Source organism: Cytobacillus sp. C11.1 (genome assembly GCF_058145115.1).
On sequence record NZ_CM176935.1, the window covers coordinates 4,258,600 to 4,719,972 of the forward strand.

439 protein-coding genes, 2 tRNA genes, 22 pseudogenes, 2 riboswitches and 2 other annotated features (2 of these 467 cut by a window edge) are annotated in these 461,373 nt (G+C 40.4%); of the genes and pseudogenes, 110 read left to right on the plus strand and 353 right to left on the minus strand.

Features of this window, described 5'->3' with window-relative positions; genetic code table 11:
- The 53 genes and pseudogenes from AC3ZVC_RS21040 to AC3ZVC_RS21300 form a co-directional block, all read right to left on the minus strand.
- Positions 1–304, minus strand: the 5' portion of a protein-coding gene (locus AC3ZVC_RS21040; RefSeq protein ID WP_490065092.1) for a TIGR02530 family flagellar biosynthesis protein. Its footprint begins 86 nt before the window's first position; the window shows 304 of its 390 coding nt (coding positions 1–304); it begins with the start codon at positions 302–304; its stop codon lies beyond the left edge, outside the window.
- A gap of 99 nt (positions 305–403) precedes the next feature.
- Positions 404–859, minus strand: coding sequence for a flagellar hook assembly protein FlgD (gene flgD, locus AC3ZVC_RS21045; protein WP_490065093.1), 456 nt, complete (start codon positions 857–859; stop codon positions 404–406).
- 12 nt (positions 860–871) lie between these two features.
- Positions 872–2,128, minus strand: coding sequence for a flagellar hook-length control protein FliK (locus tag AC3ZVC_RS21050; RefSeq protein ID WP_490065094.1), 1,257 nt, complete (start codon positions 2,126–2,128; stop codon positions 872–874).
- A gap of 59 nt (positions 2,129–2,187) precedes the next feature.
- Positions 2,188–2,775, minus strand: coding sequence for a MotE family protein (locus AC3ZVC_RS21055; RefSeq protein WP_490065095.1), 588 nt, complete (start codon positions 2,773–2,775; stop codon positions 2,188–2,190).
- Between the two features lie 8 nt (positions 2,776–2,783).
- Entirely contained in the window at positions 2,784–3,227 is a 444-nt protein-coding gene (gene fliJ, locus AC3ZVC_RS21060; RefSeq protein WP_490065096.1) for a flagellar export protein FliJ, read from the minus strand.
- A gap of 3 nt (positions 3,228–3,230) precedes the next feature.
- On the minus strand, positions 3,231–4,547 hold the full coding sequence (gene fliI / locus AC3ZVC_RS21065; protein ID WP_490065097.1) for a flagellar protein export ATPase FliI: 1,317 nt from the start codon (positions 4,545–4,547) through the stop codon (positions 3,231–3,233).
- On the minus strand, positions 4,544–5,329 hold the full coding sequence (fliH, locus tag AC3ZVC_RS21070) for a flagellar assembly protein FliH (RefSeq protein WP_490065098.1): 786 nt from the start codon (positions 5,327–5,329) through the stop codon (positions 4,544–4,546). Before fliH ends, fliI begins: the two co-directional genes overlap by 4 nt.
- Positions 5,313–6,329 carry a flagellar motor switch protein FliG gene (gene fliG, locus AC3ZVC_RS21075; RefSeq protein WP_490065099.1) on the minus strand — a complete coding sequence of 339 codons (1,017 nt, stop codon included), beginning with the start codon at positions 6,327–6,329 and terminating at the stop codon, positions 5,313–5,315. The genes fliH and fliG overlap by 17 nt, the downstream gene beginning before the upstream one ends.
- A gap of 12 nt (positions 6,330–6,341) precedes the next feature.
- The gene (gene fliF / locus AC3ZVC_RS21080) at positions 6,342–7,940 is read right to left on the minus strand and encodes a flagellar basal-body MS-ring/collar protein FliF (RefSeq protein WP_490065100.1); all 1,599 of its coding nucleotides are present in this window, start codon (positions 7,938–7,940) and stop codon (positions 6,342–6,344) included.
- Positions 7,941–8,116: 176 nt separating this feature from the next.
- Positions 8,117–8,422, minus strand: coding sequence for a flagellar hook-basal body complex protein FliE (fliE, locus tag AC3ZVC_RS21085; protein WP_490065101.1), 306 nt, complete (start codon positions 8,420–8,422; stop codon positions 8,117–8,119).
- A gap of 12 nt (positions 8,423–8,434) precedes the next feature.
- Positions 8,435–8,887 (minus strand): flagellar basal body rod protein FlgC, encoded by a 453-nt coding sequence (gene flgC, locus AC3ZVC_RS21090; RefSeq protein WP_490065102.1) that lies wholly within the window; start codon positions 8,885–8,887, stop codon positions 8,435–8,437.
- Position 8,888: 1 nt separating this feature from the next.
- Positions 8,889–9,283, minus strand: a pseudogene (flgB, locus tag AC3ZVC_RS21095) (flagellar basal body rod protein FlgB).
- Positions 9,284–9,708: 425 nt separating this feature from the next.
- On the minus strand, positions 9,709–10,488 hold the full coding sequence (gene codY, locus AC3ZVC_RS21100; protein WP_490065103.1) for a GTP-sensing pleiotropic transcriptional regulator CodY: 780 nt from the start codon (positions 10,486–10,488) through the stop codon (positions 9,709–9,711).
- Positions 10,489–10,627: 139 nt separating this feature from the next.
- Positions 10,628–12,034 carry an ATP-dependent protease ATPase subunit HslU gene (hslU, locus tag AC3ZVC_RS21105; protein ID WP_490065104.1) on the minus strand — a complete coding sequence of 469 codons (1,407 nt, stop codon included), beginning with the start codon at positions 12,032–12,034 and terminating at the stop codon, positions 10,628–10,630.
- An 18-nt stretch (positions 12,035–12,052) separates the two neighbouring features.
- Positions 12,053–12,595 (minus strand): ATP-dependent protease subunit HslV, encoded by a 543-nt coding sequence (gene hslV, locus AC3ZVC_RS21110; protein WP_110065700.1) that lies wholly within the window; start codon positions 12,593–12,595, stop codon positions 12,053–12,055.
- A 73-nt stretch (positions 12,596–12,668) separates the two neighbouring features.
- A complete protein-coding gene (gene xerC / locus AC3ZVC_RS21115) occupies positions 12,669–13,571 on the minus strand; it encodes a tyrosine recombinase XerC (protein ID WP_490065105.1) in 903 nt (300 codons plus the stop codon).
- A gap of 62 nt (positions 13,572–13,633) precedes the next feature.
- Complete coding sequence (gene trmFO, locus AC3ZVC_RS21120) at positions 13,634–14,941, minus strand: FADH(2)-oxidizing methylenetetrahydrofolate--tRNA-(uracil(54)-C(5))-methyltransferase TrmFO (protein ID WP_490065106.1); 1,308 nt, start codon at positions 14,939–14,941, stop codon at positions 13,634–13,636.
- A 268-nt stretch (positions 14,942–15,209) separates the two neighbouring features.
- Positions 15,210–17,285, minus strand: a complete 2,076-nt coding sequence (gene topA, locus AC3ZVC_RS21125; protein ID WP_490065107.1) for a type I DNA topoisomerase — start codon at positions 17,283–17,285, stop codon at positions 15,210–15,212.
- A gap of 692 nt (positions 17,286–17,977) precedes the next feature.
- Positions 17,978–18,853 (minus strand): DNA-processing protein DprA, encoded by an 876-nt coding sequence (gene dprA / locus AC3ZVC_RS21130; protein WP_490065108.1) that lies wholly within the window; start codon positions 18,851–18,853, stop codon positions 17,978–17,980.
- 138 nt (positions 18,854–18,991) lie between these two features.
- Positions 18,992–19,894, minus strand: a complete 903-nt coding sequence (gene sucD, locus AC3ZVC_RS21135) for a succinate--CoA ligase subunit alpha (RefSeq protein WP_110065705.1) — start codon at positions 19,892–19,894, stop codon at positions 18,992–18,994.
- Between the two features lie 137 nt (positions 19,895–20,031).
- Positions 20,032–21,192 carry an ADP-forming succinate--CoA ligase subunit beta gene (gene sucC / locus AC3ZVC_RS21140; RefSeq protein ID WP_490065109.1) on the minus strand — a complete coding sequence of 387 codons (1,161 nt, stop codon included), beginning with the start codon at positions 21,190–21,192 and terminating at the stop codon, positions 20,032–20,034.
- Between the two features lie 313 nt (positions 21,193–21,505).
- Entirely contained in the window at positions 21,506–21,802 is a 297-nt protein-coding gene (locus AC3ZVC_RS21145) for an EscU/YscU/HrcU family type III secretion system export apparatus switch protein (protein WP_490065110.1), read from the minus strand.
- Complete coding sequence (locus tag AC3ZVC_RS21150; protein ID WP_490065111.1) at positions 21,799–23,703, minus strand: hypothetical protein; 1,905 nt, start codon at positions 23,701–23,703, stop codon at positions 21,799–21,801. The genes AC3ZVC_RS21145 and AC3ZVC_RS21150 overlap by 4 nt, the downstream gene beginning before the upstream one ends.
- An 11-nt stretch (positions 23,704–23,714) precedes the next feature.
- Positions 23,715–24,494: a ribonuclease HII gene (gene rnhB, locus AC3ZVC_RS21155; protein WP_490065112.1), complete on the minus strand. Its 780-nt coding sequence runs from the start codon at positions 24,492–24,494 to the stop codon at positions 23,715–23,717.
- Between the two features lie 86 nt (positions 24,495–24,580).
- The gene (gene ylqF, locus AC3ZVC_RS21160) at positions 24,581–25,453 is read right to left on the minus strand and encodes a ribosome biogenesis GTPase YlqF (RefSeq protein WP_490065113.1); all 873 of its coding nucleotides are present in this window, start codon (positions 25,451–25,453) and stop codon (positions 24,581–24,583) included.
- Positions 25,454–25,522: 69 nt separating this feature from the next.
- On the minus strand, positions 25,523–26,074 hold the full coding sequence (lepB, locus tag AC3ZVC_RS21165) for a signal peptidase I (protein ID WP_490065114.1): 552 nt from the start codon (positions 26,072–26,074) through the stop codon (positions 25,523–25,525).
- A gap of 328 nt (positions 26,075–26,402) precedes the next feature.
- Entirely contained in the window at positions 26,403–26,747 is a 345-nt protein-coding gene (rplS, locus tag AC3ZVC_RS21170) for a 50S ribosomal protein L19 (RefSeq protein WP_009330779.1), read from the minus strand.
- Between the two features lie 162 nt (positions 26,748–26,909).
- Complete coding sequence (trmD, locus tag AC3ZVC_RS21175) at positions 26,910–27,656, minus strand: tRNA (guanosine(37)-N1)-methyltransferase TrmD (protein ID WP_490068979.1); 747 nt, start codon at positions 27,654–27,656, stop codon at positions 26,910–26,912.
- Positions 27,656–28,177 (minus strand): ribosome maturation factor RimM, encoded by a 522-nt coding sequence (gene rimM, locus AC3ZVC_RS21180; RefSeq protein ID WP_490065115.1) that lies wholly within the window; start codon positions 28,175–28,177, stop codon positions 27,656–27,658. Before rimM ends, trmD begins: the two co-directional genes overlap by 1 nt.
- A 14-nt stretch (positions 28,178–28,191) precedes the next feature.
- A complete protein-coding gene (locus AC3ZVC_RS21185; protein WP_490065116.1) occupies positions 28,192–28,578 on the minus strand; it encodes a YlqD family protein in 387 nt (128 codons plus the stop codon).
- Positions 28,579–29,038: 460 nt separating this feature from the next.
- Positions 29,039–29,269: a KH domain-containing protein gene (locus tag AC3ZVC_RS21190; protein WP_009330783.1), complete on the minus strand. Its 231-nt coding sequence runs from the start codon at positions 29,267–29,269 to the stop codon at positions 29,039–29,041.
- Positions 29,270–29,280: 11 nt separating this feature from the next.
- Entirely contained in the window at positions 29,281–29,553 is a 273-nt protein-coding gene (gene rpsP / locus AC3ZVC_RS21195; RefSeq protein WP_026585563.1) for a 30S ribosomal protein S16, read from the minus strand.
- A 108-nt stretch (positions 29,554–29,661) separates the two neighbouring features.
- Positions 29,662–31,013 (minus strand): annotated as a pseudogene (gene ffh / locus AC3ZVC_RS21200) (signal recognition particle protein).
- A 12-nt stretch (positions 31,014–31,025) separates the two neighbouring features.
- A complete protein-coding gene (locus AC3ZVC_RS21205) occupies positions 31,026–31,358 on the minus strand; it encodes a putative DNA-binding protein (protein WP_490065117.1) in 333 nt (110 codons plus the stop codon).
- 244 nt (positions 31,359–31,602) lie between these two features.
- Positions 31,603–34,386, minus strand: a complete 2,784-nt coding sequence (locus tag AC3ZVC_RS21210; RefSeq protein ID WP_490065118.1) for a VWA domain-containing protein — start codon at positions 34,384–34,386, stop codon at positions 31,603–31,605.
- Positions 34,370–36,142 carry a vWA domain-containing protein gene (locus tag AC3ZVC_RS21215; RefSeq protein ID WP_490065119.1) on the minus strand — a complete coding sequence of 591 codons (1,773 nt, stop codon included), beginning with the start codon at positions 36,140–36,142 and terminating at the stop codon, positions 34,370–34,372. Before AC3ZVC_RS21215 ends, AC3ZVC_RS21210 begins: the two co-directional genes overlap by 17 nt.
- 7 nt (positions 36,143–36,149) lie before the next feature.
- Positions 36,150–37,016 carry a DUF58 domain-containing protein gene (locus tag AC3ZVC_RS21220; RefSeq protein ID WP_490065120.1) on the minus strand — a complete coding sequence of 289 codons (867 nt, stop codon included), beginning with the start codon at positions 37,014–37,016 and terminating at the stop codon, positions 36,150–36,152.
- Complete coding sequence (locus AC3ZVC_RS21225) at positions 37,016–38,020, minus strand: AAA family ATPase (RefSeq protein WP_490065121.1); 1,005 nt, start codon at positions 38,018–38,020, stop codon at positions 37,016–37,018. Before AC3ZVC_RS21225 ends, AC3ZVC_RS21220 begins: the two co-directional genes overlap by 1 nt.
- Positions 38,021–38,025: 5 nt before the next feature.
- On the minus strand, positions 38,026–39,612 hold the full coding sequence (locus tag AC3ZVC_RS21230; protein WP_490065122.1) for a DUF8809 domain-containing protein: 1,587 nt from the start codon (positions 39,610–39,612) through the stop codon (positions 38,026–38,028).
- 50 nt (positions 39,613–39,662) lie between these two features.
- Positions 39,663–40,511: an ABC transporter permease gene (locus AC3ZVC_RS21235; protein ID WP_214725737.1), complete on the minus strand. Its 849-nt coding sequence runs from the start codon at positions 40,509–40,511 to the stop codon at positions 39,663–39,665.
- On the minus strand, positions 40,508–41,443 hold the full coding sequence (locus tag AC3ZVC_RS21240) for an ABC transporter ATP-binding protein (RefSeq protein ID WP_490065123.1): 936 nt from the start codon (positions 41,441–41,443) through the stop codon (positions 40,508–40,510). Before AC3ZVC_RS21240 ends, AC3ZVC_RS21235 begins: the two co-directional genes overlap by 4 nt.
- Positions 41,440–43,821, minus strand: a complete 2,382-nt coding sequence (locus AC3ZVC_RS21245) for a DUF8725 domain-containing protein (RefSeq protein ID WP_490065124.1) — start codon at positions 43,819–43,821, stop codon at positions 41,440–41,442. The genes AC3ZVC_RS21240 and AC3ZVC_RS21245 overlap by 4 nt, the downstream gene beginning before the upstream one ends.
- Positions 43,822–44,337: 516 nt before the next feature.
- On the minus strand, positions 44,338–45,339 hold the full coding sequence (ftsY, locus tag AC3ZVC_RS21250; RefSeq protein ID WP_490065125.1) for a signal recognition particle-docking protein FtsY: 1,002 nt from the start codon (positions 45,337–45,339) through the stop codon (positions 44,338–44,340).
- A gap of 74 nt (positions 45,340–45,413) precedes the next feature.
- A pseudogene (gene smc / locus AC3ZVC_RS21255) lies at positions 45,414–48,979 on the minus strand (chromosome segregation protein SMC).
- A 300-nt stretch (positions 48,980–49,279) separates the two neighbouring features.
- The gene (rnc, locus tag AC3ZVC_RS21260; RefSeq protein ID WP_490065126.1) at positions 49,280–50,023 is read right to left on the minus strand and encodes a ribonuclease III; all 744 of its coding nucleotides are present in this window, start codon (positions 50,021–50,023) and stop codon (positions 49,280–49,282) included.
- A 372-nt stretch (positions 50,024–50,395) separates the two neighbouring features.
- Positions 50,396–50,629, minus strand: a complete 234-nt coding sequence (locus tag AC3ZVC_RS21265) for an acyl carrier protein (RefSeq protein WP_009330799.1) — start codon at positions 50,627–50,629, stop codon at positions 50,396–50,398.
- Between the two features lie 90 nt (positions 50,630–50,719).
- Positions 50,720–51,463, minus strand: coding sequence for a 3-oxoacyl-[acyl-carrier-protein] reductase (gene fabG / locus AC3ZVC_RS21270; RefSeq protein WP_490065127.1), 744 nt, complete (start codon positions 51,461–51,463; stop codon positions 50,720–50,722).
- Positions 51,460–52,406: pseudogene (gene fabD / locus AC3ZVC_RS21275) on the minus strand (ACP S-malonyltransferase). Before fabD ends, fabG begins: the two are co-directional and overlap by 4 nt.
- A gap of 87 nt (positions 52,407–52,493) precedes the next feature.
- Positions 52,494–53,498 carry a phosphate acyltransferase PlsX gene (plsX, locus tag AC3ZVC_RS21280; protein ID WP_490065128.1) on the minus strand — a complete coding sequence of 335 codons (1,005 nt, stop codon included), beginning with the start codon at positions 53,496–53,498 and terminating at the stop codon, positions 52,494–52,496.
- Positions 53,499–53,692: 194 nt separating this feature from the next.
- Positions 53,693–54,253 carry a transcription factor FapR gene (gene fapR, locus AC3ZVC_RS21285; protein WP_490065129.1) on the minus strand — a complete coding sequence of 187 codons (561 nt, stop codon included), beginning with the start codon at positions 54,251–54,253 and terminating at the stop codon, positions 53,693–53,695.
- Between the two features lie 485 nt (positions 54,254–54,738).
- Positions 54,739–56,787: an ATP-dependent DNA helicase RecG gene (recG, locus tag AC3ZVC_RS21290; RefSeq protein ID WP_490065130.1), complete on the minus strand. Its 2,049-nt coding sequence runs from the start codon at positions 56,785–56,787 to the stop codon at positions 54,739–54,741.
- A 352-nt stretch (positions 56,788–57,139) separates the two neighbouring features.
- Entirely contained in the window at positions 57,140–58,816 is a 1,677-nt protein-coding gene (locus AC3ZVC_RS21295; protein ID WP_490065131.1) for a DAK2 domain-containing protein, read from the minus strand.
- Positions 58,817–58,832: 16 nt separating this feature from the next.
- Positions 58,833–59,195: an Asp23/Gls24 family envelope stress response protein gene (locus tag AC3ZVC_RS21300; protein WP_214724783.1), complete on the minus strand. Its 363-nt coding sequence runs from the start codon at positions 59,193–59,195 to the stop codon at positions 58,833–58,835.
- A gap of 456 nt (positions 59,196–59,651) precedes the next feature.
- Here AC3ZVC_RS21300 and rpmB point away from each other — a divergent pair, with 456 nt between their 5' ends.
- The gene (rpmB, locus tag AC3ZVC_RS21305) at positions 59,652–59,840 is read left to right on the plus strand and encodes a 50S ribosomal protein L28 (protein ID WP_019381740.1); all 189 of its coding nucleotides are present in this window, start codon (positions 59,652–59,654) and stop codon (positions 59,838–59,840) included.
- 156 nt (positions 59,841–59,996) lie between these two features.
- Here rpmB and spoVM read toward each other — a convergent pair whose 3' ends face one another.
- The 17 genes from spoVM to AC3ZVC_RS21390 all read right to left on the minus strand — a co-directional run bounded on the left by spoVM (position 59,997) and on the right by AC3ZVC_RS21390 (position 78,290).
- On the minus strand, positions 59,997–60,077 hold the full coding sequence (gene spoVM / locus AC3ZVC_RS21310) for a stage V sporulation protein SpoVM (protein ID WP_019381739.1): 81 nt from the start codon (positions 60,075–60,077) through the stop codon (positions 59,997–59,999).
- 173 nt (positions 60,078–60,250) lie between these two features.
- The gene (locus tag AC3ZVC_RS21315) at positions 60,251–60,895 is read right to left on the minus strand and encodes a thiamine diphosphokinase (protein ID WP_490065132.1); all 645 of its coding nucleotides are present in this window, start codon (positions 60,893–60,895) and stop codon (positions 60,251–60,253) included.
- Positions 60,896–61,008: 113 nt separating this feature from the next.
- Positions 61,009–61,659: a ribulose-phosphate 3-epimerase gene (rpe, locus tag AC3ZVC_RS21320; protein WP_490065133.1), complete on the minus strand. Its 651-nt coding sequence runs from the start codon at positions 61,657–61,659 to the stop codon at positions 61,009–61,011.
- A gap of 3 nt (positions 61,660–61,662) precedes the next feature.
- Positions 61,663–62,544, minus strand: a complete 882-nt coding sequence (rsgA, locus tag AC3ZVC_RS21325) for a ribosome small subunit-dependent GTPase A (protein ID WP_490065134.1) — start codon at positions 62,542–62,544, stop codon at positions 61,663–61,665.
- A gap of 18 nt (positions 62,545–62,562) precedes the next feature.
- Positions 62,563–64,536 carry a Stk1 family PASTA domain-containing Ser/Thr kinase gene (gene pknB, locus AC3ZVC_RS21330; RefSeq protein ID WP_490065135.1) on the minus strand — a complete coding sequence of 658 codons (1,974 nt, stop codon included), beginning with the start codon at positions 64,534–64,536 and terminating at the stop codon, positions 62,563–62,565.
- A gap of 6 nt (positions 64,537–64,542) precedes the next feature.
- On the minus strand, positions 64,543–65,292 hold the full coding sequence (locus tag AC3ZVC_RS21335; protein WP_490065136.1) for a Stp1/IreP family PP2C-type Ser/Thr phosphatase: 750 nt from the start codon (positions 65,290–65,292) through the stop codon (positions 64,543–64,545).
- 4 nt (positions 65,293–65,296) lie between these two features.
- Positions 65,297–66,382, minus strand: a complete 1,086-nt coding sequence (gene rlmN / locus AC3ZVC_RS21340) for a dual-specificity RNA methyltransferase RlmN (protein WP_490065137.1) — start codon at positions 66,380–66,382, stop codon at positions 65,297–65,299.
- Positions 66,383–67,738, minus strand: a complete 1,356-nt coding sequence (rsmB, locus tag AC3ZVC_RS21345) for a 16S rRNA (cytosine(967)-C(5))-methyltransferase RsmB (protein WP_490065138.1) — start codon at positions 67,736–67,738, stop codon at positions 66,383–66,385.
- Positions 67,735–68,685, minus strand: coding sequence for a methionyl-tRNA formyltransferase (gene fmt / locus AC3ZVC_RS21350; protein ID WP_490065139.1), 951 nt, complete (start codon positions 68,683–68,685; stop codon positions 67,735–67,737). Before fmt ends, rsmB begins: the two co-directional genes overlap by 4 nt.
- The gene (gene def, locus AC3ZVC_RS21355) at positions 68,682–69,167 is read right to left on the minus strand and encodes a peptide deformylase (protein WP_490065140.1); all 486 of its coding nucleotides are present in this window, start codon (positions 69,165–69,167) and stop codon (positions 68,682–68,684) included. The genes fmt and def (AC3ZVC_RS21355) overlap by 4 nt, the downstream gene beginning before the upstream one ends.
- A 75-nt stretch (positions 69,168–69,242) precedes the next feature.
- Positions 69,243–71,657: a primosomal protein N' gene (gene priA, locus AC3ZVC_RS21360; RefSeq protein WP_490065141.1), complete on the minus strand. Its 2,415-nt coding sequence runs from the start codon at positions 71,655–71,657 to the stop codon at positions 69,243–69,245.
- Positions 71,654–72,862: a bifunctional phosphopantothenoylcysteine decarboxylase/phosphopantothenate--cysteine ligase CoaBC gene (coaBC, locus tag AC3ZVC_RS21365; protein WP_490065142.1), complete on the minus strand. Its 1,209-nt coding sequence runs from the start codon at positions 72,860–72,862 to the stop codon at positions 71,654–71,656. Before coaBC ends, priA begins: the two co-directional genes overlap by 4 nt.
- Positions 72,863–73,342: 480 nt before the next feature.
- Positions 73,343–73,564, minus strand: coding sequence for a DNA-directed RNA polymerase subunit omega (rpoZ, locus tag AC3ZVC_RS21370; protein ID WP_214724764.1), 222 nt, complete (start codon positions 73,562–73,564; stop codon positions 73,343–73,345).
- Positions 73,565–73,566: 2 nt separating this feature from the next.
- Positions 73,567–74,181 (minus strand): guanylate kinase, encoded by a 615-nt coding sequence (gene gmk / locus AC3ZVC_RS21375; RefSeq protein ID WP_490065143.1) that lies wholly within the window; start codon positions 74,179–74,181, stop codon positions 73,567–73,569.
- A 10-nt stretch (positions 74,182–74,191) separates the two neighbouring features.
- The gene (gene remA, locus AC3ZVC_RS21380) at positions 74,192–74,455 is read right to left on the minus strand and encodes an extracellular matrix/biofilm regulator RemA (protein ID WP_026585597.1); all 264 of its coding nucleotides are present in this window, start codon (positions 74,453–74,455) and stop codon (positions 74,192–74,194) included.
- A 60-nt stretch (positions 74,456–74,515) separates the two neighbouring features.
- Complete coding sequence (locus AC3ZVC_RS21385; RefSeq protein WP_490065144.1) at positions 74,516–75,394, minus strand: YicC/YloC family endoribonuclease; 879 nt, start codon at positions 75,392–75,394, stop codon at positions 74,516–74,518.
- Positions 75,395–75,611: 217 nt separating this feature from the next.
- The gene (locus tag AC3ZVC_RS21390; protein ID WP_490065145.1) at positions 75,612–78,290 is read right to left on the minus strand and encodes a calcium-translocating P-type ATPase, SERCA-type; all 2,679 of its coding nucleotides are present in this window, start codon (positions 78,288–78,290) and stop codon (positions 75,612–75,614) included.
- A 679-nt stretch (positions 78,291–78,969) separates the two neighbouring features.
- Between AC3ZVC_RS21390 and AC3ZVC_RS21395 the strand changes: the two genes are divergently transcribed.
- Entirely contained in the window at positions 78,970–80,682 is a 1,713-nt protein-coding gene (locus AC3ZVC_RS21395; protein ID WP_490065146.1) for an Rqc2 family fibronectin-binding protein, read from the plus strand.
- Positions 80,683–80,824: 142 nt separating this feature from the next.
- Here the strand turns inward: AC3ZVC_RS21395 and pyrE are convergent, their stop codons facing one another.
- The 24 genes from pyrE to spoIIGA all read right to left on the minus strand — a co-directional run bounded on the left by pyrE (position 80,825) and on the right by spoIIGA (position 105,097).
- On the minus strand, positions 80,825–81,457 hold the full coding sequence (gene pyrE / locus AC3ZVC_RS21400) for an orotate phosphoribosyltransferase (RefSeq protein ID WP_490065147.1): 633 nt from the start codon (positions 81,455–81,457) through the stop codon (positions 80,825–80,827).
- On the minus strand, positions 81,447–82,166 hold the full coding sequence (gene pyrF / locus AC3ZVC_RS21405; protein ID WP_490065148.1) for an orotidine-5'-phosphate decarboxylase: 720 nt from the start codon (positions 82,164–82,166) through the stop codon (positions 81,447–81,449). Before pyrF ends, pyrE begins: the two co-directional genes overlap by 11 nt.
- Positions 82,138–83,079, minus strand: a complete 942-nt coding sequence (locus AC3ZVC_RS21410; protein ID WP_490065149.1) for a dihydroorotate dehydrogenase — start codon at positions 83,077–83,079, stop codon at positions 82,138–82,140. Before AC3ZVC_RS21410 ends, pyrF begins: the two co-directional genes overlap by 29 nt.
- A complete protein-coding gene (locus AC3ZVC_RS21415; protein WP_490068980.1) occupies positions 83,076–83,852 on the minus strand; it encodes a dihydroorotate dehydrogenase electron transfer subunit in 777 nt (258 codons plus the stop codon). Before AC3ZVC_RS21415 ends, AC3ZVC_RS21410 begins: the two co-directional genes overlap by 4 nt.
- Positions 83,852–87,064 carry a carbamoyl-phosphate synthase large subunit gene (carB, locus tag AC3ZVC_RS21420; protein WP_490065150.1) on the minus strand — a complete coding sequence of 1,071 codons (3,213 nt, stop codon included), beginning with the start codon at positions 87,062–87,064 and terminating at the stop codon, positions 83,852–83,854. The genes AC3ZVC_RS21415 and carB (AC3ZVC_RS21420) overlap by 1 nt, the downstream gene beginning before the upstream one ends.
- Positions 87,043–88,149 (minus strand): carbamoyl phosphate synthase small subunit, encoded by a 1,107-nt coding sequence (locus AC3ZVC_RS21425; RefSeq protein WP_490065151.1) that lies wholly within the window; start codon positions 88,147–88,149, stop codon positions 87,043–87,045. Before AC3ZVC_RS21425 ends, carB (AC3ZVC_RS21420) begins: the two co-directional genes overlap by 22 nt.
- Complete coding sequence (gene pyrC, locus AC3ZVC_RS21430) at positions 88,146–89,432, minus strand: dihydroorotase (protein WP_490065152.1); 1,287 nt, start codon at positions 89,430–89,432, stop codon at positions 88,146–88,148. Before pyrC ends, AC3ZVC_RS21425 begins: the two co-directional genes overlap by 4 nt.
- A complete protein-coding gene (locus AC3ZVC_RS21435) occupies positions 89,395–90,333 on the minus strand; it encodes an aspartate carbamoyltransferase catalytic subunit (protein ID WP_490065153.1) in 939 nt (312 codons plus the stop codon). Before AC3ZVC_RS21435 ends, pyrC begins: the two co-directional genes overlap by 38 nt.
- A gap of 229 nt (positions 90,334–90,562) precedes the next feature.
- Complete coding sequence (locus AC3ZVC_RS21440) at positions 90,563–91,867, minus strand: solute carrier family 23 protein (protein ID WP_490065154.1); 1,305 nt, start codon at positions 91,865–91,867, stop codon at positions 90,563–90,565.
- 141 nt (positions 91,868–92,008) lie between these two features.
- Positions 92,009–92,551 (minus strand): bifunctional pyr operon transcriptional regulator/uracil phosphoribosyltransferase PyrR, encoded by a 543-nt coding sequence (pyrR, locus tag AC3ZVC_RS21445; protein ID WP_490065155.1) that lies wholly within the window; start codon positions 92,549–92,551, stop codon positions 92,009–92,011.
- A 184-nt stretch (positions 92,552–92,735) separates the two neighbouring features.
- Positions 92,736–93,647, minus strand: coding sequence for an RluA family pseudouridine synthase (locus AC3ZVC_RS21450; RefSeq protein WP_490065156.1), 912 nt, complete (start codon positions 93,645–93,647; stop codon positions 92,736–92,738).
- Complete coding sequence (lspA, locus tag AC3ZVC_RS21455; protein ID WP_214724733.1) at positions 93,619–94,113, minus strand: signal peptidase II; 495 nt, start codon at positions 94,111–94,113, stop codon at positions 93,619–93,621. Before lspA ends, AC3ZVC_RS21450 begins: the two co-directional genes overlap by 29 nt.
- Positions 94,114–94,192: 79 nt before the next feature.
- Positions 94,193–94,480, minus strand: coding sequence for a hypothetical protein (locus AC3ZVC_RS21460; protein ID WP_490065157.1), 288 nt, complete (start codon positions 94,478–94,480; stop codon positions 94,193–94,195).
- 419 nt (positions 94,481–94,899) lie between these two features.
- Positions 94,900–97,671, minus strand: a complete 2,772-nt coding sequence (gene ileS / locus AC3ZVC_RS21465; RefSeq protein WP_490065158.1) for an isoleucine--tRNA ligase — start codon at positions 97,669–97,671, stop codon at positions 94,900–94,902.
- Positions 97,672–97,917: 246 nt separating this feature from the next.
- Positions 97,918–98,179 (minus strand) — a binding site (T-box leader).
- A gap of 50 nt (positions 98,180–98,229) precedes the next feature.
- Positions 98,230–98,748, minus strand: coding sequence for a DivIVA domain-containing protein (locus AC3ZVC_RS21470; protein ID WP_110065760.1), 519 nt, complete (start codon positions 98,746–98,748; stop codon positions 98,230–98,232).
- Positions 98,749–98,885: 137 nt separating this feature from the next.
- Entirely contained in the window at positions 98,886–99,659 is a 774-nt protein-coding gene (locus AC3ZVC_RS21475; RefSeq protein ID WP_490065159.1) for a YlmH family RNA-binding protein, read from the minus strand.
- Positions 99,660–99,719: 60 nt separating this feature from the next.
- Positions 99,720–99,983 (minus strand): YggT family protein, encoded by a 264-nt coding sequence (locus AC3ZVC_RS21480; RefSeq protein ID WP_144542425.1) that lies wholly within the window; start codon positions 99,981–99,983, stop codon positions 99,720–99,722.
- Between the two features lie 6 nt (positions 99,984–99,989).
- Entirely contained in the window at positions 99,990–100,436 is a 447-nt protein-coding gene (locus tag AC3ZVC_RS21485; protein ID WP_214724724.1) for a cell division protein SepF, read from the minus strand.
- A gap of 1 nt (position 100,437) precedes the next feature.
- Positions 100,438–101,127 (minus strand): YggS family pyridoxal phosphate-dependent enzyme, encoded by a 690-nt coding sequence (locus tag AC3ZVC_RS21490; protein WP_490065160.1) that lies wholly within the window; start codon positions 101,125–101,127, stop codon positions 100,438–100,440.
- Positions 101,128–101,133: 6 nt separating this feature from the next.
- Positions 101,134–101,955, minus strand: a complete 822-nt coding sequence (gene pgeF / locus AC3ZVC_RS21495) for a peptidoglycan editing factor PgeF (protein ID WP_490065161.1) — start codon at positions 101,953–101,955, stop codon at positions 101,134–101,136.
- 73 nt (positions 101,956–102,028) lie between these two features.
- The gene (locus AC3ZVC_RS21500) at positions 102,029–102,298 is read right to left on the minus strand and encodes a YlmC/YmxH family sporulation protein (protein WP_214724718.1); all 270 of its coding nucleotides are present in this window, start codon (positions 102,296–102,298) and stop codon (positions 102,029–102,031) included.
- A 129-nt stretch (positions 102,299–102,427) separates the two neighbouring features.
- The gene (gene sigG, locus AC3ZVC_RS21505) at positions 102,428–103,207 is read right to left on the minus strand and encodes an RNA polymerase sporulation sigma factor SigG (RefSeq protein ID WP_026041699.1); all 780 of its coding nucleotides are present in this window, start codon (positions 103,205–103,207) and stop codon (positions 102,428–102,430) included.
- 187 nt (positions 103,208–103,394) lie between these two features.
- The gene (sigE, locus tag AC3ZVC_RS21510) at positions 103,395–104,114 is read right to left on the minus strand and encodes an RNA polymerase sporulation sigma factor SigE (protein ID WP_009330857.1); all 720 of its coding nucleotides are present in this window, start codon (positions 104,112–104,114) and stop codon (positions 103,395–103,397) included.
- Positions 104,115–104,158: 44 nt separating this feature from the next.
- Entirely contained in the window at positions 104,159–105,097 is a 939-nt protein-coding gene (spoIIGA, locus tag AC3ZVC_RS21515; protein WP_490065163.1) for a sigma-E processing peptidase SpoIIGA, read from the minus strand.
- A 309-nt stretch (positions 105,098–105,406) separates the two neighbouring features.
- Here spoIIGA and hmpA point away from each other — a divergent pair, with 309 nt between their 5' ends.
- Positions 105,407–106,636, plus strand: a complete 1,230-nt coding sequence (gene hmpA / locus AC3ZVC_RS21520) for an NO-inducible flavohemoprotein (RefSeq protein WP_490065164.1) — start codon at positions 105,407–105,409, stop codon at positions 106,634–106,636.
- Positions 106,637–106,829: 193 nt separating this feature from the next.
- Here the strand turns inward: hmpA and ftsZ are convergent, their stop codons facing one another.
- From ftsZ to AC3ZVC_RS21640, 24 genes and pseudogenes are all read right to left on the minus strand, one after another.
- Positions 106,830–107,972 (minus strand): cell division protein FtsZ, encoded by a 1,143-nt coding sequence (gene ftsZ / locus AC3ZVC_RS21525; protein WP_490065165.1) that lies wholly within the window; start codon positions 107,970–107,972, stop codon positions 106,830–106,832.
- A 169-nt stretch (positions 107,973–108,141) separates the two neighbouring features.
- Positions 108,142–109,428: a cell division protein FtsA gene (ftsA, locus tag AC3ZVC_RS21530; protein WP_214724710.1), complete on the minus strand. Its 1,287-nt coding sequence runs from the start codon at positions 109,426–109,428 to the stop codon at positions 108,142–108,144.
- 123 nt (positions 109,429–109,551) lie between these two features.
- Positions 109,552–109,914 carry a small basic family protein gene (locus AC3ZVC_RS21535; RefSeq protein ID WP_214724708.1) on the minus strand — a complete coding sequence of 121 codons (363 nt, stop codon included), beginning with the start codon at positions 109,912–109,914 and terminating at the stop codon, positions 109,552–109,554.
- Positions 109,914–110,645: a DUF881 domain-containing protein gene (locus AC3ZVC_RS21540; RefSeq protein ID WP_490065166.1), complete on the minus strand. Its 732-nt coding sequence runs from the start codon at positions 110,643–110,645 to the stop codon at positions 109,914–109,916. The genes AC3ZVC_RS21535 and AC3ZVC_RS21540 overlap by 1 nt, the downstream gene beginning before the upstream one ends.
- An 84-nt stretch (positions 110,646–110,729) precedes the next feature.
- A complete protein-coding gene (locus tag AC3ZVC_RS21545) occupies positions 110,730–111,461 on the minus strand; it encodes a DUF881 domain-containing protein (protein ID WP_490065167.1) in 732 nt (243 codons plus the stop codon).
- A complete protein-coding gene (locus AC3ZVC_RS21550) occupies positions 111,409–112,200 on the minus strand; it encodes a cell division protein FtsQ/DivIB (RefSeq protein ID WP_490065168.1) in 792 nt (263 codons plus the stop codon). Before AC3ZVC_RS21550 ends, AC3ZVC_RS21545 begins: the two co-directional genes overlap by 53 nt.
- 542 nt (positions 112,201–112,742) lie before the next feature.
- Positions 112,743–113,651, minus strand: a complete 909-nt coding sequence (gene murB, locus AC3ZVC_RS21555; RefSeq protein ID WP_490065169.1) for a UDP-N-acetylmuramate dehydrogenase — start codon at positions 113,649–113,651, stop codon at positions 112,743–112,745.
- Between the two features lie 65 nt (positions 113,652–113,716).
- Positions 113,717–114,818, minus strand: a pseudogene (gene murG, locus AC3ZVC_RS21560) (undecaprenyldiphospho-muramoylpentapeptide beta-N-acetylglucosaminyltransferase).
- A 554-nt stretch (positions 114,819–115,372) separates the two neighbouring features.
- A complete protein-coding gene (gene spoVE / locus AC3ZVC_RS21565; protein ID WP_490065170.1) occupies positions 115,373–116,473 on the minus strand; it encodes a stage V sporulation protein E in 1,101 nt (366 codons plus the stop codon).
- 167 nt (positions 116,474–116,640) lie between these two features.
- On the minus strand, positions 116,641–117,993 hold the full coding sequence (gene murD / locus AC3ZVC_RS21570) for a UDP-N-acetylmuramoyl-L-alanine--D-glutamate ligase (RefSeq protein WP_490065171.1): 1,353 nt from the start codon (positions 117,991–117,993) through the stop codon (positions 116,641–116,643).
- Positions 117,994–118,968 carry a phospho-N-acetylmuramoyl-pentapeptide-transferase gene (gene mraY, locus AC3ZVC_RS21575; protein WP_490065172.1) on the minus strand — a complete coding sequence of 325 codons (975 nt, stop codon included), beginning with the start codon at positions 118,966–118,968 and terminating at the stop codon, positions 117,994–117,996.
- A gap of 1 nt (position 118,969) precedes the next feature.
- Complete coding sequence (locus tag AC3ZVC_RS21580) at positions 118,970–119,419, minus strand: hypothetical protein (RefSeq protein WP_490065173.1); 450 nt, start codon at positions 119,417–119,419, stop codon at positions 118,970–118,972.
- 1 nt (position 119,420) lies between these two features.
- Positions 119,421–120,880: pseudogene (locus tag AC3ZVC_RS21585) on the minus strand (UDP-N-acetylmuramoyl-L-alanyl-D-glutamate--2,6-diaminopimelate ligase).
- A gap of 280 nt (positions 120,881–121,160) precedes the next feature.
- A complete protein-coding gene (locus tag AC3ZVC_RS21590) occupies positions 121,161–123,080 on the minus strand; it encodes a stage V sporulation protein D (protein WP_490065174.1) in 1,920 nt (639 codons plus the stop codon).
- Positions 123,081–123,173: 93 nt separating this feature from the next.
- The gene (locus tag AC3ZVC_RS21595; protein ID WP_490065175.1) at positions 123,174–125,390 is read right to left on the minus strand and encodes a penicillin-binding protein; all 2,217 of its coding nucleotides are present in this window, start codon (positions 125,388–125,390) and stop codon (positions 123,174–123,176) included.
- Positions 125,390–125,755 carry a cell division protein FtsL gene (ftsL, locus tag AC3ZVC_RS21600; protein ID WP_490065176.1) on the minus strand — a complete coding sequence of 122 codons (366 nt, stop codon included), beginning with the start codon at positions 125,753–125,755 and terminating at the stop codon, positions 125,390–125,392. The genes AC3ZVC_RS21595 and ftsL overlap by 1 nt, the downstream gene beginning before the upstream one ends.
- Positions 125,756–125,804: 49 nt before the next feature.
- Positions 125,805–126,737 (minus strand): 16S rRNA (cytosine(1402)-N(4))-methyltransferase RsmH, encoded by a 933-nt coding sequence (rsmH, locus tag AC3ZVC_RS21605; protein ID WP_490065177.1) that lies wholly within the window; start codon positions 126,735–126,737, stop codon positions 125,805–125,807.
- Positions 126,738–126,862: 125 nt separating this feature from the next.
- Complete coding sequence (gene mraZ / locus AC3ZVC_RS21610; RefSeq protein ID WP_214724664.1) at positions 126,863–127,294, minus strand: division/cell wall cluster transcriptional repressor MraZ; 432 nt, start codon at positions 127,292–127,294, stop codon at positions 126,863–126,865.
- Between the two features lie 289 nt (positions 127,295–127,583).
- Positions 127,584–129,218, minus strand: a complete 1,635-nt coding sequence (gene bshC, locus AC3ZVC_RS21615) for a bacillithiol biosynthesis cysteine-adding enzyme BshC (RefSeq protein WP_490065178.1) — start codon at positions 129,216–129,218, stop codon at positions 127,584–127,586.
- A gap of 475 nt (positions 129,219–129,693) precedes the next feature.
- Positions 129,694–130,080 (minus strand): DUF3397 domain-containing protein, encoded by a 387-nt coding sequence (locus AC3ZVC_RS21620; protein ID WP_490068981.1) that lies wholly within the window; start codon positions 130,078–130,080, stop codon positions 129,694–129,696.
- Between the two features lie 24 nt (positions 130,081–130,104).
- Positions 130,105–130,989, minus strand: a complete 885-nt coding sequence (locus AC3ZVC_RS21625; RefSeq protein WP_490065179.1) for a 2-dehydropantoate 2-reductase — start codon at positions 130,987–130,989, stop codon at positions 130,105–130,107.
- Positions 130,990–131,471: 482 nt separating this feature from the next.
- Complete coding sequence (locus AC3ZVC_RS21630; RefSeq protein ID WP_490065180.1) at positions 131,472–133,013, minus strand: acyl-CoA carboxylase subunit beta; 1,542 nt, start codon at positions 133,011–133,013, stop codon at positions 131,472–131,474.
- A gap of 267 nt (positions 133,014–133,280) precedes the next feature.
- Positions 133,281–133,493: an acetyl-CoA carboxylase biotin carboxyl carrier protein subunit gene (locus AC3ZVC_RS21635; RefSeq protein WP_214724654.1), complete on the minus strand. Its 213-nt coding sequence runs from the start codon at positions 133,491–133,493 to the stop codon at positions 133,281–133,283.
- Positions 133,494–133,508: 15 nt separating this feature from the next.
- Positions 133,509–134,852, minus strand: a complete 1,344-nt coding sequence (locus AC3ZVC_RS21640; protein WP_490065181.1) for an acetyl-CoA carboxylase biotin carboxylase subunit — start codon at positions 134,850–134,852, stop codon at positions 133,509–133,511.
- Positions 134,853–135,102: 250 nt separating this feature from the next.
- Between AC3ZVC_RS21640 and AC3ZVC_RS21645 the strand changes: the two genes are divergently transcribed.
- Positions 135,103–135,576, plus strand: a complete 474-nt coding sequence (locus AC3ZVC_RS21645) for an N-acetyltransferase (protein WP_490065182.1) — start codon at positions 135,103–135,105, stop codon at positions 135,574–135,576.
- Positions 135,577–135,698: 122 nt separating this feature from the next.
- Here AC3ZVC_RS21645 and AC3ZVC_RS21650 read toward each other — a convergent pair.
- From AC3ZVC_RS21650 to AC3ZVC_RS21665, 4 genes and pseudogenes are all read right to left on the minus strand, one after another.
- A pseudogene (locus tag AC3ZVC_RS21650) lies at positions 135,699–136,330 on the minus strand (RsfA family transcriptional regulator).
- 134 nt (positions 136,331–136,464) lie between these two features.
- Entirely contained in the window at positions 136,465–137,220 is a 756-nt protein-coding gene (locus AC3ZVC_RS21655; RefSeq protein WP_490065183.1) for an enoyl-CoA hydratase/isomerase family protein, read from the minus strand.
- Between the two features lie 308 nt (positions 137,221–137,528).
- On the minus strand, positions 137,529–137,702 hold the full coding sequence (gene rpmF / locus AC3ZVC_RS21660; protein ID WP_009791160.1) for a 50S ribosomal protein L32: 174 nt from the start codon (positions 137,700–137,702) through the stop codon (positions 137,529–137,531).
- A gap of 119 nt (positions 137,703–137,821) precedes the next feature.
- Complete coding sequence (locus tag AC3ZVC_RS21665) at positions 137,822–138,346, minus strand: YceD family protein (RefSeq protein ID WP_490065184.1); 525 nt, start codon at positions 138,344–138,346, stop codon at positions 137,822–137,824.
- A 234-nt stretch (positions 138,347–138,580) separates the two neighbouring features.
- Between AC3ZVC_RS21665 and AC3ZVC_RS21670 the strand changes: the two genes are divergently transcribed.
- On the plus strand, positions 138,581–139,792 hold the full coding sequence (locus AC3ZVC_RS21670) for a nucleotidyltransferase (protein ID WP_490065185.1): 1,212 nt from the start codon (positions 138,581–138,583) through the stop codon (positions 139,790–139,792).
- A 65-nt stretch (positions 139,793–139,857) separates the two neighbouring features.
- On the opposite strand, the gene AC3ZVC_RS21675 is transcribed toward AC3ZVC_RS21670, so the two are convergent.
- Together AC3ZVC_RS21675 and AC3ZVC_RS21680 are read right to left on the minus strand one after the other, a co-directional pair.
- A complete protein-coding gene (locus AC3ZVC_RS21675) occupies positions 139,858–140,868 on the minus strand; it encodes a SepM family pheromone-processing serine protease (RefSeq protein WP_490068982.1) in 1,011 nt (336 codons plus the stop codon).
- Positions 140,868–141,680: a patatin-like phospholipase family protein gene (locus AC3ZVC_RS21680; RefSeq protein WP_490065186.1), complete on the minus strand. Its 813-nt coding sequence runs from the start codon at positions 141,678–141,680 to the stop codon at positions 140,868–140,870. The genes AC3ZVC_RS21675 and AC3ZVC_RS21680 overlap by 1 nt, the downstream gene beginning before the upstream one ends.
- Before the next feature lie 442 nt (positions 141,681–142,122).
- Here AC3ZVC_RS21680 and ylbJ point away from each other — a divergent pair, with 442 nt between their 5' ends.
- Complete coding sequence (gene ylbJ / locus AC3ZVC_RS21685) at positions 142,123–143,340, plus strand: sporulation integral membrane protein YlbJ (RefSeq protein WP_490065187.1); 1,218 nt, start codon at positions 142,123–142,125, stop codon at positions 143,338–143,340.
- A gap of 127 nt (positions 143,341–143,467) precedes the next feature.
- Here ylbJ and coaD read toward each other — a convergent pair whose 3' ends face one another.
- From coaD to AC3ZVC_RS21705, 4 genes are all read right to left on the minus strand, one after another.
- Positions 143,468–143,947 (minus strand): pantetheine-phosphate adenylyltransferase, encoded by a 480-nt coding sequence (coaD, locus tag AC3ZVC_RS21690; protein ID WP_490065188.1) that lies wholly within the window; start codon positions 143,945–143,947, stop codon positions 143,468–143,470.
- Positions 143,948–144,009: 62 nt separating this feature from the next.
- Positions 144,010–144,564 (minus strand): 16S rRNA (guanine(966)-N(2))-methyltransferase RsmD, encoded by a 555-nt coding sequence (gene rsmD / locus AC3ZVC_RS21695; protein ID WP_490068983.1) that lies wholly within the window; start codon positions 144,562–144,564, stop codon positions 144,010–144,012.
- A 388-nt stretch (positions 144,565–144,952) separates the two neighbouring features.
- Positions 144,953–146,374 carry a stalk domain-containing protein gene (locus AC3ZVC_RS21700; protein ID WP_490065189.1) on the minus strand — a complete coding sequence of 474 codons (1,422 nt, stop codon included), beginning with the start codon at positions 146,372–146,374 and terminating at the stop codon, positions 144,953–144,955.
- Positions 146,375–146,618: 244 nt separating this feature from the next.
- Entirely contained in the window at positions 146,619–146,930 is a 312-nt protein-coding gene (locus tag AC3ZVC_RS21705; RefSeq protein ID WP_490065190.1) for a hypothetical protein, read from the minus strand.
- A gap of 157 nt (positions 146,931–147,087) precedes the next feature.
- Between AC3ZVC_RS21705 and AC3ZVC_RS21710 the strand changes: the two genes are divergently transcribed.
- Positions 147,088–147,477, plus strand: coding sequence for a DUF7147 family protein (locus tag AC3ZVC_RS21710; RefSeq protein ID WP_490065191.1), 390 nt, complete (start codon positions 147,088–147,090; stop codon positions 147,475–147,477).
- 89 nt (positions 147,478–147,566) lie between these two features.
- Here AC3ZVC_RS21710 and AC3ZVC_RS21715 read toward each other — a convergent pair whose 3' ends face one another.
- The 5 genes from AC3ZVC_RS21715 to AC3ZVC_RS21735 all read right to left on the minus strand — a co-directional run bounded on the left by AC3ZVC_RS21715 (position 147,567) and on the right by AC3ZVC_RS21735 (position 149,926).
- Complete coding sequence (locus AC3ZVC_RS21715) at positions 147,567–147,842, minus strand: YlbG family protein (protein WP_490065192.1); 276 nt, start codon at positions 147,840–147,842, stop codon at positions 147,567–147,569.
- 371 nt (positions 147,843–148,213) lie between these two features.
- A complete protein-coding gene (locus AC3ZVC_RS21720) occupies positions 148,214–148,654 on the minus strand; it encodes a YlbF/YmcA family competence regulator (protein WP_490065193.1) in 441 nt (146 codons plus the stop codon).
- 58 nt (positions 148,655–148,712) lie between these two features.
- The gene (locus AC3ZVC_RS21725) at positions 148,713–149,144 is read right to left on the minus strand and encodes a hypothetical protein (protein ID WP_490065194.1); all 432 of its coding nucleotides are present in this window, start codon (positions 149,142–149,144) and stop codon (positions 148,713–148,715) included.
- Positions 149,145–149,258: 114 nt separating this feature from the next.
- Positions 149,259–149,501 carry a YlbE-like family protein gene (locus AC3ZVC_RS21730; RefSeq protein WP_214724623.1) on the minus strand — a complete coding sequence of 81 codons (243 nt, stop codon included), beginning with the start codon at positions 149,499–149,501 and terminating at the stop codon, positions 149,259–149,261.
- Between the two features lie 20 nt (positions 149,502–149,521).
- Positions 149,522–149,926, minus strand: a complete 405-nt coding sequence (locus tag AC3ZVC_RS21735) for a YlbD family protein (protein ID WP_490065195.1) — start codon at positions 149,924–149,926, stop codon at positions 149,522–149,524.
- Between the two features lie 164 nt (positions 149,927–150,090).
- Between AC3ZVC_RS21735 and AC3ZVC_RS21740 the strand changes: the two genes are divergently transcribed.
- Together AC3ZVC_RS21740 and AC3ZVC_RS21745 are read left to right on the plus strand one after the other, a co-directional pair.
- Complete coding sequence (locus AC3ZVC_RS21740) at positions 150,091–150,588, plus strand: PaaI family thioesterase (RefSeq protein ID WP_490065196.1); 498 nt, start codon at positions 150,091–150,093, stop codon at positions 150,586–150,588.
- 15 nt (positions 150,589–150,603) lie between these two features.
- On the plus strand, positions 150,604–150,981 hold the full coding sequence (locus tag AC3ZVC_RS21745; protein WP_490065197.1) for a hypothetical protein: 378 nt from the start codon (positions 150,604–150,606) through the stop codon (positions 150,979–150,981).
- 199 nt (positions 150,982–151,180) lie between these two features.
- On the opposite strand, the gene AC3ZVC_RS21750 is transcribed toward AC3ZVC_RS21745, so the two are convergent.
- The 3 genes from AC3ZVC_RS21750 to AC3ZVC_RS21760 all read right to left on the minus strand — a co-directional run bounded on the left by AC3ZVC_RS21750 (position 151,181) and on the right by AC3ZVC_RS21760 (position 153,641).
- Positions 151,181–152,242 (minus strand): CAP domain-containing protein, encoded by a 1,062-nt coding sequence (locus tag AC3ZVC_RS21750; protein ID WP_490065198.1) that lies wholly within the window; start codon positions 152,240–152,242, stop codon positions 151,181–151,183.
- 324 nt (positions 152,243–152,566) lie between these two features.
- Positions 152,567–152,998: a CBS domain-containing protein gene (locus AC3ZVC_RS21755; protein ID WP_490065199.1), complete on the minus strand. Its 432-nt coding sequence runs from the start codon at positions 152,996–152,998 to the stop codon at positions 152,567–152,569.
- 4 nt (positions 152,999–153,002) lie between these two features.
- Positions 153,003–153,641: a CAP domain-containing protein gene (locus AC3ZVC_RS21760; protein WP_490065200.1), complete on the minus strand. Its 639-nt coding sequence runs from the start codon at positions 153,639–153,641 to the stop codon at positions 153,003–153,005.
- A gap of 242 nt (positions 153,642–153,883) precedes the next feature.
- Here AC3ZVC_RS21760 and AC3ZVC_RS21765 point away from each other — a divergent pair, with 242 nt between their 5' ends.
- A complete protein-coding gene (locus tag AC3ZVC_RS21765) occupies positions 153,884–154,243 on the plus strand; it encodes a YugN family protein (RefSeq protein ID WP_490065201.1) in 360 nt (119 codons plus the stop codon).
- Positions 154,244–154,310: 67 nt separating this feature from the next.
- Here AC3ZVC_RS21765 and AC3ZVC_RS21770 read toward each other — a convergent pair whose 3' ends face one another.
- A complete protein-coding gene (locus tag AC3ZVC_RS21770) occupies positions 154,311–154,658 on the minus strand; it encodes an Asp23/Gls24 family envelope stress response protein (RefSeq protein ID WP_490065202.1) in 348 nt (115 codons plus the stop codon).
- Positions 154,659–154,882: 224 nt separating this feature from the next.
- On the opposite strand from AC3ZVC_RS21770, the gene ytvI reads away from it, so the two are divergent.
- Positions 154,883–155,941 carry a sporulation integral membrane protein YtvI gene (gene ytvI / locus AC3ZVC_RS21775; RefSeq protein ID WP_214724605.1) on the plus strand — a complete coding sequence of 353 codons (1,059 nt, stop codon included), beginning with the start codon at positions 154,883–154,885 and terminating at the stop codon, positions 155,939–155,941.
- Positions 155,942–155,975: 34 nt separating this feature from the next.
- Here the strand turns inward: ytvI and AC3ZVC_RS21780 are convergent, their stop codons facing one another.
- The 8 genes and pseudogenes from AC3ZVC_RS21780 to cyoE form a co-directional block, all read right to left on the minus strand.
- The gene (locus AC3ZVC_RS21780; RefSeq protein ID WP_490065203.1) at positions 155,976–157,148 is read right to left on the minus strand and encodes a GNAT family N-acetyltransferase; all 1,173 of its coding nucleotides are present in this window, start codon (positions 157,146–157,148) and stop codon (positions 155,976–155,978) included.
- A 172-nt stretch (positions 157,149–157,320) separates the two neighbouring features.
- Positions 157,321–157,788: a DUF420 domain-containing protein gene (locus AC3ZVC_RS21785; RefSeq protein ID WP_490065204.1), complete on the minus strand. Its 468-nt coding sequence runs from the start codon at positions 157,786–157,788 to the stop codon at positions 157,321–157,323.
- 224 nt (positions 157,789–158,012) lie between these two features.
- A complete protein-coding gene (ctaG, locus tag AC3ZVC_RS21790) occupies positions 158,013–158,915 on the minus strand; it encodes a cytochrome c oxidase assembly factor CtaG (protein ID WP_214724599.1) in 903 nt (300 codons plus the stop codon).
- A 208-nt stretch (positions 158,916–159,123) separates the two neighbouring features.
- The gene (ctaF, locus tag AC3ZVC_RS21795) at positions 159,124–159,459 is read right to left on the minus strand and encodes a cytochrome c oxidase subunit IVB (RefSeq protein WP_110067833.1); all 336 of its coding nucleotides are present in this window, start codon (positions 159,457–159,459) and stop codon (positions 159,124–159,126) included.
- 4 nt (positions 159,460–159,463) lie between these two features.
- Complete coding sequence (locus tag AC3ZVC_RS21800) at positions 159,464–160,093, minus strand: cytochrome c oxidase subunit 3 (protein WP_144542371.1); 630 nt, start codon at positions 160,091–160,093, stop codon at positions 159,464–159,466.
- Entirely contained in the window at positions 160,093–161,961 is a 1,869-nt protein-coding gene (gene ctaD, locus AC3ZVC_RS21805) for a cytochrome c oxidase subunit I (RefSeq protein WP_214987931.1), read from the minus strand. Before ctaD ends, AC3ZVC_RS21800 begins: the two co-directional genes overlap by 1 nt.
- Positions 161,962–161,989: 28 nt before the next feature.
- Positions 161,990–163,066: a cytochrome c oxidase subunit II gene (coxB, locus tag AC3ZVC_RS21810; protein ID WP_490065205.1), complete on the minus strand. Its 1,077-nt coding sequence runs from the start codon at positions 163,064–163,066 to the stop codon at positions 161,990–161,992.
- A gap of 111 nt (positions 163,067–163,177) precedes the next feature.
- A pseudogene (gene cyoE / locus AC3ZVC_RS21815) lies at positions 163,178–164,115 on the minus strand (heme o synthase).
- A 672-nt stretch (positions 164,116–164,787) separates the two neighbouring features.
- Here cyoE and AC3ZVC_RS21820 point away from each other — a divergent pair.
- On the plus strand, positions 164,788–165,762 hold the full coding sequence (locus AC3ZVC_RS21820) for a COX15/CtaA family protein (RefSeq protein ID WP_490065206.1): 975 nt from the start codon (positions 164,788–164,790) through the stop codon (positions 165,760–165,762).
- A gap of 64 nt (positions 165,763–165,826) precedes the next feature.
- Here the strand turns inward: AC3ZVC_RS21820 and pyc are convergent, their stop codons facing one another.
- The 4 genes from pyc to AC3ZVC_RS21840 all read right to left on the minus strand — a co-directional run bounded on the left by pyc (position 165,827) and on the right by AC3ZVC_RS21840 (position 171,725).
- Positions 165,827–169,267: a pyruvate carboxylase gene (gene pyc / locus AC3ZVC_RS21825; RefSeq protein WP_490065207.1), complete on the minus strand. Its 3,441-nt coding sequence runs from the start codon at positions 169,265–169,267 to the stop codon at positions 165,827–165,829.
- 196 nt (positions 169,268–169,463) lie between these two features.
- Positions 169,464–170,666, minus strand: a complete 1,203-nt coding sequence (locus AC3ZVC_RS21830) for an FtsW/RodA/SpoVE family cell cycle protein (RefSeq protein ID WP_490065208.1) — start codon at positions 170,664–170,666, stop codon at positions 169,464–169,466.
- Positions 170,667–170,927: 261 nt separating this feature from the next.
- A complete protein-coding gene (locus AC3ZVC_RS21835) occupies positions 170,928–171,209 on the minus strand; it encodes an Fpa/YlaN family protein (RefSeq protein WP_110067841.1) in 282 nt (93 codons plus the stop codon).
- A 345-nt stretch (positions 171,210–171,554) separates the two neighbouring features.
- On the minus strand, positions 171,555–171,725 hold the full coding sequence (locus AC3ZVC_RS21840; protein ID WP_490065209.1) for a hypothetical protein: 171 nt from the start codon (positions 171,723–171,725) through the stop codon (positions 171,555–171,557).
- Positions 171,726–171,871: 146 nt separating this feature from the next.
- On the opposite strand from AC3ZVC_RS21840, the gene AC3ZVC_RS21845 reads away from it, so the two are divergent.
- On the plus strand, positions 171,872–172,369 hold the full coding sequence (locus tag AC3ZVC_RS21845) for a peptidyl-prolyl cis-trans isomerase (protein WP_490065210.1): 498 nt from the start codon (positions 171,872–171,874) through the stop codon (positions 172,367–172,369).
- Between the two features lie 135 nt (positions 172,370–172,504).
- Here the strand turns inward: AC3ZVC_RS21845 and AC3ZVC_RS21850 are convergent, their stop codons facing one another.
- Together AC3ZVC_RS21850 and AC3ZVC_RS21855 are read right to left on the minus strand one after the other, a co-directional pair.
- On the minus strand, positions 172,505–173,833 hold the full coding sequence (locus AC3ZVC_RS21850) for a PhoH family protein (RefSeq protein ID WP_490065211.1): 1,329 nt from the start codon (positions 173,831–173,833) through the stop codon (positions 172,505–172,507).
- Complete coding sequence (locus tag AC3ZVC_RS21855; RefSeq protein WP_490065212.1) at positions 173,830–174,105, minus strand: hypothetical protein; 276 nt, start codon at positions 174,103–174,105, stop codon at positions 173,830–173,832. Before AC3ZVC_RS21855 ends, AC3ZVC_RS21850 begins: the two co-directional genes overlap by 4 nt.
- A 105-nt stretch (positions 174,106–174,210) precedes the next feature.
- Between AC3ZVC_RS21855 and AC3ZVC_RS21860 the strand changes: the two genes are divergently transcribed.
- Complete coding sequence (locus AC3ZVC_RS21860; protein WP_490065213.1) at positions 174,211–174,810, plus strand: YhcN/YlaJ family sporulation lipoprotein; 600 nt, start codon at positions 174,211–174,213, stop codon at positions 174,808–174,810.
- A gap of 114 nt (positions 174,811–174,924) precedes the next feature.
- Here AC3ZVC_RS21860 and AC3ZVC_RS21865 read toward each other — a convergent pair whose 3' ends face one another.
- The gene (locus AC3ZVC_RS21865; RefSeq protein ID WP_490065214.1) at positions 174,925–175,380 is read right to left on the minus strand and encodes a pyridoxamine 5'-phosphate oxidase family protein; all 456 of its coding nucleotides are present in this window, start codon (positions 175,378–175,380) and stop codon (positions 174,925–174,927) included.
- Between the two features lie 243 nt (positions 175,381–175,623).
- On the opposite strand from AC3ZVC_RS21865, the gene AC3ZVC_RS21870 reads away from it, so the two are divergent.
- Positions 175,624–175,824 (plus strand): YlaI family protein, encoded by a 201-nt coding sequence (locus AC3ZVC_RS21870; protein WP_214724579.1) that lies wholly within the window; start codon positions 175,624–175,626, stop codon positions 175,822–175,824.
- 123 nt (positions 175,825–175,947) lie between these two features.
- On the opposite strand, the gene AC3ZVC_RS21875 is transcribed toward AC3ZVC_RS21870, so the two are convergent.
- The 3 genes from AC3ZVC_RS21875 to typA are packed head-to-tail and all read right to left on the minus strand — an operon-like array spanning position 175,948 to position 178,434.
- A complete protein-coding gene (locus AC3ZVC_RS21875) occupies positions 175,948–176,238 on the minus strand; it encodes a hypothetical protein (RefSeq protein ID WP_490065215.1) in 291 nt (96 codons plus the stop codon).
- A 15-nt stretch (positions 176,239–176,253) separates the two neighbouring features.
- Entirely contained in the window at positions 176,254–176,568 is a 315-nt protein-coding gene (locus AC3ZVC_RS21880) for a YlaH-like family protein (protein WP_214724575.1), read from the minus strand.
- A gap of 27 nt (positions 176,569–176,595) precedes the next feature.
- A complete protein-coding gene (typA, locus tag AC3ZVC_RS21885; protein WP_490065216.1) occupies positions 176,596–178,434 on the minus strand; it encodes a translational GTPase TypA in 1,839 nt (612 codons plus the stop codon).
- Positions 178,435–178,662: 228 nt separating this feature from the next.
- On the opposite strand from typA, the gene AC3ZVC_RS21890 reads away from it, so the two are divergent.
- Entirely contained in the window at positions 178,663–178,848 is a 186-nt protein-coding gene (locus AC3ZVC_RS21890) for a YlaF family protein (protein ID WP_490065217.1), read from the plus strand.
- Positions 178,849–178,887: 39 nt separating this feature from the next.
- On the opposite strand, the gene AC3ZVC_RS21895 is transcribed toward AC3ZVC_RS21890, so the two are convergent.
- From AC3ZVC_RS21895 to AC3ZVC_RS21905, 3 genes are all read right to left on the minus strand, one after another.
- Positions 178,888–179,358, minus strand: coding sequence for a GNAT family N-acetyltransferase (locus AC3ZVC_RS21895; RefSeq protein WP_490065218.1), 471 nt, complete (start codon positions 179,356–179,358; stop codon positions 178,888–178,890).
- Positions 179,345–180,145, minus strand: a complete 801-nt coding sequence (locus AC3ZVC_RS21900; RefSeq protein WP_490065219.1) for an inositol monophosphatase family protein — start codon at positions 180,143–180,145, stop codon at positions 179,345–179,347. The genes AC3ZVC_RS21895 and AC3ZVC_RS21900 overlap by 14 nt, the downstream gene beginning before the upstream one ends.
- A gap of 463 nt (positions 180,146–180,608) precedes the next feature.
- Positions 180,609–180,803, minus strand: coding sequence for a hypothetical protein (locus AC3ZVC_RS21905; protein ID WP_110067295.1), 195 nt, complete (start codon positions 180,801–180,803; stop codon positions 180,609–180,611).
- Between the two features lie 300 nt (positions 180,804–181,103).
- On the opposite strand from AC3ZVC_RS21905, the gene AC3ZVC_RS21910 reads away from it, so the two are divergent.
- On the plus strand, positions 181,104–181,724 hold the full coding sequence (locus AC3ZVC_RS21910) for a YktB family protein (protein ID WP_490065220.1): 621 nt from the start codon (positions 181,104–181,106) through the stop codon (positions 181,722–181,724).
- Between the two features lie 99 nt (positions 181,725–181,823).
- Here AC3ZVC_RS21910 and AC3ZVC_RS21915 read toward each other — a convergent pair whose 3' ends face one another.
- The gene (locus AC3ZVC_RS21915; protein WP_490065221.1) at positions 181,824–182,096 is read right to left on the minus strand and encodes a UPF0223 family protein; all 273 of its coding nucleotides are present in this window, start codon (positions 182,094–182,096) and stop codon (positions 181,824–181,826) included.
- A 42-nt stretch (positions 182,097–182,138) separates the two neighbouring features.
- The gene (locus AC3ZVC_RS21920) at positions 182,139–183,098 is read right to left on the minus strand and encodes an NAD(P)H-dependent flavin oxidoreductase (protein ID WP_490065222.1); all 960 of its coding nucleotides are present in this window, start codon (positions 183,096–183,098) and stop codon (positions 182,139–182,141) included.
- A gap of 231 nt (positions 183,099–183,329) precedes the next feature.
- Here AC3ZVC_RS21920 and AC3ZVC_RS21925 point away from each other — a divergent pair, with 231 nt between their 5' ends.
- Positions 183,330–184,799, plus strand: a complete 1,470-nt coding sequence (locus AC3ZVC_RS21925) for an aminotransferase class I/II-fold pyridoxal phosphate-dependent enzyme (RefSeq protein ID WP_490065223.1) — start codon at positions 183,330–183,332, stop codon at positions 184,797–184,799.
- A gap of 42 nt (positions 184,800–184,841) precedes the next feature.
- On the opposite strand, the gene AC3ZVC_RS21930 is transcribed toward AC3ZVC_RS21925, so the two are convergent.
- Together AC3ZVC_RS21930 and AC3ZVC_RS21935 are read right to left on the minus strand one after the other, a co-directional pair.
- Positions 184,842–184,973 carry a GapA-binding peptide SR1P gene (locus AC3ZVC_RS21930; RefSeq protein ID WP_214724555.1) on the minus strand — a complete coding sequence of 44 codons (132 nt, stop codon included), beginning with the start codon at positions 184,971–184,973 and terminating at the stop codon, positions 184,842–184,844.
- Between the two features lie 227 nt (positions 184,974–185,200).
- Positions 185,201–185,499, minus strand: a pseudogene (locus AC3ZVC_RS21935) (DUF3055 domain-containing protein).
- A 174-nt stretch (positions 185,500–185,673) separates the two neighbouring features.
- On the opposite strand from AC3ZVC_RS21935, the gene AC3ZVC_RS21940 reads away from it, so the two are divergent.
- The gene (locus AC3ZVC_RS21940; RefSeq protein ID WP_490068984.1) at positions 185,674–186,108 is read left to right on the plus strand and encodes a DUF1885 family protein; all 435 of its coding nucleotides are present in this window, start codon (positions 185,674–185,676) and stop codon (positions 186,106–186,108) included.
- A 482-nt stretch (positions 186,109–186,590) separates the two neighbouring features.
- On the opposite strand, the gene AC3ZVC_RS21945 is transcribed toward AC3ZVC_RS21940, so the two are convergent.
- The gene (locus AC3ZVC_RS21945) at positions 186,591–186,815 is read right to left on the minus strand and encodes a hypothetical protein (protein WP_490069011.1); all 225 of its coding nucleotides are present in this window, start codon (positions 186,813–186,815) and stop codon (positions 186,591–186,593) included.
- Between the two features lie 66 nt (positions 186,816–186,881).
- Positions 186,882–187,456: pseudogene (locus tag AC3ZVC_RS21950) on the minus strand (polysaccharide deacetylase family protein); the annotation flags it as partial.
- Positions 187,457–187,704: 248 nt separating this feature from the next.
- Here AC3ZVC_RS21950 and AC3ZVC_RS21955 point away from each other — a divergent pair.
- A complete protein-coding gene (locus AC3ZVC_RS21955) occupies positions 187,705–189,228 on the plus strand; it encodes a glycine betaine uptake BCCT transporter (RefSeq protein ID WP_490065224.1) in 1,524 nt (507 codons plus the stop codon).
- A 63-nt stretch (positions 189,229–189,291) separates the two neighbouring features.
- Here the strand turns inward: AC3ZVC_RS21955 and AC3ZVC_RS21960 are convergent, their stop codons facing one another.
- Positions 189,292–189,537, minus strand: a complete 246-nt coding sequence (locus AC3ZVC_RS21960) for a hypothetical protein (RefSeq protein ID WP_490065225.1) — start codon at positions 189,535–189,537, stop codon at positions 189,292–189,294.
- Between the two features lie 388 nt (positions 189,538–189,925).
- Here AC3ZVC_RS21960 and AC3ZVC_RS21965 point away from each other — a divergent pair, with 388 nt between their 5' ends.
- Entirely contained in the window at positions 189,926–190,306 is a 381-nt protein-coding gene (locus AC3ZVC_RS21965; protein WP_490065226.1) for a small peptidoglycan-associated lipoprotein, read from the plus strand.
- 40 nt (positions 190,307–190,346) lie between these two features.
- Here the strand turns inward: AC3ZVC_RS21965 and lpdA are convergent, their stop codons facing one another.
- The 5 genes from lpdA to AC3ZVC_RS21990 all read right to left on the minus strand — a co-directional run bounded on the left by lpdA (position 190,347) and on the right by AC3ZVC_RS21990 (position 196,569).
- A complete protein-coding gene (lpdA, locus tag AC3ZVC_RS21970; RefSeq protein WP_490065227.1) occupies positions 190,347–191,756 on the minus strand; it encodes a dihydrolipoyl dehydrogenase in 1,410 nt (469 codons plus the stop codon).
- A 3-nt stretch (positions 191,757–191,759) separates the two neighbouring features.
- On the minus strand, positions 191,760–193,112 hold the full coding sequence (locus AC3ZVC_RS21975) for a dihydrolipoamide acetyltransferase family protein (RefSeq protein WP_490065228.1): 1,353 nt from the start codon (positions 193,110–193,112) through the stop codon (positions 191,760–191,762).
- 91 nt (positions 193,113–193,203) lie between these two features.
- Entirely contained in the window at positions 193,204–194,181 is a 978-nt protein-coding gene (locus AC3ZVC_RS21980; protein ID WP_490065229.1) for an alpha-ketoacid dehydrogenase subunit beta, read from the minus strand.
- Between the two features lie 3 nt (positions 194,182–194,184).
- Positions 194,185–195,300, minus strand: a complete 1,116-nt coding sequence (gene pdhA / locus AC3ZVC_RS21985; RefSeq protein WP_490065230.1) for a pyruvate dehydrogenase (acetyl-transferring) E1 component subunit alpha — start codon at positions 195,298–195,300, stop codon at positions 194,185–194,187.
- Between the two features lie 603 nt (positions 195,301–195,903).
- A complete protein-coding gene (locus AC3ZVC_RS21990) occupies positions 195,904–196,569 on the minus strand; it encodes a YkyA family protein (RefSeq protein ID WP_490065231.1) in 666 nt (221 codons plus the stop codon).
- 282 nt (positions 196,570–196,851) lie between these two features.
- On the opposite strand from AC3ZVC_RS21990, the gene AC3ZVC_RS21995 reads away from it, so the two are divergent.
- Positions 196,852–196,992 (plus strand): YjcZ family sporulation protein, encoded by a 141-nt coding sequence (locus AC3ZVC_RS21995; RefSeq protein WP_490065232.1) that lies wholly within the window; start codon positions 196,852–196,854, stop codon positions 196,990–196,992.
- 167 nt (positions 196,993–197,159) lie between these two features.
- Positions 197,160–197,711 (plus strand): peptide deformylase, encoded by a 552-nt coding sequence (def, locus tag AC3ZVC_RS22000; protein WP_490065233.1) that lies wholly within the window; start codon positions 197,160–197,162, stop codon positions 197,709–197,711.
- Between the two features lie 103 nt (positions 197,712–197,814).
- Here def (AC3ZVC_RS22000) and AC3ZVC_RS22005 read toward each other — a convergent pair whose 3' ends face one another.
- Together AC3ZVC_RS22005 and AC3ZVC_RS22010 are read right to left on the minus strand one after the other, a co-directional pair.
- On the minus strand, positions 197,815–198,585 hold the full coding sequence (locus AC3ZVC_RS22005; RefSeq protein ID WP_490065234.1) for a Cof-type HAD-IIB family hydrolase: 771 nt from the start codon (positions 198,583–198,585) through the stop codon (positions 197,815–197,817).
- 36 nt (positions 198,586–198,621) lie between these two features.
- On the minus strand, positions 198,622–199,515 hold the full coding sequence (locus AC3ZVC_RS22010) for a DMT family transporter (protein WP_490065235.1): 894 nt from the start codon (positions 199,513–199,515) through the stop codon (positions 198,622–198,624).
- Positions 199,516–200,061: 546 nt separating this feature from the next.
- On the opposite strand from AC3ZVC_RS22010, the gene AC3ZVC_RS22015 reads away from it, so the two are divergent.
- Entirely contained in the window at positions 200,062–200,274 is a 213-nt protein-coding gene (locus AC3ZVC_RS22015) for a DNA-dependent RNA polymerase subunit epsilon (RefSeq protein ID WP_490065236.1), read from the plus strand.
- 3 nt (positions 200,275–200,277) lie between these two features.
- Positions 200,278–201,944, plus strand: a pseudogene (gene rnjA / locus AC3ZVC_RS22020) (ribonuclease J1).
- A gap of 228 nt (positions 201,945–202,172) precedes the next feature.
- Here rnjA and AC3ZVC_RS22025 read toward each other — a convergent pair.
- The 9 genes and pseudogenes from AC3ZVC_RS22025 to ccpC form a co-directional block, all read right to left on the minus strand.
- On the minus strand, positions 202,173–202,832 hold the full coding sequence (locus AC3ZVC_RS22025; protein ID WP_026584904.1) for a potassium channel family protein: 660 nt from the start codon (positions 202,830–202,832) through the stop codon (positions 202,173–202,175).
- 158 nt (positions 202,833–202,990) lie between these two features.
- Positions 202,991–203,125 (minus strand): hypothetical protein, encoded by a 135-nt coding sequence (locus AC3ZVC_RS22030; RefSeq protein WP_490065237.1) that lies wholly within the window; start codon positions 203,123–203,125, stop codon positions 202,991–202,993.
- Positions 203,126–203,318: 193 nt separating this feature from the next.
- The gene (locus AC3ZVC_RS22035; protein WP_490065238.1) at positions 203,319–205,136 is read right to left on the minus strand and encodes an ABC transporter ATP-binding protein; all 1,818 of its coding nucleotides are present in this window, start codon (positions 205,134–205,136) and stop codon (positions 203,319–203,321) included.
- Positions 205,137–205,147: 11 nt separating this feature from the next.
- Positions 205,148–206,901, minus strand: a pseudogene (locus AC3ZVC_RS22040) (ABC transporter ATP-binding protein).
- Positions 206,902–207,255: 354 nt separating this feature from the next.
- The gene (locus tag AC3ZVC_RS22045) at positions 207,256–207,714 is read right to left on the minus strand and encodes a TlpA family protein disulfide reductase (RefSeq protein ID WP_490065239.1); all 459 of its coding nucleotides are present in this window, start codon (positions 207,712–207,714) and stop codon (positions 207,256–207,258) included.
- Between the two features lie 107 nt (positions 207,715–207,821).
- Positions 207,822–208,364, minus strand: a complete 543-nt coding sequence (locus AC3ZVC_RS22050; protein WP_490065240.1) for a peroxiredoxin — start codon at positions 208,362–208,364, stop codon at positions 207,822–207,824.
- A gap of 588 nt (positions 208,365–208,952) precedes the next feature.
- Positions 208,953–210,077 carry an N-acetyldiaminopimelate deacetylase gene (locus AC3ZVC_RS22055; protein WP_490065241.1) on the minus strand — a complete coding sequence of 375 codons (1,125 nt, stop codon included), beginning with the start codon at positions 210,075–210,077 and terminating at the stop codon, positions 208,953–208,955.
- A gap of 71 nt (positions 210,078–210,148) precedes the next feature.
- Positions 210,149–210,859 carry a 2,3,4,5-tetrahydropyridine-2,6-dicarboxylate N-acetyltransferase gene (dapD, locus tag AC3ZVC_RS22060; RefSeq protein WP_490065242.1) on the minus strand — a complete coding sequence of 237 codons (711 nt, stop codon included), beginning with the start codon at positions 210,857–210,859 and terminating at the stop codon, positions 210,149–210,151.
- Positions 210,860–211,024: 165 nt separating this feature from the next.
- The gene (ccpC, locus tag AC3ZVC_RS22065) at positions 211,025–211,909 is read right to left on the minus strand and encodes a transcriptional regulator CcpC (protein ID WP_214724503.1); all 885 of its coding nucleotides are present in this window, start codon (positions 211,907–211,909) and stop codon (positions 211,025–211,027) included.
- Between the two features lie 109 nt (positions 211,910–212,018).
- Here ccpC and AC3ZVC_RS22070 point away from each other — a divergent pair, with 109 nt between their 5' ends.
- Both AC3ZVC_RS22070 and AC3ZVC_RS22075 read left to right on the plus strand, forming a co-directional pair.
- On the plus strand, positions 212,019–212,324 hold the full coding sequence (locus AC3ZVC_RS22070; RefSeq protein WP_490065243.1) for a TSUP family transporter: 306 nt from the start codon (positions 212,019–212,021) through the stop codon (positions 212,322–212,324).
- Positions 212,321–212,743, plus strand: coding sequence for a sulfite exporter TauE/SafE family protein (locus AC3ZVC_RS22075; protein WP_490065244.1), 423 nt, complete (start codon positions 212,321–212,323; stop codon positions 212,741–212,743). The genes AC3ZVC_RS22070 and AC3ZVC_RS22075 overlap by 4 nt, the downstream gene beginning before the upstream one ends.
- A gap of 53 nt (positions 212,744–212,796) precedes the next feature.
- On the opposite strand, the gene AC3ZVC_RS22080 is transcribed toward AC3ZVC_RS22075, so the two are convergent.
- From AC3ZVC_RS22080 to AC3ZVC_RS22100, 5 genes are all read right to left on the minus strand, one after another.
- Entirely contained in the window at positions 212,797–214,296 is a 1,500-nt protein-coding gene (locus AC3ZVC_RS22080) for an MDR family MFS transporter (RefSeq protein ID WP_490068985.1), read from the minus strand.
- A gap of 152 nt (positions 214,297–214,448) precedes the next feature.
- Positions 214,449–214,895 (minus strand): cyclic-di-AMP-binding protein CbpB, encoded by a 447-nt coding sequence (gene cbpB, locus AC3ZVC_RS22085; RefSeq protein WP_214724500.1) that lies wholly within the window; start codon positions 214,893–214,895, stop codon positions 214,449–214,451.
- Between the two features lie 81 nt (positions 214,896–214,976).
- Positions 214,977–215,120, minus strand: coding sequence for a hypothetical protein (locus AC3ZVC_RS22090; protein ID WP_181396122.1), 144 nt, complete (start codon positions 215,118–215,120; stop codon positions 214,977–214,979).
- A gap of 53 nt (positions 215,121–215,173) precedes the next feature.
- Complete coding sequence (locus AC3ZVC_RS22095; RefSeq protein ID WP_490065245.1) at positions 215,174–215,320, minus strand: hypothetical protein; 147 nt, start codon at positions 215,318–215,320, stop codon at positions 215,174–215,176.
- 120 nt (positions 215,321–215,440) lie between these two features.
- Complete coding sequence (locus AC3ZVC_RS22100; protein ID WP_214724498.1) at positions 215,441–215,677, minus strand: YkuJ family protein; 237 nt, start codon at positions 215,675–215,677, stop codon at positions 215,441–215,443.
- 183 nt (positions 215,678–215,860) lie between these two features.
- On the opposite strand from AC3ZVC_RS22100, the gene AC3ZVC_RS22105 reads away from it, so the two are divergent.
- Positions 215,861–216,814, plus strand: a complete 954-nt coding sequence (locus tag AC3ZVC_RS22105) for an MBL fold metallo-hydrolase (RefSeq protein ID WP_490065246.1) — start codon at positions 215,861–215,863, stop codon at positions 216,812–216,814.
- Positions 216,815–216,870: 56 nt separating this feature from the next.
- Positions 216,871–217,110 (plus strand): glutaredoxin family protein, encoded by a 240-nt coding sequence (locus tag AC3ZVC_RS22110; RefSeq protein ID WP_214724494.1) that lies wholly within the window; start codon positions 216,871–216,873, stop codon positions 217,108–217,110.
- 44 nt (positions 217,111–217,154) lie between these two features.
- Here the strand turns inward: AC3ZVC_RS22110 and AC3ZVC_RS22115 are convergent, their stop codons facing one another.
- The 3 genes from AC3ZVC_RS22115 to AC3ZVC_RS22125 form a co-directional block, all read right to left on the minus strand.
- Positions 217,155–217,865: a DUF3993 domain-containing protein gene (locus AC3ZVC_RS22115; RefSeq protein ID WP_490065247.1), complete on the minus strand. Its 711-nt coding sequence runs from the start codon at positions 217,863–217,865 to the stop codon at positions 217,155–217,157.
- Positions 217,866–218,199: 334 nt separating this feature from the next.
- On the minus strand, positions 218,200–218,439 hold the full coding sequence (locus tag AC3ZVC_RS22120) for a hypothetical protein (RefSeq protein ID WP_490065248.1): 240 nt from the start codon (positions 218,437–218,439) through the stop codon (positions 218,200–218,202).
- A 99-nt stretch (positions 218,440–218,538) separates the two neighbouring features.
- On the minus strand, positions 218,539–219,753 hold the full coding sequence (locus AC3ZVC_RS22125) for an EAL domain-containing protein (RefSeq protein WP_490065249.1): 1,215 nt from the start codon (positions 219,751–219,753) through the stop codon (positions 218,539–218,541).
- A gap of 182 nt (positions 219,754–219,935) precedes the next feature.
- Here AC3ZVC_RS22125 and AC3ZVC_RS22130 point away from each other — a divergent pair, with 182 nt between their 5' ends.
- Positions 219,936–220,724 carry a C39 family peptidase gene (locus AC3ZVC_RS22130; protein WP_490065250.1) on the plus strand — a complete coding sequence of 263 codons (789 nt, stop codon included), beginning with the start codon at positions 219,936–219,938 and terminating at the stop codon, positions 220,722–220,724.
- Positions 220,725–220,770: 46 nt separating this feature from the next.
- On the opposite strand, the gene fadH is transcribed toward AC3ZVC_RS22130, so the two are convergent.
- Positions 220,771–221,535, minus strand: coding sequence for a 2,4-dienoyl-CoA reductase (gene fadH / locus AC3ZVC_RS22135; RefSeq protein ID WP_490065251.1), 765 nt, complete (start codon positions 221,533–221,535; stop codon positions 220,771–220,773).
- Positions 221,536–221,793: 258 nt separating this feature from the next.
- Between fadH and AC3ZVC_RS22140 the strand changes: the two genes are divergently transcribed.
- From AC3ZVC_RS22140 to AC3ZVC_RS22160, 5 genes are all read left to right on the plus strand, one after another.
- The gene (locus AC3ZVC_RS22140) at positions 221,794–222,669 is read left to right on the plus strand and encodes a metallophosphoesterase (RefSeq protein WP_490065252.1); all 876 of its coding nucleotides are present in this window, start codon (positions 221,794–221,796) and stop codon (positions 222,667–222,669) included.
- Between the two features lie 135 nt (positions 222,670–222,804).
- Positions 222,805–223,302 (plus strand): L,D-transpeptidase family protein, encoded by a 498-nt coding sequence (locus AC3ZVC_RS22145; protein ID WP_490068986.1) that lies wholly within the window; start codon positions 222,805–222,807, stop codon positions 223,300–223,302.
- Between the two features lie 234 nt (positions 223,303–223,536).
- Positions 223,537–224,151, plus strand: coding sequence for a PadR family transcriptional regulator (locus AC3ZVC_RS22150; protein WP_490065253.1), 615 nt, complete (start codon positions 223,537–223,539; stop codon positions 224,149–224,151).
- Positions 224,148–225,422 (plus strand): MFS transporter, encoded by a 1,275-nt coding sequence (locus AC3ZVC_RS22155; protein ID WP_490065254.1) that lies wholly within the window; start codon positions 224,148–224,150, stop codon positions 225,420–225,422. Before AC3ZVC_RS22150 ends, AC3ZVC_RS22155 begins: the two co-directional genes overlap by 4 nt.
- Positions 225,423–225,504: 82 nt before the next feature.
- Positions 225,505–225,990 (plus strand): YkyB family protein, encoded by a 486-nt coding sequence (locus AC3ZVC_RS22160; protein ID WP_490065255.1) that lies wholly within the window; start codon positions 225,505–225,507, stop codon positions 225,988–225,990.
- Positions 225,991–226,040: 50 nt separating this feature from the next.
- Here the strand turns inward: AC3ZVC_RS22160 and AC3ZVC_RS22165 are convergent, their stop codons facing one another.
- Together AC3ZVC_RS22165 and AC3ZVC_RS22170 are read right to left on the minus strand one after the other, a co-directional pair.
- Positions 226,041–226,946 carry a chemotaxis protein gene (locus tag AC3ZVC_RS22165; protein ID WP_490065256.1) on the minus strand — a complete coding sequence of 302 codons (906 nt, stop codon included), beginning with the start codon at positions 226,944–226,946 and terminating at the stop codon, positions 226,041–226,043.
- A 269-nt stretch (positions 226,947–227,215) separates the two neighbouring features.
- On the minus strand, positions 227,216–228,535 hold the full coding sequence (locus AC3ZVC_RS22170) for an MFS transporter (RefSeq protein WP_490065257.1): 1,320 nt from the start codon (positions 228,533–228,535) through the stop codon (positions 227,216–227,218).
- Positions 228,536–228,722: 187 nt separating this feature from the next.
- Here AC3ZVC_RS22170 and AC3ZVC_RS22175 point away from each other — a divergent pair, with 187 nt between their 5' ends.
- On the plus strand, positions 228,723–229,340 hold the full coding sequence (locus AC3ZVC_RS22175; RefSeq protein ID WP_490065258.1) for a TetR/AcrR family transcriptional regulator: 618 nt from the start codon (positions 228,723–228,725) through the stop codon (positions 229,338–229,340).
- On the opposite strand, the gene AC3ZVC_RS22180 is transcribed toward AC3ZVC_RS22175, so the two are convergent.
- Both AC3ZVC_RS22180 and AC3ZVC_RS22185 read right to left on the minus strand, forming a co-directional pair.
- Positions 229,337–229,801 carry a DinB family protein gene (locus AC3ZVC_RS22180; protein ID WP_490065259.1) on the minus strand — a complete coding sequence of 155 codons (465 nt, stop codon included), beginning with the start codon at positions 229,799–229,801 and terminating at the stop codon, positions 229,337–229,339. The genes AC3ZVC_RS22175 and AC3ZVC_RS22180 overlap by 4 nt on opposite strands.
- A gap of 112 nt (positions 229,802–229,913) precedes the next feature.
- Positions 229,914–230,444, minus strand: coding sequence for an RDD family protein (locus AC3ZVC_RS22185; protein ID WP_490065260.1), 531 nt, complete (start codon positions 230,442–230,444; stop codon positions 229,914–229,916).
- A 307-nt stretch (positions 230,445–230,751) separates the two neighbouring features.
- On the opposite strand from AC3ZVC_RS22185, the gene AC3ZVC_RS22190 reads away from it, so the two are divergent.
- Positions 230,752–230,955 carry a hypothetical protein gene (locus AC3ZVC_RS22190; protein WP_214724464.1) on the plus strand — a complete coding sequence of 68 codons (204 nt, stop codon included), beginning with the start codon at positions 230,752–230,754 and terminating at the stop codon, positions 230,953–230,955.
- 129 nt (positions 230,956–231,084) lie between these two features.
- Complete coding sequence (locus AC3ZVC_RS22195) at positions 231,085–232,239, plus strand: aminotransferase A (RefSeq protein WP_490065261.1); 1,155 nt, start codon at positions 231,085–231,087, stop codon at positions 232,237–232,239.
- A 72-nt stretch (positions 232,240–232,311) separates the two neighbouring features.
- Here the strand turns inward: AC3ZVC_RS22195 and AC3ZVC_RS22200 are convergent, their stop codons facing one another.
- The 8 genes and pseudogenes from AC3ZVC_RS22200 to AC3ZVC_RS22235 all read right to left on the minus strand — a co-directional run bounded on the left by AC3ZVC_RS22200 (position 232,312) and on the right by AC3ZVC_RS22235 (position 239,058).
- Positions 232,312–232,491 (minus strand): hypothetical protein, encoded by a 180-nt coding sequence (locus AC3ZVC_RS22200; protein WP_490065262.1) that lies wholly within the window; start codon positions 232,489–232,491, stop codon positions 232,312–232,314.
- Positions 232,492–232,585: 94 nt separating this feature from the next.
- Complete coding sequence (locus AC3ZVC_RS22205) at positions 232,586–233,464, minus strand: NAD(P)-dependent oxidoreductase (RefSeq protein WP_490065263.1); 879 nt, start codon at positions 233,462–233,464, stop codon at positions 232,586–232,588.
- A 226-nt stretch (positions 233,465–233,690) separates the two neighbouring features.
- A complete protein-coding gene (locus AC3ZVC_RS22210; protein ID WP_490065264.1) occupies positions 233,691–234,152 on the minus strand; it encodes a hypothetical protein in 462 nt (153 codons plus the stop codon).
- Between the two features lie 511 nt (positions 234,153–234,663).
- Positions 234,664–236,379, minus strand: coding sequence for a phosphoenolpyruvate--protein phosphotransferase (gene ptsP / locus AC3ZVC_RS22215; protein ID WP_490065265.1), 1,716 nt, complete (start codon positions 236,377–236,379; stop codon positions 234,664–234,666).
- Positions 236,379–236,641, minus strand: a pseudogene (locus AC3ZVC_RS22220) (phosphocarrier protein HPr). Before AC3ZVC_RS22220 ends, ptsP begins: the two are co-directional and overlap by 1 nt.
- Positions 236,642–237,216: 575 nt before the next feature.
- Positions 237,217–237,519 (minus strand): hypothetical protein, encoded by a 303-nt coding sequence (locus AC3ZVC_RS22225; RefSeq protein WP_490065266.1) that lies wholly within the window; start codon positions 237,517–237,519, stop codon positions 237,217–237,219.
- A gap of 83 nt (positions 237,520–237,602) precedes the next feature.
- Positions 237,603–238,397 carry an ABC transporter permease gene (locus AC3ZVC_RS22230; protein ID WP_490065267.1) on the minus strand — a complete coding sequence of 265 codons (795 nt, stop codon included), beginning with the start codon at positions 238,395–238,397 and terminating at the stop codon, positions 237,603–237,605.
- 13 nt (positions 238,398–238,410) lie between these two features.
- Positions 238,411–239,058, minus strand: a complete 648-nt coding sequence (locus AC3ZVC_RS22235) for an ABC transporter ATP-binding protein (RefSeq protein ID WP_490065268.1) — start codon at positions 239,056–239,058, stop codon at positions 238,411–238,413.
- Between the two features lie 309 nt (positions 239,059–239,367).
- Here AC3ZVC_RS22235 and AC3ZVC_RS22240 point away from each other — a divergent pair, with 309 nt between their 5' ends.
- A complete protein-coding gene (locus AC3ZVC_RS22240) occupies positions 239,368–239,751 on the plus strand; it encodes a PilZ domain-containing protein (protein WP_490065269.1) in 384 nt (127 codons plus the stop codon).
- A gap of 73 nt (positions 239,752–239,824) precedes the next feature.
- Here AC3ZVC_RS22240 and AC3ZVC_RS22245 read toward each other — a convergent pair whose 3' ends face one another.
- The 4 genes from AC3ZVC_RS22245 to AC3ZVC_RS22260 form a co-directional block, all read right to left on the minus strand.
- Positions 239,825–240,196 (minus strand): cytochrome-c oxidase, encoded by a 372-nt coding sequence (locus AC3ZVC_RS22245; RefSeq protein WP_490065270.1) that lies wholly within the window; start codon positions 240,194–240,196, stop codon positions 239,825–239,827.
- Between the two features lie 269 nt (positions 240,197–240,465).
- A complete protein-coding gene (locus AC3ZVC_RS22250; protein ID WP_490065271.1) occupies positions 240,466–241,209 on the minus strand; it encodes an SDR family NAD(P)-dependent oxidoreductase in 744 nt (247 codons plus the stop codon).
- A 129-nt stretch (positions 241,210–241,338) separates the two neighbouring features.
- Positions 241,339–241,929 carry a cell wall hydrolase gene (locus AC3ZVC_RS22255; protein ID WP_490065272.1) on the minus strand — a complete coding sequence of 197 codons (591 nt, stop codon included), beginning with the start codon at positions 241,927–241,929 and terminating at the stop codon, positions 241,339–241,341.
- Positions 241,930–242,080: 151 nt separating this feature from the next.
- Positions 242,081–242,275 carry a hypothetical protein gene (locus AC3ZVC_RS22260; protein ID WP_490065273.1) on the minus strand — a complete coding sequence of 65 codons (195 nt, stop codon included), beginning with the start codon at positions 242,273–242,275 and terminating at the stop codon, positions 242,081–242,083.
- A gap of 287 nt (positions 242,276–242,562) precedes the next feature.
- On the opposite strand from AC3ZVC_RS22260, the gene AC3ZVC_RS22265 reads away from it, so the two are divergent.
- Positions 242,563–242,751, plus strand: coding sequence for a YkvS family protein (locus AC3ZVC_RS22265; RefSeq protein ID WP_490065274.1), 189 nt, complete (start codon positions 242,563–242,565; stop codon positions 242,749–242,751).
- Positions 242,752–242,969: 218 nt separating this feature from the next.
- Here AC3ZVC_RS22265 and AC3ZVC_RS22270 read toward each other — a convergent pair whose 3' ends face one another.
- Positions 242,970–243,080 carry a DUF6254 family protein gene (locus AC3ZVC_RS22270; RefSeq protein WP_019381647.1) on the minus strand — a complete coding sequence of 37 codons (111 nt, stop codon included), beginning with the start codon at positions 243,078–243,080 and terminating at the stop codon, positions 242,970–242,972.
- A 151-nt stretch (positions 243,081–243,231) separates the two neighbouring features.
- On the opposite strand from AC3ZVC_RS22270, the gene AC3ZVC_RS22275 reads away from it, so the two are divergent.
- The gene (locus tag AC3ZVC_RS22275; protein ID WP_490065275.1) at positions 243,232–243,843 is read left to right on the plus strand and encodes a CPBP family intramembrane glutamic endopeptidase; all 612 of its coding nucleotides are present in this window, start codon (positions 243,232–243,234) and stop codon (positions 243,841–243,843) included.
- A gap of 188 nt (positions 243,844–244,031) precedes the next feature.
- Positions 244,032–244,700: a DUF8580 domain-containing lipoprotein gene (locus AC3ZVC_RS22280; protein WP_490065276.1), complete on the plus strand. Its 669-nt coding sequence runs from the start codon at positions 244,032–244,034 to the stop codon at positions 244,698–244,700.
- Between the two features lie 100 nt (positions 244,701–244,800).
- On the opposite strand, the gene AC3ZVC_RS22285 is transcribed toward AC3ZVC_RS22280, so the two are convergent.
- Entirely contained in the window at positions 244,801–245,850 is a 1,050-nt protein-coding gene (locus AC3ZVC_RS22285; protein WP_490065277.1) for a YkvI family membrane protein, read from the minus strand.
- A gap of 219 nt (positions 245,851–246,069) precedes the next feature.
- Between AC3ZVC_RS22285 and AC3ZVC_RS22290 the strand changes: the two genes are divergently transcribed.
- Positions 246,070–248,232 (plus strand): ATP-dependent Clp protease ATP-binding subunit, encoded by a 2,163-nt coding sequence (locus tag AC3ZVC_RS22290; protein ID WP_490065278.1) that lies wholly within the window; start codon positions 246,070–246,072, stop codon positions 248,230–248,232.
- A gap of 46 nt (positions 248,233–248,278) precedes the next feature.
- Here the strand turns inward: AC3ZVC_RS22290 and AC3ZVC_RS22295 are convergent, their stop codons facing one another.
- The 3 genes from AC3ZVC_RS22295 to AC3ZVC_RS22305 form a co-directional block, all read right to left on the minus strand.
- On the minus strand, positions 248,279–249,973 hold the full coding sequence (locus tag AC3ZVC_RS22295) for a M3 family oligoendopeptidase (RefSeq protein WP_490065279.1): 1,695 nt from the start codon (positions 249,971–249,973) through the stop codon (positions 248,279–248,281).
- Between the two features lie 247 nt (positions 249,974–250,220).
- Positions 250,221–250,682, minus strand: coding sequence for a MarR family winged helix-turn-helix transcriptional regulator (locus AC3ZVC_RS22300; RefSeq protein ID WP_490065280.1), 462 nt, complete (start codon positions 250,680–250,682; stop codon positions 250,221–250,223).
- Positions 250,683–250,785: 103 nt separating this feature from the next.
- Positions 250,786–252,369, minus strand: coding sequence for a bifunctional metallophosphatase/5'-nucleotidase (locus AC3ZVC_RS22305; RefSeq protein WP_490065281.1), 1,584 nt, complete (start codon positions 252,367–252,369; stop codon positions 250,786–250,788).
- 131 nt (positions 252,370–252,500) lie between these two features.
- On the opposite strand from AC3ZVC_RS22305, the gene AC3ZVC_RS22310 reads away from it, so the two are divergent.
- Positions 252,501–254,006, plus strand: a complete 1,506-nt coding sequence (locus tag AC3ZVC_RS22310) for an ATP-binding protein (protein ID WP_490065282.1) — start codon at positions 252,501–252,503, stop codon at positions 254,004–254,006.
- Positions 254,007–254,068: 62 nt separating this feature from the next.
- Here the strand turns inward: AC3ZVC_RS22310 and AC3ZVC_RS22315 are convergent, their stop codons facing one another.
- Positions 254,069–255,055, minus strand: coding sequence for a phosphotransferase enzyme family protein (locus AC3ZVC_RS22315; RefSeq protein WP_490065283.1), 987 nt, complete (start codon positions 255,053–255,055; stop codon positions 254,069–254,071).
- Positions 255,056–255,701: 646 nt separating this feature from the next.
- On the opposite strand from AC3ZVC_RS22315, the gene AC3ZVC_RS22320 reads away from it, so the two are divergent.
- Positions 255,702–256,937: an MFS transporter gene (locus AC3ZVC_RS22320; RefSeq protein WP_490065284.1), complete on the plus strand. Its 1,236-nt coding sequence runs from the start codon at positions 255,702–255,704 to the stop codon at positions 256,935–256,937.
- 31 nt (positions 256,938–256,968) lie between these two features.
- Here AC3ZVC_RS22320 and AC3ZVC_RS22325 read toward each other — a convergent pair whose 3' ends face one another.
- A complete protein-coding gene (locus tag AC3ZVC_RS22325) occupies positions 256,969–257,490 on the minus strand; it encodes a hemerythrin domain-containing protein (protein WP_490065285.1) in 522 nt (173 codons plus the stop codon).
- Between the two features lie 268 nt (positions 257,491–257,758).
- Between AC3ZVC_RS22325 and AC3ZVC_RS22330 the strand changes: the two genes are divergently transcribed.
- Positions 257,759–258,079, plus strand: a complete 321-nt coding sequence (locus tag AC3ZVC_RS22330) for a hypothetical protein (protein WP_490065286.1) — start codon at positions 257,759–257,761, stop codon at positions 258,077–258,079.
- 1,078 nt (positions 258,080–259,157) lie between these two features.
- Here AC3ZVC_RS22330 and AC3ZVC_RS22335 read toward each other — a convergent pair.
- Genes AC3ZVC_RS22335 through AC3ZVC_RS22350 form a run of 4 tightly spaced genes read right to left on the minus strand, consistent with a single transcriptional unit; the run spans position 259,158 to position 262,596 of the window.
- Positions 259,158–259,442 carry a ferredoxin family protein gene (locus AC3ZVC_RS22335; RefSeq protein WP_110067514.1) on the minus strand — a complete coding sequence of 95 codons (285 nt, stop codon included), beginning with the start codon at positions 259,440–259,442 and terminating at the stop codon, positions 259,158–259,160.
- Positions 259,442–260,737: an FAD-dependent oxidoreductase gene (locus AC3ZVC_RS22340; protein ID WP_490065287.1), complete on the minus strand. Its 1,296-nt coding sequence runs from the start codon at positions 260,735–260,737 to the stop codon at positions 259,442–259,444. Before AC3ZVC_RS22340 ends, AC3ZVC_RS22335 begins: the two co-directional genes overlap by 1 nt.
- Positions 260,730–261,755, minus strand: a complete 1,026-nt coding sequence (locus AC3ZVC_RS22345; protein WP_490065288.1) for an electron transfer flavoprotein subunit alpha/FixB family protein — start codon at positions 261,753–261,755, stop codon at positions 260,730–260,732. Before AC3ZVC_RS22345 ends, AC3ZVC_RS22340 begins: the two co-directional genes overlap by 8 nt.
- Before the next feature lie 22 nt (positions 261,756–261,777).
- The gene (locus tag AC3ZVC_RS22350; RefSeq protein ID WP_490068987.1) at positions 261,778–262,596 is read right to left on the minus strand and encodes an electron transfer flavoprotein subunit beta/FixA family protein; all 819 of its coding nucleotides are present in this window, start codon (positions 262,594–262,596) and stop codon (positions 261,778–261,780) included.
- Between the two features lie 392 nt (positions 262,597–262,988).
- Here AC3ZVC_RS22350 and AC3ZVC_RS22355 point away from each other — a divergent pair, with 392 nt between their 5' ends.
- Positions 262,989–263,720: a ZIP family metal transporter gene (locus tag AC3ZVC_RS22355; RefSeq protein ID WP_490065289.1), complete on the plus strand. Its 732-nt coding sequence runs from the start codon at positions 262,989–262,991 to the stop codon at positions 263,718–263,720.
- 93 nt (positions 263,721–263,813) lie between these two features.
- On the opposite strand, the gene AC3ZVC_RS22360 is transcribed toward AC3ZVC_RS22355, so the two are convergent.
- From AC3ZVC_RS22360 to AC3ZVC_RS22385, 6 genes are all read right to left on the minus strand, one after another.
- Complete coding sequence (locus tag AC3ZVC_RS22360; RefSeq protein WP_490065290.1) at positions 263,814–264,047, minus strand: Spo0E family sporulation regulatory protein-aspartic acid phosphatase; 234 nt, start codon at positions 264,045–264,047, stop codon at positions 263,814–263,816.
- A 320-nt stretch (positions 264,048–264,367) separates the two neighbouring features.
- A complete protein-coding gene (locus tag AC3ZVC_RS22365; RefSeq protein ID WP_490065291.1) occupies positions 264,368–264,901 on the minus strand; it encodes a 1,2-dihydroxy-3-keto-5-methylthiopentene dioxygenase in 534 nt (177 codons plus the stop codon).
- A 47-nt stretch (positions 264,902–264,948) separates the two neighbouring features.
- Entirely contained in the window at positions 264,949–265,584 is a 636-nt protein-coding gene (locus tag AC3ZVC_RS22370; RefSeq protein ID WP_490065292.1) for a methylthioribulose 1-phosphate dehydratase, read from the minus strand.
- A complete protein-coding gene (locus AC3ZVC_RS22375; protein ID WP_490065293.1) occupies positions 265,581–266,243 on the minus strand; it encodes a 2-hydroxy-3-keto-5-methylthiopentenyl-1-phosphate phosphatase in 663 nt (220 codons plus the stop codon). Before AC3ZVC_RS22375 ends, AC3ZVC_RS22370 begins: the two co-directional genes overlap by 4 nt.
- Entirely contained in the window at positions 266,236–267,468 is a 1,233-nt protein-coding gene (locus tag AC3ZVC_RS22380; protein ID WP_490065294.1) for a 2,3-diketo-5-methylthiopentyl-1-phosphate enolase, read from the minus strand. Before AC3ZVC_RS22380 ends, AC3ZVC_RS22375 begins: the two co-directional genes overlap by 8 nt.
- 85 nt (positions 267,469–267,553) lie before the next feature.
- A riboswitch (SAM riboswitch) is annotated at positions 267,554–267,660 on the minus strand.
- Positions 267,661–267,937: 277 nt separating this feature from the next.
- Entirely contained in the window at positions 267,938–269,110 is a 1,173-nt protein-coding gene (locus tag AC3ZVC_RS22385) for a pyridoxal phosphate-dependent aminotransferase (protein ID WP_490065295.1), read from the minus strand.
- A gap of 152 nt (positions 269,111–269,262) precedes the next feature.
- Between AC3ZVC_RS22385 and AC3ZVC_RS22390 the strand changes: the two genes are divergently transcribed.
- Positions 269,263–270,048 (plus strand): carbon-nitrogen family hydrolase, encoded by a 786-nt coding sequence (locus AC3ZVC_RS22390; protein WP_490065296.1) that lies wholly within the window; start codon positions 269,263–269,265, stop codon positions 270,046–270,048.
- A 39-nt stretch (positions 270,049–270,087) separates the two neighbouring features.
- Here the strand turns inward: AC3ZVC_RS22390 and AC3ZVC_RS22395 are convergent, their stop codons facing one another.
- From AC3ZVC_RS22395 to AC3ZVC_RS22420, 6 genes are all read right to left on the minus strand, one after another.
- Positions 270,088–270,669, minus strand: a complete 582-nt coding sequence (locus tag AC3ZVC_RS22395; protein ID WP_490065297.1) for a DUF2087 domain-containing protein — start codon at positions 270,667–270,669, stop codon at positions 270,088–270,090.
- 184 nt (positions 270,670–270,853) lie between these two features.
- Positions 270,854–271,354, minus strand: coding sequence for a methylated-DNA--[protein]-cysteine S-methyltransferase (locus AC3ZVC_RS22400; protein WP_490065298.1), 501 nt, complete (start codon positions 271,352–271,354; stop codon positions 270,854–270,856).
- Positions 271,351–273,204 carry a PAS domain-containing sensor histidine kinase gene (locus tag AC3ZVC_RS22405; RefSeq protein ID WP_490065299.1) on the minus strand — a complete coding sequence of 618 codons (1,854 nt, stop codon included), beginning with the start codon at positions 273,202–273,204 and terminating at the stop codon, positions 271,351–271,353. Before AC3ZVC_RS22405 ends, AC3ZVC_RS22400 begins: the two co-directional genes overlap by 4 nt.
- Positions 273,205–273,376: 172 nt before the next feature.
- Positions 273,377–275,176: a methyl-accepting chemotaxis protein gene (locus tag AC3ZVC_RS22410; protein ID WP_490065300.1), complete on the minus strand. Its 1,800-nt coding sequence runs from the start codon at positions 275,174–275,176 to the stop codon at positions 273,377–273,379.
- Positions 275,177–275,366: 190 nt separating this feature from the next.
- Positions 275,367–277,661, minus strand: coding sequence for a thiamine pyrophosphate-dependent enzyme (locus tag AC3ZVC_RS22415; RefSeq protein WP_490065301.1), 2,295 nt, complete (start codon positions 277,659–277,661; stop codon positions 275,367–275,369).
- Positions 277,661–278,674: a 2-oxoacid:acceptor oxidoreductase family protein gene (locus AC3ZVC_RS22420; protein WP_490065302.1), complete on the minus strand. Its 1,014-nt coding sequence runs from the start codon at positions 278,672–278,674 to the stop codon at positions 277,661–277,663. Before AC3ZVC_RS22420 ends, AC3ZVC_RS22415 begins: the two co-directional genes overlap by 1 nt.
- 349 nt (positions 278,675–279,023) lie before the next feature.
- Here AC3ZVC_RS22420 and AC3ZVC_RS22425 point away from each other — a divergent pair, with 349 nt between their 5' ends.
- Complete coding sequence (locus AC3ZVC_RS22425; protein ID WP_490065303.1) at positions 279,024–280,064, plus strand: acyltransferase family protein; 1,041 nt, start codon at positions 279,024–279,026, stop codon at positions 280,062–280,064.
- Between the two features lie 231 nt (positions 280,065–280,295).
- A tRNA-Arg gene (locus AC3ZVC_RS22430) sits at positions 280,296–280,369 on the plus strand.
- Positions 280,370–280,897: 528 nt separating this feature from the next.
- Here AC3ZVC_RS22430 and AC3ZVC_RS22435 read toward each other — a convergent pair.
- The 6 genes and pseudogenes from AC3ZVC_RS22435 to AC3ZVC_RS22460 all read right to left on the minus strand — a co-directional run bounded on the left by AC3ZVC_RS22435 (position 280,898) and on the right by AC3ZVC_RS22460 (position 284,266).
- A complete protein-coding gene (locus AC3ZVC_RS22435) occupies positions 280,898–281,101 on the minus strand; it encodes a cold-shock protein (protein WP_490065304.1) in 204 nt (67 codons plus the stop codon).
- Positions 281,102–281,269: 168 nt separating this feature from the next.
- A pseudogene (locus tag AC3ZVC_RS22440) lies at positions 281,270–281,386 on the minus strand (sporulation protein Cse60); the annotation flags it as partial.
- A 631-nt stretch (positions 281,387–282,017) separates the two neighbouring features.
- Positions 282,018–282,155 (minus strand): cold shock domain-containing protein, encoded by a 138-nt coding sequence (locus AC3ZVC_RS22445; RefSeq protein ID WP_490068988.1) that lies wholly within the window; start codon positions 282,153–282,155, stop codon positions 282,018–282,020.
- Between the two features lie 492 nt (positions 282,156–282,647).
- Entirely contained in the window at positions 282,648–283,124 is a 477-nt protein-coding gene (locus AC3ZVC_RS22450; protein WP_490065305.1) for a CarD family transcriptional regulator, read from the minus strand.
- Between the two features lie 330 nt (positions 283,125–283,454).
- Positions 283,455–283,727, minus strand: a complete 273-nt coding sequence (locus AC3ZVC_RS22455; protein ID WP_490065306.1) for a hypothetical protein — start codon at positions 283,725–283,727, stop codon at positions 283,455–283,457.
- Positions 283,724–284,266 (minus strand): class I SAM-dependent methyltransferase, encoded by a 543-nt coding sequence (locus AC3ZVC_RS22460; RefSeq protein WP_490065307.1) that lies wholly within the window; start codon positions 284,264–284,266, stop codon positions 283,724–283,726. The genes AC3ZVC_RS22455 and AC3ZVC_RS22460 overlap by 4 nt, the downstream gene beginning before the upstream one ends.
- A gap of 214 nt (positions 284,267–284,480) precedes the next feature.
- On the opposite strand from AC3ZVC_RS22460, the gene AC3ZVC_RS22465 reads away from it, so the two are divergent.
- The 5 genes and pseudogenes from AC3ZVC_RS22465 to AC3ZVC_RS22485 all read left to right on the plus strand — a co-directional run bounded on the left by AC3ZVC_RS22465 (position 284,481) and on the right by AC3ZVC_RS22485 (position 288,706).
- Positions 284,481–284,678, plus strand: coding sequence for a hypothetical protein (locus AC3ZVC_RS22465; protein WP_490065308.1), 198 nt, complete (start codon positions 284,481–284,483; stop codon positions 284,676–284,678).
- A gap of 53 nt (positions 284,679–284,731) precedes the next feature.
- Positions 284,732–284,785, plus strand: a pseudogene (locus AC3ZVC_RS22470) (hypothetical protein); the annotation flags it as partial.
- A gap of 114 nt (positions 284,786–284,899) precedes the next feature.
- Positions 284,900–285,646: a tyrosine-type recombinase/integrase gene (locus tag AC3ZVC_RS22475; protein WP_490065309.1), complete on the plus strand. Its 747-nt coding sequence runs from the start codon at positions 284,900–284,902 to the stop codon at positions 285,644–285,646.
- A gap of 253 nt (positions 285,647–285,899) precedes the next feature.
- On the plus strand, positions 285,900–286,100 hold the full coding sequence (locus AC3ZVC_RS22480) for a cold-shock protein (RefSeq protein WP_490065310.1): 201 nt from the start codon (positions 285,900–285,902) through the stop codon (positions 286,098–286,100).
- A gap of 857 nt (positions 286,101–286,957) precedes the next feature.
- Positions 286,958–288,706: a B12-binding domain-containing radical SAM protein gene (locus tag AC3ZVC_RS22485; RefSeq protein WP_490065311.1), complete on the plus strand. Its 1,749-nt coding sequence runs from the start codon at positions 286,958–286,960 to the stop codon at positions 288,704–288,706.
- A 55-nt stretch (positions 288,707–288,761) separates the two neighbouring features.
- Here AC3ZVC_RS22485 and AC3ZVC_RS22490 read toward each other — a convergent pair whose 3' ends face one another.
- Complete coding sequence (locus AC3ZVC_RS22490) at positions 288,762–288,914, minus strand: hypothetical protein (protein ID WP_490065312.1); 153 nt, start codon at positions 288,912–288,914, stop codon at positions 288,762–288,764.
- Positions 288,914–289,075, minus strand: a complete 162-nt coding sequence (locus tag AC3ZVC_RS22495; RefSeq protein WP_490065313.1) for a hypothetical protein — start codon at positions 289,073–289,075, stop codon at positions 288,914–288,916. The genes AC3ZVC_RS22490 and AC3ZVC_RS22495 overlap by 1 nt, the downstream gene beginning before the upstream one ends.
- A gap of 152 nt (positions 289,076–289,227) precedes the next feature.
- Here AC3ZVC_RS22495 and AC3ZVC_RS22500 point away from each other — a divergent pair, with 152 nt between their 5' ends.
- Positions 289,228–289,578 (plus strand): DUF3905 domain-containing protein, encoded by a 351-nt coding sequence (locus AC3ZVC_RS22500; protein WP_490065314.1) that lies wholly within the window; start codon positions 289,228–289,230, stop codon positions 289,576–289,578.
- 49 nt (positions 289,579–289,627) lie between these two features.
- Here AC3ZVC_RS22500 and AC3ZVC_RS22505 read toward each other — a convergent pair whose 3' ends face one another.
- Positions 289,628–290,992, minus strand: coding sequence for a TrkH family potassium uptake protein (locus AC3ZVC_RS22505; protein ID WP_490065315.1), 1,365 nt, complete (start codon positions 290,990–290,992; stop codon positions 289,628–289,630).
- 138 nt (positions 290,993–291,130) lie between these two features.
- Here AC3ZVC_RS22505 and AC3ZVC_RS22510 point away from each other — a divergent pair, with 138 nt between their 5' ends.
- The 4 genes from AC3ZVC_RS22510 (at position 291,131) to AC3ZVC_RS22525 (ending at position 295,420) form a co-directional block, all read left to right on the plus strand.
- On the plus strand, positions 291,131–292,249 hold the full coding sequence (locus AC3ZVC_RS22510) for a CdaR family transcriptional regulator (RefSeq protein WP_490065316.1): 1,119 nt from the start codon (positions 291,131–291,133) through the stop codon (positions 292,247–292,249).
- Positions 292,250–292,369: 120 nt separating this feature from the next.
- Positions 292,370–293,782, plus strand: a complete 1,413-nt coding sequence (gene glcD, locus AC3ZVC_RS22515) for a glycolate oxidase subunit GlcD (protein ID WP_490065317.1) — start codon at positions 292,370–292,372, stop codon at positions 293,780–293,782.
- Positions 293,779–295,107 carry a (Fe-S)-binding protein gene (locus tag AC3ZVC_RS22520; RefSeq protein ID WP_490065318.1) on the plus strand — a complete coding sequence of 443 codons (1,329 nt, stop codon included), beginning with the start codon at positions 293,779–293,781 and terminating at the stop codon, positions 295,105–295,107. The genes glcD and AC3ZVC_RS22520 overlap by 4 nt, the downstream gene beginning before the upstream one ends.
- A gap of 112 nt (positions 295,108–295,219) precedes the next feature.
- Entirely contained in the window at positions 295,220–295,420 is a 201-nt protein-coding gene (locus AC3ZVC_RS22525) for an alpha/beta-type small acid-soluble spore protein (RefSeq protein WP_490065319.1), read from the plus strand.
- A 58-nt stretch (positions 295,421–295,478) separates the two neighbouring features.
- Here the strand turns inward: AC3ZVC_RS22525 and AC3ZVC_RS22530 are convergent, their stop codons facing one another.
- The 7 genes from AC3ZVC_RS22530 to AC3ZVC_RS22560 all read right to left on the minus strand — a co-directional run bounded on the left by AC3ZVC_RS22530 (position 295,479) and on the right by AC3ZVC_RS22560 (position 306,775).
- Positions 295,479–296,549 carry an anti-sigma factor domain-containing protein gene (locus AC3ZVC_RS22530; protein ID WP_490065320.1) on the minus strand — a complete coding sequence of 357 codons (1,071 nt, stop codon included), beginning with the start codon at positions 296,547–296,549 and terminating at the stop codon, positions 295,479–295,481.
- The gene (gene sigI / locus AC3ZVC_RS22535; RefSeq protein WP_490065321.1) at positions 296,546–297,292 is read right to left on the minus strand and encodes an RNA polymerase sigma factor SigI; all 747 of its coding nucleotides are present in this window, start codon (positions 297,290–297,292) and stop codon (positions 296,546–296,548) included. Before sigI ends, AC3ZVC_RS22530 begins: the two co-directional genes overlap by 4 nt.
- A gap of 125 nt (positions 297,293–297,417) precedes the next feature.
- Complete coding sequence (locus AC3ZVC_RS22540) at positions 297,418–298,677, minus strand: DUF5667 domain-containing protein (protein WP_490065322.1); 1,260 nt, start codon at positions 298,675–298,677, stop codon at positions 297,418–297,420.
- Positions 298,678–298,985: 308 nt separating this feature from the next.
- Complete coding sequence (locus tag AC3ZVC_RS22545; protein ID WP_490065323.1) at positions 298,986–299,462, minus strand: hypothetical protein; 477 nt, start codon at positions 299,460–299,462, stop codon at positions 298,986–298,988.
- 262 nt (positions 299,463–299,724) lie between these two features.
- Positions 299,725–303,018: an efflux RND transporter permease subunit gene (locus tag AC3ZVC_RS22550; protein ID WP_490065324.1), complete on the minus strand. Its 3,294-nt coding sequence runs from the start codon at positions 303,016–303,018 to the stop codon at positions 299,725–299,727.
- A gap of 245 nt (positions 303,019–303,263) precedes the next feature.
- Complete coding sequence (gene nhaC, locus AC3ZVC_RS22555; protein ID WP_490065325.1) at positions 303,264–304,646, minus strand: Na+/H+ antiporter NhaC; 1,383 nt, start codon at positions 304,644–304,646, stop codon at positions 303,264–303,266.
- Positions 304,647–305,197: 551 nt separating this feature from the next.
- Positions 305,198–306,775, minus strand: coding sequence for a peptide chain release factor 3 (locus tag AC3ZVC_RS22560; protein WP_490065326.1), 1,578 nt, complete (start codon positions 306,773–306,775; stop codon positions 305,198–305,200).
- A 199-nt stretch (positions 306,776–306,974) separates the two neighbouring features.
- Here AC3ZVC_RS22560 and AC3ZVC_RS22565 point away from each other — a divergent pair, with 199 nt between their 5' ends.
- A complete protein-coding gene (locus AC3ZVC_RS22565) occupies positions 306,975–307,847 on the plus strand; it encodes a metal-dependent hydrolase (protein ID WP_490065327.1) in 873 nt (290 codons plus the stop codon).
- A 209-nt stretch (positions 307,848–308,056) separates the two neighbouring features.
- Positions 308,057–309,274 carry a NupC/NupG family nucleoside CNT transporter gene (locus tag AC3ZVC_RS22570; RefSeq protein WP_490065328.1) on the plus strand — a complete coding sequence of 406 codons (1,218 nt, stop codon included), beginning with the start codon at positions 308,057–308,059 and terminating at the stop codon, positions 309,272–309,274.
- Positions 309,275–309,459: 185 nt separating this feature from the next.
- On the opposite strand, the gene treC is transcribed toward AC3ZVC_RS22570, so the two are convergent.
- The 5 genes from treC to AC3ZVC_RS22595 all read right to left on the minus strand — a co-directional run bounded on the left by treC (position 309,460) and on the right by AC3ZVC_RS22595 (position 315,686).
- Positions 309,460–311,145, minus strand: a complete 1,686-nt coding sequence (gene treC, locus AC3ZVC_RS22575; RefSeq protein ID WP_490065329.1) for an alpha,alpha-phosphotrehalase — start codon at positions 311,143–311,145, stop codon at positions 309,460–309,462.
- Positions 311,146–311,182: 37 nt separating this feature from the next.
- Complete coding sequence (locus AC3ZVC_RS22580; RefSeq protein ID WP_490065330.1) at positions 311,183–312,859, minus strand: glycoside hydrolase family 13 protein; 1,677 nt, start codon at positions 312,857–312,859, stop codon at positions 311,183–311,185.
- Between the two features lie 90 nt (positions 312,860–312,949).
- Complete coding sequence (treP, locus tag AC3ZVC_RS22585) at positions 312,950–314,356, minus strand: PTS system trehalose-specific EIIBC component (protein ID WP_490065331.1); 1,407 nt, start codon at positions 314,354–314,356, stop codon at positions 312,950–312,952.
- 306 nt (positions 314,357–314,662) lie between these two features.
- Positions 314,663–314,848, minus strand: coding sequence for a twin-arginine translocase TatA/TatE family subunit (tatA, locus tag AC3ZVC_RS22590; protein ID WP_026582264.1), 186 nt, complete (start codon positions 314,846–314,848; stop codon positions 314,663–314,665).
- Positions 314,849–314,975: 127 nt separating this feature from the next.
- On the minus strand, positions 314,976–315,686 hold the full coding sequence (locus tag AC3ZVC_RS22595; RefSeq protein WP_490065332.1) for an NAD-dependent protein deacylase: 711 nt from the start codon (positions 315,684–315,686) through the stop codon (positions 314,976–314,978).
- 143 nt (positions 315,687–315,829) lie between these two features.
- Between AC3ZVC_RS22595 and AC3ZVC_RS22600 the strand changes: the two genes are divergently transcribed.
- The 7 genes from AC3ZVC_RS22600 (at position 315,830) to AC3ZVC_RS22630 (ending at position 321,357) form a co-directional block, all read left to right on the plus strand.
- Complete coding sequence (locus AC3ZVC_RS22600) at positions 315,830–316,243, plus strand: YkvA family protein (RefSeq protein ID WP_490065333.1); 414 nt, start codon at positions 315,830–315,832, stop codon at positions 316,241–316,243.
- Positions 316,244–316,457: 214 nt separating this feature from the next.
- Positions 316,458–316,566, plus strand: a riboswitch (TPP riboswitch).
- A 114-nt stretch (positions 316,567–316,680) separates the two neighbouring features.
- Positions 316,681–317,682: an ABC transporter substrate-binding protein gene (locus tag AC3ZVC_RS22605; protein ID WP_490068989.1), complete on the plus strand. Its 1,002-nt coding sequence runs from the start codon at positions 316,681–316,683 to the stop codon at positions 317,680–317,682.
- Positions 317,683–317,696: 14 nt separating this feature from the next.
- On the plus strand, positions 317,697–317,990 hold the full coding sequence (locus AC3ZVC_RS22610) for a thiamine-binding protein (RefSeq protein WP_490065334.1): 294 nt from the start codon (positions 317,697–317,699) through the stop codon (positions 317,988–317,990).
- Positions 317,987–318,754 carry an ABC transporter permease gene (locus AC3ZVC_RS22615; protein ID WP_490065335.1) on the plus strand — a complete coding sequence of 256 codons (768 nt, stop codon included), beginning with the start codon at positions 317,987–317,989 and terminating at the stop codon, positions 318,752–318,754. The genes AC3ZVC_RS22610 and AC3ZVC_RS22615 overlap by 4 nt, the downstream gene beginning before the upstream one ends.
- Positions 318,751–319,485 carry an ABC transporter ATP-binding protein gene (locus AC3ZVC_RS22620; protein ID WP_490065336.1) on the plus strand — a complete coding sequence of 245 codons (735 nt, stop codon included), beginning with the start codon at positions 318,751–318,753 and terminating at the stop codon, positions 319,483–319,485. The genes AC3ZVC_RS22615 and AC3ZVC_RS22620 overlap by 4 nt, the downstream gene beginning before the upstream one ends.
- Before the next feature lie 12 nt (positions 319,486–319,497).
- Positions 319,498–320,271: a TatD family hydrolase gene (locus AC3ZVC_RS22625; RefSeq protein WP_490065337.1), complete on the plus strand. Its 774-nt coding sequence runs from the start codon at positions 319,498–319,500 to the stop codon at positions 320,269–320,271.
- A 336-nt stretch (positions 320,272–320,607) separates the two neighbouring features.
- The gene (locus tag AC3ZVC_RS22630; RefSeq protein ID WP_490065338.1) at positions 320,608–321,357 is read left to right on the plus strand and encodes a hypothetical protein; all 750 of its coding nucleotides are present in this window, start codon (positions 320,608–320,610) and stop codon (positions 321,355–321,357) included.
- A gap of 33 nt (positions 321,358–321,390) precedes the next feature.
- Here AC3ZVC_RS22630 and AC3ZVC_RS22635 read toward each other — a convergent pair whose 3' ends face one another.
- The 5 genes from AC3ZVC_RS22635 to AC3ZVC_RS22655 form a co-directional block, all read right to left on the minus strand.
- The gene (locus tag AC3ZVC_RS22635) at positions 321,391–322,260 is read right to left on the minus strand and encodes a carbohydrate ABC transporter permease (protein WP_490065339.1); all 870 of its coding nucleotides are present in this window, start codon (positions 322,258–322,260) and stop codon (positions 321,391–321,393) included.
- Positions 322,257–323,240, minus strand: coding sequence for a carbohydrate ABC transporter permease (locus AC3ZVC_RS22640; protein WP_144543175.1), 984 nt, complete (start codon positions 323,238–323,240; stop codon positions 322,257–322,259). Before AC3ZVC_RS22640 ends, AC3ZVC_RS22635 begins: the two co-directional genes overlap by 4 nt.
- A gap of 63 nt (positions 323,241–323,303) precedes the next feature.
- Positions 323,304–324,599: an ABC transporter substrate-binding protein gene (locus tag AC3ZVC_RS22645; RefSeq protein WP_490065340.1), complete on the minus strand. Its 1,296-nt coding sequence runs from the start codon at positions 324,597–324,599 to the stop codon at positions 323,304–323,306.
- 214 nt (positions 324,600–324,813) lie between these two features.
- The gene (locus AC3ZVC_RS22650) at positions 324,814–325,428 is read right to left on the minus strand and encodes a YhfM domain-containing protein (RefSeq protein WP_490065341.1); all 615 of its coding nucleotides are present in this window, start codon (positions 325,426–325,428) and stop codon (positions 324,814–324,816) included.
- Positions 325,403–325,939 carry an RNA polymerase sigma factor gene (locus tag AC3ZVC_RS22655; RefSeq protein WP_490065342.1) on the minus strand — a complete coding sequence of 179 codons (537 nt, stop codon included), beginning with the start codon at positions 325,937–325,939 and terminating at the stop codon, positions 325,403–325,405. The genes AC3ZVC_RS22650 and AC3ZVC_RS22655 overlap by 26 nt, the downstream gene beginning before the upstream one ends.
- Positions 325,940–326,687: 748 nt before the next feature.
- Here AC3ZVC_RS22655 and AC3ZVC_RS22660 point away from each other — a divergent pair.
- Positions 326,688–330,971 (plus strand): S8 family serine peptidase, encoded by a 4,284-nt coding sequence (locus AC3ZVC_RS22660; RefSeq protein WP_490068990.1) that lies wholly within the window; start codon positions 326,688–326,690, stop codon positions 330,969–330,971.
- Positions 330,972–331,013: 42 nt separating this feature from the next.
- Here the strand turns inward: AC3ZVC_RS22660 and abc-f are convergent, their stop codons facing one another.
- From abc-f to AC3ZVC_RS22690, 6 genes are all read right to left on the minus strand, one after another.
- Positions 331,014–332,798, minus strand: a complete 1,785-nt coding sequence (abc-f, locus tag AC3ZVC_RS22665) for a ribosomal protection-like ABC-F family protein (protein WP_490065343.1) — start codon at positions 332,796–332,798, stop codon at positions 331,014–331,016.
- Positions 332,799–333,141: 343 nt separating this feature from the next.
- Complete coding sequence (locus AC3ZVC_RS22670) at positions 333,142–333,342, minus strand: hypothetical protein (protein ID WP_490065344.1); 201 nt, start codon at positions 333,340–333,342, stop codon at positions 333,142–333,144.
- Positions 333,343–333,621: 279 nt separating this feature from the next.
- Positions 333,622–333,750 carry a YjcZ family sporulation protein gene (locus tag AC3ZVC_RS22675; RefSeq protein WP_082341262.1) on the minus strand — a complete coding sequence of 43 codons (129 nt, stop codon included), beginning with the start codon at positions 333,748–333,750 and terminating at the stop codon, positions 333,622–333,624.
- 42 nt (positions 333,751–333,792) lie between these two features.
- Positions 333,793–333,900, minus strand: coding sequence for a YjcZ family sporulation protein (locus tag AC3ZVC_RS22680; protein WP_110067459.1), 108 nt, complete (start codon positions 333,898–333,900; stop codon positions 333,793–333,795).
- Positions 333,901–334,076: 176 nt separating this feature from the next.
- Positions 334,077–335,621, minus strand: a complete 1,545-nt coding sequence (floT, locus tag AC3ZVC_RS22685) for a flotillin lipid rafts scaffold protein FloT (protein ID WP_490065345.1) — start codon at positions 335,619–335,621, stop codon at positions 334,077–334,079.
- A 15-nt stretch (positions 335,622–335,636) separates the two neighbouring features.
- Positions 335,637–336,161, minus strand: a complete 525-nt coding sequence (locus tag AC3ZVC_RS22690) for an NfeD family membrane protein (RefSeq protein WP_490065346.1) — start codon at positions 336,159–336,161, stop codon at positions 335,637–335,639.
- 361 nt (positions 336,162–336,522) lie between these two features.
- Here AC3ZVC_RS22690 and AC3ZVC_RS22695 point away from each other — a divergent pair, with 361 nt between their 5' ends.
- Positions 336,523–336,825, plus strand: a complete 303-nt coding sequence (locus tag AC3ZVC_RS22695) for a hypothetical protein (RefSeq protein ID WP_490065347.1) — start codon at positions 336,523–336,525, stop codon at positions 336,823–336,825.
- A gap of 54 nt (positions 336,826–336,879) precedes the next feature.
- On the opposite strand, the gene AC3ZVC_RS22700 is transcribed toward AC3ZVC_RS22695, so the two are convergent.
- The 3 genes from AC3ZVC_RS22700 to AC3ZVC_RS22710 form a co-directional block, all read right to left on the minus strand.
- On the minus strand, positions 336,880–337,116 hold the full coding sequence (locus tag AC3ZVC_RS22700; protein ID WP_490065348.1) for a hypothetical protein: 237 nt from the start codon (positions 337,114–337,116) through the stop codon (positions 336,880–336,882).
- Between the two features lie 135 nt (positions 337,117–337,251).
- Positions 337,252–337,566, minus strand: a complete 315-nt coding sequence (locus AC3ZVC_RS22705) for a metal-sulfur cluster assembly factor (RefSeq protein ID WP_490068991.1) — start codon at positions 337,564–337,566, stop codon at positions 337,252–337,254.
- A gap of 381 nt (positions 337,567–337,947) precedes the next feature.
- Positions 337,948–339,192: a S8 family peptidase gene (locus AC3ZVC_RS22710; protein ID WP_490065349.1), complete on the minus strand. Its 1,245-nt coding sequence runs from the start codon at positions 339,190–339,192 to the stop codon at positions 337,948–337,950.
- Positions 339,193–339,441: 249 nt separating this feature from the next.
- Here AC3ZVC_RS22710 and AC3ZVC_RS22715 point away from each other — a divergent pair, with 249 nt between their 5' ends.
- Positions 339,442–340,248, plus strand: coding sequence for a glycerophosphodiester phosphodiesterase (locus tag AC3ZVC_RS22715; RefSeq protein WP_490065350.1), 807 nt, complete (start codon positions 339,442–339,444; stop codon positions 340,246–340,248).
- 35 nt (positions 340,249–340,283) lie between these two features.
- Here AC3ZVC_RS22715 and AC3ZVC_RS22720 read toward each other — a convergent pair whose 3' ends face one another.
- A complete protein-coding gene (locus AC3ZVC_RS22720) occupies positions 340,284–341,747 on the minus strand; it encodes a UDP-N-acetylmuramoyl-L-alanyl-D-glutamate--2,6-diaminopimelate ligase (protein ID WP_490065351.1) in 1,464 nt (487 codons plus the stop codon).
- Positions 341,748–341,970: 223 nt separating this feature from the next.
- The gene (locus AC3ZVC_RS22725; protein ID WP_490065352.1) at positions 341,971–342,711 is read right to left on the minus strand and encodes a protein-glutamine gamma-glutamyltransferase; all 741 of its coding nucleotides are present in this window, start codon (positions 342,709–342,711) and stop codon (positions 341,971–341,973) included.
- A 364-nt stretch (positions 342,712–343,075) separates the two neighbouring features.
- On the opposite strand from AC3ZVC_RS22725, the pseudogene AC3ZVC_RS22730 reads away from it, so the two are divergent.
- Positions 343,076–344,513: pseudogene (locus AC3ZVC_RS22730) on the plus strand (carbon starvation CstA family protein).
- A gap of 60 nt (positions 344,514–344,573) precedes the next feature.
- Here AC3ZVC_RS22730 and AC3ZVC_RS22735 read toward each other — a convergent pair.
- The 4 genes from AC3ZVC_RS22735 to AC3ZVC_RS22750 form a co-directional block, all read right to left on the minus strand.
- Complete coding sequence (locus tag AC3ZVC_RS22735; RefSeq protein WP_490065353.1) at positions 344,574–344,747, minus strand: hypothetical protein; 174 nt, start codon at positions 344,745–344,747, stop codon at positions 344,574–344,576.
- 187 nt (positions 344,748–344,934) lie between these two features.
- Positions 344,935–346,026: a Ger(x)C family spore germination protein gene (locus AC3ZVC_RS22740; protein WP_490065354.1), complete on the minus strand. Its 1,092-nt coding sequence runs from the start codon at positions 346,024–346,026 to the stop codon at positions 344,935–344,937.
- On the minus strand, positions 346,026–347,114 hold the full coding sequence (locus AC3ZVC_RS22745) for a GerAB/ArcD/ProY family transporter (RefSeq protein ID WP_490065355.1): 1,089 nt from the start codon (positions 347,112–347,114) through the stop codon (positions 346,026–346,028). The genes AC3ZVC_RS22740 and AC3ZVC_RS22745 overlap by 1 nt, the downstream gene beginning before the upstream one ends.
- Positions 347,111–348,475, minus strand: coding sequence for a spore germination protein (locus tag AC3ZVC_RS22750; RefSeq protein WP_490065356.1), 1,365 nt, complete (start codon positions 348,473–348,475; stop codon positions 347,111–347,113). Before AC3ZVC_RS22750 ends, AC3ZVC_RS22745 begins: the two co-directional genes overlap by 4 nt.
- A 210-nt stretch (positions 348,476–348,685) precedes the next feature.
- Between AC3ZVC_RS22750 and AC3ZVC_RS22755 the strand changes: the two genes are divergently transcribed.
- The 3 genes and pseudogenes from AC3ZVC_RS22755 to AC3ZVC_RS22765 form a co-directional block, all read left to right on the plus strand.
- Positions 348,686–348,808, plus strand: a complete 123-nt coding sequence (locus tag AC3ZVC_RS22755) for a 3-methyladenine DNA glycosylase (protein ID WP_490065357.1) — start codon at positions 348,686–348,688, stop codon at positions 348,806–348,808.
- 14 nt (positions 348,809–348,822) lie between these two features.
- A complete protein-coding gene (locus AC3ZVC_RS22760) occupies positions 348,823–349,089 on the plus strand; it encodes a hypothetical protein (protein WP_490065358.1) in 267 nt (88 codons plus the stop codon).
- A gap of 136 nt (positions 349,090–349,225) precedes the next feature.
- Positions 349,226–349,330 (plus strand): annotated as a pseudogene (locus AC3ZVC_RS22765) (pyridoxamine 5'-phosphate oxidase family protein); the annotation flags it as partial.
- 55 nt (positions 349,331–349,385) lie between these two features.
- Here the strand turns inward: AC3ZVC_RS22765 and AC3ZVC_RS22770 are convergent.
- On the minus strand, positions 349,386–349,949 hold the full coding sequence (locus tag AC3ZVC_RS22770; RefSeq protein ID WP_490065359.1) for an HAD hydrolase-like protein: 564 nt from the start codon (positions 349,947–349,949) through the stop codon (positions 349,386–349,388).
- A 213-nt stretch (positions 349,950–350,162) separates the two neighbouring features.
- Between AC3ZVC_RS22770 and AC3ZVC_RS22775 the strand changes: the two genes are divergently transcribed.
- Positions 350,163–350,399: a helix-turn-helix domain-containing protein gene (locus AC3ZVC_RS22775; protein ID WP_490065360.1), complete on the plus strand. Its 237-nt coding sequence runs from the start codon at positions 350,163–350,165 to the stop codon at positions 350,397–350,399.
- 355 nt (positions 350,400–350,754) lie between these two features.
- On the opposite strand, the gene AC3ZVC_RS22780 is transcribed toward AC3ZVC_RS22775, so the two are convergent.
- From AC3ZVC_RS22780 to AC3ZVC_RS22795, 4 genes are read right to left on the minus strand one after another with little or no spacing between them, the layout of a single operon-like run.
- Positions 350,755–351,987 (minus strand): M20 family metallopeptidase, encoded by a 1,233-nt coding sequence (locus AC3ZVC_RS22780; protein ID WP_490065361.1) that lies wholly within the window; start codon positions 351,985–351,987, stop codon positions 350,755–350,757.
- Positions 351,988–353,463 (minus strand): sodium/pantothenate symporter, encoded by a 1,476-nt coding sequence (gene panF / locus AC3ZVC_RS22785; RefSeq protein WP_490065362.1) that lies wholly within the window; start codon positions 353,461–353,463, stop codon positions 351,988–351,990. It abuts the gene before it with no gap.
- Positions 353,463–353,744, minus strand: a complete 282-nt coding sequence (locus AC3ZVC_RS22790; RefSeq protein WP_490065363.1) for a YhdT family protein — start codon at positions 353,742–353,744, stop codon at positions 353,463–353,465. Before AC3ZVC_RS22790 ends, panF begins: the two co-directional genes overlap by 1 nt.
- A gap of 21 nt (positions 353,745–353,765) precedes the next feature.
- A complete protein-coding gene (locus AC3ZVC_RS22795; protein WP_490065364.1) occupies positions 353,766–355,118 on the minus strand; it encodes an aspartate aminotransferase family protein in 1,353 nt (450 codons plus the stop codon).
- Positions 355,119–355,359: 241 nt separating this feature from the next.
- Between AC3ZVC_RS22795 and AC3ZVC_RS22800 the strand changes: the two genes are divergently transcribed.
- Both AC3ZVC_RS22800 and AC3ZVC_RS22805 read left to right on the plus strand, forming a co-directional pair.
- Positions 355,360–356,541, plus strand: coding sequence for a PucR family transcriptional regulator (locus AC3ZVC_RS22800; RefSeq protein ID WP_490065365.1), 1,182 nt, complete (start codon positions 355,360–355,362; stop codon positions 356,539–356,541).
- A 215-nt stretch (positions 356,542–356,756) separates the two neighbouring features.
- The gene (locus AC3ZVC_RS22805; protein ID WP_490065366.1) at positions 356,757–357,083 is read left to right on the plus strand and encodes a hypothetical protein; all 327 of its coding nucleotides are present in this window, start codon (positions 356,757–356,759) and stop codon (positions 357,081–357,083) included.
- Between the two features lie 40 nt (positions 357,084–357,123).
- Here the strand turns inward: AC3ZVC_RS22805 and AC3ZVC_RS22810 are convergent, their stop codons facing one another.
- The 7 genes from AC3ZVC_RS22810 to AC3ZVC_RS22840 form a co-directional block, all read right to left on the minus strand.
- Entirely contained in the window at positions 357,124–357,921 is a 798-nt protein-coding gene (locus AC3ZVC_RS22810) for an ABC transporter permease subunit (RefSeq protein ID WP_490065367.1), read from the minus strand.
- Between the two features lie 21 nt (positions 357,922–357,942).
- Positions 357,943–358,737, minus strand: a complete 795-nt coding sequence (locus tag AC3ZVC_RS22815; RefSeq protein ID WP_490065368.1) for an ABC transporter permease subunit — start codon at positions 358,735–358,737, stop codon at positions 357,943–357,945.
- Positions 358,738–358,743: 6 nt separating this feature from the next.
- On the minus strand, positions 358,744–359,628 hold the full coding sequence (locus tag AC3ZVC_RS22820) for an ABC transporter ATP-binding protein (protein ID WP_490065369.1): 885 nt from the start codon (positions 359,626–359,628) through the stop codon (positions 358,744–358,746).
- A 273-nt stretch (positions 359,629–359,901) separates the two neighbouring features.
- A complete protein-coding gene (locus AC3ZVC_RS22825) occupies positions 359,902–360,531 on the minus strand; it encodes a TetR/AcrR family transcriptional regulator (RefSeq protein WP_490065370.1) in 630 nt (209 codons plus the stop codon).
- A gap of 165 nt (positions 360,532–360,696) precedes the next feature.
- The gene (locus AC3ZVC_RS22830; protein WP_490065371.1) at positions 360,697–361,428 is read right to left on the minus strand and encodes an exonuclease domain-containing protein; all 732 of its coding nucleotides are present in this window, start codon (positions 361,426–361,428) and stop codon (positions 360,697–360,699) included.
- Positions 361,428–362,246 (minus strand): DUF294 nucleotidyltransferase-like domain-containing protein, encoded by an 819-nt coding sequence (locus tag AC3ZVC_RS22835; RefSeq protein ID WP_490065372.1) that lies wholly within the window; start codon positions 362,244–362,246, stop codon positions 361,428–361,430. Before AC3ZVC_RS22835 ends, AC3ZVC_RS22830 begins: the two co-directional genes overlap by 1 nt.
- A 202-nt stretch (positions 362,247–362,448) precedes the next feature.
- On the minus strand, positions 362,449–363,717 hold the full coding sequence (locus tag AC3ZVC_RS22840; RefSeq protein ID WP_490065373.1) for an ammonium transporter: 1,269 nt from the start codon (positions 363,715–363,717) through the stop codon (positions 362,449–362,451).
- 275 nt (positions 363,718–363,992) lie between these two features.
- On the opposite strand from AC3ZVC_RS22840, the gene AC3ZVC_RS22845 reads away from it, so the two are divergent.
- Positions 363,993–364,187 carry an alpha/beta-type small acid-soluble spore protein gene (locus tag AC3ZVC_RS22845; RefSeq protein ID WP_110067807.1) on the plus strand — a complete coding sequence of 65 codons (195 nt, stop codon included), beginning with the start codon at positions 363,993–363,995 and terminating at the stop codon, positions 364,185–364,187.
- Between the two features lie 335 nt (positions 364,188–364,522).
- Complete coding sequence (locus tag AC3ZVC_RS22850) at positions 364,523–364,648, plus strand: hypothetical protein (protein ID WP_285289070.1); 126 nt, start codon at positions 364,523–364,525, stop codon at positions 364,646–364,648.
- Positions 364,649–365,300: 652 nt separating this feature from the next.
- Here the strand turns inward: AC3ZVC_RS22850 and AC3ZVC_RS22855 are convergent.
- The 4 genes from AC3ZVC_RS22855 to AC3ZVC_RS22870 form a co-directional block, all read right to left on the minus strand.
- Entirely contained in the window at positions 365,301–366,227 is a 927-nt protein-coding gene (locus AC3ZVC_RS22855; RefSeq protein ID WP_490065374.1) for a COX15/CtaA family protein, read from the minus strand.
- A 411-nt stretch (positions 366,228–366,638) separates the two neighbouring features.
- Complete coding sequence (locus tag AC3ZVC_RS22860) at positions 366,639–367,457, minus strand: GNAT family N-acetyltransferase (RefSeq protein WP_490065375.1); 819 nt, start codon at positions 367,455–367,457, stop codon at positions 366,639–366,641.
- Between the two features lie 58 nt (positions 367,458–367,515).
- Positions 367,516–368,904, minus strand: coding sequence for a YjiH family protein (locus tag AC3ZVC_RS22865; protein ID WP_490065376.1), 1,389 nt, complete (start codon positions 368,902–368,904; stop codon positions 367,516–367,518).
- A 48-nt stretch (positions 368,905–368,952) separates the two neighbouring features.
- Positions 368,953–369,807, minus strand: coding sequence for a MurR/RpiR family transcriptional regulator (locus AC3ZVC_RS22870; RefSeq protein ID WP_490065377.1), 855 nt, complete (start codon positions 369,805–369,807; stop codon positions 368,953–368,955).
- A gap of 317 nt (positions 369,808–370,124) precedes the next feature.
- Between AC3ZVC_RS22870 and AC3ZVC_RS22875 the strand changes: the two genes are divergently transcribed.
- Positions 370,125–370,478: a hypothetical protein gene (locus tag AC3ZVC_RS22875; RefSeq protein ID WP_490065378.1), complete on the plus strand. Its 354-nt coding sequence runs from the start codon at positions 370,125–370,127 to the stop codon at positions 370,476–370,478.
- A 412-nt stretch (positions 370,479–370,890) separates the two neighbouring features.
- On the opposite strand, the gene AC3ZVC_RS22880 is transcribed toward AC3ZVC_RS22875, so the two are convergent.
- Positions 370,891–371,355, minus strand: coding sequence for a GNAT family N-acetyltransferase (locus AC3ZVC_RS22880; RefSeq protein ID WP_490065379.1), 465 nt, complete (start codon positions 371,353–371,355; stop codon positions 370,891–370,893).
- 138 nt (positions 371,356–371,493) lie between these two features.
- Positions 371,494–372,471 carry a proline dehydrogenase family protein gene (locus AC3ZVC_RS22885; protein WP_490065380.1) on the minus strand — a complete coding sequence of 326 codons (978 nt, stop codon included), beginning with the start codon at positions 372,469–372,471 and terminating at the stop codon, positions 371,494–371,496.
- A 489-nt stretch (positions 372,472–372,960) separates the two neighbouring features.
- On the opposite strand from AC3ZVC_RS22885, the gene AC3ZVC_RS22890 reads away from it, so the two are divergent.
- Both AC3ZVC_RS22890 and AC3ZVC_RS22895 read left to right on the plus strand, forming a co-directional pair.
- Complete coding sequence (locus AC3ZVC_RS22890; RefSeq protein WP_490065381.1) at positions 372,961–373,401, plus strand: hypothetical protein; 441 nt, start codon at positions 372,961–372,963, stop codon at positions 373,399–373,401.
- Positions 373,389–373,673, plus strand: a complete 285-nt coding sequence (locus tag AC3ZVC_RS22895) for a YxcD family protein (protein WP_490065382.1) — start codon at positions 373,389–373,391, stop codon at positions 373,671–373,673. The genes AC3ZVC_RS22890 and AC3ZVC_RS22895 overlap by 13 nt, the downstream gene beginning before the upstream one ends.
- Positions 373,674–373,808: 135 nt before the next feature.
- Here AC3ZVC_RS22895 and AC3ZVC_RS22900 read toward each other — a convergent pair.
- A tRNA-Val gene (locus tag AC3ZVC_RS22900) sits at positions 373,809–373,881 on the minus strand.
- 244 nt (positions 373,882–374,125) lie between these two features.
- On the opposite strand from AC3ZVC_RS22900, the gene AC3ZVC_RS22905 reads away from it, so the two are divergent.
- From AC3ZVC_RS22905 to AC3ZVC_RS22915, 3 genes are all read left to right on the plus strand, one after another.
- Complete coding sequence (locus tag AC3ZVC_RS22905; RefSeq protein WP_490065383.1) at positions 374,126–374,899, plus strand: SurA N-terminal domain-containing protein; 774 nt, start codon at positions 374,126–374,128, stop codon at positions 374,897–374,899.
- A 126-nt stretch (positions 374,900–375,025) separates the two neighbouring features.
- A complete protein-coding gene (locus AC3ZVC_RS22910; RefSeq protein ID WP_490065384.1) occupies positions 375,026–375,640 on the plus strand; it encodes a YczE/YyaS/YitT family protein in 615 nt (204 codons plus the stop codon).
- 222 nt (positions 375,641–375,862) lie between these two features.
- Positions 375,863–376,081 carry a hypothetical protein gene (locus tag AC3ZVC_RS22915; RefSeq protein ID WP_026583753.1) on the plus strand — a complete coding sequence of 73 codons (219 nt, stop codon included), beginning with the start codon at positions 375,863–375,865 and terminating at the stop codon, positions 376,079–376,081.
- Between the two features lie 203 nt (positions 376,082–376,284).
- On the opposite strand, the gene AC3ZVC_RS22920 is transcribed toward AC3ZVC_RS22915, so the two are convergent.
- The 3 genes from AC3ZVC_RS22920 to AC3ZVC_RS22930 form a co-directional block, all read right to left on the minus strand.
- The gene (locus tag AC3ZVC_RS22920; protein ID WP_490065385.1) at positions 376,285–378,243 is read right to left on the minus strand and encodes a TRAP transporter permease; all 1,959 of its coding nucleotides are present in this window, start codon (positions 378,241–378,243) and stop codon (positions 376,285–376,287) included.
- Positions 378,233–378,763 (minus strand): DUF1850 domain-containing protein, encoded by a 531-nt coding sequence (locus tag AC3ZVC_RS22925; protein ID WP_490065386.1) that lies wholly within the window; start codon positions 378,761–378,763, stop codon positions 378,233–378,235. Before AC3ZVC_RS22925 ends, AC3ZVC_RS22920 begins: the two co-directional genes overlap by 11 nt.
- Positions 378,764–378,912: 149 nt before the next feature.
- The gene (locus tag AC3ZVC_RS22930) at positions 378,913–379,911 is read right to left on the minus strand and encodes a TAXI family TRAP transporter solute-binding subunit (protein WP_490065387.1); all 999 of its coding nucleotides are present in this window, start codon (positions 379,909–379,911) and stop codon (positions 378,913–378,915) included.
- Between the two features lie 296 nt (positions 379,912–380,207).
- Here AC3ZVC_RS22930 and AC3ZVC_RS22935 point away from each other — a divergent pair, with 296 nt between their 5' ends.
- The 4 genes from AC3ZVC_RS22935 to AC3ZVC_RS22950 all read left to right on the plus strand — a co-directional run bounded on the left by AC3ZVC_RS22935 (position 380,208) and on the right by AC3ZVC_RS22950 (position 382,854).
- Positions 380,208–380,930, plus strand: a complete 723-nt coding sequence (locus AC3ZVC_RS22935) for an alpha/beta hydrolase (protein ID WP_490065388.1) — start codon at positions 380,208–380,210, stop codon at positions 380,928–380,930.
- Between the two features lie 198 nt (positions 380,931–381,128).
- Positions 381,129–381,647 carry a YjcG family protein gene (locus AC3ZVC_RS22940; RefSeq protein WP_490065389.1) on the plus strand — a complete coding sequence of 173 codons (519 nt, stop codon included), beginning with the start codon at positions 381,129–381,131 and terminating at the stop codon, positions 381,645–381,647.
- Positions 381,648–381,653: 6 nt separating this feature from the next.
- The gene (locus tag AC3ZVC_RS22945; RefSeq protein ID WP_490065390.1) at positions 381,654–382,076 is read left to right on the plus strand and encodes a GNAT family N-acetyltransferase; all 423 of its coding nucleotides are present in this window, start codon (positions 381,654–381,656) and stop codon (positions 382,074–382,076) included.
- A gap of 103 nt (positions 382,077–382,179) precedes the next feature.
- Positions 382,180–382,854 carry a DUF421 domain-containing protein gene (locus AC3ZVC_RS22950; protein WP_490065391.1) on the plus strand — a complete coding sequence of 225 codons (675 nt, stop codon included), beginning with the start codon at positions 382,180–382,182 and terminating at the stop codon, positions 382,852–382,854.
- Between the two features lie 20 nt (positions 382,855–382,874).
- Here AC3ZVC_RS22950 and AC3ZVC_RS22955 read toward each other — a convergent pair whose 3' ends face one another.
- Positions 382,875–383,159 carry a hypothetical protein gene (locus tag AC3ZVC_RS22955; protein ID WP_490065392.1) on the minus strand — a complete coding sequence of 95 codons (285 nt, stop codon included), beginning with the start codon at positions 383,157–383,159 and terminating at the stop codon, positions 382,875–382,877.
- A gap of 230 nt (positions 383,160–383,389) precedes the next feature.
- Here AC3ZVC_RS22955 and AC3ZVC_RS22960 point away from each other — a divergent pair, with 230 nt between their 5' ends.
- Positions 383,390–385,735, plus strand: coding sequence for a UvrD-helicase domain-containing protein (locus tag AC3ZVC_RS22960; protein ID WP_490065393.1), 2,346 nt, complete (start codon positions 383,390–383,392; stop codon positions 385,733–385,735).
- Positions 385,736–385,757: 22 nt separating this feature from the next.
- Here AC3ZVC_RS22960 and spoVIF read toward each other — a convergent pair whose 3' ends face one another.
- The 9 genes from spoVIF to AC3ZVC_RS23005 form a co-directional block, all read right to left on the minus strand.
- A complete protein-coding gene (spoVIF, locus tag AC3ZVC_RS22965; RefSeq protein ID WP_214725384.1) occupies positions 385,758–386,012 on the minus strand; it encodes a sporulation-specific transcription regulator SpoVIF in 255 nt (84 codons plus the stop codon).
- A 127-nt stretch (positions 386,013–386,139) separates the two neighbouring features.
- Positions 386,140–386,265, minus strand: coding sequence for a YjcZ family sporulation protein (locus AC3ZVC_RS22970; protein ID WP_490065394.1), 126 nt, complete (start codon positions 386,263–386,265; stop codon positions 386,140–386,142).
- 89 nt (positions 386,266–386,354) lie between these two features.
- A complete protein-coding gene (locus AC3ZVC_RS22975; RefSeq protein ID WP_214725388.1) occupies positions 386,355–387,221 on the minus strand; it encodes a DUF421 domain-containing protein in 867 nt (288 codons plus the stop codon).
- Between the two features lie 11 nt (positions 387,222–387,232).
- On the minus strand, positions 387,233–387,430 hold the full coding sequence (locus AC3ZVC_RS22980) for a hypothetical protein (RefSeq protein WP_490065395.1): 198 nt from the start codon (positions 387,428–387,430) through the stop codon (positions 387,233–387,235).
- A 22-nt stretch (positions 387,431–387,452) separates the two neighbouring features.
- A complete protein-coding gene (gene spoVAE / locus AC3ZVC_RS22985; protein ID WP_490065396.1) occupies positions 387,453–387,809 on the minus strand; it encodes a stage V sporulation protein AE in 357 nt (118 codons plus the stop codon).
- A 14-nt stretch (positions 387,810–387,823) separates the two neighbouring features.
- Positions 387,824–388,837, minus strand: a complete 1,014-nt coding sequence (spoVAD, locus tag AC3ZVC_RS22990) for a stage V sporulation protein AD (RefSeq protein ID WP_490065397.1) — start codon at positions 388,835–388,837, stop codon at positions 387,824–387,826.
- Positions 388,837–389,313 (minus strand): stage V sporulation protein AC, encoded by a 477-nt coding sequence (spoVAC, locus tag AC3ZVC_RS22995; protein ID WP_490065398.1) that lies wholly within the window; start codon positions 389,311–389,313, stop codon positions 388,837–388,839. Before spoVAC ends, spoVAD begins: the two co-directional genes overlap by 1 nt.
- A 32-nt stretch (positions 389,314–389,345) precedes the next feature.
- Positions 389,346–389,801, minus strand: coding sequence for a sporulation protein (locus AC3ZVC_RS23000; protein WP_490065399.1), 456 nt, complete (start codon positions 389,799–389,801; stop codon positions 389,346–389,348).
- 331 nt (positions 389,802–390,132) lie between these two features.
- Entirely contained in the window at positions 390,133–390,489 is a 357-nt protein-coding gene (locus AC3ZVC_RS23005) for a DUF1360 domain-containing protein (protein ID WP_490065400.1), read from the minus strand.
- 131 nt (positions 390,490–390,620) lie between these two features.
- On the opposite strand from AC3ZVC_RS23005, the gene AC3ZVC_RS23010 reads away from it, so the two are divergent.
- Entirely contained in the window at positions 390,621–391,124 is a 504-nt protein-coding gene (locus AC3ZVC_RS23010; protein ID WP_490065401.1) for a CotY/CotZ family spore coat protein, read from the plus strand.
- Between the two features lie 48 nt (positions 391,125–391,172).
- Here AC3ZVC_RS23010 and AC3ZVC_RS23015 read toward each other — a convergent pair whose 3' ends face one another.
- The 5 genes from AC3ZVC_RS23015 to mgtE form a co-directional block, all read right to left on the minus strand.
- Entirely contained in the window at positions 391,173–391,385 is a 213-nt protein-coding gene (locus tag AC3ZVC_RS23015) for a CotO family spore coat protein (RefSeq protein WP_490065402.1), read from the minus strand.
- 14 nt (positions 391,386–391,399) lie between these two features.
- Positions 391,400–391,729 carry a hypothetical protein gene (locus tag AC3ZVC_RS23020; RefSeq protein ID WP_490065403.1) on the minus strand — a complete coding sequence of 110 codons (330 nt, stop codon included), beginning with the start codon at positions 391,727–391,729 and terminating at the stop codon, positions 391,400–391,402.
- Between the two features lie 409 nt (positions 391,730–392,138).
- Positions 392,139–392,909 (minus strand): enoyl-ACP reductase FabI, encoded by a 771-nt coding sequence (fabI, locus tag AC3ZVC_RS23025; protein ID WP_490065404.1) that lies wholly within the window; start codon positions 392,907–392,909, stop codon positions 392,139–392,141.
- Between the two features lie 193 nt (positions 392,910–393,102).
- Positions 393,103–394,962 carry a monovalent cation:proton antiporter family protein gene (locus tag AC3ZVC_RS23030; protein WP_490065405.1) on the minus strand — a complete coding sequence of 620 codons (1,860 nt, stop codon included), beginning with the start codon at positions 394,960–394,962 and terminating at the stop codon, positions 393,103–393,105.
- Between the two features lie 12 nt (positions 394,963–394,974).
- Positions 394,975–396,351, minus strand: coding sequence for a magnesium transporter (gene mgtE, locus AC3ZVC_RS23035; RefSeq protein WP_490065406.1), 1,377 nt, complete (start codon positions 396,349–396,351; stop codon positions 394,975–394,977).
- A gap of 248 nt (positions 396,352–396,599) precedes the next feature.
- Here mgtE and prpE point away from each other — a divergent pair, with 248 nt between their 5' ends.
- Positions 396,600–397,334, plus strand: coding sequence for a bis(5'-nucleosyl)-tetraphosphatase PrpE (prpE, locus tag AC3ZVC_RS23040; RefSeq protein ID WP_490065407.1), 735 nt, complete (start codon positions 396,600–396,602; stop codon positions 397,332–397,334).
- 42 nt (positions 397,335–397,376) lie between these two features.
- Here the strand turns inward: prpE and AC3ZVC_RS23045 are convergent, their stop codons facing one another.
- The 4 genes and pseudogenes from AC3ZVC_RS23045 to AC3ZVC_RS23060 form a co-directional block, all read right to left on the minus strand.
- Positions 397,377–398,261 carry an RluA family pseudouridine synthase gene (locus tag AC3ZVC_RS23045; RefSeq protein ID WP_490065408.1) on the minus strand — a complete coding sequence of 295 codons (885 nt, stop codon included), beginning with the start codon at positions 398,259–398,261 and terminating at the stop codon, positions 397,377–397,379.
- Between the two features lie 56 nt (positions 398,262–398,317).
- A pseudogene (locus AC3ZVC_RS23050) lies at positions 398,318–399,111 on the minus strand (NAD kinase).
- Between the two features lie 284 nt (positions 399,112–399,395).
- Positions 399,396–400,034 (minus strand): GTP diphosphokinase, encoded by a 639-nt coding sequence (gene yjbM / locus AC3ZVC_RS23055; protein WP_144546637.1) that lies wholly within the window; start codon positions 400,032–400,034, stop codon positions 399,396–399,398.
- A gap of 233 nt (positions 400,035–400,267) precedes the next feature.
- A complete protein-coding gene (locus AC3ZVC_RS23060; RefSeq protein ID WP_490065409.1) occupies positions 400,268–400,630 on the minus strand; it encodes a UPF0738 family protein in 363 nt (120 codons plus the stop codon).
- Between the two features lie 719 nt (positions 400,631–401,349).
- Here AC3ZVC_RS23060 and AC3ZVC_RS23065 point away from each other — a divergent pair.
- The 5 genes from AC3ZVC_RS23065 to AC3ZVC_RS23085 all read left to right on the plus strand — a co-directional run bounded on the left by AC3ZVC_RS23065 (position 401,350) and on the right by AC3ZVC_RS23085 (position 404,713).
- Positions 401,350–401,943 carry a CYTH domain-containing protein gene (locus tag AC3ZVC_RS23065; protein WP_490065410.1) on the plus strand — a complete coding sequence of 198 codons (594 nt, stop codon included), beginning with the start codon at positions 401,350–401,352 and terminating at the stop codon, positions 401,941–401,943.
- Between the two features lie 30 nt (positions 401,944–401,973).
- Entirely contained in the window at positions 401,974–402,618 is a 645-nt protein-coding gene (locus AC3ZVC_RS23070) for a lytic transglycosylase domain-containing protein (RefSeq protein ID WP_490065411.1), read from the plus strand.
- 283 nt (positions 402,619–402,901) lie between these two features.
- Positions 402,902–403,306: a globin domain-containing protein gene (locus tag AC3ZVC_RS23075; protein ID WP_490065412.1), complete on the plus strand. Its 405-nt coding sequence runs from the start codon at positions 402,902–402,904 to the stop codon at positions 403,304–403,306.
- Positions 403,303–404,178, plus strand: coding sequence for a ClpXP adapter SpxH family protein (locus AC3ZVC_RS23080; protein ID WP_490065413.1), 876 nt, complete (start codon positions 403,303–403,305; stop codon positions 404,176–404,178). Before AC3ZVC_RS23075 ends, AC3ZVC_RS23080 begins: the two co-directional genes overlap by 4 nt.
- Before the next feature lie 361 nt (positions 404,179–404,539).
- Positions 404,540–404,713 (plus strand): hypothetical protein, encoded by a 174-nt coding sequence (locus AC3ZVC_RS23085; RefSeq protein WP_490065414.1) that lies wholly within the window; start codon positions 404,540–404,542, stop codon positions 404,711–404,713.
- A 40-nt stretch (positions 404,714–404,753) separates the two neighbouring features.
- Here the strand turns inward: AC3ZVC_RS23085 and pepF are convergent, their stop codons facing one another.
- From pepF to AC3ZVC_RS23110, 5 genes are all read right to left on the minus strand, one after another.
- Complete coding sequence (pepF, locus tag AC3ZVC_RS23090) at positions 404,754–406,571, minus strand: oligoendopeptidase F (protein ID WP_490065415.1); 1,818 nt, start codon at positions 406,569–406,571, stop codon at positions 404,754–404,756.
- Positions 406,572–406,747: 176 nt separating this feature from the next.
- Positions 406,748–407,926: a competence protein CoiA gene (locus AC3ZVC_RS23095; protein ID WP_490065416.1), complete on the minus strand. Its 1,179-nt coding sequence runs from the start codon at positions 407,924–407,926 to the stop codon at positions 406,748–406,750.
- 266 nt (positions 407,927–408,192) lie between these two features.
- Positions 408,193–408,852: an adaptor protein MecA gene (gene mecA, locus AC3ZVC_RS23100; RefSeq protein WP_490065417.1), complete on the minus strand. Its 660-nt coding sequence runs from the start codon at positions 408,850–408,852 to the stop codon at positions 408,193–408,195.
- A gap of 369 nt (positions 408,853–409,221) precedes the next feature.
- A complete protein-coding gene (spxA, locus tag AC3ZVC_RS23105; protein WP_214725434.1) occupies positions 409,222–409,617 on the minus strand; it encodes a transcriptional regulator SpxA in 396 nt (131 codons plus the stop codon).
- Between the two features lie 501 nt (positions 409,618–410,118).
- Positions 410,119–410,694: a GNAT family N-acetyltransferase gene (locus AC3ZVC_RS23110; protein WP_490065418.1), complete on the minus strand. Its 576-nt coding sequence runs from the start codon at positions 410,692–410,694 to the stop codon at positions 410,119–410,121.
- Positions 410,695–411,122: 428 nt separating this feature from the next.
- On the opposite strand from AC3ZVC_RS23110, the gene AC3ZVC_RS23115 reads away from it, so the two are divergent.
- Positions 411,123–411,308, plus strand: coding sequence for a hypothetical protein (locus AC3ZVC_RS23115; protein ID WP_490065419.1), 186 nt, complete (start codon positions 411,123–411,125; stop codon positions 411,306–411,308).
- Positions 411,309–411,458: 150 nt separating this feature from the next.
- Here the strand turns inward: AC3ZVC_RS23115 and AC3ZVC_RS23120 are convergent.
- The 6 genes and pseudogenes from AC3ZVC_RS23120 to AC3ZVC_RS23145 form a co-directional block, all read right to left on the minus strand.
- Positions 411,459–412,624 (minus strand): annotated as a pseudogene (locus tag AC3ZVC_RS23120) (putative glycoside hydrolase).
- Between the two features lie 491 nt (positions 412,625–413,115).
- Entirely contained in the window at positions 413,116–414,051 is a 936-nt protein-coding gene (locus AC3ZVC_RS23125) for an ABC transporter ATP-binding protein (RefSeq protein ID WP_214725446.1), read from the minus strand.
- 2 nt (positions 414,052–414,053) lie between these two features.
- Complete coding sequence (locus tag AC3ZVC_RS23130; protein ID WP_490065420.1) at positions 414,054–415,121, minus strand: ABC transporter ATP-binding protein; 1,068 nt, start codon at positions 415,119–415,121, stop codon at positions 414,054–414,056.
- A gap of 12 nt (positions 415,122–415,133) precedes the next feature.
- Positions 415,134–416,050, minus strand: a pseudogene (locus AC3ZVC_RS23135) (ABC transporter permease).
- The gene (locus AC3ZVC_RS23140; protein WP_490065421.1) at positions 416,050–416,985 is read right to left on the minus strand and encodes an ABC transporter permease; all 936 of its coding nucleotides are present in this window, start codon (positions 416,983–416,985) and stop codon (positions 416,050–416,052) included. Before AC3ZVC_RS23140 ends, AC3ZVC_RS23135 begins: the two are co-directional and overlap by 1 nt.
- Before the next feature lie 94 nt (positions 416,986–417,079).
- The gene (locus AC3ZVC_RS23145) at positions 417,080–418,729 is read right to left on the minus strand and encodes a peptide ABC transporter substrate-binding protein (protein WP_490065422.1); all 1,650 of its coding nucleotides are present in this window, start codon (positions 418,727–418,729) and stop codon (positions 417,080–417,082) included.
- Between the two features lie 616 nt (positions 418,730–419,345).
- Positions 419,346–419,566 (plus strand) — a binding site (T-box leader).
- Positions 419,567–419,693: 127 nt separating this feature from the next.
- Here AC3ZVC_RS23145 and trpS point away from each other — a divergent pair.
- Positions 419,694–420,683: a tryptophan--tRNA ligase gene (gene trpS / locus AC3ZVC_RS23150; RefSeq protein ID WP_490065423.1), complete on the plus strand. Its 990-nt coding sequence runs from the start codon at positions 419,694–419,696 to the stop codon at positions 420,681–420,683.
- A 39-nt stretch (positions 420,684–420,722) separates the two neighbouring features.
- Here trpS and AC3ZVC_RS23155 read toward each other — a convergent pair whose 3' ends face one another.
- The 10 genes and pseudogenes from AC3ZVC_RS23155 to AC3ZVC_RS23200 form a co-directional block, all read right to left on the minus strand.
- Positions 420,723–421,469 carry a YjbA family protein gene (locus tag AC3ZVC_RS23155; RefSeq protein WP_490065424.1) on the minus strand — a complete coding sequence of 249 codons (747 nt, stop codon included), beginning with the start codon at positions 421,467–421,469 and terminating at the stop codon, positions 420,723–420,725.
- Between the two features lie 90 nt (positions 421,470–421,559).
- Positions 421,560–421,775 (minus strand): YuzI family membrane protein, encoded by a 216-nt coding sequence (locus AC3ZVC_RS23160; RefSeq protein ID WP_490065425.1) that lies wholly within the window; start codon positions 421,773–421,775, stop codon positions 421,560–421,562.
- A 307-nt stretch (positions 421,776–422,082) separates the two neighbouring features.
- Positions 422,083–423,003, minus strand: a complete 921-nt coding sequence (gene opp4C, locus AC3ZVC_RS23165; protein WP_490065426.1) for an oligopeptide ABC transporter permease — start codon at positions 423,001–423,003, stop codon at positions 422,083–422,085.
- 12 nt (positions 423,004–423,015) lie between these two features.
- Positions 423,016–423,981 (minus strand): oligopeptide ABC transporter permease, encoded by a 966-nt coding sequence (gene opp4B / locus AC3ZVC_RS23170; RefSeq protein WP_490065427.1) that lies wholly within the window; start codon positions 423,979–423,981, stop codon positions 423,016–423,018.
- A 94-nt stretch (positions 423,982–424,075) separates the two neighbouring features.
- The gene (gene opp4A, locus AC3ZVC_RS23175; RefSeq protein ID WP_490065428.1) at positions 424,076–425,809 is read right to left on the minus strand and encodes an oligopeptide ABC transporter substrate-binding protein; all 1,734 of its coding nucleotides are present in this window, start codon (positions 425,807–425,809) and stop codon (positions 424,076–424,078) included.
- Between the two features lie 35 nt (positions 425,810–425,844).
- Positions 425,845–426,860: pseudogene (locus tag AC3ZVC_RS23180) on the minus strand (ABC transporter ATP-binding protein).
- A complete protein-coding gene (locus AC3ZVC_RS23185) occupies positions 426,860–427,885 on the minus strand; it encodes an ABC transporter ATP-binding protein (protein WP_490065429.1) in 1,026 nt (341 codons plus the stop codon). Before AC3ZVC_RS23185 ends, AC3ZVC_RS23180 begins: the two are co-directional and overlap by 1 nt.
- Positions 427,886–428,042: 157 nt before the next feature.
- The gene (locus AC3ZVC_RS23190) at positions 428,043–428,699 is read right to left on the minus strand and encodes a DUF2268 domain-containing putative Zn-dependent protease (RefSeq protein WP_490065430.1); all 657 of its coding nucleotides are present in this window, start codon (positions 428,697–428,699) and stop codon (positions 428,043–428,045) included.
- Positions 428,700–429,005: 306 nt separating this feature from the next.
- Positions 429,006–430,244, minus strand: coding sequence for a beta-ketoacyl-ACP synthase II (gene fabF / locus AC3ZVC_RS23195; protein WP_490065431.1), 1,239 nt, complete (start codon positions 430,242–430,244; stop codon positions 429,006–429,008).
- 63 nt (positions 430,245–430,307) lie between these two features.
- The gene (locus tag AC3ZVC_RS23200) at positions 430,308–431,240 is read right to left on the minus strand and encodes a beta-ketoacyl-ACP synthase III (protein WP_490065432.1); all 933 of its coding nucleotides are present in this window, start codon (positions 431,238–431,240) and stop codon (positions 430,308–430,310) included.
- Between the two features lie 230 nt (positions 431,241–431,470).
- On the opposite strand from AC3ZVC_RS23200, the gene AC3ZVC_RS23205 reads away from it, so the two are divergent.
- Complete coding sequence (locus AC3ZVC_RS23205; RefSeq protein ID WP_490065433.1) at positions 431,471–431,833, plus strand: hypothetical protein; 363 nt, start codon at positions 431,471–431,473, stop codon at positions 431,831–431,833.
- 414 nt (positions 431,834–432,247) lie between these two features.
- On the opposite strand, the gene AC3ZVC_RS23210 is transcribed toward AC3ZVC_RS23205, so the two are convergent.
- From AC3ZVC_RS23210 to AC3ZVC_RS23225, 4 genes are all read right to left on the minus strand, one after another.
- Positions 432,248–432,442, minus strand: coding sequence for a ComZ family protein (locus tag AC3ZVC_RS23210; RefSeq protein WP_490065434.1), 195 nt, complete (start codon positions 432,440–432,442; stop codon positions 432,248–432,250).
- Positions 432,443–432,474: 32 nt separating this feature from the next.
- On the minus strand, positions 432,475–433,434 hold the full coding sequence (locus AC3ZVC_RS23215; RefSeq protein ID WP_490065435.1) for a BMP family ABC transporter substrate-binding protein: 960 nt from the start codon (positions 433,432–433,434) through the stop codon (positions 432,475–432,477).
- Positions 433,435–433,564: 130 nt separating this feature from the next.
- Entirely contained in the window at positions 433,565–434,401 is an 837-nt protein-coding gene (locus AC3ZVC_RS23220; protein WP_490065436.1) for a hypothetical protein, read from the minus strand.
- A gap of 81 nt (positions 434,402–434,482) precedes the next feature.
- Entirely contained in the window at positions 434,483–435,220 is a 738-nt protein-coding gene (locus tag AC3ZVC_RS23225) for a serine aminopeptidase domain-containing protein (protein ID WP_490065437.1), read from the minus strand.
- Between the two features lie 264 nt (positions 435,221–435,484).
- Between AC3ZVC_RS23225 and AC3ZVC_RS23230 the strand changes: the two genes are divergently transcribed.
- Complete coding sequence (locus tag AC3ZVC_RS23230; protein ID WP_490068992.1) at positions 435,485–435,676, plus strand: DUF2929 family protein; 192 nt, start codon at positions 435,485–435,487, stop codon at positions 435,674–435,676.
- A gap of 85 nt (positions 435,677–435,761) precedes the next feature.
- On the opposite strand, the gene clpB is transcribed toward AC3ZVC_RS23230, so the two are convergent.
- Positions 435,762–438,359 carry an ATP-dependent chaperone ClpB gene (gene clpB, locus AC3ZVC_RS23235; RefSeq protein WP_490065438.1) on the minus strand — a complete coding sequence of 866 codons (2,598 nt, stop codon included), beginning with the start codon at positions 438,357–438,359 and terminating at the stop codon, positions 435,762–435,764.
- A gap of 282 nt (positions 438,360–438,641) precedes the next feature.
- The gene (locus AC3ZVC_RS23240) at positions 438,642–438,821 is read right to left on the minus strand and encodes a YjzC family protein (RefSeq protein ID WP_110065343.1); all 180 of its coding nucleotides are present in this window, start codon (positions 438,819–438,821) and stop codon (positions 438,642–438,644) included.
- 199 nt (positions 438,822–439,020) lie between these two features.
- Here AC3ZVC_RS23240 and AC3ZVC_RS23245 point away from each other — a divergent pair, with 199 nt between their 5' ends.
- Positions 439,021–439,833: an undecaprenyl-diphosphate phosphatase gene (locus AC3ZVC_RS23245; RefSeq protein WP_490065439.1), complete on the plus strand. Its 813-nt coding sequence runs from the start codon at positions 439,021–439,023 to the stop codon at positions 439,831–439,833.
- A gap of 38 nt (positions 439,834–439,871) precedes the next feature.
- Here the strand turns inward: AC3ZVC_RS23245 and argF are convergent.
- From argF to argC, 7 genes and pseudogenes are all read right to left on the minus strand, one after another.
- Positions 439,872–440,827 (minus strand): annotated as a pseudogene (argF, locus tag AC3ZVC_RS23250) (ornithine carbamoyltransferase).
- A complete protein-coding gene (carB, locus tag AC3ZVC_RS23255; protein ID WP_490065440.1) occupies positions 440,824–443,961 on the minus strand; it encodes a carbamoyl-phosphate synthase (glutamine-hydrolyzing) large subunit in 3,138 nt (1,045 codons plus the stop codon). Before carB (AC3ZVC_RS23255) ends, argF begins: the two are co-directional and overlap by 4 nt.
- On the minus strand, positions 443,954–445,036 hold the full coding sequence (locus AC3ZVC_RS23260) for a carbamoyl phosphate synthase small subunit (RefSeq protein ID WP_490065441.1): 1,083 nt from the start codon (positions 445,034–445,036) through the stop codon (positions 443,954–443,956). Before AC3ZVC_RS23260 ends, carB (AC3ZVC_RS23255) begins: the two co-directional genes overlap by 8 nt.
- A 77-nt stretch (positions 445,037–445,113) precedes the next feature.
- A complete protein-coding gene (gene argD, locus AC3ZVC_RS23265; protein ID WP_490065442.1) occupies positions 445,114–446,271 on the minus strand; it encodes an acetylornithine transaminase in 1,158 nt (385 codons plus the stop codon).
- Positions 446,268–447,041 (minus strand): acetylglutamate kinase, encoded by a 774-nt coding sequence (gene argB / locus AC3ZVC_RS23270; RefSeq protein ID WP_490065443.1) that lies wholly within the window; start codon positions 447,039–447,041, stop codon positions 446,268–446,270. Before argB ends, argD begins: the two co-directional genes overlap by 4 nt.
- Before the next feature lie 11 nt (positions 447,042–447,052).
- Positions 447,053–448,285, minus strand: a complete 1,233-nt coding sequence (argJ, locus tag AC3ZVC_RS23275) for a bifunctional ornithine acetyltransferase/N-acetylglutamate synthase (protein ID WP_490065444.1) — start codon at positions 448,283–448,285, stop codon at positions 447,053–447,055.
- A gap of 13 nt (positions 448,286–448,298) precedes the next feature.
- Complete coding sequence (gene argC, locus AC3ZVC_RS23280; protein WP_490065445.1) at positions 448,299–449,330, minus strand: N-acetyl-gamma-glutamyl-phosphate reductase; 1,032 nt, start codon at positions 449,328–449,330, stop codon at positions 448,299–448,301.
- Positions 449,331–449,608: 278 nt separating this feature from the next.
- On the opposite strand from argC, the gene AC3ZVC_RS23285 reads away from it, so the two are divergent.
- A complete protein-coding gene (locus AC3ZVC_RS23285) occupies positions 449,609–450,301 on the plus strand; it encodes a Crp/Fnr family transcriptional regulator (RefSeq protein WP_490065446.1) in 693 nt (230 codons plus the stop codon).
- 29 nt (positions 450,302–450,330) lie between these two features.
- Here AC3ZVC_RS23285 and AC3ZVC_RS23290 read toward each other — a convergent pair whose 3' ends face one another.
- The 3 genes from AC3ZVC_RS23290 to AC3ZVC_RS23300 form a co-directional block, all read right to left on the minus strand.
- Positions 450,331–451,047, minus strand: coding sequence for a YwiC-like family protein (locus tag AC3ZVC_RS23290; RefSeq protein ID WP_490065447.1), 717 nt, complete (start codon positions 451,045–451,047; stop codon positions 450,331–450,333).
- A gap of 138 nt (positions 451,048–451,185) precedes the next feature.
- Positions 451,186–451,728, minus strand: coding sequence for a molybdopterin-guanine dinucleotide biosynthesis protein B (gene mobB / locus AC3ZVC_RS23295; protein ID WP_490065448.1), 543 nt, complete (start codon positions 451,726–451,728; stop codon positions 451,186–451,188).
- Positions 451,716–452,981, minus strand: a complete 1,266-nt coding sequence (locus tag AC3ZVC_RS23300; protein ID WP_490065449.1) for a molybdopterin molybdotransferase MoeA — start codon at positions 452,979–452,981, stop codon at positions 451,716–451,718. Before AC3ZVC_RS23300 ends, mobB begins: the two co-directional genes overlap by 13 nt.
- A 486-nt stretch (positions 452,982–453,467) precedes the next feature.
- On the opposite strand from AC3ZVC_RS23300, the gene ric reads away from it, so the two are divergent.
- On the plus strand, positions 453,468–454,160 hold the full coding sequence (ric, locus tag AC3ZVC_RS23305; RefSeq protein WP_490065450.1) for an iron-sulfur cluster repair di-iron protein: 693 nt from the start codon (positions 453,468–453,470) through the stop codon (positions 454,158–454,160).
- 154 nt (positions 454,161–454,314) lie between these two features.
- On the opposite strand, the gene moaA is transcribed toward ric, so the two are convergent.
- Positions 454,315–455,331, minus strand: coding sequence for a GTP 3',8-cyclase MoaA (moaA, locus tag AC3ZVC_RS23310; RefSeq protein ID WP_490065451.1), 1,017 nt, complete (start codon positions 455,329–455,331; stop codon positions 454,315–454,317).
- Positions 455,332–455,674: 343 nt separating this feature from the next.
- Between moaA and AC3ZVC_RS23315 the strand changes: the two genes are divergently transcribed.
- On the plus strand, positions 455,675–456,376 hold the full coding sequence (locus AC3ZVC_RS23315) for a Crp/Fnr family transcriptional regulator (protein ID WP_490065452.1): 702 nt from the start codon (positions 455,675–455,677) through the stop codon (positions 456,374–456,376).
- Between the two features lie 37 nt (positions 456,377–456,413).
- On the opposite strand, the gene AC3ZVC_RS23320 is transcribed toward AC3ZVC_RS23315, so the two are convergent.
- The 3 genes from AC3ZVC_RS23320 to AC3ZVC_RS23330 all read right to left on the minus strand — a co-directional run bounded on the left by AC3ZVC_RS23320 (position 456,414) and on the right by AC3ZVC_RS23330 (position 459,314).
- On the minus strand, positions 456,414–457,541 hold the full coding sequence (locus tag AC3ZVC_RS23320) for a TIGR04053 family radical SAM/SPASM domain-containing protein (protein ID WP_490065453.1): 1,128 nt from the start codon (positions 457,539–457,541) through the stop codon (positions 456,414–456,416).
- Between the two features lie 625 nt (positions 457,542–458,166).
- Entirely contained in the window at positions 458,167–458,475 is a 309-nt protein-coding gene (locus tag AC3ZVC_RS23325; protein WP_490065454.1) for a metal-sulfur cluster assembly factor, read from the minus strand.
- Positions 458,476–458,546: 71 nt separating this feature from the next.
- Positions 458,547–459,314, minus strand: coding sequence for an alpha/beta fold hydrolase (locus AC3ZVC_RS23330; RefSeq protein WP_490065455.1), 768 nt, complete (start codon positions 459,312–459,314; stop codon positions 458,547–458,549).
- Between the two features lie 314 nt (positions 459,315–459,628).
- On the opposite strand from AC3ZVC_RS23330, the gene AC3ZVC_RS23335 reads away from it, so the two are divergent.
- The 3 genes from AC3ZVC_RS23335 (at position 459,629) to AC3ZVC_RS23345 (ending at position 460,916) form a co-directional block, all read left to right on the plus strand.
- Entirely contained in the window at positions 459,629–460,447 is an 819-nt protein-coding gene (locus AC3ZVC_RS23335) for a Cof-type HAD-IIB family hydrolase (protein ID WP_490065456.1), read from the plus strand.
- A 120-nt stretch (positions 460,448–460,567) separates the two neighbouring features.
- The gene (locus AC3ZVC_RS23340; RefSeq protein ID WP_009331255.1) at positions 460,568–460,720 is read left to right on the plus strand and encodes a hypothetical protein; all 153 of its coding nucleotides are present in this window, start codon (positions 460,568–460,570) and stop codon (positions 460,718–460,720) included.
- Position 460,721: 1 nt separating this feature from the next.
- Complete coding sequence (locus AC3ZVC_RS23345) at positions 460,722–460,916, plus strand: DUF3813 domain-containing protein (protein WP_490065457.1); 195 nt, start codon at positions 460,722–460,724, stop codon at positions 460,914–460,916.
- A 28-nt stretch (positions 460,917–460,944) separates the two neighbouring features.
- Here the strand turns inward: AC3ZVC_RS23345 and AC3ZVC_RS23350 are convergent, their stop codons facing one another.
- Positions 460,945–461,373, minus strand: the 3' portion of a protein-coding gene (locus AC3ZVC_RS23350) for a BsuPI-related putative proteinase inhibitor (RefSeq protein WP_490065458.1). Its footprint extends 330 nt past the window's final position; the window shows 429 of its 759 coding nt (coding positions 331–759); the start codon falls outside the window, past its right edge; its stop codon occupies positions 460,945–460,947.

Genomic DNA, 461,373 nt, shown 5'->3' on the forward strand with positions numbered 1-461,373 from the left:
TATTTTTTGCACTGACAATAAGTGCCGCATCCTTTAGCAGTACAAGCGATTCCTTTACACCCATCTTTTTGGCTTCCTGCAGCTTTGTTTCGATTTGCTGCCAGCGTTCATTAGTTATGTGAATTCCTCTTTGATGGAGCCTCTGTCTGGCATGTTTGCTGACTTTTAGCTTGCTGTCAGTCTCCAGGGCTGTCTGCAAATGCGCAGAAAAACGATTTTGTGTTTGTTTTCCTGAATGGACACCATTTGTCTTTTGTGTGATTACTGGCTGTGTATGGATCGGACGAAACATAAATTTATCCATCCAATCGCTTCCTTGTGTTTAATTGAATTTAAGATGATCCGTGAGGATGTAATCGATCACCCCACTTGAAAATATCTCCTTAAGCCTGCTTAATCTTTTTTACGAGTCATTCATCTGAGAAATATTTGCAGGTTCCAGCTTTGTTCCGTCTTCCAGTATAAACACTGCGCTATTGTCTTTAAACTGAATGGAAACTATTCTTCCGTTCCCTTCCTCAATGCTTGGAGTCTGACTTGAATCACTTGTTTCATCAAGTTTATGCCAGGTTACATTCTTGCCCAAAAATTGATTGTAAGACATCAGTTGATTTTGCTCCTGGAACATCACCAATTTTTCTATCGTCTTATTCATATTAGTCATTTGCTCCAGGGACGAAAAGGTTGCCATTTGAGCAATAAAATCCTTATCCTGCATAGGATTCATCGGATCCTGATTTTGCAGCTGCGTCATTAGTATCTTAAGAAAATCATCTTTGCCTAAAATATCCGAGCCTGTCTTGCGAGTTTGGCTTTGATAGTTTGATAGCATTAAAGATGAATTAATTGTATTTGCCATTTACAATCACACCTATACTTCAGTATTGAGAAGTGCTTCTTCAAACGAGTTATTAAATTTGCTGTCAGGCTGCGGGTTTTTATTTTCTTGTTTTTGCTGCTGTCCCTGTCCCTGATGTTGTGGATCTTTATTAAATGCACGCTCCTGCTGGGTCATTTGCTGTAAAATTTCAACTTTTTCAATCTGTAAGTTTTGTAAACTGAAAGCCTGTTTAAGCCCATTTAATTGTGAATCCAAAATCTCTTTTGCTGATGCAGTGGATGTTAGTATTCTCGCGATCAGCGTCGAATCCTTTTGGATTAGCTCAATACGAAGGGCTCCAAGATGGCCTGGATTCAGCTTTATAAATAGCTTTTGCGCTCCTCCCGTTTTCAGGAAACTGCTTTTTGATAAAATGCTTTCAAATTGCTGAATCAATTGGTCTGCAGTAAGGGCCTTTCCCTGCTGGTTCATCATCAGAAGCTGTTCAGGCTTTGAAAAATGCTGGATTTGTATATGTCCTTGTGACCGGCCATCAAATCTTGAAAGCATTTTTGAAAATGAATCTTCAGAGTTTTCAAGCCCTGCAGATTTTTTTTGCTTAAGCTGATTTATTTCATCTATAAGCGGGGTAAAAACTTTTTGTAATGTTTCAGTTTTATCAAATGAACCATTACTATTCTTTAATAGTCCCTCAAGCTTTGCCTGGACACCTTTTAAAAAATCTTTTAAATTAATCGCGCTGCCGATAGAATCCTGATGTGCTGTCAGCATGTCAAAAAGCTTTAAAGCTTTTAATATCTGTCCATTTTCTTTTCCTTTTATCTGGCTGAGTTCCTCTACATCCAGCAATGAGATGTTTGCAATCAAGGCATCAATCTTTATCTCTGCAGAATTACTTACTTCATCGGGATATACATTCTCTAAACTACTGTTTGGGCTTAGGTTCTCTGCAAACCCTTCCAGCATCTTAAGCAGCACTTCCTTTGCAAGGTCTAATTGTTCGGCTATTATACTCACATTATTTGTATCTGATTGCAGAGCAGCTTTTTTAATCAGTTCCTGTCCATTTTCCAGTTCGGATAAATCGATAAGCCCCAGAAACTGACTTAATTCTTCTAATTCCTCACTAAACCTTTCCTCTTCAGCCGAATTAGCTGCCATGCTTTCCCCGCCGCTTATCAAAGTTGAAAACAAACTGGCAAAACCGCTGGCCTCTTCTCCTGAAAAGGACCCTTTATTTCCCGAAAAGGATTGTGTATGAATAATGCCTAATCCGCCAATCTCCACTCTTTCACCTCCTTTCAAACGTCTAATTAATCCTTTTATCAATTATTTTGTACGTCACTCTATTTAGCTGCAGTGAGCAGTGCCGTATAGTGCGCTGCATCTTGAGGATCCATTTTCTCCATAATCGCAGCCAGTGTATCAGCCCTAACATTTGATAAAATCTTTACAGCTTCTTCATCCTTCATTTCTGTCAGGATTGGTGCTGCTTTTTTGGCAGAGATTGATTCATAGGTTTTCACTATATCTTTAAAAGCCCGTTTATTTTCTTCCTTGATAGCTGTCAGTTCTTCAATTTCCTGTTCTAGGCGCTGTTTTTCCAGTCCCGCTCTCTCAATTTCCAATTCTTTGCTGTCAAGCTGGCTTTCCAGCTGTGTTATCCTTGCTTCACGATCTTTGATTTCTGCTTCCAGTTCAATAAGCTGTGATTCCATAACCTCTGAATTGGAGCTTTCTCCATTAATAATAGAAGAAAGTAAGGGTACTTCTTGGCCATACTCTTTAGCCGTTTCAAAGACGTTATTGCCTGATAACGTAAAAACCAAGAGCGCTACAGTTACAGCAAATAGAATCGGAATGAAGAAAGCGAATAAAAACCATTGAAATTTACTTGCTTTTTGAGTTCCTTGTTCTTCTGGCATTCTATCCATTTAACCACCTAATTTCCCCGGTTCATAAAAAGCTGAATCGAGATATCATCCATTTGCCTGCCTTCTGTTTGTTTTAAGTTTTCCATGAAGCTGGCTAAATCTTTTTCTTTCATTTTTTCATATTTTTTTACTTCAATATTCTTTTCCATTAGTTTTTCTTGCTGAAAATTCATCTGGCTCCGTGCATTGGCTACCATTTTTTGATAGTGATCAATTGTTTTTTCCAGGCTATTTACAAAATGCTGATGGTGCCTGATTTCCTGCACTGGCAGTCCTATCGAAAGCCTTGTTTGCTGATAGGCTTCCAGATCTTCCTTCTTTTTAAGGAGCTCGTATAATTTCCCTGCTGCTTCTTCAAAACGCTTTACTGCCTGGCTGTATACATCAAATGCCTGATCTTTTTCTCTTTCTTTAATATGAAGAATTTTATTGAATTTAAATTGATACTGCATCTGTTATACTCCTTTTCCAGCTATACCTTTCAGTTGGCCGACGCTTTCCAAGATAGAAATTTTTTCATGTGTTTCTTGTTTTAAGAAAGAGATAATGGAAGGATATAACCGGATTGCTTCATCGATTTCTAAGGAAGACCCGCGCTTATAGGCGCCAATATTAATTAAATCCTCAGCATTTATATAGGTGCTCAGCAATTCTCTGACTTTTTCAGCTGATTTGATATGATCAGAATCTGCAATATGATTCATTACCCTGCTTACACTTTTAAGTACATTTATGGCTGGGTACTGGCCTTTATTGGCAAGCGCCCGATCCAGAACATAATGCCCATCGAGAATTCCCCTGACTGTATCTGCAATTGGCTCATTCATATCATCCCCGTCAACCAATACAGTATAAAATGCAGTAATGGAACCATATTCATTAGTGCCCGTTCTCTCAAGAAGCTTAGGGAGAACAGCAAATACGGAAGGTGTATAGCCCTTTGTGGTCGGCGGTTCACCAACTGCAAGCCCAATCTCCCTCTGTGCCATTGCCACCCGTGTAACTGAATCCATCATAAGCATGACATTTAAGCCTTTATCCCTGAAATACTCAGCAATGGCGGTTGCTGTATAGGCGCCCTTAATCCTCATGAGAGCTGGCTGGTCAGATGTAGCCACCACAACGATGGATCTTCTCAAGCCTTCAGGCCCCAAATCCCTCTCGATAAATTCACGGACCTCTCTGCCCCGTTCGCCAATTAGAGCTATAACATTTAAATCAGCATTGGTATTTCTGGCAATCATTCCGAGAAGTGTACTTTTACCTACTCCGCTTCCCGCAAAAATCCCAACTCTTTGGCCCTTTCCTACAGTCAGCATACTATCAATCATTCGCACACCAACTTCAATAGGCTCTGAGATCGGAGGCCTCTTTAACGGGTTTGGCGGAGATTGCTCGGTTAGTACAGACGTTAGGCCTTTAGGTAGCTGGGAGCCATCTAGAGGCTGCCCCTGAGAATCAATAACCTGACCAATTAAAGCCGGTCCGACTTTAACCTCAAGAGGCTTGGATGATGCTTCTACCAGACAGCCGGGAGAGATGTCCTGAACATCTGTATAGGGCATGAGAATCACACTTTCATTTTTAAAACCGACAACCTCTGCTAGGATTTTTCTTGTACGGCCCTTTCCAATATGGATGCAGCAAACATCTCCAACTGAGCTTTCAGGCCCTTGAGATTCAATCATTAACCCTACTACTCTCTTTACTCTCCCAAATCTCTTATAACTATCGATTTTATCAATCTGATTGAGCAGTTTCTCCAGCCTCATTGCTCCTCACTCTCCAGAAGTTCGAAAAGCCTTCTTTTAATTTCCTCAAGCTGGCTATCTATGCTGGCTTCAATCCTTCCGTTGGCAGATTCTATTATGCAGCTTGTATGGCTGAGTTCCTCATCTGGATAAATGTATAAATCCGTTTCTTTTGGAAAGACCATAATCAGCTCTTCCTTGTGTGACAGCAGCAGCTCATAATGGACTGGATTTACATGAAGCTGAATTTCGCTGTATTCTCTTGCTTCTTTTAGCGCCCTTTTCACAATGGAAAGAAATTGGTCGCTATTTTGATCAAGAACTTGACCAAGAATTCTTCCTGCAGCTTTCATTCCTAAACTCAAAATCGTCCGTTCTGACGATGCAATATGGAGCTGATAATCTTGTTTTGCTGAATGAACAACCTCTTTAGCTGATTGAATCAGGCTCCTATAATCTTCAAATCCGCTTTGCCTTCCTTCATCAACCCCAGCAGCAAAGCCCTGTTGGCGGGCTTCCTCGAAGATAGCTTGTCTTTCAAGTTCAAGCTCTTCCCTTTGCTGATTGATATGGTGATTGATTTTTTCGGCTTCTGCTCTGGCAGCCTCAACTATGTCTACTGCTTCCTGGCGTGCCGCTTGCAGCATTGCTTCGATTTGCTCATCTGTTCTTTTAAAATTTTGCTCCTGGGCTTGATCTGCTGTTTTTTGATGATTATCCAGTATTTTTATTGAGATAACTTTCTTTTCCCCTTGGACTGGCTTGGGGGAGAGTGATTTTATTAACCTAGACAATAATATCATCTCCTCCGCCGCGGGCGACGATGATCTCACCTGATTCTTCCAATCTGCGGATAATACCGACAATTCTTGATTGTGCCTCTTCAACATCCCTTAGCCTTACAGGACCCATATACTCCATTTCATCTTTAAAGGTCTCAACCATTCTTGAGGACATATTTTTAAAGACAATTTCTTTCACCTCATCACTGGAGACCTTCAGTGAAAGCATAAGATCTTCACTTTCACAATCGCGAATCACACGCTGTATGGCACGATTATCAAGCGTAACAATGTCTTCAAATACAAACATTCTTTTCTTGATCTCCTCAGCTAGTTCTGGATCCTGAATTTCCAATGCATCCAAAATAGTTCTCTCTGTAGCGCGGTCAACACCATTAAGCACATCCACAACAGATTCGATGCCGCCTGTTTGCGTATAGTCCTGAGTGACGGTTGAGGAAAGCTTTCGTTCAAGAATTTGTTCAACCTCGTTAATGATTTCAGGAGAAGTGCTATCCATTACAGCAATCCTTCTGGCAATATCCGCCTGCATTTCCTGGGGCAGCTCTGATAAAATCTGCCCTGCCTGCGGCGGGTCGAGGTAAGACAGAATTAACGAAATGGTTTGTGGATGTTCATTCTGTATAAAATTTAAGATTTGAGCAGGATCTGCTTTTCTGGCAAAATCAAACGGCCTGACCTGCAGAGAAGACGTAAGCCTATTGATGATAGCTGAAGCCTGCTCTGTTCCCAGGGCTTTTTCTAGAACTGTTTTCGCATATCCTATACCGCCCTGTGATATAAAATCCTGAGCCAGCGCAATTTGATGAAATTCTTCAAGAATCTCTTCCTTGGCAAAAGAATCAACTTTGCGTACGCCTGAAATTTCAAGTGTTAATTTTTCAATTTCTTCTTCACTTAAATGTTTATAAACGGAGGAGGCTACATCTGGACCAAGTGAAATAAGAAGAATAGCCGCCTTTTGTTTACCTGTTAACTCCTTCTGATCTTTTTTTGGCATTTTTATTCCTCCTTAGTCTTCAGCAATCCATGTGCGAAGCAATTTCGCAAAATCCTCAGGTTTTTCCCTCGCCATTTTTTCCAGCTGCTTTCGCCTCATTGTACTTTCTGTTTCATGTTCTTCATTTACATCAGGAACATTGAATGTTTCCTGTACCTTTGCCGCCATCTCTTCCTCTTCCTGCCGCTGTTTCTTTCTGGCTTTAACAAATAAGAAAATTAATAGGGCGATTATTAACAGCAGTATTCCTCCTACAGCATAAATCCACCATGGCAGTACAGGAGCTGTTTCGTTCGGAAATTCTACCTTGCCATTAAACGGCTGGACTGAGACGACAATTTTGTCCTCAATCGCCTCATCTGTTAATTCAGTTTCAGCCGCGTCTTTATTAATAGTCGTGCGGACGATGGTACCAAGAATTTGAGTAATATCATTGATTCTTTCCTGTGGAAGTGAGGCTGGATCATCTGCAGTCGGCGGCTCAACCATTACCTGAATTCCCAAATCCCTTACTTTGTATGGACTTTCCACAATTTCTTTTCTGATCTTATTCACTTCATTGTTGATCGTTTCTTCTATCCGTTCGTAATCACCGTTGGAGGTGTTCCCTTCCAGATATTCGGAGCCGAGTGAATCTGCCGGACTTTCTCCTTGCGGAATACCCCCAACCGCTTCGCCATTGCCTGTAAACGTTTCAGTAATTTTTTGGGCACTGATTGCTATGCCCTCCATATTTTCTTCATCAACTGGCGATACGAGGTTTTCTTCTCTGTTTTCTTGGGTAAAATCAATGTCGGCTGTCACTGAGACTACCACTTTGTCCTGCCCCATCAGGGTGCCCAGCATATTCTGGACTTGGCGCTGAACATCTCTTTCAATCTCCTTCTTTATTTCATGCTGGGCAGCAAACGTGCTGACAGGTGAAGAATTTTGATTATTTTTTAAATCAAAGTACTCAAAAAACTGGTTCGTAATGACGATATTATCAGTGGGAAGATTTGGTATGCTTTTCGCCACCAGATGATATAGCGCCTGAATCTGTGATTCTTCAAATTGATAACCCGGTTTGGTATTAAGGACGATGGATGCAGATGCCTCTTCAGAAAGGTCATTTACGAAAATCCCTTTTTCAGGAAGGTTGATCATTACTTTTGCATCGTTGACTCCATCGATGCCTTTCATCAGGTTAGCAAGCTCCGTTTGCATGGCATCCAGTTTCAGAACATTGAATTCATTTTCAGTCATGCCGATTCCAGCATTTTGACCGAAGAATGAATAATCAATGCTTCCTGATTTAGGAATTCCTTCGGCAGCAAGCTCAACTTTTAGAGTGTCCACTACCTCTTCCGGTACTTTGATGGTTGTACCGCCATCTGTTATTTCTGATTGAATCCCTCTGCTATCAAGGCTCTCTTTGATTGTGCCTGTTTCAGATGGGGTCAAATTGCTGTATAAAGGAACTAGAGTTGTCCTGGTTGCCAGAATTGATGCGGCTGCAATCAGCAATATAAGGAAAATAGCGGAACCGATAAATATATTTTTCTGCTTCTTTGTTCTGCTGCCCCAATATTCTTTTACTTTTACTACATATCTTTGAAACGACTCATTCATCACAATCCCCCGGTTATTCTGTCTAAGCTAATAACCGCAACTCACTAGTTTTTAGCTTTAATCATATGTAACGCATTAAAAAATTGAAAAGCTAGCCCATAAATTGGACTTTTTCAGCTTTTCAATTTACGTTGCTTATAACTTTCCGAGAAGCTGCTGCAGCTTCAGCGTTTCTATTAAACTTGCATTCTCATTGCTTCCTGATATGCTTCAATTACTTTATTTCTAACTTCAAGAGCAGCCTGCATGGTGATGCTCGCTTTTTGTGAAGTAATCATTACCTGATGGAGATCAATATTCTCTCCTCTTGCCAGTTTTTCTGTCATAACATCTGACTGGATTTGGGCTTCATTAATTTTTTCAATAGATTGCTTTAATACCGACGAAAAACTCTGCTGAGCTTCGTATGATGTAGATGTATGGGTCTTTGCATTTTCAGCCTGTTTTAAAGAATGTACAGGCATAAAAGTTACTTTATTCATTCATTACTCTCCCTATTTGCCTATTTCTAGCGTTTTCATCATCATACCTTTTGAGGCATTAAAAACAGTCACATTTGCTTCGTATGATCTTGTTGCACCAATTAAATCCACCATTTCTCTTAGCAAATCAACATTTGGCATCTCAACGTATCCATCTTCATCCGCATCAACATGGCTGGGGTCGTAGACCATTTTAGTCGGTGTTTCCCTGTCTTCGACAATTCTGGACACCTTTACGCCGTTGCCGACTGAAATTCCTCTCCCCTTATTCATTGCCATATTCAAAAAGGAGGAGAACTGTCCTTCATTCGGCTCTAAAATAACTGACTTTCTTCTGTAAGGCCCTTCCCCGGTTACACTCCTGGTGGAGTCTGCATTTGCCATATTGGAAGAAATCACATCCATACGAAGTCTTTGGGCTGTTAGGGCAGATGCTGTGTTATTCATACTGTGAAATATGGACATCTTATTTTCCTCCCCTTATAACATTCTGCAGACTTGAAAATTTCCCGCTCATTCTTTCTATCATTGCATTGTAATAAATTTGATTTGTCGCTAAATCCGACATTTCTTTATCAGATCCACACTATTTCCATTATGGTTATACGAAACGTTCCTTTTTGTGACTACACCCTGTGCAGAAGATGACTTGCCCTTAAAATCATAATGCCTCGCATTGCTTTTATTTGCTTCCAAAGATCCATTAACGGCCTGTTGGAAGGCTTCTTTGAAACTGGCATCCTTCGCTTTATAATTTGGTGTATCGGCATTTGCTATATTTTGTGATATAACCTTTTGCTTAAGTGATGAGTAGTCTAAAGCATGTTCAATTGTGGATATGGTTCCAGAAAACAGTTTCAATGCTCACACCTCTAATATTAATAACTATTGGTAATTATTGTAGAAATTTGTTGATAATGGACAAATTATGTCATCATAAACATTATTGTAATGAATATGAAATAATATGTCTATGTACATCAGGTTAATTTTAATGATTCTTTAGTCCTATTTTCGACAAGTTTTTAAAATATGCTGAAAGTTATATATTCATTTTCCACGTATTCCCAAATTTTATTATCCCTTTCCTTTATTAGCTTTTCCGTCTTTACATCCAGAGTCTATATAAGACTTTTGAACCATTGATCTATTTTCCGCAAAGTGAACAAACGCAAGAAGATGAGTCATTTTACTTACCAATATTTACATAATTAGATATATTTACCAAAATTAATTGTAATTTTTTTGTAACAAAAAAAACCCGTCACAATTGACGGGTTTTCATTTTAGTTTGATTTAAGTTTTTCTAGTTCAACTAAGAATTTATCATTCAATACTTTTATATAAGTACCCTTCATTCCAAGTGAGCGGGACTCAATAACTCCTGCACTCTCAAGTTTTCTAAGTGCATTGACAATTACAGAGCGCGTAATTCCAACACGATCGGCAATTTTAGATGCAACAAGAAGTCCCTCGTTGCCGTTAAGCTCTTCGAAAATATGTTCAATTGCTTCGAGTTCACTGTATGATAGGGAGCTAATAGCCATTTGTACAACTGCTTTGCTGCGTGCTTCCTCTTCAATTTCTTCTGCTTTTTCACGAAGAATTTCCATACCAACTACGGTAGCACCGTATTCAGCAAGAATTAAATCATCATCATGGAATTGCTCCTGTAATCTAGCAAGGATAAGCGTACCAAGACGCTCACCACCACCGATAATTGGCACAATTGTTGTTAAACCACTCGCGAAAAGGTCTTTATTCTCAATTGGGAATGCAGTGTATTCACTTTCTACATCAAGGTTAGACGAAGTTTCCTGGATATTGAAAAGGTTTTTCGTATATTCCTCAGGGAATTGGCGATCTGCAAGCATTTGCTTCATTCTCTCATTCTCAATTTGCTGGTTTACAGCAAAACCAAGCAGCTTTCCTCTGCGGCTGACTACGAAAATATTCGCTTCAATTACATCACTTAGCGTTTCTGACATTTCTTTGAAATTAACCGGTTTTCCGGCTGCTCTTTGGAGCATTGCATTAATTTTTCTTGTTTTTGTTAATAAATCCATTGTATTTCCTCCTATTTACTACAACCAATAAACATATATTTTGTTAAGATTAACTATCTTATTGCTTCAACTTATCATTATTAAATTCTTTTCTTTTTTCGTCTACCCTTTCACTTGCCTCATCAAACAAAAGCCATTCTTAAAGAATAAATTGGCTTAAATCTTTGTTCCGTGAAATGGCTCCGAGCTTATCCTCAACATATTGAGGAGTGATCGTAATTTTTTCCATTGTGATATCTGGCGCTTCAAAGGATAAATCCTCAAGGAGCTTTTCCATAATGGTATGAAGACGTCTTGCTCCGATATTATCCGTATTTTGGTTAACGTCGAATGCGAATTCAGCAATCCTACGAATAGCATCGTCAGAAAATTCAATTTGTATACCTTCAGTTACCAATAAAGCTTCATATTGTTTTATAAGAGCATTATCAGGCTCCACCAGAATTTTATAGAAGTCCTCCACGGTAAGCTTAGTAAGCTCTACACGGATTGGAAAACGTCCCTGCAATTCAGGTATGAGGTCAGAAGGCTTCGCCATATGAAATGCTCCAGCAGCAATAAATAGTACATGGTCTGTTTTGACAGAACCATATTTAGTTACTACCGTGGACCCTTCTACTACAGGCAGAATATCTCTTTGGACACCTTCCCTTGAAACGTCTGCTGAGGAACCTCCGCTGTTTTTGCTTGCGATCTTATCGATTTCATCAATGAAAATAATTCCGGATTGTTCAGCACGGAATACCGCTTCCTGGCTGACCTCATCCATATCTATCAGTTTTTGTGCTTCTTCATTTGTTAATATCTTTCTTGCTTCACGCACCGTCAGTTTTCGCTTTTTCCTGCGCTTAGGCATCAGGCTGCCAAGAGCATCCTGCATGTTCATGCCCATCTGCTCCATTCCGGAGCCCTGCAGCATATCAAACATGGAAGGCTGCTGTTCTTCCACTTCTACAGTGATAACCTCATCTTCAAGTTCACCCAGAGCTAGTTTTTCTTTAACTATCTTGCGCTTCTCCTGAAGGTTAAAATCTTCTGTCTGGTATGAATCCTGCTGCTGCTGATCATTTCCTCCTCCAAATAGCATTTCAAGAGGGTTTTTATAATTAGCTGCCTTTTTAGCTCCAGGCACAAGCAGTTCAAGTATTCGGCGGTTTGCACTTTCTTCCGCTCTTTCTTTTACACTGGACATTTTTTCTTCTTTAATAAGCCGCACGGATGTTTCCACAAGATCTCTGACCATTGATTCAACATCTCTTCCCACATACCCTACTTCTGTAAATTTAGTTGCTTCGACTTTAACAAAAGGGGCGCCAACCAATTTTGCCATACGGCGGGCAATTTCCGTCTTACCGACACCAGTAGGCCCAATCATCAAAATGTTCTTTGGATTGATTTCATCACGAAGGTTTTCTTCAAGCAAACTGCGGCGGTAGCGATTCCTTAGAGCAACGGCGACAGCTTTTTTTGCATCTTTTTGTCCAATGATAAATTGGTCCAAACGGTCAACAATCTGGCGGGGAGTTAAATTTGTTCCTTTACCCATGTAACAGCACTCCTTTTGTTAGAGTTCTTCCACAATAATATTGTTGTTTGTATATACACATATTTCAGCAGCCATTTCAAGTGACGCCTTTGCAATTTCTTTTGCAGATAAATGTTCGCCTGCAAACCTCTTTAAAGAGCGCCCAGCAGCCAGAGCATAGTTGCCACCTGATCCAATTGCTAATATCCCATCATCCGGTTCAATGACTTCACCTGTACCTGAAATCAGCAGCAAGCTATCCGTGTTCATGACGATAAGCATTGCTTCAAGCTTGCGCAGAACTTTATCGCTCCTCCACTGTTTAGCAAGCTCAACAGCAGCTCTCTCCAGGTTTCCATTGTATTCTTCCAGCTTTCCTTCAAACATTTCGAACAATGTAAATGCATCGGCCACTGATCCTGCAAATCCTGCCAGCACCTTACCATTAAAAAGCTTTCTCACTTTTCTTGCTGTGTGTTTCATCACAACTGCATTGCCAAAGGTTACCTGGCCATCACCGGACATCGCACATTCTCCGTTATGATGCACAGCAAATATCGTTGTAGCATGAAATTCAGACATGAAAGACTCCTCCTTTGGAGCATAATGCTTCTTATTTAATCAGCCGTATTCAATAGTATGAATCGATTAATTATTAAGCCCGCGGATGATGGGCCATATATGTTTTCTTTAGGTATTCGTTTGTAACATGCGTATATACCTGGGTTGAAGATAAAAATGCGTGCCCCAGCAATTCCTGGACTGTTCTCATATCAGCTCCATTTGCCATCAAGTGTGTCGCAAATGTATGACGCATCATATGAGGATGAATCTTGCCGGTTAGTGTTGATTTTTCAATAAGCTTGTTTAGAATTTCTCTGATGCCTCTTGCAGTCAGTGACCCACCGCGTGCATTCAGAAATAAATTTTCTGTTGAGCTCCCTTTAGACAATAATTCCTTACGCCCTTTTGTTATGTATGTTTCGAGTGCATCTTGCGCAAAGCTGCCAAATGGAATATACCGTTCTTTGCTGCCCTTTCCATGCACCAGAACAGTAGATAAGTACAAATCCAAATCCTTTAGACGAATTTGGCTGCACTCGCTTACACGCATACCTGTTGCATATAACAACTCCAGCAGCGCTTTGTTTCTTTGCCCAAGTGGAGTGCTTTCATCACAGGCCTCAAACAGCTGCTGCAATTCTTCTTCATAGAAAAATTCAGGCAGCTTTTTTTCGGCTTTAGGAATCGAAACAAGGGCGAAAGGATTTTCAGCCACCAGTTCTTCTCTCAGCAAAAATCTAAAAAAGCTTCTAAGGCTTGATATCTTTCGGGCTACTGATTTGCGGGCCAGCTTTTTTTCAAAAAGCTTGGTTAGAAATACCCGGACATCATGGTATTCTACCGTCCTTAAATCTGGGATCGCTTGTTCAGACATGAACATAAAAAATTCCCTAATGTCATGTTGGTAATGTTCAATAGTATATTGTGAATAGTTTTTTTCAATTTGTAAATATTCAATAAACAACTTTAAATAAACGTTCACATTTTGGTCCATCTACAATCACCTCGCATGGGCTACTAAATAGTAACACAATTCAATAGCCCATGCAACATAATTTACAAATTTTTCACAAAGTTCTGAATTGTTTCTAATGCTCTTTCAGCATGTTTTTCATTTCTTTCTTTTTTCCCTCTAATCTTTACCGGCAGATCAGGGAATAATCCAAAGTTTGCATTCATAGGCTGAAAGCTTTTTGGATTTGCAGTTGTAATATAGCGTGCCATGCTGCCAATCGCCGTTTCATGCGGGAATTCGATTGGATCTTCTCCTCTTACCAGCCTTGCTGCGTTAATGCCTGCAACAAGCCCGCTGGCTGCAGATTCCACGTAGCCTTCTACACCAGTCATTTGTCCGGCAAAGAAGAGGTCATTGCGGTTTTTAAACTGATACGTTGCACGCAGCACTTTTGGAGAGTTGATAAACGTATTGCGGTGCATCACTCCATAACGCACAATTTCTGCATGCTCAAGTCCCGGTATTAGGCGAATTACTTCTTTTTGAGGACCCCATTTCAAATGCGTCTGAAAACCAACAATATTATAAAGCGTGCCTGCAGCATCATCTTGGCGCAGCTGAACGACTGCATAAGGTCTTTTTCCTGTTTTGGGATCTTCTAAACCTACTGGCTTCATCGGACCAAATAGCATTGTCTTCTTTCCGCGGTTTGCCATTACCTCAATCGGCATACAGCCTTCGAAAAAGATTTCTTTCTCAAACTCTTTTAATGGCACCGTTTCAGCAGATGTCAGAGCTTCATAAAAACGGTCAAACTCTTCCTCTGTCATCGGGCAATTCAAATATGCAGCTTCTCCCTTGTCATAGCGTGATTTAAGATAGACTTTGTTCATATCAATCGAGTCTTTTTCAATAATTGGTGCAGCTGCATCGTAGAAATAAAGATAATCTTCCCCGGAAAGCTCTTTTAATTTTGCAGATAAAGCTTCACTTGTAAGCGGGCCGGTAGCAATAACGGTTGGGCCTTCCGGGATATCTGTTACTTCTTCATTTATTACCGTTACATTTGGGTGGTTCTTGACCTGTTCCGTGACGCGCGCGGCAAAATCATGGCGGTCGACTGCAAGCGCTCCGCCAGCCGGTACCGCACTGCTGTCTGCTGAATGAATGATCACTGAATTTAGCTTACGCATTTCTTCTTTTAGTACTCCAACAGCGTTTGTTAAAGTGTTGGCACGCAGGGAATTGCTGCAAACCAGTTCTGCGAATTTATCCGTATGATGTGCAGGAGTCTGCCTGACCGGCCTCATTTCATACAAACGAACTTGAATGCCCCTGCTCGCAAGCTGCCATGCGGCCTCACTGCCAGCAAGCCCTGCACCTATTACATTTACTGCTATATCTGTCATAATACGAACCTCCACAAATACTTATGATCATTAAGATCCAATTAAAATTTATTATTCGGCTCTGTTAAAAAACAACAATAAGCTTTAACAGAGCCTATTATTTAAAAACAGTCTCCCTTACTTTACCCTGTTCTTATTCATTTTGCCATTTTACAATACGTTTTAAAAATAAAAAAGTTTCAAGCATTATAAAGTGGCACAAATGTCATTTGGAAAAAATATGGATTTCACATCCTGCAATAGAAAAGAGTGAGCATTAAGCCCACCCTTAACTTTGCTTTTCTTCTTTATAGTCGCATTCCACGCACTGAACCTGGACACCTTTTTTGAGTTTTTTCTCAACAAGCAAGTTGTCGCATTTCGGACAGCTTCTCGGCAGCGGCTTATCCCATGAAATGAAGTCACATTCAGGAAACCTGTCACAGCCGTAGAAAATCCGGCGTTTCTTGCTTTTTCTTTCTATTATATTTCCTTCTTTGCATTTCGGGCATTTGACTCCAATATCCTTAACGATTGGTTTTGTATTGCGGCAGTCAGGGAAATTGCTGCATGCCATGAACTTGCCGTAACGTCCCATTTTGAACACCATAGGACTTCCACATTGCTCGCAATCTTCTCCTGCAGGTTCATCCTTGATTTCAACTTCCTGCATTTCCTTTTCTGCCTTTTCCAGATGCTTTTCAAAATCACCGTAAAATTCATCGATGACCTGTACCCAATTTACTTTGCCTTCTTCCACGTAGTCCAGGTCTTTTTCCATCTTGGCCGTAAACTCTATATCGAGTATCTCCGGGAAGAATTCCATGACTAGTTCAAGTACAATTTCACCAAGCTCAGTCGGAACAAACCGTTTATTATCCAAAGCGACGTATCCGCGTTTTTGGATCGTATCCAGTGTCGGAGCAAAAGTTGATGGGCGTCCAATCCCCTGCTCTTCAAGAGTCTTTACCAGTCTTGCTTCTGTATACCTTGGAGGAGGCTGGGTAAAGTGCTGCTTGGGTTCAATATCCTTCTTTAAAACCTCATCCCCTTCCTTTAGGTCAGGGAGCATATTATCCTTTTCTTCAGCCTGGTCATCCGTACCCTCTACATATACTTTCATAAAGCCAGGGAATTTAACTTTGGAGCCAGTAGCCCGGAAAATCACTTCCCCATTCTTTAGATCCACACTCATTGTATCCATAACAGCTGGTGCCATCTGGCTGGCGACAAAGCGTTCCCAAATAAGCCTGTATAATCGAAGCTGATCACGTGATAAATATTCTTTTAAACTTGCTGGTACCTTTAATGTACTTGTTGGACGGATCGCCTCGTGAGCATCTTGGGCGTTGCTATTTTTCTTTTCTTTTTTCTTTTCACTTTGCAAAAACTCTTTGCCGTAAGAGCTTTGAATATATTCTGCTGCTTCACTTTGGGCAATCTCGGAAATTCTGGTCGAATCCGTTCTCATATAGGTAATTAAACCGACCGTTCCTTCTTTTCCAAGGTCGATCCCTTCATAAAGCTGCTGGGCCAGCATCATCGTTTTCTTGGCACGGAAATTTAGTTTTCTTGCCGCTTCCTGCTGAAGAGAGGAAGTTGTAAACGGAGCAGCCGGATTCCGCTTTCTCTCTTTCTTGGTAACAGAAGCAACTTCAAATTTATTTCCCTTCATTTCACTCAGGATTTTTTGGACATCGCTTTCAGATTTCAATTCAACTTTTTCATTTCCCAATCCATAAAAAGCTGCATCAAAAGCTGTTTTTCCTTTTAAGAATTCTCCTTCAATCGACCAGTATTCTTCTGGGATAAAGTTCTTTATTTCTTTTTCACGGTCGATAATTAATCGGACTGCAACGGATTGAACCCTTCCCGCACTCAAGCCCTTTTTGACTTTCTTCCATAATAAAGGACTAATATTATATCCAACCAGCCTGTCTAGCATTCTTCTTGCCTGCTGTGCGTCTACCAAATCCATATTAATCGGTCTCGGATGCTTAAAAGATTCTTTGATAGCATCCTTCGTAATTTCATTAAAAACGACGCGGCACTCCGAGTTAATATCCATATCCAGGCTATGGGCCAAATGCCAGGCAATTGCCTCTCCTTCTCTGTCAGGGTCAGCCGCGAGATAAATTTTCTTGGCTTTTTTGGCCGCTGATTTCAGTTCTTTTAAAACAGGGCCCTTTCCGCGAATGGTTATGTACTTCGGTTCAAAGTTATTTTCCACATCTATGCCCATTTGACTTTTTGGGAGATCCCTGACATGCCCCATAGAAGCTTTAACCTTATATTTCTTTCCAAGATAACGTTCAATCGTTTTCGCCTTTGCTGGTGATTCAACGATTACAAGAAACTCTGACATCAATAGTCCTCCTTGAGAGGGAATTTTAACATTCAGGACATAATCAATTTTGAAGGACTGTAACATGCCTTTCTAAGATTGATCTTTTATTGTAGCTGAATGGCATTATATATATCTTAATTTCGAAAAAACATTTCTTTGCTATCTCCGGATTCGTAACATTCATTTAATCTGCTGTATTACCCTTTTTCAATAGGGCAGCTTGCATTTCTAGCTGCTTTGCTCAACTCTAAGTGAAATATTCATTATTATTCTACATTCTATTCAGCTTTGTCAAACATAAACGGATTATTTTCGAAACCGTTTTCAACGTTTAAGTTAAATAATACTGTATTCAAACTTCCGTTTTCACTTACGGATACCTGTTGCAAAATGTATAACAGTTTTAATAGAATTTCAACCTTTTTGTAAAAAATCCTTTAAATTAATAAGGAAAAAAGATTTTTTATTGCGAGATAGAGAGCCAAATTCCACCGGCCGAAGGCTCACTATCCAATGCTTGGTAAAGGCTGTTTTCGCTTAAACAAGTAGTGAGGAGAGGCTGATTTCCGCTAAAGGGATGCGCGCTTCCCGCGGCAGTTTTAGAAGCCTCCCAGGGGAGTCTCCTGAAACACACTTCTCCCGCAGATGTTGAGCACCTTCCACACTATAAACACTTTCTCTAATTTAGAGAACACTCTTTCTTAAATAGCTTAGTAAATCAATTCCTCAAGTATATCTTCTGCAGTTTTTACTAGCTTGGCCCCCTGTTGTACTAACTCATTTGTCCCCGCTGAATAGGCACTAAAAATACTTCCCGGAACGGCAAAAACTTCCCTGCCTTCTTGAACAGCATAGTTAGCAGTAATGAGGGAACCGCTTTTGCTTTTTGCCTGGATAATCAAAGTGCCTCTGCTAATGCCGCTGATTATGCGGTTCCTCATTGGGAACTGCCACCTTGATGGCCTTGTATTAGGCGGATATTCAGAGATGACTAGATGATTTTTCATCATTTCATAAGCGAGTTTTTGATTGGCCTGGGGGTATATATGAAAAAGTCCTCCGGCAATGACGCCAATTGTTTTTCCACCATTTTTAATAGCTTCTTTATGTGCAATCGCATCTACACCTGCCGCAAGGCCGCTGACAATGACAACTCCGTTTTGGATAAGTTTAGGGAACAAATATTCAATAGCCCGCTCACCGTACTCTGTAGCCTGCCTCGAACCGACCACTGCAAGATGAGTTCCAGTTTTCAGAAGATCTGCATCACCTTTTGCATATATAACCCAGGGAGGCTGGTAGGTTTCTTTTAAAAGCACCGGGTAATCTTCATCAAAGAGGGTAATTATTTTAATGCCATTAGGAGAGTATTGGCGAATTTGTTCCTGAATTTTATTTGAATGAAGATCATGGAGAGTTTCTGAAAAGGAATCCTGATTTAAAATGAATTGGGGATTTGAATTGTAAAACGGATCATTGTAAAGGAATTTTAATTGGGGATCTTTTTTTAGGATGCTAAAAATCATTTTCCAGCTCACGCCTTTGCAATGATGTAAATGAGCCAGCTTCATATTGAATTCTTCCATGGGGAGCCTCCTTAGTTTTAGAAAAAAATAAAAAAAGTGCTGGAGAAGGGATTTAAGTGAAGGGAAATGCAAGGGGATTAACAATGTAGAAATAGCCCCCCATTATACAGGGGGACTACTCTTATAAAAATCAGTTAATTAATGAGTTTTACACTTATCATAAAGGCCTTTTTCTTTTAAGACCTTAATTAGAGTTTCACCCATAACAGATGGAGTATCTGCTACTTGAATTCCGCACTCGTTCATTACACGGATCTTTTCGTCAGCAGTTCCTTTTCCTCCGGAAATGATAGCGCCAGCATGGCCCATGCGTTTTCCAGGAGGTGCAGTGCGTCCGCCGATGAAGCCTACAACAGGTTTAGTCATGTTAGCTTTAACCCACTCTGCAGCTTCTTCTTCCGCAGTTCCGCCGATTTCTCCGATCATGATTACAGCGTAAGTCTCAGGGTCTTCATTGAATGCAGATAATACATCGATGAAGTTTGTTCCATTAACCGGGTCTCCGCCGATTCCAACAGCAGTAGATTGGCCAATTCCAGCCTGTGATAACTGGTGTACTGCTTCATATGTCAACGTTCCTGAACGTGATACAACCCCTACATGTCCTTTAGTATGGATGTATCCTGGCATGATACCAATTTTGCACTCATCAGGAGTGATAACGCCTGGGCAGTTTGGTCCTACAAGGCGAGTTTTCTTGCCTTCCATGTAACGCTTAACTTTGACCATATCCAATACAGGAATATGCTCGGTGATACAGATTGCAAGATCAAGTTCAGCATCTACCGCTTCAAGAATTGCATCTGCAGCAAACGGAGCTGGAACGTAGATAACAGAAGCGTTCGCGCCTGTTGCTTTAACTGCTTCCTCCACAGTATTGAAAACGGGAACACCTTCTACTTCTGTGCCGCCTTTTCCTGGAGTAACACCGCCGACAATTTGAGTGCCGTATTCAAGCATTTGCTTTGTATGAAAAAGGGCAGTTGAACCTGTAATCCCTTGAACTATAACTTTAGTATCTTTATTAATAAATACGCTCACGTTAATTCTCCTTTCTGGTTTCCAGAGATGCCCTTCCGGGTCGCCAGAACTTAAGCCAAGCAAGTTGCAGAAATAATAAATCCTGCTTCAGGCTGGTTTAGTGCTGCCGCACCTGAACGGCCGCTCATTTTATAGTTTTAACCTACTAATGAAACGATTTTTTGCGCGCCGTCAGCCATTGATTCAGCTGCGATGATATCAATATCAGATTCAGCAAGGATCTTCTTGCCCAATTCAACATTTGTGCCTTCCAAACGGACTACTAAAGGCACGTTTAAGCCTACTTGCTTCGCTGCTTCTACTACTCCAGTAGCGATGACGTCACATTTCATGATTCCGCCAAAGATATTAACAAAAATACCTTTTACGTTTTTGTCAGAAAGGATGATTTTGAAAGCTTCTGTAACTTTCTCTGCTGTAGCTCCGCCCCCAACATCAAGGAAGTTGGCCGGGTCTCCGCCGTAATGCTTAACAATATCCATTGTGGCCATTGCCAAACCTGCACCATTAACCATGCAGCCGATGTTTCCATCTAGGGAAATGTAGCTAAGATCGTATTTTGAAGCTTCAATTTCCTTCGCATCTTCCTCTTCTAAGTCACGAAGAGCCAGGATGTCTTTTTGACGGTAAAGTGCATTAGAGTCAAAGTTTAATTTCGCATCCAAGGCCATTACCTTTCCGTCTCCTGTTACAACAAGAGGATTGATTTCAGCAATGGAGCAATCCTTGTCAATATACGCTTTGTATAAGCCCATCATAAATTTTACAGCTTGTCCAACAAGTTCAGTTGGAATATTGATATTGAAAGCGATACGGCGTGCCTGGAATCCTGTTAAACCAAGAACTGAATCGATTTCTTCCTTGAAGATTTTTTCAGGCGTTTTTTCTGCCACTTCTTCAATTTCTGTTCCGCCCTCTTCAGAAGCCATTAAAACAACGCGGGACGTCGCACGGTCCAATACTAAACCAACATAGTATTCCTTTTTAATGTCACAGCCTTCTTCAATAAGCAGGCGCTTTACTTCCTTACCTTCCGGGCCAGTCTGGTGTGTCACAAGCGTTTTTCCTAAAATCTCACTTGCATATGTACGTACTTCTTCGAGGTTTTTGGCAACTTTTACACCGCCAGCTTTTCCTCGTCCTCCAGCATGGATTTGCGCTTTAACGACACAAACCTCAGTGCCAAGTTCTTTGGCAGCTTCCACAGCTTCCTCAACTGTAAATGCCACTTTTCCGTTCGGAACTGCTACCCCGTATTGTCTGAGGACTTCTTTACCTTGATACTCATGTATATTCATTTCCCATCCTCCTATCTAACTCTTCAAAAAATAGACTGCGCTTTCATTTTATAAAATGACACTACCCTTGTCTACCATTAACTCTAAAATATTATATTTCTTTAAAAATTAAAAATATTAAAATGCCTCTAAACCCCTGTATTCAATGTGATTTTTGACATTACCAACAAATAAATTATTTTATTAAAATAAAGAAAACTGCCTTATTGACAGTTTCCACTTTGCGCAGTTTTTATGGTTTTTCATGATGTAAACGCTATCAATTTTACTGTTCTTTAAGACCGGAATACAAATATTGGTTTAGCAGTATAAATTATTTCCCTCCAAGCTTTTTGCCTGCTTCTTGATCTGCCCTGTAGATAAAAGCAAAAACCTCAGCAACTGCCTGAAAGAGTTCTTCAGGTATCCCTTCATTAATATCGAGTTTTCCAAGAAGCTCAACCAAAGTAGGGTCTTCCTGGACGGGAACGTTGTGTTCCTTTGCTTTTTCTAGAATGTTCTCAGCAGCCATGCCCCTTCCCTTTGCCGATACTTTAGGAGGAGCCTGCCCCTGTGGATCATATGTAAGTGCAACCGCTTCTTTTCTTTGACTATTATTCTCTTTTTTCATACTCTCAAATCCACCCCGGTAAATTGGTTTACTTGTACAAGAGAAGACAATGATTCCCTCTTTTTTAAGGAATCGCCAGCTGTCACCGCGTTTTGAAAAGTAACAGTCGACAGCTTATAATTCAGTTTAGCCAGGCTTTCCTTTAATTTACCAGTTAGTGGATCTGCCAGTGACTTCATCGCCTCATGCTCGTTAATAACAGATATATTTATAATTCTGTGCTGGACATGCAGGTCAACGATGGTTTCCTTTAGATGCTCCAGGTTTAAATAAAAAAGCACCCGGCAATGGCTGGGGTCAATTTCTCCCGTTTCTGTTTTTCTGCCGCTCCACTGCATCGTCAAATCAGAGACTTTCCCCCATAATGGAACAGGCAGCTGAAAGACAAAGTGCTGCTGCGGCCCAGCTTCCTGTGAGAGAGCCTGGAAGCCGGTTATTTTATGAAGAAGCCTTTCTGCAGCATCTTTAGCTGAAAACGGCACTTCTTCGCTTAAAAGGCCTAAAAGCAGGGGTTTAAGCGATTCCCATTTTGCAGCTGTCCCATCCTCCGCTTGTTTCAAAAAATTAACCATGTCATGTTCATGGGATAGCCCCAATGCCTGAATCAGTTTTTTTAATTGGCCTTTAATAATTTGCTGGTCAACCCTAAAAATACTTTCAGGCTGAATACTATTTTTCAAATCTGCCAGTAAAGCTCTTTCCTGTCTTTGGAGCTTTGCCGACAAGGAATTATTCTCTTCTGCCAGAAAGCTGCCAAGCTTACCTGATGCCAGTTTCAATTCCGATTCACCGAACATGGATAAGTAACGGTTTTCTGAATTGCTGCCATTATCTTTCAAATATAAAAGCATAGCTTCTTTTAATAAAGGCATGGTCACTTTGTTTTCCACAGGAAATGATATTTGGCCTGTTCGAATACTACTTAAAATCCTTTGAACCTCACTTAAAGCTTGTGATTGTCCGCTAGACACCTGAAGATCGCCCATTCCCCTGATCAGCTTTGCCAGATTTAAAATAAACTCTTGCCTCTGTCCGGATTGGTTTGTTTGGAGCAGTCCCTTTATGCACTCCAAAATTGGATGCTTCCCCGAGGTATGGATCCTTAGGCTCCATCGATCTATTGCCTGCTTTAATGCCGTTTCCTCATTCACAGACCATTTTACTAATTGCAGAGCCTTCAGGATGTTAAAAGCCGCAAGCGAGTTCGCCTGGCTCTTTGTGCTCAGCCATTCGGCCGCCAGCCCGGCTGCAGCAGCTGCACCAGTTTTTTCTCTTGCAGTCTGTGTAAAATTATTTAATAGGATCCTTATTTTTTGGCCTATTGCAGTTATTCCATTGTGATTTAACTGCTGCAGCAGTTTATCCATAAGAACTGAAACTGAATCACCATTATTAACTGAAGATAAGGCTAAAAATACATTTTTTGTATAGGGCAATTGCCTGACGATTAACTCCTTCACTGTTTGAAGTCCGTCTTCAAAGGATTCACCTTCGCTAAGCCAATCGGAAGCCAGATGCAGCGTTTCACCCGTAATTGGAAGCTGTTCCTTTAAAAAATATTGGACAAGCAATTTATTTTCTTTTGATGCCGGCAATGACAGCTGGGCAAGAAGGCTTCCAACCGGTGAAGCCATATCGGCTTTCCCTGCTGATTCCATCACTTTAAGCCGTATCTTCCCTTCACCAGGCTGTACTTTAAACCAGTATCGGCTATTGGCTGATACTGGTATTTCAAGCTGCGCAATTGCTTTAAGAGACCCAATTTGAACCTCTGCCGTCTGATTTGGAAATAGCTTAACTATTTTCCCGCTAACTATTTGGCCAGGCCAAAAGGAAGCGGATTTTCCCAAGTAGATTTGGTCTTGCCTTACTAATGTCTTGATCATTTCAGACGGCTTCATATCTTCACCTTCTAATGGCTTTCTGTAATATAATCCTTGACCGGAGCGAAGCTTTTTCGGTGATGCGGAGTTATGCCATGTTTTTTAATGGCTTCAAGATGCTCCTTTGTGCCATAACCCATGTTTTGTGCAAATCCATATTGCGGGCAGCTTGCTGCAATTTCAGTCATCATACGGTCTCTAGTGACCTTGGCAATGATGGATGCTGCCGCAATCGATATGCTTTTGCCGTCTCCCTTAATAATCGCTTCCAAGGGATAAGGCGTTACAAGCTTAACCGCGTCCACCAAGAGAAAGTCGGGCTTGGGATTCAGCCCTTCAATCGCTGACAGCATCGCTTTTTTTGTCGCCTCAAAAATATTGATGCGATCGATTTCCTTCGGTTCAATTATGCCAATGCTAATGGATTCAGCTTTAGCATGAATTTCTTCATAAAATTCATTTCTTTTTTGTTCAGAAATTTTTTTTGAATCATCAAGGCCTGGCAGAAAAAAAGATTCCGGCAAAATGACTGCTGCGGCAACGACAGGTCCAGCAAGCGGCCCTCTACCCACTTCATCAATGCCTGCTATATACCGAAAGCCTTGAGACCTGTATCTGTTTTCAAATTGTGTCATCTCAACATGCTTCTCATAAATCTTTTTCTGCAGCTCCTGCCGGGAATTCCACTTATTTAAAAGCTGCTGTACACCTTTTCTGTCATCGTTTTGTATAGAAAGAATAAATGGATCTTTCTGAATGTCAATCGTATTGAGTTTCTCCTCAATCTGGCGAATCGTTAACCTTGCCATCTCTTTCTCCTTTTCCCATTAATGTATGTATCGGCATTTCTTCAAAAAAATAAAGGCCTTCCACTATTAGAAGGCCTCATTTTTACTTATTCGGCTTCACTTTTTTCAGCCATTTCCTGAGGAAGCTCCAATGTAATTGGCCCCAGTTTCTCTGAACGGAATTCTCTTATAACCAATTCAGTTACTTTATCATAATCAATTACCCCGCCGCCCATCAGACAGCCTCGGAGCTTTCCAATTTTATCAAACAGCTCTACAATATCTGTCGGGAACTCTTCAAGCTGATAACGGTCTTTCATCCTATCCGGATACCTTTTTTCAAGGAAGCGCAGAGCATACACAGCAACATCCTGCAGATTCAAAATGGTATCTTTGATTGCTCCTGTCAGGGCAAGCTTAAGCCCAACTTCCTGGTCTTCAAATTTAGGCCAGAGAATTCCTGGCGTATCCAGCAGTTCCAGTTCCTTGCCTACTTTTATCCACTGCTGGGCTTTGGTAACGCCGGGAGTATTTCCTGTCTTGGCGATATTCTTTTTAGCAAGACGATTGATCAGAGTTGATTTTCCGGCATTCGGAATTCCTACGATCATCGCACGTATCGCTCTCGGTTTAACACCCTTTGCTTTCATGCGGTCAAATTTTTCTTGCAGTATATCCTGTGATGCAGTCACGATTTCTTTCATGCCCTGTCCTGCCTGCGAATTTATGGCTATAGCTCTGACACCTTTTTCTTTAAAATATTTTATCCACTGATTTGTAGCTTCTTTATCTGCCATATCCGCTTTATTCAGCAAAACAAGCCGAGGCTTATGCTGAATGATTTCGTCAATCATCGGATTTCGGGAAGAGTACGGAATTCTTGCATCGACAAGTTCAAAGATGATATCTACCAGCTTTAGTTTTTCTGTAACCTGCCTCCGGGCTTTCGCCATATGGCCGGGAAACCATTGGATGGTCATGGCTGGCACCTCCTGCTTTAAGTAAATGTTCAAAAAAAAAGCTTACACCGGACCTTTTGAACTGCTTCTTTAATTCACAATCCGAATATCTTCAATAGGCCAGTAGATAACGCCAGCATCACCTAAAACCTCTTCAAGCGGAACCGGCCCAATATGGCGGCTATCCTTGCTGAACCTGCGGTTATCGCCCATTACAAACAAATGCCCTTCCGGCACTGTTTCCTGCCCTATTTTTTCTTTAAGCGTAAACGGTTCTGTTAATGGACCGTCTATAACCTGCTTTTTATACGCATCCAAATAAGGCTCTTCATACGCTTTCCCGTTTACAAAAAGCGTATCGTCTTTGTATTCGATCTTATCTCCAGGGAGCCCGATCACTCTTTTAATGTAATCCTTGTTTTCAGGAGCATGGAAAACGATAATATCAAAGCGTTCAGGCTCTCCGAATTTATAACTGAATTTGTTCACAATCATTCTGTCCTGGTCATGCAAAGTAGGCATCATGGACAAACCGTCGACCACAATCGGCGCAAATAAAAAATATCTTATAACTGCCGCTAACAGGACTGCGATCACAAGTGCCTTTGTCCATTCCCATAACTCATTTTTCTTTTTTGCCATTCAATTCCCCACCATTCTTCAGTCAAAAATTATCCTTAAGGCCGTCTGTCCTTCAGGGAAACGCTCTGCATCTCAAATTATTGCAGGAAGTGTTTTCTATTTTTTATTTTACAAAAATTTGTCTCAATAAACACGATGGGAATCTCATTTATATATTATTTAACATTTATGTAATATTATTAGCATAAATAAGAAAGCGCAAGGCGCCCGACTATGCGACAAGGCCCTCGAGCAAATGCGCCTGGAGCTAGACAAGTTATCGAAGTTCAAATTCAATTTAATGAAAGAAAAAGGAGCTTGATAATCAAGCTCCTTCTTTTTTCTCTTATTAGCGAATTTCTTTGATACGAGCTTTTTTACCGCGTAGGTTACGCAAGTAGTAAAGTTTCGCACGGCGGACTTTACCGCGGCGGATAACTTCAAGCTTCGCAATCTTTGGTGTGTGTACAGGGAATGTACGCTCAACGCCTACACCGTAAGAAATCTTACGAACTGTGAAAGTTTCGCTGATTCCACCACCACGACGCTTAATCACAACACCTTCGTATACCTGGACACGCTCACGTGTTCCCTCAACAATACTAACGTGTACACGTACAGTATCACCAGGACGGAAAGAAGGAAGGTCTGTACGAAGTTGTTCTTTTGTGATTTCTTCGATTAATTTTTGCATCGTTTTCAACTCCTCTCAACAGACGCTCTTGCACAACCTTTTGTTTGCAGCGGAACATCTTTATCAGACGCAAACTGAACAAGTTCAGCCTAAGTCACAAAAAGTATCATACCATACTTGGACGGCAACTTCAACGTTATTTGCCTTCTTTTTTTAACTTTATTAAAGTTGCCTGTTGATTTCCGCTTTTATTTCTTCAAGCCATTTTTTCTGATCTTTTGTTAAATCGGCTGCCTCAAGCAGATCGGGGCGTCTTAAGTAGGTTCTTCTTAGCGATTCCTTCGCCCGCCACTCTTCGATAAGCCGATGATTACCTGACATTAAAACATCCGGCACCTTAATCCCACGGAAATCAGCAGGTCGAGTATAATGAGGATGCTCAAGGAATCCGGTGCTGAACGAGTCTTTCATATGGGATTCTTCATTGCCCAGAACACCTGGAAGCAAACGCACAACGCTGTCGATTACAACCATCGCACCCAGCTCGCCGCCGGTAAGAACAAAATCCCCGATCGAAATCTCATCGGTTACAACATGTTCCCGAATTCTTTCATCGTACCCTTCATAATGTCCGCAAACAAAAATTAGGTGGTCCAGCTCGGCCAGTTCTTCTGCTTTCCGCTGGGTATACCGCTCACCCTGAGGGCAAAGCAAGATAATCCTGGGCTTTGTCTCTCCTTCGCCCCGGAGATTGTCCACTGCATCAAAAATTGGCTGCGGTTTTAATACCATTCCTGCTCCTCCGCCATAGGGATAATCATCCACTGTTTTATGCTTGTTATCCGCATACTCCCTAAAATTGACGACATTATATTCCACTGCATCATTTTCCGCTGCTTTTTTTAAAATGGAATGCCCAAAAACTCCATCAAACATTTCTGGAAAGAGAGTAAGAACATCAATCTTCATCATGAAAGCAGCCCTTCAATCGGGTTGATTACGATACGCTTCTCTTTTACGTCTACTTCTTTAACAACATCCTCAATATATGGAATCAGAATCTCTTTACCGCCTTTTCCTTTGAGCACCCAAACATCATTGGCACCCGGCGAAAGGATTTCTTTGATTTTGCCAACCTCTTCGCCTTCAAGCGTTTCCACCGTACATCCGATTATTTCATGATAATAAAATTCATCTTCCTCGAGAGCCCCCAGCTGATCTTCAGATACTTTCAAAATGCCGCCCTTCATTTTTTCAATCTGGTTTATATTTTCGTACCCTTCAAAGGTAAGCAAATTAAATGTCTTATGAGTCCGATGGGATTTCACCGTCAGTTCAATCGGTTCTGCTTTAGAGTCCGGCATAAATAAGTATAGCTTGCTTCCCGGCTTATATCTTTCGTCCGCAAAGTCTGTTTTGGATATCACTCTTGCTTCTCCTTTAATGCCATGGGTATTTACGATTTTCCCAACATTAAACCATTTCTGCATATAAACGATCACCTCTAGCGGATTTCATCAACAATACCATCTTTAATGATAATTGTTTTCCCTTTTTCTATGTCTTCCCAGCGAGAACCCTCTTCAATCTCGATAATCGCCTGGATTTCTTTTTCTTTTAATTCGCTCCCTAGTGGTAGCATATGTAATTGTTCTATTTGAAAATCGAGCAGTTTAACTTTTTCCTGCCTCATTTGAATTTCCTTTTCAAAATGCTTCATTAAACTGGCCGGGTGAATTTTCTTTGTTTTTTCCTGCTTTTTCAACTCAAACCGGAGCTGGTCACATTCTTTCTGCAGCTGCTGTTTTTTATCAGCATACCCCTCCAGCAATTCTTTCTTGCTATTCTCTGTTAACACCTGTTTGACTGTTACTGATTGAATAATTTTCATCTACAGCGCCTCCCAAACGCATTAGCCGAAGGAAACCCGGCTTCTTTGACAATCATGTCGATTTCTTAGTTGGCGATGTGTAAATTTTTTTGGCACTTCTCTCATAAATTGTTGTTTTACTTTTAAACCCTGTCCGTTGATTTCCGCTGCGTATACTTGCTTTCCGCGGGGAGAAATGAGAGCCTCCTCAGCTTCGCCTGCGGGGTCTCTCACACCCTCACTTTCCGCTCGACACTGAATAAATTTCCCCGAATTAACATCGCACGAAGAAAATGCGGATGCATTCTCGAGGATCAAGTACCCTCCGCTCCAATCAACTTAGTGGTTGAACTTAGTTTTAAGTTTAGAAGCGATGAACATTCAGAAAGCAGCATTTTTTAAATTGTAAAAAAAGGAGGGGAAGCCCCTCCTTTTCTTAGTGACATCCAGCTCTGGCCGCTGGCGGCCGGAACTTTCCGTGTTATTCTATGATCTCTAAAAAGATCTTCTTTTGTTCTGACGAACCTGCTGCATAAACAACGGTCCGTATTGCTTTCGCAACGCGCCCTTGCTTCCCAATTACTTTCCCCATGTCATTCTTGTTGACAGAAAGCTGATAGGTTACGCGCTGATCCTCTTCTTGGACATTCACTTGAACATCTTCCGGAAAATCAACAAGGGGCTTAACAATCGTTTCGATAAGCTCTTTCATCTTATAATGAATTACTTACCGTTTTTAGCGTTATGGAATTTCTCCATAATGCCTTGCTTAGAGAAAAGGTTGCGTACTGTATCAGATGGCTTAGCACCAGTCTGTAGCCATTTAAGAGCCAGCTCTTCATTGATATCAACGATTGCTGGTTGAGCAACCGGATTGTAAGTTCCAACTGTTTCAATGAAACGTCCGTCACGAGGAGAACGAGAATCAGCTACAACGATACGATAGAAAGGGTTTTTGTGAGCACCCATACGCTTTAAACGAATTTTTACTGCCATTTTAAAAAGCACCTCCGAATAGTTTCACACAAGATAGTATAATATCAGATAGTTAATTAGTTTGTAAAGGTTTTTTTCTTTACATGTTATGAAAAGCTTTTCGACGGCTTAAAAAGGATTAAAAGGAAGCTTGAATCCGCCCTTTTTCTTTCCCTTTTGCTGCATTCCAGTCATCTGCTTCATCATCTTTTTCATATCTTCAAATTGCTTCAGCAGACGGTTTACTTCAGGAACTGTCCTTCCGCTTCCTTTTGCAATCCGTTTGCGGCGGCTTGAATTGATAATCTCCGGATGAGTCTTCTCTTCCTTTGTCATCGCTTTAATAATCGCTTCAACGTGAGTAATTTGCTTCTCGTCGATTTGAATATTATTCAAGCCTTTAATTTTGTTGGCACCAGGCATCATTTTCAAAAGCTCGTCAAGCGGCCCCATATTGCGGACCTGTCCAAGCTGATCCAAAAAGTCATCAAATGTGAAGGAAGCAGTGCGCATTTTCTGCTCGAGCTCTTTCGCTTTTTCTTCATCCACATTGGCCTGTGCTTTTTCAATTAAGGAAAGGACGTCGCCCATGCCTAAAATACGGGAAGCCATCCGTTCTGGATGGAATGCTTCAAGCGCATCTAATTTCTCGCCAAGACCGACGAATTTAATTGGCGTGTTCGTTACGGATCTAATAGATAGTGCAGCTCCGCCTCGAGTGTCGCCATCCAGCTTTGTCAATACAACCCCGGTCAATCCGAGCAGTTCATTGAAGCTCTGGGCAACATTCACTGCATCTTGACCTGTCATGGCATCTACAACAAGGAATATTTCATCCGGATTAGAAAGCTCTTTGATTTGCTTAAGCTCATCCATGAGTGCCTCATCCACATGCAGTCTTCCCGCCGTATCGATTAGAACATAATCATTATGTTCTTCCTTGGCCTTTGCGATGGCCTGCTTAGCAATTTCAACAGGGCTGACCTGATCACCAAGGGAAAAGACTGGCATATTCAGCTGTTTGCCAAGTGTTTCAAGCTGCTTAATCGCAGCAGGCCGGTAAATATCTGCAGCTACCAGCATCGGATTGCGGTTGTACTTTTTGCGAAGCAGGTTCGCAAGCTTTCCGGTTGTTGTCGTTTTACCGGCGCCCTGAAGTCCGACCATCATAATAACAGTTGGCGGACGATTCGAAACAGCAATCTTGCTCTGCACTCCGCCCATCAGTTCCGTTAATTCCTCTTTAACAACCTTGATTACCTGCTGGCCCGGCGTCAGGCTCTTTAGAACTTCCTGGCCGACAGCGCGCTCGCTTACTTTTTTGACAAACTCTTTGACGACTTTGAAGTTAACGTCTGCTTCCAATAAAGCGAGACGGACTTCACGCATCATTTCTTTTACATCCGCTTCATTAATTTTTCCTTTTCCGCGGATCTCTGGATTGTATTTTGCAGTCGGTCGGCTAATCCTTCAAATGCCATATATGCCGCCTCCTAATCTAATTTCTCAAGCTCTGCTACTGCTTCTGCCAATGCCTCAGCGGAAGGGAATCCTTCCTTCAGCATCTTTTTCATGTTTGCAATCAGCTTGCTGCGCTCTTGAAATTTATGAAATAATAACAGCTTTTCTTCATACTCTTCAAGCATTGCTTCTGTACGTTTAATGTTGTCGTAAACCGCTTGCCGGCTAACTTCATATTCCTCGGCAATCTCTCCAAGCGAAAAATCATCCAGGTAGTACAGGGACATATAGCTTCTCTGCTTAGGAGTCAACAACGATTGATAAAAATCATAGAGGTAATTCATCCTCGTTGTCTTTTCGAGCATCCCTATTCCCCCTTGTTAAGTGAAAAGCCTTTACAAAGTAAGTTTACATAGAAGTACATGGCATGTCAAGAAAATATCTTTACATGATAGGCAAGGGCTCATTTTTGCCTTTCGTTGAGATATTGTAAATTTCGTTGATAACCCCACTTTTCCCATTATAACATCTCTACTTTGCTGTCCGAGCCACCATTCGAAATGGAATTTTGATTGGAGACAAACAAAAGCAGAGCATTTCGCTCCGCTTTTACTTATTTTTTCTGTTTTTCGCATCCAGCAGCCTTTTCATACGCTCTTCCCGTTCTTTCGGTGCGAGTGTCTCAGGCTGTCTTGATGGAGTTTGCTTTTTCCTTTCTGATTTAACGATCGGTTTTTCTTTTGAAAGCTGACCTTCTTGAACCGGAGCTTTGTCAGCTTTAACTGTCTTTTCCCGGGCAGGTTTCAGCTTTGCAAACTTTTCTGTTTGTCCACGATTTTCTACAGCTGCTTTCTTTCTGATTTTCTTTATAATTCCTCCAGCTAGACCTGTCAAACCGAATCGCCTTATAGCTATTTCAGTAAAAAAGAGCAGAAACGCTGCCAAGATCAGCCATTCGCTGATCGGCTGTTTTGTACTGGCTGGGTTCTTTAGCGGTCGAAAGCTGTCTTTTTCAGCCTCAAGTTCTTTGCCCCCTGTCAGCTTGGAAAGTTCCTCCAGGTGTTCTTTATTGGCTCCCTTTTGCTGATATTCTGCTGAATACGGAATGGTAAAGCCAGTTTGATGGATATGGACATTTCCATTTTGATCTGTCTGTTTAATGTTTAAAAAATACATCCCAGTGCTTTCTGGCAGGATCGTTTCATATTTACCCGGGGCGATTAACCTTGTATTCGAATCAATCTGCTCGCCCGTTTCTGAAACAATGGAGGTCTCTATAGGGAGTGACACGCTATTTGCAGACTCAAGGTTTAGCACCGTACTCCCGTCCCTTTTTTCAATGGAAATCCTGTATGGTTCACTTTCATACTGCGGCAAGGTTTTTGTAACAACCTGATTAATAAATAAAGGCCATTTTTCCCAGCGTGCCCAATCCCCTGACCATTTTCCTGAGAAGTCGGATGTAAAGGCAATTGTCCGGCCCATACCATACTGCCATTCAGCAAGGACAGGGTCTTCTTTTTCGCTCAATAACGGAACCTGCGAGCGCGGTTTTGCAGTTGCAGCAATATAGGCATTCATTTGGGGAACACCATTTTCAAAAAGTGCTGACCACTCTGGATATGGCTGAACAATCGGATAGAATGGGTTATCCTCTATATAGGTTCTTGTTGCCATCACGGTTTCGCGTGATAATATGCTCGGAATGACAGATGAATCTGTTACATCATAGTATCGTCCCGAGCCCATTGCAGCAAGATCTTCAAGCAGACTTCTATCAGCATCCTGTCCAAGGGCTACAGTGGAAAGTGTAATGTTTTTCTCTTTGCCGCTTTCAATTAATAATTCATAGTCCCTATTCGTTGCAGACTGTCCATCTGTGAGCAAAATAATATGCTTTCTTTGAAGCTTCAGATCTTCCAGCTCCATGAAGGCTTGTTCAAGAGACGTAAAGATTTCAGTGCCTCCGCCGGGAGTTATCGACCTAATCTTATCTATTGCCTTCTTTTTATCCTTCAGCGGCTCTGTTTCAAGAATTTCCCATGGCCGGTCATCGAATGCAATGAAACCAAGCGTGTCTTCTTCACGAAGCAGCTCCACTGAGCGGGCAGCAGCTTCCTTGGCCAGTTCGATTTTGCTTCCTGCCATACTTCCAGATCGGTCCATTACAAGTACAATTCCCAATGAAGGCATTTCTTTCTTGCCCTTAATGTCCATTTCCACGGGAAGCAGTTTTTCAATTGGTGTTTTAAAATAGCCTCCTAGCCCGAAGCTTTCCTCACCGCCCATCATAATGAAGCCGGTACCAAATTCTTTCACTGCTTTTTCCATTAAATTCATCTGACTTTCCGAGATAACAGTCGCTGGTACATTGTTAAAGATAATGGACTGATATTGCAGATATCCCGACAGAACTGTCGGAAGTTTTTCAGGCTGAACAGTATCTGCCTCAAGGCCTGAACCATCCAGGAACTCCTCAATATTCCCCGATTCGTTCCCCTGCACAATCAGTACCTTTGGAGTTCCTTTTACGTTTACAACCGAGTGCAGGGAATTATTTTCTGTAAAAGTATCCTGAACAGCTGCTATTTCTGCCTTATATACCGTTAGTCCCGCTGTATCTGCTTTATCGGTAAAGGTATAAACGTTCTTTCCTTCATTTACTTGAACGGATTCCTTTAAAACCTCTTTATGATTAACAGAAAGGCGTATGTCAGCTTTTTTACTGGTATTGCTTGTCACTTCTATTGTAATAGGAGCCTCTTCTCCCAAATAGAGTGAAGGAGGGACAGATAGCTCTGAAATAGATACATCTTCACCCGAGGCTGTTTTTAACAAAACATGATCGACTTCAATTTTCCGATTTTTTAAAATGGGGGCTATTTCCATTCCGTTGCCGGAAGTTTCATTGCCATCTGACAGAAGCACGATTCTCCCAGCTGAACCTCTTGGCATCAATGAAGCTGCGAACTGCAAGCCAGCCTCAAGATTGGTTTGGGAATCATCCACTTTCCCATTAAATTGGGCTACAGCCTCCCGATTCCTCCCCAAATTCTGTTCGAGGGCCACATTTTCGCCAAATGCAGCAACCGCATACTGATCATCGCTTTTTTTATGGCTGACACTTTTTTCTATCCAGGCAAGCGCTTCCCCGTTTTCACCAATACTCGCTGAACGGTCGGCAAGGAAAATGACGGTCTCTCCCTTTACCGGCAGCCGAACCTGCGGAACGGTCAGTGCGAGAATTAAGAGAGAAAAAATTACCATCCTCAGGCCGGCAATCCAATAGTCTTCTGTCCCCTTAGTCCGGTGTTTCCATATATACAAAAAAATCAAAAGTACAACAGGAATAAACAACAAAAACAGGAAGGGATATTTAACCTCTATGCCCACGGCGATATACCTCCCATTCCAAAGCAATTAAAATAAGAGCAGTTAACGCTAGCCAGAACCAGAGTTTTTCATTAGGTTTTTGGGTCACACTGTCTTTTTCTGATGATTTTTCATTCATTGTATAGGACTCTTCAGCTCTTGTATTCTTTTCCCGTTCATCGAGAAGCACGGAAAAATAATAAATGTGATTTTCTGAAACAGCCTGGTAGGTTCCAGGAACGGCAGGCGCTTTGAAGTTTTCCTTGCTTAAATCCAAGGTGTACAAATTATCATCTTTATGATTAAAAATCTCCCAACGATCCGAACCCTCGCCTACATTAAGCCATCGCTCCTCACCAGGCTTGAAATAACCAAGGAAACCTGTCTGCTGGGATAACCATTGATAAGCGTTATATAAGAAAATAGGAAAGCCGGGCTGAAGCGGCCAGTCCGTATCAGCCAGTTCAAAATTCACAATAATAATTGGCTGCCCCCTCAGCATACCCTTTTGTATTAATGGGATGCTGCCGCTTTTCATTACAGATTCCCATTCCCCATCCAAGGCTGCAGAAGCAGAATCGATAAACACTTTATCAAAATTAACATATTGAAGGAGAGCATCATCTTCTTCCGTAATCCCTTCATCAAGCTTTACCTTTTCTTTGCTGCTGTTAAAAAATATAAGCGGCTGCTGTGGAAGTTCCGATAGATTACTGCCTTCGGCAAGGACTACTCCCTTAATATCCAATCCGCTAATGTTGTCTGAATCTGTCTGCAATAATTCTGCTCCGATGGTTTGAAAGCCTTTTACAGCAAATGGGTTCACCGTTCCCATTGTGTAGATCTTTGGCTTTGAATCCGTATAAATGGAAGCAGCAAAATTATCAGCGCTGTAGCCATCCTCTATTGAGATGGCTGCCTCATAATAAGGTTTTTCAGGCAGTGAAGGAACCAGAACGGTCATTTGCTCATTTGCTTTTAATGATACTTTTTGTTCGAACAAAACTTCTTCCTCATTTTGAACCTTAAAGCCTGTTTCTATATTTCTTGAAGATTGGTTTTCTATCACTGCAACTGCTGAAATTTCACCAGCTACTGCTGCAGTGCCAAAGGACTGCAGCGAAACATTTCCTTCATCCGCTCCAATGTTATGTACAACAGTGTATTGGCCATCCATTCTTTCTTTTATTTTGTCCGGTGTAACTGCGTCGGAAAAGATATGGATAGCCGTGTCCTTCCCTGAGGATAAGGAATCTGCCAATACGAATGCTTTCTCCATATTTTCATGCTCATAAGAAAGCTCCAGGCTGTTGATTTTTCTGCTGATTTCTTCTGAATCATCTTCCCTGCTTAATAGAATCTCGCTTTTCTCTCCTGCTTTTATCAAAGTTACTTCCTGGCCATTTAGCTTGTCTGCCAAATCCAGCATTTCTTGTTTCGCCAATTCAAACCTAGTGGATTCATTCATTTCGGCTGACATGGAGGCAGATGGATCCGCGATAAGGATTAGGTGTTCACCCTTTAATGCATTTTCAAACCAGTACGGACGTACAAGTGCAAGCATTAATAACAGCAGAGCCAATATTTGCAGCCAGAATAAAAGATTTTGCTGCAGCTTTTTCAGCCAAGGGGAAGCCTGCCATTCGTTTAGAACCTGCTCCCATAGCATGTTGGATGAAACTGTCCTTTCCATGTACTGCTTGCGAAAAAAGTAAAATAAAACAACGGCAGCTATGAAAATAGTTAAAATAAAATAAATAGGATTTAAAAATTGCATGTTTTCGTCACCTTACCAGCCCCTTTGCGGGAAGATCCCGGAAAAGAATCGTCTGCAGATCCCTGGCTTCAGAAGCAAAGATATATTGGCCGCCATATCTTCTGCATAAGGCCTCAAGCTGTTTATTATGTTCCTTCAGACGTTTTTCATAGTCAAATAAAATAGAAGGGTTCAAACTGACATTTACTGCTGTCCCTGTTTCACTATCTACAAGCTTCATATCTCCCGAATAGGAAGGGTTCAGCTCTTCATTAGCAAGCACCTGGAAAAACCAAAACTCCTGCTTCATCCCTTTGAATTTCTTAAACAGACTTTCCCAATCTTCAATTGGTTCAAATCCATCCGATACTAAAATAGCAAGCTGCTGCTGTTTTGATAAAGAGTCTTTCATGCTACCCAGAAAGTTTTGGGAGCGTGCAGCGCCTTCGTATTTCTGAATTTCAAGGAAAGTGCGCCTGCTGTATAAGGAACCCTTTCTCTTCACTGGCTGTATCCCATCAGAAGATATTGCTGCATATAAAAGCCGGTCTTCACCAGCAAGCACCATAAAACTCAATGCGGCTGCCAGCCCTTTACCATACTCCCACTTCGATTGGATTTTTGTCATAGAAGAGGTTGCATCCAGATAAACGGCAATGGAAAGTTCCTGTTCATCCAAAAACCGTTTGATGTAATGCTTTTGGGTTCTTCCAAAAATATTCCAGTCAATTTGGCGAATATCATCACCAGGCTGATAGGCCCTAAAATCGGAGAATTCCATGGAAGAGCCAAATTTATTGGATTGTCGTGATCCTGCATGAATTCCCCTTTTTCTGTTCTTAACAACTACCCTTCTTTTTTGCAGCCTTCCAAGCAGAGCCTGTTGATTGTTCATCAGCCTTTTGCTCCCCGAACGGTTTCGCTTATTAGCTCCCCTATGATTGAATCAGCAGTGATACCAGCTGCTTCACCTTCAAAGTTCAAAATCAAGCGATGCCTTAGAACCGGATATGCAACTTGTTTAAGATCGCCAACAGAAACATGGAATCTACCGGAGCACATTGCCCTTGCCTTTGCCATATTGATCAAGCTCTGAAGCCCGCGTGGCCCGCTGCCATATTGAACAAAATTCTTCACTATTCCCGGGGCCTCTTCTGACTCTGGGTGTGTTGCAGTAATAATCCAAACCGCATAATCCAGTATTTCATCTGAAACAAGGATTTCCCTGGAAAGCCCTTGAAGTGCAATAACTTCCTCAAGCCCGGCTACCTTTTTTAGCTGTGTATTTTGCGGCCCTGTTGTTCTTAGTGCAATTTCTTTAAGCTCTTCTTTTGTTGGATATTTAACATTGACCTTGCAAAGGAAACGGTCCGTCTGCGCCTCAGGCAGAGGATAGGTGCCTTCCATATCAATTGGATTTTGTGTTGCCAGTACGAAAAAAGGTTTTTCCATGTTCTTTGTTTCGCCCATAATCGTTACGGTTTTTTCACCCATTGCCTCAAGCAGGGCACTCTGTGTTTTTGGTGTAGCCCTGTTGATCTCATCCGCAAGAATAATGTTTGCAAATAACGGTCCTTTATGAAAACTGAATGTTTGCCTTCCAGCCTCATCAGGCTGAAGAAGCATCGTACCGGTTATGTCGGATGGCATGATATCCGGCGTGAACTGTATTCTTGAAAAATTCAGATCAAGCACCTCTGATATTGTTTTAATCAGCATCGTTTTTCCGAGTCCCGGCAGCCCCTCAAGAAGTACATGTCCTCCTGCAAAAATACTCCATAAAACATGTTCAACCACTTCTTCCTGGCCAACCATAAATGCTTGAATTTCTTTTTTCACTTTTGCAATCGTTTCAGCAGCTTTTGCAAATTGCTGTTCTTTTTCTTCGATAACAGACATTGAAGTCACTCCTTGTCAGGATCTATACTCGTAAAATAATTTTTCACTATTTCTTCTAAATCAGCTGGGAGCTTATAACGATCCGTGCTTTGCCTATAAGCTTTTTCATAATTTCCATACACCTCACTGTATGGCCTGATACTCCCTTTTAAAACTGGCCCATCCCCTTCAAATTGCTGTCCTGAGTTACCTTCTCCGAGGGTGCCATTATCATTCTCAATGTTCTGCTGTCCTTCCATATGAGATGGAATGGTTAGCAGGTCCCTTGAACCCTGACCGAGGCCTGCTCCGCCGCCAAGACCGCTGCCCAAACCATTTCCGGAGCCTGAGCCCGAACCGCTTCCAGAACTTGTTCCGGAACCTGCGCCTGAACCATTGCCATTTCCATTGCTGGAATTATTGCCTGTTTGGTTTTGATTATTTTGCTGCCCTGAATTATTTTGCTGTTGTCCCTGGGGGGAAATAGAACCTGTACCCTGACTGCCAGGCTGACCAGGAGGTGCAAATGCCAATTGGCCAGGAGGCATTCCGTTTGCAGCCATTTGCTTCTGAAGGGATAATCCTGAACTTTGCAGTTCCTTTTGCGCTTCAGCCAGCTGTTTTAAAAGTTCTTCCGATTCCATCGCTTCTTCAAGCTTCTCCAAAAGCTTCGATAGCTCTTCTTCAGATAATGGCTCATCACTCCCGGTAAGCTTGCTCAATGCCTTTTTTTGCTCTTCACTTAATTCATCCATCTTATCGTTCAGCTTTGACAATTCTTGCTCAATTGCGGCCAAATCTTTTTGTGCCAGCTTGCGGCTTAGTTGATCCAGCCCATTTTTATTCAGGTCTGATTTCATATTTTCCAGTGCCATTGATTTTTCTTTTTCTTTAAGCGCTTTTAATTCGAGACTTTTCGTTTGTTTGGCCAATTCCTTTAAAGCCTCGTCAGCTGACTTTTTTGCGGAGATTTTATCTTTTGCCTCTTCTAATGCTTTTTTCACAGCAGGACTCTTTTCCTCCTCGGCTTTTTTCTCCAATTCCTTTTTTGCTTCTTCCACTAGTTTGATTTCCTTCTCCTGTTGGTGTGCCAATTCCATTTTTTCGCTGGGGATCAAATAAAGCAGCACGGCGGCAGCAAGAAAAGCAAAAAACAGTGAAAGAGGCTTAAGGCAAAGGATCGTTTTCTTCCTTCCTAAGACCTGATCATGCACTTTTTTCATATGCTTTACGGTATCAGCAAGCTGCAGCCTGGCTATTATTCCTTCATCCTTCAAAAAGGAAAAGGATGTAATAACTCTGTCCTCCGCTACGAACCGGTTATATAAGGCCGCTGCTTCAGCTATCCCCGGCCAGCGTTTACGTATTCGGTAAGCGGAAACGAGCAGTGATAATAGAAGGATTAGCCAAACATAATAGCCAAGAAAAGGAATGGCAATAAACCTTGCAGCAGTAATCAGAAGAAATGACAAAGCCGCTGCTAACGCAAGGAACACCTGCGATTCCTTAGCAATTAGCTGAAGCAGCATCTGCCGCCTAATCGGTTTTAAGAGTTTTTGATATTGAATGCGCTCTTCCATTGGTTTCATTCCCTTATTAAAGATCTCGGGCATCTCCACCCCCGCTATAGGGAAAAAGAAATTGCCCGAACTTTCCTATTCATTTAGCCCTTTTTCATATTGGGGCGGAGTTTTCTGATGCTGAGCAGCAAAGCTCCAATGAAAATCACAGTATACGAGATTAAATAAGATATCCATAACGGAAACTCAATGCCTGTTGATCGGGTTATTTCATTCGTTATCTCGGGTTCAAACGTACTGATCAAAATAATAACAGGGTTCAGCATTGCCGGGAAATAAGCCAAAGGGTTTGTCGGCTGAACCGCTGAATAATTGTAAGCATTGTTTAGCTGCATGAAGATTAAAGCCAGAAAAGCCGTTCCTCCTGCCAAAAATAAAGTAACTCCATAGGTAGTTACCATTGATACAATGGTTTTTCGTATGAGCGTTGAAAACAGTACCCCAAGGCTGCCAAAAGCAAGGATTGTGAATAGATAAAAGCCCATTGTCGTGAGCAGCTGTCCAGGGGAAACACCGCCAAATAAAAATACAAAGCTATAGAGCGGCAGACTTGCCGCGATAAGCAGAAGCAAATAGGAGATAGATGAAATCAGCTTGCTCAATATAATACTTGCGGAGCTTTGGGAAGTAGTCAGCATGATGTTTAATGTTTGCCTCTCCCTTTCACTGCTGATGACTCCTGCGGTCAATCCCGGTGTAATAAAAAGAATTAAACCAAGCTGCAAAACAGAAAGGATCATAAACATCGTCCGGCTTTGTTCCGGTTTAAAAAAGCCCTGCATGTTATTGGACAATGATTCTATGAATATAAAACCAACGATTATTAACCCAAGAGCAAGCAGGTAAAAGAGAACGCCCAAATAGCTCTTAAAGTTGCGGAAGCGGAGCTTGAACTCTTTGTTCAATACAGGATTCACCACTAGATTCTTCATGTCAGCTCAACCCCCTTTGTAATTTCCATAAAGACATCTTCAAGGTCTGTCTCCACTTCAGAAAAGCTGGTAATAGCCAGATTATTTAGTATTGCTTTTTTCAGCATGGCTGTTTGTTCTTCAACCGATCCTTTGTATATAAATTGGAAGGACAAGCCGTCCTCCAGCACTGCCAATTTGGAGACATTATGGTCATCCTCAAAAAAGGAGACCGCTTGATCAGCCCCATCCTGGACTTTCACAATAATTAGCCTCTCCCCTCGTAGCTGAGCCTGTATATCAGCAACTGAGCCCTGGGCCACTAATTTCCCTTGGTCTATAATGCCGATAATATCGCACATTTCGGCAAGCTCAGGTAAAATATGGGAAGAGATTAAAATCGTTTTACCCATGCTCTTCAATTCCTTTAATATTTCCCTCATCTCCACCCTTGCACGGGGATCTAGGCCTGAAGCGGGTTCATCAAGGATCAATACTTCAGGATCATGAATGAGGCACCTCGCCAGACAGAGGCGCTGCTTCATTCCCCTCGATAAAAGGTCAACATATGAATCTCTTTTGTGTGACAAATTTACGAGGTCGAGAAGCTGCGGTATCAGCTTCTCCCTCTCCGAAAACGGAATACCATAGCTGGCGCCATAGAAATGCAAGTATTCATCTGCCTTCAACTGGTCGTAAACGCCAAAGAAATCCGGCATATATCCGATCTGTTTCCTTACTTGCTTTGGTTCCTTTTGAACATTATAGCCATTTACATAAGCAGTTCCGGATGTTGGGGCCAGCAGGGTTGCCAAAATGGAAAATGTCGTTGACTTTCCCGCACCGTTCTGTCCAACAAACCCAAACACACTGCCTTTTTCTATAGTCAGGTTTAGCGAATCAAGTGCAGTAAATTTTCCGTACCTTTTCGTTAAATCAATTATTTCAATCATTTTGCCACCTCCCCTTTAATTGTAATCGCTGGCAATTGAACGTAAGGATCGCCCTGGGCAGATTTGTTGAGCTTCAATATGAATTTGCCTTCTTTAGAAATAAATTGGCTTAGATCGTCCTTGCTGGTCAGCTTTAAGCTGCGCTGATCCGGTTCGATCGGCAGCCATTTATCCGATTTATGATTTTTAACTGAATATTGGACTGCATGGCTATTAATCCTAACAGAAATTTCATCAAGGCTGTATGATTTATCTGCCAGCTGTTTTGGCAGATTAAGAATATATTCATATTCTCCGTCTTCCAACATCATTTCTGTATGGGATCCGCCCATTCCTTTTTCATAAATTTGACCCTGTATTACATTCCAGTCTGGCGCCATCATTCCATCTTTCAAAGTAAATGAACCAGAAAACTCATTTACTGCCTCGAATGGCTGCAATATTAGATTGCTATTGTTTTGCTTCTCCTTTTTCTCATCAATGGTTACGTTTATAACTGCATCTTTCGTTGTCCCTGCAAGGACTGGCTGTGACACATCTCCAAGCAAAAATGTCGAGGAAGCAAATTCCAGTCTTTCTTTCCTTAACTGGTTGATATCATTATTTCGGTTGCTCGGGTATGATCCATTAAAACTTCCTGCATACGGTCTTGTCAGCAAGGACTGTTTTGTTGTCTTATCTACGTTTATCGTTTCGCCTTTCTTTAGCGGCCCCAATTTAATCGCTTCATTGCCAGACCAAATGTATAATTCTTCAAAATCGTAATCAAACCCATTTGTGATGGTACCTGTTAAGCTCTTGTCTTTTAAAGTCAGGTCAGCCGTAAATTTCTCCTTTATCTCGGTCTGAGCTTTTCCATATATGGTTTTAGAAGACCAATAATCCACCTTTGGAAAAATAATTTCATTTTGTTTAATTTTTTCCGCCATGATTCCGCTCCTGAGCGGATCAGTGGCGGAAGAATTGTTTGTATGCACAACAGCATTAAATTCGCCTTTAGGTATTGTCAATATATATTCACCGCTTTTATTTGATAATAAGGTTGAGGCCTGATATCCGCTCAAAAGCTGATTATTCACCTTAAAAATCCCCATTTGATTAAGCTGCGGCTGTGATATCCGATCTTTCGCTCCCATTCCAAAGACAGCAGCTGCCATTAAAAATGCAAGCGAAGGGATGACCCACCAGGAATGCTCCCTTTTATCAAGCTTTCTTAGTACAAAATATAGAACAGGTACAATCAAAACAATATAACCCGCAAATAGTCCAATTAACTGCCCTATCGAAAAATTGGATGCAGGAAAGAATTCATTTGCTTCTGCAAATTCCCAATAAAGCTGGTCCAGGTATTCCTGTCCATACGGATTTGACCCTGTGCTGGCACTAGAAGCGTGCTTTAAAAAGCCGGCAAACCAGGTGCTGTATCCATTCCAGGAAGATAAGGGCTCATCTCCCAGTGAAAAAGCAGTTTGCAGAATCGAACCGCTTCCAAATTCTTTTATTAAGGTAACAGGAAGCTCACCGCTTTTCGTAATGATAGTGGAACCCTTATCTACCGGGCCTGTAAAAAAATTCAGCTCATCAAAGTCCCGCTGTGTATCTTTAATGCTCTGCAAGAAGTCAGCTGCACCAGTTGTTTCATTTTCAGCTTTCATCGGAAGCAATGAATATAGTTCCCCATAGGATTGGCTTGCATCTGGCGCAGCCCCAGCAATTAATACTCCACCGTTATAAACCCAATCCTTAATTGCTTTTTGCTGCTGTTCACTCAGCTGGGAAACCTCATATTCATCCACCAGCAAATAATCAAGCGTTTCCAATCCAATAGCCTGATTTGGCAATTCTTCTTTTTGTAGTTCAATCATCTGAATGGACATGGAAGGTAGCGTCCTAAGTTCTTTTAATCGGTCATATTTTTCACTTAAAACTCCAACAGCCTTAGAACTCATATCTATAAACTTTGGTTTTATGGTATCTTCGCCTTTGAAACTTACTTTTTCCCCATTCTTCCAATCTCCTTGATAAAGAGTCAGCGAAGGGATATTTTGATAAATGGAAGGGTGATCTTCCGTCATACCCGGCATGGAAACCAAGTATTCTTTCGTGCTTCCTGCCGGAAGCTCCACATCCACCGAGATCGCACCTCCGGTATTATAGGAAGGATGATAGCTTATTAACAAATCACCGCTAAAAGACTCTCCCGTATTTTCAAGCTTTATCCGCAGCGGAAACCCCTTTCCCCGCTTTACCTTTCCGCCAAATCCTTCATCAAGCGTAACTTTGATCTCTGTGTTTCCAGCCCCTGCGGTTTGCAAGGGACTGACCATGAGGAATAAACATAAAAAACCCATAATGATAATTTTAATTCTTCTGTGCAACCCTATCTCCCCCAATTAAAAATATAAACATCAACAGAAAAGGCCCTTACTCTTTTTTCTTTTTTTGGGGCCAGTTAAAACCGTAAATCAGCTGTTATTAAAAGCAAATGGCTAACAATACACATTGACAGCTTCCATAAATATAGACGCAAGCAACTGACAAAAAGTTCCTGACCATCTTGGAATTTAACCATTTAATGGAGAAATTATAAGAGAAACCTGGAAACAATCAGTGATTTTAGTGTAATTTTACACTTTTAAAATTGATTGTCAATATATTTTGACATTTCTGTTGATTAATAAAGAGCTGTTTTCGCATACTTTGTAGCTTTATAAACAAGTAGTGAAAGGTTGATTCCCGCTCCAGGATGCTCAGCGAACCGCGGGGCGGGAGTTTTCAACGATATTCAACCGGATTAATTCCCTTTTTCTACAAATAAAAAGTCCTTATAAAAGATAATTGATGCACAAAAAAACAGCCAAAGATCCCTCTCCGGCTGTTTTTCAATCTTATTATTATTCTTCTTCCTCTTCTACTTCTTTTTCAACCATGTCGGCAAATAGGCCGTATACATATTGTTCTGCATTGAATTCCTGGAGATCATCCATTTTTTCGCCAAGGCCGACGAATTTAACCGGTATTTCCAGTTCGTTTCTGATGGCGAGGACAATTCCGCCTTTTGCTGTGCCATCCAGCTTGGTAAGGACAATGCCTGAAACATCTGTTGCTTCTTTGAATGTTTTCGCTTGGATCATCGCATTTTGCCCAGTGGTTGCGTCCAGAACAAGTAGGACCTCGTGCGGAGCACCGGGAACTTCCCTTTCAATGACACGCTTGACCTTTTCCAATTCCTTCATCAAGTTTACCTTGTTTTGCAAACGTCCTGCTGTATCGCAAATCAAAATATCTGCTTTGCGCGATTTTGCAGATTGGACTGCATCGTACATGACTGCAGCAGGGTCAGAACCTGCCCCCTGCTTGATGACATCAACTCCGACTCGTTCTCCCCACACCTCAAGCTGTTCAATCGCTCCGGCGCGGAACGTATCGCCTGCTGCCAGTAATACACTTTTCCCTTCATTTTTGAACTTATGGGCGAGCTTGCCGATAGTAGTTGTTTTTCCAACACCATTTACACCGACAAACAGGATAACGGTAAGTCCATCAGGCTGAATATTTAATTCGGTGGAGACTTCCCCAGCACCTTCGTATATTTCCACAAGCTTCTCTGAAATGACACCTTGTACCTCGCGCGGGTCCTGGATATTCTTTCGCTTAACTTCACGCCTTAGCTCTTCCACCAATTCCATGACTGTGTCGAAACCCACATCCGCTTGAATTAAGATTTCTTCTAGTTCCTCGAAAAATTCCTCATCAACTTTACGGTATCTGGAAACAAGGTCATTCACCTTATTGGAGAAGTTATCGCGTGTTTTTGTTAATCCATCTTTGAACTTTTCAGAAACTGTATCTGTTTGCCTGGTGATTTTTTCTTTTAATTTCTTTAAAAAACTCATTTTCTCACTTCCTTTTTTAAAAGCTTAATATGTATAGTGTGGAACAGCTTTAAAATGCTGCTCCACAAAGAACGCTATTGAGGAATTAATTCCTTCGTTTCTTCAAGACGTACAGATACGAGTTTTGACACTCCGGATTCCTGCATGGTTACACCATAAAGAACATCTGCTTCCTCCATTGTTCCCTTTCGGTGGGTGATGACAATGAATTGTGTTTCCTCACTGTACCTCTTTAAGTACTGGCTAAATCTTTGCACATTCGCTTCATCCAGCGCAGCCTCCACTTCATCGAGGATACAGAACGGTACCGGCCTGACTTTCAGGATTGAGAATAAGAGTGCGATAGCGGTCAGCGCCCTTTCTCCCCCTGATAGGAGGCCAAGGTTTTGCAGCTTTTTGCCTGGAGGCTGTGCCACGATTTCCACCCCGGTATTCAATAAGTCATCAGGCTGGGTCAACCTTAAGTCTGCTCTCCCGCCGCCAAATAATGATTGAAAAACAGATTCAAAATGGAAACGAATTCCCTCGAAAGTTTCTTCAAAGCGCCTTTTCATTTCTACATCCATCTCATCAATAACCTGAAATAATGTGTCTTTTGCTTCCTGAAGATCTGTTTTCTGTTCAAGCAGAAATTCGTAGCGTTCAGAAACACGTTCGTATTCTTCAATTGCACCAAGATTGACAGCACCCAGTTCTTCAATAGCCAGCTTAATCAGTTTTACCTTTTTGCGCGCTTCTTCCACTTCGATTAAAAGCGGGTATTCATCTTTGGCCGCTTCAAATGAAAGCAGGTATTCTTCCCTTAAATGGTTTAGCCTATTTTCAAGCTCTACATCCAGGCGGGTTTGCTTCACTTCTTCATCCTTAAGCACCTCAACCATGCCTTTGTGCTGTCGTTTTAATTCCTTTGCCTCCAGCTCGAGGTCCTCCAATTCTATTTGAAGCTTTAGCCGCTCTTCCCGTCTTGATGCTATCAATTCAAGCGTTTCGTTTTTTTCTTTGAATTTCTGCTGTGCAGCTTCTTCCAAATGCTGTTCTCCAGAAGAGCTATTTGTCATTTCCGAAGATAAAAGCTCCAAATCCTCTTTAATCGTCTTTAGCTTATCATCATTAATGGCAAGTTCAGAGATTATTGCTGCCAGCTTATCTTCGGCATTATTCAGCTGTTCACTTTTGGAAGCGTACCCGATCTTAAGCTCGTTTATCTCAGAGACCAGTGTTTCCTTTGAAGTTTGCTGAGTATTTTTTCTATCGGTTAAAGCTTTTATTTCCTGGTCCAGATTGCTTATTTGTTTTTGCTGATCTTCCAATAGGGATCCGAGCTCAATCTTTCTGTTTAAAAGCTTTTCCCTGTCTTCTGAAAACTGGGCCTTGTCCATATCATAAAGAGACAAGCGTTCATTAATGCTTTTCTCCTCAAATTCCACTTCCAGAAGGTCGCCTTTAACAGCTTGTTCCCTCATACGAAGTTCTTCACCGGCTTTTCTGAGCTTTTCAATATGGGCTTCCTGCTTTTGAATCTCGCTTTTTTGAAGCTTTACTTGCTTTTCGAGGTTTGCTGTCTTGGATTCCATGTCGGCAATCCGGTCTTTCAGCTCTTCCAGCTCACCTTTACGGGATAAAATCGAAGAGTTTTTTTGTTTTACAGCTCCGCCTGTCATGGAACCGCCAGGATTAACGACATCTCCTTCGACGGTTACAAGTCTCACACGATACTGAAGCAGTTTTGCCAGCTCATTGGCACCTTTTAAATCCTTTGCAATAACAACATTGCCCAGCAAGTTTTCAATTGCCGGCTGATGTTTGCCATCAAACTGTATAAGTGAAGTTGCTTCGCCAATAAAGGCAGGGTGTGCTTTTACAGATTGCAATTGGGCAGAATTTAGCTTTTTCCCTTTTACTACACTTAATGGAAGGAAGGTTGCTCTCCCAAATGAGTTCTTCTTCAAGTACTGAATTGCATTTCGTCCATCCTGTTCAGTCTGGACGATGATATGCTGCATGGCTCCGCCAAGTGCCGTTTCTATCGCGGTGCCGTAGTCCTTTGGCACCTGAATCAATTCGGCCACCGCTCCTTCAATCCCCTGGAGCTTATTCCCGCGTGCTTTCAGAATCTCTTTTACCCCCTGGAAAAAGCCTGAATAATCTTCTTCCATTTCTTCGAGCATTTCCTGCCTTGATTTGGCTTGCTGCAGGTACTGATATGCTTGATATAAGGTCTTTTCCTGCTTTTGATAATTATTTCTCAAGGATTCAAGATGACGATCTTCATTCCGGAATAGATGGACCTGGCCCTCTAATTCTTTCTGCGATCCTCGAGATCTGACTTTATGGCATGTTTTTTCTCTTCAATTTTCTTGCGCTCGGCAATGTACTTTTCATTGTCCATTTCAAGCTTTGAGCTCCGCTGTCCCTGCTGGCTCAGCTGCTGCTCAATATTTTGCAATTCATTTCTGGAAGCTGCCTGGCTGTTAAGCACTTCGATATAATCACTTTTAAGCGATTCTATCTTTTCTTCTGTATTCTCACTGAAAAGCTTGAGCTGCTCCTGCTTTTCTTTCAAAGCCTTCTGAAGCTTAAGTGCCTCAGCCTTTACTTTCTCTTTAAAAGCTGCTTGTTTTTCTTTTTGCTCTTTCAGGTCTGTTATTTTTAATGCCAGTTCTTCCATATTTCTTTGAAGCTGGTCTTTATTTTGGTTTGCATTTTTCTTCCGCTCTTTTAGCACTTCTTTTCTGCCTTCAAGCTTTTCCAGCTCTTCACTTGCATGGAGGAGAACCTCCTGCAAATCATTTACCGACTCATCGAGGGCAGCGATATGGTCTTTTAGTTCCTCCATTTTCGCTTCTTTGTTCTGCAGCACTGAGGAAAGTTTCATTTCGTCCTCTGTATGCTGTTCAAGCTGGCGAGAAAGCTGCTCCCATTTTGAGTGCAGGTCTTCTATTTCATAGACAGTAAGAGCAACCTCTATCTTCTCCAATTCTTCTTTCTGCTGCAAGAAATCCTTTGCAATTGAAGCCTGAATCTTTAGAGGCTCGACCTGGTTTTCAAGTTCATATAGAATATCATGAACACGATTTAAATTATCCTGTGTTTCAGAAAGCTTGCTCTCCGCTTTTTTCTTTCTTGTTTTATATTTAAGAACACCTGCTGCTTCTTCAAATATTGTGCGGCGCTCTTCCGCCTTACTGTTTAAAATTTCTTCAACCCTGCCTTGGCTTATGATCGAAAAAGCTTCTCTCCCCAGGCCGGAATCCATAAATAAATCCACAATGTCTTTAAGTCTGCAGGTTTGCTTGTTGATTAAATATTCGCTGTCTCCTGAGCGGTAAACCCTTCTCGTCACACTAACCTCACTATAATCAATCGGCAACCCTTGATCACCATTATCAAGTGTCAAGGTAACCTCTGCAAAGTTCTGAGCTTTTCGGGAATCGCTGCCCGCAAAAATAACATCCTCCATTTTAGCGCCGCGAAGGGATTTAGCCGATTGCTCGCCCAATACCCAGCGGATGGCATCTGTTATATTGCTCTTACCGCTTCCATTCGGACCTACAACAGCAGTGACACCCGTAACAAAATCAACAGTGATTCTTTCAGCAAATGACTTAAATCCAACTACGTCAAGCCGTTTTAAAAACAACTTTGCTCCCCCTCTGTCTCCTTGAGTCTCCATTCTTTGCTGTCAGAGTTCACTTTATCGAAGTCTATCAGGCAGTCCCCCCACTCATGACCTAATATCTGGGTCCTAACTAATTTTTGGTGGGGCACAATTGCCCGTAAGGCCCGATTGGTGAGATAAAGTGAAACTTACCTTGGTTTTTCAAAGGTAAAGCTGAACCAATATGGTTGGTAGTGTCAGTTGTTTTCAGCGGCGGCTGAGAACTTACCGACACTAAAGCGTGGCTAAAGTCAGCGGAAAGATCCTCCGCTGATTGAAGTTTCACTTTATATGGTTCTTCAATACTTCCAGAGCCATTTGGGCAGCATGCTGTTCCGCTTCCTTCTTTGAACGTCCTGTGCCTGTTCCGAGCTCCCTTCCATTCAAGGAAACGGTGGAAACAAATTCACGATTGTGAGCAGGCCCTTTTTCCTGAAGTATTTTATATTCAATTGAACCTGCACCGTCACGCTGGACCAGCTCCTGCAGCTGGCTCTTAAAATCCATCACATGCGAAAAAGCACCTGAATCGATTTTTGGAAAAACGACTTTTTCCAAAAAGCCGACAACTGTATCCAACCCTTTATCCAAATACAAAGCGCCAACAAAAGCTTCAAAAACATCTGCAAGCAGTGCAGGACGAGCTCTTCCGCCTGTCATTTCTTCTCCTTTTCCAAGGAGGACAAAATTTCCGAAGGATAATTCATGGGCAAAAGAAACCAGGGATGGCTCACAAACAACTGCCGCCCTCAATTTAGTTAATTCTCCTTCGCTCATCATAGGATATTTAAGGTAAAGGAATTTCGAAACAGTCAATTCCAGGACAGCATCCCCCAAAAATTCAAGTCTTTCATTATCCTCGTAGGGTTTTCTCCGATGCTCATTCACATAAGATGAATGGGTAAAAGCTTGTTTCAAAAGCTTGTCATTTTCAAATTGAATTCCGATTTTCGCCTGAAAATCTTTAAATTGCTTTTCGATTGCGCGAAATGATTTTCTTTCCTTGTCTTTATTGTTACTGCGCATAATACATCCACCTTGCTAACATAATATATTGTTGCTTTCTTTGTTTCATTGTTAAAGATAGAGTTTAACATGGTCTTCCCTAAGTTTACGTAATAAAGATGAAAAACGCAAAAAACTTCGATGCTTTTTACCGTCCATTACAAACTAATTGCGCCTATCTATTTTTCACAGAAGAAAGCCCCGTTATCTAAACGGAGCTTTTGTAGAATCATATTTACTGTCCACAGCTACCTGACAAAACTGGCGGATATCTTCTTGGCATGAATCCAGCTTCTGGCAAATGCAGCAGGTAACAACGGACAGTAAACATCCACTGTTAAAATTGCTGCAGTGAGGGGGAGTCCCTCACTGCAGAGTTGGTTCACCTAACGATTATTGGCTAGCTTTTATGTAATTTACAGCGTCACCGACTGTTGCAATCTTTTCAGCATCATCGTCAGAAATTTCCATATCAAACTCATCTTCTAATTCCATAACTAATTCTACTACATCAAGGGAATCAGCGCCAAGATCATCTTTAAAAGAAGCTTCCAATTTCACCTCAGACTCTTCAACACCCAGACGGTCTACGATGATCTTTGTTACACGTTCTAATACTTCTGCCATGCTTGTTCACCTCCCCTCAAGTATTATAGATTATTTTAAGCCTTTATTGAACGGTTTTATAAATTTTTTTGCATTACAAGCCTGTTACAACTACATAACCATTCCGCCATCTACATGCAGGGTCTGCCCTGTCATATAGCGGCTGTCTTCGGAAGCAAGAAATACTGCTACATTTGCGATATCAGCCGGGTCGCCAAAACGTGCTAACGGAATTTGTTTTAGCATCTGGTCTCTAACTTCCTCGTTCAGCTTATCAGTCATGTCAGTAGTAATAAAACCTGGAGCAATCGCATTTACCGTAATCCCTCTTGTTGCAAGTTCCTTCGCAGATGTTTTAGTCAGGCCAATCACCCCGGACTTCGCAGCCACATAGTTAGCCTGACCAGGATTACCGCTTACACCTACAATGGAGGAAATATTGATAATGCGTCCGCTGCGCTGCTTCATCATCTGCCTTGTTACAGCTTTCGTACACAGGAATACCCCTTTGAGGTTTATGTTAATAACATCATCCCACTCGTCTTCCTTCATTCTCATGATCAAATTGTCTTTTGTTATGCCGGCATTATTGACAAGAATGTCAAGCTTGCCAAACTTTTCAATTGTTTCCTTCACCATGTTTGCCACTGAATCACTATCGGAAACATCGCACTGAACCGCAAATGCATTTCTGCCCAATGCTTTGATTTCGTCAACTACTTCATTTGCTTTTGTTTCGCTTCCTGAGTAGTTAACCGCAATATCAGCCCCCTGCTTTGCAAGACCAAGAGCGATTTCCCTGCCAATTCCACGGGATGCACCTGTAACCAATGCTGCTTTTCCTTCCAATTTCATCGTATTTCCTCCTTTAAGGACTCTTGTACTGCCTGGCAGGTTTCGGCATCTGAAACCGCATAGGTTTTTAGGGAACGATCAACCTTTTTAACCAACCCTGACAATACTTTTCCAGGTCCTATTTCTATAAAAGTATCGACTCCAAGATCTACCATTTTGCGGATAGAGTCCTCCCAAAGTACAGGTGAATATAATTGCTCAATCAATCTACTGCTAATCTCGGAGGCAGACGTCATTTCAGATGCAGTAACATTTGCGATAACCGGTACTGCAGCATCCTTTATTTCAATTTCGTCCAAATCTTCTTGAACTTCTCAGCAGCTGGCTTCATAAGCTCGGAATGGAAAGGCCCGCTTACATCCAAAGGAAGCACGCGTTTAGCTCCTGCTTCTTTAGCCTTTACGGAAGCTTGTTCTACACCTGCTCTAGAGCCGGAAATAACGATTTGGCCAGGACAATTCAAGTTTGCCAGCTGCACAGAGTTCCCTTGTTTGGTTACCTCTTCTGTCACATCAGCGAGCTTGTCCCTGTCAAGGCCTAAAACCGCTGCCATGGTACCTTCCCCATTCGGAACAGCTTCTTCCATGAATTCTCCTCTTTTTCGGACAGCATACACACCATCTTCAAAGGAAAGAGCCCCTGCAGCAACCAATGCTGTATACTCGCCAAGGCTGTGGCCTGCTACGTAATCAGGTGTAACGCCAGATCTTTTAAAATAATCGAGAATAGCCATGCTTGTTGTCAGCAGCGCAGGTTGAGCATTTGTTGTTAATGTCAGCTTGTCCTGCGGCCCTTCAAAAATAAGTGAGGAAAGTGAAAACCCCAGTTTCTGATCAGCATTTTCGAAAAAGGATTTTACCTTCTCATCTTGTTCAGCTAATGCTTTTCCCATTCCTGCAGTCTGTGATCCCTGACCAGGGAACAAAAAAGCGATCTTGCCCATCGTGCTTCCCCCCAATATTAAAATGAATGACTTTTTTAATCTAGCTCTGTTAAACTTGTCTGTTGATTAAGCTTTAATACAGCCTATTTATTTAATAACTGCTTTGCCTGCTTCTTTCTCAACAGCAGCCTTAATCGTTTCGGCAACATTGTTTTCGACCATATTTCGGGTTTGCCTTACCGCATTGTATAAAGCATTAGCATCCGAAGAACCGTGGGCCTTAATGACAGGCGCCTTTAAACCAAATAATCCCGCTCCGCCATATTCGGAATAATCCATTTTGGATTTAAGCTCATATAAGTCAGGCTTCAAAGCTGCCGCTGCCAGTTTGGTCTTAATGCTGCTTGTCAACGCTGTTTTTAACATTTTAAAAACAGAAAGCGCCGTTCCCTCAATTGTTTTAAGCACCATATTTCCGGTAAATCCATCTGTTACTACGACGTCGGCAGCACCTTCAAGCAAATCGCGTGCTTCTACGTTGCCGATGAAATTTATATCTGCCTGCTTCAGCAAGCCGAAGGTGTTTTTAGCTAGTTCATTTCCTTTTTTATCTTCTGTTCCAATGTTTAAAAGGCCTACCCTTGGGTTCGATACACCGCGTACCTTTTCTGCATAGATTGAACCCATAATCGCATATTGGAGAAGATGTTCAGGCTTTGCATCCACATTGGCACCTACATCGAGCAGAAGGAAACCTTCCCCGCCAATAGTTGGAAGTGTCGGTGACAATGCCGGGCGTTCAATCCCTTCAATTCTTCCTACTACAAAAAGGCCTGCCGCCATTAAGGCACCCGTGTTGCCTGCCGAGATACAAGCATCAGCTTTCCTGTCTGATACGAGCTGGGCCGCCAGCACCATGGATGCATTCTTCTTTCTCCGGACCGCCCTTACTGGTTCATCTTCCGGCAATATGACTTCAGCTGTATGTAAAATTTCTATCCGTTCATTTGATATTAAGTGTTCTTTAATCTTCGACTCGTCCCCAACCAGGGTAATATGTATATCCTTAAACTCCGCTGCAGCTTTCATAGCTCCAAGTACAATTTCCTTCGGAGCGTTGTCGCCTCCCATTGCATCAATTGCAACTTTCATGATGATTCATCCTTTTAGTCTTTATTTTTGGCTCTTTTCTCAAAAATGTTTTTTTTTACTAATATATTCTGCCCGTTGATTTCCGCTGCGGGCACTTGCTTTCCGCGGGGAAGAATGGGAGCCTCCGCTACAATTAACTTAGAGGTTAAACTAAATTAGTTTGCCCAAAAGCAACAAACTATACGAAAAAAGCCTTATTTTTTTCTGAACATATCAAATTCGCCTTTAAAAACCAATTCATTGTTGACGAAGCTATTGACCTCGACAATCGTCCTGCCGCTGGCTTTGTCGATTGTCAGCACTTTGGCTTTGGCGATAACGCGTTCATTCAATCTGACAGGTCTTGTAAATTGAATATTTGCTTTTGCTGTTAAGGCAAGCTCATCGTTTATAACAGCTACTGCCAGTGAGTTGGCCTGTGCAAACATATGGTGTCCGCGGGCTATTTGATTTCTTCTAAAAACATGCTCTTCCTTAACATCAAAAATGGAAATAGCCGCTTTATCCAATTCTATATCTATTATTTCACCGATTATTTCTTCTATAGGCAATGAACGGACTTCATCCTCAAATCTTTTCTCAGCCACATGCTTGATCCGTTCGCGCAATTCTGGAATGGACAATTCAAGGCGGTCGAGCCGGATCGTCTGGACGCTTACCGAAAATTTTTCAGCAAGCTCTTCATCCGTAACAAAAGGATTCTCTTTTATTGTATCCGTTAATAATTGCTGGCGCTCTTTTTTATTTCTTTTCATAAAATCCCACCGTCCGAGATATTAAGACTAGGTACTAATAGTAGTATATAATCAAAAAAAGCAGATTGCAAGAAAGAACTTTTCTGCAATTCTGCTTTGGTAAACCCATTTAATTTTGTTTTACCTTATGAATACTGACCGTTGATTTCCGCTGCAGGTACTTGCTTTCCGCGGGGAGGAATGAGAGCCTCCTCGGCTTCGCCTGCGGGGTCTCACACTCCCTCTCCTCCCGCAGGACATTGAATTTGCTTCCCTGAATAAACACCGCACGAAGAAAATGCGAATGCATTTTCGAGGATCAAGTACCCTCCGCTCCAATCAACTCTGTGAGTTAAACCTAGATTGCAGTTTAAAAGAGACAAAATATACAAGATCAACCTTCATAAAGGAAAAATAGCATTATACCAGCTCTTTGATACAACTTCTTGGCCATTTCACAATATTAGCCGCTCTTTTGTACTCCTGATCCATCTGACCCTCTGTCCCTAGTCCAGTTTTTCTCCTTCAAGAACTCCAGTTTCCTTTAGATAATCCCTTAATGGTAAGTATTCATCAGAGTTCCAAAACTCGTTTGATTCAACAAGTGCAGCAGCATCGTTCCTGGCTGTTTCAAGTGCGCGGTAATCATGGATCATATCCGCAACTTTAAACTCGGGCAGGCCGCTTTGTTTTTTTCCAAAAAAGTCTCCAGGGCCCCTCAGTTCCAAATCCTTTTCACTGAGTGCAAATCCATCATTTGTTTCAGTCATGATCTTCATGCGCTCTTTTCCTACTTCTGATTTTGGATCGGCAAGGAGAATGCAGAAGGATTGTTTATCTCCCCGGCCAACCCTTCCCCTTAACTGATGGAGCTGTGCAAGTCCAAATCTTTCCGCATCATAGATAACCATCATGGTAGCATTTGGAACATTTACCCCAACCTCAACAACCGTAGTAGAAACTAGAATCTGAATTTTATTCTTGCTGAACGCCTTCATGACGTTTTCTTTTTCTTCTGGATGCAGCCTTCCATGCATTAACCCGACTTGGTACCGTGCATGGAAATGGTGCATCAAAGTAGCATGGACATCAATGGCATTTTGGACATCCAGTTTGTCTGATTCTTCAATAAGGGGGCATATTACATATACCTGCTGGCCGGCTGAAAGCTCTTTTTCCATAAAGCCCAGAACCCGGTCAAGCATTTCCGGCTTGGCCCAATACGTCTCAATTGCCTTTCGGCCTGCGGGCATTTCATCGATGATGGAAACATCCATTTCCCCAAAGACGGTGATAGCCAAAGTCCTTGGAATAGGTGTAGCGGTCATGAATAGCACATCGGGATTTTCCCCTTTTTCCCTTAGAATTCGGCGCTGCCCTACACCGAATCTGTGCTGCTCATCTGTAATGACAAGTCCAAGTTTTTGAAACTCCACTTCTTCCTGGATTAGCGCATGGGTTCCTATGAGAACATCAATTTCGCCTTCTTTAAGCTGCTGAAGGATTTCTCTTCTCCGCTTTCCCTTTACTGAGCTAGTCAGCAGTTCGCAGCGCAATTCAAATGGCTCAAGCATGGCTTTTAAAGATTCCGCATGCTGTTCTGCCAATATTTCTGTCGGAACCATTAAGGCTCCCTGGAATCCAGCTGTTCTGCTGGCAAATAGTGCGATGGCTGCTACGGCCGTTTTACCCGAACCTACGTCTCCCTGCAGAAGCCTGTTCATCCGGTAAGGTGATTTCAGATCAGCCAGAATTTCGTTTACAACTCTTTTTTGCGCGCTGGTTAGTGAAAAAGGCAAAGAATCTATAAATTCCATTAACCTGGTAAGATCATAGGCTTGTACAATTCCTTTTGAATTCTCTCTTTCAATCTTTCGAAGTGCCTGCATTTTTAATTGAAAATAGAAAAATTCTTCATAGACGAAACGCCGCCTTCCCTGCTTCAGCTCATTTTCATTTGCAGGAAAGTGAAGGGATCTCATTGCATCTCTTCTATTAAGAAGTCTATATTGCAATAAATAACGTTCAGGCAATGTTTCTTCTATCTCATTCCCGTATTGGGAGAAAGCAATATTGATAAAGCGTCTGATACCTTTAACGGTTATTTTGCCCTTAACAGCATAAACAGGCTCAAAATCTTTGGTATTAGAGGCTGAGCCAATTTTCAGTTCATTCGCCGTAATAACCTGACGGTGCTGGTCCCACTTGCCTGTAACCGTTACCGTATCATTCAAAGTGATTTTATTTTTTAAATACGGCTGATTAAAAAGGACTGCTTGGATAAGATATCGGTCGACAAGCACCCTGACCGTCAGCCTCGATCGTTTCCTTCCATAATAAACAAGAGAAGGCTCACTGTGGACCTTCCCTTCCACGGTCACTCTTTCATCATGTTTGATATCCGCGAGGTCCTTAAGCCGGTAATCCTCGTACCTGTAAGGAAAATGCTCAAGCAAGTCCATGACAGTATTTATATTCATTTCGGCCAGTGATTCTGCTGTTTCCTCGCCTATTCCTTTAACAGCTGTAACAGACTGGTTTAAGTTTAGATTCACGTTTATTGAGCAGTATGCCAATTATTTTTTTTGTATCTTTCTTAAAAGGCAGACCGCCAACCCTCCCTGCGCAGTTTCTTTTATTCTGCAGGCATTAAAATACCTAATTTATACCTAGCACATTTTTATTTGATTATGCAAATAAATGAATCACATATAAGCATTAATTTCAGGCTTACGTCAGAGAAGGAAATCGAATGAATTTTCGAGGATTTCGCACCTTCCTCTTCCATCAGCAAAGAGCCAAAACAGCATCGCCTTTAACACGGCCTAATATTCTCTGTGTGCCGCAAGAAAATTAAGCTTTTTAAACAGTCAAAAAGCGAAGGCAGTGCCCTCGCTTTTGTCCTTATTATTCAATTGAGAAGATGAAAGAATATAGCGGCTGTTCGCCATCATGCACTTCCACTTCAACATCTTCATACTTTTCTTCAACATAACTGATAAGTGCGTCAACTTCTTCCTCCGCTGCATCTTCACCTTTTAAAATGGTTAAGATTTCAGAATCATCGTCGATCATTTGATCAAGAAGCTCTTTAGCAGATTGCACTCTATCCTTGTTTTTTACAACTATTTTCCCATCCGCTATGCCCATGAAATCATCTTTTTCAATTTCAAGTCCATCAATGCTCGTATCGCGGACAGCAAATGTGATCTGGCCAGTTTTAACATGCTGAAGGGCATCTGTCATGCCTTCCTCGTTTTGGCCAAGGTCAGCACTTGGATTAAAGGCAAGAAGCGCAGCCATACCTTGTGGGACAGTTTTTGAAGGTACAACGACTGCATCTTCCTCTGTCACTTCTGCAGCCTGCTGTGCAGCCATGATAATATTTTTATTGTTTGGCAAAATAATGACTTTCTTTGCATTCACTTCTTTGATGGCTTTCACGATATCCTCCGTACTTGGATTCATCGTCTGGCCGCCTTCAATAACTGCATGCGCTCCAATGCTGCGGAAAAGATCAGCAATTCCGCTGCCCATTGAAACTGTAACAATACCGTATTCCTGCTTTTCTTTTGGCTTTGCTTCTGCAGCCAAAGGCGTCTGGACATCTTCTACCAAATTTGTATGCTGCTGGCGCATATTCTCAATCTTCATATTGATTAAACTTCCGTAGCGCTGACCATAAGTCAAGCAATCGCCAGGCTGCTCGGAGTGAATATGTACTTTTACTAGCTGCTCATCTGCAATTACTAACAGGGAATCACCATATTGGCTTAAATCCTGGCGGAATTTTTCTTCTGAGAAAGGATTGGCAGATAGCTTTTCATCTTCAAACCTTACCATAAACTCGGTACAATAGCCGAATTCAATATCTTCAGTGTTCATGAAACTATGAACATTTTTGTGATGCTCCGCGCTGACCAGGTCATCCATTTTTGGAAGTGCAGCCGGTGTATCCGGGAGTTTCTCGCCTTTAAGCTCTGCAAGGAATCCCTCATAGACAAAAACAAGGCCTTGGCCGCCGCTGTCTACAACACCCACTTCTTTTAGAACAGGCAGTAGGTCTGGAGTCCGGTTTAACGAAGCTTTTGCTTCTTTTAAAACCTCTTCCATGATGGCAATAATATCGTCTTCATTTTTCGCGATTTGCACAGCCTTCTTGGCAGAATCCTTGGCAACGGTTAAGATTGTTCCTTCTACAGGCTTCATTACTGCTTTATAAGCAGTCTCAACCCCAGAATTCAAGGCATCAGCGAACTCTTTTCCATTAATAGCAGCTTTCTGTTCGATGGCTTTGGAGAAGCCCCTGAACAGCTGGGAAAGAATTACACCGGAGTTTCCGCGGGCACCCATTAACAAGCCTTTAGAAAGGGCAGAGCCCACTTTTCCGATATGTCCCTGAATATTACTCTTAACTTCCTTTGCACCGGAAGTCATGGACAGATTCATGTTTGTTCCCGTGTCTCCATCAGGAACAGGGAAAACGTTTAATGCATCTACTAATTTTGCATTAGCAGATAAATGGTTCGCTCCTTGTATAACCATTTCGGCAAAAAGCTTCCCATCTAAAACTTTTTTTGACACAAGTCTTTCCTCCTCACTACGGGTTCGTTACACGAACTCCCTGAACGTAAATATTAACCGAGTCCGTGCTGAGCCCCACTGTTTTATCAAGGGTGTACTTAACTTTAGATTGCACGTTGTGGGCAACCTCGGAAATTTTCGTTCCGTAACTAACAATAATATACATGTCGATATGTACTTCATCATTTTCCTGGCGAACAATGACTCCGCGCGTGAAATTCTCTTTGCGAAGAATATCAGTTAAGCCATCTTTAATCTGGTTCTTTGAGGCCATTCCTACAATACCATAGCAGTCAACTGCTGCTCCTCCTGCGATTGTTGCAATAACGTCATTTGAGATATCAATTTGCCCGAAATTAGTTTTTAGTTCGATGGACATGTTTCGTTCCCCCTTTGGAAATTGCTTCGTATTAAGAAAAGCGAACTGCACTCAAACGCTCCTATTCTTGACGGAGCGATTGCGTTCCTCTTGGAAACTGCCGCTAAGCCCTAGCTGCAAAATAAAAACAATGCGGCTTCCTTCAGCCGGACAGCTTTCTTTCTAACTCCCAAGCTTTAAGCATATCTTATGACATTTTACTATATGGGCTGTAAATTTGAAAGTCATACTTCCCCATCTCTATTATAGCTCATGTTGCCTACCCCTATGTCAAGGAAATTTTCTTGAAAGCAAACTATTGCAATCAGAAGGGTTGTGTGATAAATTATTAAAGTATCTTTTAATGTCGAAAGCCGAACAGGATTTTCACATTAATTCAGATGGATGAATCTGACTATTGCAAATGAAAGCATGAAAAATAGTTTCAGCTTTGGTATAGTAAGGAGGGAAACATACATGCCACGCAAATGTGTTGTAACTGGTAAAAAAACAACTTCAGGTAATGCACGTTCTCACGCGATGAACGCTAACAAGCGTACTTGGGGTGCTAACCTTCAAAAGGTACGTATTCTTGTAGACGGTAAGCCTAAACGTGTTTGGGTTTCTGCAAGAGCACTTAAATCAGGTAAAGTTGAGCGCGTATAATATGCGCAGGACATCCATTCCGGATGTCCTTTTTATTTTGCCGGAATTCTGACTCCACAATCAGTTTTCCCAACTCTGCCAAAAAATAAAAGCACCCCGATGAGGTGCCCAGCTTTAACTCTAATATCTTCTTTTATCTGTTTTGCATGTATGGGTTTAGCCCTTTTTGAAGGTTCCTAGCATGGCACGTACAATGCCCCCTAAAAATTTCGGAAGTTTAATTGTATAAAATCTCATTACTCGTGTCCCTCCTCACGATCTTACGCATCCATTCTGTCCTTAAATCGTCCTTACTATCTTATTCAAATGATGAAAGATAAGTACTCATGATTTCTAAAAATGATCAGAAAGCAATTTCAACTTAGACAGATGTCTGGTTCCTGCATCATCTGGCGCTTTCAGCTTTTCATTTAATCCTTGCTTCTTACAACCATTAATATGCCTTCAGTAAAAGAAAAAGTACCATAATCATTAATAAGTTCATTACTTATACATAGTGTCGAACCGATAGGAATTGAATGATTTGCCAGTGGATACTTGAAATCCTTAAGCGTAATGCCTTTAACTTCCATGGTGATCGGGATAAACGAAATATACTTGAAATCTTTATATTTTTGTATAGTGTACTCTCCGGCCGGTTTTATATAAACGATATTTTTTCTGTCGATTATTTCAATTTGAACATGGTTCTCTTGCAGAACAGGATTTATAAGAAGTTGAATATTGGCGAACAAGTGATCAAGCCTTCCTCCCGTTGCCCCAAACAGCCTAATTCTCTCCGGACTTTGGCCCAGAGCCCATTTCAATGCAAGCTCCATGTCTGTTTCATCTTTCTCAGGCTTGAACCTGTTTAGCTCTTGTACTTTTTCTTCAATTAATGACATCTCTTCCGTCGTCACTGAGTCAAAGTCGCCAAATGCAAGACTTGGCTGAATGCCATTTCTGATCAGTTTCAGTACTCCTCTATCTACTCCGATCCAAATACCGCCATCAATATAAAGTGACAGCTCCGGAAGCAGGTCCTCCGGTCCGCCTGCCAGAATATTTATCTTCATTTATCATTCACTCCAATTTTAATAAACCACAGCAAAATACGCGCTCATAGCTGCTCTTAGAATATTTCTTGTATTTGCAAAAGGAAGCCAGCTGGTGCTCAGCTGGCTTCCTTTTATCTTGAACCTTTTAAAGCGGCAATTGCCTTGGCTCTGTCAGTTTGATTATAAACTGCAGATCCGGCAACAAGGACATTTGCTCCTGCTTCAACACATAGCTTGGCGGTTTCTTCATTCACGCCGCCGTCAACCTCAATTTCAATTTCCAATCCCTTTGCATCTGCCATTTCCTTAACTGCTGAAATCTTTGGAAGTACTGAAGGGATGAATTTCTGGCCGCCAAAACCCGGGTTAACAGACATGAGCAAAACCATGTCGATATCTTCAATGATGTGCTCAATTGCGATTACCGGAGTTGCGGGATTAAGGACCACACCAGGTTTTACACCAAAGGATTTAATATATTGGACAGTTCTGTGCAAGTGCCGGCATGCTTCAACATGAACAGTTATATAGTCGGCTCCTGCTTTGGCAAATGCCTCAATATAAGCATCCGGGTTTTCAATCATCAGATGGACATCCAATGGAAGCTTCGTGACCGGACGAATGGCATCCACAATTAAAGGTCCAATCGTGATATTGGGAACAAAATGGCCATCCATCACATCCACATGGATATAATCTGCTCCTCCCCGTTCAACGTCCTTAATCTCTTCCCCCAATTTGGAAAAATCGGCAGATAAAATAGAAGGTGCGATTTTAACCATAAATTAATACCTCGGCTTTCTATCTTTTATTTCCTGTAAGAACGTTTTGTAGTGCTCGTACCTGTACGAAGGAATTTCGCCATTTTCACTTGCTGCCTTTACGGCGCACTTTGGCTCTGCCATATGGAGGCAGCCCCTGAATTTGCACTCCTCGCTTTTCGCCTGAATTTCAGGAAAACAGAAGTTCGAATCCTCCATTTCAATATCTGTGAAATCCAGAGAACTGAACCCTGGAGTATCAGCAACAAGCCCCTTGCCTACCTCAATAAGCTCTACATGCCTTGTCGTGTGCTTCCCCCTGCCTAAGTGTGAAGATATATCATTGGTTTTCAGTTCCAAATCTGGCCTCAAAACATTTAAGAGGGAGGATTTCCCGACACCTGACTGTCCGGCAAATACCGAGATCTCACCTTCCAAATATGGCATTAGATCCTTGACCCCTTCTTCTGTTTCGGAAGAAGCGAGAAGGACATCATATCCGGCTCTGCGGTAATCTTCTGCATATTGCTGAATCTGCTTATATTCCTCTTGATTTGTCAGGTCTATTTTTGTAATACAAATGATTGGCTTAATATGGTTATATTCCACCAGAACTAAGAACCGATCCAAAAGCGTCGTGCTAAACCCTGGTTCAACCGCGGAAAATACCAGGATAGCCTGGTCCACATTTGCAATCGGCGGCCGTATCAGTTCATTTTTCCGGTCCTTCACTTCCAGAATATAACCATCTGTATTATTCTCGGCCTGGAATACCACTTCATCACCGACAAGCGGGGTTACCTTATTTTTGCGGAAAACTCCCCGGCCGCGGCATTGGATCGTTTCCCCACCGCTTATCACATAATAAAACCCGCTTAAGGCTTTAATAATTTTGCCCTCAGGCATAGCAACACTCCTTGCTTATCATTCTTCTGGGTATGGAACTTCTTTCTGGTCATAAACCTTGCCATCTATCTGTACTTTATAGAAGCCATTTAGTCCCGGAGCAATAGTCATATCTATAGTTATGACTGTATCTTCCTCTATAAACTGATCCACTGCCGGTGCATCACCAGTATTATTCATATCTCTAAAAAATATTTGAATATGCTGAGGCTCACCCTCCACTTCAGGCTGGTATGGCACGTTTATATCCACATTCACTGTTTTTGGCGGAAGTTCTTCTTTCCCTTTTGATAGCACCACTGTAACCTTCTGGCCTCTTGTAAGGTTTGTGCCAGGTGCAGGATTTTGCTTAATAACAAGACCTTCTGGAACTTCATCATGAAACTCAGCTTCGCCATATTCTATTTTTAGGCCAGACGACTCTTCATATTCCTGCAGGCCTTTTTCATTATATCCCTGTAAATCTTTTAATGAAATGGGAGCGGGGCCTTTACTGACGGTAAATACCAGGTCTGTTTCTTCAGGAACGACAAGATCGCCTTCGGAAAAGTTTTGGTCAAGGATTGTGCCTGCCGGCTCACTTTCATTATTTTCTTCGGCCTTTTCGATGCTTTTAAAATTTTTGCCTTCAAGCAATCGAACGACTTCATCATATTCGCGGCCCTGGTAGTCGGATAGTTCAAACTTTTCCTTGCCAGTGCTTTCATAGATGTCTATGGGGGTTCCTTCTTTAACGGTTCTACCCGCTTTCGGGTCCGTTTTAACCACAAGTCCCTCTTCTATTTCAGGGTCGCTGACCGGAATGGATTCATTGACGGCAAACCCAGCAGCAACAAGCTCTGCAACCGCATCTTCCACTTCTTTCCCGGACACATCGGGAACCTGAACATCCTTCGGCTCCAGGAGGTCAGGAAGAACTGTTACAGTCAGAACTCCTAATGTAATAAGTGTCAGAAACAATGATACCAAAATGATTGGCCATTTCTTTTTCTTTTTCTTTTTCTTTTTTTCCGGCTTTTTCTTGGCAATCGGCTGGGTATCAGCTTTAGGGTCTTTTGCGTGAACAAGCGTCTCATCCATATTTTGATAAGGCCGGTCATCTGTTATGACAGGTATTGCTTTTGTGGCGTCATCATCTATTGGAGCCATGAATTTTTCTTCATGCAGCCTCTCCGGGTCAAGCGCAGTTCTTATATCCTCTTCCATTTCATCCACAGTGTCATATCGGTGGAAAGGATCTTTGGCTGTGGCTTTTAAGACAATATTTTCTACACTCTGAGGTATTGACGGGTTCCATCTTTTAAGAGAAGGTGTCTCTGACTGCAGATGTTTAAGAGCAATAGATACGGCTGATTCGCCGGAAAATGGCAGCCTGCCAGTCAATAGTTCAAACATTACAATTCCGACAGAGTAGATATCCGACTTTCTATTGGCCATTCCTCCCCTGGCCTGTTCAGGAGATAGATAATGAACAGATCCCAGGACAGAGTTAGTCTGGGTTATGCTAGTCGCACTTAAAGCCATAGCAATGCCGAAATCGGTGATTTTAACATTCCCATGCCTGTCTATTAAAATATTATGCGGTTTAATATCCCTGTGGATAATATGATTTTGGTGTGCATGTGAGATAGCGGAAGTGAGCTGTTTCATAATCTCCAGAGCTTCATCAATTCGCACCGGGCTGTTTTGCTGTATGTATTGCTTTAAGGTTTGTCCATCTACATATTCCATCACAATATAATAGATTGAATCCTCTTCGCCAACGTCATAGATACTTACTATGTTCGGGTGGGCCAAACTGGTAGCAGATTGGGCTTCACGATGGAAACGGCGGATAAATTCCTCATCTTCGGCAAAGTCCAGGCGCAGCACTTTAACGGCTACATCGCGGTCCAGGATCATATCATGTGCCAGGTAGACATTTGCCATGCCCCCTCCGCCAATCATATCAAGAATTTTATAGCGGCCGCTTATTCTTCTGCCTTTAATCATTTTTTATCACCCGCTCTCACTGCCATCATAAAACTCGACAATCACGAGTGTAATGTTATCCTCGCCGCCATTATTGTTAGCTTGCTCAATGAGCTCTTCAGCTTTTTCCTCAAGACTTCCTCCACCCTTTAGGGTTTCGTTCATTTCTGATACTGCGACCTTGTTGGATAAGCCGTCAGAGCAGAGCAATAGTAAGTCATCTTCTTCAAAAGTGATGGTTTTGATATCCATTTCAACTGATGATTCTGTCCCCAATGCCCTGAGAAGGACATTTTTTCTTGGGTGATGCTCGGCATCTTCCTTGGTAATTTGCCCTGAACGAACAAGTTCGTTAACAAGGGAATGATCTTCAGTCAGCTGCTGGAAACCTAATTCGTTAAGGATATAACAGCGGCTATCGCCAATATTAGCAATAGTTGAAAAACGGTCTGTACAGATGGCCGCAACAATGGTTGTACCCATACCCTCACATTCTGCGTTCTCTTTCGAATGTTCAAAAAGGATTTTGTTCACCTGGTCAATATGCTGCTTTAGCCAATTTTCTGCTTGTTCTGCTGTTTGTATTTCATCCGTTTGTTCCCAAAACTCCTTTAAACTGATTAAGGTCATTTCACTGGCTACATCGCCAGCACGGTGGCCGCCCATGCCATCTGCGACGATGGCAAGGCGCTGCCCGCTGCTGTTCATAAAGATGCCGCCATTGTCTTCATTATGCTGTCTGACTTTGCCACGATCTGTCATAAAAACAGCTCTCATTCTGTCACCTCGTCTCCTCTTTTCGCTCCTTTGCACGAAGTTGTCCACATGCTGCATCTATATCATGACCGTGCTCGCGGCGAATGGTTACATTAATGCCATGTTTCTTTAATGTTTTTTCAAAAGCAAAAATTTGATCCTTTGGTGTCCGGACATAATCTCTTTCAGGCACATAATTTACCGGAATCAGATTGACGTGGCATTTAACATCCTTAATGAGTTTTGCCAGTTCCTCTGCATGTTCAACCTGATCGTTGACACCGCCGAATAAACCGTACTCGAAGCTGACACGTCTTCCTGTCTTATTAATATAATACCTGATGGATTCCATCAGATCAGGCAATTTATAAGCCCGGTTAATCGGCATCAGGCGGCTTCTGATTTCTGTATTCGGAGCATGCAGGGATATAGCAAAATTGATCTGCATATTTTCATCCGCAAACTTATAAATTTTAGGGATGATGCCGCTTGTGGAAACGGTAATATGGCGCGCCCCGATATTAAGCCCTTTATCATGGTTGATAATTTTTAAGAACGAAAGCATATCGTCATAGTTATCAAATGGCTCGCCGATGCCCATGATCACAACCGAGCTGACACGTTCATTTGTTTCATCAAGTGCCTGTTGTACTTTTACGACCTGGGCAACGATTTCTCCTGCTTCAAGGTTGCGTTTTAATCCGCCTAATGTAGAAGCGCAAAAAGTACAGCCGATTCGGCAGCCTACTTGAGTTGTTACACAGACAGAATTTCCGTAATCATGCCTCATTAGCACGGTTTCAATCGAATATCCATCGTGAAGTTCAAAAAGGAATTTGATTGTCCCGTCAGCAGATTCCTGCTGAATAATGGTTTTAAGAGTTGTCAAAGAAAAATTCTCGGACAATATATCCCTTAATTCTTTTGACAGGTTGGTCATTTCTTCAAAGGAAGAGACTCTTTTTATATATAGCCAATCAAAAATTTGTTCTGCACGAAAAGCTTTCTCATTATTATCTTTTAGCCAGTTTTTTAACTCATGCAGCTGCAGAGTGTAAATGGATGGCTTTTGTTCGGCTGTTGTTATCTTCTCAGTTGCTGTTTGTTCCATTTATTGCACCTTCTTTCTCAGACAGGCGATATAAAACCCGTCCGAACCTATATCTTGCGGCAAAATCTGCAGTTCATATCCATCTATAAACGGAGCAACGGCCTTTGGCATTCGCTCCCAGAATGATATATCTCCTTCAAAGTCCGCATTTTCATTTAAAAATGACTGTATGACATGCTGATTTTCTTCCTTGTCCACTGTACATGTACTATAAACTAGAATACCACCTTTTTTCAGCAAAGGCGAAACTGCAGCCAGAAGATTTCTCTGAACCTTATTAAGCTGGTATAAATCTTCTTCTCTTTTCGTGTATTTCATATCCGGTTTTCTTCTCATAACACCGAGGCCGGAACATGGTGCATCCACTAAAATCCGGTCAAAAGATTCTTTTTCAAAATGCTCTTGCACCTTCCTGCTGTCAAGCGCATTTGTTTTGATGTTTGATAATCCCAGTCTCCTGGCATTATCATTAATCAGCTTAACCTTATGCTCGTGAAGATCCAGCGAGACCACCTGTCCAGTATTTTGCAGTTTTTCGGCAATATGCGTTGATTTTCCGCCAGGAGCAGCACAGGCATCCAATACGGCTTCATTCTCATTTCCGCCAAGCGCATAGGCAACGAGCATGGAACTCTCGTCCTGTATCGTTATCATCCCTTCTCTAAACATCTGGGAGTTTGCCAAATTACCTCTCAAGCACTTAATAGCTACTGGAATAAACGGACTAGCTTCTACCTCAAAACCCTCATCCTCAAGGAGCGTTAAGCATTCTTCTCTCGAGGCTTTCACCTCATTAACCCTTGCAGTCTGCAGCGGCGCAGTCAAATTGACTTCGCACATTTTCATTGTCTCTTCATAACCAAGCTGATCAACCCATCTTTTTACGAGCCACATCGGATGGCTTGTTTCAATGGATAGACGCTCAACCGGATCCTCTATTTGTTCCAGGGACGGCAGCCCTTGCCTTTGAACATTTCTCAGCACACCGTTAACCATGCCGGAAATTCCTTTATGTCCCTTCCGCTTGGCAATTTCCACTGCCTCGAAAATAGCTGCTCGGTCAGGGATCTTATCCAGGTAAACCATCTGATAAAGAGTCAGCCTTAACAGCTGCTTTACCCAGCTCTCGACTTTTTTATTTCCTTTTAAAAAAGGAGTCAAGTAAAAATCAAGGGTCATCCGGCGCTGAAGCGTGCCGTATGTCAATTCTGTAAGCAGCCCAATATCTTTCTGGCTGATTTCATTCTTTTTTATGGCATTATTCAGCAATAGATTGCTGTAGGACTGGTTTTTTTCTATGGCTTCCAGCAGTTCTAATGCACTTTCTCTGACATTTTTCGTTTTTTGATTCTTCATTCGCTGTCTCCCAGACGGCCACCGGCATAGAGATGGGAGCCTGCCCCTCTTAAAAATTGTTCCGCAGGCATCCTTTTCTTGCCGGAAGGCTGCAGCTCCGTGATTTTGATTGCAGTATCATTTCCGGTTGCAACTACTACCCCATCCGCTTCAAGCCTGATAATCGTCCCAGCTGCCTCGCTGCCTGTTGATTTTTCCTTTTCTGAACTCCAAACTTTAATCACCTTGCCATCAAATGTTGTATAAGCAACTGGCCAGGGATTCAATCCCCTGATATGGTTGTAAATTTCCTCACCAGTCTTGCTCCAGTCGATTTTTTCCTGCTCCCGTTTAATGTTATAGGCGAAAGTAGCATTCTCGTCTTTTTGCTTTATAGGTGTTAATTCACCATTCAGAAGCTTTGGCAATGTTTCAGACAAAAGCTTTGAACCAGCTGCGCTTAATTTATCATGCAGGGTACCTACTGTATCTGTCTCAGTGATAGGCACTTCCACCTGTGTTAATATATCACCTGCATCAAGCTTTTCAGCCATATACATGATTGTAATGCCTGTCTTATCCTTTCCCTGTAAAATGGAATAGTGGATCGGCGCCCCTCCGCGCAGTTCCGGAAGAAGCGACGCATGGACATTGATACAGCCATATTTCGGTGCTTCCAAAAGCTCTTTCGGCAAAATTTGTCCAAAAGCGGCAGTCACGACTAAATCAGCCTTAAGTGCTAGAATTTTTTCCATTTCCTCAGGCTGGCGGATTTTCTCAGGCTGGTAAACAGGAATGCCCTGTTTTTCAGCCTCCACTTTGACAGGCGGAGGAGTAAGAACTTTCTTTCTTCCCACTGGCCTGTCAGGCTGAGTGACAACTCCAACCACTTCATAGCCATCCTTTAAGATTTGCTGCAATACTGGTACAGAAAAATCGGGTGTCCCCATAAAAACAATCTTTGTCATTCAGTTTCCAATCCTTCCAACTCTTCTTCATTCAAATATTTGGTCACTTTTGATGTAAATAAAACTCCGTGCAAATGATCAATTTCATGCAGGATCGCTCTTGCCAGAAAGTCTTCAGCTTCTAGCGTATAGTATTTCCCCTTGCGGTCCTGGGCCTTTATTTTTACAAAATCTGGCCTTTTAACTTCTCCGTATATACCAGGAAAGCTTAAGCATCCTTCAGGACCTGTCTGTTCTCCATCTGTTTCAAGAATTTCCGGATTAATCATCTCGATAGTGCCAAATTCATCATCTATATCAACGATGGCGATTTGCTTGTCAAGACCGATCTGCGGAGCAGCGAGCCCGACACCATCAAATTCAACCATTGTATCGTACATATCATTTAATAATTTGCCCAGCTTTTTATCAAATACCTCTACAGGATTGCATTCCGTTTCCAGGATTTCAGCCGGGTACGTAACTATCTTTTTAACCGCCAAAACATTTCCTCCATTTTTATCTATTTTCAACCAATTCTTGCTTATTCATAACCATTATTAAGACAACATGAATCTCTACATTAAAATATACGGATTCAGGTCAACTGAAATAGTAAGTCCACCTGTGGCGATTTCCTGCTGATAGTTGTCAATGACCTTTTTCAGTGCCTGCCCTAGCTCAGGTTCCCGTTTGTATTTTATCAGACATTGATAGCGATATCTATTATTGATCCGCGGAATTGGCGATGCAACCGGACCAAGTACAATGCTTTCCGCCGTTAGGCGGGACTGAATATATTGTGTAATTTTTTCAGTAACGGAAACAGCCTTCATTAATTCCTCATGACTGACGGTAACAAGGGAGATATAGTAGAAAGGAGGGTATCTATGAATTTTGCGGACCATCATTTCCCTTTCATAGAACTTATCGTAATCCTGCTCTCCTGCAAGCTCGACACTGTAATGTTCAGGTGTATAGGTTTGGATAACAACCTCACCCTCAAGCTCATGCCTTCCTGCGCGCCCGCTAACCTGGGTCAAAAGCTGAAAGGTTTTTTCCGAAGAACGAAAATCAGGCAGATGAAGCATTGTATCAGCTGAGAGAACTCCTACCAATGTAATATTGGGAAAATCAAGACCCTTTGCTATCATTTGCGTACCAAGGAGTATATCCGCATGACCTTCCTGAAATTGGTCTAACAGTTTTTCATGGGAGCCCTTTCTGCTGGTAGTGTCCACATCCATCCGGATGACCTTTGCTTCAGGCAAAACCTTTGCCAGCTCTTCTTCAACCTTCTGCGTCCCGGTTCCAAAATAACGGATATGTTCACTTTCACATTCCGGGCAGGTATTTGGGACTGTTGCTTCATAGCCGCAGTAATGGCATTTCATTTGCTGGTTAAACCGATGATAAGTCAAGGAGATGTCACAATGAGGACAATTAATGACATAGCCGCAATCCCTGCACATAACAAAAGAAGAATGCCCTCTTTTATTAAGAAATAAGACAATTTGTTCCTTCTTTTCAAGCCGGTCTTTTATTTTATCAAGGAGCATTCTCGAAAACATGGAACGATTGCCTTCCCGGAGCTCTTCTCTCATATCAATAATTTCAACTGATGGCAGCGCCTGATTATTCATCCTTTTAGGCAGAGATAGAAGCTGATATACTCCTTTGTGTGCTCTTGCAAACGATTCAAGCGAAGGAGTTGCACTCCCTAGAACTACTGGACATTTATATTTTCCAGCCCTTTCAATCGCCACATCCCTTGCATGGTACCTCGGGTTCTCCTCCTGTTTGTAGCTTGTCTCGTGTTCTTCATCGATAATGACAATTCCGAGGTTCTCAAAAGGAGCAAAGATTGCGGACCGGGCTCCGACAACCACCTTTACTTCCTTCCTTTGAATCTTTCTCCATTCATCATACTTTTCCCCGGCAGAAAGGCCGCTGTGCATAACGGCAACCTGATCGCCAAATCTTCCTTTAAAGCGGTTGACCATTTGCGGAGTTAACGAAATTTCGGGAACCAGAACAATTGCTTCTTTTCCGTCCTGAAGAACTCTTTGAATCGATTGAAGATAAACCTCTGTTTTGCCGCTGCCTGTTACACCATACAGCAAGAACGTTTCATGCCTCTTTTCCTCTATGGAATTCAGGATGGGGATAATTGCTTTTCTCTGTTCGTCGGTCAAAGAAAGGGGTTCCGTTCTTTTAAACTCCCGGTCCCCGAAAGGATTGCGGTAAATTTCCACTTCTTTCCGACCAAGCAAACCTTTTTGTATGAGCCCCTTGAATGTTGACGAGGTTATTCCCAGTAAAGAGATTAGCTCTTTTTGTTCAATCGGGCTGCCATCCTGAAGGAAGTATTCAAGCACCTCTTTTTGCTTTGTTGCATTTGCAGGCAGCTTTTCGATGTATTCCTCAATGGCATTTTGGTCTGCCGCTGGAAATAACTGCTTTACTTTTTTCTTTTTCACACGTTCTTTTACTTGATAGATAATGTCAATATTCCCATTTGAAGCTTCTTTCTGCAAAAGTGACAGAGTTCCATCCTTCACTGCTTCATCCCAGGTGATTGCCTCTCTATTTTCAAAAAGAGTTTGCACTTTTTCTGGAAGCGCCACACGGTCTGCCTTTTCCGCCAATACTAGTTTTTTTTCATATTTTGCCTTAAGGGCTGCTGGCAGCATTGCCTGGTAGGCTGATATTTTATAGCATAGTGTTCTCTCTGTCAGCCAATCTCCCAGAGACAGAAGCTCCTGATTTAGGACAGGATTTAAATCCATTGGTTCTGCAATTGACTTTAATTGGCTGAATTCCGATTCTGTTTTCAGGCCTGTTACAAAACCCTGGATTTTCCTGGGACCGAATGGAACGATGACTCTCATGCCAGGCTGTATGACACCTGCCAAATGGTCAGGTATTTTATAGTCAAACGCTCGGTCTGTCTGCTTGGCAGGTACATCAACAATTACACTGGCAATATTCATTTTTGCTCATCCTTTAGTAAAATCGCAGCTTCCTGGAGAATCTTTGCAGCAACATCTTTTTTGGACATGAGAGGGAGCTCTTCAGAAGTTCCATCTTTTTTAAACAGTGTAACAATATTGGTGTCTGTTCCGAATCCGGCACCTTCTGAAGTTACATTATTTGCAACGATCATATCGGCGTTTTTCTTTTTTAGCTTGCCCTGTGCATATTCATCAACCCGTTCAGTTTCAGCAGCAAATCCAATTAAAACTTGGCCCTTCTTTTTCTGCCCGAGCTCAAACAAAATATCTTTTGTTCTTTCAAGCTCCAATACTTCGTCTCCAGGCTGCTTCTTCATTTTTTGGCTATAGCTTACTTTTGGACGGTAGTCTGAGACCGCTGCTGTTTTTATAACAATATCAGCAGTTTCAAACTCTTCCATTGCAGCCTGATACATTTCTTCGGCGCTTTCAACATTTATAAGCTTGGCTCCATCAGGGGCTTTAATGGTTACAGGCCCAGAGATTAAAGTAACTTCTGCACCGGCAGCAGCTGCTTCTTCCGCAATTGCATAGCCCATTTTTCCTGTAGAATGATTGGTGATGTAACGGACCGGATCAATTTTTTCCCTCGTGGGGCCTGCTGTAATCACAACTTTTCTTCCTGCAAGATCTTGCATTGGTTTGCTGAAAAATAAACGGATTATTTCTGTAATCTTCTCAGGCTCCTCCAGTCTGCCTTTTCCAACATAACCGCAGGCAAGATATCCTTCAGAAGGTTCAATAAACCTGCACCCAAAGCTGTATAATGTTTCAATATTTTTTTGGACTGCCGGATGGCTATACATATGTACATTCATTGCAGGAGCAATCCAAATAGGAGATGTAGCAGCCAATAAGGTTGTTGTAATCATGTTATCTGCTATTCCGTTCGCCAGCTTTCCAATTACATTAGCTGTGGCCGGAGCAACAAGAATCAAATCTGCCCAGTCCGCAAGATCAATATGGGCAATCACCTTTGAATCTTTTTCATCAAATGTGTCAGTATAAACATCGTTTCTGGACAATGCCTGAAATGTTAGGGGAGCCACAAATTTTGCGGCAGAGTCACTTAATATAACTTTTACATCCGCTCCCGCCTGGGTAAGCTTACTCGTCAATGCTGCTGCTTTATAAACAGCAATTCCCCCTGTAACGCATAATAATATTTTTTTGCCTGAAAGCATTATTAGACCCCACCAATCTTAGCTAAAATAATCGTATCTATTTAATGGCCTGGCGCTTTGTTAAATCAGCTTATAAAGTGTTAATTTCCTAATGGCCAGTTACCGGACGATTGATTGTATTTTTGGGCTGGAAATTCCCATGCTAGTTTTATTATGCAAGAAGAGCAGTCAATTTTCATCTATTAAAACCAAAAGATCTTTAATAATTGGCTGTGTTAAAGCTCAATGTTGATTTTGTCACTTTGTTGATTGGAGCGGAAGGCGCAAGATCATCGAAAGGCCTCCGCATTTCCTTCGTGAGGTGCAAGGATTCTTATTCCAAGTCTTGCTGGAGTGCAGGCTTAATGCTTGAGTAGCAACGGTCCGCCCGCAGGCAGCTGAACTTCTTAAGCGGAAATCAACAGGTAAAGTTAACAAAGCCAGTCTATATTAAAAGAAATAAAAATAACAACCTTTTTGAAAGGTTGTTATTCAGCGTTTTTACTCGTATGATTCATTAGCCTTTTTCTCACCCAGACGGTAGTGAAGCTGGTCGGCATGGATTTCTTCCAGAGCCTTGCCCACATTTTTATGTGATTTATAGTTTTCAAGCTGTGGCCTTGCGTTTAATTGCAGCTTACGTGCACGTTTGGCAGCAACGGAAACAAGTGAATATTTGGAATCAATCTTAGTCATTAAGGAATCAATAGAAGGATATAGCATCTTTATTCAGCCTCCAGCATCTTTTTATATTTCGGTTCTACACGTTCCCTGCGGCAGTGTTCAGCTACCACAATGGATTTAATTCTCTCGCAGGCAAGGTCGATTTGATCATTTTCCACTACATAATCGTAGAGGTTCATCATTTCAATTTCTTCTTTTGCTACACTCATGCGATTGTTAATAATATCTTCCGTCTCTGTTCCTCTTGTAACAATACGGTTCTTAAGCTCTGATAAGCTTGGAGGTACAAGGAAAATAAATAGACCATCAGGAAATTTCTCGCGGACCTGGCGGGCGCCTTGAACTTCTATTTCCAGGAATACATCTTTGCCGCGGTCCAGAGTCTCTCTAACATAATCTACAGGCGTACCGTAATAATTCCCGACAAATTCGGCATATTCAAGCAGTTTGTCCTGGCGGATCAGTTCTTCAAATTCTTCACGGGTTTTGAAAAAATAATCAATCCCGTTTACTTCTCCCTCTCTTGGCGCTCTCGTTGTCATGGAGATAGAATACTCAAACGAGGTATCAGGCTGAGAAAATATTTCTTTTCTAACAGTTCCTTTTCCTACACCTGAGGGTCCGGATAGAACAATTAATAACCCTTTTTCTTTCATTTAAACAATCCTACCCTTCCTCAATAATTTCATCACGGTCGTTTAATCGGTGCGCGACAGTTTCCGGTTGGACCGCAGACAGAATGACATGGTCACTGTCCATAACGATAACAGCCCGGGTGCGCCTCCCATATGTCGCATCTATCAAAGAGCCCCTGTCACGCGCGTCCTGAATGATGCGTTTAATTGGGGCAGATTCAGGACTTACTATAGAAATTATCCGGTTGGCAGAGACAATATTGCCAAAGCCGATATTGATCAGTTTAATTGACATTTGGGTCCTCCAATCATCAGTTATTTATTTTGACCCCCAGAGCGGCAATCTAAACAACTGCTATTCAATATTTTGAATTTGTTCCTTCATTTTTTCCAGTAGGCTCTTTATTTCAACCACTTCTGCAGCTATCGCGGCATCATTCGCCTTGGATCCAATCGTATTGGCTTCCCTGTTCATCTCCTGCAAAAGGAAATCAAGTTTTCTGCCAACAGGTTCTGTAAGCTGAAGCGTTTTTTCAAATTGGCTGATATGACTTTGCAGCCTTGTCAGCTCCTCATTAATATCCGCTTTATCAGCAAACACCGCAACCTCTGTTAATATCCTCGATTCATCAATCTGGCCGTCCAGATAATCCTTGATGCGCTTTTCCAATCTTTCCTGGTATAGCTGAACTACTTTTGGAGAGAGCTCACGGAGCTGGATTACCCTTTGGCTTAGCCTCCCGAGATGGGAGCGGACATCCTTCTCCAACTCAAGCCCCTCGGCTTGACGCATCTGGGCTAGATGCAAGCATGCTTCTTCAGCAGTGGAAAGGACATGCTGGCTCAATTCCTCATTGCCGGCTTCCTTTTCCTTTTCCTCTATGCCAATCAGTTCTTCCCGAATAATGTCCTCTATAGAAAGATCATTTTGGATATCGTACTTTGTTTTAATTGCAGTTATGTATTGATAATATTCATCTAAAAGTTCCCAGTCAACATTTACTTTTCGGCTGGACAAACCATCGCCTTCAATTGTGACATAAACTTCTATTCTTCCTCTTCTAATATGCTCGCCAAGCTTTTTCTTAATTTTATCTTCCATGTGCATCAGCTGCCTGGGCATACGCATATGAAACTCAGAAAAACGATGGTTTACAGTCTTAATTTCGACAGTAATAGAAAATTGCCCGGAATCTGTCTTGCTTCTGCCAAAGCCAGTCATACTTACAACCATTTCTTACACTTCCTTTTGGGAAAAGCACAGCTTTTAAGAGGATCTATGGCCTAACAGTTAACCCTTCAAAAAAGAACAACAATCCAGCTCACATAAAAGACTGTGCCATCTATGATAAAGATATAGTAATTTATGGGGATTATAACTTGCAGTTTTTTTTACGCAAAAAAGAAAGGTAATAGAGTCATCTCTACCACCTTAAGGATTATAACATATTTTATTTTGTTTTTCTTGCCAAAAATGTACCGGCCAGCAAAAATGTTGGAATAGCTGACAGTCCGGTAATCATAAACCAGTCGCGCATTTCAATCGGAACCGTGTGGAAGATAGGCTGCAGCGGCGGATAGTATATAACAATGAGCACTAAAAGAAGGGATGAGATAACTGCCCACACCAAATACTTATTGCCGAAAGGATTCCTTGAAAAAACAGATTTTTCACTCCGGCAATCAAACACATGGATCAGCTGTGCCATAACCAAAGTGGCAAAAGCTACAGTCTGGGCGTATGCCAGGTGGTCAGGGTGTTCTTTATAGGCAAAAATAAACGCAAGCAATGTGACAAGCCCGATTAAAAACCCTCTCGATACAACCTTCCAGCCCAGCCCCCTGGAGAAAACACCTTCCTTCGGGCTTCTCGGTTTTCGTTTCATCACATTTTCTTCCGGCTGGTCAAGGCCTAGCGCCATTGCCGGCAGGCCGTCGGTTACCAGGTTTACCCAGAGGATCTGGATAGGCACTAACGGCAGCGGAAGAGCAAGCAGCATTGCGAAAAGCATAACAAGAATCTCTCCCACGTTTGAAGCTAATAAGTATCTGATAAATTTCCGGATGTTTTCGTAAATATTTCTTCCTTCTTTTATGGCGGCTTTTATCGTAGCGAAATTGTCATCCAGGAGAACTAAAGCGGATGCCTCTTTAGCCACGTCTGTCCCGGTAATGCCCATCGAAATGCCTACATCTGCCGCTTTTATTGCAGGGGCATCATTGACTCCGTCTCCGGTCATAGCAACAATATGGCCTCTATTTTGAAGCGCCTTAACAATCTTTAGCTTATGCTCTGGTGATACCCTTGCGAATACGGCCACATCCTCAACCACATCTTCAAGATCTTCAACCGACATCTCGGCAAGATCTTTCCCTTGAAGAACTTGGGAGCCCTTTGTTAAAATGCCTAACTGTTTGGCAATTGCCTGGGCTGTAATGACATGGTCGCCAGTAATCATGACCGTTTTGATCCCGGCTTCCTTGCATTCCTTGACAGCTTCCCTGACTTCAGGCCTAGGAGGATCGATCATCCCTTGCAAGCCAATGAAGGTAAGCCCCTGTTCTGCTTCTTTCTCGTCAAGAATCACGTTTTTTGAAGGAATTTCCTTATAGCCGATCGCAATTGTTCTTAATGCCTGCGAAGCCAATTCCTCAATCGCTCCCTGAATCTTGCCTGCGAGCTCCCTGGTTAATATCTGGCGTTTTCCATCCCAAAGAACCGCTTCACTCTTGCCGGCTAAAACATCAGGCGCTCCTTTTGTCACGATAAATTGTCTGCCATTATGGTCCTTAACAACAACACTCATCATTTTCCTGGCAGAATCAAATGGAAACTCATTGATAATCCGGAACTGATTCAACAAACTGCTCCGGTTATAGCCCGCTTTCATAGCAGCTACAAGCAATGCCCCTTCCGTCGGATCCCCATCAATTACAAATTCATTATTTTTCTGCTGTATTTCTGCATGGTTGCAGAGCATCCCAAACATGAGCATCTGCTGAAGCGCCTTATCACTTTTAGGTTCAATTTGATTATCATTGCGGTAAAATTGTCCTTGTGGCTCATAGCCAATTCCGTCAACTCTCCACTCTTTTCCGCCGCTCCATAGATGAGTAACAGTCATCTTGTTCTGTGTCATCGTACCCGTTTTATCTGAGCAGATTACAGAAGCACAACCGAGCGTTTCCACTGCCGGAAGCTTTCGGACGATCGCCTTTTTCTTTATCATCCTTTGGACACCAAGTGACAGGGCTACTGTAACGATTGCCGGAAGTCCTTCTGGAATGGCAGCAACAGCCAGTGATACACCCGCAAGGAACATGGTATATAACTCCTGGCCTTGCGCTACCCCAGCTGCAACGACTAGCACTGTAAGTAAAATAGCGGCAGTAATCAAGATCTTGCCGAGCTGTTCGAGTCTGCGCTGCAAAGGAGTTACCATTGTTTCCGCATTTTGCAGCAGATCAGCAATTTGCCCCATTGCTGTATTCATACCTGTTCCAACTACAACACCTAATCCATTGCCGCGGGTCACCATCGTACCCATAAAAGCCATATTTTCCATATCACCTATGGCAAGATTGGCAGTTTTTAAAGATCCGGTCGTTTTCTGGACAGGCAGAGATTCACCCGTTAAAGCGGATTCCTCAATTTCCAGGCTATTCGACTCTACTATTCTCACATCTGCCCCTATTCTGTCACCCGTAACAAATTTCAGAAGATCGCCTACCACTACTTCTTTCGAAGGAATCTTCTTCCACTGGCCATCCCTAAGCGCAATTACTTGGGGAGCTGATAATTCCTTAAGAGCATGAAGTGATTTTTCAGCTTTCCTTTCCTGGAAAAAACCTAAAAACCCATTTATGACCACTATTGCAATAATTGCTATCGCATCAATATATTCACCAAGCAGCCCTGAAATCAAGGTAGCGGCTAATAAGACAAGGACCATGAAATCTTTAAATTGACTAAAAAATAAGAGCAAAGCCGACTGCTTTTCTCCCTCTTTTAACTCGTTATAGCCGTATTGTTTGCGCCGTTTCTTTACATCATCTTCCGTTAAGCCCGCCTTAATATCTGTATTTAAGGCTTGCTCAACTTCTCTTTCGTTCATTTCATGGAACTTCATCCGGACATCACACTTCCTCCTTTGTGGTTTGAGAAAAGCGGAGAGCGGCTTAAGACACTGGAATTAATCGAATTCCCGCTTGCTAAAACAATGCATCCATCACTTCCAGCAGCGCTCACAGCTAGACATTAAAGAGAATCCGCCAGGCGGCGGACCGTCCTGCTTCTTTTGCTAAATTCAAGTGAAGCAGAGTTGTCCAATCTCACTCTAAAGAAAGCTTATTCAGCCCTGTCCAAAAAAATGCTATTATTAATTAGAAAAGCGGAATCGGTTTGTCTATTAAGGGATTAACTGCTAAGATCGCTTTCTTGTACAGAGTGAATAGCATTTCTACCCTTTAGTTTGGGTTATGGTCGTTAATCGGCAGGATTAACTACCTTTTCCGCTCTCCAGCTCGGATTATCGTCGTTAATCGGCGGGATTAACTACTTTTTCACACCCCGGCTCGGATTATCGTCGTTAATCTGCGGGATTAACGCCTGCATACCTTTTCAAAGCTTTCGGCCGTTAAACAGCTGGTAAAAATCGTCAGAGACCTTAAACAGACCAAAATAGAATCGGGCCTTTAGACTTGATTTTTATCATTTTAATGAAAGAATAATTCTATAACTCTGCATTCGATTGCCAGAGAAACTAATTAAAATTAAAAGCAATTTCCAATAGAAGAGGATGTTCCAATATGTCATTTGATGGTTTATTTACAAGAGCTATGACCAAAGAGCTTATCAATACTTTAAAAGGCGGAAGAATCAATAAGATTCAACAGCCCTATAAAAATGAAATCATTGTGGTTGTGCGGGCGAACGGAAAAAACCACAGGCTTTTACTGTCCGCCCATCCAAGCTATGCCAGAGTACAGCTTACGAATGAAGCGCACGAAAACCCTTCCGAACCTCCAATGTTCTGCATGCTTTTAAGGAAGCATTTAGAGGGATATATACTTGAAGATATCCATCAAATTGAACTGGACCGGATTATTGTATTTGAAGTCAAAGGAAGAAATGAGATTGGCGATACGTCCTATAAGCAGTTAATCGTGGAAATCATGGGCCGGCACAGCAACATCACACTGGTGGATAAATCTCGAAACATTATCCTGGACAGCATTAAGCATGTGTCGTTTGCGGTTAATAGCCATCGAGCAATTTTGCCGGGACATGAGTATGTTCTTCCGCCTTCACAAGACAAACATAACCCCTTTGAGGCAAATGAACAGGAAGTATTACGCAAAATTGATTTTAACAGCGGAAAAATTGATAAACAGATTGTTGCAAGCTTTGCTGGAATTTCACCACTTTTTGCAAAAGAAGTCATTCACCATGCTGGCCTTGCCAACCGGACAACTGTTCCAAAGAGCTTCCTGCATTTTATTAACTTGGTGAAAAACCATTCCATTCAGCCTGCCATCACAGCCGGAGAACAAAAAGAAAGCTTTTACTTATTTCCGCTCCAGCATTTAATAGGTGAAAGCCGTGAGTTCAGTTCACTAAGTGAACTGCTTGACCGATACTATTTTGGAAAAGCGGAAAGAGACCGGGTCAAACAGCAATCAAATGATCTGGAGCGCTTCATTGTGAATGAAAAAGAAAAAAATGAAAAGAAAATCGAAAAACTGAAAAGAACATTGAAGGAAGCTGAAAATGCCAATAAACATCAATTATTCGGCGAACTGATTACGGCTAATATCTATGCAATTCAAAAAGGAATGAAAGAAGTTGAAGTCATCAATTATTATGATGAAGATGGCGGAACCGTTGTGATCCCATTGGACCCACGTAAGTCACCATCCGAGAATGCACAAAAATATTTCACAAGATACCAAAAGGCGAAGAACGCAATCATTGTTGTGAAAGAGCAAATTAAAAAAGCCGAAGAAGAAGCAGCCTATTTCGACTCTCTCTTACAGCAGGTGGAAACTGCTTCAACGAGGGACATTGCCGAAATTAGAGAAGAGCTTGTTGAAGGTGGATATATTAGAGAAAGACAAAAACGCGGCAGCAAAAAACAGCAAAACGCTAAGCCCAACCTTGACCGTTATATTGCCACAGACGGTACAGAAATATTGGTTGGGAAAAATAATAAGCAAAATGATTATTTAACCAACAAGGTGGCAGCGCGGGATGAAATTTGGCTGCATACAAAGGATATACCGGGGTCCCATGTTGTTATCCGCAGCAAGCAGCCCGCCGAGCAAACCATACTTGAAGCCGCTTCCCTTGCTGCTTACTTCAGCAAAGCCCGCAGTTCCAGCTCAGTACCGGTGGATTTCACCCAGGTTCGGCACGTAAAAAAACCGAGCGGCGCTAAGCCGGGGTTTGTGATCTATGACCATCAGCAGACAGTGTATGTTACACCGGATGAAGAGATAGTACTGTCTTTAAAACAAAATTAAGTAATTAAAAGAAAAAAGCAAGCGAAGATGCTTGCTTTTTTCTTTTGAAAATTAATTTTTTCAAAACGGGATATCGATTTTTTATGAACAACAAACCTATTTAAGCCAATACTAAATTCATAACTAGTTTACACAAAGCAGGTTATTGTTTAACCTTCCCCCACTCAGCAGGGTCTTTACGCCACTCCATCAATTTCTCCATATCCTCTTCCTGAATATGGCCCTTCTCGATTGCTACATCTGTTAGAGCTTCGAAATCTGTCAAAGTGATTGCCTCAATATTCTCTTCAGCAAGCATTTCTTTGCCTTTTTTAAGCTGGTATGTAAAGATCGCGGCAACACCCAATACTTCGCAGCCTGCTTCTCTTAGCGCCTTCACCGCAGTTATTGCGCTTCCCCCAGTTGAAATCAGGTCCTCTACAACAACTACCTTCTGTCCCGCTTCAGCTTTTCCTTCAATTTGCTTGCCTTTGCCATGCCCTTTTGCCTTGGAGCGGACATAGCACATAGGGAGATCCATCAAGTCACTTGTCCAGGCTGCATGCGGAATGCCGGCTGTTGCCGTTCCAGCGATGAGCTCGGTACCAGGAAACTTTTCATTAATGATTTCCTGAAGGCCTGCAGCAATTTCTTTCCTCACAGCAGGGTAGGACAGTGTCAAACGATTATCGCAATAAATTGGGGCACTCAGTCCTGATGACCAGGTGAATGGATCGTTTGGGTTTAATGCAACTGCTTTGATGTCCAGTAATCTTTCTGCTATTTTACGCTTCATTGAGTACGCCCTCCCATGATTGCTTGCATTGCATATATTTTTCGAAAGGATTTTCCGACTTTGTTATTGAACGTCCAACCACAATGGCTGACGCTCCTTCCGCTCTTGCGAACTCAGGTGTGGCAACCCTCTTTTGATCCCCGGAATTATCTGATAACATCCGGATGCCCGGTGTAACCGTTAAAAAGGTTTCTCCTAAACGGGAACTGATTTCTTTTGCTTCAAAACTAGAACATACAACACCATCGAGCCCCGCCTCTTTGGAGAGACTAGCATAATGAAGAACCGATTCATTCAGTGTTACAGGTATTAATTGCTCTGATTTCATTTGCAGTTCAGAAGTGCTTGTAAGCTGGGTAACTGCAATGCAGAATGGCCTATTGCCAGATTCGCGGCCAGCTTCCAGTCCTTCAAGAGCCGCTTCCATCATGGCTTTACCCCCGGCAGCATGAACGTTGATCATATCGCAGCCTAGTCCTGCCAGGCCTTTCATCGCATTCTTTACTGTATTCGGAATGTCATGGAGTTTAATATCCAGGAAAATCTCATGTCCCTTTTCTTTTAATTCATAAACAATGGATGGCCCCTCCTGGTAAAATAACTCCATCCCAACTTTTAAAAATAGTTTCTCATTCTCAAAGTGTGTGAGAAAACGATTTACCTCATTTTTCCCTGCAAAATCAAGAGCAATAATAAGCGGCTTCTTCATGTTTTTTCCAGCTCCTTCCTGTACACTCTGATATATGTTCATAACCGAGACTTTTTAAAAGTTCGGGCAGCTCATCAATAATCTTCGGACAGACAAACGGGTCTACGAAATTCGCTGTACCAACGGCCACTGCACTTGCTCCTGCATAATAGTACTCTATTACATCCTCGGCAGATTCGATTCCGCCCATACCGATAATCGGAAGGGATACCTGCTGGCTGACTTCATAAATCATTCTTAGTGCAACTGGCTTTATCGCAGGTCCTGAAAGGCCGCCAGTTTTATTTGCCAGAATTGGATTGCCTGTTTTCAGGTCCAGTCTCATGCCCATTAGCGTGTTGATCATCGTTAATCCGTCTGCGCCTCCATCCTCAACCGCTTTTGCCATTTCTACTATATTTGTGACATTCGGAGAAAGCTTTACATATACGGGAACTTCTGAAACTTCTTTTACTTTTTTTGTTAAGTTCTTGGCTGTCTCCGGAATCGTTCCAAAGGCAATTCCACCTGTTTTGACGTTCGGGCAAGAGATGTTAAGTTCAAGCGCATGCACATTCTTGGCAGCTGAAATTCTTTTTGCCACAGCAACATAATCTTCTTCTTGTGAACCGGCAACATTAGCTATGATGGGTACATCAAATTGTTCAAGCCACACTAACTCTTCATTCACAACTTTTTCCAATCCGGGGTTTTGCAGCCCGATCGCGTTCAGCATACCTGCTGAAGTTTCCGCAACTCTTGGGGTTGGATTTCCAAATCGAGGTTCAGAAGTGGTCGCTTTAATCATAATCGCTCCCAGCTTACTCAAATCGTAGAGCTGGCTAAATTCTCTGCCGAATCCAAAACATCCTGATGCCGGCATGATTGGATTTTTTAAATTAAGCCCTGGAAGGCTAATTTTTAATGAGCTCATATAACAACCTCCCCTGCTTTAAAAACTGGTCCGTCACTGCAAACCTTTTTATAGCTGTAGCCTGCAGGATCATCTCCGGTATGGCAGACACATGCAAAGCATGCGCCGATTCCGCAGCCCATCCGTTCTTCAAGTGACAGATACACGTTTTTATGTCGATACTGACTTTCCAGCGCCTTAAGCATTGGTGTTGGGCCGCAGGAATAAAGAATATCGAAGTCAAGTTTTAATTCATCTATGACATTCGTTACAAAGCCCTTTGTCCCAAGGCTGCCATCGGCTGTGGCAATATACGTTTCTCCGTGTTTCGAAAATCTTTCTTCATAAAAAGCAGCACTATCTGTTTGAAAGCCTAATATATGAACTACCTTTACGCCCAGCTTAACAAGCTGCTTGGACAACTCATAAAGCGGCGGTACACCAATTCCTCCGCCAACAAGCAGGGCTGTATCCCCTGGTTTTGCTTCGTGGACAGGGAAGCCATTTCCTAAAGGGCCCAACACATCAACAGTATCACCAGCTTTTTTCTCTGAAAGCTTCACCGTGCCCCTGCCTTCAGCCCTGTAAATCATCTTAAATTGACTCAAGCCAGGAGCGATTTCAGCAATGCTGATCGGCCTTCTAAGCATTGGATCATAGCCTTCTGAGACTTTTAAATGGACGAATTGGCCAGGCTCTGTCATTTCATGAACAAGCTCACCTTGAAGGGTGAGCTCGTAAATGTTATTTGCAATTTTATTTTGAGCGATTACTGTGCATAATTCCTGCTTGATCAAGATAGAACCGCCTCCCGAATTTGTTCTGGTTTATCCATCGCATCCGCGGAGAAATTCATAGATTCAATCACTCGAAGGATTGCTTCAGCCGTATCCAGTGAAGTTAGGCATGGCACGCCATTTTCAACAGATTCACGGCGGATTCGGAAGCCGTCCCGGGCTGGCTGTTTGCCTTTTGTTAACGTATTAATGACAAACTGTGCTTCGCCATTTCTAATTACATCCAGAAGGTTTTGCCCTTCAGAGCCGATCTTTCCGGTCACTTTAACAGGTATGCCGGCAGATTGAAGAAATAAAGCTGTTCCGCTTGTCGCCATTAGTCTGTAGCCTATAGACACGAAACGTTTTGCGAGCTGCAGGGCTTCTTCTTTATCTTTGTCCGCTACTGTCATAAGGACGGTTCCGAACGGCTGGATTTTCATTCCGGAAGCAACAAGACCTTTATAAAGGGCTTTTTCTAACGTTGTGTCTTTCCCCATAACTTCCCCGGTTGATTTCATTTCCGGCCCTAAAGTGATGTCCACTCTTCTCAGCTTGGCAAAGGAGAAGACCGGAACCTTTACAAACACGCCGCTTCTTTCTGGAAGAAGGCCTGATCCGTACCCCTGTTGGGCCAATGACTGTCCTAAAATAACCTTTGTAGCTATTTTGGCCATTGGTACATTTGTAATTTTGCTCAAGAAAGGCACCGTCCGGCTTGAGCGGGGATTAACTTCAAGCACATATACCTCTCCTTTAGCGATTACATACTGGATATTTAGAAGACCGATAATCCCCAGTCCTTTAGCCATCTTTTGCGTGTACTCAACCAGCTTTTTTTTAATTTCCTGTGAAATATTTTGCGGCGGATATACCGCGATTGAATCTCCAGAGTGGACGCCGGCTCTTTCAATATGCTCCATAATACCTGGGATAAGAACATTCTCGCCATCAGAAATCGCATCAACTTCAATTTCTTTTCCGGTCAAATAACGGTCTATTAATACCGGGTGCTCGGGATTTACTTTAACCGCATTTTCCATATAGTGAAGTAGCTCTTCTTCTTTGTACACAATCTCCATCGCTCTTCCGCCAAGTACATATGATGGACGAACCACCACAGGATAGCCGATTTCACTTGCTATTGTGACAGCCTGTTCCACTGATAAAGCTGTCTTTCCCTTTGGCATTGGAATATTCAATTCAGCAAGAGCTTGCTCGAATTTGTCACGGTCTTCTGCTCGATCAAGGTTCTCAAGGGAAGTTCCGAGAATTTTCACGCCTCTTTCTACCAGCTTTGCTGCCAGGTTGATGGCTGTCTGCCCGCCAAACTGTACAACCACTCCTTCAGGCTGCTCCAAATCAATAATATGCATTACATCTTCAATCGTCAGCGGTTCAAAGTAGAGCTTATCGGAAATACTGAAGTCTGTTGAAACCGTTTCAGGATTATTATTTATAATGATTGCTTCATAGCCTGCTTCCTTAATGGCCCATACTGCGTGAACTGTTGAGTAATCGAATTCTACTCCCTGGCCAATGCGGATTGGACCAGATCCGAGGACAACCACACTCTTGCGGTCTGTTACCAAAGATTCGTTTTCATCTTCATACGTTCCATAGAAGTATGGTGTTTCAGATTCAAACTCCGCAGCACACGTATCAACCATTTTGTAAACTGGAACGATATTATTGGATTTCCTCCAGCTGTATACTTCGATTTCTTTGACTCCCCAAAGCTTGGCGATTACCGAATCAGCAAATCCCATTTCTTTTGCCGCTTTTCCTGTTTCCTGGTCAAACGGCTTTTCTGCTAATACTTTCTCAAAGGCTATTATTTTACTAATCTTGTGCAGGAAGAACAGGTCAATCTTGCTCCACTCATGGATCGCATCAATTGTTACTCCCCTGCGAATGGCTTCCCCGATATAAAACAGGCGCTCGTCGCCTGCTTTTCTTATCCGTTTTTCAATCAATTCATCTGAAATTAGTTCAGCATCCTTTAGTTCAAGATGGTGGATATTTGCTTCAAGTGAGCGGACTGCTTTTAGTAAAGATTCTTCCAGCGTACGTCCGATCGCCATTACTTCTCCGGTTGCCTTCATCTGTGTTCCAAGAGTCCGGTTTGCAGATTCAAATTTATCAAACGGCCAGCGCGGAATTTTTGAAACGATATAATCCAAAGCCGGTTCGAAGCAGGCATATGTTTTTCCAGTAACAGGGTTCATCATTTCATCAAGTGTCAGTCCTACTGCAATCTTTGCTGCAAGCTTCGCAATCGGATAACCTGTAGCTTTTGATGCCAGTGCAGAGGAACGGCTGACACGTGGATTTACTTCTATGATGTAGTAATTGAAACTGTGTGGATCCAACGCGAGCTGAACATTACAGCCTCCTTCAATCTCTAATGCGCGAATAATTTTTAGTGAAGTGTTCCTCAGCAGCTGGTACTCGCGGTCACTGAGAGTCTGGCTTGGTGCTACAACAATTGAATCGCCTGTATGGATACCAACCGGATCAAAGTTTTCCATATTACAGACAACAATCGCATTGTCATTGGAATCTCTCATTACTTCATACTCTATTTCCTTGAATCCTGCAATGCTCTTTTCAAGAAGACATTGGGTAACAGGGCTGTTTTTCAAGCCGCTTGCAACAATTTCAATTAATTCTTCTTCATCATGGCAGATTCCCCCGCCGGTACCTCCGAGAGTGAAAGCAGGGCGAACAATTACCGGATACCCGATTTTATTTACAAATCCGAATGCTTCATCCAGGTTATGGATAATTTCACTTTCAGGTACAGGCTCGTCAAGCTCATTCATCAAATTGCGGAAAAGATCTCGGTCTTCTGCTTTTTGAATGGCAGATAATTTTGTTCCAAGAATCTCAACGCCGCATTCCTCCAAAACACCAGATTCAGCCAGCTCTACAGCCAGATTCAAGCCAGTTTGGCCACCCAGTGTCGGAACAAGCGCATCCGGACGCTCTTTCCGGATGATACGGCTGACAAATTCGAGGGTTAGCGGTTCTATGTACACCGCGTCAGCAATTTCCGTATCTGTCATAATCGTTGCCGGGTTTGAATTTACTAGGATTACGCGATAGCCTTCCTCTTTCAAAGCGATGCAGGCCTGTGTGCCCGCATAGTCAAACTCCGCTGCCTGGCCGATTACAATAGGCCCCGATCCGATTACTAAAATGCTTTTTATATCTGTACGCTTTGGCATGCTGCAGCACCTTCCTCTTTTTGTGTTTCAATCATTTGCAGGAATTGTTCAAATAACCCGTTTGCATCTTCTGGTCCTGGTGAAGCTTCCGGGTGGTATTGTACGGTAAAAGCTGGTACTTCTTTATGTTTCAGCCCTTCGATCGTTCCATCGTTTATCGCAATATGAGTAATTTCAAGCGGTGTGCCCGCTATTGAATTTTCTTCAACTGAATAACCATGGTTCTGTGAAGTTAAAGCTACTTTTCCAGTACTTAGATCTTTTACTGGATGATTAGAGCCCCGGTGGCCAAATTTCATTTTTTCTGTATTGGCACCGCACGCCAGTGCAAAAAGCTGATGGCCCAGGCAAATCCCGAAAATAGGCACATTACCTAATAGTTCCTTAATCATAGTGATGGCTTCCGGAACATCTTTCGGGTCCCCAGGTCCATTGGACAGCATGACACCGTCAGGGCTCAAGCTGAGAATTTCTTTAGCTGAAGTATTGTAAGGAACAACAATCACATCACAATCCCGCTTATTTAGTTCCCTTAAAATACCGTGCTTCATTCCGAAATCTACTAGGACAACCCTGCTGCCGCGCCCTGGGCTTGGATAAGATGTCTTAGTAGAAACCTGCTTTACCTGGTCGTTCCGCAGCATGGTTGCACGCAATTTTTCGATGATCGTTTCAGGGTTTTCATTAATGCTGCAGATAGCCCCTTTAAGCGTTCCATGCTGACGGATGATTCTTGTTAATTTTCTTGTATCGATTCCCGCAATACCCGGAATATTCTTCATCCTGAAATATTCGTTCAATGACTGCTCATTTCTCCAGTTGGAAGGATACTCGCTTGCTTCTTTTACAATAAACCCTGAAATCGCCGGAGAAATGGATTCAAAGTCATCCCGGTTGATTCCGTAGTTTCCGATTAATGGATAAGTAAGAGTAACAATTTGCCCGCAGTAGGAAGGGTCTGACAAAATTTCCTGATAACCTGTCATCCCTGTATTGAATACAATCTCTCCGATTGAATTCACATCACTTCCAAACGCTTTTCCGATAAAAATAGTTCCATCTTCCAGAATCAGCTGTTTTTTCATGCTTTTACACTCCTTCTGTTCCAGGCAATTTTTCCGTTAATCATTGTTAATACTGGCCAGCCTTTACAATCCCAGCCTGAGAATGGCGTATTTTTTCCTTTTGATAAAAACTGTGCAGGATTAATTTCTTCCTGATGGTTTAAGTCCAGAAGAACCAAGTCAGCCTCTGCTCCAGTTTCTATTCTTCCTGACTGAAGGCTGAATGCCTCTGCAGGTTTAACTGTTAAGTAATCGATCAGTTGCTTTAGTGTAAAAATTTCTTTCTCTACAAAATGGGTGTAAAGCAGCGGAAAGGCTGTTTCCAAGCCGACAATTCCGAAAGGCGCCAGCACCATGCCCTCCGCTTTATCCCCTGCTGTATGTGGAGCATGGTCGGTTGCGATAAAATCAATCGTCCCGTCCAGCAGCCCCTCGATTAAGGCGTCTCTATCTTCTGCACCTCTTAACGGCGGGTTCATTTTAAAGTTTGGATCCAGACCTGGAATGTCTTCGTCACAAAGCAGGAGGTGATGCGGGGTTACTTCCGCAGTGACCTTGATCCCCGCGCGCTTTGCATCTCTTACCACTCTTACAGATTCCTTCGTGCTGATGTGGCAGACATGATAATGGCAGCCGGCTGCTTCTGCAAGCAGGACATCCCTTGCAATTTGTACAGACTCACAGACGGAAGGAATACCGTTCAGCCCATGCTCTTTAGCAAAAACTCCATCATGTACAGAACCTTTGTTAATGAGGGTATTTTCTTCACAATGGGCGACAATCGGCATATTGATTTCTGCTGCTTGCTTCATAGCGTCAAGCATCATTGCTGCTGACTGAATTCCCACTCCATCGTCTGTAAAGGCAAATGCTCCAGCTTCTTTAAGTGCTCTAAAATCAGTTAATTCCTGACCAAGCTCACGGATCGTAATTGATGCATACGGCAGAACTTTGACAGCTGCTTTCTCCTCAATCCGCTTGTTCAATTTTTCAAGCTGTTCCTTCGTATCAGGAACCGGCCTTGTATTCGGCATCGCCGCAACAGTTGTAAAACCGCCTTTGGCAGCAGCCTTAGTCCCGGTTTCAATTGTCTCCTTCTTTTCTCCGCCCGGCTCGCGCAAGTGTATATGCAGGTCTATAAAGCCTGGAGCAACAAGTAAACCTTGTGCATCAATAATTTCCTGTGCTTCTCTTTTAATATTCGTGCCAATTTCGGCGATCTTTCCGGATTCTATGTAAATATCAGCTACTCGAAATTCCCCTTTATTAGTAAGCAACTGGCCATTTTTGATTAATGTTGACATAATTAGCTCCCCCTTCAATTTGTTCAATGGATCTTTTCAAAACTGCCATCCGGATGAATACTCCATTTTGCATCTGTTTGAAAATTCTGGAACGCTCGCATTCTACCAAACTATCTGCAATCTCTACGCCTCGATTTACCGGGGCAGGATGCATGATAATGCTTTTCGGCTTCATTTTTTTCTCACGTTCTTCTGTTAATCCGTAAGCAAGGTGATACTCCTCAGCAGTACGGTTTACTTTCGACTCGTGCCGTTCATGCTGGATTCTTAAAAGCATTACGACATCAGAGGTTTCGATGGCTGTGTTTATATCTTCATACACCCCATTTTCAAGCATTTCATCATCAAACCATTCATTAGGTCCTGAAAAAACAACTTTTGCTCCAAGCCGGACAAGTGCATCCGCATTGGATCTAGCCACCCGGCTATGTGAAATATCTCCAATAATTGCTACTTTTAAGCCTTCAAAAGTTCCGAATTCCTGCTTAATTGTCAGTAAATCAAGTAATGACTGTGTAGGATGGTGTCCGCATCCGTCTCCGGCATTCAAAATGGAAACCCCGCCTCTGCCTGTCAGTTCATCAAAGTATCGATCCTTGCTATGGCGGATGACAACTGCATGCACACCAATCGCTTCAAGTGTTTTGACCGTATCGTATAATGATTCACCCTTTGAAACACTTGAAGTGCTTACTTCAAAAGGGATAATATCCAGTCCAAGCCGTCTTTCTGCCACTTCAAAGCTGCATTTTGTTCTCGTACTATTTTCAAAAAAGAGGTTGGCGACAAAAACCTTGTTTTCAGGTGTCCATGTTCCGCCATTTAAAAAGTACTGCGCGTCACCCAGAATGTTATAAATTTCTTCTATCTCTAAATCTGAGGTAGTAAGCAAATGTTTCATATTTTCCCTCCTCTTTTATTTAAAAGCTTTTCAATAAGGCTCTTTGAAACTTGGGTGTTGATTTCCGCTGCAGGCACTCGCTTTCCGTGGGCTTCCATAAAAAAGCACCCTGCCAATTCGGTCAGGGTGCTGCAAAGTTGAGGCCACCTGGCATTTGGGTACACTGGTCCCGTTTAGCCAAATTGCCGCAAACACCCTTTTAAGTCTCTCTGGACCTAGTTAAAACGTGTTATGCTACATTAGTTTTTTTTTCGTTTTCACTTTCAAACATGTCATCTTTAGCTTCTTCTCTGCCTGGAAGAATCAGATTTAGGAGGACGCCGCTGATCGCAGCCAGGGCCATTCCTTCAAGTTTAAATTCCCAGATTTCAATATGCGCTCCGCCAATCCCCAGTACAAGGATGACTGATGCGATAACCAGGTTGCGGTTGTTTCCGAAGTCCACTTTGCTGTCAACAAGCATTCTTAAACCTGATGAAGCGATGATACCGAACAGCAGGATGGATACTCCGCCCATTACTGGTGTAGGAATGGAGCTGATTAGGGCTGTAACCTTACCGATGAATCCAAAGATTATCGCAATGACTGCGGCACCTGCCAGTACATAGACACTGTAGATTTTAGTGATGGCCAATACACCGATGTTTTCACCGTATGTTGTTTTTGGCGGTCCGCCGATTAATGCTGAAATCATAGTTCCTGTTCCGTCTGCAAGAATGGAACGGTGCAATCCAGGTTCCTTAATATAATCTTTTCCGACTACTTTTCCAAGTACAAGCTGATGGCCGATATGCTCTGAGATCGTTACTACTGCTACCGGAATCATTAGAAGTGCCAAATCAAACGTTACCCTTACTTCATAATCTGCAAAAGGAAACAAGAACTCAGGCATTTCAAACCAGGCTGCCTGCTGAACTAATGAGAAGTCGATTATGCCCATTGCCAGTGCATAAACATATCCAATGATGATTCCTGCCAGAATTGGCACCATGCTGAGCATGCCCTTTGCATAGATGGAGAAAATGATTGTAGCTGCCAGCGTTACAAGCGCTACCGAGAAATGCAGCATGCTGTATTCACCTGTTTCAGGGTTATTCATTGCCATGCCGACTGCTGTGCCTGCAAGTGCCAGCCCGATTACGATGATGACTGGGCCTACTACAATTGGCGGAAGCAGGTTCATGATCCAGCGATAGCCTGCTTTTTTAATGATTAATGCAACAGCTCCGTATACAAGGCCTGCCATGAAGCTTCCAATCATGGCTGCGCCCGGGCCGCCGGCTGCTTTTGCAGCGATGATTGGAGCGATAAAAGCGAAAGATGACCCGAGGTATGCCGGTACCTGCCATTTTGTAATGATTAGAAAGGCAATAGTTGCAAGTCCGCTGGAAATCAAGGCAATCGCGGGGTTCAACCCGACCAAGTATGGTACTAAAATGGTTGCTCCGAACATTGCGAATAAGTGCTGTAAGCTTAATGTCAGCCAGTGGGCCGGTGATGGGATGTCATTTATGTCTAAAATGGGTTTATTCATTCAAATCTCTCCTCTTTGTTTTATTAAAAAACCCTCTTTGCAAGTAAGGCGCAAAGAGGGTGAAAGAGGACAGCAAAAGACAGACCGCTTCTGCTGAGTTCCCCTTTGTCAGCCTCTCTGGACTGCATTTAAAAGGACTATTTATTTTTCGAATATGCTTACTTGATCGTTTTCATCTACTTCCTTTAGCTCAACTACGATTTTCTCTGAACTTGAAGTCGGTATGTTTTTACCTACATAATCAGCTCTTATTGGCAGCTCTCTATGTCCCCGGTCAACAAGGACAGCAAGCTGAATCTGCGAAGGTCTCCCGATATCAATCAGTGCATCAAGGGCAGCTCTAACCGTCCTTCCTGTATAAAGGACATCATCCACAAGGATTACCTTTTGATCATTGATATCCTTTTTGATATCAGAGCCTTTGACTAACGGTTCCTGATTTTCAGTTTTTTTAGTAAGATCATCTCTGTATAAAGTAATATCGAGTTCGCCAACTGCAATTTTTGCTCCTTCTATCTGTTCGATCCGTTCCGCTAAGCGGTTTGCCAGGTATATCCCCCTGGTCCGGATGCCAATCAGGATACAATTCTCGATTCCTTTGTTTTTCTCAATGATTTCATGGGCAATCCTTGTCAGTGCTCTCCTGATTGCTTGTTCGTCCAGGACAATTGCTTTTTGCTGCATTCTGATCACCTCTTTTATAATAAAAAAACCCTCTCACCGATACGGCGAGAGGGTAAACGAAGTCGTTTGCTGCAGAATGAGGATACAGTATCCTCCATTCCAATCCGTTTCCTTCCCAGCCTCACGGGACTGTTTTAAAGGACTTATTTAACTATAGTCATCTTATAGCACATATGGACAGTTGTCAACGATTATTTGCAAGATTATCTATGAGCTCTTGAAAATAAGAAGGAAGCGGTGCCTCAAATTCCAGATACTCTCCCGTCCTTGGGTGATCAAATCCCAGCACTCCCGCATGAAGGGCTTGTCCTCCAAGATCCAGGGTCTTCCTTGGCCCGTATTTTGGATCTCCTGCAAGCGGATAACCTATATATTTCATATGCACACGGATTTGATGGGTCCTGCCTGTTTCCAGCTGGCATTCAACAAGTGTGAAATCCTTAAAACGTTCGAGGACATGAAAATGGGTGACTGCATGTTTGCCATTGTCCACTACTGTCATGCTTTGACGATCCTTAGGGTCTCTGGCAATCGGTGCATCAATGGTTCCATAATCATGGGGAATAACTCCATGGACGATGGCACGGTATTTTCGTGTTACCGTTTTTTTCATAAGCTGGTTAACGAGGCTTTCATGAGCCAAATCGTTTTTGGCAACCATGAGAAGTCCTGAAGTATCTTTATCAATACGATGAACGATTCCAGGTCTCATAACACCATTTATCCCTGAAAGATCTTTGCAGTGGGCCATCAGGCCGTTTACAAGGGTGCCGGTTCCGTGCCCGGCTGCAGGATGGACTACCATTCCTTTAGGTTTATTCACAACAAGGACATCCTGGTCCTCATAATAAATATCCAAGTCCATTTCTTCAGGTACCACATCCAATTCTTCGGGATCAGGTATGGTGATCTCAATACGGTCATTCACCGTGCATTTATAATTTGTTTTCGGCTTTTGTCCATTTACAAGAACATAGCCATCCTTGATCCATTGCTGAACCTGGGTTCTTGACCACTCTGCATTTAGCGTGGATAGTACTTTATCTATTCTTTCTCCTGCCTGTTCCTCAGGAATGATGTGTTCCATTTTCTCCATAAGATTTCTCCTTCTTTGCTTCTCTCTCTTCAAGCAGCATCTGGATCATCAGCATGCCTACTCCAATCACCAATGCCGAGTCAGCAATATTGAAAACGGGGAAGTCATAGCCAAAAATATAGGTGTTTATAAAATCAACAACCTCTTTCCGATATACCCTGTCAATAAAGTTTCCAATCGCTCCGCCCAGCATTAATCCCAAAGAGACACCTAGAAGCATTTTGCCTTTAGCCGCTTTTTGAATGTAATAAATAATTCCAATGATGACAATGACGGTTATCACATAGAAAAACCACATTTGACCCTGCAGGATACCCCATGCAGCGCCACGGTTGCGGTGCGATGTAATATAGAGAAAGTCTTCAATAACCTTCACACTTTCCCCTAATTCGAAGTTCTTTACAATCAGCCATTTTGTCAGCTGGTCAAGAGCAATCACAAACAAAGCAATTATGTAATAAAACACAAAGGCAACCCCCATATCTCATATCATTACCTTTGCATTTTAGCACAAACTGAATAAAAAACACAGCACACGCTTAAACTCAATGATAGATCGATTTTCGGTAATAATTCCCGAGCTTGCTGCAATCCTCCATCGTTTTTAAGGTCGGTACCATTTCAAGCAAATCTGTTGGGAGCAGCTCACCGGAAATTTCACATTTCCCATAATCGCCATTTTCAATTTTTTTTAGCGTCTGCTCAATGTCATTCAGCTCTTCCAATAAAATTGGTTTAATCAAAGCTGAACTATTGCCTTCCATCAGTCTTTCCAATATTTCTTGTCTTGTATTACGGAGTTCTGAATAGAGCCCTTCTGCTTTTGCATCCATGCCTTTTTCCTCCGTTCTATTGGTGTTTCCTTTATTATTTCTCGGAGGCGTTTCCAGACACGGGCAAACTTTTAGCAAACGGCACAACATTTAACGAAGGTGGAATTATTTATTAAAACTCTTGGAACATTTCTCTAGGTATCATTTTTTCTTCCCTTTTATAAGGCTGAAGTAAAAATTCAAGCTTCCTTTTGTTCCCTTTCCTCACAGTTAAAGATAAAGTTCCGGCATGTATACTTTTTTGTTCCTTTTTTCGAACTTAAGGAAATTTTAAGCACGTAAGTTCCCCCTTCGTTCTTTCTCCGAATTAAAGACAAGATCCTGCACCCATGGACTTTTGTTTCCTTAACCCGCGCTTTAGATAAAGTCCTAGCAGCCTAAAATAAAACAGCCCCCTGAACCAGGGGACTGTTCAATTATTACGCCAAATGGCTATAGTTATTTTTTACAACATCAGCACAGCGAGGGCAAAGTGTATCGTAGCCTTCAGTCTGGCCAACTTCCGGTGTTACTGTCCAGCAGCGCTCGCATGTTTCACCTTCTGCTTTGGTAACAGCAATTGCGGTGTTTTCAAATTTCATTGCGTTTTCAGGAGCATCTTCCAGGCTGCCTGCTACTTCAAAGCCCGAAACGATAAAGAGCTGCTGAAGGTTTTCCTGGATAGAATCCAGTAGGTTTTTAGCATGATCGTTAACATAAAGAGTGACTTTTGCTGTCAGTGATTTACCGATAATCTTTTCATTGCGCGCTTCTTCCAATGCCTTTAAAACGTCATCGCGAAGCTTCATAAATGCCGTCCATTTTTCTTCAAGCTGCTTCGCATTTGGAAGCTCTTGATATTCCGGCATATCAGTTAATTGTACACTCTCTTCTTCCACATTTGGGATAAAGTTCCAAACTTCATCTGCTGTATGGGACAGAATTGGCGCTACAAGTTTTGTAAGAGCAATCAGGCTCTCATAAAGTACTGTTTGGATCGCACGGCGCTCTGCATTATCTTTTGCTTCAATGTAGAGAACATCTTTTGCAAAATCAAGATAAAACGCACTTAGATCCAATGTACAGAAATTATTGACTGCGTGGTAGATGCCCGCAAATTCATAGCGGTCATAAGACTCACGCACGCTCTTAATCAATTTATTAAGCTTAACAAGCATGAACTGATCAACTTCACGCAGATTTTCAAATGCAACTGAATCAGTTGCAGGATTAAAGTCAGCAAGATTTCCAAGCAAGAAACGGAAAGTGTTGCGGATCTTGCGGTACACTTCAGCAACCTGTTTCAAGATTGCATCGGAAACACGGACATCTGCCTGGTAATCAACAGACGCAACCCATAAACGAAGGATGTCAGCACCAAGCTGGTTCATAACTTTAGCCGGCACAACAACGTTGCCGATGGACTTACTCATTTTTCTGCCTTCGCCGTCCAGGGTAAAACCATGGCTTAGAACACCTTTATAAGGAGCTTTTCCTGTCACAGCAACTGCAGTCGATAACGAAGAGTTAAACCAACCACGGTACTGGTCAGATCCCTCAAGGTATAAGTCCGCAGGACGCTGAAGATCATCTCTTTCTAAAAGAACAGCCTGGTGGGAAGAACCAGAGTCAAACCAAACGTCCATGATATCCGTTTCTTTCGTAAATTGGCCGTTCGGGCTGCCAGGATGAGTGAACCCTTCAGGAAGCAATTCCTTAGCTTCTTTTTCAAACCAAATATTTGAACCATTTTCACGGAAAAGATTTGACACATGTTCGATTGTCTCATCTGTAATGATTTCTTCTCCACTTTCAGCATAAAAGACAGGAATTGGAACACCCCAGACGCGCTGACGGGAAATACACCAATCTCCGCCGTCGCGGACCATGTTGAACAGTCTCGTTTCACCCCATGCAGGATACCAATTCGTTTCCTTAACAGCTTCTAAAAGTTCATTGCGGAAATCCTTAATGGATGCAAACCATTGTGCTGTCGCACGGAAAATAACCGGCTTTTTTGTTCTCCAGTCATGCGGATAAGAGTGAGTAATGAATGTTAGCTTTAATAAAGCTCCAACTTCCTCAAGCTTTTCCGTAATTGGTTTGTTGGCTGCATCATAGAACAAGCCTTCAAAACCGGGAGCTTCATTTGTCATGTTTCCTTTATCATCTACCGGGCATAATACGTCCAATCCGTATTTCATACCAACATGGAAATCGTCTTCCCCATGGCCAGGAGCTGTGTGAACACAGCCAGTACCTGCATCTGTAGTTACATGCTCGCCCAGCATAACAAGGGAGTCACGCCCATAAAGGGGATGCTCAGCAATTACATGCTCTAGGTCGCTTCCTTTAATTGTTTTCACAACATTATGGTCTTCCCATTCGAACTCTTTTGCGACTGACGACAATAAATCTTCAGCAACAAGATATTTTTGGCCACTTGCTTCAGCAACAGCATAATTAAGCTCCGGATGAACAGAAATTCCAAGGTTGGCAGGAATCGTCCAAGGAGTTGTTGTCCAAATGATGATTTGCGTATCGTTATCCAAAACGTTCTTTCCATCTTTTACTTTAAATCCAACATAAATCGATGGTGAACGTTTATCTTTATATTCAATTTCAGCTTCAGCCAATGCAGATTCAGATGACGGAGACCAATAAACAGGCTTTTTACCCTTGTAAATGTAGCCCTTTTTAGCCATTTCTCCAAATACTTTAATTTGCTGTGCCTCATACTCAGGCTTCAACGTGATATAAGGGTTCTCCCAATCACCGCGTACACCCAGACGCTTAAATTGTCCCCGTTGGCTGTCAATTTGCTCATAAGCGTACTCTTCGCAAAGTTTACGGAATTCCGCAACACTCATTTCTTTTCTTTTTACCCCTTTATTTGTCAAAGCCTGCTCAATCGGCAAACCATGTGTATCCCATCCGGGAACATATGGGGCATTGTATCCGGTCATAGACTTGGAACGGACAATGAAATCCTTCAGGATTTTGTTCAGTGCATGGCCGATGTGAATATCGCCGTTTGCATATGGAGGGCCATCGTGCAGCACAAACATCGGACGGCCTTTTGTGCGTTCCTGTACCTTTTCATAAATATTCATTTCTTCCCATTTAGCCTGGACCTCAGGTTCGCGCTTTGGAAGATTCCCGCGCATCGGGAATTCTGTTTTTGGCATTAATAAACTATCTTTGTAATCCATTCCATTTTCCTCCTGTATAAAGTGAAACTTCAATCAGTGGGGGGTTCCTTCATCCCCATTGATTGTTAGTTGAACCAATCGGGCCTCTACGGTCAGTTGGACTCCCACTTATCCCCCTTCGATTTCTCTGTGTCTTGAAGCGGGATTCCTACCGCCCATTAGACTGCGACAAACTCATTAAATACCATGATTGCCAATGTTAGAGCAGATAAATCATTATAAAACACAAAAAACCCTCTCATCCCAAAAAGGGACGAGAAGGTTTTATTCTCCCGCGGTACCACCCTTGTAGACGGAATTACTCATTCCATCCGCTCAAAGCATTCTTAACGTGAATGATTCGCCTTGGCCTACTGGTTCTAAAGAATGTTCGGCAAGGAACTCAAGGGTGATTTTCCAATTTTCTGCTTATCCCCGGGCTTCCACCATCCCCGGCTCGCTAACAGAGTGCGCATGCACTTCTGCACTTAAGCTAAAAAAACTGTACTTTCCCTCTCATCGTTTATAATCATGGTATTTACTTTGTTATAAAAGTATATGCGATATCTAAAGCTTTCGTCAAGCCAGTGATTCTTCCTCTTCTTTTAATGATTTTAGGTCTGTAGAGTCAAGCTTATACTCCATTAAATGATCCCAATCATCGTTGTTCAGCATATCAAGCTGTGCTTCAACGAGCATTTTGAAACGGGTTCTGAATACTTTGGATTGTTTCTTCAGGTCTTCGATATCCAATGCGATTTTTCGTGCTTTCGATAATGACTCATTAACAATCCGGTCAGCATTCTTTTCCGCTTCTTTAATGATCAGCTTTGCCTCCTTATGTGCATTGCGCTTGACTTCTTCTGCAGCTTCCTGTGCCACCACAATGGATTTATTCAAAGTCTCTTCAATTGTTGTAAAGTGGCCAATGCGATCGTTAACTTCATTGAGTTTTTCTTCAAGTTCCTTTTTTTCCCTGATCAGGATTTCATAATCTTTAATGATTTGGTCGAGGAACTCATTTACTTCATCTTCATCATATCCGCGGAACCCTTTACTGAATTCCTTGTTATGAATATCTAACGGTGTTAATGGCATAGGTGCCACCTCCCAGATCTGTTGTTCTTATGTAAAAATTTGTCTGAGCCTGCTGGTTCCCTTTCATTATAACAGACTCCGCTATCTTTTGATTTATTTATTCGACAGCTTGCATCAAATTCCTGCATTATTATAAATTATTTTTGCCTTCCAGCGATAATTCTCCATTTATCCTTCTTGGTTTTCCCTTCAATCTCCATGATTTTGGAGCGCCCTTGTCCCCTGACTGAAATCATATCTCCTTCTTTGCATTCAAAGGAGGGGTTTTCAATTAATGTCCAATTGACTTTAACCAGCCCCTGCTGGATAAAAAGCTGTGATTTTTGCCTGGAGATACTGTATACCATTGAAATGACCGTATCAAGCCTTAAGGATGAGGATGTGACCGAGTATTCCCGCCACTCCTCGCTTGTCTGGATTGCTTTAGCAAAGGGATGCTTCCTTAGAGTAACGGAGGCTCTGCCGATGGTCTCCAGCTGCAGGCGAATATAGTCCTCCACTTCTTCAGATACAAAAAATTGGATCCTGTCGTTATCGAATAGAATATCACCGAATTTTCCCCGCTTTAATCCAAGAGACATCAGGCTGCCTAAAACCTGAGGATGCTCGAGTGTAACAAACTTTTTGGGATAGTCAACTTCAAATAAGCAGATTTGAAAATCTTCCTCATCTGTTTGGTAATAATCCGGTAATATAAAAGCCCTTTTCCTCTCCGAATTTGGTATACCTCCAAATAAATCACACTGTATTCCTGAATGCTGTCCTATGATGCTTTTAAGAATATACTGCTCCCTCGGATCAAGAAAATCGGTGAGCTTTGGAGCATATGTATTTTCTGCCTGATCCTTCCAATTGAGGACCTGGTCAATAAACTCTTTTTCTTCCGGACGGAAGTGCTGATAAATGCTCAATCAAATCCAAGCCTCCTTTTTACAAAATAAAAAAGGGCCTTATTAGCCCCCTTTTTATGCTTAAGCAATCCATTGATACAACTGGTGCAATCCTCCAGTAGCAAAACGCAGGACCAAAATGGCAACGATTGGTGAAATATCAATCATGCCAAGCGGAGGAATGATCTTACGGAATGGTTCAAGATATGGTTCGCAAATTCTGGCAAGAAACTGGCCAAAAGCTGACTCTCTCGCATTCGGAAACCAGGACAGCAGAATATAAATGATTAATGCCCATGAATAATAATAAATTGCTTGTGATAAGATTCCAAATAAAAATTCCATTGAGTGTTACCACCTCGTACTTTCGAATTCTTGTTCCTTCATCAATTGAGAGATGCTTCCTGAAACTTCCACATTATCAGGCGTACATAAGAAAATATCTGTTCCAACTTTTTGAATATCTCCGCCGATGGCATAAACAGTTCCGCTTAAAAAATCAACGATCCGTTTGGCCTGATCCTTATCGATTCTTTGCAGGTTCACCACAACGGCCCTTCTATTCTTTAACTGATCAGCAATATCCTGTGCTTCCGCATACATACGCGGCTCAACCAGAACTACTTTAGACGACTTCTGCACACTTTGCAGGCTGACGACATTTTGTTTTTGAACTGGCTGCTGCTGTTTCTGCGCCTGCTTTACCGGTTCTCTTTCTTCTTCGATGATTTCCTCTTCCTTATAGTCATATTCATCATCCAGGAAGAAAAATGTTTTAAATTTTGATTTTATACTCATTTTATTGAACCTCCTGATCCTTTTCGCCTACTAAAGCAGTTCCAATTCTCACCATGGTAGCCCCTTCTTCAATGGCGATGGCAAAATCGTTTGACATGCCCATGGAAAGCTCAGTGCATGGAGCAAAATCATAATTAAGGTCTCTCACCTCTGCTTGAAGGTCCTTCAGTTTTCGGAAACAGGAACGCAGCAGATCTTCATCAGAAGTAAATGGTGCCATCGTCATAAGCCCGATAATGTTCAGGTTCTTAAACTCTTCAAGGCTTGAAATGAATGCAGCTACATCTTCAGGATTAATTCCCTGTTTGGACTCTTCTCCTGAAACATTAACCTGAACAAAACAATTAATTTTTTTCGCTGCCCGTTTATCAATTTCCTTTGCAAGCGATATCCGATCCAGTGAATGGATAAAATCAACCTTATCAATAATGTTTTTTACCTTCCTGGTTTGAAGTGTACCGATAAAGTGCCAGGTCGGCTTGTCCTTTAAAACTTCCCACTTGGCAAGGAGTCCATCATCTCTGTTTTCTCCTAAATTCTCAATTCCAGCCACAAGAGCTTCTTGGGCTCTTTCTATTGAAACATATTTAGTAACAGCAATAACTGTAATTTCATCAGGATTACGCCCCGCTTTTTCGCACACTTCCAGAATGGCAGACTTTATTTGCTTTAAATTCTCTTCAACTTTCATTTAACCTCAGACTTCCTCCTTCCATCCGATAAAGCTCATCATTCTGCCAGTTCTCCCTTTATCTCTTCGATGGGAGAAGAAATAGTCCTTATGGCAGCTTGTACAATATTCCGTAATCAATATATTATCTTCTAAAATACCTGCATTCAAAAGAATTTGCTTGTTCAGCTTTTTCAAGTCCAGATGGTACTGATTGTCATTAATTAAATTATATGGCTTTATCTCGACATCTTCTAGTATTTTTTGCACTTTTGAAATGACACGATCATCAACAATGTAACAATTTTCGCATATGGAAGGCCCGATCACTGCTTGAACCTCACGTAAATCAATTCCTTCATTGCCGTAGAACTCGGCCATATTTTTGCCAATTCCCTCGACTGTACCCTTCCAGCCTGCATGGGCAATGCCAATCGCTCCTGTTTTTTCATGCAAAAAATAAAGCGGCACACAATCTGCATAACAAAGAGTTAATAGTACACCTGTATCATATGTAAAAAAACCGTCAGTGCCTTGAAATGAATCTTCATATACAAGTGCGCCCTTCCCCTGGTTTTCCTTGGATACCTTTTGGATTCTTACTTCGTGTGTTTGTTCAGCACCAACCCACCGATCTGGAGAAAAACCAAGCAAGCCAGCCACATGTTTCCGGTTTTGGCTGACCGCTTCATAGCTGTCTTTCACATGCAGCCCTACATTAAGGGCTTCAAACTCATTTTGGCTGCAGCCGCCATTCTTGGTTGTGAATCCGGCTGTTATATTAGGAAAACGATCTGTCCATTCTTTTATCACAAAATACTCTCTATTCTTTAAAGAAAATGGCTCCATATTTTTAACCCCATCTTATTTTTCTATAGTTTACCATACAGTCTGGACCGTTTACAGCTTTAACACCGCTTCTTTACGCTTCTTCCTCGATATGCTTCAGTTCAGTTGTATCTTTATAGCGAACCAATATGACATCCTCTCCGATTTTTAATATGTTTTTCCATGGAATAACAATATCCTCATCCTTGCCGAAAAAGCCTAATACTTTTCCTGCTCCGCCTATAACAACTGCTTCAATTTTGCCAGTGTTTATATTAATGTCAATATCACCTATGTTTCCAAGCTTTCTGCCATCCGCTACATTAACAACATCTTTCATCTGGAATTCAGATATTTTCACCATAGAGACTTCACTCCCAATTTTATGTTCTTATTAAATATATGTTTGCTGCTCTATGAAAAATGTTAGAAAAGGAGTGAAAAGAATAAAACCTTAAAGCCGGGAAAAGCAAAAAGCAGCCAAAATGGCTGCTCAGCTTTGAATATTTTTATTCATTTGTTTAATGGCGGCTTTTTCCAGTCTGGAGACCTGTGCCTGGGAAATGCCAATTTCCTCGGCCACTTCCATTTGGGTTTTCCCCTGGAAGAATCTCTTCCTTAGAATCAGCTTTTCTCTTTCATTCAGTCTCCGCATTCCTTCTTTTAATGCTATTTCCTCAATCCATTGAATATCCTTGTTTCGTTCATCGCTCAACTGATCCATCACGTAAATCGGGTCTCCTCCATCATTATAGATCGGTTCAAATAAGGAGACGGGATCTTGGATCGCATCCAATGCGAAAACAATTTCCTCATGCGGAACATCGAGCTCTTTGGCAATTTCTTCAGCGGTCGGTTCTCTTGAGGTTTTACTCATCAAGCGTTCTCGCACTTGCAGCGCTTTATAAGCAATATCCCTTAATGACCGGGATACGCGTATAGGGTTATTATCCCTCAGATATCTGCGGATTTCTCCAATAATCATTGGGACTGCATAGGTGGAAAACTTAACGTTTTGACTTAAATCAAAATTATCAATAGATTTCATGAGACCGATACAGCCGACCTGGAACAGGTCATCAACAAATTCGCCTCTGTTATTAAATCGCTGGATCACACTTAATACGAGACGCAAGTTGCCGTTGACGAGTTTTTCCCGTGCGGTTATATCCCCCTTATGCATTTGCTTGAAGAGCTCTCTCATTTCTTCGTTTTTTAAAACTGGAAGCTTTGAAGTATCAACACCGCAAATTTCTACTTTATTTCGAGTCAATCCATTTCCCTCCTCACAGGAGCTGCTGTACAAAAAACAGTATCTCCTTGAGCAGGAAAAATATGCACAGGCTATTATTGCTGCCGGATGGGCAAATGGCCAAAACATCATAAACACTAGGTTTTTCGCTTGCAAATTTTTGTAAAAAAATTATTAATAGGATTCCATAAAAACTGTTCTGAATTTTCTAGACCATCTTATTAAATTCCTTCTTCAACCTTTTAATAATCCTTTTTTCCAGGCGGGATATATAGGACTGGGAAATTCCCAGCATATCTGCCACGTCTTTTTGAGTTTTTTCTTCGCCTGATCCGAGACCGAACCTCAGCTCCATGATTTGCTTCTCCCTGTCTGAAAGCTGGTGTAAGGCTTTTAGGAGCAGCTTTTTATCAACATTGGCTTCCAAATCCTTGGTGATGATGTCATCCTCAGTGCCAAGGACATCGGAAAGTAGCAATTCATTCCCATCCCAATCTATATTTAATGGTTCATCGAAGGAGACTTCAGAGCGAATTTTATTATTTCTTCTTAAGTACATTAGAATCTCATTCTCAATACAGCGGGAAGCGTATGTAGCCAGCTTAATTTTTTTCTCAGGGTTAAAGGTATTAACCGCTTTAATCAGACCGATCGTTCCGATGCTGATCAAATCCTCAATATTAATGCCGGTGTTTTCGAACTTTCTGGCAATATAAACAACCAATCTGAGGTTTCTTTCAATTAGAATGGATCTTGCAGCTTTATCCCCTTTCGGAAGCTTGATAAGCAGCATTTCTTCTTCTTCCTTGCTGAGAGGAGGAGGGAGTGCTTCGCTGCCGCCTATATAATAAACTTCATCTGTTTTGATCCCCAGCTTAATTAATAATTTATACCAATAATAGGATAAGCGAAGTTTTAACTTTTTCATGAATTGTCCTCCTTCTAAATTATGTTTCTGCAGAGTATAGTATATTAACTTACCTTTGCATCCGGCTTTGTTTTACTTATGCCAGTAAGCATTTTAGGATGAACGATACATTGAAACGCATCGTCAGCGGACAGCTGCTGCATTGAAAAAGAGACCAATCCCCTTTCTGCTTCGATTATGTCATTTTCTTTTTCTATAACAATGCGATCAGGTTTAAAAGCAATGATAAGCTGATGTTCTTGTCCAACTACCTTGCAAGGAATAACCCTCATTTTATGCTCCCACTCTCCGCTGATTGATTCGTTGCCTAGTATTATTTCTTCAGGGTTTCCAGCAATTTTTATTATTTCCTCAGGAAATTGTTCAAGCCTGTCTTTAATCGAAATAAACATGACCGGCATCTTAGAAATAGGATCATACAGCTGGTTGCCGCTGTCAATCAGGCCTTTGAAACGATATTCTCGTTCATTAATAAAAATTTGAACTTGGACCAGGGAGTCATATTGGATTTTGGTTATTTCAATTCCTTCAATATTCCTTTTTGAAAAATGCCAGGCTAACGGAAAGCCCAGCAGTACGAACAGCCAGCTGATTGGGTCTCCAAATCCTTTAACACTTGCCAGCATAACAGAAGAAGATAGCTGGTAATCAAATTTCATAAAATAATGGATGCCAATTAAGGATCCCCCAATTAAAAATGTTGAAAAATAAAAGATCATAAGTCCTTTTAAAAAATAACGTAACCGCTTAAAGCCAAAAGCGGTAAGTACCATGGCAACAGAGAATAATAACTTTGTTATGGGGTGTCCAGAATAGGCATTTAATGGAGTAAAAACTAATAAAATAATAACCGAACCTATCAAGCCTCCCGCAAAAACTCTCCAGAGACGAACTTCCCTCTTTAAAATAATGGCTGTCAGATAAAGGAGAAGGCTATCAAACATAAAGTTTAATGCCCAGATAATATCCAAATATACCGCCAATTATCTTCCCCCTTAAAAAGCTAAGCACTCAAATAAACCATAGTGAAAACCTCCGAAATTCTGTGGAAGTTATGATGCTATGATTCTGTTAGAAAAAAGTATAGCGCATAACAGCAGATAAAGTGTGTCACTTTCTGTAAGCAAAACGATAGAAATTTTCCTATTTCCCTTCGGATTTTGTCAGTATTTTTCCTTTTTTAGCTCTTTAATTGTTTTCATTATTTTTTAATAGTGTGATGTACATCACATATTTTCTTTTTTATATGACCTATAATGACAGTGAAAATATAAAAAAGGAGTTTTGCTGTGATGCTAGACACAAAAAAAATAGAAATTATTAAAAGCACTGTACCTGTACTTGAAAAACATGGCGAAGATATCACTAAAACTTTTTATAAGCTAATGTTTACAAATCATCCTGAACTATTAAATATTTTTAACCATGCAAATCAAAAGCAGGGAAGGCAGCAGAAAGCGCTTGCTAACTCTGTTTATGCCGCTGCAAAATACATTGACAAGCTTGAGGTCATCCTGCCTGTTGTAACTCAGATTGCTCACAAGCACCGATCATTAGGAATTAAACCGGAGCATTATCCAATTGTTGGGGAGCATTTAATCCTTGCAATAAAAGAGGTTCTTAAAGAAGCAGCTACCGACGAAATCATTGAGGCATGGACAAAAGCATATGGAGTTATTGCTGATGCTTTTATCGGCTTGGAAAAGAACCTTTATGATGAAGCCAGCCAGAAACCAGGCGGCTGGGAGGACTTCAGAACGTTTACCGTTACAAAGAAAGTTAAGGAAAGCGATGTAATCACATCATTCTACTTCAGTCCAGTTGATGGCGGAGAAATTGCAGACTATCTGCCTGGCCAATATATTAGTGTGAAGCTAAATATACAAGGGGAAGAATATACACACATCCGTCAATACAGCCTATCTGACTCTCCAGAAAAATCGTATTATCGCATTTCTGTCAAGAAAGAAGAAGGCACCAATGAGAAGCCGGAAGGAAAGATATCAAACTATCTTCATAATGAAGTAAAGGAAGGCGATCAAATAGAAATAAGCGCACCAGCCGGAGAATTTGTTCTTGAACAGACTGACAAACCGATCGTTCTCCTTAGCGGCGGCGTTGGTATAACCCCTATGCTGAGTATGCTTCGCCACATTGATGCATCAGATTTGTCTAACGAAACTACCTTTATCCATGCCGCAATCAATGGAAATGTGCACGCTTTTGCTGAGGATATAAAAAATATAGAAGAAAACAATCAGTTAGTAAAAGCTTATTTCTGTTATGAAAAGCCTTCCGAAAAGGATAAGGAAGAGAAGACCTACGAAAAAGAAGGCTACATTACATCTGAATGGCTAAAAGGCATCGTATCCAATATGGATAGCCAGGTTTATATGTGCGGTCCTGTACCGTTTATGCAAGCTATGTACGAAGCATTGCTTGAAGCAGGTTTCAAAAAAGAAAATATCCGTTATGAATTCTTTGGTCCTTCAATGGCATTGAAAGAACCACAATCTGTATAAAGCAAAAAAGAGGGTGTCCCAAATGGGCACCCTCTTTTTTGCGGGACAATAGCTCTATAAAGTTGGCCTGTTGAATTCCGCTCCAATCAACTCACTGCTAAATAGCATAAAATAGTTTTTACAAATTTTTCTCGTAAAAAAACCACCTGGAATCAATAAATTCTGATTCCAGGTGGTTTTTTTAAGTCTATCATTATCTTCTGCGATTGCGGTTGCGGAGGAACGTTGGAATATCCAAAGCTTCTTCCGGCTGGTGAGACTGGCTGTTTCTAACAGGCTCCTGGGGAGCTTCCTCCCTTTTTTGCTCACGCTTGACCGTCCCCATGCTTGGTGCCGCTTTAGGCTGTCCAAATGAAGGTCTGGTTGGTTTAGGCTGGATAACTTCCTCGTTAAATCCGGTCGCAATAACTGTTACAACAATTTCATCCTTTAGGTTTTCATTAATAACAGAACCAAAAATCATGTTCACGTCCTGGTCTGATGCAGAAGCAACAATATCAGCAGCTTCCTGGACTTCATACAGGCTTAGATTGGATCCGCCTGTGATATTCATCAGAACCCCCTGAGCTCCGTCAATTGACGTTTCAAGCAATGGTGATGAAATGGCTTTTTTTGCCGCTTCAGCCGCGCGGTTTTCGCCTGCAGCAACACCAATCCCCATTAATGCAGATCCTTTATTCGACATAATCGTTTTTACATCTGCAAAATCCAGGTTGATTAGTCCAGGTACGGCAATTAAATCGGAAATACCCTGTACACCCTGTCGAAGAACATTATCCGCTTCGCGGAATGCTTCAAGCATCGGAGTGCTTTTATCAACGATTTCTAACAGCCTGTCATTAGGAATAACAATTAGGGTGTCCACTGCTTCTTTCATGGAAGCAATACCGCCGGCAGCCTGGGTAGAACGCTTTCTGCCTTCAAATGTAAATGGGCGGGTAACAACTCCAACTGTCAAGGCGCCTAAATCACGGGCGATTTGGGCAATTACTGGGGCGGCCCCTGTTCCAGTTCCGCCTCCCATTCCGGCGGTAACAAATACCATATCTGCGCCTTTTAAAGCTTCTTCAACCTGCTCCTTGCTTTCTTCGGCTGCTTTTTTGCCTACTTCAGGGTTTGCACCTGCACCAAGACCTCTTGTAAGCTTTCCGCCAATTTGCATTTTCACCTCTGCTTTTGACAGGTTCAGCGCCTGAGCATCTGTGTTGACTGCAATAAACTCGACTCCCTGCACACCGTGCTCAATCATTCTATTTACTGCATTGTTACCGCCGCCTCCAACGCCGATTACTTTTATCGTTGCTAATGAATCTAAATTCGTATCAAATTCCAACATGACTAATCCTCCTAATTCGTCGATATTCCTAAGAACACCTTTTTCTGATTCGCTTTTTAATTTGCACTATGAATGAGGCTTTGCTCCCTATTTCTCAGTGCTTGTCTTTTTTGATGATAGCCCAATGGCTGGTTATTCCGTTTCCAAAACCCGTGCGAATCAAATCAAGTTATTCGAAAAAGTATCCGAGGAACTTTTTAACTCTTGATGTGATTTTTTCTTCCGGCTGTTTTTCCGGCTTTGTTTTTGGTTGCGGTTGTTGTTTTTGAACTCGTTTCTCTTTTGCTTCAGGAACTGTTACTGGCTGCTCCATTCTTCTGCCCTGTATCTTGGCATTCTTGTAAGCAAACTTGATCAGTCCGACAGCTGTAGTGTACTGGGGTTCCCTTACACCAATATAATCAGGGATTGCTATGCGTACCCTATTTTGGAACACGACCTGTGCCAATTCAAGTATTCCCTGGGTATTCGCTACGCCCCCGCTAAGGACATAGCCCCCTGGAAGATCCTTTGCTCCAAGGCGCTTCACCTCATGCTGGATAAGGTCAAATATCTCTTCCATTCTCGCCTCAATAATGTCCGATATTTCAAGCTGATTAAATTGCTGATGCTGGTCACTGCCAATAATCGGAACACTGAATACTTCATCTTCGGATGCATGGTCATAGAATGCATAACCATGCTTAGTCTTAATATTTTCTGCATCTTCTGTAGATGTGCGAAGGCCAATTGATAAATCTTTTGTTATATGGTCCCCGCCCACTGGGAGGACACTGGTTGCCTTCAATACTCCATTTTCAAACAAAGCGATTGTTGTAGAACCCCCGCCAATGTCAACAAGTGCCACTCCTAGGTTCTTTTCATCTTTCGATAGTGCAAAAGCACCTGCTGCCAGCGGCTGAAGCGTAATATCCATAATTTCAAGGCCAGCACGTTCTACACAGCGCAGTGTGTTATGTAATATTGTTTTGGACCCGGTAATAATAGTGCCCTCCATTTCAAGGCGCACACCAATCATTCCGCGGGGATCGCTAATCTCGTCCAATCCGTCAACAATGAACTGTTTTGGGATGACATCAATGATATCCCTTTCAGGAGGGATAGATACGACCTGTGCCGCATCAATAACTCTAGCAACATCCTCGTCTGTAATTTCCCTGTTTTCGCTGGAAACTGCTACAACTCCATGTGATGGCTGAAGCATAACATGATTGCCGGTAATTCCTACAATCACATTTTTAATCTCCATTCCTATCATTCTCTCAGCCTGTTCTATTGCCTTTTTAATAGAATGAACGGTTTCGTCTATATCAACAATGGAGCCTTTGCGTAACCCTTCTGACTGCACATTGCCCACACCAATAATATTTAAAGAGTCATTGACCATTTCCCCAATGATTACTTTCACACTGGATGTACCGATGTCAAGACTAACATATATTTCATTGCTGTTCATTCTCTGGCACCTCCTTTTGTATTCCAATTATTGAACAACAATCATCTTTTTGTTGTTTGTGCAAATTAAGTAGTTTATCTATAAAATTATTCGTCAAAACTAATATATTCCCTTTTTTAAATATCAATTTTTTTCTGTTTTTTCGTGGTTTTGGGACCATTTTGCGATTAGAATACGCCTAATTACCGCAATATTTTGGAAAAGCCTGACTCCAAACGCAAAAACGGCTGCTAAATACAAGTCTACACCAAGATGAACACCCAGAAAAGCTAAACTTGCTGCGAGCAAAATATTGAAAAAGAATCCGGATACAAAAACTTTTTCATCATAGATATTTTGAAGCTGTGCCCGAATTCCTCCGAATAGAGTGTCCAGCGCAGCAAGGACAGCAATGGATAAGTAATTTGAGTATTCATCGGGGATTTTTATATCCGTCAATAGACCAAGTATTACCCCTATGATTAATCCTAAAATAGGAAGCCACATTATGAATTGCCTCCTTCTTCAGGTTTCACAGGCTCCATATATCTGATTCTGAGTGCATCGTCATAAGCCGGAATGGTGACAGGTCCTTCAGGTATATGGACCTTTACCCGCAGATTATCTATGAAAAATTCCTCTGCCGATTTTGATACTTGCATTCTGTTAAACAGCTTCTCGGCTGACTGAGCGTTCTCTGTTATTACTTTGATTTCAATGGGCAGCCGGTTGAGTGCATATCCGTCAACCATTGTTTCCCTGTTAATATCACGGATAACAGTAGTGTTAATGACCCGCCTCCCATCAATAGAAATATGCTGGGCATCATACATATTCAGCTCATTAACTAGCCTTTTCAGTAAATCAGGCGAGACAGACTCGACTTGTTTACCAAGAAGAAGCTCCTCATAAACCGGTTCAATGGTCAAAATAATCCCCGGTCCTGTCACTTCACTTAATCCGGCTTCCATTCTTAATTCCTCCAGCGTTTCACGCAGCACTTGTTCCTTGCTTTGTTTGCGCTTTGTTTCATACTGGGCAATCTTCTCTTCGTTTGAACTTATCTCGCGAAGGAGCTTCAATTGCAATTCCTTTTCTTTTAGCAAATCTTCTCTTAACTGCCATGTATCCCTTGTATCACGAACTACAGGTTCTTTTACAGTTTGAAATTGTATGGCAATCATAAAGCCAATGACTACCGTAATAAAAGTAAAGCTGAGTTTCTTTTTGCTGTCCACTTTAATTCCACCTTACTTTCCAGTATAGATCCTTTTGTGGACACATCGTTAAATCAAAAGGGAAGAATATTGAATTGGTCGGCTTTAAGTTCCCAGTAACGGTTCCATGATAATTTCAGCTTTTTTTTCCAATGTGAACTTGATGTTTTCTTCTACCAATGTATCCTTAACTCCGCCTGTTAAATTCAGAGCTGACGAAAGGACATCCGCATCACCAATAGCCGTGATGACAAAAGGTGCAGGATGCTGGTAGCCGTCTACTTCAATTACAGGCCCATTGCAAACTACATAAGAGCTGTGGGATAGTCTCTGACCGTTAATGGAGACTGCAGCAGCTCCGGAAATATATAGTTCATTAACGACTTTAAATACATGGTGTTCATGAACAATATAATTATTGATGTTTTCCTCATCTGGATTATAGTCTCCATCTGCAAGGGTAACCTCTACACCCTCACCCTTTACTTTTACTTTACCGAGGTGCATCCTGTATTTCTCAGCATCCTCAGCAAGGTTAAAATAGATCTGGGCTTCCTGGGACAGCTCTCTTTCAATTTCCAGGACATTTTCCTGCTTCTGATTCAGTTCCTTCTGAAGCGCCCTGTTTTTTTCCTCCAGTTCAACCAGCTGATTTCGAAGTTCCAAATCTCTTTCCCATTGCTTTCCCGTCAGACCGGTTCTTTCATTTTCCCCCTGGGTAAGATGGTAGGAAAAGGCCATCATATAACCCAGTACCAGAAAGACCAATGAGAAAATGACGTGATTACCCTTCACCTTCAGTTTCTTCTTCAACCTTTTCAGCTCCCTTTGTTTCATAAGCTTTAAAATAAGAGCCTACTTCCAAGTCAATGATGCCTTTTTTTTCAGGGTCCAGCTGGCTTATAATAGAAGGATAATGTGCCATTTTTTCTGAAAAACTTCTTAAAGTTGCACTAACCTCAAAACCATCATTCATATATAGAGTAATATGAAAAGAATCAGTTTCTTTAGGAGTATGCTGTATCTCGGATATGGAATTTAAAACTTCTTCAGGCAAGGTCTCCAGTTCCCCAATCATCATGTCGAGTATATCCCCTTCTGAAAATCCGCCAAGGATAGGAGCGTTAACAGGAATCTCGGCTACCTTTACATCCTTTAAAATTTCCCCATTCTCCAACACAGGCAAATAATGTTTCTCTTTTGTTATGTAGGCAATGCGCTTTAGTTCATCCACCTTAATGGCAATTGTGTGAGGTAAATGAATTTTCACATCGGAAGATTTAATTTCAGGCAACTCTTTAAGCTTACCCTCGATAACCTCTTCTTCAACCTTCCAAATATTTGTTTTTTCAGTAACACCGCTAATTTGTATTATTTCTTCTTTATCATAAATTGAATTTCCGGATACCCTGATTTGTTTAATGTGGCTTAAGGGCGATTGAAAGTAAATAACTAAAACAATGAGCGAAAAGAAAAGCAGAAGCAAAAAAATGAGCCTTCTATTCGCTTTTTTACGCCTCTGCTGTTTCAGCTTTGGTATTCGATCCTCAAGCGAAACAACCTTACTTTTCTCCACTTTAAATTCACCCCACATAGAAAAGCGCAGGGCTTCCGCCCAATAGAGTTACACAGACTATCAGTCCCCTTCCGAAAGCTAATGCATTCGGCAGAGGGATGTTGTTTCGCTGCAGCAGTCCTGCATCGCGTCTGCTGTACCCTGATTCTCCCAAAAGCAGCCGCTTTTGGCCGTGCGCTGAAAATGGTGTTGCAGCCTGCCTGCCCCGTGATAATCAAGGCCTAGAGCCGATGGCGCCTGGATAGACAATATTTAGGATGCTATTATATTTCCATTACCCCAAAGCGGTTTGCCGTACTTTGGAGCCAGGCAGTGCTTTGCATCTAAAGATAATTTCTTAGAAAATAAGAAAAACGAATACACGGGTCGCCGTTCCCCTGATAACACCCTACCGAATGGCTTGTCCAGTTTTACTGCATAAAGATAAATAGGGAGGAGAACGGCATGCTTTTCATGCCGTTTCAATAAAAAAATAAATTGATTTGCACGTCTAAGAAATTATTATATCACAATAAATGGAATTCGTAAGGTATTATTCCCCGTTACTTTCGGCCGATTATTTCTACTTCAGTTTCCATTTTCACACCATACAAATCAAATATTGTTTCCTTGACATGCTGGATTAAAGCAAGCACATCTTCAGCTCTTGCATCTCCTGCATTTACAATAAAATTCCCGTGCATATCGGATATCTGTGCTCCGCCTATTGAATGGCCCTTCAAACCTGCTTTTTCAATCAGCTGGCCAGCATAGTCAGGCAGAGGGTTTCGGAAAATGCTGCCCGCACATGGGTAGTTCCATGGCTGGGTCTCCTTGCGGTAGTCCTTATTTTTTTGCATTGCAGAAGAAATCAGTTCCCTATCTCCCTCTGTCAGCTGAAACACAGCTTCAGCTACGATTCCAGGCCGTTTTTTCTGAAGGACCGATGTTCTATAGGAAAACTCCATTTCTTCATTTGATAGCCATTCCATCTTCCCATCCTCGAATAGAATATGGGCCTTGGTTAATATTTGGGAAATATCAGACCCATGAGCACCTGCGTTCATATAAACGGCACCTCCGATAGAACCTGGAATACCGCTTGCGAATTCAAGGCCTGATAAACCTTTTTTGCTTATGATCGTTGAAAGGGCAACTAAGGAATAACCTCCCCCTGCCTTTAACTCCGTACCATTTAGTTCCATTTCATCCATGCCTCGGCCAAGCTTAATAACTGCCCCTTCAATGCCGCCATCGGAAACAAGCAAATTTGAGCCTCTTCCAATTGCAGTCCATTTCACTTTATACTGACGGATCTGTTCCATCGTTTTTGCAAGGTTTTCTATGGATGAAGGCTCTATAAACAAATCGGCAGGACCGCCAATTTTCATAGTTGTATGATTGGCCATTGGCTCGTTTTCTTTGATTGTGCCAATATTCAAATCTCTAAGCTTGCTGATAAATTCGTCCATATATACCTCCCTTTCTCTTTATTGCACTTAAATTTATTTATTCTATGCATATGTGGCCTTCAAGGCTACTTTTGCTTGCTGGAAACCAATTCCGCCATTATACCGTATAGCCTTTTTGCCGCGTCAGGGATTCCTAAATTGCTGGAAGCCTTCTTCATATCATTCATTTTATTTGGATTAAGTATAATTTTGTCAATGTTATCAATGAGTTTCTTGCCTGTTAACTCTTTTTCGAGGAGCAGCTCTGCAGCTCCATGGTCGCTTAATGCCCTCGCGTTCTTTTCCTGGTGGTTGTTTGTCACATACGGGCTTGGGATTAAAATGCTGGGTATGCCCAATGAAGTGATTTCGGCCAATGTTGTAGCACCTGCACGGGAAACCACAGATCAGCACCCGCAAGAACTTCCGGCATATTATGGATGAATGGCTTGATAATTACATTTTCCGGACTGCCGACCAGTTCAACCTCTTTCCTGACATCCTCGTAGTGAACATCACCGGTAATATATAAAACCTGGTAAGGCTTTTCTCCAAGCTCAGCAAGTGTCTTTATAACCGCATCGTTTATTGGCCTAGCCCCCCTGCTTCCTCCAAAAATCAGAACAGCGGGCGTGCCGGTCTTCAAACCTGCGGATAGCCTTCCCTTGATTCCATCCTGCCCCAGTACTTCAGAAGCACGAGGATTGCCTGTTAAAATAGTTTTATTATCCGGAAAAAATACTTTTGCTTCTTCAAAACAGACTGCAATGCGATCTACATATCTGCTAAGAAACTTATTGGTTAATCCCGGAACACTGTTTTGTTCATGTATGACTGTCGGTATGCCGAGCTTTGCTGCAGCATAAACCACAGGGCCGCATACATATCCGCCCGTTCCAATCACAATGTCTGCTTTGAAGTCTTTTAGCATTTTTTTGCTTTCACGGACTCCCTTTAAAAACCTTAACACTGTTTTTACATTTTCTAAAGAAATCTTCCTCTTAAAACCGGTTATATGTATAGACTTAAAAGGTATGTCTTCACGTTTGACTATCGTATTTTCCAATCCTTTTTCAGTGCCTATATATAGAAATTCGGCATCTTTATGTTCTTTTTGAATTTCTCTTATGAGCGCAAGGGCCGGATATATATGTCCGCCAGTTCCCCGCCGCTAACCGCTATTTTCATTCTTTCACCTCTTAAAAGAGTCTTATTAAAAGACTCTGTTAAAACTTTCCTGTTCATTTCCGCTTCATTTACTCAGCGAACTGCCGGGACTCCCTTTGATACGCTCCTCCCGCAGAACTTAAATATACGTCTCTGATTTACACCGCACGAAGGAAATGCATGTGCATTTTCGGGGACCTTGTACATTCTGCTCCAAACAAATGGGTGTCAAAATCACCATTTTGGTTTAAAACAGCCTATAAAAAAGAAAAAGTTCGTTTTCAAACTAGGACTAATGTCCATCAGTGCTCTTTTCTTTTTCCGAGATAATTGTCCAACGTTTGAGTGAGCACTCTTCCTGTGGAAAAAACCACTCCCCCGCTTTACCCTATTCTACTATATTTAAAACGAATAGATAGGAACGGACACCATAATGTTAAAGAATTGTAATAATGCGAGCCTTTCATTGTCAATTAAATCATAAAGCCCGGAAAAGTTTTTTCCATTTTTTTCAACTCCAAAAAAGAAACCCTGTATGACAGGGTTTCACAAATAATGCGTCTTCAAAACAACTGCTAGTATCGTGCATAACGGCTTATATTTAATAGAACCCCGATAGCCATAAGCATTAAAGTTAATGACGAGCCTCCATAACTCAAAAAAGGAAGTGTAATGCCGGTAACGGGCATTAAGCCGGTGACAACCCCTATATTTATCATTACCTGAATGGCAACCATGGCGATTATCCCTACAGCCAAAAAACTTCCGTAAAGGTCAGGTGCACCCAATGCAATCCTGATCCCACGCCATAAAAGCAGCGCGAATAATAATATAACAAATGACCCGCCGATAAAACCCAGCTCTTCAGCTAAAATAGCAAATATAAAGTCCGTTTGCGGCTCCGGAAGATAGAAAAACTTTTGTCTGCTTTGGCCAAGCCCCAAACCGAACAATCCACCCGGGCCGATGGCATAAAGAGATTGGATAATCTGGAATCCGCTGCCCAATGGATCTTCCCATGGATCAAGGAAAGATGTAATCCTCTTTATTCTGTAAGGAGCCGACAAAACCAGCGCAACAAACCCCGCCAAACCAGCGACACCAAACCATACAAAATGGCTGATTCTGGCTCCTGCGATAAAGATCATAACCACACAAGTCCCAACCATTACAGTTCCTGTCCCTAAGTCAGGCTGAAGCATGATTAAACCGAATGCCAAAAAGACAAGGCCTAAAGATGGAACAAGCCCTTTTCTGAAAGATGTAATGAGCTTCTGCTTTTCGGATAGGAACTTTGCCATAAAGACGATCATGGCAAGCTTCATAAATTCGGAAGGCTGCACAGAAAATGCGCCAACTCCAATCCAGCTTCTGGAACCATTTCGCACATTGCCAATTCCCGGGATTAATACCAGCAGCAGAAGCACAAAACAAACTATTATTAACACTTTGGCCCATGTTCTCCACGTCCAGTAATCCACATTCATAATAAAAAACATGGCAATGATGCCAACACCTGCAAAAAGCATCTGCCTTTTAGCAAAGAAAAAGGAATCATCAAATTTATAGTCTGCCCATATCGCACTTGCGCTATAAACCATGGTCAAGCCTACAGCAAGCAGCATAAACGTGACAATCATTAAGATAACGTCGGGAGTGGTTCTTTTTGTCGGCAACACAATACACCTCGAATGCAAGTTTTAGGGCTGATCAAGTAAGCAAGTCCCAGCGGCAGGTTGGGCCCTCCAGGCGTTTTTTGCTTATCCGATTATAAAGCTCTAAATGTGCCGCGAAGCAGATGTATGCCTAAGCTGTTCTTTTCTCTAGTCCCGCAGACAAGCCCTTATTTAAGCTTATGCACCGCATCTATAAACATGTCTCCCCGAACCTCAAAAGTTTTATATTGGTCCCAGCTTGCACATGCCGGAGAAAGCAGAATGACATCTCCAGGCTCAGAAAGCTTAAAGGCAGAAGGTACGGCTTTTTCAACATTATCGACACGCTCGATTGTTTTTATTCCGGCTTCCAAAGCCGCCTTCTCAATCTTTTCTGCTGTTTGTCCAAAAGTAACTAGAGCTTTAACCCGTTTTAAAGATGGGATTAACTCATCAAAACTATTTCCTCGGTCAAGTCCTCCCGCCAGAAGAATGACAGGATCGCTGAAAGCTGCTACTGCATTTTTCGTTGCCAAAATATTAGTTGCTTTTGAATCATTATAAAATTTTCTGCTCTGGTATTCAGCCACATATTGCAAACGGTGTTTTACACCTGCAAATGTACTTAAAACACTAATAATTGCTTCATTTCCAACCCCGGTCAGCTTGGCTGCAGCCACCGAGGATAGTATATTCTCAAGGTTATGCGCTCCCGGCAAGGTGACATCTTTTCTTTCCATCACCTTTTCGCCATTGAAGCAAATCCATCCATCTTTAACATAAGCGCCTTCAGAAAGCTCTTTTAATGTTGAAAAAGGGATAATCTTTGCCTTGGATCCTGCTGCAGCTTCCATAACCTCCTGTTGGTCGGCATTAACTATTAAATAATCATTGCTTGTCTGGTTCATCGTAATATTCGCTTTGGCAGCATGATACTCTTCTCTTGTTCCATGGTAGTCCAAATGGGCATCATAAAGATTTGTCAATATGGCAATACGCGGCCTGAACTCCCTTATTCCCATGAGCTGAAAGGATGATAGTTCAATAACGATATAATTCTCTTCAGAAGCTTCCTGGGCAACCTCTGACGCAACAGTACCGATATTGCCGGCAATCAGCGGTTTTTTGCTGCCTGCCTGAAGCATTTCAAATACCAGTGTAGTTGTCGTGGTTTTTCCATTTGTACCCGTAATGCCAATAAAAGGAGCTTCAGATACCTGATAGGCAAGCTCTACTTCTGTAATAACAGGAATACCTTTTTCCTGCGCCCCTATAATCATTGGATTATGGTATGGAATTCCAGGATTTTTAACTATTAGCTCAAAGCCTTCTTCTAGCAGTTCAATTGGATGGCCTCCACAAATAACAGTAATTCCCTGCTCAAGCAGCCCCTGGGCTTCAGGGTTTTCCGCCAAAGGCTTAAAATCATTTACCGTAACAAATGCTCCTAGTTTATGTAAAAGGGAGGCTGCCCCCACTCCGCTTTTTGCCAGCCCCAATACTAATATTTTTTTATGTCGATAACGATTGATTTCCTTCACTTACACCCACACCTCAATATAGATTCCGAGAATTGCAAACAGAAGGCCAACAGTCCAGAAGGTTACAACAACCCGCCATTCAGACCACCCTACCAGTTCATAATGATGATGGAGCGGGCTCATTCGAAAAATTCGCTTCCCGGTCGTTTTAAAAGATGCTACCTGAAGAATAACTGACAGCGTTTCTATAACAAAAACACCGCCAATAATAATTAATACGATTTCCAGCTTTGTGAGTATGGCAATCGTTGCAATTGCCCCACCTAAAGCCAGCGAGCCTGTATCCCCCATAAATACCTTAGCAGGGTGGGCATTAAATACAAGAAAGCCCAAGACAGCTCCAACAACTGCAACGGAAAAAATCGATATTTCAAATTGCGATTGGTTCCAGGCCAATACTGCAAAAGCCCCAAAAGCAATAGCCGCGGTGCCTGAAACAAGACCATCAAGGCCATCCGTAAGGTTTACTGCATTAGAGAACCCTACAAGCCAGAAAATAATAAAGAATACATACCACCAGCCTAAATCAAAAGAAAGGTCTGTGAGCGGGATATGTACTTCAGTGGAAAAATCATTTTGCTTGAAAACAAAATAAAATATAACTGAAATAATGATTTGGCCCAAAAGTTTTTGCTTAGAGGTAAGACCTAAGTTCCGCTTCATGGCTACCTTGATAAAGTCATCCAGGAACCCAAGAAGCCCAAAGCCCAAAGTAACCAATAATAATAAATAGGTTTTAACGGTAGGCTCGGCAAATTTCCCTGTCATCAGCAGGGTTGTTGCAGTAATTGAGAGGAGGATCATAATTCCCCCCATCGTAGGTGTACCCGTTTTTTTCTGATGGGATTTTGGTCCCTCCTCACGAATACTTTGCCCGAATTTTAATCTTCTCAAGAAGGGAATAAAAATGGGAGAAAGCAATACTGTTATTAAGAATCCAGCTAAAATTGTGAAAAAAACTACTTGCTCCATCATATTATCCCCTCCTTTCGTTCTTGGCATTTCTGGCAGCTTCATTTAATTTTTCAGCCATCACAGCAATATCATATGTTGCTTCGTTTTCATTAAGACTTTTTTCATCTAAAAAAAGGAAATTTGTTGTGTTGATCGTTTCATCTGCGTTGCTTAATATTTCTATATATGATTCCATGATATCCTTTAAGCCTTTCGTTAAGTCATTTGTATAAAAAACAGGAAAATGATTAGGTGTATATGCCGGTACCTCGTCCTTCTCATTCCAAAGGGCAGCCACTGCCCCATTTTTAATCGCATCTTTCAGATTGCCTGATTCTTCTATAGGGAGATAGATTCCTTTCGGCTGTACGATCGATGAGGAAGCAGCTACCGTATGAAATTGCAGCTCATTGTCCTTTATCCCTGTTGTATTTGGAAACAATTTCGCTAAATCACCATACGTTAAATACATTTTATCGCTCCTCTATCGCCTCTTTAGCAACTAACCGGTCATCAAAGTCAAAAACCTGATTCCCGATAATCTGATATGTTTCATGTCCTTTGCCGGCTATCAATATAACATCGCCTTCACAAGCATTTCTTACCGCATAGTGAATAGCCTTTTTCCGGTCGACAATCGTCTTATATTTTTCGCCCTTCGCTCCCTCTTCCATATCCCTTAAAATCTGGAGGGGATCTCGCTACGCGGGTTATCTGAAGTAAATATTGGGTCAGTACTGTATTGGCATGCAATTTCAGCCATAAGTGGCCTTTTGGAGCGGTCTCTGTCCCCACCGCAGCCGACAACTGCAAAAATCCTTTTCTGGGCAAATTGCTTTACAGTTTCCAAAGCATTCTTCAGACTGTCAGGAGTATGCGAATAGTCGACTATTACAGAGAAATTCTGGCCTGCATCTACCGTTTCAAACCTGCCGGAAACACCTTTTACTTCCTCGACGGATTCAATGATTTCCGTTATCGGTATTCCTGAGGCAACTCCTGCTCCTATACTGGCAAGTACATTATATACGCTAAACTTCCCTATCATTTTAAGTGATACTTTATGCCTCCCGAATGGGCTGGATAAATCAAAGGCCGTACCTGCCGAGGTCATTTCAATATTGACTGCACGAAGGTCTGCTTCATGATCAATTCCGTATGACAGCACATGTGCTGCAGTGGACTTTTCATACTCGGCAGAAGCCGGGTCATCCGCATTTAATATCGCATACTTGGGCCTTTCATGGTTAAAGGCACTTCCCAGCTGGGCAAAAAGCAGCCCCTTCGCCCTGCGGTATTCATCCATTGTTTTATGATAATCAAGGTGATCCTGAGTCAAGTTAGTAAACACAGCTACATCAAAATCACAGCCATGGACACGCCCCTCATCCAGCGCATGGGATGAAACTTCCATAACAGCGGAGTCCACGCCAGAAACTGCCATTTTTTCAAAAGTGCTTTGCAGGGTAAGGCTTTCGGGTGTCGTATTTTTCACTTCAAAAGTTTGTTCCCCGATTTTTGTATACATCGTTCCAATTAAACCGGTTTTCCGGCCCGCATCAGCAAGGATTTTTTCAACCAGGTGACTTGTTGTCGTTTTTCCGTTAGTACCGGTTATTCCAATCAGATGAAGCTTATGGCTAGGCTGCCCATAAAAGGCATCAGCCAGCACAGCCATGGCCCTTCGCGTGTTCTTTACCAATATCACTGGTATATCCAAATCCAATTCCTTCTCGGCAACAACAGCAGCAGCTCCTTTTTCTGCAGCTGAAGCAGCAAAGTCATGCCCGTCAACTGTATAGCCTTCTATACAAACAAATAAGCTTCCGGCTGATACTTGCCGGTTATCGTTGACAATTGATGTGATTTCTGGATTATCCCCCTTATAAGACATATATGGCTGCAGATATTGCAGCAGCGTATGTAATTTCATGGCATTCATTCCTCTCATTCTAAAGCAGCGCCCTTTGTTTTCCTCTTTATTTAGCTTTCTGGTTCCTTGCAGATTAAAACTCTTTTTATTCACCAGAGTGATCCCCAGTTTTAAAATTAAAACCAATCGGTTACGATTCCAAAATCATGGCGATATATATTGTACATGATAATTGGCTTTTTAGCCATTTAATCATATACCTTTTCGCAATGTGTGGTTATTTACTTTTTTCTCCAAAAATAAAAATTCAGGCGGCGCGTATCGTGCCGCCCTCTGGCTGTTATTCTTTGTCATCAAAGTACAGACGGATGGTTGAGCCTTCTTTAAGCTTTATACCCGGTTGAGGCGTTTGCTTAACCACTGTATTGCCAGTTCCGCTCGCATCTATTTTTAAGTTAAGGTATAGCTCTCCCAAATCTTTCTTTGTCATGCCGACCATGTCAGGAACTTCAATCATTGGAGAATCCATCCAGGTAAGCTCTTTTTCAATTTGGTCTTTTCTGGGTTTTACACCCATAGCCCTCAAACTGTCTCCCATAATCTCCCCAACAATTGGTGCGGCAACAACTCCCCCAAACTGAACGGTTCCTTTTGGATTGTCTACTGCAACATAGACCACAAGCTGCGGATCATCTGCAGGAGCAAAGCCGATAAAAGATACAATATGGTTATTTTCAAGGTAACGGCCATTTTGAGCCTTTTGCGCCGTTCCTGTTTTGCCGCCAACACGGTAGCCGTCAACAAATGCTTTTTTACCGGATCCCTTGGCAACAACAGATTCCAGTGCAAGCCGAATTTCATCGGATGTTTCTTTTGAAATTACTTTTCTCTTAGCCTCAGGTGACTTTTTCATCAAAATTTCACCGTTAGCCGGATTAATTAATTCTTTTGCTATATATGGCGTATATAAGGTGCCGCCGTTAACTGCCGCAGAGATCGCAGCAGCTTGCTGGATCGGAGTAACGGAAACACCCTGTCCAAATGCAGTGGTTGCCTGCTCAACCGGGCCTACACGATCAAGGTTAAACAAAATCCCCTTGCCTTCGCCCTGAAGGTCTATGCCTGTTTTTTCCCCAAAACCAAAATCACGAATATATTTAAATAACTTTTCCTTTCCTAATCGCTCCCCAAGTTCTACAAAACCAGGGTTGCAGGAGTTCTGGACAACTTCCAGGTATGTCTGGCTGCCATGGCCGCCTTTCTTCCAGCATCTTAGCCTGGCACCCCCAACCTCAACGAACCCCGGATCATGGAAGTGATCTTTTTCCAAGTCTACCTTACCCTCTTCCAAAGCAGCTGCCAGAGTAATAATCTTAAACGTGGAACCCGGCTCATAGGTACTCCAGATTGGGAGGTTCCGGTTGTAAATTTCTGGGGGCACGTTTCTAAAGTTGGCAGGGTCAAAATCAGGCCGGCTCGACATGGCCAGGATTTCCCCGTTATTCGGATTCATGGCGATAGCAATAATGCCATCAGGATTATATTCAGCCTGGGCTATGTCAAGCTCCCTTTCAACTATCGTTTGGATCTTTGAATCAATCGTCAGTTTAAGATCCATTCCGTCCACAGGAGCCTTGTAGTCGTCCGCCATATCGTTCATGCGCTCGCCCTTGGCATTCGCATAAAATTTCACTGAACCTTCTTTTCCTTTAAGTTCTTCATCATAGTATAACTCAAGGCCCATTAAACCCTGATTGTCAATTCCGGCAAAACCGAGCACGTGGGAAAGATAGTTCCCAAATGGATAATGGCGCTTTGAGTCTTCGCCAATATAGACGCCTTCTATTTCTAAAGAGCGAATCTCCTTTGCTTTTTCATGGGAGATTTTTCGCCCTTCAGGAATTTTTACGCTGGATGCTCTTTTGGTGATGAGCTGATAAGCTTTTTCCTTCGACATATTTAAGACAGCAGCCAATTTTTCCGAAGCATCTGCAGGATCCTTAATCTGCCTGGGGACAACATAGACTGTTGGTGCACTAACATTAGTGGCAAGCGGAACTCCGTTTCGATCCACAATTTCTCCTCGCTCCGGTTCAAAAGGAATATCCCTGCTCCAGAGTTCCTTTGCGCCATCAGTAAGCATATTGCCAAGAAAAAATTGAACATACCCAAGACGCAAATCGATAATAAAAAAGACTAGAATACCAACGAACAAAGCTACAGTCAACCGTTTCCGAACGGTTACATTTGAAACACGCATGTACGAACGAACCTCCTTAGATTATGGCTCGTTCAAATATATGCTTGTACCCATATGAATAGAACGCACTGCCTATCTGACAGTGCGTTCCAATTAATCAAGTACTTCTTCCGTTTCTTCCTGACCCTCTTCTGTTTGCACTTCATTATATTTTTGTGCAGGAGGCTCCAGCTCGACGATTAAATAATCCCCTTCACTTAAAGCAGCCCCGGCCTTTAGATTTTGTTTAACCACATATCCATTACCCACTGTATTTAGTTTTAAGTTGGCTAGCTTTGCTACTTTCATAACATCCCTTAGCGACCAGCCGTTCATGTCAGGCACTGTTAACTCGCCATCTGTCTTAAGGATAACCCTTTCACCTTCAAGCAAATTGTACATATTGCCGGGAACTTGTCTTTCTATTTTATTCCCTTTTCCCAGCACAATCGCCTCAAATCCGAACTTTTCCAGCTTAGCTTTTGCCTCTTCAATTGTCAGCCCTTCCACTTCAGGTGTATGTTCAGACTTAATCTTAAGTTTTTTGGAAGGCTCAATATTTAAATACTGCAAGCTGCTTTTCATAACAGGAGTGAAAATCTTGGAAACCGGCTCGGCACCATTTGTGCTAAGATCAATATCCGGCTGCTGCACAGCCACATAGATAATCAATTCGGGGTCATCCTTTGGAGCCATGCCTAAAAAGGAGAAGATGAAATTTTCATGCCCGGTTAAATATCCGCCTCCATTAGGATCAGGGATTTGTGCAGTCCCCGTTTTCCCGGCAACCTCGTACCCTTCAATATTATAGCGTTTGTAGCCTGTACCATTTTCAGAAGAAACAACTGTCTCCAAAATATCTCTTGTTTTCTTAGCCGTCTCCGCTGATATCGGATTAGCTTTTACCTCTGGTTTCGTTTCTTTCACCACTTCTTTTTTATCGCTATCAACAATTTTGCTGATTACATGCGGCTGCATCATCTTTCCGGCATTAGCGATCGCTGTAGCCGCCTGGATTTGCTGAATTGGCGTAATGGCGGAACCCTGGCCGAATCCGGTTGTTACTTTCTCCAGTGGCCATTCATAAACAATATTGCCGCCCGTTTCATTGGGCAGGTCAATTCCGGTAGGATCATCAAAACCAAACTTGGTTACATATTCTCTATACGTTTCATATCCCAGTTTTTCTTTTACTATTTTTGCAAAAGCCACATTGGAAGAACGCTGAACCCCCTCAAGATAAGTAATGGATCCCCATCCGCGGCCTTGGTTATGGTCTCTCACAGCTTTTGAATTTTCGGTTACTTTATAGCTGCCAGACTTAAACCATTCATTAGGATCAAATACACCTTCTTCAATCGCTGCTGCCAATGTAAAAATTTTCATGGTTGAACCTGGCTCATAGGAGTTTTCGATAACCTCATTATGCCAGGTATCTTCTATTCCTTCCTTTGTTTTTGGGTGAAAGGATGGCCTTTGGCCCATAGCAAGTATATCACCAGTCTTCGCATCCGCAACGACAGCTACCATCTTCTTCGGTTTATACTCTTCATCCACTTTATTCATGGAATCTTCAAGGAAGGTCTGGATTTTTTTATCTATAGTCAGATATACGTCTTTTCCATTTTGGGCAGGCTTTATCATCTCATCGCCATTTGGCAGCAGATAGCCCCAAATGTCACTTTCATAACTGAATTTTCCATCCTTGCCTGTCAGAATTTCATTTAAGCTTTGCTCTAAACCAAGCATTCCGACAGTATCAGTCCTATTCGTTTCTGTTTTCTTTTTTTCAACATACCCAATCAGGTGTGAAGCAAAGACACCATTTGGATAAAACCGCTTGGAATCTGTAATAAATGTAATGCCGGGAAGTTTCATTTCTTCTATTTCACGTTTTGTTTTTAACGGAAGATCGCGTCCGGCTTTTCCAAATTCAACTTGGAATGGTGTTTCTCCGTCTTTTGTTTTTTTTGTCAATATTTTATAAATCTCAGACTCTTCCAGGTCTATTGCCTTAGATAGTTTCTTGGCTGTTTTATCAGGGTCCTTTACATAACCAGGTTTCATGCTTTTATCTAAAATCGCCACAAGCTTATAGGACACGGTATCTTCTGCAATCACTTCGCCATTGCGGTCATAAATGGTGCCCCTTCTGGCCTCAATCGTTTTTTCCCGTTCATACTTTTGCTGAGCCTTTGCAGCAAGAACTTGCCCGTCTGCTTCTCCGGTAATCTGAATAGAGATAAAACGAAAAAGCAATACAAAAAAGAGCAGGCTGAATATTAGGAATAATATCGCTGCTCCAAAATTTATATTTGGCTGTTTTTTCATTAATCTTCCACAACCTTGACATTATTTCCGCTGAATTTTAATCCCATTTCTTCGGCTTTTGCCTTGATACGCTCATATGTACTTAGCTCGCTGACCTGCATTTCAAGATCCCCGTTTACCTTAGTCTGTTCCTGAATAGCCCGCTCTGTTATTTGTATTTCTTTGTTTACTTCATAAATGGCAGCCTGGTTTGATACCATTTGGACGGCACCGAAACATACGATTCCCGTAAAAGCAAGCCCCAGAATTTTTTCTCCAGGAGAAAGCCATGACTTTCTGGACTTTATCTTTTGGGGGATTTCGAGAGGCTGGGTTTGCTGCTGATAATGCTGTTCTTCCTGAATTTTTCGTGCTAAATTGCTCATAATTTCCCTCCTGTTTATTTATTTATCTATTCTCTAATTCCATGATTGCTCATAGTTTTTCCGCTATACGCAGCTTTGCAGACCTTGCGCGGTTATTGTGTTCCAGCTCTTCTTCAGAAGGCAGGATTGGCTTTCTCGTTATAAGCTTTAGGATTGGTTTATATTCGTCAGGAATAATTGGCAGTCCCGGAGGTAAATTCGGTGTTTCACTAGCTTTTTTAAATGTAGCCTTGCAGATCCTATCCTCAAGGGAATGGAAAGTGATGACACTAATTCTTCCCTGGGGATTCAGGATGTCGATCGCCTGCTGCAATGAATTTTCAAATACGCCAAGCTCATCATTAACAGCTATCCTGATTGCCTGAAACACTCTCTTTGCAGGATGTCCGCCTTTTCTCCTAGCAGGTGCAGGTATGGCATCCTTAATAATTTCTACCAGCTGGCCGGTTGTCTCTATTGGAGCTTCTGCTCTGGCAGCTTCAATTTTTCTAGCGATTTGCTTGGAGAATTTTTCCTCTCCGTATCTGAAGAAAATCTTTACAAGCTCTGCATAGTCCCAGCTGTTTACAACATCAAATGCTGACAGCTCTGCGTCCGTATCCATCCTCATATCCAGCGGGGCATCGTTATGGTAGCTGAAGCCCCGTTCCGGTGTGTCCAATTGCGGAGAGGAAACGCCGAGATCATATAGAACGCCATCAACCTTATGAACTCCCAGCTTTTCCAGTTCTTCCTGAAGATACTTGAAGTTACTTTTAATAATAGTTATTCTGTCGCCAAATTTAGCCAGTTTTTCTTTTGCATGGGCAATCGCCGTATCATCCTGGTCAAACGCATATAGCTTTCCATTATTAGAAAGCTGCGAGAGAATCAGCTCGCTATGTCCTGCACCGCCTAGGGTACAATCCACATAAACTCCACCCGGATGAATATTCAAGCCATCTACCGTTTCCTTTAATAGTACTGTTGTATGATCAAACATGGTTGTATGTTTCCACCTTTCCAATCCGAAAAGCGCTAGATGCCTTTAACAGCATCCGGAGCTAGACAGTCATCTTTGTTAAGAAAATTACATCTGCGGGAAATTATATTAATAAAACATTCCCATTATATATCAAACCCAATCATATTTTCTGCAATATCAGCAAAAGATTCCTCTGACTCTGCAAAATAGTCTTCCCAAAGATTCTTGCTCCATATTTCAATTCGATTGGAAACGCCCAGTACTACACATTCTTTTTCCAACTTTGCATATTGCAGAAGCGGGGAAGCAATATTTATTCTTCCTTGCTTGTCTATTTCACATTCAGTGGCACCTGAAAAGAAAAAACGGGTAAAAGCGCGGGCATCTTTTTTTGTAAGAGGCAAGCCTTTTAATTTATCTTCAAGCAGCCTCCATTCGTTCATTGGGTAACCAAACAAGCATTGATCGAGTCCACGGGTTAATACGAAGGTTTCGCCCAAGTTGTCCCGGAACTTAGCAGGCACGATGAGACGGCCTTTAATATCAACGTTATGATGGAACTCACCCATGAACATACCCACTGCACCCACTTTCTAACACAAATGTACCACATTCCCCCACTTTCCTCCACATGTTTTTAATTATTCTACCACTCCATTTAAAATCCTGCCTCCCTGGAGTTTTTCCCGGAATTTCCGTTCGTCTTTTTATTACAATTTCTTTAAAGCCTTTACGGTTTTTTCACAGTCACATGGTTGCTCGCACACATGCTGGCATATCAATATTTAACCCTTTATTCTTTGCTTAAAAGGATAAAAAAAAGGCCTTATCCAGATGGATAAGGCAGAAAAATAATGGCGAATATTAAATTTTTATGACTTTGTGTGTCCCATCAAATATAAAGGGACATTCCAGCAAATCGTTCACAAAACTCATACCATATTTATTAATGTAATACAGCCCGTTCCAAATTCTCTCTTGCGGTGACCCTCCCGGCCTTAAAGCATTTTCCGCTTTTTCATATTTACCAATGATGACATCATGCTTTTTCTGGATTGCTTGTTGAATTCTAGATTCCATGAAATCCATTTGCTTGACGAGCAGTTCCTCGTTTTTCTTTAACATCGGAAGCAGAGCATTGGCTTCTTTCCCCGTTAATTCTTCTATTAAAACATAGTTTTGCTTTAACTGCTCTTTTGTTAACCTAAACTGCTCTTCAATGCTTTCGTCTTTGATTAGCTCAAGGTAATCTTTTTTCTTTGCTTCAGTCCCGAAGGTAAGCACTTCCTGCAAATCCAGGTCTAATTCCTTCATATCACTTTCCACTGATCGTTCTAGAATGGTAATATTCAGCCGGGGCATAATTGGAGGCATTTTCATTCCAAAACACTCGAATGCCTTCTTCAGCTCAGCCCAATAAGCAATTTCACCCGGCCCTGCTATAAATGCCAATGTTGGAAACAGCCATTCCTGAGTTATCGGCCTTGTCACAACATTATTGCTTAGCCTTTCAGGATATTTTTCAGCAATTTCCAGCAGTTGATCCATCGTAAACTCGTGGAAACATTCTTTCCCGGTAAACACCTTTTTCTCCTGATTATATTCAAGGAGTATTCTTTCGTTATGCTTTTCATCGTAATAAAATAGGTTTGCTGCATTTTCGCTAATTTCAATCGCATTGGGAAAACCAGAGCGTTCCAGCAAATCTTGCTGATCTTTCACCCTTTTGGTTATTTCCTCAAAGCTTTCAATCTGTTTTGTAAGTATGTCTCTTTCAAGCATACGCAAATTCCTATCGCCTGAATCGACCAGCAGCAATCCTGTATCCTTAAACAGATGCATAATAATTCCAGCAAAAAAATCAACAAAGCTTTCAGATTGGTTTATGGTGTCACGCAGTGTTTTAAGGAGCCCTTTTGTATATTGTGTTTCTCCAAATGACTCAATAATAGCCTCCACCCATAACTTACACTTATCCCTATCCAAGCAAATATTGGAGACCATACTTTTTTCAAATACCTTTTCAGGGTAAATCACTTTTTCCATTTTATTCGTTTTTTCAACAAACACATGGTTGACTTCCTGATAGTCGTGGTCCTCACCAGCAATCCAGAAAACGGGAACGACAGGAACACCCAGCTCTTTTTCCTTTTGTTCGGCAAGGGAAATAATCGAGATAATTTTATGTATGGTATAAAGCGGGCCCGTCAGAATCCCGGCCTGCTGCCCTCCAATGATAACAGCACTATTTTCTTGCTTCAGCTTCTCCAGGGATTCGTGCACTGCTGCAGAGGCAGGAAAGCGATCCATAAATTTTCCGATATACTCAGAAAGTTCATTTCTCATAAATGACCGATCCTTTAATTCCCCTAAGCGCGCTTTATAATCTGAAGAAGAATTATAGCGATAATGAAAAAACTGCATGAGTTCTTCTGTTTGTGCGTTATAATCTGTTGCAAACCGGTTGGTGGCCGGCAATGAGAGATTAAGAATCTCCATTAATGAACTTCCTTTCTGGTTCCATTTTTCAAAGAATGTTCAAAAAGTCCTGTAAGCAGCAGCCGACTCGAGTTGCACAAGAACGTGCTGATTCGACCTTCACAGTTTAAAGAACTATACGGACGTGATTTGTCGTCGACCAAAACGGTAGCTTTAGGGCGGACGCAGAGATCTTTTTTAGTCTGCCTCCGCTTGCTTCTCCACTCCATTGAATAGAACATGCTCACGTACCAAAATCATTCCTTCGAAAAAGCAAGGTGATTTTGCGGGGATTATGCTATAGGAGTTTCGAGCTTTCACATCACTGTTCAAAGATCCACTTCCTTAACCTCACCGACTCCTTTTGTCCTCCTTTTTGAACACGCACTTTATTTCATCTTCTGAGTATATCATTGTCTGAATTGAAAAGAAAAAAACTTTGCTTAACTAAATGTTTCATTTCTAGATATTTAGATTTCCTATCTAAGAGATGCTATTAAGGTATAATGACAACAGCAGCGACCCGTTGGACCAGCCCTATAATAATGAGGACAACATATGCGGAAAAGTATAAGAGGAAATTGAATCGCCAAAATCCTTTAAACATAACACGCAAGCTTATTTCCTGTTTAACCCTCCATTGAATAATAACAAAAATTACAGCTGTAACTAGCAATGACAAAAGAATCATCCATAAATATGATTTATCCCAAATAACAATAATAAGAAAATGGACAGACAGAATAAATAAAAAAGTGCTGACATCCAAAGCAATATGTACTGATCTTCGGTGTTTTTTTGTTATTTGTTTACTGATAATAAACACAGCAATATATCCCAGCAATGGAATTGTAACCAATGTGGCAATGAAAGCTGAAAACACTGTATTCAATTCATTTCCCCCTTTTTACTCCTTCCCTTTAACAAGGCAATAAAGGCTTTCAGAAAATGGAGCCTCCATTTTCTTTCTTTCTGCTTCCTCAAGAATATAACCCAGGATGGCATCTATTTCTGTATGCCTTCCTTCTTCAATATCCTTCAGCATGGAGGATCGGTTATTCCCTGTATCTCTGCAAACCTTTTTCACATGGTTTAAAGCTCCCGCTTTATCGGATATATCCATTACTGTACTAACTTCGTCAAACAGCTTTAAAAACAAGCGGTAATAATATGGATTTTCCAAAAGGTCCCCATTTCTGACACTCAGCACGGCAGTCAATGGATTGATGACAGAGTTAACAATAAGCTTTTCAATCAGCATTCCTATATAATCCTGGTTAAAAACAAAAGGAAAATAGTTTGATGCAGGTTCGGAAATTCCCTTTAAAAAAGTTAAATCCCCTTTTATAGCAGCCAGCTTTGTTACCCCTATCCCAGTATGCAAAACAGTACCCGATTCTGCTATTAAAGCACCATGTTCAACACTTCCTGCAAATAGATGTTCAGCTTGGAGATTTTGAATCCACTTTAAATGCCCCATGCCATTTTGGAGAAACAGAAATGATAAGTGACGGCCATGGCTCATTTTCTTCATACTGCATACAACCTCCGGAATACTGTACTGTTTCACAGCGACAATAGTTAAATCCTCTTCACCCTTCCATTCTGTAAAAAGGCTTGCCTTGATAGGATATTTAAGGCGTTTCCCATCCCTTTCAAATATAAGACCCTGTGAACACAGCCTATCCGCCTGGATTTTACTTCTAACATACACATGCACGTTATGGTGTTCATTCAAATAATGGGCAAATAAAAGTCCTATGGCCCCTCCGCCGATAATAGCAATCCTCATAGCTTACTCCCGTTATCAATTTTGTCATGGTCCTATTTTATCAAAAATAAAGGCTCTTTTCGTATAGATTGTTGTTTTTGGACTATAAAGCTTGCCCGTTGATTTCCGCTCCAGTCACTTGCTTTCCGCGGGGAGGAACGGGAGCCTCCTCGGCGTTTCACGCCTGCGGGGTCTCCCGCTCCCTCTCTTCCCGCAGGACATTGAATAAGCTTCCTCGAATAAGCACCGCACGAAGAAAATGCGAATGCATTTTCGAGGATCAAGTGCCTTCCACTCCAATCAACTCAGTAATTAACACTATTTTGTAAGCAACAAACTTTGCGAAAACAGCCAAAATAAAATAAAACATGGGTAAATTGGAATGTTTACTCACTTTTTTCAAATATTATATTTATTTTTTAATTCCATTTTGCTTTAAAGAAATCCTTTAAAAAAAATCCCTTTTTCGAAATTCCGAAAAAGGGATTTTTCATTTGCTTATATTAAACCGGGTACACAGGGTGTTTGCGTACGCTAAATGTTAATTCTTTCGTTTCATACAGATCAAAACGATTAATCAATACATTTCTTAAATCTGATGGGGAAACAATATCGTCAACGATTAATTCTGAGGCAAGCTTATAAATATCAATTGCTTCTTTATATTCCTGCTGCTTTTCCTGTACGTATTTAATTTTTTCTTTTGGATCTTCGATAGCATTAATTTTATTAGAATAGACCGCATTTACAGCCGCTTCAGGTCCCATGACAGCGATTTGTGCAGTAGGAAGTGCAATGCAGCAGTCTGGTTCGAATGCTGGACCCGCCATCGCATATAGCCCAGCACCATAAGCTTTTCTAACGACAACGGAGATTTTTGGAACAGTAGCCGAGCTCATAGCTGCAATCAGCTTTGCGCCGTGACGTATTATCCCTGCTCTTTCTACCTTAGTTCCAATCATGAATCCAGGTACGTCTGCCAGGAACAATAATGGAATATGGAATGCATCGCAAAGCTGAATAAATTTAGCACCTTTGTCAGCAGAGTCCACAAACAATACTCCACCTTTCACCTTCGGCTGGTTGGCAATGATCCCCACTGTCCTTCCGCCGATGCGGGCAAGTCCGGTAATTAGCTCCGATGCAAAAAGCTTTTTAATTTCAAAGAAGCTTCCTTCATCTATCAATGAATCAATACATTCATACATATCAAATGGGGCATTCTGGTTCTTAGGGATGATTTCTTCAAGGTCACGGCCTGCCTTCGGCCTAACAGCTTCAATATTTCCTGGCTTTTCTTTAAAGCTTGCCGGGAAATACCCCAGATATCTTCTGGCAGATTCAATTGCCTCTTCCTCGCTGTAGGCGAGCATATCTCCGCAGCCGCTGACTGAACAATGCATGCGGGCTCCGCCCATTTCTTCAAGAGTAACCTTTTCGCCAATAACCTTTTCAGCCATTCTTGGTGAGCCCAAATACATGGAAGCATTTTGGTCAACCATGATAACAATGTCACAAAATGCAGGAATATAAGCGCCCCCTGCAGCAGAAGGGCCAAATAACAAGCAAATTTGCGGCACCATGCCGGAAAGCTTTACTTGATTATAAAAAATTCTGCCTGCTCCGCGTCGATTCGGAAACATTTCAAGCTGATCTGTAATTCTTGCCCCGGCCGAGTCAACCAGGTAAAGGATTGGCACTTTTAATTTTTCAGCAGTTTCCTGAATGCGAATGATTTTCTCAACCGTTCTGGCACCCCAGGACCCTGCCTTTACGGTTGAATCGTTCGCCATGACGCAGACCGTCTGCCCGTTGATTTTCCCAATCGCAGTGACAACGCCATCTGCAGGCAAATCCTTTTCTTCACAGTTTGCAAATTTGCCATCCTCCTCGTAGATTCCATCGTCAAACAGCAGCTCAAGACGTCTTCTGACAAAGAGTTTATTTTGGGCTTCATTTTTTTCATGATACTTTGGATGTCCGCCGGCTTCTATTTCTCTGCTTCTTTCCTGCAGCGTTTCAGTTAATGTCTTTGCAGTGGTCATTCTCTTCCTCCTAGAATTAGATTTTCTCCCTAATTGGGATCACAATTAATTTTCACTGTTAATTTTGCCAGTTGATTCCCGCTCAATAAGTTTAGTGAAACGCATGCAGACGACGCTCCCGGTGCATGAAAAGCCCGCAAAGTCTCCCTTTGACTTACTTCTCCAGCTGGACATTGAATAAGCTTTAGTAAGAGCATTCCGAAGAGGCCGCGTCTTCCACTCAATCAACAGGGTGCCAAAATCAACAATTAACTTTAAAAAACCAACTTATTCAAAAACGATCAGGACATCTCCTTCGTTCACGAAGTCCCCAACGTTCACTTTTACTTCAGCCACTTTTCCTGCAGCCTCACTTTCAACCGGTATCTCCATTTTCATGGATTCCAGCATAAGGACTTCCTGGCCAGCAGAAACCTCCTGGCCTGCCTCGACCATAATATTTAATACAGTACCTGCCATTGATGATGCGATTTCTTTCATTTGTAATTCCTCCTTCTATTTGACGGCGAATGCCTTTTCCGTTAAAAATGCTGTTGAATAATTCCCTTTGCGGAAATCTTCGTCTCTTAAAATTTCTTTAAATAGAGGTGCATTTGTTTTAATGCCTTCTAATTTTAGTTCATCAAAGAATTGAACCGCTTTTTCAATTGCCTCTATTCTTGATTCTCCATGAATAATGCACTTTGCAATCATCGGATCATAAAATGGGCTGACTGCTGTATTAGAAACATATCCATAATCAACCCGTACCCCAGGTGAAGCCTCCCATTCAAACATTGACAATTTACCTGGTGAAGGAAGGAAAGTTTTAGGATCCTCAGCATATAATCTGAATTCGATTGAGTGGCCCTGCTGGTTAATTTCATTTTGTGTGAGCGGCAACTTTTCACCGCTGGCCGCCAACAGCTGCCATTTTACCAGGTCAATACCTGTAATTTGTTCAGTTACCGGATGCTCAACCTGGAGTCTTGTGTTCATTTCAAGAAAATAAAAATTCTCTTCTTCATCCACAATAAATTCAATTGTTCCTGCGTTTTTATATTGAACAGCGTCTGCCGCAGTCAAAGCCGTTTCACACATTTTTTGCTTAGTTTGTTCCGAAAGGAAAGGAGATGGTGATTCTTCAACAACTTTTTGGTGTCTCCGTTGAATCGAGCAATCCCTTTCAAATAAGTGAACGATATTTCCATGATGATCACCGAACACCTGGATTTCTACATGTCTGGCATTTTGAATATACTTTTCTACAAATACTTCATCAGACCCAAAATATGCTTTGGCACGGTTTTTTGTAGAATCAAAGGACTTAGCGAGCGCTTGCTCATTTTCACAGCGAACCATGCCAATCCCTCCGCCACCGCCGCTGGCCTTGAGCATAACCGGATAACCCATTGAATCCGCAAGCTTACTTGCTTCCTCCAAAGTAGATGTTCCTTCGCCGCTACCCGGAACAACCGGCACCCCTGCTTCCATCATGGTTTTCCGGGAAACAATTTTATCACCCATCAACTCAATCGTTTCAGGATCTGGCCCAATAAAAGCGATTCCAGCGTCTTTTACAGCTCTGGCAAAACCGGCGTTTTCCGATAAGAAACCATAACCTGGATGGATTCCATCTACTTTTTCCTTTTTGGCGATCTCCAGAATGGTATCTGTTTTTAAATAAGATTTATTAACAGGCGGTTCACCTATATTGAAAGCATATGTAGCTTCTTTAACAAAAGGAAGGTCTTTGTCTGCATCGGAATATACGGCAACTGTTTCAATGCCCATTTCCCGGCAGGTTTTTATAATGCGCAAAGCAATTTCTCCCCTGTTTGCAATCAAAATTTTTCGCACAATCGATCCCCTTTCTAAGCATAATAATCCTGCAATAATATATATTTCTACAAACTTCTGGCTTTTTCCTGCTAATTTTGAAAACGCTTTCTATTTTTTATAAAAAAACTAAATATATATTAAGTTTTTCTTAAGTGCAGAATTTTTTGTTTACTTGTTATATAATAATAGACAAAGAAAGAACTTTCGAATAATTAAGCAGTTACATCTTAAAGAATCCATATACATCCTTGGCTAAGGGGGAGATTACATGAATTATAAAGTGGAAAAATTAAAAGTAAACTACAAAACTTTGGAAGAGTTTAAAAAATTTAAAGAGTATGGGCTCCAGGAATTGTCCATGCTGGAGGACCTGGAAGCAAATATTATAGAAAATGATAGCGAATCGCCTTTCTACGGCATCTATTTCGGCGATAAACTCGTAGCACGCATGAGCCTTTACCAAATTGATGCAAGGTTCGACCGTTATTTCGAGCCAGCTCAGAATTATTTGGAGCTTTGGAAACTCGAAGTTCTGCCTGACTATCAAAATAAAGGCTATGGGAAGGCACTTGTGGAATTCGCAAAAGGATTTGGACTTCCTATTAAAACGAATCCCCGAGTAAAATCGAAACCTTTCTGGGAGAAGATGGACTTTTCTGCGGTCAATTATGATATGGAACGCGACCTTGGAGAGAACCCGCTTGCATGGTTCCCTGCAGGAGTTAAGGAACAGGCCCACTAATCACCGGGTTACTCTCGCTTCTCGATAATAGTAAGAGACAAAGCGGACAAATCTATTGTCCGCTTTGTTTATGTTATTCAATTCTATACCGGCAATACAGCATCACAATTAAGGTCGGTTCCCTATTTCTCAACCTTTTCCAGCTGACTGCTGGATCTACGGTAAATTTAAGATTTTTCTGACGGTCTCCATCTTTTAGCCCCACAAGTTTACGGGCACTTTCCATTATCTCTACCAACGCCTTATAATCCTGTTCCATCTTATTTAGCTCTTTAATTAATCTTTCATTTTCAGCAGCAAGGTAATACATTTGTTTTTCCAATTCCTGAATTCGTTCCTTTGAGGGGTTTTCTTCCAATTCTCCTGTTTTTTGCGCTTTATCGTATAACTTTTTGAGGAAACCGACTACTTCATCAAACTCAATTATATTTTTGTCTTCGATTGTTTCTGTTCCTGTATAGTCACTTGCATTAGCTGCAGGTTCATTGGAATTTTCTTTTTCCTTTTCTGCTGCGGGAGGATTTTTTTTCATCTCTTTCCTCTGTTTTTTTGCTAATTCAATCCCTGATTTATATTGCTTTCTAACATAGGAATTCCAGCGGAAGCCGCATGCAGCTGCTGTTCTGCTTAACTGTTTGCCTACCTCTTCAAACGCTTGAAGCTGAGTCCCCCCTTCTCTTATATGGCGGAGCACTACTTCAGCAAGCAGCAAATCTTCATCTTGAGACCAAGCATCCTGACGGGTTGAAGACATCAGAATATCCCTCCTAGTGTTTTTTCTTTATACATATGCCTATGCTAGAAAAGATAGACTGATATCATTCTATAAAGTGAAACTTTATTCAGTCAGTGCTATTTTAAGCGGGTGTTCTTTGATTTCCAAATTTTTTATTTATTCATAAAACGGTCAACCTGCCTATGATGCGGTTCACCTTCCCACAAAAGGGCACAGCGGCGCACTTCCTGCTCTATTCTTTCGTCTACCTCATTTACTTTCCATTTTTTAATGGAAAGTTCTTTATAAGCTTTGAGAACATCAGATTCCAGCAAAAGCATTTTATGCAGAAAACTTCTGCAGCCTTCCAGTGCTTTACCCTCATAGACGGAATGCACAAATCCAAGTCCGACTAATTCTTCTGTTGGATATAGACAAGCCTCCATAAGCATTTTCATGGCATTGGCAGGAAGCAGCTTTTCCATTAGCATTGTACCTCCCCCCCAGCCAGTTGTAATGGCCAAAGTTCCTTGAATAAAACCTGCCCTGGTGCCACTTTTTGCAATTCGAAAATCGCAGGCAGCTGCCAATTCACAGCCTCCACCGACAGCAGTTCCATTTAGCAGGGCAACAGTGGGCTTAGGCAAGAAAAACAGATTTTTCAATAGCCCTGCCATTCTGTTAAGCATTTTGAAAGCTTCCATTTCTGTTTTTAAGTGATGGAAAGAAGAAAGATCGCCTCCTGAGCAAAAAGCCTGGTTTCCTGCCCCAGTAATAATAAGCACTTTAACCGATTCGTTTTCTGCTTTCGACAATGCCTCTTCTAATCCGTCCATCACTTCATAATTAATGGCATTCCTTTTTTCCGGCCTGTTTATTGTAAATACTAAAAGTCCATCTTCATGTTCTTCAATTATGTATGGGTTCATAGCTGCCTCCTTCTTTTTACAAAGTATTTTTAACCTTGCTGTCGCTTCGCACGGACGGTCCAGAAGCTCTCTTAAGCACTAGCATACGGAGGAGTTCTCCCTTCTACGCGTTTCTCCCGCTGAGATCTCGCGCCTGACACTCTAATTAACAGAGTGCCAAAATCAAATAATGGCTTAAAATCATTGGCTAAAGCTATTTTAATATTAGCAAAAATCTGCAGAAGCTTGTATTTTTAGACTTGTATATCTCTTCCCAAAAACGACAAAAGCACAAGAACATAAAGTTCTTGTGCTTTGTATCTAAAGGATTAGTCGTTTACTACTTCTTTTCCTTTGTAAGTTCCGCAAGCTTTGCAAACGCGGTGAGCAAGTTTCATTTCACCACAGTTTGGGCATTCTACCATACCAGGAACCTGTAATTTAAAATGGGTACGACGTTTTCTCTTCGCAGTTTTAGATGTTCTTCTAAAAGGTACAGCCATTCTTCCCACCTCCTTAAAGAGTATTAGAGGATGTCCAAAGGGATTTGAACACACCCATTAAGAAAGTTATGAAGGCCAGATCAAGCTGGTTTCTTCAAATGCTTCTTGTTTTTCTTCCGTTATGAATCGGAAGAAGGATCATTTTGATCAAAAAATTGAGCAAGTCCGGCAAGACGAGGATCAACTTTATCCTGTTTATCTTGCTCCTGAATGACCTCCCAGTCCTTTCCGGATTGAGGAGCTCCTTCTTCACTGCTGTCTTCGCAGAAAACTTGCATTGGGACTTCGAGTAAAAGGATCTCATGAAGAACCGGATTAAGATCAATCACATCACCTTTTACCTGGTGAACTTCCTCTTCGGTCTCATAATCCAAACCTTTTAAGAGAAAAGTTTCTGTTGTTTCAACATTAATTGGATAATTTACGTCAACTAAAGTACGAGAACAAGGCAGTATTAAATGACCCTTTATATTTAAATGAAAAGTCACTTTGGCCGAATCGATATCCGCACGTCCTGTCACGTGCATTGGTGACGCACCGCGAATGTCCGGATCCAATTTCATGACCTCATCTACATTGACAGTTTCATCAATGGGAAAATCCTTGCTTCGATATTTTTGTAACTGACTTAAAGTCCATTTCATACGAATCACCCCAAGGCAACAAAGGTAATTATAGCCTTCCTATAATTATTTGTCAATATTTTTTCTTTACACTATAATGTAGCTATTATCACACTATTGAAGGCTTATTTTCTTTAATTGGATTAACAGTTTTTTGCAGAAATCCAAATTTTTGTTCGTTTTCATTTATTTTGGCTTTCTTTTTACTTTTTCCAATACATATCTTTTTAAACCTTTTCGAGGAGTATGTCAAATATGGATGCAGTTGGAGTAATCGTAGAGTATAATCCTTTTCACAATGGACATGCCTACCATATGGAGCAGGCAAAGCAGGCTTCCGGTGCAGAAATCGTCATTGCTGCCATGAGCGGAAATTTTCTGCAGCGCGGAGAACCGGCACTTGTTTCAAAGTGGAAGCGAACTGAAATGGCTTTAAAAGCAGGAGCAGACATTGTTTTTGAGCTGCCCTATCAGTTTGCTGCCCAACAGGCGGATATTTTTGCAAGCGGAGCAGTTTCTATACTTGAAGCTGCCGGCTGCCGCAGCTTATGCTTTGGGAGCGAATCAGGCAATATGAATAGCTTCCATCAAACTTTTTCATTCCTGAATAAACAAAATGACACATATCAAAGCAGAGTTAAATTTCATTTGAATGAGGGCTTCAGCTATCCAAAAGCAGTATCCTTGGCTTTTCTGGATCTACAGCCTAAAAGTGATATGGTTGACCTTTCAAAACCAAATAATATTCTCGGCTTTCAGTACCTGAAAGCTGCAAGAAATCAAAATGCATCTTTGAAACTTCTGACCGTTGCCAGAAAAAATGCAGAATACCATGATGAACAGTTTTCATCCGATTCGATTGCAAGCGCAACAAGCATCAGGAAGTCCCTATTCTCTGAAAATGGAGATATTAAAACCATTCAACAGTATGTCCCGCAAACTACCTATAGCGGTCTGATTGAATACAAAGAAAAATTCGGAGGGTTTCATCAGTGGGAAGACTACTGGCCTCTTCTTAAATACCGGTTAATTCACCTCCTTCCTGAACAATTAGAAACGATTTATGATATGGAGGAAGGCCTGGAACATCGATTCCTGTCCACTGCTTTTCAGGCAGAAACCTTCCAGCAATTTATGGAACAGATTAAAACGAAGCGATATACATGGACAAGACTCCAAAGAGCATGTGTACACATCCTTACCAATACAGCAAAAGAGGAAATGCCTTCTGAACCAGTTAAAGCAGCATATTTACGGCTATTGGGTATGTCCAAAAATGGCAGGGAGTATTTAAACAAGCATAAAGCAGATTTGCCTCTTCCTCTTATTTCAAGGGTATCCTCCCAGGTGAGTAATCTTTTGCACCTGGATATTAAAGCCTCACGTGTGTATGCAATGGGTGTTAAGGGCAGACAGCAGCAAGTCCTTTTGCATCAGGAGTTTAATCAGCCTCCGATTATGATTTAGTAAGGAAAAACCCAAAATCCATTCCAAAAAAAAAAAGCCAGCGGCCATTTTGGCCGCTAGCTTCATTAGTTCAAATTTCTTAAATATTCTACTGCATCATCAAAGGTATCAACCGGAACAATTTTCATATCTGTCCCAATATCTTTAGCGGTTGCAGCAGCAGCTTTATAATTTGAGTCTTCGGCACCATTCTCGTTAGGGGCAAAAAATATTTCTGCTCCAGCTTTGTCCGCTGCAACTATTTTCTGCTCAATGCCTCCTATTCGGCCAACTGTACCCTCTGCATTTATTGTTCCTGTACCAGCAATCTGGAAACCTCCGGTCAGATCTTCTTTAATAAGCTGATTGTATATTTCCAGCGAAAACATTAACCCTGCAGAGGGTCCTCCAATTTCATCGCTTTCAATATTAATAGCGGGGTCAACCTCAACTTCTTTGTCATCTACCAAAGTGATGCCCACTCCAGGTTTTCCCGTTTCTTGAAGGGTTTTTAGTGTGATAGTAGTCTCTTTCGTATGATCCTGGCGTTCGTAGGTTAATGTAATTTCGGCACCCTCCTGTTTTTCAGAGACAGTGCTGATAAACTCATCAGAGGACTTGAATTCCTTTCCATTCACCTTAAAAATACGGTCTCCTGCCTGCAGCTTGCCATGTGCAGGCATATCAGGCATAACATTTAGAACGTAAACGCCGTTATAATGGTACTTGATTGGAATCCCCGCTTTTTTATAGGCCGTTTCTATAGCTGCCAATTTAGATGAAGCCATTAAATGAAGCTGGCGGACATTATACTCTTCATCCGTTTCATTTTCACTCCGGATATCTTCTACAGGATAAAGTTCCTGATACTTGCTTAATTTTGCAGTCACATAAGCATAAATATTGGCACGTCCCATTCTTACGGTTGTCAGCATAAATGTGCCTTTTTCTTCGTAGCCGTTTTCAACCTCGATAATCGGCTCCAATTCTTTTGCCATGCCCGGCTTTGATACATAATAGGGCAGATAATAAAAGGAACTGAGCAAAATCATAACGGCAACAATCAAGAAGGAACGGATATAAAACTTGTTTCTCATCATTCAGGATGCTCCTCCCATTGGGTTATGTACTGCTGTATACTATCAATATGTTTCTTTGCTTCCTCTTCACCGATATTAATAATTTCTTCTATGTTTGTAAACGCACGGGAGCTATACATTTCAACTCTAGGTCTGATCATAAAATCGGACGCAATTTCCCGATGTGTAACGAGCTCCATTTGCATGATATCCAAGCTTTGCATGATTACATCATAAATAGAGGTGATTTCCGCATTCGTTTTTACGTGAGAGACATCGATGGCAATGATAATGTCTGCACCCATCTCTTTTACAACAGAAACTGGAACCCGATCAACTACTCCCCCATCAACCAATAAACGCCCATTTAATTTTTCAGGCACAAAAATTCCCGGTATGGAAATGCTTGCCCTCACTGCATCAGCTATTGGGCCCTTATTAAATATAACCTTTTCTCCTGTCATCAGATCAGTGGCTACCACATTGACAGGAATATCAAGCTCTTCAAGATTTTTGCCGTGGGTAAAAATACGAATGAGTTCCTTTACACGCTTTCCTGCGATAAAACCCATTTTGGGTACAGTAAAATCTAGATAATACTTCCTTTTAAAGGCCTTTGAAAGTTTGTAAAGACGCTCTACATCAAGCCCCGCTCCATAAAAGCACCCGACCATTGCTCCCATACTGCTGCCCGCAATAAGATCGATCGGGATGCCTGCTTCCTTTAAAACCTTGATGGCTCCTAGGTGGGCAAACCCCCGCGCCCCTCCCGAACCAAGTGCCAAACCAATTTTCGGACGACGCAAAAGAATCCCTCCTCTGGACCTCATATGGACTCAACTAACTTGGCCATTATTATTCTATCCTTTATAAGCCTATCAGTTTCAAAATTTAAAAAATCTCTCCCTTACTCGGAAGCGTTTCCGCGATAAGGAGCGTTGAGATGTACGCTCATTCTTTAATTAGCAGCAATTCTTTTAATAGCACATTTCTTTATAATATAATGCCTAAGTCTTCAGGATTTACCTTCTAAATTTTGCGCATGCATGTACTTAATTCTATGGTCTATTTTCAAGTTCTATGAGTATATTGAGTTATATGGGGACAAGGCTGGGCGGCATTGACCATACCCGATTCCCGGTTTACTTTTCTCTGTTTCCCAATAGACGATTTCTGATAAAATGCGCACTAAATAAATATTAAAATGCTACTTTATTTTACCATTGTTTAAAATAGTTGCACAGTCAGTACAACTTTGAGGGAGGCTTGTCCGTGTTTCGTTCCAAATTAAAAACGGTTACTCTTGCACTCTCTGTAACCTTGATGGCCATTTCATTAATTTCATTTCCCCAGGAATCGGTTGATGCGTCAATCAGGGGACTAAATATGTGGTGGGAAATCGTTTTTCCATCTTTATTGCCTTTCTTTATCGTTTCAGAGATGCTGATCGGTTTCGGGGTCGTAAAATTTATCGGCGTGCTGCTGGAGCCTTTAATGAGGCCCTTATTTAAAGTTCCCGGAGTAGGAGGTTTTGTCTGGGCAATGGGAATGGCATCAGGATACCCCGCAGGAGCAAAGCTCACAGCAAGGCTTCGGCAAGAAGGCCAGCTGACAAAAACAGAAGCAGAACGACTTGTTTCCTTCACCAATTGTTCAAACCCCCTGTTTATATTCGGAGCCGTTTCTGTCGGTTTCTTTAATAATGCAAAGCTTGGGGTGATTCTGGCTTTAGCGCATTATCTGGGCAACATTACAGTTGGCTTATTGATGAGATTTTATGGAAGAAACCCCATGAAACACTCCCGGGAAGAGAAGAAAGCAAGACCCTCTTTACGGGCTGCCCTTTCAGCTCTTCACCGTACAAGGATTAATGATAATCGGCCCATCGGGAAGCTTCTAGGAGACGCCGTCATGTCATCTATCCAGACACTATTAATGATCGGCGGATTTATCATTCTTTTCTCTGTTATTAACAAACTTCTATTTCACCTAGGAATAACAGCAATACTTGCTAAAGGTATAGAGATCGTCTTAGCGCTGTTTCATCTGCCGGTTGAATTAAGCATTCCTTTTATCTCCGGACTCTTTGAAATTACACTTGGAAGTCAAATGACAAGCCAGGTACAGCAGGCCACATTGATGCATCAGGTGGTTATCACCAGTTTTATACTAGCCTTCAGTGGATTCAGCGTACAAGCACAGGTCGCGAGCATACTTGCCCAGACAGATATTAATTTTAAGCCTTTCTTTTTTGCAAGAATCATTCACGGATTTACCGCTGCGTTTTTTGCATTTATCCTCTGGAACCCCATTTATGAACACTTTTACAACACAGAACAGCCTTCTAATGCAATCCCGGTCGGCTTCTTCGGAGAATATTCATTTTTTGGGAAAATACTAGATGGATTGTCAGAAGCAGGTCCCCTTATTACAATACTTGCACTTGCCTTCTACACATATGTACTGTCCAGGCGTCTTGATAGACGGTAAAAAAATATTTAAGCTGCCTTTTAATTCGCACCACTTGCTCGCATTCCGCTTCAATTAACATGATGCCATAGTTAATCATTAACTTCATTGATTTAAAAAACGGGCACCCATTGGCGCCCGTTTTCAGTTATTGGAATTTTACTTTCAGTGCTTTTTCCACCGTGTCCGGAACAAGCTCTGAAATATCCCCATTATATTTGGCTACTTCTTTAACAATGCTGGAACTTAAAAACGAATACTGGTTATTGGTCATGATAAAAAAAGTTTCTACTTCATCATTTAATACCCTGTTCATGGAAGTAATCTGCATTTCATATTCAAAATCAGAAACTGCGCGCAAACCGCGTATAACAGCACTTGCCTTAACAGAACTAGCATAATCCATCAAAAGGCCCTGAAAAGAATCAACCTTCACATTCGGGATATCTTTCGTTACTTCTTCTATCAAACTGATTCTTTCTTCAACAGTAAATAAAGGATTTTTGGAAGAGTTATTTAAGACAACCACAAAAACCTGGTCAAATACCTTCGCCCCTCTTTTAATAATATCCAGATGCCCATATGTTATTGGATCAAAGCTTCCTGGACAAACAGCTATGCCGCCCATTTATATCCCCCTTCTTATTTTTAAAGTATGTATATATTTTTTCTTTTATCCTAGCTATGTGACTATTCAACACTGCCGTATACGGATATAGAAATTATTCCGTAATTTTCATGCTTGCGCTGAACAAGTCTGCCGACTGAATCCGGCAAGGTGACATCTGAGCTATGTTCACACAATATTGTACCTTTATCAGTAAGCAAGCCCTTCTCATCAATTATTTGAAGGAGTTTAAGCAGCTGCTGCTTACGATATGGAGGGTCTAGAAATATGTAATCAAAGGCCAGTTCTCTTTTTAATATTGCTTTTATTGCTCGATCGGCATCGTTACGGTATACTTCCGTCTGTTCTTCAAGACCGCAAATCCGAATATTTTCATGAATGGTTTGAATCGCCTTACCGTCACGATCGACAAAAATGACTTTTTCCGCCCCTCTGCTTAGAGCCTCAATTCCAAGCCCACCGCTTCCGGCAAATAAGTCAAGACCCAGCCCGCCATCGAAATATGGGCCAATGATATTAAATATGGCTTCCTTGACCTTATCCGTTGTCGGCCGGGTTGAACTCCCGGGGACTGCTTTTAATATCTTTCCTTTTTTCGTTCCTGATACAACTCGCATAGAATCACCGCTAACTTGCATAATTTTCATTTCCCGCCTGAGTGGTCTACAACTGGGAAAACAATCATCTGGCACATTTTTTCTTACCTATCCTACCATAACTTACAAGTGGTAGCCAACCTGTAAATTGAAAGCGTAATCATTTCAGCATATTATATGGAAAAAATTATCCGATTAAGTGTATATCCATGATGATTGTGGAAATAATGTAATTAACAGCATCTATTCGAGGATGTTGTTGCCAACCGCGGAGAAGACTTACGTTTCCCCATAAGTTCTTCCTCCGGTTTCTCCTCTCCCTTTGCCTTCTATCCTGAAAAGGATATAGAAGGACCCTGCAGGAAATCTGCAGGGCTTTTTATTTTTATCAGCTTTTTAAATATTCACCTTATTTGGGGCTATCTGTTAATTTGATTTCATGATCCCATTCTTCGACTGAAACATCAAAAAGGGATTGAAGCCATTGTACTTCGATAAACGCGGTCCCATTGAGATTGACTAATGGGTTTTCCAGCAGTCCATAATCCTCTTCATTATAAATGAATACATTTCTGTTTAAATAGAAGCGATAGCTGTTATTTCCTTTTGTCAGCAGCAGAGTTTCCTCACCGGATAAAATTCTTACATCAAAACCCAAGGCCTCCATCGCTGCTTTAAACGGCAGGAGACTATGACCGTTTTTATGGATTAACATAAGGTCTTTCTGCTCTCTGCCTGATATGAACACTTTTTTACCATCATTAAAATAAAGAGGAACTAACGGCGCATTCAAATCTTTATTCAGAGTGAAAAAACGGGTTGAATGGCCCTTCAGATTGCTCAGGTGCTTGTCCAGTTTTTCAGTATTGAGTGATTCCTCCATATTCAAATTACGAAAAAATACCTGCAGCTCATCTTCGGCCACTTCTTTCTTTAATTCTCGAATTATCCAGTTCCCTTTTTTTGTACCAGCTTTCTGCTCTGCTGTATGAGATGCAAGTGCATCTATAAGCCAATCTTCTTTTGGGGGGAGAAAGCCAAATTTTTTTTCATAAGCCTGTCTGATGATTATTTTTTCAAGCTTTTCCTTACTAGTATTAGTACCTGCTATAAGGATTCCTTTTCCATACGATTCCTGGTAGTGACCAGTAAGCACCACAGACAAATAAGGAAATTTACCTAAGGTACTGAGCTTTTCAAAATTTTGCTTAAAGGCATGCTGATTTTCTGAATAAATATCAACCTGATTTTTGCTTATTTTTTCAAGAGGCTTCTGCTGCCAGTATAGTGAAGGTGAATCCCCTCTTCCTTCAAAAATATAATAATCAATATGTTTCATTTCTTTTTGTGCTTTTAAAGGGAATCCGGCTGCCCAAGAGCCGTTTCTTCTGAAGGAATCAGAAATTGTAATAAGGGAACTCTCTACAATAATGTCTGGGACGGACACTGTCCAGTCATTTAACATAAACGCTTTTTGACCCTTATTCATTGGCAGAACATATTCAAAAATCATCTGGTTGTCATTTGAGAAAAATGTATAAGGATTTTCGTCCGCAGAATCACATGCTTCTTCATTGGCATTTTTGCACTTCCACTTAAATAGTGAGTCAGGAATTACCAGCCTATATTCTTTTTCGGGCACGATACCAATGACCGTTTGCGTAATTTTTAGCTCATTTTCCAGAGATTCCACAGTAATTTGCTGATTGGCTCCCACTGTAAGCTCTTTAGCTTGTCCAGTTTGCCCAGAAAAAACTTTCCACTGCCATACAAGCATGCCCGAAATTGTTCCTGACAATATTAAAAAAATAAATAAAGATGCCCTCCACATTGGTATACCCTCTTAGTTTCTTTTACCATAACAATACCAAAGGGAAGGACATCCGTCACATAAATTTTGCATAAAATGGAGAAATTTCTTATCACTTGTCCGGTGAATCATAATGATACATAAGTTCGCGGATATGAGTGCTCGGTTGCTTGGTTTATGCGCGGATGCTGTACTTTTACGCCGGGGGTTCTACACTTTGCGAGCAACTTAAAGATCTCCCTCCACGGTAAAATATTTAGTTGCTTCACGCAAAATCCAGATCCAGGCCATCATCCAATAGGCTGCCGTTTTCTCCAATACTCATGCAAGTCTTTGCCCAGTCTTCGCTCGGTAATCCTTCTGATGCAAGAAAACCCTCTAGTTCACCTAATGTCATCGTAAACAGCTCTTTGTTGTGTACCATCAATAAACCTTTTGCACTAAGCGCAGCTATAATGGAGACAACAACAAAACCGTTCATATCATAAATATGTTTCTTTTCTAATGGAGATATATCAGCCTTGATAAAGTAACTGACACATAGGAGCAATGTCATTAAAAGAAAAAGGTAAAGCATGCAGTCTCTCTCCCTTCTGCTTTTTAGGTGCTACTTCTATTTTTATGCAGGAAATGATAAAGTATGGTTGGACATAAGGCATTTTATTTCATTATTTCAAATCTGGTTACAGGGCAGTAGAAGTAGATGCCCTGAGTCTTTAAAGGAGGTAGTATTATTGATACAGCGTTTTATAGAAATTGGAGAAGGATATTCGGATATATATGAATTAATCGAGATAGCAAAGTCCAATCAGCACCGCCTGGCCCATATGGCAGCTTTCCATACCACCATTAGCGATAAAGAAGTTACTTCTTTGGCAGTTATACTGAATTCCACTAATCCCGGAGATTTCCAGCCGCTATATTTTTGCAGAGAAGGAATTCCAGATCCAAATGTCACACCGAACAAAAGATTTGATTTATTTGCGGAAACTGCAAGGTATCTCGAAAAGGATATCATTCAGCTAAGCGTAAAGCCTTCCACTCTATTTAATGAAAAGGAATTGTATTACCAGTATCTAATTGGAATCTTAAGGCTTAATCATTATATTGCACCTCTCCAATAAAAAATCCAGACGGCCGGAGCAGAAATTTTAGCGGGAAAACATTACTTTATAACTTTTTAACAAAAAGGCATGAGCTTTGCTCATGCCTTTTAAATACCCATCTTATAGTCATATTCCTTTGCCTTGTCAGGCTTTGAGTTTTCAAATTCCGTTTTAAGGAATGGTTTATAGGATTGCTCTACTTTTTTAACAAAGGAGTAGGAGTTGATTTTTTCCATTAAACCTTCTGTATCAGCAAGATCACAGTATAATACAACATATTTCAGCCTTTTGGAAACAAAATGGACATTTCCGAATCTTCTTAACATTTTTGCCTGCTTTAATGAATAAAGCCAGACTATTATTCCTTGCCTTTGACCCAGCATATTTTTTTACCCCTTCAGCGAATCAATTGTTTTACTTAGTCTAGCATAGAAAAACAGCAGTTTTCAATGGTTATGGGCAATCAAGTTCTTTTTTGGATGACTAGGTTAAACTTGCCTGTTGATTTCCGTTCCAGGTGCTCAGCGAACCGCTGGCGGTCCGATGCTTCTCGGTGCCTTTAGCCTGTGGTGTCTTCCTTTGTTCCGTACTCTGGAAGCCATTGAATAAGCAGTATTGAATAAACACCGCACGAAGGAATGCGAAACCATTTTCGAGGATCACGCACGTTCCGCACCAATCAACACGATGCCCAAATTAACATTGAGCTTACACAGACTTTTGATAACAAAAAAAACCAGCATATGCTGGTTTTTTATGCTGAACATCCGCAGCTGCCACCGCTGCCGCAGCCGCCACCGCAGCTGGATTCAAAGAATGGATTTCCAGTTGGGACCTTAATATGCTCTGAAACAGAGCGGCCAATCAGTACGCTAACCTCATCAAGCAAATTTTGCAGACCGGTTTCAGCTCTTCTGAACTCTGCCACATGGCTGTCCATATCCATTTCACGCTTAAGCTCCCGGATAGACATCATCACTTTTTTATATTCTGGATGATATTTGCCAAAACGCTGAACCTCTTCATAAAGCTCCTTCATTTTAACAAATTCCTGGATTTTTCTTTGTGTCCCACGGCTGTTCTTTAATTTATATAAACTTTTGCGGTAATGTTCCGCTTCCTCGGATTCAACGATCATTGCAGCTAACTCGTCAGCTTTGTCCAAAATAGCTATTCTTTCTAATGTAGCAAGCAAATAGCCCACCTCCGTTTCCTATTTTATCATGAAACGGAGCAAAGCTAAAGTAAGGAAACTACGGGATGGTTACATAAAATTCTCTTTTCAATTTTAAGGAAGGCTGTTTTTCTTTTACAAGCTCCAGCCTGATTCTGTGGTTACCTGAAGATAGGCCTTTAACAATAAAAGCCGCTGAAGAAATTTCCTCTTTCTTAATTCCGTCCACATATAATAGTATTTTGCCTTTATCTTTAGCAGTCTGCCCACTAAACGAAACTCCTTGCAGGATACATTCTACAAGTACATCCTTTCCCCTCACTTGATGACGGACATAGAAAGGATTTTTCACATTGCTGCTTTCCACTCCTGAAACCGGCAAATCTGAGGCAAGCTCTAATGCATTAACGGGCTCAACTTCCATTTTGGTTTCAGGCTCTGGAATATCTTTTTGGCAGGCTGCAAGAAGAAACAGGAAAAGTATTAAAGACAAGTATCTTATCCCTTTCATTATTTTCACTCCTAAAGTTGACTTCTATCTCGATTTATTATAAATAGTGTTTGCACTGCCGCTCTTTTTTACTCGATAACATAATTAAAAGCTTTCTCGCTAGCGAGAAAGCTTTTAATTGGACTGTGAGTTCATTGCCTGGAACATACTCATCATCATCGAGGCCATTTGAACCCCATTCGTTAATTTCTCTACCTTATGGGGAATAGTCTTTTTATAATAGTGCAGAGCAGCCACTTCGAGGGATTGGATTTCATGGGGATTTCTCGTTAAGGTTCTATACCAGTGGGGCTGCTCCCGTATGAATTGCTTCAATTCCTTTTTCTGATCGAGATAATTGATAATATCTTTTCTCATTCTTTCGGCCCCCTCTGTTATTAATCTTTTCTAAATGTGAACGGATTATTCGGTCTCGGGTTTGCTGACTTGGAGCCACCGCCAGATTGCTGTCCCCCTTGAAACTGGGATATGACTCCCTGGACAGCTGATAGCGCCTGGCTTAGATTATTGATGTATCCCTGCATTTGGTTGGCATCCATATGTTTTAGCGTCTCCATGATATTGCCCATCCAGTCGTTTTTCTTCTCTTCAGATGTTGTTTTTTCATCCTTGTTTTCATTATATGAATCCCATCTCGAGTCATCTTCCCCCAGAAGGTACCAATCCTCATATAAATCCTGCCATGTTGCATTACCCGATCTGACTTCCCTGATAATATGAGGATTCTGTTTCACAAACTCTTTAAACTTTTCGACAGAGGGATGAAGCTTTTTATTAGTCATGCCTATTTCACCTCATTCTGTTACAAATGCCTATAATACCATATGACCATGAAAGGAAAAGGTGAATGGGTTCTGTAACCGAAACCCTCATTAATAATAAATTCAAAAATTCTGCCATTAGTGTTAATATATGAATGCAGAAAGCAAATGAAGGGTGAATTTCTATGGATAAAGAACTAATGGAATTATTCCATACATGTACAAAGCAGGCTACCGACGAAGATTTAGTGGTTTTAAGATCAATATTGCAGGGTTTTCATAAAGTACAAACTGGACAAAACAGTTCATACATAGGAGGACTGCTGCAAATGGAGCGTTCTATAACTGAAGATGAATGCATTTTAACCATACCCCTGACCCCGTTAGTGGATAATCCGCTTGGAATCCTTCATGGAGGAGTTACTGCAACAATTATCGATTCTGCAATGGGGACTCTTGCATCTTCACTGCTCCCTGAAGGATTTGGAGCAGTAACCACGCAATTAAACGTACACTATCTGTCAGTCGGAAAAGGTGATTATGTGACATGCAGGGCGAATATTGACCACAAAGGAACAAAGAGCATGGTGCTATCTGCTGATGTCTTTAGGGCAGACGGAAGAAAGATTGCCCAGGCAACAGGCAGCTTTTTTGTTATTGAAAAGAAAGGCGTCAACAAATAAAAAGCAGGTGGAAGCATGGTTACCGCTATCGTAATACCAATTATTTGCCTTTATTTTTATTGGCTGACAAAAAAAGAAATGAGTGAAAGCTTTGAAAAGTGGTCAAATATCAACAATGTTCCTGAAGAAGCTATTATCTCCGGGGAGATTGTCCATATAAGCGCATTCAAGCAAAGATTTTATTATCACCGCTACATACATGTTCTTGACTTGACCATCCAATCAGCAGGCAATAAGCAGTGGAAAGTAAAAAAGATAACTCCACTAATGAAAGATGCTACATTGCCTGCTGTAAATGTTGGAGACACCGTACATTTATACGGTAATTGGAGGGAAGAATTTTTCCATGTGAGCCGAATACTTGTTAAAGGAGAGTCCAATGCAAATAAATAAAGGCTCTTTTCTCATAGATTGTTGTTTTGTTAATTCTGCCCGTTGATTTCCGCTGCGGGCACTTGCTTTCCGCGGGGAGGGTTGCGAGCCTCCTGGAGCGGAAATCAACCACTCCTCATTACTTGTTTAAAAAGCAACAAAGTTTGCGAAAACAGCCTAAATAAAAGAGCCTGATTAAATAGGCTCTTCTTAAATTTAATTAATCTTCATCCATCTTCCTGATGAAGTTTTGGGTATAATGCTTCTTATAAACTCCAACGCCAAGGTGGGTGAACTCTTCATTTAACAGGCTTTCTCTATGGCCCTTGCTATTGAGCCAACCCTCAACAACAGCCGGTGCATCCATATAGTTTGCAGCAATATTTTCTCCGGCAATTTTGTATAACACACCTCCGGCCTCAAGCCGGTCGTCCAGTTCCCCGTAAGTTTTGGAAATATGGGAAAAATCTTTGCTTTCATACATATCCTTACTGTGGGCAAACGCAACATCGGCAGTCATTTTATCCCACTCCAGCGGACTTAGATTATGCCGCACTCTTAGTACATTTGTAAGATCAAGAATCTGCTGTTCCTTCCCTCTCTCCACTTCTTCCTCATAGGCAGGTGAAGGCAGGGGGGCTTCTAATAATTCACCGCGGTAAACCATTTCATACGGCCGCATCTTAATTAAAGTTTCAGCATTCATTAATCTTACACTTGAGAGTGTTCCTGTAAATTTATCGATATTCAGCTGGGCATAATGGTCTCCAACCATGACCAGCGGCCTGGTATTAAGATCTTCTTCAGACAGTTCAAAACGGTAGGAGCTTTCTTTAAATTCAAGATTGATATTTGTCTCAACAAAAACAGACGAATAAATTTCACCAACTGGCTGTCCGATTTTAAAAGGGCTGATGTCCAAATCTTCCCCAGTAGCAAAAATTGTGACCACTTTGTTTCCGCTAATGCCAACCTGGGCATACTCTGTATCGCTTTTATTATAAATCCACCATTCATAACCAAAAAAAGAAGGATCCACCCTGGACGGCTCACCTAAACTTTCTTTAACCTCATGAATAGATTTCCCCATCAGCCTGGCCAGACCGTTTTCAGGAATTCCTGCATTGGAAGACATGTCAGGGTTCACATCCTGCCCCAAATCCTTTAATGCCTCAGGCTGTGAACTTTCCTGGTTTACTAATATTTCTCCCTGTTCCTCACCGGCAATATCCAAATAAAAACCAGCGGCAAGAAATATGGAGATCAATACTACTATTCGCAAAAGTGTCCGCAGAGAACGCGCCCTCCCTTCTATTAGTTAATCTATATATAGTATTTAAAGAGTATAACATTTACTATGTTTTATGTAATGTGCACTGTGATATAAAATGAAAAATGTATCTCAGGCTTTTGTACTAATCATACCATTAGGTGTATCGTTTTTCTATTGTTTTTGGCTTTGTTCAAATTGCCTGTTGATTTCCGCTCCAATCAACAGGGTGCTAAAACAACAATAAGCTTTAACAGAGCCATTTTATAAGACGATTGCTGACATTTAAACATTTGACCTGGGTAAGACAAAAAAAGAACACCAATTGGTGTCCTTTTAGTGCTGTGCTTCATTTTCATGTTTTGAAATATCGGAGAGAGCTTCTCCTGCCTGTTCATCTGTTAAATGACGAACAGCAAAGTCGCCAAGTGATACGATCCCCACAAGCTTGTCACCTTCCACCACAGGCAAGCGGCGGACTTGGTGCTCTGCCATCAAACGGGCAGCTTCTCTCGATTCTGTATCTTTATTAACTGTTACAAGATGGCTGCTCATTATATCTTCGACTTTTGAAGAAGCAGGATGCTTATCTGCCACACAGCGAAGGACGATATCGCGGTCTGTTATCATTCCGACAAGCTTATCGTTATCAACAATTGGAATAGCACCTACATTTAACTCCTTCATCTTAACCGCAACTTCATATACATTATCCAAAAGTGAGCAGCTTTCAACATCATCAGTCATAATATCACGAATTTTTTCCATGGTTTTATCCTCCTTCATTTTTCTCAACAATAAATATAGTCCAATAGTGCCCATGCAAACCGCCTTTTACATATCCAACTCCAATGTGTGTAGCCTTTTTATCAAGGATGTTTGCGCGGTGAATCGAAGAATTCATCCAGGCTGAAAACATTTCATCAGCTGACCTGTAGCCGGCCCCAATGTTCTCCTTCACTGTCAGGAAAGAAATTTGCTGATTCCTTAACATTTTTCTAGGATTTCCATATGTAGGAGAATTATGCGACACATATTCAAATTTCATCATATCCTGAGATTTTTGTTTAGCCACGCCAGTAAGCATCGAATCCATAACTAATGGCTTTAACCCTTTCTGTTTGCGTTCATCATTGGCAAGCTCCCATATGGTGCGCTCATCGGCAGCAATTTTTGGTGTGCCACTCCTCTCCGTTTGGCCAGGTATGAGTACAATTTGTCCAGGATATATAAAATCAGGGTTTTTAATATGAGGATTGCTGTTAATAATATCCTTTAAATCTTTGTTGAATTTAACTCCTATTTTCCAAAGAGTATCCGCTTTTTCAACCTTATACTCTGTAATGGCAACAGCTGGTCCGGTAGCAAATAAGAATATGAATAAAGCTAAAGAAATCGTTCTTTTCTTCATTTCGTCTCCCCTTTCTCCTTGTTATGCTGTAAATTTATTTTGCATGTTGAATCAGAAATAAAATAAATAATTTGTCTGTTTTCTCGCATTTATACTGATGATATATGACAGAACCATGTTTTCTTGCATGTATCCGTTGCATGTTACGCTTTTTTCTACTATTATTAAATTTGAGATAAACTTGTTTAAATTATGCATGGATCGTTCAGCTGAACCATGGATTGTTTTCAGGAGGGACAATTATGAAATTTGAAAACACAGGTCTGGAAAATAAAAAAGCAGACTTAACCCGCTTAGATGAAGTGATGCTATCACACGGCCTTGTTCGTGAGGGCCAATGGGATTACGAAAGAGTTACATATGACCGAAAGTTCGAATTAAAAGAAGGAGTTTTTTACCTTCGTGTATTCGGGTATGCAGTTGAGGGAGATGTAGGAGCACATAAAGCACTAATCCAGGTAATGACTCCACTTCTTGGTAAACATTATTACCCGCATGGAATTGAATATGGAGAAGGAGAAACCTTCCCGAAATCACTTGTGAATCAGTGTGAAAAAATTCTTGCTGATATTAAAGCTGAAATCGATCAATTCGCGGTATAAGTTAAAAAATGGAAGCTGCATAGCAGCAAAAAGACGCATGGACACCATGCGTCTTTTTATACAATTATTATCGGAAATCAAGGGATGAGTAAGGTATCATTTTGTCTATAAATAGATCAATTCTTTTTACTTTAAGTCCTGTTAAGTGGATGATTTCATCCTTGATTACTTTTTGAATCTTGGTTGTTTCCTCCATTATATTAATTCCCTTTTGTATGTTCATTTTTATTTTTAAATAAACTTCTGTATCCTTAAATGAGAGTGAAATATAATCAGGGTCTTTTTTTAAAAAAGGGAATTTATCACTTTTCACGGGAAACACACCTTCCCATTCTTGTAAACTTGAGTCTACTATAGCTGAGATTATATCGCTCGCTGCCTTAATCGTTTCGAAGTCGAGATGTTCATTTCGCATCTTCTTTTCACTTCTTTCTCTCCGATTTATTTTAGTTATACCGGGCAATAATCTCTCAGGAAATAAATCATGGACATAACAAATGTTTTTTATTGTTTCTAATATTAAATGCATAATATAATTGAAATGTTACTATTATTTTGGATGTCTTATAACTGTAGATATATGCTAGTACAATGTCTGATGCTAGCTGTTTTTTAGGAGTTTGGAAAGGGGATCTATTTTTGTCTGCAATATTCACTAGACGATTTTTATTTATATTAATTGGCGCACTTCTCATCGCTGCCATATTCTACTTTATTTTGCCTGTATCTGTTCCATTGATCGTAGCCTTCATTACAGCTCTTATTCTGGAACCAATCGTAAAATTGCTTCGGGATAAAATAAAAATAAAAAGAAGATTATCCGTGCTGATTACTTTTATTGGATTTGTCCTTTTTATTGGTTTGACTGGCTATTTTATTACGACAAAGGTTATTACAGAGGCGATTAAGCTTATTGAAAATGCTCCTATGTACATTAACGAAATTACAAAAGCCTGGCTGCGGGCAGAGGCGGATTTTACGAATGCCGCTAAAGACCTTCCAAAGGATTTAGTTGATGAAATCAGCATGCAGGTCCAATCCTTCTTGAATAAAACAAAGGATGATCTTGTAGCTTATGTCAATATAGATAATCTAAAAGCATTATTGACTAATATTCCAAATTATCTTGTCAGTTTCATTGTATATCTAATCGCATTATTCCTATTTTTAATTGACCTTCCACGCTTAAGGAAAGGAATGTACAATCATCTTACAGAAAAAACTGCAGATAAAGTCAGATTCATGACTTCCAGGCTTACGTATGTTGGATTTGGCTTCTTTAAAGCTCAATTCCTTGTTAGTGTGATTATTTTTATCGTTTCCCTGATTGGGCTCTTATTTATCAATCCGGAAGTAGCCTTGGTAATGGCAATCATCATCTGGGTGATAGACTTTATTCCGATAATTGGCTCCATTGTTATTCTTGGTCCTTGGGCACTTTTCCATCTCTTCACTGGAGATATCGCAATGGGAACAAAGCTTGCCATTTTAGCAGCTATCCTATTAATTATTCGAAGGACTGTTGAACCAAAAGTAATGGGCACGCATATTGGATTATCTCCATTGGCAACTCTGATCGCCATGTATATCGGCTTAAAACTGCTGGGCATACTCGGGTTCATCATTGGTCCGCTTATGGTTATTGCGTTTAATTCTGCCAAAGAAGCCGGTTTAATTAAAATGAACTTTAAAATATAAAAAGCTTCCCTGAGGGAAGCTTTTTGCGTGTAATTTAAAAGAAGTCGTAAAAAAATGATTTTTGCTGCGGGATTTTTCTCTCAAGAGCCTCGACATCACTCCATGGGCCTGCAATTTCACCTAAGCCATATAATTCCAGCGGCCGTTTGTATCCAATGATAATTGCTGTTAGAGCATTTATAGACATATGCAGCCCTCTAGCAGCTGGCTTTGCACAGCGGCCCCCTACTTTTTCCTTGAAAGGAGTTATACCATCGCCTGAGATCAAATAGCTTCCCGTGTTCCATAGAGCATACGGATCCTCAATATGTATAAAAACTTTTTCTTCGTTATTATTAAAAGCATATAGGTTCAAACAATTTTCCACATTTACGATTCTCCCCATAAAGTACGGGAAAACCTCCATCTTCAAATTAGGCTGAGGCAGGTAATATGGAAAAGGGTCATGTACAGAGGTAATGAGCTTTACCTTCTCCACCATCGAATCATGCTGGCAGATGAAGTTCCATAAATTCACTCTGGCTTCGTGGTTTATTGCCGTAAATTCTTCTACGTCCATTTTATGATCTTTTACTTTAAAAAGAAGGTAACCCTTCCCATCCCCTTTTTCATCATAATATACAGCTATCTGATAATCCGAGTAGACAAAGTTCTCCCACCAATAGGTATCTCTGATAAGCCCTCCAGAAAACTGCCCCATATATTCTTCGTAAATTTTTTCAATATCTTTGATATGCTGGCTTTTATTAAATCGTCTAATCGAGCCAGAAGATTTGCCCGCCATTTTTAAATCAATTTTATTGATTACAGTCTTCTTATAATCAGTAATTATTTCCCACCCGTATTTTCGATAAAATGAAATTTCAAAAGGATGCAAAAATGAAAAGATTTGGCCCTGCTCATCCATCTCAGCCAATGATTGTTTAATTAGCTGGCTGACGAACCCATTTCTTCTGTACTCAGGATAGGTTGCTACCCCAGCTAACCCTCCCATTTTCCAAGCTTGGCCATTAATATGGACGTTTAATGGAATGATGTGCAGTTTAGCTGCCAGGTGTTCTCCTTCCCATATCCCAAAAATTGTATGTTCCTTTAGCCTTTCCATCCGCTTTGGAATGTCATCTTCTGGAACATCGTACTGAAAAGCATACATGGAAAGTTTCATTGCTTCTAAATATTCTTTTTCTGCTAATTTCCTTACGTTCACTTTTTTCACTCCCGATTAAAATCATCCTGATAAAGATTCGCTATAGACCTAATAACTCCTTCCTAAACTATTGACTGGATTATGTGACCGGTTCAGCCGATGCAACTTTACTCAATGAAAAAACGTATATTTGCAAAAAAAATACCGCTTCAAAGCGGTATTCAATGCATTATTACGTTCCCAGTATTGCCTTAATAACAGATGTAGTCTCACCGCCGTGATAGAAAACATAAAGCAGCAAGTAAACAGCAACACCTGTAATCCCTGTGAAGAACCAGACAACGCTTGTAATAGGTCCAAGTTTCCTATGTTTTTCCAATTTGTTTTTATAGCCGGTATAAAGGGAAATAATTCCTAAAACAGCTCCCACAGTTGCTAGAGTGATATGGAAAATCAAGAAGATCGTATAATAAATTTTAATGTCATCAGGGCCGCCAAAAGCTGTATTGCCAATAAATATTGTTCTGCTGGCATAGATGATAAAGAAAATGACAGCGAAAACAGCCGCCAAAGTCATCGTTTTCTTATGGGCTTCAAGTTTTCTTTTGCTAATTTGTACCCAGCCAATCGCAACAGTAATTGCACTAAGCACAATGAATGTTGTACTGATTGTAGGCAGTATAGGCAATGAATATTCCATATAGTCTTCCTCTCTCCGCTTTTCGGTTGAAATTCAATATAGCTGCATCAAATAAATCACAAATTTAATTCTAGTAGAGTATTATGCTTTTTTCAACAAACAGCTTGTACTTTTAAGAAAAGTTCCTTAAATGTTCAATATTTATTTATTCTTATGTGATTAAACTCACTGCTCTATTGACAGAGAGTGCAAAAAAACTCCAGCATTTAAGCTGGAGTTCCCAATTATTTGATTGGCTGCGGATTAAGCATATGTTCTTTTTCAATTGGTGTTTCTTCTTGTTCTTTCTTATACCAGGCGAAGAATATCTGAGCCAAGACAATGCCATATACAATTTCCTGAATGATTTTCATGATAACGCCGCCCAGCTGCTGGTCATGGATAAGAGACATAGAATTAAACATTTCAGGTCCGCTTAGGTTAAGGCTTGCCAAAGTAGTAGATGGAACACATAACTGAAGTGCCTGCGCCCATGCATTAGGATCAGAGTAAGTATTGTACATCGGTGTATCTGCAAAAATAATCAGCGCGCATGCAGGCGTTAGCAAAACACCATTGGCAAATACGTACCCTACCTTCTTAAGTCCGCCTAACGTATCCCTCTCAGGCAGTTCATTCAGAATAGGCCACCACATAAAAGTTGCCAGCAGGAACAATATAGTTGTGTATGCTGTATGAAGCAGCATATCCGTTTTTACAATATCAAACACATCAGGTATATGGTAAATAGAAAATACGCCATTGAACAGGATAAGAGCTATGAGCGGCTTGGTAAAGAAATCAAATAAAGGTTTAACACCTTTATAATTTATTGCCGCGCGCCAAACCCATTGCGGGATACCTAAAATTACAAGCGGAGGAACGACTAAGTATAAGATAGCCATTTGAACCATATGTGCATAAAACATTAAATGGCCCATCAGATCCACAGGAGAACCCTTGATGGCATATAGCACAGCCATTCCGGCAACAAAGTATACTCCCTGCCTTCTTGTCAAAGGCTCACTGTTTTTATATTTGGTGCGATACTTTACAGTTAATAAGTAATATCCTGCAAGAACAAGAAGCACAAATAAAAGGAAGAATGGACTCCAAAGCGCACGAAAACCGAATATTTCTAAAGACATGCCTATCACCTCATTCAGTATTACTCAATATCGCCAATCACTCTTTTAGTAACGGCTTTCCAACATATCTCTGCAATAACTGCAAATACATTTCCAATAATATTATACTCTCTTTCATCCACAATCTCAATGAAGTGCAACTCCCTATCATTTCCAAAACCTGCTTACATAAAAAGAAAATCGGCCGTTAGCCGATTTTCTCCTACGATTACCACCATATGACAGTCAGGAACGCAATGATTGTAATAAATCCGACTAATGCTCCGGAGTATAAGAACAATGCAGGTGCTTCGTGACCTTTATGGCTCATATGCATGAAATAATATAATTGGAAGATTACTTGCACGACTGCAAGAATCAAAATGAAAGGCACAATAAACCATGCCGAGAAACCTTCATAACCAGCTGCTACGAACGCAACAATTGTTAAGAAAATCATCATTGCAAAAGTGATAACTTGATGCTTCATCTCTTCCGCACTTTTTTTACGTCTATATTCAATGTCTACTCTTGGGTTTCCTGAGTTTGGTTGTTGATTTGCCATCAGATTATCCCACCATTCCCATTAAATATACTACTGTGAAGATGAATACCCAAACAACGTCGATGAAGTGCCAGTAAAGGCTTGCAACATAGAACTTAGGAGCATTGTAAAGGCTCAATCCTCTTTTGCTGTTGCGGATCATTAGAGTTGTGATCCACAGCAAACCAAATGCCACGTGGCCACCATGGAAGCCGACTAAAGTATAGAAGGCTGAACCAAATGCACTGCTTGTGAAGCTATGATGGAATTCATGCACATAATGATTGAACTCGTAAATTTCCAAGCCTAGGAAACCAAGTCCTAGCAAAACTGTTATTCCAAGCCACAGCTGCATCTTTTTGAAATTAAAATTCTTCATATGATACATTGCATAAACGCTTGTTAACGAGCTAGTTAATAGAAGCATCGTCATCATAAACGCAAGAGGAATCTCAAATAGGTCCTTCGCCAGCGCCATATCACTGCTTGGTACTTTATCCTTCAAGGCAAGGTATGTTGCAAAGAGGGAGGCGAATAGAACTGTCTCTCCTCCAAGGAAAAACCAGAAACCTAAAAATTTATTCTTAGCCTCGAGGGTTTGCTTTTCAGGCGACGCCGGCCATGTTTCATAAGTCATTTTTTGTTCAGCAGCCATTATGCCTTAACCCCCTTATCATTATTATCTTCCAAATCTTCTTTATGAATGTGGTATCCATGATCATCCTTAATGGAACGGACAAACATAGAACCTAATGTAATCAGCATACCAATAATCAATACTGGAATTCCCCAGCTGTAGTCAGCTCTGTACATTGCACCAAAAGCAGCCACAAATAAGCCGAATGAGATAACAAATGGAATGAAAGAATTGTTTGGCATATGGATATCACCTAGTGGTTCAGCAGGTGACATTCCCTCTTTGCCGTCCATCTTCTCAAGCCAGTATGCATCAAGTCCGCGAATTAGCGGAAGCTGCTTAAAGTTATAGAATGGAGGCGGAGAAGGAATTGCCCATTCAAGCGTACGGCCATCTCCCCATGGGTCATTGCCAACCTTTTCATTTTTAACAGTTGTTATAACAACATTGATTAACAAAACAATCACTGCGACTGCCATGAAGAAAGCACCGATTGTACTTACAAGGTTAGCCGTCTCTAATCCTTGGCCAGGAAGGAATGTAAAGATACGGCGCGGCATTCCCCAAAGCCCTAAGAAGTGCTGGATAAAGAATGTTAAGTGGAATCCGATAAAGAATAACACAAAGGTAATTTTACCAAGGAATTCGTTTAACATTGTACCGAACATTTTCGGCCAGTATAGATGTGCACCTGCAAATAATGCAAATACAACCCCGCCGACAATTACATAGTGGAAGTGGGCAACTACAAAGTAGCTGTCATGGTACTGATAATCCTGTGCTGCAGATGCAAGCATAACACCAGTAACACCGCCGGCTACGAATGAAGGGATAAAGGCAACAGCCCAAAGCATTGGCGTTGTAAACGTAATGCTTCCGCCCCACATTGTAAATAACCAGTTAAAGATTTTAATACCAGTTGGTACGGCAATAGCCATTGTTGCTACTGCAAAGATTGCGTTCGCAATTGGACCCATTCCAGTTGTAAACATATGGTGAGCCCAAACCATGAATCCTAAGAAACCGATAAGTACTGTTGCGAATACCATGGAAGAATATCCGAACAGGCGCTTTCTTGAGAAGATCGCAAAAATCTCGGAGAAGATACCGAATGCCGGCAATACCAAGATGTAAACTTCAGGGTGACCAAAAATCCAGAAGAAGTGCTCCCAGATTATTGTGTTTCCTCCCATAGCAGGATCAAAGAAATTGGATCCAAACATACGGTCAAAGATTAGCAAGAATAAACCTACTGTTAAAGCAGGGAATGCAAATAGAATTAATGCTGACGTTACAAACGTAGCCCAAGTAAACATCGGCATGCGCATATAAGTCATTCCAGGAGCACGCATGTTAATGATGGTAACAAGGAAGTTGATTCCCCCAATTAACGTACCCGCACCTGAGATCTGCAATCCAAGTGCATAGAAGTCAATCCCATGCCCTTCAGAAGCAATTGATAGAGATGCATAGGAAGTCCAGCCCGCATCAGGTGCTCCTCCTAAAAACCATGAAAGGTTAAGAAATACACCACCAAAGAAGAACAGCCAGAATCCTAAAGAATTTAAGAATGGAAATGCAACGTCACGCGCACCAATCTGAAGTGGCATTACGGCATTCATAAATGCAAATATAAGTGGCATAGCCGCCAAGAAGATCATCGTTGTACCGTGCATTGTAAGAATTTCATTATACAATCCGGCACTTACAAAATCATTGTTTGGTACTGCTAGCTGGATACGGATGAACATGGCTTCCAAACCGCCAAGCAAGAAGAAAAATCCGCCAGCTATAAGATAAAGGATTGCGATTTTTTTATGGTCAACTGTTGTTAAATAGTCCCATAAAGTCGCTCCAAAACCTTTTTTCTGTGCTAAGGTACTCACAATTTTACCTCCCTTTTCAAAAAATCCCCTATTGTTCCATAACCTTTAAGCCCATTAAGTATTCTGAAAGGGCATCAAGTTGTTCCTCAGTCAATTCACCATAAGTGCCTGTCATCTTGTTTCCAGGCTTATATGTTTCAGGATCTCTTAACCAATTTTTCAGGTCTTCTTCAGTGTGGTCAAGGATACCGGCAATACGCTCACGATCGCCAAAGTTTGTTAAGTTTGGAGCTAAACGAGCTGCTTCAGGAGCAGTGTTTGCTGGAGTAACTGCATGACAGCCGATACAGCTGTTATTAAACACTTCTTGTCCAGCTTGCGCAAGATCAGTTTCAGCCTGCTTAGGCTCTTTTAAATCCTGCATTGCAGTTACCCACTGATCAAACTCGTCACTTGGAACCGCTTTAACTTTGAAATCCATCAAAGCATGGGAAGGTCCGCAAAGCTCTGCACACTTACCATAGAATAAGTTGTCGGCCTCATCAGCCTTTTCGCCATCAAACTTCAGCCAGAATTTATTCACATTATCTGTGTTTGTATCCAGCTTTCCGCCGACAGCAGGAATCCAAAATGAGTGCTTAACATCAGACGCAATTAGATTGAAATAAACTTTTTGGTCAGTTGGCACAACTAGTTCCTGTCCAGTGATAATTTCCTGGTTTGGATATTCAAACTCCCACCAGTATAGGTTAGCACGCACATTGACAACAAGTGCATCTGTTTTGCCTTCTTCATTCTTCTTTTCCATTTCACTTACGTCTGCAAGCTTAAAGGTAGCTGAAACTGTTGGTACAGCAAGAATAAGAAGCAATAAGATCGGAATGACAGTCCAAATAATTTCAAGTTTGTGGCTTCCTTCAACTTGTTTCGGAATTCTGTCGTCCTTGCGGCGGAATTTAAAAACAACAATAAAGAAGATTACTGTTACTACTGCAATTACCCCCACCATAATTGCAGTACTTAACACCATTAGATCAAATTGTGTTTGCGCCACTTCGCCAGCAGGATTTAGCGTAGATAAATACGGTTTACCGCTGCACGCGGAGAGAATGAGCGCCATCACCGCAAACAGAGAAAAAAGACGCCACTTTGCAAGCCTTTTCATAGCTTAATCAAACCCCTCTTTCGTAAAAATTTCATTTTTTGAATTGTTTGATCAAAAAATATGGATAAATCCCCTCTCGTAACTAGCGAAAGTAAGAATTTCCTAACAAAATTAAATAAGTGTGATGATTACCATAGCTACAAACATGATAGTCAGATATTGTAATGAGTATACAAACATTAATGTAGCCCATTTAATATCGTCATTAAACTTTCTGGCATAAATGCCTGTTAGATCCAGCCAACATTCAAGATGGTTGCTAGAATCATAAATGCCAAACCAAGTGAAGGCATAAGGAATGGCAGCGGCAATAATGCAGCAACCCAGATATAAATATGCCTTTTTGTAGCTTCAAAACCTTTTACAACCGGAAGCATTGGAACTCCTGCCGCACGGTATTCCTCCACTCTTCTCATCGCAAGTGCGTAAAAATGAGGAGGCTGCCAGATAAATACGATTGCGAATAGCACCCATGCCATAGGGTCGAGGCTGCCATCCACAGCTGCCCATCCAATTAACGGCGGCACAGCACCGGAAATACTTCCCACGATTGTATTGGAAACAAATCTGCGCTTTGTCCACATTGTATAAAGGACAACATAGCTAAAAACGCCAATCAATCCGATTACAACTGCTGTTGCTGTCGTAAACATAAGAAAGGCAGTCCCAAGGCCAATAAGCAGAAAACTTAAAAGCGCAACCTTTGCAGGATTCACTTTCCCCGTTACAGTCGGCCTGCCTTTGGTTCTTTCCATTAATGGATCAATATCGCGGTCAATATAATTATTGAGACTGCAAGAGCCTGCTATAATCAGTGAAGAACCAATTAATGTGTAGAATACCAGGTCCAGATTATTGAAAAATCCTTTGCCGGAAAAATGCAATGCTAGCCAAACACCGGTAAAGGTTGTTATCAGATTGGAATTTACAATGCCTATTTTAATCAGCGCAAGAAAATCCTTCCAGACTGTCGTCTCCGGTATATCATTTTGAAGGCTTCGCTCACTGTCTTCAATTGCAGCTTCACTCAAAGCCCGTGAGTTAGACATATCTTTTCCTCCTTTATCCCTTATCACAAACAAAGCTATTTTAACACTACAACTACTATATAGCATAATTGCTTTCAAAGCCATATTTGCAATAAAAAACGAGGGTTCACCCTAAATAAATAATTATCACCCAAATAGTTTTCTGCTATTTACAATGTAATTAAACAGTTTATTATTCGAATAAAAAATAAACCTTTCTTCTGTATATTAAATCACACTTTAAAACTCTTTTGTGAATTTTTTTAGAATAATTTATGACTAATTTGTGTCAAAAATTAAATATGCTTAAAGAAAGGTTGTTTTTTTGAGATAATAAAGCTTGCAGAAAACTTTTAGGAGTAAAGATTTCAACTCACTATTATGTATCTGGCCAAGGGGGAACCAATAATATCTTCCGCGACAAGGATATCCATTTTATACCCCCTATATATTTCTAGCAAACTCCAATACAAGTTTCAACCTTTTTTACTATAATTACGTTTAGAAATTTTTATAAGTGTTGTAAAAAAAGCTTTATTCCTGTACTATCGAAAAAGTAAATGGAGCAACAATCCTATCTGGTTATTTAGAGAATTTTTGTTAAGATAGAATACGGATAATTAGTAGAAACGAAAATCTATTCTATAGGGTCAAACATAAGCAAAATGAATATGACAAAGAAGGTGAAAGGCTTTGCAACGATCTTTAAAGTGGTTTGCTGTATTAACCACAATCGGCATGCTTTTAATATTGTTAGGCGGTGCGCTTGTTACTAAAACAGAATCAGGAATGGGATGCGGAAAATCCTGGCCTCTGTGCAATGGAGAGTTCGTTCCAACCGAAATCACTCCTGAGCTGGTTATAGAACTTGCGCACAGGCTGGTTTCCGGTTCGGTTGGGATTATGGTTCTGATCTTATCTATATGGACCTGGAAAAAAATGGGCCATATTAGGGAAACTAAATTTTTGTCGCTTACATCTTTTTTCTTTCTCGTTCTGCAGGCATTGATTGGCGCGGCTGCAGTGGTCTGGGGACAATCGGATTTCGTACTTGCACTTCATTTTGGCATTTCCTTAATATCTTTTGCAGCAGTACTTCTTCTGACATTGCTTATTTTTGAAGTTGATAAGAAATTCAAGGCGGATAAACTGATCATTGATAAAAGAATGAGGAAGCATATAATTGGCGTATCATTATATAGCTATGCCGTAGTCTATACTGGAGCTCTTGTCCGCCATGTTAACGCCAGCCTGGTTTGCCGTGATTGGCCGCTCTGCATTAATGGGGCCTTTATACTTCCAGGAAACATGTATGAGTGGGTGCAAATGGGCCATAGAGCCGCGGCAGGATTAATCTTCATCTGGATTGGCTATATTACCTATCTCGCAATAAAATATTATAAAGACCAGAAAGTTATTTACTGGGGATGGATCATTTCATTTATACTCGTGTCCCTGCAGGTAGCTGCGGGCGCCTTGGTAGTCATTACCAGACTTAATTTATATATAGCATTAGCGCATGCATTCTTTATTTCTTGCTTATTTGGGGTATTAAGCTATTTCATCCTATTATCATCCCGAAGCAAAAAGAATGAGCTTGCCATTGAAAAAGTGAAGAAGGAAGAAAAGCAAGGAGCAGCAGTATCTCCGGTGACGACAATCACGTAGCAGGAAAAAGCTGCTAACAAACATAAAAAAGAGCTTCGGCATTGGCCAAAGCTCTTTTTTATGTTTATTTTGTTATTTCAATCAAAAGGTCGCCAGTTTGTATAGCTTCACCATTTCCCACGTAAATGTCTTTTACTGTTCCTGAATATGGCGCCTGTACAGTTGTTTCCATTTTCATCGCTTCTGTGATCATTAAATGATCGCCTTTTTCTACTTTCTCCCCCTTTTCAACGACTACCTTTATTACTGTTCCAGGCATGCTGGCAGCAATGTGAGCTTCATTATGAGGGTCTGCTTTAACTTTTGAAGCAACGGTTGCTTTAATGCTTTCATCCTTTATGCTAACTTCACGAGGCTGTCCATTCAGCTCAAAATAGACAATCCTTGTGCCATCTGCCTGAGGCTGACCGATTGAAACCAATTTAACAATTAATGTTTTTCCTGTTTCAATCTCAATTTCCACTTCTTCTCCAAGCCTTAACCCATAAAGGAATGTTGGAGTATCCAAAACAGAAATATCACCAAATTGATCGCATGTTTTAACATAATCCATAAATACTTTTGGATATAAGGCATAAGCAATTGCTTCAAAGCTTGTTACCTGCCTTCCCAGTTCCTTAAAGAGCTTTTCTTTCAATGCATCAAAATCGACATCCTCCAAAAGCTCGCCCGGGCGAACCGTTATCGGCTCTCTGTCTTTTAGGATCACCTTTTGAAGCTCCTTAGGGAAACCTCCATATGGCTGTCCTAAATATCCCTCAAACAATTCAACTACTGAATCAGGGAAATCAAGTGACTGCCCTTTATTTATGACGTCTTGCTCTGTTAGCTTATTTTGGACCATAAACAGAGCCATGTCCCCTACTACCTTTGAGGAAGGTGTTACCTTAACGATATCTCCAAACATATGATTCACTCGGGAATACATGTCCTTTACTTCATCCCATTTATCGCCAAGGCCTACAGCTTTAGCCTGCTGCTGCAGATTGCTGTACTGACCGCCTGGCATCTCATGCTGGTAAATCTCTGAATGAGGAGCCTTCATGCCGCTTTCAAAGTCCTGATAATATTTGCGGACATCTTCCCAATAATAAGACAACTGTTCAAGTGCCTGTATATTAACATTCGGTTTACGGTCAGTTCCTTCCAATGCATAATAAAGGGAGTTCGCACTTGGCTGTGAAGTTAATCCGGCCATCGTACTCAATGCTGTATCGACAATATCAACTCCCGCTTCGATAGCTTTTGCATATGTGTAAATACCATTTCCGCTTGTGTCATGGGTATGAAGATGGATCGGAATGTCCACAGTTTCTTTTAGTTCAGAAATCAGCCTGTAAGCCGATTGGGGCTTTAGCAATCCAGCCATATCCTTTATAGCAAGTATGTGAGCTCCCTGGTTCTCAAGCTCTTTGGCAAGATTCTTGTAATAATTCAGATCATACTTGGTTCTCGCTGGATCGGAGATATCACCTGTATAGCACATGGCAGCTTCAGCAATCTTGCCGCTCTGGCGGACTGCATCAATTGCGACTTCCATGCCCTTAACCCAGTTAAGACTGTCAAATATCCGGAATACATCAATTCCTGCATATGCAGATTTTTCAACAAACTCCCTAATAACATTGTCCGGATAGTTTTTATATCCAACTGCGTTGGAAGCACGAAGCAGCATTTGGAATAGCACATTCGGCATTCTCTCTCTCAGTGTGAGCAACCTTTCCCAAGGGTCTTCCTTCAGGAATCGGTACGCTACATCAAAAGTAGCTCCGCCCCACATTTCATACGAGAACATTTCCGGAAGAAGCTTTGCCGTAGGCTCTGCAATATGTTTCAAATCATTGGTTCTTACGCGTGTTGCAAGCAATGATTGATGTGCATCACGGAAAGTTGTATCAGTTAGAAGAACTTCCTTTTGTTCTTTAATCCATTTTACAAGGCCTTCAGGGCCAAGGGAATCCAATATCTGCTTTGTACCGTCCTGGAAGCCTGTGCTGTATTTCATTTTTGGCGTTCTAGGTTCTTCAAAAACAGGTCGTTTTTTCTTTTCAACTCCCGGGAAACCATTGACTGTTACATTCCCGATGTAGCTGAGCATCTTTGTACCCCTGTCTTTCCTTTTCGGGAATAGGAAAAGTTCAGGTGTCTCATCTATAAAGGAAGTATCATATTCTCCCTTCAAGAATTTTTCGTGCTTAACGACATTTTCAAGGAAAGGAATATTGGTTTTAATACCGCGAATACGGAATTCTTGAAGATTCCGGCCCATTTTGGATGCTGCCTGCTGGAAAGTCATCGCATGTGTCGACAATTTTACCAGGAGGGAATCATAATATGGGGTGATAACCGCACCCTGGAAGCCATTCCCCGCATCCAGCCGGACACCAAATCCGCCGCCGGACCGGTATGCCATTAATCTTCCTGTATCAGGCATAAAGTTATTTAATGGATCTTCAGTCGTAACGCGTGACTGAATGGCAAATCCGTGAATGTGGATGTTTTCTTGTGTTGGCACTCCCACTTCTTTACTATGCAAAGAGTGGCCTTCTGCAACAAGTATTTGCGTCTGTACAATGTCAACCCCTGTCACCATTTCGGTGATCGTATGCTCAACCTGTACTCTCGGGTTAACTTCTATAAAATAAAACTGGTCTTCAGATACAAGGAATTCTACTGTCCCTGCATTTATATAATCAACATTCTTCATTAGGTTGACTGCCGCCAGGCAAATTTCATCCCTCAACGTTTCAGATAGGGAAACGCATGGCGCCACCTCTACAACCTTCTGATGACGTCTTTGTACGGAACAATCTCTCTCATATAGATGGACGATATTCCCTTCACGGTCTCCAATGATTTGAACCTCAATATGCTTTGGTCTTTCTATGAATCTTTCAACATATACTTCATCATTTCCAAATGCTGCCTTGGCTTCTGATTTTGCACGTTCGTAAGATTCCTTTACTTCCTCAAGGCTTCTCACTATGCGCATGCCTCTTCCGCCGCCGCCAAGGGAGGCTTTAATAATGATAGGAAATCCATGACTTTTTCCAAAGCTGATCACTTCATCTAAGCTTTGTACTGGCCCGTCACTGCCAGGGATAACTGGAATTTCAGCAAGCTGTGCCTGGGTTCTGGCTTTAACCTTATCTCCGAACATATCTAAATGCCTGGATGAAGGGCCAATAAAAATAATGCCTTCTTCCTCGCATCGTCTGGCAAATTCAATATTTTCGGACAGGAATCCATATCCTGGATGAATTGCATCAACATCGCTGTTTTTAGCAATTTCAATAATTCCTTCTATATCCAGATATGCATCAATTGGCTTTTTGCCTTCCCCTACCAGATATGCTTCATCAGCTTTATAGCGATGATAAGATCCTGAATCTTCTTTTGAATAAATTGCCACCGTACGGATATCCAGCTCTGTACAAGCACGAAATACGCGGATAGCAATTTCTCCTCTGTTAGCTACTAAAACTTTGTTGATTCTTCTGCTCAAGAAAAACACCCCGTCTTTATGTATTTTTAATAATATTCTGCCAAATTCAGGCTGGATCAGGGTGGGAAAAACCCACCCGTTGCTGACCTGAATTTATATGATTGGCACCCTGCAGTTTATTGCAGAAAACCCTTTTTTATCAGAAGGAAGTAACTCCTGATTTATGTATTAAAAAGCACTGAGAATAACCCTGTGCTTATTTACGGATTACATAAGCTTCTTCTGAAGCCTCTGGAATAGATTCCGGCTTTAATTGTTCATCTTTATTTTTATACTTTTGTTCATAAGTTACAAACATAGAGACGTTCACTAGTATCCCCATAGCAATTGAAAGCTGCAGAAGCGAAGACCCTCCATAACTTACAAAGGGAAGAGTTACACCCGTAAGAGGCATGACTCCTGAGATCCCGGCTAGGTTGATAAAAGCCTGAATCCCAATCATGGAGGATATTCCAATAGCTAGCAAGCTGCCAAAGGCATCTTTACACTTTAAACTGATAAAGATTCCTCTCAGGACAATGTACCCTATAAGCAAAATAACAAAACCAACCCCGACAGCACCAAGTTCTTCGGCAATAACCGCCATAATAAAATCTGTATGCGCTTCAGGAAGGTAGCCCAGCTTCTGGACACTCTCGCCAAGACCTAGTCCCTTCAATCCTCCTGCACCAAGCGCAATATATGAGTTGGAAAGCTGATAACCAAATTCTGATCCAAAGGGATCTCTGAAGGCTTCTATTCTTCCCATGCGATAAGGGGCAAATATCTTATTCTTTAAAAGAAGGATAAATGGTGCAGCCAGCAGCATTCCAAACAGACCCAGCTTAAAGATATTCTTAAAATTCATGCCTGAAGTAAAAATAATCGCTGCTGCGATAGCAAAAATAATTATGGCTGTCCCAAAGTCCGGCTGAATAGCAACCAGCATGATAGCAAGGATTAAGTAGGCAAGCGGCGGAAGTACTCCCTTATTAAACTCATTTATATATGGCTGCTTTTTTGCATATACTGCAGCTAAATATATAATAACTGATAATTTCACAAATTCAGCGGGCTGAAGGCTTCTGCTTCCTATTTCAAACCAGCTCATAGCTCCGCCTGCCACTTTGCCAAAAATAAAAAGGGCAAATAAGCCGAAAACAGAAATCCCCACCATGGGCACAAGAAATTTATTACTTTGCATGGCTTTATATGGAAATAAAGCAACAAAGATAAATGCTATTGCAGAAATAACTAAATGCATTTTTTGCTTATTATAAAAGTAGTCGCTTTCTTGATCATAAATTTGTACAGCAGTAACCATGCTTGCGCTAAAAACCATAATCAGCCCAAAAACAGATAGCAAAGCTACAGCGATAACCAAGGTATAATCATATGATTTTAGAATTTTTTTAAACATCCAGCCCTCTTCCCTTGTCTTCTAAGTTTATTACTTATTCTACTATAGTATTGAATATCCTGCCTTGAAGAAAAGAAAAGTTAATTTAAATGTAACATAACAATCAAGAGAATTCCACAATTATGTCATACTAATTTAAAATAAAGTTATACCAATTAAATAAAATCTTTCAAGCAGGCATACTAATCAACTTTTTTGCATTTTGAATTTGGTTATAAAAAAACTCAAACAATCTATGAAGAATGTTTGAGTTTTTTAATTTTATTTTTTTACTGAAGCTTCGTGAAGAATGGAGAGTTCTCTTTCCAATTCATCGAGAATAGCCTTGCCTTCGGTCTCTTCAATTAAACCGAGACGGACAGCAAAATCTATTTCCCTGGACAACCCGAACATCTGTGTATCCAGCACCTCTTCATATAGAGGGCATTGGGGCATTGTGAGGTTATCCATTTGCACCTTGATTAACTTTAATATTTTAGCAGCATCTGCCTTTAAAAGAGCGTTTGCTTTTTCTTTGTGATCTAAAATCATTTCAGAAGCCAACTTTCAATCCCTCCATTTCCGAGCGATTATCCTATCTTTAAATTTTATACTTAAGCTTGGAAAAAAGCAAGGATAATAAGGGATTAATAAAGAATTCAGTTCCGCCGCACGTCTTGCTTTACTTTGAACTTTTATATTTTAGGCTCTGTAAATTTGCCTGTTGATTTCCACTCCATGCGCTCGTGAACCTCAGTCGTTCCGTCAGCTTCCCTCCGAGTATAACGCGCCTGTGAGATCTCCCTTTGATTCTCTTCTCCCGCCGGACGTTAAGTTAGCATCCTTGAATCAACACCGCAAGAAGGAAATGTGAATGCGTTTTCGAGGATCTCGTGCCTTCCGTTTCAATCAACAGAGTGCCAATCCCAACAGTGAGCCATATTTTAAAATATACTGTAGCACTACTGAAAGATCTTGCTTGTTCACTTCTGCAAGTGCAGGAATATAATCAGCTACTTTTCCTTCATTTGCCAACTTCATTAACAATTTTTGCAGATCCCCGCTAGTATGACAGGTCATTTTTCCCCTCCTGGCATCATTTTTATCATTCAGCTAGTTTACCCCAAATAATTATCAAGAATGCCAATATGACAACCCGCCATAAAATCTGTATACTAAAAGCATATATCTATTCATGAATGCATGGATTTGCCAGGAGGATTAGTATGGAAAATATTATTTCATTTAAAGGACTAGTTAAATACACGATTACACTGGATCCGGGAGTCTGGATTTTTGATGACCGGAGAGTAGATTTAAATACATATTTTGATAAGGAAACTGAGAATAAAAATGAGCTCGAGGAATATACGAAGGCAGTCTCTAAGCATTGGGATAGGGAGATCATGGAAGGAGCTGTGTTTCCTCCTACATTAAAAACAGAAAAAAAATTTGAAAAGGAAAAGGTATTGACAGGCACTTTCGGGATTCCTTTTAAACCGTTCCTCCTTAATGCCGAGCCGGATGAGAGTGCAGAATCTCTAATTATCGAAAGTGAAGACGGCGAGGTTCAGCTGCCGCTTTCCCAAGCAGAAGAATTAATATTGGGGTTCTCAAATGAAGGCAAACCTTTAAAAAATGATGGACCTGTACATGTGTATATGGGGGATGGAAGCAATAAAAACAATCCCATCAAAAGAGTGAAAGCATTCAGAGTGGAATGACCGGAGAGGGCGATGGAAAATCGCCCTTTTCTTATTGGCCCACGCATTGACAGTACATTCTGCTTTTGCAGGTCCACCCCCGGCTTATAGACCGATTATTGTAATTTCGGGTGAAATATTAAGCTAAAATATTTTTTATAAAAGGTCCGCCGCAAGCTGTGCCAGGCCGGATCTCTCGCCTTTGACAAGCTTGACATGTCCGGAGATAATTTGATCTTTAAACTTTTCGACAACATAGGTGAGGCCATTGTTATAAGCATCCAGGTATGGATGATCGATTTGCTCAGGGTCACCCATTAAGACTATTTTACTTCCTTCCCCCACTCGGGTAAGAATAGTTTTCACTTCATGCTTAGTCAGGTTCTGTGCTTCATCAATAATTATAAACTGATCTGGAATGCTCCTTCCCCGTATATAGGTCAGCGCCTCCACCTCAATCGATCCCATCCCTGCCAGTATGGCATCCAATTCCCCCGGTTTCTTCACGTTAAACAAATACTCAAGATTATCGTAAATCGGCTGCATCCACGGCCTTAATTTTTCTTCTTTCTCCCCTGGCAGGAAACCAAGATCTTTCCCTACCGGAACGATCGGCCGGGCTACCAGCAGCTTTTTATATTGCCCGTAGTCCTCGGTCTGCATTAAACCGGACGCGAGCGCTAATAAGGTCTTTCCGGTTCCTGCCTTCCCAATTAGCGTAACTAAAGGCAGATCGTTTCTTAGCAAAAGCTCCAAAGCCATTATCTGCTGGACATTGCGGGGTTTGATTCCCCAAATATGATCATAGTCAAAGATAAGCTTCTTTACCTTTTTGCCGTTTTTATCAACCACTCCCAAAGCAGATGAAGAAGAGCCAAGGGCATCCTTCATAACAAGGAACTGGTTGGGATAGAAAGGATGATTTGCCACATCTGACAATGGCAATTCACCTTTTTCATAAAAGCGGTTCAATATATCCAGCCCTATATAAACTTCCAGGAAACCAGGATACAAATGATCATTTTCCACTACCCGATCACTTAAAAAATCTTCAGATATTAACCCGATTGCATCGGCTTTAACACGGACAAGAGCATCTTTACTAACCAGAATAACTGTTCGTCCATTTTCTTTTGTCTCTTCTTCAAGCGACAAATTCTTGGCAACAGCCAAAATCCGATTATCATTTGTTTTCTCAACAAAGATTTCCTGCAGCTGGTGAAAAGATCTATGGTTCAATTCAATACGCAGGCTTCCGCCATTTTCTAGAGGGATTTTTTCATGAAGCTTTCCCGTTTCTCTCATGCCGTCAATCAGCCTGGATACTTGTCTTGCATTTCTGCCTATCTCATCCATGTACCTTTTCTTCGAATCGACTTCTTCCAGCACTACAGCTGGAATTACCACATCATTATCTTCGAATGAAAATATGGAATTAGGGTCTTGCAACAAGACGTTGGTATCTAAAACGTAAATTTTACTCAATCTGGTGCCTCCTGCTCCTCTTGTGTCTTTATAAAGCGTAACTTCTTAAGTGGGGGCTTTATGCCTTTTTGGTTTCGATAGCTGCTGAGTATTTGTTTTAAATGAGCCATTTTGGACTCACAACGAATACGCTGTTTGTTTATATTATTCATCCCCACTGGAGAAGTTGAATGAATAGGATGAAAGGCTTTGAAAAACAGTGGGACAAATATAACTTGGTAAAATATATGTTTTGCCGAATAAAGATAGAAGAAGTTTTGCACAATAATCATTAAACAATCCTATTTGGTCTGAGATTTTGCAAAAGCCGCAAGTCATTTTCAGCTAATTGCTTTCATTTCAGGAAAAATTTTTTGATAGCCCCGGAGGTGTCAAATATGAAGAAATGGCTATTATTGTTCTTTTCAGCCTTACTTTTGTCAGGTTGCGGAATAAACAATAACCAGTCCCATGAACAGCAGGACCAGCAAAATGCCATTAATGTTAAAAACAGTACGATTCAGGAGGTTGACAGGGAGACAGGGCAGCAAGTTTCCAGACACCTGGTCGATTTGGCAACCAGGATACCCAATGTTAACGACGCGACTGCTGTTGTCCTCGGAAGATTTGCGATTGTGGGGATTGATGTGAATAAAAACCTCGATAGATCGGAAGTTGGGACAATTAAGTATTCTGTTGCCGAAAGCCTCAAAAATGATCCCCATGGCGCAAGAGCCATGATTGTGGCTGATCCGGATATTAACGCACGGCTTAGAGAAATAGCCGAAGACATACAAAATGGAGAGCCTATTCAAGGGATTATGAATGAGCTGGCTGACATTGCCGGCCGTTTGATGCCAGAGGTCCCCGCAGATTTAGTTGATCCAAACAAGAAAAACGAAAAAAACGCAACCGAAGACCCGAAGAAAAAACTCAATAACAACCAAGAAAAACAACTTGAACAAAAACAAGAAGAACAATCAAACTACCATAAATAAACCAGGTACCTATACCAGTTGTGCGAACTGGTATAGGTACCTGGTACTTTTTTGCTGCTCTAATCAACAAAGTGCTCTAACATAGCCATGAAAAAAGCTTAGCTCCCATAGGAACTAAGCTTTTTTCATGGCTTCCATTACCTGTTTATCTAAACGGGCTGCAGCATCTTTGTCATAAGTTTTGTCATATTGCGGTTCTGCTGTAATTTTGGAGCCGTAGAACATTACATCACGAACTTCCTTTATGCTGATTTCCAATAGGGCCAGCTTAAGCGGCACTCCTTCCATCTTTTCAGACTTTACTGAAGCCTCTCCAGAGATGGAATATGTAGACTCGTTCGCTATGATATTCAGGACAACTTTATTGTTGCTATTTATGTTTTGAACGATTCTTGAACGGTTATCAACAGCGAAATAGATTGTTTCTTCATCTTTGGCCAAGACCCATGAAATCGCACTGACATTTGGCCCTCCAGTTTCGTGGTCAACAGTGGCTAGTGTGACAAAGCGCTCTTTTTGCAATTCATCATATAATGGTTTAATTAATTTGGGTTCTACCTGATTTGCCATTCTTTTCCCTCCTTTATTAGTTTCATCATAGTATGATAACGATTTTCTTTCAACCAATATACATCATGGCTTCTTGTTCAGCAGTACAGCACTGAAACTCTACTCTATACTAATATGAACCAAGACCTCCGGCCAAATACCGTAAAAGCATCAAAATGTTATTTTATCGCAAAGCATTCGAATCCAATCCGAACTTGTACTATAATGGTATTAAAAGCAGTCAAAATAATATGAGGTGTCCCTATGAGAGTTAAATGTGTACTTTGCGATAAAATCGAATCTATAGAAAATGAGTCACTGCAGGCTAAGCGTCTGCGCAATCGCCCAATCCACACCTATATGTGCAAACCGTGCGAAACAAGAATTGCTGAAAGAACGCAAAAGAGAGCCGATACCGGTAATTTTAAACTATATCGGAGCAAGGTCCAGGAGGAAGAATGGTAGGCCTCCAATTTGCATTGTAATGGCCTTTTAAATCAAATTAGCATTTAGCCGCTAGAATAGCTAGAATGCCTGACAACCCAAGCAAGCCTAAAAAAAGCCGCCCCTTGAAGGGAACGGCTTTTCTTAATCCTCTGGATAATTCACATACTTATCAGGTTCATTTTTGAATTGATTGAGCATGACCTCAATCAATTCACGCGGAAAACGGGTTTTATTCCGTTCTCCGTCCTTAGTGTAATGCACATAGTACATAACTTCATCTTTTTCAACTTCAAGATCTGATATCTGATGCTCATCTCCGAGAATTTCAAAAAACATCTTTTCTGTGTCCGTTGCTGCTGTATCATCCGGCCGTTCATCACTGACAATTTTAATCGTTAACCAGTTATACAGTGAATCCTGCAAAGATTTCATATCAGCCACTCCCCGTTAATCCGCATTTGCCTGATGCTTCTTTTCCTGGTGAAGGCGGATTTTATAGATAATCAAAATTAGCGCAGCCACAACAAGGCCTTCAGCAACCGGAAGAAACACACCAAGAAAAGTCAGCATCGTACATCCCAGAATTAAGAAGGTGTAAATAACAACTGATTTGGCAATAGGAAGCTTTTTGGCAAATCCCAGTTTAAAAACCAGGATAGACAAAAGGACAATTGTTATATAAAGCAGCCACATCCCTGTTGTGGGATTTTGATCGACTTTGAATAAAGCAGCGAAAAAAGACAGGCGTTGTGAAACATCCATATCCCTCTCTCCTCCCCCTTCTTAGCCTTAGTTTGTTTCAGCGTATTTCTTTTTCTTAGCTACTCTTTCACGTTCATTTTTATCAAGAATTTTCTTGCGCAGCCTGATTGATTCAGGTGTTACTTCAAGAAGCTCATCATCATTCAAATATTCCAGGGCCTCTTCAAGTGTCAATATGCGCGGCTTTTTAATTACATTGGTTTGATCCTTATTAGCAGAACGAATGTTGGTTGCATGCTTCACTTTTGTGATATTAACTGTAAGATCATTCTCGCGAGTATGTTCACCTACAATCATTCCCTCATAGATCTCAGTACCTGGCTCAACGAAAATGGTTCCTCTATCCTCTACTTGCATAATACCATATGTGGATGACTTTCCACTTTCCATTGAAACGAGCACGCCTTTGCTTCTTCCGCCAATTTGTCCTTTAATCTCAGGCTGATAGCTGTCAAATGTGTGATTGATAATACCATATCCGCGAGTAAGCGTCATAAATTCTGTAGAGTAGCCAATTAGTCCGCGGGCTGGGACATTGAATGTTAGTCGCACTTGGCCATTTCCGTTATTTACCATATCAAGCATTTCACCTTTACGTGTACCCATTGATTCAATAATTGAGCCGGTATTATCCTCTGGCACATCAATTTGAACACGTTCTACAGGTTCACAGCGAACACCATCAATTTCTCTAATAATTACTTCAGGCTTTGAAACCTGCAATTCAAAACCTTCACGGCGCATATTTTCAATGAGGATTGATAAATGAAGTTCTCCACGTCCAGATACAACCCAAGCGTCAGGCGAATCTGTATTTTCAACACGAAGACTCACATCGGTCTCAAGTTGGGCACGCAATCTTTCTTCAACTTTTCTGGCTGTAATATACTTGCCTTCTCTTCCTGCGAATGGGCTGTTATTTACAACGAAAGTCATTTGCAATGTTGGCTCATCGATTCTTAGAACAGGAAGTGCTTCCTGATGCTCAACAGGGCAGACAGTTTCCCCTACGTTGATGTCTTCCATTCCGGAAACAGCGATTAGATCTCCAGGATAAGCTTCTTGAATTTCCTCACGCTTCAAGCCGAAGAAACCAAAAATTTTCGTCACACGGAACTGTTTGACTGATCCATCAAGCTTCATCAGTGCAACTTGCTGACCGACCTTAATCGTTCCACGAAATACGCGGCCAATCCCAATTCTTCCTACATAATCATTGTAATCTAAAAGTGCTACCTGGAATTGAAGCGGTTCTTCTCGGTTATCAGCAGGTGCTGGTATATGGTCAATAATGGCTTCATATACCGAATGCATATCATCATCCTGTTTATCAGGAGTGGTACTCGCAGTCCCAGCAATAGCTGACGCATAAATGACCGGAAACTCGAGCTGGTCTTCATTTGCACCAAGTTCGATAAATAAATCGATTACCTCATCAACAACTTCTGTTGGGCGGGCAGATTCCTTGTCAATTTTATTTACAACTACGATTGGAGTTAATTTTTGTTCTAATGCCTTTTTGAGCACGAAGCGAGTTTGCGGCATACAGCCTTCATAGGCATCAACCACTAATAAAACACCATCAACCATTTTCATGATACGTTCAACTTCACCGCCAAAATCTGCGTGTCCTGGCGTATCAAGAATATTTATTCTTGTATCTTTATATTTAACTGCAGTATTTTTAGCTAAGATGGTAATTCCACGTTCTCTTTCCAAATCATTTGAATCCATGGCACGTTCTTCTACATGCTCGTTTGAGCGAAATGTTCCAGACTGTTTCAAAAGTTCGTCAACCAGCGTAGTTTTACCATGGTCAACGTGGGCAATAATAGCTATATTGCGAATATCTTCTCTTAGTTTCAAAAGATTTCCTCCTATTTATAAAAAACTAAATCATTTTTCTACATTTTTTTTACAACTGATACATTATATCATAATTACTGTAGAAACCTAAAAGCTTTTTGTGTAAAATAATGTAGAAAAGGGGTTCGTGCCTTGCTTTTTAGGTTATTTCAATTATTTAATACGTCATTTCTATATATTGTTTGCCAGCAAATGCACTTATTACTCCGCCTGGGAGGGTAAAATAGTATGAAAAAAATCAAGTGGCCTTTATTAGCTTTTGCGATTGGAGCAGCCGTATGCATGATGGGAATTGGAGTTGCAGTGGCTGAAAGAAGCATATTTGGCATTATTTTTTCAATCATCCTGTTAGTTTTTGTAATGGGTTTCGGTTTTAAAACAAAGAAGAAAATGAGAGAAGACGGATTGCTATAACAAAGCGCAAAAAAGCTGCAGCCAAGTGCTGCAGCTTTCTTAAATAAGCGGACAGACCATTATCAAGTAATCTTTTCCTTCAGGAGAAGTCTCCATCTTAAACTGTTCAAATCCGGCATCAGATAGAAACTCGATCCACTTATAGCGATATTCCGGCACACCCGCAAATAATGACTTCTCGCCACTACTTTTCAGTTCCTCACCTATTTTGCCGATTATCGCTATACCCAAACCTTGTCTCCGCATTTCTTCCTTAACAAGAATAGTCCCAATCCACGGCTTTTGATTGGATGGCGATTTATAAACATGAAAGCTGACGGCTATCTGCTCACCATCCAATCGCCATAGTCTCCACTCACCATTTAGTTTCTCATGCAAAGCCATGTACTTTTTAAGGTTAAACCCGCTTTTTTCGGTTTCTTCCCACTCAGGACTGGTTTTAATGATTTTTAAGAAGAATGGCCAATCTGAATCAGTCAGCAAATCACTGGACAGATTACCAATTTCCATTGTTTAAATACTCTTTCATGATTTCCTGGTAGAGACCCGGCTTCGAGACAAAAACAGAGTTATTTTCAAGCAGATTCAGCGGCTCTCCTTTAAGAGTAGTCGCTTTTCCTCCCAGCTCCTCAATCATTATGACACCAGCGGCAAAGTCCCACGGCGCCAGCCTTAAGGTAATATATGCATCAACCCGCCCTGATGCAATATAAGCCATCTCTATGGCAGCTGAACCATAAGAGCGGGTCCCCCGCGCATTTTTAACCAGCGGTGCCAGCAGTGACGGATCAATCCGCTTATTTTCCGTTACCCATGTAGCATTCAGCCCTATAACCGCTTTGGAGACTTCTGTTTCTTTTAATGGAGGAAGCTCCAATTCATTCATATAAACTCCATGCCCCTTAATAGCATGATACAATTCATCATGCACCACGTCGTAAATCAATCCAATTTTCCCTTCGCCATTTTCATAAATGCCAATTGAAATCGCAAAATTTCTTTGCTGATGCACAAAGTTCATTGTTCCATCGATTGGGTCGATAATCCATACAATTCCGTCCAAGTCGTTTAACTTATCGCCAAATCCCTCTTCCCCAAGGATTCGGTGTTCTGGATATTTCTCTTTAATTTTCTTAATGAAAAATTGTTCTGTTCCCTGATCAATATCCGTAACCAAATCATTTGCATTCGACTTTGTCGTAATTGTCAATGTTTTACTGAAGGAATTCCGGATATTGACTCCAGCCTCTTTAACCCAGGCTTTTGCATATGTATCTAATTCGCTCCAATTCGTCATAATTGGCCCACCCTCCGCTAAGTTCCCATCTTTATTTTCTGGGATTTCTTTTAAAATATGGCTCTGTTAAACTTGCCTGTTGATTTTCGCTCCAGGCACTCGCTTCCGCGGGCGGTTTGGGAGCCTCTTCGAAGCATAGCGCCATAGGGGTCTCCCTATGACTCGCTTCTCCCGCTGAAGTCTCCCCCTCTGCTAATCAACAGGGTGCTGAAATCAATATGTCGCTTCAACACAGCCTAATTTATAAAGAGCTTAAATGAATTAGCAACGTTCTTCAAGTTATATCCTCTCCCAGGGAGAGGATAATCATTTGCGAGCCTTAAATTTATTTAAGAAGAAGCATTTATAAAATAATAAACGAACTCCTCATCCAATAAGGGAGTTCGTTTCTAAAGGTTTTTGCTTTTTATCTGCATTTTTTCTGCCTTTTCTCCTTTGCTTCACAGTTCAAGTAACATCATCTTTAAAGTGCTTTCAATCTTAGAAGTTCCTGTCTGATCCTTTCAAGCTTTAGCTTTGTTTGCTTCTTTAAGTCTTCATTTTTTTCTGTCATGGCATCAAATAAAGTAGCTAATTCATAATCCATTTCCAGTCTTAGAACTGCTGTCCTTTCTCTCTCACCGGCTTTTTTCTTAACAGAATTCATAAGTTGTTTCATTAGACAGTACACCCCTTCCAATAATCTAATTAATTTTCTGATTATTTTTACTATTATCATATGAAGAGTAATTCTCAGATGCAACAAATTTGTGCGATAACCCAAATTTAAATTATATCTCTGCTAACCGCGCCTGTTAGTTCCCACTTCAGGCGCTGCCTTTCGCTCCAATCATTCTAATGCCAAAATCAACATGAGATTTAATACAGCCTAATTTATAAAGAGCTTTAAGGCTTAATATTTCTAGATTGTTCGAGGTTATGCTACAATATTTGACAAAGCATTCAGGAGGTTTAGCTTATGTCATTTTCCGGTTTTACCAATGAAGATTTCGATGTTTTTAAAATAGATGGCCTTGATGACAGAATGGAAGCATTAAAGTCAACGATCAGACCGAAGCTTGAAGAACTGGGACAGCATTTTGCCCCTTCGCTTTCTGCTTTATCAGGCGATGAAATGTTTCCTCATGTTGCTAAACATGCGAGGCGAACCAAGAATCCCCCAAATGATACTTGGGTTTCCTTTGCAAGTAATTCAAGAGGCTACAAGATGCTTCCTCATTTTCAAATTGGCTTATGGGAAACACATGTATTCATTTGGTTTGCTGTCATCTATGAAGCACCGAGTAAAGAGGCCATCGGAAAAGCTTTCGAGGACAGTTTGGATAAATTGTATAAAGAAGTACCTAAGGATTATGTCTGGTCTGTTGATCATACAAAACCATCGGTGCTTCCGCATAACCAATTATCTAAAGATGAATTACAATCCATGTTTGTTCGCCTGCAAACTGTCAAGAAGGCTGAAATTCTGTGCGGCATCAATATCCCTAGAGAAGAAGCCGTCAGCATGTCGCCTGATCAATTTATTGAAAAAGCAGATTCTGTATTTAGAAATTTATTACCCCTATACAAAATGGCATAAACATCATTAATTAATATCAAAAAAAGCAAAACTTCCTTTCAAGTAGGAGGTTTTGCTTTTTCGTTCTGTAGCCCCGGTGCAGCTCGAATGCCAGGCCTGTTATTTCATTTTTATTTTATCCCCTGCAGTAGACTCTTTGGCTGCCTTCACCGTTTTGTACGATGAATAGCCGCTCTGTTCTTCAAATTCATCACAAAGATTTTTTTCCTGGGCTTTGCCCGGTACTATTTCCTTAAACCGTCTGTAGGCATTCATTAATTGATCCCGCTCAATTCCTTTTTCATATGCTTGCTCAATACTTTCGAAATATTTAATAACATCTACAATTTCTTCTGTTGACCAATCATGATCAATCGGGTATTGATATTCCATGTCGTTCCACCTCATTTATGATAATCCTGCTGCCTCTATATTTTACTCAGCCCACTTTTTGCGGACACTTTCCCCCTCAGCTACCATCCGCTGAATTAACTCATCAACAGTCGGCACATCCTTGATTAACCCCATTACCTGGCCAGCCCATGCGAAACCTTCATGGTCTTTCCCCTCATGAATATATTTCTTATTAGCATTCCCGCTTATGTAATTCTTTAATTGTTCGTAACCGCCGTTTTGTCTTTCTATTTCGAGGATTTTATCTGTCCAAGTGTTCGCAATCACCCTGGCAGGGGCGCCAATTGTTCTTTTTATGACAACTGTATCATTTTCTGTTCCTTCCACAAGACGGTTTTTATATAATTCGGATGCATGAACGCACTCTTTTGTCGCCACAAATCTCGTTCCCATTTCAATCCCTTCTGCTCCTAGGCTTAGCGCAGCCATCATTCCTCTGCCATCCCCGATGCCTCCTGATGCTATAACAGGAATGGATACAGCATCAACCACTTGAGGAACGAGGACAAAGGTTCCGATATCATCCCTGCCTAGATGTCCTCCTCCTTCCTGGCCGACGACCATTACTGCATCGGCACCTAGCTCCTCCGCCTTTATGGCCTGCCTTTTAGCTGCTACCAGAACAAGCTTCTTAACATTTATCCCTTTTAATTGCTCAAAAATTGGGGCAGGGTTTCCGCCCGTCATAGATATTACCGGAACTTCTTCTTCAATAGCAATATCCAGATATTCAGCAAATGGCCTGCCATGCTGCCCAATAGCAAAATTAACTCCGAAAGGCTTGTCTGTCAATGTCTTTACTCTTTGGATTTCTTCTTTAAGTTTTCCTGGGCTGCTTAGAGACATTGCTGTTACCTGCCCTAGCCCGCCTGCATTTGATACGGCAGCAGCCAAATCAGAATAAGCAAGATGTGCAAGCCCTCCCTGAATGATAGGATATTGAATATTTAGCATTTCCGTAACCCTTGTGTTCCAATTCATAATTATAACCTCCATTCGTCAATATTCTTCTATTTCTATTTTTATGTTTTAATTTCCTGTTAACTTCTAAAACTAAAAAGAAAGCGGAAAATTTTAGCCAGCGGAATTGTCTGCCCCATATGGTTGCAGAACGATAAATCTTTCTATGCAAAGGGATTGAATAATGCTATAATGCAAATGTTTTATAACATGATTACATTGAAATATTAACTAAAGAGGTGTGGGAATAAGTTGTCTCAATATAATACACCGTTATTCAGCGGTTTACTTGCACACGCAAAAAAGGATCCGGTGCAGTTTCATATACCAGGGCATAAAAAAGGCACTGGAATTGACCCGGAATTTAGAGAATATATTGGAGATAATGCTCTTGCAATCGACCTGATCAATATCGGTCCGCTTGATGATCTCCATCAGCCAAAAGGAATTATTAAAGAAGCCCAGGACCTTGCTGCAGAGGCATTTGGAGCTGATAGGACATTCTTCTCTGTACAGGGTACAAGCGGAGCCATCATGACGATGGTTATGGCGGTATGCGGTCCTGGAGATAAAATTATCGTTCCTCGGAATGTCCATAAATCCGTTATGTCTGCTATTGTTTTCTCAGGTGCAACGCCAATTTTCATTCATCCCGAGATTGATGAAAAACTGGGTATATCACACGGAATTACAACTGAATCTGTATCAAAAGCCCTTGAACTCCATCCAGATGCCAAGGGAGTTCTGGTTATAAATCCAACCTATTTCGGCATTTCAGCTGATTTGAAGAAAATTGTAGACATTGCCCATTCCTATAATGTGCCTGTCCTCGTTGATGAAGCGCATGGAGTGCATATCCACTTCCATGACGAGCTGCCATTATCTGCTATGCAGGCCGGAGCAGATTTGGCAGCTACATCGGTCCATAAATTGGGAGGGTCGATGACGCAAAGCTCTGTTTTAAACATGAAAGGTAACCTTGTATCGGCCAAAAGGGTTCAATCCATTTTGAGTATGCTGACGACTACTTCCACTTCCTATTTATTGCTTGCTTCATTGGATGTTGCCAGAAAACGCCTTGCCACTGAGGGCAAGGAGCTTATTGGCCAAACTATTGAATTGGCACAATCGATCCGCCGCCGCATAAATGATATTGATCGCTTATATTGCGTCGGAGAAGAAATATTGGAAACGAAAGCTGCCCATGACTATGATCCGACAAAATTGATCATTTCGGTTAAGGAACTTGGCATGAACGGTTTTGATGTTGAAAATTGGCTTCGCGAAAAACATAATATCGAAGTGGAAATGTCCGATTTATATAACATCCTTTGTATCATCACACCAGGAGACACGCAAAGAGAAGCCGACATTTTAGTATCTGCTCTTGCTGAACTTGCGAAAGAACGTGAAGGAAATTCTGAAAAACTTGAAACTCAGGTGCTGCTGCCTGATATTCCAGTCTTATCCTTAACGCCTCGCGATGCCTTTTATGCTGATACAGAGCTGGTGCCTTTTGATGAATCAGAAGGAAGAATTATAGCTGAATTCATCATGGTCTATCCGCCCGGCATACCGATTTTTATCCCAGGGGAAATCATTACAAAAGAAAATCTTTGGTATATTAAAACAAATATGGAAGCCGGACTTCCAGTACAAGGACCGGAGGATTATGATTTCAAATACCTGCGCGTCATTGAAGAACATCGTGCCATACGATAAAGCAAAAGAGCCTTTCCTTTATGGAATAGGCTCTTTTTATTATTAGCGGTTATTAGCTTTGTCTGTTTTTTCTCCGTCACAGCAGTTGCATTGTTTAGAATACAAAACCGTTACTTTTTCATCCTCAAAGTGATCGATAGTTGAATTGCAAGCCTGGCATACGATTGTACCCATCTTTTCATTCTCCTTTTCATTGAGTTTTTTATTTAAACTGTAAGCGCTTAACTTCTTAAATCAATAATAATATAACACTATTAATATTTCAAGCCTAATTGTATAACATATTTAAAGTATTTTTTGGTATTTTACTTTTCATCATGCTCGTATACCTTTCTTATTAGTATGTCACAATATAAAAAAGCAGACCTAAATGTCTGCTTTTTTATAAGATTCCTTAAATATTATTCATATTGTGTTTCAAAATGGGCACCCGGTATTGCTTCTTTGAAAAATTCACTCAAATCCGCTGCCTGTTCATATAAATCAAGCTTAAATGCCTTTTGTAAGTATTCAATATCTTCGAAATTTTAGGGTCGAGGAGAGTAGAGCGGCCTGTTTGCATACAAATAACCAGAGGCTTAGAAAAGAAGAGATTCGTATAAACGATACCAAAATCATAACGGGTTGTTTCGGTTGTAAAACCAACAAATCGAACATTAACATTTTCATGCTCATCGTAGAGCTTCTCGAAAAACTCCATATTATTCCTCCTTTTTTAATTTAATATTTAGAATATTATTATAATTCAACTTCCCATTTTTGACAAGTATTTTAAATTTTCCTTCCTATTTTAAGTTGTCATAAGATTTTAATCAGTGCTAGAATGAAATAGGATGTTCTTACCACACTATTTGGGATAATGGGGGGAAAGATGATGGCAGCTAATGCATATATAAAGCTTGTTCCTTCATCAGATAAGGAAAGTATCACAACTGAAGAGCTTAAAGAACTATTTTTGTATTTTAAAGACATTACAGGAAAAACAGGTGACCAGATTAAGTGGGAATATGATGATGCCGCTTTTCCTTACGAAATTAAAGAAAAGCCAGAAGGAAAAGGCAGCTGGTTTTACCTTTTGTCAAACCATGACCGCTATAATGCTATTATACTCGGTGTGGATAAAGAAATGATCAGAGCAGAAGATGGTTCTGAAAGTGAGCAAACCTACATACAAATAACATTGCCAGAAAGCGCTACGTTTGGTGACAAGGGGAAAGCCAACGAATTCTGCAAATTCCTTGCTAAAAAGCTTAAAGGGGAATTGCACTTATTTAATGGAAGAGTTATGTATTTCTATCCCAGAAAATAAAAATAAAAGACTTACTAAAGAGAACAGCTCCAAAGCTGTTCTTATTCTATTTATACACAAACCCAAGAGGTGAATCATGATCAGCAAAAAGGATATTATTATAGGAATACTAAGCTTGGCGTTACTATAATATCTCCATTTATTTTTCACTCGTATTATGAGCGGAAACCGGAAAACACCCTTCAAAATATTGAGTTCGGTGCTCCATTCCCTCTCGCGGAACAAACAATATCCTTCCCTGAGGATTCCTTTTCTTATCCATTGGAAGTAAAATTTACCTCTCCTTTTGAAAAAGAAACGGACTACAAAGCTGTACCTTTTCTTTTTTCTTTCTTTAGTTATTTTTTATTGTTCTTTCCCCTTTACACTATTTTTTCAAGATATATTACAAGAAAACCACGGAAGGAAGAGGAGACAAACTAGAGACTCCTCTTTCTCCTTTTAGGCTCTTTTCTAAAAGATTCCGTAATCCAATCAAAACTTTATTGAACCGTTTTGATTCGTGCTGGGTCTGCCATTTCATATCCTTTATTTTGCAGTCCTTTTACGATATCCTCAAGAGCTTCCTTTGTCCATTGCCTGTCATGCATCAATAAATTGGCACCCTCTACTAAATATGGCGAATTGACCATTATGTCTATCAGAGCCTCTTTGGATTGATATTCTTTTTCCCAGTCATATCCATAAGTCCAATTCATAACGAGCATTTTTTCATCCTGTGCGATCTTTTTGCTGTAATCTGTATTGGAACCAAAAGGAGCTCTAAAAAATTTTGGCCTTTGTCCAATTATGTCTTCTATTTTATCATTCAGGCCGACAATTTCACTGTATTGCTGTTCCTCTGAAAGGTCTTTCAGGTTTTGGTGGCTGTATGTGTGATTGCCAATTGGAAATCCAGATCATGAATGGCTTTCAGTACGGCTGCCTCATCTGGCGTATCAATAAAATGTCCATTTACAAAAAAGATTGCCGGTGCACCCAGCTTCTTTAAGATTTCAGCCATTTGGAGCGCGTATGTATCAGGAGCGTCATCAATCGTTAGTAGAACAACTTTTGAATTTGCATTTTTTATAGGTTCAATGGTCCAATTGTTCTCATTTATCTGGTATTCCGTTTCAACGGCTGCTGCAGTTTTATCTTGGCTTATTTTATTACCGCTATCTTCTTTGTTATTGCTTCCTTCGTTCGCCTGTATATTTGTTTCCTGCTCAGAATTGCTTACTTCCGTTGCTTCTTCAACTTCTTCTTGTTCCTTTTTGACTGTTGCTGCCTCTTCCTTTTTTACAGTACCGCATGCAGACAGAAACAGAATGACAGAAAATAGTATCATAACCCCTGCTTTTATCATGTTGTCCTCCTTTAAAGCATATTTCTTTTCAGTCAACCCAATAAGTGGTATTATCAATAATGGCTTTCAAAGAGCCAAAGAGTTGTTCCCCTACTCACTCCTTACCCTTACCCACTGCATTTACACGAAATAGGTTCGATATGAACATTATAAAACATTTTTCCTATTTTCTTAACGGCCAGGGAGTTTTACACACATTTTTTTATCAGTTAAAAAATATTACAATTGAAAAGATATGGAGGGATTTGATGAAGAAACTGACACCCGTATTTACGGTCTCAGTCCTATTCACAGCATTATTTATTTTATGGGGACTTGTCCCGCAAAGTGTATTGCCAAATGGAAACCTTGACACAGTCACACAGAACATTCAAGGATTCATACTAGAGAAATTTGGCTGGTTTTATTTATTATCAGCTTCAGCCTTTTTAATTTTTTCTATTCTATTAATATTCACTAAGTACGGAAATATTCGCTTAGGGAAGGATGCTGACAGACCAGAATATAATTATCTAACTTGGTTTGCTATGCTCTTCAGTGCCGGGATGGGGATCGGCCTTGTATTTTGGGGAGTGGCGGAACCAATGTACCATTATTATGCCCCGCCATTTTCAGATGGGCAGACACCCGATGCTGCTAGAGCAGCAATGAGGTATTCCTTTTTCCACTGGGGACTCCATCCATGGGCGATTTATACAGTAATTGCGCTTGCTCTTGCCTATTTTCAATTTAGAAAAGGAGCACCAGGAGTTATTAGCTCAATATTAAGGCCTGTTTTAGGCGACCGTGTTGACGGTCCTCTGGGCGTGATCATTAATTTCATTGCCGTTTTTGCTACTGTATTTGGTGTTGCAACCTCTTTGGGTCTTGGAGCCATACAAATTACAGGGGGACTATCTGCAACATTTGCCGGAATCGATAATAACATTACTACCCAGTTAACGGTTATTGCCATCGTTACCATCCTATTTATGCTTTCTGCACAAACAGGTTTAAATAAAGGAATAAAATACTTAAGTAATTTAAACATTTTCTTAGCTATAGCTTTAATGGTGTTCCTGCTATTTGTAGGTCCTACAAATTTTATTATGGATCTATTTACAACAACCATCGGCTCTTACCTTCAAAACCTGCCTTCTATGAGCTTCAGATTAAGCCCATTTGATCAGGAACTAACATGGTTCCAGGATTGGACGATCTTTTATTGGGCATGGTGGATTGCATGGGCACCATTTGTCGGAACCTTTATAGCCCGTATCTCCAAAGGAAGAACCATCCGGGAATTTGTGATCGGCGTACTTGCCGTTCCTACCCTATTTGGGGCTTTATGGTTTTCCGTTTTCGGCGGAACCGGAATATACCTTGAATTTTTTGAAGCAAAGCCAGTAATGGATTCAATTGAACAACAAGGAATGGAAGTCGCTTTGTTTACCGTTTTTGATAACTTTCCTTTCTCAACCGTTCTATCTCTATTGGCTATCTTCTTAATCAGCACCTTCTTTATCACATCTGCAGATTCTGCCACCTTCGTTCTTGGCATGCAGACAACTAACGGAAGCCTAAACCCTTCCAACAGAATAAAATTTGTCTGGGGGATAATCCAATCTGCCTCAGCAGCTATATTATTATGGACAGGTGGATTGGAGGCACTCCAAAGAGCGTCCATAATCGCAGCACTGCCTTTTACAATCATCATGCTTCTAATTGTTGTTTCACTTATAAAAGCATTTAAAGAAGAAATCATTCCCGATCGAAAAGTGCATAAATCATAGAAAAAGCAGGCACCTGCGTGGACAGGTGCCTGCTTTTCTTTTGCCAATATGTTCAGACTTACTTTACCAATGACTGAGGTATGACATAACCAAATGAAAAGAGCCATATAAGCTTAAACTCATTAGTGTGACCATTAATGTTTTTTTTGCCGATTTAATAATCCAATTCCCAATATTTATTGCCAAGTAGAAAAATACGAAAAACATAATAACTTTGTATACAAGCTGGTCATATTTTGACAGCCATTCAATGAATGTATAACCGCTCCAAATAATCAACTGAAGCAAGAGAGCTGTATAAATCTTCATTTTTTCCCACCACCACATTTTATCATCCATTTCCCTTTTTAAAGACTATGTTAAACTTGCCTAACGATTTTCTCTCCCGACACCAGGGGGCTAAAATCACACTGAGGCTAGCACATCCTTTATTAAAGGAAACACTGTGTGTTTGTAATATATGTTTAAAATGAAAATCTTATTTTTCATTTCTGTAACATTTGAATGACAAGCCAAAATATTAATAATCTGTATGATAAAATACTCATTATTATGAGGTAAAGGCTTCAAATAATTGCCTAACTGTTAGCTTAATGGAAAATCATATAGACTTTTATACTATAAAAGATATACACTTTAATTTTGAACTGTCTTCTATTCGTTTTATGGAATCTTTTATAAAGTGAGGGCAATGGATATGAAAGGTCTGCCGCTTTTAATAATCGTTTCTCTCTTGTTTGTGACCTCTTCATGCAATCATAAAGAAGCAAAAAAAGAACTGATAATTGACAAAAGTGTTAAACAAATTATTTTCTTCTCCAATCATAAACAATACGAGCAAGAAGTCTCTTATTATGATGCAATCATCGAATTAAAGAGAAGCTTTCCGGAAGAAATAAAAAATATGAAGATTATCACTGCATCAGAATCAAAAAATTATTATAACAATTATGAGGTTAAAAACTGTCCGGCGATTTTACTGGTGTATCAAGATGAAGTGCTTGTTGAGATAAAAGGAAATGTTCCAAAAGAACAAATTGTTAAACCTATGGCGCACGCGTTGGATAGCGGCAGCTAAAACGAAAAAAATCCTTCCCGAAATGGGAAGGATTTTTTTATTATTTTACGATATGAATAGGACTGCCAATAGCAACTTCTGCTGCTTCCATTGTGATTTCACCTAATGTTGGGTGAGCATGAATCGTCATAGCAAGATCTTCTGCAGTCATGCCAGCTTCAATAGCCAATCCAAGTTCAGCAATCATATCAGATGCACTTGCACCTGCAATTTGAGCACCTATTACAAGTCCATCTTCTTTACGTGTAACAAGCTTTAAGAAACCATCAGTTGAGTCGAGCGCAAGCGCACGTCCGTTAGCTGCAAATGGGAATTTCGCTGCTGTTACTTCAATTCCTTCTTCTTTCGCCTGTTGTTCTGTATAACCGACTGATGCTAATTCAGGCTCAGAGAATACCACAGCCGGAATTGCAAGGTAATCAATTTCAGCGTTATGGCCAGCAATTGCTTCTGCAGCAATCTTACCTTCGTAAGAAGCTTTATGAGCTAATTGAGGACCTTCAACAATATCTCCGATAGCATAAATATTGCTCACATTTGTACGGCAATGTTTATCGATTTCAATAACACCGCGTTCACTCATCTTAATGCCGACCTGTTCTAAGCCTAGTTCGTCTGTATTTGGACGTCGTCCAACCATTACAAACACATAATCTGCATCAAGTGATTTTTCTTCGCCTTTTTCTTCGAACTTAACGGTAACCCCATTTTCATTCTCTTCAACACCTTTAGCAAGTGCTTTCGTAATGAATTCAACGCCTTTTTTCTTTAGGTTCCGTTTTACAAGAGAAGACATTTGTTTCTCAAATCCCACAAGGATATCATCTGCACCCTCAAGGATGGTCACTTGTGAACCAAAGTTCGCATAAGCCCCTCCAAGTTCAATCCCAATAACACCGCCGCCAATTACAACGATTTTTTCTGGAATCTCTTGAAGTGCAAGTGCACCTGTTGAATCTAGAACACGTTTAGAGTATTTAAAAGCAGGCAGTTCAATCGGACGTGAACCAGTTGCAATGATAGCATTTTTAAACGTGTATGTTTGTGCTGAATTATCATCCATAACTCGAAGGGTATTATTGTCAACAAAATAAGCTTCACCACGAACGATGTCAACTTTATTCCCCTTTAACAGGCCTTCTACTCCACCAGTAAGCTTCTTAACTACACCGGATTTAAATTCTTGGACTTTTGTAAAATCAACTTTTACGTTTTCAGCTGTAATACCCATCGCTTCTGAGTGCTTAGCTGTTTCGTAGCGGTGGCCTGCTGCGATCAATGCCTTTGAAGGAATACATCCAACATTTAAGCAAACACCGCCCATATTAGCTTTTTCTACAATTGTAACCTTCTGTCCAAGCTGTGCTGCGCGGATAGCTGCAACATATCCTCCTGGACCTGCGCCAATGACTATAGTATCTGTTTCAATAGGGAAATCTCCTACTACCATTTATTACGCCTCCATTAACAATAGTTCTGGATCGTTCAGTAAACGCTTGATGTGGTTTAGTGCGTTCTGTGCAGTTGCTCCATCAATGATTCTGTGGTCAAAGCTAAGTGACAATGCCAATACTGGAGCAGCAACAATTTCTCCGTCTTTTACGACCGGCTTTTCAGCAATTCGGCCAATACCAAGAATGGCAACTTCAGGGTGATTTATAACTGGAGTAAACCATTGTCCGCCTGCAGACCCGATATTTGTGATTGTGCATGAAGCACCTTTCATTTCATCCGGAGCAAGCTTTCCATCACGAGCTTTTCCAGCAAGTTCGTTAATTTCGTTTGAAATTGCAAAGGTAGATTTGCGGTCTGCATCCTTTACAACCGGTACAAGAAGACCTTTCTCCGTATCAGCTGCAATTCCAATGTTGTAGTAATGCTTATGGATGATTTCACCTGCAGCATCATCAATGGATGTATTTAAGGCAGGGAATTCACGCAATGCGCTTGTTAATGCCTTTACCACATAAGGAAGGAATGTAAGCTTGATTCCTTTATTAGCCGCAACTTCTTTAAACTTCTTGCGGTGAGCAACAAGCTTCGTTACATCAATTTCATCCATTAATGTAACGTGTGGGGCAGTATGCTTAGAGTTTACCATAGCCTTGGCAATGGCTTTGCGGATTCCGCTCATCTTCTCGCGAGTTTCCGGATATTGTCCAGCAGGAATCGTCTGTGCAGCTGCAGGTGCAGTTTCTTTTGCCTCAGCTTTTGGTGCAGCTTCCTGTGCAGGGCCTTCAGCAGCTTGAGCTTGTGCTCCGCCATTCAGGAATGCATCAATGTCAGCTTTTTGAATGCGCCCATTTTTGCCGCTTCCAGCTACCTGGCGTATGTCCACGCCTTTGTCACGAGCGTATTTTCTAACAGAAGGCATTGCAATAATGCGGCGGTTAGGATCAACATCAGCCTGAGAAATAACCGCTCCTTCTTTAGGTGCATCCTGTGCAGGAGCTTCTTCTTTCTTCACGTCCTGGCCAGCTTCTGCTGTTGCCTGTACTTGTGCTTCTGTTTTTTCTTCTTTAGGAGCCTCATCTTCATGGTCTCCCTTGAATTTAAGGTCCTCATATCCAGGAGCATCAAACGTAATTAAGACCTGCCCTACAGTTGCAACTGTTCCTTCTTCAACAAGAATTTCTTCGACTTTACCTTTAACAGGGGAAGGAATTTCAACAACTGCTTTATCGTTTTGAACCTCACAAAGCACGTCATCTTCTTGTACTTCATCGCCTGGCTTTACAAACCACTTGACGATTTCACCTTCATGGATACCTTCACCAATGTCAGGCAATCTAAATTGGAATGCCAATGGAATTCAACCTCCTATTATTTCGTTCGTTCATTCATAATAAAACACGTCAGGGGGATATTTTCCCCCGTGTGCTATCAGTTATTCACAATTAAAATTCAAGAACTTTTTTAGCTGTTTCGATTACATCTTTATAGTTTGGCAGCCATACTGTTTCAGCTTGCGGGAAAGCAAATACAGTATCTGGAGCCGCTACACGAAGGACTGGAGCTTCAAGGCTAAGGATTGCACGGTCATTGATTTCAGCAACTACATTTGCTGCAACACCAGCTTGCTTCTGTGCTTCCTGAACAACAATAGCTCTTCCTGTTTTCTCAACAGAAGCAATAATTGTATCGATATCAAGCGGAGCAACTGTGCGCAAATCGATAACTTCAGCAGACTTGCCTTCTTTTTCAAGCTCTTCAGCCGCTTTCAATGACTCATGAACCATTGCGCCATAAGTGACAATTGTAAGGTCTGAGCCTTCTCTCTTTACTTCTGCCTTGCCAAGCGGAATTGAATATTCCTCTTCTGGCACTTCCTGGCGGAAAGAACGGTATAATTTCATGTGCTCAAGGAAGATAACAGGATCGTTATCACGGATAGCTGAAATCAGCAGGCCTTTCGCATCATATGGAGTTGATGGAATGACAACCTTTAATCCCGGCTGCTGTGCCATAAGACCTTCAAGGCTGTCCGCGTGCATTTCAGGAGTATGTACGCCTCCTCCGAATGGTGAGCGGATTGTAACCGGTGCACTGTATCTTCCTCCGGAACGGTAACGCATACGCGCCAGCTGGCCGGAAATAGAATCCATTACTTCATAAACGAAACCAAAGAATTGAATTTCAGGAACTGGACGGAAGCCCTGTAAACCAAGACCGACTGCCAGACCGCCGATTCCGGATTCAGCTAGTGGTGTATCAAATACACGCTCTTCGCCGAATTCTTTTTGAAGGCCTTCGGTAGCACGGAAAACGCCGCCGTTTACGCCTACATCTTCACCGAATACTAAAACATTCGGATCGTTACGCAATTCTGTGCGCAGGGCATCAGTAATTGCCTGAATCATTGTCATTTGCGCCATGGCTTACTTCGACTCCTTTTCTTTATAAATTTCATATTGTTCTTTTAAGTTGTGAGGCATTTCTTCATACATGATTTTCATTAAGTCAGTTACTTTTTGCTTAGGTGTATCATCAGCCTTCTTAATGGCTTCTTTAATATCTTCTTTTGCTTTTTCAATTACTTCGTTTTCCATATCTTCGTTCCAGATTCCCTTGTCTTCAAGGAACTTGCGGAAACGAACAAGAGGATCTTTCTTTTCCCACTCGTTATCAAGATCTGATGTACGGTAGCGAGTTGGGTCATCCCCTGCCATTGTGTGTGGTCCGTAACGGTAAGTAAGCGTTTCAATAAGAGTTGGGCCTTCGCCATTGATTGCGCGCTCACGAGCTTCACGTACTGCAGCATATACAGCAAGCGGATCCATTCCATCAACCTGGATACCCGGAATTCCTGCAGCAACTGCTTTTTGTGCAATTGTTTTAGCAGCAGATTGTTTCTCAACTGGAGTTGAAATAGCAAAACGGTTATTTTGAACGATAAAGATTGCCGGTGCTTTGAATGCTCCTGCAAAGTTAATTCCTTCGTAAAAGTCACCCTGTGAGGCACCGCCGTCACCAGTGTAAGTAATTGCAACTTTCTTTTCGCCGCGCTTTTTCATGCCAAGCGCCACACCTGCAGTTTGAATGTATTGAGCACCAATGATAATTTGAGGAGCAATAACATTTACACCTTCAGGGATATTTCCGCCTTCATAGTGTCCTCTTGACCATAGGAAAGCCTGGGATAGAGGAAGTCCATGCCAAATAATTTGCGGCACATCGCGGTAGCCAGGAAGAATGAAATCTTCTTTTTCTAATGCAAATTGGGAAGCAAGCTGTGAAGCCTCTTGTCCTGCTGTTGGTGCATAGAAGCCTAAACGGCCTTGTCTGTTCAGTGAAATGGAGCGCTGGTCAAGAATACGTGTATATACCATGCGGTGCATTAATTCCTGCAGTTGCTCGTCGGTTAAGTCAGGCATTGCTGATTCATTAACAACCTTGCCTTCTTCACTTAAAATTTGTAGAGTTTGGAACTGTTCTTCAACTGTTTCGAGCTGTTTTTTCGCGTCGAATTGTGCCTTCTTTGTTTTCGAAGCCATATCAGTCACCCTTTCCTTTCATAAAAAGACGTTAATTAAGAGTTTTTATACACAAAATTTAGGTTACCCAAAACGAAGCCATATTAGAAAATCCTATTAATACTAATTAATTTTTTCTATCAGGCGCTGTGCTTTATAAAGTATCTCTTAATAGCAGAAATCTTAATTCTGCCAAATGCATACTTTTAATTAGTTTTCCACATACCTTAACTAAAAAAACGTCTTTCTGTTCATCCTTAACTATCATATTCTGTATTAGTTTATTTTGCAACTAAATTGATACAGAATTACTTACGAGAATAAGTTTAATATACCTATAACACATACGTCAATTACCTTGTCTTATGTTTTTACATTGTAATCATACTTTTTATATACTTTCATGAAATTTAAACTGTATTATCTATAGCGCAGCCTCTGTACTATAAAAATCTTCTAAACCTGCTTGTGTTATAGTAAAGTTACTCCGTATAGTATTATTTTGAAAAAATAAAAAAGGGCTGCTGCCCTATCCCATTTTTGAAGTACATCATTCAAAGTGATTATGCCCTGCATGCACCTTTAAGATAAAAATGCCGGCATTTTATTATGCCGGCACCATCCTTAATCTTCTGTTTTAATCTCAAGCCCTGCTTCTTTATAAAAGGATAGCTTTGCTTCATTGTATTCTTCCGTTTTTTCGTTGAACTGCTTATTTGAAGCCAGAATGTTTTTATACATACCGTTTATTTTGCTTATTTGTTCTTCCAGCTGTTCAAGTGAAAGGTCTTCCTTCTTAAACATCGCATAAAGCTCTTTATCATATTCAAGCGCTGTGGAATAGTCTTTATAAAGCACATCATGAATCTTATATCTATCCATCATAATTTCATATAATGCTTTGGACTTCTCCTTTAACTTTTTATCCTCTATTTCCTCTATAATTGGCAATAAAGTTTCAAATTCCTCTTTAGATGCCTGGATGCTCTCCTGCTCTTTTTCCATGTGGTCCTTTCTTTGATCTACTATGGAAGAAGCTTCATCTGAAAGCTTTGTAATTTCGTCAAATTCTTTCATTCCCAGGGCAATAATTTTATCGTATAAATCCTTTTCTTTTTTCTCCAGGTTTACAAGCGGATCCTGCTGCTCCTCAAAAGCTTTCTCTTTTGCAACTACGTTTTCAAGAATCTCATACATTTTTTCCTCTGGAGTGGGCTGATTACAGCCTGTCAGGAAAATAGCACCTATGGATAAAACCAGCAACAGGCGGCATTTGTTAAAAATAGACACGATGATACCTCCTTACTTATAACAATTTTAACTATATCGGTACTTGCACCATTTGACAATAGCCTATTGGAATGACAAATTTTGTCGAGTTTCATTCACACCTCTCTATAAGCTTGTCCTGTCCTGGAGCTTTTGCCTTTTTTAATCTATTCATTTCGTTTTTCCTTTATGACTTGGGCAAAGGCCTACACCAAACATCTTCTCGTACATAGGCTATATTAATCGTCCGATGCGACTAACAAAAAATATGGACGATAATCTACTTTAGGGAGGTTATCCTTCATGTACGGATATGGCGGATACGGTTATGGCTGCGGTTATCCAGGATCTGTTGCAGGTGCTGGTTACGGCAGAGGTTTTGCGTTGATTGTTGTTTTGTTTATTCTTTTGATCATCGTTGGCTGCGCTTGCTGGAAATTTTAATTTTTGGAGAAGGTGCCCTTGGTGCCTTCTCTTATTAACTTTTTCACAGCATTCTGTTAGACTAAAGATAACAAACAGCAGCATATGAGCTGGATTGGGCACCTGCTTCCATGCACTTTTTTATGCTTATCCCACACACACTAATTACATAGCGGGAGTGATTATTCATGCTGAGCATGAAAGATATAATACGCGATGGTCATCCTACCTTAAGGCAAATAGCCTCAGAAGTAAGTATTCCTCCATCTGAAGGAGATCAACAAATATTAAAAAATATGCTTGAGTATGTAAGAAACAGCCAAAACCCTGAATTGGCTTCGAAATATGGATTGAGGCCTGGAATTGGCTTAGCGGCACCCCAAATAAATATTTCTAAACGAATGATTGCTGTACATGTAACCGATAATAATGAGCTTTTCAGTTATGCTCTCTTCAACCCAAAGATTGTTAGCCATTCTGTACAGCGTTCTTATTTAGCTGCAGGTGAAGGCTGTTTATCTGTTGATGAACCCATACCCGGTTTTGTGCCGAGGTATGCAAAAGTAACAGTAAAAGGGACAGACCTTGAAGGAAAAGAAGTAAAGCTTCGATTAAAGGGGCTGCCTGCAATTGTGTTTCAGCATGAGATAGATCATTTGAACGGCATCATGTTTTACGACCATATTAATAAACAAAATCCGTTCCAACCAATTGAAAATGCCTTAGCAATTGAAAGATAATCAATTCCTCCAAATGAATGTTAAGGGGAATAATAAAGGGAAGTCCATTTTGTATCAGGACTTCCCTTTTATTATTGGCTCTGTTAAAAAAAATTTTGGAAAGCTAAATTAATTGAAGCTCTTTCAATCCTTTCCATATTCCTTCTTTATCGACCGAAGTTGTAACTCGGTCAGCTGCTTTTTTTACTACATCTGCTGCATTCCCCATAGCCACCCCGGTACCCACGGCATTCAGCATCTCAATATCATTTAAGCCATCTCCAAAAGCGTATACATCCTTCAATTCAAAGCCCAGCCGTTCAATCATTTTTTTAATTCCTTCAGCTTTAGAGCCTCCCGCAGGCAAAACGTCTACCGAGTAAGGATGCCATCTGATAAAACCAAAATCCGGATATTCTGAAAAATACATGTGTTCGTCTTTTTCCTCGCAAAAAAGCAATGACTGATATAACTCCCGGCCTTTAAAGAAGGCCTTATCCTCTTCTGGATGGGGAAACTTAAGACTTCCCATGCTTTTTTCTATAAACTCGTGATGCCGGATTGTAGATTTCATGGTTTTTTCATTCATAAAAACAAGCGGATGCCCGTTTTCCTGAGCATGTTTATAAAGCAATTCAATTTCAGATGTTTTTAAAGGGTTACGGTAAATAGCTTCATTCTCAAAAACTACGTATTGTCCGTTAAAGCTGACAAATGAATCAATATCAAGCTCATCCCTTAGACTTTCGAACATAAAAGGGGCTCTCCCGGTCGCGATGGCCACAAATGTTCCTTTCTTTTTCAACTGTTCTATAGCTTCCTTTGTACTGTCAGGGAGCTTTTTATCAAAATCCAATAAGGTCCCGTCAATATCGAAGAAAACAATTTTTTTCATATCTACAAACTTCCTTTCGTGCATAATCAAGATGATTCAAGCTGCAGCTTTCCTTCCCGCCAAACGCTCTTTTTTCGATGTTATATATACCCCCGCAAAAATAATAAGAAGCCCGATAATCATTGACAAGTGGATTTCTTCCTTAAGGAGAATGCCTCCCCAAACGATTGCTGATGCTGGTACAATATAAGTTACCAATGACGCAAATTCAGGGCTGCCCTCTTTCACTAAATAATAATACAGCAGGTAGGCAAATCCTGAACCGAAGGCTCCCAAACCAATTAGCGGAAGGAATATTTCAGCCTCCATAAATTTGTTTATAGGTGTTGGCGATAAAACCTGCAGGGCAAAAAAACTAATGATAGTTGCTGCAAAGAGTGTAAACAGTGAAATTTGCAGGGTGGATACACCAGAAAGGTATTTTTTTGTTAGATGCGTACCAGCTCCGTAACAAAAAGCAGCACCCGACATTAAAAGGACACCATATGTATTTCCTGATAATAAATCAGCTGTATGGATATCTGATAAAATTAAAATCCCGATAAAACCAATCACAATGCCTAACCACTGATTTTTGCCAAGCGCAGCAGTAAAAAATAATGAACCGATCAAAAGAGTCCAAATTGGAGTAGTGGCATTCAGCACCGAAGCCATGCTGGAAGATATCATCATTTCACTGGCTGAGATCAGGAGCCATGGCAATGCATTATTTAAAAAACCTACCAATATCAGTTTTTTCATCGGCAACCGTTTAAATACAATATTTTCCCTCTTTATAAGTACAATAAAAGCTAGCGTTGCAGATCCAAACAAGCACCTTCCAAATACAACAGCCGCCGGACTTATGTCCTCCAGCAGAATCTTAATAAATAGAAATGAGGTTCCCCAAATCAGGCTTAATAGCAATAAAGCTCCATAAAGCTTCCCCATCCGCTCCACAACCTTTATCTCTTTTTCTTTCGTTAAAACACTAAACCCTTAAAGGGAAATTGTCAATTTGCTTCCTAAGGAATACACAGTGTTCAGACACTAACCGTTATAATTGTAAAGGATTTTCCAAGTTTCCCCACGAGAGATTTTCATATTCCATCATATAATATAACTAAAAAGAGACCATTATTAAAACTAAATCTGTTTAAAACGCCCTTGTTTCCTTTACTTTGGACAAGGATCGTTTAAAATAGAAAGTAAGGAGATGATCCACTATGTTAAAGAAGCTAAGAAAGAAGCTCTTAAAACAGTGGAACGACATGCTTCGAAAAAAGTCTATTGCCTGACAATTTTGAGCCCTTCAAACTTGCGAAGGGCTCCTTCCTTATTGTAAATTGGTTATCAGTACACTTTTTTACATAGTTTTCACTCCGCGCCACCTGCTGCCAGCTGAAGCGGAATTTACCCTAAACAAGAAAAAACATGTAATACATGTTATTATTTAATATAATAGAAAAAGTTATATCGGATTAAGGAGAGATTGAAATGATTTTTAAGGTATATTATCAGGACTCTAAAACAGAAGTACCAGTCAGAGAAAAAACAAAAACAATATTTGTTGAAGGCAATTCCGAAAGAGATGTCCGCACAAAGCTGGCTGATCGTCCATATAATATTGAGTTCGTCACAGCGGTGGAAGGCGATTTCCTGGAATATGAAAAACAAAATGAAGACTTTAAAGTATTGGAGATTGGATAATTTATGAAATTTGTTAAAAATGACCAAACAGCCGTTTTTGCATTAGGCGGCTTGGGAGAAATCGGTAAAAACACGTACGCTGTACAGTTCCAGGATGAAATAATCCTGATTGATGCGGGAATTAAATTTCCTGAAGATGAGCTGCTCGGAATTGATTATGTTATTCCTGACTATACCTATTTAGTAAAAAATGAAGATAAAATAAAAGGATTATTTATTACACATGGGCATGAAGACCATATTGGAGGCATTCCGTATCTATTAAGAGAGGTAAACATCCCAGTTTACGGCGGAAAACTTGCACTCGGCCTTCTTAGAAACAAACTTGAGGAACACGGCTTACTAAGGCAGACTACCCTGCATGAAATTAAGGAAGAGGACATCATTAAATTCAGAAAGACTTCTGTAACATTCTTCCGCACAACTCATAGTATTCCGGACTCATATGGAATTGTTGTTAAAACACCTCCTGGACAAGTTGTCCATACGGGAGATTTTAAGTTTGACTTCACTCCTGTTGGTGAACCTGCAAACTTAACTAAAATGGCTGAAATTGGCAAAGAAGGCGTCCTTTGCTTGCTTTCAGATAGTACAAATAGTGAAATTCCTGAATTTACAATGTCTGAGCGCCGTGTAGGCGACAGCATTCACGATATCTTCCGAAAAGTGGAGGGCAGGATTATTTTTGCGACATTCGCATCCAATATCCACCGCCTGCAGCAGGTGACAGAAGCGGCCGTAACTAACGGCAGAAAAATTGCTGTCTTTGGAAGAAGCATGGAAGCAGCGATTAATATTGGGCAGGAACTTGGGTATATTCAAGCCCCTAAGGATACTTTTATTGACGCTCACCAAATCAATCGACTTCCGGCAAATATGGTGACAATCCTATGTACAGGAAGCCAGGGTGAACCGATGGCGGCATTGTCAAGAATCGCTAATGGAACCCACCGCCAGATTCAAATTATACCTGGTGATACTGTTGTATTTTCTTCTTCACCTATTCCAGGAAACACAATCAGTGTCAGCCGTACAATTGACAGGCTTTCCCGTGCAGGCGCAGAGGTTATTTACGGCAAATTGAGCGATATCCATACATCAGGACATGGCGGCCAAGAAGAACAAAAGCTTATGCTTCGATTAATCAAACCAAAATTCTTCATGCCGATACATGGTGAATACAGAATGCAGAAAATGCATGCTAAATTAGCCGTTGACTGTGGTGTGGATGAAGAAAATTGTTTCATTATGGATAACGGTGAAGTACTGGCACTCAGCGAAGATGCTGCACAAGTAGCCGGCAGATCCCTTCAGGATCTGTTTATATAGATGGAAGCGGAATTGGAGATATTGGAAATATTGTACTTAGAGACCGCCGAATTCTTTCTGAGGAAGGTTTGGTTGTCGTGGTAGTCAGCATTAATATGAAAGACTTTAAAATTGCTTCAGGCCCTGACTTGATTTCCCGAGGATTTGTCTACATGAGAGAATCAGGAGACTTAATCAATGATGCCCAAGCTCTTATTACTAAGCACTTAAGTAAGGTAATGGAACGCAGAACCACACAATGGTCTGAAATCAAAAACGAGATCACAGATACACTTGCGCCATTCCTTTATGAAAAAACCAAGCGTCGTCCAATGATATTACCAATTATAATGGAAGTATAATAAAAAGGCTGAATCGCTCATTTGAGTGATTCAGCCTTTTTTACGTAAGTTTGTGTTAAAGCTCAGTGTTAATATTGGCACCCTCTTGATTAGAGCGTAAGGCGCTTGACTCAAGCAGGAGAAGTGTGAGTCAAAGCCCCGCAGATGCATGGAGCCGAGGAGGCTTTCAGACCGCGGAAAGCATTCACCTGGAGTGGATATCAGCAGACAAATTACCTAAAAATAGGATTAAGACATTACCTTCTTTTCAAAGCGGTTGATATCGACATCCGCACCTATGACAATCAGAATATCATCATATTGAATTTTTTCATTTGCCTGGGGAGATACAATTATTTCATTTTTTCTTTTAATTGCTACAATATTAATTCCGTATTTGGCACGGATATCAAGATCAATAATGCTATGTCCTGCAAGCTTTTCATTCGCAACAATTTCAACAATACTGTGCTCATCGGAAAGCTCAAGATAATCAAGAACATTATTTGAGACGATACTATGTGCAATCCTTTTGCCCATATCTCTTTCAGGATGGACAACATGGTCTGCTCCTATTTTCCTTAAAACTTTTTCATGGTAATCATTTTGGGCTTTAACGGTTATCTTATTGACTCCAAGTTCTTTTAAAATCAAAGTTGTCAGGATGGAGGCCTGTATATTGTCTCCAATAGCAACAATAACATGATCAAAATTCCTTATGCCAAGGCTTTTGATCACCGATTCATCAGTCGTATCACCAACAACTGCATGTGATGCTATTCTGGCAAATTCGTTTACTCGGTCTTCATTTAAATCAATCGCCATTACTTCCATACCCTCTTCAGCGAGCGCACGGCAGATACTGCCTCCAAAACGGCCAAGACCGATAACAGCAAATTCTTTCTTCATTTCAAACTCCTCCAACCCTATTAGCGATATAAATAATAATAACATATTAGCATAAGCAGCTGGTAAACAAGAATGATTGCAGTTTGTGTGCCAGTTTTATTCCCGTTTTTCTGAACCTTTTCTTATCTTCGTCCAAAAAAATGCAGCTCCTGCTATAATTATGATATGACCATCCTGCCCTCATTTCCCTTATTAATCTTCAGCTCTTCTTCTGTGGAACTGCCTTCGGAAATGGCTGTTGACTCATTTTCACTTTCTTCCGATTTATCACTTATATCTTCTTCAATGGCCATTTTGTCTCCCCCGGCAGAAGTATCCTGACTTTTTCGGATGAGCCGGTGCTGCATCCTGCTAATATGACCATTATGAAAAACCAGATAAGGAAAAATATATTACATATTGTCCTAATGCCCCCTCTTATCTTCTTTTTATTATGAAGACGTTAATATATGGAAAATGTTACAAAAAAAACCTCCATAGGAGGTTTTAGATGGCTTCCAGCATATTAAATTGGGCTTTTACTAAATGATAATATTCACCTTTCATGTCCATCAGCTGATCATGATTTCCTTGTTCAAGAATATTTCCGTGATCCAATACAAAAATTTGATCAGATTCGCGAATGGTTGAAAGTCTGTGTGCGATAATTATGGCCGTTCTGCCTTTTAAGAGTGTCTTTAAAGCCCCCTGGATTTTCATTTCAGTCTCAGTATCTATGCTTGCAGTTGCCTCATCCAGGATAAGAATGCGCGGGTTAGCAAGCAATGCACGGGCAAAAGATAGAAGCTGTCTCTCCCCTACTGAAAGGATATTTCCACGTTCCTCTACTTCGGTCTTATACCCATTTTGCAGTTTTTCTATAAACCCATGTGCACCTACCGCTTTGGCAGCTTCCATTACTTCTTGATCCGTGGCGCCAGGCCTTCCAAAACGAATGTTATCAAAAATTGTTCCCGAAAAAATAAATGTATCCTGCAACACCACACTTATTTGATGCCGCAAACTGGATAGCGATACATCCCGCAAATTATAGCCGTCAATTTTCACAGCTCCGCCAGTCGGATCATAGAAACGGCTGATTAAATTGGCAATCGTTGTTTTTCCGGAGCCTGTGTGCCCTACAAGTGCTACAGTCTGCCCGGCTATCATTTCAAGGCTTACTCCGTTTAAAGCAGTTCTTTTTTCATCATAGGAAAAGACGACATCTTTAAACTCGATATGCCCTTTTATATCCTGAAGATCAATTGCATCAGTTTTTTCTGAAACAATTGGCTTTTCATCCAGAAATTCAAAGATCCTTTCAGAAGAAGCCATCCCCATCAGCAGCTGGTTATATACCATGCCAAGCCGGGAAATCGGCTCCCAGAACATACCCAGATAGAATGCAAATGAAACAAATACACCAATAGTAATGGCGTCACTCTGTATTAAATTTGCCCCATACCAAATTAAAACAGCAGTGCCTAATGCATTGGTCAATTCAACAAGCGGCCTGAACATAGCGTTTTTCTGTGAGGCTGTCCTCCAGCTTTCAAAATTCTCTGTATTTACACCATCAAAAAACGCCATATTTTCTTTTTCCTGTGTAAATGACTGAGTAATTCTGATTCCCTGAATACTTTCATTTAAGTGAGAGTTCAGCTTTGATTGTTTTAATCGAACTGTTTGCCAGGATCGTCTAATATTTCGCCTCAAAGAGGTAGAAATAAAAAACATGATTGGCAATATGACCATAATAGCCAGTGTCAGTTCAGGACTTAGAGTAAATAAGATAATAAAGATACCTGCGAGCATGATAAGATCCATTAACAGGTTGATAACACCGTTCGTGAACAGTTCCTGCAAAGAGTTAATGTCATTCATTATCCTTACCAATATGGAACCTGCCGAACGCTGGTCAAAGAAACGGTGTGAAAGCGTCTGGACATGAGTGAAAAGATGCTTTCGAATATCATAAATAACACTTTGCCCGAGCATATTCATCCATTTAATCCGAAAGTAGTTTGCTATATAAGACATTGTGTAAAGTCCTGCTATTAATGCAACCAGGAAAGTCAGAAGCTGGCCATCCTTTTCAATTAGGGCCTTATCAAGTGTATAAACACCTATTAAAATAGGAATTAAAAGCCGTACTCCAGTATTGATTAAAACCATTATGATGGAAAGGGGCAGCAAGTCCTTTCGATATGGTTTCATATAGCTGAAAAGACGCAGCATTTGTTTCCAGTTGAACGGTTTCTCAATTACTTCTTCTGTTGAATATTGGAATCTATTTAAAACCCTTTCATTTTTCTCCTTTTTCAAATGAGCACCTCCTAGCCTGTATGTGATTGGAGAACCTTTTCACGGTCCTGATATTGAATATCGTAAATTCGCTGATAAGGACCCTTATTATTAAGAAGCATTTCATGCGTGCCTCTTTCCGCTACAGTTCCACTTTCCAGAACCAAAATTTCATCGGCATGTTTAAGAGATGAAATTCTGTGCGCAATAATAAAGGTCGTTCGGTTTGCCATAACTTCCTTTAATGCTTTCTGTATCCTGAATTCAGTCTCCATATCCACTGCACTTGTAGCATCATCCAAAATTAAAATACTTGGATCAGCGCATATAGCGCGCGCTATAGCGATCCTCTGTTTCTGGCCTCCCGAAAGACCCATTCCCCTTTCTCCGAGTACCGTATTATACTTTTCTGGAAGTTCCATAATAAAATCATGTGCTTGTGCCCGTTTGGCTGCCTCAATAATCTCCTCCATGGATGCATCAGGTTTTCCAAAGGCTATATTTGCTTTAATGGAGGAAGAAAATAGAAATGATTCCTGGAGCACAAAGCCAATGTTTCTTCTAAGCGCCTTAAGTGAGTATTCCTTTACATTCACTCCGTCAATAAGCACTTCGCCTTCAACTGGCTCGTAAAATCTTGTCATAAGCTGTGTAAGACTTGTTTTCCCTGACCCCGTTGAACCGATTAAGCCGATGACCTTCCCCGGCATTGCATGAAAAGTAATATTGCTTAGTGCATCCTTTTCCTCTTCTGTATATTTCAGGGTTACATCGCGAAATTCAACCTCCCCATGCAGGCGTTCAGCCTCGATAGAAGATTCTTTGCTTTCAATTTCATTATCGGCTTCCAATATCTCAAGCAGCCTTTCGCCTGATGCCTTGGATTGTGAAAAAAGGTTTACAATAAATCCAAGGTTCATGATTGGCCACATGATGTACCAAACAAGGCTATAAAAAGCAACAAGCTCCCCTGGCTTTAAACTGCCTGCCATTACTAGATAGCCGCCGTAAGCCAGCAGCAATACAACACTTAAATTTCCCAGAAACTCCATTAACGGAAAGTACTTAGCCCATATATCCGAAGTAAACAGATATTTGTCCCTATAGTCGCTATTGGAATCATTAAATTTATTGATCTCATAATCTTCTCTTGATAATGACTTCACTGTATTGATCCCGCTGATGTTTTCTTGAACTTTGGTGTTCAGGCGTCCGAACGATTTTCGAATACTCCTGAATGCCGGGTGGACAGCTTTATCAAACTTGAAGGTGACAACTCCCAGAAAGGGCAGCGTTATGAGAGTTACTATAGTTAACGATATCGAATAGTAGAACATGACTGAAATACTGAATAAGACTAATAAAAAGAAACGAATTAGTTCTGAAAAACCGAATGAAAGAAAAAATCGAAAACCTTCTACATCTGCTGTTAATCGTGACATTAAGTCTCCCGTTTTTGCGTTGTCATAATATCGGAAAGACAAAAACTGCAGCTTTTCATAGAGAGAATTCCTAAGCTTATAAACAGATGTAATTCCGAATAAATCACCCGTGTATTGATGGATATAAGTCGCAACACCTTTAACAGCCATTATGGCGATAAAACCTAAAGCCAAATAAGGAATCCATTCATATTCCCCCCCATTACAACCTCGTCAATTGTAATCTGCAGAATCATGGGATACACCACTGTTATTGCCGTTACTAAAAACAGAAATAGAATTGAACAAATAAAATAATTTTTAAAAGGCCAATAATATTGCTTTAATTTTTTAAATGTTTCCATCTGCATTCCCCCCTCAAGTTGTGGAAAATTTAGAAAAATTAGAATGTATTATTAAATATATCGGGTTTCGAAGTATTTTTCTACCCTTTTTTATGTAAATTTTCCACTTTTTTAAAACCTCCTTTAATTGAGTTATATTCCAATCCAATTTCCATATTAAAATTGCTTTAAAGATCGGTAAAAAGGCTTATATTCTAAATGTGATTTAGATAAACGCTTTGGTTAACCACTTTCCATGTACTTCTTACACTCCTCGTTGTTCTATGCCTGCGGGGTCTCTCCATAATCAAGCATTTGCAATACCACGGTTTTGCAAAAAAAAAAGAGACCAGGCATTTGCCTGATCACTTATATTTACTGCTCGTTTTTCTTCATCTCATCCAGTACACGGTTGACACGCTTTTCGAGCATTTTCATGCCGCTTCCGCCAGCCTGGAAGTGACGAAGGTTGCCGTCCTTATCAAAAACATAATAAGCCGGCACATATTGATTTTCAAAAGCTTCAGTCAGCTTATGTTCACTGTCCACAAAAATAGGCTGTGAAATATTATGGTCTGAAGCTGTTTTCTTAATAACTTCAAGATCTAAGTCGTCCTCGGAGCGAGGCATGTGCACGGCCACTACATTTAATTGGTCTTTATATTGATCACGGAATTCATTTACTTGTGGCATCGCCTCTTTGCACAAATGGCAGCTCACAGACCAGAAATGGATAAGTGTTGGCTTTTCACCAATCAACTGTTCCTTTGTCACTTCTCCATTAAGCCATTCTGTTGCGCCAGCCAGCTCCGGCATTGGTTCACGCAGTTTCATCGTAATTCCTCCTCTTTTAGTGATTAGTAATTACATTAAAGCTTTTAGTGCAAGAAAAGACCTAACAATCGTTAGGTCTTTCCTATTTAAATTATAAAATTCCAATATTATAAAGTTTTTTGGCCTGGTTTCCAGTTAGCTGGGCAAAGTCCGCCAGTTTGAAGAGCTTGCAGCACACGTAAAGTTTCATCTACGTCACGGCCAATATTGTTGTGGTTAACAACAGAGTACATTAATTCGCCTTCAGGGTTAATGATGTAAAGTCCGCGAAGAGCTACACCTTCTTCTTCAATTAGAACACCATAGTCGCGGGATACAACATGATTAGTATCAGCTGCTAATGGATACTTTAATTCTCCAAGACCATTTTCTTTGCGGTCTGTATTAATCCATGCCAAGTGAGTGTGGATTGTATCTGTAGATACACCAATTACTTCTGCATCTAGATCTTCAAACTCATCGTAGCGATCAGACATAGCAGTAATTTCAGTAGGACAAACAAAAGTGAAGTCCATTGGGTAGAAGAATAGAACTGTCCACTTATCGTTTTTCATGTTCTCTTCAAGACTTACTTTTCCAAATTCCTTATTAGCCATTACTGCGTCCATTTCGAAACGCGGTGCTTGTTTACCTACCATACGTTCTGGCATGCATAATCCCTCCAATATGTTTTTTAAATGAGAATTTCTTATGTACATTCTCACTTACCTTTTCCAATCACAAGTATAATTATAGTTGTTTCAACATTTTGAGTCAACACAAATTATAATTAATTTAAAAAGATATCAATTATAATAGAAATTTTTAAAATCCCATTAAATGTTTTGCCCTTATTCTTTCAAATTAAACCTTCTTAAGATAGTCTATTTGGTATATTTTCCATTAAAGTTTAACAAATCTTCACAAAATAATAAAATGAAATGCATTTCGTAAAATTGCTGGAATCCCAGTCAAGGTTGCATATAAAACAGCTGTACGATAAAATAATGATTTTAATCAAACTGAAAGGAAGTGGTGAAGTGGAGAAAATAAATTTCTCGCAAATCAATTGAGAAGCAATTCTAATTGAAGCAGGCATAATCCTGTTTAAACTTGCAGCCATCTATATTGCGTTTCTACTAGTTAAAGCTGCAGGAAACAAAATCATACATAAAAGTTTTGAGGGAATTAGCAAAAAGGAAAAAGTGACTCCAGGCAGATCGAAAAAAGGGATGCCTGCAGCAGGCATCCCCTATCGATTATCCTTTATATTTCAAATAAGATGCAATAAACTCGATTGCTTTTTCTATCGCCTGTTCATTTGGATTTAACTTGGCATGGTGAAGACCATATTCCGAATCGACTCCAAGCCAAAACATAAATCCTGGAATTTCTTCGAGCATATAGCCGAAATCCTCTCCAGTCATTGCTTCCCGGCATTCAATAACATTCATGTCAGTATTGGCGCGGGTAAAATCCATGAATTCTCTGGTTAAGCTTTTCTCATTGTATACCTGGTGATACATGCTGCCGAAATCAATTGCAGTTTCGCACTCATAACCTACCTCAATACCTTTAATAAGAGCTTGTACCCTGCTTTTTACTTTTTCCATGGATTCAGGTGACAATGTACGGATGGTTCCTTCAAGTCTTGCTCTTTCAGCGATTATATTTTGTACAGTACCGCCCGTGATTTTTCCAATTGTAATGACTGCACTGTCAAGCGGGTCCACATTTCTTGAAACAATTGATTGGAGCTGGCTGACCAATGCACAGGCTGCAACAACCATATCATTTGTTTTATGCGGATAGGCTGCATGGCCGCCTTTTCCTTTTAAATCAATAAAGAGTTCGGATGTGTTGGCAAACAGCAATCCCTCTCTTAAGGCGATAGTCCCTACAGGATACTCGGGAGCAATATGCAAAGCGAAAACCATGTCAGGCTTCCACTCCTGCATAATATCCGATTTCAGCATAGGTTCTGCACCGCCAGGCCCTTCTTCCGCCGGCTGAAAAACAAAAAGCAAGTCATCGTTAATCCGATCCTCTGCAAATCTAGTGATCAGCCCCAAAGCAATCGTCATATGGAAATCATGGCCGCAGGCATGCATATGTTCACAATGCTCCGATTTGAAAGGCAAGCCCGTTTCTTCAACAATTGGCAGCCCATCAATGTCAGCTCGGTATCCAATCATCTTAGAGGGATTTTTGCCGCTTATTTTTACAAAAATACCTGTTTTCCATGTCCTTATTTCCATATTTTCTTGCGGGAGAGAATATAAGTAGTTTAATAAAAATTGCTGTGTTTTAAATTCCTGAAACCCCAATTCGGGTATTTTATGAAGTTCGCGGCGTATCTCTATAAAAGGATTTGTCGCACCCATGCCAGCTTCCCCCTTCTATCTATTTAAGAAAAAGCGCGGATAGGAGATCCACGCTTTTTGCTTTATGGCAATTATAGTTGACGAAGCTCCTGCTTGATTTCTGTTTTGGACTTTGTCTTCTCATCGATTTCTTTGATAACGCGTGCCGGTGTACCCGCCACAACTGTGTATGGAGGTACATCGTCAATAACGATTGCACCTGCAGCGACAACAGCGCCCTTCCCTACAGTTACTCCTTCAAGGACAACAGCGTTAGCGCCGATAACTACATCGTCTTCAACAACAACAGGCTTTGCTGAAGGTGGCTCGATCACGCCTGCCAATACTGTTCCTGCACCTATGTGGCAGTTTTTGCCGACAGTAGCTCTTCCGCCAAGAACAACGTTCATATCGATCATTGTGCCTTCACCGACTACAGATCCGATATTAATGGATGCACCCATCATAATTACCGCATTATCGCCAATTTCAACCTGATCGCGGATAATCGCACCCGGCTCAATGCGTGCTTTAATATTTTTCATATCAAGCAAAGGAATTGCAGAGTTTCTGCGGTCGTTTTCAATCACATAATCTTCAATCTTTCCCTGGCTGGATTCGATAACCTGACTAATTTCAGCCCATTCACCAAATATAATCCCAGTATTTCCGTTTAAAAATGTTTTAGAAGAAGGCCCGAAGTCAATTCCTTCTAAATCACCTTTTACATAAACCTTTACAGGTGTTGATTTTGTACTATTTTGGATAAAAGAAATAATCTCGTTTGCATCCATCATTTTCATACTAAAAGTCCTCCTCTATGTATAACATTGCAACTAGCATTACTTTAACAAACAAAAGCGTTGAAAACAAGAAAAATAACAAGGAATTTCCGTGCAATTATTTTAGTAATCCTGACCTTCCACTAATTCAGGCACATAGTTCGTACTAGGTACGGGGCATTTCAATTATTGCCTTTCCTCTTCAATATGCTCTTTGATTAATTCGACAAATGCCTGCACCTGTTTCAGCTGGAAGGCAGATTCATAGCCCAGCAGCCATGTATCACGCTTGATGGGCATGTTATTTTCATCCAGCAAGGGAATCTTAAAAATATTTTTTTCTGCGCCATTCAAGGTAATAGCCGGAAGGATCGCATAGCCAATTCCATTAAAAGTCATCTGTTTGCATGTCTCGATCTGATCGACCACAATCGTTCGTTTCGGAGAAGTTTTAAACTGCCTTAACCACCAGTCCTGTATTTCCTGGTAGTAGTTTGAATCACTCTTAAACTGAATAAAGGGACGGTCCGTTTCAAGAACCTGTTCAGGCCTTGTAATCTCTGTATCTACAAGGTATAGGCTATCCTTGAATAGAGGGATCTTAATTCCCTTCCAGTCAGGCGTGCCGCGGATGATTCCTATATGCACCTGATCATCATAAAGAGATTTTAAGATTTCACTGCTCCAGCCGGTTATCAGAGAAATTTTCGCTTGCGGATAGCGGCTGACGAATTTCTTAAGTACCTGCGGCAGCCAATTTTGGCCTACGATTGAAGCAACGGCTATTTTCAAGGTTCCATGAACTTCTGAATTAAGGGCTGTGATTGATTCCCTCACTTTTTCTTCCTTGGTAAGGACTTCATTGACAAATTGTATGACAAGTTCACCGGCTGGAGTAAGGGATAAGCCTTTCTGGGACCGGATGAAAAGCCTGCTTCCCCATTCTTTTTCGATATTCACCAGCCGCTGGGAAAGAGCCGGCTGGGATACAAATAATCTTTCAGCAGCTTTTCTCATATTCATTTCCTGAGCCAATACTGATAAAAGGTGAAACTCAGTAAGTGAAGACATTTCTATCCCCCTTCATAACTTTTTCTTATAGTATATCTTAATTTTAATCGAATTTCATTATCAAAAGAATCCGAATAAAATAAAATCAGGAACAGGAGGTGGAGGAAAAATGGAGCTTTTCATTTTTACCATAATTGGATTTATTGCGACATTTATTGGTACATTGGCAGGCAGCGGAGGATTGATTGGCATGCCCTCATTATTAATGCTGGGTGTTCCAATCCATACAGCGATAGCTTCAGCTAAGTTCTCTAATATTTTCAGCTCATTTTCCAGCTTCCTTGTACTCCTTAAGGAAAAAAAGATCACTTTTGCATCTGCAGCCAAGACTGCTCCCTTTGCTTTGGGTGGAGGAATTTCAGGAGGGCTGCTGGCAAATACGATTTCAGAAAAAACGATGACACTCATGCTGTGACATTGCTTTGTTTTGCTCTCATTCTTACCATTATAAAAAAACCAGCCGAAAAGGAAGGGGCTGAAAATACAAAAGGCACCTACCCTTACCTGTATGGAATCGGCGTCTATGACGGCATGTTCGGCCCTGGGCAAGGGACATTGCTGATGTTGATGTACTTAAATAGGGGCTTTTCCTACTTAAAAGCTGTTGCCTTTACCCGTTTCCAAACCTTTGTCAGCTGTTCAGGTTCCATTTTTTCATATGTGGCTGCCGGCAATTTCAATATCAGCATTGCCATTTTCCTTGCCATCGGATCCATCATCGGGGCCCAAACAGCAGTCAGATTGGCAAACAAAATCTCTATTGGAATTCTCAAAATAATGCTGCATACCATTACAATCCTTTTAATCATCCAGCTTTTAATAAAAATATTCTAAAACAAAAAGCCCTGCAGTATGCAGCAGAGCTTTTTGAGGCAGATAAACATATTCTAAGCAGCTGTTTCCTTTTCGTTTTTTGGCAGCGCAATGACCAATATAAAACTAATAACAGCAAACAATAAAACAGCATAGTAAACCGAGTGCAGCGAGAATGTCAGCCCATTTTGCAGAACCTCTTTAACTCCCGCATCCATACTATTTCTTGCTTGTTCATTTAAAAGCACATTTGCAGAATCAAGAGATAAATCAGCATCAATATTTTCACCATTTTTCTGGATAAATGACTTTATCTGGCTGTTCAAAATTCCACCTAATAAAGCTGCTCCAATGGTGTTGCCAAGATTTCTCATAAACATATTGGCGGCAGTGGCTATCCCCCTTTGCTTCCATTCAACCGTGCTTTGAATGGAGACAATGAAGGCAGTACTGGTCAAGCCCATACCTGCACCGACAAGAAAGCTGCCGGCAGCTGCCCATATCGGCCCTGCTTCAGGAGTAAGCGTAACAAATACAATGCTGCCTAAAATAAGGAATACCCCGCCCAATATTGACGTACTTCTGAAACCAATCTTCAGCAGCAGTTTCCCTGCAGCTGCTGCAGCTATGGGCCAGCCGATTGACATTGTTGTCAGTGTGAAACCAGCCACAATTGGCGATCTTTCCATAACGCCCTGGACGAACGCGGGCAGGAAACTGGATATTCCGATCAGCATGACACCAGTCGTCAAAGAGGCCAGGTTTGCAATCAGAATCGGCTTTTCTTTCCAAATGTTAAAAGGCATCATCGGTTCAGCCGCTTTTTGCTCCTGCAGGATAAATAATATAAATGAAATAACACTCACAGAAATCAGGCTGATTGCTTCAATTGAATTCCACGCCCAATTTGTACCTCCTTCTACAAGGACAAACATCAGCGAAGATATTGAAACAGTTAAAAGTACAGCCCCAGCATAGTCGATTTGATGCTTCTTTCTTTCAACGTTTTCATGCAAGAAGAGCCATAAGCCTGCAATAGCCATAATGCCAAGCGGTATGTTAACCCAAAATACATAACGCCAGCTTACATACTCAACAAGAAGGCCTCCTATTGCCGGGCCCATAATGGCTGAAATTCCCCAGACACTTGATAGATAGCCCTGCACCTGCGCCCTTTCCTCTTTTGTGTAAATATCTCCAACGATTGTAGTAGCAATCGGCATCACCGCACCTGCACCAAATCCCTGGATCAGGCGGAATATAATAAGCATGGTCATGGACTCGGCGAACCCGCATAAAATAGAGCCAATTAAAAATATAATAATTCCAAACGTCAGAACAGGCTTACGCCCAAATAAGTCAGATAGCTTTCCATAAATTAAAACTGTAACGGCATTCATTAGCAAGTATGCTGAAAATACCCAGCTGTATAAAGCAAATCCGCCCAAGTCACCCACAATAGCAGGCATAGCCGTTGATACGATGGTCGCCTCAATTGCACCCATGAACATTGCCAGCATAACTGAAGCAAGCACAAAAGGTTTTTTCGTTATTTTTTTCTTTCCGTCAGGCATTTTTTTATGTATGACCTGGCCCAAACATTTTCCCCTCCAACATGATAAGCAGAACGCCAAATGAGACTAAATGCTGCCTGCAGTTAAAACAAATGCGTTTTCTTATCATTAAAAATAAAGCAAGCTCCCTCTATACGGGAGCTGAATAATTTTTATTTTTTATTTAATCTTCTGAGATGCTTATTCAACTGATCCAGTACAGTTCTTCGAGTTAGTATCCCCTCAAAATAGCCTTCCTTGTTTTCTACGCACAAAAAAGGATGATCAACTAAAAGAGCGATAGATTGCTGAATTGAGGCATCAATATCAAGACGTGGAATCGTACGGTTCATAGACTCTTCCACTCGTTTTTTCTCCAGCATTTCAAATTCAATCCGCTCGAGGCCAAGAATTGAATCCATGATGATTGGAGTACTGATTAAACCTTGCAGTTTATAATGCGGATCAAGAACTGGAATGGCTGTATAGCCGCTTTTCGTCAATACCAAAAGCGCGTGCTCCAGGTTATTTCCTACCTGTACATGTGCTACCCGCTCTGAAGGAATCATGAAATCACTAATGTTAAATTCTAAAAATTCCTCGCTATGAAGACTAATCATCGCCGAAAACTCCCCAAAAAATAGTTATGAATCCCTTTTATTTTATCACAGTCTCCGGCAATATGCCCCCTTTTTACATAATCATCCTTTGCTGGTTTGAATGTCCTTAACCTCATAATGGCAATTGGGGCAGCGAAAGATCACATTCTGATTTGACTGGGCTGTCAGAACTCCATCAATTTCTTTTTCTGCCATACAGCTTGGACACTTAACAGTTGGCATCATCGTATCACCTCTTGGTAATATCCTGTTCTATATCTCAGCAGGGTATGTATGTTTTACTTTTTGCCTTTGTTTTCTTCAAGAATCTTTTTCATGTCTTCAAGTATTTTCCGGATCATTACTACTTCTTTTTTTGTATTGATTAAATCAGCAAGCATAAGAAGCACTGTAAAAAAAAGCAGAATCATAAGTAAACTATACATATAGCACCTCTTGCCATTTGTTTTAGTTATTATATCATTCCCTAAAATTTTCCGGCAAAGATTTAGTAAAGAGCAAATTAAAAAGGAGCCCCTAAAAAGGCCCCTTATGTATGTGGAGAATTATTGAATCAAGTCGAAAATTTCGATGGTGATCATATCAATGTTGTCAAATTGATATCTTTTTGGCTTCTCTTTATCGTTATATACTTCCAATTCAAATGTTTCATTCTTTGGATGATAGGTAACCTGGCATTTCCTTTCGCCATTTACCTCAAAAAATCTCTGCATCGGCTCTCCGTTAGTTGATTGCTCCTGCAAGCTTTTTAAGCGTGTTAATATACCTTGAAGCTGTGACATGCTCTCTCTCCTTTCAAAACAAAACCCATAATCATACATTAAGGTTTCTCTTTTGGCATGTTTCTATCCTCACGAATTGAATTCAGAATATTCAACCTTAGCGCTTTACATACCAATATTAACAGAATAAAATAATGTCATGCGTTTGTACAAGCAAAAGCTTTATAAAGGGTGTGATTTTTTTTGAAAAAACCTGAAAAACTGGCTGAAAACCTATATTTAATTGATGATTTTGATCTTTCATTGGAAAAACGTACCGGTACATATGTTTTAACCCAAGAAAAATTAACCTTGATTGAAACGTCTGCTAGCCCCTCAGTCCCCTACATTCTGGAAGGTCTGAAGCAGCTCCAATTCAAACCAGAGGAAGTAGCCTATATAATCGTTACTCATATTCATTTGGATCATGCAGGAGGTGCAGGCCTGCTCCTTACCCACTGTCCAAACGCTAAGTTGATTGTTCATCCAAAAGGGGCCAGGCATTTGTCTGACCCTTCCCGCCTAATTGCGGGCGCGAGGGCTGTTTACGGTGACAAATTTGATAAACTCTTCAATCCGATACTCCCTGTTCCGGAAGAAAAAATAATGATTAAAGAACATGAAGAAGAGCTTTCCATTGGATCCGGATGCACCCTGAAGTTTTTTAACTCCCCTGGCCATGCCAACCACCATTTCAGCATTTTCCACACGGCATTAAATGGGATGTTTACCGGGGATACTGCGGGTGTAACCTATCCTCAATTAGCAGTGGAAGGCATTGAACTATATTTGCCATCAACTTCACCAAATCAATTTGATCCTGAAAAAATGCTGAACTCTATTTCAATGTATGAAAAAATGGATTTAGATTATATCTTTTTCGGACACTACGGGATGAGCCGAGATCCTAAGGAGGTATACAAGCAAATCCGGGAGTGGCTTGAAGTTTTTCTTGCTGCAGGCAAGATAGGGATGGCTGAAGGAAGTTCCTTTGAACAGCAAATGAATGCAGCAAGAGACATACTTGCCAGCCAAGTTAAGGAATATCTTGATGAGAAAGGCATACCCAATGGCCATTCAGTCTATGAAATCCTTTCCGTTGACATGGAAGTATGCTCAATGGGGCTAATAGATTATCTTCAAAAGCAAAATGATTGATTACTCACGACAATTGAATTAAGATGATAATTACTAAACCAGGGGAGGATGTTAAGTTGGAGGAAATAATTTTGTATACACAGCCGGACTGCCCACCCTGTGAAATAACTAAAATGTTCTTAAAAGAGTATGGATTTTCTTTCACAATAAAAGATATAAAAAAAGATGCAGCTGCTCACAGAGAGTTAACCAAGCAATATAATTCCTTCTCCACCCCAACTATTGTTATCGGGGACATGGTCATTACAGGATTTGACCTGGAGAAACTCAAATCAGTTCTGCAAATTAAAGAATAAAAACAGAGCTTAAAAGCATACCATTGCTTTTAAGCTCTGTTCTTTTAATTAGAAGCCAGCTGCCCGTTTATTTCCTGATGTTCAAAAAGGGCCATAACTCCCTGCTTATCGTCTGTAAATAGCATGCTTCCTGACCGGAGGAATGCATCAAAAGGGTTTAATAGAAAGCTGATATGGTATGCTGGCTTATTAAACCACACCGGTTCAGCAGCTGTTTTAAATGAAGTTTGTTCTGATTCTTGCTGGGATTTCTCTGCTTTTTCTAAGATGTTTTCAGGTACTTTATCACCTAAAAATTGGGCGACTTTCATTTTCCCTTTATCTTTTTCAAGCAGTACCCCTTCATAATGGCTATCATAGCCTACCGGACCTTCTTCGCTTTCCGGAAAATATTCAAATACATAAACCTTATCTTTCTCTGTTACAACCTTGGTCTCTTCCGAATATGTAAAAAACGGAATATAAAAATTGGCGGCATCCGATCCGTAGATAATATACTTTCCATTTTCTGAAACAAGATTTTCTTTCAGGAATTGCTTTTTAGCTGCTTCCGAAAAATAAGGCGCAACCAATTCATGAACATCTTCCAGACTTCTCTCTTCCTCACTTAAGGATACTTGTGCCTGGAATGCTTCCTGTAAAAATTTATATACTTCTTCATTGTTTGCAAAACCGCTCTCGGCGTTTGGATGGGAAGGCATCACTGTGAACATGACTGCAAAAGTAAATAAAAATCCTAATAAGTGCTTGTACATTCCACTCTCCCTTTCTTTTATCGGTTCCTATTTGTTTATCCTCAATTTTACCAGTAAATGAATGACCTACCAGCTACTTTCGTTCCCGAAATTCCCTTATGTTTTGACAGGAAAATTCTTTTCTTGCTTTAAATTTACCCGTATTGACAAAGAATTAACGTTTTATGAGAGAAAGTGCATTTGAAACCACATGTAAATATTGTTAATTGTTTATCAAGCATAAAGGAATTGAGAATGCATTATCGGGGAGTCTTACGCGCAATCAACAGAATGCCAAAATCAGCAATGAACTTTAACTTAATATTCCATAAAAAAAAGACCCTGTCCGGGTCTTTTACCAATTCCATGTAAGTGCAAAATACGTAATCATGACAATCAAAATGCCAAAGGTGATAGCATAGGTTAAAAAAATAGGATTGCGCAAATAAGCATGCTTCTGTACATTATCCGGCAATTCAGTATCAATATCTCCTCTTACAGCTTTTCGCTCTTTTGCAACAAACAGGGTATATACTAAGGAATACACAAGTATCCCTGCTCCAATTAATAAAATAATCATCATAAACATACTCATTTTTAATCTCTCCTCAAGGAAAGGTTCTACACTTACAATTCCTCAACAAGAGCCTGTTTATACTTGTTTATTTATCATCCCTGCACATTTTATAATCCTCTATAATAATCCATCATGCTCGTAAAGAAAATTGTATGATAAATCCACAAATAAATAGTCGTCCGCATTTAGTGGAAACGAAAAGGTCCTTATTGTTTCCCCTGTTTCAATATCGGTATACAAATCAGAAAGTATGCCCTTTTTGTTTATTCTCATCTTCATGATATTTTCCAGAAAGTATGGGCGCCAGCTCCAATTTTTCTCGAGATATTCTTTCTGGAGAACCCATCCTCCGTCCTTCTTGAAAATATTTGCTGATTTCTGAAAACCATCTTCATCACAAATATAAAGGCGAAAGGCAGCTCCATCCAAAAGCTGGGCAAGATGTTCCAGACTTTCTTCATAATTGTTTATCTTACGGTTTTTACTTATAAAGTCATTAAGCTTTTCGTTAAACTCGAGTGTCACCTGGTAAAGCGATTCAAGCTTTTTCTTCTCATGGGTAATAAACTGATGGCATTCATTTTTGAGTTTTTCTTTTAGCAGGTTTCTCTCGGTAAAATGTTCTGCAGGTTTTTGCAAATAATATCCCTGGTAGTAACGACCGCCATTTTTCCAGGCATATTGCAGCTGATAAGTCATTTCTATATTCTCAAAAAGCAAGCTTGCCCCAATTTTTCTTGCAAGCATGGATAATGAATATAGAATATCGTTAAAATTATAAACGGAGGCTGTTGATCGCATTGATATTAAGTCAACCTTCAATATATCCGGAGCCAATTGTCCAATCCGGTCAAGATGGCTGCTTTCATTGCCAAGTTTATCTATTGCTAATTTAATTCCATAAGTCCTGTAATAATTTAAAAGATGATCGAGATGATCGATATCTCCTTTGTAATTTCGCTCTGTAATTTCCAGGACAATGCGGTCGAGGCTTATGCCTTTTTTTTCATACTCAAGAAGCGTGTTCAGGAACTGTTCTCCATCATTATGCATAAGCAAATCTGCATCCCTGTTTACAAACAGCATAATATCTTTATCAAGATTAATTGTTTTTTCTAAAGCCTTCTTCAGGATTTCGTAATCAACCTCAAGCCGAAATTCTTCAGGAATGCTTTCATCCTGAAAAAAGGGCCCCAGGCTGACTATACCCGCAGGTCCCCTATACCGTCCCAGCACCTCATAACCAATGACACGATGCTCATCCGCACTGAATATTGGCTGGAAATAAGGAAACACATTATCCAAATCTGTAAGAATATCCAATGCATCCATGTCCATTAGCCTCCCTATGTATATTAATGAATTATTATACCATATTCTCTTTCAGCATTTACTATTCAAAATACAGGTTCCACAAATTGATAAATCCGCTTGGTTTTCCAAAAGGTTAACATTATATTGGAGTCCCCCTCTTCACAAGCTAATACCAGGACATCAGAGAAAGAGGGTATTTCATGAGGAATTTCCTGTTTGTTTTCCTTCTTATCCCATTGCTTGGATGCGGTCATTCCGAACCAGTGAGTCCAACAGGCCAACAGGCTGACATATCCTCAAGTGAAGTGAAAGGCCGAACCCATACACAGGCAAAGGAAGAACAGCCGCGAGTGCAAAAATTAACAGCCCAAAATACGGATGTGAAAGATACAAAACGGTCTGTCATGCTTGATGTTCCACTTATAAACCAGAATCCGGAGTTAAAATACGGATGTGAAGTTACAAGCCTTACTATGGTTCTGCAATATGCAGGTATAAAAATAGGAAAAATGGATTTGTATAATCGTGTAAAAAAAGATAATGATCCGCTTATCCGTTACAAAAATGATATTGTAAAATGGGGAAACCCTGCCGAAGGATTTGTTGGTGATATGACTGGAAAACGTGCAGGTTATGCTGTATTCGATAAACCCATTGAGGAATTGGTAAATAAATACCTGCCTGGAAGAGCGGTTAATTTAACCGGCCAGGATTTTAATTCAGTCTTAAATCACGCTTCAAAAGGTTTTCCTGTTGTAGTCTGGACAACAGGCGATTACAGACTTCCAGACCGCTGGGAATCATGGACCCACGGCAGCCAAACGATTAAAACGCCATTGGACCTGCATGCTGTTGTATTAGTTGGCTACGATGATAACTATGTTTATTTAAATGATCCGCTTTCCGGAAGAAAACAAGTAAAGGTTTCAAAAGAACGGTTTATTTCATCATGGAAAGCTTTAAAATCCAGAGCTATCAGCTACCAATAGGTTATGTAAACCGGCTGATTTAAATCAGCCGGTTTTATAGTTTCTCTTAAAATGGATATTGATTAAGCCACTGGCCTCCATCCATCGTAATACATTCTCCGTTAATATACCCGGCATTCTCTGAGAACAGAAAGAAAGCCAATTCAGCAATTTCTTCAGGCTTCCCCAGTCTGCCAAGAGGTACACTTTGAAGCGTTCTCCTGGCAGCTTCTTCTGATTCCCAAAGTCTGTCTGCTCCCCCTGTTCTTTCAATTGGGCCAGGGGCAATGGCGTTAACTCTTATTCCGTACCTTCTGCCCCATTCAACAGCTAAGGTTCTTGTCATGGAGAGCACTCCTGCTTTAGCAGCTGCTGAGTGGATGACACCTGCGCCCGCATCCCATGCATATGTAGCCACCATATTAATAATGCTCCCTTTTATGCCTTTTCCAATCCAGTATTTACCGACTTCACTAGAACAATAAAAGGTTCCGTTCAGGACAATATTAATAACAGAATTCCAGCCATTTGCACTTAATTGCTCTGCAGGACAGATAAAGTTGCCGGCTGCATTATTAACTAAGAAATCAACCTGTCCGAAGGAATTCAGCGTTTCGTTAAGCATGTGTTTCACATGTTCCATTTCACGCACATCCATTTGGATCGTCAGAACTTGTCCGGGGGATGTTTCAATTTCTGCTTTCGCCGCTTCAAGCTTTTCCGGATTTCGGCCGGTTATAACCACATTAGCTCCGGCTTCCGCAAACCTTTTAGCCATATATTTCCCCATTCCGCTTGAACCGCCTGTCACTATAACTGTTTTATTTTTCAAAAGTATTCCCTCCCAGAAACTGAATAGTCATTCAGTTTATATTTTACCATTAATATAGAGAATTTTCGAATTATTTATTGATTATTTCTTAGGAGTTACAGGAAAAAGAAGTAAATGAAGCAAAAGAGTTATTCCTTCTTTTTAATAGCATAGTTTGATAGTATTAGAAGGTACGGCTAAAAGAAGGCCAAGCCGGGCAATTGCCTTTAAGTTGGTATTTCGGAGCACAAAATTTCAATAGATAGGTTGGTAAAATAAATGCCGAAAAAAGTGTCCAGAAGATCCTTTTTAAAAAGAGCGCTCGGTTTTGCTGCTGCCGCTTTCGGTTTAAGTGCGGGAGGCTACTATTATGCACGTGATATAGAGCCCCGGCTTTTGGATATTACAAACCATAAAATCCTTAATAATGCAATTCCGCAAGCTTTCAATAATGTTAAAATTGTCCAATTCAGCGATACACATCTCGGGTTTCATTATGACCTGAATCAGCTGGAAGAATTAATAGAAAAGATAAACAAGATTAAGCCAGATATAATTTTTTTTACTGGTGACTTAATGGATGAGCCAAATAAGTATTCAGAAGCCAATCAAATAGCTCCTCTTCTGCAAAATCTAGAAGCACCCCTTGGCAAATTTGCTATTTACGGAAACCATGATCATGGCGGTTATGGATCTGACATCTATAAATCTATTATGGATGAAGCAGGTTTTATCCTCTTACTTAATGAAAATTATAAAATTGACGTTTCAGGAAGCAGCATTCATGTCATCGGCATTGATGATGCCATGCTGGGAAGGCCGGATATTAAGCTGGCTGTGGAGAATATTGCGGAGGACTCCTATAAAATTTTATTGTCACATGCTCCTGATTTGGCTGATGGCGCCTCTTCCTTTGGCATACAGCTTCAACTAAGCGGTCATAGCCATGGCGGTCAAATAAAAATTCCTTTCTTTGGAGCACTAGTAAAGCCGCCATATGCTGAAAGATATCACGAAGGTTTTTATAAGATCGGCAGCCAGGACCCCCTAACCCTCTATGTTAACAGAGGACTCGGCACTACGAGACTTCCCTTCAGATTTTTATCCCGCCCTGAAATGACGGTATTCACTTTGCACTATGATAAAGGGAACTAAAGAAGAAAAGCAGCTTTTTGGCGGCTTTTCTTTTTTTAGTGGGTGCCTCCTCTCCTCATCATATTATTAACAAGTTCCATGTTCTAATTTCCGAGCATATATTTGATTAGACCTTTAAAGAAGGGAATGATTTTTATTTATCATATTGTAAAGCCAGGTGAGACCCTGGCGGTAATCGCAAGAAACTATCGCCGCTCTCTCAGTCAGCTGCTGGCAGCCAACCCTTCCATCGCAAATCCCAACCTTATCTATCCCGGCCAGCAAATATTAATACCAGGCCTTCCGAATCCCGAGACCATTCCATATACCATCATCGTTTCACGCGGAAAAAGAAATTTAACCCTTTTAAAAAATGGCACTGTTCAAAAGGTCTACCCAATCGCCGTAGGCAAAATGCTTACCCAAACGCCAATCGGTGAATTTGTAATTGTAAACCGAGAGCCTAACCCCGGTGGCCCTTTTGGTGTGATGTGGCTTTCCTTATCAAAATCCGGCTACGGGATCCATGGGACCAACAATCCTTCATCAATTGGCCAGTTTGTTTCCAAAGGCTGTATTCGAATGTATAACGAAAATGTCTTAGAATTAGCCCGAATTGTTCCAAATGGTACGAGGGTGCTGATTAGGCAGTAAATATTTTCTTTTATTAATGGCCTTGTTAACTTCCTGCCGGTTTCCACTCTAGGCGCTCGCATTCCAATCATCAGGGTGCCAATATCAACATTTGGCAAATTAAATCTTCAAGCTTTCGTCGAAAATAGGCGAAGGCTTTTTAATATTTTGGTTGAAATTCCCTTCCGGTTAATATATCATAATGATATATCAAATTGATACATCAACCCGATATATTGGAAAGGGGAATGATTCTTGTCTGTCGAGCACACATTACTAGCTGTTCTCAGTATTTGGCCCAGCACCGGCTATAACATTAAATCCGAATTCGAGCATAAAGCTGCAGGCCTTTATTGGGGAATGAGCTATGGGAGCATTTATCCGAAATTAAAAAAGCTGGAGGAAGATGGATTTATTTATACTCTGGAACAGGAGGAGGAAGGGCGGAAGAAAAAGCTGTATGAACTTACCCCCGAAGGCTGGGAAGAGTTTGAAAATTGGCTAAAAGCTCCGCCCTCCTATCCTGTCATAAAAGATGAATTGCTTATGAAGATGTCGACCTGGCATGAGGATATGGATTATGATGTCTTAATTAGCCATTTATTAAAAAGGAAAGAAGAAACTGAAGACCTTCTCCAGTTCGTAAAAGAATGGCCGAAGAATGGATACTCCTATATAAGCAAGCTCGGTATACTTACGATCCGATTCATCGAAATGAGATTAGAAACAGAATTAAGATGGATTGAAGAATCTTTAGTGATATTAAAAAATGATGATCTTCCCGATGGCCAGGATCCCTATGGAAACACTGAAAAGCTGCTTGAACGGCGGAGAAAGGCAATTGGCGAAAAAAAGGAGAATGATCAATGAAAGCAGGCATTTTTCAACCTCTGAAATTAAGGCCTTTCCGCTCACTATTTGGGGCACAGCTTTTTTCCGATCTCGGAAACTGGCTGGATCTTATCGCTCTGCAGGTTATTGTTGCTTACCATTGGGGCCTGGACGAAACCGCTATCGCTTCAGTCATCATTGTCCTGGGACTGCCTTGGGTGATCATTGGTCCCTTTGCCAGTGTGTTCGTCGATCGATTACCCAAAAAAACTGTCATGATCATTTGCCTTCTTTTCAGAGTTATATTTGTGGCAGGCTTATTTTTTGCTCCAAACCTTTATATCTTGCTATTGTTTGTTTTCTTAAAAGGTACCGTGTCTGCCCTGTATGATCCTGCGAGGCAAAGTACCATCAGAATGATCGTCCCTGATAGCCTGCTTTCAGAGGCGGTCACTCTTAGCCAGCTTTCCGTTAACACCATGAAAATAGCAGGGCCTGCTTTGGGAGGAGGGATTATTGCTCTTTTTGGACCGAAAAGCCCCTTCTTATTTGAAGCAGCAGGCTTTTTAATAGCTGTTCTCTTTTTATTGTTTCTTCCTGATTTAAAAGAAATTGAGAGATTGGAGAAATCGGAACTTACAGGCCAACCTGAAAAAAGAAAGTATTGGGGTGACTTTTCTGAGGGCATTAAGCATATCGCTCAAACTCCCCTTTTAAAAATATCAATTATTTTATCTTCGGCTGCTTTTTTTATCATCTTTCTATATGATGGGCTTTTTGTATTTATTGCCAAACATCTGGGATTCAACGAAGGAAATTTTGGACTGCTTATAAGTGCAGTGGGATTTGGAAGTGTTGTGGGCTCACTCATATTGGGCCAATGGACAAAATGGAACCGAAAACCGATTCATCTGATGGCTTCTTCTGCTGTTATTAGCGGCACCTTAATAATATCGGTTGGGCTGGGAGGCATGGGTATTCTTGAATTTCCCCAGCTAGTTTGGATAATAGGTGCATGTCTGCTTGGCCTGCTCGGTGCGGGTGAATCTGTTCCATATGGCTATGTTCTGCAGTCTGAAACCCCCAAGAACATAATGGGAAGAGTATCTGCTGCCGCTATGTCCTTGCAGACCTTTTCCATGCTGATAGCTCCTGCCGCGGGAGCTATGCTTGCTAAATGGCTGGGAGTCCCTTTCGTTCTGATAGGAGCGGGGCTCGCAACTATTTTATTGGGCTCATTTATGCTTCTGGCAGTTATGAGAAGAGGAACTCTCAGCCAGCCGCCCAAAGAAAAGCAAATACAGGCCTAAATCCTTTCAAAACAACTGTATGGATACTCATGTTGGTTTTATTGAATAAAAGGGGTATAATAAGACTATACCCCTTTACAATATGAAAGGAGCCATAAAATTGAATTCGGACAAGAAACAAAATCCCCATCTGCATCCAACGGTTGAAAACCTCTCACAAGCCATCTTCACCGTTAACCGCCATGCAAAAACAGCACCAAACCCTAAGTTTTTATATAAGCTCAAACATGATGCGCTTCAAAAACTTATTAATGAAGGAAAAGCCAGCAAGGTAGGCCTTCACTACTCAGGCAATCCCAAAAACAGCCAGCAGCAGTCAGATGTGTTAGTGAAATGCGGAAATTATTCCTTTCACCTGCCGCCCTCCAAGGAGGATTTTGCAAAACTTCCACATCTAGGAAAACTTGATTCCTATGTAAGAAATCCTAAAGCTTCTCTATCTCTAACCACTGCGAAAAAGCTGCTCATGACATATACAGGCTTAAAAGAACATAACAGCAAACCGCACCAGAAGAAACAGCGCTACGAAAAGCCTGTATTTAAGAAGCTGGGCGAGAGTTATTTCTAAAAACAAAAAGGCTGGGGAAACCCAGCTTTTAATTTGTATATAATCAATTCTTATAATGCATATTGATCAATAAAGAGCACCAGCTCAGCAATCTCCGGTTTGCTCACTTGTGCATCTGCACCCACCATTTGCCCTTTATGGCGGAGATTCTCCGTTATGAGGGAGGAAAAGATGATAACAGGAATGCCGGAAAGCTGTGGATGATCTTTTATTTTCTTAGTGAGATGATGGCCATCCATTTGAGGCATTTCAATATCCGTTATCATTAGATGGACTTCTTTAGTAATATCACATCCAGATTCCGCTAACGATACCAAATACTTGTAAGCACCCTGCCCATTCTCAAAGAATTCAAGATTAGAAAAGCCGGCTTCATTCAAAGTATCATGCAGCAGCTTTCTCAGTAACGGTGAATCCTCTGCAACAACCAGCCTCTTATCTGACCTCTCCCTCTTGCCGAGCTTCTGCACCTTTTGGATACTAATCCCAGAATCAGGATTAATCTCCGTAATCATTTTTTCAAAATCTAATAGGAGTACCATTTCCCCATGAAGCTTAATCACTCCGATAACTTGGCTGTGTGACCCTTGATACATTTCAGATGGTTTTTCAATCTGGTCCCATGAGATCCGATGGATTTGTGAAACATTATGTACATGGAAAACAATTTTTTGCTGATTAAATTCAGTGACTATAAACTTATCCTGCTGCGGATTTCCAGAAGGCTTCATGCCTAATGAAGCAGCTACATCAACTACTGGGAGAATTTCTCCCCTCAATTCCATAATCCCCTCAATGTGTCCATGAGAATGAGGTACCGGAATCACCTGCCCTGGATTAATGATTTCCTTTACTTTAATGACATTTATGCCAAATTTATTTCTGCCTATTGTAAATTCAACAATCTCCAATTCATTCGTTCCGCTCTCAAGCAAAATGCCTTTTTTCTGCTCCATTTCTTTCGCCCTTCCTATTTGTAATAAAGCATTTTCTCTATTAATATACCATAAATGGATATTTTTTCTTATAAAAAGTTAATAGGTTAATAATATCCCTATGAAGGAAGACCTGTGTTTGCGTCCTTAAACCACAGAAAAAGAAGCTGCCCGGCAGAATTCTCTGTTTAAGCAGCTTCCTTTTTCTCAGTACGAAGGATCGTTGAAAATATATTAAATTGATCCGAATGAATGGATTACTTAATGTGTTGGAAATTTGATAAGTGTACTTATGCAGCGTTGCCGTCCTCTTTAATTCTGGAGTGAATAATTAATCCTATTAGCGTGAGAATCATTAAAGAGCCAAGAGCCATTCTGCTCGCCAGGTTTCCATAATCAGCAAAGATTAATGTGATGCTTCCATATATAAGCGGTCCAATGATAGAAGATACTTTTCCTGAAAACGCAAAGAGACCAAAAAATTGTCCTCTTTTATGATCAGGAGTCAATTCCACTATATACGTTCTTGTCGTAACCCACATAGATCCCAGAGCAATACCAAACATGCTGCCGGCTATCCAAAACATCAATTCATTTACAGAAGTTACAGCAATAGCAAGCGCAACCAGGAGAAGAACTCCCACATATTTAACAGCTTTGTAAGGCCCTTTCGCCTTGGTGATATATCCAAACACAAAGGAACCAATGATACTGGAAACAGTCGAAACGAGATAAAGCAAAATGAATTTTCCAGTAGTAAAGCCTACAATTGTTTTTGCATACACGGCCATCATGGCTATTGTTGTTGCAATAGCATCATTCAGGAAAAAGTAAGCAATCATAAAAGTAAAAATGGCTTTGTAATCTTTCATTTCTTTAAAAGTCTGCCAAATTTCCTTATAACCTGATAAAAAGCTTTGTTTTTCTTTTACTTCAAGTGGCTTATCTTTAACAAGGAAAAATAGGGGCAATGAAAATAGCAAAAATAATACAGCTGTTGGTATAAACGCTTCATGAAAACCGTTATCCCCCACAAATAAATATACCGTCAGTCCTACAAGGGTTCCTATATACCCGACTGCAACCCCAAATCCGGAGATTAAAGGTATTTCCTGTTTTGTACCCAAATCTGATATCATCGCATCATAAAAGACCAAGCTTGAATGGTAAAAGAACTTTGCTATTACAAAGCATAAAATGACCAAGGCCAGATAAATTGGCAGCCCTAGGACTTTTCCGCTAAATTGACTTGTTGCAAAGACTCCCATTAAAATAGTTGCCAGTACTGTGATAAGCGTAAAGGCCACTATATATTTCTTCTTTTTTCCTGTCCTGTCTATCATAACTCCAAATAAGGGAGAAAAAAGCACTAGAAAAAAACTTGCCAGTGCATTGGAATAGGAAATAAAGGTACTTGCAATCTGGTTTAAAACTTCATTTTCCCCTATTACTTCCTGGAGATAAAAAGGAAAGAAAATCGTATTTATATTGGATGAAAAAATAGTATTTGCAAAATCATAAAGTGCCCAGGATACTATTGGCATTGTCATATAGAGCCGCCAGGAATTTAATTTCCCCTGTTTGCGAAGCTCCGTTTTTTCAACTTCCATCTCATCAGCCCCTTCTGGTAAAAAACACCTTATTCCTTATTCAAGACTGGTCAGAAAAACCCTTTTTATTTTGTTAATTTTAAATAAAAACCTATATTAAAAAGTTTTTATAAAAGTTAAATGAATATTTCAATAATTATTTTTTATTATGCTATAATAGCAAGTATTATATTTGAGGTGGGTAGTAATGAAAAGGAAGGAACAAAAGGAGTATACAAAACAATTAATCTTTAAGAGTGCAATAGAGCTTTTTAAGAAACAGGGATTCCAAAATACAACTGTCCAGCAAATTACCGACCATGCAGGGGTTGCCAAAGGCACATTTTTTAATTACTTTCAATCAAAGGAGTCTGTTCTCCATTTAGTGGGACAATCCCAGCTAAAGCTGATGCATGCGTTTTATAAAGAAGTCATGGATAGCAGTGAATCTATTGAAGAAAACCTATACAAGCTTTTTAAATTTATGGCTATTAATAATGAGGAATACGGACCAATCCTGCTCTTATCTATTTTTCATATAAGTACGGTAGTAAAAGATTTTCAAATTTCTGAAACCCAGCTGGCCGCGGAATTCAGGTCCATTTTAATTAGCTTGATTGAAGAAGGGAAAAAAAGAGGTGAATTTAGCGATCAGGCAAATGCCTCCCAAATTGCAAAAATGATTGTTAATTCGTTTTTCGGCACGTTATTTTATTGGGTGCACCATTCTGAGCAGGAAACGTTGCCTGCCTTGCTGAGCGATGTCATGGCATCCTATATTACAGTTTTAAAATCACAGTTCAGTTTAACTAACAACCGGTGTTAATTGCTCACACCGGTTGCTTCCATAATTTGCTTTTTATGGTGAAGATCATGCTCAACAAAATCAACAAAATAATCGCGGATTGTTAGAGAATGCTTGCCAATCATAAACGAAGTATCCATGTTTTCTTCTGTAAAGTTGCGGAGCATTTTAAGAAACTGTTCTCTAACAGTCAAAAGTTCGCTGATTACCTCAATCTGATCATGCTTTGCAGCGTATTTCTTTGCGCCATCATTGACACTTTGAAAATCCGGAAAGTTTTCAAGTTCCGCACCTTCTTTAAATAGCGGAAATCGTTCCTTTAGTGAATATCTATCCCAAAAGAGCAAATGTGCAACCACAGCTGCGACTGGCCATTTCCCTTCTGAAACAGGCTGCTGCCAGCTTTTCTGTTCAACCTTTTTCAAAGACTCCAGCCATTGAGAAAATGACTCGTAATGTTTTATAATATCTTCCTTTTGCATGTATATCCTCCCTTTCTTAAAATTATATTCCACACACAGCTAATAAATCCTTTATTGCTTATAACAATAATAAAAAGCTGCATGGCAGGGGGCCACACAGCTTTTTAAACAATTAATTTTTAACTACAATAGTACCTGCAATCAAATCATGCAGTGCCTGCTTTTTCTCTGTAAAAGCCGCAATAATGAATCCTATCAATAAAATTCCTGACAGAATAGACATGGCCAGGTATCTGCCTAACGCTCTCCAGAAAGTAATTCGATTACCGTTAAGGTCAGTTACCTTTAAACCTAATAGCTTTTTCCCCACAGTTCCCTGCCACTTGGATGCATGCAAACCAGCGAAGTAAGCAAGCGCAATCACCAAATTGACAATGATCGTGATACCAGTTGCCCCTAAGTAGGAACCCATAAGGGCAAGCGCTTCAGCGTCAGTCATTTCGGATTCAAGATATGCAGGGTCGCTCATCATCATATTAAAGGAGTCAGATGCACCAAAGAAAATCATGAAAATAACGATTGTCAAAATAAACAGAGGGATTCCTACTATTATAGAATCAATTAAATAGGCCGCAAAACGAATCCAGAATCCCCCGTATTCCCTCGTGCTTTCATAGGGCTGCTTTTCTAATGTTGTCTCCACTTCATAACCTCCTGATTTTAATAAATTTCTAATCAAATACTAACTAGCAGTCTCAAAATTTTACTAATTACTATTTACTTATGTTAATGTCTAAATGAATTATATTCAACTATTTGTAAAATTTTACATGGTTTTTAATGAATGGCTCTGTTAAATTTGCCTGTTGAATTTTCTTTAAAACGTTTTCATCTTGACTTTTTTGTGAACATACTCACAATTGTATAGACACACTTTAATATGAGGCATACAATAGCTTTGTAAACGGCGAAATCGTTTTACATAATAATAAAAAGAGGTGCAATTAGGCATGAAAGGTACAGCAATCCTTTATCATGATGAAAATAAAGTGACGATTATTGAAAATGTTGAGCATTCGGTTTTTGAAGAATTAAAAGAGCAGTGCGGAGACAAACATTGTCAATGCAATCTTGAAAATAAAGTGATCGATTTTGGTGCGGTTTCTCCTATATTCTGGCATGAAGATGAAGTGGACTGGGATTACGGATATTAAAATAGAATATACTGCAAGCAAAGCCCTGATTTTATCATTCAGGGCTTTTTTAATTTTTGTCATTTGCAGTTAGAATAGCGGGCTGCAAAGTGATAGAATATAAATTATGATTACGAGAGGTGAACAAAATTGGAACATTTAATAAATGACAAAGTTAAAAACATAGAAGTCTCAGGGATTAGAAAGTTCTTTAACATGGTTGCCGATAAAAAAGATATGATTTCCCTTTCAATCGGGCAGCCCGATTTTCCGACGCCATTGCACGTAAAAGAGGCCGGAAAAAATGCCATCGACCAAGACTTTACATCCTATACGCACAATGCAGGTGACATACGCTTGCGCAAAGCTGCTGCTGCATTTGTATATGAAAAGTATAATCTTACCTATGCTCCCGAAACAGAGGTCATCGTTACATCCGGCGCAAGCGAAGCAATAGACATTGCATTCAGAACGATTTTAGAAGAAGGCTCAGAAGTCATATTGCCAGGGCCTGTTTACCCGGGATATGAACCAATTATAAAGCTATGCGGCGCCGTTCCTGTCTTTACGGATATTACGCTAAATAAATTCAGATTCACTGCTGATATTATAAAAAAGCAGATTACCGAGGACACACGCTGCATTGTATTGCCATACCCTTCGAATCCAACTGGAGTTAGCTTAACAATCGAAGAGCTACAGGAAATTGCATCCCTTGTTAAGGGGCGTGATATTTTTATCCTTGCAGACGAAATCTACAGCGAACTGATTTATGGTCAGCCCCATCACTCGATTGCTTCTTTATTGAGGGAGCAAACCATCGTCATTAACGGGTTATCCAAATCCCACTCAATGACAGGGTGGCGGATAGGACTTTTATTCGCACCAGAAAACGTAGCAAAGCATCTACTGAAAGTTCATCAATATAACGTGACATGTGCAGCTTCTGTATCGCAAATGGCTGCCCTGGAAGCATTGACATCAGGGAAAGATGACGCCCTTCCAATGAGACAGGAATATGCTGAGCGCCGCGAATACGTATACGACCGCTTAGTACAAATGGGTTTGGATGTCGTCAAACCAGACGGAGCATTTTACTTCTTCATTAAAATGCCCCCTGTTTCAATGACTTCTTTCGATTTCGCTTTATCACTTGTTGATAAAGCTGGTGTTGCCGTAGTTCCAGGAAGTGCGTTCTCCTCCTATGGTGAGGGCTATTTCCGCATATCATTTGCCTATTCTATGGAAACCCTGAAAGAAGGCATGGATCGGATTGAGCGATATTTGAAAGGGCTTAAGGAGTAGAGCTATCTGCTTGGACACCATACCTTCAGCCAAATAAAAAAGGCAAGCATCCCGCTGCTTGCCTTTTTCCGGTTATTTTCCTTTATATTGGCCGTTATTTTTTGGTGCTTTTTCTTTTTTTGCTTTATCTTTGTGGATTTTGTTTGTATCCGCGCTGCCGAATTCATGGGAGAACTCGGAGTCGATTACAGCGGAATCGAAGCCTTTTTTATTTTTTTGCTGAGGATCGTTTTTCTTTGTTCTTTTAGCCACATGCCTAACCCCCTTTTTCATCTTCATTGTTATTTTGAAGTGATTGTGGGGGCTTTATGCATGGACGCCTATTGCCAATGATTTCTTGGCGAATTTATTTATGCCAATATTTATATAATGCCTGTGTGCCGCTGTTTTCTTCACCTTTTTCCGCGAGCTGGGCATACATTTTTTTAGCAAGCGCAAGACCCGGTGTCATCATGCCCATTGCTTCCGCTTCCTGCAGGGCAATGTTCATATCCTTTATAAAGTGTTTTATATAAAAGCCCGGTTCGAAGTTGCCATCGATCATTCTTGGCGCAAGGTTGGTTAATGACCAGCTGCCTGCTGCTCCCGAAGATATGCTCTGAAGAACGGTTGCTGGGTTCAAACCGGCTTTTTCAGCGTAAACAACCGCTTCACAGACACCGATCATGTTTGAAGCAATCGCGATTTGGTTGCACATCTTTGTATGCTGACCGGAGCCAGCTTTACCTTGATATACAATATTTGTTCCGAGGAGATTAAATATTGGCTCGACTTCCAGGAAAGCTTCTCTGTCTCCGCCAACCATTATCGAAAGTTTGGCTTCTTTTGCCCCAATATCCCCGCCTGAAACAGGAGCATCCAAAGCTCGCATTCCTTTTTTGGCAGCTTCTTCATATAATCTTTTAGCGAGCGTTGGTGTTGAAGTCGTCATGTCAATTACATATGTATTTTCTTTTCCATTCGTTATAATTCCATTTCCACCCAGATACACTTCTTCCACGTCTGCAGGGTAACCGACAATGGTAATAATAACATTTGCTTTTTGGACAACCTCCAGTGGTGTTTCCGCCCATTCAGCCCCGCTCTCTAACAGATCTAATGCCTTTTCTTTGGTTCTGGTATAAACAACTAAAGGATATCCTGCCTTTAAAAGATGGCCCGCCATGCTTTTGCCCATTACCCCTGTTCCTACAAAGCCTACAACTGTATTTTCTGGTGAAATCATTGAGTGACCTCTCTCCTTAAAGTATCTGAATTTTTAATATTAATTCTAGCACTTCTTCTATCCTTTTAAAATAAAAAAGGTCTGTATACGACAAAAGACCAGGCAATTGCCCGGTCCATCCCCAATTTTATGCGCGTATTTTATAATACCCAAATTCGGCCAAAATAAACGCTTTTTTAATAAAGACTTTGTTAAACTTGCCTGTTGACAGCGAACCGTGGGCCAACTATAGCTGTGAAGAAAAGTTGTTCAAGAATGCTCGCGCGATCACTTCATCATCATTAATGATTTCTACCGAAACTGCATCTTCATTAACAATCATGTCTTCTATTTCAAAAACATGCAGGTCTTCATTTAAGGGAATGGGATTCATAAAAATAAAATTGCCCTTTTTATTGTTTACTTCAATATATTCCCCGTCAATGATCGTGTCTTCCCCATAAACGACTTCATCTGTCCCAAGTGCTGCTGCCAGCTTTTCATTATGTATTGATACTTTAACTTTGTATAACTCTTCTTCCGTAAGGATTTTATCATTAATTTTAAAGCGGAATTGCAGCTCATTGTTTTTGGTCAGTAAGGCTTCAGCGTGACTGTTGACTATGGATCGCTGCGTGTCCTTCATGCATCCTGAAAGCGTGAAAGTCAACAATGCGGTTAGAAGCAAAGTAAAACTCTTCTTTCTCATGTGAAATTCCTCCCTTTTTCATTACCTTTTCCTTTCTCCCCTGACAATAAACCCCAATTCTAAAAAAGAAAAAACTATTTTAGAGCTTTGCAAATTACAAAAATAAAAAGAGCCCTCGCTTAGGGCTCTTTAATGAAGTACTCGGGTTAAAAAGGAGCTTTGTTTTTCATATAATTCATTGGTATGCTTTTCCTTCAAGCTTATATATCGATCATGAAACAGAAAGCTGATTATCACCGTAATCATTTTCCATCTCTCCTTTTAATAAGTTATAAACTTATTATAGGAAAATTATTATCACTGGATAACAAACATAAGATGTGAATACGCTCATTCTTAAGTCTGATTTTATGCTTCATCCCGAGAAGGATTAAAAATAAACCGGCCTTTGACAGGCCGGTTTAAAAGGGGGGAAAATGAGAATGATCAGCTTACTTAAGTCTTACCTAAGTGCTTACTTCTTATTTACCCGGGAAACATAATTTAAAACTTTTATTTTATTTCAATTTTATTACAAATTAGTAGCCACTTTTACAGCTTGTACTACTTCTTCGGCTGTATTCATATGAAGCGCTTTTTCTGCTAGTGCTTCCATGTCCTTTTTGTTGAGGTGGCTGATTTGGGAACGCGCTTTTAAAATTGAAGTAGCACTCATTGAGAACTCATCAAGCCCCAATCCTAAAAGCAATGGGATTGCAGTTTCGTCTCCAGCCATTTCCCCGCACATGCCTGCCCATTTTCCTTCTTTATGAGCTGCGTCGATTACCATTTTAACCAATCGCAGAATAGCTGGATTATATGGCTGATAAAGGTACGATACTCGCTCATTCATCCGGTCTGCAGCCATGGTGTATTGAATCAAATCATTTGTTCCAACACTGAAGAAATCGACTTCTTTTGCAAATTGCTCAGCCATAACTGCAGTTGAAGGGATCTCGACCATAATTCCAATTTCAATATGGTCTGCAACCTTTGTTCCTTCGCTTACAAGCTTTTGCTTTTCTTCTTCAAGGATTGCCTTTCCTTCGCGGAATTCATCAAGTGTAGCAATCATCGGGAACATAATTTTCAGGTTTCCATAAGAGCTGGCTCTTAACAAAGCTCTTAATTGAGTCCGGAAAATATCCTGTTCCTCAAGACATAAGCGGATTGCACGGAACCCAAGGAAAGGGTTCATTTCCTTTGGAAGATTTAAATATGGAAGTTCTTTGTCTCCGCCAATATCCAAAGTACGGACAACAACCGGTTTCCCTTCCATTCCTTCGAGGACAGCTTTATATGATTCGAACTGCTCCTCTTCAGTTGGAAGCTGGTCTCTTCCCATATATAAAAATTCCGTACGGTAAAGGCCGATGCCTTCTCCGCCATTTTCAATTACACCTTTAAGATCTTTAGGAGTACCAATGTTAGCTGCCAATTCAACATGGTGGCCATCAGCAGAAACTGATTTTTCATTTACCAGCTTGGCCCACTCAGCCTTTTGCTCCTCGAACTTTCGGTGTTCTTCTTTATATTCGGCTACTGCCTCTGGGGTAGGATTAATATGTACAAGGCCTTTTAATCCATCCACAATGACTAAGTCGCCATTTTTAATTTGCTTCGTTGATTCCTTAGTGCCTACAACGGCTGGGATTTCCATGGAACGGGCCATGATGGCAGAGTGAGAAGTTCTGCCTCCAATATCAGTTGTAAACCCTTTAACAAATTGGCGGTTTAACTGAGCCGTATCAGAAGGAGTCAAGTCTTCAGCAATAATGATTACTTCTTCCGCAATCATGCTTGGATTGGCAATCTGGACGCCAAGCAAATGGGAAAGTACACGTTTGGTTACGTCACGGATATCCGCAGCACGTTCCTTCATGTATTCATTGTCCATTTGTTCAAACATGGTTATGAACATATCTGCTGTATCTTTTAATGCAGATTCTGCATTAACTTTGTCTGTTTTGATTTTATCTTCAATAGGCGAGATTAGTTCCGGATCACTCAGAACAAGCAGGTGAGCATCAAAAATAGCCGCTTTATCGGCGCCAAGCTCTTTATGGGCGTTATCGCGGATTACTTCCAGTTCACCTTTTGATGCAGTTAGTGCAGCCTGAAAGCGTTCAACCTCCTGTGCAGCATCTTCTACTGTTTTTTTTCCAAAAGATAGATCCGGTTCAACCAAACGGTATGCTTTGGCTATAGCGATACCGCTTGATGCCGCAATTCCATTTAAAAAGCTCATTATTCAGCCAAACCTTCTTTTTTCAATGTTTCTTCAAGGCTGTTAAGTGCATCCTGCTCATCGTTTCCTTCTGCAATGATAGTGATATCAGCACCTTGTCCAACGCCTAAAGACATAACACCCATGATTGATTTTAAGTTTACTTTCTTTTCTTTGTACTCAAGATGAATTTCAGAATCAAACTTGCTTGCAGCTTGTACAAGCATTGTAGCCGGACGAGCGTGAATTCCTGTTTCTGTACTTTGAATTGTTTTTGAACCATATTGGATCAATCTCCTTCTTTTAAAAATAAATTTTAATTAAGTTAAGATGTGCAAGGCGTTGCCCCACTAACTTAAAAAGCGCGGAACCGGAAAAATATTTGTGAAAACAGCAGCAGGAAGAAAATATTAAAATCATGCCGGGATGTTTCTGTCCTATATGCTGTTTTATTTTTTCCAATGGCCATTTATTCATGTATATAGGTTGTTCAAAAAGTCCGGGAAAAATAGCAGTCGAATCTCTTCATCAGCTTTGCTTATTTGTTCCTTGAAAAAGAAGAACTTTTTCTGGGTGCGATCTTTGCTCGTAGAAGCTTTCCTTTGTGCTCTAATCTGCGCTTTCAGCTTTTTTTTCTTTTTTTTGAACAAGTCCTATTTATTATCGGGAAATTTTCCCGGCAAATATTTAAGTCATCAGACAACTTACATCTCAGACAAAAGAATAGCATTTCACATACATTTAGACAATGAAAAAACTCTAATTTTTCGCGTTTGTTCACACTTTTTTCAGTTAAACGCTTTCATTTTCCAATCATTTCATTTCTTTTTGTATATACCATAATCCACTAAATCCCATCTAGTTTCTTTTCACCATAATGGGACGATATTTATTCCGCTTCCGCAAAATTTTCGCTTTTTCTTTATAGTGCAGAATGTTGTAGCTTACTCTCATTTTTGAAACGGTTCCTTTCAGGGCTGTTGCATGGTCTTCTTCTTGGCCGGTATAAATGTTCACAAGACCGGCAACCGAGCGTGCCAGCATTTCGATCACATTTTTTAAGTCTTCCGGGTTATAAGCAATATTGTCTTCCATCAACTGTTCCAATATATCATCAGATAGGCATTTCACTCTGTTCGCTTTTTCTTTTTCCAGATTCATTTTTCATCCCGCCCCTTTTTAATTGATGCTTCAAATATATGCGGGGGAATAGAGTGAAATGCTGTAAGAGAGAATTCTTCCTTTTACTTTCCTTCAGGTAAAAATTGCGCATCTTGATTAAAGAAGGTTTTATAAGCAAAAAGAATAAAGATAATCACGGATAGCCCTACACTTCCTAGAATGCCAAGCAAAATAACGATTTGATATTCAATTGCCAATAATGGACTCACTCCTGAAAGGATTTGCCCTGTCATCATTCCAGGCAAAAAGATAATGCCCATCCCCAGCATGTTATTGATAGTCGGCAAAACAGCTGAATCAAAGGCATGGTTAACATATGGCTTTACCGCTGCTTTTGGATTAGCACCAAGCATTAATGCACCTTCAATCATATCCCGCTGGTTTTTAAAGGACTGCAAAAGTTCCTTTACACTCAGTGTGATACCGGTCATCGAATTGCCAATAATCATGCCGGCAATTGGAATAAAGTATCGTGGGTCATACCACGGTTCAAAGTTGATAACCACAAAGTTAAAAAAGAGAAGGCAAAACATTGTGCCAGTAACCATGGAAGTAGCTATTGTTTTTTTAAGGCTGCCTGGAAGGGGCGTACCTGCCTGCTTATAGATGGTATAAATCGCAAAGCCCTCCATAATAATGATTACAGCCATGGTTAATGCAGGGCTGGAAAAATCAAAAAGATAGGTTAGAACATAGCCCGCAATCACAAGCTGGAGCGTCATACGGAAGGTAGCAATTATGAGTTTTTTCTCACGTGCTATTCCTCTCATCTTAAAAATAAAAATGAGAAAAAGGACGAAGATATAAGCTGAGATTAGCCTCCAAAGTTCTATATCTATGATCCCGCTGTTTTCCATAGCTGCCCCCTATTTAAATTTTTTCATTCTCCTGCAGCTGAAGCAGATCGATCAATTCCTCCCCAAAATGATCGATTGCTTTCTTTGAGTGGGTAATCATAATAATAGAAGCATGCTTTTCCTTAACTTCTGTTATAAAGTTCCCCAAAACCTTTAGTTCTGTTTCTTCATCCAATGCGGAAGTCGGCTCATCGAGCAGGTAAGCTTCAGCGTCCAGCAGGAGAACCCTTGCCAGTGCCAATCGCTGCTTCTCTCCGCCTGAAAGATTACCGGAATCTTCATTAAGTTCCTTTTCCAGCTGCATTTTATGTAAAGCCTGCTCAAGTACCTTATCCCCCACCGGATCCTTCTCAGTCAACTTAAATCCAATATGCAGATTTTCTTTTATCGTGCCGGGAAAAATTAATGGAGTTTGCGATAGCATTATTACCTTTCTTCTAAGTTGGATGGAATCTATCTCTGCTAATGAAGTACCTTTGTAATAAATCTCACCTTTATCAGGGGAAAGCATTTTATTCATCATTTTTAGCAATGTGGATTTTCCAGCACCGCTCTCTCCCATAATACAAGTTACCCTTCCAGCGTTGAGCTCAAGATAAGGAAGGTTAAGGATGTCTCCATAGCACAGTTTTTTTATTGCAAATAACAAATTTCCAGTCATAGACATCTCCTTTTCCACTCCCCTTTACCCAATATAATATCCACTTAATCAAAATAGCTATGTATCATAATGCCTATCAAAAAAAACAAAACCTATTCCCATAATGAGGAAAGGCTTTACTGGTCTATTTTTCATGTATTTTTCTGTGAATCTGTTCGCCACAAGTTTTCCAATTCATAAATTTCCTTCCGAATTATTAGTCGTTTCAAAAGTACTTTTTTAATTGCATAATTTCTTTTAAGTGGTATGATTTTACTAAATAATTTCTCTTATTACAATAACTTCATTATTTGAAACAGGTGATTACTAATGAGATATAAAAGGGAAGAAGCCTTTCGATTTCAATTTAGGACTCCGCTGGAGGGTAAAGTGAAAATTGTTCATTTAAATGGTAAGAAACAAGAAACCCCAAGCTTTCCTGCAGCCATTATGGATATCAGCCCAAACGGAACCAAGTTTAAATCTCCTATGGACCTATCCATTGGTGAAAACCAATACCTCATAGAAATTAATTTTAACTTAAATGCAAAAACGATCAGAATGCTTGGTGAGCCAGTCTGGAAAAAGGCTGCCGGCTCCGAAGCTATTTATGGTTTTAGCGGTCTTGAGGATGAACAAACCCGCCGCGAGATTATCCAGACATTGAAAGAATACTCAAAAAAATTATACCACGATTTAAAAACGAAACAGTAAAATGCCCCCAGAATGGATATCTCCCAAATAATAAATACGCCCTGCTTATTCGCCAGGGCGTATTTTTTATATTCTAGGCAGCTTTTAAATTTTTCAGGATGTTCCAAACGAATACGAATATTCCAAAAGCCGTAATAGTAGCTCCGATGGCAGTTCCCGGCAGAAAGGCATTATTTCCTGATACAAGGACCAATGCAAGTGAAAGCATCATAATTGGAAGCCCGATATTGTGGAGCCAAAAATGCCATTTCCCTGCATTGTTTCCAGCCAAAGCAGGAAACAAATAATAAAGGATACCTGCTAGAGTCAGAGATGTCCAGCCAAGTAAATTAATATGGACATGGACAGGCGCTAATAAATAGGAATGAGTACTCGACATATAATAACCCAGCAGGACACCAACCGCAAAATACACAGATGAAATCTTAATCATGGTAACTCCCATACGATCCCCTCCCTCCTCTAAATGCATGAAAGCACTTAAAGAATATGAGTAAAAGGAACCATTTAGAACAGGGAGCTTGTTAGTATTTTCATCTTATTATTATTTTTTCACGTTATCTTTACAAGAGATTTATAGTCTCTTAAAGAAGTTTGTTTACTCTTGTTAAAAAGGGCAGGAGGAGAGCAGATGTTTTTTCAAATTCTTTTATGCATTCTTTTTATTTGTGCGGTTTTTCTGCTAAATATTGTCTTGCTGCGCAAGTAGCCTGATTAATGTTCATAAATCATTTTTTTCGTCATTCCACCATCAACTGTGATATTTTCTCCTGTTATAAAATCATTTTCTGGATCAGCTAAAAATAAACAGGTTCTGGCTATGTCTTCAGGCTTCCCTACTCTATTGGCAAGATGCTGTTTATGGTCAATCTCCCTTAGCTTTTCATAATCTTCTGTTTCAATCCATCCGGGACTAATGCAATTTACCCGGATTCCTTTTTCTCCAAGTGTTCTTGCCAAAGCATGGGTAATGGCCGATATCCCGCCCTTTGAAGCAGAATAGGCTTCCGTATTGCTTTCTGACATCTCTGCTCTTGTGGAAGAAATATTGATAATGCATGAGCCTGCATTCATTTTTTTTGCTGCTTCCCTGCTGCACAGAAAGACACTTCTTAGATTTGTATTGATTACTTCATCCCACATCTCCACTGTCATATCAAAAAAAGCATGAAACTTCGAAATTCCTGCATTGTTTATTAGGATATCAATCGAACCAAAAGCTTCACGCGACTTAGCCATCAATCTGGATATTTCAGTTTCATCTTTTACATCAGCTTTAATGAAAAGGCAGGAATTCCCTTGCTGCTTCATACTTTCTTCAAGCCTTTTACCTTTCCCCTCATTGATATCTGCGATGACGACATTCGCCTCTTTTTTGGCGAACGCTTCAGCAATCCCTTGGCCGATCCCATTTGCAGCCCCAGTCACAATGACGGTCTTCCCATTATAATTGCTCATTTTGCCACTTCTCCTTCATGTTCATTTATATTGCATTTATACCCCAAACCAATAACCATCTATTCCATTATCAATGAAGGAATAAATAAAAGGCACTTGAGATGCTCAAGTGCCTTTTTAGTACAGTTTTTATTTAGCAAATCTATGTTTTCCAATAACGGTCGTTACTTCTCGGGAAAAAATCCATTTGCTTGTGCTGGTTTGCGGATTGTAAAAGAATAAGGACCCTTTTCCTTTTCCTCTGAAAGCAAGCGCCTCATTCACCGCTTTCATTGCTTCACTGTCAGCTGGGCGGTTGATTTCCCCGTTAGCTACCGGTGTAAAAGCATAATAGCCATTTGATACCTGGTAGATTACTTCTTTAACAGAGCCAGGAAAATCAGGTGAATCCACTCTGTTTAGCACAACTGTCGCAACAGCAACTTTGCCTGCATACGACTCTCCTTTTGCTTCAGCATGAACAAGCTGTGCCAGCAGATTTTTTTCAGCCTGTGTAATTGTCGCCGGAAGCTTAATAGACTGGCCTGGATAAATCATATGGGAGTTCAGTTTGTTAAGAGTCATTACCTTAGAAATTGGCACACCATAATGGCTGCTTATTTTCCATAGAGTATCCCCCTTAGTTACGTTATATACACTTGCAAAAGCCTCTCCCTGGAATGCAAATAGACTTGTGCCCACAAGCAATGCAGCGGCCGCTTTTTTTAACTGTTTCTTCATATGTATTCCTCCTGATAGAATTCTATACTATCAGGCTACCAGCTAACAAACCCTATATCATTAGGTAATTAATGGTCCCGTTTGCAGAACCTTCAAACATCTGGAAAAATATATTCATTACCCGTATTAAAACATTGCCAAACATAAAGGTTTAACTCCGCGGGGATTCTAAATATTGGTACACTGCATGACCGCCTCTTTGGGCTATTCCGCGGAAATGTTTGAAATCCTCCCGCTTTACGAGCACACTCCGAAATGGAAGAAAATCCTCTTTGGAAACATAGAATTCCGAAATGACTCCTTCTTTTAATTGGTCTAAAACTTCCTGTACGTTTTCTTCTTTCATGACATTAACTCCTTCTGTCTCTTCCTATTTTTATATGATATATAATTTGCTTTGATTTTTAAAGGGAGAAAAATGAAATACATTAACCACCTATTTTTTCTGAATATTTAATAATTTTAATGTACAATAATTATTAATCTGGTATAATATTACCAACCTGATAACTAAATTTGTTTTTTCAGAAAACAATACACCAAATAAATTCAAAATTCTTTACGCTTTTTACAAGATAGTGCAAACTGTTATTAATCAGCTAAAGAAAAGGACAAAAAAAGGAGAGATGGTCTTTGAAGAAAGCAGAGGTTGGCAATATTATAGAATTTCGAGATGGATTACAGGGGATTGTGGAGAAAGTAAATGAAAATTCCGTGATAGTAGACTTAACTTATATGGACAACTACCGTGATCTCGAATTAGATCAAAGAACGGTTATAAATCATAAAAACTATAGAGTTGTAAAGGAATCTGCCGTATAAAAACAAAAAATGAAAGCGCATTCCTCGAGAAGCACATTCAAAAAAAGCAGCTGGCTTGCTGCTTTTTTATTTTTGCATTGAATCTGATTCAAGGAAATTCTCTTCTAAATAAGATTCTGCTACTATCCATAGTATCAGGATGCAGCCTGACTGTTCTACTATTAAGAGTCGGGAAATCATGCGGACAAAAGGCCCCCCAAGCGGGTGGCCTTAAATGACTATTCCTTCTCCCCTGAAAGTTCTTTCAATGATTTCACTTTTCCGTGAGGATGCTGATCTTGTTTCCTCACAGTCCAGGCACGTTCCTTCTCTCTTTTAGATTTTGTCATTGAGTGATTCCCCCCTTTCTCATAACCATAGGATAAGCATTACTAGGTTATTTTATATTTATAGGTCTCAAGAAATCTTTTCCTTACTTTTTATTATCTACTTTTGCTAAAATAGGGTTTAGCTATTTTTTGCTTGAAAGGGGTTATAACATTGAAAAATATTGCCTCAGATGTTCGTTTCATGGGCGGATTATTTTTAGCGCATCTGCTTATGTATTTTACATTTCAGGATAAATCTATTTTTTGGTATATATTCTCTGCCTCGCTTTTATTCCTTATTAGCTATTCCATTACAATGGAAGAAATTGAGGATAAGGCTTCATTTGGAACTATTATTACATATGGAGCTCTTTCAGGTGGTTTTTTGTATGTGTTTTTTTGGCTTGGATACAGCTTAATTGACTTACTTAATTTGCCCTTCTTAAATCAAGTTAACACACTTTATGGACGTTTTTCACCTTCACTTCTTTGGCATTATATTGTATTGATATTGATCATTATTCCCGGTGAGGAAATTTTTTGGAGAGGGTTTGTACAAAAAAGATTAATGAAGCATACAAATATTGCACTCTCAATTGTTTTTTCGACTCTCCTCTATGCTTCCGTCCATTTTTATTCCGGATATTGGATGCTTGCTTTCGCCGCGCTCATTGCAGGTATATTTTGGGGATGGCTGTATGCCTGGAAGAGAAGCATTCCGCTTGTGATTGTGTCCCATCTTATTTTTGACTTATTTATGTTTATAATTTTGCCGTTTAAATAAATATTTTTAACTTAAGGACAACCCAGTTTGCGGGTTGTTTTTTTAAAGAAACAGCTTCTGTTGAGTCTTGTCGATACTTAGCAGAAATGGTAATGTACTAATTAATAGGAATATTTATGTAACCCTTTAATTCCCTTTCCGTCTAATTATGTAGAAGTGCTTCAAGTGAACAATGGGAGGAACAAAAAATGAGATTAATGGCGAAATTTATGTTACTGTCGGGATTTATTGCGGCTATTCTTGCCGGCTGCGGTACTGACCAAAATGCCGGGAACGGAGCTGAACCTGTTCAAAATGAGGAAAAGGCAGCAAGTGGAAAGGATGAAGCTGAAGTAGAGGATGCAATCGAAGAGGAAACCTCTGAACAAGGCGATAACGTTATTAGGATTCTCGAGCAGAATATGAGCTATACAGTCAATGGAGAAACAAAGGAAGATACAGCTTTCCTTAAGCATAGTGACAATCAAAACTACTCTATGTATGTTCTTCCTGGTTATGAACTGACAGCAGAGGAGCCAAATAAAGATGTCCTATACTTTACGGAAAATGACGAAGTGTACATGCGCATAGAGATTCTTCCTGATGATGCTGACTGGAGCATGATTGAAGAAAATACAAAGGCACAATTAGGTGCTGTAAGCGAAGACGTGCAAAGTGCAAAAGCGCCCGCCGATGAATTTTTTAAAGACGCAACGGTCATGAAGGCAGAACAAAATGGCGAAAAAGTTAAAGCGTATCTTATTAAAAAGGATGAGCTTGCCCTTAAGCTGACCCTTTTCACAAAGGAAGAAGCTGACCATGAAGAGGCTTTCCTTCAAATGGCAAAGACGATTATGAAAGAGGAACCGATAAAATAAGAGACAGATTTAGAGATCCGGACAAAGCCGGATCTCTTTTACATTCAGGCTTTGTTAAAGCCCACGGTTGATTTTAGCGCCATGTTGTTTGGAGCAGAAATCAACATTTTTCATTTCCATCAAATGGCTTCATCCATAAAAGAACAATGAATGTTAAACTAACATACCCAAATATAGGATATAAGTAAGATAGCAATGTTCCATAATTAATCAGGCTTATAAAGTAGCAAATAACAAAAATGGCGCTGACAATTACAATACTCGGCAGAGAAATATACTTCTTGATTTGTCTTTCGATCCCGAAAACATTACCAATTACGGATGTGAAAATTTCACCATAAATCACAAAAACAAATATCCAGTAAATAGAGGATGCCAATGTTTTTACAATCGCGGCCATTGGGATGTCATATGCTTCGATGTTCGGGAGCATGACAAGAGTTAAATGGCTTGAAATAAGGATTAGGGTTAAGGCTGCTCCCCCTAGATATCCGCCCCATTTAATTGTGCGGTCATCATTTATTTCTGACGCGACAGGGACTAAAACAGCCTGTGCAAGTGTCAGATTTAACGCAGTATAAGAAAAAGGCGCGACAACCGCTTTCCATCCATCTTCAGCAAAAGGGATAAACATGACCTGTTCCGTAAAATTCGGAAGCTTCATACTGATAAACATCAAAATAAAACTAAACGCGATCATCATCGGAACAACAAAGGTGTTCACCGCAAATAATCCGCGTATGCCCACTATCATTGTAATGATCGTTAACCCTATTGTAATGAAAAGGCCTGCTATTTTGCTGATTCCAATCTGCTCTTCAAAAACTGCTCCAGCTCCAGACAGCATGACTGCACAAACGCCCAAAAGCATAAATAACATCAATATATTAATGGCAGATCCAAAAAACTTGCCAAAAAGGTATTCATTTAATTCCTGATATGACGCAGCTTTTATACGGGCGGAGATTCGCATTAATTTTGATCCCAGAAAAATAAAAATATAGCCGCTCATTAAGATGCCTACTAAGCCGATAAAACCAAATCGGGAAAAAAACTCCACAATCTCTCTTCCAGTTGCAAAGCCCGCTCCCACCACGGTTCCCACGTAAACGGCAGCAATCTGAAAAGCCGCCCCCCAGTTTGTTCTCACTCAATCTCCTCCTTCCTTTCCAATATATGAAGGGCGGGACAAACAAAGACGAGCTTTTTCCAATAAATGCTGAAAACCTTGTCAAGTAAGGAAAAAAACATTTCAAAAAAATACCAGTTAAAAATACTTGAAAGTCAAAAAAGGTCAAAATATAATAAAGTTATAAAGTCAAAGATAGTCAAAGTCAAATAACAATAAACTTATGGAGGTATGCTAAATATGCTTTGTCAAAAATGTCAAACACATGAAGCAAATGTACAATTGAGACTTAATGTAAATGGAAATGAACGCAATTTAAACCTTTGCCATAGCTGTTTCCAAAACGAAAAGCAAAAAAGCCTTACTTCCTTTGGGCCGGCTATAAATGGCTTTTCTGGTTTTGGCCAAATACCTTTAGAGGATTTCTTGCAAAAGATGGCTTCCTCTCAAGGAAATGAAAATTTCTCACACAGTCCTTTAAAAGAAGCGCCTAACAAATCTCGCGGAAACGGCGGGTTCATAGACCAATTTGGAAGAAATCTGACTCAGCTTGCCAAGGCAGGCTTACTTGATCCAGTTATAGGAAGAGATGAAGAAGTTAATCGTGTAATTGAAATATTAAATAGAAGAAGCAAGAACAATCCTGTATTAATTGGGGAGCCCGGTGTTGGTAAAACTGCTATCGCTGAAGGGCTTGCAACGAAAATTTCTGAAGGCAGCGTCCCAAAAAAGCTTCTAAATAAGGAAGTCTATTTGCTTGATGTTGCATCTCTTGTTGCGAACACAGGAATCCGGGGCCAATTTGAAGAACGCATGAAGCAATTGATCTCTGAACTGCAGGCACATAAGAACATCATTCTATTTATCGATGAAATCCATTTGCTTGTCGGAGCAGGCTCAGCGGAAGGTTCAATGGATGCAGGTAATATTTTAAAACCTGCACTTGCAAGAGGCGAGCTTCAAGTTGTCGGTGCCACTACTTTAAAAGAATACCGTCAAATTGAAAAGGATCCTGCACTAGAACGCAGATTCCAGCCGGTCCATGTACTGGAGCCAACTGCTAATGAAGCGATAGAAATCCTAATGGGACTTAAGAAAAAGTATGAAGATTACCATGAGGTTTCTTTTATGGATGAAGCGATTAAGGCTTGTGTGCACTTATCAAGCCGCTATATTCAGGATCGATTCCTTCCTGACAAAGCGATCGATTTAATGGACGAAGCAGGTTCAAAAAGAAACCTTGAATCAGGCTATACCGCAGGTGAAGACATTGAAAAGCGTCTTGAAGACATCAGCAAGCAGAAAGAACGTGTTTTGAAAGAAGAAAAATATGAAGAGGCGGCAAAACTTCGTGAAGAAGAATTAAAGCTTCAAAAGGCCTTAAACGGAGAAACGAAGACTGAACGGCCGGTTATTGAAGTTAGCCACATTCAGGAGATTATTGAAAAGAAAACCGGCATCCCTGTCGGCAAGCTGGTAGAAGATGAGCAGGAAAAAATGCAAAACCTTGAAGCAAACCTGGCAGAAAAGGTAATTGGACAGCAAGAGGCAGTGCAAAAGGTTTCAAAAGCCATTCGCCGAAGCCGTGCAGGACTAAAATCAAAGCATCGTCCAATTGGTTCATTCCTTTTCGTAGGGCCTACAGGTGTCGGTAAAACCGAATTAACCAAAACCCTTGCTGAGGAGCTATTCGGCTCCAAGGATAGCATGATCAGGTTGGATATGAGTGAATATATGGAAAAACACAGTGTTTCCAAAATTATTGGGTCACCTCCGGGATATGTAGGACATGAAGAAGCTGGGCAGCTAACAGAAAAGGTCCGCAGAAATCCATACAGCATTATCTTACTTGATGAGATTGAAAAAGCTCACCCTGATGTACAGCACATGTTTCTGCAAATCCTTGAAGATGGACGCCTGACAGATAGCCAGGGCCGCACTGTTAGTTTTAAGGATACAGTCATTATCATGACGAGCAACGCAGGAGTTGGGCACAAAGAAATCCACGTAGGCTTTGGGACTACTGATGCTGTAAAAGAATCAGGCATTCTCGACTCACTTGGAAGTTTCTTCAAACCTGAATTCCTGAATCGTTTTGATAGTATTATCGAATTCAAAGCATTAGAAAAAGAACATCTATTGAAAATTGTGGACTTAATGCTAAATGAGCTTCAGGAAACATTAAAAGAACAGAAAATTGAGCTGACAGTAACACCAGAAGCCAAGGAGAAATTAGCCGAAGCTGGATACCACCCTGCTTTTGGTGCACGCCCTTTAAGAAGGGTGATCCAAGATGAGCTTGAAGACAAAATTGCTGACTTCATTATTGACCATGGCGGAAACAGCAAGCTTCAAGCTGATATTGAAAACGAGAAAATTACGATTAAGACATCAGCTTATTAATCAATAAAAAAGAGGCGGGATTCAATTCCCGCCTCTTTTTTACATTTTATAGGCTTTTATCATCCACTGCATTCAGCCAGTTTTCTATTTCGCCAATAACGGACTCTACACAGCCCTCTTCAAATGGCGAAATCAGGTTAGCTTCTTTTACAAGCCCTGTGAATGGTTTGCTTCCGCCAAGCTGGCATAGTTTTAAATAATCCTCCCACGCCTCTTCCTGATTCTCTCTGGAACGCTTCCAGAATTGGAATGCACAAATTTGTGCAAGTGTATAATCAATATAATAAAACGGTGAATTATAGATATGGCCCTGACGCTGCCAGAAACCGCCATTTTCCAAGTATTCATTTCCGTCATAGTCTTTGTGCGGCAAATATTTCTTTTCGATCTCTCTCCATGCCTGCTTTCTTTCCTGTGGTGTTGCTTCCGGATTTTCATAAACCCAATGCTGGAATTCATCTACTGAAACTCCATATGGCAAGAATAATAGACCGCCGCTCAAATGTGAAAACTTATACTTCTCCGTATCTTCCTTAAAGAAACCTTCCATCCATGGCCAAGTGAAAAACTCCATGCTCATGGAATGGATCTCAGCAGCTTCATAAGTCGGCCAATTATATTCAGGTATCTCAAAATGACTGCTTGAATATACTTGGAAAGCATGTCCTGCTTCATGCGTAAGAACATCAATATCCCCCGAAGTCCCATTAAAGTTAGAGAATATGAATGGAGATTTATAGTTTTCAATATAAGTGCAATAGCCTCCCCCTGCCTTGCCTTTCTTGGCAACTAGATCCATAAGATTATTTTCTCTCATATATGAGAAAAATTCGCTTGTCTCTTTGGAGAGCTCATCATACATTTTTTGGCCATTTTCAATGATCCAGTCAGGATTTCCTTTCGGTACAGCATTGCCTGTTTTGAATTCAAACCCTTCATCATAATACTTCAGCTTTTCAACACCAATACGTTCTCTTTGGCGCTCTTTTAGACTAGTGGCAATCGGAACGATAAAATCTTCCACCTGTTTGCGGAATTTGGCAACCATCTCAGCATTATAATCTGTACGATACATACGGAAGTAAGCCAGCTCAACAAAATTCTTATACCCCAATATGCGGGCGATCTCTGTTCTAACTTTAACAAGCTCATCATAAATACGGTCAAGCTCACTCTCGTTTTCTGCTAAAAATCCAAATCGTGCCTCACTGGCTTTTTTTCGCATCTCCCGATCAGTTGATTCAGTAAAAGGCTCCAATTGGGCAAGTGTGCGTTCTTCACCCTCAAAATCAATTTTTGCTGAAGCAATTAATTTTGTATACTCGGATGAAAGCTTATTTTCCTTTTGCAATAGAGGTACGATTTCTGGAGAAAACACCTTCAGCTGTGCCTCAGCAAGCGCAAATAGCTGAATCCCCCATTTCTCTTCAAGCTCAGCCCGGAATTTGGAATTAATCAATGCCTGATAATATTTTGTAACAAACCCTTCCACTTCGGGCTGAATTTCATCCATATAATCCTGCTCAGCTTTATAAAACTCATCATTTGTATCAACAGAATGACGGATATAGCAAATATTAAACATCGTACCGATATCATTGCGGATATCATTAATTTCGTTCATTGCATTGTTTTGCTCTTCTGCAGTCACCGCACTCTCAAACTTTTCAAGCGCTGCTTCAAATTCTCCCTTTACTTTCTCTAAATCCGGCCGAACATATGTATATTCTTCGAACCTCATTTTTTTGCCCCCTTATATGTATGTAAAGACATTTAAAAACCTCTAAACTAATTCGACAATATTTGGTTAATTCCTTCTGAAATAAAATTTTCCGCAGATATTAAAATAAGGCTATATTAAACCTGCCTTTTGATTTCCACTCCAGACGGTCGAGAGGCTCCTCGAAAATGCCAATCAACATAGTGTTATTATCAACAATGATATTTAACATGCAAAATAAAAAACAGCCAAGTTTTTGGCTGTTTTCTTATTGGCCATCATCTGTTTTTTTCTCATTCGAAATCGATAACCCTAGTTTCTTTAATAATTCAATGGCAATGTCTTTTTCCTTTTCATTGAGCTCGGACATCAATGTATGAATATGTTTTTCATGATCAGGAAAAATGCCTTCAATAAATTTCTTTCCTTCGTCCGTTATTTGGGCAAAAGTCACCCTTCTGTCATTCGGACAGGCTACCCGTTTCAAATAACCCTTTTGTTCAAGCTTATCCACTACATAAGTGATGCTTCCGCTTGCCAAGAGGATTTTCCCCCCAATTTGCTGCAAGGGCTGGTCTCCTTTATGGTACAGAAGCTCTAAAACAGCAAATTCTGTCGGATTTAACCCATAGGTATGTATTAGTTTATTTACATTTTCATTTATTGCCCTGTAAGCTCTAGAGAGGACAATAAATAACTTCAACGATTGGTCAATCTGTTCAGAACCCATAATATCCAATCCCTTTACCATTTTATTAATAGCATCTTTATTATTATAGTTCTAAATAATTATAGGTAACAGGAAGAAAGCTGTCAATTTACTAAAGCTATGCCTACTCCCCCGCCAGCACTTTCCAGTTATGATTTAATGACGGTGTTATTTCTTTCTTTTCTAAAAAATAGTTGGCAAGCAGCTCTGCCATATCCGTTTGTATTTCTTTAACTACTGGTTTGTTCTTGAACATGGTATAGCCGCCTCCACCGGCAGCCCGGTAATTATTCATAACTACATCATACAGTGTATCTTCTTCAACAGGTCGGCCATTATACTGAAGTTCTCTGATCCGGTCACCTGCCGCACGCGAGACATCAATCACATATTGAATCCCTTCCCACATATCATAATTATAATGCTGTGGCTTAGGAAATGAAAAGTCGGGATTTACGATAATTTGCCCGTCTTCATCCAACTCAAAATAGGAAGCTGAACGCTCCAAAGCATCTTTAATGTCCTTACCAGAAACTCTGAGTACACTCAAAGAGTTAGGATAAATATAGTTTGTGACAATCTCCCTCATCGTTACTTGATGGCTAAGCCCTGGAGCGCCTTCATGGAACAAAGCAGTACAGGAAATATCTGCTCCTGCCGCTTCCATTTGTACCTTATTAATAAACTCTATAAGCGGATGCTCCTTTAATCGAGCCTGGAATATGTCATTAATAAGCATATCCCCATCAATTTTTCCGATTACTGTATCCAGCCATTTTTGCGTTTTGGATTCATAATAACCGGCTAGTTGAAGAATCTCCTCATCTGGCACAGCTTCATTTGCTGAAGTTAAAGTTGAGCGTTTCTCTTCAATAAGCCAGTCATTGTGTTTCTTTTTGAATTTAACAGTAACCTTCGCAAGCGCCTGGCCATTAAATCCAGGCTGGACAACTGCGACTCCGTTAATACTTTTCCCTTCAAGAAAACGGTGCTGATGCCCAGTGATCAGCACATCAATCGCCGGCACTTCTGTACAAATCCTGTAAGCTTCATTTTCTCCTGTTTGCTCTTCCGTTTTCTCGCCAGTGCTTAGATCCCTTTCAAACCCTCCATGATAAGATACGATAATCAGGTCCGGTTTTTCTTCTTCTTGAACATATGGGATCCATCTTTTCAAACTGGACACAGCTGATTCAAATGTTATATTTTCAATATGCTGCTTTTTCTCCCAATTTGGTATATATTGGGTGGTTACCCCAATAACAGCTGCTTTTAAGCCACTTTCAAAAGTTTTTATTTTATAAGGTAGGCCAAAATAGGTTTCCTTTGTGGAGCTATATAGAATATTGGCTGCCAGCCAGGGAAAATTGGATTCACTTACTGCTCTCGCGAGTATGCTCTTGCCATAATTAAATTCATGGTTGCCAATGACAGCTGCATCATATTCCAGCTTATTTAATATTTGAATCATAGGGTTTTTTTGGCTGCTTAAGTACCGGGAATAATAATAAGTTAATGGTGTGCCCTGAATTAAATCTCCATTATCTATAAGGATTGAAATCTCGGACTGTTCCCTTTCTTTCTTTATAAGTGCTGCAAGCTTGGCCAATCCATGCTCTGCATTCTCTCCCGTACCATACAAATAAGGGTAGATATGGCCATGTATATCACTTGTAGCTATAATGGACAGCATAATTTCAGCTTTCATCAAACCCCTCCTTACTTATTAAAATATCATTGCGGAGACAGAAATAAACCTCTATCGGCACAAAATGGTATAATATTGATATTGCAGGATAGATGCGCACAAATCAACCTTAAAACTTTGGAGTTAAAAAAATGAAGAGTCGATACGGAAATTTATTTTTATATGTAATTGTTGTTATTATCCCCACATTAATCGGCAGCTTTTTTTTCTTTATGGACGCTGTAAAGCAAAATGATGAAGATAGGCTTGAAGAAGCAAAATGGATTGGCTCCATTCACCAGAGGAGCTGGGACCAGTTTATTTCCGAGACAGTTACTACACTTGAGATGTTATCGCTGACTGCAGGCACAGTAAATACTGAACCTGAGAAACTAGAGCCTCTCCTGCAGCAGGCCCATCAAATGGATCCCCGATATGGTGGAATTTACCTTTTAAATACCAGCGGAAGAGTGTTAACAGGATCAAACCAATTTTTAACGGATTCTTATTTATCTGATAAAGAATATATTAAAGAGGTTTCCAGAACCAAAGACATTGTAATTTCAAATAACCAGGAAACTTTATTAAATGGACAAACAGTCATTGGCATCGGAAAGCCTGTAATAAATGAAGAAGGTGAGCTTTTATCTATTATTGTCGCAAATATGAGGGTAGACTACGTTCAAAATATCATGAGGCTGCTAACACCTGATGCAAAATTATCCGTACTGAATTCTGATGGGAAAACCATTATGGATATTAATATGGATGGAGAGTCCTCTTTTTCGGACCATAACAGCATTTCCATTCCGATAGATAGGCTTCCATGGAGTGTGAATGTTGAATTGCCAGCTAGAGATAGCTGGGAAATTATTAAGGGGGCAGCCCAATTTATACTGGTTATGTTAATAATCAGCCATATCCTGTTTCTCTTTATAAAATATTTAAAGCTGAAAAAGCAGGCTCAAAATGAAAAAAAAGAAAATGAGCTGCAAAAGCTTGAGCTGGTAGGCACATTGGCAGCCAGCACAGCTCATGAAATCAGAAATCCATTAACCGGGATAAAAGGGCTTATCCAGCTCTTAAGTGAGAAGTATACGAACACGCAGGACCAATATTATTTTTCAGTAATTAACGATGAAATCAGCAGAATCAATGAAATTGTCAGTGAGTTTTTAATCCTTGGCAAACCGACAGCCCAAAAAACGGAAACACTTGACCTTCGGAATATCATAAAAGATTTAGAACCATTGATCATTTCTGAAGCAAACTTACACAATGTGCATTTCCAAACGTCTTTGCCGGATGACCCTCTGATGGTAAACTGTACGAAAGATCAAATGAAACAGGTTATACTGAATATTACAAAAAATGCTTTTGAATCAATGGAAAACGGCGGAGAACTGACCATAAAACTGAACAGGCTTCCAGCCAAGTGCCAACTGAAGATTATCGACACTGGTTCCGGAATTCCGGAGGGTGAGATTGAAAAAATATTTAATCCGTTTTATACCTCGAAAGATACGGGAACCGGACTAGGGCTTGTTGTATGCAGGCGAATCCTCCAATCTTTCGGAGGGGATATTTATATAACAAGCAAGGAGAACAAGGGAACACATGTGGATATCTTCTTGCCCCTGAACTCAAATAATGGGTAATGTAAAATAGGCTTAGAAAAGGTGCCTTCACAATTGTGATTGGCACCTTCTTTATATCGGACTTAATAGATCGATACTTTTCTATCAATCCTATACTTTATTTCCTTAAGCATCAGCAAGAGGTTTTCGTCTCTGTCTTCTGGTGCTATTTTTTTATACAGAACTGAGTAAAGTGTCACATCCCTTAATCTCAAAAATAAAGGCAGCTCGATTTCCCAATTCTCCGGAAGGGGGTTTTTCTCCTGATAACCCTTTAAAAAAGAATCTAGAAACAACTTGCCAAAAGCTTTCCTTTCCTCCACATTTTCTTCTTTGAAGCGATATAAAAGGGTGTAATACAAAGGGATGGCAATATCAGAAGTGAACCAATGATAACAGCAGTCATCAAAATCAAAAATATGTATATCAGTTCCATCATAAAAAAAGTTCCCTGAATGGACATCTGTATGAATAAGGCCAAAGGTGTCATTGTTTTTGGGAAGTACCAGCAGCTGCTTAAGGAGCTCTTTAGTATTTTTTATAACCAATTTATCTGTTTCAGGGACATAATTTTCAACATCAAGAAGTTCCTCTTCATCCCATTGCATACGTCGGGCAGATCTATATGGCGGCTGATAGGTTTTTGTTGCTTTATGCATTTTTCCTATAGCCCTTCCCCAGGCTTCAAAAAGTTTCTCATTAAATTCAGGTGATGTGACTCTGATTGGCTTCCCTGGTGCCTTAGAAAAAACGCTGGCATAAAAAAAGGAACCATCCTCTGCAGATATCGACTCTACAATTTTTTCATTATCGGATGGAAAAATCTGCGGAGCATTTACGCCCTGCTGATTTAAGTAATTTATCCAGTCTGCTTCTGCTAAAAGTTCCTCATGCTTGCGATGAGAAGAGTGGGTAATCCTCAAAATATAAGGTTCTTCATTTCTATAAACCTCGTATACATAGTTTTCAAAATCACCAAGTTTTTTGTAATCCTTTTTATCTAATGAATAGGTAAGAAGAAACTTGCTAAGAATATCCCCAGTCATTAAATCCTCTACAGCTTTTTCCATCTAACCCCCTGCTTTCTTTTCCAACTATAAATATTCTAAATAATCCTAATTATATATTACTAAGGCTCTTTTCGTATAGATTGTTGTTTTTAGACTATGAAGCTTGCCCGTTGATTTCCGCTCCAGTCACTCAAGCTGCCGCGGGGAGGAACAGAGCTCCTCGGCGTTTCACGCCTGCGGGGTCTCCCGCCCCCTCTCTTCCCGCAGGACACTGAAACAGCTTCTTCGAGTAAACACTTCGTCGTAAGAAAATGCGAATGCATTTTCGAGGATCAAGTACCTTCCACTCCAATCAGCTCAGTAATTAAAACTAGTTTGTAAGCAACAAACTTTGCGAAAACAGCCATTACAAAAGATAAAATCAAAATAGCTATTTTTAAAGATTAAAGAATGAGGTACACTATATTTAGTTTCACGAAATTTTGTGCAATTATTTAAAAATAGGTTCTGTTAAACTTGCCTGTTGATTTCTGCTACAGTTGCTCAGCGAACATTGGGCGGAGCGGAAGCCCACCATCAGACTTTGAGTATGCCTCTTAGAATACACACCTGCACGCAGAAATGCGGATGCATTTTCGAGGATCGCGCCTTCCGCTCTAATCAGCAATGAGCTTTACTCAGCCTAAATATAAAGGAGTCCTGTCTTATGAGTACTTCCGCTGTTTCAGCACATCCCTCTGCTCAGCCGCAGCAGGAAACGGCATATCGAATTCTATTTATCATCGGGCTTTGCCACCTTTTAAATGACTCAATCCAATCCGTTATTCCAGCCATGTTTCCCATACTGGAAAAATCAATGGGACTAACATTTTCGCAACTTGGAATGATTGCCTTTTCTTTAAATATAGTATCCTCCATTATGCAGCCGGTTATAGGAATGGCTACAGATAAAAAACCTGTACCCTTCGCTTTGCCAATCGGATTAACCTTTACTTTGTTTGGAGTTTTAGGGTTGGCTTTTGCACCTAAGTATGAATGGGTTGTTATTTCTGTCTTGTTCATCGGGTTGGGGTCAGCAGTCTTTCATCCTGAAGGTTCAAGAGTAGCTTATATGGCAGCCGGTCCACGCAGAGGCCTTGCACAATCGATCTATCAGGTTGGCGGAAATACCGGACAGGCACTTGCACCTGTTATAACAGCGCTCATCCTTGTTCCTCTTGGCCAAATGGGAGCCGCCTGGTTTACCATCGTTGCAGCCATTGCGGTAGGATTATTAATTTATATTGCATTCTGGTATACAGGGCGCCTTCAGCTTGAACGATCAACATTGAGCAAGAAAAACCAATCAGCTGCCAATTCAAACAAGAAGATCTCTAAAGCCGTATGGGGAGCATTAGTACTTATTCTCTTTCTGATATTTGCCCGCTCCTGGTATATTTCCGGGATGACAAATTTCTATGCCTTTTATGCGATTGAAAAATATTCGTTTTCCATTGGGCAATCGCAGCTCTTTTTATTCGCATTTTTAGTTTCAGGAGCGCTGGGAACCTTTTTCGGAGGTCCGCTTGCAGATCGATTCGGCAAGAAGACAGTCATCTTTTTATCCATGATTCTCACTGTACCGCTCTCAATCCTGATTCCTTTTGTTCCCTCTGCAGCTGCATTTATTTTACTGGTACTCGGCGGATTCGTTTTAATGTCCAGCTTTTCAGTCACCGTAGTCTATGCACAGGAATTGATCCCCGGCAAAATTGGCACCATGGCAGGCCTGACAGTTGGCCTGGCATTTGGAATGGGTGCAATCGGCTCCATTGTTCTAGGATATATTGCAGACACTTTTGGGCTCACAAGTATGATCATATTCACCGGTTTTCTGCCTGTTCTGGGGATATTGACTTTACTGCTACCTTCAGACAAAACCGTTTCTGGTTGGAACTCATAAAATAGTAAAGGAGGGAACATGTCCCTCCTTTTTATATTTCATTTATTCTTTTGTATAACTCTTCTTTTTCCTCTTCTGATAGAAGATTTTCGGCCATAGGGAACAGGACACTTTCTTCCTTGGCAAAGTGCTGTGTCAGGGTATAGTATGCATTTTTAATCATTCCTGCATTATAGGCCATTTCTTGTTCAGTCAGGTTTTCACATTTTTCTGCAGCTTCCATGTAAGCTTTTATATAACCTTTAGCCTGGTCATGCTCATACTCCATAACAGCTATAGGGCCAGTTCCTTTCCCGAGGTACTGCTCCATCATACGAAAGAGCACTCCTTCTTCCCTGGCTGAATGAGGGTCAAGTTCTTGTGTAAAAGTTTGTACCTTTACAATCAACTCTTTAAAAAGACCCTTGTCAGGAACTTCTTCAATTTTTAAGGAAAGCTGAAGCAATTCCTCAAGCATATTTAGCAGTGGAGGATGCTCCTCTTTTAACTGTTTTAAACCTTTACTAAGAATAACAGGACCGTTTCCCATCATTGCGCTCATACAGCCTTCCATTCTAATAACCCCTCTCAAGTTTGATACATACAGTATAAAAGGCAATGAAAATTTATGTTGTGATAGCCATCACAGGGAGCAAAACATTCGTTTGTAAGTTTTCGAAAAATTTTAACAATTTAGGTGCAATATTTTACTTGGAGGCCATATAATAAAAATAAGATATTAATTGTAACAGGTCTCATACTTAGCTATATACTTTCGTTAATTAAACGGAAGCTAAACACCCCTAAACAATTGATAAAAAAATCGTTAGGAGGGATTTTATATGTATCAGCCAAACTATATCGATTTTTACCAAAAGTCGCTTATTCCAGCCGAATCATCTGACCCACCCCATTCAGATGGCCATACCCATTGGCTTATCGCGCTTGAAGGTCAGCTGAAGGAAGAAGAAAAAGAATTCTACTGCTGGAAGGTTTCAGTCTATCCATCAAATTCAGAAGGCAGTTTTTCCTGGAACCAGGAACTATATGCTTCACCGCTGTACGAATGCATCCATCAAGCATTCGATCATGCCAAAGAACTCGAGAACAATATTAAGGACGCACAGCTAGGTTTTTTAAAAAGAAAAGAGAAAATTAGCTAACCTCTAAATTAATTCCCCATCATGCTTTATCTTTTTTTATCTCCAAATGTGAAATAACATACATATAGGTAATAACTACCCCTTCTAATGAAAATTTTCCGACTGACAATTAATGTTATATTAACGAAAGATTGATACAAATATGGGGAGATGTATCAATACGTTTGCCTTCAAAAAGCAACAAATTTTCGAAAACAGCCTTAACACAGCAAAAAAAGAGCCTAGATTTTCTCTAAGCTCTCAAGATTATAGGGGGTCAACTGTAAAAGTTCGACCATCTTTAGTCTAACAGTTTCTAATATAAAAATTAAGATACTAAAGCACTATTACTTAAAAGCTTTAACGCGGTAATATGAATTATGCTTTTGCGAAAATATAAATATTACCACTTTCATACAATAGGTAGCAGTACTCCCCAACCGCTTAGCTTTATTAGTTGATCAGGCGTACAAGTGTTGGCCCCCATGCTAAAAGACATTTCTTCCTTGCTTTCACTAGCTTTAATAACGTTATATAGTGCATTTTAAAGCTTTAATAGTTTGGATATAGCTTGTTAACATTTTGTTAATAAATTTTGGCTACAATAATCATGTACCGAAGAAAGATCCCTTTTCATTTACCCCCCTTTAAAACCGGCCTTTATGAATGGGTCGGTTTTTTATATTCTTTTTAATAGACTGTTTTCGCAAACTTTGTTGCTTTTTAAACAAGTATTGTAGAGAGGTTGATTTCCGCTCCAGGCTGCTCGCTTTCCGCGGGGTGGGCGGTAAGCCTCCTCGGCGCGCTGCGCCTGTGGGGTCTCACCTGTCCCACTCCTCCCGCAGGACTTTGAATAAGCGCCACTGTATAATCACCGCACGAAGGAAATGCGGATGCATTTTCGAGGATCGCACCTTACGCTCCAATCAACCTAATTTATTGTTCTATTCATAAATCTATTCAAAAACAACAATCTTTTAGAAAACAGCCTTTTAATAACACCTTTCCATACAGAAAGAAAAAGAAAGATGATGCTTTTAGAGCATCATCTTTCTTTTGATTTTAATGGGGTACACTTTGTTAAAGACTGAACCACAATTTACGCAAGCCTAAATACAATTCCATGTCCGCCTTTTGGATATTCCCATTTGATATTCTGGTAAGGGCAGCCGATACGGCAGCTGCCGCATTCGTGGCAGCCTTCGTAGCCAACCTGCATTCTTAAGCCTTCCCATTTATATACCTCAGCAGGGCAGAAAATGGTGCAAATCTTATCAGGACATTTTGTCATGCAGATATCATGGTCCAATACAGTAAGATGTGATTTTGTATCTGCCTTAAAACGGATCAAGTACTGTTTTTCTTCGATCGTTTTTGTTGACATTACTTCACCGCCTTCCATGCTCTGTACATGTCTTGCAGCACGCGAATGGTACCGCGTTCGCTTGTAAAGCTCTTCATGATTTCTTTCTGCTTATCTCTCTTAGGTGTGCCATCTACTGTAAAAAACTTGCTGGCTGCCTTGTTCATCATTGGAACGTATTCTTTGAAGTATTGCGGATAATGTTCAAAGGTGTGGGCAGCATCTTTGTATTTTTCCAGGTCTTTTATAATGAAACTTTGATACAGCCTTTCCCTATATTGATTTAAGCTTGCTTGACTAAAGTCATTTCGCTCTTTTGCTTCAATGATTGTTTCTGCTGCCATTTTTCCAGAGGCCATCGCCATATTGGATCCTTCACGGTGAATTGCATTAACGAGCTGTGCAGCATCTCCAACCAGGAGAACACCATCACCTGCTACCTTTGGAACAGAGTGATATCCGCCTTCAGGAATCAAGTGTGCCAGATATTCAGCTGATTCTCCTCCTTCAATTAATGGCCTCACCATTGGGTGGGTCTTTAAGTAATCAAGGAGATCATAAGGCTTCAGCTTTGCCTTTATCATGCTTGAAAGTGTTGTTCCAACTCCAATATTGACACTTTCCTTATTGGTATAGATAAAAGCTGTACCGAGGTTCCCTTTGGTAGAGTCACCGAAAATCTCTATCGTGCAGCCCTGGTTATCTTCAAGGTTAAAGCGATCATTAATTTTATCTTTTGAGAGGTTGATTACTTCCATAACCGTCAATGCCACTTCATCGGGACGGAATTCTTTATGGTATCCCAACTGTTTGGCAAGCAGGGAATTTACGCCGTCCGCAAGCACAACGACATCCGCATAGACATCTCCATCAGGCCGGTCCGTTCTGACACCAACCACTTTTCCATTTTCTGTCAGACACTCCAATACTACTGTTTCGTTTATTAACAGGACGCCTTGTTCGACACCTTTTTTAGCAAACCATTGGTCAAACGGTGCTCGGAGCACAGTGAAATTATTGTATGGCTCTTTCCCCCATTCAAGTCCCTTATATCCGAAGCTTACAGATGACTCTTTATCCATCATCCAGAAGCGCTGCTCAATGACAGGACGTTCTAACGGAGCCTCTTTCCAGAACTCAGGAATGATTTCTTCCATTTGCTTACGATATAAAACACCGCCCATTACATTTTTGCTGCCTGGATATTCTCCTCTTTCAATCTGCAAGACTTTTAAACCATTTTTGGCACAAGTATATGCACACGAGGTTCCTGCAGGCCCTGCTCCAACTACAATTACATCAAATTTCTCAGACATAGCTTATTTCACCTCCTCTTTCGCGCGCTTCTTTAAATTGCTTTATTAATTTAGGCACGATTTCCATCGCATCACCAACGATGCCATATGTGGCAACATCGAAAATAGGAGCTTCCGGATCTTCGTTAATTGCTATAATAAACTCGGAATTTTTCATGCCGACAATATGCTGAATGGCTCCGGATATTCCGATCGCAAAATAAATCTTTGGTGTAATGGTTTCGCCTGTCTGCCCAATTTGCTGTTCATGCGGAAGCCACCCTGCCTCAACTACGTCCCTTGTTCCCCCGACTGTCGCTCCTATGGTGTCGGCAAGCTCGTGGATCAGCTGAAATCCCTGCAAATCACCCATGCCTTTTCCGCCTGCAACAACTACATGCGCGTCTGCTAAATTCACCTTTTTTGTGACATCTTTCACAATTTTAAGTACTTTTGTGCGCATATCTTCTTCTTTTAACGTGATGGGCTCTTCTATTACTTTGCCTTGTCTGCGTGAATCTGGCTCAAGGGCTTTCATTACTTTTGGCCGCACAGTGGCCATCTGCGGCCGATGCTTCTTACAAAGAATGGTTGCCATTATATTTCCGCCGAAAGCAGGCCGGCTTGCTTCCAGCAACCTCTTCTCCAATTCGACATCCAGCATAGTAGTATCGGCAGTCAATCCAGTGCTTAAATCTGTTGCAACTGCACTCGCAAGATCTTTTCCATTAGCTGTAGCGCCATAAAGGAAAATTTCAGGTTTGTATTTTTCGGCAAGATTAATGACTGCCTGCATATAAGATTCTGTCCTGTAATCTTTCATAACTTCATGGTCCACGACATACACTTGGTCTGCTCCATAAGAAATGACCTCCTCGCATAAAGGCTTTACTTTATAGCCTAAAAGAACGCCAGAAAGAGGCACCTCCAGTTTATCTGCCAGCTTTCTGCCGGCACCGAGCAATTCCAGGGAAACACCTTCTATTTTCCCTTCATTTTGTTCTATGAATACCCATACTCCCCGGTATTCCTCCATCATGAGGATCCCCCTATGTTTTCTATTACTTTGCAGCAAATAATTCTTTTTTGTCGCTTAATAGCTCCATGAGCTGCTTAACCTGCTCATCCGCATTCCCCTCCAGCCTTTTTCCTCCTTCAGGCTTGGGCGGCGTAAACATCTTGCCGACAATTGTAGGAGAACCCTTAAGTCCAAGCTGTGTACGGTCTACATCTTCCAAATCATTTACAGACCAAATGACCGGTTCATATCTGGCAGCCTTAATCATATTTGGCATTGGGGAATATTCAATGCTATTAATCTCTTTTTCAACTGTCATCAGGCACGGCACTTGGGCTTGTATTATTTCATATCCGCTGGTAATTTTTCTTTTTAGAAGGACTGTACTTTCATTTTCATTCAGCTCTGAGACTTCTATAACATTTGTTACTGGGGGAATATCCAGCCTGCGTGCAATCCCAGGTCCTACCTGCCCGGTATCCCCATCAATTGCATGTTTTCCACAAATAATCAGATCTACAGGATTTTCCTTCGAAATGCGCTCTAATGCTTTAGAAAGTGCATAGCTCGTTGCCAGTGTATCTGCACCGGCAAATGCGCGGTCCGAAATTAAAAATCCTCGGTCGGCGCCAATTTCAATGCTTTTTTTAATAACAGCAGTTGCCTGGGGAGGTCCCATGGATAATACAGAGATAATCCCTCTTCCCAGCATCTTTTTAATTTTCACAGCTTCCTGGACCGCATGGGCATCATAAGGGTTTAAAATGGCAGGAGCGCTTCGACGGTCAAGAGTGTTGGTTTTTGGGTTAATTTTAATGATCTTTGTATCAGGCACTTGCTTGACACAGACGACAATGTGCATTTTCAACTTTCCCTCCTCATAACTTAACGCTTTATAGAAAGCGCTTGCTCTAAGTTTTATATAAAAATTGCTATGTATTACGATATATGATTCGCAATACAGGCATAGTACTAACAATAAAAAGAATTCATGGGAATTGTGCCTCTTGGTGCGGAAAATTTTGGCCGGCCTTCGCTTTAGCCTCACAGGAATTTGAATATGTTTGCAGAAAACAAGGAAGTGGAAGTATGGAAGAATATATGAACTCTTGTATTTATAGAATTCATTAATTTATACTATAAGGAATATTCAGATTTGCACAATGACATAAATCACAGTTTCACGTACAAAAGGATTTACTGTTAATTTTTTAAATGGGACTTTCTTTTAAGAGATAAGTGAGGGAATTAATTATGACAGAGGTATTTATCGGCAGTATACTGTCTGCCTTATCAACGGGATTGGGTGCACTACTTATTCTATTTATGAAAGGTTCTGTAACTCATCGATGGCGTGATACATTACTAGCTTTTACAGCGGGGATTATGATGGCTGCATCGACTATGGGGCTTATACCCGAGGCGCTTAGTATAGGGGGCTTTAATCCGCTTGCTGCGGGAATTTTTTTAGGTGTTTTGGCTCTCACCATTTTGGAAAAAAACATCCCCCATCTTGATCTGCAGCATTCCAGTAAAGGAATTGAGTTTGATGAAAAGGCCATGCTAATCATCGCTGCAATTACCCTCCATAATATTCCCGAAGGGCTCTCAGTTGGTGTCAGTTATGCTTCCAGTTCACAGGATACAGGGAATTTAATTGCATTTGCAATCGGGCTTCAAAATGCGCCGGAAGGTCTTCTAGTAGCATTATTTTTAATTAACCAGAAAATCAGCAAGCTAAAGGCATTTATAATTGCCACATTAACCGGAGCAATTGAAATTGTTATGTCTCTCCTCGGCTTCTATTTGACCTCTTATATTGAGTTTCTTGTTCCCTACGGTTTGGCCTTCGCTGCAGGGGCGATGCTGTTTATTATTTATAAGGAGTTAATTCCGGAAAGCCATGGAGATGGGAATGAACGCACATCCACCTACTCGTTTATAATCGGACTTTTATTTATGATTTTCCTTATCGAGATTTTCTAATTTTAAAAGGATCCTCACGGGATCCTTTTAAAATTACTTTGCAATTCCTAGAAAAATTCTTTGACTTCCTTATTATATATATTTGCTGTTATCTCAAACAACAGCCTTCTTCCATAAAAGAATCACTTGTCTGAATGAAATTCTCATCCTTTTCTTATACTCTTGCTCTTTTTTAATGGCACATTGATATTCATAAATTAATTTATCAAGCTCCTGGCTGCTGCGGATTGTTTCTTCGCTCGCTAGTCCATTTTTCTTTGCCGCTTCTATCATTTTTTCTCTCTTTTGCTGAATTTCAGCCAGCATAACTGTTCTTTTATGGCGCAACTTCTTTTTCCTCCTACTCCTATCCCTTTATCCAATTAAATAAATAAAAATATGGCTACTTGAAGCATTATTACAAGAATTTCTATAAATGTAAATAGATTCGCAATATTAGACAATCTTTTTCCAAAAGAATTAAAATCGACAGTAATTTCTTCTTCTCCTTCTTTCCTTTCGACATAATTTGCCAGCATTATTCAGTGTTTTCGACGATGTTTAAGCTGGCATCTCCGGAAAGTTCCCTTTGTAAAAAATACCCATTTGTTATTGCAGAAAAATTAAAACACAAAAATCCCTTTGCCTTTTGGCAAAGGGATTTCATTTTAATTATAAGCCTCTTCCTTTTCATAGATTGGGACCCAGCCCTCTGTGGTCACAAAAATACGGATTGCAACAACCTTCTTATCTTCCTGCAAGGTAAAATAATGGCGAATATTTTCAGGTACAGAAATTAAGTCTCCGGGATTCAGAAAAACCTCAAAGAATTCTCCATTGTTTCCTTGGATGATAAAAACTCCATGACCGCTGACAATAAATCTTACTTCATCATCTGTATGGTGGTGTTCCTGCTGGAAATTCTGAAGAAGCTGATCCAAGTTTGGCGTATTCTCTGAAAGGGAAATAACGTCTTGGGCCTGATAGCCTCTTCTCTCGGAAATATCTTTAATTTCTTCAGAAAATGTATCCAGAATCTCTTGCTTTTCTTCATCAGAAAGAAGATATTTCTCCTTAAGGGATTCAGGAAGCTTATCAATTGCCCATTGTTCATAAATAACTTCCTGCTTTTCAAGGAAAGCTGCAACCTCTTCCTGGTTTCGGATTTCTTCTTTTGTATTTTGCAAAACGATGTATGCCATATTTTTCAATCCTTTCAATTATGTTTTTTGGCTTTATTTTAAAGTTATTACACTACTTTAAATAACTGATAAGGCTTATGTTCCAGCAGCCTTAACTGATAACGGAATAAAAACTCAGAAGCTTCGAGTACTTTTTTTGCTTCAAAAGATGTTTTTCCCCAAACGGTAATTCCATGGTTTCTAATTAACACAGCACCTGTATCTTCACTGATATGGGAGGAAAAACATTTGGCGAGCGTCGGAATATGCGCATGATTCGGAATAATCGGAATCCGAAGAACAGCATCCTCCTCCCATTTATCAAATGCCTTAATAAGTTCTTGCCCTTTGAATGTGACTGCCTCCTGGTCCCCATAAATTTCCGATATAACATTATTGTCAATAGTATGGACGTGAAGGCTGCACCCTGCGTTCGTTTTCCGGTAAATCTCCACATGTAATAGCGTTTCCGCAGAAGGCTTTAGATGGGTCTCCCCAACAGGGCGCCCAAATTCATCAACGAGGAGGAAATCCTCCTTTGTCCTTTTCCTTTTATCCTTCCCGCTTGCTGTTACAAGGAATTGTATGGGGCTATCGGAGACCTTGATCGCCAAATTGCCGCTAGTCCCCATAAACCAGTCTCTTTCAGCTAATTCATCTTTTATTTCAGCAAGCTCTTGCCATTTTTCTTCCACTAAACTCATACGCTCACCCCATTTACATTTTTCAAAATTTCAATGCACTCATAAAACGTTTCAAATTCGTGATAATTAAGATTCATTTCTTTGCTTTTCTCTTGCAGCAAATCTCTTGCAATAACTAAATCTGCCTGCTTTGCAGCCTCCAGATCGGTAACAGAATCCCCTATGACAATTTTATAGGTATCTCCAGCCTTAAGTTTTCTCATAATGGATGGCTTGCAGCAGCCGCAACTGTTATTACATTCATCATCACAGCTATGGGGCCATAAAATTTTGATTGTTTCGCCGCTAAAATCTGAACCATTGCAATAAACAGCATCAAACGGGCCATATTTTTCTAAGACTGGCTCCACAAAAAAGTCAATTCCGCCACTGACAATATAAAGTGGTATATTTTCTTTTTTCAAATAATCCACAAATTCCTGAAAGCCAGCTCTTACCTTGCCATTTTCCAGTGTGAATTTTATAATGTCTTCCTTAAGGCTGCTTGGAAGGAGGGAAAACATCTTCCCTACTCCTTCCTGAATTGAAATTTGCTGTGACAATATTTTATTCTTTATCTCCTCCCATTCAGGCGGGGCAAATTCTTTCATAACGTTAATGATGTTATCTTTTTCCGTAATGGTCCCGTCAAAATCACAAAAAACAGCTATATTAGGCATTTTTAGCTTTCACCTCTGTATGTCCCCATAAATCTATCGCCTTTTTTAGTTCTGGATAATCTGAAGGAGATTCTGATAATGAAATTCCTTTTAAAGTTAAATCAATCGCTTGGCGGAAGGCTAAGCCGCCGCCTTTTGCACCATTCGGATGCCCATGTACTCCCCCGCCCGCATTGATCACACTGTCCGTTCCAAAGTCATGGTAAAGCAGCGGCACCAGGCCTGGATGAATGCCTGCTGATGGTACTGGAAAGGTCTTTTTGCAGAAATCTTCGGATGTTAATGATTGTCCTATCGAAATCGCCTGCTCCTTTTCAAGTGCCACTGAACCATATGGTGAAGGGAAAAGCGATAAATCTGCTCCTGCATATCTCAGAAGCTTGCCCAGAAGCAGAGAGTAAGAAATTCCATAGATGCTTGAAGCAGACAGGGCACCGCTGACAGCAGGATGTGCCATAATCGGCAGCCCAACCCCGTCATCTTCTCTTAACTCCTGCAGAACATCCAGTCCATATGCAAAAACATTAAACAGGAGGAGGTCCGCACCAAGGCTTGCTGCTTTTCTGGCTTTCTCTTTCAAATCAAAGGTCCTGCCTGTTAAATTCACTGCATAAAGTGTGCGATGACCGGTATCTTCAAAAACCTGGCCAAGTACCTTTTTCCCTTCCATAATCCTTTCTTCAAAAGGGGTGAGTTCATTTTCAAACAAAATTTCATCATCTTTCACAATATCGATGCCGCCAAGTGCTTGTTCCCTCAACTGTGAAGTTAAAAAATTCATATCCTTGCCTAGAACACCTTTAAAGATGCTCATCAGCAGCGGCCTGCTGTGGACATTCAGCTTTTCTCTTAATCCTTCAATGCCGAACCGAGGGCCAGGGAAAAAGGTTTTGATCTCATCGGAAAACTGTAAATCTATTAACTTAATCTTTCCGTCCAGTGATAGCTTTCCAAAGACTGTTGTTAAAATGGCTGGCAAATCCGGACTGAAATTAGCAGTTGGATAAGCGATTTTGATAATGGCGGCCGTTTCCTTGCTGCCTTCCTCTGTTAAAAGGCCTTCAACCGAAACAACTCTGCCTTTATGCTTACGGAGCTGATTCTTTTCCAGTTCAGGTAAATGAGTCCATGAACCGACCGTAAGGCCTAATGCGATTTCCTCTGCTTTTTTCTCAGGATTATGTTTTGCATCATGGATTAGATAAGTTGCGATAATTTCACTCATATATTTTCTTCCTTTCATTTCGGCAAAACCGGGCAATAAAAAAACCTCTTCAAATAAGAAGAGGTTAGCAGCTTGAACTAACATCTTCTTATCTATCAGCTTTAATAAGCTGCAAGAATTAGCACCGTGCTTACTGGTAAGTCGGTTGCCGGGCTTCATAGGGCTAGTCCCTCCGCCTGCTCTTGATAAGAAAACGAAATTAATATTTAGTTAATTTTGAATTAAAATTTACTTAGGATTATGACAGGGTAAAAAACTTTTGTCAATAGATTATCAGAAATAAATAGGGGTTTTTCAACCATGAGTATTGATTCCGCTACAGGCACTCAGCGACCGCGGGATTCCGGGAGTCTCCTCGGCGTTCCTCGCCTAGGGGTGCTCCCCTTGGTACGCTTTTCCCGCTGGATTCTCGTACCTTCCGCTCCAATCTACCAGTGCTATAACAAGAATAACTTTAAGATAGGAAAGTTTAAAATAAATTTAATGCCCTAATTCGGTCTACTGCTTCTTTAAGCCTTTCTTCTGAAGTCAGCAGGCCAACACGAACATATCCTTCTCCATATTGTCCAAACCCTATGCCAGGCGCAACGGCAATATGGGCTTTTTCAAGCAAATAATCAGCAAATTCCTCGGATGTAAAACCTATAGGAATTTTTAACCAGGCAAAGAAGGAGCCTTCAGGTGCTTTAACATTCCATCCTATTTCCTGGAGGCCTGAAATGAATATATTTCGTCTTCTTTCGTAAAGGGCATTCAGTTCTTTGACACATTCCTGTGATTCAGTCAACGCAGCTGCCGCAGCTTCCTGGACAGCTCCGAACAAGCTTACATATAGATGATCCTGCAAAAGGTTCAAGGCAGAAATGACGCTCGCATTTCCAACCGCAAAACCAATTCTCCATCCTGCCATATTATACGTTTTTGAAAGTGTATAAATTTCAATTCCTACCTCTTTTGCCCCCTTTGCTTGCAGAAAACTGACCGGCTTCTTGCCCTCAAAGCCAATGCCGCCATAGGCAAAATCGTGAATAATGCAAATTCCATGTTTTTTGCCAAGCTCAACTGTTTCCTGGAAAAACTTCTCACTGGCCACGGCTCCAGTGGGATTGTTTGGATAATTGAGGAACATGAGTTTGGCAGCATTCAGCTTTTCGTCTGTAAGCTCGCTATAAAGAGGCAAAAAGCCATTTTCCTCCCGTAACGGCATTGTCACCATTTCTGCTTTTGCCAGCGCTACACCTGACCAATAATCCGGATAACCGGGATCTGGCACAAGAACATTATCGCCAGGGTTTAACAGGCATTGAGGTATCTCAACCAGGCCAGCCTTTCCTCCAAACAATATGGCTACCTCCGTTTCCGGGTCTACATCAACCTCATATTCTCTTTTATAAAAATCAGCAGCAGCCTTTTTCAAATAGGGAAATCCCTGAAAAGGTGAGTATCTGTGATTTACTGGCTTTTCGGCTGCACTTTGGAGCTTTTTAACAATATGGCCGGGAGTAGGCTGATCGGGATTTCCTTGCCCAAGATTGATCACATCATGGCCTTGTTCAAGTTGCTTCCCAACCTTTGATACTAAAGATGCGAAAAATTGCTTCGGCAAACTTTTCAGCAAATCAGAATGAGGATAATTAATCAAAGTTTTTCACCTGCTTAAAAAAAAGATTGAAAATATAGTCACAAATGATATAACTTAAATGATAAGTTGTAAAGTAAAATTTTGAAAATTGTTATCTATCGGACTAATTTTAACATAAGTAAAAGAGAATTAAATGTTTGAGGGGGATTTTCATGAAATTAAAGATTGCTTGTTTGCAAATGGATATTGTGTTTGGCAAACCAAAAGAGAATTTTAAAGCAGCCGAAGCAATGATTGAAAAGGCGTTAAAATCAAACCCTGATGTTATCGTGCTTCCAGAGCTTTGGACAACAGGCTATGATTTAACCAGATTAAATGAAATAGCAGACAAGGATGCAGCTGCAGCCCTCGCCTTTTTAAAAGGGATTGCAAAAGACAGGCATGTTCATCTAGTGGGTGGATCTGTTGCAAATAAAACCGCCGGAGGCGTATTCAATACTCTTTTAGTCGTAGATAAAAACGGAGAACCTATCCACCAGTACAGCAAGCTGCATTTATTCAAGCTAATGAATGAGCATCTCTATTTAACAGGGGGGAAAGCAAAGGGCGCTTTTACATTGGAAAATAGACTGTTTGCAGGGATGATTTGCTATGATATCCGTTTTCCGGAGTGGATACGGGCCCATACAGCGGAAGGAGCAGAAGCTTTATTTGTGGTTGCTGAATGGCCATTGGCCAGGCTGGCCCATTGGCGTGCACTTTTAATTGCACGGGCCATTGAAAACCAATGCTATGTGATTGCCTGTAACCGGGCCGGCTCTGACCCTGAAAATGTATTTGCCGGCCATTCTATGATTATAGATCCTTGGGGAGAAGTTCTAGCTGAGGGTTCAGAGGAAGAAGAAATCCTGGTGGCTGAAGTCGACCTTGACATGGTGAAGGAAGTTCGTAAAATGATTCCTATCTTCACGGACCGCCTGCCGGAATTTTATCAATAAAATATTCAGGGCCCTAGCTTTTATAGGGCCTTGCTTTATTTACCCTTCTATTTTTGCCCACATTTCCGGCGGATTTAATTCGTAGATTCCTTTTTCCCTGTACATATAATGATTGATAATGAATTCTCTGCGTATCGTGGCGTAATCTTCATGATACTGTTTAATATATTCATTGAGTTCTTTCTCTTCGTATTTTTTCCCCATTTTCAGCCCTTTAATAAGATGCTCAAAAACCATTAGCTTCTTCTTTCTCTGGGCTGGAATATTTTTAAGCTTTCCATCGCTTGTAAAGAAGTTATCGATAACCTTCTGATTCTCAATATTCATTTCCTCCATCTTTTTCACCTCCTCCATATCAGCCAGTTTCGCAAGCACACTTGATTGCTGTTTCAGCACAGATTCATTCAAATAAAAATAGACAGTATTTTTATCTCTGCGCTGGTAAACCAGGTTTATATCCCGCAATTTGTTTAAATGATGTGTGATGGTTGGCGGCGTCAGCCCCAGTTTCCCTGCAATTGCCTGCCCATGCAAAGGTCCTTTAGCGAGAAGAAATACAATCCGGATTCTTGTGGGATCACCCATTGTTTTATAAAAAGCTACTAAGCGATTTAATTGCATTATATATGAACGCCCCCTAATTTCGATGTGCATCTAATTAGATATATATCAAAATATTAAGATTTAGTCAACTTCAAAATCAGGTTTAAAAAAAGCTATTTTCTCATAGATTGTTGAACAACAAACCATACGAAAAGAGCATTAAAAAAATCACCTGAAAGGTGATTTTAAAAGGTAAATGTATCTAACTCTTAAACCCTGCCCCTTCCAGGGACAGGAGCTTCTCTTTAATATCCGTCCTTGTTCCGGCATATCCGGTAAGAGATTTATTTTTGCCGATTACCCGATGGCATGGAATGATAATGGGCAAACGATTGGCTTTGTTTGCTTGACCAATGGCCCGAACCGCTTTTTCTTTTCCAATCTTCACAGCAATATCCTGATAGCTTCTCGTTTCTCCAAAAGGAATAAGTGAAAGCTCCTTCCACACAGCTCTCTGAAAAATGGTCCCCTGGGGGTCTATTGGGAGATCAAATACCTTTCTCTCCCCTCTAAAATATTCATCAAGTTGAAGTGTACATTTCTTTAGCAGGGGGTTTGATGGATCAAACCTCAATGGACATTCTTCTTCCCCCGCAAGAAAATCTTCCTCCCCAATGTATACTGCCGAAAGAAGCTCCTCTTCCAGGACAATATAAATGTCTCCTATTAGCGTTTCCGTTCTCGAATAAATTCTGCTGTTCATTGCTCTCCCGCCTTTTTAATATATGGCAAATAAATGTGAAACACGGTTCCTTTTCCCAGTTTGCTTTCCACTTCAATCGTTCCTTTGTGCTCCTCAATAATTTTATATGTAACCATGAGCCCAAGTCCAGTTCCTCTTTCTTTAGTGGTATAAAAAGGTTCACCCAGCTTTTTAATTTTATGTCCTGGTATTCCGGATCCCTCATCCCTGATCGATACCTTGATTTTATTATCTCTGCAGGTCTGAAGTGAAACAGTTATATATCCGCCTTTGGGCATGACCTCAATCGCATTTTTTATGATATTGATAAATACCTTTTTCATCTGATTTGGCTCACAAAAAACAAGAGGCAAATCCTTTCTGTGATAAGTCCTGAATTGAACATTATGCAGTACAGCCTGAGCACTTAGAAGGTCAACCGTCTCTTTCATGATTTGGGCGATATCTTTTTCGACAAACTTGACAGCCTGAGGTTTAGCAAGAATGAGGAATTCATTAATAATTGAATCAATTCTGCTCAGCTCTGTGGTTATCACATTAAAGTACATGGAGTGGTCTTCCTCAACGCTATCTTCCAGCAGCTGGATAAATCCTTTCAAGGCTGTCATTGGGTTCCTTATTTCGTGCGCTATCCCTGCTGCGAGTTCCCCAATAACATTTAAAGTGTCGGATTTTCGAAGCTGTTCTTCCATCTCCAGCTTCTCTGTTATGTCTTTAAATGTCGTCATGCTTAAGTTTGAAAAAACGTTATGCTTGTTTGAAAACTCAAAGTGTTTTTTTCTGCCAGATTTTAAGGTAATAGAGAGGCTGCCATCCGACTGCCCAACGTTTTGGATGCTACTAATCTGCTGGTTCAGCTCATCATCTGTAATATTGCAATCATTCAAGATACTGTGTAATGAAACTCCAATGAGTTCATCTTTTGACATCTGCAGCATTCTTTGGCCTGATTGATTAATATCCACAATTTGAAATTGATCATTCCAGAGGAGAATGCCTTCCAGGGCTCCCTCAAAAATGCGGCGAAACTTTAGCTCACTTTCACGCAATTCCTTTTCCATTCGGTGGCGTTCACTTACATTCCTGAAAATAGTCATATGGTAGCCTTCAACAGAATTTAATTTAACAGTGAATTCCAGCGATTTTATTTGGCCGTTTGGCATGAGAAAAAAGAGTTCATCCCGGATGCCGCCCTTGTTAAACAATTCTTTGACTATACGCTTATACCTTTCATTTTTCTCGTATACAAAATCATCCACCTGTTTCTGAAGCAGCTCATCGTGGGTGCATTCAAAAATCCTGCATGCCGCTTCATTGGCATCAATGATATTCCCGCTGCCTCTCCAAAAAATGATGCCATCCAAGGCCTCGATAAAAAGGTCTGTATACAGCTCTTCATTTTTTTTTACCTTCTTTTCCAGAAGCCGTTTTTCGGTAACATCTCTTAACACACACATATAATGCCCGCTCTTTTTAAGCTTACTGGTCGTAAAATCAAATTCCACGATTTTATTGCCGCTATGTATCGGAAGAAGTCCTCTTACACTGTCCTTTACTTTTAAAAGATCCCTCTGTTTGTCAAGTTTAAAGTGTTTATTCAATGGGACAATTTCCGACAGTTGTCTCCCAATTAATTCAGTTTTATTAATGTTTATGATCTCGCAGAACGAAGGATTTGCATCAATTATTTTGTCTGTATGGTCAAAAATTAGGATTCCGTCCTTTGAACAGCCAAATATATTTTTACTTGGGGCATCATCCCCAATACGTTCAGCCAACGCTTTATTTTCCTTTTCCAGTGACTCAATCTTGGCATAGAGCTGCTTGATCTCCTGATTCATAATAACCACTCTATTTCCTCCTATTGGGATATCCGATTAATAGATATTTCTACAAAATTTGACGAAAACCCTTTAAATAGAAGTGAAAACTGCATGTTTATACTGAATGAGCCATAGTATCTATTGAGTTTCTTTATAACCCCATAAGTAAAAAGGCATACCTTTCGAGGTATGCCATATGCTAGAGCTTAAATTTAGCAATCATACTGTTTAATTGTTCGGCTAGTTCCGATAAAGACTGGGCATTGTCGGATATTTCCTCCATTGAATGGTTGGTCTGGGCCATCGAAGCACTAGTCTGTTCAATGCCTGCTGCTGACTCTTCGGAAACTGCTGCTATACTCCCAATTGATTGATTCATATGTGAAGAACCTTCTGAAACGTGTTCGAGGCTGTTTGAAATATCATTAATATTATTTGACATTAAATTAACCGCTTCATAAATCTTCTGGAAGGTTTCTACCGTTAATTGGATTTGTTCTGTTCCCTTTTCGACCTGTATATAGCCGGATTGCAAGGATGCCACTACACTATTGGACTCGATTTGAATTCCATCCACAATATTTGTAATATCAGAAACTGAAAATGATACTTGCTCCGCCAGCTTTCTTACTTCATCTGCTACTACCGCAAAACCTCTTCCATGTTCCCCGGCCCTCGCTGCCTCTATCGCCGCATTTAATGCCAGAAGATTGGTTTGGTCGGCAATTTCCTTAATAACCTTAACGAGCTTGGATATTCGCTTTGTCTGTTCATCCAGCCCATTAACCTTATCAACGGATGTTTTCATAATTTTATTAATCAAGCCCATTTGCTGCTGGGATTCTTTCATAAGTTTATCCCCACTATCAGTGAGTGACATCACCTCGTTGGAAGCACTCTTAATTTCAAACCCGCTCTTTGCTGCTTCCTCCACTTTGTGCATATACTCTTCCATCATAGCTGATAAGCGTGTAGCTGAGCTTGCCTGGTCCTCTGCTCCCCCTGATAGCTCCTGCATGGTTGAAGCAACCTGCTGGCTGGCAGCTTTTACTTCATTTGCAGCAATATTGAGCTCTCCGCTTCTTTCTGTTACATGGCCAGAAACTGAATTTATTTCCTGAATCATTTTCTGGAGTTTTTCTTTCATGGAGTTAATGGCACGGCTAAGCTCTGCTACTTCATCATCTCCATCATACTCGACTGATTTTGCATTCAGATTTCCTGCTGCTATTTCATTGGAAACATGGACAATCTGGTTTAAGTTTCTTGTAATAATACGCCCGATGATTAAGATACTCACAATCCCAAGGACGCCAGAAATAATGATCGAGATCCCAAGGACAATTAGGGTTAAAACCAGTCCTGACTCGGCTGAAGAAACAGCTTTTCTTTGGTCCTCCTTCAGCATGCTGCTTAGTGTATTTAATTTTTCTACAGTCTCTGAAATAAAGTTATCTGCCTGCAGCTTTGCAAGCCTGTATTCTCTTACATGCTGAAGCTTCACTTTAGGCTCAATAACATCATGGAATAAGCTGGCTATTTTTTGATCATTTTCGTCAATTTGTTTAAACAGCTCTTTTGTTTTTTTTGCAGTAAGGGCAGGGGTGATTTCTTTTTTTAATGTATTAAAGTCCTCTGTCAACTGGTCAAATGTTTTTAAGTGCTTCGGATTGGAGTCGATAATGTAATTTCCGATTGTACTGCCTTTATGATGAAAAATCACTGCAGATTCAGTAATCATAATCGCTTTTTCTCCTGAATCCTTCACTGTATCCATTTTTGTATTCACGATCGTCAACAGAAAAAAAGTAAGTATGGTAGATGCAGTAAAAAGCCCAATTGTTAAAAATAGGGCCACACCATATTTCTGGCCAAGCTTGAGCCTTTTCCACCATCTTATGTTGGCCAATTTATCTAATAGTGTTGCTTTATTCTGTGTTGCATGCAAATTGCCTGCCTTTGCTTTTTTTGTTCTTTTAAACTTTTTTACCCCTTTCATCCTATATCCTCCTTATGATTAAACCGGATGCACACCTTTAGCACTATCAACATCCTTGTTGTGCATTTCTTTTTTACTATCTTATTACATCATTATAATAGATTAAAAAATACATTTGTAGATTATTTTTCCATTAAAGAGATTTATAGGATAAAAAAAGCAAAGTACACGCGGTACTTTGCTTTGGATTTTAAAGTGCTGGATGCTCATGCTTGGCTTTAATTTTTTTCCATCTATATTCAATTTCTTCTTCAAGTTCATTGAGAAGCATTTTGTTTTCTTCTTTCAATAAATGCTTTGTTTTGCCCATATAATTTAGCCACTCAGACAACTCAACTCGTTTATTTTTATCCTCTGGATTATAAGTTATGGTTGTTACCCCATCCTCTACTTCATAAAGAGGGAAGAAGCAGGAGTTGACAGCAGCTTCCAGGATTTTTTCACCATATCGTTCTTCTGACTTCCAATTAAGCGGGCAGGTTATCAATATCTTCCCGTACACTGTACCGACATTCTGAGCGTACCATTGCGCCTTTGCAGCCTTTTTGATTAAATCCTGCGGAAATGCTTCGCTGCCGGTAAAAACATATGGAATATTCGTGGACGCCATAATTTGTGCTGTATCCTTATGGTGGAAGCTCTTGCCTTTTTGAGTGCGGCCTACATTGCTCGTACTTGTCATATGGCCCTTAGGTGTTGAATAGGACAATTGCGAACCAGTATTCATATAGCCTTCGTTATCGTATTCAAGCATGATCAGTTTATGATTGCGAAGAGCCGTGCCAATTGCAGAGCCCATACCAATATCCATGCCTCCATCTCCGGTTACCATCACAAATGTGGCATCATCTGAAACATCAATTTCACCGCGTTCTTTTAATTCCATAAAGGCTTCCAGTGTGCCAGATAAGGTAGCTGCCCCATTTTGAAAGAGATTATGAATCATCGTTTGCTTATGGGAGGAATAAGGATAAGATGTAGTTGTTACATAAGCACATCCCGTTTGGAACAAGACAACTATATCCCCTTCAATCCCTTTAAAGAACAATTCCAATCCTGTAAAAATTCCACACCCTGGGCAAGCTCCATGCCCTGAAGCAATTCGCTTCGGTTTTGAAGCAAGCGCACGAAGGGGCGGTATTTTAACTTTCAATTTATTGGTTTCAGGGTCTTTTTCCGTTTTAATCAATCCAGTATTATATACTTCTCCATGCTGCGGAGTGATTACTGGCAGCAGCATTTGCTCTTTCTTGCCGGGAATATGGCCATAATAATCAAATGCTTTCTCGGCATAGCCCTGTTCTTTGGCCTCCATTGCTGCTGAGAAAAACGCCTCTGCATCATCAGCATAAAAATCCTTTCCGCCAAGGCCAAAGACTCTGCTTAACACAATAGTTTGATTCTCAGGATCTTCCTGCAATGCTGATTTTACTTCGTGTGTAAGATTTGGTCCATGGCCGCCATATGAATCTGCACGCTCCCCAATCAAAAGGGCTTTTACATTCTTTAAAGCCTTGCGGATTTCCGCTGAAGGGAATGGACGGATAATATTAGGGCTGATCACGCCTGCTTTAATACCTTGCCTGCGCAGATTGTCAACCGTATCTTTTGCTGTTTCTGCAGCTGAATTTAGCAGGAATAGTGCAACCTCTGCATCCTCCATCCCATATAAATCGAGTACAGGGTAGTCCCGGCCGGATAGTTTGGCATATTCTTCGGCCGCTTCTTTAAACACTTCACCAGCCGCATACATTGCTTCTGACTGCTGGTAATGATTGTTGATTAAATCGTCCCCATTCATGTGGGCACCGATTGTAACTGGCTTTTTAGGATCTCTGGCAAAGTTATAATCTGTCGGGCATTCACCTACAAACTTCTGTACAATTTTGCGGTCTTTAAAATACTTTACTTTCCTTTTTTGATGGGAGGTGAAAAAGCCATCATAAGCAACAATTACAGGCAGGCGAACTTTTGAATGCTCAGCAATCTTAAGCGCCAAAATGTTCATATCATACACCGCCTGAGGGGTTTTGGCCGTTAAAATAACCCAGCCCGCATTCAGTGCGAAATACAAATCGGAATGATCCCCTCTAATGTCCAATGGACCGCTGATTGAACGGGTTACAAGGTTCATGACCATTGGAAAGCGGGTTCCTGCCTGAACGGGAAGCTGTTCAAGCATATACATTAAACCATTGGCACTGGTCGCATTAAATACACGTGCACCTGTGGCTGCAGCTCCATAGCAAATACCTGCAGAGCCATGCTCGCCATCTGCGGGAATCAGTTTAATATCATGTTCCCCTCTTGCCTTCATCTGATCAAGGTATTGTGCAACTTCAGTTGAAGGAGTGATTGGAAAATAGCCCATAATGTGATAATTGATCTGTGCTGCTGCCATCGCAGCCATTTCATTTCCCGATTCGAAAGTAGTCAACTGTTCAGCTGCCTTCATTGTTTTCAGGTTGTCTTCTAAAATTGCCATTACAAAATCCCCCCTGCTGCATAAGGAAAGTTTTGCTTTACCCTATGGGCATCCGCAAATCCTATCGTTTCCCGCATTTCACTAAGAGCACTTGTCGGGCAAGCCTCAACACATTTCAGGCAGCCTTTACAGTACTGATAGTCGATACCCTGCAGGAACATTTGCTTCCTGCCTTTTTTGTCTTCCCCCTCCTGCCATACAAAGCAAAAGTCCGGGCAAACTGTATCGCAGGCTGCACAGTTGATGCATTGCTCCTGCTCAAATTGCGGCAGAAACCCCTGCCTAGAACCGCTTAGATCTTTCAGAATACTATTTGCCTGTGCAGTGATCACTCCACCGATTTCCTGGGTTTCAAAGCCCAGCTGAGGTGCTGTTCTATGAAACTCTTTCCCCTCAGCATGATCAGGAGCTTCATAGGTTTTGAACTTCACTTCATTAAATCCTCTTTCGAAGGTACGGATATTGGGCTCCACAAGGTGCGGATATTTTTTCTCAAATGTTTTGCGGATAACCATTTTCATTGACTCCGGATCAAGGAAATCGCAAATTCTAAAAAGTGCTCCGAGCATTGCAGTATTTACTTTTGTTTTTTCTTCTACTGCAATCTGCAGGGCATCCACAATGGCAAGTGTTCCATATTCCAGTTTCAAATCTTCTTTAATATCATCAAACTCTCTGGCCGAATTAACAAGCAGAATACCGTCAGGCTCCATACCGCTGACAACATTCACCATTTTATATAATGCTTCGTGGAAAACGCCGATGACGTGAGGCTGCTCAATTGGGCTGTGTGCCCGTATTTCTGTATCACCTTCGCAAAATCTCACAAATGCTTTTACAGGTGAGCCTTTTTTTTCAGAGCCGTAAGATGAAAAGTTGGACCCATTCAGTCCAAGCCCCAAAACACCAGCCTCCCCGAGCATTTTACCTGCAAGATTGGCACCAAGGCCGCCAATCGACTCCAGCCTTATTTCATAAAATCCTAATTCATTTGCTTTAGGTAAGATTGACATGTTCTCCCTCCCTCATATGGTAAACGGTTTTAAAACACCGTAAAGTTATCCCCTAAGGCAATTCTAAAAGAACTATTTCCATTTATCTGTGACAAATGTTATATTTCACAGAAAAAATTTGAAACAGAATTGAGAAATTCAAAGGAAACGTTATAATATATGAGCCGAATCCGCTTTCACAATTATATAACAGAATACATATTGTGATATAACAGTTTGGATAAGCGGTTTCTAATTTACTTTATTTGTAAACTTCACCTTCTTTTTACACGAGAAAAGCAGTTTACTTCATGTTAAAGTGGGTAAAGAAATAGAGAGTTTTTTGGGGGTCTTTAATAGAGGAGGATTTATGAAACAACGTGATTATTATTTCGACAATGCTAAGTTTATTTTAATTTTCTTTGTCGTATTCGGACATTTGCTCCGCTCTTTTATTGAGGATAATGAAACGATTTACACCTTATATAAGGTCATTTACACCTTTCATATGCCGGCATTTATATTAGTTTCAGGTTTTTTTGCAAAAGGATTCTATAAAAAAGGATATATAAAGAAGATTGCAAAAAAGTTAATTTTGCCGTATATCATATTTCAGGTAATTTATTCAGTTTTCTATTACTTTTTATATAATAAAGGAACGTTTGAGATGGATCCGTTCAACCCGCATTGGTCATTATGGTTTCTGATCAGCATGTTCTGCTGGAACATTATGCTCCTTTTCTTTGCCAAGCATAAAGCAGTTTATTCATTGACAGCCGCTCTGCTGATTGGCCTTGCTGTCGGTTATGCCGACTGGATCTCAAACTATTTAAGTTTATCAAGGACTTTTGTTTTCTTTCCATTATTTTTACTAGGGTATTATTTAAAGAAAGAGCACTTCTATGCCCTGATTAAACCAAAGTTCAGAATTAGTGCCTTATTTGTATTTGCAGTTGTCTTTACCGGATTCTACTTTTATCCGGATATTGATTATAAATGGCTCCTTGGGTCAAAGCCATATACAGAAATGGGCGCAGCTTCTATTGGAGCTGTATTTACCAGACTGGGATTCTATATCCTTAGCTTAATCATGGTATTTAGCTTTTACTCAATCGTTCCCCAGAAACAGTACTTCTTTACAAACCTGGGGAAGAATACACTTTATGTCTACCTGCTGCACGGTTTCTTTGTCCGTGTATTCAGGGAAAGCGATGTACAAAACTACTTTAACAAACCGGAAACCTTCCTGCTGCTCGCAGGTATTTCGTTATTGCTTACTCTACTTCTATCAAGCAAGCTGATTACATCATTTGCTCAGCCCATAATTGAACTTAAGACCTCTCAGCTTAAGAAGCTGAAAGATAGAACAAGAGCATATGCCCGATTTTATCGTAAAAAGCTCACAAACTAAAAACGAATCGGCCATTATAAAGTGGCCGATTCTTTCTTTTTGCATACCCATTGACCAAAACTGATTAAGGCATTATAATAAGTAAATGTGTCAGATAAGTTCATTTGATCCTTCCACCAGCTCAACTAGGCTAAAACATTGCGGAGTTACCTCCGATGCAGCTTTGTTCCGAGCCATGCACGTCCTTGAAACAACTGACAAAAGAAAAACAGGAATAGAAGATACTACCATGTCTCAGTAGCTCAGCTGGATAGAGCGACAGCCTCCTAAGCTGTAGGTCGTGAGTTCGAATCTCGCCTGGGACGTCACTAAAGAAAAGCGCGAACCCCATGTATATCAAGGGCTTCGCGCTTTTTATTTTATTCAATTTGTTTAGTCATTAACCTTAGAATTCCAAGTTTGGGGTCGGATTGGGGTCGGAATGATTTTTATTAGTGATTTTTACCGCTATTCCGACTTGTTTGAGCACATTTATAATTAGTGGTGACACCTGATTCCGACTGGGTTCGAACCAGCGACCTCTACCCTGTCAAAGTGGCAAACAGTCACGGAAGCAATAAAGTTATTATGGAAAATCCCTTACATATCAAGGCTTCAGAAGGAATGAAGATTGTTCCTTTAGATTTAAAACGGACCGTTGTTGACCGTTTTCGTCAACAATTCTTCAACATCTATTACTTGTGCTCATTTTGATTTCTTATTCACCCGTTACTTTAAGTGCAATTCATCACAATCTTTATTCCCCTACTCCTTTACGAGTGGGGGTTCTTTGTTTCACAGAAAAAAGAAAAGCAGACTCCCATAAAAGAGCCTGCCTTCCCTGTTTTGTAAAATTAAGAAGCTTTACGTACGTTTGAAGCTTGAGGTCCACGTTGACCTTGCTCCACATCAAAAGTCACTGCTTGACCTTCTTCTAAAGTTTTGTAACCTTCGCCTTGAATCGCTGAGAAATGAACGAATACATCGTCTCCACCTTCACGTTCGATGAATCCGAAGCCTTTTTCGCCATTAAACCATTTTACATTACCATTTTCCATTTGTATTGCCTCCTAGCGTGTAAACACACACAATGTAATACTATCCCTGCTCTCAGTGATCATCAAGATGAAAAGTTACAAATCCTTTACACCGAACAAAAATAATTCTTTTTAATCATAACATTTTTTGTAAGAAATGTCAAGATGCAGAAAAATCCATTGAGCTCACTATCTCTTTATGATAATCTTTGCCGTATATTTTGTATCAGGATTCACTCCATATTCTGTGTGCATGCTTACAGCAAGAGGAACAGCATTGTATTTAACATCTATCAGCTTTCCTTCCTCTAATGAGCCAAGAAAATCATTAACTACCGAATAAGTTCTGCGAAGTCTGTACTTTGAAAACCTTTTGCCTCATACATAAATTTATCCCTCCCTTCATCTTATATTTATACACAAAAGGCATATTCTCCTATAAGAACTCCTATTATTTAAATTCCTTTCACCCGTCTTATTTGTTTGTAATATTTATGTACTTTTGTTTTTCAACTATTCTGCTTCGTTAGCGCAATAAAAAAGGGATCGCCGCAGCCATCCCAATCTTACAACCTCATATCCATTATGAAATCTTGCATCAAAATCTGGGTCATCAATAATATCTCCTTTAACAGGAACAAGAAAAAGCTACTATTGGATCTATTAATACGGGACCTTTTTATAGTATTTTCTTGTGGAGAGTGGGTGGTTCCTTTGTTCTTCTAGATGGCAACTTACTCGTTCGAGAAAAGTTGCTAGGGATAGAGTATTGGACAAGTAGTCTCATGGGACAAGGGACCTGTCCCCTCGTCCCATTATTCGGGGAAAACATTGAAGTAAAAGGAAATGACAAAAGTATACTCAAGTACAAAGCGGTGATTATGCTTGGTCCCCCCCTATGATCAGAGTTCATATTTACAAAGGGGTAGGAGATTAATTAAATTTTAGAAACGTTTTCTGCTTGAGGGCCACGTTGTCCTTTTAGAATATCAAATTTTACGCGTTGCCCTTCATCAAAGGATTTAAAACCATCACCAGTAATCTTTACTATTGTTATGTAAATAAAATAAAAAATGGTTTCCTGGTCTGGAAACCATTTTTGTAGTTGACATATGGTGTTACCAATTCGTTTTTCTCTTTTACGTAAAGAAGATAAACAATTACTATTCACTGTCTCAGTAGATGTAAAAAATTCTTAAAGATAGAGGTGAGATTGATTGTTTTTTCTTCTAGAAATAATGACTTAAATAATATATTGTATACCTAAAACAATGAAAGCCCTACCTCTCTTTCATCCTAACGGCTCCTTGTCCGTGCCAGTGTGAATCAGGATTGCAAAAATCAAGTGACTATTTTATCGAGTTATTTGATGAAACTTCAAACGTTCGTAAAAGAAATTTAAATAATAAAAATGGATTAGATTGTAGAAATAACAAAAGAGGTTAATGGTCTAAAGGTGAGTTGGAGAAGTTGAATGTCTTTGAAAAGATTTACTTTTAATAATAAACATATTCCCAAAAAATTCAGGATATTCTCGGGAAATGTAATACATTTTCTTAAATTAACCTTAACAGAAACTTTTTATTTGATTTTCAGTAATCCCTTTAATTAATCCCAGTTCACTAATCAAAAATTCATGTGCGTTATCTAACATTTTTTTTTCGCTTGAATTAAGTGCTTTTTCTTTCTTCATACGCATTAAATCACGTACAACTTCAGTACATTCTTGTATTTTACCCGTTTTTATTTTGTCCGTATTCACTTTATACCTTTGTTTCCACGGCAGTAATCTATCTGATTCTCCATGATGAAAAATGTTTATGATGTGTTTTAATGCAATTATGTCAGTAACAGGGCGTATACTTGAACTCAATATTTTACCCGTAGGAATCATGACTTGCATATTACCGATTAACATTTTTATGACATAATACTGTTGTTTTTCCCCTGAGATTTCCTTTTCTTCTATGGCTTTAATTATACCTACTCCGTGCATTGGATAAACAATGTTATCGCCAATTTGAAACAAATAATCCACCTCCATATATGGTAACCTTCTTAACCTTAACATATATATTATTTTTTATCAAATTTTAATAATATCATAAACTTATTTTCAGTGTCAATTACTTTTTCTTTAAAGATCAGAAAAAGCAAAAACAATAGGAATCGTGTCGGATTACCAATAAAGGGAAGGTTGATTTTCCGCGTATATTCTGAAACCTCTACTAACCTTAATATTATTATTCTTTATAAAACCTTCCTGCGCAAATAACACAAAAAGCGACTGCCTTGTTCAGCAATCGCTACCCGTTAGCGTAAGTACATTGCTTCACAAACTCCTTCGTGCTGAATTAGGAAAGTCGATGCCTTGTTAACGCATCGACCCTTCTATTTTTTTACCAATATACATTATATGTTCTGCAAAACTTAACATATCTTCTCTCTCACATACCTGCTCTGCAAAGTCTAACCAGGCAGATACCACTTCGGGTGATTGTTTAAGTAATTCTGCTTCACGCAAATATAAAAAACTTTCGCAATTAAGCAAGTGCATTTTTTCTAGGCTAAATTGTTCAAAAAAAGGAAGTACGTCTTTTGGACGGATAAAAAAATTATCTGTAAACCCCTGCCTGATAAAATTCACATCGTCATTACATTCAGTTCTAATTTCCTTTCCTCGTTCATTATCAATTCAGGGTTACGTATTAGATAATCCCATACAAATGAATAGGAAGAAACAAAAGCTACAAAAATAGTTCCATTCGGCTTTAATTTTTTCAGGCATTCCTTTATAAGTTTTACTCTGTCATGTTTATCTTTCAAATGATACATCGGTCCCATACACAGAACATGATCGAATTGACCATCATCAATGGTAGATAAATCACGACCATCTACACAAACGCCGGTAAGAGGGAGATTAAGTTCCTTAGCCTTATTTAACGCAAATTCTATATTCTTTTGTGAAAGGTCTGCTAATGTCACATCGCAACCCTGCTGAGCAAGATAAAGTGAATACTTACCTGGTCCTCCACCGAGGTCCAACACGCTGGTATTTGGTTTAACATAACGTTTTATGTAACGTTTACTAAGTTCAAACTCTACTTTGTGTCTATCTAGTCGTTGCCATTCGTAGTTTATTGTTTCATCATAGAATTTTCTTACGATTTCCAAGCTATCCATCTAAACTCCTCCCTGTTAATTGTAATTTTATAACAATACAACAATTATATGAAGAGAATTTCTTGTTAAGCTAAACTCCCTCATTAAGGAAGGAATAAGCATAAATATCTTAACCGAGAGTGCTTTCTTAAATTTAATTAAATAAATTATATGCCCTTTTGGGCTTTTCTTTTTAACCAATAACAGAACATACATTCCTATAGGAGGTTAACAAATGGCTAATGTTGAAAATCGCGGAAATGGTAGCTATCGTTTAACAGTAATTTTAGGTTATGACGAAAAAGGAACACCATTAGAGAAAAGAAGAACTGTAAAAGCTAAAAATATGAAAGAAGCTAAAAAGCTACTCACCTTATTTGAGGCTGAAATATTAACAGGTGAATATTTTAAAGCTGAGGATAAAATACCCTAAATGCCTTTTTTCCTCAATGGCTAGAAAAACATGCAAAAGATACACTCTCACCTGATACTCTGCAAAATTACATCAGTATCTTACAAAATCGAATTCTTCCGAAGTATGGACATTTTAAACTGGAAGACATCAAAACTATTCATGTAGTTAATTTTATCAATGATCTTAAAAAGAACGGTCAGCGCCTTGACGGGAAAAACGGGAAGCTTTCAGCTTCTTCTGTGCTGAACTGCTATAAAGTCTTTAATAATGTCCTCTCATGTGCATATAGTTGGAAGTTAATTAAAGAAAACCCCGCTATTGGAGCGAAACCGCCTAATGGAAAATCGAAAAAAACAGAGGTTTATTCGAAGGAAGAATTAAGCCAGTTAATGCAACTGCTTGATGATAAGCCCCTGTTTTGGAAAACACTTATCCTCCTGGCTGTTTCGACTGGAGCCAGAGAAGGTGAAATCGCTGGACTTGAGTGGAAACATGTTGACTTTGAAAAAGGAACCATCCGAATTGAACAGGCTATTACAGAGATAAAAGGTAAAGGCGTACAGATAAAAGGAACCAAAACAGGAAAAGACCGCACAGTTAGTGTTCCAGAAAAATTACTTGATATGTTAAAGAAACTAGAGCTAACTAGCCGACAGGATAAATGGAAAGTACGAGACCTTTGGGAATGGCCTGATCACTTCTTCATCTTTGGAAATGAATTTGGCAAATCAATCCGTCCGGACAGTATCGGCCAATGGTGGCGCAGATTTACCAAAAAACATGACTTTAAACATATTCGCTTTCACGATCTTAGGCATACTTCAGCAACCCTTCTTATAAATGAAGGAGTACATGCAAAAGTAATTAGTGAACGTTTAGGGCACGCTGATATTTCTACCACTATGAACATTTACGGTCACGTATTAGAAGAAGCCGATAAAACAGCAGCAAGCCACTTTGACACTATCTTCGAAAATAAAGCTTAGGGCTGAAAATAAAAAGACGACTGCCGGTCCAAGGCAGTCTTTTTCTCTTACACTTAACTAAAGGGGCAGTTATGGTGGCAAAAATGGTCGTCTTTATGTCTTCTTGCAAATACTTGTGAAAAATGTTAATATATATATGAATTATTTTTGTTCGGTGTAAAGGATAGTATTAGTAAAACTTTTCGTCTCGATGATCACTGAGAGCAAGGATAGTAACACAATGTGTGTTTTTACACACTAGGAGGCAACAAAAATGGAAAATGGTAAAGTAAAATGGTTTAACAGCGAAAAAGGCTTCGGATTCATCGAACGTGAGGGTGGAGAAGACGTATTCGTTCATTTCTCAGCTATTCAAGGCGAAGGTTACAAATCTTTAGAAGAAGGTCAAGCTGTGACTTTCGATGTTGAGCAAGGTCAACGTGGAGCTCAAGCAGCTAACGTGCGTAAAGCTTAATAGTAAAACCAAACTTAAGCAGGCTCTTTATAGAGTCTGTTTTTTATTTATCTCAAAATGCAAGGAACCCCACTCACGAATGAGTAGGGCACATGAAAACAGTAAATCAAATGGTAAACAAAGTGTATCACATAATCACGAATTCTCCTAATTACCTTTGAATAAACATTTTAAAGTGCTTTTGTAGAGAGGCTAAAATCGTCACTCTTTTTTTGTGTGATTCATCCAACGTGTTCGTTAGTGAAAGAACTGGAATTGAAAAAAAGTGGCTTGGAGAACTTGAGCAATTTATACGAGTTGATGCTAATAAGGTTAACTGTTTCACACCTCACATGCGAAGAATTAAATTAGAGATAAATGGGGTCGAATTGGGGTCGAAACTTATCATAAAGCCGCAAATTCAAACCACCTCAATCAGGTTCACAGTCAAAAAACGTTAATATAACAAGGGTTTGTCCAAGTTCTTCAAAGTAGTTCCTTTTTAGAAAGACCGCCTCCTAAGCTGTAGGTCGTGAGTTCGAATCTCGCCTGGGACGCTAATTAGAAAACGCCAACCTTTACAAGGATTGGCGTTTTTTCATCCTTCATTTTTACAATAGTTAAATAGATCTTTACATGCTTTTATCACTATTATAAAACTTGCATGCTATCTTATTTGTAGTGGGGATAGCATGCGGGGCTATCATCGCGCTTGGCGAAGGCGGAGCCAAGTGCTTTTGTTTTTCTCAGGAAAAATGTCTCTATTAAATCATTTCATTCTTGGTACTGCATTTGAACTGACAATGTTTTACTTCCTTTTATTCCGGCAAAAATATGATACAATAATATGATGTTTAAGTTAAGGGAGTTTAAAATAGATGAAAGTAATTGCAAGTACGCTGAATGCCAAATATATTCATACAAATATAGCCATACGTTATTTAAAAGCATTTGCAGAACCAGATTTTAATGTGGAAATGGCTGAGTATACCATAAAAGACCCTGTCATGAATATTGTTACAGATCTTATCCGCAAAAAGCCGGCTGTGATCGGATTCAGCTGTTATATCTGGAATATTGAAGAAACGATCAAGGTTATTAAAATGATTAAAAAGATTGACCCTTCCATTCATATTGTTGCAGGAGGGCCTGAGGTGACTTATGATGTTGCCGAATGGATGGAGAATGTTAAAGAGTTCGATTACATCGTTATTGGCGAGGGTGAACAAACTTTTAAGCAACTATTAACAGAGTTGGATGGCGGCATGAATATGGACAACGTGCATGGCCTCGCTTTCAGAAAAAATGGCCATGTGCACATTAATCCGCAGCGAAACAAGTTGGATGTGCGTGAGCTTCCTTCTCCATTCCGCTTTGAAGAAGATATTCCACACCTATCAAAACGCGTTACTTATATAGAAACAAGCCGAGGCTGTCCCTTCAGCTGCCAGTTCTGCCTTTCCTCTATTGAAGTTGGTGTTCGCTATTTTGACAGAGAAAAGATTAAGGAAGACATCAGATATTTAATGAAAAACGGCGCGAAAACCATTAAATTTGTCGACCGGACTTTCAATATAAGCCGCAGCTATGCTTTGGAAATGTTCCAGTTTCTGATTGATGAGCATCTGCCCGGAACGGTATTTCAGTTTGAAATCACAGCCGATATCATGCGGCCGGAAGTGATTGAGTTTTTAAATAAGGAAGCTCCTCCAGGACTGTTCCGTTTTGAAATTGGCGTACAGTCAACAAACGACTATACAAATGAACTTGTAATGAGAAAGCAAAACTTTGATAAGCTTTGCAGGACGGTTACAATGGTTAAAGACGGAGGAAAAATTGATCAGCATCTTGATTTGATTGCCGGTTTGCCAGAGGAAGATTATCATTCCTTCAAGAAAACATTCAATGATGTATTTGCGATGCGTCCTGAAGAGCTTCAGCTTGGATTTTTAAAAATGCTGCGGGGCACAGGGCTAAGACTAAGGGCCGAGGACCATCAATATATCTATATGGACCATTCACCATATGAAATACTGGGGAATAATGTTCTATCTTTTGATGACATTATCCGTATTAAACAGGTTGAGGATGTACTGGAGAAATACTGGAATGACCACAGGATGGATGCCACCATCGAATATTTGGTCACAAGAGTTTTCCCAACGCCTTTCGATTTCTTCCAGGAGTTCGGCAGCTATTGGGAGCTAAAAGGATGGTCCAGAATCGGGCATCAGCTCGAGGATCTTTTCAGGCGCCTCTTTGAATTCCTGCAATCCATCCACATCGCGGACTTGGATATTGTTGAGGGCCTAATGAAGTATGATTATATTTCCAAGCAAAAGTACAAGCCTCGGAAGCCATGGTGGCAGGCAAGCTTTGCAAGAGCAGATAGATCAAAGATTTATCAGCATTTGCTCGAACACCCAGCACAGCTTGGAGAGAATTTCTCCAGCCTAAAGCTGAACGAAAAGGAAATATACAAACACACATTGCTCGAAAAATTTTCTTTTGATATAGAGAAATATTTAGTTGAAGGAAAAATCGAAAGGCTAGAAACGGCCCTTCTTGCCTATTTTGATTCGAGTTCAGAAAAGGTGTCCATCTTTTCTGGATCTCTTAATTTATAGTTCCTGCATAGCCATGTTATAAGATCAGCAAAAAACCGGCCTCTTAGCCGGTTTTTTAGCATTTATCATCATTTTTTTTCTTATTTTTATCCCGGTTCATAAATGGCAGTTCATATAATTTATTTGCATTTATATCACCAAACTCCATGCCAAATTCAACATTGGAAGAATCGCTTTGCTTGGCGTCCTTTTGCTCCTTTTTCTCCACTAGGATCTTCCCTCTCTCCCATGTTTGGAGTTGCGGTTTGCATTTTTCATTGGGTCTTCACCCTGACTGAATTCCGCCGAAAATTCCGATTCCTGCACGTTTTTCTTAGGTGTTTTGCTATATTTCTCAACCGCATTATATTCAGCTTTGCGTTTAGCCATCCTAATCTCCTCCTGAAATGAAAAATTTACTTTTTTATTTTCCGTAAAAAAACGGGTTTCATTCCTTGATTCAGTTTCCTTATTTTACTGCTGAAAAAAATTAATAAAATAACACACTCAGTAAAAAATAAGTAAAAAAGGAATGAACCGCTTTGACAAATAAGAACAGTAAAAACAAGAAGAACATCGGTATTGATGAGACACTTCCACACCAAATTGAGGCACCAAGCTTTAAGGATACTGGAATGGAGCTGCAGCCGCCGTTTGAGAACTCGTTCGGCGTTACGATCGGGGACAGCTTTTACTCCTCAGACAACTCGCCCCTGGAAAAATGGAGCGATGAAACAGATCCTGCAGTAATGGCTGGCGATGAATGGGTTCATCCGACCAATGATATTGGCTGGAACACAACTGAAAACAAAGAATTGCTTGAAAGCAAGAAACCTCCTCAGGGGTATCCTTTCATGCACCCGACAAAGGATGTCAGCCGCGGAACTGATTAAGACAATAAATGTAAAAGCATTCCGGAAAACCTCTTCCGGGCTGCTTTTTTTAGCCAATAATAACTCGTTCTTTTGGATAGTGAAAATTAGGCTGCTTTTCTTTCCCGCCAATAATATATAAGAATGAAGTCAACCCTATCCTTCCGATAAACATTAATGCCATAATAATGCATTTTCCGATATTCGATAATTCTGGGGTTATCCCCATTGATAAGCCTGTTGTTCCGAAGGCAGAACAAACCTCAAATATTATCTCTACAATATGATGTTCTTGTTCAGTAATGCTGAGAGTCACAACAGAGATAAAGCACATCCCTACTGCAAGCAAGGTGATTGCCAGCGATTTAAGAATATCGTCCTCGTGAATTTCCCGCTTAAAAACTTTAATATCACGATTCCCCTTGGCAAAATGGTAAATGAACAGAATATTTACTGCAAATGTAGTCGTTCTGATTCCTCCTCCAACCGAGCTTGGAGACGCTCCGATAAACATCAAAATACTCATTACCAAAAGCGTTGGCATGGTAAACTCACTGACATCCATGGTGGCAAGACCGCCGCTCCTTGTTGTGGCTGATTGAAAAAATGCGTAAAAAAAGCTTTTATGCCAGCTCATATTTTTAAAGTAATGGCCGTATTCAAACAAAAGCAGGATAACAGTACCTATTACTAAAAGAACAGCATACGTAACAGTTGTCAGTTTAGCAAATAAGGAAAAACGGAACGGCTGTTCATTATCCCATTTATTTCTGAACAAATAAGCCTTTGTTTCAATAAGAACCGGGAAGCCGATCGCCCCTAATGTAATTAAAATGATATGAATGAGCTGGACAAAGTAATCGCCAGCATAAGGCTGCAGAGATGCACCTGTAATATCCATCCCTCCGTTGGTTGTTGCACTTACAGAGGCAAATAAAGCATGGAGAAAGGCTTCCTCCCACGTGGAATAATATTTTAGAAAATGGAAGCCTAAAATTAGAGCTCCCAGCGCCTCGATCACTAGAATGATTTTTATTATTTCCCTAATTAAGTTAACGAGTCCTGATAATGCATACTGATTATGATCCACCATAATTAGGCGCCGGCCCCGCAATCCGATTTTCCGGCCAAGCAAAAGCCAAAAAAAGGTGCCCAAGGCCATAATTCCTATTCCGCCAAACTGCAAAATAAACATGATAACAAAATAGCCGAAAACGCTATATGTTTCTGAAATATTAACCACAGTCAGGCCTGTTACACTTACCGCGCTGACTGCAGTAAAAACTGTGTCGATAAACGCAATTTCCACACCTGGTTTATGTACACCAGGTATTCTTAATAAAAGAACTGATACAGAGACTGCCAATAAATAATATCCTGATATTACTTGGGCAGGTGTTAGTTTATCCAGCCAGAGTCTAAAGTCTTTCCACATATTGTACCTGTCCCTTTCGAAATTTTTCCTAACCCTTATCATAATGAATATACCCTGTTTTTTAAAGGGATATAAGATATTTCGCAGGAAGTTTTTTATTTTTATATAATAGAAACAAAATAAATCAGGAGGTATTACATGTTATTGCCTGATCTTGCTGAGAAAATTATTGCTGAAGTACGCAAATTTCTTCATGAAGATATTATTGTTGCCAATACATCGGGAGTGATCATTGCAGGTACGGACCCAAGCAGAATCGGCACCTTTCACGAGGGTGCATTCATTACGGCGAATAATAAAGATAAGATGATTATCAAAAAGGATGACCAATCAAGACTGCAGGGAGTAAAAGCGGGCATTAACCTTCCGATCTTTTTTAAGGGAGAAACTGCTGGAGTCATCGGAATTACCGGGGATCCCGATAAGATTTCTCCATTCGGGGAGATCATCCGTAAAATGACAGAGTTATTTATAAGCGAAAGCTATTATGCAGAGCAGCTGGATTGGCAGGCCAGAGCGCTGGAAGGCTTTATGTTTGACTGGCTTCAATCGAAAGAATGGGATCCCTCTTTTAGAGAACGCGCACATTTGCTTAAAATTAACCTTTCTATAAATAGGCAAGTTTCCATTGCTGAATTTAAGCAAAATCCTTTATTGATGCATAGGGACCTCTGGAATTCGATCCTGTCTTGGGATGAAGCCAGCGAGCAGGATTTAATCATTCGCTGGGGAAATGACAGAATTGTTTTATTATCTGGAATCTCTATTTCTAACAATAATCTCTCTTCAAAGGATAAAGTCATTCGCTTTCATCGTTTTTTAGAGAGCCTGCTATCTGTACAGGTTTGCATAGGCACCGGTAAACCGATGTCCCCTTCAAAATTGCCGGATGCATTCAGGCAAGCAGAAAGGGCCTTAAAAATAGCAAAAGACCGGGATAATATAATATTCGACGAAGATTTGACAATGGAAATGATATTTGAGGAACTTTCAGCAGAAACAAAAAATGATTTTATTGATAGAACGGTTGGATCTATAATGACTGAACAGGATTTACTGTTAACACTTCAGGAATTATTTAAACAAAATCACTCCTTGAAAAATACAGCTAAGGCGCTCCACATACATATTAATACACTTCACTATAGGCTTAAGAAAATCAATGAGTTATCAGGGTTAAATACATCAGATCTTAATGATTTAATAAAATTGTATCTAGCTATAAGACTTTTAGAGGAAGGTACAAAAAACAGCTGACATCTGTGTCATTTTTCATATATTTATCCGTAGCAGGGGTTCCCTGCTTTTTTTATACTGAATTATATATAGAGACTTAGTAACTCCGGGCGTATAAAAACTAAAGGGAGAGATAATTAAATGATTGAAAGACAGATTAAAGAAAGATTAACAGCCATTGTTGGGATTGAAAACTATGACGACTCAAAAGCAGGCCGGCTGGTTTATTCATATGATGCGACGCCGAACTTTCAAGCAATGCCTGATGCTGTCATAAGTCCTCGCAATGCTCAGGAAATTGCTGAGATCGTAAAAATTTGCAACAGCAGCAGCATACCCATTGTGCCTAGGGGGTCTGGCACCAACCTTTGTGCAGGAACTTGTCCAACTGAGGGGGGAATTGTTCTCCTTTTTAGGCATATGAACAGAGTTCTTGAAATAGATGAAGAGAACCTCACTGTAACCGTGCAGCCAGGTGCTATTACCTTGGATATGATTAACCAGGTAGAAGCAAGAGGGCTTTTTTATCCTCCTGACCCGAGTTCAATGAAAATTAGCACGATCGGCGGAAACATCAACGAAAATTCAGGCGGGCTGCGCGGCTTAAAATATGGGGTAACCAGGGATTATGTGATTGGGCTTGAGGCTGTGCTGGCTAATGGAGACACCATCAAAACAGGCGGAAAGCTTGCAAAGGATGTGGCAGGCTATGATTTCACCCGCTTATTAGTTGGTTCTGAAGGGACTCTGGGAATTATTACGGAAGCAACCTTAAAATTAATACCGTTGCCTGAAACAAAAAAAACCATGCTGGCACTATATCAGGAGTTAGAGGCTGCGGCCAAGTCAGTATCTAAGATCATTTCACAAAAAATGATTCCGGCAACATTGGAATTTTTAGATCAGCCTACATTAAAAGTAGTTGAGGACTTTGCTCAAATTGGGTTGCCAACAGACGTTCAAGCAGTCCTACTCATTGAACAGGACGGTCCTTTGGAGGTTGTAGAAAGAGATATGCAGAAAATGGCTAAAATCTGCAAGGAGCAAGGAGCTGTTTCAGTCCAAGTGGCCCAATCCGAATTGGAAGCTGAAGCGTTGAGAACTGCACGCCGGGCTGCTTTATCAGCCCTAGCCCGCTTAAAACCGACAACGATTCTCGAAGATGCGACAGTCCCAAGATCGGAAATCGCCAAAATGGTTAAAGCCATAAATGAAATCTCAGATAAATATAGCCTTTCTATCTGCACTTTCGGACACGCAGGCGATGGGAACCTGCATCCTACCTGCCCAGCAGATGCCAGAGATCACGACGAAATGGAGCGAGTAGAAAAAGCATTTGAAGAGATTTTCATCAAAGCTATTGAACTTGGCGGTACGATAACAGGTGAACATGGAGTAGGCGTGATGAAAGCACCTTATCTTGAACTCAAACTTGGCCAAGAAGGAATTGCAGCGATGAAGGCTGTTAAGGCTGCCCTTGACCCCAATAATATCTTGAATCCCGGCAAGGTATTTGCCAAGGATAGCAGAAAACGGGTGGTGGTTACAAAATGACGAAGACACAAGAACAAACAATCATTATGGAAGAATTTAAGAACCGCATGAATGAGGATGAGCTATTAAATTGTATGCGCTGCGGTTTTTGCCTTCCCTCCTGCCCTACTTATGTTGAGTCGGGTTTTAAAGAGACACATTCCCCGAGAGGCCGGATTGCTCTGATGAAAGCTGTAGCGGATGGACTGATTGAACCTGATCAAGATGTTGAGCGTTCACTTGACCTTTGTCTTGGCTGCCGCGCCTGTGAACCTGTATGCCCATCCGGTGTGAAATATGGCCATCTGCTGGAGGAAGCCAGAGATATTATTAATCAGAATAAAAAACACTCACTCCCCGCAAAAGCAGTCCGAAATCTGGTTTTCAATGAGCTTTTCCCCCATCAGAACCGGATGCGGGCGGCTGCCGGGCTTTTGGGTTTCTATCAGCGGTCAGGGCTCCAATCATTCGCGAGAAAAACGGGAATGCTAAAATGGCTGCCGGAAAATCTCGCGACGATGGAAAAAGTGTTGCCTGAAGTTCCTACAATGACAGAAATGAAAAATAGGCCTTCCTATTTTTCAGCCTCAGGTGTTCCAAAAAAGACAGCCGCTTTTTTTTCCGGCTGTTTGATGGATACTATGTTTTTGGAAACCAATAATGCAACATTGAGGCTTCTTCAGCTCGCTGGCTGTGAAATTATTATCCCGGAAGATCAGGCGTGCTGCGGAGCGCTTCATGGACATAGCGGTGAAAAGCAATCCGCTAAAGAGCTCGCAAAACGGAATATCGAAGCTTTTGAAAAGCTGGATGTGGATTATATTATAACTAATGCTGGCGGCTGCGGGGCTTTCCTTATTGATTATGGACACCTTCTCCAGGATGACCCGCAGTGGGCAGACAAGGCTAGAAATTTTTCAGCAAAGCTAAAGGATATAAGCGAGGTTCTTTATGAACTAGACTTTCAGAAGAATGTAAAGCTTGAACTCCCAAGCCAGGTAATTACTTATCAGGATTCTTGCCATCTGCGGAACGTTATGAAGACCGCCAAAGCTCCCCGCACCCTGCTAAAGGCAATCAGCGGGATTGAGTTTACAGAGATGAAGGATTCTGACAGATGCTGCGGTTCTGCTGGCATTTATAATATTGTCGAATCTGAGATGTCTATGCAAATACTTGATCATAAAATGGTACATGCAAAATCAGCAAAGGCTGCAGCCATTGTTACCGCAAATCCTGGCTGTCTTTTACAAATGAAGCTTGGGATTGAACGTGAAGGGCTAACCGGCAAGGTTAATGCGATCCATATAGCTGATCTTCTATTAGAAGCGGCTGGCGAAAAATAGAAAAGTCATTTATGCCGAAATATTACCACTTATGAAACTTCCCTTTTTATTCATACTACAAATACAGAGGGAATAGAAAACTCTGTAGACCAATAAAAAGGAGTTGAATACGATGGCAAGAAGCAGCAATAAACTATTAGTTCCTGGAATTGAACAATACATGGACCAGGTAAAATATGAAATTGCCCAGGAATTTGGTGTTCAATTAGGCTCTGATACAGTATCCCGGGCAAACGGATCTGTCGGCGGAGAAATAACAAAGAGACTTGTTCAGCAAGCTCAGGCTCAATTGTCCGGCCAAAACAATCAATAAAACTTCATATAAATGGAAAAAAGTCCGGAGAATTCCGGACTTTACTTTTTTACTGTCATTATCTTTTTGGGTTATTCCCGTTCCCATTATTTCCATTAATATGTTTATCGTTGGATTGAGTTCCGTTATTTCGGGATCGTTCGTTTTTTTTATTTTTTTTTTCGTTATTTCCATTTTCACTGTTTACATTAGTCTTATGCTCTTTATAATTCTTCCCATAATTATTCTCGCTGGAATTTTGTTTGACTTCCTGCTTCTGATCTTTCTTTATCTGCCCAGGAGCTGCTGTCTTTTCTTTCTTTTCATTCAGCTTTCCATGATTTACTGCAGGTTTTTCCTTCTTTAATTGGCCAGGCGGAATCTCAGCAGGTTTCTTACTATCATTAGAGATGCTGTCTGTCTCTTTTGACTGACTTGCAGAAGCCGGTTTTTCTTTTTCTGATTGCTTCTTACTATCTGCCTTTAATTTATTTTCTTTATATAAGCCCGTTGTCAGCCCTTTTTCAATTGCCGATTTTCTTTCTTCTTCACTTGCTTCAAAGAGAGTAACTTCTAGCTGTTCTTTTTGTGCAGCCTCTTTTATTTCTGTTAACTCTGCCTGCATGCGGTCATCCGCTTCTATTTTCTCTTCTGCATAAACGGCTGCAATAACAATCTCTTTATTGTCCCCCAAGTAACCCTGTTCCTTTAATTGATAGAGGATCTTGTCTGTAACAGACTGGATGTCTTCCTTTTTCCAGTCCTGAATCTTTTGGACAATGCGCTCCCCATCTTCATTGTATGGCACGAGCTCGATTACCTGATACTTCTCATTGACCCCCAATTCAATGCTCGGATTTACGTCAATCGACATGTATGCATAAACTTCATTGCTTTGAAAAAACGGCAGAAAAGAAACGACTGCTAACATGAGCGCAAAAGCTGCTGCAAACACGGCTTTACCTCTAAATACGTTAAAAATAGATAGAGATGATGACTTTTTTCCGCTTTTTTGTTCGATTGGGAAGAAATCAATTTCCTGTCCAATTACGTATGCCCGATCCTGTTTACGAGCACGCAGAAATTCTCCTTCCGGGGTTAACAGCGTTAAAAAACGTTCGTTAATCTCCATAATAATACCTGTTTTCACGTTTCCAACACCCCTTTGATATAATCCTTTAAATAAACATAATCACCAGCTAATATAAGTGAAATGGCAATTATGTACTTTCTGTTTCTCTCTATTGTCTTTCTGCTAAGCGATACATAGCTTTCCAACTGCTTAATCGGAAGCCTTTTCTTTTCCAGAAGGATCGTTTTAAGTTCATCATTTTCAACTAGAATCTTGGCAACAGCCATTGCATTTTTCCGTGCATCAGCATGTTTTGGCGACTGCTCAATCAGGTCGCTGAAGGTAAGATCAAATTGCTGAAGAATTTGTGTAAACTGGAGGATTTCTTCTCTTCTGAGCTCCTCATCCGTTTTCTTCCTAAAGTCCTCAATTGACAATTCATCTTCAATCGTTGAACCTGCTGTTTCGTCTTCATCCAAATTTGCCCCCCCATTAAAACTCAGGTTCTGATATTTGGATTGCTTGCGGATATAATCAATCACCCGCCTTTTAATCAGCACTTCCGAAAAACTGATCAGTGAACTGCCCTTATCCGGACTGTATTTTTGGATCGCCTCATTAAAAGCAATGAGGCCAATGCTAAATTCATCATCAGATTCATGAATATATCTCTTGCAAACCGATGAAACTGTTTTAGCAATAAACGGCTTATATGACTCGATTAGCTCATTATGTAATGTCGTATCCCCCTGCTGTATTAACTCTACCGTTTCTTCCAGCGTTCTTTTGCGCTTTTTCGCCATGAACAATAAACTTAGCATTAGCCCCACCTCTTTTCAAAACACATTATATCATACGATGTCCAGACTGTTTTTTTAAGGGTGGCTATAGGATAAGGAAAAGAAAGCCTCCATGTGCTTTCTTTTCCATTTTTTCCATGCTTTTATTAGTTGTTTCCTTTGTTCTCTTTTCCTTGGCCCTTAGCTTCTACTGCTTTTTCTTTCCCTTTGTCGCCATTGCTCTTTGCTTCATCTTGTTTTGCTTGAACTTTTTTAGCTTGTTGCTCTTTAGCCGCTTTTTTAGCTGCTTCGCGTGCTTGCTTGGCTGCTTCTCTCTTCGCAGCTTCTTCAGCTTTTGCAGCTTCATGAGCTTGTTTCTTTGCAGCCTTGGCAGCGTCTTTTTCTTCTTTTGTAACTTTCACTGGAGCAACGACTGCAGTTTCTTCATCTTCAGTTACTGTCTCTTCTGTTTCAGTCTTAGCTGCAACATCATCTGTTGCTGGGTCTTCAACTGTTACCAGCTCTTCTTCCGTTACTTCTTCATCAGATTCGTCACTGCCTGCAGATTCTTCTTCCAATTTTGCTAACTTAGCTGCAAGTTTTGTACGGAACTTTTCAATATTTTTTTCCATTGCAGCAATTCGCGGATGAGTTTCACCTTCAGCCTGCTCGTTTTCGTCTCCAGCTTTTTCTTTGAATTTAGCTAGATTTTTTTCAAGTGATAAGATATTTTGAGCAAGAAGTTCTTTAACCTCTTCCACAGAATCTTCTTCTGCAACTACGTCTTCATCTACAGCCACGTCTTCTTCAACTGCAACGTCTTCTTCAACTGTTTCATCTTCATCAGCAGTTTCGTCTTCTTCAACTGCTTCGTCTTCGTCAGTTGCCCCGTCTTCTTTATTTTCATCGTCTGATTTTGGTTCTTCGCTGTCTGACTCTTTCTCATCATCAACAATGTTATCTGCATTTTCTATATGTTCTAATGCTGTTTCAATTGCTTCAAGAGCTTCTTCTTCCTTGCCTTCAGCAAAAAGGGCTTCTGCTTCTGCCAGACGCTCTGCAGCATATGTAGCGAGTAACTTAGCTTCTTTTACTTCATCAAAAGTAAGGGCAAGCTTAATTTTTTCCAATGCAAGTTTCGCAAAGTAAAAGAAGCTGCCAGGCAATAGGGATGGAGTTTCAGCTTCAATCTCTTCAAGCTGCCCTTCTGCATTTTCAACTGCTTCAACTGCGTCAGTTTCAGTTTCAGTCGTAACCTCAGCTTCTGCTGAAGTTTCGCTATTTAATTCAACTGTCTCAAGAACAGTGTCATTATTATTTTCATTTGCAAACGCACTTGTTGTTGAGAATGTGAAGGTACCTGCAATTACTAATGCCAGTGTACTCTTAGCGATTTTATTCATTTCTTTATTGGATAAAAATTTCAATGTCTTTCACCTCATGATTTTTTTAAGCGGCCCGCTTTATTCATTACAAGTGTACGGAAGCGGGAGGGGGGTTTGTGGGGGTGTTAAAAATTTTTATTTTTTAAAATATGATTTGTTAAAGCTCATTGTTGATTTGGCACCTAGTTGACTGGACCGTAAGGCGCGGGTGCACCGAGGAGAGTCGCCGCCCGCGCTTCAGCAGCTGGAGCGGAAATCAATTGGCAAATTAACAGAGCCAAAAAAAGGCTTTAACAGCACCTCTTGTGATTGGTGTGTTAAAGCCCTTAATCAGGATTGGCCTTGCAGCCTTAATTTTGGACAGGATCCTTCCTCCATTTTAAAAGAATCCACCTAATGATAAACCCTGTTAATAAACCTGGTATAACAAAAAGCATAGGCAGAAAGACTGGTCCAAAACGTATTCCAAAGATGGTAAGCTTGGTTGAGTACATTAGGCCTACAGTTACAAAATAAGCACCGAACACAAATGGAAGAAAAGATAATTGTTCTTTTTCAGGCATTGCACTTCGGTAAGCATCCCACATCGCAAACATATACAGACACGGATAAAACATAAGCCATTGATAATTAAGTACATGTTCAGCCTTTTCAATTTCCCACATAAAACTGTACATAATGGCGGAATTAAAATGACTGTAAACATTTATGATAAATTCAAGCGCGACAAATAATGTTCCTTTCCAAAGCTGCCCAATTAATAATTGGCTAAAACCGGGCAAGGCAATGCTCCATAAAACCGCTTCTAGTTTACTGAGTTTTTTCATTCATTTATCACCAGCTACAAGTCGATAGTATTATTGTGCTCTGTTTATAAGCCAATTATCTGTGTTATTTCCAATTATTTTCCTAAAAGCGTATTGACAAGTATTATGCCATTATAAAGAAAAATCATTCATGTAGTAGCTAGTAACAAATGAGGTGTTATTTTACCGGATAATTCATGTATATACCGGACTATTGGGTTGATTTACCGGTCACAAACTGCTTCAAAAAAAAAGCCCCTTTCAAATGAAAGGGGTCTTGTTATTATCTGGATTCTTCCTCCCGATCCTGATTTTTTTGTTCTTTTTCTTCCTCTTTTACAATTTTCAATAGTTCTTCTAGCATAGCCGCCATATCGTTTCTGCTGTATGGCCGAGTCTCAGCAGCAGGAAGCTGTTTGCTCTCCTCTTCTGTATCTCTTTCTAGCCGTTCTTCCCGGTCCACCCTCTCTTCAAGCAAATACGCCGGCACTAAATGGCCTTCAGGTGTCGCATACATTTTATTTAATCGTCTTGTATCTTTGTCAAAGAAGCTGTATACAACTGGTATGACAAACAATGTAAGGAAGGTACTGCTGATTAAACCGCCTATGACAGTGATGCCCATAGGCTGGTTGATTTCTGTTCCTTCACCAATTCCCAAGGCAAGAGGGACCAAACCAAGAATAGTCGTTAAAGCTGTCATAAGGATTGGCCTTGCCCGGTCTTTCACTGATACAACAATGGCATCATAGGTCTTAAGGCCGTTTTCTTTCTTTTGATTTATATAATCTACAATTACAATCGCATTATTGACTACAATACCTGCAAGTACAATAATCCCAATGATGGCCGTTAAGCTAATTGGTGTGCGAGTTGCTGTCAGAGCAACGGCCACACCAATAATCATAAGTGGAACAGTAAACATAATCACAAACGGATACTTCAATGACTCAAACTGGGCTGCCATAACAAGGTAAATAAATACGATTGCCAGAATAAAAGCCAGTGCCATATCATCAATAGAGGATTCAAGCAATTCCCGGTCCCCGCTAAATACAACTTCTGTTTCCTCAGTCAATTCGAGATCGGCTATTTCTTTGTCCACCTCTTTTGATATGGCCCCCATATTTGTCGATGATTTATATTTCAACGTGAATTGGACAGCATCCTGCTGGTTGATCCTCTGGATATTGACCGGCCCTTCTCCCCGCTCAATATTCGTTACTTCATCTAAAGCAACATAATTGCCATCTGGTTTTTTAATGAGCAATGTCTTCAGGTTATCGATATCCTGTGTTATTTCTTTATCATATTCAACAAATACGCCATAAATATTGGTTTCATCATCTATCATTTGTGTTGCACGATTGCCGCGCGTCACATCATTTACGGCCATGGCGATTTGAGCAGGAGCCAAACCTTGCTCCAGTGCCTTTTCCCGGTCCACCGTTATTTGGATTTCCTCAACGGTATCCATAAGATCAGTAGTCAATTCTGTAACATCGTCAAGGTCTTTTAAGGCATTATATATTTTGTCTACATTCTCATTTAAGCGATTTGGATTCGTATCCCTCACACTAAAGGTTAAAGTATTTGGTGCAGTGCCTGATGAGGACTGCATATTGAATGAGAGGTCTGCACTTTCATTTACTTTAGATGCTGCTTTTTCCAAATCCTTTTTCACATCGTCAACAAATTCAAATGTCGATCTTTCGCGTTCATCCAATTCTTTCATTTTAATATAGAGCTCCGCAATATTGGCATTTGTAGAGCCGCGGAAGGAACCTTCCTGTGTGGTTCCAATCAGGCTGACATACGTATCAACCTCATCTTCATCCTTTAGTTCTTCCTCTAAGGCAGCAATGACTTTCTCTGTTTCCGATAAAGCTGTTCCATTTTCAAGTTCCATACGGACAGTAAAAAATCCTTCATCCGTATTAGGAAGAAACTGCGTTCCGACTGTCGTTAATCCAAAGCTTCCTGCTGCCAAGAGCAACATTGTAATCGCAATAACCACAGCTCGGTTCCGCAATGACCATTTGATGGATCTTTCAAGTAAACGCATTAAGCCGGATTCCTGCCTTTTAGCTTCAAGATTTGTTTTAGGCGCTTTAAGTAAACGGCTGGCAAGCATAGGAACAACCGTTAGAGCCACTACTAAAGAAGCAAAGAGGCTAAAGGAAATCGTCAGAGCAAATTCTGTAAACAATTCACCAATGATTCCTGTTATAAAGACAACAGGAAGGAACACGGCAACTGTAGTCAAAGTAGAAGCAGTGATTGCAGAGCCAACTTCTTTCGCGCCATCGCTTGCGGCCGTTTTCGGATCCTTTCCCATAGATAAATGGCGGTAAATATTTTCGATAACCACGATTGCGTTATCAACAAGCATTCCAATTCCAAGCGCCAAACCGCCTAATGTCATAATATTTAATGTGAAATCTGAAAAGTACATTAGGACAAACGTAAAAATGACTGAATAAGGAATAGAAATGCCAATGATCAGCGGACTCTTAACATTTTTCAAAAAGAAAAAGAGCACAATCATGGCAAAAAGTCCGCCAAGAAGCAGCGAGTTGGAAATATTCCCGATTGCCAAATTGATGTAATCTCCCTGGTCAAAAAGGACTTCAGATTCAATGCCTTCATATTGTTCCTGCTCCAAAAGATCATCCAGTTTCTTAATAAACTCTTCTGAAACTTCTGCTGTATTTGCATCAGATTGCTGAAGAACACTTAATAAAACAGATGGAGACTGATTTGTGCGCGTAATCGTTCTATCATCCTGATTGGTTAATTGTACCTCCGCTATATCCTGCAGACTCACTTTATCACCAGTTGCAGGATTAACAGTAACAGTAAGTTCCTTCAAAGTATCAAGTGAATCTAAACTGCTGATAATTCTTGTGGTCAGCTCTTTACCTTCTGTTAATACCGGATCACCTGGCATTGAAACATTATTTGACTGAATAACATCAACAACATCAGCCTGGCTTAGTTTGTAATCCCTTAATTTTTCCTGGTCAAGCTCCACGCGGACTTCTTTAATGGCTGTACCTGACATATTGACACTGGCTACACCTTCAACCTTCGTCAATTCCAGGTTCAGTTCCTCAGCAAGTTTTCTTAAAGTCTGGGAATCTTCATCTGCACTCAAAGATAATTGAATAATAGGAAACTGTGATGGATCAAATTTCATAAACCGCGGATCATCTGCATCTTCCGGAAGTTGTGTTTGATCCAGCCTTTGGATGACCTCACTTTGGATTTCATCAATATCCGTTGTCCATGAAAACTGCATTAAGATAAAATTGGCGCTTTCCTGCGAGGTGGAGGTCAGCGTTTTAATTCCCGGCAATGTAGCCAAGTTTTCTTCCAATGGCTTCGTTACTTTTTCAACAACCTCTTCAGGGCTTGCCCCCGGGTAGGAAGTAACAACAACACCAACTGGCGGATTGATATCAGGTATGAGTTTTAATGGAATATTTAAAAGGGAGACAACCCCTAAAATAAGTACTAAAAACATCGATACCAATGTAAATATTGGCCTTCTTATAGAAAAATCACTTATACGCACTCATGCTGCTCCTTTCGTTGGCACTAGCTAAATGACAGTACCCGCTGCCTGTACGGATAATGTTTAGTAAAATTTTGATTTTTACGATTTACATAATGGAAAACAAATTTACGGATAATCCCATTTTAACTATATAAGAGCTATTAACACGATGCAAGCAATGAGTGTGCTCTGAAATGTGTCAAAAAAGTGACACACCATTCCCTCTTTGGAAATTAAAAAAAGCAGCTTTAAGCAGCTGCTTTTTAATTGGCTTTAGTTATTTTTATACCAGCCAACCCATAAATTAAAGTAATGATGGGGCTTAGCAAACAAAAGAATGCAAACGGAAGATAGGCAGCTGTCTCCACCCCTAAAACACCTGTAAGGAAAACACCGCAAACACTCCATGGCACCAAAGGATTAACCACAGTCCCCGCATCTTCAAGAATTCTGGATAGATTCTTAGTATGCAGGCCTGCTTTTTCAAATGGCTCCCGGAAGGCATTGCCTGTCAAAAGAATAGAAAGATACTGCTCGCCAAGCAAGAAGTTAATTCCGATTGCTGTTCCGGCTGCAGAAGCAATCAGGGCAGGCACACGATTCAACATGGCTTTGATTCCCTCCAGCAAGGCTGGTAAAATACCTAGCTTAAAGAATAATCCACCCATAGAAAGAGCAAGCAATACAAGTGATATAGAAAAAAACATACTTTCCATTCCGCCCCTTGATAATAATGAATCGACTTCTTCTGAACCGCTCTCGGATACATACCCTGAAAAAAGCAATGACATTACTTTTTGAACTCCAAAGCTATTTTGTACGAAAGCTGCTATTAGCAGTGCAGATAAAATTCCAGCTGAAAGTGTGATGATTGCTGATATTTTTTTAATAGCCATAACAGTCAGGATGGCAAATGGCAACAGAGAGTACCAGTGAACCAGCCCCTGATCCAGCAAAGTTTCTTTCAGCTGAGAAATTTTTGTAAAATCCGACGCAGCCTCACCTGGTGACAATACAGCGAAAAGTACGAGAGAAATAGCGAAAGCAGGCACTGTCGTCCATGCCATATTTTTAATGTGGTCAAATAAGTCCACCTTTACAGTTGATGATGCCAGATTGGTTGTATCAGATAAAGGCGACATTTTATCCCCAAAAAACGCTCCGGAAATAACAGCTCCTGCGGTAATAGCTTCTGAAAGTCCTAAAGCTGTGCTGACGCCCATAAAAGCAACGCCCAATGTAGCCGCTGTTGTCAGCGAGCTTCCGATACTCATGCCAATCACAGATGCTACGGCAAATACAATTGCATAAAAGAACTTACCATTAACAGCTTCAAGAGCCATGTATATAAAAGTAGGAATGGTTCCGCTCGCCATCCAGCTGCTGATTAGCATTCCAATGAAGAAAAAGATGAAAATCGCTCCAAGCCCGGACTTGGCTCCATCAATTAGCCCCTTCTCGAGCTCTTTCACGGATACCCCTTTTAATAACCCAAAAGCAAATAACCCCATAATCGCCAAAACTACCGGAATATGCGGTACTGCTCCTGCAAAAATAATAGAATAACTGATGCCGCCCAAAATAATTAAAGTAACAATTAGTGCCTCCAACGGCTTCAAACGCAATGCTGCTTGATCTTGGTGCATGATGTATTCCTCCTATGCATAACTTTAAGTTTAAGCAAACAAAAAGAGCCCTCTCGCCTATAGGGACGAAGGAGCTCCGCGGTACCACCCTAATTGATAAGCCCTAAAATACAGCTTATCCTCTTTAAAAAGCTTTGTCCTTTTCAATGCAGTTGTAATTCAACCAATTGCTGCCTGGATTTCCAGCTCACATCCAGTCTCTATTTGCTGCCGGCAATTAATCTACTGATCTGCGGACAAGATTTATTTTCTTTTATTTGAGTATGCGACTTTCAAACTTAAACGCTTTTTAGCGTTAAAGCATATGTGTTAATAATATATTATCTATTTGAGGCAATGTCAAGTGTACTGATAGAGGAATATACAGGAATTGAATGGGTTTTATGCGGGGAGGCTCCTTTTGTGCGCGGCTTTCTTTCGTTCGCGCCAGGGCGTTCTGGGAGTGCGCGATTTCAGCTTCTTGACGCACCCGCTTTGCTATCTCTACCTCTCTTATTTCCCCATCCAATCCGGACTCAAAGTAAAAAAGGGCCCCCTCAGGGACCGCTTTCTTATTGTGAATCCATTGGATTATATAATTTGACATCCGGATTTTTTTCTTGGAACCATCTTAGTGCAAAGTCATTTTCAAATAGGAAGACTTTTTTGTCATAGCGGTCGTTGACAAGCAGGCTTCTTGCACTGGAGAGATTTTCGTTTACGTCATCGCCTTCTACCCAGCGTGCAATTTTTGAGCCGAGTCTTTCCATATACACTTCTGTGTTGTATTCATTTTTCATGCGGTGCTCAAACACTTCGAATTGCAGCTGTCCTACTGCTCCCAATAGGTATTCTTCCATTTTTACAGTTTTGAAGAGCTGAATTGCGCCTTCTTGCACCAGCTGCTGTATGCCTTTATGGAAGTGTTTTTGCTTCATAACATTCTTTGCAGTTACTTTAACAAAGAGTTCCGGTGTAAACTGCGGAAGGCGTTCATATTGGAAGTTATTTTTCCCGACTGTTAAGGTATCCCCGATCTGATATGTTCCCGGGTCATAAATTCCGATAATATCTCCGCTTACAGCCGAATCCACGGTGCTTCTGTCATCCGCCATAAATTGTGTGGACTGTGCTAGCTTGATGGATTTTCCGATCCTTGGAATAGTGACTGCCATACCGCGCTCAAATTGCCCGGAGCAGATTCTTAAAAATGCAATCCTGTCGCGATGTGCAGGGTTCATATTTGCCTGAATCTTAAATATGAAGCCGGAAAACTCTTCTGATAGCGGATCAATTTCACCTGCTGTTGAATTCCGCGGCTGAGGCGGCGGTGCAAATTGAAGGTATGATTCCAAAAACGTCTGTACACCAAAGTTGGTCAGGGCACTTCCGAAAAATACAGGTGTCAATTCCCCGTTAGCAATGCGCTCTCTGGAAAATTCATTGCCCGCTTCATTTAAAAGCATAATCTCTTCGAGAGTTTGATCATACAGGCCCGAGTCCTTTAAGGAATGATCCCCCTCTATTTCACCTTCTTCGTTCAAGGTGACAAAGCGGTCCGCTTCGTCAACACGGAATTGTTCAATTCGGTTGTTAAATCGGTCATAAATGCCAAGGAATTCTTTTCCCATCCCAATTGGCCAGTTCATAGGATATGACTCAATCCCCATTACTTCTTCCAATTCAGCTAACAATTCCAAGGGCGGCTTCCCCTGGCGGTCCAACTTATTCATAAATGTAAAGATTGGAATACCTCTCATACGGCAGACTTTGAACAGCTTGAGCGTCTGCTCCTCAATTCCTTTAGCAGAATCAATTATCATGACTGCGCTGTCAACAGCAGTCAATGTCCGATACGTATCTTCACTGAAATCCTGGTGGCCAGGGGTATCCAGGATATTAACACGGGCACCTTCATATTCAAACTGCATCACACTGGAGGTAACCGAAATTCCACGCTGCTTTTCGATTTCCATCCAGTCACTTGTCGCATATTTGCCTGTCTTTTTACCTTTTACCGTACCTGCATCCCGAATGGCGCCGCCGAATAACAGAAGTTTTTCAGTCAGCGTCGTTTTCCCGGCATCCGGGTGGGAGATAATCGCAAAAGTGCGGCGGGATAAAACTTCATCTTTAAAATTTTTGGACATATTAGTTCCTCTCTTACTTATATGAAAATTTGTTATAAAGCAATGATTGGGTAAATCCATGTTAATTATTGCAATACCTTCAATTCTATCGCGCGAGAGTAAAGTTTGCAATGCATTTAAGATTTGCTTATTTCTTTTTATATTCCATTTTCAGGATTATAATAATTAAAACAAATATGATAGCAAAGGAGGCGGAATCATGGATACGATTACACATACATTATTCGGCCTGAGCCTTTACGGTGCAGTGGATAAAAAAGACTTGGACAAAAATCATAAAAGGGCTTACTTGCTGACTGCTGTCGGTGCCAGCCAAATTCCTGATATAGATGTTATTTCACGTCTCTGGGATACTGAGGGGCTTTATCAAATGTGGCACAGGGGGATTACCCATTCCGTTTTCCTGACTCCCATTTGGGCATTATTATTTTTCCTTTTATCCCTTTTGCTTTTCAAAGTAAAGGATAAAAAGCTTTTCCTGCTTGGTTTGCTAGCCGTTTTCATACATAATACCAGTGATTTGTTCAATGCTTGGGGTACTGGCTATTTGGAGCCTTTTTCAAATATGCGGATTACGTTTGGCACAATTCCAATTGTCGATTTAGTCATTTGGATCATAATTGGAACAGCCTTTATCTTTACAAAAAGAAATAAGCTAAAATCACCTTACTATTACAAAATGGCGTGGGCATTCATCCTTCTGCATGTAATTGTCCAAAGCACGCAAGGCTTCTTACTCTATAAACAATATGATGGCCAATACGATCAAGTAGCCTTGTCTGCTGGTTTTGTTCCATGGACTTATTCAGTCATTACAAAAAAAGATGATGAAGTTATCATATATAAGGATAATTTGTTTCAAGAAAAAGAAAAACAGTACGTACTTCAATCAAACGAAACCGCCAACTTGGACAAATTGTTCTCGCAGCGGCCTGAAGCTAAAACCCTTTATGAATGGTCCCCGTTTGTCGTTCTTGTTGATGATGATGAACGGCTTGGCATTTATGATCCCCGTTTTTACAGAAACGGTCAGTCTTTTTTATTTGAATATATCGAGAAAAATACTAAGTGATGAGTCATAGGGCTCATCTTTTTTTGTATGTTATAGTTCCTGTTTAATAGTCACTATATAAGCATTATTTTATTTTTCATGATTTTGCACCTTTTGCACATAATACAACTATTAAGCTTCAAGGAGGAGTTTTTTGGGAATAGGAGTACTGCTGACTCAATCCGTCCAGTCTTGTGCAAGAAATACTACATAGTATAAGAGGTGTTAAAATGAATTTTCTTTGGGGAATTTTCGGCATCATTGTCGTTTTGGGTATCGCATTCCTGCTTTCGAACAATAAAAAGGCAATCAATTTGCGGACTGTTGCCGGCGGGCTTGCGATACAACTGATTTTTGCCTTCCTGGTATTAAAGTGGGAAGCCGGCAAAAATGCATTGAACTGGCTGACTATGAAAGTAAATGACATTATAAATTATGCCAATCAGGGAATTAACTTCTTATTTGGCGGCCTGTTTACAGAGGAGTCAGGAATTGCATTTGTGTTTGCCTTTCAGGTTCTGCCGGTCGTTATCTTTTTTTCCTCATTAATCTCAGTCCTTTATTATTTAAGGATCATGCAGTTTTTCATTAAGATTTTGGGTGGCGCACTTTCTTGGCTTCTAGGGACCAGAAAGGCTGAATCCATGTCAGCTGCAGCGAACATTTTTGTAGGGCAAACGGAGGCCCCGCTCGTCGTACGCCCTTACATCGCAAATATGACGAAATCAGAGTTATTTGCTGTCATGACCGGTGGCCTTGCATCTGTTGCCGGTTCAGTTCTGATTGGTTACTCCCTGCTTGGAGTGCCACTGGAATATTTGCTTGCAGCTAGCTTTATGGCTGCTCCAGCGGGATTAATTTTGGCAAAAATAATGCTTCCGGAAACAGAAGAAAAAGAAGAACCAAAGGAGTTCGATATGGAAGTGGACAGCGACTCCGCCAATGTTATTGACGCAGCGGCAAAAGGAGCCAGTGTCGGCTTGGAACTTGCTTTGAATATTGGTGCAATGCTGCTGGCATTTATTGCTCTGGTAGCCTTAATTAACGGGCTGCTAGGCTGGGTTGGCGGATTGTTTGGATTTGGCGGTTTGACCCTTGAAACCATTCTCGGCTATATTTTTTCTCCGCTTGCATTTGCGATCGGGGTCCCATGGGAAGAAGCCGTTCAGGCAGGAAACTTTATCGGGCAAAAATTAATTTTGAATGAATTTGTTGCTTACTCCGCTTTTGCACCGGAGATTCCAAATTTATCTGACAAAACTGTGGCAATTATCAGCTTTGCCCTTTGCGGATTTGCCAATATCTCTTCATTGGGAATCCTGCTCGGCGGACTTGGAGGATTAGCTCCTAATCGCAGACAGGACATTGCACGCCTTGGGCTTAAAGCTGTTGCAGCCGGAGCCCTCGCATCCATGCTAAGTGCCGCGATTGCCGGCATGCTGTTTTAAATTGCTTCAGGGCGTGGCATTTTGCTTTAAAAATGAATTCGTTGATATATTCAATTTTTCGTTGATATATTAAAGCTTTTCGTTGGTAAGCACCGTTTTCGTTGATATATCAATAATTTCGTTTATAAGTGCCTTTCCATAACAAAAATCCTCCTGCAGCCTCATCTGCAGGAGGATTTTTCCATTTATTTTTTCAAGTAGTAAATCACTGATTCATATGGACGCAAATTGATTTCTTTTGCTGCCGAAGGTGAACCCTCGTAATTGGATAGCAATATTTCTGAATTGTATCCTTCTAAATTAACTGCACCCGGTATTTTAAATGAGGTTTCTTTACCATAAAAATTATTTATCACAAGGAGCTTCTCATTTTCACCGTTACGAATATAGGCAAATACATCTGGGTGCTCCTCGGAAATTAATTCATAATCTCCGGAAGTGATAATGTCATATTGCTTTCGGAGCTGGATCAGTTTTTTATAATGATAAAAAACAGAATCCTGGTCTTTTATTGCATTTTCCGCATTGATTTCCGTGTAATTGGAAGCTACATTGATCCACGGCGTTCCTTCTGTAAAGCCAGCATTTTCAGTTGTATCCCATTGGACAGGCGTACGGGAGTTATCACGGGATTTGCTTTTTAAAATCTCGATAATCTCCTTGTCAGACAGCCCCTTTTCTCGAAGAATATTATAAATGTTCAATGATTCTACATCACGGTACTCTTCAATGCTGCCAAATCCAGGGTTGGTCATGCCAAACTCTTCTCCCTGATAAATGTAAGGAGTTCCCTGCATCATGTGGATTGTGGTTGCCAGCATTTTCGCAGATTCACGGTGATATTTCTGATCATCTCCATATCTTGAGACAACACGGGGCTGATCATGGTTGCACCAGAACAGTGCATTCCATCCGCCACCATTATGCATTTCAGCTTGCCACTTGGACAAAATCTGTTTCAATGCCCCGAAATCAAAGTCCGCCAAAGCCCATTTCTCGCCATTAGGATAATCCACTTTTAAATGATGGAAATTAAATGTCATACTTAATTCTTCACGCTCAGGATTTGAGTATTTGATGCAATGGTCGATTGTTGTGGAGGACATTTCGCCAACCGTCATGCTGTCATATTTAGAGAATACTTTCTGGTTCATTTCGTGCATGAATTCATGGGCACGCGGTCCATCTGTATAAAACCTTCTGCCATCGCCTGGCGGTATAGCCCCGTCATCATCCGGAAAGCGCTGGTCCTTGGAAATCAGGTTGATTACATCAAGCCTAAAACCATCAACCCCTTTATCAAACCAGAACTTCATCATGTCATAGACTTTGCGTCGAAGCTCTTCATTTTCCCAATTTAAATCTGCCTGGGTGACGTCAAAGAGATGCAAGTAGTATTGTTCTGTTGTTTCATCATATTCCCATGCATTTCCGCCAAATTTGGATTCCCAGTTTGTTGGTTCAGTTCCATCAGCTTTTGGGTCCTTCCAAATATAAAAATCCCTGTACGGGTTGTCTTTTGATTTTTTTGCTTCCTGGAACCATTCATGCTCTGTTGAAGTGTGGTTGACAACAATGTCCATAATTATTTTAATATTACGGCTATGTGCCTCTTCCAGTAGCTTATCGAAGTCTTCCATCGTTCCATATTCTTCGTGGATGCTGAAATAATCGCTAATATCATAGCCATTATCACGCTGCGGAGACTTATAAATCGGTGTGAGCCAAACGACGTCAACACCCAATTCCTTTAAGTAATCCAGTTTGGCGATGATGCCAGGAATATCCCCCACCCCATTGCCTGTTGTGTCGTTAAAACTTTTCGGATAAATTTGATATACAACTGCTTTTTTCCACCAAGGTTGTTTCATTTGAATCACACCTGTTTTTAGTATTTTTTATCTCTTCTTATTTAAAAAAAAGTAGCACCTGGGCCTCATATGGCCGCAGGCTAATCTTCCCGGTCCCCTGAAAGCCTTCATAATTCCCAATAAGCAACTTATGCTCGCTTTCCAGTAAACCCGCCGGGATGACAACTTCAGGATTCCCATCATAGAAGTTGCATACTACTAGAAGTGTTTGATCACCAAGAGATCTTGTATATGCATAAACTTCCGGATGATCCTCCAGGATTAAGTTATATTTGCCGTATACAATGATGTCATATTGCTTTCGGAGTTCAATTAGTTTTTTATAATAATGAAAAACAGAGTCTGGATCTTTCAGCGCCTGTGCTGCATTAATATGTTTATAATTTAGATTCACTTTTATCCAGGGAGCGCCTTCAGTAAATCCGCCATGCTTTGACGAATCCCATTGCATCGGTGTACGAGCGTTGTCACGCCCTTTTGCATAGATGCTTTCCATGGCCTCCTGTTCAGACCAGCCATCATTGAGCGCTTCTTTATAAAAATGGAGAGTTTCAATATCTTTGTATTCATCAATGCTTTCAAACCGGACATTTGTCATGCCTATTTCTTCCCCTTGATAAATATAGGGAGTCCCCTTCATCATGTGAAGCAGAGTGGCAAGCATCTTAGCAGACTTTTCCCGGTACTTGCTGTCGTTGCCGAATCTTGAAACGGAGCGCGGCTGATCATGGTTATTAAAATAAAGGCTGTTCCAGCCAACCTCATCCAGTTCATTTTGCCATTTGGTAAGATTAGCCTTTAAGTCCTGTAAATTAAGAGGCATCAGATCCCATTTGCCATTTGGCCCGTTATCGAGGCTGACATGTTCAAATTGGAAGACCATATTTAATTCGTTCCGGTCTTCGCCTGTATACTGCCTGGCCCATTCGGGCGTAACGCCCGGCATTTCACCCACAGTCATCACATCATAATGGGATAAAGCTTTTTTATTCATTTCCTGCAAATATTCATGGATTCTTGGTCCATTACGGTAATACTTGCTGCCTGAAGCAAATTTCTTGCCAGGCTTTGGTTTATCATTAGGCAGGCCGTCCACTTTGGATATGAAGTTAATGACATCCATTCTGAATCCATCAATGCCTTTTTCAAGCCACCATGTCATCATGTCATAAATTTCATTCCTTAGTTTTGGATTTTCCCAATTCAAATCCGGCTGTTTTTTCGAAAATAGATGCAAATAGTATTCGCCGGTATTCTCATCAAACTCCCAGGCCGAGCCGCCAAAGTTGCTGCCCCAGTTATTGGGCTCTTCTCCGTTCTGGCCTTGCCGCCATATGTAGTAATCCCTGTATGGATTGTCTTTCGATTTACTGGCTTCAGCAAACCAAATATGCTCGTCAGAACTATGGTTTACAACCAAATCCATAATGAGCTTAATGCCCCTCTTATGCATCTGTTCTAGAAGTTCTTCCCAATCTTCCATTGTTCCAAATTCACTCATAATCCCCTGATAATCGCTAATATCATAGCCATTATCATCATTGGGTGATTTATAAACCGGCGAAAGCCATACAACATCAATTCCTAGCTCCTTTAAGTAATCAAGCCTCGAAATGATTCCCTGAAGATCTCCTATTCCATCGCCATTGCTATCCATGAAGCTGCGCGGATAGATTTGGTAAACTACACTTTCCTTCCACCATTGCTTCTTCATTTGACACCCCCGATATTTTTATAATTTCCAGTGGTACACTAAAAAAATGGCGATACCATGGAATCAAAAATATTCCATGGTATCAAAGATTTATTCAGCTTTTTTAAATTTTGAAAAGATCATTGTCAGAACGAACGGTACGACTAGTGCAATTCCCATTCCAATGAAGAAAGCTCCCCAGTTTTCCGCAAAAATAGAGAAGAATGCCGGCAAACCGCCTACACCGATTGATGGTGCTTTAACTCCGTTGATTGTGATGAATATACCGGCAATCGCAGAACCGATAATAGCTGCAAAAAACGGATATTTAAATCGAAGGTTAACCCCAAACATTGCCGGTTCCGTTACACCCAAGTATGCTGAAATTGATGAAGTGAGTGCAAGGCCCTTTAACTTTTCGTTTCCTTTACTTAACAGCATCATGGCTAATGCCGCTGACCCCTGTGCGATATTGGATAGGGCAACCATTGGCCATAAAAATGTACCGCCGATGCTGCCAATTAACTGTAAGTCGACCGCAAGGAATGTATGATGCATACCCGTAATAACCAGCGGAGCGTATAATCCTCCGTATATTAGGCCGCCAAGGGCTGGAACAGCATCAAAGATTCCAACAACACCATTTGTAATCCAGCTTCCGATTGTAAATGTGATAGGTCCAATAGCAATAAATGATAGGAAACCTGTAACCAATAAAGCAATTGGAGCAACTGTCAATAGCTGAAATGCATCCGGAATTCTTTTTCGTAAAAACACTTCAATCTTCGCAAGCACATATGAAGCAAATAATACTGGCAGCACTTGGCCCTGATAGCCTACCTTTTCTACTTCAAGTCCGAATAGGTTCCATTTAGGAATTTGCTCTGCCGCACCATAGCCCCAGGCATTTAAAAGATCCGGGTGAACAAGCATTAAACCTAATACCATACCTAAGAGCGGGCTTCCGCCAAATCGATTTACAGCACTCCAGCCAATCAAGCCTGGCAGAAATACGAATGCTGTATTGGCAATCAAATTAATGATGCTCGCCAAATCAGCCCAGTTCGTATAAACCTCAACAAACGACTGATCATCAAAGAAAATATCAGGCGCTGTCATAATATTGTTTATACCCATTAACAAACCTGCTGTTACGATGGCAGGCAAGATTGGAATAAAGATATCCGCCAGCGTTTTAATGCCGCGCTGCAATGGATTCAAGTTCTCGGCAGCTGCACTTTTTGTTTCTTCTTTTGAAGATTCCCCAATACCTGTTGCTTCTGTCATTTCTTTATAAACTTTATCAACGAGCCCTTGTCCAATGACAACCTGGAACTGACCGTTGGAGGAAAACGAGCCTTTTACAACATCTATATTTTCGAGTTTTTCCTTATCGACTTTTCCTTCATCTTTTAACGCAAATCGTAACCGTGTCACACAATGAGTGGCAGCTGCGATATTCTCTTTGCCGCCAATTGCTTCTACTATTTGCTCGGCTGACTGTTTATTTGCACTCATTCTTCTCTCTCCTCCTGTTACCGTTTTCATTCTTCTGAAAAAACAGCTGTAAGGTTCTTCTATATTCTTCTCGTTCACTACATATCTATCCATTTTCTTGGATAATGCAAGACGTTATTCAGACTATTGAAAAACAACTTGTATATACATGATCTGTTTACGCTTTCATTTTATCTTGTATATACATGTTTCGTCAACTATTTTTTCTTTGCCGTTACTTTCCATTTGATATATACCCGAGAAAAGCTTTGAAACAACAAAAAAGCCGGCTGCCAGACCTAAATGGTCTGAAGCCGGCTTTCATTCTTATTTGAGCTGCTCTTTCTTTTTATCATCGTCATCATCATTTGTTAATTCACGAGTAGACTTTTTAAATTCCTTTAAGGTTTCTCCAAAAGCTTTCCCTATTTCAGGCAGCTTCTTTGGCCCAAAAATAATAAGAGCCAGGACCAAAATCAGGATTAAACCCGGGATTCCAATGTTTGTTAACATTCTATTCACTCCTTCTATATCGAATCGCATGAGGATTATTCGAAAAGACAATAGGCAATATCAAGGTTCACTGTCCATTATAGTAGAAACAATGAAAAAAGCATAGCCGGAGTTTTACTTTTTAGACTTAGATAACTCTATCTAGTTCTTCTAGCACCTCTCCAATTTTCCGGTTATGGATAACTTCATCTGCATACAAATCAAAATCCGTAGGCTCCATATTAACAATTACGAGCTTTGCACCGTTTTGTTTGGCTATTAACGGGAACTGGTTGGCCGGAGTAACGGTCAAGGATGAACCAAGCACAATAAAAAGCTCAGACTTCTCTGATTCCTCTGCCGCAAAATCCAGTGCCAGCTCAGGAAGCATTTCGCCAAATAGGACGATTGAAGGGCGAAGCATTCCCCCGCATGTACAATGATAATGGTCATGCAGGTATTCCTCACTCGGATATTCTTTTTTACATTCCTGGCAGTGCAGCGTTTGCAAGTTCCCGTGAAGCTCAGATATATTGCGGCTGCCGGCCAGCCCATGGAATCCATCTACATTCTGGGTAATGATACTTTGGAGAATGCCCCTTTTTTCCCAATTTGCGAGAATATAGTGCCCTTTATGAGGCTTACATTCTTTTAAGCCTGTGACCCTGTGCCGATAAAATTCAATAAACTCATTTACATTATGATTTAAAGCTTCTGTACTGGCTATTTTCCCAGGATCCTTCTTTTTCCACATTCCATTATTAGCAGACCTGAAATCAGGCAGACCGCTCTCCGTGGACATACCTGCTCCAGTTAAAATAACGGTATACTTTGATTCTTTCAGCCATTTTTCAAGCATAGTTATCATCTCCTAAATATATCTTTCCAATAAAATGCTGTTTCCATCTTTTTCAAAGGATAAAATGTTTATGTCTTCCTATGTATGCGGTAAATAATAGATTATATGTGTTTACGCCATTTATCAATATAGGAGTGATTGCAATGCCAGAGACGGAAACAAAAGATTACCGGGAAGGCTTTAAAAGGTTCTCTTCTAGAGCTAAGAGATATGTGGAAGATCCTGTAAAAACAAGAGGATTGCTGAGCAAAGCGACAACAAAAGCTAATCAGAATAAATCTTCATTAAGTGATATATGGGAAAAATTTCAGCTTTTGATTGACTTGGTTAAATCCTGGTCCAAAGGAGATTACAAGCACATTTCAAAAAAATCGATCCTATTTATTATCGCTTCAATCTTATACTTCGTTTCACCAGTGGACCTTGTACCCGATTTTTTAGCAGGAATGGGAATCATTGATGATGCAGCGGTGCTTGGATTTGCTGTAAGTCAAATTACAGGAGAGCTTGAAAAGTTTAAAATCTGGAAGGAAAGCCGGTCGATTGAAATGGAATAAAAATACTTGAAACTGCCGGATTATACAGAACCGCTTGTTTTTTGCGAAGCTTTGGAAAGGCAGATAATAAAAAGTTTGCCGACGAACTATAAACTTTTTGCTGTCCATTTTTATACCTTTTGTTATAATAGTGAAGGAAAGTCATAGAAGCTTTAGAATAGAACGCCTCATGAAGGTATTTATTTTTGCAGATTGTTTGTCTAAAATTGAATAGCAAGAATTGTAGGGGAACCGGTATAGCCGGTTGAGACTTCATCATAAGATGTTGACCCTTTGAACCTGATCTGGCTCATACCAGCGTAGGGAACATATTCTTAAACATAAAAATGTTTGTTATATGCGCTCTGGTATTTATGCCGGGGCGTTTTTATTTTTTCAGGGCAAGCTATAATTATCTTTCCGGAAAACACTACATAAAGCAAACAGGAGGGTTAATGATGAAAAGATGGATGGCAGCTGTTTGTACTGTCCTAATGCTCGCCGGCTGTGCCGGGAATGAGCAAGAAACACAGCCGGGAAACGGAGAAAAGGACAAGGAAGAATTAAAAAAGGTCACTGTCGTTCTGGACTGGACACCAAATACCAATCATACAGGCTTATACGCAGCTAAGGACAAAGGCTATTTTGAAGAGGAAGGACTTGACGTGGAAATCATTATGCCTGGAGAAGCTGGTGCAGACCAGCTGACGGCATCGGGTAAGGCGGATTTCGGTGTCAGCTATCAGGAAAGCATCACGGAAGCCCGGGTACAGGGTGTTCCGCTCGTATCGATCGCTGCTGTTATTCAGCATAATACATCCGGCTTTGCTTCCCCAGCAGATAAAAATATTAAAACACCAAAGGATTTTGAAGGGAAAACTTATGGTGGCTGGGGAGCGCCGGTTGAAAAATCAGTAATCGAGTCATTGATGATAACAGAGAATGCAGATGTTGAGAAAGTGTCGATTGTCAACATGGGGGACGCTGATTTTTTTACGGCTGTTAAGAGAGATATAGATTTTGCATGGATTTATTATGGCTGGACAGGTGTAGAAGCCGAGCTTCGAGGGGAAAAGATTAATATGGTCTACCTGACTGACTACTCGGAAAAACTGGACTATTACACACCTGTATTGGCTACCAATGAGAAAATGATACAAAATAATCCGGATACCGTAAAAGCTTTTGTCAAAGCGGCATCCAAAGGCTATGAATATGCTATTGAAAACCCTGATGAAGCAGCTGATATTCTTCTCGAGAACGCTCCAGACCTTGATAGCGAACTGGTTAAAAAGAGTCAGGAATGGCTTTCTCCCCGTTATCAGGACGATGCAGCCAGATGGGGTGAACAAAAGCTTGAAGTTTGGGAAAACTATGCAGAGTGGATGCATGAAAATGGCCTTTTAGATAAAGAATTAGATGCCGGCAAAGCTTTTACAAATGACTTCCTGCCGGAATAAGGAGAGTTAATGAAATGGCAAACGCACTTGTAAGTATTCAAATCATACCGAAAACAAAAAATGGGGAAAATGTTATACCATATGTTGACGAAGCCATCAGCGTAATACAGGAATCGGGGGTTAAATATGAGGTTCACCCCCTGGAAACAACAATGGAAGGCGATCTGGAACATTTATTGAAAATCATCGCAGATATGAATACTAAAATGATTGAAAAAGGAAGCAGCAATGTTATTTCACAGGTGAAGATCCTATATCAGCCAACTGGAATTGAAATGAATGATTTAACGGAGAAATACCGTCCATGAAAAATGTTTTAATGAAAGGATGGAGACCCGCTGCGGTTCTCCTCCTTTTATTCATTCTGTGGGAGCTGGCAATCATGCTGGCTGAAGTCCCTGCATGGCTGCTGCCGCCGCCGACTGATATTTTTCAGGAAGCGGTTGCCGGATGGGACGGCTTTCTCCTTCATCTTCAATCCACTGTCATGCTATCTTTATTGGGGTTTGCGATTGGTACGGGAATCGGCTTGCTTACAGCCGTATTGCTGCACTTATTGCCTTTTTTAAGGGAGTCGATTTACCCGCTCCTCATCCTATCGCAAAATGTACCAATCATTGTTCTGGCCCCTTTGCTGGTAGTGTGGTTTGGATTCGGCATCCTTCCAAAACTGATCGTCATCACACTGGTTTGCTTTTTCCCGATTACAGTTGCCGCTTTGGATGGCTTCAGGCAAACACCCCGAGAACTTAAGCACTATATGCTAATGGCAGGAGCAAGCAAAGGACAGCTGTTTTGGAAATTGGAGCTTCCATACTCACTTCCTTCTTTATTTTCCGGCCTGAAAATTTCTGCAACCTACAGTGTCATGGGGGCTGTAATATCAGAATGGCTAGGCGCAAAGGCCGGTATAGGCGTGTATATGACACTCGCCTCCTCGTCGTTTAGGACGGACCGTGTATTTGTAGCCATATTTGCCATCATGGTGCTCAGCTTGCTGTTTTTTGGAGCTATTCTTTTGGCAGAGCGCTTGCTGGTCAAATGGAAAACACAGGAGGGTGCTAGAAAATGATACAATTATCCCTTGAGCATTTAACTAAAAGCTTTGATTCAAATCTGGTTCTTAGCAATCTGAGCTTTCATATAAACGATGGCGAATTTGTCTCGATCCTGGGTCCATCCGGGAGCGGAAAAAGCACCATTTTTAACCTGATTGGCGGTTTACTTTTGCCAGATGAGGGTACGATTCAGCTGAGTGGTGAGAAAATCAACGGCAAACGAGGGTCTATCAGCTACATGCCTCAAACACCCTCCTTAATGCCATGGAGAACAATTCTCCAAAATGTCCTCCTTGGACAGGAGCTTAAAGGGAATTCAGATCCTGATACAGCCAGGGATATGCTTCATAAAGCAGGTCTCTCAGACTATAAGAATGCCTATCCTCATGAGCTTTCTGGGGGCATGAAGCAAAGAGCAGCTTTTATTCGGGCACTCTTAAGCCCGCAGCCTGTGATCCTGCTGGATGAACCTTTTTCGGCATTGGATGAACTGACCCGCCACGATATGCAAAAATGGCTGCTTGATATATGGAGTGAACATAAGCCGACCATCCTATTTGTTACACATAATATAGAAGAAGCCATTTATCTTTCCGACCGTATATTAGTTCTCAGCAGCAAGCCTGCTAAGGTGGTTCATGAATTTAATATGCCCTTTTCCCGGCCTAGGAGAGGAGAGCTTCTGCTCGATGAAAAATTCCTTGCATGCAAAAGAGAAATACATACGGCCTTAAAAAACCATTAGAGGGTGAATATTTTGGATAAATTAATTGATGCCCATATTCATCTTGATAAATATAGTGATGAAGAAATAAAAGAAATCTTTAAAGATTCACCATTCCAGCTATCAGTGATTACGGTTTCGTTTGATTTGGAGTCCTGCAAACGGAATCTCTTGCTTTCAAACGAATATCCTAATATAAAACCTGCCTTCGGTTTTCATCCTGAACAAGACTTGCCAAACGATCAGGATCTTTCAGATCTCTTTATGTGGATGGAGACTCATATAGATCAAATGACAGCTGTGGGAGAGGTCGGGCTGCCCTACTATTTGAGGAAAGAGCATGCTAGAGACACCTTTCAGATTGAAGGTTATTTAGTTCTGCTCGAAGAATTTATTAAACTGGCTAAACGATGGAATAAACCCATTGCCCTTCACGCTGTATATGATGATGCACCAATTGTATGCAATCTATTAGAAAAGCATTCTGTTCAAAAGGCCCACTTTCATTGGTTTAAAGGTGACCAGGCAACAGTCAGCAGGTTAATTTCAAACGGGTTTTACATATCCTTTACTCCAGATATCGTCTATGAAAAAGAAATTCAGAATCTTGTCTGTAATTATCCGCTGAAAAGGATGATGGCAGAAACGGATGGTCCATGGCCATTTGAAGGGCCATTCAAAAGCCAAACTACCCATCCTGCGATGTTGCAGCATTCCATCAAAACCTTGGCAGATATTAAAAAAGAACCTTTAGAAAGTGTTTATAAACAGCTTTTCAAAAATACCAAAAGCTTCTATAATATATGATTTCATTTTTCTGCTTACAAACCGGGAAAACCTTTTGACTGTACGGCCATTTAAAATCAAATGGCCGTTTTTATGTCTCTTCTTCTATCTGTAATGGATATCTTGTTCAATGGCCATCTTTAATCCCTTTGATGCTGCTTCTTATCCGATTTGCTGCTTTAGTCGGAATAATAATAGCACCTCTTTTATTTCCGGTTGAGCCCTAACTGCTGATAAACTCTCGGCTTACAAAGTATCAGAATAGTCTCGATAAACTAGATAAATATAATCATTTCGCACCATTCCTTATTTTGGAAATTTGGGTTATTCTTATATTGGACGATACTTTTAGGGGGTATGAATTTGAAAAAGTATATTTTCGTGCTTTTGACTATTTTACTAGCTTTCTCTGGCAATGTATTTGCACAGCCCAAAAGCGGTGCTGAAGATTTAGGCGAAAAAAAATTTATAAAGAAAGTAAAGAAGACTGAAGAGTATAAGGAATTTAAAACTTACTTCCTAACAGATGCTCCCGTGCAGCCAAAGCCTCTTATAGATGTGAGTGGCAGCCAGTACGGATGGTCTGTCCAATATGAAATGGAATACAATGAAGAAAAATTTTTTCTGAATGATGATGCAATTGTAAATTTCTCCTCCCTTTTATCCTTTTCTTACGAGTTTGACGGCAGCGGATTGAAAGCCCGCCTTGTCGACTATAGCAGGCTTATGGACGATAAGGCCTTTTATGTAAAAGACCTGGCGACAGGTGAAGAAAGCAAAATAGATGTTTCTGAAGACAGCATGTTTAAAGAGTATCTGGCTGAAGTGGAAGTAAAAAAGAAACAGATGCTTGAGGATGCATCGACATATAAAGAGGTCTCTTCTGATGAAAATAGAGCTGCAGGTGAACTCTGCTACTACTGTACAAAATATGAATGGCGCGGCGGTTACTCTTGTGCTCCGGCTGACAAGGAATCTGAAGCTTCTGTCTCTTTTCAACTGGCTGCAAACGGCTTAAATGCAGATGCCGTCATGGCTGAATGCTATGTTCCACGCCACAGAGTTTGCGTTGAAGGAGAATGGAGAACCTACTGCCCCATACAATAAAAAATCGGCTAAGCAGCAGCTTAGCCAATTTTTCTATCCCTTTGTACCTGATGCTATGTTAGAACCTTCAATAAAGTACTTTTGAAAGAAGAAGAATAACAGCACAACTGGAAGCAATACCATTACTGACATGGCCATTAAGTAATGCCATTGGGTTTGCACTGTACCTTTAAATGTTTGAAGTCCGATTTGCAGGGTGTATAAACTTTCATCATTTAAATAAAACAATGGCCCGAGCAGGTCATTCCATGCACCATTAAATGAGAAAATGGCTACTGTAATGAGAGCAGGCTTCGTAAGCGGAAGCATGATATGCCACCAGATTTGTAAATGGTTTGCTCCATCGAGCACTGCTGCTTCAATCAGTTCATTCGGTATGGTCATCATGAACTGGCGCAAAAGGAAAATGAAAAAAGCACTTCCCAAAAAGGCAGGAACGATTAGCGGCAAATATGTATTTACCCAGCCAAGCTTGGAAAATAAGATATATTGCGGAACCATCGTAACAAAACCGGGAATCAGCATCGTTGACAAAACAACCACAAATAACGAATTTCTTCCTTTAAAACGGATTTTTGCAAACGCATAGGCAACTAATGAGTTAACCAGCACACTGCCAACCATTCCGCAAAAAGCAATAATGAAAGTATTCATTGCCCAGCGTGTAAACGGAGCAGTCTTCCAGGCTTCCGCATAATTAGAAAAATGAAATTCACTTGGTATAAAAGTAGGCGGATACTGGGCAATCTCGGCGGGAGATTTTAAGGAGGTTGAAATCATCCACCATAGCGGCGAAAGGATCAAAACACTTCCTGCTAATAATACGGTAAAAACAATAGTCTGCTTAACTTTCTCTTTAAACTTTTTCGTTTCATAAACCTTTGGTGCGGCAGCCGTTCTCATTTATTGTCTCCCCCCTCGTAATGTACCCATTTTTTGCCCAGCTTCATATTGATTACGGTCAGAATCATGACTACTATAAAGAGAAGCCATGCCATCGCGGATGCATATCCCATGTCAAATACTTCAAATGCATTATTCCACATATGAAGGTTATAAAATAATAGTGAGTTTCCTGGTCCACCGCTTCCGTTTTCTGTCATAACGTAAGCTTCCTGGAAGATTTGGAATGAACCAATCGTACTTGTAAGCACATCAAAAAAGATGATCGGTGAAATCATTGGCAGTGTAATATAAAAGAATTTTTGCATCGCACCTGCCCCATCAAGTTCGGCAGCTTCATACATGGAGGAAGACACTCCCTGTAAACTTGCAAGGTAGAGAAGCATTCCTCCTCCAACACTCCACATTTTCATCAGGAGCAATGCAGGCTTCGTCCATTCCGGATCGAACAGCCAGGCGGGACCCTCAATGCCAAACCATCCAAGAAAAGTATTTACAAGTCCTGTCGAAGGACTCAACAGCTGCATCCACAAAAAATAAACTGCAACACCGGAGAGGATTGCCGGTAAATAATAAAGGGTACGGAAAAACTTCATCCCTTTTATCTTCTGATTTAACAGAACCGACAGGAAGATGGCTCCTGCAGTTGTAAGCGGAACTGAAAATAATACATAATAAAGAGTATTCCATAAAGAAGTTTTAAAAAGGTCATCAATTGTAAACATTCTTTTAAAATTATCAAGGCCGATAAAATTCATTTTTGAAGTAATATTATAGTCTGTAAAACTTGCAAATAAAGAAAATAAAAGCGGACCAAGCGTCAGTCCCAAGAAACCAATAATCCACGGACTGATGAATAGATAGCCAAAAATATTCTCCCTTGTTTGGCGGGACAGCCGCTTGCCAGCCGTTTTCTTTTTCTCTTTTTCGCCTGCAATGTCCGTCCCGCGGCGTGCTATCGTTGTATCATAAGATTTCAACCCCATACACCCCTCTTTTTGTTGTATTTTAAAGAGAGAAGGACGGTCCCTTCTCTCTTTCCTTTACTTTCTTTTCAGTTTTTCTACATCTTTTTCTGCTTCTTCAAGCGCTTTTTCAGGTGTGGTTTTCCCTAACAGCACATTGTCTATATGCGGATTGATCCGGCTTTGATAATCCGGGTACTCAACCGGAACCGGGAACAATTGTGTTTGTTCAAGGTTTTTCACGGAAGCTTCATAAACATATCTATCATCACCTTGTAGCTCTTCCACCGCAGCTTCTGCCGCTTCAATGTTTGCGACGTTATCAAAGTTTTCCATTGCCCAGTACTTCTGTGCTTCCGGACCTGTTAAATACTCAATAAATTTCATTGCTTCCTCAGGATGCTTGGCGCCTTTTGGAACTTCTGCCACGAAACCGCCGCCATCGCTCCAGTTGCCTGCCCCTTCTTCATAAGCAGGAATCGGGGCAACGCCGAAATTCATATCTTTCCCATAATCACGGATCTGCGTATAGAATGTACCGACATCGATCCACATCGCTACTTTGCCTGCGATGAACGGATTTGATTGTTCACTGCCAAACTCAGCTTCGAAGGATTGGACAGTTTTTTCACCAAGCCGTTCCTTCCAGCCTAGAAGCCATTCAAGAGCTTCTTTCTTTTCAGGAGTATTGATATATAATTCTCCATCTTTAATAAATCCTTTACCGCCGTCCGCACTTGTCATCCAGCTTGCAGCACCAATGCTGCCCCAAAGCGGATAAAAGCCTACACGTTCATAGCGGCTGCCGTCTTTAATATCAAGCTTTTCAGCATATTCCTCAAGCTCTGCCCACGTTGCAGGCGGATTTTCAGGATCAAGCCCCGCTTCTTTAAATGCGTCTTTATTATAAAATAGCAATCTCGTATCTGTGTTAAATGGAACAGCGTAAGGCTTGTCCTCATACATGACTGTTTCCCATAAATGCGGATAGAATTGGTCTTTAAATGAGTCATCCATATACTTGCTTAAATCTTCAACCTGCTCATTTTCCGCACGTTGTGCTACCGAATTGATATCATTGATAATAACATCCGCCGGGTTCCCGGCAGCAACGGATGCAAGGTTTTTAGTCCATATATCGCCCCATGGCAAATATGTATGCTTTACAAAAATCTCATCCTGTGACTGGTTAAAATCATCTATTATTTTTTCGATAATAGGTCTTCTTGTTTCAGAACCCCAGAAACTCCAAAAATCAACGATCACCTTGCCGTCTTTTGTTTTTTCTGCCTGTGCACTCTCTTCCCCAGAGCATCCCGCCAAGGTCCCTAAAAGCAGGATTGCTGAAATAATAAAGATAATTCCTTTTTTCATGATGCTCCCCCTATGAGATTTATATCTTTTGTTTTTAAGAAACTGCCTATACCTTTGCGCAAAGGAATTATTCTGGCCAGATATTAAAATAATTTATCAACAAGGATAGAAGTACCCCTGACATTCAGGTTTTAAACATTTTTTTGAAATTTTTCTCGGAATTTGTCAAGATATAGGAATTCAAGACAAAAAAAGACTCCTTATTGGAGTCAGATTAAGGAGTCATTTGAAGGCTTTCAGATATGGCTTTTAAGTATTGGAGGAAAAGGCCGCTTTTTTCAGATGAAACTTTGTACATCTCTTCGCTTGCCATTGGTCTGATAAATACTTCGCCATCCTCTTCCCAGATTTTAAGTTTGAGCGGCTCTTTGCCTTTTAACATGATTTGTACATCATACAGCGGTTTGGATGAGAGGACTGCATCTGCCGGCTTTGCTGAGTCAATAGCATTTCTCACTGTATTTGCCCATTTTTCATCTTGTACAATCGCTGATTTTGCTGAATCAGTTCGGCCTGCTGAAAAAGTCTTTTCTGATTCCGATAAAGAAATAGCTGTCTGGATAATAATACTATTGCCTATTCCTTCCATGGATTCGCTATTATTGCCATGTGTCATGTCAACCTCAGAATAAATGATGAAAGCAAAAAGGACACAGGCAGCCAATGCAGCGGCAGCAGTTAGAAAGCGTGGGAAGATGTATCTCTTCACAGCTGGTTTTCTTTCTATTTCGTTGATTATTTTTCGGAAGCTCTCTTGTTTTTGTTTTTGCGGCCGTGGGATCCGGTTTAATTCACTGAATGAATTATCGAATCCGGATGAGTTCTTCATGGATCTCCCCCCTTTTCTCAAGTTCTTTTTTTAGCGCGGCGAGTGCACGGGAAGTGGTGATTTTTACTTTATTCTCATTCCAATTCAAAATTTCGGATGTTTCCTTAATGGAAAACTCCTTTATTTTTCTTAAAATTAGCACTTCTTGATAGCTTAATTTCAAATGACGGATTGCTTCATATAAGAGTGCTGCTTTTTCTCCCTTAATAATAATTTCCGTGGGAGTTTCTTGATCTGAAGGCAATTGGAATTTCTCAATAGAAAAAAATTTAAACCTGTTTTTCTTGCGCAAATAATCAATGGCAACATTTCTGGATATCCGTACAAGCCATGTAAAGATTTGAGACTCCCCATTAAATTGGTTCATATATTTAAAGGCTTTAATAAAGGTATCCTGGGTTAAATCTTCTGCAACCTCTTTATCATTTACGAGAAGAAATATGTATCCATAAATACGATCGCTATATTCATTGTACATTTCTTCAAATGCTTCTGCGGAAATTCTCTCCATTAGTGGCGCCCCCTCGCATATTATTAGACGAATCAGATGAAAAAAAGAAACACTATTTTTCCAATTTTCAAGCAGAGGTTCCAGGCCTCTCTTATTGGTACATCTGCATTTATGTCATAAAATGCAAACTTTAATCAATATACCTATTTTTCAATTATTCTTTAGTCATATTGCTTCATTTTTCGATTAAAACGCAAAACAAGATTAATGGACTGAAACATTTCGATAAGGAGCAAAAATAAGAAAATATCGTAGAAGTTACACTGCATCTTGCCTATATTTTTAATTATTTTTGGCTTAAATCCCCTTCATGCTAAATGGTAAGCTAATCCTGGCCGCCCCTCTTTTTATTCATTTTACCATTCACAAAAAATACTGCCTCCCCCCATTTCCTTATTTTTTCCAAGTAATTTATCAAATTCTAAATGTATTTTTTTAAATGGTTCCTTTACTCCACTCAGCGCTTATAATAATTGGAGCTTTTGGACTGTAACTTTTTGCCGGTCCTGCAACCTTCTCTCTATTTTACAAAACCCCTGCATTTTTCTTTTTCTTTCGACAACCTTCCCCCTTATTAATTCGCTAAAGTACTTGTGTAGGAAAGTTTTCCCATTTCCGTCATTACCTTATGGGGGTGATTGTTTTCTGAGTCAAAGAGTTGTCTTTCCGAATATTTGATTAAACCAAATGAGGAGGTAATTTTTTGAAAAAAAGAAAAAGAATCGCTTTAAACAAGTTCCTCTATATTATGTTGACAGCATTTTTAATTCTACCGCTGATGTTACCAGGCATGGGATCTGCTGAAAGCAAGAGCTCCCCTCATACATCAGTTAAGAAGGCTTCACTTGAGACAGCAAAAAATAAAATAAACAGCTCATTGATGAAACAATTCGATAAAGAGGATAAAGTAACATACTTAATCAAGTTTAAAGAACAAGCTGATACAGCCGAAGCAGCCAAGAAGGCTGAAAAAGAGGCAAAATCACAAAAGCTAACTGCCTCCAAGTCAAAGTACATGAAACGATCTGCAGTCCTATCCTCACTACGATCCACAGCTATAGAAACTCAAGGTCATGTCACGGATTTCCTTCAAAAGCAGGAAAAAACCGGCAAGGCGAAAAATGTTCAATCCTTCTACATTGTCAATGCCATGGCTGTTACATCTTCAAAGGATGTAATGGAACAAATTGCGACATTCCCTGAAGTAGAAAAAATTCTTCCAAACGAGACAAGACAGCTTCATAAGCCAATAAAAGAAGCGGAGAAAGCTCTCCAGACGCAAGCAGAAACAAACTCTGTAGAGTGGAATATTGACCGTGTTGGCGCTCCTGCCGTCTGGGAAATGGGTATCGACGGTTCGGGTACTGTCGTTGCTTCCATTGATACAGGCGTTCAGTGGAACCATCCGGCATTAAAAGAAAAATACCGCGGCTATAATGCAGCAGAACCGGATTCTCCATCTCATGAATACAACTGGTTCGATGCTACTGCCGGGCAAACAGCTCCCTATGATGATCAAGGACACGGAACCCATGTAACTGGTACTATGGTTGGTTCGGAACCAAACGGCGCCAATCAGGTTGGAGTCGCTCCCGGTGCAAAATGGATTGCAGTAAAAGCATTCACTGCATCCGGTGGAACTGACGTAGACCTGCTGGAAGCTGGCGAATGGATTTTAGCTCCGAAAGATGCTGAAGGGAATCCTCATCCGGAAAAGGCGCCAGACGTTGTCAACAACTCATGGGGCGGCGGACCCGGGCTTGATGAATGGTATCGCCCTATGGTGCAGGCATGGCGTGCAGCTGAAATTTTCCCTGAGTTTTCTGCGGGCAACACAACATTATTTAATCCGGGAGGACCGGGATCTGTTGCAACACCAGCTAACTACCCAGAATCATTCGCAACTGGTGCGACTGATATTAACAATGGTTTAGCAAGCTTCTCACTGCAGGGACCATCTCCATACGAAGAAATTAAGCCTGATGTATCTGCACCTGGAGTCAACATTCGTTCCTCTGTCCCTGGCAGCGGATATGAAGGGGGCTGGAACGGAACATCCATGGCAGGCCCGCACGTTTCTGCGGTTGCTGCATTGCTGCGCCAAGTTGATTCAAGTCTGACTGTTGAAGAGATGGAGGAAATTTTATTAACTACCTCTACTCCGTTAACAAATGGTACTTATCCTGAGACTCCAAACAACGGCTTTGGATATGGCTTAGTCAATGCTTTTGATGCTGTTTCTTCCGTCCTGACTGGCCTTGGTAAAATTAAAGGGCAGGTAGCTAAAGAGGGAGACGACACTGAAGCTCCTGAAGTCAATCATGAAGCACCTCAGGAAACATATGCAGGAATGGATCTTGTACTGGATTTATCTGCAACAGATAATGTAAGCGTCACAAGAGTGGATCTTGAATACTTAAAAGCTGACGGCAGCTGGGGAACAGTTGAGGCCGAACGAACAGCTGGAGACTATAAAGATGGCACATACCAGGCAATTATTCCTGGTTCAGATATTGCTGAGCCTTCGGTGACATATAAGTGGAAAGTAATTGATTTCGGCGGAAATCTAACCGAAACAGATTCATATGAAGTAGCTGTTAGACCGGGCATCAGCATCGGCTACTCTCAGGATTTTGAATCGCAGCCTGTAGGGTGGACTTCATATGGTCCTGAAAACAGCTGGGAATGGGGTGTGCCTGCTTCCGGTCCTGGAAATGCAGCTTCAGGCGAGAAAGTATATGCAACAAACCTTGCCGGAACTTATGCGAACAGAGCCAATATGAACCTGCAAATGCCGCCGATTGACTTGCCGGAGGGCAATGCCTATCTTCAATTCAAACAATGGCATGAGCTTGAGAACCGTTATGATTATGGCCATGTCTTTGTTTCAACAGATATGGAGAACTGGGAACAGGTTCTTAGAGTCAATGGCACTACAGCAGAATGGATTGATGGAGAAGTGGATTTAAGTGCTTATGCAGGACAAAGAATCTATGTAGCCTTCAATGTCACTACAGATGGTTCTGTGTTAAAGCAAGGATGGTACCTGGATGATGTCCAGTTATCTGACGCATCGATCGAACCAGCCGGCAAAGCTCAGCTGGGCGTTGAGAAGGAAGAAGCTTCAGCTGAACTAAAGAAAGAAGCAGTGAACCCTGACAAAATTGCTCCTAAAAAGAACGCTCCTGCAAAGGATGAAGCTAATCAGCAGCAGCCTGCCCCTTCCGTTTTACCTTTAAATGCAGAAGTAAGCGTACTGGAATCAGGCAGATCTGTGTTTACCACCCCGCAGGATGGATCATATGATTTCGTTCACGCTTCAGGGGAATTCACTGTTCAGGCAGAAGCTTACGGATTCCGTTCACAGACTCAAAGCGTTAATATTCCTCAAGACGGTGAAGTTACTGCAAACTTTATTTTAGAAGAAATTCCAAAGGGAACAGTAACCGGTGTAGTTACGAATGAAGTCACTGGCGAACCTGTAGCGGGTGCCACTCTTCTGCTAATAGAAGATGCTGCCGTTCAGCCTGTCACCACAAATGAAAACGGAGAATATACGGTTACAGCCTTTGAAGGCACATATACATTAAAAACGATGGCTCCTTCCTTCTATAGCAAAGAGCAAAGTATTACAATTGAGGGCGAATCTTCAGAGGAACTTAACATTGTCCTAAAGCCATTTATTGGGTATCCAGGTGAAATTGGCTATGACGACGGAACAGCTGAAAATGCACGAGCATTCTATGATGCCGGCAATGGCTGGGCTGTTAAAATGTCCCTGGCTTCGGGCCATGATCGTGCGATGGTAACCGGCGGATTATTCCGTTTCTGGGATACATCCTGGCCAAATCCAGGCGGTACTGATTTCAAGGTGGAAGTCTATGATGCAAGCGGTCCAGATGGCACACCTGGCAAAAAGCTCGCAGGTCCATTTGACGCCGCTGCGTTAAGAAACGGAGAATGGACACATGTTGACCTAAGTGAGGAAGGCATCCTGGTAAACGGGGACTTCTACATGGTGTATATCCAATCAGCACCAAATCCAAACGAGCCAGGACTAGGAACAGATGAAGACGGCGACAATGCAGGACGCAGCTGGCAAATGGTTGGCGGAGCATGGTCACCTTCACCTGAGGATGAAGGTAACTATATGATTCGAGCAACCGTGAACTATGAAGTAACTGCACCTGTGATCACCTCTCCTGCTGACGGAACGTTCACAAACCAGGACACCGCTACTATTGAAGGTACCTCCGCTCCAACAACAACTGTCAATATATTCAATAACGGAGAGGGAATCTCTTCAGCAGAAACAACAGATGAAGGGACATTCTCAGCGGAAATTTCACTAGCTGAAGGAGAAAATATCCTTACTGCCAAAGCATCGACTGAAGCTGGTTCAACGGATGCTTCCGAGCCTTTAAAAGTAATATTTGATCAGACTAAACCGGAATTGGCCATTACAAGTCCTGCTGATGAAACAAAAACAAACAAAGAAACAGTGACAGTTGAAGGAAATGTTTCGGATGAAAACCTTGACTGGGTTAAAGTAAATGGCCAAACTGCACAGGTTGCAGACGGCAAATATTCTCTCCGCATCCTATTGGATGAAGGTGAAAATGTCATCACCGTTACAGCAAAGGATAAAGCGGAAAATACTGAGGAAAAAACAGTCACCATTGATGCTAAATACACTGCCCCAGAGATTGGAAATCTTCTGCCTTCAGAAGACAAAGAAATTAAGAAGGGTGAATCTGTAAAAATTGAATTTGACAGCGAACCAGGATTAACGGCTGTCTTTGCCATCAGAATGCCGTTAACCAATGCACAGCTGACTAACGCTATCGATCTTCCAATGAAGGAAGAATCTCCTGGCCATTATGTCGGCTACTACACAGCCACATCGAATGTAAAGGCGCCTGGAGCAGAAATTGAAGTGAAAGCAACGGATGATTACGGCAATGAAACAAGAAAGACTGCTGACGGAAAGCTTTGGATTAACGAGAAAAAGAAGAAGAATAAAGGCAATTAAAAAAAAGGCTGGCCCAGCTTCATTTGGGCCTGCCTTTTCGAATTATAAATCTGTCAGCTCTTTCTTTTCCTTCAGTAATTCTTTAAATTTTTGATCAAGCTCCAAATATTTAGGTTCTCCTGGAGAAAGCAGGCTCAGCTCTCCCAGTATTGCGGTAATCCGATTTTCAATAACCATCATTTCTTCTTTCCTGTTATCTCCATTTTCAAGGAGGGTGGCCTTCTTTGATTTTGTACCAAATTCCCTAAGCCCCATTTCATACCTTGCGATTCTATTATTTTCAAAGACAAGCATTTTGCTGCTTAACTTCTCCATAAAATATCGATCATGCGAAATGATAATAAGTGTACCTGTAAAATCCTTCAGCGTCTTTTCAAACTGCTCCCTGCTTGGCAAATCCAAATGATTCGTCGGTTCATCCAAGATGAGGACATCATACTCTCTTAAAAGCATATCTGTGAGCTTGATTCTTATGCGTTCCCCCATGCTCAGGTTCTCAATGGGCTGGTTGATCTTCGCTTCTTTCAATCCCAAATTTGCTAAAAGAGTCCTTGCCCTGAATATGGTTTCACGGTCTGTAAGATTAAGGGCTTCAACCGCATTCTTTGCCAAAGGAAGATCACTTACATCCTGGCTTAAGTAGGCAATCTTTATAGTGTCACTTCTCCAAAGCTCTCCCTCAGATACCGGAATTTCATTCAGGAGCATTCGGATAAAAGTAGTTTTACCTGCCCCATTTCCTCCTAGAATACCGATTTTTTCACCATGTTTTATATAAAAGTGGCTATCCTTGAAAAGGACTCTGTCTCCGAATCTTTTCGATAAGTTTTTCGCTTCAATAATCCTCTTTCCTCTTTTCCCAGAGGAGTCAAATTGAAAATGTACTTTTGCCTCTCCTTCTGGTTTGTCGATTTTGTTCTTTTCAAGCTCCTGCTCAAGTCTCTTCATTTTGGATTTAATCTGCTGGTCCATTCTCTTTGCCTTTACACGGTTATATTCCTTAAAGCCAATTTGCCTATTTTCCGAGGGGCTTCCGCCTTTCGTTGATTCCCGGTGGGCTTTCTCAGACCATTTTTTCAAGTTGGCCATTTGGTTTTCAATTCGCTCAATATCCCGCTGCTGCGTGTTGTATTGATGAAGCTGATCTTCATAATTCTTCTCTTTTTGTTCTCGATATGAAGTGTAATTTCCGTCGTAAATAGAAAGAGTGCCATTCTGCAGTTCAAAGATTTGCTGTGCTGTCTCATCAAGAAAATAGCGGTCATGTGATATCAGCAGAACAGGCCCGCTGAAGGCGTGGATTTGGTTTATAAGCCATTCAATCCCCTTTATATCCAAATGGTTGGTCGGTTCATCCAAAATCAGCATATCTGGCTTGGAAGTCCAAATCTTTGCTAAAGACAGTTTCAGCCTTTCACCGCCGCTCAATGATTTAAGCCTTTCCTGCCCCCACTCCTGGATTTTCGACAAACCCAGCTTGCTCGCCTGATAAAGCATGTCTTTATCCAGAATCGTTTCAAATTCCTGAAACTCACCGACCGAATAGTCTGCTGATTGATGAAGGTAACCGATTCTGAATGGTTCTTTCATCCGCTCGATTGACCCTTTATCCGCCTCGATGCTTCCGAATAAGATATTGGCCAAAGTGGTTTTTCCAGTTCCATTCAAACCAACAAGGCCGATACGATCCCGCTGAAAGATATCAAATTTCAGATTGGAAAACACTGTTTTATCAGCATACAATTTTTCTATTCCTCTCGCCTTAAGAACAGGCAAATGCAAATTTCTATTGTGCTTATCCGTGTTTAAACGCTTATTTTCACCCATAAAAAAACCTCCCCGATACCCGGAGAGGATTGTGCACCCATCTTTAGAATGGTGCAAACATAAAAAAACGCGCCTAAACAAACATTAATCCGCCAATAACCATAAAGATTATCCTTTATACCGATAAAAGGGGTGATTAAAAAAGGGCACACTAATCCTATGTTCTCCGGGTTAAGCTTTTTAAAATTTAAAAAGATACCAGAAAAAATAAGATTAGAACTTCATGCCCCTGAATCATCCCTTTCAAACTATTTGATTGTAGTATAAATTTAAGTGGCTATTTTTGTCAATAGGCTTTTTACAAGGTTGTGAACATGTGTGGCCGTTCAGCTTCCAGGGTTGATTAGTCAATACGGATATGCTTGTTAGTCAGTTCTTTAAGCATATTTAAGACAGTTGCACGCTCTTCCTGATTAAATCCGCTAACCCACTCTGACACTAGTTTATACTCCTTTTGATGCATATCACGCTGCAGTCCGCCCTCTAATATGGAATAAATCTCTCGCATCGTATTTTCTCGATCCTGCGTTTTAAACTCAGCCATGTCAGCCAACCTCCCATTTAGAATTAGATGTTATTCATTTCCCCAATTTGAGTGGTTGGAAACACAGATGGGAGGCTGGTTAGAAATTTAAGAGCTGGAATGATACCTGATCGGGAACTCGCGGTTCTACCCATTTTGTGCGCGGGTCCATGCTTTCAAGCTCGGTTTTTCCTCCTATACGCGCAAGCTGAACCTTTATGCAGCCCTCACTCCCCAGCCCCAAAATATGTATCCCTAAATAAAAGAAAAGCAGGCAGACCCTGCTTTTCTTTTACTCTATTACCACTTAAAGCAAGCAGCGCCTACGATAATAAGCAGGATAAATAGAACAACGATTAATGCAAAGCCGCAGCCATATCCAGCTCCACCTACAGGGTAGCCGCATCCGCCGTATCCATAGCCGTACATAAACTCCCCTCCTTTACCAGGAAAATCTGTCTCTGATATTTTTTAATATCCGTATCCACCGTAACCCCAAGAAGCACCGATGATAATGAGCAAAATAAACAATACAACTAGAAGGGCGAAACCTCCGCCGTATCCGCATCCGTCTGACATAGTCAATTACCTCCTTTGTTTGATTCAATATATCCTATTCAATTCACCCAATTTGTGCGATAGACGAATACACAGTTTTTACCCGGCAAAAAGAAGCCTCTCCAGGAGAGGCTTCTTTTTGTCCTTGATATAACAGCTTTTTTAATCTACTCTTTAAGAAAAAATAGGCATATTCATTATTTTTCATCTGTTTTTTTTGCTTTAGTTGCTACGTGATTACTAACTGTTAATTCTTCTGTCAGCTGGTCAAGACTTTGGCGGACGTTCCCTTTGCCTGAAAAGTTCTGCAGAAGTTCCTTAACATCTATTCCAGATGAAGCTTTCAGGCTTTCCTGCATGGTGGACATCAGATTGGTAGCATAGCCGGTCACCTTGTTGGCACCGCCATTTTTTCCGTCACTGCCCGTATCGACGACCGTAATTTTATCAATATTAGTTAATGGGCTCGCAAGCTGTTTCGCATATTCTGGAAGCATTTTGATGACCATATCCATAATCGCTGCCTGCCCATACTGTTCAAATGCTTCGGCAATTTTCCGTTTGGCTTCTGCCTCTGCAAGACCTTTGAGACGGATGATTTCTGCTTCTGTTTCACCTTGTGCACGCTCGGAATCCGCCTTCGCTAAACCATCTGCCCTTACACGTTCAGCTTCAGCTCTGGCCTGCGATTCGATTCGATACTGGTTGGCATCGGCTTCTGCAATTTGTTTCTTCTTTTCTGCCTCAGCTGCCTGTTCAACTGCGTATCGATCCGCGTCAGCCTTTTTCTTTACTTCGGAATCATACTGTCGTTCTCTTCTTAAAATTTCTTTTTCTTCAAGCTCGATTTGTTTTTGGCGCTCAATGATACGGATTTGCATTTCATGCTCAGTTACTTCCTGCTTGGCACGGGCAGTTTCCAGATCATACGCTTGATCGGCACGAGCCTTGGCGATGTCCTGGTCCCTTCTATAGTCAGCCATTTTCATTTGATTTTCTTTCTCTGCTTCTGCTATTTCCGTTGCTCTTTCAAGCTCGGCTTTTTTTGCATCTTTATCCGCTTCAGCCCGCTTAATCCGGGTTTCCTTTTCAGCTTCTGCAGTTGCAATATCGGCATCCCGTTTAACCTGGGCAATTCTTGGCCTTCCAAGTGAATCCAGATAGCCATTTTTATCACGGACATCCTTAATCGTAAAAGAAACAATAATCAGACCCATCTTGGCCAAATCCTGTGAAGCAACCCTCTGGACCTCCTGGGAAAATTTATCGCGGTTCTTGTATATTTCTTCTACGGTCATAGAACCAAGAATTGATCTTAAATGGCCTTCGAGAACTTCCTTCGCTTCATTCTCGCGGTCTTCTTTTGACTTGCCGAGGAATTGTTCTGCGGCGGTGGCAATTTCTCCGATGCTTCCGCCTATTTTAATAATCGCTGTTCCGTCAGCCATAACTGGAACTCCCTGCTCGGTATATACCTCCGGAGTTGTTACCTCCAGTTTGCTTGATAGCAGACTTAACGGCTCTGCCTGCTGGAATACAGGCAGGACAAAGGCTCCTCCTCCCCTGATTATTTTTATTTTGTTACCCGATTCATCAATATGGACATTTTTGCTGCCCAAGTAGCTGCCTGTTACAATTAAAGCTTCATCCGGTCCAGCTGTCCGGTACTTTGTGATGAATACACCCAATAATGCTATCAAAAAAAACGCGGCAATGCCGACAATGATCCCCACCATTATCATTTTGTTTCCTCCTATCTATAATTGTTCATGTTCCATAACTTGTATGACCCCATTGTTCACATCGACAATCAGTACTTTTTTTCCTTCTGCAATAAAAGTATTTTCATAGCTTTCAGCCGGTTTCGATATTCTTCCGCTAATATTCTCAATCATAACTTCGCCGAAACCGTTTTCTGGTATGGGAATTAAAACAGAACCTACCCTTCCCCTTAATGATTCCTCCGTATAGACAAGAGATTCCTCAGCTGAAGACAAAGGAACCAGGACAAAAACATTAAGCAGTGTGTCCAAAATCAAAGCAATCGCGATTCCTATCATAATGATAACCAGGCTACTAAGGGAAGTCAGCATTTCCAAAATATAACCTGCAGCTGAAGTAAACGTGATAAAGGCAAGGATCAGCACCGGATTTAGAAAGCTCGTTGCCTCGCCAATCCCCTCGGCCATATCGCCAAAAAAGATATACAAAATAATTAAAATTCCTGAAAAAATAAGTGTGTAGAGATAAATGGTTTGAATAGGCCATCCGATTAATTCCATAGGCAAGCATCCTTATCCATATGTTTTATTGGCGGCAAACCGCATTCTTTCCTGCATCGCTTTAAAGATGTTAAACGCCATCCCCCTTTTCCTGTTAATTCTATTACTGGGATAATTTATATACGTGTGATGACTTTAAAATGTTTCATTTTTCTGGAATATCTATGCATATATAATAGCTTCTAGTAAGAACTCCAAATTTGTGTTTTATATAGCTTGTCTATCTTTTAGCCCATTTTTGTCATTTTCTTTTCCCCTCCTGCATAACTTATTCAGGGATAAAAAAACCAATTTTATAGGATTAAATGCTGAGAATTGGTGGAATAGAGATATATATTTAATTAGCGGAGGGATAGGGAATATGACAAGATCTGATCTTCACATAGAAAAGCCAAGAAGTAATTTTTTGATGGTGTCAATTATCCTATTGGGCAGTTTATTCACACTCTTTACAGCACTTTATTTTTATTCCCAAAGCCTTATAACCATTGAAGCGCCAAAGAAGGACCTTGGACAGAAAATCGTCATTCAGCTTCCTTCTGGAAAAAGCGTCTTTACATATGAAAATCTGATTGTAAAAGAAGAAGGAAAGCTTTTTTACAAAGGGGAAAGAAATACACTGGACCTGACTGGTGGTATTATTGTTTATGAGGAATGGGAATAACGAACTTAAAATAAAAGCTCTGCCTAAAAAAAGAGGCAGAGCTTTTTTAGCAATTTAGTAGTAATACCCTCCATATGGATAATATGGATATGGTGGATAGTAATATGGATATGGCGGGTAGTAAAATGGACTTGCCAAGGCACCAAGGGCTAGCCCTCCCAGCAATCCTCCAACGAACGGTCCTCCAAATCCAAAGCCAAATGGCCTGCCAAATCCGAAACCTGGCCTTCCAAACCCGAACGGCCTGATTCTTTGATCTGTATGCATAAACTCTGGTGGCATATGATTCATTCTTTTATCCTCCTCAAGTGGAATTATGATAAAAACACCCACTAAATCATATGCAATTTTCCAGAATGGGAATGGGTTATTGCCCGATAGAGTAAAAAAAAGAGGAGGAAAGCTCCCTTCTTCCTTTTTAAATTATTAGATGTGAACTCCTAAAGCAAGCTGTGCGTACCGGGACATTCTTTCTTTCGTCCATGGCGGACTCCAGACAATATCCACATCAACTGTGTTGATTTCTTCTATATTCTCCAGGATACTTGCTTTCACGCCTGCCATGATTTGCCCTGCCAGCGGACAGCCCATAGAAGTCATCGTCATAACAATTTGCGCATTGTCTTCTTCAATTTTCACTTCATAAATTAAGCCGAGGTTTACAATATCTATTCCAAGTTCAGGGTCGATAACCTCTTCTAATGCTTCGAAAACCTTATCTTTAAGCAGAGAGCTCATAATCTGATACCTCCATTTGGATTATTAATGAGATTTATTCTCATTATAAAAACTCAAGAGGCATTTTGAAGTGAGGAGCATCACACTCAGGAGAAAATCTGCATTTTTCACTATCTTAAAGAGCGTTTTTGCGAAATGAATATTTTGTGTGATCCACCTTGACGTGTGGCAGATTTGTATGTGCACACGAGTTTTGAGCTTTGATTTGCGGATTTTATTTTACATATAGCTTAAATTTATTAACCAATTTTTTATGTATAGCTCTGATTGATTTAAAGACAGGATTTTCAGCTATGACAGATTTATGAGGGCTTCAAAGCTCCTGCCAAAGAAAAAAACCGGCTATCCTATGAGATGAGGGTCAGCCGGCTAAATACTAAGGTTTTATTTTACCTTCGGGAAGCCAAATCCTGATGCATAGTCATCACCTGCTGCAGCACCGCTTCCGCCTTTTATATCGTTTAACTTTGCACGGTTTTGGAGTTCAGTGCGAAGCTGAGTGTTGCTCATATTAGTATTGGATGCCCAGATTTTTGCAGCAAGCCCGGAAACGTGTGGAGTAGCCATAGAAGTTCCGCTGATCGTATTATAGGATCCGTTATACCAGGTTGATTCGATGGCACGTCCTGGAGCAGAGACTTCCACATCCCGTTCCTGGATGACATAGTCGCCATCTGTAAGAGGGTTGCCCCGTGAAGAGAAATCCGCCACCCGGTATGTACCGTTTACCTGAACATCTTCGAGCGCGGCTACTGCAATCGCATTTGTCAGTGCCCCCGGATAGCCAATTGTATTGCTGCCAGGACCACTGTTTCCTGCTGCGGCTACGACCAGGACACCTTTGCCGTAAGCATAGTCAACGGCGCTTGCAATCATGGAATCTTTACTGCTGGATCCCAGCGACATTGATATGATTACCTTCGAACCTGTCCGTTCTGCTTCGTCAGCAGCATGCCTGATAGCACCGGCAATATCATCCGAATAGCCTGATCCGCGGTCATTCAATACCTTATAAGCCCAAAGGTCTGCATCCGGTGCAACGCCATAAACACCCTGGCCATTCGCTCCGCCATGTGCGAGCACCGTACCCGCCACATGTGTTCCATGGCCATTCTTATCATTGCAGGAGCCGTTTACAAGCGGGTTCTTTCTTTGTGTGAAATCCTTGCATTGCTCGTCGCTTCCCGCCAAATCGGCATGCCCGGTATATACACCTGTATCAAGGACTGCCACTTTTATGCCATTTCCGCCGGAAGTGGCCTGGATGCTGCTGTCATTATAAATCGCTTCAATTCCCCACGGTGTTTCATCAGATGGAGCTGCTTCAGTCCCAGTTCCTGGTTTGGCATCGATTGTATGTTCCGGAACAAGCTGGATTTTTAGATTTTTATTTTTTAGCAATGCTTGATATTGCTTGCTGTTCACATTGGTTGTAAAGCCTGTTTCGCCAAAGTCCCACCTGGCTTCATATTGGGTTTTCAGTTTGTTTTTTTCAGCGGAAGGGCCCTGAATCCAAACACGGTAATCCTCCTTTGCCTCCGGGGACTGACCAAATGCACCGGCTGAAAACATAGATAATCCCATTGTCATACTAAGCAAGGCTGCTCCCAAAACTCTTTTTTTCTTCATTCCTTCTCTCCTCTCAATTTGTAAGATTTCCGTCTCACGTGCTGTATGTTAAGTATATTTAAAATATTCAGAAAACATCAATAAGCCATTCTATTTATTTCATATCAATAGAACTACGCCCAAATAACTACCTGCTTAAAAAGTATCAGGCCAAAGGATTCAATTACACGAAGAATCTATTTTAGAGAGACGAATATTTGACAAGTTGTTTTCGTATCCTTTAAGATGAGCAAAAAATTGCGAGGAGAAATGACTGTGAAGGTAATGAAAAATGCTTTTTTTACAGCTTTGGCAACAGTTATCTCATTTTTCGGCATAAAAAAAATTGCCAGCTCTACTCATAAAATTAAAAAAATTGGTCATCGGGGTGCAGCCGGGTATTGTCCTGAAAATACTTTCCCTTCATATGACCGTGCACTTGAAATGGGTGCGGACTATCTTGAAATAGATGTCCAATTGAGCAAGGATGGAAAACTTGTCGTAATTCATGATACGCTGGTAGACCGTACAACCGACCATAAAGGGAAGGTCTCAGATTATACCTTTGATGAGCTGAGGAAGATGGATGCAGGAAGCTGGTTTTCTCAAAAATACCGCGGTGCTTCCATTCCCTCGTTTGAAGAGGTTTTGGATGCATATGCCGATCAGGTAGGGTTATTAATTGAATTGAAAAAGCCATCAATATACCCGGGAATTGAGGAACTTATAGCAAAGGAACTAAAGAAACGCAGCCTTCATCTCAAAGGAGGAGATCATATTATCGTTCAATCATTTGAAACCCAGTCCATGGAAAAATTTCATGAGCTGCTCCCTGAAGTGCCGGTCGGCATCCTGATTAATTATCCGCCCGACAAAATTGGAATTAAAAAGTTAGCGAAATTTGCGAGTTATGTAAATCCAAAGTGGACTGTGGTAAATAAGCGTGTGATCAATCTCATCCATTCAAATGGCATGAAGGCAGTATCCTGGACTGTCAGATCGAAAAGAGAAGCTGAGAAATTAAAGCATTATCCTTTGGATGGAATTGTTGCTGACTATTTGGATCTTATTGAATAAAACAAAGGAGCAGACCTAAAGGCCTGCTCCTTTGTTCATATAACTCCTTGCTGCCTCCCCGAATCCTGTAAAAGCTTAAGTGTCTCCAAGTCGCTTTCCGCCGCAAGCTTAAACGGTTTTTTATAAGATTCCGGCCCTTTACCTGTGATAAAGATCCAATCATTCTTTTTCGCTTGCTGCCATGCTTTTTGAATGGCCAATGTCCGGTCGGCAATGACCTGTCCCTTGCCGTTTCCGAATTGTTCATTCAGCCTATGCAAATCACTGATCATCTTTTCCTCTGTTTCATCGTTTAAATCATCAGCAGTTAAATAAAATTGGCTGCTGTATCTTGCTGAAACCTTAATCATTTCTTCCCGCTTGGATTGGTCCCTGCCCCCGCGGAAGCCGTAAATATGAAAAATTCTTTCAGCTCCCTGCTGCCTTGCTGTTTCCAGACAGTACTCAAACGCATCCTTCGTATGGGCATAATCAACAACAAATTTTGCGCCGGTTGGATGTGTAATCGTTTCAAATCGTCCAGGTATTCCTGGAAAAGACGCAAGGGCTTTAATCATCTCATCGGATTCAATCCCCATATCCATGCCCGTTAAGAAAGCCATAGCGGCATTATAGACATTATGGTAACCAGGGAGAGGAAATTTGATTTTATAACGTCTATCATCCATTTTTAAAGTGAAAACTGTTTGGCCATTCAACTGTACGTCCTCAATGGAACAGCACTTATCATTTCCAAGCATAATTAATGGGACTTTCTCTATCTTCAGGTCTTCTGCCATTTTTTCTCCCCATGAATTATAAAGATTAACAACAGCTTTTCCCTCAGCTTTTAAAAGGGAAAAAATCTTTTTCTTATCATTAAAATAACTGTCCATATTTTTATGATAATCAAGGTGGTCATGTGCAAGATTTGTAAAAAGCCCATAGTCAATTTCCAGGCCTTCAGTTCTAGATTGTTCAAGTGCATGAGAGGAAATTTCCATCACAACAAATTCATCCATGCTTTTGCTTAGCATTTTTTGGATCTGTAAAGCGTCCGGCGTTGTATTCGTGGGCTTGTACACTTCATTATTAATCACATATGAAACAGTCCCAAGCAAAGAGCATGTCCGGCCGGCAGTCTCCAATATGTGCTTTAGTATATATGAGGTGGTTGTTTTGCCATTTGTTCCTGTAATGCCTACTATTTTATGTTCTCTTGATGGGTGGCCATAAAAACAGCTTGCAAGCTTTCCCAAACTTGTCCTGCTGTCTGCCACTCTTATATATGGAATATCTAATTGCAGATCCTCTTCCCCTACTACAGCAGCTGCGCCATTATGGACTGCTTGTTCGATAAATGAATGGCCGTCAGCCTGGAACCCTTTGATCGCTACAAACAAGCTCCCTTTCCCCACATGGCGTGAGTCCATTTCAATCTCTGTAATTTCCGGATCATTCGTAAATAAATCCATCTCCCCGCTATCCTTTAGGCATTTAATAACCTGGGATAATCTCATATTTCTGTCTCCTTTTATGTTTAAACTTCAGATTTTCTGTGTATAAGTCTAGAATCGTTATCTTTTATTTTCCCTCTTTTACAGGAAATATGCCCTCATAATAGAGAGAAATAACGGAGGAGTGCAAAATCGTTAAAACATCCTAGGCTTAAGGATAAATATGGGTGAACGGCTTTAAAAAATAAGCGATTCACCCTATTGAAATTATTGTTTATCCATATATTTACGCTATGGATAAAGGCCGCTTTGCAAACTGGGATAAATATTTTACATTTAATCTGCTGTGCTGGGAAATCAGATAGGCATCTCTTGTCGCACCTATTTTTCTTAATGTGTTTAGGGCCCTTATCATTCCCGCTTCTGTTTCCATTCCAATCCCATTTCCATAGAACATACCCCCGCCCAGATACACAGTATTCTCTCCCATCCAAACAGGGTGGTCATAATCAGGGTTATAAAAATAAACCACATCACCAGGGATAAAGTTTCTTCCTTTTTTTGTAATGATAGACAGATCGTGATCATAATTCCAGTCCCATACAAGAAGGCCCTGGAAAAGGGTGTTGAAACGGCTGACAGAAATGGAATCCAATACTGCTTTATAAAAAATCAGCACAATAGCTGTTGTACATTCAAAAGCATATTCCCTGCCGTTAGTAAACACATCCATGATGGCATCGGACGGCATTACCGAAGGATTAAGAAGATATCCATATTTTGTTCTTCTCCAAATGCGCGGATTAAAACGGGATGTGGCAAAGGGTGCAAATTCAATGGGACTTGCATGCAGCTGCCTTGCTGCTTTGATGATATTCTCCCTTAAGAGGATATCGAACAGCAATTCATGCATCGAATCATATTGATGAATCTCAGGACTGTTCTCCAGGGCAAAATATATTTCACGCTGAATTCCGAAAAAGCGGGCAATCCCAGGTTTATTCTGATTATTCGAAAGGACAATCATCGTTTTCCCCCCTTCAAAAGAACTTATAGTAGCTTATGGATTCTTTTAAAGGAGGGTTCCACCAAAATTGGTTTAGCCCTGAGCTGAATAATTATATGCTTGTTTCTATCTTTTGTTTGAGGCGGTTCCTCCAGCCATTGTGCCTTCTGTCTCCCTTTCTTTCCTTTTCCTGTATCTTTTCCCAAATCCGGTTAGACATGTGTACTAGCATATTTTAATTTGAAAGCGTTTTTATTTTTGTAAAATATCTTTTTTCTGAAAACACCTTGCTTTTCAATCTGTTTTGCTAGTACAATATTCAACATATTCTCAAGTTTCAGATACTTTGTATGGAGACATTTTATACAACAGGAGGCATGTTAGCATGGTGACATTTTTAGGCTCAATTGTCTTGCTTTTGGCGGGGTATGCAGTTTACTCAAAGGTGGTAGAGCGAATTTTTGGAATAAATGACAGTAGCCCAACACCGGCATATACAGAAAATGACGGAATGGATTATGTTCCGATGAGCTGGTGGAAAGGAAGTTTAATTCAATTATTGAATATTGCTGGACTTGGTCCAATTTTTGGTGCAATTATGGGAGCTTTATACGGACCTGTAGCATTTATCTGGATTGTGGCAGGTTCCATTTTTGCAGGCGCAGTTCATGATTATTTTTCAGGGATGCTTTCATTGAGGCACAAAGGTGAGCAATATCCAAGCCTTGTTGGCAGATATTTGGGCAAGGCTGCTAAAACGACAATAAATATTATTTCCCTAGTATTAATGATATTAGTTGCTGCGGCGTTTACCGCGGGTCCTGCACAGCTAATTTCCAGCTTAACGCCCTTAAGCTTTATGGCCTCGCTGCTTGCCATTTTTACTTATTTTTTACTGGCTGCCGTTTTGCCTGTAAATCGTATTATCGGTAAGATCTTATCCACTTTTTGGAGCCATTCTAATCTTTATGGCTGTATCAATTGCCATTGCATTGCTTTTCAGCGGAAAGTCGATTCCTAATGTGACACTGGCTAATTTCCATCCCGGGGAGCTTCCGATCTGGCCATTATTAATGGTTACGATTTCATGCGGAGCCATTTCAGGATTTCACTCGACACAAAGCCCAATTGTGGCCAGAACGTTAAAGAAAGAGAGCGATGGAAGAAAGGTCTTCTATGGCGCCATGATCGCGGAAGGCGTTATCGCACTCATTTGGGCCGCAGCGGGAATGACCTTTTTCGGAGGTACAGGAGGACTTCAGGAGGCACTGGCAGCCGGCGGTCCAGCTGGAGCGGTCAATGAAATTTCCAAAAGCCTGCTTGGTACACTAGGTGGAATCCTGGCAATATTAGGCGTTATCATTCTCCCGATTACAACAGGCGACACAGCTCTCCGTTCTTCTAGAATGATGCTGACAGACTTACTTTCCTCCTTCATGAACATGGAAGGCAAGTGGAAGGTTATCTTAACTACCCTGCCTGTCGCAATTCCGACTTTATACCTTTCTACAATTGATTACTCTTTCTTATGGAGATATGTAGGATGGACAAACCAGGTTGTTGCTACGGTTATGCTTTGGACAGGTGCGATGTACCTTTTGAGAAACAAGAAGTTTCATTGGATTTGCGGCGTACCAGCTATGTTTATGACAGGCGTTGTTTCTACTTACATCTTTTATGCGCCAGAGGGCTTTCAGATGGGTTATCAGTTGTCCATGATCATCGGATCGGTTATTACACTAGCTGTAGCAGGCTGGTATGTTTACCAAATTGTAAAAAATAAACAAACAAGTAAAGATGAAGCGAATTTAAAAGCTGCTTAATCAAATTGAAAGTGCACCTGAAAAAAAAGGTGCACTTTTTCAATTCATACAATTGCAGATTTACTCGGTTTCCTCTTCTGTTCCTTCTTCTGTTCCTTCTTCTGTTCCTTCTTCTGTTCCTGCATCTTCATTTTCCTCTGTGTTTGTCTCGTCCATTTCTTCTTCATTGCTGCACCCTGTTGCCAGACCTGTAATCATTAGAGCTGCCATCAAAGCTAATAACCATTTTTTCATTTTTTTCCTCCTTGGCTGCTTAAAATATATTACAGTGTTAATCATACAAAATCTGCTGGCATTTAAAAGGTTGTAATCCATTATTTTACAATCATTTACCTTATTTTTAAAAAGTTAATCGAAAATATAAAGTTATTTACCAAGTTACGGGACTAAAAGCTCTTTTTATTTATCTTAGTTACCCCTTCTATTCAATCAGCCCTGTCCCTTGAATATCAGCACTAACTTTTACTTTAAATTGAAGCCTTTGATATATTTCCTGCCATTCCTGCCATTCAGAATCATTTTGAAAATGCGAACCCCGATAGCGCAGTCCAAAACCAATTGGGTCTGCCCCTTGATCCTGCAGCTTTTTTAGTAGAGCAAGGGTGTCAGCTTCTATTTCCTTTTCCAGGGCTTCATTATATTTTTCGAGGTTTTGATCATTTAAATTGGTATGGGCCTCCTCTATAAGACCGCTCACTTTAATAGAGATATCCATAACTGGGTCCTTTCCCTGAGGTGTTCTGAGCTTAAAAGCAGTCTTTGCCTTTTTGGCACTTACAACGAAAATTTCATTTTCCTGTTTTACTTTAAACTGGGGACTCTCCAGGCCATTTTTAAGGAGATTCAGCAGTTTCGTTTCCTCTCTGTCCAGGAAAGCCGACTTTTTATAGTCATCTAATATAAGAGAAGAATTTATTTCAAGAAGATCCCCCTTTGCTTCAATTACTGGCATAACTGCACTAATTCCTCTGCTCTTATTTTCCCTGTAAAATTCAAATAGATATTTGGCAATCGTATAAGGAGACTCAGACCCTTTTAAATCAAAAGCCAGAAAAATCGTATTGGAGGGCAGACGCTCTGACTTGGGTTTTATCTTTAAGACTTCTTCAGCAGATGGTCTCCCTGCTGCAACCCATGCAATCATTTGAACATCACGCCTCCTTAAAAACCAGTCCAATTCTTTCTCAACATTTTGATCAAGGAGCTCTTCATCAAAAATAATGGCTTTCAAATGGCCGAAGTCCAATTCCTTATCCACCCTGGATTTAATAATCCGAATGGCATCCGATATCGTCTCCGAGTCTTCTGAAATAATGATAAAATTGCTTTCATCCGCTCTTGTCTCACCGGAAGGTATCGCAAGCTTCACAACCACTTTAATTTGATCCTCTGCTTCTGCTTTTCCTACTCCCATTGATACCACAAAAAAACGGTTATCGATGTCCTTGAAACCGCAGCCGGCCATCCCGATAATTGTAATAGAAGCAAGCATGATCCACATAACTTTTCTCATTATTTTTTCCTCCAGGCCACAATAATCAGAAGGATGACCATTAAATACTCCCCGGGCATTCTTATTTTCATCCACCACTCTGCTAACTTATAGGATTCCGTTTCATTTAAGTAGAATAAAAGAAAAAAGTACATGCCTGAAAAAAACCCGAGCAATATATGTTCAAGGGTTATACGCTTGTTTTTCCTTTTCTTCCCTGGAAATGCGCCAATGATAAGCTGCTGTCCGACATGCCAGTGAACAATCACATTAATAAGGGAGATGCCAATATACATGAGGAGAAAAATAAAAAATACCCTCTCCACAAATCCGAATTCCATTCTAATAGCATCTGCGCTTGTAAGCCAAGGATACTCAATCTCTCCAACGGCATCAAAACCATATATGCCAATCGGGACAAAGTATGTAGTGATCAGCATTCCCGCACCTGCAGGAATGAACAGCCATAAGTGATGCCGTCCAATCCTTTTCTTAAACATGCGATTAAAAATAACCATGTTCGCATAGCCGGAAAATAAATAGGTTGCTGCTGAAAGAGATTTCCAATTAGCCATTTCAAAAATATAAGTGGTCCCTTCACGTACTTCCTGCCAGTCGATAGATCCTGATAAATAGATTTTCAAAACGAGGAAAATAGCCAGCGGCCCGTTCAAAATTAGTACAATCTCAAGCAAAAATAATACTTTCTTGGTCTTTAGTAAGGCAGCAAGAGATACAAACACAATAAAAAGGAGGCCAATTTGCCACCCCTGCATATCAGGGTTAATGAACCTTTCCGTAATATGAGTAAAAGCGATCAGCGATATTACACCTGATGTAATCCAAATCATCGAAAAACAAATCAAGATTCCTTTTCCCATCCATACAGGCAAAAAAGATTCCTTTAAGATTTCCGGCAGCCCTTTTCCAGGAAACTTCGAAAGAGCTCCTATAAAAAGAAAGATTACTGCTATTCCGAGCGGAAGGGCTAAAATCAAAGCCATTACAGCTCCATCGCGCCGCTCATCTATTAAGATACGCGGTACAAAGACAATCAAGTTCGCAAGCATATTTAAAATGATTAAATAGTATAAGTACCTATTTTTCATTTTGCTGCTCCTTGCTTTCCATCTTTGCTTTCCCCTAAAAACACCCTTAAGTATGGATGGCCGAAACTATCAAGACTGACCAAATATACCACTAATCCCATTAGACCTACTATTAGCCCAATCATGCCCGTTAAGGTGCTAATAAAAAGAATCAGGTATTTTACAATACGCATAGAGAAGCTCATTTCGTTAATTGGAATAACGAAATTTGAAATGGCCACGGCCGATACAAGAATAATCATAATATTAGACACAAGCCCCGCTTCAGTTGCTGCCTGTCCTAAAATGAGCCCGCCCACAGTAGTGGCTGTTGAACCAATCGTTTTAGGAAGCCTTATGGATGCCTCTGTTAAAAGCTCCATCATTAAAAGCATAAACAATACTTCCAGATAGGTAGGATAGGGGACAGAAGATCGGCTCCCTGCAATCCCCAACGCAAGCTGAATCTGAAATACTTCCGGGTTATAAGAAGCAAGGGCCACATACAAACCCGGCAAAATAAGGCTGATTAATAAACCAAAATAGCGGAGCCCGTGCAAAAATTTCCCCACCCAATAGGGCTGGTAAAAATCCTCCATCGAACTCATAAAATCATAGAACACAGCCGGAAGAATTAAAGCAAAGGGCGAGCCCTCCATCAAAAGGACGATTTTTCCTTGTGATAGATTCAAAGCAATCCGGTCTGTACGTTCTGTTATCATAAAAACAGGAAATAAAGATCTTTTATTTGGCGTCAATAATCGATGAAATTCACCAGCGGATTGGATAATCTCGTTGGAATACTTTATCTCTTCTATTTTCTCCTTAAGATTACCAAGTACTTCCGGGTCCACTTTTTTGGCATCATAAAGCAAATGCATCTCTAAACCAGATACAGATCCAATTTCATTTTTTTCGACAGTCAAACTGGGTTGATGGTAACGATGCCTGATAATATTTAAATTGGTGCCCAAATCCTCACTAAGGGCAGTTTGCGGTCCCTGAATCGTAGTTTCAACGGAGGCATCCTGAACTCCCTGGCTAATATAATTTTTGAAGTTAACAGTATAGGCAGAATGCACAAACAGTATGAGCACACTTCCTCTCATCACTTCCTTTAAAGCCTGATCAAACTCAGCATATTCTTTTACTCCATTCAATGATTGAAGATATTGGGCAAACTGGTCTGTTTGGCTTATTTCAAAAAAAGGCTTTACAAGATCATTTTGAATTTTTTCCGTATCACAAATGCTGCTCAAATATACGAGAAGCACCTTTTGCCCTTCTATTTCCAAATCCTGAAATACAGCATCCATGGTATGTCCAATCTCTTTTTTAAAAAGAGATTTAATATCGGCAATCTGATTTTTCTTTTTAAACATATTATTCACCAACTAATGCAGATTACTAAATAGTCTCTCCTTAAGCAGTAGAATCATTCGGAATAAAGATTTCTTACTAACCTTAAATAAATTTGATTCTTTTTATTTTCAAGAGATACCTATAAACTCCGCCTGAGAACGTGTTCAGCAACGTTTCACTTATCCTGCTGCGGGTAATGAATACTAACTACCTAAAGGAGGTTATAATTGATGGCTGATAAAAAAAGACCTGCAGAAAATGATTCTATAGAGCAAGAACAAAAGAAAAAACACAACAAAGATATTGAGCCCCAAAGAGAGCCCGAAAAACCTCAGGAAGAGAATCGGAAATAAGGAGGATTACTTACATGGCAGATAAAAAATTGCAGAATGGAAAAATGGATAGACCGGAACAATATAAAACTGAAAAAGAAAGCTTATTTGATAAATTCGAGAGCGAAAAAAATGTTGACCCGCTTCCGGTAGAAGACCTCAACCTGGAAAAAGAGGAGGAAAAAAACGGCTCAAAAATAAAGAGCAGTTCATCAACAGAGGAAAAGTACAAAGCGGATTTTGAAACGATTGAAAAGAAGAAACTATTTGGCGATAAATACGATGATGGAACAAGATCGTGAGAATGGTGTGATCATATGAATCACCAAGAATTGAAAGATAAAATATGAAATGTTTTGGAAAACAGCAGAATTGGCACTCTGTCTACTGTTAAAAATAATGGCTGTTTTCGTAAAGTTTGTTGCTTACAAACCCTTATTTGACGGAACGAATGATCCAAACTACGTAGTTTTAGAAATTAAGCCTCAACAAATAAGGCTTGTAAATTCAAAGGAAAATTCTCCGAAGTCACTTGAGTTATAAAATCACATACAATAAATAAAAGAAACGTCAGCCCGGCAAAACCGTGCTGGCGTTTTTATTTTACGATTCTCATAAAATCTTTATAGTTTTCCAGATAAAAATTCGCACCTGGTGCCGTATTTTGAAAAAGACAGGTCTTAATTCCAAGGCTTTTAGCCGGCAGTATATCAATTTCCCTATCGCCGACTGCTAAATCTATCCTATGCTTTTTATGCAGAAATTCGTAGGAAGCGGGATGGGGCTTTCGAGGATATCCATCATCACCTGCAACCATATCCGTGAAGTAACCGTCTAGCTTATGATAAGCAAGAATGGCTGCAACATCCTCCCGTTCCTTATGTGTCATAATGACATTTTTATCTGCCAGCTTAAGCACATCCTCCAAATGCGGAAAAGGCTTTAAATCCTTAGGCTTAAGGCTCCTTGCCTGTTTTCGGATCGTCTTAATTTGTCCATCTGAAAGCTGGAAGTACTGAAAGGCATCTGTAAAAGAAATTTTTAATTGGGCAAATATCTCGTTATCCGGCATATTCGTGTTACCCATAACCTCTTTTACAATAGCCGTATAGGCCGGATACGTATCAAACAAAGTTCCATCAAAATCCCAGAGTATATTCATGAGGTAACTCTCCCTTCCTTATGCGTTACCTATTCTGCTCCTCTAAGTAGATAAACTATACCACTTCTACTTCTATTAAACCTCATTTCCACTTTCAATAAATTACTTTGACAAAGCCCTAACCAAATGCTAATTTTATAGCTAAAGAGACTTCATTCATACAACAGAACGGCCCATAAATAATGGGTACAATTTTTTAGAGGATGATTTGTGATGGATAAAGAAATTATTAAGCTGATCCGGAAAAGCTATAATATGACACAGCGTGACTTTGCAAGAATTGTCAGCTGCAGCTTTTCTTTAATCGCTCTAGTTGAGGTAGGCAAAAGAAGAGTCACAGCGGACCTTGAAAACAAGATCAAAAATGCATTTGACCTGGATGAGCAGCAGCTGCAATCCCTCTCCTCTCTTGTTTCAGAAATCAGCAAAGGTGTTCCCCCGTTTATGTAGGCTGGAATGCCCCTCGAAATTAGGCGCTATCATATCAAATTATGAAATTTAGGTAATAAGCTTCCAATTCCCTATTATTCCGCCCTTCGAATTGCCACCACTTTCAGCTGCTTACAGGAACACCTTCGAGAATTGGTTTTGGATATTTAGGTATTAGTCGATATTCTTTTATTGTAAGAGTAATATTCTTCTCCTTAAAATTCACCATAAAATAACATTTATATGGTTTTACAAAGAACTTTTCCATATAAAAACATGTCCCAAAAGATGTGCTTTTGGGACATGTTTTATCTGAAAATCCCCCTAAGAATCCATAAGCTTTTTTGTATATTTAGGATAGCTATTTTGCATGTTTCTATTCTTCTTCCCCATTATTTAAGAACAATAATGCTGCTGTCCGAAAAATCTCTGTGGTCTCTGCAAGTTCCTCAATATCCACATACTCATCAATTTGATGGGGAACTTCTCGGTCACCAGCTCCAATTGTCACAATCGGAACTCCCGCAACATGGAGAAAAGTACCGTCTGTAGCTCCTGGAACTCCATTATAAACAGGTTCTTTCCCGGTAACCTTGAATACCGCTTTTGCTGTTGCCTTTACTATCGCATTTTCCATATCAGTTTCAGTCCATGGACGGTCTTCTATTACTTCAAATTCGGCCTTAAAATCCGGATCCTGCTCGGATAATCGATTAATTATATCTCTAACCTCTCTTTTCAGCTCACTGTGGTCCTGACCGGGTACTGTCCTTATATCTAACGTTGTCATGCACTGATCTGGTATGACATTAATTTGAGCATCGCCTTTGACTGGCGCTTGCAAAATGGTTGGAGTGATACTTGGCCAGCCCAGCATTGGATGATTCCCCAACCTTTCTTTCTCTTTCTGTTCCAGCCGGTCCAGTTCACAGATTAGTTTCGCCATTCTCGTGTTGGGATTAACGCCACTTAAAGGGATTGCTCCGTGGGCCATTTTCCCAAATACATTTACAACTGCACGCATAGCACCTTTTTGTGTAATGCACACCTGATTTTCTTCTGGTTCACAAATGATTGCCCCATCTACATTATCCGCCCATCCCCGTTTTATAAAATTCTTTATGCCGATCATCATACCTTCTTCATCACACGGAATACAAAGTATGATTTTTCCATTCCATTCCTCATTATCTCTTAGAAGTGAATGAACAGCAGTGATCATACAAGCCAGATTTCCCTTTGTATCATTTGTACCTCTTCCATACATTCTTCCATTGATTATTTCTGCGCTAAAGGGATCATGTGTCCAGGCATCACGGTCACCTTCTGTTACAACATCTGTATGTCCTTCAAACAATAATGTCTTTCCTGGTCTTCCAGAGTCTATAATCCCAATGACATTTGGTCTTCCGGGCTCTACTTCTTCTATATGGACTTCGATTCCTAGCCCCTTCAAATAGTCAGCTGTAAACTGTGCTACCTTTTCTTCATTTGCTCCCTCTACCCCAGGTCGGTAAACACTCGGAATCTTTACCAAATTCTTTGTTAATTCCACGACTTCTTGTCCATCCCTTTTCAGCCGCTCTTGCCTTTCATTTGTTTTGATCATTTAAAAAACTCCTTCCTTGCCATCAGTATGCAATTTACCGTCCGAAGGCTTGTTAAAACTATGATTGGTGGCTAAACTTACTGTAATAAATCCTATTAATGAAATAAGAATTGGCAAAACTACTGTATGCATTCCAAATGCGTTTGGATAATAAGTATGGAAAAGTATATAGGAACCAACACCCAGGATCATCGAAGTGACTGCACCAAACTTATTGCCGGTATTCCAATACAAACCAAGAACAACTGGCCAAATGAAAGCTGCTTCAAGACCGCCAAAAGAAAAGAGATTCAGCCATATTAATAGATCAGGAGGACTAAGGGCCATCAAAAAGACTAATACGCCCAACACAGTCGTCACAGTAAGACTTATATTTTTTATGTTATTATCGGTGGCATCTGGCTTTATATAATTAAGATAAACATCTTTAACTACTGCTGAACTTACAATTAATAAAAGTGAGTCGACCGTTGACATAATTGCTGCCATAGGAGCTGCTAAAACTATACCAGCCAGCCATGCTGGCAAAACTTCCATCGCAATCATAGGCATCACTTTGTCACCGACATTGATTCCCGGCAGAATTGGCCTGGCGAAGACACCGATCAAATGCATTCCTAGCATAATGAACCCAACAACAATTGTTCCGATAATCAGAGCCTTGTGCATCGCTTTTGAATCTTTATAAGACATTGCCCTTACTGTTACCTGCGGCAGCCCTACTACCCCTACACCTACTAAAATCCAGAAGGAAGAAACATATAGAGGCGTCAAACTTCCATCATGGCCAAAAGGTGTTATTAAATTTGGGTTTTCAGCAGACAGATCCGAGATGATATTGGATAGGCCTCCACCCGCTATAACAGTTGCAACTAGCAGGATGAGTGTACCGAAGAACATTACAACTCCCTGTACTGTATCCGTAAGTGCTACAGCCCTAAATCCTCCAATAATTACATAAACCATTACTGATGCTGCAAAAAGAAACAAGGCAGCAGTGTATGACAGGCCTGTCAATGACTCTATTAATCTTGCTCCCCCTACCCATTGTGCAGCCATGGCAGAGAATAAAAATATGATTATGCTAAGGGCTGAAAGCAATACCACCCATTTGCTTTGATAGCGCTCTTTAAGAAAGTCAATTAATGTTACAGCGTTGTATTTCCTGGCAACAATCGCAAATTTTTTCCCTAAAACCATTAAAACAAAATAGCCAGTTGCCACTTGTGCCATTGAGAGCAATACCCAACCAAGCCCCTGATTATAGGCAACCCCCGGCCCACCAATAAAACTACTGGCACTTCCATATGTGGCTATCATTGTCATCGCCAAGATAAACCCGCCGAGCTGCCTCCCTCCAAGAAAATATTCCTCAAGGAAAGTATTGGTATTTTTCAATTGTTTACTGGCCCAGAAGCCAATAAAGAAAATCACGATTAAAAAAATGATAAGCGGAATCATCACTTCCCAATTCATTACGAGTTGCCCCCTTCATCCTCAAAGGGTACCTCTTTGAATAAAAATTTTACAGCAAGTATAACTAAAATAACCATTACTGCAAATCCTGCGACACAACTATAGAAGAACCATGCTGGCAAACCCCAAACATAAGAATAACTCTCTACGGATTTCGATCCCATTCCATATGCAAAGCCAAACCACCATATGAAATTAATGGTTACCAGGATAATACCAATCCAAGCTTCCCTATGCGAAATTTTAAACCGTGGATCTTTTTGATCAATCTCATACTTCATCCCTTTCCCCCCTTTTGAGTTTTACCCCATGCACACTTTATTGATGGATTTCTTGACAACATCTGTCAAAAGCTGCAATTGATTGGCGCTAATTGTTAATGGAGGAGCAATTGTGAGCACATTATTAAATCCTGCGACGGTGTCTCCATTTTTACCAATGAGCACGCCGAAACTTTTACATGATGCAATGATTTGATTAACTTTCCCTGTATTAAGAGGCTCTCTAGTAATTTTATCTTCAACTAACTCAATTCCCATCAAAAGTCCTTTTTGACGAATATCACCAACGTTAGAATGAGACAACATCTCTTTCATTAAATACATTAGCTGCTCGCCCATTGAATTTGACCTTTCTATTAATCTCTCGTCTTCCATAACCTCCAGATTCCTTAATGCTAAAGCACAGGCAGCGGGATTACCGCCAAACGTATTAACATGGCGAAAATGGTCATACTGTTCACTTCCTTTAAAAGTATCGAAAATTTCTTTTCGTACTGCAGTTGCAGCTAAAGGAAGGTAGCCGCTTGTAATGCCCTTTGCCATTGTAATTATATCCGGCCGGATTCCTTCATGCATAAACCCGAATTTTTTTCCCGTCCTTCCAAAACCGCAAATTACTTCGTCCATAATCAGCAGGGCACCGCTTTTTTTGCAGGCTTTTTCAACCTTTTTCAGGTACCCGTCTTGCTGAATCAGTACTCCGCCTCCTGTGATATAAGGTTCCATGATTACCGCTGCAACTGTTTCGCTCATTTCCCAATTAATAGTTTTTTCTAAGAGTCCTGCACATTCTATATGGCAATTCTCAGGATTATTATTAACCGGGCAGTGATAACAATCTGGGGGAACAGTATGGATGAACCCTGCTGCAAGTGGTTCATATTTATATTTTCTTTGTGCCTGACCGGTTGCTGAGAGAGCGCCCATTGTGTTCCCGTGATAGGACCTGTAACGGGAAATGACTTTGAATCGTCCTGATTGACCATTCTGTTCGTGATATTGGCGGGCTATTTTAAAGGCAGTTTCATTAGCTTCAGATCCGCTATTCGAAAAGAAAATAATATACTCTCCTTCAAGCCAATCGTTTAATTTTTCCGCTAATTTTATAGCAGGCATGTGGCTATGAGACATAGGAAAATATGCCATCTTACTTAATTGTTCTGCTGCCGCATCTGCAAATTCGGTCCTCCCATAACCTGAATTCACACACCAGAGTCCACTCATAGCGTCTAAATATCTCTCACCTTCTATATCTTCGACAAAAACGCCATCAGCCCTTTCGATAATTAAAGGTTTCGATTCAGGTGAGTAACGGTTCATGGCATGCCATATATAATTTCGATCCCTTTCAAATGCACTCTTTATCTGATCCAAATTTATACCTCCTTATAATCATAGCTATCACTTTTACCGTATTAGCTTTTTGTAGGAATTTACTTCATGAATTGCCCTTTCCTTAACTACTTTTCTCTCACTATTACCTAAAAGTTTGCTAAAATAAAATGCAGAATATTTATAATATTAATTTTAATATGAAATCCATTCTGACTCATTAGACAACTTATGTATAATTAAGTTAATTGATTTTACAAAGTGTCCAAAGGAGGAGAACGACTTGCCATCAAATCACACCTTGACTATTTCAGAATTATTTAACTTTACTTGTTTTAATGGTTATAAAGTTCTTGCAGGAAAAAAAGGTATAAACCGTAAGGTGAAATGGGCACATATTTTAGAAGTAACTGAAGTTGGAACGTTGATAAATGGAGGAGAATTGATTTTGACAACCGGTATCGGGTGGTCACAGCATCCAAAAACAGGAGTAAAATTCGTAAAAGAATTAATTCTTAGAGGAGCAGCCGGTATTTGCATCGAACTGCACACATACATAGATAACTTACCTGAGGCGATTATCCATATGGCAGAAGACGCTGATTTTCCAATTATCGTGTTTGAAAGACAAGTCCGATTTATAGATATAACCAGGAAAGTGTATGATTTACTGCATTTCCCAACTCCTGAAAAGCAATTCCTTTTTTGCCTGCAAAATTTATGGAATGGATCAAAATATGAACAATTGGAAGAAACAAAGAAAGAGTTGTTCAAACACTATGCAGATTTACCTGTCTACTCTGCACTTATTTTGGGTAATTTTAAAATGGATAGGGCTCGTTTATACTTAAAGGCAAAGAAAAATCAGTTATCGTTTATTCATAGTTATTTAAGTGATATCCCAGGTCATTTAATTCTATGGTTTGATGAATCCCAAAACGGATTAACCTTCAAAAACCGGGTTTTCAGTACTATACAGACACCATCTAATAATTATAAATTTATTTTGGGCGCCCAGGTCCGAAGTATTACATTAATCCAATCAAGTATCACTACATTAAAAAAAGCTCTTGATTATACTCGAAATTTTAAGAGCAGTAACTCTGTTATATACGAAGAACTTCATACTGAAAAGCTCCTGACCTCAATTGAGGAAAACGATTTACTTAATTGGATTAACGAGTATCTAATGCCCCTCATTGAGTATGACCGAAAAAATGATCGTAACTTGCTTTTTACTTTATATATCTATTTACAATGTTTAGGGAATAAGAAAGAAACAGCTAGCCGATTATTTATTGTTCGGCAAACGTTATACCATCGTCTTGAGAAACTAGAGGAGATTCTAGGCAGAGACTTTATTAAGGATACTAGTAAAAGACTAATGCTAGAGGTTGCATTAGCTGGTTATTTTACTAAATTAGTTGCTGAACAAGATACAATAGATATTATGCACACTTTTTAAAGGCCATCAATATAAAAAATGCTCTTTTCGTAAAGTTTGATGCTTCTCACTGCTAACTAAGTTTAATCAACGGGCAAAGTTTGTAGTAAAAACAACAATCTATGAGAAAAATAAATGGCAGCAAAATTCAGAATAGGCTTTTGCCGTGCCTCTCCGCCCATTTTGGCATAGTTTATATGGAGCTTTAGCATTTTAAAAAAAAGGAGAATGCCCAAATGTATCCATATGGCTATTATCAAGGTTATCTTCCTCAGCCTTCAGGCCACTTCACACCGGAGCTTCAGCAATTTGAACAATATGAGTCTGACAGACAGCCACCTCAGCTTGAAAGAAGGGTAACGGCTCTGGAGAGGCAAAATCAGGAACAATCGAGAGAAATTACACGTTTAAACAGGCAGCTAACTAACTTAACCGATCAAGTACGGATGCTAAATCAGACTGTTGACCGCCACACACGCAGGCTCAACAGATTAAATCAAAGACTAAGAGCTGTAGAAAATAGGCTTAATATTCCTTTCACTCCATTCGATGGAGAGTTTTAATGCTAAAAAAGAAGCATGGACCGGAATCCATGCTTCTTTTTTAAACTGCCATATCCTTTTCTTTATAAAACTTATAGGTTGCGAATAAAAAAATTAAAATTAATGCTGCAGATAAAATCAGGAAAACTCCTTCCAATCCTCCGCCGAACATAACCTGTTTTGCTTCAAAGTATTTAAAAGGTGTCAGGTACTTCAGAAAACCAATGGACGTACTAATGTCAATCATAATGGATAACAGAAAGCTACCCATTAGAACCGCCGTTGATAGCGATGCAGCTGTTTTTGGTTTCCTGGTGGCAGATGCAATTGCAGACCCCAGAAAGAGGAAAATCAACTGGAGGATAAACATTCCTGCCAGCAAAAGCGCAATGTCTCCATTCAAGCTTTTCCCATCGTTATAATACTCTACCGCTGCTGCAGAAGAAACGAAAGTGACGATATTGAATAGCAAAACATTCACTAGCGCAGCTATTAACTTCCATGTAATGACCTTGTTTCTTGAAATAGGTTTGACAAGTAAAAATTCAGCTGTTTTTTCCCGTTCTTCCTTTGAGACAATAGTCGACCCCAGCATACCGGCGTGGATTGCCGCCATTACCATCAAATACAAAAAAAGCACACCGTAATATCCTCCTGCAGTAGAGATATCAAGCGACCCAGTCCCCATAATCGCCTGCAGTGCCTTGGGCATGGCTTCCATTAATTCATTCATCGACTCACCGGACGAAGAAATTCCCCCATATTTACTCATACCGCCTGCAACCATCAACAAAATACCCATACACCAAAGAATCAAGGATTTACGGTTGGCTATTAGTTCCCTGAAAAATAAATTCATAGCAAGCACCTCCCTTCGCTATTAGATTGCAATATCCCTTTTTGAATAAATATAGTAAACAGCCGAAATTGATGCCAGAATAATGACCGCCCCCAAAGTTAGAAATACCGGTTCATAGCCTGAATTTTCAACGATATAGGCTGGATCAAAATATTTAAAAGGCGTAATATAGCGCATTGCTTCATCACCTGCGGCCGAACCAAAGATTCCAACCATGAAGAATCCAAAAACCGTTCCCAGTGAAACAGAAAGAACCGATTTAATACGCGGAACAATGACCGACACAAGAATCCCAATAGCCAGAAAAATAAGCTGCAGCAAAAATAAAGAAGCAGAAATCAGAACAAAAGCAGACATACTGTAACTTCCAGTCTTAACTATAGAAGCCATCATAGTTGCAGCCGTTATAAAAAAGATATTTGTTATGATTAATGAGACAACTGCAGCCAACAGTTTGGAAGTTAGAACTTGTTTCCGTGTTATAGGTTTGGTTAATAGAAAATCTGCTGTTTTTTCATGAATTTCTTTTGTTAATAGAGAGGTTCCAAGATTCATAGCCTGTATAGCCCCACAAAGGGATACATACAAAAACACATAAGAATAGAATCCCAGCAAAGTAGCAATACTATCAATTTCCAGACCGATTGCTTTTCGGACAGGTTCCGGAAAACCTTGAAGCACACTCTTAAATTCCTCGGCATCTCTTGCAACAGCAGGAAACATTGAAAAGAGAAGGATGGTTAAGCCAGCCAATGAAAGTGACCAGATTAGCGTTGATTTTCTGCAGGACTTCCATTCATGTATAAATATATTCATAACCTATTAGTCCTCCTTTTCGTAATAATGCATGAAAATCTCCTCCAGGTCAGGTTCATCAATCCAAATATTCACGATATTAATTCCAGCAATTTTCTTCATCACGGAATTCACATTCCCCTTAAATAAAAAGACTGCCGTCCTCTCATCTGCCTCCAGGTCATTAACACCTTCCATTTGAAAATATTCCCTGTCAATGGGGGCAGCTGTTTCGATTTTAAATTTTTTGTACGTACTCTCTTTCAGGGTGCTGATCTTTTCCAGCTTAGCGATTTTGCCTTCCTTAATAATGGCAACCCGGTCACACAATCTTTGCACCTCACTTAAGATGTGAGATGAAAAAAGGATAGTGGCACCTTTTTTATTTTCTTCTTTTAACAAATCAAAGAATTTTTGCTGCATAAGGGGATCCAATCCGCTCGTCGGTTCATCCAGGATAATCAGTTTAGGTTCATGAAGGAGTCCTTGGATGATCCCTACCTTTTTCCGGTTGCCCAGAGACAAATCATCAATCTTTTTAGAAAGGTCCAGATTCAAAATCTCTGCAAGTTCGTGAATTCGTTTGCTGCAGTCCTTTTTATAAAAGCTCGCAGAGTATTTTAACAAATCAAGAACCTTCATATTGTCATAATAAAAAACCTCAGACGGCAAATAACCAATATCCTTTTTTATCTCAGGTCCATATTTAATACAATCTTTTCCGAAAATCTTTGCACTGCCGCCAGTAGGATAAATGAGTCCCAGCAGTGTACGTATCGTGGTCGATTTTCCCGCTCCATTCGGACCGATAAAACCAAAAATTTCCCCTTCTTCCACTGTAAAACTAATATTATGGATCCCTCTTGCTTTCCCATAGGTTTTAGTCAGATTGCTGATTTCAATTACACTCATGGTACAGCCTCCTCATTTATAAAAATTCGGTGTTAAAGCTCATTTTTAATTTTGGCACCCTGCTAATTAGAGAAGAAGGCGCGAGATCCTCGAAAATGCATTCGCAATACCTGTGTGGTGTTAAGTCGGAGATGCTTGAAACACGTCCAGCGAGAGGAGCGTGTTAAAGGGAGACCCCGCAGGCGCTAATGCGCCGGGACTGCTCTCAGTTCGCTGAGCTCCTGGAGCGTAAATCAACAGGCAAGTTTAACCGAGTAAAAATTCAAGTACCGGCTACTTATCTTTGTAAAGAGACCTTTTTAACAGCTCAAGATACACATCCATTTCGTCCATTATTTTATCAATATCAATTTGCTCCAATTTCGCAGAAATCACTTGATCCTGCTGCTGATTGCCAAAACCTTCAATCGTCCAATAGATGATATTTACTGCTCTTTTAATATCAATACCTTCTTTAAATAGAGATGTGTCGATATCCGAAAAAAACTTCTCATAGCTTTTGGACAGCATTTCTTTATTTCTGCGTTCAAGTTCGCCTTTCACTTCCTCAGCCTCTTCCATGTAGGCCGCTTTAAAAAAATTTAATATTTCAGGATATACATCAAATAACTCAAATTTAATTAATGTGATTTGACGCAGCTTAATGAAGATATCCTTTTCTGACCAATCCAATTTTTCCGAAATCTTTTCAGAAAACACCTCCATCAAGTGATCATACAAAAATAAATACATATCTTTTTTATTATTAAAATAATGAAATAACAATCCCTTGGATATGTCAGCTTCTTTGACAATTTCGTTTGTTGAGGCATTACGGTAGCCTTTTTTTGCAAATACTTTTGTTGCCGCATTTATGATCCGATCCTGTTTCTCCGGATCCAAACTTAAAAACTTGGAAAACATTCTTTGTCTCCTTCACTTTAGTTTTGACCGAATTGGTCAACTGCAATTTCATTATATTCTCCTTGACCAAACTGGTCAATATAGTTTAAGAATTTTTTCAGCATTTTATGCCACATAAAAAAAGATCAGCCTGAACGTTAAGTTCAGAACTGACCTTTAAAGAATTCAACTAAGTTTTGCCAGACGCTCATAAATGTCCTTTAAATTTGCACAGCCTGAATTCTGCACTTTTTCACTCAATATACACCATAGCTGCGCGGTAAGCTTCGCATCCCCGAGCGCATGATGGCGGCCAATCACGGGAATGCCATTATATTCGCACAGTTCCTCTAATTTAAAAAGAGCCTGATCAGGTTCTGCCACCCTGTAAAGGAAGGACGTATCCAATATTTTATGCTTAAAAGGAGTGCGGTACAACTTCCAGCAACTGTGGCGCATAAAGCTTTTTTCATGATTTGCATGATGGGCAACAAGCGGCATATCCTTAACAAATTCAAAAAATCTGATCAAAACATCCGCTAGGGAAGGTGCTTCAACTAACTGATTCTCAGATAGCCCGGTTAGTTCCTTTATTTCTGGAGGAAGCGGTTTATCATATTGCACGAGGGAATAAAAACAATCTTTGTCGCAAATTTCCCCTCCGATTATTTTAACTGCTCCAATGGAAATGATTTGATCACCTTTATCCGGATAAAACCCTGTTGTCTCGATATCAAACACAACAACATTTAACTTTCTGATGGGTATGGCCATTGAATCGGCATTTTCCAGCTCCCTTTGCATTTGCCTGATAAACGCCATATGCTGGGCGTTCTGTCCATTCAAGCCCCCAAACATATTGGAATGAAGCTTCCCTTGAATTCCTCTGACAAATTGTACAAAAGGATCGAATCCCATTACACTACACCCTTTTCAACGGTCCTTATCACAAATTGATGAAGCTTTTTTCCATCCCTTAAAATACTTTTTAATTCATTTCTCTCCCCCTTCGTTAAGCTTTTTAATTGCAGGAAGTGGGTATCATCGTAGGTATCAGTTTGTTTATAGGTCAGAAGCCGCCATTTTAATAAAGTGGCAAAATTGTTTTGGTATCTGTTCATTACTGCACCATAGTCTTTCATATCTTGAAGCTTTTCCAGCCTGGCAATCGTTGACGTTTCAAATATCCCTTCTTTGATAGATAGAAGCCGAACCGCATTTACATAAGGGATAAATGCGGTGTATTTGAGATCCAGCTTACCTTGATGGGTTCCTTTTTCCTCCGGAAGAAGCTGGCCAATCGGACCAACCGCATTTTTCATATGCCTACTCGTTTCCATCAGCCGGCTCAGCAGATTGGGATCATGGTTAATACGATTATGAATGAGTGATTTTAATTCTCCAATATATTCATTTTCACCAGCCAGCGCTCGGCTATCGTAGAAAATATGCAGATTTCTCATTGTTTGCAAGTTTCCTTCTTCCATCCAATCTGATATCTGTTCCTTCCACTCCACTAAATCCCTGCACCATATCGGGTTGGAACTCATTACCTTTCCTTCGCAGTAGGGGTATCCAACTGTCTCAAGTCCTTCTGCTATCTCCTTGCCCAGCTTCAAAAAGTATGTTGCAGCCTCAGGATCTTCCGCTTCATATATCAGCCCATGGTCCTGGTCGCTTAAAAATCCTTGTTCCTTTCTCCCCCGCTTCCCGTAGCGAACCAGGCGAACTTCCATGAGGGTAATTTTTCATTATTCATTCGATCCAAAGCTATCTCAAAAACTGTTTTCATAACACGATCATGAAACTCATTCAGCGCATAAGCATCAGACCGAAAATTCAAGATTTGTTCATCTTTCCATTTTTTCAGGGATTGATAAGATTTATTTCCGCAAGTCATCCGGACACTTCCTTTAAGGAAGCCCGTATTTTGAAGGTTTACGAGCTTAACCTTTTGTTTTCTTCAGCCATGAATACTTCCGGGTATCCGTAGCTGCCATGTTCACTTAAATCCAATCCCATTATTTCTTCTTCCTCTGTTACACGAAGTCCTCCCATTAACTTCTTGGCGACTGCCAGAATAATGAAAGATACAGCAAAAGCATAAAGTCCGGAAACTGCTACCCCCATAAATTGTACGCCCAGCTGTTCAAAACCGCCTCCGTAAAATAACCCTGGCTTTCCAACTGTGGCCAGCTCCGGTGTTGCAAAGAATCCTGTAGATAAAGTTCCCCAAATTCCTGCTGCACCATGGACCGACAAAGCATAAATAGGATCGTCGATTTTTCTCTTTTCAAAGAACCTGACACTATAGAACACAAGGATTCCAGCCACAAGCCCAATTACAACTGATGCCCATGTATCAACAAAAGCACAAGAAGCAGTAATGGCAACCAAGCCTGCCAAAGCCCCATTAAGCATGGTCGGTACATCTGATTTGCCCATTACCATCCAGGAAATAATCAATGCAGCTACAGCTCCAGCTCCGGCAGCCAGGTTTGTGTTCAATGCTACAAATCCAAAGAAGCCATCTTCAACCGATAAGGTGCTGCCGGCGTTAAATCCAAACCAGCCGACCCAAAGAATCAGTACGCCCAATGCAGTATAAACTTGGTTATGTCCATATATGTTGTTTGCTGAACCATCTTTATTGAATTTTCCAATACGCGGTTTTAGCAAAATAGTGGCAGCCAGCGCTGCCATAGCACCTGTTAAGTGAACAACTGTAGAACCGGCGAAATCCTGCTTGCCATGCTCTGCAAGCCACCCGCCGCCCCAGATCCAATGTGCAACAACCGGGTAAACAATTGCGGAAAACAATATAGTAAAAATGAGGTAAACGGATAATTTTGCACGTTCGGCAAATCCGCCTAGCGCGATCGTGATGGCAATGCCGGCAAACGCCAGCTGAAAAACGAAGAATACAGGAGAAGATAACCCCATCCCTTCAAGCTCAGCACCCGAGTAGAAGAAATTTGAAAGTCCGACTAAAAAGTTGGCATTATCACCAAATATGAATCCAAACCCTACAGCCCAAAACACAAGTGAAGCAAGCCCGAAAGTAAAAATGGTTTTGCCTGCAATATGGCCGGCATTCTTCATTCTTGTGGAACCAGCCTCAAGCATAATAAATCCGCCTAACATGAAGATAACTAAAATGGCTCCTAACATTACCCATAAACTGTTCATTAAAAACGTGGCATCCAATTTTATTTCCTCCCTCAGTTAATGATGTAAGTAATATTAATATATATATGTTACATTTCCTTACATCACTTAATTTAATCTTATTTTATCCTAATTTACCAATATGTCAATGCGTTTTTTATAATTTTCTAAATTTTATGTTATAAAACCTTACATGTTAATTATCTTTTGATGCAAAATTATTGGCAAATTTAAAATGGTATCTGCCTTTCATTAATCGGTTAAGTTAAAAACGAGCATGTATTTGCTCAAAAAATCGTCGGGAGTGATGTATCATGGCAAGAAACAAACTTTTGGTGCCCGGTGCAGAAAATGTATTGGATCAAATGAAGCAAGAAATTGCCAATGAGTTTGGTGTTCAGCTTGGTGCTGATACGACCGCACGAGCAAACGGTTCTGTCGGGGGAGAAATGACAAAACGTCTTGTCGCCATGGCAGAACAGCAGCTAAGAAACCAGCAAAATCTTTAAAAAACGGCTTCTTTAGCTTAGCCGGCCCTAACCAGGGCCGGCTTTTAGAATCACTCAGTTTTTTCGGATTAAGTTTTCTTGCCTGGGTTTCTTTTAGCAGGTGATTCCGTTAAAAAAATGATTTTATTCGTTAAAATCAGTGGTTTATTCGCTAATTTACAAGTTTGTTCGTTAATTCCCCTGTTTTACTCGTAAGTTTTAGTGATTTCCTCGCCGGTTTCAACGACTTATTCGCTAAGTTCATAAATTTATATATATTTTCCTGCAAATTAAAAACTGCGAATAAACGGTTCCCCCACGCAGCAAAATAAAGCAGAGAAAAGGAGGTTTTGACCATGACAAACAAAAATGACAATCGCGAAAGAAAAAACAAATATCCAAATAACAAAAAGCAGGATACTGAATTCTCAAAGGATACTGATATTCGCAGTGAAATAACAAAAAGGGATATGCAAAAGTAACCTGCATTCTATTTGTAAGCATTTGGCTAGCCTGACCGCAGGCGGTCCGACGCACCTCGTCGCTTTGCTCCTGCGGGTTCTCCCTTTGATCCGCACTCCCGCAGGACTTTGAATAAGCTTCCCTGTATAAACAACGCACGAAGGAAATGCGATTGCGTGTTCGAGTATCTCGTGCCTTCCGCTCCAATCAACAGGGTGCTAAAAACAACAATAAGCTTTAACAGAGCCAAGCATTAAAAAAAAGGCTCGTCATAAGACGGCCTCTTTAAGTAAAAAGCTTATATAATAAATAAATAGCTCCTACCAGGAGCCATACGTAGGTGCCTGGTCATATTGGAGGCAGTGATTTTGCTTTTTTCCCCTCAACCTGAGAGGAGGGTCTGCTAATGCCTCAGGTTCCAGTTTTACAATCTGCAGCATTATTCTTTTTTTCTTCAAGCATATTCAGTCCCCCTACTAAAAGAGTCATGTTAAAGCTCATTTATAATCTATTTTATACCTGGTTAGGTATAATGTAAATATTTAAATATTTTTCTGCCAGCCTCTATCGATGAGACTTTAATGTTTCCTTAAAAAGCTCGACAACTCTTCATTCTCTTTATTCGGCCTTTTCTGTAAAAAAATCCCTCTGCAGAAGCAGAGAGACACTTAATTAATCTAAGTATTGATGATTGCTTTTTACTGCTTTCAGGGTAGTTTCCACGCCTTTCACAGAAGACGCATATACCCTCGTTTCAAAAACAAAAGCAAAAAGTGCAGTACCTAGCGCCAGGTGGAGGACGGCCCATGAAACTTCAATGTAACTGATGATGGTGATTATGCCGATGAGTATTTGGCCCATCACAATCAATGAAGCTGCCATTAGCCTATTTTGCAAACCAGCACTCCAATTTTTCTTAAAAGATATATATGTAAGAATAAATATGTAAAATGCCAAAACACCAGCTAGCAGCCTGTGGCCTGTTTGGAACATCCCCGGTATGGATAAAGGAATAAACCCATTACCGCAATCGAGCCAGCCGCATGCCAATCCAAATGCTTGATGCTTTATATATGCACCCAGAAATAAAGTCAGCACCAATAGCAATAAAATAACATTTAGATGGGATGATACCGCTCTATTCGTTCTGTTTTTACCCGGCGAAAGCTGATTTCCATTCCCGAGACCGACTTTTCCCCAAATCCATATAAGGTTTGCCAGGAAAAGCATAGCAATGATCAGATGAATGGAAACAACAATGGCCGGTAAATCAAGCAGAACGACTACTGCTCCTAAAAGAATTTGAAGAATGAGAAGAATCATTAATCCCCAGGAAGCCGATTTTAGTTCCTGGTCAGGTCTTGATTGTTTTATTTTAAGAAATAGCACAACAGAAATACCCCCGAGTATTGCGCCAATTACCCGATGAGCAAATTCAATTAAAGTATCCCCTTCAAGAATTGGTATTACCAGCCCATTACATAAAGGCCACTCTGGCCCGCAGCCCATACCAGACTCGGAAGATGCCACATAGCCGCCAAATACGATTAAGATGTATGTCAAAATAATTGTTATGAAAGCCAAACCCTTTACCCTCAATCCATGCACCCCTCTTGCAAATGTTTTCAAATTTGTCACTATATTAACAAAAATCAGACAAAATTTCGGTGACATGGGTCACAAAGAGGATGAGGAAATAGAAGTCAGACGAGTCATTTGAGCAGTTATTATACCACCCCCCAAAAAAAACAGTCCATCAAAACGATGAACTGTCTCTCTCCCTTATTGCTGTATAGTTTTTATTGCTTTAAAAATATCCTGCTAAAAAGAGTAACATTTTCTACTATTCTAATGATAGTTTTTCAAAACCAATACCCGATTTCTCAGGAACGATAATATAACCGTTCTCCATGTGCCTTCAGGTTCGATGATATCCTGTTTCTAATGGATTGTGCTGTATCACCTGGAAGCGTTAAGTTGGAGAGTATAGTATTTTAACTTCTTTTCAACCTAGCGGAAAACATTTTCTTTTTCTAAGAGATATAAGTATTGATTTTCCCTGTTTGGATCTTTGACTAAATCAGTTACAATCCAGCCTTCGTTTATATAATGGATAAAAACGTCTTTTGTACTTTCTCTCCATTTTAATGCAAGTGAAAAATTCTCTCTCTTGATGTCCTGAAAATTCCCTGGTACGGGTACGAGAAGCTTTTCGCTGCCATGAGACAAGTCTGTTTTTAGTGGAACGGAGTGACCGTTTTCAGAACGGGTTTCTATGACGATCGGCGATTCAAAAGTTTTTTTGCTCCAATTTGTTGCTTGTTCTTTTATTCGCCACTCCACTAAAAAGCGGTCAGTTGGAACTCCCGCATTCATTTGATCTGACATTTCTCCATAGGCATTTTCTATATATCGCGTACACACCGCACCAAGTTTATGAAGATTTAAATTGGCATTTACTGTTTCCAGTGGATCGTACGTCCAGGAAATGAGTTCATACCCTTTTTCCAGGGCTGTTTCTCTTTGGGCTACTTTCAGCTTTTCTCCAATTCCAAAAGAGCGGTAGTCGGCATGAATCCCAAGACTATGAGAACATAAGTAGACCTTATTTCCATCAAATCCAGGAAAGCTGTACTGAAACCCGATTAAGGCTTCTTTAAAAAAGGCCCCTAATACGAATCCGCCATTTTTGACTGTTGCCACAGTATGATTTACTGGCACTGCATCTTCTACGCTCCAAATGCGTGTTTCCAGCTGATATACAGCTTCCAATTCTTCAACCGTATGAAGGCTCCTGATTGACAGTGATGATAATAACTCTTTCTTCAAATCCTCCCCCCGGCTGAGTCTAGTGGTTTCTCCATTGCAAAGATAATCCCATTTCTCATTAAAATATGATGTGTGCAATAACCACTACGATTGGCAGCGTAATGATTGTACGCAGCAAGAAAATAAGAACTAAGTCTTTAATGCTGACTGGAAGCTTTGAACCAAGCAGCAGTCCACCCATTTCAGACATATAAACAAGCTGTGTGACAGATACACAAGCAATTACAAATCTTGTCAATTCACTTTCAATTCCGCTTCCAATAACTGCTGGCAGGAACATATCTGCAAATCCTACTACCATTGTTTGGGCTGCTTCTGCCGCTTCCGGAATTTGCATCAGAGCAAGGATTGGCTCAAATGGTTTTCCAAGAATTGCGAAAGCAGGTGTATATTCTGCAATAACCAACGCCACCGTACCAATTGCCATAACAATCGGCAATACACCCAGCCACATATCAAGGACATTCTGGAAACCTTCCTTGACCACTGCCGCCGCACCTTTATTGGTCTGCGCTTTTTTAACCGCATTATTAATGCCCCAATTTACTGCGGATACATTGGCAGGAATGGAAGTTTCCTCTTTAAGTACTGTACCTTCATATCCCGTGTTCGCTTTTCTCGATAGCGGAGGAATACGAGGCATGATAATAGCAGCCGCAAGTCCCGCAAGAATAATCGTAAAATAATAATGAAGGAAATATTGCTCTAAGTTCATGTATTGAATGATAACAATAGTAAAAGTAATAGAAACAACTGAGAAAGTGGTAGCAACCACTGCGGCTTCACGCTTCGTATAATAACCGTCTTCGTATTGCTTGGTGGTCAGAAGGACACCAATTGTACCGTCTCCTACCCAGGAAGCCAGACAATCAAGAGATGAACGGCCCGGTAGCGTGAAGACAGGCCTCATCACTTTAATAAGCAAAGCACCAAAGAATTCTAGCAATCCAAAGTTTAAAAGCAAAGGCAATAATAAACCGGCCAAAAGAAAGGTCGTAAAGAGAATCGGAATTAAATCATAGATTAATAACCCGCCGGTATTTTCAGAATAAATCGGTTCAAGGCCCAATTCAAACAAAGTTATTATAGCAAATACCATTCCAAGGAATCGGGCTGCAAGCCAAAATTTGCTGACATTGAATAGTTTATCTAGAAAAGGGCTATTCAATATAAATGAAGGCTTAAATACTGTAGCGATTAATGATCCAATTACAGATAGGCTGATAACAATGACGGTGATGGCATAAACGGAATCACCCAATAAAGCTCCTATCTGGCCTGCCAAATATGCTACGGGAATGGTAATGCCTTCCCCATCGCTGATTGGCACCATAAATAACAATATTCCCACTAAAGACGGGATTAAAAATTTCAGATAGTCTCCTGTCGCATACGATTTCAGCTGTACTTGTTCACTTTCTGGCATTTTCTTAGAAAGACTGCTCATTCGTATGTACCCCCTTTAATTTTCTCTTTAATTCCCCTTTGTTCATCACTACTCAAGAAATAATTCTTTTTCAGCATACAGAATTTCAAGTTTTTGCTGCCTTTTTGTAATTCTTTCATGGTCTTGTTCTTGTATTCCTGCGATAATCACTTCAAGCAAACTTACAACTGATGCTATGGAGTGATGGCCTGAATCCATATTTTCGTCGGTAGTAAGTGTGACTGAAGCCATTTGCCCCACAGGCGATAGCTGGCGGTCTGTAATGGCAATGATCCGGGAACCCTGTTTTTCAGCATAAGAAGCCAGTTTAAAAGAATCCCTGCGATATCGTGGAAAAGAAAAAATTACAGCTGCGGCATGCTCTGTTAAATCGCACACATCCTCAGGCAAAAAACCGTTTGGACCTGAAATAAACACATTTCCCCTTAGCTGCTTAAGCGTGTAATAAAACCAGTATGCGGCCGCAAAAGAACAGCCAAAACCTCCTATATAAACCCTGTCTGCCTGAATTACAGCTTCAATCGCTTTCCAGATCTCATCTTCATTAACCTGATCAAGCAATTGCCGAAGTATTTTCCTCTCTTGATCAATTACTCTCCTAAACAAATTTTCTTCATCATCAGTCTCTGATGACGAATGCTGTTCGCCCGCTGTGTGCTGTTTACCGGCAAGCCAGTCTTTTCTGACCAAATCCTGCATTTGGGAATAGCCGCTGAATCCCAGAGCATATGCGAGCCGGATCACGGTTGTTTCACTGACTCCCACTTTCCTTCCGATCTGAAATGCTGTTAAAAGCACTGCTTCATCAGCATGCTCCATAAAAAATTCAGCTGCTTTTTTCTGACCAGGAGAGAGTGAGGAATAGCTCGCTTTAATCATTTGGCTTAATGTTTTGGTGTTCATGCTATCTCCTCTTGAATAGTGCAGGAAAAACTTCTTATGCAAAGTATAAAGCATTAAATACTTCTCCCACAAGAAGATTTTCTACTATTCTAAATTATATTTTAATTGCTATTAATCTATAAGACCTATTTTTCCTCGAAGGAAATCCTTCTTTACAAAATATTAAAGGATGAAATACTTCTTTTGCAAGGAAAAAATGTATTTTTAAATAAAAAAATTTATTTTTATACATAAATAATACTCAATGAAACAAAGGGTCCCTTTAACTGCTTACATTTAAAAAATGATATAGTAGTTAAAAAGGCTGGAGGTACCAAATGATTGTCAGATGGCTGGGCATTAATATTTTTACAGTTCTTTTGATTATGCTTTGGAGCTGGTATCAGGGGTATGATTCAAACAAAATCTTATTGGGGAAAGTACTGGCACAGGCTGCTTTTATTTTATTTTTAATAAACTTGAATATGTATTTCATATTCCTCCTTATCCGAAAAAGCAAGATAAGGAAAATAAAAATAACCCTTGCGAAGATATCCAAAAGAATGATGAAATATCACGTTGCTATTGCTGTCACAGCTTCACTTCTAATAATTGGACACGCTGCGATTATGATAACTGCCCTTTTTGAAGATTTTGGCAAACAAAAACAGCAAGCGGAATGGTCACATTAATCGTTCTGACTGTTCTCTTATTCAGCGGTTTATTGCGCAGGCTGAAATCGACTGGCAATAGACGAAAATTTCATTATTCGATGGCGTTTGTATTTTTTGGGTTTGTATTTTTGCATATTTTTATATAAAGGCATATGGCCTTTATTTTATGTTCTTTAAAGCGGATGGGTTTGCATTATACCTACCTTTTATGCCTAATCCAGGATTTTTCTGCGTTCATCTGAAGTGACTGCGTCGAATTCATCGAGCTTTGCGTCGTCCTCCCATTTGTGCCGACTCAACTTCTCTTCTTCAATTACCGGAACTACCATCTCAATGCGAATACAAATTAGCCTGTCATTTCTTACCATTACGGGGATGAAACCGAAATTTCAACCTAAAACAAAGCCCTGACATTCAGTCAGGGTTTTTCTTAAATCTTAAGCCGGTAGACAGGTTCAGGATGAAACGCCTGAAAAATTTCACCCGTTGGTTCAAAGCCAGCTTTTTCATATACTCTAATGGCTGGCTCATTCTCTTTGATAACCGATAAATAGATTTCATCACAACCATAAATTTTTTTCATTTCCTTTATTACCAGGTTAATCGACGGGGTTCCGTAGCCTTTTCCCTGAAACTGATGCCCTAGCATAATGCTGACGAGTTCATAGCGGTTATGTTCTTTATCCAGGCCATGGGTAGCAAAGCCGATTAACGTATCACAATCATATATTGCTTTGCAAGTCCATCCATTGACTGCAGCCAATGCGATAAAAAATGCGTTGGATCCTACCATTCTTTCGAAAATCTGAAATTTCTTTTCCTGCTCCTCCTCAGATTTGAGGTTAATGATGTCAAAAAAATTTTCCTCTGTTACAGGCCTTAATTGTAAATTCATGCATACTCCTCTTTCCTCTTTACAAATAAATCACCTAATTAGAATTCGGGTTCGATCAGGATATTCCCTTTTTAATTTGGTAAAATATGTTTTTAAATTATTAAAAACCTCCCTTTTCATCAAGGGAGGTTTTGTAAATTATTTATTTTTACGCTGCTTTGTCAATCTTCCCAATAAAAATGCACCTGCTGCCACACCCAGCATTGTATTTGTTTTCTTGTTGAATACTTGCTTGGCGATAAGGTTTAGGTTTTGCGGCCTTTCTGCAAGGCGGCGCATAAAGTAGCCATACCAGTCGTTCCCGAAAGGAACATACGTACAGAAATTATAGGCTTCGCTCGCAAGCTTTAACTGCATATCCTTTCGGAATCCATATAGCATTTGAAACTCAAACTTTTCTTTCGGGATATTGTTAGCCCTTACAAATTCCTTTACATGATTAATAACTTTATGGTCATGGGTGGCAATGGAAGTAAATTTCCCATTCAGCAAATGCCATTCTATAAGTTTAATAAAGTTTGCGTCAATTTCGCTTTTTTCCTGATAAGCAATTTCTTCGGGCTCTTTGTATGCACCTTTCACAATACGAAGGCGGAAGTCTTGATATTTTTTGATATCAACCTCAGCACCGAAGAAGTATGCCTGGATAACCGTTCCGACATTATCATATTCCTTCGACAGTTCATCGAGTATATCAAAGGAAGGCTGCAGACGTTTGGAGTCTTCCATATCCATATTCACAAAAATGCCATAGCGGCTGGCTCTATCCACGATCTCTCTTACGTTGTCAAGACAGAAAGAGTAATCAATATCAAGGCCCAATTGTGATGGCTTTAGAGAAATATGTGCATCTACTTGATTTTCATGAATAGCTTCAATTACACCAAGTATTTGTTTTTTCGCTTCTGTCGCCTCTTCCTTCTTATATACAAACTCTCCGAGGTTATCGACAGTACAAGAGATTCCATGTGCGTTAAGCTCTTTAATGCTGTGGATCGCTTCTTCTAAATTCGTTCCCGCAACAACACTCTGCGCCCCTAATTTCAATCCATATTTCTTTGCCGCAGTATTCAGAAATTCGTTTTGGGAGAGGCCTATAAATAGATCTTTCAACATAGAAATATCCCCTAACTCTTGTAATTTCACTATAATTATAGCATAGTTTTTTAATAAAATTTATTTTGTGAATTTTCCTATTTTAACGTTTCCCTATCACCCATTTGGTAAAACATTCGCTATGATTTTCGCAGGAAAGTTGACTATATAGATTAAATTATAGTATTATAAAGTTACAGCTGATGGGTTTTCAGCTGTGCTCAAAAATGAGCCAATAGTACTCCAAAGGGGAGTAGCTGACAGTTATGTCGTCATTACGTGATGGAAACATCACCGGCCTGACTGGCAACTTTACGTTGTTTGCGAGACCTTTGCCATTAATGGTAAAGGGATAAAAATATACCTTTCAAGACCTTTACCAGACTTTTGGTAAAGGTCTTTTTATTTTCTATAGAAGGAGGAGAATCACAATTTAAAAGCTTAAAGATCCACCACACGGGGTAAATTAGAATCCATTCAAAACTAGTAAACTTTCATGGAGGAGTAAATATGAAAAAGATACTTGCAGCATTACTTTCAGCAGCTCTTATTTTATCTCCAGCTGGGAATATAGTCTTCCAGGATCATACACTATCAGTAGAAGCCAAAGGATATAAATCAGGTAAGAAAAGCTTTAAAATGAACAACAATAATACACACACGAACTCTTCCTTTCTCCAAAAGAAAAAAGAAAACACCGTAACTACAAATAAATCAACAAATCCAAAAGGCGAATTTACTTCCGGCAAATTAATGAAAGGCCTTATGGTCGGCGGACTTGCCGGGCTGCTCTTTGGCAGCTTATTCGCAAACATGGGTATGTTGGGATCTATATTTGGCTTGATGGTTAATTTGTTAGCGATTTACTTTTTATTTTCTATTATTCGAACTCTCTACGGATACTACAAGAATAAAAAGCGAAAAGAGGAAGCTTCAACATGGAGAAGTTAATCATTTCCGAACAGGATATTATTAATGCTATTTGCATTTATATATCCCGCAAAAAACAAATACATCCTGAGGAGGTAGAAGTTGAATTAATGTATGATGAGTATGGTTTTTCTGCAGAAGCTTATACAAGCGGGAGAAAACAAGTTCTAATTACAGCAAATCTGATCGAAGCTCTTCGCTATTGGCTAGATGAATATACAAGCAAAGACCCTTTTGCCGGAATCAATCTTTTGCTTGATGATGAAAAGGGGATAATTGCGGAAGTAAGCTAAGGTAATAAAGCCTGAACCCTTAACAGGATTCAGGCTTCCATTGTGGGGTAAATGCACCCTTAGCTTTTATTTTCAGTGTACCAGCGAAAAATAAAAAAGTCCCTGCTATCATAGATTTCCAAGGACCTTTACCGATGATTCCGACTGGGTTCGAACCAGCGACCTCTACCCTGTCAAGGTAGCGCTCTCCCAGCTGAGCTACGGAATCCTTATTTTATTTTCCTCTAGTGAGGACAATATCAAATATAAACTTTTTTCACATAAAAGTCAATAGCCATATTCATTCCATAAATAAAAGATTAATAGTTTGAAAATAGATTACATTCACATTACATTTTTTTGATTTAAGTCTGTAATGTATCTTTTTAAGAAAATATGCTTTATAATGCCCTCTATATGATTCTTTTGTTAGATGAATCAAATATTTCAGGGTTACGGAAGGAGAAAATTTAATGAAAAAACTAATGTATCCCTTTTTACTAGTATTACTTTCTGCAGTGTTAGCAGCTTGCGGTGCAGATGAAGAAGGCAAGAGCGCAGAAAAAGATGATAAGGCCAAAACGGCTGAAACGGCTGAAACCGATCAGCAGGATCAGCAAAAGCAAATGGAAGAAATGCAAAAGAAAATGGAAGAACAAAAGCTTGAGGAAGATAAAACAGTTGCAATTGTAAATGACCAGGAAATTCTTGGCCGGGAGTATAATAGCGTTCTTACATCATCCCAAATGATGTTTCAGCAAATGGGACAAGATCCTACTACTAAAGAAGCTGCAGAGCAAATCAAGGAGCAAACGCTTGATAGCTTAGTTGGCCAGACTCTTCTTCTCCAGGAAGCGGACAAAAAAGGCTATAAAGCTTCTGATGAAGAAGTAAAAAAGCAGCTTGAAGAAACAAAAGGACAATTTAAAGACGATAAAGAATTCGAAACAGCCATGAAGCAGGCTGGTCTTAATCCAGACTCCTTAGAGAAAGAAATTGCCAACAACATTAAATACACTAAGTATATCGATGGCGAAATTAAGCCTGAAGAGGTTACAGACGCCGAGATCCAGAAGTTTTATGATGAGTATGCAAGCCAGGGGGGCGCTGAAGGCCAAGAGCCCCCTAAACTGGAAGAAGTAAAGCCACAGATCAAGCAGCAGCTTGAACAGCAAAAACAGCAAGAAATACTGGTTAAGCATGTTGAAGAATTAAAGAAAAGCGCCAAAATCGATATCAAGGTCTAAGCCTCGGAGCAGCTTCCCTTTTTGGGTGGCTGTTCTTTTTATATGATAAAATTACCTTCCTCTTTTCATCTTCCTCCCCTTGAGAAATTATTTAAATACGGTAATATGTATTGGGGAGGCTACATCATGATAAAACATATAACAATCATTCAAATCATTGCAGGTTATTTAATACTCACTTTGGGTGTCTCATTAATTATTTTATCCGGTCTTGGTGCAGGTGCTTGGGATACCGTCTATGTTGGCCTTTTTAAAAAGTTCGGTCTGACAATCGGAACATGGTCATTTCTGGTTACTACTTCCCTAATATTTTTCAACGCACTGCTCTCCTGGGAAAAGCCACAATTTAAATCCTTTATAGGTACTTTATTAGCAAGTCTTGGAATCGATCTTTGGCTGGAACTTGTATTTAACAGCACTGCTATTACACTTTTTCCTGTTCAAATCCTCTCCTTCTTTTCGGGTGTTTTATTACTTGGATTTGGCGTTGCCATTTATATCCGTCCAAAAATATTTAGCGGACCAATTGATGGTTTAATGATCGCAACAGCTAAAAGGTTGAATATTAGCATTAAAAACGCCCGTATCCTAAATGAATCCTTGGCTTTGGCTATTGGTTTCCTGTTAGGCGGCCCGGTGGGATTAGGCACTTTATTCGTCGCCATCTTTTTAGGCTATACAATCCAATATGGCACAGTGTTTCTAAACCTCTTGAAAGATAAAGGACTAAAAATTATTTAAAAGGCAGTTTACGAAAACGAGGATCTCGCACCTTACGCTCCAATCAACCAACCTATTTATCAATGTTTGTTTCTATTCAAAAACAACAAACTTTTAGAAAACAGTTATTTAAAAAGACTTCAAAGTTGTGAAGTCTTTTTTTATGCGAACATACTTTCTGTTTATACTTGAAAAAGAACATTCGTTCGTATATAATGCAAATATAAGTAAGGAGGGATTTATATGAAAGGAATTCTTTATCGAGCAATGGAAGAGAGAAAGCCTGTGGAAATCATCTATCTCTCCAAACGGAATTCATTTACACAAAGAAAAATTTTAATTAAAGAACTGCGCGGCAGCACTATTTTGGCTTACTGCTTATATAGAAAGCAAATGCGAATTTTTAATTTAAACCATATTATGTCCATTCTGCCAGAAAAGAAAACACGACAGATTAGTTAATTAAAGCTTCTCTCTATTAACTAGAGCCTGTATTTCAATGCGAAATACGGCTTTTTATTATGCCTTCCTCCCTCGTACAATTTCACCAACAAACCTCTAGATAGCAAGATGCTACTTTTTTTCTAGTCTGTTCCATTCAAAATGGTTCTTTACAGAGAAAATAAAAAGGAAGGATCCCCAGGGGAGCATCCTTCCTTTTTTTGTTAAGCTGTTTGCGTCTTCTCCTTATCCTCTCGTTTAAAGACCATTTGCAACACAATCAGCAAAATGAAAATTCCCAATCCGATTATATCAGTTACGCCTTCTGGATAGATAAGCAATAGTCCCCCTGCAATTCCAAGGAGCCTTTCAAGAAAATTCAATTTTCGCATCCAGTACCCGATAACCCCGGCACCAATTGCCATCATACCAGTCAAGGCAGTAAATACTACCCAGATTAAATAATACCAGGTGGTATCAATCATCAATAACTCAGGAGATAGGACGAACATATATGGAATAATAAATGCCCCAATAGCAAGTTTGGACGCTGTTACCCCCGTTTTAATCGGATCTCCGCCTGATACTCCAGCAGCTGCAAATGCAGCAAGAGCAACTGGAGGTGTAACATCAGCCACAATACCGAAATAGAATACAAATAAGTGTGCAGATAAATCAGGAACACCTAATAAAATAATCGCAGGAGCGGCTATAGTAGAGGTTATAACATAGTTAGCTGTTGTTGGCGAACCCATTCCAAGTATAATGGCTGCAACCATTGTCAGCATTAAGGTTGGAATTAACAACCCGCCAGAAAGGTCAAGCAGGCCATTTGCCATTTTTAATCCAAGTCCTGTCTTAACAACTACTCCTACAATTATACCCGCTGCAGCTGTAGCAGCTGCAACGCCCAATGCAGTACGTGCACCATCGACTAACGCATCAATAGCATCTTTAAATCCAATACGTGTCTCTTTGCTAATCATGCTCACAGCAACTGTTATAACAATTGACCAAAGAGCAGCCCGGATAACGCTCATACCTGACATAAGCAAAATGATTACGGCCAATATAGGAAGAAGCAAGTATATCTTTTTTAGTACTTCTTTGCGGTTTGGCATTTCTTCATCTTTTAATCCTCTTAGTCCTACACGTTTTGCTTCAAAGTGAGTCATAATCCAAACACCAGCGAAGTAAAGCAGGGCAGGGATAGCTGCAGCTTTGGCAATATCCCAATACGTAATGCCTCCGCCAATGAACTCGACCATAAGGAATGCGGCAGCACCCATGATTGGAGGCATGATCTGCCCGCCTGTCGAAGCGGTCGCTTCAACCGCACCTGCGAACTCCTTCTTATAGCCAAGCTTTTTCATCATTGGAATGGTAAATGAGCCCGAAGTTACAACGTTTGCTACAGAGCTTCCGCTGATTGTTCCCTGAAGGGCACTTGAGAAAATTGCAACCTTTGCTGGTCCGCCTGTTCTCTTCCCTGCAATGGAAACAGCCAAATCATTAAAGTATTGTCCAACACCTGTTTTTACAAGGAATGATCCAAATAACAGGAATAGGAATATAAAGGTAGCAGATACGCCTAAAGGAGTACCCAGGATCCCTTCAGTTGTGAAGAACATTGTTTGTACAAGTCTTTCTAGATCCAGCCCGCGGTGTGCCAGAAATGCTGGCATATATGGGCCATAAATCGCATATGCGAGGAATATTACCGCAATAATTGTTATAGGCAATCCAACTGCCCGCCTTGTTGCTTCAAGTACTAAAAGAACTGCAAGTAAGCCAACATAAAAATCAATCTCTGTCAGACGCCCGGCCCTCATAACGATTTCATCAATAAACAGCGGCCAATATGCCCCTACAACGATACCAAGAATGGCTAGAATAATATCATACCAGGCAACTTTATGTTTTCGCCCCCTGTCTTTTTTCCTTGCCGGAAATAACAGGAAGATCAGAGCCAATGCAAACCCCAAGTGGATCGAACGCTGCAGCTGGGCTGTAAGCATTCCGAAAATCCCAGTATATAAATGGAATAGCGAGAATGATAAAAGGCCAATAAAGACAATCCAGCCCATAATGCCTCTGAGTTTCCTTGTACCAGCCTCAGGATCATACTTTTCCAGCAGTTTCTGCTGTTCCTCCAGAGATAACGTTTCCACTTTATTGTCCAAGGATATTCACTCCTTTCAAAGTCTCAATTAAGTTTAATTTTTTAGCTTTTATACGCACCCAGGTTCCGGGTTCTATATAGTCTGAAAGCGGATACTCTTTTCCTCCATTAATTACTGTATGATTTGCTCTAACCTCTCCTAGCCGGAGATCAAATGAAGGAAAAACCCGATTCATATTCTTAATATAATATTTGCCGTCCTTTTGTTCAAATATTTCTCCATTTGAAGCATTTTCAGGCATTCCAATCGCAAAATCCTCATACATAAGCTCATATAGCTTAATATGGCCTTTTTCAGTTATATTGTAGCTTTCAACAACATCTGAAAGGTGAATGGAATGAGTGTACTTAATTTTAAAAGATCCGTCCTCTTTAATTGGGAGATAAGCAAGCACGTCTCCTTTGTTCTGATATTCAAAAACAATAGCCTGCTTCATAGGAATGAAAAGCATAATTGCGATGGATGTGAGGCTGAGGAATGCCAGGATCAGTTTTGCCTTCCCTGGCTTCTTAAATTTCATATAAAACCCCACCTAAAATAATAGTTATAATAACCAGTCTTTACATTTGATTGGAAAAACATTTTAAAAGTTAATTGACCGGCGTAAAAACCTTATTAGGTTTTACAGCCGGCCAAGTTTTTAAGCGTTTAAATTATGTTTTGTCCAGATTACTCAGCTTTTAGGCCTAATTCGTCAAAGTACTTTTTAGCACCAGGGTGCAGTTCGATTCCCGTGCCTTTAACAGCATTTTCTGCTTTAATCATTTTGCCTTTTGCGTGAGTTACTTTATCAAGATTTTCGAAAATAGCCTTTGTTACATCATACACAACTTCCTCAGAAAGGTCGTTAGACACAACAAGCATTGCCTGAACAGCTACTGTTGGAGCAGCTTCAGCAAGCTTGTAAGTTCCAGCTGGAACTTCATCCTGAACGTAATATGGATACTTTTCGATCAGTTCATCAATTTTGCCTTGTTCAATTGGAACAATGACAACATCCTCGGTTGCAGAAAGGCCTTCTACCGCACCAGTTGGAGTTCCTGCTGTAACGAAAGCAGCGTCAATTGTGCCATCCTGGATGCCTGCAGTAGATTCATCGAAAGAGAGATCCTGTTTTTCGATATCATCTAAAGTGATTCCATGGACTTCAAGAATTTGCTCTGCATTCGCAGCAGTTCCTGAACCAGGAGCACCAATGGAAACTTTTTTGCCTTTTAAGTCTTCAACAGTCTTAATGCCTGCCTTTGCTGTTGTCACAATCTGGATGGTTTCAGGATAAAGTGTTCCAATTGCACTTACATTATCAACAGCTGCTCCTTCAAACATTAATTTTCCTTCTTTAGCATAGGAAGCAATATCCGTTTGAGAGAAAGCTATTTCAGCATTTCCATCTTTCAAAGTGTTCATGTTCTCTGCAGATGCACCTGAAACTTCAGCATTTGTATCAATGCCAGTAGCATCAGAAATAATCTCAGCGAACGATCCGCCTAGCGGATAGTATGTACCGCCCGTTCCACCAGTTACGATGCTCATAAATTTCGGCTTTTCAGCGCCTTCGCCTTCGCCACCGTCGCCATTGCCTTCATCAGTGCCGCCACCGCATGCTGCAAGCACCATCGAAAGCGCTAACAGTAAAACTGTTGCGAGAAGAAAACTTTTCTTTTTCATTATAGTTCCCCCTTTATAAAATTACAGTTTCTCGTACTATATACTATCTAAAGGATATCCTGATTGTCAAATGATACCTTCTTCTATTTATAAATCAGTATACGTCTTCCGTATCCTCCGAAGGTTATGCATCTATCCGCTTATCTTTTAGAATTTGCTGGCATCTTTTTTGCATTTACAACCATATTATTACAGACCAGCCGCATTCAGAAAACTTGTAAAAAGCAAATCCTATATATATATGATAAAATCTTGATGAAAAGCCTTACATACATGCAAACGGAGGAATAGATAACATGGATTTTCCAAGAGGATCAATTAAGGATATTAAGATAGACAGCAAAGAGCTGGGAGAAGAGATTAGCCTGCTCATTTATTTGCCGGCTTCCTATTCACCTTTATATAAATATACCGTTGCCATTGCTCAGGATGGAAAAGATTATTTTCAGCTTGGAAGAGCAGGCCGTATCGCAGACGAACTCTTAAGCGAAAAGGAAATTGAAAACCTGATCATTGTCGGCGTTCCATATCAAGACGTTAAAGATAGATGGAACAAATATCATCCTGACGGAGTCCAGAATAATGCTTATATCCGCTTTCTTGCACATGAATTGGTTCCGTTCCTTGACCGGGAATTCCCCACTTACCAAATGGGAATGGGCCGGACGCTGATGGGGGACTCCCTTGCTGCTACTGTATCGTTAATGGCAGCGATTCAATACCCCAATACATTTGGACGGTTAATTCTACAGTCCCCTTTTGTAAACGAATCAGTTATGGAGGCTGTGAAAGAATTCAACCAGCCACATCTTCTTAATATCTATCATGTCATTGGAAAAGAAGAGACAGCTGTAAAAACAACCGAAGGCTCGGAAAAAGACTTCCTCACTCCAAATCGGGAACTTTCAAAACTAATTGAAGAAAAACGTTTTCCATACTTTTATGATGAATTTGATGGAGACCACACATGGACATACTGGCAGCCAGATTTGAAAAGAGCACTTAAATTAATGTTTTGACCTTTTTTATAAGCGAAAAGGACTATTATTAAGCTGTGACGAAAAGAATACATGGATGGGCACTGTTTTTTCTTTTTAAAAAAGGTATAATTATATAATGAATTTAGAAAATTTGCTATAATAGTTCAACTACAAGGTTTATATTATCTCATGTAATCCTGCCAGTTATTAAACAAAAATAAACATGGAGGTTGTTGTATGAGCACGAAATACGGTATTGTTATTTTCCCTTCAAAAAAATTGCAAGATTTAGCCAACTCTTATCGAAAGCGGTATGATCCGCATTATGCATTAATCCCCCCACATGTCACGTTAAGATCCGGGTTTGAAGCATCGGAAGAAGAGATTAAAGAACTAACTGAAACTTTGCACGGTATAGCCAATAAACACCAGCCTTTTCAAATAAATGCTTCGAAAATCAGCTCTTTTCAGCCGGTTAACAATGTCATTTATTTTAAGATTGAGCCTACCTCCCAGCTGGAAGAACTTCACCGGGAATTGAATGATAATATTGCTGCAGAGGGTCCTGAGTATAATTTTGTCCCTCATATTACAATTGGTCAAAAACTTTCCAATGATGAGCATTCTGATGTTTATGGATCTTTAAGAATGCAGCCTGTTAATCACGAAGAAGTAGTAGATCGTTTTCACCTTCTTTATCAACTGGAAAATGGCTCTTGGACTGTATATGAAACATTTCGACTAGGAAAGGAATAATCAAAAGTGGAAGTAAAAATCGTCTCAACTGAACAAGAATTACAGGATGCATTTTCTGTACGCAAACTAGTATTTATTCACGAGCAAAATGTTCCTGAAGAAGAGGAAATTGACCAGTATGAGGATGAAGCAGCCCATTTTGTGCTATATGATAATGGAAAGCCAGCAGGTGCAGGCCGTTTCCGTACTGTAGATGGGGTTGGCAAAGTAGAAAGAATTTGCGTACTGCAAAAGAACCGGAAAAGCGGTTCTGGAAAAGCGATCATGAAGAAAATTGAAGAATACGCAAAAGAACAGGGACTCCCTGCTCTAAAATTAAACGCCCAAACACAAGCCATTCCTTTTTATGAAAAATTGGGCTATGAGGTAATCTCGGAAGAATTTATGGATGCAGGGATCCCGCACCGCACGATGAAAAAATTAGTTTGATGGACTAGCTCCTGCCTTGGATGGCAGGAGTTTTTTGTTGTGCAATAATTTTTCATCTTTCTGCAAACACTATTCCAGATGCAGCTTTAAAGGAGTGGTTTGGATGGAATATTTACATATCGCCAGTGTACTGGTAATTGGCTACATCTTTTTATTTGTAATGGCAAAAGTCTTGGGAAAAACACAAATCACCCAGATTACTCCTTTTGATTTTATATCTGCGATTGTATTGGGAGAACTGGTGGGGAATGCACTTTATGATGAAGAAATTGGTATTCTTGAAATTTTCTTTGCAGTAGCAGTATGGGGAATTTTAATTTATGCAACAGAAACTCTTACCCAAAAGTTTAAACGTGCACGCAAATTTCTTGAGGGTGAACCCTCTATCGTTATTAAAAAGGGGCAAATTGTCTATGAAGAATTAAAAAAAAACCACTTGGATTTAAACCAGCTGCAGCATCTTCTCCGTTCAAAGGACGTATTTTCCATCCGTGAATGCGAATATGCTATCCTGGAAACGGACGGAACTATTAGTGCTATAAAAAAACCAGTGTATGCATCGCCTACTTTACAGGATTTGAACTTACCGTTTAACTCGGTCGAACTTCCAGTTACAGTCATTCTGGATGGAGAAGTGGTATGGGATAATCTTAAAAGCATTGGATGGGACGAAATCAGGCTTAATAATGAAATAAAAGCGAACGGAGCTGCAACTATAAAGAAGGTTTTATATGCGGAATGGAAAGAAGGAGAGGCTTTGCACGTGCAAACGTACTAAGCCTCTCCTTCTTTTTTCTATTATATACATTCACTAAAGTGACGGCCTTTTCCAGTCAGCTCGCCATACGTTTGTTCTGCTTTTTTTCTATTTGTACTGTTTATGTTTTCAGAACGCTGATAAGCTTTTGTTTTGGTTAATTTTTTTTGAATATCAGGAGCAAGTTCTTGACTGAAGTCTTTTGAATTAGATTGTGCAGCTATTCGGGTAACAGGTACAAAACGAAACGGATCATACTTATTGCCAATTTCTCTTTCAGCGTACTGATTATATTGGTAATATGTCAAAGGCAGGATATAGCCCATGATTGCTCCCCCTCTCCATTCAAACTCTTATTAAAGAAATACGTTATGTAATTCGCATTTATGTACCCGTTTTCAAAGAAAATTAAACATTAAAGGACTTTAGAATCCTTATGTGTTTTGATATGATAAACTTTGTCTTATTCTTTTACGTGACAAAGGCAATTCTGCATCATTATGGATGGACGTACAAAATCAATCGTCCAAATGACTGCTTTAAGCGGGGTATTTTTATGAAAACGGCACTTTTACATAATAAAGTATTAAATCTTCAAAAGTTAAATAGAGAAAGCTTTCAGCATATATATCAAGAGGGCAAAAAAGGGAAATTGTTTTGTCCGGAGTGCGGGGCTTCAGTCCGTTTGTATTTAGGCATCAGCAAGGAACCTCATTTTTATCATATTCAGCATAATAGCAAAATGTGCCAGGATGCAGAACAGGATTCCGATTCTGAAACTGTACAAGCTGAATCGAAAGAATTTATCGAAAGAAACGGTTTCCAGATTCCAGTATCAAGGGCTATTGCTTCCACTGCAGTTAAAAATGCCGAATCAACCTTTAAAAAAGCTCAGCCTGTTAAAAACATCCCTCCTTACACTAAAGACAACACTCAGAAACATAGCTTTCCGGATGAGTACTTGCAGGCGCTATCCCAATCAGGAGTTTTTTTGGATGAGCGGCAGGCTGCTGCTGTATCACATATCCAGGGGCCCTTACTTGTCCTTGCTGGAGCAGGAAGCGGAAAAACCAGAGTTTTAACTACGAGGACGGCTTTTATGCTGCGGGAAAAAAAGATCGACCCGAAGTCGATTATGCTCGTCACATTTACTGCAAAGGCTGCTGCCGAAATGAAAGAACGGCTGCTTGATTATCCCGGAATGGATTCCAGAAAAGTAAAGCAGGTAATATCAGGTACATTCCATAGTTTGTTTTACCGGATCCTCTCCTTCCATTCCCCTGAAAAATGGTCTTCAGGCAAGCTGCTGAACAGAGAATGGCAGCGGGAGCAGATTATTAAAGAGGCTTGCAAAGATTTGAAATTGGACGAAAAAGAATTTGCCTATGACCTGGCCCTACAGCAAATCAGTTATTGGAAAAACTCACTTATCATGCCAGAGAAGATTCAACCTGAAAATGACTGGGAGGAACAAACCGCAATTCTATATAAAAGATATGAACAAGCAAAGGAGAGAAAAGGATTATTTGATTTTGATGACATGCTAACAGGCTGTTATACCCTTTTTAAAAATCATCCCGCTATTCTCGGACAATATCAAAACCGATTTCAATATTTCTTGATCGATGAGTTCCAGGATATTAATAAAGTTCAATATGAACTAATGAAAATGCTCTCTGCACAAACAAAAAATGTATGTGCAGTCGGCGATGACGATCAGTCTATCTATGCTTTCAGAGGCAGTGACCCGCAATATCTTCTCGATTTTGAAAAAGATTTTCCCGAAGCAAAGGTCATTACATTAAATCAAAATTATCGCTCGGCACATGAGATAGTCTCAGCAGCCAACCAAATTATTTCCCTTAATAAACAAAGGCGGGCAAAAAGCATGAATGCCCAATATTCCAGTAATCAGCAGCCCTTCTTATTTTTTCCGTATGATGAAGAAGAGGAAGCAACCATAATCCTAACAGACATTCAGGATAAAATCGAAAAAGGCTATGAACCACAAGATTTTGCGGTGTTATTCCGGACGCACGCCGGCAGCAGAGCTGTTTTCGAGAGACTGGCAAATTCAAGCCTCCCTTTTAAACTAGATCAGGATGCCGAGTCATTTTATGATCGTTTCATTGTCAGAAGCATGCTGTCTTTTTTGAAGCTTTCTATAAATGAAGAGGATCAAAATGCAATTAAAGATATATTGCCTTCCCTCTTTGTTAAGCAGACGGCTTTGCAGGATATAAAAGCAGAGAGTATTTTAAAGGATTGTTCGCTGCTCGAATGTCTTAGCCATATAAAAACAGGCTTTGCTTTTCAGGAAAGCAAATTAAAAAAGGTGATTCCCGTAATCAGATCACTTTCAGGGCTTATTCCCTTAACTGCAATTGAAATGGTTGAAAAAGAACTCGGATTTCAGGATTTTATAAAAAAACGGGGCAATGAAGGCAATAAGATGGAAAAGGGATCTGATGATCTGAAGGACTTGAAGGTTGCCGCGCGCAATTTTAACTCTCTTGCCGAGTTTTTGGAGCATACTGAGCATATGAAAGCTATGAATAAAGAAATCAAGCAACTCAGCAAAAGTTATAACAACGCCATTACTTTAAGTACGATCCACCGTGCAAAAGGCCTTGAGTATAATGTGGTGTATGTTGTCGGGGCTGTAGAAGGAAGCCTTCCGCATGATCATGCTCTTGAAGCATACCGGTCAGGGGATTCCGCTCCGTTGGAGGAAGAGCGCAGACTGATGTATGTAGCTGTAACTAGGGCGAAAAAAGACTTATATATTTCAGTACCTGAAAAAAGGCGTGGACGAAAAGCCTACCCCTCTCGGTTCCTTGCTCCTATTACAAGAAGCAGCACACGTGAAAGTTTTAGAAAAGCAGACGGACCTGGCCGATAATTGCCAGGTCCTTTTATATTCTTTATTTTTTGTTCATCATCTGTGAAATGGTATTAAAGTCAAGCTGCTTGCCGTCAGCAACAATTGATTTCACGATTTTATCTTCCATATCTTTTGAAACGGGCTTATTCGCAATTTTGGAAACCCTCTTAATAACATTTCTTACTGTCTTTTCATCTTTAAAGTTTGCATTCTGCAAAGAACCGGCCAGCTCAAATACATCCTTCATATTTACGCCTGTTTTCTTTTCAAGGTTTTTAAAGAAATTATTATCCATGCTGCTTTTCACGCTCCTTCTTAAACTACTTTATATTGTATGAAGGAGGGCAAAAAAGGTGAAATAAAGAAAAGCCGACCCAACCATGACTATGGCATTAGGTCAGCCGCTCTCAAAATAAAAAATCTTAGTTGTAGAAACTCGCACCAACAATAATTAACAAGATGAATAACACGACAATTAAAACAAAAGTGTTTCCGCCGTATCCCCCGCCATATCCGCCATAACCATAGCCGCAATAACCGAAGCCCATGCCTATCACCTCACTTTGTTTTTACTCAATACAAGATATGTATATTAACCAGTAGGTGTATAGGCAAGCCCCTAAGCAACTCTTGCATTTTAGTCCATCAGACTAAAATAAGGCTTGGCCTTTGTTATTAATTCGTCTATGCGCCTTGCGTAGTCCTTATAAGCAGTTTTTAAAACAGGTTCTTGTGCAGTCATTGAGTTCCATTCAAGTTCAGAATGAATTTTTTTCATTAAGATTAAAAGATGCTCGTCCTGCTTTATCTCAGGTATCTTTAATGAGTCATTATAAAGATCAATTTTAAGCTGGCCTTGCTCATCAATTTGAGCAAAAAAGACATTTTCTGGCTCTACTTGTCTTTTTGCCAATTCTATGCTCAGCCATTCCCTGCTAACTCCCGCATTTTTCAAAGCGTCGTAGTAAATGGTCCCATCCATAATGACAGCATGTGGTACGCCCGCTTCTGGAAAGTGGTCAAATAAGTCTCCTGCAGTCAGCGGCTGTTTGGCTTTTTTTAATATTATATTTAATTCGCCATTCGAATCCAAAGAAGCAAATTCCACATCGGCAACCCGAAAAATATCTTTTTTTCTTAACTGTTCCATCAATTCGTCTGCACTGAACTTTTCTTTTCTTAAATTATCTTCCAGTATTTTTCCTTTTTCAATAAAAGTTGTTGGCTTCCCTTCAACAAAATCTCGAAAGGGCTTGCTTTTTAATGACAAAATGCTGATAAATAATGGCACAAATGCCCAAATCAATAAGGCAGTTATTCCATCCCTTAAGCTTAGTTCAGGATCCATAGAAAGTGTTCCTGCGATATCGCCTACAGTGATGCCAACAATATATTCGAAAAAGGATAGCTTGGAGAGCTGCTTTTTTCCTAATAATTTCGTGATGAAAAAGAGTCCCAGGATAATAAATGATGAACGTACAACTGCTGCAAGTATTTCCGTCATTGTAGTTGCCCCTAATAATGAAATGAACGATTAAGTTCTCTTATGCGCTTGGATAAGAAACCATTTATATCTGAAGCTGTAATCATCCCCTGATGGAAAATACGCTGTGCTTTATCATCTGATGAAGCCATGGCCTTTTCACTTAACGCCCATTCCATCTCCTTAATCATCACTTGCAGTACCTTTAGATTTTGTTTACTTTCTTCCATCCGTTACCAACGTCCTTCGCCATTAGCCTTTTGGTTTAAAAATAAGTGCGCCGATAAAGCCGAATATAATGGCAGCGGATATACCGGAGCTGGTTACCTCAAACATTCCTGTCAAAACACCGACAAGGCCGTGCTGGTCAGCTTCCTGCATGGCGCCATGCACCAGGGAATTGCCAAAGCTTGTAATCGGTATTGTTGCTCCTGCCCCTGCAAAGTCAGCTAGTGGTTCATAAAGACCTATTCCATCAAGAACCGCTCCTATTACAACTAATAAGCTCAATGTATGACCAGGTGTTAATTTAAATACATCAAATAATATCTGGCCGAATACGCAAATAAGCCCCCCTATAACAAAAGCCCAGAAAAACATTGGCAACATACAAAAACCCTCCTTTAATCCATTTCGATTGAAACTGCATGGGCAATGCAAGGAATGCTCTCATTCTGCTGAAATGTCAATGGTGATAAAAGCGCTCCTGTGGCAACTACAAGTATTCTCTTATATACTCCCTGTTTCATTTGATTTAATAAATGTCCATACAATACCGTAGCTGAGCACCCTGCTCCGCTTCCGCCTGACTGAACAGGCTGATCTTCTTTATAAATCATTAACCCGCAATCCTTGAATTTCTCTCTTTCTATGTTCAGGCCGTTATTAGACAGCAATTCATAAGCGGTTTCCTGGCCAATTCTTCCCAAATCTCCAGTTACAATCAAATCATAATAAGACGGATCAAGCTGCATATCCCTGAAATGAGCTGTAATCGTATCTGCAGCTGCCGGAGCCATTGCTCCTCCCATATTAAAAGGATCCGTGAGACCCATATCGATTACTTTTCCAACAGTGGCTGAAGTAGTGACAGGCATGTTCTTGCCAGATACTTTAGAAGTAACAAGGGCTGCTCCTGCACCAGTAATAGTCCATTGGGCTGTTGGCGGCTTCTGCCCGCCATATTCGGTCGGATACCGGAATTGCTTTTCTACAGCTGCGTTATGACTGGATGCACCTGTCAAAATGTAGTCAGCCCCTTGATAATTGACAATAAAGGATGCTAGCGCCAATCCTTCCATAGAAGTAGAGCAAGCACCAAAAATCCCGAAATAAGGAATCTGTATGGTCCTTGCGCTTAAGCTTGATGGAGTTATTTGATTAATTAAATCGCCTGCAATATAAAACTGAATATCTTCCTTTTGCCTGTTTGCTTTTTGCAAAGCAGTTTGCCCAGCTTCTTCCATAAGCACACGATGAGCTTTTTCATAGGAGTCCTCCCCCATCCATAGGTCGTCGTGCAGAACGTCAAAATCCTCCGCAAGATTGCCATTAGCTTCAAAAGGACCACCGGAAACACCAGTAGCAGCAATTACAGGGCGGTTTTGAAAAATCCAGGATTGTTTTCCTTTTAGCATTAAATAACCCCCCATATCCCTAATAGCGTTTTAATGAGAGCTACTACAAAAGCCGAGAATACCCCAAAAAGAATGACGGAGCCGGCAAGCTTGAACATGTTTCCCCCGACACCCAGTACAAATCCCTCTGTACGATGCTCAATTGCTGCGGAAATGACTGCATTCCCAAACCCTGTTACAGGAACAGCACTCCCGGCACCCCCAAATTGGCCAAGGCGGTCATAGACGCCAAAGCCAGTGAGCAGCATGGAAAGGAAAATCATTGTAGCTACCGTCGGATTTCCGGCTGTTTGCTCTGTAAAGTTAAAAAAATAAATATAGAAATACGTTATAGCCTGTCCGATTGCACAAATTAGGCCTCCTACCCAGAAAGCACGGATACAATTTTTTATGACGGGGCGCTGCAGTTCATGCTTTTGTTCCAGCTGTTCATATTGCTGCTGCTCCGGTGTCTTGTTGGAATTTTTTTTACTCATTGCCCATGCCCCTTTCTATGTCATTTCATTTTTTAATTTAATAATTTTATCAAGCTTCTTTTTTGCTTTTTTATCAGAGAAATCCGGATTTTCATTTTTTCCTGGAGCTCTACTGCCTCAATGAAAATCTTATAGTCACTCGAGACGGTAAAGTTCTCGTCAGGATATTTTTCCTCCAGCATCTTATTCATCTTCTTTTCAATCTTTTTCATGTGAAACCGCTTCAGGTGTTTGACTTTGTATGCCACAAGTGTGTCGCCATCCCCTTTCACAACAGCCACATCATACAGCTCTTCCATGGATTCGATATCATGCTCAATACTTGCAACCAAGTCCAAATTCTTTTTTGTATTTTTTTCAATTAAAGTAGGCGGAGGGTTGGTCGTCTTGAGAAGTGCCAAATCGCTTTCTGTCACTTCTCCATCTCCGCTGCATCCAGTTATTGCGAAGAGTAAGGCTGCCGATAGCCATAAGTGTCTTTTTTTCATATAATTCCCTTCCTATGTAGAAACTTTAGTTATATTGTCCTCGAAAAGGTGCGAATTTATGAAAACTATTGATAATCCTAATTTTTCCAATCGCCCACAAAAAAATAAAGCCGGAAACCTGCCGGCTTTATTTTTATTTTTTCTTCGACTTTTTCCCGCATCCACAGCCTTTTTTCTTTTTCTTTTTTAGAGGCCTGGATTTTGTGTCCGCTTGCTCATTTTCATTCTTCATCATGGGAAGGCCCTCCATTTTCAAATATTTTCCCTCTGAATATTTTATGCTGAGCCACCATGCTTGTGTAAATCAAATGCCTAGGCAATAAATACCTTTCTATTCATCGATCCACTTTTGAAGCACCGTTTCAATGATTGCTGCAAGCCCCGCCACAGCGAGCACTAGCAATCCCGGAACAGCCCATTCCCTGAGAAAAGCATATGATGCACATATAAAGATGGCACTCCATACGCCCGTACACCAAAAACAGCTCAAAAGTTCACCGAAAAAACCCCGGGCCCTTCCGTTTTTTATGACTATATATATTTCAGTTTCACCATCTTCACCTTTTTCTTCTACTTCCTCCAGGAATGGTTTCCTAATAAATTCAGTAATTTTATCAAACACAATCAGCCTGGTCAGCCGAAAGCTTGCAAGAGAGAGGATCAGCAATTCCATAGGTGTTATATCCACCTTTTCACCTCCAATTATAAAAAAAGAGCCTATTTTTTAGTAAAACAAGGCGTTTGTCCGTAACCCATAGGGCACCCCGGCAATATGTTATTAGTGTAGACCACAAGAAACAAACAAGGAGGAAATCAAAAATGGGTTGTGGAAAAAAAGACGACTTCAAAGGCAAAAGCTGTGTATGTGAAGTAGTTCGTGCTATAAAAGATATTCAAGATAATGCAGAAGATGTGTGCGAATGCCCTTCAAACTGTTTCCTGGAGCCGCTGGGAGCTATATCACCTTCAAGCAAACGTCGCCATAAGCGTCCGGATACTCGCGTGTTCACACTAAAAACAGCTGATGGATCACCGTTCCATGCTTTCTTTAAAGGAGATGACTGTGCATGTGTTTCCATCTTCTTCAGAGTAGAAGAAGTATTTGATAACTGCTGTGCAGTGCTTCGTGTCCTTCTTCCGGTAAATAGGAAAGAAGGTCGTGACAAGGTAGTTAATCTTGCTGATGACTGCTGCATTGATTTGAAGAAAGTTTGTGAAGTAGACTACTTCTTAGCGACTGACGATTGTGTTACAGTTGATCTAAGCTGCTTCTGCGCTGTTCAATGTATTGCCGATGTAGACCTTGATGTTTGTGAAGACTAATTAAAAGTGGCCAGCCGCACCATACGGCTGGCTCTTTTTGTGGGAAGATTATCTTCTTAAGCCAATCATTTTTACTTCCTTTAATGATTGAATGCTAATTTTTTCAATTGATTCATCAAAAAGTTTAATTTCTATCCATTCTTTATCTTTAGTTGCCAAAAATCCTCTAATTGCTTTCTCGTCGGTTTCGAAAATGCAAGGAATTGGGGGAAGCTGTTTTGGAAAATCAATTAAGTAATCCAAACGTTCAGCCGTGTCCATTTCCTTAAAGCCCTTCACCCGTTTAAAAGATGGCTTCCTTTTTTCTGTTGTAAAAGCAAAAGAGGGTGCTTCTTTTTTTCTTCCCGGCTTGCTTCAAATTCTTCTATGGCTTCCTGCACTTTCTCCTGGTCCGCGACTTTCTCAACCGCCGCATTCTCAATCTTGTTTTTTTGTTTTTCTATAGTGGTATGATCATGAAGTTCCGACCCTGTCTCCAATTGCTTGTTTTTATTTTCCGATTCTGCTTTTCTGCTGGAATAAACAGTTTGCATTTTAGTTTCCGGAAATTGAAAATTTGGCTGCTGAATATAAAATAGGGGTTGCTTTTCTTTTTTCTCTGCCACTATCGTCCACCTCCGCAATCATAATCTTTCATCTTATTATATGTATGCAGAAAATGGGCTTTCGTTTCTGCGTGGACAATAAAAAAGAGGGTGTCCAAAAAGTATAGGCTTTGGGCACCCTCTTTCTTCCAAGACAATAGCTTTATAAAATTGGCCTGTTGATTTCCACTCCAGGGGCTCGCTTTCCGCGGGCGATCCGGGAGCCTCCTCGGTGCATTCGCACCTGCGGGGTCTCCCGTTGACTCGCTTCTCCCGCAGGAGTCTCGCCCCTTCCGCTCCAATCAACAGGATGCAAGAATCAATATCAGCACATACACTAAGGTGAAAAATAATTGTCCTTAATGTCATAAAACAAAAAACTGACTCAAAAAAATTGTAGTTCAACAACCATTTGAGTCAGCCTCATAATTTAAAGAATATGATAACCAGAATCAACGTGGATATTTTCTCCTGTAATTCCGCGTGACAGGCTGCTGAACAGGAATAACGCAGTGTCTCCAACCTCTTCAGGCGTAGTAGTTTTACGAAGCGGTGCACGTTCTTCGATTTCCTTTAGAATTAAATTAAATTCGCTGATTCCTTTAGCAGAAAGAGTTCTGATTGGTCCGGCTGAAATGGAGTTTACACGAATACCGTCTTTTCCAAGATCATTAGCAAGGTATTTGACACTTGCATCAAGGGATGCTTTTGCCACTCCCATAACGTTATAATTTTTTACAACCTTTTCACCGCCCAGATAGGTAAGGGTGACAATGCTTCCTCCTTCTGTCATTAACCCTCTTGCTTCCTTCGCGATAGCCGTCAGGGAATAAGAGCTGATATTATGCGCAAGAAGGAATCCGTCCCTTGTTGTGTTCATATACTCACCCTGAAGTTCTTCCTTATGGGCAAAGGCGATGCAGTGTGCAATTCCATGGATTACGCCTGCTTCTTCCTTAATTGTGCTGAAGCATTTTGCAATATCTTCGTCACTTGTTACATCGCAAGGCAATACGAGTGAATTGGCATCTTCCAGCGATTCAGCAAGTTCACGTACACTTTTTTCAAGCCTTTCTCCAGCATATGTAAAAATCAGCCTTGCACCAGCATTGTGAAGAGATTGGGCAATCCCCCAGGCAATACTTCTTTTATTGGCAACTCCCATTACTACGAACGTTTTTCCATTTAAAGAAAGAGTCATTTTATAGGCCTCCTGAAATATTTATTACAAGTTATTAGTACCTAGTGCTAATTGTACATGAATTTTTTAAAAAAGAAAAGCCTATAGCGGTGTTGGAAACATGAAAAAAATCCTGCTTGTGGCAAGCAGGATTATATAACGTTTGATGCTGCATTCAACGATCTCAGGTAATTTATATCATACCTTACGCTTCTTAACACCATTCACAAAATTCTAGCTCTCGTTTTAATTCATCAACATATTCTTTAGAACCTGTAACAATCAATCGGTCATTGACATGAAGTTCGGTATCCCCATGAGGCACGATTGAATCCTTCCCCCTGAAAATCCGTACGAAAATGACATCCCCTGTAAAAGGGAATCTTCTGAGCATCATGCCTTCAAACTGCTCGTTTAATAAGCGGATTTCATATAATGCAGTATCCTGATTTGTTAAAATATTAACTACACTTGGTGATTCAATTAATGCCCGCAGAAGCGCCTTGGCAGAGAGTATCGTAGAAAATAGTTCTACATCATGCTCACGAAGGGTTTCTTCCATATCAGGGCTTTCCATGCGGCAAATGACTCGCTCCACGCCTTTTTCTTTAAAAGCAATGGATAGTGTCGCATTGGTCTCTTCGTCGCCTGTAGAAATAACAACGATATCCGAATCAAAAGCATCTGTTTTCTCAAGTGCCTCCATATCGAAATCTTCTATTTCAATAATATCAAATAAAGAGTCTGCAATTTGTTTTTCCGACTTTTCCTGCTTCTTGTGATAAAGAGCAGGTTCATATAAAGAGGATTTAAGCTCACTATAGATCGGCATAGTCATTTGGTTAGCTCCAATGAAGGAAACCTTGAGCTTCTTCTCCTCTGCAGCTTCCTGAGGAAAGAGCTTTTTAAAAACAACCGGTGTAAAGACGCTTGTGATTACAGCCACCAGAATCAGCGTGCCGCTCATTTCTGCCGTAATTACGCCCATCCTTTCCCCAATTGTTGCAGCAGCAATCACAAGCGATAAGGTGGAGGTTAACAGAAAGCCTGAAGCAATTACCGTCTTCATATCATACCATCTTTTTAAAAGATAAACTGGCAAAATCTTAGAAAGAAGTAAGGCAATCAGCAGAAGTGGAATAAGCATAAGCATTTTGGGATCGCCGAACAAAGTCCAGACATTAAGATCCACTCCAACCATTACAAAGAAAATCGGTATGAGAAATCCATAACCGAACGAGTCCAGCTTATGAATCATTTCCTGGTTAGGTGCAAGCAGTGATACGAGCACACCTGCCAGGAACGCACCTAAAATATTCTCTGCTCCGACTGTTTCTGAAAGTGCAACAAGGAAAATAATGAGAGCAAAGACAGCCCTCGTTCCGATTTGAACAGTACCTGTTGACAATGCTTCAATAAATTTGAGGTTTTTAAACCGCTTGCCAGCAAAATACAATAAAACACCTACGGCAAATAAGACAAGAAGCAGCCAAGTATTTCCTTCTCCTCCATCATTCAAGGAAACAAAAACAGCAAGTAAAATCATCGTTGCCAAATCGGCGATAACCGCAATTAATAAAATAATTTGGCCGATGCCAGTCTTCATTATATGGGCTTCCTTTAAAGTCGGAACTACGACACCAAGGGATATGGTGGAGATGATTAGTGTCATCAAAAAGGCGTTATCAATGAAGCCTGCAAGGACAAATAAATAAGATAATCCCAATGAAACAAGGAAAATGCCTATAAAAATGATTGACGCTACCATAAACGAATTTGGTTCAAGTTTTCCATTTGGAAGTTTTTCACGTTTCTTTTTCGATGAAAAGGCGGTAAAGTCAATTTCCAGTCCGCTTAAAAACATAAGAAATATAAAGCCCAATGTTGAAAGTGTTTCAAGCCACATATCTTCATGGACAATATCAAATCCGCTTTTCCCTATTATCAAACCGACAAGAATTTCCGCAACTACTACTGGAATAAAATTAATCTTTAACCGGTGTAGCAAAATGGGCGTAATAAAAGCAGCTAAAATGACAATTACGAGTGATGTAACCGATGCTCCATGTTCCATAGAAAAACCCCCTTAACCTGTTAAATAACTCATAAATAATGTAGCCATTCCAAAATAAATAAGAATGCTGATGATATCATTAATTGTTGTAATAAATGGCCCTGAAGCCACAGCTGGATCGATGTTCATCCTGTGCATGAATAAAGGAATAAGGGCACCGGCTAAGGTTGCAACAATTAGTGTAAATAAAATAGAAATACCAACTAAAATGCCCAGAAAGAAATTTCCTTGCCATAAATAAATAACCAACGTTACCAGAACACCGCAGGTTCCTCCGGTGATCAAACCTGTCCCTGCTTCTCTTATGATAAGCTTCATTTTATTTTCTTTTTCCAAATCGCCTGTCGCAATACCTCTGACAGCTACAGCCAATGCCTGGGTACCTGTATTCCCTGCCATTCCCGCTATCAGCGGGATAAAAACAGCAAGAATTGCAACTTGATCCAGGGTATCTTCGAATCTTCCGATCAGGCTTGCAGTTAACATTCCCAAAAACAGCAATATGATAAGCCACGGCAGTCTTTTGCGTGCAGCGGAGACCGGGTTTCTGTCGATATTATCCATATCAGAAACAGCCGCAAGTTTTGAGTAATCATCAGATGCTTCTTCATCCATAACGTCCATGACGTCATCTACTGTTATAATTCCCAATAAATGATTCTGAAAATCCACAACAGGGACAGCCAGGAAATTATAGTCCTTAATCTTTCTTGCTACATCTTCCTGATCTTCACCTACGGACACTGATACAACCCTGTCGTTTGTAATTTCAGAGATCATCGTATCATCATCGCTGACAATCAAATCTCTTAAAGAGATAACCCCAATAAGCTTTCTTTCCTCATCAACGACATACACATAATAAATCGTCTCGGCCCTGGGCGCTTCATTTTTAAGAATATACATGGCTGATCGGACGGTCTGATTTGCTGACAGGGAGACAAATTCCGTCGTCATGATGCTTCCTGCTGTATATTCTTCGTAATGAAGCAAATCTTTAATTTCCTTTGCCGATTCATCGTCCATGATGGTCAAATAGCTGACAACCTGGTCTTTATCAAGTTCATTTAATACATCGACAGCATCATCCGCATACATTTGCGAAAGCATGTCTGCTGCATAATTGGGGTTCATCTCAGCAAGAACGTCTTTATATTCTTCTTCATCAATTTCCAGATTTTCAAAAAGGGAAGCCATTTCTTCCGGAGAGAGATAAAGATAAATTTTTGTTCTGATGTCCTCATCCAGATCTTTAAAAAATGAAGCCTGATCATAAGGATGCAATTCAAGAAATTCATTCCTGAAAATGTCAATTTCTTCATTTTGTAAAGATTGGATTAAAAGATCTCTATTGATATGCGTATCTCTTTCTTCTGCATGTTCTGCCATAATGAATTACCCCCTTTCATAGTTATTGAAAAACGTACCTCACTATACTAGCAAATCTTTGTTTTTTTGTCGTCTATGAACATCCATCTGGTAAAAATAAGGGTCGACTCTTTGTTTATTAACCTTAAAGTTCCCTTTCCACAAACAAAAAATCACCGAGGCCCCGCAGCAAGCTTAAAATTTGCAAACCCGGATAATAAAAAGGAATATTGATAACATAACAGTAGATTAAGCAAAGGAGTGCCAGGATGAAACTAGATATTATTGGCGATATTCACGGCTGTTTTGCCGAATTTAAAGAGCTTACCCTGAAAATGAATTACGACTGGAGCAGCGGATATCCGGTTCATTCAAATGGGAGGAGACTGGCATTTGTAGGTGATTTAACAGATCGGGGACCAGAATCCCTTACAGTCATTGATGCAGTATATAATCTTGCAGCAAATGATCTGGCTTTCTACGTGCCAGGAAATCATTGCAATAAATTATACCGTTACTTTTTGGGGAACAAGGTTCAAATTACCCACGGGTTGGAGACGACTGTAGCTGAATATGAAGAACTTGATTCGAAGAGAAGAACGGAAATTAGGCGAAAGTTCATGGAGCTGTATGAAAAAGCACCTTTATACCATGTACTAGACAACAAAAGACTTGTCATTGCCCATGCCGGGATAAGGGAGGATTATATCGGCAAGCATTCTTCCAAAGTTAAAACATTCGTTCTATACGGAGATATTACCGGAGAAAAGAACCCTGACGGGACACCGGTTAGGCTGGATTGGGCAAAGCAATATGAAGGAAAGGCTGCCATTGTATATGGGCATACTCCGGTAAAAGAAGTCAGGAAAATCAAAAATACTTATAACATCGATACAGGGGTCGTATTTGGCAATAAATTAACCGCCCTCAGATATCCTGAAATGGACATACTGTCTGTTCCATCAAGCATGCCTTTAGTTGAGGAAAAATTTAGAGCACTATAAATATATTATGATTTAAAAAGAAAAAGCCGGAAACCGGCTTTTTTATAATAGGCAACCCATATCTTCTGGGGGAGGTACTTCAAACGATAAAGTCTTTTGCAAAAACGGATGAAAAAAGGAAAGACTGGAGCAATGAAGTGCCTGGCGGTTGAGGAAGTCCCTCCTTCCTCCATACAGTTCATCTCCCACCAAGGGATGTCCCAGCCAGGAAAGATGGACCCTGATTTGATGGGTTCTCCCAGTTTCCAATTTCAGCCGCAGATGAGTAAACCCTTTTTTTCGGCTGATAACCTTATAATGAGTGCAAGCATATTGCCCTTCTTCACTGACTTCCCGTTCTATAATGCTGTCCTTCTTTCTCGCTATCGGCATCTCTATAGTACCGGTATCCTGTCTGATGGTCCCCTCTGCAAATGCTTCATACATTCTGTGTATCTCCCGTGATCGGTGCTGCTGGCTGAACAAATGGTGGACATGCCTGTGTTTTGCGATCAGTACGATGCCAGAAGTATCCCTGTCCAGCCGTGTTACAATATGTGTGGTAGACATTAACCCTATTCGCTGATAGTATCCGATCAGGCGATTTGCCAAACTGCCTGACGGATGCTCTCTGGAAGGAATCGTGCTCATACCAGCTGGTTTATTCACAACAAGGACATAGCTATCCTCATAAAGAATGTCCAGGGGCAAGTCTTCGCCTTTCATCCCCTCGCTCGGTATTTCCTCCGGAAAACCAACCTTAAGCACATCTCCTTCTTTAAGTTCATAACGGACAGTCACTTCGGTATCATTCACAGTAATAAAACCTCCTGCAAATTTAATATCCGTAAGTGCTGTCTTTGAAATATCATTTTCTTTAAGGAATTCCCTGATCATTTTTCCTGAATGCCGGGCGGAAATTACCCATTGCAATTGAAAATGCGCCATGACTCTTTGTGCTCCTGTTCTATTAGACTTTCCCAAACAAGATTCATTTTAGCTGTTTAATCCGCAACAAAGGAGTCGTGGACTCTCTTCCAAAATGGAAATGGCCTGAATCTGGCAAACCGGATCTCTCATCTGCCACCCTGAACTGAATCGATTTTACATCTTTATGAAGAAGAGTCAGATGGTCAATCGTAATTTGAAAATCCGGTTCATTTACGGGCTTGAGCATACAAGTATGATGAGCCGGAAGTACTAGCGGAGAACCGACTGTACGGAACACTTTATTATTGATTGACGCCATTTCAGCTAGCTGGATGGCAGGCAGCGAAGGGTGAAGGATAGCCCCTCCCAATGCTTTGTTATATGCTGTACTGCCAGATGGAGTCGATACACAAAGTCCGTCCCCGCGGAAACGCTCAAAGTGCTGTCCGCGAATCTCTACATCCATCACAAGAGTTCCCTCAACCGCTTTAACTGTTGATTCATTCAGTGCCAAATAGCGTGTTTCTTTCCCGCCATGCTGGTAGCGAATGATCACCTCAAGCAGCGGGTATTCAATCACTTGATAAGGAGTCTTGGCAATTGCAATCACAAGCTTTTCGATTTCCTCCGGCACCCAGTCTGCATAAAATCCCAAATGGCCCGTATGAATCCCCACAAACGCAGTTTTATCAAGACGGCTGCTATATCGGTGAAAGGCATAGAGCAAAGTGCCATCCCCGCCTACCGATATGACAATATCAGGCTGTTCTTCGTCATATGTCAGCTCGAAGTCCAATAAATAGGTTCTCATTTTGTGCATGAGTGTATTTGATTTTGAATCTCCTTTTGAGGTAATGGCAAATTTCATCGTATCCAAGCTCCTCTTTTAGTAATAGCTCTGTTAAACTTGCCTGTTTCTTTCCGCTCCAGGCACTCAGCGAACCGCGGGCGATCCGGGATCCTCCTCACATTTAGCCTGTGGGGTCTCCCTTTAACCGCAATCCCGCAGGACTTTGAATAAGCTTCCTTGAATAAACACCGCACGAAGTAAATGCGTATGCATTTTCGAGGAGTCTCACGCCTTCCGCTCCAATCAACAGGGTGCCAAAATAGGCAATGCACTTTACTAGAGCCTTAGAAATAAATATTCGCTTAGTTATCTTCCTTTTGCTGCTTTTCCTTTTTTCTTGTAAAAAACGCCTGCGCATCCTGGATTTCTCCCCGGATCAGAGACATTTCTTCATCGAGCCTGAAAGCTGCCTCTGCTGCCCTTTGCAGCCTCATCTGAATGTCTTCAGGAAACTGCCCCTTATATTTATAATTTAGGGAATGTTCAACTGTAGCCCAGAAATTCATTGCCAGCGTTCTAATCTGAATTTCAGCGAGAATTTTTTTCTCTCCTTTGATCGTCTGGACCGGATAGCATATTACCACATGGTAAGAGCGGTAGCCACTTGCTTTTTTATGAGAGATATAATCCCTTTCTTCCACAATTTCAAAGTCGTTTCTCTGTCTTAATAGTTCAACAACCCTTTTTATATCATCGACAAATTGGCACATCATCCTGACACCGGCAATATCCTGCATCTCGGATTCCAATTTATCAAGGGGGATCCCTTTTTGATTCGCTTTATCTAATATACTTGCTATAGGCTTTACCCTTCCGGTAACAAATTCAATCGGCGAATGAGAAGAATCCATTTCAAATTGGCTTCTCATCCCTTTTAACTTAACTTTTAATTCTTCGACCGCCTGTTTATATGGGGCCAAAAATAAATCCCAATGCTTCACCTGCAACACCACCACATCCGAAGTAAAAGAGAGCGGGAGCCTGGAAAAGCACACTAGACATCCAGGCACACGGTTTCTTTAAAAAATATATCTGCCTCTTTATCCCTTTAATAAAAACGCAAGGCGCCCGCCTATTGGTTTATGAACTCGGTCCCTGGGAGCCAGAACTAGCCCCAACTTAAGACCTTGAGCCGATTGCGCCTGAGCTTGACGATTATCCAGTTGAATATTCTCTAAAATGCGCTCTCCACTTTTGCAACCATTTCCTCGCCGTAGTTGCTGTTGCCCCTAATATTTTCTATCAAATCTCCTAATTCCTCATGGAAGCCTTCAAGCAGCAGCTGATCACGCTGATCTGTTACATAGACAGGCAAACGGCCATCGTAAGCAATTTTTAGCTCCGGCCATACAGATTCAGGAAGGGAAATATATGTATAATCTTCGTTATTATCCGCTATGTAAATAAATGACAGATTGTCAGAATCAGCAAGAATTTGCTCTGTTGCTTTCAAACCTGATACAGATCCATCCTCTACCTCTAAAAATAACACATTTTCTTTCATTTCTGTTTTTGCAACTGTTAGTTTTTGTTTCATTTTTCTACCTCCATAGTCATTTCCTATTTTATCGCAGATTAACGGGCAGTAAAAGTCCCACTTATTTGCCTTGCATTTCTAAAAGATGAATCACGGGACTAACTGCCCGTAAAGGCCCGATTGGTTCAACTAACAATCAGTGGGGAATGAAAAATTTCCCCACTGATTGAGTTTCACTTTATCGCAGATTAACGGGCAGTAAAAGTCCCACTTATTTGCCTTGCATTTCTCAAAGATGAATCCGGGACTAACTGCCCGTAAATGCCCGATTGGTTCAACTAACAATCAGTGGGGAATGAAAAAATTTCCCCACTGATTGAGTTTCACTTTATCGCAGATTAACGGGCAGTAAAAGTCCCACTTATTTGCCTTGCATTTCTCAAAGATGAATCCGGGACTAACTGCCCGTAAATGCCCGATTGGTTCAACTAACAATCAGTGGGGAATGAAAAAATTTCCCCACTGATTGAGTTTCACTTTATCGCAGATTAACGGGCAGTAAAAGTCCCACTTATTTGCCTTGCATTTCTCAAAGATGAATCCGGGACTAACTGCCCGTAAATGCCCGATTGGTTCAACTAACAATCAGTGGGGAATGAAAAAATTTCCCCACTGATTGAGTTTCACTTTATCACAGGAGCTTGAAAAATCTCAAAGATTGAAGTCTTGCTTTATGAAAGAGATAATAAAAGAAATAGCTTTTAATTGAGGTGTTAAGCTTGTCTAAAAATATTGAGATTGAATTTAAAAACATGATCACAAAAGATGAATTTTTAACATTAATGAAGTTTTTGGGGATTAATGAACAAGATTTTACCGAACAGGTTAACCATTACTTTGATACACCTGACTTTTCATTAAAATCTCATGGCAGCGCTCTAAGAATTAGAAGGAAAAATGATTCATTTGAAATGACGCTAAAGCAGCCCCACCCGGAAGGACTATTGGAAACGAACGAAAACCTTACAGAGCATGAGATCCAGCAGATATTAGAAACAGGAGAAATTCCTTTTGAACAAATAAAAAAAGCGATCGAGGAAATGGGTGTAGATCCTGATAATTTTCAATACTTCGGCTCACTCTCAACCACCCGGGCAGAAAAAAAATATTTGAACGGACTAGCTGTTTTAGATCACAGCCGCTATTTAAACAAGGAAGATTTTGAGATAGAATATGAAGTGGGCAAAAGAGAAGAGGGCGAAGCCATTTTTCTAAATCTGCTTAAACAGCTAAACATTCCTGTCAGGAAAACCGAAAATAAAATTAAGCGTTTCTATAATGAAAAATATAGACAGCAAAAGGAATCACAATAAAGAATTTTCCTTTTGCCAAGGAGCTTTACTATGAATGTAGATCAAATGAAAATCATGCTTGAATTGCAGGCTCTTCAAGGCTTTAACCATGTAAAGCAAAATCACAACTCAATCCCTTTGTTTCAACAGCTTTTAACAGGTCTTGTATCGGCTAGTTACCAGTCTGCCCCATTCCAAGTTACTGAGGGCCTTGGCACCATTGCTTCCCTGGAGCCTTACTTCAATCTAACTGATCATAATCGTTTGAATGCTCCTGCCCTGCCGCCGGTTAAGCTTACAAAAATTGCCGGATTGCCAACTGGAGATTTCGATGATTTGATTCAAAAAGCATCAGACATGTATAATGTGCCTGCTCATTTAATTAAATCTGTTATCAAACAAGAATCAAATTATAATCCAAATGCCGTTAGCCAGGCAGGTGCTTCAGGCCTGATGCAGCTTATGCCCGAAACCGCCAGGGGCCTTGGCGTAAAAAACATATTTGACCCTGCGGAAAACATATTTGGCGGGGTAAAATATCTTCGCCAAATGATGGACAGGTATGGGGATAATATTGAATTGGCACTTGCCGCCTATAATGCAGGTCCTGGAAATGTAGATAAGTACGGCGGTGTTCCCCCTTTTAAGGAGACACTGAACTACATAAAAAAGATAACCGCATCTTTTATAGCTTGAAAATTGTAGAACAAAGCCGCCTGTTTTTTAGCCAGGCGGCTTTTGCTATGTCCTCGTTAGGCTAATGTTTTATCTTTCACCCGGATTGATGCTATGCTGTTAACTCATACTAAAAGAAAGATTAAGTGACATAACGAGGTCATTTCCGGAGCTGAAGTTCTGCTGTAAGCTATTTGTTTGAGATATAAATGCCTCATTGATAGAATATAAACAGATAACATCATCCAATATTAAATAGGAAGATTTTAATTTAATGAACTAACTCATAAAAGGAGTTTTAAATATGGCCGAGAAAATGCACACTCCCTTCGACGCTATTGGCGAGGAAAAGCTCCACCAGCTTATAGACGCTTTTTACCAGCGCGTAGGACAACACCCTGATCTCGTTCCTATTTTTCCAGATGACCTGACAGAGACAGCCAGAAAACAAAAACAGTTCATGACCCAATATTTAGGGGGGCCTCCATTATATACTTCAGAACATGGGCATCCAATGCTGCGTGCCAGGCACATTCCTTTCCCAATAACGGAAACCCGGGCCCGGGCTTGGCTTTCCTGCATGGATAGTGCAATGGATGAAATTGGGCTAGAGGGTCCTTTACGGGAGGACTTTTTTGCAAGGCTTGTTCTTACGGCACAGCATATGATTAATACACCTGAAAACGATGTGAAAGGTGAAGGCTCGTGAACAAGCGGGAATCATATGAAAAAAAGCAGGTATCCCCACATTGCCACGGCAGTGAGAAAAAGCCAATTGAAGTATATATGTTTGTCGATCCCCTTTGTCCTGAATGCTGGGCACTGGAACCAATCGTTAAAAAGCTGCTGATTGAGTATGGCCGCTATTTTTCAATCAAACATGTATTAAGCGGCCGTTTGGCAACCTTGAATATGGGAAAAAGGCAAAATTACGAAAATATTGCGGATTTGTGGGAAAAAACAGCAAGCCGCTCCGGAATGTCTTGTGATGGAAGCGTCTGGTTCGAGAATCCAATTTCCTCTCCCCACCTTGCATCGGTTGCGATTAAAGCAGCTGAATTGCAGGGCAGAAAAGCGGGGATCAAATTTTTACGGAAGCTTCAGGAGGTTTTGTTTCTTGAGAAACAGAATGTCTCCAACTTTGAGGTACTAAAGGAATGTGCAAAAGATGTCGGTCTTGATGTAGTAGAGTTTGTGTCTGATATTCATTCAGACAGTGCAGCAAAAGCTTTTCAATGTGACTTAAAAATTACTGCTGAAATGGACGTCCAGGAAATCCCTACCCTTGTGTTCTTCAACGAAAATATTGAAGATGAAGGAATCAAGGTTACCGGTTATTATCCTTATGAGATTTATGAGCAGATTCTGGAAGAGATGCTGCCTGCAAAGCCAGAACGATCTCCTCTTCCACCGCTTGAATATTTCTTAAAATATTTTAAACTTGTAGCAAGCAAGGAAATCTCAGTTGTATACGATATGTCAGATAGCGAAGTAAACCGGGAAATGAAGAAGCTGCAGCTAAAGCAAGTAGTTGAACATATTCCGGCTAAGTATGGGAAGTTTTGGAAATATATAGGTTAGCAAAAAAGCTGTGCTGAGTGCACAGCTTTTTCTATTCTTAAAAGCACAAAAGCTCATGGTTTATCTCATGAAAAAAACCATGCAGATTACGAGCACGGCTTTTTTCGGATTATTTATACGAACAAAGGGGATGGGAGAAATTTTTCACGACCAAACAAAGGGGTATATGTTTGCTTGTGATCAACTTCACACCTGTAATATACCATGAAAAAAACAAGCAAAACAATAAGATTGTGTCCTTTTTCACAATATTGTCATAATCAAGTCATGATAGATCGGACAATCGCATAAGATTATACAAAAAGCACTTCTGCGGTGATTATTTAATCTATGAATACAATAAGATAAGGAGGAGAACTAAATGAAAAAACTGCCGATTTTCGTCATGCTTGTCCTCATTTTGCTCTCCTTTATTTTAAATATTTTTGGTTTAATGAAGCTCTTCCCTATTTTCATTACCTCTCCCCTATTATTTGTATCCCTGCTGATCCTTTTATTATATCTGAATGACCGCAAGCGGTTTAAGGGCTTCTAACCACACCAAAAAGGGACCAGAATTTCTGGTCCCTTTTAAATTATGCAAGCAGGCTTTCCATTTCGTTCAGCTTTTCTTCAAAAACTTTGCATGCATCTTCAATTGGCTTGCTGCTTGTCATATCAACTCCAGCTTTTTTCAGAACTTCAATCGGATAATCCGAGCTTCCGGACTTTAGGAACTCAATATACCTGTCGACTGCAGGCTGGCCTTCATCAAGGATTTGTTTGCTTAACGCTGTAGCAGCACTAAAGCCGGTAGCATATTGATATACATAATAATTGTAATAGAAATGTGGAATTCTTGACCATTCAAGACCAATTTCTTCATCAATGACAATGTCTTCTTCCCCAAAATATTTCTTGTTCAGCTCATAATATGCTTTTGTTAGTGAATCTGCTGTCAAAGCTTCATTACTTTGTGCCTTTGTGTGGATCAGATGCTCAAACTCCGCAAACATTGTCTGGCGGAAAACAGTTCCTCTAAAGCCTTCAAGATAATGGTTCAGCAAATATAAACGTTTCTTATCATCATCAATGGTTTTCAGCAAATAGTCATTCAAAAGTGCTTCATTACAGGTAGAAGCAACCTCAGCCACAAAGATTGAGTAGTTTCCATAAGGATATGGCTGGTGTTTGCGAGTGTAGTAACTGTGTACGGAATGTCCAAACTCATGGGCTAGGGTAAACAAATTATTCACATTGTCCTGCCAGTTCATAAGGATATATGGATTGGTTCCATACGTTCCGGAAGAATAGGCACCGCTTCTTTTGCCTTTATTCTCATGGACATCCACCCAACGATTGTCGAACCCCTCTTTTAAGATGCTTAAATAATCCTCGCCGAGCGGTTTTAAACCTTTTAGAATTAAATCCTTTGCTTCATTATAGGGTATCTCCATTTTTACTTCTTTAACCAGCGGGGTGTATAAATCATACATATGAAGCTCATCAACGCCTAAAACCTTCTTCCGCAGTTTCACATAGCGATGCAAAAGATGTAGATTATTGTTGACGGTATTCACTAAATTTTCATAAACACTTTCAGGTATATTATTGGCTGCTAATGCTGCATGGCGTGCAGAATCATAGTTTCGGATCTTGGCGTTGAAATTGTCTTTCTTAACATTGCCGCTCAAGGTGCTTGCAAACGTATTGCGGAACTTTCCGTAAGTATTGTAAACAGCTTTAAAGGCATCGTGGCGGACGCGCTGATCATCGCTTTCAAGAAAGCGGATAAAGCGCCCATGGGTTATTTCAACTTCCTCCCCATTTTCATCATTTATGGACGGAAACTCCAAATCGGCATTATTCAGCATGCCAAATGTATTGCTTGAAGCCCCAAGGACTTCAGATGCCTGAGCCAGAAGCGCCTCCTGCTCAGCAGATAATACATGCGGCCTTTGAAGATTAATTTCCTCAAGGGAATGTTTATATAGCTGTAGTTCTTTCTTTTCTTCTAGAAAACCGCCAATCTTTTGTTCATCAACCGCAAGCAGTTCTGGCACAATATAAGCCAATGTACTGGCAGCTTCCGAGTATAGATTTTTTATCCTGTCATCCATGCCCTGGTAAAAGGAATTTGTCGTATCCTGGTCATAACGCATATGGGCATATGTATACAGCTTGCCAAGGCGTGATAGCAAATGGTCCTGGAACTGCAGTGCTTCATATAAGGTCTCTGCGCTTTCACCAAGCTTGCCCCGATAAGTGCCTGCTTGTGGTATTAGTTTCTCAACTTCTTTATATTCCTTATCCCATTCATCATCAGTGGAAAAAACATCTTCAAGACGCCAAGTATCTTCTGCTGCAATTTCATTTCTTGCAGGAAGTTTTTTTACAGTCGATTCATTTGTCATCTTCATCCTCCATTCAAAAGTCCCAATTTCTAAATCACCATTACTGTATCTTCTCTTTACAGTGAAAAAATCCTTCTTTTATTGGTATTTATTGCTCATTGCTCAATTATTTTATGTTAAATAAGATATTTTCATTAACTCTTATTTAACATAAAAGCCTTCCTTTATACTTTCCACTATGATAGTTCCTTTATCCCGGTAAAAATCTGTTTCCCGCTGAAGCAGCGAGGATTGATTTTCAAATGCTGGATATGGAGCAGCTCTTCTGTAAGATCTTTTCCTGCTCTTACAAGGAACCTTAAGTTAACAAGCAGCTCTGCATATTCTTTCACGGCAAGAACAGCCTCGCCACTGTATACGAGAGGAAGTTTTCTGATTTTAATATCACTTTTCCATACCCTGTTCTGAAAGCATGAAATCATTCTTTCCATAGAAAAAACATCATCCTTCATGAGTACATCTATATGTAAATAACTTTGCCACTGTAAAGGGGATGTTTCAATATAGGGTGCGTGAAAAACCGGGAGGCCAATCTCAGGAGGCAGTAGAGAAGAATTTAGTGAGCGGGAATATAACTCTTGCAAAAATTTATTGCGGAAAGCTCCTGGGGTTTGGGGAAGACCATTTTTCGCTTGCCGAATCACCCTTTGCCACTCATATTGATTTAGATTGCTGTGGAGACGAGGTGGTTTAAATAATATTTCCAAGCTGGCTTGACTCAATGCCTTTATTTCAAGGTTTGCAAAAGTGTTTCTTACTGTAAATGGAATAATCTGATGAATATTGATGAAAGACTTATTGATAGGACAAAAAGAAGGAATTACCCAATTGCCTGAAGCTGTTTTGCGAAGAAATAAATAGTGGAAACCAGATAAAGATATTTTACTTTTTCCTATTCGCCTTAAATTTTTTCCTGCCAGTATCCATATAGGAATGATACCCGATTTAATGTACGCCTCTGAACGTTTTGTAAACAATGCCTCAGAAATGATTGAACACTGATACTCAATAGCATAATCTGCTCCTCCATACTTGACGCCAATATCCGGTCTTTGAGATATGTTGGGATAATAAGGTTCAAGAACCGGATTTAGCCCTTTTTCTTTCAGCCAGCCAAATAAAAGAAGTTTGCCGTTAATATGATAATCCGACTCCCTTTCATAGCTTTCTGGACATTCCGATCCCTTTTTGTGGCTAAAATGGGGAATGCGCTTTGTCCCAATTTTCAAGACAACCTCTTCGCTGCATTCAGGACAAAAAAATGCTTTCCGTATCCTAAGTTCTCTTAACGTCAGGAGATTATGCTTTTCAAATAAATTTACTCGTTCTCCTCCTTCTGTGTTTGCAACTAACAAATAATCAACTCCTTTCCTAACATTGCAATTTCTCCATTTTGCTCCCAAAATCCTCTCTACTCATTAAAAATAAATTCACCTTTTTAAATTAAAATCGAATAACCTTGCCTATTGTAATGATTCCATCAAAAGGCTTTCTTGCATTTTCGAAAGGATCTCACGCCTTCCGTTTCAATCAACTCGGTGGATAAACAGAGTTTAAACAACAAATTTTACGAAAACAGCCAAATTAAAAAAACCGATTCCAAAAATGAAATCGGTTTGAATTATTTAAAATGCTTTCTTAAGTGTGCGAAGACATTTTCTTCAATAATCAACTTTCCGTACTCTATAATACGGTGTATCGTCGTGCTTGTTTCTTGCCCATATTCGAGGAGAATGCTTAGCATGTTATCTATGTCATCTTCTTCAAAGAGATCTTCCGGAAACTCTGCGAATAAATAGTACTTCCCTTCAAAGGAATATAACTTCGTGTTTATGGAATCTAGATTGGTTCTTTTTGATAAAGATATAATATCCTCAAAATCTTTAAAAGTTAAAAGAAATTCCAGATCACCCTCGTATCCTGAGTCATCATCTGATTTGCGGAAGTGATGATCAAGCATTTCCTCTATATGTTCATCAACAGGCAAGTCTTTCACTTTTTCATCAGGAACAGGAAGTTCAAATTTTTGCCCATCCTTGGAAAGCTGAGCCTTTGTAACCAAGACCTCCAAGCCTTTATCCAAAGCCTGAACCTGTATCCAAAGCGGACCTTCCACAAGAAATTCTTCCTCCTGATGGACCTCATCCATCATTTCCCAAAAGAGTTCTTCACTCCGTTCACGATTGTACCAAATCTCTTCACGGTCAAAGCCTCTTTCTTCTATATCAAGATAAGAAATGTAAAATTTAACTGTATGATCATTAATACGTTCGATTTCCATGCAGCAACTCTCCCTTCTGGCTATGATTGAAGGGACAAATACCCCCAGCAGTCATGTGTGTTATCCATTTACCCATAAATCAATTGGTTAATCCCCATTTAAAAGAAGGTAAAGTGTATTTTGTACCTTGTACTTTCATTTTATGACAAAATAAGAATAAAGGGAATTAAAAAGTCATATCTTTAATAAAACCGTTATATGCCTATTACAATAGGCTGAAATTAATGCATTTTTTAGCATATGCCAATAATGAAATAACATCTATGGTTTTTTATATATTCTATTATTATATCCATTTTCCTTGTTATTTTTCACATGATAATAAAAAAGACCCCTTTCTGCAAGCAGAAAGAAGTCCAGATATTAAAATTAGTTAACCATGCGCTGTGCTTCACGCAGCTGGTAAGTTCGAACCTTTCTCGGCAGGAAACGTCTGATTTCATCTTCATTATATCCAACCTGCAGACGTTTTTCGTCAATGATGATTGGACGGCGAAGAAGTCCAGGGTTTTCTTTAATAAGCTCGAACAAATCTTGTAAAGGCATTGTTTCAAGGTTCACATCAAGCTTTTGGAATGTCTTGGAGCGAGTAGAAATAATTTCATCTGTTCCATCTTCTGTCATTCGAAGGATTTCTTTAATTTCGTCAATCGAAAGCGGTTCGGAAAAGATATTTCTTTCTTTATAACTAATTTCATGTTCTTCTAACCATGATTTGGCTTTTCTGCAAGATGTACAACTTGGTGAAGTGTATAATGTGACCATTTTACAAATTCACACTCCTTAAATTTAGACATATATAAATCCATTATCTAGATTAATATTTGTTTAATTACATATATTTAGAGCTATCTAAATTAAAATAACTTTAATCAAGTAATTTATATTATTTATTATACAACAAACAAAATCTATTTGGTATAACTTTTTATAAATATGATAAAAGTCTTATACATAAATTAAACAAACCTATTTAAGAATCAAATCTATTATATAAGACGAACCAGCGAGCAAAAAGTTTCATTTTTTATTTAATTTTCCTATTTTATTTCTGAAAGAATCCATCAGCTTGCAGATTCAAGGAAAATTATGTAGAAATAAAAAATTTATATTTTCCAATCTCTTATTAATTACCCATATTTAGCTCGATTAAACCTATAACAATTATTTTTTTATTCTCAATTAATTAATGAAAATGAAAACACAGCCATTTCCAAAAGTGGCTGTGTTTTTCCATCAGATGACTATGTGCTTTTATTGCTTTACTTATAAATCCTCCAAAACATCCTGGCCATTTTTATCTTCTTCAAAAGTTAGAACTTCTTCGACTGGCTGATAAGATTGGCCATAAAAATGCGTGTCCCTATAGGTGTGAATCATTTCATATGTTTTTTTCATTGCTTCATAAATCATTTCTTCACTTTCATTCCCTGGGGACCAATAGAGAATTTCCATTGAGTTAATTTCATTTGTTGCAAGCGATCTCCGGCTGTAACCAATTGATTGGGCATGTTCAAACCCTTCTCTTTTATAAAAACGCAAACGTTTTTCTGTATCGGTATCTTCATAATCAACTGGCTCAACTTCTAAAATTATAGGCTTTCCCTTTACTTTTAGCTTTTCAAGCAATTTATGGCCCAGCCCTTGGCCACGGGCGTCTTTTGATACAAATAAATAATCAATAAAAACAAAATTGTCGAGCTCTACATACATTAGGACATGGTGTGGGCCTTCATCCTTATGATAAATGTCCGAACGTTCCTTTAAAAGTGTTTCCATATGATCTTTCGATTTCATTTCCTCTATAGGGAAATACTGATTCAATTTTTCATACCAATGCATGGATCTGCTCCTTTTCTGCTTCCCAAACCTTAGGTTTGGTGGCGCAAGTATTTATTCCAGCATGATAAGCTCCCAGCTTTCTTTTCCATAGAAGTGCTGTTAGAAAGGATTTTCTTAATGCTCTGTTAAAGCTTTTTGCTAATTTATCCACTAAGCTGATTGGAGTGAGTCTCCCAATCCTTGGAACTGCATTCGCATTTACTTCATGCAGTGAGGAAGCTCATCGCACGCCCCACGCCCGCTATGTGTCTGGAGCGGAATCAGCAGCCCCATTTTACAGAGCCCTTCCTTAATTAGGATACATCCTGTCAGATTAAGTATTTGTGGATTTCCCCCTTTTAATACAAGAAAATTTCGAATAAAATAAGGATAGGGGATGTTTTATAAATAATCACAGGAAACTGTGAAAAGAAAGATGGAGGTTTATCATGATTGGTTACATAACAGACTTAACAATTGTTGCTTTGCTCATAATTGGATTTACTGCCTTATTAGGTGTACTTACTAATGGTATTGGAGAAAAGTTTTTTGGCGGTAAAAATAAATCCCAATTCGTGGATCAATCTGCAAAAGTACAGACTGGATGGAAAAGCGTAGGCGGAAAGAAAAAGTAAACTCCGATATGCCCATATACTATGATACCGCATACAAAAATGGTGTCAAATAAAAAGATAAACATAAAGCATATATGGTCTTAACACTCAAGCCAGATTTAAGATTAAACGGTTAATAGAAAAAGAGGCTGATTTCTTCAGCCTCTTTTTCTATGGTGTGTAATCCACATTTTGCGTATACGTATTACCTGCATTCCATAAGAGGAATTCATTTATACCTTGTTCGTTTAAAGCTTTAATTTGGGCTTCGACTTCGGCCTTTCCGTAATTCTTGTAGTTACCCGATCCTAAGTAAGAAGCCGTAAAGTCCTGAAGCCATGGTCTGGAAATAGGTGGTTTTTCAAGCTCACTCAACTTCTTTTTCTCAAGCTTTGCATATTCTGCCACCAGTTTGTATGGTTCTAAATCAGGTTTAGCTATTCCAAAGTAAGAAGTCCAATGGCTCGGATAAATCATCGAAGAAATTACATCTACATGTTCTGAGATCTTAGTAAAATTTTGGCCAATTCCAGGGGCTTCCGGCAAGGTTGCGGTATAGCCAAAAATATCAACTGAAACCTTTACTCCATATGGCTCTAACTGTTCCTTTGCATATGCAACAAAATCAGTAACTGCTTTCACACGTTTTTGGACATTTTCCATTTCCAAATCTTTATATTCCCCCAGACCATATGACAAAGATGTATCTCTATGTTCAAATCCTTCCGGGAAACGGACATAATCAAACTGTATTTCCTGGAAACCCATTTTAGCTGCTTCAATAGCTATTCCTACATTATAATCCCAGACCTCTTTCAGGAATGGATTGACAAAAGACTCTCCTCTGCCGTTTTTCCATACCTTATCTCCTTCTTTGAATGTCAACTCAGGCTTCTTATTGGCAAGTACGGAATCTTTGAAAACAACCACCCTTGCGATCGGGTAAACTTGCTTTTCTTCCATCGCTTTCAGGATCTCTTTGTATCTTTTATGTAGGGCTTCCCTATGCCACTGTATGGGGAGTTCTCTTCCGGGATATAAGTCAAGTTTCCCCAATCATCCTTAATATCTATTACCATAGCATTTAATTCAGTCTTATCCATTAAACTTAAAAGCTTATTGAACCTTTCTCCACCTGCTGAATGCCCTGTTACATAAACCCCTCTTACAGCATCTGGATATTGAAAAACATAGCCGGAATCAAATTGAAAACGGCTAACTTTCTCAGGGAGTTCTTTCAAAAGCGAAATATGTGCTCGCTGAGGCTGCTTTCCTATTTCCAAAAATTCTTGTTCTTTTGCTTCACCGGTACCTGCCGTAAATGAAATACCTGCCATAACCAACAAGGATGCAGCTATCCTCTTTGTCTTTTGCAAATGTTATGCCCCCTCTTCCTTGCAGACGTCCTTAGCGTTACTTTCATTATAAGGTTATTTCAAAACCTGTGCTATGATGAATCTTAAAAACTTGTGCCTCTTTCTTATATGTATCTTTTCCTCTTAATCTTTAAACCTTTTTATAGAAAATAATTCATCTTTATAGAAAATAATTCATCTTTTAAAAAGAATGTTTAATTAAGCAATTTTACGGAAAAATATAATTAATCGAAAATTCTAATAGTAATATTCTTCAAAATGTTGTATTATATACTAAAGCAAATTACATTAGCGAATAAAAGTGTTAAAGACATATTTTCACTCTCGAAATGTCTGCAGATCAATTTTACATCTTGGTATATCCTTTCGCATTGAAAGGGTTTGGCATTAAGTTTATTAATTATAACTTTTCCAGGATGTAAAAAACGATCTCAGTATGAGATCGTTTTTCATTACTTTGCATATTGGGCTTTTAATTGCTGATACTCTTTTTCAGAGCAGTAAACAAAATGTCCTGGTGTAATTTCTCGCATCTCCAGCTGTTCACCTTCAGTATAATTGTGTACAGAAGGATCATAGGATTTTCTTCTGCGTGTCCGTTCCGTTTCAGGATCCGGCAGCGGAATCGCTGATAATAGTGATTGGGTATATGGGTGCATTGGATTGTTATACAGATCATCTGCTGGTGCTAATTCTACCAGCTTTCCAAAGTACATAACCCCAATTCTGTCACTAATATACTTAACCATTGATAAATCATGGGCGATAAATAAGTAAGTTAATCCTTTTTCCCGCTGAAGCTTCTTCATCAAGTTTACAACCTGGGCCTGGATTGAAACGTCCAAGGCTGAAATTGGCTCATCAGCAATGATAAAGTCTGGATCAACAGCTAGTGCACGGGCAATACCGATACGCTGTCTTTGTCCGCCAGAGAACTCATGAGGATAACGGTTAGCATGCTCTTTGTTTAAACCAACCGTTTCTAAAAGCTCATAGACTCTCTCCATGCGCGCTTTCTTATCCTTAGCCAGACCATGAATATCAATGCCTTCTGCAATGATATCAGCAACCGTCATACGAGGGTTTAAAGATGCGTAAGGATCCTGAAAGATCATCTGCATTTTACGATTAAACTTTTTTAGTTCTTTTGCAGACTTTTTGCCATGTACATCTTCACCTTCAAAGAGAACCTGGCCATCAGTTGCATCATATAATCTGATTATGGTACGTCCAGTTGTTGATTTTCCGCATCCTGATTCACCTACAAGGCCAAGAGTTTCACCTTTGTAGATATCAAAAGTAATACCATCAACTGCTTTTACCATATTCGGGCGTCCAACATTAAAGTGCTGTTTCAAGTTTTTAATTTCAAGTAATTTTTCTGCCATGATTATTTACCCTCCTTCACTAATACTGGTTTTTCAAATGTGGAGGATAATTGGCGCATACGTTTCTTTACAGCTTCAGGCGGCTCAACATTGGGAGCATCCGGATGAAGAAGCCATGTTTTTGCAAAATGAGTTTCTGAAATCTGGAACATTGGCGGTTCTTCTTCAAAATCAATTGCTAGTGCATAACTATTTCTTGCTGCAAACGCGTCTCCTTTTGGAGGATTTGTTAAATCCGGAGGAGTACCAGGAATGGCAGCTAATTCAGCTGAATCATCACTATCCACACTTGGCATGGAAGCTAGAAGGCCCCATGTATATGGATGGCGCGGGTCATAGAATATTTCATCAACAGTACCCATCTCAACAATTTGTCCAGCGTACATTACAGCGACTCTATCTGCAACATTGGCTACAACTCCAAGATCATGGGTGATGAAAATGATGGATGTATCCATTTTGCTCTGTAGATCCTTCATCAGTTCAAGAATTTGTGCCTGAATTGTAACGTCAAGCGCTGTTGTTGGCTCATCGGCGATTAAAAGCTTTGGATTAGCAGCAAGAGCAATTGCGATCATGGCACGCTGTCTCATACCGCCTGAGAATTCATGAGGATATTGGTTTACCCTTTTTTCAGGCATCGGAATACCAACTAAGCGAAGAAGTTCAACCGCTCTATTCTTTGCATCCTGCTTGGACATATTTTGGTGCTTTATTAAGCCTTCCGTTATCTGGTTCCCTATTTTCATTGTCGGGTTTAAGGATGTCATAGGATCCTGGAAAATCATACTTATTTCTTTCCCACGGATTTTTTCCATTTGTTTTTCGGTTTTAGGTACTATATCATCACCGTTTAATAAAATCTGGCCCCCGGAAATCTGGCCTGGCGGCATAGGTATTAGCTTCATAATTGATTGGGACGTAACACTTTTTCCTGACCCTGATTCACCAACGATGGCAAGCGTCTCTCCCTTATGAAGGTCAAAGCTGACACCGCGGACTGCTTTTACTGTACCTCCATATGTTTGGAATGAGACTTCTAAATTTTTGACTTCAAGTAATTTTTCCATATTCTCACTCCTTTATTTCCGCATTCTTGGATCTAAAGCATCACGTAATCCATCGCCAACTACGTTGAAAGCGAAGATTGTTAGACAGATAAACGTAGCAGGGAAAAATAAACGCCATGGATAATAACGCATCGCCGGAAGACCATCATTGGCCATTGTACCCCAGCTGGCAAGCGGCGGAGTCAATCCAAGCCCCAGGAAGCTTAAGAATGCTTCAGTGAATATTGCAGAAGGGACAGTTAATGTCATGGTAACCAGAATCGGTCCCATTGAGTTTGGAATTAAATGTTTGCTCATAATTCTATTAGTATTGGCACCAAGCGTTTTCGCTGCCAGAACATATTCCTGACTCTTTAGTGATAATACCTGTCCACGGACAATACGGGACATGTTGATCCAGCCTGTGATTGACATCGCTATGATCATAGTAGTTAAACCCTGTCCAAGAACAACCATTAACAAAATAACTAATAGAAGATAAGGGACACCGTAAAGAATATCGGCAAAACGCATCATTAATTCATCAGTACGCCCGCCTTTATATCCAGCGATTCCGCCCCAGATTACACCAATAATTAAATCAATCAACGCTGCAGCAACACCGATAAAGATTGATATTCTTGCACCCTCCCATGTACGCGCAAACACATCACGTCCGAGGTCGTCTGTACCAAACCAATGTTCAGATGAAGGAGGCTGGTTCTTATTTCCGAGGTCATTTGATGCATAATCATATGGAGTCATATATGGTCCAAGATCGCCATGAAGATTAGCAAACCTAATAGTACTAACCCAAACAAAGCGAGCTTGTTTTTTCGAAATCGGATAAATACATCCTTCCAAAATGAAAGACTCGGTTTTGAAATTTTTTCAGCTTCACTAAGCTGCGTTCCGACTAGTTTAAACTTATCTTTCGAAATCTGCATAATTACTCTCCTTTCTTCCCGCCAGCAAGTTTGATGCGTGGGTCGATGATTCCGTATGCAATGTCAACAAGGAGAATAGATACAAGCAACAGAATACTGTAGAAAACTGTAACACCCATAATTACCGTATAATCACGGTTATTGATACTCGTTACAAAGTGTGCACCCAGTCCGGGAATACCAAAGATTTTTTCAATTACGAAGCTTCCTGTTAAAATGCCTGCAGTCAACGGTCCCATATATGTTACAACTGGTAATAGTGCATTACGGACTGTATGTTTAACTGTAATTACTCCACTGCTTAATCCTTTAGATTTTGCTGTTTTAATATAATCGTTTGCCAAAACCTCCAGCATGCTTGAACGTGTTAATCGCGCAATGAAAGCCATCGGTGTTGAGGCTAGTGCCAAGGCTGGCAGAACACTGTGCATGAATGTTTCCCAACGTGCTACCGGGAAGATACCCATTTTAATAGCGAGGAAATATTGCAGGAAAGATGCCATTATAAAGGAAGGCACAGAGATACCTAAAACAGCAATAATCATTGCTGTATAATCCGGCCATCTATTATGCTTTAATGCCGCAATGATTCCTAAAAGCACACCAATTGCAACAGCGATAAAAATTGCTTCCATACCAAGTAAAAATGAAACGGGAAAGCCTTCATTAATTAGGTCATTAACAGTTTGGCTTTTATATTTAAATGATGGGCCGAAATCCCAATTGACAATTCTTACTAGGTACTCCCAATATTGTGCATACCATGGCTTGTCTAAGCCAAAGTGGGCATTCAGGTTAGCTTCAATTTCGGGAGGGAGTTTTTTCTCTGATGCAAAAGGGTTTCCGGGTGCAATGCGCATGAAGAAAAACGTTGCTGATACAATCATCCACAAGGATAGGATCATATACAGTAAGCGTTTTCCAATATATTTCGCCATTGTCAAACACCTCCAAATTATTACAATGCCTTAATCAGAAACGAAGGTATATGGGATTTAATATCCCATATACCTTTCGTCAAGTTAGCTATTCTTATTCAAAGTATGCCCACTTGTACTGGACATCACCTAGACCGGATACTACAACGTCTTTTAAGTTTTCAGCTTGTACCCAGTTATTAGTGTAGAAGTAGATTGGCGCTACAGGCATATCTTCCATGAAGATTGCTTCTGCATCTTTCAATAATTGCTGGCGAGCATCAGCGTCAGTTTCTGTCGCAGATTTAGCAAGCAGATCCTGGAACTCTTTGCTTTCCCAGCCAGTATTGTTATTTCCGCCATCAGCGTCACGATACATTTCTAGGAAGTTCATTGCATCGTTAAAGTCACCCAACCAGCCCATACGAGCTACCTGGTAATCCATTTGGTTAACTTTATCAAGGAATACATTCCACTCGGCGTTATCAAGCGTTACTTCAACACCAAGATTTTGCTTCCACATATCCTGGATTGCCTGTGCAATCTTTTGGTGTGCTTCAGATGTGTTATAAGAAAGTGTTACAGCAGGAAGTTCAGAAGCATCTTTATAACCAAGCTCTTCTAAACCTTTTTGCAAGAATTCTTTTGCTTTTTCTACGTCATTGTCAGGGAAATAACCCTTCTCGTTTTCTTCAAACATTGATGGAGGAACAATTGCCATTGCTGGAAGCTGTTCACCCTGAAGGATGTTGTCAATGATTTCCTGACGGTTGATTGCATGTGCAAATGCTTTACGGATGTTAACGTTGTTGAATGGCTCAACAGTTGTGTTGAACTTGTAGTTATAGATACCAGCGATTGGCTGTGTTGTTAAGCGCCCTTCATCTTTAAGAGCCTGCATAGCGTCAGTTGGAAGGGCACCAGTTGGAGCTCCAGCCCAATCTAATTCGCCATTGTCAAACATTGATAATTCAGTGTTTGGATCATTGATCATGATCATTTCGATAGTGTCTAGCTTAACTGTTTCAGCATCCCAGTAAGTTTCGCTCTTCTCAAGGACAATTTTGTCACTGTGTGACCATTCAGTTAAATGGAAAGGTCCATTTGTTGTATAGTTTTCACCAGCATCAGTTGCCCATTCTGGATTAGCTTCGGCAATTTTGCTGTTAACTGGTAAATAAGTATAGAAAGCTGTTAATTCCAAGAAATATGGAGTTGGGTTTACTAATTTAACTTCAAGAGTTTTGTCATCGACTGCTTTAACACCTACAGCATCAAGTGAACCTTCACCAGTGTTAGCTGCTTCAGCACCTTCGATGTAGTAAAGCTGGTATGCATATGTTGAATTGTTTGCTGGATCAAGCGCCCATTTCCAAGCATAAACAAAATCGTTTGCAGTTACAGGGTCGCCATTTGACCATTTAGCATCACGGATTTTGAAAGTGTAAGTCTTTCCATCTTCAGAAACCTGTACATCTTCAGCCATTGCATTTTCAGGCTTGCCGTCTTGACCAATACGAGTTAATCCTTCAAGGACTTGGCGAAGTACAGTACCAGATGTAGCATCTTCTGCTAATCCTGGGTTTAAAGATGGTGGTTCAGTATTAATATTAACTCTTAACTCCTGCGGCACATCTGACTTTCCGCCGTCGTCGCCGCCTTTGTCGCCGCCGTCAGAAGCATTGTCTCCGCCGCCGCTGCACGCAGCAAGGAACATGCTTAGCACTAGCAGCATGCTAAAAAAGATCGATAATCTTTTGTTCACGGTTTTAACCCCCTATATAATTTCCTCAAACAATACCTTTACGGGATGTCCCTATTTTAAAACACAATTGTACGCCCCAGATATATTGCTTAAATAGTCTGTTAATTTAATTTGCAAAAATTTGCTGACTATTTAGAAGGCAACAAAAAAAGCAAGTTTATATTCTCTTAAAGATAGATTATCCCTTTATTCTGACAATTCAGCCTAAAAGAAAGAAATCTTTAATATGTAAGCTATAAACTTACTCATTATGTACCATACTCTCGCTACCTGGAGTGATATAGTTTTGTTTTAAAATGTTACAAATTCGTAAAGAATATGTTTGTTACGTTTATTATAAATAGTTTAAAAACTTATTGCAAGTAGCTTTCTCGGCTTCAAGACAATCTAGCATTTTATTTATAGCTTAAATGTCTTATAAATTAAGATTTTTAAGATTTTAAAAAAATTTTTTAATTTATCATTTTTTGCGTTATCAAAGCAGGAATCAAACCTATTTTTTCCAATTTCCCCGAATGGAAAACTGTCTCCAATGCCTGATTAACTCCCATTTATTTACTTGATTTTTGAATCTCATTAGTATATTTTATTATATAATAACAATAAAATTTAATTGAAATCGGCAATGAAAAAAGAGTAGTAAATTTACTTAGGGTGCTCAGAGAGCCTGTGGCTGGTGAAAACAGGAAACCCGGTAAAATTGAATGGACTTTTGAGCCTTCTGATTTTATTCAGGCGTGTCCTCTCGTTATCGGGGATGTATGCAGAATACATGCATAGGACAGAGTGACTCATTGTGAGTAATTAGGGTGGCAACGCGGACCATTCGTCCCTATTTTTATTAGGGATGGATGGTCTTTTTTGTGCTTATTTTAAGCATAAAATGTAAATACTTCCAATATACCCAAGTCTGTTCAGCCTGAAGTAATAGCGCTTTTTTCAGCCAAATAAAGGAGGAAAACCTATGAAAACAATCTTTTCCGGCATCCAGCCGAGCGGAACGATTACCCTCGGAAATTACATTGGTGCCATGAAGCAATTTGTAGAATTGCAAAATGAATACAACTGTTATTTTTGTATTGTCGATCAGCATGCGATAACCGTTCCGCAAGACAGGCTCGAATTAAGAAAGAACATCCGCAGCCTTGCTGCCTTATACTTGGCAGTAGGAATCGATCCTGAAAAATCAACTCTGTTCATTCAATCAGAGGTTCCGGCACACGCCCAAGCTGGATGGATGATGCAATGCGTTTCCTATATAGGAGAGCTTGAGCGCATGACACAATTTAAAGATAAATCTGAAGGAAAGGAGGCAGTCTCCGCAGGATTGCTTACCTATCCTCCACTTATGGCTGCAGATATCCTTTTATACAGTACTGATTTAGTTCCTGTGGGAGAAGATCAAAAACAGCACTTGGAATTGACCCGCGATTTGGCAGAAAGATTTAATAAAAAATACAATGACATTTTTACTATTCCAGATGTGAGAATCGCCAAAGTTGGCGCGCGTGTAATGTCACTTCAGGATCCTTTAAAAAAAATGAGCAAATCCGACCCTAATAAGAAATCGTTTATTGCCTTATTGGATGATCCTAAACAAATTGAAAAGAAAATCAAAAGTGCAGTAACGGATTCAGAGGGTATTGTAAAATATGACAAGGAAAATAAGCCGGGCGTATCCAACCTTCTTTCCATATTTTCTATTCTCTCGGGTAAACCTGTAGCAGATATTGAAAAGGATTACGAAGGCAAGGGATATGGCGATTTCAAAGCTGGACTTGCAGAAGTTGTTATTAATACGATTAAGCCAATCCAGGATAAATATTATGAACTAATGGAATCCCAAGAACTTGATGAAGTACTTGATCATGGTGCTGAAAAAGCGCGTAAAGTCGCTAATAAAATGGTCGGGAAAATGGAAAATGCCATGGGACTAGGCCGGAAAAGAAAATAAAAAACAGCCGTTTGGCTGTTTTTTTGTTTATTTTTAACCCTAATTCACCTTTGGACCATGCTCCATTTCCCATAACTTTTCAAAAAATGGCTGCCCCTTAATCAAATTCTCACAAAATTGTTCGTGCTTGCTTGACCAGCCGTATTTACTTTCCTCGTACAGTTCATACCATGCCTCTTCGAAATTCAATGACTGGATTTTTGAATATCGTTCCGGACTCCATTCGGTATACCAGTAGCGGACTTCAGCATCATTCTTTGAAGAGTGCAGCTGATCAAGAGCCATAAAAAGCAATTGTTTTAGCTGCCTTTCTTTTCTTGTAAGACCTGTCATAAGATCAGGTGCTGGTGAAAGAATATGGAAATCCTTTAGTGCTGTTTGGTCATTAAATGAGTAGTTTATCGCCTCTTGATTATCCAGCATTTCATAAGCAAGCTGTTCCTGGCGAGGAATCAGTCTGCTCTTTCTAATTGGAATGTTGTAGCCTATTGTGTCTACAGCCAGGATGCCTGTCCCATCTGATACAACAAAGCAGTAATCCAATTGAATTCTCTCATGATTTTTCCTTAAGTAAGCCTTTTGATAGATGTCATCAAGCAGTTGTTGTGGCAGCTCCGAAAGATCATTTTCAATGTAATTAAACAGAATCTGGTCAATCTTTAATAACGGTACCTGGTCAAGCAACTCTACGCCATCATCTTTTCTCCATTCGTGAAAATGGCACACATTGTATCCATTTTCTTCCCCTTCAAACCAGTTCACCCAAACATCATGAAGATATAACATTTTTAAACCCCCACTTCAACAAACTGTTTGTCACTCAGTATGGGCAGTGTGCAGTAAATTTATTCCTTAATTACATTCAGAATCCATTTTTTATCCTTTAGCACTGTCAAAGGGAAAATAAATACTTATCCAAATGATTAACATTCCTGCAGGAAGCAGATAACATTCTGGACGGGAAGAAATAAAAAGTAAATATTCCTTAAAGGCATGTCCCGTAGCAAGCAAATTTAAATATGCTATAACGCTGACACCTCCAGAGACTGCAATTCCGAAACCGGTCAATAGCAAAAAGGCTCTAAATAGCATTCCGTATCACTGATCTGTGAGCTCTAATTTTTATTAAAGCTGCCATGAACCCACTCCTTGCCGTATACTTTTATTCATATATATGAAAGAACATGATCGGTTATGTACAAGCTATCCGAAAAACAGAAACGATTTGGCCACCCATGTCACTGGAAAGAAGGCTGAGGCTCCATCGAAAAGAAAATCCATTATTCAGGCATGATTCTTTTAACGAAGCCTTACTCAGTGGTACAAGACAATTATCCAGGCTTGAATATCTTTTATAAACAACAAAAAAACGCCACATTCATGGCGTTTTTTGCTTTAATTAACGGTTTGACTTAGGATTGAAAGCATCCTTTAATCCTTCACCAATAAAGTTGATAGAAAGAATAGTGAAAGTTAAAATGGCTGCCGGCGGAATCCAAATCCACCATTTGCTTGTTAATACATCTGGGCTTCTCGCTTCCTGAAGCATATTACCCCAGGTTGGAATATTGATTGGGACACCGAACCCCAAGAAGCTTAGTCCTGTCTCAGCCACAATCATTGCAGCCAATGTAATCGTTGCCTGAACAATTATGGTAGACATTACGTTTGGCAATAAATGCTTAAAGATTGTCTTAGGTGCTGAACAGCCGATTGAGACTGCACTCATAATGTATTCATTTTCCTTCTCAGCCATAACCTTGCTTCGTACCAGACGGGCTGTACCGGTCCAGCTGAGAACACTGATTACAAATATGAGGGTTCCGGTACTTGACTCAATAAAAATTGACTTTAATACGATTACAAATAGAAGGAACGGAAAGTTCATCATAAAGTCTGTGAATCTCATTAGGGCATTATCGACCCAACCGCCAAAATATCCTGCAGTGGCACCTACAAGAGTACCAATGGTAATGACAGAGATGGTGATTGAAAATGCAAGTAAGAGTGAAGTTTTTCCGCCGTGCAAAGTACGTGCAAATACATCCCGCCCAGACTTATCAGTACCGAAAAAGTGCTCGGCAGATGGTTCTTTGCTCATTTGTGTTAAATTGATCTTAGCTGTTTCCTCTACCGGCATAGTTAGCGGCTCAGCCAATATGGACATTGCACAGACAATCAGCAAAAAGGCTAAACTGATCATAGCTATTTTATTGCGCAAAAACTTGCGGCGGGCGAGAGCCCATGGTGATTGACTCTTCGGCGGTTTAACAGGTTCTGCTAAACCGGACGAAGTTTGCTGTGAAATTGAAGGTTCCATTCTCTCACCTACCTAACTTAAACGAATACGCGGATCTACTAAACCATAAAGTAAATCTGCAATTAGATTTCCAATTAGTGTTAAAATGGTCAACATCATGGCGATGGCCATCATAACAGAATAATCACGTGCGTTAACTGACTCTACGAATAAATAGCCGATGCCAGGGTATGTGAAGATGGTTTCGGTAATGATTGCCCCTCCAAATAGGTTGGCAATATCGAATCCAAGCAATGTAACAATAGGTATGATTGAATTTCTTAGAATGTGCTTATTATAAATCGCAGATTCCTTCGTACCTTTAGCTCTTGCAGTACGAACATAATCTTTGCGAGAGCTTTCGATCATATCATTTCTCAAAAATTGTGTATAGGCGGCTGTAGCCATGGCGCCCAATACAAGAGCCGGCAATACTGTATGTTTTGCTTTACTTAAATAATATTCTAATGTACCTGGTTCTACCCCGCTGCCAATACTTCCACTGGCAGGAACCCATCCTAGATTTATGGCAAAAACATAAATCGCAACTAAAGCTGCAACAAAGCTTGGTATTGCTAGTGCAAGATAATTAAATGCCGATACTAAATAATCTCCAACGCTATAGGCAAAACGCCCAGAGTATCTTCCCATAAGAAAAGCCAATATATAAGTTATTAAAAGAGCTGCTATTCCTAAAATAATTGTGTTCGGCAAACGATCTCCGATTAGTTCCATAACCGGGCGCTTATGAACAAATGAATCTCCAAAATCCCCTTGAACCACTCCACTCATCCAGCGAACATACTGTACAGGAATAGGATCATTTAATCCCATCTTATCCCGCATTTCTTCAATGTACTCCGGATCTGAATTTAGAGGGTCTATTTTTCCAGATAGTGCATCTCCAGGCATTAACTTAGCCAAAGAAAATACCACTACTGAGATAAGGAAAATTATTGGAATCATACCTATGAGTCGTCGAATTGTGTACTGTAGCATTTTCCATTCCCCTTACCAAACAAAAATTTATTCGTTGGTTAAACTGGCAATCATTGGGGGAATACCCCCCCAATGATGCAGTTTCCTTATCGTATTACTCTACAATGTGCCACTTGTGGAACTCATCTGTTCCAAATGGAGTTACTTTAACTCCGCCAACACGCTTGTTGATAGCCCATGGATCAATACGCTGTTCAAAGAAGATGATTGGCAATTCATCGTTAACAAGCTTTTGCCATTCGTTGTAGATTTCCTGACGGTGTTCAGTTACATCTTTGCTAGAGTCTTCAGGGAATGTTACACCTTTCTTAATTAAAGCATCAGACTCTTCGCTGTACCATCTCCACATGTTCCACTTGTCAGTTGATAACCAGATACCAGATGGATCCGGATCTGCAGCAAGTCCCCATGCACCCATGAATGTTTCAACAGATGGATCATCTGCTTCAATAGAGTCATAGAATAAGTTGAAGTCCTTTAAAGAACCGCCGTTAAGCTTGGCATTTAAGCCAACTTCCTGCCAAGATTGAAGAATGAATTGAGCACGCGCTTCTGAAGTTTCAGCTCCAGCCATTGCATCAAAATTGATTGTGAATGGCTTTCCTTCTGGATCTTCACGGAAGCCGTCGCCGTCTTTATCAACAAAGCCTGCTTCGTCAAGTAATTTCTTTGCTTTCTCTACGTCATACTCATATGGATTGATTTCCGAATCATCAATTTTCGCCCATGATACTGACGGGAATGGAGTATTTAAAGGCTTTCCTAAGCCGTTTGCAAAACCATCGATGAATGCTTGACGGTCAATAGCATGCGCCATTGCATGGCGAAGGTTTTTGTTTTGGAACTTCTTGTTATCAGAAACTACTACACCTTTTTTAGTGTCATAGTGACCCCAGTCGAATCCAATGTAGCTGTAAGACATTGCATCCGCTTCTACAGGATTTACATTATCAAGAGCCTTTATAGCTTCCCACTGATCTTTTGGTGCCTCAATAACATCGATTTCTCCATTTTGCACTAAACCTTGTGCAAGAGATCCATCAATGATTTTGTAAACAACGCCATCCAATTTAGCAGGACCTTGCCAGTAATCATCAAAACGCTCAAATTCGATCATTTCACCAGGTACGATGTTTTTCACTTTAAAAGGACCTACACCAATTGGAGCTTTACGGATTTGGTCCGAGTCTGGAAGCTCTTTAGAAGAAATATCACCGTAATAATGCTTTGGCTCAGGATAAACCCAAATGTTATCCAATAAGTTAACAGATGGCTCAGTCACTGTTACTTCGATTGTATAATCATCAACTACTTTGATACCTTCGATTGTGTCAGCTTTTCCATCTTTGTACTCTTGAGCACCTTTGATCATTGCTACGTTAGCGAAACGCGCACCTTCGTAAGTTGGATCAGCAATTAAGTACCAGGCATATTCCATATCCTCTGCAGTCAGCTCTTCGCCATCATGCCATTTTACACCCTGCTTAATCTTGAAAGTTAACTTAGTCTTGTCTTCAGAAAGCTCATAGTCAGCCAAATTGGGTTCAGGCTGAAGCTCATCATTTGTTTTAAGCAATGCTTCATGCATGAACTGAAGGGCGTTTGCATCATCTTCCCCTTCATAATAAGCAAAAGAGAGAACGCCTTTGAATGGCTGTGTATAACCGAATGTTACTGTTCCGCCTTCTGTGGCTTCTGTTTTTTCTCCATCAGTACCGTCTTTAGGTTCTTTTTCAGTGTTAGCTTTCTCTCCGCCGCCTGAACACGCTGCAAGGAATACAGACATGATCAGAAGAACTGAAAGAAGCCAAAATGCTGATTTCTTCATTGTTTTCCCCCCGAAAAATATTTTTTGACAAAGCCTTATTTATATAAGTGACAAGCGACTCTATGCCCAGGCTTCACCTCCTTTAATTCCGGCTTTACGCTCTGGCACTCTGGCATTGCATGCGCACAGCGCGGATGGAATGTGCATCCTTTTGGAGGATCGATCGGGCTTGGAACATCACCCTCTAAAATGATTCTTTCTTTCTTTTTGCGCGATCCGGCTCAGGGATCGCAGATATAAGCGCTTGAGTATACGGATGAAGAGGTTCTGCATAAATGCTGTCTTTCTCTGCAACTTCAACCAGACCGCCCAGGTACATAACACCAATCCGGTCACTCATATGTTTAACAACGCTTAAATCATGGGCAATAAACAAAAAAGTAAGATCAAATTCATCTTGAAGCTCTTTTAACAGATTTAATACCTGAGACTGGACAGATACATCCAGGGCTGAAACAGGCTCATCGGCAATAATTAGTTTTGGCCTTAAAGCCAATGCCCTTGCAATTCCGATTCGCTGTCTTTGACCGCCAGAAAATTCATGTGGATATTTATAATAAGCGTCTTCAGGAAGGCCGACTTTTGCAAGCAAGTCCAATACTTCTGGCTTCAGTTCTTTTTCCGATTTACTGTTATAGTTTCTGATCGGTTCAGACACCAGATGCCCAACCATCATCATTGGGTTTAAGGATGCATAAGGATCCTGGAAAACCATTTGAAAGTCCTGTCGTATTTTCCTTAAACTTGTTCCTCTGACGTTCGTAATATCCTGTCCATCAAAAATGATTTGCCCTTCAGTAGGTTCAAGCAGCCGGAGGATTGTTCTGCCTGTTGTAGATTTTCCGCAGCCTGATTCACCTACAAGACCAAGCGTTTCCCCTTTTCTTATTTCAAAAGAAACATCATCAACCGCCTTAACGACTGCCACTGTCCTTCTGAGAATTCCACCTTTTATCGGGTAGTACGTTTTAAGATTTTTTATCTCTAGAAGCAATTCGTTGTTGCTTTTATCCTTTTTTAAGACATCAGTGTTTTTTACATCTGTACTCATTATGCGTTCACCTCTGTTATAGGGCGGCTAGTTTCGTAAAGGAGGCAGGCAACCTCATGTCCTTCTTCGTTTTCTGCCAATTGAGGTGTAACAGTTAAGCATTCCGGCATTGCCTTCGGGCAGCGCGCCGCAAATTTGCACCCAGTTTTAGGCATATTTTTCAATGAAGGTACAATTCCTTTGATTGTGCTAAGTGTTTCAACTTCTTCATCCATTTTTGGAATGGCTCCCATTAATAGCTGGGTATATGGATGTTTCGGATTATGGAATAAAGAATCGACATCTGTCCGCTCTGCAATTTTACCTGCATACATAACGATTACTTCATCGCACATCTCGGCAACCACACCCAGGTCGTGAGTTATCAAAATAACTGACATATCATTGACTTCCTGGATCTCTTTTAAAAGCTCCAAAATTTGGGCTTGTACAGTAACATCCAGCGCTGTAGTCGGTTCATCAGCGATAAGCAGCTTTGGCTGGCAAGCAATTGCAATGGCGATCATTACCCTTTGCCTCATACCACCTGAAAGCTGGTGCGGATATTCATCAACAATCTTTTCAGGCCTTGAAATTCCTACACTTTTTAAAAGTGCAATACTTTTAAGTCGAGCTTCTTTTTTTGATATTTTCATATGGTTGAATAATACTTCCTGCAACTGAAAGCCGATAGAGAAAACTGGATTTAATGAAGTCATGGGCTCCTGGAATATCATTGCGATATCCTTTCCCCTAATCTTATTAATCTCTGAATCTGTCATATTCTCCAGGTGAACACCATCAAATAAAATTTCTCCATTGCGGATTTTTCCTATTCCTTTCGGCAAAAGCTGCATGACTGAAAGACTCATTACAGATTTACCACAGCCGGACTCTCCTACGATTCCGACTATTTGCCTAGGCTTAACACGGAAAGAAACGTTATCAACAGCATTGTAATATGTACCATCTATAGAAAAAGCTGTTTCTAAATTCTTCACCTCTAGCAAAGGTGTGTCATTATGTGAATGGGATTTAGCGCTCATAGGACACCTCTTACCTTTTCGAATTATTCTGTTAATTCGTTCTATTTGTCTAAAATATTATTACAAAGTTATTACAATTGCAAGATTTTTTTAAAATTTGTTAAGATTCATTTTTTTAAAGTAGAAAAAAAGCCCTCTCTTTAGGGCTTTAAAGCGTTTATATATCCAGTTTAAATAAAGTTGGCTTTACAAAATATTCGGATGGCGCAATAAAAGAAAGTTTTGTAGAAAAACTTTTTTTCTCTCTGTACTCTCTAATAATTTCATATCCGACTGCATATCCCAGCAATTCTGGGTAGGGATTTTCACCATACAATAATTTCTGATGAACCCTCTCCTCTTTTCTCACCTTTAACTGACTTTTGAGTACTTTTTCCCATAGATGCCTAATCTCTTCTTTTGAATATAAAGTGCACCATTTTCCTCTATACTCTTTACCGACATTCATTTCAACAGAATGCTCAGCCAAACCTTCCAGGATAATGGAATCAAGCAAAGTGTATTCTTCCAAGCTCTTTCTCTGGCTGTTAATCCGGCAAGAATGGTGGTATTCATGAACGAATAGGGCCTCCAATTCCTTTTCATCTAATTCGGGAGTCAAAAATAGAAATAGCATGTTTTTAAATGATACCCCTGATTTCCCTGCCCTTCTTGAAAATAGTCCTCCGGCTGCTGCCGGAAAAATGTATACATCAATTTCCGGTCCTGCCCATTTGTGCTTATATTTTAAATATATCTTTTCAGAAAGGCGCCATGCGTCTTTTTCTCTTAATTCCCTTAACGTATTCTTGCTGCTCCGGTCAGGCTTATACATTCCGAAACTTTTTAAGTATTGATATATTTTTCTTGAATTCGTTTCATTGAAGGATTCCAGCAGCTTTTCACAAATATCATTCGGATTGTTAAAGCTTTCTTTAAGCCATTTATCTGTTCTGACTACCCCATTTTTCCACCCCCTAATTTCAGATAACCTCTTAAAATTTTATGTAGGTTAGTGAACTTTAGTTCTTTGCTGGCATACAAAAAAGATATACAAATAGATGACTAAATATATTTCTGCAAAATAAAAAGCTGACTCATTTAGGCCGTCATTAACGACCTTTTGAGTCAGCTTCTTCAATTACTCATATTTTTTAAAAACTATTGTTGCATTATGGCCGCCAAATCCTAATGAATTGCTAATTGCAGCCTTTATTTCTTTTTCCCTAGATTTGTTTGGTACATAATCAAGATCACATTCAGGATCCGGTGTTTCAAGATTAATAGTAGGAGGCAATATTCCTTCATTCATTGCCAGCACTGTAAAAATGGCTTCAATTCCGCCCGCTGCTCCAAGCAGGTGGCCTGTCATCGACTTAGTCGAGCTTATCGCCAATTTGTAGGCATGCTCGCCAAACACCTCTTTAATTGCCAATGTTTCAAATTTGTCATTATAATCCGTGCTCGTTCCATGAGCATTAATATAATCGATATCCTCTGGTTTTAAACCGCCGTCTTCGATTGCCATTTTCATCGCTCGTGCTCCGCCTTCTCCGCCTGGTGCCGGAGCGGTGATGTGATAGGCATCTCCAGTTGCTCCATATCCTATAATTTCAGCATAGATTTTAGCTCCGCGTGCAAGTGCATGCTCCAATTCCTCAAGTACGACAACGCCTGCTCCCTCACCGATGACAAATCCGTCCCGATTTTGATCGAATGGACGGCTGGCCGTTTTCGGATCTGGATTAGTGGATAGAGCCGTATTTGCACAGAACCCTGCCACAGACATTTTCGTGATTGGCGCTTCCGCTCCGCCAGTGACCATCGCATCAGCATCCCCCCGCTGAATGACCTTAAATGCATCGCCAATGGAGTTTGTTCCTGTTGCACATGCCGTAACGGTACATGAGTTAAATCCTTTTGCTCCGAGGTAAATGGAGACCTGGCCAGTGGCCATATCCGGAATCATCATTGGAACAAAAAACGGGCTCACCCTTCTGTATCCGCGTTTCAAAAATGTCTCATACTGATTTTCAAATGTTTCCATTCCTCCGATGCCGGATCCGATCCACACACCAATACGATGTGCATTTTCATCAGTAATCTGAAGATTGGCATCTTTTACCGCCATCAATGAAGACGCCACAGCATAATGTGTAAAGCGGTCCATCTTTCTGGCATCTTTTTTGTCCATATACTCTTCAGGATTGAAATCCTTGACTTCCGCAGCCACTTTAGCTGGATACTCTTCAGCATTTAATCTTGTTAGCGGCCCTACTCCGGATACCCCTGATTTAATATTGTTCCATGTCGTTTCTGTATTATTTCCAAGTGGTGTTACAGCACCGATGCCTGTAACGACAACTCTTCTCTTATCCATTATGATTGCAGCTCCTTTTAGAATATCATCAAATGGTTTTATTAATATTTACTATTGCTTTCTTTATCTTCCCCAGCGCATGGCAATGGCGCCCCATGTTAATCCCCCGCCAAAACCAACCATTACAAGCAGATCATCATTTTTAATTTTGCCTGCTTCAAGCTCTTCAACTAACGCAATTGGAATGGAAGATGCTGAAGTATTGCCATATTTATGAATTGTTTTTGACATTTTTTCAACTGGGAGTTCAAGCCTTTGCCTGGACGCTTCCATGATTCGGATATTTGCCTGGTGCGGAATAAGAAAATCCACATCCTCTTTTGAAAGCCCTGCTTTATCCAGTACATTAATACAGCTTTCACCCATTTGGCGGACTGCAAATTTAAATACTTCGCGTCCGTTCATAATGATATGTTCATCCTGGTAAAGATGCTTTGCTCCGGTTCCATCTGCACCCAGTTCAAACGAAAGAATGCCCCTTCCATCAGAAACTGGGGCCAGCACAACAGCGCCTGCTCCGTCACCAAATAAAACAGCTGTGTTCCGGTCATTCCAATCAGTAATTTTTGATAATTTTTCTACACCTACTACTAATACATGTTTATATGTGCCTGTTTCAATAAACTGTTTACCTGTTATGATACCATACATGAATCCTGCACACGCAGCACTAACATCCATTGCAGCTGCCTTGACTGCTCCCAGACGTTCTTGTAACATGCAGGCAACAGAAGGAAACGGGTTATCAGGAGTAACCGTTGCGACCAGAATCATATCTAAATCCTCAGCAGCAATCCCCGCGTTATCCAAGGCATTCCTTGCTGATTCATAAGCCATGTCTGATGTATCCATGTTATCATCCGCAATTCTTCTTTCTTCAATTCCAGTCCTTGTCCGAATCCATTCATCCGAAGTATCTACGATTTTCTCCAAGTCAGCATTTGTCACCACTTTTTCAGGCAGATATCTTCCACTCCCAATAATTCCTGCATTCATGGAGCCCCACTTCCTTTCTGTTTTCCCCATATTATTTACAAAGCACATTCGTTCATATTTCATATATATTATTATCAATTATTATGACTTGGTACTAATTTTATCAAAAATAGTTATAAAAACGCAACACTTTTAAACACTGCCCTTTATCTTCTCCACAAATGTCCATACGCAACAGAAGCTTCCTTCATATGTTGTTATATAGGCATCTGAAAGGAGGAGGATCGCATATGCAAGATGAGGAATACAATATCAAAGACGAAGATGAACAAGATACAGACCCGTTTACGCAATTCTTGTTCGGACCAAATGCGAGAAGAAACAGGCACCTGGAGGAAGAAAAGCAGGGTGAAGAAGATTTTGAAAAAGAACCTGAAAGAAGAAGCAGGCATCAAAACGATGACTGGCTGTTTGGCGGAAGCCGACGCCCTCAAGAAGATGACAGTTTAAACGGCAAGGTAAATCATTTACTTAACAACATTAATTATGAGGAACTTATGAACAACATAGACACACTCATGACATCAGCCAGTCAGCTAAAGCCGCTGCTGAAAAAAGCTAGCCCGTTCCTTGAACAGTTTTGGAAGAAATAAGTTGAGTGGATGAAGAGGGAACTCTTCATCTTTTTAGGTTGGGAATATCGCTGGAGCAGATTCTAATTTTGCAGGTTCATCAAAGGTAAGGTTCATAGACTTTGGTGACCGATTTGTCATATGTCCGGAGTTAAGATTTTAAGAAGTCCCGGCATTTCTTATTTGTATTTGTGTGTTGATAAGGAAGAAGTAATCGGTTATTGCTTGTATATGAGTATTTCTTGAAACCTTTCCTCATTTTTAACTACGTCACTTTCCATCTTTTCTTGTAAGGGTAATTCGCCGCTCTCTTTTTCGCGCGGTTTCAGTTTGACTACGCACGGGCTATTTTTTCACTAACAGCGGCTCCACACACTTTCTTATAACACCTCACCACAACAAAAGAAACCAGCCCCCATAGGCTGGTTCCTCAATTTACTCATTTTCCTTCAGTGCGTCTGTTTTGCCCATTTCGTAGGCTTCATTCATAACTTTGGTGAAGAGGTTCATGAATGGCTGGATCATTTCCATGGAAAGTTCGATGCCTGCTTCGTCCAGTTGTTGCTTGGCCTCAGGCATGTATTTCATGGCGATTTGCATGAATTCCATTGTTTTATCGTTTGGCTGCATCTGGTGGTACCTCCTATGTATCGTTCTGTTTTTTATTCATTTGGCAGTTTGCCTGTCTTTTTGTATTCTTCAATGGCAGCATTTAATTCCTTTTTGAAATCCTCGTCTACAATGGGGCTGAACTTTCCTAGTGAGATGACTTCATCTTGAAAATCAAAGGAAAGATTTCCCGAATCCAATTCATCTTTGTTGAATTTTTCTGCCACTAATTCATACAAAACATCAACATGCTGTACTGTGCTTGTTAGGACGACCGATTCGCCCAGGTCGGACTGATCGGATATAAAGCCGATGGCATACAGTCCTTTTTCTTTTAGTTTTTCGATAACAGGAACATTATACCCATCACCGGCAGGATAGACAACATCAGTGTCTTTGGAAATGAGCTTATCGAGCAGTTTAATAGCCTTTTGGTCATTGTCCCAGTTCCCGACATATTGGATTTCTACGTTAACATTTTTATTAGCATGATTGGCACCTTCATAGAATCCTTCTACTTCTGGCTGCCATTCAAATGCCGCAAGTACGCCAACAGTTTCTGTTTTGGTCACATGGCCAGCTACCATGCCCCCGAAAAATCCCATCGCATAGGCTTCAAAATTCAAGCTGGTGGTATTGTCATTTTTGGCGTTTCCATTAAAACTGACAAAATGGATATGTGGGTATTTTTTTGAGATATTATTAAAGTATTCCACGTATTCATTGCCATGGCCAAAAATCAGATTTACACCTTTTTGGTCAAACTCTTTGACAGCCCTTTCTACGACCATCTCGGAGTTCATGCCTTCTTTATAAAAAACCTCTACATTATATTGGGATTGAATCTTTAACATTCCTTTATAGCCTTTGGTTCCCCATACCTGGTCGTTCACTGTATCGGGTACTAATAATCCAGCTTTCTCAAGTTTTCCCGTGGACATTGCTTGTCCGCAGGAGACCAATAAAAGAAGGCACAAAAGAAGGATCCCAAATTTCTTAAATGTCTTATGCATCTCCTTTTTCTCCGCCTCTCTGTAAAAGCTGCTTTCCGCTTTCACTTCATACATGATGGTAAGTCCGGTTTATTTTACCAAACTATTTTAATTCTACCTTGTCTATATGTTAATTGGAATGATTTTTTTCTTATTCATTACCATTCCTGTTCAATAAGGTATTTAAATGTCTCCTTTGCTTCTCCAGGCCCTCTGAGTAATTTACTGAATTCTTCACAGTTTTCTCTATTATTTTACCTTTTCCCAAGTCATCGTATCTGTGATTTTTGCTATATTCCAGTGATAGATATTCGGCACATTTTTGCCAATGACCCGGGATGCTGCTTTTTAATAAATAGGATCCCCCTTGCAATTGATCTGCTTCCTCCATTATGGAATGAATGAGATCATCTATAAAAATAGCATCATGATTCCATTCCCGGTTACTTAATACAGCCCGTTTTCGATCAGCTAAAACCTGATGAAAGATAAATTCCTCCGGCTGCCAGGGACCATAAACCGCAGGCAGATAAAAAGAATGTACAACAATGTTATTTTTCTTAAGAAGCTCAATCGCTGTTTCACAGCGGCTGTGTGCCCGGTTTATATCCTTCAGCCACTGAAGCGGGAATAAAAACACAATTTTCGAACGGTATTTTTTCAATTCATTCAAATTATTAATAAAATATTTCTCTATAAGCTCATTTTCTCTTAAAGAGAAAAGATTATTCTTTATATAGAAATCATAAAAATCAATAAAGAGTACTGAATCTTCCTGTATTTCCTTTTTAGTTTCCAGCCATTCAGAGTAGTTCATTTCATAGAAATTCGCATTACGTCCAATTTCCAAACGCTTCTCGTTTAGATAAGGTTCTTCCTCCCCTTTATTAATATGGATTCCATCTATCATACAGCCCTGATCAAGCAGAAATTTACACAGGCTGAATCCAACGTATTCAAATGTACCTAATATTACTGCCCTGTCCATCTTTAATCCTCCTCAAAGCATACTCAATGTATCCTATGCTTGAGGGATTGTATTTATTTCTTAGCAGTACATAGGCCGCTGCTATAGGTCCTTTTCATATTTTCTAAAGAAGCTCGTCATCTGAGTAGAAATCCGCTGTTTTTTGTCCGGAAGCATATAAAAAACAGTTATGGGGGCATTTTCATTTTCCCATTTTACAGACCTTTTTTTCAAATAGTCTGATTGCTTATATGCTCTTCCACCTGAAAGAATTTGAATGATTCTAACAGGGACTTTAAGTCCTTCTGTGAGATTTTCTTCATGGCTGCTTAGTACGTCAGCTATTTTTCCAGTCTCAATTTCATAAGAAAATGCAAGCTCTTTTAAAAGTTTTTTATAAAAGAATTTATGCTCCTTTTCCTGTTCTAAATGGTGCTTTAATGACACTATCGGATTGATTAGTACCGCTGAACGTATCATTTGGTCCATTGCATGGATTAATTTTAGAGCAACCAGAGATCCCATACCTTCAGCGATAATGTGGATTTTTTCATTAATAATTTCTGTTCGGACTATATGCTCGTATAAACATTTAGCTTTATCGACTGCTTTATCGCTGCCCCAGTTTTTCCCGTAGAGGTTGGAATAAAAAATGGTATAGCCTTGTTCCCTCAGTTTCCTGATTAATGAATGCTTCCCTTCATTTTGTGTCCAAAAGCTGCTGTTCTCATCAACAAAGTGCCTATCATCCCCAATAATCAGAATTCCGAAACCACTTGGTTTATCTGGGTAATGAATCATGCACCATTCGGTATCCAATTGAAAGTTCCGGCTTTCCATAGTAAAACTCCTTTACAGTTTGTTCATAATAATGTATGTATGTATAAATAAAATGAAAGGGAGATTTGCCCAGTTTTAGACAAGTTCAACATCTTGCATGGCTTCCTGCAACAATCTTTTAGAAAAGAGCCTTTTTTATTTTCGTTTTCCTCTGGATAGGCTTATCCACCGAAAAGTACGTGTGTATGTTGTAAAAACCAATTTATTTATTGAACAGCTTATGCTAATATGAAAAGGGATTTAATTATGTTAGAGGTGAAATGGATGAAATTCTTTTGGACATTTTTCTGGACTTTCCTTCTTGTTCAAATGTTAACGTACGTGGTTTCTTCGATGCTTGGAGCGCATTATGATTTTGTAACCGGCAGCATCCTGGCAGTAGGAACATCTATCCTAATTTTTGTTGTTGCTTCTATTATTCCTGAGGGGCAAGCTGGGAAAGAAGGACTTCACTAATCAGAGGCAATTCTGCAAGAGATTATCAGACTTTAAAAGAGTCATCCTGACTGCTGTCAGGATGATTCTTTTAATTTAGCCGGATTTATTTTATCATGAGCTCTATTTTTCCGCTGTCAGCAGAAATAACAACTTCACCATGGTCCTGGATTTGTCCTGCTATTATTTTTCTTGCCAGGGCTGTTTCTACATTTCTCTGTATAAAACGCTTCAGCGGCCTTGCTCCATAGACAGGATCGAATCCGTTTTCTGCAATATATTCCTTTGCGTTCTCATTTATACTAAGCTTAATATGCTTGTCCGATAATCTTGATTTGAGCTCAGTTACTAATTTAGAAACAATTTCTTTTATTTCATTCAGCGCCAAAGGCTTAAACAAGATAATTTCGTCCACTCTGTTTAAGAATTCAGGGCGGAAATGGCTGCGCAAATTCCCCATTACTTTGCTTCTGGTTTCTTCATTTATTTCTTCTCTCTCTGATCGTTCCAGCAGAAAATGAGAACCGATATTGGAAGTCATGATAATGACAGTATTTTTAAAGTCTACTGTCCTTCCCTGCGAATCTGTGATCCGTCCATCATCGAGCATTTGAAGCAGGATATTAAATACTTCCGGATGGGCCTTCTCAATTTCATCCAGCAGGATAACAGAATAAGGCTTTCTTCGGACTGCCTCTGTAAGCTGTCCGCCTTCCTCATATCCTACATACCCCGGAGGTGCCCCAATCAATCTTGAAACAGCATGTTTTTCCATATATTCGGACATGTCGATCCGAATAATTTGCTCTTCACTATCAAACAGTGATTGGGCCAGGGCTTTAGCGAGCTCTGTTTTCCCTACTCCGGTCGGTCCCAGGAAAATAAATGAACCAATCGGACGATTGGGATCCTTTATACCTGCCCTGGCTCTTAAAACTGCGTCAGAAACAAGCTGGACAGCTTCATCCTGGCCAATTACTCTTTCGTGTAAAATGCTTTCGAGCCGCAGAAGTTTTTCCCTTTCTCCTTCTACAAGCTTTGCAACTGGAATGCCTGTCCATCTTGCGACAATGCCAGCAATTTCTTCTTCAGTAACTTCCTCTCTTAAAAGCCTCTCACCTTGATTTTCATTAACAGCACTTTCCAGGTTCCTTAGCTCTTTTTCCAGAGAAGGGATTTTTCCGTGGCGTAGTTCGGCAGCCTTATTTAAATCGTAATTATTTTCTGCTTCTTCCAGTTCTCGGCGCATTTTCTCTAGCTGTTCCCGCTTTTCCTGCACTTTCTGAATGCCTTCCTTTTCAAGCTGCCATTTTGCTTTCATGCTGTTGGCCATATCTTTTAATTCTGCAAGCTCCTTCTGGAGAACAGAAAGCCTTGCTTTGCTTGCTTCATCATTTTCTTTCCTTAATGCAGCTTCCTCAATTTCCAGCTGCATTACTCGCCTTGTTACTTCATCTAATTCAGAAGGCATGGAATCGATTTCCGTTCTGATCATAGCACATGCCTCATCAACTAAATCAATCGCTTTATCCGGCAAAAAGCGGTCTGTAATATAGCGATCGGATAAAGTTGAGGCAGCTACCAGGGCTCTATCGTGAATATTGACCCCATGATGTATTTCAAAACGCTCTTTTAGACCCCTTAAAATGGAGATGGTATCTTCTACATCCGGCTCCTTTACTAATACCTGCTGAAAGCGACGTTCAAGTGCCGGATCCTTTTCAATATATTTCCTGTGCTCTTCAAGTGTTGTCGCACCAATGCAATGCAGCTCTCCTCTCGCAAGCATTGGCTTTAGCATATTCCCTGCATCCATGGCTCCTTCTGTTTTACCTGCTCCCACAATTGTATGCAGTTCATCGATAAAAAGGAGGATTCTGCCTTCGCTTTTTTTCACTTCATTCAGAACAGCCTTCAATCTTTCCTCAAATTCGCCCCTGAACTTTGCGCCGGCAATCAGGGCACTCATATCTAATGCAAAAATGGTTTTGTCCTTTAAGCCCTCTGGAACATCCCTGCGGACAATCCGCTGTGCTAGACCTTCTACTAAAGCTGTTTTACCTACACCTGGTTCACCGATGAGAACAGGGTTGTTCTTGGTTTTCCTTGAAAGGATGCGAATCACATGTCGGATTTCACTGTCCCTGCCGATAACCGGGTCAACCTTTCCCTCTTTAACCTCTGCAACAAGGTCTCTTCCGTATTTTTTCAGTGCTTCATATGTGGATTCCGGATTTTGAGATGTCACTCTTTGATTCCCCCTGATTTCCTTAATGGCATTCTCCACTTTTTCTTTATTGATACCATATGATTTTAAGATTGCTGCAGCGTCCGAGTCTGCTTCTGCAGCTGATGCTATAAAAACATGTTCTACAGACATGTATTCGTCTTCATATTCCTTCATGAATCTTTCCGCTTCTGCCAGGAGGCGCTGCAGTTTACCGGTAATATACAGCTTGCCTTGTTCAGCTCCTGAACCTGACACTTGGGGTTTTTTCCGTAAAACTTCACGCATTTTATTAATGAAAGATTCAGCAGGAATCTGTAATTTAGACAGGATCGATTTAATCAGGTTATCCTCCTGATTCATAAAGGCCAGGAATAAATGCGCTTCATCCACTTCCTGATGATGTTCCCTTGTGGCAATTGACTGTGCATTCATCAATCCTTCCTGCATCCGCTCTGTCATTCGATTTAGATCCATTACAAGACCTCCTTTTTGACCTTCTTTGACCTTTACTTTTATTATAATCCAATTTCTGCATATGTAAAGTTTTCTGCAGTCAAATGCTTTAAGATGGTTAACAATACTTTTAGCCTCCATGAAGTGAGATGTGGCAAGGTGTGACTTGTCCTGATCGGAAATTTAGGTTGGAAGGAGGCGAACAGCGAAAGCGATTTGCCGAAAAGTGAAAGCCATCCACAAATGGGATGGCTCCTGAAGTTTCTTATGCTTTTTCCCCAATTTGCTAATGGCTAATCAGATTTAAGGCTTTCTTTTATATGTCCAGACGCGGTTATGGTTCGAAGCCTCAGGAAATTGGTCTCCGGCTCTTAATTTAAGCATTTGAGGGTTATTGACGTTGCTTCCTGTTTCACCGATTTCAATATAAATTCCATTGTTCGGCGCTTTTTGCCCTGGCTTAAATTGTCTATTTTGCCCCATGCAAATACCTCCTTTAATCTTAAATCATTTTTTATTATTTCCACTCAAGGTTTCCTCATGTGGGTAACTATTGGCATTGGCTTTCCTAATAAGAATTTATTTTCCTTATTTTTGCAATAGGCCTGTTATTACTTTACACATTCGTGCTTGTTATAGTTAAATGAGAAGGTATGAGATTTCATAGTTGGAGGATTTATAAGTGGAAGATTTTTTCTTATTGCTGAAATATTTATTTTTAGGACTATTTCAAGGTTTTACCGAGCCAATCCCGATTTCTTCAAGTGGACACTTGGAGATTGCTGAGTATTTTTTCGGGCTTGAAATTAAAGGCATGAGTTTCGCTTTGCTCGTAAATACGGCTTCACTATTTGCTGTTCTAATTATCTATCGCGAAGATATTATGAGGCTGATACGCAATGGGCTTTCTTATATTACGACGAAAGATAAACGGGCGGAAGCTGACTTTCGATTTATTATTTACTTAATTATTGGAACGATACCTGCAGGTGTAATTGGAATATTATTTGAAGATTTTATTGATGAGAATCTCGCAAGCATTAAAACTGTAGGCATCACACTTATTGTTACCGGTCTTGCGCTGTGGCTAATCCGTAATATGAAGGGCCGCAAGAATGATGCTGAATTATCGGTGAAAGATGCGATTATCGTAGGGCTTGCCCAGGCAGTTGCCCTAATACCGGGCATCAGCCGCTCTGGCGCAACAATCGTTGCGGCAATGGGTCTTGGGATGAAACAGGAAACAGCTTTACGATTTTCTTTCCTGCTGTATATACCCGTAAGTGTCGGCGGTATGATTCTGGGCTTTAACGATATTATTAAAGACCCTAATTTAGCTGACTATGCCTTACCATATACACTTGCCTTTTTTGCATCTCTTATTGCTTCCTACTTCTCCCTGAAGTGGTTTATGAACATTATGGCTAAAGGGAATCTGAAATATTTTGCCATTTACTGTTTTATTGTAGGGCCACTTGTTTATTTTCTGTCTTAATATGCAAAAGCCATCTCCAGCTGGAGATGGCTTTCTTATTATAAAATTTCTGAAAGAACCGCTTTTTGTACATGGAGCCGGTTTCCTGCCTGTTGGAAGACTTCAGAGTTGCTGCCATCAATGACTCCTGATGTGACTTCCTCACCGCGATGAGCAGGCAGGCAGTGTAAAAAGACGTAATCTTTTTTAGCTTTTTGGACAAGATATTCATTAACCTGGTATTGTGCAAAATCTTTAAGCCTTTGCTCATTTTCGGCTTCCTGTCCCATACTCGTCCAGACATCTGTATAAATCGCATCCGCATTTTTAACTGCTTCCTCTGCACTATGGGATACCTTAACTTCAGAACCGCTTTGTGCCGCAAATTCTTTTGATATCTTTAGAACTGATGGGTCTGGTTCGTAGCCTTCCGGACATGCAATCGTGATATTAACGCCCATTTTAGCAGAAGCAATCATCAGTGAATGCGCTACATTGTTGCCATCACCGACATATACAAGACTTTGACCTTCCAAAGTTCCTTTCTTCTCCTGAATGGTTAAAAGATCAGCTAATGCCTGGCATGGGTGGTATAGGTCTGTCAGGCCGTTAATGACTGGAATGGTCGCATGATAGGAGAGTTCCTTAATTTTTTCATGCGAGAAAGTACGTATCATAATTGCATCAACGTACTGCGACAGTACTTTGGCAGTATCCGCAATGCTCTCTCCTCTACCCAGCTGCAAATCCTGGCTATTAAGGTAAAGGGCATGGCCTCCTAGCTGAATCATGCCTGCTTCAAACGAAACTCTCGTGCGGGTTGATGATTTTTCGAGATCATTCCGAGAATTTTGCCTTTAAGAGCGGAAGATGTTTCCCCCTGCAAATGTGCATCTTTTAATTTCTTTGCTTTTTCTAAAAGGCCCTTAATTTCCTCAGACGAAAAATCGGCAAGAGTTAAAAAATCCTTTCCTTTTATATTAAGTCTCTTATCGGCCGCCTGAATTGATATCATAATACGCTCACTTCCTTTATTAGAGATGCTGAATTGTTGTTGCTTTTTGCTTGATGCCAATCCTCGATTGATTGAACATCCCACTCCTCAACTGACATTGATTTCAGGAGTGCAATTAGGGTTTCTTTTTCAGTAAAGGTTAAAATCCTGTTTTTAGTGGCCATTTCCCTCATTCTTCTATCTTTTTCCTGCTGATTAGGATTATATAAAGCAAGCGTTTCCTTAATATCCCATTTATCTTCGTTTTCTTTTAAGTAAACAGCCTCGACTTTTGCTTCTTCCAAATAATCGGAAAGCTCATCAGGATTCAAATCTGCTGCTACAACTACTTTCCTGTTCAAGGTGTTTTTTAATCCTGTATGGAAGGATTTCCTTATGGCTTCTTTATAGCTTGGTGCAAGGGATATACCCTCTCCAGTTGATTTCATCTCAGGGCCGACTTTGGAATCCAACCCTTTCAAAGCGTAATTTGAGAATACCGGATATTTAACACAAACAAATGGAAGGTTCTCAGTGACAGGTATTTCATCCTTCGACAATAAATATTTCCCAAGCAATATTTTTGTCGCAATTTGTACCAGCTGAACACCTGTGACTTTGCTGATAACAGGAACGGTACGGCTTGCCCGCGGGTTTACTTCAAGAATATACACGTCTTCTCCATCAACGATATACTGGATATTCATGAGCCCCTTGTATTGAAGCTTTTGAACAATTGATTTTGCATACGAGAGCATTTTCTTCTGTACATTTTCTGATAAATTCTGGGGAGGAAGAACTGACATGCTATCTCCCGAATGAACTCCCGTTTTTTCAATATGCTCCATAATGGCCGGTACACAAATATAATTTCCATCAGCTGCTAAATCCAATTCAGCTTCTGAAGCATGCATAAATTGGTCGATGAGAATCGGATAAGGGACATCCCCTTTGGTTAAATAGCTTTCCAATTCAGAAACTGATCCAATGCGCTCCATTCCCTTGCCGCCGATTACATATGAAGGGCGGACTAAAATAGGAAAACCAATTTTCTCAACAGCTTCATATAGCTGGTTTTCAGAATAGACGACATCACCTTCAAGACGTGGAATTTCCAAATCATCCAGAAGCTTATAAAAAAGCTTGCGGTCTTCTAATGCATCTATTGTTTTCGAGTTAGTTCCAAGCAAGGTCAGGCCGCATGCTTCCATTTCTGCTGCCAGATTCAGCGCTGTCTGTCCACCCATCTGGACAATTACTTCTGTTATTCCCTCTGCTTCGATAACATTTAAAATGTCTTCAAGTATTAATGGCTCAAAATAAAGTCTGTCAGCAGTTGTATAATCGGTGCTGACCGTTTCAGGGTTGTTATTGATCATGATCGTTTCAACACCAGCTTCTTTCAAAGCAAACACTCCTTGGACGGAACAATAATCAAATTCAATGCCCTGACCAATCCGGATTGGACCGCTTCCGATAATAAGAACCTTCCTTTTATCAGTTTTTACTTGTTCATTTTCACCATAATAGCTTGAGTAATAATAATTGGAATGCGCTTCGAATTCAGCAGCGCATGTATCGACCATTTTGTATGCAGGCAGAATAGCCAAGTCTTTGCGTTTATTCCTGACCGCTTGCTCAGATGTTTTCCATTCCATTGCCAAATATTTATCACTGAACCCTTTTTCCTTAAAAATCTGGAGTTCTTCTTTTGTTGCTTCCTCAAATGTTAAAGCAGCAATGTTATTTTCGAATTTCACAAGCCCCTGGAATAAATTCAGGTAAAAATAATCTATTTTGGTGATGTTATGCAATACCTCCAAAGAATAATCTCTCCGAATTAATTCCATCAAAATAAAGAATCTCTCATCCGTTTGTTTTTTTAGCAATTCTTCAAGAGTTTCGTTTGTTTTAGCGGATAATGCGGGATTCTTGAGGTCAATGCCTTTTCCTTCAAGTGAATGAACTGCCTTCATTAAAGCCCTCTCCAAATTACGGTCGATACCCATTACTTCCCCGGTTGCTTTCATTTGAGTACCCAGCTTGCGGTCTGCAGACGGGAATTTATCAAAAGCCCATTTTGGGAATTTTACAATGACATAATCGAGAGCAGGCTCAAAGCTTGCAAATGTGTCACCTGTAACCGGGTTGATAATTTCGGATAAGTTATACCCTACCGCCAGCTTTGCAGCCATTCTGGCAATTGGATAGCCTGTTGCTTTGGAAGCGAGAGCCGATGAGCGGCTAACCCTAGGATTTACTTCAATCAAATAATAATTTTTACTGTTAGGATCTAAAGCAAATTGAATATTGCACCCGCCAATAATTCCAAGCTCAGATATAATCTTTATAGAAGCTGACCTAAGCATCTGATATTCATCATCCGTTAAGGTCTGCGATGGGGCGACTACAATTGAATCACCTGTGTGGACCCCGACAGGATCGATATTCTCCATATTACAAATAGTGATGCATGTATTCTTTGAATCACGCATTACCTCGTACTCAACTTCCTTAAAGCCCGCGATGCTCTTTTCGATCAGGCATTGATTAATGGCACTTTCTTTTAAGCCGCTCTCCACCAGGGAAGTTAATTCATCAAAGTCCTCGGCTATGCCGCCCCCTGTTCCCCCAAGAGTGTAAGCAGGGCGGATAATAATTGGAAATCCTATTTCACGGGCAAACTGAATGGCATCTTCAATTTCATGGACAATGATGCTTTCAGGAACAGGCTCATTAAGTTCATTCATCAATTTTCGAAATGCTTCACGATCTTCGCCTTTCTTAATTGATTCAATGCTGCTACCCAAAAGCTTCACTCCATAACGCTCCAGAACGCCTGCTTCACTCAGCTGAAAAGCCAAATTAAGGCCGGTCTGACCTCCCAGAGTGGCAAGCAGCCCATCGGGACGTTCTTTGCTGATTATCTTTTCAAGGCTATCAGCAGTCAGCGGCTCAAAATAAATTTTATCTGCAAAAGCCTTGTCAGACATAATGGTGGCCGGATTATTATTGACGAGGATAACCTTATAGCCTTCTTCTTTTAAAGCCGCACATGCCTGTGTGCCTGCGTAATCAAATTCTGCGGCCTGGCCTATAACAATCGGGCCTGAGCCGATCACTAAAATGGATTGGATACTGGTGTCTTTAGGCATAAGCAAAAACTCTCCTATTCTCGGCTTTTATCATGATCATGAATTCATCAAAAATATAATCTCCGTCTGCCGGTCCCGGATGGGCTTCCGGATGGAATTGGACAGTCTGGATTGGCAGCATTTGATGCATTAGCCCTTCAACTGACTGGTCGTGCAGATTTACATATCGTGTTTTAAAGCCTGTAGCTTTTAAGCTTTCTTCATCCACCACATAGCTATGGTTTTGTGAGGACATAAAAACAGTGCCCTTTTTCATATCTGCAACCGGGTGATTTGCTCCCCTGTGGCCGAATGACAGCTTTTTAGTATTTCCGCCAAAAGCCAATGCTGCCAGCTGATGTCCTAGACAGATACCCAATGTCGGATACTGCTCCAGTATTTTTTTCACTTCCGGCAATATGCCTATTAGTTCCTTTGGATCCCCTGGCCCATTGGAAAGCACTACTCCATCAGGGTTTAATTTTTTTATTTCTTCCATTTTTGTGTTAAAAGGAACAGATGTGACCTTGCAGGATCTTTTTAGTAAAGAGTCTACAATTGATTTCTTTGCTCCAAAATCAATTACCACTACATGGTTCTTTCCTTCACCATGAATCTCAATCACTTCTGAAGAAACTTTACAAACCTTTTCATCTTTATGGAGTAGAAATGACTCGGCTCCTGCACTCTCATTTAAGGTCATTTTTGCAGGCATACTGCCTTCTGCACGGATTTTCTTTACGATAGCCCTTGTATCCATATGCCCCATTAAGGGGATGTTCCATTTTTGCAAATATTCCTCCAATGTATAGGCTGATTTATAATGGGAAGGGCTTTTGCTTCCTTCATAGACAATAACCCCGGCCACATGAGGTTTCTTGCTCTCAAAATCTGATTCATTGATCCCATAATTTCCGATCAAAGGATACGTAAAAACTATAATTTGGTCTTTATATGAAGGATCTGTCAAAACTTCCTGGTAGCCTGTCATCCCTGTAAAAAATACGATTTCTCCCTCTATATCCTTTTCAGGCTGATTTGTCAGCCACTGGCCCTTATAAGAATGGCCGCTTTTTAAATGAAGGTAACCTTCCATTATCAACACCTCGAAGTTGTCTGTATATTTATATGAACTTATTAATTTTTATGCAATTGGATGAAAAATAATACAGCCTACACAGCTGATTTAGAGTATTCCAATAGTGTGGATTTAAGAGTTTCGGCCGCTTCATTTATTTCTGCTGCTGTTGCAGTCAGAGGAGGCAGCAAGCGCAATACATTTTCCCCTGCTGGCAAGGCCAGCAACCCCTTTTCCCTTAACTCCTTTAACAAGGATGGAAGATTTACATCTGTTTCAATGCCAATCATCATTCCAAGCTGGCGTACTTCCTTCACCGCTGGGATCGGTTCAAGCAGTTCTGTCAATTTATTAGACAGATAGACGCTCTTTTCCTGCACATCCTTTAAAAATTCTTCCTCAAAAACGGTTTTCAGTGTAGCAATAGCGGCTGCAATGCTGATCGGATTACCCCCGAATGTTGAGCCGTGGCTGCCTGGTCCAAAAACTTCTTCTAATTTTTTCTTCCCAATCACTGCACCGATTGGCAACCCACTACCCAGCCCTTTGGCTGAAGTTATGATATCAGGATCCAGATTAAAATGCTGGAATGCAAAAGCCTTTCCTGTTCTGCCTATACCTGTCTGAATTTCATCAACAATTAAGAGTGCCCCGTTTTCTTTGCATAGCTGTTCAGTTTTCTCAAGGAACTCCTGCGCAGCTATATGAATGCCGCCTTCCCCCTGGACAATTTCAAGCATAACAGCAGCTGTTTCTCCATCTATCTCAGCTTTTAAAGCGCTAAAATCATTAAAGGGAACATATTTAAATGTCTCGAGCATGGATCCGTACCCTTTTTTAATTTTATCCTGGCCTGTAGCAGCCATGGTTGCAAAGGTTCTTCCATGAAAAGACTGCTGGAAAGTGATGAGCTTTTGTCGCCCTGTTGCTTTTCTTGCGAGCTTGATTGCTGCTTCATTTGCTTCAGCTCCGCTATTGGCAAAGAAAACATAATCCATGCCAGATGCTTCTGATAGATATTTTGCGGCAATTTCCTGCTTTTCCTGTATAAACAAATTCGAGACGTGCCAGAATTTATTCAACTGGGTGCTGATTGCTTCTTGTACTGCAGGTGGACGATGCCCTAAATTGCAAACCCCAATCCCCGAGGTGAAATCTAAATAACGTTTTCCGGTTTTATCGATTAAATAACTTCCTTCTGCTGATTCCGGCTCCACTTCCCACCGGCCATATGTCGGGAATAGATAACTCATTTGAAAACCTCCATTTTGGCAGAAACATTCGTACCGACCCAACTGCCATTTTCATAAAACTTATCCTTGCCTGATACGATCATTACACTATTTAAGCCTTTGCTGATTGCCTTCATTGCCGAAGTTACCTTTGGAATCATCCCGCCTGTGATTTTTTCATCTTTTATATGCTGTTCAATTTCTTCTGTATCCAAATGAGGGGAAAGCTTGCCGTCAATGAAGATTCCCTTTACATCTGTTACAAAGATACAATGTTCAGCATGAATGGCGCTGGCAACTGCGGCCGCTGCATAGTCGGCATTAACATTCAGCTTTGTACCATCTTCTGCGGCAGCAATAGGTGTTATGACTGGCAATAGGTCTTCACTGAATAACACTTCAAGAATGGAGCGATTAACACTCGTAATTTCTCCAACCAGACCCAGCTTCTCCTGATCCAAAAACTCCCCTTTAAATAATCCTCCATCGCTTCCATTTACACCTAATGCCTTAAATCCGTGCTTTTCGAGCATGGCGGTTAGCTTGCGGTTTGAATAGCCAGCCAATACCATTTCTGCAACTTCCATTACTTCTGAAGTCGTTTTCCTTAGACCATTTACAAATTCATGGGGCACCTGATAGAGCTCCAGCACTTTGTTGATGGCAGGACCTCCTCCATGTACAAAAACAAGCTGATATCCCTGATTCTTCAGTTCTGACAGACTCTTAAAAAATGAATCTCCCAATTCTTCCATGACACTCCCGCCGCACTTAATGACTATACTCTTCAATTGGCAACCTCCTAAGTACGATAGCTTGCATTAATTTTGACATAATCATAGGATAGATCGCAGCCCCATGCCTTTCCTTTTCCTTCACCCTGATGGAGGTCAACCGAAATTTGTACAGTAGGACTTGTTAAGTATTTTTTTGCTTCTTCCTCTGAGAATGCCTGAGGTTCATTATTTTTTAGCATTATGATTGGGCCGATAGCGATATCGACTGAAAACGGATTAATATTTGCCGGACTCTGCCCGATGGCGCCTATAATCCTGCCCCAGTTTGCATCCGCTCCATAAATTGCCGTTTTGACCAGGTTGGAGCCGACAATCTGTTTGGCAACCATCCTTGCGTCTTCGTCAGTCTCTGTTCCTGATACCTCAACTTCGATTAGCTTTGTCGCTCCTTCTCCATCCTTTGCTATCTGCTTGGCAAGGCTTTCACTTGTTTTTGCAAGCATCTGCAAGAATATATCCCAATCAGGATGATCCGGGGAAAGCTTATCTGTATCGCTTTTTCCATTGGCCATTACTAGCACCATATCATTGGTTGATGTATCTCCATCAACAGTAATCTGATTGAACGTCCGATCAGTAACCTGCTTTAAAGCTGTCTGCAAATGACTGCTTTCTATGTTTGCATCAGTCGTAATAAATGCGAGCATGGTCGCCATATTCGGATGTATCATCCCCGATCCTTTTGCGGAACCGCCCATTGTGACCGTTTTTCCATCGATGACTGCCGCATAACAGCACTTTTTCATCACTAAATCAGTCGTTAAAATTGCTGTTTGAAAGTCTTCTGAATGAACCGTTTCGCTGCCAGGTTCCAGTATCTGAATGCCCGCTTCAATTTTATCCATTTGCATATACTCACCAATAACACCTGTTGAGGCTACCGCTACATGCTGCTCCTTTAAATTGAACTTGCCTGCAGCAGAATTTCTCATTTGATAGGCATCCTTTAGCCCTTGTTCCCCCGTACATGCATTGGCACATGCACTGTTAACGATGACTGCCTGGAGAAGACCTTCCGAAGCAATGCTTTCCTGTGTCACTTTTAGCGGGGCAGCCTGAAAATGGCTTGTTGTATAAACGGCCGCACAATGTGCCGGAGTTTCACTCAAAATAATCCCCAAATCTTTTTTTGAATATCGAAGCCCTGCATGTACGCCCGCTGCAGTGAAGCCCTTTGGTGTAATGATGCTTCCTGAGGATAGTTCTGTTATTTCTGCAGTTTGTGATAATGTTGGCATTTGCTATTCCTCCTTATGGATAGAGCGGAACAAATCCAAGGCCTGCTGCTTCATCCAGCCCGCTCATAATATTGGCATTTTGGACAGCCTGCCCTGCTGCGCCCTTCATTAAATTATCAATCACTGAAACTATTGTTAACCTTCCTGTCCGCGAATCGACATGTACACCTATATCACAATAATTGGAGCCTGCCACTTCTTTTACAGAAGGAAAAGTATTTTCCGGCCGTATGCGTATGAATGGATGTTTCTCGTAGACTGACTGGAATAGCTCAAGAATCTGTGAAGTAGTATATTCTTTTGTTAATTGTACATAGCTAGTTGTCATGATTCCTCTTGTAATTGGGAGGAGATGGGTGGTGAAGGTAATGGGTTTTATTCCGGCATTCCACTTCATGAGCTGCTGTTCGATTTCCGGTGTATGCTGATGCTGGTTTACCTTATACACACGCAAATTTTCATTTGCTTCCGCATAGCTTGAAGTTCTTGAAAGTGACCTTCCTGCCCCAGATACCCCGGATTTGGCGTCCACAATAATACCTGTTGGGTCTATCAAGTTTTCTTTTACAATCGGGGCCAGACTTAACAGTGTCGATGTTGGGTAACAGCCGGGATTGGAAATTAATTCAGCCGCAGCTATTTCATTATGATGCCATTCTGAAAGCCCATATACAGCTTTTTCAACAAGGATTTCGTTAGCAGGCTCGTGTTTATACCACTCAAGATATTCATCTGCAGGAATTCTTAGGTCACCTGAAAGGTCAATTACCTTAATACCCTTCCCCGAGAATTCTTCTGCCAGTTTTCCTGATATCCCTGAGGGTGTAGCCAGAAAGACAATTTCTGATTGCTCTGCAATTTGATCGGGATCAATTTTTTGTAAAGCTTTGTCCATGATTCCGTATAAATGCGGATATTCATTCCAAATGGGGAGGTCTTCCTTCGTTGAATGGATTGATTTTATGTTGAATTCAGGATGGTGCTGCAGGATGCGGAGCAATTCCGCACCTCCATATCCGGTTGTTCCGATAATTGAAACGTTCATAATTGCTCCCTTCCTTGATACAATGTATATTTAATCAATACTATACATATTTATAAATTTATGTTCCTCTTATTATAGAAACTGCAGTAAAAAATTGCAACCTATTTTCCCGAAGTTTTAAACATTCTTAAAATACTGATTTCAATTTTATTCGTGAAAAGGTTGACTGCACTACATTTTTCCCTTTAAATCAAAAGTAAGTTCCGATACTTGTGTTTACTTATCCGGACTAAGTTCGTTTTCCCACGGACATGATTTAGGGAAAAGGTGGTTTTAGCATGCAGCCAATGACAGGGATATCAGCAGAGCTAAAAGGATTATTGCTGGCCGTTCACCATAAAGTAAAAATTGAAAAGGGCAGTTTCTTGTTTCATGAAGGGTCAGAGGCCAAAGAGCTGTATATCATCTTGAGCGGGAAAGTGCAGGTAGGCAAAATTATTCCGGATGGTCGCGAATTAACAGTCCGTATGTGTACAGAAGGAGATTTGGTTGGCGAGTTATCTTTGTTTTCTTCCTCGCCCAAATATATGTTAAATGCTAAAGTAACGGAAAGCGGTGAAGCTGCCGTTATATACAAAGAGGCACTTGAGGATCAATTAAGCAAGGATAATAAGCTGGCCTTGGAGCTTATGAAGTGGATGAGCCTTCAGCATCGGAAAACCCAGACGAAATTCAGGGATTTGATCTTGCACGGAAAAAAAGGTGCCCTGTATTCCACTTTGATTCGTCTCTCCAATAGTTATGGGGCTAGATCCCGAGAAGGAATTGTAATAGATGTGGCACTTACGAATCAGGAGCTGGCCAATTTTTGCGGAACTTCCAGAGAAGTAGTAAATCGCCTTTTAAGCGAATTGCGGAAAACAGGAGCCATTTCTATTAATAAGGGAATAATAACTATCCTTGACCTGGATTATTTGAAAATGGAAATTGAATGTGAAAACTGTCCTGTTGATATTTGCAATATCGAATAGAAAAGCCGGTCTAATCAGACCGGCTCTTTTTAGTTAATCGCTATTAATATCAGGACAAAGAAAATGGCCGCATTTGCGATCTCAAAGATGCCAATTTTTTTAGGAGAAAAAGACTTTCCATAAAATGCGATAGATCTGTATAAGCTCGGAAGAAACGAGACTGCTATAATCCATTCACCCATCATCAGCCAAACAAGCGGGACTGCCGCATGATAAATCCACGAAATCCACCTGAAGTAAAGGTTTTTCTTTTCCCGAATCATTGATTTCACATAAAAGGTGCTGCCTGCAAAAAATAAGATAGAGGCTGCAAAAACTGTCAAGGAAAGCGCTGTAATTTCTCCATTGGGCAGATAGCTGCTCGCCAGTCCTGCTATTGAAAATGCAAAAATTGCACTAAAGTCATTTCCTAGCGCTCTATCCTGATTTTTTGATGAATAATATGCATTTATGATAAAGAAGGGAACCATGAGAAATCCAAATAGAATGATAGATTGTCTTGCCGTTAATGGAACTAGCAGCAGCAATATGGCTGGCACCATATAAATAGCTGTCCATTTTGCATAATAGGCCATTTTTTTTCTTTTAAACAAAAGAAGGGATGGATAAGTAGCCAAATATAATAAAGTCCACCCTAAAAAAAAGGGAATATGGGACCAAACAATCTCTGACGCTGCCGCTCCCAGCCAAAAAGGCAGGATCAGCATTGCCCAAGCTCCATGCTGTTTCGGCAAAAATAATTTCATTTGTTCTTCCTCCCCGTTGCTTTCTGCCTATACTATATAACTTTTTCCCTTAAAATTAAGTGAGGCTTATCACTCTGGCCCCTCTGCCACAGAACGTTCAAAAACCCTCTGGCAGTTACACCGGAGGGTTAAATATTATTAAGGTCTGCTCTTTAATCTGCTCCCCAGATAATTAATGAGATAATCAGGGCCTTCAAGGTCATGGATACTGAAAAATGGAACATGCAGTCCCCCATTCTCCAGACTCTTCCCTTCTTCATTCCAGTAAAACACGGCTTGGATATTTGTTAATTGCTGAAGCAAGTGCTGATCATCTGCATCCCTTAAAAGGAGCACCTTTGGAAATGGAGCCTGCTTATGCCCCTCAATAATGATTATATCCGGGTGAAGCTGTGAAGCAATGCCGATTTGTTCCTCGAGGCTCCAGCTTTTTTTCTCTGCCTGGATAAGAAGCCTCCCTCCCCCTTCAACTAGGGAAGCAGCCGCACCTGATTCAATGTGTTTGCTGGCATCCTTTCCGCCTGGAACTTCGGGTTTTCCTCCGTGCCCATGATGCTTAATGGTTATAACTGAAGCGCCCGCTTTTTTCAAGCCGGAGATTAATGTGTTTACAAGGGTAGTTTTCCCGCTGTTTTGATAGCCGGAGACCTGAAAAATAACAGGCTCCTTTACCATGGCCATTCGCTTCCTTCATGGTCCTCCAGCAATAAGACTTCTACTTCATCCCCTTTGCCATAGCCTCTTGTACCGCCTGGCAGGATCATTAATGAATTAGCACCGGCAAGGCTCATGACAATATTTGATTTATCCACTCCACTTGGAGCAGCTACAAGCCTTCCATTAGAATAATTTAGTGCCGTTCTGACAAACCGTGTAAAGGGATTTGCTTTTGGAAAATCCGCTACAAGCTCAGCTTTTTCTTTCCTTAAATGTGCCTTCTCAGCAAATACCATTTTGCGTATGATTGGCCTTGCAAAGAGTTCAAAGCCAACATAGCAGGCAGAAGGGTTGCCTGAAAGTCCAAACAGAAGCTTGCCTCTATATTGGGCAACTGTCGTAACACTTCCCGGGCGCATTGCAACCTTATTAAAAAGGACCTCTGCCTGAAGCTTTTCATAAATGCCCGGAAGATAATCAAAATCTCCCACTGACACACCGCCTGTTGTCATCAGCATATCGACTTTATCCAATGCTTCTTTAACAGCATTGAAGCAGGTATCAAATTCATCAGGCAGCTTGCCGAAATAAATAACTTCTGCTCCCGCTCTGTCTATTTGTGCCGAAATCATGTGAGCATTGCTGTTCCTGATCTTTCCCGGCTCCAATGGCTCATATACCTCTAAAAGCTCCGTACCTGTAGCAAACAGCCCAATGACAGGCTTTTTGGCAACAGGGACTTCAGCATAACCAAATGTTGCAAGAATAGCCTGAATGCCGGGATTTATCCTTGTGCCTTTTCTGACCAAGGATTCTCCTTCCTTGGCATCTTCTCCCTTAAAGGAAACATTATCTCCAGGATTATAAACCCGCTTGATGGACATATAATGTTTCCCGTCTCTTTCATATGCTTTTGCCAATTCCAGCATGACAACGGCATCACATTCTTCAGGCATTTGCGCACCTGTCATAATTCTTACAGCCTGATAAGCGCCCACTTGTTTGGAAGTAACGTGACCCGCACCAATATGGTCCACTACTTCAAATTCAACTGGATTTTCCGTTGAGGCTTCCTTTGTATCTGCTGACCGTACCGCAAACCCATCATATGGCGATCGATCGAAATGCGGGACATCGTTGGTTGCCTTTAAATCCTCTGCAAGGAAGCGACCAAAGCTATTATTAATGGAGACATACTCTATATTTCCGCTTTTTTGATAAGCCATTATTTTTTCAACTGCTTCTCCGACCGGAATGGGAGTTCTTTTTTCCAACATTCTATCACTCCTATGTATTACGAATTTCTCAAAAAGCCTGGAAGTGCCCTTTTTCTGCTTCATTTACTATGACCCTGCTTTACTTACCTGTTGATTTCAGCTCTAGGGACTATCTTTTTCCCCGGGCGGTCCGACTCTCCTCAGCGCAATCACGCCTGTGGGGTCTCCCCTTTACGCGCACCTTCTGCTGAACATTGGATCAGCATCAATGAATACGATGCGAATGTACATACGAAAATCTCGCCCCTCCACTCCATTCAACAGGTGCCAAAACCAACAATAAGCAGTAACTTAGCTTTTATTATAAACGTACATGAAATGGCCCTGCATGACAAATATCACACACATGGAGGCTTTCTTTACCTGTATGCTTTTACAGTAAAAAAAATTTAAAAAAGCCTTCAAGTGTGATGCCCATCACCAAACTGCCTCTCATCTTCCTTTATTCTATAGATATAGTTCATAAGATTAAAGGAGGAACAATCAATGACCATGCTACTTTCAGAGGATCGTCTCGTAAAAGATATTGTAAATGAATTCCCGAAGACAAGCGATGTGTTTAAGCGCCATCGCATTGATTTCTGCTGTGGCGGAAATATTCCATTACTTCGAGCAGCTGTTGAACAATCTGCAGATATCCAAGTGCTTTTGAATGAATTAAACGAGGTAATTCAAAAAGAAAACCAAAAAGAGGATTTAAAAGTTTGGACTGAAAGTACTTCTGAAGATATTATTGAACATGTCATCAATCAATACCATCGACCGCTTGAGGAAGAGCTTACACTATTAAGTCCGTATGTTACAAAGGTTGCAAGAGTACACGGCGGAGGGCATGAGGAGCTGTTAAAAGTACACGAATTATTTTTTGAACTTAAAAAGGAGCTGCTTGAACATACTGCAAAGGAGGAAGAGACTGTTTTTCCATTGCTTCTAAAGCTCGAGGATCCTGCACTTGAAAATCGCGAAGAAATGATTAGCTATATACAAGAGCTTGAAAAAGAACATGACCATGCTGGCGCAATTTTAAAAGAATTGCGGGATATTACATCTGATTTTGCACCGCCTGCAGATGCCTGCGGATCTTACCGCCTAGTATATAAACGCTTGGAAGACCTGGAAGGACAGACTTTTATGCATGTTCACCTGGAAAATAACATTCTGTTCCCTCGGTATATTTAATGCAAATAAAAAATCTGCAGAACGTTCAGCTGCAGATTTTTTATTTGCTTCGTACGCCTTGCCAATAATAACTTTAACATAGCCTAATAATAAAAATCGGCTCTGCTATGATTATAAAACCTGATTTTGCAGAGCCGGCCTTTTCAATTATAATTCATCCGCCTATATAGGACATTTCAATCTTTTTCCGGTTGGCTATCGTTTCTTCCGTCCGTTCATCGGAATATCTGTCTTTTCTGCCGTTCCAAATGTTAACAATACGCTCGGTAATTTCTTCATCGTTAGCGCCTTTTCTCATAAACTCCTTTAAATCGTGTCCTTCTCCATTAAAGAGACAGGTAAAGATTTGCCCATTTGCTGAAAGCCTAGAACGTGTACAGCTTGAACAGAAGGATTCTGAGACAGAGGTAATAAATCCAACATCAACATCTGTGCCCTTATATCGGTAGCGCTTGGCAACTTCTCCAAAGTAATCAGGATCTACTGGTTCTAATAAATAATGTTCCTTTAAAATTTCATAGATTTCTTTTTTGGTGACAACTTCGTCCATTTTCCAGCCGTTTGTGCTTCCGACATCCATATATTCAATAAAACGGAGCTGTAATCCGTTTTCTTTGCAAAACTTGGCCATTGGAACAATTTCCGAATCGTTAAGCCCTTTTTTTACGACCATATTTAGTTTAACGCCAAGCCCAGCTTCCTTTGCTGCCTCAATCCCTTTTAGTACGGGTTTGACACCCACATTGCGTCCATTAATTTTTCCAAACAGTTCATCATCCAAGCTATCCAGGCTGATATTTACCCTTTTTAGTCCCGCTTCCTTCAGATCCTTAGCATGTTTGGGGAGCAATACACCATTAGTAGTGAGCCCAATATCGTTCAGCTCCTCAATGTTCGATAGCATTTTTACTAGTTTGGGCAAGTCTTTTCTCATCAAGGGTTCTCCGCCTGTTAATCGGATTTTTTCTACTCCAAGGCTTACGAAGATTTTGGCAAGCCGTTCAATCTCTTCATAACTAAGCAGCTCGCTTTTAGGGAGAAAAGCAAAATCAGGCCCGAAAATGTCAGCCGGCATACAATATTGACAGCGGAAATTACAGCGGTCAATTACAGATATGCGCAGGTCCCTCAAAGGCCTATTTAATTGGTCCTTTATGATTGTTTTAGCCATTGCGTTCAACTCCATATAAAGAGTGACTTCCTTTATTTTTCCATCTATTTAAAGTCTATTATGCTTCATACTTAAATTTATATATATTTTAACCTTTCCCTTAAAATAACAGAAATAACCTAACACCTCAAATTCAGGGCTTTTACTATTAGAACATAAAACTTTCCCAATGTTAACAGGTGAAATAAATTTTTTTGATGTTGCAACGGCTAGATAAACCTTCGTTTTTAAAAACAGAAAAAAATGCCACAATTAAGACACAAACAACAGGTATGTTTTCACTATTTAGATGGTATTATTGTGGAAAAAGACAGAAAGATTTTTTTATAAAAGGAGGATTAGCATGACACAGACACCTATAAAACCAACCCATTCCATTGAAATTAAGGAGCTTCTACATTTCGCTGACCGGCAAATCCAAACAAAAAAAGGCTCATATATTTTTCAGGAAGGAATGGATGCTGATGAACTCTTTATCATTCTGTCCGGTAAAATTCAAATCAGCAAGATAACCGCAGATGGAAGAGAGCTTACCTTTAGAATATGCGGGGAAAATGAAATAATTGGTGAACTGACTCTTTTTACGAGCTCCCCTAAATATATGTTAAACGCTTTAGTTCTTGAAGCGGGTGAAATCGCTGTTATTAAAAAGGATGTGCTGGAAAGAGAAATTTTTAAAAACAGCAGCCTGGCTTTTGAATTTATGAAATGGATGAGTGACCATTTCCGCAAAACACAGACAAAATTCAGGGATCTTGTCCTGAACGGAAAAAAAGGCGCCCTATATTCCACCCTTATTAGGATGACCAACAGCTACGGATCCAAGGTGGACGAAGGAATCCTGATTGACCTTCCCCTCACAAACCAGGAGCTGGGCAATTTTTGCGGTACTTCACGGGAAAGTACGAATCGGATTTTAAGTGAGTTAAAAAGAGACGATATCATTACCAGTTTAGATGGAAAAATAGTCGTTAAGAATCTGCAATATTTAAAGAATGAAATTGGATGTGAAAATTGTCCGGCCATATACTGCAGCATTGAATAAGAGTGCAGAACTTAAGCTGCACTCTTTTTATTTTTTCTTATGTGATTTTCACTTTCTTCCTAAGTGCTTTTGGAATATACACACAGAACGGTTCACTTTCCAAATAATCTCCAGTCATGGCATATGCTCGTGACCTGGAGCCTCCACAAACATAACGGAACTCGCATTGTCCGCATTTCCCTTTATATTTATCAGGATTTCTAAGATCTTTAAAAATTGGAGATTCTCTATAAATTTCGGCAAGAGGCTGTTCCCTCACATTGCCGGCTTTAACAGGAAGAAGTCCGCTCGGGTAAACATCGCCTATATGCGAAATGAAAACAAATCCATTGCCGTCGTTTACTCCTTTTGGCGCCCTGCCCAAACCATCAATCGAACCAGTCAAGCCTTGCTGTGTGAGTGCATCGAGATATTGAATATCTTCGTTTTGGGCTTTTGCTTCCTTCATTTTTTGCTGAATTACCACGCGGCGATAATGCTGTGCAGCAGTTGTTTTTATGTCAAATCGCACTCTTTTACTCAAATCATAGAGCCAGGTAAATACCTTTTCATGTTCAACTGGAGAAATCATATCTTTTTCCTGTCCCCGACCTGTCGGAACAAGGAAAAATACACTCCAAAGAACACATTTCAATTCCTCTACAACCTTGGCCATTTCCTCCAGGTAATCAATATTATATCGGGAAATAACCGTATTGATTTGGACTGGAATCTCCAGTTCATGCAAATATTTTATCCTTTCAATCGTTAAATCAAAGGAACCTGATGTACCACGGAAATGATCATGAATTTCTGCATTAGGGCCATCGAGACTGAAAGCCCAGCGAGATAACCCTACTTCTTTGGCTTTTTCAATTGCTTCCTTTGTCACATTTGGAGTTGCACTCGGTGTCATGGAAACCCGGACACCTTTTTTCACTGCATATTCCGCAATTTCGAATACATCCTGTCTCATTAAAGGATCTCCACCGGTGAATACAAGCATAGGGTTATTCATTTCATATATTTGATCGATCAATGCTTTTCCTTCTTCAAAGGAGAGTTCTCTCGGATCTCTTCTGTATTGAGCTTCCGCGCGGCAATGCAGGCATTTTAACTGGCAAGCTCTTGTTAATTCCCATATCACAATAAAAGGGTCTTTATTAAAATCTCTACTGAATCCCATAATAGATGCCTCCTTAGCAGCCTCTTTTTCAGGCAGCCTATTCTAAAAAAAGCCATTAAAATTGAACAATATTTTGTCTTTGCATCGTTATTATAGGGTAATTACAAGCTTTAATAAGTGAACTTTCTCACAAATATACGTTCTTTTCGGGAAATTTGACAGGGATGTGACAAGGCTGAGCCAGAAAATTGGGATGTACTCCTGGAAGAACGTTACCGGCTAAATTCGTTTCTGTTGATAAACACCTAAAGCATAAGATCGGAGTTAATTTTGTTGTTTAGCGACCGTAGCCTACAACTGATTATCGTCGCTATTCCTGTTGATTAACGACCATACTTGCTGCCGTTAACCAATTATGGGTGTTATTCCTCGTGTTTAACGACGAAAATTGAAGTCACTAGCTGATTATCGTCGCTATTCCTGTTGATTAACGACTATACTTGCTGCCGTTAACCAATTACGGTCGCTAATTCTATATTTTAAAGTCCAAGACTGGAACTGCGAACGGATAGATCGTTAACGCTGCATGCTCCAAACCATTAAGGATCAGGAAGGAGAATTTAAAGCTTTCTTTCATCAAAAAAACAGCAAGGCATCAGCCTGCTGTTTTTGTGGAGAGTTTCTTTTATTGTACGCCAAGTGCAATCTTGGCATAGCGTGACATTCTGTCTTTTGACCAAGGCGGATTCCAGACAATATTCACTTCTGTATCCTTAACTTCAGGGATATCTGTCAAAGCGGACTTAACCTGCTCTACAATCGTTCCAGCCAAAGGACAGCCCATCGAAGTAAGGGTCATATCGATAACCGCCTTGCCTTCCTCTTCCATCTTTACATCATATACTAAGCCCAAGTTAACAATATCAATGCCAAGCTCAGGGTCTACTACAAGTTCAAGTGCACCCATGATGCTATCTTTTAAATCCTGATCCATTTTGCAGCACTCCTTCTTTTTGTACTTTAGTTTATCATAACAAATATTTAAACGAATTGAAAAAAAGTTGGTTATAGGTGTGTGTCAAACCACTTTACTGTTTCAAGTAACCCTTCTCTGCTTACTTTATGTCCTGCTTTCTCATCTGTAATAAATCGAAGTTTTTCAGGTGCATCGTTGTATAGGGGCTGTATGCTTTCATAAAAATGATATGTATAGGTAAATGGAACAACTGAATCCTTTTTACCATGCCAGAACATCAGCGGCCTTCCTCCCAGTTTTTCAGGCTGCAGGCTTAAATCCTGCACTCTTAGGGTTTTCAGCAGATCAGTAACTTCATCCTCATTCATCGGAATTTCAATATTATTTTTTGGGAGTTCATCCAGCTGCCATTGGGCAAACTTTTCATAGTATGGCATTCCCATAAGGCTGACTGCAGCTTTGACCCAGTCATATTGCGTCAATGCTCCTAATGTAACAATGCCGCCCATGGATGTTCCAACAAGACCTATTCTTTCAGGATCAACAAGCTTTTCATCTAAATATGCTTCCTTAATGATCTTCAATTCAGCAATAGTATTGAGGACAATATCCCATAACTTGAAATTTAAATCATTGCCTGACAAACCGGCTGCCCTTTCTCCGTGATACAATGTATCCGGCAGCACTACCCGAAAACCTTTTTCTGCAAGCAAATAGGCGTAATGAAGGTTATGTTCTTTTGCACTTGTAAAGCCATGGACAAAAATGATAACAGGCAGTTGAGCCTTTCTTAACTCCTGTCTGGCCAAGTCCAGCACAGGAATCTCCTTAATGTACTTATTTTCTATAATAACCAAAGCTCTTCCTCCCAAACAATGTCCCCTAATAGTAATAACTGCATGTATATTACTGCGTCTTTAATATTTAGGCAATTTTTTTACAAAAATAATATAATATTGGTAACATATATATATAATGTTTGTAAAAGCTGAAGCTTGACTCGTTTGTAAATTCTTTCTATATTTTCAGTTTAACATGTGGACTTTTTTTTTCACAAACCTTTACACTTATAAGAAGAGCAGCATAAAGCGCTTGGAGTAAACCAGTTTTTCAAGTTCAGAGTCAATATACTTTCTTATTATGTAAAATCAAGATAATAAAAGGAAATATTATGGCAGAAAAACATTTAATTGCACTAGACCTGGATGGCACTTTATTAAAAGATGATAAAACCATATCATCAAAAACAAAAATGATTATTCAAAAGGCACGTGAACAAGGACATGAAGTCATGATTGCTACTGGAAGGCCGTTCCGCTCCAGTGAGATTTACTATCGGGAAATGGGGCTTACTTCACCAATCGTAAATTTCAATGGTGCCTATATACATCATCCTAATGACCGCAATTGGGGAATTTACCATACGCCCCTGCAAATGAGCGTTGCGAAGGAGATTGTTGAAGCCGTTAACAGCTATACCATCCATAATATCGTTGCGGAAGTCATTGATGATGTTTACTTGCACTATCATGATGAAAAGTTATTGGATATTTTTGGATTTGGAGATCCCAATATCACCACTGGTGACCTGCGTAATTATCTCAATGATAATCCGACCAGCATGCTAATCCACACAGACGAAGAACATGTAAAATCCATTAGAAGCCACTTATCCGAAGTCCATGCAGAAGTGATTGACCATAGACGCTGGGCGGCTCCATGGCATGTTATTGAAATCGTTAAATCCGGCCTTAATAAAGCTGTCGGTTTACAAAAAGCATCTGACTATTTCCAGATCCCGCCCGAGCGGATTATTGCTTTCGGCGATGAAGATAATGATCTGGAAATGCTAGAGTATGCAGGCTACGGCATAGCGATGGGAAATGCCATTGACCAGGTAAAGAATATTGCCAACGAAACCACGTTATCCAATGAAGAAGATGGTATCGGTGTTTATTTAAATGATTTATTAAATTTAAAAGCGCTATAACTGCATAAGAATTAATTAGAAACTCGGCCATTAAATCCCCTTTTGAAATCAATCCTTTAGAGCATACTAAAGGATGAAGCAGCAAGGCTGTTTCAAACTTCTTTCACGGAGGGGATTCGAATGGGTAAACGTAATAAATCAAAACGCTTCGTTCAACAGGGTGTTGACACTGTTAGTAAGCATGATGAACGTATCCCGTACCACATGACCTATGCGGAGGCAGAAGCCCAAAAATTGGCTAATGTGAAGGAATCATCCCTCGGAGGAATATAATATGGGAAACAGATTATTTCAGGAAGCCAGAAAATACGTAGACTTAGCAAAAAATGCTGATTCTGCAGGCCAAGAAACTGTATCCCGAGCGAAAAATGCATTAAGTTCCGCGTTTGCGAATTCCACTGCAGCTGAACAGGAGCAGCTAAGTGAGATGCAGCAGGAGCTGGAGCAATACGATCCGCAAAATCGTTAATAAAAAGAAGCTGACACCATTATGGCTGTCAGCTTCTTTTTTCCAATAATACCGGGAATGAATGGATAATGCTGCCGTCTCTTTTGCTTCTTTCATACAAATGCAGAACGACAGAACCACTCTCTGGAAGTTTATCTGCAGGAATGCTCACATCAATCTTGAAGGGCTCCCAATTTTTTGTATTTGTTTTTAGAGGCTGTTCAGTAATTAGTTCATTATGCCCGTCTTCAACCGTATAGCAGAGCTTCCCGCTTACAGGGCGAGCTTCTCCGGTAACTATATATTTACCCTTTTCACCACTGACTTTTGTCTGGCGAAATGCAGGATTTTCTCCCGGTATATATACAGAGGCTTCGGCCGTTTCTTTCGCAACTAACATTTCTCCATTTAATTTTCTGGCCAACAAAATTGCATTTACATGATATTCCCCTTCGGAGACCCTCTTGCCCTCATGAGC

Coding starts and splice junctions, on each gene's coding strand:
- flgD (WP_490065093.1), bottom strand. CDS start 859: ATGGCAAATACAATTAATTCATCTTTAATGCTATCAAACTATCAAAGC.
- AC3ZVC_RS21055 (WP_490065095.1), bottom strand. CDS start 2,775: ATGGATAGAATGCCAGAAGAACAAGGAACTCAAAAAGCAAGTAAATTT.
- fliJ (WP_490065096.1), bottom strand. CDS start 3,227: ATGCAGTATCAATTTAAATTCAATAAAATTCTTCATATTAAAGAAAGA.
- fliI (WP_490065097.1), bottom strand. CDS start 4,547: ATGAGGCTGGAGAAACTGCTCAATCAGATTGATAAAATCGATAGTTAT.
- fliH (WP_490065098.1), bottom strand. CDS start 5,329: ATGATATTATTGTCTAGGTTAATAAAATCACTCTCCCCCAAGCCAGTC.
- fliG (WP_490065099.1), bottom strand. CDS start 6,329: ATGCCAAAAAAAGATCAGAAGGAGTTAACAGGTAAACAAAAGGCGGCT.
- fliF (WP_490065100.1), bottom strand. CDS start 7,940: ATGAATGAGTCGTTTCAAAGATATGTAGTAAAAGTAAAAGAATATTGG.
- fliE (WP_490065101.1), bottom strand. CDS start 8,422: ATGAATAAAGTAACTTTTATGCCTGTACATTCTTTAAAACAGGCTGAA.
- flgC (WP_490065102.1), bottom strand. CDS start 8,887: ATGTCCATATTTCACAGTATGAATAACACAGCATCTGCCCTAACAGCC.
- codY (WP_490065103.1), bottom strand. CDS start 10,488: ATGGATTTATTAACAAAAACAAGAAAAATTAATGCAATGCTCCAAAGA.
- hslU (WP_490065104.1), bottom strand. CDS start 12,034: ATGGGTAAAGGAACAAATTTAACTCCCCGCCAGATTGTTGACCGTTTG.
- hslV (WP_110065700.1), bottom strand. CDS start 12,595: ATGTCTGAATTTCATGCTACAACGATATTTGCTGTGCATCATAACGGA.
- xerC (WP_490065105.1), bottom strand. CDS start 13,571: ATGGACCAAAATGTGAACGTTTATTTAAAGTTGTTTATTGAATATTTA.
- trmFO (WP_490065106.1), bottom strand. CDS start 14,941: ATGACAGATATAGCAGTAAATGTAATAGGTGCAGGGCTTGCTGGCAGT.
- topA (WP_490065107.1), bottom strand. CDS start 17,285: ATGTCAGAGTTTCTTGTAATCGTTGAATCACCAGCAAAGGCGAAAACG.
- dprA (WP_490065108.1), bottom strand. CDS start 18,853: ATGGAAGAATTCAATATGAAGCTGGCTCATTTACATCATTGCAAAGGC.
- sucC (WP_490065109.1), bottom strand. CDS start 21,192: ATGAATATACATGAGTATCAAGGTAAAGAAGTCCTCAGACAATACGGG.
- AC3ZVC_RS21145 (WP_490065110.1), bottom strand. CDS start 21,802: ATGAAAAAAGAGAATAATAGTCAAAGAAAAGAAGCGGTTGCACTTACA.
- AC3ZVC_RS21150 (WP_490065111.1), bottom strand. CDS start 23,703: ATGAAGCCGTCTGAAATGATCAAGACATTAGTAAGGCAAGACCAAATC.
- rnhB (WP_490065112.1), bottom strand. CDS start 24,494: ATGGCAAGGTTAACGATTCGCCAGATTGAGGAGAAACTCAATACGATT.
- ylqF (WP_490065113.1), bottom strand. CDS start 25,453: ATGACCATCCAATGGTTTCCCGGCCATATGGCGAAAGCCCGGAGGCAG.
- lepB (WP_490065114.1), bottom strand. CDS start 26,074: ATGGCAAAAAAGAAAAATGAGTTATGGGAATGGACAAAGGCACTTGTG.
- rplS (WP_009330779.1), bottom strand. CDS start 26,747: ATGCAAAAATTAATCGAAGAAATCACAAAAGAACAACTTCGTACAGAC.
- trmD (WP_490068979.1), bottom strand. CDS start 27,656: ATGAAGATTGATGTTCTTACTCTCTTTCCAGAAATGTTTGATGGAGTT.
- rimM (WP_490065115.1), bottom strand. CDS start 28,177: ATGCAGAAATGGTTTAATGTTGGGAAAATCGTAAATACCCATGGCATT.
- AC3ZVC_RS21185 (WP_490065116.1), bottom strand. CDS start 28,578: ATGAAAATTATTCAATCAGTAACAGTCAAACAGGTGTTAACAGAGAAT.
- AC3ZVC_RS21190 (WP_009330783.1), bottom strand. CDS start 29,269: ATGAAAGAGCTTATCGAAACGATTGTTAAGCCCCTTGTTGATTTTCCG.
- rpsP (WP_026585563.1), bottom strand. CDS start 29,553: ATGGCAGTAAAAATTCGTTTAAAGCGTATGGGTGCTCACAAAAACCCT.
- AC3ZVC_RS21205 (WP_490065117.1), bottom strand. CDS start 31,358: ATGCTCGAAAAGACAACGAGGATGAATTACCTCTATGATTTTTATCAA.
- AC3ZVC_RS21215 (WP_490065119.1), bottom strand. CDS start 36,142: ATGCAATTTTTAAATCCTATTTATTTTATTTTAACTATTTTCATAGCT.
- AC3ZVC_RS21220 (WP_490065120.1), bottom strand. CDS start 37,016: ATGAACAATCAACAGGCTCTGCTTGGAAGGCTGCAAAAAAGAAGGGTA.
- AC3ZVC_RS21225 (WP_490065121.1), bottom strand. CDS start 38,020: ATGTCTGTTATCGAAGAAAAAGAACAGCAATTTGCAAAAGCTGCTGAA.
- AC3ZVC_RS21230 (WP_490065122.1), bottom strand. CDS start 39,612: ATGCCCGAGATCTTTAATAAGGGAATGAAACCAATGGAAGAGCGCATT.
- AC3ZVC_RS21235 (WP_214725737.1), bottom strand. CDS start 40,511: ATGAAGAATCTAGTGGTGAATCCTGTATTGAACAAAGAGTTCAAGCTC.
- AC3ZVC_RS21240 (WP_490065123.1), bottom strand. CDS start 41,443: ATGATTGAAATAATTGATTTAACGAAAAGGTACGGAAAATTTACTGCA.
- ftsY (WP_490065125.1), bottom strand. CDS start 45,339: ATGAGTTTTTTAAAGAAATTAAAAGAAAAAATCACCAGGCAAACAGAT.
- rnc (WP_490065126.1), bottom strand. CDS start 50,023: ATGCGCAGTAACAATAAAGACAAGGAAAGAAAATCATTTCGCGCAATC.
- AC3ZVC_RS21265 (WP_009330799.1), bottom strand. CDS start 50,629: ATGGCAGAAGTATTAGAACGTGTAACAAAGATCATCGTAGACCGTCTG.
- fabG (WP_490065127.1), bottom strand. CDS start 51,463: ATGAAATTGGAAGGAAAAGCAGCATTGGTTACAGGTGCATCCCGTGGA.
- plsX (WP_490065128.1), bottom strand. CDS start 53,498: ATGAAAGTTGCAATTGATGCAATGGGAGGCGACAACGCTCCGAAGGAA.
- fapR (WP_490065129.1), bottom strand. CDS start 54,253: ATGAAAAGAAATAAAAAAGAGCGCCAGCAATTATTAACGGATACAATA.
- AC3ZVC_RS21300 (WP_214724783.1), bottom strand. CDS start 59,195: ATGTCCATCGAACTAAAAACTAATTTCGGGCAAATTGATATCTCAAAT.
- rpmB (WP_019381740.1), top strand. CDS start 59,652: ATGCCACGCAAATGTGTTGTAACTGGTAAAAAAACAACTTCAGGTAAT.
- spoVM (WP_019381739.1), bottom strand. CDS start 60,077: ATGAGATTTTATACAATTAAACTTCCGAAATTTTTAGGGGGCATTGTA.
- AC3ZVC_RS21315 (WP_490065132.1), bottom strand. CDS start 60,895: ATGAAGATAAATATTCTGGCAGGCGGACCGGAGGACCTGCTTCCGGAG.
- rpe (WP_490065133.1), bottom strand. CDS start 61,659: ATGGTTAAAATCGCACCTTCTATTTTATCTGCCGATTTTTCCAAATTG.
- rsgA (WP_490065134.1), bottom strand. CDS start 62,544: ATGCCTGAGGGCAAAATTATTAAAGCCTTAAGCGGGTTTTATTATGTG.
- pknB (WP_490065135.1), bottom strand. CDS start 64,536: ATGATTAAAGGCAGAAGAATAAGCGGCCGCTATAAAATTCTTGATATG.
- AC3ZVC_RS21335 (WP_490065136.1), bottom strand. CDS start 65,292: ATGAGAGCTGTTTTTATGACAGATCGTGGCAAAGTCAGACAGCATAAT.
- rlmN (WP_490065137.1), bottom strand. CDS start 66,382: ATGGAACAAACAGCAACTGAGAAGATAACAACAGCCGAACAAAAGCCA.
- rsmB (WP_490065138.1), bottom strand. CDS start 67,738: ATGAAGAATCAAAAAACGAAAAATGTCAGAGAAAGTGCATTAGAACTG.
- fmt (WP_490065139.1), bottom strand. CDS start 68,685: ATGACAAAGATTGTTTTTATGGGGACACCCGATTTTTCTGTACCAGTA.
- priA (WP_490065141.1), bottom strand. CDS start 71,657: ATGAATATTGCCAGTGTAATTGTTGATGTACCTGCCAAGCAGACAGAC.
- coaBC (WP_490065142.1), bottom strand. CDS start 72,862: ATGCTTTCAGGCAAAAAAATATTATTATGCGTTACAGGGGGAATTGCT.
- rpoZ (WP_214724764.1), bottom strand. CDS start 73,564: ATGCTATATCCTTCTATTGATTCCTTAATGACTAAGATTGATTCCAAA.
- gmk (WP_490065143.1), bottom strand. CDS start 74,181: ATGAAAGAAAAAGGGTTATTAATTGTTCTATCCGGACCCTCAGGTGTA.
- remA (WP_026585597.1), bottom strand. CDS start 74,455: ATGTCAATTAAACTGATCAATATCGGCTTTGGCAATATTGTCTCTGCC.
- AC3ZVC_RS21385 (WP_490065144.1), bottom strand. CDS start 75,394: ATGGTTGTAAGTATGACTGGCTTTGGCAGAAGCAAGACAGATTCCGGG.
- AC3ZVC_RS21390 (WP_490065145.1), bottom strand. CDS start 78,290: ATGAAGTTCCATGAAATGAACGAAAGAGAAGTTGAGCAAGCCTTAAAT.
- AC3ZVC_RS21395 (WP_490065146.1), top strand. CDS start 78,970: ATGTCATTTGATGGTTTATTTACAAGAGCTATGACCAAAGAGCTTATC.
- pyrE (WP_490065147.1), bottom strand. CDS start 81,457: ATGAAGCGTAAAATAGCAGAAAGATTACTGGACATCAAAGCAGTTGCA.
- pyrF (WP_490065148.1), bottom strand. CDS start 82,166: ATGAAGAAGCCGCTTATTATTGCTCTTGATTTTGCAGGGAAAAATGAG.
- AC3ZVC_RS21410 (WP_490065149.1), bottom strand. CDS start 83,079: ATGAGCTCATTAAAAATTAGCCTTCCAGGGCTTAATTTAAAAAATCCA.
- carB (WP_490065150.1), bottom strand. CDS start 87,064: ATGCCAAAGCGTACAGATATAAAAAGCATTTTAGTAATCGGATCGGGG.
- AC3ZVC_RS21425 (WP_490065151.1), bottom strand. CDS start 88,149: ATGAAAAAACAGCTGATTCTGGAAGATGGAACTATTTTTATCGGAAAA.
- pyrC (WP_490065152.1), bottom strand. CDS start 89,432: ATGTCAACATTAATCAAAAATGGCCAGTTGCTTACTAATAAAGGGGAA.
- AC3ZVC_RS21435 (WP_490065153.1), bottom strand. CDS start 90,333: ATGAAACATTTGCTTACTACCTCAGATTTAGAGATAGAAGAAATTTAT.
- AC3ZVC_RS21440 (WP_490065154.1), bottom strand. CDS start 91,867: ATGAATAAACCCATTTTAGACATAAATGACATCCCATCACCGGCCCAC.
- pyrR (WP_490065155.1), bottom strand. CDS start 92,551: ATGCAGCAAAAAGCAATTGTCCTGGACGAACAAGCAATCAGGAGAGCA.
- AC3ZVC_RS21450 (WP_490065156.1), bottom strand. CDS start 93,647: ATGGAGAAAATGGAACACATCATTCCTGAGGAACAGGCAGGAGAAAGA.
- AC3ZVC_RS21460 (WP_490065157.1), bottom strand. CDS start 94,480: ATGGATGCAAAAGCAGAAGGGCTCTATTCAGAACTCCGTAATACAAGA.
- ileS (WP_490065158.1), bottom strand. CDS start 97,671: ATGGATTACAAAGATAGTTTATTAATGCCAAAAACAGAATTCCCGATG.
- AC3ZVC_RS21470 (WP_110065760.1), bottom strand. CDS start 98,748: ATGCCATTAACACCGTTAGATATTCATAACAAGGAATTCAGTAAAGGG.
- AC3ZVC_RS21480 (WP_144542425.1), bottom strand. CDS start 99,983: ATGGAATTTTTATTTGGAATCTTATCACAAGCAATTTATTATTATTCA.
- AC3ZVC_RS21485 (WP_214724724.1), bottom strand. CDS start 100,436: ATGAGTATAAAATCAAAATTTAAAACATTTTTCTTCCTGGATGATGAA.
- AC3ZVC_RS21490 (WP_490065160.1), bottom strand. CDS start 101,127: ATGAAAGTTGAAGAGAATTTAAAGCAAATAAAGTCTGCCATTCTGGAA.
- pgeF (WP_490065161.1), bottom strand. CDS start 101,955: ATGGAGCCATTTTCTTTAAAGAATAGAGAGTATTTTGTGATAAAAGAA.
- AC3ZVC_RS21500 (WP_214724718.1), bottom strand. CDS start 102,298: ATGGTGAAAATATCTGAATTCCAGATGAAAGATGTTGTTAATGTAGCG.
- sigE (WP_009330857.1), bottom strand. CDS start 104,114: ATGAAAAAGTTAAAACTTCGCTTATCCTATTATTGGTATAAATTATTA.
- hmpA (WP_490065164.1), top strand. CDS start 105,407: ATGCTAGACACAAAAAAAATAGAAATTATTAAAAGCACTGTACCTGTA.
- ftsZ (WP_490065165.1), bottom strand. CDS start 107,972: ATGTTGGAATTTGATACGAATTTAGATTCATTAGCAACGATAAAAGTA.
- ftsA (WP_214724710.1), bottom strand. CDS start 109,428: ATGAACAGCAATGAAATATATGTTAGTCTTGACATCGGTACATCCAGT.
- AC3ZVC_RS21535 (WP_214724708.1), bottom strand. CDS start 109,914: ATGTGGCTTCCTATTTTAGGATTAATCATAGGGGTAATACTTGGTCTA.
- AC3ZVC_RS21545 (WP_490065167.1), bottom strand. CDS start 111,461: ATGAAACAAAGGGAGCTGAAAAGGTTGAAGAAGAAACTGAAGGTGAAG.
- murB (WP_490065169.1), bottom strand. CDS start 113,651: ATGGACGAATTTATCAGCAAGCTTAGAGATTTGAATATTGGCACAATC.
- mraY (WP_490065172.1), bottom strand. CDS start 118,968: ATGATGGAGCAAGTAGTTTTTTTCACAATTTTAGCTGGATTCTTAATA.
- AC3ZVC_RS21580 (WP_490065173.1), bottom strand. CDS start 119,419: ATGTATTTAACGTATGGTGATTTAGCGAAATTGTTTCCAAATACAACA.
- AC3ZVC_RS21590 (WP_490065174.1), bottom strand. CDS start 123,080: ATGCGTGTTTCAAATGTAACCGTTCGGAAACGGTTGACTGTAGCTTTG.
- AC3ZVC_RS21595 (WP_490065175.1), bottom strand. CDS start 125,390: ATGAAAAAACAGCCAAATATAAATTTTGGAGCAGCGATATTATTCCTA.
- ftsL (WP_490065176.1), bottom strand. CDS start 125,755: ATGAGCAATTTAGCACGAAAAATTCAGGAAGAACAGCATTATCAGCAG.
- rsmH (WP_490065177.1), bottom strand. CDS start 126,737: ATGTTTGATCATACAACAGTACTATTAAAGGAAACGGTAGATGGCTTG.
- mraZ (WP_214724664.1), bottom strand. CDS start 127,294: ATGTTCATGGGTGAGTTCCATCATAACGTTGATATTAAAGGCCGTCTC.
- bshC (WP_490065178.1), bottom strand. CDS start 129,218: ATGGAGATTCTTAATCTCTCATTGCCGGCCACCAACCGGTTTGCAACA.
- AC3ZVC_RS21625 (WP_490065179.1), bottom strand. CDS start 130,989: ATGAGGATTGCTATTATCGGCGGAGGGGCCATAGGACTTTTATTTGCC.
- AC3ZVC_RS21630 (WP_490065180.1), bottom strand. CDS start 133,013: ATGACCACTGCAAAGACATTAACTGAAACGCTGCAGGAAAGAAGCAGA.
- AC3ZVC_RS21635 (WP_214724654.1), bottom strand. CDS start 133,493: ATGAAAGAAATCGCATCATCAATGGCAGGTACTGTATTAAATATTATG.
- AC3ZVC_RS21645 (WP_490065182.1), top strand. CDS start 135,103: ATGAATTATAAAGTGGAAAAATTAAAAGTAAACTACAAAACTTTGGAA.
- AC3ZVC_RS21655 (WP_490065183.1), bottom strand. CDS start 137,220: ATGAACCCATACATAATTGAAGAACATGAAGATGGACTTTTAGTATTT.
- rpmF (WP_009791160.1), bottom strand. CDS start 137,702: ATGGCTGTACCTTTTAGAAGAACATCTAAAACTGCGAAGAGAAAACGT.
- AC3ZVC_RS21665 (WP_490065184.1), bottom strand. CDS start 138,346: ATGAAATGGACTTTAAGTCAGTTACAAAAATATCGAAGCAAGGATTTT.
- AC3ZVC_RS21670 (WP_490065185.1), top strand. CDS start 138,581: ATGGATGCAGTTGGAGTAATCGTAGAGTATAATCCTTTTCACAATGGA.
- AC3ZVC_RS21675 (WP_490068982.1), bottom strand. CDS start 140,868: ATGAGAAACAAGTTTTATATCCGTTCCTTCTTGATTGTTGCCGTTATG.
- AC3ZVC_RS21680 (WP_490065186.1), bottom strand. CDS start 141,680: ATGAGGTCCAGAGGAGGGATTCTTTTGCGTCGTCCGAAAATTGGTTTG.
- coaD (WP_490065188.1), bottom strand. CDS start 143,947: ATGGGCGGCATAGCTGTTTGTCCAGGAAGCTTTGATCCAATAACATAT.
- rsmD (WP_490068983.1), bottom strand. CDS start 144,564: ATGCGAGTTGTATCAGGAACGAAAAAAGGAAAGATATTAAAAGCAGTC.
- AC3ZVC_RS21700 (WP_490065189.1), bottom strand. CDS start 146,374: ATGTGGAGGGCATCTTTATTTATTTTTTTAATATTGTCAGGAACAATT.
- AC3ZVC_RS21705 (WP_490065190.1), bottom strand. CDS start 146,930: ATGCTTTACCTTTTTCTTTTAATGACATTGCTCCTATGTGTCAGTTAC.
- AC3ZVC_RS21715 (WP_490065192.1), bottom strand. CDS start 147,842: ATGCTGGGTCAAAGGCAAGGAATAATAGTCTGGCTTTATTCATTAAAG.
- AC3ZVC_RS21725 (WP_490065194.1), bottom strand. CDS start 149,144: ATGAAAGGGATAAGATACTTGTCTTTAATACTTTTCCTGTTTCTTCTT.
- AC3ZVC_RS21730 (WP_214724623.1), bottom strand. CDS start 149,501: ATGAGAAAAGATATTATCAATTATCTCGATCAGAAAAAGGAATTGAAG.
- AC3ZVC_RS21735 (WP_490065195.1), bottom strand. CDS start 149,926: ATGACTAATAAAAAGCTTCATCCCTCTGTCGAAAAGTTTAAAGAGTTT.
- AC3ZVC_RS21740 (WP_490065196.1), top strand. CDS start 150,091: ATGGATAAAGAACTAATGGAATTATTCCATACATGTACAAAGCAGGCT.
- AC3ZVC_RS21745 (WP_490065197.1), top strand. CDS start 150,604: ATGGTTACCGCTATCGTAATACCAATTATTTGCCTTTATTTTTATTGG.
- AC3ZVC_RS21755 (WP_490065199.1), bottom strand. CDS start 152,998: ATGGAAAAAATTCGTGATATTATGACTGATGATGTTGAAAGCTGCTCA.
- AC3ZVC_RS21760 (WP_490065200.1), bottom strand. CDS start 153,641: ATGAAGAAAAGAACGATTTCTTTAGCTTTATTCATATTCTTATTTGCT.
- AC3ZVC_RS21765 (WP_490065201.1), top strand. CDS start 153,884: ATGAAATTTGAAAACACAGGTCTGGAAAATAAAAAAGCAGACTTAACC.
- AC3ZVC_RS21770 (WP_490065202.1), bottom strand. CDS start 154,658: ATGCGAAATGAACATCTCGACTTCGAAACGATTAAGGCAGCGAGCGAT.
- AC3ZVC_RS21785 (WP_490065204.1), bottom strand. CDS start 157,788: ATGGAATATTCATTGCCTATACTGCCTACAATCAGTACAACATTCATT.
- ctaG (WP_214724599.1), bottom strand. CDS start 158,915: ATGTCTTTAGAAATATTCGGTTTTCGTGCGCTTTGGAGTCCATTCTTC.
- ctaF (WP_110067833.1), bottom strand. CDS start 159,459: ATGGCAAATCAACAACCAAACTCAGGAAACCCAAGAGTAGACATTGAA.
- AC3ZVC_RS21800 (WP_144542371.1), bottom strand. CDS start 160,093: ATGGCTGCTGAACAAAAAATGACTTATGAAACATGGCCGGCGTCGCCT.
- coxB (WP_490065205.1), bottom strand. CDS start 163,066: ATGAAAAGGCTTGCAAAGTGGCGTCTTTTTTCTCTGTTTGCGGTGATG.
- AC3ZVC_RS21830 (WP_490065208.1), bottom strand. CDS start 170,666: ATGTTTAAAAAAATTCTAAAATCATATGATTATACCTTGGTTATCGCT.
- AC3ZVC_RS21840 (WP_490065209.1), bottom strand. CDS start 171,725: ATGACCTGTCATACTAGCGGGGATCTGCAAAAATTGTTAATGAAGTTG.
- AC3ZVC_RS21845 (WP_490065210.1), top strand. CDS start 171,872: ATGGAAAATATTATTTCATTTAAAGGACTAGTTAAATACACGATTACA.
- AC3ZVC_RS21855 (WP_490065212.1), bottom strand. CDS start 174,105: ATGATTATTGTGCAAAACTTCTTCTATCTTTATTCGGCAAAACATATA.
- AC3ZVC_RS21860 (WP_490065213.1), top strand. CDS start 174,211: ATGAAGAAATGGCTATTATTGTTCTTTTCAGCCTTACTTTTGTCAGGT.
- AC3ZVC_RS21865 (WP_490065214.1), bottom strand. CDS start 175,380: ATGGCAAATCAGGTAGAACCCAAATTAATTAAACCATTATATGATGAA.
- AC3ZVC_RS21870 (WP_214724579.1), top strand. CDS start 175,624: ATGAGAGTTAAATGTGTACTTTGCGATAAAATCGAATCTATAGAAAAT.
- AC3ZVC_RS21875 (WP_490065215.1), bottom strand. CDS start 176,238: ATGAAATCTTTGCAGGATTCACTGTATAACTGGTTAACGATTAAAATT.
- AC3ZVC_RS21880 (WP_214724575.1), bottom strand. CDS start 176,568: ATGGATGTTTCACAACGCCTGTCTTTTTTCGCTGCTTTATTCAAAGTC.
- AC3ZVC_RS21890 (WP_490065217.1), top strand. CDS start 178,663: ATGAAAAAAATCAAGTGGCCTTTATTAGCTTTTGCGATTGGAGCAGCC.
- AC3ZVC_RS21895 (WP_490065218.1), bottom strand. CDS start 179,358: ATGGAAATTGGTAATCTGTCCAGTGATTTGCTGACTGATTCAGATTGG.
- AC3ZVC_RS21900 (WP_490065219.1), bottom strand. CDS start 180,145: ATGACGAATTGGAGCGAATTAGATACATATGCAAAAGCCTGGGTTAAA.
- AC3ZVC_RS21905 (WP_110067295.1), bottom strand. CDS start 180,803: ATGAAACAACTTATGAATTCTGTTAAGAAAAAAGCCGGTGAGAGAGAA.
- AC3ZVC_RS21910 (WP_490065220.1), top strand. CDS start 181,104: ATGTCATTTTCCGGTTTTACCAATGAAGATTTCGATGTTTTTAAAATA.
- AC3ZVC_RS21915 (WP_490065221.1), bottom strand. CDS start 182,096: ATGGAATATCAATACCCGATTGATCATGATTGGTCAACAGAAGAAATT.
- AC3ZVC_RS21920 (WP_490065222.1), bottom strand. CDS start 183,098: ATGAATTGGAACACAAGGGTTACGGAAATGCTAAATATTCAATATCCT.
- AC3ZVC_RS21930 (WP_214724555.1), bottom strand. CDS start 184,973: ATGGGTACAATCGTATGCCAGGCTTGCAATTCAACTATCGATCACTTT.
- AC3ZVC_RS21940 (WP_490068984.1), top strand. CDS start 185,674: ATGGCAGCTAATGCATATATAAAGCTTGTTCCTTCATCAGATAAGGAA.
- AC3ZVC_RS21945 (WP_490069011.1), bottom strand. CDS start 186,815: ATGCTCGTTATGAATTGGACTTATGGATATGACTGGGAAAAAGAATAT.
- AC3ZVC_RS21955 (WP_490065224.1), top strand. CDS start 187,705: ATGAAGAAACTGACACCCGTATTTACGGTCTCAGTCCTATTCACAGCA.
- AC3ZVC_RS21960 (WP_490065225.1), bottom strand. CDS start 189,537: ATGAAGATTTATACAGCTCTCTTGCTTCAGTTGATTATTTGGAGCGGT.
- AC3ZVC_RS21965 (WP_490065226.1), top strand. CDS start 189,926: ATGAAAGGTCTGCCGCTTTTAATAATCGTTTCTCTCTTGTTTGTGACC.
- lpdA (WP_490065227.1), bottom strand. CDS start 191,756: ATGGTAGTAGGAGATTTCCCTATTGAAACAGATACTATAGTCATTGGC.
- AC3ZVC_RS21980 (WP_490065229.1), bottom strand. CDS start 194,181: ATGGCGCAAATGACAATGATTCAGGCAATTACTGATGCCCTGCGCACA.
- pdhA (WP_490065230.1), bottom strand. CDS start 195,300: ATGGCTTCGAAAACAAAGAAGGCACAATTCGACGCGAAAAAACAGCTC.
- AC3ZVC_RS21995 (WP_490065232.1), top strand. CDS start 196,852: ATGTACGGATATGGCGGATACGGTTATGGCTGCGGTTATCCAGGATCT.
- def (WP_490065233.1), top strand. CDS start 197,160: ATGCTGAGCATGAAAGATATAATACGCGATGGTCATCCTACCTTAAGG.
- AC3ZVC_RS22005 (WP_490065234.1), bottom strand. CDS start 198,585: ATGAAAAAAATTGTTTTCTTCGATATTGACGGGACCTTATTGGATTTT.
- AC3ZVC_RS22010 (WP_490065235.1), bottom strand. CDS start 199,515: ATGGGGAAGCTTTATGGAGCTTTATTGCTATTAAGCCTGATTTGGGGA.
- AC3ZVC_RS22015 (WP_490065236.1), top strand. CDS start 200,062: ATGATTTTTAAGGTATATTATCAGGACTCTAAAACAGAAGTACCAGTC.
- AC3ZVC_RS22025 (WP_026584904.1), bottom strand. CDS start 202,832: ATGAAGAAAGAATTTGCTGTTATCGGTCTTGGCCGTTTTGGAGGCAGT.
- AC3ZVC_RS22030 (WP_490065237.1), bottom strand. CDS start 203,125: ATGGCCATTGAAGAAGATATAAGTGATAAATCGGAAGAAAGTGAAAAT.
- AC3ZVC_RS22045 (WP_490065239.1), bottom strand. CDS start 207,714: ATGAAACTGCGTGAACCAATGCCGGAGCTGGCTGGCGCAACAGAATGG.
- AC3ZVC_RS22050 (WP_490065240.1), bottom strand. CDS start 208,364: ATGCCAGAACGTATGGTAGGTAAACAAGCACCGCGTTTCGAAATGGAC.
- AC3ZVC_RS22055 (WP_490065241.1), bottom strand. CDS start 210,077: ATGGGTGCGACAAATCCTTTTATAGAGATACGCCGCGAACTTCATAAA.
- dapD (WP_490065242.1), bottom strand. CDS start 210,859: ATGAAAATGATGGATGCAAACGAGATTATTTCTTTTATCCAAAATAGT.
- ccpC (WP_214724503.1), bottom strand. CDS start 211,909: ATGTCTTCACTTACTGAGTTTCACCTTTTATCAGTATTGGCTCAGGAA.
- AC3ZVC_RS22070 (WP_490065243.1), top strand. CDS start 212,019: ATGGAGCTTTTCATTTTTACCATAATTGGATTTATTGCGACATTTATT.
- AC3ZVC_RS22080 (WP_490068985.1), bottom strand. CDS start 214,296: ATGCCTGACGGAAAGAAAAAAATAACGAAAAAACCTTTTGTGCTTGCT.
- cbpB (WP_214724500.1), bottom strand. CDS start 214,895: ATGATTAGTCTTCATAGCGAGGAATTTTTAGAATTTAACATTAGTGAT.
- AC3ZVC_RS22090 (WP_181396122.1), bottom strand. CDS start 215,120: ATGATGCCAACTGTTAAGTGTCCAAGCTGTATGGCAGAAAAAGAAATT.
- AC3ZVC_RS22095 (WP_490065245.1), bottom strand. CDS start 215,320: ATGTATAGTTTACTTATGATTCTGCTTTTTTTTACAGTGCTTCTTATG.
- AC3ZVC_RS22100 (WP_214724498.1), bottom strand. CDS start 215,677: ATGTCACAGCTTCAAGGTATATTAACACGCTTAAAAAGCTTGCAGGAG.
- AC3ZVC_RS22115 (WP_490065247.1), bottom strand. CDS start 217,865: ATGTACAAGCACTTATTAGGATTTTTATTTACTTTTGCAGTCATGTTC.
- AC3ZVC_RS22120 (WP_490065248.1), bottom strand. CDS start 218,439: ATGAGTATGTTTATGATGATTATTTTATTAATTGGAGCAGGGATACTT.
- AC3ZVC_RS22125 (WP_490065249.1), bottom strand. CDS start 219,753: ATGGATGCATTGGATATTCTTACAGATTTGGATAATGTGTTTCCTTAT.
- AC3ZVC_RS22130 (WP_490065250.1), top strand. CDS start 219,936: ATGAGGAATTTCCTGTTTGTTTTCCTTCTTATCCCATTGCTTGGATGC.
- AC3ZVC_RS22140 (WP_490065252.1), top strand. CDS start 221,794: ATGCCGAAAAAAGTGTCCAGAAGATCCTTTTTAAAAAGAGCGCTCGGT.
- AC3ZVC_RS22155 (WP_490065254.1), top strand. CDS start 224,148: ATGAAAGCAGGCATTTTTCAACCTCTGAAATTAAGGCCTTTCCGCTCA.
- AC3ZVC_RS22160 (WP_490065255.1), top strand. CDS start 225,505: ATGAAAGGAGCCATAAAATTGAATTCGGACAAGAAACAAAATCCCCAT.
- AC3ZVC_RS22165 (WP_490065256.1), bottom strand. CDS start 226,946: ATGGAGCAGAAAAAAGGCATTTTGCTTGAGAGCGGAACGAATGAATTG.
- AC3ZVC_RS22170 (WP_490065257.1), bottom strand. CDS start 228,535: ATGGAAGTTGAAAAAACGGAGCTTCGCAAACAGGGGAAATTAAATTCC.
- AC3ZVC_RS22175 (WP_490065258.1), top strand. CDS start 228,723: ATGAAAAGGAAGGAACAAAAGGAGTATACAAAACAATTAATCTTTAAG.
- AC3ZVC_RS22180 (WP_490065259.1), bottom strand. CDS start 229,801: ATGCAAAAGGAAGATATTATAAAACATTACGAGTCATTTTCTCAATGG.
- AC3ZVC_RS22190 (WP_214724464.1), top strand. CDS start 230,752: ATGAAAGGTACAGCAATCCTTTATCATGATGAAAATAAAGTGACGATT.
- AC3ZVC_RS22205 (WP_490065263.1), bottom strand. CDS start 233,464: ATGATTTCACCAGAAAATACAGTTGTAGGCTTTGTAGGAACAGGGGTA.
- AC3ZVC_RS22210 (WP_490065264.1), bottom strand. CDS start 234,152: ATGAGAAAGAAGAGTTTTACTTTGCTTCTAACCGCATTGTTGACTTTC.
- ptsP (WP_490065265.1), bottom strand. CDS start 236,379: ATGAGCTTTTTAAATGGAATTGCGGCATCAAGCGGTATCGCTATAGCC.
- AC3ZVC_RS22225 (WP_490065266.1), bottom strand. CDS start 237,519: ATGAATCTGGAAAAAGAAAAAGCGAACAGAGTGAAATGCCTATCTGAT.
- AC3ZVC_RS22230 (WP_490065267.1), bottom strand. CDS start 238,397: ATGGAAAACAGCGGGATCATAGATATAGAACTTTGGAGGCTAATCTCA.
- AC3ZVC_RS22235 (WP_490065268.1), bottom strand. CDS start 239,058: ATGACTGGAAATTTGTTATTTGCAATAAAAAAACTGTGCTATGGAGAC.
- AC3ZVC_RS22240 (WP_490065269.1), top strand. CDS start 239,368: ATGAGATATAAAAGGGAAGAAGCCTTTCGATTTCAATTTAGGACTCCG.
- AC3ZVC_RS22245 (WP_490065270.1), bottom strand. CDS start 240,196: ATGGGAGTTACCATGATTAAGATTTCATCTGTGTATTTTGCGGTTGGT.
- AC3ZVC_RS22250 (WP_490065271.1), bottom strand. CDS start 241,209: ATGAGCAATTATAATGGGAAGACCGTCATTGTGACTGGGGCTGCAAAT.
- AC3ZVC_RS22255 (WP_490065272.1), bottom strand. CDS start 241,929: ATGAAGAAACAGTTAAAAAAAGCGGCCGCTGCATTGCTTGTGGGCACA.
- AC3ZVC_RS22260 (WP_490065273.1), bottom strand. CDS start 242,275: ATGAAAGAAGAAAACGTACAGGAAGTTTTAGACCAATTAAAAGAAGGA.
- AC3ZVC_RS22270 (WP_019381647.1), bottom strand. CDS start 243,080: ATGACAAAATCTAAAAGAGAGAAGGAACGTGCCTGGACTGTGAGGAAA.
- AC3ZVC_RS22280 (WP_490065276.1), top strand. CDS start 244,032: ATGAGATTAATGGCGAAATTTATGTTACTGTCGGGATTTATTGCGGCT.
- AC3ZVC_RS22290 (WP_490065278.1), top strand. CDS start 246,070: ATGCTTTGTCAAAAATGTCAAACACATGAAGCAAATGTACAATTGAGA.
- AC3ZVC_RS22295 (WP_490065279.1), bottom strand. CDS start 249,973: ATGAGGTTCGAAGAATATACATATGTTCGGCCGGATTTAGAGAAAGTA.
- AC3ZVC_RS22300 (WP_490065280.1), bottom strand. CDS start 250,682: ATGGGTTCTGAACAGATTGACCAATCGTTGAAGTTATTTATTGTCCTC.
- AC3ZVC_RS22305 (WP_490065281.1), bottom strand. CDS start 252,369: ATGAAAGCTGAAATTATGCTGTCCATTATAGCTACAAGTGATATACAT.
- AC3ZVC_RS22310 (WP_490065282.1), top strand. CDS start 252,501: ATGAAGAGTCGATACGGAAATTTATTTTTATATGTAATTGTTGTTATT.
- AC3ZVC_RS22315 (WP_490065283.1), bottom strand. CDS start 255,055: ATGGAAAAAGCTGTAGAGGATTTAATGACTGGGGATATTCTTAGCAAG.
- AC3ZVC_RS22320 (WP_490065284.1), top strand. CDS start 255,702: ATGAGTACTTCCGCTGTTTCAGCACATCCCTCTGCTCAGCCGCAGCAG.
- AC3ZVC_RS22325 (WP_490065285.1), bottom strand. CDS start 257,490: ATGGAAGGCTGTATGAGCGCAATGATGGGAAACGGTCCTGTTATTCTT.
- AC3ZVC_RS22330 (WP_490065286.1), top strand. CDS start 257,759: ATGTATCAGCCAAACTATATCGATTTTTACCAAAAGTCGCTTATTCCA.
- AC3ZVC_RS22335 (WP_110067514.1), bottom strand. CDS start 259,442: ATGTCAACAAAAACGATCGAAGAAAAACAGTACTTGATCCGTTTTAAG.
- AC3ZVC_RS22340 (WP_490065287.1), bottom strand. CDS start 260,737: ATGTCTGAGAAATTTGATGTAATTGTAGTTGGAGCAGGGCCTGCAGGA.
- AC3ZVC_RS22345 (WP_490065288.1), bottom strand. CDS start 261,755: ATGATGGAGGAATACCGGGGAGTATGGGTATTCATAGAACAAAATGAA.
- AC3ZVC_RS22350 (WP_490068987.1), bottom strand. CDS start 262,596: ATGCACATTGTCGTCTGTGTCAAGCAAGTGCCTGATACAAAGATCATT.
- AC3ZVC_RS22355 (WP_490065289.1), top strand. CDS start 262,989: ATGACAGAGGTATTTATCGGCAGTATACTGTCTGCCTTATCAACGGGA.
- AC3ZVC_RS22365 (WP_490065291.1), bottom strand. CDS start 264,901: ATGGCATACATCGTTTTGCAAAATACAAAAGAAGAAATCCGAAACCAG.
- AC3ZVC_RS22370 (WP_490065292.1), bottom strand. CDS start 265,584: ATGAGTTTAGTGGAAGAAAAATGGCAAGAGCTTGCTGAAATAAAAGAT.
- AC3ZVC_RS22375 (WP_490065293.1), bottom strand. CDS start 266,243: ATGCCTAATATAGCTGTTTTTTGTGATTTTGACGGGACCATTACGGAA.
- AC3ZVC_RS22380 (WP_490065294.1), bottom strand. CDS start 267,468: ATGAGTGAAATTATCGCAACTTATCTAATCCATGATGCAAAACATAAT.
- AC3ZVC_RS22390 (WP_490065296.1), top strand. CDS start 269,263: ATGAAATTAAAGATTGCTTGTTTGCAAATGGATATTGTGTTTGGCAAA.
- AC3ZVC_RS22395 (WP_490065297.1), bottom strand. CDS start 270,669: ATGCAATTAAATCGCTTAGTAGCTTTTTATAAAACAATGGGTGATCCC.
- AC3ZVC_RS22400 (WP_490065298.1), bottom strand. CDS start 271,354: ATGAACAGCAGAATTTATTCGAGAACGGAAACGCTAATAGGAGACATT.
- AC3ZVC_RS22410 (WP_490065300.1), bottom strand. CDS start 275,176: ATGAAAGGGGTAAAAAAGTTTAAAAGAACAAAAAAAGCAAAGGCAGGC.
- AC3ZVC_RS22415 (WP_490065301.1), bottom strand. CDS start 277,661: ATGGCAATTTTAGAAGACAACCTGAAAACAATGAAGGCAGCTGAACAG.
- AC3ZVC_RS22420 (WP_490065302.1), bottom strand. CDS start 278,674: ATGTCAATCTTACCTAAAGCAAATGAATTAGGATTTTATGAAATAAGG.
- AC3ZVC_RS22425 (WP_490065303.1), top strand. CDS start 279,024: ATGAAACAACGTGATTATTATTTCGACAATGCTAAGTTTATTTTAATT.
- AC3ZVC_RS22435 (WP_490065304.1), bottom strand. CDS start 281,101: ATGGAAAATGGTAATGTAAAATGGTTTAATGGCGAAAAAGGCTTCGGA.
- AC3ZVC_RS22450 (WP_490065305.1), bottom strand. CDS start 283,124: ATGGAGGTGGATTATTTGTTTCAAATTGGCGATAACATTGTTTATCCA.
- AC3ZVC_RS22460 (WP_490065307.1), bottom strand. CDS start 284,266: ATGGATAGCTTGGAAATCGTAAGAAAATTCTATGATGAAACAATAAAC.
- AC3ZVC_RS22465 (WP_490065308.1), top strand. CDS start 284,481: ATGGCTAATGTTGAAAATCGCGGAAATGGTAGCTATCGTTTAACAGTA.
- AC3ZVC_RS22480 (WP_490065310.1), top strand. CDS start 285,900: ATGGAAAATGGTAAAGTAAAATGGTTTAACAGCGAAAAAGGCTTCGGA.
- AC3ZVC_RS22485 (WP_490065311.1), top strand. CDS start 286,958: ATGAAAGTAATTGCAAGTACGCTGAATGCCAAATATATTCATACAAAT.
- AC3ZVC_RS22495 (WP_490065313.1), bottom strand. CDS start 289,075: ATGGCTAAACGCAAAGCTGAATATAATGCGGTTGAGAAATATAGCAAA.
- AC3ZVC_RS22505 (WP_490065315.1), bottom strand. CDS start 290,992: ATGTGGAAAGACTTTAGACTCTGGCTGGATAAACTAACACCTGCCCAA.
- AC3ZVC_RS22510 (WP_490065316.1), top strand. CDS start 291,131: ATGTTATTGCCTGATCTTGCTGAGAAAATTATTGCTGAAGTACGCAAA.
- glcD (WP_490065317.1), top strand. CDS start 292,370: ATGATTGAAAGACAGATTAAAGAAAGATTAACAGCCATTGTTGGGATT.
- AC3ZVC_RS22520 (WP_490065318.1), top strand. CDS start 293,779: ATGACGAAGACACAAGAACAAACAATCATTATGGAAGAATTTAAGAAC.
- AC3ZVC_RS22525 (WP_490065319.1), top strand. CDS start 295,220: ATGGCAAGAAGCAGCAATAAACTATTAGTTCCTGGAATTGAACAATAC.
- sigI (WP_490065321.1), bottom strand. CDS start 297,292: ATGCTAAGTTTATTGTTCATGGCGAAAAAGCGCAAAAGAACGCTGGAA.
- AC3ZVC_RS22545 (WP_490065323.1), bottom strand. CDS start 299,462: ATGAAAAAACTCAGTAAACTAGAAGCGGTTTTATGGAGCATTGCCTTG.
- nhaC (WP_490065325.1), bottom strand. CDS start 304,646: ATGCACCAAGATCAAGCAGCATTGCGTTTGAAGCCGTTGGAGGCACTA.
- AC3ZVC_RS22560 (WP_490065326.1), bottom strand. CDS start 306,775: ATGTCCAAAAATTTTAAAGATGAAGTTTTATCCCGCCGCACTTTTGCG.
- AC3ZVC_RS22565 (WP_490065327.1), top strand. CDS start 306,975: ATGGATACGATTACACATACATTATTCGGCCTGAGCCTTTACGGTGCA.
- AC3ZVC_RS22570 (WP_490065328.1), top strand. CDS start 308,057: ATGAATTTTCTTTGGGGAATTTTCGGCATCATTGTCGTTTTGGGTATC.
- treC (WP_490065329.1), bottom strand. CDS start 311,145: ATGAAACAACCTTGGTGGAAAAAAGCAGTTGTATATCAAATTTATCCG.
- AC3ZVC_RS22580 (WP_490065330.1), bottom strand. CDS start 312,859: ATGAAGAAGCAATGGTGGAAGGAAAGTGTAGTTTACCAAATCTATCCG.
- treP (WP_490065331.1), bottom strand. CDS start 314,356: ATGAGTGCAAATAAACAGTCAGCCGAGCAAATAGTAGAAGCAATTGGC.
- tatA (WP_026582264.1), bottom strand. CDS start 314,848: ATGTTAACAAACATTGGAATCCCGGGTTTAATCCTGATTTTGGTCCTG.
- AC3ZVC_RS22595 (WP_490065332.1), bottom strand. CDS start 315,686: ATGCTTGAAAAATGGCTGAAAGAATCAAAGTATACCGTTATTTTAACT.
- AC3ZVC_RS22600 (WP_490065333.1), top strand. CDS start 315,830: ATGCCAGAGACGGAAACAAAAGATTACCGGGAAGGCTTTAAAAGGTTC.
- AC3ZVC_RS22605 (WP_490068989.1), top strand. CDS start 316,681: ATGAAAAGATGGATGGCAGCTGTTTGTACTGTCCTAATGCTCGCCGGC.
- AC3ZVC_RS22610 (WP_490065334.1), top strand. CDS start 317,697: ATGGCAAACGCACTTGTAAGTATTCAAATCATACCGAAAACAAAAAAT.
- AC3ZVC_RS22615 (WP_490065335.1), top strand. CDS start 317,987: ATGAAAAATGTTTTAATGAAAGGATGGAGACCCGCTGCGGTTCTCCTC.
- AC3ZVC_RS22620 (WP_490065336.1), top strand. CDS start 318,751: ATGATACAATTATCCCTTGAGCATTTAACTAAAAGCTTTGATTCAAAT.
- AC3ZVC_RS22630 (WP_490065338.1), top strand. CDS start 320,608: ATGAATTTGAAAAAGTATATTTTCGTGCTTTTGACTATTTTACTAGCT.
- AC3ZVC_RS22635 (WP_490065339.1), bottom strand. CDS start 322,260: ATGAGAACGGCTGCCGCACCAAAGGTTTATGAAACGAAAAAGTTTAAA.
- AC3ZVC_RS22645 (WP_490065340.1), bottom strand. CDS start 324,599: ATGAAAAAAGGAATTATCTTTATTATTTCAGCAATCCTGCTTTTAGGG.
- AC3ZVC_RS22650 (WP_490065341.1), bottom strand. CDS start 325,428: ATGAAGAACTCATCCGGATTCGATAATTCATTCAGTGAATTAAACCGG.
- AC3ZVC_RS22655 (WP_490065342.1), bottom strand. CDS start 325,939: ATGGAGAGAATTTCCGCAGAAGCATTTGAAGAAATGTACAATGAATAT.
- AC3ZVC_RS22660 (WP_490068990.1), top strand. CDS start 326,688: ATGTTGACAGCATTTTTAATTCTACCGCTGATGTTACCAGGCATGGGA.
- abc-f (WP_490065343.1), bottom strand. CDS start 332,798: ATGGGTGAAAATAAGCGTTTAAACACGGATAAGCACAATAGAAATTTG.
- AC3ZVC_RS22670 (WP_490065344.1), bottom strand. CDS start 333,342: ATGGCTGAGTTTAAAACGCAGGATCGAGAAAATACGATGCGAGAGATT.
- AC3ZVC_RS22675 (WP_082341262.1), bottom strand. CDS start 333,750: ATGTACGGCTATGGATACGGCGGATGCGGCTACCCTGTAGGTGGAGCT.
- AC3ZVC_RS22680 (WP_110067459.1), bottom strand. CDS start 333,900: ATGTCAGACGGATGCGGATACGGCGGAGGTTTCGCCCTTCTAGTTGTA.
- floT (WP_490065345.1), bottom strand. CDS start 335,621: ATGATAATGGTGGGGATCATTGTCGGCATTGCCGCGTTTTTTTTGATA.
- AC3ZVC_RS22690 (WP_490065346.1), bottom strand. CDS start 336,161: ATGGAATTAATCGGATGGCCTATTCAAACCATTTATCTCTACACACTT.
- AC3ZVC_RS22695 (WP_490065347.1), top strand. CDS start 336,523: ATGACAAGATCTGATCTTCACATAGAAAAGCCAAGAAGTAATTTTTTG.
- AC3ZVC_RS22700 (WP_490065348.1), bottom strand. CDS start 337,116: ATGAATCATATGCCACCAGAGTTTATGCATACAGATCAAAGAATCAGG.
- AC3ZVC_RS22710 (WP_490065349.1), bottom strand. CDS start 339,192: ATGAAGAAAAAAAGAGTTTTGGGAGCAGCCTTGCTTAGTATGACAATG.
- AC3ZVC_RS22715 (WP_490065350.1), top strand. CDS start 339,442: ATGACTGTGAAGGTAATGAAAAATGCTTTTTTTACAGCTTTGGCAACA.
- AC3ZVC_RS22720 (WP_490065351.1), bottom strand. CDS start 341,747: ATGAGATTATCCCAGGTTATTAAATGCCTAAAGGATAGCGGGGAGATG.
- AC3ZVC_RS22725 (WP_490065352.1), bottom strand. CDS start 342,711: ATGATTGTCCTTTCGAATAATCAGAATAAACCTGGGATTGCCCGCTTT.
- AC3ZVC_RS22735 (WP_490065353.1), bottom strand. CDS start 344,747: ATGAAAAAATGGTTATTAGCTTTGATGGCAGCTCTAATGATTACAGGT.
- AC3ZVC_RS22740 (WP_490065354.1), bottom strand. CDS start 346,026: ATGAGAAAAGTTATGTGGATCATGCTTGCTTCTATTACAATTATCGGG.
- AC3ZVC_RS22745 (WP_490065355.1), bottom strand. CDS start 347,114: ATGAAAAATAGGTACTTATACTATTTAATCATTTTAAATATGCTTGCG.
- AC3ZVC_RS22750 (WP_490065356.1), bottom strand. CDS start 348,475: ATGTTTAAAAAGAAAAATCAGATTGCCGATATTAAATCTCTTTTTAAA.
- AC3ZVC_RS22755 (WP_490065357.1), top strand. CDS start 348,686: ATGGCTGATAAAAAAAGACCTGCAGAAAATGATTCTATAGAGCAAGAA.
- AC3ZVC_RS22760 (WP_490065358.1), top strand. CDS start 348,823: ATGGCAGATAAAAAATTGCAGAATGGAAAAATGGATAGACCGGAACAA.
- AC3ZVC_RS22770 (WP_490065359.1), bottom strand. CDS start 349,949: ATGAATATACTCTGGGATTTTGATGGAACTTTGTTTGATACGTATCCG.
- AC3ZVC_RS22775 (WP_490065360.1), top strand. CDS start 350,163: ATGGATAAAGAAATTATTAAGCTGATCCGGAAAAGCTATAATATGACA.
- AC3ZVC_RS22780 (WP_490065361.1), bottom strand. CDS start 351,987: ATGATCAAAACAAATGAAAGGCAAGAGCGGCTGAAAAGGGATGGACAA.
- panF (WP_490065362.1), bottom strand. CDS start 353,463: ATGAATTGGGAAGTGATGATTCCGCTTATCATTTTTTTAATCGTGATT.
- AC3ZVC_RS22790 (WP_490065363.1), bottom strand. CDS start 353,744: ATGAAGTATGAGATTGATCAAAAAGATCCACGGTTTAAAATTTCGCAT.
- AC3ZVC_RS22805 (WP_490065366.1), top strand. CDS start 356,757: ATGTATCCATATGGCTATTATCAAGGTTATCTTCCTCAGCCTTCAGGC.
- AC3ZVC_RS22810 (WP_490065367.1), bottom strand. CDS start 357,921: ATGAATTTATTTTTCAGGGAACTAATAGCCAACCGTAAATCCTTGATT.
- AC3ZVC_RS22815 (WP_490065368.1), bottom strand. CDS start 358,737: ATGAATATATTTATACATGAATGGAAGTCCTGCAGAAAATCAACGCTA.
- AC3ZVC_RS22820 (WP_490065369.1), bottom strand. CDS start 359,628: ATGAGTGTAATTGAAATCAGCAATCTGACTAAAACCTATGGGAAAGCA.
- AC3ZVC_RS22825 (WP_490065370.1), bottom strand. CDS start 360,531: ATGTTTTCCAAGTTTTTAAGTTTGGATCCGGAGAAACAGGATCGGATC.
- AC3ZVC_RS22830 (WP_490065371.1), bottom strand. CDS start 361,428: ATGGGATTCGATCCTTTTGTACAATTTGTCAGAGGAATTCAAGGGAAG.
- AC3ZVC_RS22835 (WP_490065372.1), bottom strand. CDS start 362,246: ATGGAAGTTCGCCTGGTTCGCTACGGGAAGCGGGGGAGAAAGGAACAA.
- AC3ZVC_RS22845 (WP_110067807.1), top strand. CDS start 363,993: ATGGCAAGAAACAAACTTTTGGTGCCCGGTGCAGAAAATGTATTGGAT.
- AC3ZVC_RS22850 (WP_285289070.1), top strand. CDS start 364,523: ATGACAAACAAAAATGACAATCGCGAAAGAAAAAACAAATATCCAAAT.
- AC3ZVC_RS22865 (WP_490065376.1), bottom strand. CDS start 368,904: ATGAGCAGTCTTTCTAAGAAAATGCCAGAAAGTGAACAAGTACAGCTG.
- AC3ZVC_RS22870 (WP_490065377.1), bottom strand. CDS start 369,807: ATGAACACCAAAACATTAAGCCAAATGATTAAAGCGAGCTATTCCTCA.
- AC3ZVC_RS22875 (WP_490065378.1), top strand. CDS start 370,125: ATGATTGTCAGATGGCTGGGCATTAATATTTTTACAGTTCTTTTGATT.
- AC3ZVC_RS22880 (WP_490065379.1), bottom strand. CDS start 371,355: ATGAATTTACAATTAAGGCCTGTAACAGAGGAAAATTTTTTTGACATC.
- AC3ZVC_RS22885 (WP_490065380.1), bottom strand. CDS start 372,471: ATGTTGAAAGATCTATTTATAGGCCTCTCCCAAAACGAATTTCTGAAT.
- AC3ZVC_RS22890 (WP_490065381.1), top strand. CDS start 372,961: ATGAAAAAGATACTTGCAGCATTACTTTCAGCAGCTCTTATTTTATCT.
- AC3ZVC_RS22895 (WP_490065382.1), top strand. CDS start 373,389: ATGGAGAAGTTAATCATTTCCGAACAGGATATTATTAATGCTATTTGC.
- AC3ZVC_RS22905 (WP_490065383.1), top strand. CDS start 374,126: ATGAAAAAACTAATGTATCCCTTTTTACTAGTATTACTTTCTGCAGTG.
- AC3ZVC_RS22910 (WP_490065384.1), top strand. CDS start 375,026: ATGATAAAACATATAACAATCATTCAAATCATTGCAGGTTATTTAATA.
- AC3ZVC_RS22915 (WP_026583753.1), top strand. CDS start 375,863: ATGAAAGGAATTCTTTATCGAGCAATGGAAGAGAGAAAGCCTGTGGAA.
- AC3ZVC_RS22925 (WP_490065386.1), bottom strand. CDS start 378,763: ATGAAATTTAAGAAGCCAGGGAAGGCAAAACTGATCCTGGCATTCCTC.
- AC3ZVC_RS22930 (WP_490065387.1), bottom strand. CDS start 379,911: ATGAAAAAGAAAAGTTTTCTTCTCGCAACAGTTTTACTGTTAGCGCTT.
- AC3ZVC_RS22935 (WP_490065388.1), top strand. CDS start 380,208: ATGGATTTTCCAAGAGGATCAATTAAGGATATTAAGATAGACAGCAAA.
- AC3ZVC_RS22940 (WP_490065389.1), top strand. CDS start 381,129: ATGAGCACGAAATACGGTATTGTTATTTTCCCTTCAAAAAAATTGCAA.
- AC3ZVC_RS22950 (WP_490065391.1), top strand. CDS start 382,180: ATGGAATATTTACATATCGCCAGTGTACTGGTAATTGGCTACATCTTT.
- AC3ZVC_RS22955 (WP_490065392.1), bottom strand. CDS start 383,159: ATGGGCTATATCCTGCCTTTGACATATTACCAATATAATCAGTACGCT.
- AC3ZVC_RS22960 (WP_490065393.1), top strand. CDS start 383,390: ATGAAAACGGCACTTTTACATAATAAAGTATTAAATCTTCAAAAGTTA.
- spoVIF (WP_214725384.1), bottom strand. CDS start 386,012: ATGGATAATAATTTCTTTAAAAACCTTGAAAAGAAAACAGGCGTAAAT.
- AC3ZVC_RS22970 (WP_490065394.1), bottom strand. CDS start 386,265: ATGGGCTTCGGTTATTGCGGCTATGGTTATGGCGGATATGGCGGGGGA.
- AC3ZVC_RS22975 (WP_214725388.1), bottom strand. CDS start 387,221: ATGACGGAAATACTTGCAGCAGTTGTACGTTCATCATTTATTATCCTG.
- AC3ZVC_RS22980 (WP_490065395.1), bottom strand. CDS start 387,430: ATGGAAGAAAGTAAACAAAATCTAAAGGTACTGCAAGTGATGATTAAG.
- spoVAE (WP_490065396.1), bottom strand. CDS start 387,809: ATGTTGCCAATGTTTTTCTGGGCTTTTGTTATAGGGGGGCTTATTTGC.
- spoVAD (WP_490065397.1), bottom strand. CDS start 388,837: ATGCTAAAAGGAAAACAATCCTGGATTTTTCAAAACCGCCCTGTAATT.
- spoVAC (WP_490065398.1), bottom strand. CDS start 389,313: ATGAGTAAAAAAAATTCCAACAAGACACCGGAGCAGCAGCAATATGAA.
- AC3ZVC_RS23000 (WP_490065399.1), bottom strand. CDS start 389,801: ATGAAAAAAAGACACTTATGGCTATCGGCAGCCTTACTCTTCGCAATA.
- AC3ZVC_RS23010 (WP_490065401.1), top strand. CDS start 390,621: ATGGGTTGTGGAAAAAAAGACGACTTCAAAGGCAAAAGCTGTGTATGT.
- AC3ZVC_RS23015 (WP_490065402.1), bottom strand. CDS start 391,385: ATGGACACGGCTGAACGTTTGGATTACTTAATTGATTTTCCAAAACAG.
- fabI (WP_490065404.1), bottom strand. CDS start 392,909: ATGACTCTTTCTTTAAATGGAAAAACGTTCGTAGTAATGGGAGTTGCC.
- AC3ZVC_RS23030 (WP_490065405.1), bottom strand. CDS start 394,962: ATGGAACATGGAGCATCGGTTACATCACTCGTAATTGTCATTTTAGCT.
- mgtE (WP_490065406.1), bottom strand. CDS start 396,351: ATGGCAGAACATGCAGAAGAAAGAGATACGCATATCAATAGAGATCTT.
- prpE (WP_490065407.1), top strand. CDS start 396,600: ATGAAACTAGATATTATTGGCGATATTCACGGCTGTTTTGCCGAATTT.
- AC3ZVC_RS23045 (WP_490065408.1), bottom strand. CDS start 398,261: ATGGCGCATTTTCAATTGCAATGGGTAATTTCCGCCCGGCATTCAGGA.
- AC3ZVC_RS23060 (WP_490065409.1), bottom strand. CDS start 400,630: ATGAAACAAAAACTAACAGTTGCAAAAACAGAAATGAAAGAAAATGTG.
- AC3ZVC_RS23070 (WP_490065411.1), top strand. CDS start 401,974: ATGAATGTAGATCAAATGAAAATCATGCTTGAATTGCAGGCTCTTCAA.
- AC3ZVC_RS23075 (WP_490065412.1), top strand. CDS start 402,902: ATGGCCGAGAAAATGCACACTCCCTTCGACGCTATTGGCGAGGAAAAG.
- AC3ZVC_RS23085 (WP_490065414.1), top strand. CDS start 404,540: ATGAAAAAACTGCCGATTTTCGTCATGCTTGTCCTCATTTTGCTCTCC.
- pepF (WP_490065415.1), bottom strand. CDS start 406,571: ATGACAAATGAATCGACTGTAAAAAAACTTCCTGCAAGAAATGAAATT.
- mecA (WP_490065417.1), bottom strand. CDS start 408,852: ATGGAAATCGAACGTATTAATGATCATACAGTTAAATTTTACATTTCT.
- spxA (WP_214725434.1), bottom strand. CDS start 409,617: ATGGTCACATTATACACTTCACCAAGTTGTACATCTTGCAGAAAAGCC.
- AC3ZVC_RS23110 (WP_490065418.1), bottom strand. CDS start 410,694: ATGCATTGGTATGAAAAATTGAATCAGTATTTCCCTATAGAGGAAATG.
- AC3ZVC_RS23115 (WP_490065419.1), top strand. CDS start 411,123: ATGATTGGTTACATAACAGACTTAACAATTGTTGCTTTGCTCATAATT.
- AC3ZVC_RS23125 (WP_214725446.1), bottom strand. CDS start 414,051: ATGGCAGAAAAATTACTTGAAATTAAAAACTTGAAACAGCACTTTAAT.
- AC3ZVC_RS23130 (WP_490065420.1), bottom strand. CDS start 415,121: ATGGAAAAATTACTTGAAGTCAAAAATTTAGAAGTCTCATTCCAAACA.
- AC3ZVC_RS23140 (WP_490065421.1), bottom strand. CDS start 416,985: ATGGCGAAATATATTGGAAAACGCTTACTGTATATGATCCTATCCTTG.
- trpS (WP_490065423.1), top strand. CDS start 419,694: ATGAAAACAATCTTTTCCGGCATCCAGCCGAGCGGAACGATTACCCTC.
- AC3ZVC_RS23155 (WP_490065424.1), bottom strand. CDS start 421,469: ATGTTATATCTTCATGATGTTTGGGTGAACTGGTTTGAAGGGGAAGAA.
- AC3ZVC_RS23160 (WP_490065425.1), bottom strand. CDS start 421,775: ATGCTATTTAGAGCCTTTTTGCTATTGACCGGTTTCGGAATTGCAGTC.
- opp4C (WP_490065426.1), bottom strand. CDS start 423,003: ATGGAACCTTCAATTTCACAGCAAACTTCGTCCGGTTTAGCAGAACCT.
- opp4B (WP_490065427.1), bottom strand. CDS start 423,981: ATGCTACAGTACACAATTCGACGACTCATAGGTATGATTCCAATAATT.
- opp4A (WP_490065428.1), bottom strand. CDS start 425,809: ATGAAGAAATCAGCATTTTGGCTTCTTTCAGTTCTTCTGATCATGTCT.
- AC3ZVC_RS23185 (WP_490065429.1), bottom strand. CDS start 427,885: ATGAGCGCTAAATCCCATTCACATAATGACACACCTTTGCTAGAGGTG.
- AC3ZVC_RS23190 (WP_490065430.1), bottom strand. CDS start 428,699: ATGTATAAGCCTGACCGGAGCAGCAAGAATACGTTAAGGGAATTAAGA.
- fabF (WP_490065431.1), bottom strand. CDS start 430,244: ATGGATAAGAGAAGAGTTGTCGTTACAGGCATCGGTGCTGTAACACCA.
- AC3ZVC_RS23200 (WP_490065432.1), bottom strand. CDS start 431,240: ATGAATGCAGGAATTATTGGGAGTGGAAGATATCTGCCTGAAAAAGTG.
- AC3ZVC_RS23205 (WP_490065433.1), top strand. CDS start 431,471: ATGCAAGATGAGGAATACAATATCAAAGACGAAGATGAACAAGATACA.
- AC3ZVC_RS23210 (WP_490065434.1), bottom strand. CDS start 432,442: ATGCAGCCAAACGATAAAACAATGGAATTCATGCAAATCGCCATGAAA.
- AC3ZVC_RS23215 (WP_490065435.1), bottom strand. CDS start 433,434: ATGCATAAGACATTTAAGAAATTTGGGATCCTTCTTTTGTGCCTTCTT.
- AC3ZVC_RS23220 (WP_490065436.1), bottom strand. CDS start 434,401: ATGGACAGGGCAGTAATATTAGGTACATTTGAATACGTTGGATTCAGC.
- AC3ZVC_RS23225 (WP_490065437.1), bottom strand. CDS start 435,220: ATGGAAAGCCGGAACTTTCAATTGGATACCGAATGGTGCATGATTCAT.
- AC3ZVC_RS23230 (WP_490068992.1), top strand. CDS start 435,485: ATGAAATTCTTTTGGACATTTTTCTGGACTTTCCTTCTTGTTCAAATG.
- clpB (WP_490065438.1), bottom strand. CDS start 438,359: ATGGATCTAAATCGAATGACAGAGCGGATGCAGGAAGGATTGATGAAT.
- AC3ZVC_RS23240 (WP_110065343.1), bottom strand. CDS start 438,821: ATGGGGCAAAATAGACAATTTAAGCCAGGGCAAAAAGCGCCGAACAAT.
- carB (WP_490065440.1), bottom strand. CDS start 443,961: ATGCCTAAAGACACCAGTATCCAATCCATTTTAGTGATCGGCTCAGGC.
- AC3ZVC_RS23260 (WP_490065441.1), bottom strand. CDS start 445,036: ATGGAAGGTTACCTTCATTTAAAAAGCGGCCATTCTTATAAGGGCCAG.
- argD (WP_490065442.1), bottom strand. CDS start 446,271: ATGAGTTATCTATTCCCGACATATGGCCGGTGGGAAGTGGAGCCGGAA.
- argJ (WP_490065444.1), bottom strand. CDS start 448,285: ATGCCAACATTATCACAAACTGCAGAAATAACAGAACTATCCTCAGGA.
- argC (WP_490065445.1), bottom strand. CDS start 449,330: ATGAACGTTTCAATTATCGGAACAACCGGATATGGAGGTGCGGAATTG.
- AC3ZVC_RS23285 (WP_490065446.1), top strand. CDS start 449,609: ATGCAGCCAATGACAGGGATATCAGCAGAGCTAAAAGGATTATTGCTG.
- AC3ZVC_RS23290 (WP_490065447.1), bottom strand. CDS start 451,047: ATGAAATTATTTTTGCCGAAACAGCATGGAGCTTGGGCAATGCTGATC.
- mobB (WP_490065448.1), bottom strand. CDS start 451,728: ATGGCCATGGTAAAGGAGCCTGTTATTTTTCAGGTCTCCGGCTATCAA.
- AC3ZVC_RS23300 (WP_490065449.1), bottom strand. CDS start 452,981: ATGTTGGAAAAAAGAACTCCCATTCCGGTCGGAGAAGCAGTTGAAAAA.
- ric (WP_490065450.1), top strand. CDS start 453,468: ATGACCATGCTACTTTCAGAGGATCGTCTCGTAAAAGATATTGTAAAT.
- moaA (WP_490065451.1), bottom strand. CDS start 455,331: ATGGCTAAAACAATCATAAAGGACCAATTAAATAGGCCTTTGAGGGAC.
- AC3ZVC_RS23315 (WP_490065452.1), top strand. CDS start 455,675: ATGACACAGACACCTATAAAACCAACCCATTCCATTGAAATTAAGGAG.
- AC3ZVC_RS23320 (WP_490065453.1), bottom strand. CDS start 457,541: ATGGGATTCAGTAGAGATTTTAATAAAGACCCTTTTATTGTGATATGG.
- AC3ZVC_RS23325 (WP_490065454.1), bottom strand. CDS start 458,475: ATGGATCAGGATTTAAAAGATAGCATCATGGGTGCACTTGAACTTGTA.
- AC3ZVC_RS23335 (WP_490065456.1), top strand. CDS start 459,629: ATGGCAGAAAAACATTTAATTGCACTAGACCTGGATGGCACTTTATTA.
- AC3ZVC_RS23340 (WP_009331255.1), top strand. CDS start 460,568: ATGGGTAAACGTAATAAATCAAAACGCTTCGTTCAACAGGGTGTTGAC.
- AC3ZVC_RS23345 (WP_490065457.1), top strand. CDS start 460,722: ATGGGAAACAGATTATTTCAGGAAGCCAGAAAATACGTAGACTTAGCA.